442 protein-coding genes, 2 tRNA genes, 2 pseudogenes and 2 riboswitches (1 of these 448 only partly in view) are annotated in these 452,484 nt (G+C 64.5%); of the genes and pseudogenes, 223 read left to right on the top strand and 223 right to left on the bottom strand.

All coding sequences use genetic code 11. The features are described from left to right. Positions 1–263: the end of a sensor domain-containing protein gene (locus GLR48_RS09540; RefSeq protein ID WP_237061035.1), read on the top strand. 2,233 nt of this gene lie to the left of the window's left edge; the window shows 263 of its 2,496 coding nt (coding positions 2,234–2,496); its start codon lies off the left edge, out of view; it ends in the stop codon at positions 261–263. A gap of 23 nt (positions 264–286) precedes the next feature. On the opposite strand, the gene GLR48_RS09535 is transcribed toward GLR48_RS09540, so the two are convergent. Then, positions 287–2,059 (bottom strand): S9 family peptidase, encoded by a 1,773-nt coding sequence (locus GLR48_RS09535; protein ID WP_237061034.1) that lies wholly within the window; start codon positions 2,057–2,059, stop codon positions 287–289. 130 nt (positions 2,060–2,189) lie between these two features. On the opposite strand from GLR48_RS09535, the gene GLR48_RS09530 reads away from it, so the two are divergent. Both GLR48_RS09530 and GLR48_RS09525 read left to right on the top strand, forming a co-directional pair. Next, positions 2,190–3,839: an amidohydrolase gene (locus tag GLR48_RS09530; RefSeq protein ID WP_237061033.1), complete on the top strand. Its 1,650-nt coding sequence runs from the start codon at positions 2,190–2,192 to the stop codon at positions 3,837–3,839. 59 nt (positions 3,840–3,898) lie between these two features. Next, complete coding sequence (locus tag GLR48_RS09525; RefSeq protein ID WP_237061032.1) at positions 3,899–5,005, top strand: THUMP domain-containing class I SAM-dependent RNA methyltransferase; 1,107 nt, start codon at positions 3,899–3,901, stop codon at positions 5,003–5,005. Between the two features lie 18 nt (positions 5,006–5,023). On the opposite strand, the gene modC is transcribed toward GLR48_RS09525, so the two are convergent. The 3 genes from modC to GLR48_RS09510 all read right to left on the bottom strand — a co-directional run bounded on the left by modC (position 5,024) and on the right by GLR48_RS09510 (position 8,081). Beyond that, a complete protein-coding gene (gene modC / locus GLR48_RS09520; RefSeq protein ID WP_237061031.1) occupies positions 5,024–6,073 on the bottom strand; it encodes a molybdenum ABC transporter ATP-binding protein in 1,050 nt (349 codons plus the stop codon). Continuing rightward, positions 6,070–6,762 carry a molybdate ABC transporter permease subunit gene (modB, locus tag GLR48_RS09515; RefSeq protein ID WP_237061030.1) on the bottom strand — a complete coding sequence of 231 codons (693 nt, stop codon included), beginning with the start codon at positions 6,760–6,762 and terminating at the stop codon, positions 6,070–6,072. Before modB ends, modC begins: the two co-directional genes overlap by 4 nt. Before the next feature lie 170 nt (positions 6,763–6,932). Continuing rightward, a complete protein-coding gene (locus tag GLR48_RS09510; RefSeq protein WP_237061029.1) occupies positions 6,933–8,081 on the bottom strand; it encodes an acetoin utilization protein AcuC in 1,149 nt (382 codons plus the stop codon). Between the two features lie 28 nt (positions 8,082–8,109). Here GLR48_RS09510 and GLR48_RS09505 point away from each other — a divergent pair, with 28 nt between their 5' ends. The 8 genes from GLR48_RS09505 to GLR48_RS09470 all read left to right on the top strand — a co-directional run bounded on the left by GLR48_RS09505 (position 8,110) and on the right by GLR48_RS09470 (position 15,257). Continuing rightward, positions 8,110–8,592, top strand: a complete 483-nt coding sequence (locus GLR48_RS09505; protein ID WP_237061028.1) for an NUDIX hydrolase — start codon at positions 8,110–8,112, stop codon at positions 8,590–8,592. Between the two features lie 61 nt (positions 8,593–8,653). Next, the gene (locus GLR48_RS09500) at positions 8,654–9,040 is read left to right on the top strand and encodes a DUF1178 family protein (protein WP_237061027.1); all 387 of its coding nucleotides are present in this window, start codon (positions 8,654–8,656) and stop codon (positions 9,038–9,040) included. A 12-nt stretch (positions 9,041–9,052) separates the two neighbouring features. Then, the gene (locus GLR48_RS09495) at positions 9,053–9,697 is read left to right on the top strand and encodes an SDR family NAD(P)-dependent oxidoreductase (RefSeq protein WP_237061026.1); all 645 of its coding nucleotides are present in this window, start codon (positions 9,053–9,055) and stop codon (positions 9,695–9,697) included. A 154-nt stretch (positions 9,698–9,851) separates the two neighbouring features. Then, on the top strand, positions 9,852–11,090 hold the full coding sequence (locus tag GLR48_RS09490) for an aspartate kinase (RefSeq protein WP_237061025.1): 1,239 nt from the start codon (positions 9,852–9,854) through the stop codon (positions 11,088–11,090). 120 nt (positions 11,091–11,210) lie between these two features. Beyond that, a complete protein-coding gene (locus GLR48_RS09485; protein ID WP_237061024.1) occupies positions 11,211–11,972 on the top strand; it encodes a pseudouridine synthase in 762 nt (253 codons plus the stop codon). A gap of 317 nt (positions 11,973–12,289) precedes the next feature. Next, positions 12,290–13,132 (top strand): UTP--glucose-1-phosphate uridylyltransferase, encoded by an 843-nt coding sequence (locus GLR48_RS09480; RefSeq protein ID WP_237061023.1) that lies wholly within the window; start codon positions 12,290–12,292, stop codon positions 13,130–13,132. Next, the gene (otsB, locus tag GLR48_RS09475) at positions 13,129–13,878 is read left to right on the top strand and encodes a trehalose-phosphatase (protein WP_237061022.1); all 750 of its coding nucleotides are present in this window, start codon (positions 13,129–13,131) and stop codon (positions 13,876–13,878) included. The genes GLR48_RS09480 and otsB overlap by 4 nt, the downstream gene beginning before the upstream one ends. After that, positions 13,875–15,257: an alpha,alpha-trehalose-phosphate synthase (UDP-forming) gene (locus GLR48_RS09470; RefSeq protein WP_237061021.1), complete on the top strand. Its 1,383-nt coding sequence runs from the start codon at positions 13,875–13,877 to the stop codon at positions 15,255–15,257. The genes otsB and GLR48_RS09470 overlap by 4 nt, the downstream gene beginning before the upstream one ends. 54 nt (positions 15,258–15,311) lie before the next feature. Here the strand turns inward: GLR48_RS09470 and GLR48_RS09465 are convergent, their stop codons facing one another. Then, entirely contained in the window at positions 15,312–15,752 is a 441-nt protein-coding gene (locus GLR48_RS09465; RefSeq protein ID WP_237061020.1) for a PaaI family thioesterase, read from the bottom strand. 222 nt (positions 15,753–15,974) lie between these two features. Between GLR48_RS09465 and GLR48_RS09460 the strand changes: the two genes are divergently transcribed. From GLR48_RS09460 to GLR48_RS09435, 6 genes are read left to right on the top strand one after another with little or no spacing between them, the layout of a single operon-like run. Then, positions 15,975–17,558: an ABC transporter substrate-binding protein gene (locus tag GLR48_RS09460; RefSeq protein WP_237061019.1), complete on the top strand. Its 1,584-nt coding sequence runs from the start codon at positions 15,975–15,977 to the stop codon at positions 17,556–17,558. Positions 17,559–17,573: 15 nt separating this feature from the next. Beyond that, complete coding sequence (locus GLR48_RS09455; protein WP_237061018.1) at positions 17,574–18,638, top strand: ABC transporter permease; 1,065 nt, start codon at positions 17,574–17,576, stop codon at positions 18,636–18,638. Continuing rightward, positions 18,635–19,546 carry an ABC transporter permease gene (locus tag GLR48_RS09450; RefSeq protein ID WP_237061017.1) on the top strand — a complete coding sequence of 304 codons (912 nt, stop codon included), beginning with the start codon at positions 18,635–18,637 and terminating at the stop codon, positions 19,544–19,546. The genes GLR48_RS09455 and GLR48_RS09450 overlap by 4 nt, the downstream gene beginning before the upstream one ends. Further along, positions 19,543–20,376, top strand: coding sequence for an ABC transporter ATP-binding protein (locus GLR48_RS09445; RefSeq protein WP_237061016.1), 834 nt, complete (start codon positions 19,543–19,545; stop codon positions 20,374–20,376). Before GLR48_RS09450 ends, GLR48_RS09445 begins: the two co-directional genes overlap by 4 nt. Further along, positions 20,373–21,131: an ABC transporter ATP-binding protein gene (locus tag GLR48_RS09440; protein ID WP_237061015.1), complete on the top strand. Its 759-nt coding sequence runs from the start codon at positions 20,373–20,375 to the stop codon at positions 21,129–21,131. The genes GLR48_RS09445 and GLR48_RS09440 overlap by 4 nt, the downstream gene beginning before the upstream one ends. Continuing rightward, a complete protein-coding gene (locus GLR48_RS09435) occupies positions 21,128–22,201 on the top strand; it encodes a dipeptidase (RefSeq protein ID WP_237061014.1) in 1,074 nt (357 codons plus the stop codon). The genes GLR48_RS09440 and GLR48_RS09435 overlap by 4 nt, the downstream gene beginning before the upstream one ends. A 34-nt stretch (positions 22,202–22,235) precedes the next feature. Here the strand turns inward: GLR48_RS09435 and ileS are convergent, their stop codons facing one another. The 4 genes from ileS to hisC form a co-directional block, all read right to left on the bottom strand. Then, a complete protein-coding gene (gene ileS, locus GLR48_RS09430) occupies positions 22,236–25,163 on the bottom strand; it encodes an isoleucine--tRNA ligase (protein ID WP_237061013.1) in 2,928 nt (975 codons plus the stop codon). A gap of 268 nt (positions 25,164–25,431) precedes the next feature. After that, on the bottom strand, positions 25,432–26,274 hold the full coding sequence (locus tag GLR48_RS09425; RefSeq protein ID WP_237061012.1) for an extensin-like domain-containing protein: 843 nt from the start codon (positions 26,272–26,274) through the stop codon (positions 25,432–25,434). Further along, on the bottom strand, positions 26,271–27,188 hold the full coding sequence (locus tag GLR48_RS09420) for a prephenate/arogenate dehydrogenase family protein (protein WP_237061011.1): 918 nt from the start codon (positions 27,186–27,188) through the stop codon (positions 26,271–26,273). Before GLR48_RS09420 ends, GLR48_RS09425 begins: the two co-directional genes overlap by 4 nt. Continuing rightward, positions 27,185–28,264 carry a histidinol-phosphate transaminase gene (gene hisC / locus GLR48_RS09415; RefSeq protein WP_237061010.1) on the bottom strand — a complete coding sequence of 360 codons (1,080 nt, stop codon included), beginning with the start codon at positions 28,262–28,264 and terminating at the stop codon, positions 27,185–27,187. The genes GLR48_RS09420 and hisC overlap by 4 nt, the downstream gene beginning before the upstream one ends. A gap of 225 nt (positions 28,265–28,489) precedes the next feature. On the opposite strand from hisC, the gene GLR48_RS09410 reads away from it, so the two are divergent. Beyond that, complete coding sequence (locus GLR48_RS09410; protein WP_237061009.1) at positions 28,490–29,257, top strand: SDR family oxidoreductase; 768 nt, start codon at positions 28,490–28,492, stop codon at positions 29,255–29,257. Positions 29,258–29,322: 65 nt separating this feature from the next. Here GLR48_RS09410 and rpsD read toward each other — a convergent pair whose 3' ends face one another. From rpsD to GLR48_RS09365, 10 genes and pseudogenes are all read right to left on the bottom strand, one after another. Continuing rightward, a complete protein-coding gene (rpsD, locus tag GLR48_RS09405; RefSeq protein ID WP_237061008.1) occupies positions 29,323–29,943 on the bottom strand; it encodes a 30S ribosomal protein S4 in 621 nt (206 codons plus the stop codon). Positions 29,944–30,135: 192 nt separating this feature from the next. Beyond that, a complete protein-coding gene (glpK, locus tag GLR48_RS09400) occupies positions 30,136–31,629 on the bottom strand; it encodes a glycerol kinase GlpK (RefSeq protein WP_237061007.1) in 1,494 nt (497 codons plus the stop codon). Between the two features lie 51 nt (positions 31,630–31,680). After that, complete coding sequence (locus GLR48_RS09395) at positions 31,681–32,532, bottom strand: N-acyl homoserine lactonase family protein (protein ID WP_237061006.1); 852 nt, start codon at positions 32,530–32,532, stop codon at positions 31,681–31,683. An 81-nt stretch (positions 32,533–32,613) separates the two neighbouring features. Next, the gene (locus GLR48_RS26055) at positions 32,614–32,901 is read right to left on the bottom strand and encodes a glycerol-3-phosphate dehydrogenase C-terminal domain-containing protein (protein ID WP_442915834.1); all 288 of its coding nucleotides are present in this window, start codon (positions 32,899–32,901) and stop codon (positions 32,614–32,616) included. Then, positions 32,899–33,270, bottom strand: a pseudogene (locus GLR48_RS26050) (FAD-dependent oxidoreductase); the annotation flags it as partial. The gene GLR48_RS26055 and the pseudogene GLR48_RS26050, both read right to left, overlap by 3 nt. A 68-nt stretch (positions 33,271–33,338) precedes the next feature. Continuing rightward, complete coding sequence (aroQ, locus tag GLR48_RS09385) at positions 33,339–33,773, bottom strand: type II 3-dehydroquinate dehydratase (protein WP_237061004.1); 435 nt, start codon at positions 33,771–33,773, stop codon at positions 33,339–33,341. 69 nt (positions 33,774–33,842) lie between these two features. Then, complete coding sequence (locus GLR48_RS09380) at positions 33,843–34,937, bottom strand: ABC transporter ATP-binding protein (protein WP_237061003.1); 1,095 nt, start codon at positions 34,935–34,937, stop codon at positions 33,843–33,845. A gap of 13 nt (positions 34,938–34,950) precedes the next feature. Continuing rightward, positions 34,951–36,126, bottom strand: a complete 1,176-nt coding sequence (locus tag GLR48_RS09375) for a carbohydrate ABC transporter permease (RefSeq protein ID WP_237061002.1) — start codon at positions 36,124–36,126, stop codon at positions 34,951–34,953. Further along, positions 36,126–37,361, bottom strand: coding sequence for a carbohydrate ABC transporter permease (locus GLR48_RS09370; protein ID WP_237061001.1), 1,236 nt, complete (start codon positions 37,359–37,361; stop codon positions 36,126–36,128). Before GLR48_RS09370 ends, GLR48_RS09375 begins: the two co-directional genes overlap by 1 nt. An 81-nt stretch (positions 37,362–37,442) precedes the next feature. After that, the gene (locus tag GLR48_RS09365; RefSeq protein ID WP_237061000.1) at positions 37,443–38,813 is read right to left on the bottom strand and encodes an ABC transporter substrate-binding protein; all 1,371 of its coding nucleotides are present in this window, start codon (positions 38,811–38,813) and stop codon (positions 37,443–37,445) included. 241 nt (positions 38,814–39,054) lie between these two features. On the opposite strand from GLR48_RS09365, the gene GLR48_RS09360 reads away from it, so the two are divergent. Further along, positions 39,055–40,128, top strand: coding sequence for a flavin monoamine oxidase family protein (locus tag GLR48_RS09360; RefSeq protein ID WP_237060999.1), 1,074 nt, complete (start codon positions 39,055–39,057; stop codon positions 40,126–40,128). A 272-nt stretch (positions 40,129–40,400) separates the two neighbouring features. On the opposite strand, the gene GLR48_RS09355 is transcribed toward GLR48_RS09360, so the two are convergent. From GLR48_RS09355 to GLR48_RS09295, 13 genes are all read right to left on the bottom strand, one after another. Continuing rightward, positions 40,401–40,727, bottom strand: a complete 327-nt coding sequence (locus GLR48_RS09355; RefSeq protein ID WP_237060998.1) for a hypothetical protein — start codon at positions 40,725–40,727, stop codon at positions 40,401–40,403. Then, positions 40,724–41,110, bottom strand: coding sequence for a response regulator (locus GLR48_RS09350; RefSeq protein WP_237060997.1), 387 nt, complete (start codon positions 41,108–41,110; stop codon positions 40,724–40,726). Before GLR48_RS09350 ends, GLR48_RS09355 begins: the two co-directional genes overlap by 4 nt. A 32-nt stretch (positions 41,111–41,142) precedes the next feature. Then, positions 41,143–42,012, bottom strand: a complete 870-nt coding sequence (locus tag GLR48_RS09345) for a CheR family methyltransferase (RefSeq protein ID WP_237060996.1) — start codon at positions 42,010–42,012, stop codon at positions 41,143–41,145. Next, entirely contained in the window at positions 42,009–42,479 is a 471-nt protein-coding gene (locus tag GLR48_RS09340) for a chemotaxis protein CheW (protein ID WP_237060995.1), read from the bottom strand. The genes GLR48_RS09345 and GLR48_RS09340 overlap by 4 nt, the downstream gene beginning before the upstream one ends. Next, positions 42,476–44,656, bottom strand: a complete 2,181-nt coding sequence (locus GLR48_RS09335; protein ID WP_237060994.1) for a chemotaxis protein CheA — start codon at positions 44,654–44,656, stop codon at positions 42,476–42,478. Before GLR48_RS09335 ends, GLR48_RS09340 begins: the two co-directional genes overlap by 4 nt. An 8-nt stretch (positions 44,657–44,664) precedes the next feature. After that, positions 44,665–45,033, bottom strand: coding sequence for a response regulator (locus GLR48_RS09330; RefSeq protein WP_237060993.1), 369 nt, complete (start codon positions 45,031–45,033; stop codon positions 44,665–44,667). Further along, complete coding sequence (locus GLR48_RS09325) at positions 45,030–45,305, bottom strand: STAS domain-containing protein (protein ID WP_237060992.1); 276 nt, start codon at positions 45,303–45,305, stop codon at positions 45,030–45,032. Before GLR48_RS09325 ends, GLR48_RS09330 begins: the two co-directional genes overlap by 4 nt. A 12-nt stretch (positions 45,306–45,317) precedes the next feature. Next, positions 45,318–45,698, bottom strand: a complete 381-nt coding sequence (locus GLR48_RS09320) for a chemotaxis protein CheD (protein ID WP_237060991.1) — start codon at positions 45,696–45,698, stop codon at positions 45,318–45,320. 224 nt (positions 45,699–45,922) lie between these two features. Beyond that, entirely contained in the window at positions 45,923–48,538 is a 2,616-nt protein-coding gene (locus GLR48_RS09315) for a methyl-accepting chemotaxis protein (protein ID WP_237060990.1), read from the bottom strand. Continuing rightward, positions 48,535–49,098 carry a PDC sensor domain-containing protein gene (locus tag GLR48_RS09310; protein WP_237060989.1) on the bottom strand — a complete coding sequence of 188 codons (564 nt, stop codon included), beginning with the start codon at positions 49,096–49,098 and terminating at the stop codon, positions 48,535–48,537. The genes GLR48_RS09315 and GLR48_RS09310 overlap by 4 nt, the downstream gene beginning before the upstream one ends. Before the next feature lie 154 nt (positions 49,099–49,252). Further along, positions 49,253–50,749: a TRAP transporter large permease gene (locus GLR48_RS09305; protein ID WP_237060988.1), complete on the bottom strand. Its 1,497-nt coding sequence runs from the start codon at positions 50,747–50,749 to the stop codon at positions 49,253–49,255. Next, positions 50,746–51,330, bottom strand: coding sequence for a TRAP transporter small permease (locus GLR48_RS09300; RefSeq protein WP_237060987.1), 585 nt, complete (start codon positions 51,328–51,330; stop codon positions 50,746–50,748). The genes GLR48_RS09305 and GLR48_RS09300 overlap by 4 nt, the downstream gene beginning before the upstream one ends. Positions 51,331–51,426: 96 nt before the next feature. Continuing rightward, entirely contained in the window at positions 51,427–52,473 is a 1,047-nt protein-coding gene (locus tag GLR48_RS09295; RefSeq protein ID WP_237060986.1) for a TRAP transporter substrate-binding protein, read from the bottom strand. A gap of 268 nt (positions 52,474–52,741) precedes the next feature. Between GLR48_RS09295 and GLR48_RS09290 the strand changes: the two genes are divergently transcribed. From GLR48_RS09290 to GLR48_RS09280, 3 genes are read left to right on the top strand one after another with little or no spacing between them, the layout of a single operon-like run. Then, positions 52,742–54,148: a cytochrome ubiquinol oxidase subunit I gene (locus GLR48_RS09290; protein ID WP_237060985.1), complete on the top strand. Its 1,407-nt coding sequence runs from the start codon at positions 52,742–52,744 to the stop codon at positions 54,146–54,148. Between the two features lie 6 nt (positions 54,149–54,154). Next, positions 54,155–55,165 carry a cytochrome d ubiquinol oxidase subunit II gene (gene cydB / locus GLR48_RS09285; protein ID WP_272911386.1) on the top strand — a complete coding sequence of 337 codons (1,011 nt, stop codon included), beginning with the start codon at positions 54,155–54,157 and terminating at the stop codon, positions 55,163–55,165. Next, on the top strand, positions 55,165–55,275 hold the full coding sequence (locus tag GLR48_RS09280) for a DUF2474 family protein (RefSeq protein ID WP_237060984.1): 111 nt from the start codon (positions 55,165–55,167) through the stop codon (positions 55,273–55,275). The genes cydB and GLR48_RS09280 overlap by 1 nt, the downstream gene beginning before the upstream one ends. Before the next feature lie 10 nt (positions 55,276–55,285). Here GLR48_RS09280 and GLR48_RS09275 read toward each other — a convergent pair whose 3' ends face one another. Then, a complete protein-coding gene (locus tag GLR48_RS09275) occupies positions 55,286–56,473 on the bottom strand; it encodes an acetyl-CoA C-acyltransferase (RefSeq protein WP_237060983.1) in 1,188 nt (395 codons plus the stop codon). Between the two features lie 121 nt (positions 56,474–56,594). Between GLR48_RS09275 and gcvH the strand changes: the two genes are divergently transcribed. Further along, a complete protein-coding gene (gene gcvH, locus GLR48_RS09270; protein ID WP_237060982.1) occupies positions 56,595–56,954 on the top strand; it encodes a glycine cleavage system protein GcvH in 360 nt (119 codons plus the stop codon). 6 nt (positions 56,955–56,960) lie between these two features. Here the strand turns inward: gcvH and comE are convergent, their stop codons facing one another. From comE to glgB, 8 genes are read right to left on the bottom strand one after another with little or no spacing between them, the layout of a single operon-like run. Beyond that, entirely contained in the window at positions 56,961–57,515 is a 555-nt protein-coding gene (comE, locus tag GLR48_RS09265; protein WP_237060981.1) for a sulfopyruvate decarboxylase subunit beta, read from the bottom strand. Further along, positions 57,512–58,015 carry a sulfopyruvate decarboxylase subunit alpha gene (locus tag GLR48_RS09260; RefSeq protein ID WP_237060980.1) on the bottom strand — a complete coding sequence of 168 codons (504 nt, stop codon included), beginning with the start codon at positions 58,013–58,015 and terminating at the stop codon, positions 57,512–57,514. The genes comE and GLR48_RS09260 overlap by 4 nt, the downstream gene beginning before the upstream one ends. Further along, on the bottom strand, positions 58,012–59,331 hold the full coding sequence (gene hisD, locus GLR48_RS09255; RefSeq protein ID WP_237060979.1) for a histidinol dehydrogenase: 1,320 nt from the start codon (positions 59,329–59,331) through the stop codon (positions 58,012–58,014). The genes GLR48_RS09260 and hisD overlap by 4 nt, the downstream gene beginning before the upstream one ends. 54 nt (positions 59,332–59,385) lie before the next feature. Further along, on the bottom strand, positions 59,386–61,011 hold the full coding sequence (locus GLR48_RS09250) for an alpha-D-glucose phosphate-specific phosphoglucomutase (protein ID WP_237060978.1): 1,626 nt from the start codon (positions 61,009–61,011) through the stop codon (positions 59,386–59,388). Positions 61,012–61,038: 27 nt separating this feature from the next. Next, on the bottom strand, positions 61,039–63,165 hold the full coding sequence (glgX, locus tag GLR48_RS09245) for a glycogen debranching protein GlgX (RefSeq protein WP_237060977.1): 2,127 nt from the start codon (positions 63,163–63,165) through the stop codon (positions 61,039–61,041). After that, positions 63,162–64,598 carry a glycogen synthase GlgA gene (glgA, locus tag GLR48_RS09240; protein ID WP_237060976.1) on the bottom strand — a complete coding sequence of 479 codons (1,437 nt, stop codon included), beginning with the start codon at positions 64,596–64,598 and terminating at the stop codon, positions 63,162–63,164. Before glgA ends, glgX begins: the two co-directional genes overlap by 4 nt. A gap of 3 nt (positions 64,599–64,601) precedes the next feature. After that, positions 64,602–65,873, bottom strand: a complete 1,272-nt coding sequence (glgC, locus tag GLR48_RS09235; RefSeq protein ID WP_237060975.1) for a glucose-1-phosphate adenylyltransferase — start codon at positions 65,871–65,873, stop codon at positions 64,602–64,604. 19 nt (positions 65,874–65,892) lie between these two features. Further along, entirely contained in the window at positions 65,893–68,097 is a 2,205-nt protein-coding gene (gene glgB / locus GLR48_RS09230; RefSeq protein ID WP_237060974.1) for a 1,4-alpha-glucan branching protein GlgB, read from the bottom strand. A gap of 270 nt (positions 68,098–68,367) precedes the next feature. Here glgB and GLR48_RS09225 point away from each other — a divergent pair, with 270 nt between their 5' ends. Both GLR48_RS09225 and GLR48_RS09220 read left to right on the top strand, forming a co-directional pair. Beyond that, positions 68,368–69,258 (top strand): lipid A-modifier LpxR family protein, encoded by an 891-nt coding sequence (locus GLR48_RS09225; RefSeq protein ID WP_237060973.1) that lies wholly within the window; start codon positions 68,368–68,370, stop codon positions 69,256–69,258. A 122-nt stretch (positions 69,259–69,380) separates the two neighbouring features. Next, a complete protein-coding gene (locus tag GLR48_RS09220; protein WP_237060972.1) occupies positions 69,381–70,451 on the top strand; it encodes a Hint domain-containing protein in 1,071 nt (356 codons plus the stop codon). On the opposite strand, the gene GLR48_RS09215 is transcribed toward GLR48_RS09220, so the two are convergent. Further along, positions 70,448–71,644, bottom strand: a complete 1,197-nt coding sequence (locus GLR48_RS09215; protein ID WP_237060971.1) for an ROK family transcriptional regulator — start codon at positions 71,642–71,644, stop codon at positions 70,448–70,450. The genes GLR48_RS09220 and GLR48_RS09215 overlap by 4 nt on opposite strands. A gap of 162 nt (positions 71,645–71,806) precedes the next feature. On the opposite strand from GLR48_RS09215, the gene GLR48_RS09210 reads away from it, so the two are divergent. From GLR48_RS09210 to GLR48_RS09200, 3 genes are all read left to right on the top strand, one after another. Beyond that, a complete protein-coding gene (locus GLR48_RS09210; RefSeq protein ID WP_237060970.1) occupies positions 71,807–72,829 on the top strand; it encodes a sugar ABC transporter substrate-binding protein in 1,023 nt (340 codons plus the stop codon). A 135-nt stretch (positions 72,830–72,964) separates the two neighbouring features. Beyond that, positions 72,965–74,053 carry an ABC transporter permease gene (locus GLR48_RS09205; RefSeq protein WP_237060969.1) on the top strand — a complete coding sequence of 363 codons (1,089 nt, stop codon included), beginning with the start codon at positions 72,965–72,967 and terminating at the stop codon, positions 74,051–74,053. Then, entirely contained in the window at positions 74,053–74,829 is a 777-nt protein-coding gene (locus GLR48_RS09200) for an ATP-binding cassette domain-containing protein (RefSeq protein ID WP_237060968.1), read from the top strand. The genes GLR48_RS09205 and GLR48_RS09200 overlap by 1 nt, the downstream gene beginning before the upstream one ends. A 92-nt stretch (positions 74,830–74,921) precedes the next feature. Here the strand turns inward: GLR48_RS09200 and GLR48_RS09195 are convergent, their stop codons facing one another. Next, on the bottom strand, positions 74,922–75,758 hold the full coding sequence (locus tag GLR48_RS09195) for a helix-turn-helix domain-containing protein (RefSeq protein ID WP_237060967.1): 837 nt from the start codon (positions 75,756–75,758) through the stop codon (positions 74,922–74,924). A gap of 76 nt (positions 75,759–75,834) precedes the next feature. Here GLR48_RS09195 and pobA point away from each other — a divergent pair, with 76 nt between their 5' ends. After that, positions 75,835–77,004, top strand: a complete 1,170-nt coding sequence (gene pobA / locus GLR48_RS09190; protein ID WP_237060966.1) for a 4-hydroxybenzoate 3-monooxygenase — start codon at positions 75,835–75,837, stop codon at positions 77,002–77,004. On the opposite strand, the gene GLR48_RS09185 is transcribed toward pobA, so the two are convergent. From GLR48_RS09185 to GLR48_RS09145, 9 genes are all read right to left on the bottom strand, one after another. Continuing rightward, the gene (locus GLR48_RS09185; RefSeq protein ID WP_237060965.1) at positions 77,001–77,981 is read right to left on the bottom strand and encodes a type II secretion system F family protein; all 981 of its coding nucleotides are present in this window, start codon (positions 77,979–77,981) and stop codon (positions 77,001–77,003) included. The two genes, pobA and GLR48_RS09185, sit on opposite strands and share 4 nt — an antisense overlap. 18 nt (positions 77,982–77,999) lie before the next feature. After that, entirely contained in the window at positions 78,000–78,962 is a 963-nt protein-coding gene (locus GLR48_RS09180; RefSeq protein WP_237060964.1) for a type II secretion system F family protein, read from the bottom strand. After that, positions 78,959–80,350: a CpaF family protein gene (locus GLR48_RS09175; RefSeq protein ID WP_237060963.1), complete on the bottom strand. Its 1,392-nt coding sequence runs from the start codon at positions 80,348–80,350 to the stop codon at positions 78,959–78,961. The genes GLR48_RS09180 and GLR48_RS09175 overlap by 4 nt, the downstream gene beginning before the upstream one ends. Positions 80,351–80,365: 15 nt before the next feature. After that, positions 80,366–81,610, bottom strand: coding sequence for an AAA family ATPase (locus tag GLR48_RS09170; RefSeq protein ID WP_237060962.1), 1,245 nt, complete (start codon positions 81,608–81,610; stop codon positions 80,366–80,368). Then, positions 81,607–82,230, bottom strand: coding sequence for a TadE/TadG family type IV pilus assembly protein (locus GLR48_RS09165; RefSeq protein WP_237060961.1), 624 nt, complete (start codon positions 82,228–82,230; stop codon positions 81,607–81,609). Before GLR48_RS09165 ends, GLR48_RS09170 begins: the two co-directional genes overlap by 4 nt. Beyond that, entirely contained in the window at positions 82,227–82,730 is a 504-nt protein-coding gene (locus GLR48_RS09160) for a TadE/TadG family type IV pilus assembly protein (RefSeq protein ID WP_237060960.1), read from the bottom strand. Before GLR48_RS09160 ends, GLR48_RS09165 begins: the two co-directional genes overlap by 4 nt. Before the next feature lie 8 nt (positions 82,731–82,738). After that, positions 82,739–84,199 carry a TadE/TadG family type IV pilus assembly protein gene (locus GLR48_RS09155; protein WP_237060959.1) on the bottom strand — a complete coding sequence of 487 codons (1,461 nt, stop codon included), beginning with the start codon at positions 84,197–84,199 and terminating at the stop codon, positions 82,739–82,741. After that, entirely contained in the window at positions 84,196–85,026 is an 831-nt protein-coding gene (cpaB, locus tag GLR48_RS09150; protein ID WP_237060958.1) for a Flp pilus assembly protein CpaB, read from the bottom strand. The genes GLR48_RS09155 and cpaB overlap by 4 nt, the downstream gene beginning before the upstream one ends. Positions 85,027–85,128: 102 nt before the next feature. Beyond that, complete coding sequence (locus tag GLR48_RS09145) at positions 85,129–85,332, bottom strand: Flp family type IVb pilin (RefSeq protein WP_237060957.1); 204 nt, start codon at positions 85,330–85,332, stop codon at positions 85,129–85,131. Between the two features lie 342 nt (positions 85,333–85,674). On the opposite strand from GLR48_RS09145, the gene GLR48_RS09140 reads away from it, so the two are divergent. The 5 genes from GLR48_RS09140 (at position 85,675) to GLR48_RS09120 (ending at position 94,207) form a co-directional block, all read left to right on the top strand. Continuing rightward, positions 85,675–86,463 carry a helix-turn-helix transcriptional regulator gene (locus GLR48_RS09140; RefSeq protein WP_237060956.1) on the top strand — a complete coding sequence of 263 codons (789 nt, stop codon included), beginning with the start codon at positions 85,675–85,677 and terminating at the stop codon, positions 86,461–86,463. 28 nt (positions 86,464–86,491) lie between these two features. Beyond that, positions 86,492–87,493, top strand: a complete 1,002-nt coding sequence (locus GLR48_RS09135; protein ID WP_237060955.1) for a zinc-binding metallopeptidase family protein — start codon at positions 86,492–86,494, stop codon at positions 87,491–87,493. A gap of 104 nt (positions 87,494–87,597) precedes the next feature. Next, positions 87,598–90,927, top strand: coding sequence for a transglutaminase family protein (locus GLR48_RS09130; RefSeq protein WP_237060954.1), 3,330 nt, complete (start codon positions 87,598–87,600; stop codon positions 90,925–90,927). After that, positions 90,885–93,314: a circularly permuted type 2 ATP-grasp protein gene (locus tag GLR48_RS09125; RefSeq protein WP_442915780.1), complete on the top strand. Its 2,430-nt coding sequence runs from the start codon at positions 90,885–90,887 to the stop codon at positions 93,312–93,314. Before GLR48_RS09130 ends, GLR48_RS09125 begins: the two co-directional genes overlap by 43 nt. Positions 93,315–93,319: 5 nt before the next feature. Then, complete coding sequence (locus GLR48_RS09120; RefSeq protein WP_237060951.1) at positions 93,320–94,207, top strand: transglutaminase family protein; 888 nt, start codon at positions 93,320–93,322, stop codon at positions 94,205–94,207. A gap of 48 nt (positions 94,208–94,255) precedes the next feature. Here the strand turns inward: GLR48_RS09120 and GLR48_RS09115 are convergent, their stop codons facing one another. Beyond that, positions 94,256–95,545 carry a PQQ-dependent sugar dehydrogenase gene (locus tag GLR48_RS09115; RefSeq protein ID WP_237060950.1) on the bottom strand — a complete coding sequence of 430 codons (1,290 nt, stop codon included), beginning with the start codon at positions 95,543–95,545 and terminating at the stop codon, positions 94,256–94,258. Between the two features lie 165 nt (positions 95,546–95,710). Here GLR48_RS09115 and GLR48_RS09110 point away from each other — a divergent pair, with 165 nt between their 5' ends. From GLR48_RS09110 to GLR48_RS09100, 3 genes are read left to right on the top strand one after another with little or no spacing between them, the layout of a single operon-like run. Next, positions 95,711–96,127, top strand: a complete 417-nt coding sequence (locus GLR48_RS09110; protein WP_237060949.1) for a CopG family transcriptional regulator — start codon at positions 95,711–95,713, stop codon at positions 96,125–96,127. Positions 96,128–96,166: 39 nt separating this feature from the next. After that, positions 96,167–97,234, top strand: coding sequence for an extracellular catalytic domain type 1 short-chain-length polyhydroxyalkanoate depolymerase (locus GLR48_RS09105; protein WP_237060948.1), 1,068 nt, complete (start codon positions 96,167–96,169; stop codon positions 97,232–97,234). Then, positions 97,231–98,334: a C45 family autoproteolytic acyltransferase/hydolase gene (locus GLR48_RS09100; RefSeq protein ID WP_237060947.1), complete on the top strand. Its 1,104-nt coding sequence runs from the start codon at positions 97,231–97,233 to the stop codon at positions 98,332–98,334. Before GLR48_RS09105 ends, GLR48_RS09100 begins: the two co-directional genes overlap by 4 nt. 60 nt (positions 98,335–98,394) lie before the next feature. Here GLR48_RS09100 and GLR48_RS09095 read toward each other — a convergent pair whose 3' ends face one another. After that, complete coding sequence (locus GLR48_RS09095) at positions 98,395–98,952, bottom strand: L,D-transpeptidase (protein WP_237060946.1); 558 nt, start codon at positions 98,950–98,952, stop codon at positions 98,395–98,397. Between the two features lie 226 nt (positions 98,953–99,178). Between GLR48_RS09095 and GLR48_RS09090 the strand changes: the two genes are divergently transcribed. The 4 genes from GLR48_RS09090 (at position 99,179) to GLR48_RS09075 (ending at position 103,197) form a co-directional block, all read left to right on the top strand. After that, positions 99,179–100,093, top strand: a complete 915-nt coding sequence (locus tag GLR48_RS09090; protein ID WP_237060945.1) for a diacylglycerol/lipid kinase family protein — start codon at positions 99,179–99,181, stop codon at positions 100,091–100,093. Next, positions 100,093–100,893: a metallophosphoesterase family protein gene (locus tag GLR48_RS09085; RefSeq protein ID WP_237060944.1), complete on the top strand. Its 801-nt coding sequence runs from the start codon at positions 100,093–100,095 to the stop codon at positions 100,891–100,893. The genes GLR48_RS09090 and GLR48_RS09085 overlap by 1 nt, the downstream gene beginning before the upstream one ends. A gap of 70 nt (positions 100,894–100,963) precedes the next feature. After that, on the top strand, positions 100,964–102,100 hold the full coding sequence (locus GLR48_RS09080) for an AMP-binding protein (protein WP_237060943.1): 1,137 nt from the start codon (positions 100,964–100,966) through the stop codon (positions 102,098–102,100). Further along, entirely contained in the window at positions 102,097–103,197 is a 1,101-nt protein-coding gene (locus GLR48_RS09075; RefSeq protein ID WP_237060942.1) for a thiolase family protein, read from the top strand. The genes GLR48_RS09080 and GLR48_RS09075 overlap by 4 nt, the downstream gene beginning before the upstream one ends. Here the strand turns inward: GLR48_RS09075 and GLR48_RS09070 are convergent. The 10 genes from GLR48_RS09070 to GLR48_RS09025 form a co-directional block, all read right to left on the bottom strand. Continuing rightward, positions 103,194–103,871 carry a nitroreductase gene (locus GLR48_RS09070; protein WP_237060941.1) on the bottom strand — a complete coding sequence of 226 codons (678 nt, stop codon included), beginning with the start codon at positions 103,869–103,871 and terminating at the stop codon, positions 103,194–103,196. The genes GLR48_RS09075 and GLR48_RS09070 overlap by 4 nt on opposite strands. Further along, the gene (locus GLR48_RS09065) at positions 103,868–104,413 is read right to left on the bottom strand and encodes a biotin transporter BioY (RefSeq protein ID WP_237060940.1); all 546 of its coding nucleotides are present in this window, start codon (positions 104,411–104,413) and stop codon (positions 103,868–103,870) included. The genes GLR48_RS09070 and GLR48_RS09065 overlap by 4 nt, the downstream gene beginning before the upstream one ends. Positions 104,414–104,424: 11 nt before the next feature. Continuing rightward, positions 104,425–105,027, bottom strand: a complete 603-nt coding sequence (locus GLR48_RS09060; RefSeq protein ID WP_237060939.1) for an energy-coupling factor transporter transmembrane component T family protein — start codon at positions 105,025–105,027, stop codon at positions 104,425–104,427. Beyond that, positions 105,002–105,790 (bottom strand): energy-coupling factor ABC transporter ATP-binding protein, encoded by a 789-nt coding sequence (locus tag GLR48_RS09055; protein ID WP_237060938.1) that lies wholly within the window; start codon positions 105,788–105,790, stop codon positions 105,002–105,004. Before GLR48_RS09055 ends, GLR48_RS09060 begins: the two co-directional genes overlap by 26 nt. 97 nt (positions 105,791–105,887) lie before the next feature. After that, positions 105,888–106,583 carry an urea ABC transporter ATP-binding subunit UrtE gene (urtE, locus tag GLR48_RS09050; protein WP_237060937.1) on the bottom strand — a complete coding sequence of 232 codons (696 nt, stop codon included), beginning with the start codon at positions 106,581–106,583 and terminating at the stop codon, positions 105,888–105,890. Continuing rightward, positions 106,576–107,325: an urea ABC transporter ATP-binding protein UrtD gene (gene urtD / locus GLR48_RS09045; RefSeq protein ID WP_237060936.1), complete on the bottom strand. Its 750-nt coding sequence runs from the start codon at positions 107,323–107,325 to the stop codon at positions 106,576–106,578. The genes urtE and urtD overlap by 8 nt, the downstream gene beginning before the upstream one ends. After that, positions 107,322–108,488: an urea ABC transporter permease subunit UrtC gene (gene urtC, locus GLR48_RS09040; RefSeq protein WP_237060935.1), complete on the bottom strand. Its 1,167-nt coding sequence runs from the start codon at positions 108,486–108,488 to the stop codon at positions 107,322–107,324. Before urtC ends, urtD begins: the two co-directional genes overlap by 4 nt. A gap of 115 nt (positions 108,489–108,603) precedes the next feature. Then, the gene (gene urtB / locus GLR48_RS09035) at positions 108,604–110,538 is read right to left on the bottom strand and encodes an urea ABC transporter permease subunit UrtB (RefSeq protein WP_237060934.1); all 1,935 of its coding nucleotides are present in this window, start codon (positions 110,536–110,538) and stop codon (positions 108,604–108,606) included. 68 nt (positions 110,539–110,606) lie between these two features. After that, entirely contained in the window at positions 110,607–111,854 is a 1,248-nt protein-coding gene (gene urtA / locus GLR48_RS09030) for an urea ABC transporter substrate-binding protein (RefSeq protein WP_237064483.1), read from the bottom strand. 493 nt (positions 111,855–112,347) lie between these two features. After that, positions 112,348–113,148, bottom strand: coding sequence for a Hint domain-containing protein (locus GLR48_RS09025; RefSeq protein ID WP_237060933.1), 801 nt, complete (start codon positions 113,146–113,148; stop codon positions 112,348–112,350). Between the two features lie 242 nt (positions 113,149–113,390). Here GLR48_RS09025 and GLR48_RS09020 point away from each other — a divergent pair, with 242 nt between their 5' ends. After that, entirely contained in the window at positions 113,391–114,509 is a 1,119-nt protein-coding gene (locus GLR48_RS09020) for a carboxylate-amine ligase (RefSeq protein WP_237060932.1), read from the top strand. A gap of 116 nt (positions 114,510–114,625) precedes the next feature. Here the strand turns inward: GLR48_RS09020 and GLR48_RS09015 are convergent, their stop codons facing one another. From GLR48_RS09015 to lgt, 4 genes are all read right to left on the bottom strand, one after another. Then, positions 114,626–114,952: a hypothetical protein gene (locus tag GLR48_RS09015; protein WP_237060931.1), complete on the bottom strand. Its 327-nt coding sequence runs from the start codon at positions 114,950–114,952 to the stop codon at positions 114,626–114,628. Positions 114,953–115,085: 133 nt separating this feature from the next. Beyond that, entirely contained in the window at positions 115,086–115,841 is a 756-nt protein-coding gene (pgeF, locus tag GLR48_RS09010) for a peptidoglycan editing factor PgeF (RefSeq protein WP_237060930.1), read from the bottom strand. Next, the gene (locus GLR48_RS09005) at positions 115,838–116,845 is read right to left on the bottom strand and encodes a class I SAM-dependent methyltransferase (protein WP_237064481.1); all 1,008 of its coding nucleotides are present in this window, start codon (positions 116,843–116,845) and stop codon (positions 115,838–115,840) included. The genes pgeF and GLR48_RS09005 overlap by 4 nt, the downstream gene beginning before the upstream one ends. A gap of 44 nt (positions 116,846–116,889) precedes the next feature. After that, on the bottom strand, positions 116,890–117,768 hold the full coding sequence (lgt, locus tag GLR48_RS09000) for a prolipoprotein diacylglyceryl transferase (protein WP_237060929.1): 879 nt from the start codon (positions 117,766–117,768) through the stop codon (positions 116,890–116,892). A 119-nt stretch (positions 117,769–117,887) separates the two neighbouring features. On the opposite strand from lgt, the gene GLR48_RS08995 reads away from it, so the two are divergent. Beyond that, positions 117,888–118,133 (top strand): accessory factor UbiK family protein, encoded by a 246-nt coding sequence (locus GLR48_RS08995; RefSeq protein ID WP_237060928.1) that lies wholly within the window; start codon positions 117,888–117,890, stop codon positions 118,131–118,133. A 143-nt stretch (positions 118,134–118,276) separates the two neighbouring features. Here GLR48_RS08995 and GLR48_RS08990 read toward each other — a convergent pair whose 3' ends face one another. Continuing rightward, positions 118,277–119,023: an alpha/beta fold hydrolase gene (locus GLR48_RS08990; protein ID WP_237060927.1), complete on the bottom strand. Its 747-nt coding sequence runs from the start codon at positions 119,021–119,023 to the stop codon at positions 118,277–118,279. A gap of 88 nt (positions 119,024–119,111) precedes the next feature. On the opposite strand from GLR48_RS08990, the gene GLR48_RS08985 reads away from it, so the two are divergent. Continuing rightward, positions 119,112–119,558: an NUDIX domain-containing protein gene (locus tag GLR48_RS08985; protein WP_237060926.1), complete on the top strand. Its 447-nt coding sequence runs from the start codon at positions 119,112–119,114 to the stop codon at positions 119,556–119,558. Here GLR48_RS08985 and GLR48_RS08980 read toward each other — a convergent pair. Both GLR48_RS08980 and GLR48_RS08975 read right to left on the bottom strand, forming a co-directional pair. Next, positions 119,528–120,379, bottom strand: coding sequence for a DMT family transporter (locus GLR48_RS08980; RefSeq protein WP_237064474.1), 852 nt, complete (start codon positions 120,377–120,379; stop codon positions 119,528–119,530). The two genes, GLR48_RS08985 and GLR48_RS08980, sit on opposite strands and share 31 nt — an antisense overlap. After that, positions 120,379–120,858 carry a GNAT family N-acetyltransferase gene (locus tag GLR48_RS08975; RefSeq protein WP_237060925.1) on the bottom strand — a complete coding sequence of 160 codons (480 nt, stop codon included), beginning with the start codon at positions 120,856–120,858 and terminating at the stop codon, positions 120,379–120,381. Before GLR48_RS08975 ends, GLR48_RS08980 begins: the two co-directional genes overlap by 1 nt. Positions 120,859–120,988: 130 nt before the next feature. On the opposite strand from GLR48_RS08975, the gene GLR48_RS08970 reads away from it, so the two are divergent. Next, a complete protein-coding gene (locus GLR48_RS08970; RefSeq protein ID WP_237060924.1) occupies positions 120,989–121,528 on the top strand; it encodes a methanogen output domain 1-containing protein in 540 nt (179 codons plus the stop codon). A gap of 5 nt (positions 121,529–121,533) precedes the next feature. Further along, positions 121,534–122,529, top strand: coding sequence for a GGDEF domain-containing protein (locus GLR48_RS08965; protein WP_237060923.1), 996 nt, complete (start codon positions 121,534–121,536; stop codon positions 122,527–122,529). Between the two features lie 250 nt (positions 122,530–122,779). On the opposite strand, the gene groL is transcribed toward GLR48_RS08965, so the two are convergent. Both groL and groES read right to left on the bottom strand, forming a co-directional pair. After that, positions 122,780–124,429 carry a chaperonin GroEL gene (gene groL, locus GLR48_RS08960; protein WP_237060922.1) on the bottom strand — a complete coding sequence of 550 codons (1,650 nt, stop codon included), beginning with the start codon at positions 124,427–124,429 and terminating at the stop codon, positions 122,780–122,782. Between the two features lie 94 nt (positions 124,430–124,523). Then, positions 124,524–124,808: a co-chaperone GroES gene (groES, locus tag GLR48_RS08955; RefSeq protein WP_237060921.1), complete on the bottom strand. Its 285-nt coding sequence runs from the start codon at positions 124,806–124,808 to the stop codon at positions 124,524–124,526. Between the two features lie 194 nt (positions 124,809–125,002). On the opposite strand from groES, the gene GLR48_RS08950 reads away from it, so the two are divergent. Continuing rightward, positions 125,003–125,989: a TraB/GumN family protein gene (locus tag GLR48_RS08950; RefSeq protein ID WP_237060920.1), complete on the top strand. Its 987-nt coding sequence runs from the start codon at positions 125,003–125,005 to the stop codon at positions 125,987–125,989. On the opposite strand, the gene GLR48_RS08945 is transcribed toward GLR48_RS08950, so the two are convergent. Next, positions 125,986–126,642 carry a DUF2161 domain-containing phosphodiesterase gene (locus tag GLR48_RS08945; protein ID WP_237060919.1) on the bottom strand — a complete coding sequence of 219 codons (657 nt, stop codon included), beginning with the start codon at positions 126,640–126,642 and terminating at the stop codon, positions 125,986–125,988. The two genes, GLR48_RS08950 and GLR48_RS08945, sit on opposite strands and share 4 nt — an antisense overlap. Before the next feature lie 80 nt (positions 126,643–126,722). On the opposite strand from GLR48_RS08945, the gene GLR48_RS08940 reads away from it, so the two are divergent. The 6 genes from GLR48_RS08940 (at position 126,723) to GLR48_RS08915 (ending at position 131,740) form a co-directional block, all read left to right on the top strand. After that, positions 126,723–127,640 (top strand): manganese-dependent inorganic pyrophosphatase, encoded by a 918-nt coding sequence (locus GLR48_RS08940; protein WP_237064471.1) that lies wholly within the window; start codon positions 126,723–126,725, stop codon positions 127,638–127,640. Positions 127,641–127,787: 147 nt separating this feature from the next. Beyond that, positions 127,788–128,663, top strand: a complete 876-nt coding sequence (locus GLR48_RS08935) for a TIGR01459 family HAD-type hydrolase (RefSeq protein ID WP_237060918.1) — start codon at positions 127,788–127,790, stop codon at positions 128,661–128,663. Between the two features lie 93 nt (positions 128,664–128,756). Further along, positions 128,757–129,200 (top strand): MaoC family dehydratase, encoded by a 444-nt coding sequence (locus tag GLR48_RS08930; RefSeq protein WP_237060917.1) that lies wholly within the window; start codon positions 128,757–128,759, stop codon positions 129,198–129,200. 58 nt (positions 129,201–129,258) lie between these two features. Further along, entirely contained in the window at positions 129,259–130,197 is a 939-nt protein-coding gene (locus GLR48_RS08925; protein WP_237060916.1) for a bifunctional riboflavin kinase/FAD synthetase, read from the top strand. Beyond that, complete coding sequence (locus tag GLR48_RS08920; protein ID WP_237060915.1) at positions 130,190–130,690, top strand: YcgN family cysteine cluster protein; 501 nt, start codon at positions 130,190–130,192, stop codon at positions 130,688–130,690. Before GLR48_RS08925 ends, GLR48_RS08920 begins: the two co-directional genes overlap by 8 nt. Then, on the top strand, positions 130,691–131,740 hold the full coding sequence (locus GLR48_RS08915) for a threonine aldolase family protein (protein WP_237060914.1): 1,050 nt from the start codon (positions 130,691–130,693) through the stop codon (positions 131,738–131,740). It abuts the gene before it with no gap. Here GLR48_RS08915 and GLR48_RS08910 read toward each other — a convergent pair. Then, positions 131,718–132,494: an alpha/beta fold hydrolase gene (locus GLR48_RS08910; protein ID WP_237060913.1), complete on the bottom strand. Its 777-nt coding sequence runs from the start codon at positions 132,492–132,494 to the stop codon at positions 131,718–131,720. The genes GLR48_RS08915 and GLR48_RS08910 overlap by 23 nt on opposite strands. Then, on the bottom strand, positions 132,494–133,093 hold the full coding sequence (locus GLR48_RS08905) for a 2-hydroxychromene-2-carboxylate isomerase (protein WP_237060912.1): 600 nt from the start codon (positions 133,091–133,093) through the stop codon (positions 132,494–132,496). Before GLR48_RS08905 ends, GLR48_RS08910 begins: the two co-directional genes overlap by 1 nt. Positions 133,094–133,193: 100 nt before the next feature. Here GLR48_RS08905 and GLR48_RS08900 point away from each other — a divergent pair, with 100 nt between their 5' ends. Then, on the top strand, positions 133,194–134,210 hold the full coding sequence (locus GLR48_RS08900; protein WP_272911385.1) for a ribose-phosphate pyrophosphokinase: 1,017 nt from the start codon (positions 133,194–133,196) through the stop codon (positions 134,208–134,210). On the opposite strand, the gene GLR48_RS08895 is transcribed toward GLR48_RS08900, so the two are convergent. From GLR48_RS08895 to GLR48_RS08865, 7 genes are all read right to left on the bottom strand, one after another. Then, the gene (locus GLR48_RS08895; protein WP_237060911.1) at positions 134,207–134,554 is read right to left on the bottom strand and encodes an H-type lectin domain-containing protein; all 348 of its coding nucleotides are present in this window, start codon (positions 134,552–134,554) and stop codon (positions 134,207–134,209) included. The two genes, GLR48_RS08900 and GLR48_RS08895, sit on opposite strands and share 4 nt — an antisense overlap. Positions 134,555–134,678: 124 nt before the next feature. Beyond that, positions 134,679–135,119, bottom strand: coding sequence for a F0F1 ATP synthase subunit epsilon (locus tag GLR48_RS08890; protein WP_237060910.1), 441 nt, complete (start codon positions 135,117–135,119; stop codon positions 134,679–134,681). Between the two features lie 9 nt (positions 135,120–135,128). Beyond that, the gene (gene atpD / locus GLR48_RS08885; protein WP_237060909.1) at positions 135,129–136,553 is read right to left on the bottom strand and encodes a F0F1 ATP synthase subunit beta; all 1,425 of its coding nucleotides are present in this window, start codon (positions 136,551–136,553) and stop codon (positions 135,129–135,131) included. Between the two features lie 19 nt (positions 136,554–136,572). Further along, positions 136,573–137,451 carry a F0F1 ATP synthase subunit gamma gene (locus GLR48_RS08880; RefSeq protein WP_237060908.1) on the bottom strand — a complete coding sequence of 293 codons (879 nt, stop codon included), beginning with the start codon at positions 137,449–137,451 and terminating at the stop codon, positions 136,573–136,575. A gap of 27 nt (positions 137,452–137,478) precedes the next feature. Further along, positions 137,479–139,014 carry a F0F1 ATP synthase subunit alpha gene (gene atpA / locus GLR48_RS08875; RefSeq protein WP_237060907.1) on the bottom strand — a complete coding sequence of 512 codons (1,536 nt, stop codon included), beginning with the start codon at positions 139,012–139,014 and terminating at the stop codon, positions 137,479–137,481. Further along, positions 139,014–139,574 (bottom strand): F0F1 ATP synthase subunit delta, encoded by a 561-nt coding sequence (locus GLR48_RS08870; RefSeq protein WP_237060906.1) that lies wholly within the window; start codon positions 139,572–139,574, stop codon positions 139,014–139,016. Before GLR48_RS08870 ends, atpA begins: the two co-directional genes overlap by 1 nt. Positions 139,575–139,775: 201 nt before the next feature. Further along, positions 139,776–140,510, bottom strand: coding sequence for a class I SAM-dependent methyltransferase (locus tag GLR48_RS08865; RefSeq protein ID WP_237064462.1), 735 nt, complete (start codon positions 140,508–140,510; stop codon positions 139,776–139,778). A 61-nt stretch (positions 140,511–140,571) separates the two neighbouring features. Between GLR48_RS08865 and gloB the strand changes: the two genes are divergently transcribed. The 3 genes from gloB to GLR48_RS08850 all read left to right on the top strand — a co-directional run bounded on the left by gloB (position 140,572) and on the right by GLR48_RS08850 (position 144,807). Beyond that, complete coding sequence (gene gloB, locus GLR48_RS08860) at positions 140,572–141,333, top strand: hydroxyacylglutathione hydrolase (RefSeq protein WP_237060905.1); 762 nt, start codon at positions 140,572–140,574, stop codon at positions 141,331–141,333. Between the two features lie 193 nt (positions 141,334–141,526). Further along, entirely contained in the window at positions 141,527–143,845 is a 2,319-nt protein-coding gene (gene clpA / locus GLR48_RS08855; RefSeq protein ID WP_237060904.1) for an ATP-dependent Clp protease ATP-binding subunit ClpA, read from the top strand. A 62-nt stretch (positions 143,846–143,907) separates the two neighbouring features. Beyond that, entirely contained in the window at positions 143,908–144,807 is a 900-nt protein-coding gene (locus GLR48_RS08850) for a M23 family metallopeptidase (protein ID WP_272911383.1), read from the top strand. On the opposite strand, the gene GLR48_RS08845 is transcribed toward GLR48_RS08850, so the two are convergent. From GLR48_RS08845 to GLR48_RS08835, 3 genes are all read right to left on the bottom strand, one after another. Then, on the bottom strand, positions 144,804–146,894 hold the full coding sequence (locus GLR48_RS08845; protein ID WP_237060903.1) for a peptidoglycan -binding protein: 2,091 nt from the start codon (positions 146,892–146,894) through the stop codon (positions 144,804–144,806). The two genes, GLR48_RS08850 and GLR48_RS08845, sit on opposite strands and share 4 nt — an antisense overlap. A gap of 3 nt (positions 146,895–146,897) precedes the next feature. Beyond that, the gene (locus GLR48_RS08840) at positions 146,898–148,070 is read right to left on the bottom strand and encodes a biopolymer transporter ExbB (protein WP_442915779.1); all 1,173 of its coding nucleotides are present in this window, start codon (positions 148,068–148,070) and stop codon (positions 146,898–146,900) included. Between the two features lie 64 nt (positions 148,071–148,134). Next, complete coding sequence (locus tag GLR48_RS08835; protein ID WP_237060902.1) at positions 148,135–148,656, bottom strand: gamma-glutamylcyclotransferase; 522 nt, start codon at positions 148,654–148,656, stop codon at positions 148,135–148,137. A gap of 18 nt (positions 148,657–148,674) precedes the next feature. On the opposite strand from GLR48_RS08835, the gene GLR48_RS08830 reads away from it, so the two are divergent. Next, complete coding sequence (locus GLR48_RS08830; protein WP_237060901.1) at positions 148,675–149,691, top strand: DUF2125 domain-containing protein; 1,017 nt, start codon at positions 148,675–148,677, stop codon at positions 149,689–149,691. Here GLR48_RS08830 and gshB read toward each other — a convergent pair. The 3 genes from gshB to rsmI form a co-directional block, all read right to left on the bottom strand. Then, positions 149,688–150,632 carry a glutathione synthase gene (gene gshB / locus GLR48_RS08825; protein WP_237060900.1) on the bottom strand — a complete coding sequence of 315 codons (945 nt, stop codon included), beginning with the start codon at positions 150,630–150,632 and terminating at the stop codon, positions 149,688–149,690. The two genes, GLR48_RS08830 and gshB, sit on opposite strands and share 4 nt — an antisense overlap. A gap of 69 nt (positions 150,633–150,701) precedes the next feature. Further along, a complete protein-coding gene (locus GLR48_RS08820; protein WP_237064451.1) occupies positions 150,702–151,070 on the bottom strand; it encodes a YraN family protein in 369 nt (122 codons plus the stop codon). A 2-nt stretch (positions 151,071–151,072) separates the two neighbouring features. Next, positions 151,073–151,936, bottom strand: coding sequence for a 16S rRNA (cytidine(1402)-2'-O)-methyltransferase (gene rsmI / locus GLR48_RS08815; RefSeq protein ID WP_237060899.1), 864 nt, complete (start codon positions 151,934–151,936; stop codon positions 151,073–151,075). A 118-nt stretch (positions 151,937–152,054) separates the two neighbouring features. Here rsmI and GLR48_RS08810 point away from each other — a divergent pair, with 118 nt between their 5' ends. Genes GLR48_RS08810 through murJ form a run of 3 tightly spaced genes read left to right on the top strand, consistent with a single transcriptional unit; the run spans position 152,055 to position 157,638 of the window. Further along, entirely contained in the window at positions 152,055–153,254 is a 1,200-nt protein-coding gene (locus tag GLR48_RS08810; protein ID WP_237060898.1) for a penicillin-binding protein activator, read from the top strand. Further along, positions 153,241–156,027, top strand: a complete 2,787-nt coding sequence (locus tag GLR48_RS08805) for a [protein-PII] uridylyltransferase (protein WP_237064449.1) — start codon at positions 153,241–153,243, stop codon at positions 156,025–156,027. Before GLR48_RS08810 ends, GLR48_RS08805 begins: the two co-directional genes overlap by 14 nt. A gap of 24 nt (positions 156,028–156,051) precedes the next feature. Further along, positions 156,052–157,638 carry a murein biosynthesis integral membrane protein MurJ gene (gene murJ / locus GLR48_RS08800; RefSeq protein WP_237060897.1) on the top strand — a complete coding sequence of 529 codons (1,587 nt, stop codon included), beginning with the start codon at positions 156,052–156,054 and terminating at the stop codon, positions 157,636–157,638. Positions 157,639–157,731: 93 nt separating this feature from the next. On the opposite strand, the gene GLR48_RS08795 is transcribed toward murJ, so the two are convergent. Next, a complete protein-coding gene (locus tag GLR48_RS08795) occupies positions 157,732–158,424 on the bottom strand; it encodes a rhomboid family intramembrane serine protease (RefSeq protein ID WP_237060896.1) in 693 nt (230 codons plus the stop codon). Between the two features lie 91 nt (positions 158,425–158,515). On the opposite strand from GLR48_RS08795, the gene trpS reads away from it, so the two are divergent. From trpS to GLR48_RS08715, 16 genes are all read left to right on the top strand, one after another. Continuing rightward, positions 158,516–159,544 (top strand): tryptophan--tRNA ligase, encoded by a 1,029-nt coding sequence (gene trpS, locus GLR48_RS08790; RefSeq protein ID WP_237060895.1) that lies wholly within the window; start codon positions 158,516–158,518, stop codon positions 159,542–159,544. Between the two features lie 184 nt (positions 159,545–159,728). After that, complete coding sequence (locus GLR48_RS08785; protein WP_237060894.1) at positions 159,729–160,229, top strand: VOC family protein; 501 nt, start codon at positions 159,729–159,731, stop codon at positions 160,227–160,229. Positions 160,230–160,403: 174 nt separating this feature from the next. After that, positions 160,404–161,270 (top strand): branched-chain amino acid aminotransferase, encoded by an 867-nt coding sequence (locus tag GLR48_RS08780; protein ID WP_237060893.1) that lies wholly within the window; start codon positions 160,404–160,406, stop codon positions 161,268–161,270. Positions 161,271–161,324: 54 nt separating this feature from the next. After that, positions 161,325–161,780 (top strand): universal stress protein, encoded by a 456-nt coding sequence (locus GLR48_RS08775; protein WP_237060892.1) that lies wholly within the window; start codon positions 161,325–161,327, stop codon positions 161,778–161,780. Between the two features lie 81 nt (positions 161,781–161,861). Continuing rightward, on the top strand, positions 161,862–162,425 hold the full coding sequence (locus GLR48_RS08770; RefSeq protein ID WP_237060891.1) for a NifU family protein: 564 nt from the start codon (positions 161,862–161,864) through the stop codon (positions 162,423–162,425). A gap of 3 nt (positions 162,426–162,428) precedes the next feature. Next, positions 162,429–162,710 carry a DUF6958 family protein gene (locus GLR48_RS08765; protein WP_237060890.1) on the top strand — a complete coding sequence of 94 codons (282 nt, stop codon included), beginning with the start codon at positions 162,429–162,431 and terminating at the stop codon, positions 162,708–162,710. Continuing rightward, positions 162,707–163,369, top strand: a complete 663-nt coding sequence (tsaB, locus tag GLR48_RS08760; protein ID WP_237060889.1) for a tRNA (adenosine(37)-N6)-threonylcarbamoyltransferase complex dimerization subunit type 1 TsaB — start codon at positions 162,707–162,709, stop codon at positions 163,367–163,369. The genes GLR48_RS08765 and tsaB overlap by 4 nt, the downstream gene beginning before the upstream one ends. After that, on the top strand, positions 163,366–163,788 hold the full coding sequence (locus GLR48_RS08755) for a GNAT family N-acetyltransferase (RefSeq protein WP_237060888.1): 423 nt from the start codon (positions 163,366–163,368) through the stop codon (positions 163,786–163,788). Before tsaB ends, GLR48_RS08755 begins: the two co-directional genes overlap by 4 nt. A gap of 73 nt (positions 163,789–163,861) precedes the next feature. Then, positions 163,862–164,602: a COG4280 domain-containing protein gene (locus GLR48_RS08750; RefSeq protein ID WP_237060887.1), complete on the top strand. Its 741-nt coding sequence runs from the start codon at positions 163,862–163,864 to the stop codon at positions 164,600–164,602. Next, positions 164,602–164,808 (top strand): hypothetical protein, encoded by a 207-nt coding sequence (locus GLR48_RS08745; protein ID WP_237060886.1) that lies wholly within the window; start codon positions 164,602–164,604, stop codon positions 164,806–164,808. Before GLR48_RS08750 ends, GLR48_RS08745 begins: the two co-directional genes overlap by 1 nt. A gap of 198 nt (positions 164,809–165,006) precedes the next feature. Continuing rightward, complete coding sequence (locus GLR48_RS08740; RefSeq protein ID WP_237060885.1) at positions 165,007–166,002, top strand: BMP family lipoprotein; 996 nt, start codon at positions 165,007–165,009, stop codon at positions 166,000–166,002. A 75-nt stretch (positions 166,003–166,077) separates the two neighbouring features. Beyond that, entirely contained in the window at positions 166,078–167,685 is a 1,608-nt protein-coding gene (locus GLR48_RS08735; RefSeq protein ID WP_237060884.1) for an ABC transporter ATP-binding protein, read from the top strand. A gap of 3 nt (positions 167,686–167,688) precedes the next feature. Continuing rightward, positions 167,689–168,810, top strand: coding sequence for an ABC transporter permease (locus GLR48_RS08730; protein ID WP_237060883.1), 1,122 nt, complete (start codon positions 167,689–167,691; stop codon positions 168,808–168,810). Between the two features lie 4 nt (positions 168,811–168,814). Next, positions 168,815–169,783, top strand: coding sequence for an ABC transporter permease (locus tag GLR48_RS08725; protein ID WP_237060882.1), 969 nt, complete (start codon positions 168,815–168,817; stop codon positions 169,781–169,783). 71 nt (positions 169,784–169,854) lie between these two features. Continuing rightward, positions 169,855–170,775 (top strand): sulfite exporter TauE/SafE family protein, encoded by a 921-nt coding sequence (locus GLR48_RS08720; protein WP_237060881.1) that lies wholly within the window; start codon positions 169,855–169,857, stop codon positions 170,773–170,775. Beyond that, complete coding sequence (locus tag GLR48_RS08715; protein WP_237060880.1) at positions 170,772–171,524, top strand: TIGR02186 family protein; 753 nt, start codon at positions 170,772–170,774, stop codon at positions 171,522–171,524. Before GLR48_RS08720 ends, GLR48_RS08715 begins: the two co-directional genes overlap by 4 nt. Before the next feature lie 50 nt (positions 171,525–171,574). Here the strand turns inward: GLR48_RS08715 and GLR48_RS08710 are convergent, their stop codons facing one another. The 5 genes from GLR48_RS08710 to GLR48_RS08690 form a co-directional block, all read right to left on the bottom strand. Then, the gene (locus tag GLR48_RS08710; protein ID WP_237060879.1) at positions 171,575–173,113 is read right to left on the bottom strand and encodes an ATP-dependent DNA helicase; all 1,539 of its coding nucleotides are present in this window, start codon (positions 173,111–173,113) and stop codon (positions 171,575–171,577) included. Positions 173,114–173,153: 40 nt separating this feature from the next. Further along, entirely contained in the window at positions 173,154–173,792 is a 639-nt protein-coding gene (locus tag GLR48_RS08705) for an acyl-homoserine-lactone synthase (protein ID WP_237060878.1), read from the bottom strand. A gap of 81 nt (positions 173,793–173,873) precedes the next feature. Further along, entirely contained in the window at positions 173,874–174,656 is a 783-nt protein-coding gene (locus GLR48_RS08700) for a helix-turn-helix transcriptional regulator (RefSeq protein ID WP_237060877.1), read from the bottom strand. 410 nt (positions 174,657–175,066) lie between these two features. After that, positions 175,067–176,347: a crotonyl-CoA carboxylase/reductase gene (gene ccrA / locus GLR48_RS08695; protein ID WP_442915833.1), complete on the bottom strand. Its 1,281-nt coding sequence runs from the start codon at positions 176,345–176,347 to the stop codon at positions 175,067–175,069. Between the two features lie 114 nt (positions 176,348–176,461). Next, positions 176,462–177,841 carry a 1-acyl-sn-glycerol-3-phosphate acyltransferase gene (locus tag GLR48_RS08690; RefSeq protein ID WP_237060875.1) on the bottom strand — a complete coding sequence of 460 codons (1,380 nt, stop codon included), beginning with the start codon at positions 177,839–177,841 and terminating at the stop codon, positions 176,462–176,464. Between the two features lie 137 nt (positions 177,842–177,978). Between GLR48_RS08690 and GLR48_RS08685 the strand changes: the two genes are divergently transcribed. Next, the gene (locus GLR48_RS08685) at positions 177,979–179,961 is read left to right on the top strand and encodes a protein meaA (protein WP_237060874.1); all 1,983 of its coding nucleotides are present in this window, start codon (positions 177,979–177,981) and stop codon (positions 179,959–179,961) included. A 92-nt stretch (positions 179,962–180,053) separates the two neighbouring features. Continuing rightward, positions 180,054–180,386, top strand: coding sequence for an H-NS histone family protein (locus tag GLR48_RS08680; protein WP_237060873.1), 333 nt, complete (start codon positions 180,054–180,056; stop codon positions 180,384–180,386). Between the two features lie 4 nt (positions 180,387–180,390). On the opposite strand, the gene GLR48_RS08675 is transcribed toward GLR48_RS08680, so the two are convergent. Further along, positions 180,391–180,897: a DUF4329 domain-containing protein gene (locus tag GLR48_RS08675; RefSeq protein ID WP_237060872.1), complete on the bottom strand. Its 507-nt coding sequence runs from the start codon at positions 180,895–180,897 to the stop codon at positions 180,391–180,393. A gap of 60 nt (positions 180,898–180,957) precedes the next feature. Between GLR48_RS08675 and deoD the strand changes: the two genes are divergently transcribed. Beyond that, positions 180,958–181,662 carry a purine-nucleoside phosphorylase gene (gene deoD, locus GLR48_RS08670; RefSeq protein ID WP_237060871.1) on the top strand — a complete coding sequence of 235 codons (705 nt, stop codon included), beginning with the start codon at positions 180,958–180,960 and terminating at the stop codon, positions 181,660–181,662. Here the strand turns inward: deoD and GLR48_RS08665 are convergent. Further along, a complete protein-coding gene (locus tag GLR48_RS08665) occupies positions 181,659–182,501 on the bottom strand; it encodes an urea carboxylase-associated family protein (protein WP_237060870.1) in 843 nt (280 codons plus the stop codon). The two genes, deoD and GLR48_RS08665, sit on opposite strands and share 4 nt — an antisense overlap. Positions 182,502–182,597: 96 nt before the next feature. Between GLR48_RS08665 and GLR48_RS08660 the strand changes: the two genes are divergently transcribed. Next, on the top strand, positions 182,598–183,167 hold the full coding sequence (locus tag GLR48_RS08660; protein WP_237060869.1) for a hypothetical protein: 570 nt from the start codon (positions 182,598–182,600) through the stop codon (positions 183,165–183,167). Between the two features lie 60 nt (positions 183,168–183,227). Here GLR48_RS08660 and GLR48_RS08655 read toward each other — a convergent pair whose 3' ends face one another. From GLR48_RS08655 to GLR48_RS08615, 9 genes are all read right to left on the bottom strand, one after another. Then, positions 183,228–184,007 (bottom strand): succinate dehydrogenase iron-sulfur subunit, encoded by a 780-nt coding sequence (locus tag GLR48_RS08655; protein ID WP_237060868.1) that lies wholly within the window; start codon positions 184,005–184,007, stop codon positions 183,228–183,230. A 26-nt stretch (positions 184,008–184,033) separates the two neighbouring features. Then, positions 184,034–184,330 (bottom strand): hypothetical protein, encoded by a 297-nt coding sequence (locus GLR48_RS08650; protein WP_237060867.1) that lies wholly within the window; start codon positions 184,328–184,330, stop codon positions 184,034–184,036. Continuing rightward, positions 184,330–186,135, bottom strand: coding sequence for a succinate dehydrogenase flavoprotein subunit (gene sdhA / locus GLR48_RS08645; protein ID WP_237060866.1), 1,806 nt, complete (start codon positions 186,133–186,135; stop codon positions 184,330–184,332). Before sdhA ends, GLR48_RS08650 begins: the two co-directional genes overlap by 1 nt. 20 nt (positions 186,136–186,155) lie before the next feature. Then, complete coding sequence (sdhD, locus tag GLR48_RS08640) at positions 186,156–186,527, bottom strand: succinate dehydrogenase, hydrophobic membrane anchor protein (RefSeq protein ID WP_237060864.1); 372 nt, start codon at positions 186,525–186,527, stop codon at positions 186,156–186,158. A gap of 12 nt (positions 186,528–186,539) precedes the next feature. Continuing rightward, positions 186,540–186,923: a succinate dehydrogenase, cytochrome b556 subunit gene (sdhC, locus tag GLR48_RS08635; protein ID WP_237060862.1), complete on the bottom strand. Its 384-nt coding sequence runs from the start codon at positions 186,921–186,923 to the stop codon at positions 186,540–186,542. A 192-nt stretch (positions 186,924–187,115) separates the two neighbouring features. Then, a complete protein-coding gene (locus GLR48_RS08630) occupies positions 187,116–188,141 on the bottom strand; it encodes a MaoC family dehydratase (protein ID WP_237060855.1) in 1,026 nt (341 codons plus the stop codon). Continuing rightward, a complete protein-coding gene (locus tag GLR48_RS08625; protein ID WP_237060853.1) occupies positions 188,138–188,344 on the bottom strand; it encodes a DUF1737 domain-containing protein in 207 nt (68 codons plus the stop codon). Before GLR48_RS08625 ends, GLR48_RS08630 begins: the two co-directional genes overlap by 4 nt. 3 nt (positions 188,345–188,347) lie before the next feature. Further along, positions 188,348–188,893 (bottom strand): NnrU family protein, encoded by a 546-nt coding sequence (locus GLR48_RS08620; protein ID WP_237060845.1) that lies wholly within the window; start codon positions 188,891–188,893, stop codon positions 188,348–188,350. Continuing rightward, positions 188,890–189,732 carry an HpcH/HpaI aldolase/citrate lyase family protein gene (locus tag GLR48_RS08615; protein WP_237060843.1) on the bottom strand — a complete coding sequence of 281 codons (843 nt, stop codon included), beginning with the start codon at positions 189,730–189,732 and terminating at the stop codon, positions 188,890–188,892. Before GLR48_RS08615 ends, GLR48_RS08620 begins: the two co-directional genes overlap by 4 nt. A gap of 167 nt (positions 189,733–189,899) precedes the next feature. Between GLR48_RS08615 and GLR48_RS08610 the strand changes: the two genes are divergently transcribed. The 3 genes from GLR48_RS08610 (at position 189,900) to GLR48_RS08600 (ending at position 191,019) form a co-directional block, all read left to right on the top strand. Beyond that, a complete protein-coding gene (locus GLR48_RS08610; protein WP_237060841.1) occupies positions 189,900–190,055 on the top strand; it encodes a hypothetical protein in 156 nt (51 codons plus the stop codon). A 17-nt stretch (positions 190,056–190,072) separates the two neighbouring features. Continuing rightward, on the top strand, positions 190,073–190,210 hold the full coding sequence (locus GLR48_RS08605) for a hypothetical protein (RefSeq protein WP_237060833.1): 138 nt from the start codon (positions 190,073–190,075) through the stop codon (positions 190,208–190,210). A gap of 134 nt (positions 190,211–190,344) precedes the next feature. After that, positions 190,345–191,019 (top strand): PRC-barrel domain-containing protein, encoded by a 675-nt coding sequence (locus tag GLR48_RS08600; RefSeq protein ID WP_237060831.1) that lies wholly within the window; start codon positions 190,345–190,347, stop codon positions 191,017–191,019. Between the two features lie 48 nt (positions 191,020–191,067). Here the strand turns inward: GLR48_RS08600 and GLR48_RS08595 are convergent, their stop codons facing one another. Then, entirely contained in the window at positions 191,068–191,823 is a 756-nt protein-coding gene (locus GLR48_RS08595; protein ID WP_237060830.1) for a sulfite exporter TauE/SafE family protein, read from the bottom strand. A gap of 154 nt (positions 191,824–191,977) precedes the next feature. On the opposite strand from GLR48_RS08595, the gene mdh reads away from it, so the two are divergent. Beyond that, positions 191,978–192,940: a malate dehydrogenase gene (gene mdh, locus GLR48_RS08590; RefSeq protein WP_237060828.1), complete on the top strand. Its 963-nt coding sequence runs from the start codon at positions 191,978–191,980 to the stop codon at positions 192,938–192,940. Positions 192,941–192,959: 19 nt separating this feature from the next. Here the strand turns inward: mdh and GLR48_RS08585 are convergent, their stop codons facing one another. Further along, positions 192,960–193,274, bottom strand: coding sequence for a hypothetical protein (locus GLR48_RS08585; protein WP_237060826.1), 315 nt, complete (start codon positions 193,272–193,274; stop codon positions 192,960–192,962). A gap of 232 nt (positions 193,275–193,506) precedes the next feature. On the opposite strand from GLR48_RS08585, the gene sucC reads away from it, so the two are divergent. The 9 genes from sucC (at position 193,507) to lpdA (ending at position 203,173) form a co-directional block, all read left to right on the top strand. Continuing rightward, positions 193,507–194,700, top strand: coding sequence for an ADP-forming succinate--CoA ligase subunit beta (gene sucC, locus GLR48_RS08580; RefSeq protein WP_237060824.1), 1,194 nt, complete (start codon positions 193,507–193,509; stop codon positions 194,698–194,700). Between the two features lie 97 nt (positions 194,701–194,797). Next, positions 194,798–195,679: a succinate--CoA ligase subunit alpha gene (gene sucD / locus GLR48_RS08575; RefSeq protein WP_237060822.1), complete on the top strand. Its 882-nt coding sequence runs from the start codon at positions 194,798–194,800 to the stop codon at positions 195,677–195,679. A gap of 5 nt (positions 195,680–195,684) precedes the next feature. Further along, complete coding sequence (locus GLR48_RS08570; protein ID WP_237060820.1) at positions 195,685–196,347, top strand: hypothetical protein; 663 nt, start codon at positions 195,685–195,687, stop codon at positions 196,345–196,347. Between the two features lie 27 nt (positions 196,348–196,374). Then, positions 196,375–199,335 (top strand): 2-oxoglutarate dehydrogenase E1 component, encoded by a 2,961-nt coding sequence (locus GLR48_RS08565; protein ID WP_237060818.1) that lies wholly within the window; start codon positions 196,375–196,377, stop codon positions 199,333–199,335. Continuing rightward, positions 199,332–200,624: a 2-oxoglutarate dehydrogenase complex dihydrolipoyllysine-residue succinyltransferase gene (gene odhB / locus GLR48_RS08560; protein ID WP_237060816.1), complete on the top strand. Its 1,293-nt coding sequence runs from the start codon at positions 199,332–199,334 to the stop codon at positions 200,622–200,624. The genes GLR48_RS08565 and odhB overlap by 4 nt, the downstream gene beginning before the upstream one ends. A 60-nt stretch (positions 200,625–200,684) precedes the next feature. Next, positions 200,685–200,927: a hypothetical protein gene (locus GLR48_RS08555; RefSeq protein ID WP_237060815.1), complete on the top strand. Its 243-nt coding sequence runs from the start codon at positions 200,685–200,687 to the stop codon at positions 200,925–200,927. A 50-nt stretch (positions 200,928–200,977) separates the two neighbouring features. Next, positions 200,978–201,364 carry an MAPEG family protein gene (locus tag GLR48_RS08550; protein ID WP_237060813.1) on the top strand — a complete coding sequence of 129 codons (387 nt, stop codon included), beginning with the start codon at positions 200,978–200,980 and terminating at the stop codon, positions 201,362–201,364. Further along, complete coding sequence (locus GLR48_RS08545) at positions 201,361–201,771, top strand: MAPEG family protein (protein WP_237060811.1); 411 nt, start codon at positions 201,361–201,363, stop codon at positions 201,769–201,771. The genes GLR48_RS08550 and GLR48_RS08545 overlap by 4 nt, the downstream gene beginning before the upstream one ends. Positions 201,772–201,784: 13 nt before the next feature. Further along, complete coding sequence (gene lpdA, locus GLR48_RS08540; RefSeq protein ID WP_237060809.1) at positions 201,785–203,173, top strand: dihydrolipoyl dehydrogenase; 1,389 nt, start codon at positions 201,785–201,787, stop codon at positions 203,171–203,173. Positions 203,174–203,379: 206 nt separating this feature from the next. On the opposite strand, the gene GLR48_RS08535 is transcribed toward lpdA, so the two are convergent. Together GLR48_RS08535 and GLR48_RS08530 are read right to left on the bottom strand one after the other, a co-directional pair. After that, complete coding sequence (locus GLR48_RS08535; protein ID WP_237060807.1) at positions 203,380–204,027, bottom strand: GntR family transcriptional regulator; 648 nt, start codon at positions 204,025–204,027, stop codon at positions 203,380–203,382. Positions 204,028–204,039: 12 nt separating this feature from the next. After that, positions 204,040–204,726, bottom strand: a complete 687-nt coding sequence (locus GLR48_RS08530; protein WP_237060805.1) for a M48 family metallopeptidase — start codon at positions 204,724–204,726, stop codon at positions 204,040–204,042. A 112-nt stretch (positions 204,727–204,838) separates the two neighbouring features. On the opposite strand from GLR48_RS08530, the gene GLR48_RS08525 reads away from it, so the two are divergent. The 3 genes from GLR48_RS08525 to GLR48_RS08515 all read left to right on the top strand — a co-directional run bounded on the left by GLR48_RS08525 (position 204,839) and on the right by GLR48_RS08515 (position 205,821). Next, entirely contained in the window at positions 204,839–205,165 is a 327-nt protein-coding gene (locus GLR48_RS08525) for a TIGR02300 family protein (protein ID WP_237060803.1), read from the top strand. Between the two features lie 99 nt (positions 205,166–205,264). Continuing rightward, positions 205,265–205,340, top strand: a tRNA-Ala gene (locus GLR48_RS08520). Between the two features lie 226 nt (positions 205,341–205,566). After that, on the top strand, positions 205,567–205,821 hold the full coding sequence (locus GLR48_RS08515) for a hypothetical protein (protein WP_237060801.1): 255 nt from the start codon (positions 205,567–205,569) through the stop codon (positions 205,819–205,821). A gap of 285 nt (positions 205,822–206,106) precedes the next feature. Here the strand turns inward: GLR48_RS08515 and GLR48_RS08510 are convergent, their stop codons facing one another. Next, positions 206,107–206,490, bottom strand: a complete 384-nt coding sequence (locus GLR48_RS08510; protein WP_237060799.1) for a winged helix-turn-helix transcriptional regulator — start codon at positions 206,488–206,490, stop codon at positions 206,107–206,109. Between the two features lie 102 nt (positions 206,491–206,592). On the opposite strand from GLR48_RS08510, the gene GLR48_RS08505 reads away from it, so the two are divergent. The 7 genes from GLR48_RS08505 to recR all read left to right on the top strand — a co-directional run bounded on the left by GLR48_RS08505 (position 206,593) and on the right by recR (position 214,253). Continuing rightward, positions 206,593–207,699: an NADH:flavin oxidoreductase gene (locus tag GLR48_RS08505; protein WP_237060797.1), complete on the top strand. Its 1,107-nt coding sequence runs from the start codon at positions 206,593–206,595 to the stop codon at positions 207,697–207,699. Between the two features lie 236 nt (positions 207,700–207,935). Further along, positions 207,936–208,139, top strand: a complete 204-nt coding sequence (locus tag GLR48_RS08500) for a hypothetical protein (protein ID WP_237060795.1) — start codon at positions 207,936–207,938, stop codon at positions 208,137–208,139. A 247-nt stretch (positions 208,140–208,386) separates the two neighbouring features. After that, positions 208,387–209,643, top strand: a complete 1,257-nt coding sequence (locus GLR48_RS08495) for a putative DNA modification/repair radical SAM protein (protein WP_237060793.1) — start codon at positions 208,387–208,389, stop codon at positions 209,641–209,643. Further along, a complete protein-coding gene (locus GLR48_RS08490) occupies positions 209,644–211,092 on the top strand; it encodes a UdgX family uracil-DNA binding protein (protein WP_237060785.1) in 1,449 nt (482 codons plus the stop codon). 343 nt (positions 211,093–211,435) lie between these two features. Next, positions 211,436–213,184: a DNA polymerase III subunit gamma/tau gene (locus tag GLR48_RS08485; protein ID WP_237060777.1), complete on the top strand. Its 1,749-nt coding sequence runs from the start codon at positions 211,436–211,438 to the stop codon at positions 213,182–213,184. A gap of 64 nt (positions 213,185–213,248) precedes the next feature. Next, positions 213,249–213,593 (top strand): YbaB/EbfC family nucleoid-associated protein, encoded by a 345-nt coding sequence (locus GLR48_RS08480; protein WP_072856564.1) that lies wholly within the window; start codon positions 213,249–213,251, stop codon positions 213,591–213,593. 66 nt (positions 213,594–213,659) lie between these two features. After that, positions 213,660–214,253: a recombination mediator RecR gene (recR, locus tag GLR48_RS08475; protein WP_237060775.1), complete on the top strand. Its 594-nt coding sequence runs from the start codon at positions 213,660–213,662 to the stop codon at positions 214,251–214,253. 31 nt (positions 214,254–214,284) lie between these two features. Here recR and GLR48_RS08470 read toward each other — a convergent pair whose 3' ends face one another. Together GLR48_RS08470 and GLR48_RS08465 are read right to left on the bottom strand one after the other, a co-directional pair. After that, on the bottom strand, positions 214,285–214,626 hold the full coding sequence (locus tag GLR48_RS08470) for a hypothetical protein (RefSeq protein WP_237060773.1): 342 nt from the start codon (positions 214,624–214,626) through the stop codon (positions 214,285–214,287). Between the two features lie 261 nt (positions 214,627–214,887). Beyond that, complete coding sequence (locus tag GLR48_RS08465) at positions 214,888–215,691, bottom strand: DUF1013 domain-containing protein (protein ID WP_237060771.1); 804 nt, start codon at positions 215,689–215,691, stop codon at positions 214,888–214,890. Between the two features lie 138 nt (positions 215,692–215,829). Here GLR48_RS08465 and GLR48_RS08460 point away from each other — a divergent pair, with 138 nt between their 5' ends. The 3 genes from GLR48_RS08460 to GLR48_RS08450 all read left to right on the top strand — a co-directional run bounded on the left by GLR48_RS08460 (position 215,830) and on the right by GLR48_RS08450 (position 217,909). Further along, positions 215,830–216,462 (top strand): ribonuclease T2, encoded by a 633-nt coding sequence (locus GLR48_RS08460; protein WP_237060769.1) that lies wholly within the window; start codon positions 215,830–215,832, stop codon positions 216,460–216,462. Between the two features lie 126 nt (positions 216,463–216,588). Then, complete coding sequence (gene purU, locus GLR48_RS08455) at positions 216,589–217,473, top strand: formyltetrahydrofolate deformylase (RefSeq protein WP_237060767.1); 885 nt, start codon at positions 216,589–216,591, stop codon at positions 217,471–217,473. Between the two features lie 16 nt (positions 217,474–217,489). Next, positions 217,490–217,909 carry a VOC family protein gene (locus GLR48_RS08450; RefSeq protein WP_237060765.1) on the top strand — a complete coding sequence of 140 codons (420 nt, stop codon included), beginning with the start codon at positions 217,490–217,492 and terminating at the stop codon, positions 217,907–217,909. Positions 217,910–217,913: 4 nt separating this feature from the next. Here GLR48_RS08450 and GLR48_RS08445 read toward each other — a convergent pair whose 3' ends face one another. The 6 genes from GLR48_RS08445 to GLR48_RS08420 form a co-directional block, all read right to left on the bottom strand. Further along, positions 217,914–218,351: a VOC family protein gene (locus GLR48_RS08445; RefSeq protein ID WP_237060763.1), complete on the bottom strand. Its 438-nt coding sequence runs from the start codon at positions 218,349–218,351 to the stop codon at positions 217,914–217,916. Between the two features lie 10 nt (positions 218,352–218,361). Further along, complete coding sequence (gene fmt, locus GLR48_RS08440) at positions 218,362–219,261, bottom strand: methionyl-tRNA formyltransferase (RefSeq protein ID WP_237060761.1); 900 nt, start codon at positions 219,259–219,261, stop codon at positions 218,362–218,364. Positions 219,262–219,320: 59 nt separating this feature from the next. Next, positions 219,321–219,794: a CAP domain-containing protein gene (locus tag GLR48_RS08435; RefSeq protein WP_237060759.1), complete on the bottom strand. Its 474-nt coding sequence runs from the start codon at positions 219,792–219,794 to the stop codon at positions 219,321–219,323. A 72-nt stretch (positions 219,795–219,866) separates the two neighbouring features. Continuing rightward, positions 219,867–220,673 (bottom strand): metal ABC transporter permease, encoded by an 807-nt coding sequence (locus GLR48_RS08430; protein ID WP_237064447.1) that lies wholly within the window; start codon positions 220,671–220,673, stop codon positions 219,867–219,869. Then, entirely contained in the window at positions 220,666–221,421 is a 756-nt protein-coding gene (locus tag GLR48_RS08425) for an ATP-binding cassette domain-containing protein (RefSeq protein WP_237060757.1), read from the bottom strand. Before GLR48_RS08425 ends, GLR48_RS08430 begins: the two co-directional genes overlap by 8 nt. Continuing rightward, a complete protein-coding gene (locus GLR48_RS08420; RefSeq protein ID WP_237060755.1) occupies positions 221,418–221,882 on the bottom strand; it encodes a Fur family transcriptional regulator in 465 nt (154 codons plus the stop codon). Before GLR48_RS08420 ends, GLR48_RS08425 begins: the two co-directional genes overlap by 4 nt. A gap of 70 nt (positions 221,883–221,952) precedes the next feature. On the opposite strand from GLR48_RS08420, the gene GLR48_RS08415 reads away from it, so the two are divergent. After that, positions 221,953–222,843, top strand: coding sequence for a zinc ABC transporter substrate-binding protein (locus GLR48_RS08415; RefSeq protein ID WP_237060753.1), 891 nt, complete (start codon positions 221,953–221,955; stop codon positions 222,841–222,843). Here the strand turns inward: GLR48_RS08415 and GLR48_RS08410 are convergent. Both GLR48_RS08410 and GLR48_RS08405 read right to left on the bottom strand, forming a co-directional pair. After that, on the bottom strand, positions 222,840–223,778 hold the full coding sequence (locus GLR48_RS08410; RefSeq protein ID WP_237064445.1) for a YcjF family protein: 939 nt from the start codon (positions 223,776–223,778) through the stop codon (positions 222,840–222,842). The two genes, GLR48_RS08415 and GLR48_RS08410, sit on opposite strands and share 4 nt — an antisense overlap. A gap of 38 nt (positions 223,779–223,816) precedes the next feature. Next, positions 223,817–225,241, bottom strand: coding sequence for a YcjX family protein (locus GLR48_RS08405; protein ID WP_237060751.1), 1,425 nt, complete (start codon positions 225,239–225,241; stop codon positions 223,817–223,819). Between the two features lie 96 nt (positions 225,242–225,337). On the opposite strand from GLR48_RS08405, the gene truA reads away from it, so the two are divergent. The 4 genes from truA (at position 225,338) to GLR48_RS08385 (ending at position 233,507) form a co-directional block, all read left to right on the top strand. Next, complete coding sequence (gene truA / locus GLR48_RS08400; RefSeq protein ID WP_237060749.1) at positions 225,338–226,111, top strand: tRNA pseudouridine(38-40) synthase TruA; 774 nt, start codon at positions 225,338–225,340, stop codon at positions 226,109–226,111. Between the two features lie 136 nt (positions 226,112–226,247). After that, positions 226,248–228,047, top strand: a complete 1,800-nt coding sequence (locus GLR48_RS08395) for an autotransporter assembly complex protein TamA (RefSeq protein ID WP_237060747.1) — start codon at positions 226,248–226,250, stop codon at positions 228,045–228,047. Beyond that, positions 228,044–232,819: a translocation/assembly module TamB domain-containing protein gene (locus GLR48_RS08390; RefSeq protein WP_237060745.1), complete on the top strand. Its 4,776-nt coding sequence runs from the start codon at positions 228,044–228,046 to the stop codon at positions 232,817–232,819. The genes GLR48_RS08395 and GLR48_RS08390 overlap by 4 nt, the downstream gene beginning before the upstream one ends. A 115-nt stretch (positions 232,820–232,934) precedes the next feature. Then, positions 232,935–233,507, top strand: a complete 573-nt coding sequence (locus tag GLR48_RS08385) for a hemerythrin domain-containing protein (RefSeq protein WP_237060743.1) — start codon at positions 232,935–232,937, stop codon at positions 233,505–233,507. Positions 233,508–233,537: 30 nt separating this feature from the next. Here the strand turns inward: GLR48_RS08385 and GLR48_RS08380 are convergent, their stop codons facing one another. From GLR48_RS08380 to acs, 3 genes are all read right to left on the bottom strand, one after another. After that, the gene (locus GLR48_RS08380) at positions 233,538–234,851 is read right to left on the bottom strand and encodes a pilus assembly protein TadG-related protein (protein WP_237060741.1); all 1,314 of its coding nucleotides are present in this window, start codon (positions 234,849–234,851) and stop codon (positions 233,538–233,540) included. Between the two features lies 1 nt (position 234,852). Next, positions 234,853–235,266, bottom strand: coding sequence for a TadE/TadG family type IV pilus assembly protein (locus GLR48_RS08375; protein ID WP_237060739.1), 414 nt, complete (start codon positions 235,264–235,266; stop codon positions 234,853–234,855). 279 nt (positions 235,267–235,545) lie between these two features. After that, a complete protein-coding gene (gene acs, locus GLR48_RS08370; RefSeq protein ID WP_237060738.1) occupies positions 235,546–237,495 on the bottom strand; it encodes an acetate--CoA ligase in 1,950 nt (649 codons plus the stop codon). A gap of 226 nt (positions 237,496–237,721) precedes the next feature. Between acs and GLR48_RS08365 the strand changes: the two genes are divergently transcribed. Then, positions 237,722–238,207 (top strand): YdcF family protein, encoded by a 486-nt coding sequence (locus GLR48_RS08365; RefSeq protein ID WP_237060736.1) that lies wholly within the window; start codon positions 237,722–237,724, stop codon positions 238,205–238,207. A 79-nt stretch (positions 238,208–238,286) separates the two neighbouring features. Continuing rightward, entirely contained in the window at positions 238,287–238,952 is a 666-nt protein-coding gene (locus GLR48_RS08360) for a hypothetical protein (protein WP_237060734.1), read from the top strand. 44 nt (positions 238,953–238,996) lie between these two features. Here the strand turns inward: GLR48_RS08360 and GLR48_RS08355 are convergent, their stop codons facing one another. From GLR48_RS08355 to GLR48_RS08345, 3 genes are all read right to left on the bottom strand, one after another. After that, positions 238,997–241,285, bottom strand: a complete 2,289-nt coding sequence (locus GLR48_RS08355) for a glycosyl hydrolase family 28-related protein (protein WP_237060733.1) — start codon at positions 241,283–241,285, stop codon at positions 238,997–238,999. 174 nt (positions 241,286–241,459) lie between these two features. Further along, a complete protein-coding gene (locus tag GLR48_RS08350; RefSeq protein WP_237060731.1) occupies positions 241,460–242,005 on the bottom strand; it encodes a DUF4864 domain-containing protein in 546 nt (181 codons plus the stop codon). 65 nt (positions 242,006–242,070) lie between these two features. Continuing rightward, positions 242,071–243,651: a lysine--tRNA ligase gene (locus tag GLR48_RS08345; protein WP_237060729.1), complete on the bottom strand. Its 1,581-nt coding sequence runs from the start codon at positions 243,649–243,651 to the stop codon at positions 242,071–242,073. A gap of 113 nt (positions 243,652–243,764) precedes the next feature. Here GLR48_RS08345 and GLR48_RS08340 point away from each other — a divergent pair, with 113 nt between their 5' ends. Together GLR48_RS08340 and GLR48_RS08335 are read left to right on the top strand one after the other, a co-directional pair. Further along, complete coding sequence (locus tag GLR48_RS08340; RefSeq protein WP_237060727.1) at positions 243,765–244,181, top strand: tellurite resistance TerB family protein; 417 nt, start codon at positions 243,765–243,767, stop codon at positions 244,179–244,181. A gap of 69 nt (positions 244,182–244,250) precedes the next feature. Continuing rightward, entirely contained in the window at positions 244,251–244,436 is a 186-nt protein-coding gene (locus GLR48_RS08335; RefSeq protein ID WP_237060725.1) for a PLDc N-terminal domain-containing protein, read from the top strand. A gap of 53 nt (positions 244,437–244,489) precedes the next feature. On the opposite strand, the gene dacB is transcribed toward GLR48_RS08335, so the two are convergent. Both dacB and GLR48_RS08325 read right to left on the bottom strand, forming a co-directional pair. Beyond that, complete coding sequence (dacB, locus tag GLR48_RS08330; protein WP_237060723.1) at positions 244,490–246,019, bottom strand: D-alanyl-D-alanine carboxypeptidase/D-alanyl-D-alanine endopeptidase; 1,530 nt, start codon at positions 246,017–246,019, stop codon at positions 244,490–244,492. Further along, positions 246,012–246,668: a nicotinate-nucleotide adenylyltransferase gene (locus GLR48_RS08325; protein WP_237060712.1), complete on the bottom strand. Its 657-nt coding sequence runs from the start codon at positions 246,666–246,668 to the stop codon at positions 246,012–246,014. Before GLR48_RS08325 ends, dacB begins: the two co-directional genes overlap by 8 nt. A 151-nt stretch (positions 246,669–246,819) precedes the next feature. Here GLR48_RS08325 and GLR48_RS08320 point away from each other — a divergent pair, with 151 nt between their 5' ends. The 5 genes from GLR48_RS08320 (at position 246,820) to GLR48_RS08300 (ending at position 251,573) form a co-directional block, all read left to right on the top strand. Then, positions 246,820–248,685: a putative bifunctional diguanylate cyclase/phosphodiesterase gene (locus GLR48_RS08320; protein ID WP_237060710.1), complete on the top strand. Its 1,866-nt coding sequence runs from the start codon at positions 246,820–246,822 to the stop codon at positions 248,683–248,685. A 33-nt stretch (positions 248,686–248,718) separates the two neighbouring features. Then, on the top strand, positions 248,719–250,374 hold the full coding sequence (gene ettA / locus GLR48_RS08315) for an energy-dependent translational throttle protein EttA (RefSeq protein ID WP_237060708.1): 1,656 nt from the start codon (positions 248,719–248,721) through the stop codon (positions 250,372–250,374). A 166-nt stretch (positions 250,375–250,540) separates the two neighbouring features. Then, positions 250,541–250,717, top strand: coding sequence for a hypothetical protein (locus tag GLR48_RS08310; RefSeq protein ID WP_237060706.1), 177 nt, complete (start codon positions 250,541–250,543; stop codon positions 250,715–250,717). Between the two features lie 195 nt (positions 250,718–250,912). Beyond that, a complete protein-coding gene (locus tag GLR48_RS08305; RefSeq protein ID WP_072856590.1) occupies positions 250,913–251,119 on the top strand; it encodes a cold-shock protein in 207 nt (68 codons plus the stop codon). A 247-nt stretch (positions 251,120–251,366) separates the two neighbouring features. Beyond that, complete coding sequence (locus GLR48_RS08300; RefSeq protein ID WP_237060704.1) at positions 251,367–251,573, top strand: cold-shock protein; 207 nt, start codon at positions 251,367–251,369, stop codon at positions 251,571–251,573. Here GLR48_RS08300 and GLR48_RS08295 read toward each other — a convergent pair. Further along, complete coding sequence (locus GLR48_RS08295) at positions 251,570–252,238, bottom strand: arylesterase (RefSeq protein ID WP_237060695.1); 669 nt, start codon at positions 252,236–252,238, stop codon at positions 251,570–251,572. The genes GLR48_RS08300 and GLR48_RS08295 overlap by 4 nt on opposite strands. Between GLR48_RS08295 and GLR48_RS08290 the strand changes: the two genes are divergently transcribed. From GLR48_RS08290 to GLR48_RS08280, 3 genes are read left to right on the top strand one after another with little or no spacing between them, the layout of a single operon-like run. Further along, entirely contained in the window at positions 252,237–252,911 is a 675-nt protein-coding gene (locus tag GLR48_RS08290) for an ABC transporter ATP-binding protein (RefSeq protein ID WP_237060693.1), read from the top strand. The two genes, GLR48_RS08295 and GLR48_RS08290, sit on opposite strands and share 2 nt — an antisense overlap. Beyond that, positions 252,908–255,424, top strand: a complete 2,517-nt coding sequence (locus GLR48_RS08285) for an ABC transporter permease (RefSeq protein WP_237060691.1) — start codon at positions 252,908–252,910, stop codon at positions 255,422–255,424. Before GLR48_RS08290 ends, GLR48_RS08285 begins: the two co-directional genes overlap by 4 nt. Continuing rightward, complete coding sequence (locus GLR48_RS08280) at positions 255,411–255,962, top strand: gamma-glutamylcyclotransferase family protein (protein WP_237060688.1); 552 nt, start codon at positions 255,411–255,413, stop codon at positions 255,960–255,962. Before GLR48_RS08285 ends, GLR48_RS08280 begins: the two co-directional genes overlap by 14 nt. A gap of 3 nt (positions 255,963–255,965) precedes the next feature. Here the strand turns inward: GLR48_RS08280 and gltX are convergent, their stop codons facing one another. From gltX to GLR48_RS08260, 4 genes are all read right to left on the bottom strand, one after another. Continuing rightward, positions 255,966–257,291 carry a glutamate--tRNA ligase gene (gltX, locus tag GLR48_RS08275; RefSeq protein WP_237060687.1) on the bottom strand — a complete coding sequence of 442 codons (1,326 nt, stop codon included), beginning with the start codon at positions 257,289–257,291 and terminating at the stop codon, positions 255,966–255,968. A gap of 32 nt (positions 257,292–257,323) precedes the next feature. Then, positions 257,324–258,784, bottom strand: coding sequence for an MFS transporter (locus tag GLR48_RS08270; protein ID WP_237060685.1), 1,461 nt, complete (start codon positions 258,782–258,784; stop codon positions 257,324–257,326). 168 nt (positions 258,785–258,952) lie between these two features. Continuing rightward, complete coding sequence (locus tag GLR48_RS08265) at positions 258,953–259,636, bottom strand: DUF1236 domain-containing protein (RefSeq protein ID WP_237060683.1); 684 nt, start codon at positions 259,634–259,636, stop codon at positions 258,953–258,955. A gap of 283 nt (positions 259,637–259,919) precedes the next feature. Beyond that, positions 259,920–261,581 carry an NAD+ synthase gene (locus tag GLR48_RS08260; RefSeq protein ID WP_237060682.1) on the bottom strand — a complete coding sequence of 554 codons (1,662 nt, stop codon included), beginning with the start codon at positions 261,579–261,581 and terminating at the stop codon, positions 259,920–259,922. Between the two features lie 135 nt (positions 261,582–261,716). Between GLR48_RS08260 and GLR48_RS08255 the strand changes: the two genes are divergently transcribed. Beyond that, positions 261,717–263,240, top strand: a complete 1,524-nt coding sequence (locus tag GLR48_RS08255) for an MORN repeat-containing protein (RefSeq protein ID WP_237060681.1) — start codon at positions 261,717–261,719, stop codon at positions 263,238–263,240. Positions 263,241–263,301: 61 nt separating this feature from the next. Here the strand turns inward: GLR48_RS08255 and GLR48_RS08250 are convergent, their stop codons facing one another. After that, entirely contained in the window at positions 263,302–264,099 is a 798-nt protein-coding gene (locus GLR48_RS08250) for a uracil-DNA glycosylase (protein WP_237060679.1), read from the bottom strand. 141 nt (positions 264,100–264,240) lie between these two features. On the opposite strand from GLR48_RS08250, the gene GLR48_RS08245 reads away from it, so the two are divergent. The 7 genes from GLR48_RS08245 to GLR48_RS08215 all read left to right on the top strand — a co-directional run bounded on the left by GLR48_RS08245 (position 264,241) and on the right by GLR48_RS08215 (position 270,250). After that, complete coding sequence (locus GLR48_RS08245) at positions 264,241–265,191, top strand: aspartate carbamoyltransferase catalytic subunit (protein WP_237060677.1); 951 nt, start codon at positions 264,241–264,243, stop codon at positions 265,189–265,191. Between the two features lie 123 nt (positions 265,192–265,314). Next, positions 265,315–265,836, top strand: a complete 522-nt coding sequence (locus GLR48_RS08240) for a hypothetical protein (RefSeq protein ID WP_237060675.1) — start codon at positions 265,315–265,317, stop codon at positions 265,834–265,836. A 69-nt stretch (positions 265,837–265,905) separates the two neighbouring features. Continuing rightward, positions 265,906–267,189 carry a dihydroorotase gene (pyrC, locus tag GLR48_RS08235; RefSeq protein ID WP_237060673.1) on the top strand — a complete coding sequence of 428 codons (1,284 nt, stop codon included), beginning with the start codon at positions 265,906–265,908 and terminating at the stop codon, positions 267,187–267,189. After that, positions 267,182–267,790 (top strand): glycerol-3-phosphate 1-O-acyltransferase PlsY, encoded by a 609-nt coding sequence (gene plsY, locus GLR48_RS08230; protein ID WP_237060671.1) that lies wholly within the window; start codon positions 267,182–267,184, stop codon positions 267,788–267,790. The genes pyrC and plsY overlap by 8 nt, the downstream gene beginning before the upstream one ends. A 149-nt stretch (positions 267,791–267,939) precedes the next feature. After that, on the top strand, positions 267,940–268,584 hold the full coding sequence (locus GLR48_RS08225) for a histidine phosphatase family protein (protein WP_237060669.1): 645 nt from the start codon (positions 267,940–267,942) through the stop codon (positions 268,582–268,584). Between the two features lie 11 nt (positions 268,585–268,595). Continuing rightward, positions 268,596–269,213 (top strand): glutathione S-transferase family protein, encoded by a 618-nt coding sequence (locus GLR48_RS08220; RefSeq protein WP_237060667.1) that lies wholly within the window; start codon positions 268,596–268,598, stop codon positions 269,211–269,213. Further along, positions 269,210–270,250 (top strand): saccharopine dehydrogenase, encoded by a 1,041-nt coding sequence (locus GLR48_RS08215; protein ID WP_237060659.1) that lies wholly within the window; start codon positions 269,210–269,212, stop codon positions 270,248–270,250. Before GLR48_RS08220 ends, GLR48_RS08215 begins: the two co-directional genes overlap by 4 nt. Here the strand turns inward: GLR48_RS08215 and GLR48_RS08210 are convergent. The 14 genes from GLR48_RS08210 to GLR48_RS08145 form a co-directional block, all read right to left on the bottom strand. Beyond that, positions 270,247–270,987, bottom strand: coding sequence for an SDR family NAD(P)-dependent oxidoreductase (locus GLR48_RS08210; protein WP_237060656.1), 741 nt, complete (start codon positions 270,985–270,987; stop codon positions 270,247–270,249). The two genes, GLR48_RS08215 and GLR48_RS08210, sit on opposite strands and share 4 nt — an antisense overlap. 28 nt (positions 270,988–271,015) lie before the next feature. Next, the gene (locus tag GLR48_RS08205; RefSeq protein WP_237060654.1) at positions 271,016–272,245 is read right to left on the bottom strand and encodes an MFS transporter; all 1,230 of its coding nucleotides are present in this window, start codon (positions 272,243–272,245) and stop codon (positions 271,016–271,018) included. Continuing rightward, on the bottom strand, positions 272,242–272,994 hold the full coding sequence (locus GLR48_RS08200) for a DUF1365 domain-containing protein (protein ID WP_237060653.1): 753 nt from the start codon (positions 272,992–272,994) through the stop codon (positions 272,242–272,244). Before GLR48_RS08200 ends, GLR48_RS08205 begins: the two co-directional genes overlap by 4 nt. Continuing rightward, positions 272,991–274,289, bottom strand: coding sequence for an NAD(P)/FAD-dependent oxidoreductase (locus GLR48_RS08195; RefSeq protein ID WP_237060651.1), 1,299 nt, complete (start codon positions 274,287–274,289; stop codon positions 272,991–272,993). Before GLR48_RS08195 ends, GLR48_RS08200 begins: the two co-directional genes overlap by 4 nt. Positions 274,290–274,388: 99 nt before the next feature. Further along, the gene (locus GLR48_RS08190; RefSeq protein WP_237060641.1) at positions 274,389–274,766 is read right to left on the bottom strand and encodes a hypothetical protein; all 378 of its coding nucleotides are present in this window, start codon (positions 274,764–274,766) and stop codon (positions 274,389–274,391) included. A gap of 24 nt (positions 274,767–274,790) precedes the next feature. Continuing rightward, positions 274,791–275,966 (bottom strand): DNA recombination protein RmuC, encoded by a 1,176-nt coding sequence (locus GLR48_RS08185; protein WP_237060639.1) that lies wholly within the window; start codon positions 275,964–275,966, stop codon positions 274,791–274,793. Continuing rightward, the gene (gene mutL, locus GLR48_RS08180; RefSeq protein ID WP_237060630.1) at positions 275,963–277,795 is read right to left on the bottom strand and encodes a DNA mismatch repair endonuclease MutL; all 1,833 of its coding nucleotides are present in this window, start codon (positions 277,793–277,795) and stop codon (positions 275,963–275,965) included. Before mutL ends, GLR48_RS08185 begins: the two co-directional genes overlap by 4 nt. Positions 277,796–277,900: 105 nt before the next feature. Continuing rightward, entirely contained in the window at positions 277,901–279,211 is a 1,311-nt protein-coding gene (locus GLR48_RS08175) for a M16 family metallopeptidase (RefSeq protein ID WP_237060628.1), read from the bottom strand. Next, a complete protein-coding gene (locus GLR48_RS08170) occupies positions 279,208–280,659 on the bottom strand; it encodes a M16 family metallopeptidase (RefSeq protein ID WP_237060626.1) in 1,452 nt (483 codons plus the stop codon). Before GLR48_RS08170 ends, GLR48_RS08175 begins: the two co-directional genes overlap by 4 nt. A gap of 109 nt (positions 280,660–280,768) precedes the next feature. Further along, positions 280,769–281,224, bottom strand: coding sequence for a DUF3035 domain-containing protein (locus GLR48_RS08165; protein ID WP_237060623.1), 456 nt, complete (start codon positions 281,222–281,224; stop codon positions 280,769–280,771). An 89-nt stretch (positions 281,225–281,313) separates the two neighbouring features. After that, complete coding sequence (gene lspA, locus GLR48_RS08160; protein WP_237060621.1) at positions 281,314–281,796, bottom strand: signal peptidase II; 483 nt, start codon at positions 281,794–281,796, stop codon at positions 281,314–281,316. Between the two features lie 9 nt (positions 281,797–281,805). Beyond that, a complete protein-coding gene (gene purH / locus GLR48_RS08155) occupies positions 281,806–283,392 on the bottom strand; it encodes a bifunctional phosphoribosylaminoimidazolecarboxamide formyltransferase/IMP cyclohydrolase (RefSeq protein ID WP_237060612.1) in 1,587 nt (528 codons plus the stop codon). Beyond that, positions 283,389–285,119: a heparinase II/III family protein gene (locus GLR48_RS08150; protein WP_237064443.1), complete on the bottom strand. Its 1,731-nt coding sequence runs from the start codon at positions 285,117–285,119 to the stop codon at positions 283,389–283,391. Before GLR48_RS08150 ends, purH begins: the two co-directional genes overlap by 4 nt. 110 nt (positions 285,120–285,229) lie before the next feature. Further along, a complete protein-coding gene (locus GLR48_RS08145; RefSeq protein ID WP_237060610.1) occupies positions 285,230–286,501 on the bottom strand; it encodes an RsmB/NOP family class I SAM-dependent RNA methyltransferase in 1,272 nt (423 codons plus the stop codon). A 67-nt stretch (positions 286,502–286,568) separates the two neighbouring features. On the opposite strand from GLR48_RS08145, the gene GLR48_RS08140 reads away from it, so the two are divergent. Beyond that, positions 286,569–286,748 carry a DUF1674 domain-containing protein gene (locus tag GLR48_RS08140; protein WP_237060608.1) on the top strand — a complete coding sequence of 60 codons (180 nt, stop codon included), beginning with the start codon at positions 286,569–286,571 and terminating at the stop codon, positions 286,746–286,748. Here GLR48_RS08140 and GLR48_RS08135 read toward each other — a convergent pair. Beyond that, the gene (locus GLR48_RS08135; protein ID WP_237060606.1) at positions 286,745–287,104 is read right to left on the bottom strand and encodes a dihydrodipicolinate reductase; all 360 of its coding nucleotides are present in this window, start codon (positions 287,102–287,104) and stop codon (positions 286,745–286,747) included. The genes GLR48_RS08140 and GLR48_RS08135 overlap by 4 nt on opposite strands. Before the next feature lie 67 nt (positions 287,105–287,171). Then, the gene (dapB, locus tag GLR48_RS08130; protein ID WP_237060604.1) at positions 287,172–287,981 is read right to left on the bottom strand and encodes a 4-hydroxy-tetrahydrodipicolinate reductase; all 810 of its coding nucleotides are present in this window, start codon (positions 287,979–287,981) and stop codon (positions 287,172–287,174) included. A gap of 99 nt (positions 287,982–288,080) precedes the next feature. Here dapB and rbfA point away from each other — a divergent pair, with 99 nt between their 5' ends. The 8 genes from rbfA (at position 288,081) to GLR48_RS08090 (ending at position 294,548) form a co-directional block, all read left to right on the top strand. Next, positions 288,081–288,566, top strand: a complete 486-nt coding sequence (rbfA, locus tag GLR48_RS08125) for a 30S ribosome-binding factor RbfA (RefSeq protein WP_237060602.1) — start codon at positions 288,081–288,083, stop codon at positions 288,564–288,566. Beyond that, positions 288,563–289,285, top strand: a complete 723-nt coding sequence (locus GLR48_RS08120; protein WP_237060600.1) for a phosphodiester glycosidase family protein — start codon at positions 288,563–288,565, stop codon at positions 289,283–289,285. The genes rbfA and GLR48_RS08120 overlap by 4 nt, the downstream gene beginning before the upstream one ends. A gap of 57 nt (positions 289,286–289,342) precedes the next feature. Continuing rightward, positions 289,343–290,248, top strand: a complete 906-nt coding sequence (gene truB, locus GLR48_RS08115) for a tRNA pseudouridine(55) synthase TruB (RefSeq protein WP_237060598.1) — start codon at positions 289,343–289,345, stop codon at positions 290,246–290,248. Between the two features lie 88 nt (positions 290,249–290,336). Continuing rightward, complete coding sequence (locus GLR48_RS08110; protein ID WP_237060596.1) at positions 290,337–290,861, top strand: DUF1643 domain-containing protein; 525 nt, start codon at positions 290,337–290,339, stop codon at positions 290,859–290,861. Further along, entirely contained in the window at positions 290,854–291,741 is an 888-nt protein-coding gene (locus tag GLR48_RS08105; protein WP_237060594.1) for an alpha/beta hydrolase, read from the top strand. The genes GLR48_RS08110 and GLR48_RS08105 overlap by 8 nt, the downstream gene beginning before the upstream one ends. Positions 291,742–291,839: 98 nt before the next feature. Beyond that, positions 291,840–292,985, top strand: a complete 1,146-nt coding sequence (locus tag GLR48_RS08100; protein ID WP_237060593.1) for a calcium-binding protein — start codon at positions 291,840–291,842, stop codon at positions 292,983–292,985. A gap of 136 nt (positions 292,986–293,121) precedes the next feature. After that, entirely contained in the window at positions 293,122–293,391 is a 270-nt protein-coding gene (gene rpsO, locus GLR48_RS08095; protein ID WP_237060591.1) for a 30S ribosomal protein S15, read from the top strand. Positions 293,392–293,786: 395 nt separating this feature from the next. After that, a complete protein-coding gene (locus tag GLR48_RS08090) occupies positions 293,787–294,548 on the top strand; it encodes a hypothetical protein (RefSeq protein WP_237060589.1) in 762 nt (253 codons plus the stop codon). A gap of 293 nt (positions 294,549–294,841) precedes the next feature. On the opposite strand, the gene GLR48_RS08085 is transcribed toward GLR48_RS08090, so the two are convergent. Next, complete coding sequence (locus GLR48_RS08085; protein ID WP_237060586.1) at positions 294,842–295,342, bottom strand: GreA/GreB family elongation factor; 501 nt, start codon at positions 295,340–295,342, stop codon at positions 294,842–294,844. 204 nt (positions 295,343–295,546) lie between these two features. Here GLR48_RS08085 and pnp point away from each other — a divergent pair, with 204 nt between their 5' ends. Next, complete coding sequence (gene pnp / locus GLR48_RS08080; RefSeq protein ID WP_237060584.1) at positions 295,547–297,679, top strand: polyribonucleotide nucleotidyltransferase; 2,133 nt, start codon at positions 295,547–295,549, stop codon at positions 297,677–297,679. 76 nt (positions 297,680–297,755) lie between these two features. On the opposite strand, the gene GLR48_RS08075 is transcribed toward pnp, so the two are convergent. Together GLR48_RS08075 and GLR48_RS08070 are read right to left on the bottom strand one after the other, a co-directional pair. Next, on the bottom strand, positions 297,756–298,628 hold the full coding sequence (locus GLR48_RS08075; RefSeq protein ID WP_237060574.1) for a glycosyl transferase: 873 nt from the start codon (positions 298,626–298,628) through the stop codon (positions 297,756–297,758). A 130-nt stretch (positions 298,629–298,758) separates the two neighbouring features. Next, positions 298,759–298,956, bottom strand: coding sequence for a heavy-metal-associated domain-containing protein (locus GLR48_RS08070; protein WP_237060572.1), 198 nt, complete (start codon positions 298,954–298,956; stop codon positions 298,759–298,761). Positions 298,957–299,093: 137 nt separating this feature from the next. Between GLR48_RS08070 and GLR48_RS08065 the strand changes: the two genes are divergently transcribed. The 4 genes from GLR48_RS08065 to GLR48_RS08050 all read left to right on the top strand — a co-directional run bounded on the left by GLR48_RS08065 (position 299,094) and on the right by GLR48_RS08050 (position 303,562). Further along, complete coding sequence (locus tag GLR48_RS08065; RefSeq protein WP_237060570.1) at positions 299,094–300,995, top strand: heavy metal translocating P-type ATPase; 1,902 nt, start codon at positions 299,094–299,096, stop codon at positions 300,993–300,995. Then, positions 300,992–301,381 (top strand): Cu(I)-responsive transcriptional regulator, encoded by a 390-nt coding sequence (gene cueR, locus GLR48_RS08060; protein ID WP_237060568.1) that lies wholly within the window; start codon positions 300,992–300,994, stop codon positions 301,379–301,381. Before GLR48_RS08065 ends, cueR begins: the two co-directional genes overlap by 4 nt. A 156-nt stretch (positions 301,382–301,537) precedes the next feature. Next, positions 301,538–302,494 carry an L-malyl-CoA/beta-methylmalyl-CoA lyase gene (locus GLR48_RS08055; protein ID WP_237060566.1) on the top strand — a complete coding sequence of 319 codons (957 nt, stop codon included), beginning with the start codon at positions 301,538–301,540 and terminating at the stop codon, positions 302,492–302,494. Positions 302,495–302,599: 105 nt separating this feature from the next. Next, positions 302,600–303,562 carry an acetyl-CoA carboxylase carboxyltransferase subunit alpha gene (locus GLR48_RS08050; RefSeq protein ID WP_237060564.1) on the top strand — a complete coding sequence of 321 codons (963 nt, stop codon included), beginning with the start codon at positions 302,600–302,602 and terminating at the stop codon, positions 303,560–303,562. Between the two features lie 105 nt (positions 303,563–303,667). Here the strand turns inward: GLR48_RS08050 and GLR48_RS08045 are convergent, their stop codons facing one another. Genes GLR48_RS08045 through GLR48_RS08035 form a run of 3 tightly spaced genes read right to left on the bottom strand, consistent with a single transcriptional unit; the run spans position 303,668 to position 306,002 of the window. Then, positions 303,668–304,420 (bottom strand): lysophospholipid acyltransferase family protein, encoded by a 753-nt coding sequence (locus tag GLR48_RS08045; RefSeq protein ID WP_237060562.1) that lies wholly within the window; start codon positions 304,418–304,420, stop codon positions 303,668–303,670. Beyond that, a complete protein-coding gene (locus GLR48_RS08040; RefSeq protein WP_237060561.1) occupies positions 304,417–305,334 on the bottom strand; it encodes a cell division protein FtsX in 918 nt (305 codons plus the stop codon). The genes GLR48_RS08045 and GLR48_RS08040 overlap by 4 nt, the downstream gene beginning before the upstream one ends. After that, entirely contained in the window at positions 305,331–306,002 is a 672-nt protein-coding gene (locus GLR48_RS08035) for a cell division ATP-binding protein FtsE (protein WP_237060558.1), read from the bottom strand. The genes GLR48_RS08040 and GLR48_RS08035 overlap by 4 nt, the downstream gene beginning before the upstream one ends. 168 nt (positions 306,003–306,170) lie before the next feature. On the opposite strand from GLR48_RS08035, the gene GLR48_RS08030 reads away from it, so the two are divergent. Next, entirely contained in the window at positions 306,171–307,073 is a 903-nt protein-coding gene (locus GLR48_RS08030) for a zinc-ribbon domain-containing protein (protein WP_237060556.1), read from the top strand. A 49-nt stretch (positions 307,074–307,122) separates the two neighbouring features. Here the strand turns inward: GLR48_RS08030 and GLR48_RS08025 are convergent, their stop codons facing one another. The 5 genes from GLR48_RS08025 to argH all read right to left on the bottom strand — a co-directional run bounded on the left by GLR48_RS08025 (position 307,123) and on the right by argH (position 313,205). Beyond that, positions 307,123–309,762, bottom strand: coding sequence for a DUF4175 domain-containing protein (locus tag GLR48_RS08025; RefSeq protein WP_237064434.1), 2,640 nt, complete (start codon positions 309,760–309,762; stop codon positions 307,123–307,125). Positions 309,763–309,820: 58 nt separating this feature from the next. Beyond that, the gene (gene lysA, locus GLR48_RS08020; RefSeq protein ID WP_237060554.1) at positions 309,821–311,086 is read right to left on the bottom strand and encodes a diaminopimelate decarboxylase; all 1,266 of its coding nucleotides are present in this window, start codon (positions 311,084–311,086) and stop codon (positions 309,821–309,823) included. 129 nt (positions 311,087–311,215) lie between these two features. Then, a complete protein-coding gene (locus GLR48_RS08015) occupies positions 311,216–311,533 on the bottom strand; it encodes a DUF2834 domain-containing protein (RefSeq protein ID WP_237060552.1) in 318 nt (105 codons plus the stop codon). Positions 311,534–311,556: 23 nt separating this feature from the next. Then, positions 311,557–311,820: a hypothetical protein gene (locus GLR48_RS08010; protein ID WP_237060550.1), complete on the bottom strand. Its 264-nt coding sequence runs from the start codon at positions 311,818–311,820 to the stop codon at positions 311,557–311,559. Next, on the bottom strand, positions 311,817–313,205 hold the full coding sequence (argH, locus tag GLR48_RS08005) for an argininosuccinate lyase (protein WP_237060548.1): 1,389 nt from the start codon (positions 313,203–313,205) through the stop codon (positions 311,817–311,819). Before argH ends, GLR48_RS08010 begins: the two co-directional genes overlap by 4 nt. A 16-nt stretch (positions 313,206–313,221) precedes the next feature. On the opposite strand from argH, the gene GLR48_RS08000 reads away from it, so the two are divergent. Further along, on the top strand, positions 313,222–313,773 hold the full coding sequence (locus GLR48_RS08000) for a TlpA family protein disulfide reductase (protein ID WP_237060546.1): 552 nt from the start codon (positions 313,222–313,224) through the stop codon (positions 313,771–313,773). Here GLR48_RS08000 and GLR48_RS07995 read toward each other — a convergent pair. Together GLR48_RS07995 and GLR48_RS07990 are read right to left on the bottom strand one after the other, a co-directional pair. Then, on the bottom strand, positions 313,770–315,701 hold the full coding sequence (locus GLR48_RS07995; RefSeq protein ID WP_237060544.1) for a cation:proton antiporter domain-containing protein: 1,932 nt from the start codon (positions 315,699–315,701) through the stop codon (positions 313,770–313,772). The genes GLR48_RS08000 and GLR48_RS07995 overlap by 4 nt on opposite strands. Before the next feature lie 61 nt (positions 315,702–315,762). After that, positions 315,763–316,329 (bottom strand): YqgE/AlgH family protein, encoded by a 567-nt coding sequence (locus tag GLR48_RS07990; RefSeq protein WP_237060542.1) that lies wholly within the window; start codon positions 316,327–316,329, stop codon positions 315,763–315,765. 107 nt (positions 316,330–316,436) lie between these two features. On the opposite strand from GLR48_RS07990, the gene GLR48_RS07985 reads away from it, so the two are divergent. Beyond that, positions 316,437–317,210, top strand: coding sequence for a protein-disulfide reductase DsbD domain-containing protein (locus GLR48_RS07985; protein WP_237060540.1), 774 nt, complete (start codon positions 316,437–316,439; stop codon positions 317,208–317,210). Here GLR48_RS07985 and GLR48_RS07980 read toward each other — a convergent pair. The 3 genes from GLR48_RS07980 to moaB all read right to left on the bottom strand — a co-directional run bounded on the left by GLR48_RS07980 (position 317,207) and on the right by moaB (position 322,702). After that, on the bottom strand, positions 317,207–320,614 hold the full coding sequence (locus GLR48_RS07980; RefSeq protein WP_237060538.1) for an efflux RND transporter permease subunit: 3,408 nt from the start codon (positions 320,612–320,614) through the stop codon (positions 317,207–317,209). The genes GLR48_RS07985 and GLR48_RS07980 overlap by 4 nt on opposite strands. Beyond that, positions 320,614–322,077 (bottom strand): efflux RND transporter periplasmic adaptor subunit, encoded by a 1,464-nt coding sequence (locus tag GLR48_RS07975; protein ID WP_237060536.1) that lies wholly within the window; start codon positions 322,075–322,077, stop codon positions 320,614–320,616. Before GLR48_RS07975 ends, GLR48_RS07980 begins: the two co-directional genes overlap by 1 nt. An 82-nt stretch (positions 322,078–322,159) precedes the next feature. Then, a complete protein-coding gene (gene moaB / locus GLR48_RS07970; RefSeq protein ID WP_237060534.1) occupies positions 322,160–322,702 on the bottom strand; it encodes a molybdenum cofactor biosynthesis protein B in 543 nt (180 codons plus the stop codon). 136 nt (positions 322,703–322,838) lie between these two features. Here moaB and GLR48_RS07965 point away from each other — a divergent pair, with 136 nt between their 5' ends. Together GLR48_RS07965 and GLR48_RS07960 are read left to right on the top strand one after the other, a co-directional pair. Then, the gene (locus GLR48_RS07965; protein ID WP_237060533.1) at positions 322,839–323,828 is read left to right on the top strand and encodes an LLM class flavin-dependent oxidoreductase; all 990 of its coding nucleotides are present in this window, start codon (positions 322,839–322,841) and stop codon (positions 323,826–323,828) included. Between the two features lie 85 nt (positions 323,829–323,913). Continuing rightward, a complete protein-coding gene (locus GLR48_RS07960) occupies positions 323,914–325,128 on the top strand; it encodes a GGDEF domain-containing protein (protein ID WP_237060532.1) in 1,215 nt (404 codons plus the stop codon). Positions 325,129–325,131: 3 nt separating this feature from the next. Here GLR48_RS07960 and GLR48_RS07955 read toward each other — a convergent pair whose 3' ends face one another. Genes GLR48_RS07955 through GLR48_RS07945 form a run of 3 tightly spaced genes read right to left on the bottom strand, consistent with a single transcriptional unit; the run spans position 325,132 to position 327,981 of the window. Next, positions 325,132–326,652 (bottom strand): cryptochrome/photolyase family protein, encoded by a 1,521-nt coding sequence (locus GLR48_RS07955; RefSeq protein ID WP_237060530.1) that lies wholly within the window; start codon positions 326,650–326,652, stop codon positions 325,132–325,134. Then, positions 326,646–327,302 (bottom strand): SDR family NAD(P)-dependent oxidoreductase, encoded by a 657-nt coding sequence (locus GLR48_RS07950; protein WP_237060528.1) that lies wholly within the window; start codon positions 327,300–327,302, stop codon positions 326,646–326,648. Before GLR48_RS07950 ends, GLR48_RS07955 begins: the two co-directional genes overlap by 7 nt. Further along, entirely contained in the window at positions 327,292–327,981 is a 690-nt protein-coding gene (locus GLR48_RS07945) for an SDR family NAD(P)-dependent oxidoreductase (protein ID WP_237060526.1), read from the bottom strand. Before GLR48_RS07945 ends, GLR48_RS07950 begins: the two co-directional genes overlap by 11 nt. 285 nt (positions 327,982–328,266) lie before the next feature. Here GLR48_RS07945 and GLR48_RS07940 point away from each other — a divergent pair, with 285 nt between their 5' ends. From GLR48_RS07940 to GLR48_RS07910, 7 genes are all read left to right on the top strand, one after another. Then, positions 328,267–329,826, top strand: coding sequence for a 2-isopropylmalate synthase (locus GLR48_RS07940; RefSeq protein ID WP_237060524.1), 1,560 nt, complete (start codon positions 328,267–328,269; stop codon positions 329,824–329,826). Positions 329,827–330,037: 211 nt separating this feature from the next. Continuing rightward, positions 330,038–331,075, top strand: coding sequence for a rod shape-determining protein (locus GLR48_RS07935; RefSeq protein ID WP_072858148.1), 1,038 nt, complete (start codon positions 330,038–330,040; stop codon positions 331,073–331,075). A 27-nt stretch (positions 331,076–331,102) separates the two neighbouring features. Then, positions 331,103–332,017: a rod shape-determining protein MreC gene (mreC, locus tag GLR48_RS07930; protein WP_237060515.1), complete on the top strand. Its 915-nt coding sequence runs from the start codon at positions 331,103–331,105 to the stop codon at positions 332,015–332,017. Continuing rightward, a complete protein-coding gene (locus tag GLR48_RS07925; protein ID WP_237060513.1) occupies positions 332,010–332,549 on the top strand; it encodes a rod shape-determining protein MreD in 540 nt (179 codons plus the stop codon). The genes mreC and GLR48_RS07925 overlap by 8 nt, the downstream gene beginning before the upstream one ends. Next, positions 332,546–334,486, top strand: coding sequence for a penicillin-binding protein 2 (gene mrdA, locus GLR48_RS07920; RefSeq protein ID WP_237060511.1), 1,941 nt, complete (start codon positions 332,546–332,548; stop codon positions 334,484–334,486). Before GLR48_RS07925 ends, mrdA begins: the two co-directional genes overlap by 4 nt. Position 334,487: 1 nt before the next feature. Next, on the top strand, positions 334,488–335,627 hold the full coding sequence (gene rodA / locus GLR48_RS07915) for a rod shape-determining protein RodA (RefSeq protein ID WP_237060508.1): 1,140 nt from the start codon (positions 334,488–334,490) through the stop codon (positions 335,625–335,627). After that, positions 335,624–336,553 carry a 2-hydroxyacid dehydrogenase gene (locus GLR48_RS07910; protein ID WP_237060506.1) on the top strand — a complete coding sequence of 310 codons (930 nt, stop codon included), beginning with the start codon at positions 335,624–335,626 and terminating at the stop codon, positions 336,551–336,553. The genes rodA and GLR48_RS07910 overlap by 4 nt, the downstream gene beginning before the upstream one ends. 3 nt (positions 336,554–336,556) lie before the next feature. On the opposite strand, the gene GLR48_RS07905 is transcribed toward GLR48_RS07910, so the two are convergent. After that, complete coding sequence (locus tag GLR48_RS07905) at positions 336,557–337,348, bottom strand: SseB family protein (protein WP_237060504.1); 792 nt, start codon at positions 337,346–337,348, stop codon at positions 336,557–336,559. Beyond that, positions 337,345–337,926 (bottom strand): uracil-DNA glycosylase family protein, encoded by a 582-nt coding sequence (locus GLR48_RS07900; RefSeq protein WP_237060502.1) that lies wholly within the window; start codon positions 337,924–337,926, stop codon positions 337,345–337,347. Before GLR48_RS07900 ends, GLR48_RS07905 begins: the two co-directional genes overlap by 4 nt. Positions 337,927–338,132: 206 nt before the next feature. Between GLR48_RS07900 and GLR48_RS07895 the strand changes: the two genes are divergently transcribed. From GLR48_RS07895 to GLR48_RS07875, 5 genes are all read left to right on the top strand, one after another. Then, the gene (locus GLR48_RS07895; RefSeq protein WP_237060500.1) at positions 338,133–338,792 is read left to right on the top strand and encodes an ABC transporter ATP-binding protein; all 660 of its coding nucleotides are present in this window, start codon (positions 338,133–338,135) and stop codon (positions 338,790–338,792) included. Then, a complete protein-coding gene (locus tag GLR48_RS07890) occupies positions 338,770–340,410 on the top strand; it encodes a capsule biosynthesis protein (protein WP_237060498.1) in 1,641 nt (546 codons plus the stop codon). Before GLR48_RS07895 ends, GLR48_RS07890 begins: the two co-directional genes overlap by 23 nt. 103 nt (positions 340,411–340,513) lie before the next feature. Continuing rightward, positions 340,514–341,800 carry a mechanosensitive ion channel family protein gene (locus GLR48_RS07885; RefSeq protein ID WP_237060496.1) on the top strand — a complete coding sequence of 429 codons (1,287 nt, stop codon included), beginning with the start codon at positions 340,514–340,516 and terminating at the stop codon, positions 341,798–341,800. Between the two features lie 64 nt (positions 341,801–341,864). Next, a tRNA-Gln gene (locus GLR48_RS07880) sits at positions 341,865–341,939 on the top strand. A gap of 395 nt (positions 341,940–342,334) precedes the next feature. Further along, positions 342,335–343,867, top strand: a complete 1,533-nt coding sequence (locus GLR48_RS07875) for a hypothetical protein (protein WP_237060494.1) — start codon at positions 342,335–342,337, stop codon at positions 343,865–343,867. 8 nt (positions 343,868–343,875) lie between these two features. Here GLR48_RS07875 and GLR48_RS07870 read toward each other — a convergent pair whose 3' ends face one another. The 3 genes from GLR48_RS07870 to GLR48_RS07860 all read right to left on the bottom strand — a co-directional run bounded on the left by GLR48_RS07870 (position 343,876) and on the right by GLR48_RS07860 (position 348,038). Next, positions 343,876–346,020 (bottom strand): DEAD/DEAH box helicase, encoded by a 2,145-nt coding sequence (locus tag GLR48_RS07870; RefSeq protein ID WP_237060485.1) that lies wholly within the window; start codon positions 346,018–346,020, stop codon positions 343,876–343,878. Beyond that, positions 346,021–347,694: a HamA C-terminal domain-containing protein gene (locus GLR48_RS07865; protein WP_237060483.1), complete on the bottom strand. Its 1,674-nt coding sequence runs from the start codon at positions 347,692–347,694 to the stop codon at positions 346,021–346,023. 149 nt (positions 347,695–347,843) lie between these two features. Further along, the gene (locus tag GLR48_RS07860; RefSeq protein ID WP_237060482.1) at positions 347,844–348,038 is read right to left on the bottom strand and encodes a hypothetical protein; all 195 of its coding nucleotides are present in this window, start codon (positions 348,036–348,038) and stop codon (positions 347,844–347,846) included. A gap of 714 nt (positions 348,039–348,752) precedes the next feature. Here GLR48_RS07860 and GLR48_RS07855 point away from each other — a divergent pair. Continuing rightward, positions 348,753–348,992, top strand: coding sequence for a hypothetical protein (locus tag GLR48_RS07855; RefSeq protein ID WP_237060480.1), 240 nt, complete (start codon positions 348,753–348,755; stop codon positions 348,990–348,992). Continuing rightward, complete coding sequence (locus GLR48_RS07850) at positions 348,970–349,353, top strand: hypothetical protein (protein ID WP_237060478.1); 384 nt, start codon at positions 348,970–348,972, stop codon at positions 349,351–349,353. The genes GLR48_RS07855 and GLR48_RS07850 overlap by 23 nt, the downstream gene beginning before the upstream one ends. Before the next feature lie 54 nt (positions 349,354–349,407). On the opposite strand, the gene GLR48_RS07845 is transcribed toward GLR48_RS07850, so the two are convergent. After that, on the bottom strand, positions 349,408–349,692 hold the full coding sequence (locus GLR48_RS07845) for a hypothetical protein (protein ID WP_237060469.1): 285 nt from the start codon (positions 349,690–349,692) through the stop codon (positions 349,408–349,410). A 104-nt stretch (positions 349,693–349,796) separates the two neighbouring features. On the opposite strand from GLR48_RS07845, the gene GLR48_RS07840 reads away from it, so the two are divergent. The 7 genes and pseudogenes from GLR48_RS07840 to GLR48_RS07810 all read left to right on the top strand — a co-directional run. Beyond that, a complete protein-coding gene (locus tag GLR48_RS07840) occupies positions 349,797–350,027 on the top strand; it encodes a hypothetical protein (protein ID WP_237060468.1) in 231 nt (76 codons plus the stop codon). A 2-nt stretch (positions 350,028–350,029) separates the two neighbouring features. Then, positions 350,030–350,221, top strand: coding sequence for a hypothetical protein (locus tag GLR48_RS07835; RefSeq protein WP_237060466.1), 192 nt, complete (start codon positions 350,030–350,032; stop codon positions 350,219–350,221). A gap of 55 nt (positions 350,222–350,276) precedes the next feature. Then, positions 350,277–351,563 (top strand): DUF6538 domain-containing protein, encoded by a 1,287-nt coding sequence (locus GLR48_RS07830; RefSeq protein ID WP_237060464.1) that lies wholly within the window; start codon positions 350,277–350,279, stop codon positions 351,561–351,563. Further along, entirely contained in the window at positions 351,560–351,751 is a 192-nt protein-coding gene (locus GLR48_RS07825; protein WP_237060462.1) for a hypothetical protein, read from the top strand. Before GLR48_RS07830 ends, GLR48_RS07825 begins: the two co-directional genes overlap by 4 nt. Before the next feature lie 258 nt (positions 351,752–352,009). Then, entirely contained in the window at positions 352,010–353,386 is a 1,377-nt protein-coding gene (locus GLR48_RS07820) for an ATP-dependent DNA helicase (RefSeq protein WP_237060460.1), read from the top strand. 378 nt (positions 353,387–353,764) lie between these two features. Further along, a complete protein-coding gene (locus GLR48_RS07815; RefSeq protein ID WP_237060458.1) occupies positions 353,765–354,763 on the top strand; it encodes a nuclease-related domain-containing protein in 999 nt (332 codons plus the stop codon). 950 nt (positions 354,764–355,713) lie between these two features. Next, positions 355,714–355,932 (top strand): annotated as a pseudogene (locus GLR48_RS07810) (hypothetical protein); the annotation flags it as partial. Here the strand turns inward: GLR48_RS07810 and GLR48_RS07805 are convergent. The 5 genes from GLR48_RS07805 to GLR48_RS07785 form a co-directional block, all read right to left on the bottom strand. After that, complete coding sequence (locus GLR48_RS07805; RefSeq protein ID WP_237060456.1) at positions 355,907–356,785, bottom strand: copper resistance D family protein; 879 nt, start codon at positions 356,783–356,785, stop codon at positions 355,907–355,909. The pseudogene GLR48_RS07810 and the gene GLR48_RS07805 sit on opposite strands and share 26 nt — an antisense overlap. Before the next feature lie 6 nt (positions 356,786–356,791). Beyond that, on the bottom strand, positions 356,792–357,133 hold the full coding sequence (locus GLR48_RS07800) for a copper resistance CopC family protein (RefSeq protein ID WP_237060454.1): 342 nt from the start codon (positions 357,131–357,133) through the stop codon (positions 356,792–356,794). Beyond that, positions 357,130–357,591, bottom strand: coding sequence for a c-type cytochrome (locus tag GLR48_RS07795; RefSeq protein WP_237060452.1), 462 nt, complete (start codon positions 357,589–357,591; stop codon positions 357,130–357,132). Before GLR48_RS07795 ends, GLR48_RS07800 begins: the two co-directional genes overlap by 4 nt. Continuing rightward, a complete protein-coding gene (locus GLR48_RS07790; protein ID WP_237060450.1) occupies positions 357,588–358,058 on the bottom strand; it encodes a DUF411 domain-containing protein in 471 nt (156 codons plus the stop codon). Before GLR48_RS07790 ends, GLR48_RS07795 begins: the two co-directional genes overlap by 4 nt. An 82-nt stretch (positions 358,059–358,140) precedes the next feature. Next, positions 358,141–358,461, bottom strand: coding sequence for a hypothetical protein (locus GLR48_RS07785; RefSeq protein ID WP_237060449.1), 321 nt, complete (start codon positions 358,459–358,461; stop codon positions 358,141–358,143). A gap of 279 nt (positions 358,462–358,740) precedes the next feature. Between GLR48_RS07785 and GLR48_RS07780 the strand changes: the two genes are divergently transcribed. The 4 genes from GLR48_RS07780 to GLR48_RS07765 all read left to right on the top strand — a co-directional run bounded on the left by GLR48_RS07780 (position 358,741) and on the right by GLR48_RS07765 (position 364,917). Beyond that, positions 358,741–359,004: a hypothetical protein gene (locus GLR48_RS07780; protein WP_237060447.1), complete on the top strand. Its 264-nt coding sequence runs from the start codon at positions 358,741–358,743 to the stop codon at positions 359,002–359,004. Between the two features lie 98 nt (positions 359,005–359,102). Then, a complete protein-coding gene (locus tag GLR48_RS07775; protein ID WP_237060445.1) occupies positions 359,103–361,301 on the top strand; it encodes an efflux RND transporter periplasmic adaptor subunit in 2,199 nt (732 codons plus the stop codon). Beyond that, complete coding sequence (locus GLR48_RS07770; RefSeq protein WP_237060444.1) at positions 361,298–364,489, top strand: efflux RND transporter permease subunit; 3,192 nt, start codon at positions 361,298–361,300, stop codon at positions 364,487–364,489. The genes GLR48_RS07775 and GLR48_RS07770 overlap by 4 nt, the downstream gene beginning before the upstream one ends. A gap of 41 nt (positions 364,490–364,530) precedes the next feature. After that, positions 364,531–364,917 (top strand): copper-binding protein, encoded by a 387-nt coding sequence (locus GLR48_RS07765; RefSeq protein ID WP_237060442.1) that lies wholly within the window; start codon positions 364,531–364,533, stop codon positions 364,915–364,917. A gap of 182 nt (positions 364,918–365,099) precedes the next feature. Here the strand turns inward: GLR48_RS07765 and GLR48_RS07760 are convergent, their stop codons facing one another. Continuing rightward, a complete protein-coding gene (locus GLR48_RS07760) occupies positions 365,100–366,431 on the bottom strand; it encodes an MFS transporter (protein WP_237060440.1) in 1,332 nt (443 codons plus the stop codon). A gap of 484 nt (positions 366,432–366,915) precedes the next feature. Beyond that, a complete protein-coding gene (locus GLR48_RS07755; protein ID WP_237060438.1) occupies positions 366,916–367,731 on the bottom strand; it encodes a class I SAM-dependent methyltransferase in 816 nt (271 codons plus the stop codon). 818 nt (positions 367,732–368,549) lie between these two features. Further along, positions 368,550–368,756, top strand: a riboswitch (cobalamin riboswitch). A 125-nt stretch (positions 368,757–368,881) separates the two neighbouring features. Between GLR48_RS07755 and GLR48_RS07750 the strand changes: the two genes are divergently transcribed. From GLR48_RS07750 to GLR48_RS07730, 5 genes are all read left to right on the top strand, one after another. After that, on the top strand, positions 368,882–370,741 hold the full coding sequence (locus GLR48_RS07750; protein ID WP_237060436.1) for a TonB-dependent receptor plug domain-containing protein: 1,860 nt from the start codon (positions 368,882–368,884) through the stop codon (positions 370,739–370,741). Next, the gene (locus GLR48_RS07745) at positions 370,728–371,564 is read left to right on the top strand and encodes an ABC transporter substrate-binding protein (RefSeq protein ID WP_237060434.1); all 837 of its coding nucleotides are present in this window, start codon (positions 370,728–370,730) and stop codon (positions 371,562–371,564) included. Before GLR48_RS07750 ends, GLR48_RS07745 begins: the two co-directional genes overlap by 14 nt. Then, positions 371,561–372,544: a FecCD family ABC transporter permease gene (locus GLR48_RS07740; RefSeq protein ID WP_237060432.1), complete on the top strand. Its 984-nt coding sequence runs from the start codon at positions 371,561–371,563 to the stop codon at positions 372,542–372,544. Before GLR48_RS07745 ends, GLR48_RS07740 begins: the two co-directional genes overlap by 4 nt. Continuing rightward, positions 372,541–373,299 (top strand): ABC transporter ATP-binding protein, encoded by a 759-nt coding sequence (locus tag GLR48_RS07735; protein ID WP_237060431.1) that lies wholly within the window; start codon positions 372,541–372,543, stop codon positions 373,297–373,299. Before GLR48_RS07740 ends, GLR48_RS07735 begins: the two co-directional genes overlap by 4 nt. 93 nt (positions 373,300–373,392) lie before the next feature. Further along, a complete protein-coding gene (locus GLR48_RS07730; RefSeq protein WP_237060429.1) occupies positions 373,393–373,998 on the top strand; it encodes a glutathione S-transferase family protein in 606 nt (201 codons plus the stop codon). 19 nt (positions 373,999–374,017) lie between these two features. Here GLR48_RS07730 and GLR48_RS07725 read toward each other — a convergent pair whose 3' ends face one another. Then, positions 374,018–374,662, bottom strand: a complete 645-nt coding sequence (locus tag GLR48_RS07725) for an outer membrane protein (RefSeq protein WP_237060427.1) — start codon at positions 374,660–374,662, stop codon at positions 374,018–374,020. A gap of 299 nt (positions 374,663–374,961) precedes the next feature. On the opposite strand from GLR48_RS07725, the gene petA reads away from it, so the two are divergent. Genes petA through GLR48_RS07710 form a run of 3 tightly spaced genes read left to right on the top strand, consistent with a single transcriptional unit; the run spans position 374,962 to position 377,782 of the window. Then, positions 374,962–375,546 (top strand): ubiquinol-cytochrome c reductase iron-sulfur subunit, encoded by a 585-nt coding sequence (gene petA / locus GLR48_RS07720; protein WP_237060425.1) that lies wholly within the window; start codon positions 374,962–374,964, stop codon positions 375,544–375,546. A 14-nt stretch (positions 375,547–375,560) separates the two neighbouring features. After that, positions 375,561–376,901 carry a cytochrome b gene (locus GLR48_RS07715; RefSeq protein ID WP_237060423.1) on the top strand — a complete coding sequence of 447 codons (1,341 nt, stop codon included), beginning with the start codon at positions 375,561–375,563 and terminating at the stop codon, positions 376,899–376,901. A gap of 17 nt (positions 376,902–376,918) precedes the next feature. Next, positions 376,919–377,782, top strand: a complete 864-nt coding sequence (locus tag GLR48_RS07710) for a cytochrome c1 (protein ID WP_237060421.1) — start codon at positions 376,919–376,921, stop codon at positions 377,780–377,782. Between the two features lie 51 nt (positions 377,783–377,833). Here GLR48_RS07710 and GLR48_RS07705 read toward each other — a convergent pair whose 3' ends face one another. From GLR48_RS07705 to GLR48_RS07690, 4 genes are all read right to left on the bottom strand, one after another. After that, entirely contained in the window at positions 377,834–378,526 is a 693-nt protein-coding gene (locus tag GLR48_RS07705) for a thiamine ABC transporter ATP-binding protein (protein WP_237060419.1), read from the bottom strand. Then, positions 378,513–380,012, bottom strand: coding sequence for a thiamine/thiamine pyrophosphate ABC transporter permease ThiP (locus tag GLR48_RS07700; RefSeq protein ID WP_237064431.1), 1,500 nt, complete (start codon positions 380,010–380,012; stop codon positions 378,513–378,515). Before GLR48_RS07700 ends, GLR48_RS07705 begins: the two co-directional genes overlap by 14 nt. Beyond that, on the bottom strand, positions 380,012–381,001 hold the full coding sequence (gene thiB / locus GLR48_RS07695; protein WP_237060399.1) for a thiamine ABC transporter substrate binding subunit: 990 nt from the start codon (positions 380,999–381,001) through the stop codon (positions 380,012–380,014). Before thiB ends, GLR48_RS07700 begins: the two co-directional genes overlap by 1 nt. 35 nt (positions 381,002–381,036) lie before the next feature. After that, a riboswitch (TPP riboswitch) is annotated at positions 381,037–381,134 on the bottom strand. A gap of 73 nt (positions 381,135–381,207) precedes the next feature. Further along, positions 381,208–382,542 carry a dicarboxylate/amino acid:cation symporter gene (locus GLR48_RS07690; RefSeq protein ID WP_237060397.1) on the bottom strand — a complete coding sequence of 445 codons (1,335 nt, stop codon included), beginning with the start codon at positions 382,540–382,542 and terminating at the stop codon, positions 381,208–381,210. Between the two features lie 201 nt (positions 382,543–382,743). Between GLR48_RS07690 and aroC the strand changes: the two genes are divergently transcribed. Next, the gene (gene aroC, locus GLR48_RS07685) at positions 382,744–383,850 is read left to right on the top strand and encodes a chorismate synthase (RefSeq protein ID WP_237060395.1); all 1,107 of its coding nucleotides are present in this window, start codon (positions 382,744–382,746) and stop codon (positions 383,848–383,850) included. Positions 383,851–383,915: 65 nt separating this feature from the next. On the opposite strand, the gene GLR48_RS07680 is transcribed toward aroC, so the two are convergent. Both GLR48_RS07680 and GLR48_RS07675 read right to left on the bottom strand, forming a co-directional pair. After that, positions 383,916–384,263, bottom strand: coding sequence for a PRC-barrel domain-containing protein (locus tag GLR48_RS07680; protein ID WP_237060393.1), 348 nt, complete (start codon positions 384,261–384,263; stop codon positions 383,916–383,918). 122 nt (positions 384,264–384,385) lie between these two features. Further along, entirely contained in the window at positions 384,386–385,264 is an 879-nt protein-coding gene (locus tag GLR48_RS07675) for a LysR family transcriptional regulator (RefSeq protein ID WP_237060391.1), read from the bottom strand. Between the two features lie 129 nt (positions 385,265–385,393). Between GLR48_RS07675 and GLR48_RS07670 the strand changes: the two genes are divergently transcribed. From GLR48_RS07670 to trxC, 16 genes are all read left to right on the top strand, one after another. Further along, positions 385,394–386,311 carry an alpha/beta hydrolase gene (locus tag GLR48_RS07670; RefSeq protein WP_237060389.1) on the top strand — a complete coding sequence of 306 codons (918 nt, stop codon included), beginning with the start codon at positions 385,394–385,396 and terminating at the stop codon, positions 386,309–386,311. Beyond that, entirely contained in the window at positions 386,308–386,664 is a 357-nt protein-coding gene (locus GLR48_RS07665) for a DoxX family protein (RefSeq protein ID WP_237060388.1), read from the top strand. Before GLR48_RS07670 ends, GLR48_RS07665 begins: the two co-directional genes overlap by 4 nt. 175 nt (positions 386,665–386,839) lie before the next feature. Then, the gene (gene ffh, locus GLR48_RS07660; RefSeq protein WP_237060386.1) at positions 386,840–388,342 is read left to right on the top strand and encodes a signal recognition particle protein; all 1,503 of its coding nucleotides are present in this window, start codon (positions 386,840–386,842) and stop codon (positions 388,340–388,342) included. Positions 388,343–388,506: 164 nt separating this feature from the next. Beyond that, positions 388,507–389,037: a GNAT family N-acetyltransferase gene (locus GLR48_RS07655; protein ID WP_237060384.1), complete on the top strand. Its 531-nt coding sequence runs from the start codon at positions 388,507–388,509 to the stop codon at positions 389,035–389,037. A gap of 25 nt (positions 389,038–389,062) precedes the next feature. Beyond that, positions 389,063–389,635 (top strand): GNAT family N-acetyltransferase, encoded by a 573-nt coding sequence (locus tag GLR48_RS07650; protein ID WP_237060382.1) that lies wholly within the window; start codon positions 389,063–389,065, stop codon positions 389,633–389,635. Then, positions 389,632–389,928 (top strand): chorismate mutase, encoded by a 297-nt coding sequence (locus tag GLR48_RS07645; protein ID WP_237060381.1) that lies wholly within the window; start codon positions 389,632–389,634, stop codon positions 389,926–389,928. Before GLR48_RS07650 ends, GLR48_RS07645 begins: the two co-directional genes overlap by 4 nt. A gap of 41 nt (positions 389,929–389,969) precedes the next feature. After that, the gene (rpsP, locus tag GLR48_RS07640; RefSeq protein ID WP_237060379.1) at positions 389,970–390,383 is read left to right on the top strand and encodes a 30S ribosomal protein S16; all 414 of its coding nucleotides are present in this window, start codon (positions 389,970–389,972) and stop codon (positions 390,381–390,383) included. A 96-nt stretch (positions 390,384–390,479) separates the two neighbouring features. Next, positions 390,480–391,004, top strand: coding sequence for a ribosome maturation factor RimM (rimM, locus tag GLR48_RS07635; RefSeq protein ID WP_237060377.1), 525 nt, complete (start codon positions 390,480–390,482; stop codon positions 391,002–391,004). Continuing rightward, positions 391,001–391,804 (top strand): hypothetical protein, encoded by an 804-nt coding sequence (locus GLR48_RS07630; RefSeq protein ID WP_237060374.1) that lies wholly within the window; start codon positions 391,001–391,003, stop codon positions 391,802–391,804. The genes rimM and GLR48_RS07630 overlap by 4 nt, the downstream gene beginning before the upstream one ends. A gap of 4 nt (positions 391,805–391,808) precedes the next feature. After that, positions 391,809–392,621, top strand: a complete 813-nt coding sequence (locus GLR48_RS07625; protein ID WP_237060372.1) for a hypothetical protein — start codon at positions 391,809–391,811, stop codon at positions 392,619–392,621. Positions 392,622–392,678: 57 nt separating this feature from the next. Continuing rightward, positions 392,679–392,840: a DUF1328 domain-containing protein gene (locus GLR48_RS07620; protein WP_237060370.1), complete on the top strand. Its 162-nt coding sequence runs from the start codon at positions 392,679–392,681 to the stop codon at positions 392,838–392,840. 44 nt (positions 392,841–392,884) lie between these two features. Beyond that, positions 392,885–393,712, top strand: coding sequence for a tRNA (guanosine(37)-N1)-methyltransferase TrmD (gene trmD, locus GLR48_RS07615; protein WP_237060361.1), 828 nt, complete (start codon positions 392,885–392,887; stop codon positions 393,710–393,712). A 51-nt stretch (positions 393,713–393,763) separates the two neighbouring features. Next, the gene (rplS, locus tag GLR48_RS07610; protein WP_237060359.1) at positions 393,764–394,135 is read left to right on the top strand and encodes a 50S ribosomal protein L19; all 372 of its coding nucleotides are present in this window, start codon (positions 393,764–393,766) and stop codon (positions 394,133–394,135) included. Positions 394,136–394,146: 11 nt separating this feature from the next. Beyond that, the gene (gene rpmE / locus GLR48_RS07605) at positions 394,147–394,368 is read left to right on the top strand and encodes a 50S ribosomal protein L31 (protein WP_072858002.1); all 222 of its coding nucleotides are present in this window, start codon (positions 394,147–394,149) and stop codon (positions 394,366–394,368) included. 108 nt (positions 394,369–394,476) lie between these two features. After that, positions 394,477–395,025, top strand: coding sequence for a cysteine hydrolase family protein (locus GLR48_RS07600; RefSeq protein WP_237060357.1), 549 nt, complete (start codon positions 394,477–394,479; stop codon positions 395,023–395,025). An 89-nt stretch (positions 395,026–395,114) separates the two neighbouring features. Further along, entirely contained in the window at positions 395,115–395,537 is a 423-nt protein-coding gene (gene trxC, locus GLR48_RS07595) for a thioredoxin TrxC (RefSeq protein ID WP_237064429.1), read from the top strand. 74 nt (positions 395,538–395,611) lie between these two features. Here trxC and GLR48_RS07590 read toward each other — a convergent pair whose 3' ends face one another. Beyond that, positions 395,612–396,946, bottom strand: a complete 1,335-nt coding sequence (locus tag GLR48_RS07590; RefSeq protein ID WP_237060355.1) for a DEAD/DEAH box helicase — start codon at positions 396,944–396,946, stop codon at positions 395,612–395,614. Positions 396,947–397,298: 352 nt separating this feature from the next. On the opposite strand from GLR48_RS07590, the gene GLR48_RS07585 reads away from it, so the two are divergent. Beyond that, positions 397,299–398,108, top strand: coding sequence for a division plane positioning ATPase MipZ (locus GLR48_RS07585; RefSeq protein ID WP_237060353.1), 810 nt, complete (start codon positions 397,299–397,301; stop codon positions 398,106–398,108). Positions 398,109–398,147: 39 nt separating this feature from the next. Here the strand turns inward: GLR48_RS07585 and GLR48_RS07580 are convergent, their stop codons facing one another. Then, positions 398,148–398,741, bottom strand: a complete 594-nt coding sequence (locus tag GLR48_RS07580) for an alpha/beta hydrolase (protein ID WP_237060351.1) — start codon at positions 398,739–398,741, stop codon at positions 398,148–398,150. A gap of 3 nt (positions 398,742–398,744) precedes the next feature. Then, positions 398,745–399,674, bottom strand: coding sequence for a VOC family protein (locus GLR48_RS07575; protein ID WP_237060349.1), 930 nt, complete (start codon positions 399,672–399,674; stop codon positions 398,745–398,747). 94 nt (positions 399,675–399,768) lie between these two features. Here GLR48_RS07575 and GLR48_RS07570 point away from each other — a divergent pair, with 94 nt between their 5' ends. Continuing rightward, positions 399,769–400,674 (top strand): LysR family transcriptional regulator, encoded by a 906-nt coding sequence (locus tag GLR48_RS07570; protein ID WP_237060340.1) that lies wholly within the window; start codon positions 399,769–399,771, stop codon positions 400,672–400,674. Between the two features lie 3 nt (positions 400,675–400,677). Here GLR48_RS07570 and GLR48_RS07565 read toward each other — a convergent pair whose 3' ends face one another. Continuing rightward, positions 400,678–401,508 carry a 3-keto-5-aminohexanoate cleavage protein gene (locus GLR48_RS07565; RefSeq protein WP_237060339.1) on the bottom strand — a complete coding sequence of 277 codons (831 nt, stop codon included), beginning with the start codon at positions 401,506–401,508 and terminating at the stop codon, positions 400,678–400,680. A 226-nt stretch (positions 401,509–401,734) separates the two neighbouring features. On the opposite strand from GLR48_RS07565, the gene GLR48_RS07560 reads away from it, so the two are divergent. Continuing rightward, the gene (locus tag GLR48_RS07560; RefSeq protein ID WP_237060337.1) at positions 401,735–402,466 is read left to right on the top strand and encodes a Crp/Fnr family transcriptional regulator; all 732 of its coding nucleotides are present in this window, start codon (positions 401,735–401,737) and stop codon (positions 402,464–402,466) included. Positions 402,467–402,549: 83 nt separating this feature from the next. Here GLR48_RS07560 and GLR48_RS07555 read toward each other — a convergent pair whose 3' ends face one another. The 7 genes from GLR48_RS07555 to GLR48_RS07525 all read right to left on the bottom strand — a co-directional run bounded on the left by GLR48_RS07555 (position 402,550) and on the right by GLR48_RS07525 (position 406,738). Then, entirely contained in the window at positions 402,550–403,176 is a 627-nt protein-coding gene (locus tag GLR48_RS07555) for a hypothetical protein (RefSeq protein WP_237060328.1), read from the bottom strand. A 60-nt stretch (positions 403,177–403,236) separates the two neighbouring features. Continuing rightward, positions 403,237–403,806, bottom strand: coding sequence for a DUF3618 domain-containing protein (locus tag GLR48_RS07550; RefSeq protein ID WP_237060326.1), 570 nt, complete (start codon positions 403,804–403,806; stop codon positions 403,237–403,239). Further along, positions 403,796–404,194: a phage holin family protein gene (locus GLR48_RS07545; protein ID WP_237060325.1), complete on the bottom strand. Its 399-nt coding sequence runs from the start codon at positions 404,192–404,194 to the stop codon at positions 403,796–403,798. The genes GLR48_RS07550 and GLR48_RS07545 overlap by 11 nt, the downstream gene beginning before the upstream one ends. A gap of 2 nt (positions 404,195–404,196) precedes the next feature. Then, positions 404,197–404,712: a hypothetical protein gene (locus GLR48_RS07540; protein ID WP_237060323.1), complete on the bottom strand. Its 516-nt coding sequence runs from the start codon at positions 404,710–404,712 to the stop codon at positions 404,197–404,199. 129 nt (positions 404,713–404,841) lie between these two features. Further along, positions 404,842–405,861, bottom strand: coding sequence for a UDP-glucose 4-epimerase GalE (gene galE / locus GLR48_RS07535; protein ID WP_237060321.1), 1,020 nt, complete (start codon positions 405,859–405,861; stop codon positions 404,842–404,844). Positions 405,862–405,912: 51 nt separating this feature from the next. Beyond that, positions 405,913–406,305 carry a rhodanese-like domain-containing protein gene (locus GLR48_RS07530; protein ID WP_237060319.1) on the bottom strand — a complete coding sequence of 131 codons (393 nt, stop codon included), beginning with the start codon at positions 406,303–406,305 and terminating at the stop codon, positions 405,913–405,915. 10 nt (positions 406,306–406,315) lie between these two features. Continuing rightward, complete coding sequence (locus GLR48_RS07525; protein ID WP_237060316.1) at positions 406,316–406,738, bottom strand: hypothetical protein; 423 nt, start codon at positions 406,736–406,738, stop codon at positions 406,316–406,318. Between the two features lie 87 nt (positions 406,739–406,825). On the opposite strand from GLR48_RS07525, the gene GLR48_RS07520 reads away from it, so the two are divergent. The 4 genes from GLR48_RS07520 to GLR48_RS07505 all read left to right on the top strand — a co-directional run bounded on the left by GLR48_RS07520 (position 406,826) and on the right by GLR48_RS07505 (position 412,821). After that, positions 406,826–408,445 carry an alpha-glucosidase gene (locus GLR48_RS07520; protein WP_442915832.1) on the top strand — a complete coding sequence of 540 codons (1,620 nt, stop codon included), beginning with the start codon at positions 406,826–406,828 and terminating at the stop codon, positions 408,443–408,445. Between the two features lie 125 nt (positions 408,446–408,570). Continuing rightward, positions 408,571–409,410 carry an AraC family transcriptional regulator gene (locus GLR48_RS07515; protein WP_237060312.1) on the top strand — a complete coding sequence of 280 codons (840 nt, stop codon included), beginning with the start codon at positions 408,571–408,573 and terminating at the stop codon, positions 409,408–409,410. 139 nt (positions 409,411–409,549) lie between these two features. Further along, the gene (deoC, locus tag GLR48_RS07510; protein ID WP_442915831.1) at positions 409,550–410,473 is read left to right on the top strand and encodes a deoxyribose-phosphate aldolase; all 924 of its coding nucleotides are present in this window, start codon (positions 409,550–409,552) and stop codon (positions 410,471–410,473) included. A gap of 41 nt (positions 410,474–410,514) precedes the next feature. Beyond that, positions 410,515–412,821, top strand: coding sequence for an aldehyde dehydrogenase family protein (locus GLR48_RS07505; RefSeq protein WP_237060310.1), 2,307 nt, complete (start codon positions 410,515–410,517; stop codon positions 412,819–412,821). Positions 412,822–412,833: 12 nt separating this feature from the next. On the opposite strand, the gene GLR48_RS07500 is transcribed toward GLR48_RS07505, so the two are convergent. From GLR48_RS07500 to GLR48_RS07465, 8 genes are all read right to left on the bottom strand, one after another. Beyond that, positions 412,834–413,070: a hypothetical protein gene (locus GLR48_RS07500; protein WP_237060308.1), complete on the bottom strand. Its 237-nt coding sequence runs from the start codon at positions 413,068–413,070 to the stop codon at positions 412,834–412,836. Positions 413,071–413,077: 7 nt separating this feature from the next. Then, the gene (locus GLR48_RS07495) at positions 413,078–413,317 is read right to left on the bottom strand and encodes a hypothetical protein (RefSeq protein WP_237060306.1); all 240 of its coding nucleotides are present in this window, start codon (positions 413,315–413,317) and stop codon (positions 413,078–413,080) included. Between the two features lie 22 nt (positions 413,318–413,339). Next, positions 413,340–414,017, bottom strand: a complete 678-nt coding sequence (locus tag GLR48_RS07490) for a DUF1523 family protein (protein ID WP_237060304.1) — start codon at positions 414,015–414,017, stop codon at positions 413,340–413,342. Positions 414,018–414,034: 17 nt separating this feature from the next. Continuing rightward, positions 414,035–414,301, bottom strand: a complete 267-nt coding sequence (locus GLR48_RS07485; protein ID WP_237060302.1) for a hypothetical protein — start codon at positions 414,299–414,301, stop codon at positions 414,035–414,037. 126 nt (positions 414,302–414,427) lie between these two features. Then, positions 414,428–414,772: a hypothetical protein gene (locus GLR48_RS07480; RefSeq protein ID WP_237060300.1), complete on the bottom strand. Its 345-nt coding sequence runs from the start codon at positions 414,770–414,772 to the stop codon at positions 414,428–414,430. Continuing rightward, entirely contained in the window at positions 414,769–414,975 is a 207-nt protein-coding gene (locus tag GLR48_RS07475; protein WP_237060298.1) for a hypothetical protein, read from the bottom strand. Before GLR48_RS07475 ends, GLR48_RS07480 begins: the two co-directional genes overlap by 4 nt. 209 nt (positions 414,976–415,184) lie before the next feature. Beyond that, entirely contained in the window at positions 415,185–415,985 is an 801-nt protein-coding gene (locus GLR48_RS07470) for a L,D-transpeptidase (protein ID WP_237060296.1), read from the bottom strand. A gap of 82 nt (positions 415,986–416,067) precedes the next feature. After that, positions 416,068–417,273 (bottom strand): M24 family metallopeptidase, encoded by a 1,206-nt coding sequence (locus GLR48_RS07465; RefSeq protein ID WP_237060294.1) that lies wholly within the window; start codon positions 417,271–417,273, stop codon positions 416,068–416,070. A 245-nt stretch (positions 417,274–417,518) separates the two neighbouring features. On the opposite strand from GLR48_RS07465, the gene GLR48_RS07460 reads away from it, so the two are divergent. Both GLR48_RS07460 and GLR48_RS07455 read left to right on the top strand, forming a co-directional pair. Beyond that, on the top strand, positions 417,519–417,989 hold the full coding sequence (locus tag GLR48_RS07460; protein WP_237060292.1) for a hypothetical protein: 471 nt from the start codon (positions 417,519–417,521) through the stop codon (positions 417,987–417,989). 2 nt (positions 417,990–417,991) lie between these two features. Further along, a complete protein-coding gene (locus GLR48_RS07455) occupies positions 417,992–418,951 on the top strand; it encodes a P1 family peptidase (RefSeq protein ID WP_237060283.1) in 960 nt (319 codons plus the stop codon). Positions 418,952–419,017: 66 nt separating this feature from the next. On the opposite strand, the gene GLR48_RS07450 is transcribed toward GLR48_RS07455, so the two are convergent. Continuing rightward, complete coding sequence (locus GLR48_RS07450) at positions 419,018–419,803, bottom strand: alpha/beta hydrolase (protein ID WP_237060281.1); 786 nt, start codon at positions 419,801–419,803, stop codon at positions 419,018–419,020. A gap of 69 nt (positions 419,804–419,872) precedes the next feature. Here GLR48_RS07450 and GLR48_RS07445 point away from each other — a divergent pair, with 69 nt between their 5' ends. After that, the gene (locus GLR48_RS07445; RefSeq protein WP_237060278.1) at positions 419,873–421,351 is read left to right on the top strand and encodes an NAD-dependent succinate-semialdehyde dehydrogenase; all 1,479 of its coding nucleotides are present in this window, start codon (positions 419,873–419,875) and stop codon (positions 421,349–421,351) included. A gap of 152 nt (positions 421,352–421,503) precedes the next feature. Then, a complete protein-coding gene (locus GLR48_RS07440; protein ID WP_237060276.1) occupies positions 421,504–422,604 on the top strand; it encodes a sensor histidine kinase in 1,101 nt (366 codons plus the stop codon). Here the strand turns inward: GLR48_RS07440 and GLR48_RS07435 are convergent. Then, positions 422,595–423,194, bottom strand: coding sequence for a DUF1285 domain-containing protein (locus GLR48_RS07435; protein WP_237060261.1), 600 nt, complete (start codon positions 423,192–423,194; stop codon positions 422,595–422,597). The genes GLR48_RS07440 and GLR48_RS07435 overlap by 10 nt on opposite strands. Positions 423,195–423,252: 58 nt before the next feature. Between GLR48_RS07435 and GLR48_RS07430 the strand changes: the two genes are divergently transcribed. The 4 genes from GLR48_RS07430 (at position 423,253) to GLR48_RS07415 (ending at position 430,168) form a co-directional block, all read left to right on the top strand. Next, complete coding sequence (locus GLR48_RS07430; protein ID WP_237060259.1) at positions 423,253–424,257, top strand: AAA family ATPase; 1,005 nt, start codon at positions 423,253–423,255, stop codon at positions 424,255–424,257. Then, positions 424,254–425,126 (top strand): DUF58 domain-containing protein, encoded by an 873-nt coding sequence (locus GLR48_RS07425; RefSeq protein ID WP_237060251.1) that lies wholly within the window; start codon positions 424,254–424,256, stop codon positions 425,124–425,126. Before GLR48_RS07430 ends, GLR48_RS07425 begins: the two co-directional genes overlap by 4 nt. Before the next feature lie 94 nt (positions 425,127–425,220). Beyond that, entirely contained in the window at positions 425,221–428,007 is a 2,787-nt protein-coding gene (locus GLR48_RS07420; protein WP_237060249.1) for a DUF4159 domain-containing protein, read from the top strand. Positions 428,008–428,086: 79 nt separating this feature from the next. Continuing rightward, complete coding sequence (locus GLR48_RS07415; protein WP_237060247.1) at positions 428,087–430,168, top strand: hypothetical protein; 2,082 nt, start codon at positions 428,087–428,089, stop codon at positions 430,166–430,168. Here the strand turns inward: GLR48_RS07415 and GLR48_RS07410 are convergent. Further along, on the bottom strand, positions 430,165–430,863 hold the full coding sequence (locus GLR48_RS07410) for a DUF599 domain-containing protein (RefSeq protein WP_237060245.1): 699 nt from the start codon (positions 430,861–430,863) through the stop codon (positions 430,165–430,167). The two genes, GLR48_RS07415 and GLR48_RS07410, sit on opposite strands and share 4 nt — an antisense overlap. A gap of 80 nt (positions 430,864–430,943) precedes the next feature. Here GLR48_RS07410 and GLR48_RS07405 point away from each other — a divergent pair, with 80 nt between their 5' ends. The 5 genes from GLR48_RS07405 (at position 430,944) to GLR48_RS07385 (ending at position 436,428) form a co-directional block, all read left to right on the top strand. Further along, entirely contained in the window at positions 430,944–432,377 is a 1,434-nt protein-coding gene (locus GLR48_RS07405) for an FAD-linked oxidase C-terminal domain-containing protein (RefSeq protein ID WP_237060244.1), read from the top strand. A gap of 98 nt (positions 432,378–432,475) precedes the next feature. Next, complete coding sequence (gene glcE / locus GLR48_RS07400) at positions 432,476–433,558, top strand: glycolate oxidase subunit GlcE (RefSeq protein ID WP_237060242.1); 1,083 nt, start codon at positions 432,476–432,478, stop codon at positions 433,556–433,558. Next, positions 433,558–434,955, top strand: a complete 1,398-nt coding sequence (gene glcF / locus GLR48_RS07395) for a glycolate oxidase subunit GlcF (RefSeq protein ID WP_237060240.1) — start codon at positions 433,558–433,560, stop codon at positions 434,953–434,955. Before glcE ends, glcF begins: the two co-directional genes overlap by 1 nt. A 62-nt stretch (positions 434,956–435,017) precedes the next feature. Then, positions 435,018–435,821: a trypsin-like serine peptidase gene (locus tag GLR48_RS07390; protein ID WP_237060238.1), complete on the top strand. Its 804-nt coding sequence runs from the start codon at positions 435,018–435,020 to the stop codon at positions 435,819–435,821. 139 nt (positions 435,822–435,960) lie between these two features. After that, positions 435,961–436,428: an Hsp20 family protein gene (locus GLR48_RS07385; RefSeq protein WP_237060237.1), complete on the top strand. Its 468-nt coding sequence runs from the start codon at positions 435,961–435,963 to the stop codon at positions 436,426–436,428. Positions 436,429–436,499: 71 nt separating this feature from the next. Here the strand turns inward: GLR48_RS07385 and GLR48_RS07380 are convergent, their stop codons facing one another. From GLR48_RS07380 to GLR48_RS07360, 5 genes are all read right to left on the bottom strand, one after another. Beyond that, entirely contained in the window at positions 436,500–436,982 is a 483-nt protein-coding gene (locus GLR48_RS07380) for a pyridoxamine 5'-phosphate oxidase family protein (protein WP_237060235.1), read from the bottom strand. A gap of 129 nt (positions 436,983–437,111) precedes the next feature. Continuing rightward, on the bottom strand, positions 437,112–438,599 hold the full coding sequence (nhaC, locus tag GLR48_RS07375; protein WP_237060222.1) for a Na+/H+ antiporter NhaC: 1,488 nt from the start codon (positions 438,597–438,599) through the stop codon (positions 437,112–437,114). Between the two features lie 209 nt (positions 438,600–438,808). Beyond that, entirely contained in the window at positions 438,809–441,619 is a 2,811-nt protein-coding gene (gene polA / locus GLR48_RS07370; protein WP_237060220.1) for a DNA polymerase I, read from the bottom strand. A gap of 43 nt (positions 441,620–441,662) precedes the next feature. After that, a complete protein-coding gene (locus tag GLR48_RS07365; RefSeq protein WP_237060218.1) occupies positions 441,663–442,247 on the bottom strand; it encodes a TIGR02117 family protein in 585 nt (194 codons plus the stop codon). A 32-nt stretch (positions 442,248–442,279) separates the two neighbouring features. Then, entirely contained in the window at positions 442,280–442,462 is a 183-nt protein-coding gene (locus tag GLR48_RS07360; RefSeq protein ID WP_237060216.1) for a zinc-finger domain-containing protein, read from the bottom strand. Positions 442,463–442,564: 102 nt separating this feature from the next. Here GLR48_RS07360 and GLR48_RS07355 point away from each other — a divergent pair, with 102 nt between their 5' ends. Then, a complete protein-coding gene (locus tag GLR48_RS07355; RefSeq protein WP_237060214.1) occupies positions 442,565–443,497 on the top strand; it encodes an ABC transporter ATP-binding protein in 933 nt (310 codons plus the stop codon). A 55-nt stretch (positions 443,498–443,552) separates the two neighbouring features. Here GLR48_RS07355 and GLR48_RS07350 read toward each other — a convergent pair whose 3' ends face one another. Both GLR48_RS07350 and GLR48_RS07345 read right to left on the bottom strand, forming a co-directional pair. After that, complete coding sequence (locus GLR48_RS07350) at positions 443,553–443,915, bottom strand: HIT domain-containing protein (protein ID WP_237064420.1); 363 nt, start codon at positions 443,913–443,915, stop codon at positions 443,553–443,555. Positions 443,916–443,935: 20 nt separating this feature from the next. Then, positions 443,936–445,513, bottom strand: a complete 1,578-nt coding sequence (locus tag GLR48_RS07345; RefSeq protein ID WP_237060212.1) for a DUF5928 domain-containing protein — start codon at positions 445,511–445,513, stop codon at positions 443,936–443,938. A 151-nt stretch (positions 445,514–445,664) separates the two neighbouring features. Here GLR48_RS07345 and GLR48_RS07340 point away from each other — a divergent pair, with 151 nt between their 5' ends. Beyond that, positions 445,665–446,483 (top strand): sulfotransferase family protein, encoded by an 819-nt coding sequence (locus tag GLR48_RS07340; RefSeq protein WP_237060211.1) that lies wholly within the window; start codon positions 445,665–445,667, stop codon positions 446,481–446,483. Between the two features lie 61 nt (positions 446,484–446,544). Here GLR48_RS07340 and GLR48_RS07335 read toward each other — a convergent pair whose 3' ends face one another. From GLR48_RS07335 to GLR48_RS07320, 4 genes are all read right to left on the bottom strand, one after another. Continuing rightward, positions 446,545–449,613 (bottom strand): efflux RND transporter permease subunit, encoded by a 3,069-nt coding sequence (locus GLR48_RS07335; protein WP_237060203.1) that lies wholly within the window; start codon positions 449,611–449,613, stop codon positions 446,545–446,547. Further along, positions 449,610–450,677 carry an efflux RND transporter periplasmic adaptor subunit gene (locus tag GLR48_RS07330; protein WP_237060202.1) on the bottom strand — a complete coding sequence of 356 codons (1,068 nt, stop codon included), beginning with the start codon at positions 450,675–450,677 and terminating at the stop codon, positions 449,610–449,612. The genes GLR48_RS07335 and GLR48_RS07330 overlap by 4 nt, the downstream gene beginning before the upstream one ends. Next, entirely contained in the window at positions 450,674–451,765 is a 1,092-nt protein-coding gene (locus GLR48_RS07325) for an efflux RND transporter periplasmic adaptor subunit (RefSeq protein WP_237060201.1), read from the bottom strand. Before GLR48_RS07325 ends, GLR48_RS07330 begins: the two co-directional genes overlap by 4 nt. A 107-nt stretch (positions 451,766–451,872) precedes the next feature. After that, complete coding sequence (locus GLR48_RS07320; protein ID WP_237060199.1) at positions 451,873–452,472, bottom strand: TetR/AcrR family transcriptional regulator; 600 nt, start codon at positions 452,470–452,472, stop codon at positions 451,873–451,875. Positions 452,473–452,484 lie beyond the last annotated feature (12 nt).

The following is a 452,484-nucleotide window of genomic DNA, read 5'->3' as shown; positions in this document are numbered from 1 at the left end:
GCCTGTTGCGGATCGCGCCCCGGCGGCTCAAGATCGATCGCGCGCTGGTCCAGCCCATCGTCACATCCCAGCAGCGCCGCGCCCTGCTGGAGACCATCATCAGAATCGGTCGCATGCTGCATATCGACGTGGTGGCTGATGGCGTCGAAACCCAGGCCCACGTCGAAATCCTGCAGGACCTCCACTGCGACTATCTGCAAGGCTACGCCTTGGCCCGCCCGATGCCGGCCCGCATGATTCAAAACCTGCTGCCGGTGCGCTGAAGCGGTTCCGCCCGCAGCGGCCTTCAGTCGCTGTCAGTCACCATCCCATCGAGCCGGAGCGCATCCGCAAAATGGGCGACGATCGCTGTCCACAGGGCGGAGCGGGTGTCGGCGCCGACATAGCCATGCCCCTCGTCATCGACGGTCATCCGCGTGACGGGGGCCAGGCCCGCACGCAGCCGCGCCTCGATCAAGTCGGTGTTGTCGATCGGCACCGGCACGTCGCGCCGCCCGTGGTACAGGAAAACCGGCACCGTCACTTTGTCCAGATGCGGCAAGGGTGAAATCCTGTCCAGCAGCTGCCGCGTGACCGGATCGTCGGGATCACCGTATTCCGCGACACGGTGCGCCCGCCGCCACGCACCGAAGCCGCCGATCACATGCGTAAAATCGGCAAATCCATAAAGAATCGCCGCAGCCGCCCAGCGCTCGCGCGCCAGACCCAAAGCGAGGGCGGTCATGTAGCCGCCATAGCTTTGTCCCATGATCCCGATCCGAGCCGGGTCGATGCCGTGCTCTGCCACCAGCGCGTCGTGCAGGCAGAGCATGTCGCCCAGCACATCGCCGCGCTGGGTGCGGTCGTCCAGCGACAGCCACCGCCGTCCGAATCCGGACGATCCCCGCACGTTCGGCGCAATCACCGTACACCCCAGCGCGCAAAGCGCGGCGACCTGCGGAGCGCAAGTCGGCAGCCACTGGCTCTCCGGTCCGCCATGGACGATCATCACCGCTGCACCGTTGGGTCTGCGCGGCCGGTAAAGGAGCGCGGGGACGCGCTCTCCATCCGGGGCGGTGGCGCGGATTGCCATGACGCTGGCGATCCCCGTCTGTGGCTTGGACGCCGGCGAGACAAGGGCCGTGGCCGCATCCGTGCCAAGATCGATCCGCCGGACCTGCGCGGGACGCAGCGCAGATTGCGCCGTCACCAAGAGGGCACCGGTCCCGTCGGCGCGCAGATCAGAGAGCGGACCTTCTGCCGCACAGACCTCGCGCCACGCCGCGTCGCCACCACCGACATGCAGGCTGTGGCCGATCTCCTCGTTCACCAGCACGGCGATGCGGCCGTCGTGTCCCAACGGGACGTAGGCATCGATATCGCGTCCGGCCACCGCGTGGACCGGCGTCAGAACGCCGTCCGTCACGCGCATCAGGCGCATGTGGTCGGCACCCCAATCCGTCAGCAGCAACAGACCCTGCGGCGTCTGCCGCAGGTCCGAAAAACGTGCAGGCCCCAGGGGCAGCAGCGATGTGCAATCGCCTGACGCAAGGTCCAGCCGGAACAGCCCGATATCGACGGCAGAGCGCTGATGCGACACGATCAGCGTCTCGTTCGCCTCCCAGCACTCGACCTTCCACCAGCCTTGCCCCACACGCAGGTCACGGCGCTGTCCAGTCGCCAGCGCGACAATGGCAATGTCAAATGTGCCGCGATCCCGCCGGTTCGCGGCGAAGGCCAGCCGTGTGTCGTCCGGAGAGACCGCCCCAAGGTCATTGATCACGAAGGGATCGGACGTCAGGTGGCGGATTTGACCGCTTTCGACGTCCAGCAGGCGCAATTGGTGGTGTTCATCGCCGCCGCAATCCGTTGCCACGACGACGGACCGCCCCTTGGCAAAGGCACGAAAGCCCGTCACCGCGTCGGCGCCGCCGAACAGCTGGCGGGCGGCACCTCCGTCTGCGGTGGCGGTCCAAAGGCTGGGCCGCGGCCCGCCGCGGGTGTCGATCCAGAACAGCGCGTCACCGGACAGGGCAGCGCGGCTGGCAGTGTGGGGTGTCAGTGGCGTTTCATCGGTCATCGTCCAGCCTTCCTGTGCCTGTGCGTCATGGCTGCACGGGACCGGGTCCGCAGGCAACCCGTGACGGCACATCTGGACAGCCCGCCCTTTTCGGGCAGGATGCAAGGCGATCCCAGCCGGAGCCCCGTCGATGACCGCCGATGTCCTGATTTTCAACGCCCGCACCCGGCCCGTCTTTGCCGCCCCCGGCACCACCGCCATCGCGTGGCGCGACGGCGTCATCACTGCGTTGGGTGACGATGCCACGATCCGCACCCTTGCCGGCCCCGACACGCAGATCATCGATGCAAAAGGCCGAGAGTTGATGCCCGGCTTCGTGGAAAGTCACCTGCACCTGTTCATGGGGGGCGCCACGCTGACCATGCTCGATCTGGGGACGACCTTCGGTTTTGAAGCGGTGGCCGATGCCTTTGCCCAAGCGGCCAAAGCACGACCCGGCGACGACCTCTTCCAGGCCTTTTCCGTTCACTACACGGTCTTTGGACCGGACACGCGGCCCGACCGGCACATTCTCGACCGGATCAGCCCCGACCGTCCGATCAGTCTGATGTCGGCGGACCTGCACTGCACCTGGGCCAATACCGCAGCGCTGGCGCAGGCGGGCATCCTGCACGGAGCCGATGTCGGGCCAGAGGCAGAGGTCGTGATGGGCCCCGACGGGGTCGCGACCGGAGAGTTGCGCGAATTCGCCGCGATGAACCGGGTCAACATGCTGTCGCGGCTGCAAGGGCGCGACGGGCTGGACTATCGCCCGACAAGCCCTGTGGCCGAGGCCGACCGCGCCTACGACCGCAGCGTGATCCGGCAGGCCGCCACCTATTGTGCCGCCCACGGCATCACCAGCGCCGTCAACATGGACGGCAACGTTTATCAGGCGGGTCTGATACGCGATCTGGCGATGGCGGGCGACCTGCCCGTCAGGGTCAGCCTGCCGCTGCGACTGGTGGCGGCGGACGGGCCAGAGGGCCTCGCGATGCTGGACGATTTCGGGCCAGAGGTGCCGGGCTGGCTGCGCTTTGGACGGGTCAAGATGTTCCTCGACGGGGTCTGGGACACATGGACCGCGCTGACCACCAGCGATTATCCGGGGCGTCACGGCTTCCGCTCGCAGCCTCTGATCCCACAGGATACATTCGACGCAATCTGCATTGCGGCGGATGCGCGCGGGCTGCAGATCGCGACCCATGCGGTGGGCGACGGGGCGGTGCGGGCCGCCATCGACGGCTATGCCGCCGCCCGGCGCGCGAACGGCCCCCGCGACGCCCGCCACCGGATCGAGCATATCGAGGCGATCACGCCAGAGGATCTGGAGCGGCTGGCGCCGCTGGGGATCACCGCCTCCATGCAGCCCCTGCATCCGCCGGGCGCCGCCGGCCTGCCACTGGAACCAACGGTGTCGATCATGGGCCGCGACCGCTGGGCGACGGCTTTTCCCTGGCGGATGCTCCAAGATCGGGGGGTACCGCTGGCGTTCGGCAGCGACTGGCCGGTGTCGCCGATCGATCCGCTGCTGGGCATCCATGCCAGCCTGACGCGCGCGCCCTGGGACGACGGGCTGCCCGACCAGCGGATCAGCCTTGACGATTGCCTGCTGGCCTATACCAAAGGCGGCGCCTACGCCGATCAGTGCGAGGACCGCCGCGGCGCCTTGCGCGCGGGACTGGACGCCGACCTGATCCTGATCGACGGATCGCTGGATGATCTGGCCTCATCCCCCGATGCGGCCCGCGTAGCTTTGACGATCTGCGGCGGGCGGGTGACGCACCGGGCCGACACCTGACGACCGGGCCTTACTGTTTTGCGGATGCACCCGGGCGCAATTCCGGCTAGATCGCAACGATGACCGATACCGCATTCGAAATTTTCGCCACCGCCCCGCCGGGTCTGGAACCGCTTTTGCTGCAACAGGTGCAGGCCGCAGGCTTTGACGGCGCCGAGGTCGTGCCCGGCGGTGTCACCTTTCCAGGCGGCTGGCCCGACGTCTGGCGCGCCAATCTGGAACTGCGGGGCGCGGGGCGCGTCCTTGCACGCTTTGGCAGCTTTCTGGCGTTCCATCTGGCACAGCTCGACAAGCGGTCGCGCAAGTTTCCCTGGACCGAGACGCTGCGCGTGGATGTCCCCGTCCGGGTCGAGGTGACCTGTCACAAATCCAAGATCTATCACGCGGGCGCGGCGCAGCAGCGGATCGAAACCGCCCTGCGCGAAGAGGCGGGGATCACCATCGCCGCCGACGCGCCTGTGACACTGAAGGTGCGGATCGACGACAATACCGTGACCCTGTCGGTCGACACCAGCGGCGAGAGCCTGCACAAGCGCGGCCACAAGGAAGCCGTCGGCAAGGCCCCGATGCGAGAGACGCTGGCGTCGCTCTTCCTCGCCCACTGCGGTTATGACGGAACAGAGCCGGTGGTCGATCCGATGTGCGGGTCCGGCACTTTCGTCATCGAGGCGGCAGAGATCGCGCGCGGCCTGCAGCCCGGGCGCAGCCGCGATTTCGCCTTCATGCAACTGGCAAGTTTCGACCCTGCAGCCTTTGACAGGCTGCGCCGGACCACGCCGCAGGACACGGCGCTGCGGTTTTACGGGTCGGACCGCGATACCGGGGCGGTGCGCAATGCCACCGCGAATGCGGACCGGGCCGGTGTCGGTGACATCGTGACCTTTGCCCATCACGCGATCAGCGATCTGCCACGGCCCGCGGGCCCGCCCGGTCTGGTCATGGTCAACCCGCCCTACGGCGCGCGCATCGGCAATCGCAACCTCCTCTTCCCCCTCTACGGCGCGCTGGGGGCCACGCTGAAAGACCGCTTTCGTGGCTGGCGCGTGGGACTCGTCACCAGCGAACCAGGTCTCGCCAAGGCGACCGGCCTGCCCTTCACCCCGGACCGCCTGCAGGTGCAGCACGGCGGGTTGCGCGTGACACTCTTCAAGACGGACGCGCTCTAGCCAGTCCAACAGGCCGGTCTAGGCCGCGCCGCCGATATCCTGTGCGGCGACGGCGGTGGCCTTGATGATCGCATGGATTTCCTGCCCCACGCCCAGCCCCATGCGCGCGGCGGACCGCCGGGTGATTCGCGCCAGCAGCCGGTCGGTGCCGCTAACAAGGGACACAGCGACGCCCGGCCCATGGCCGACTTCGATCGCCGCGATGCGGCAGGCCAGCACGTTCAGAGCCGACAGCCCCTGCGGTGGATGCAGCGACAGGATCACGTCCTGCGCGGGGATCCGCAGGCGGATCCGGTCGCCATGACGGCCCAACCGCCCCGGCAGCACAAGGCGACCGGCGGACAAGGCCACTTCGGTCAGGCCGTCGGCGGCATTCAGGCCCCGCACGGTACCGGTCAGCACGGCGCCCGCATCGCGCACGCCCACCAATGGCACGGCTGCGGGGTCGGACAATATCTGGTCGAGTGGTCCGAAGCGCGTGACGCGCCCTTTTTCCATCAACACCAGCGTCGTGGCCAGCCGCGCGACCTCTGACATGGCGTGGCTGACGTAAAGGATGGGCACGCGGGTCGTGGCACACAGGCGTTCGAGGTAGTGCAGCACCTCTGCCTTGCGGTCGGCGTCAAGGGCAGCAAGCGGTTCGTCCATCAGCAGAAGCCGCGGATCCGACATCAGCGCGCGCCCGATGGCAACGCGGGATTTCTCTCCGCCCGACAGGGTCGGCGGGCGGCGATGCAGAAGATCGCCAAGGCCCAGCATCTCGATCACCGCGTCGCGGTCGTGACCGCCGCCGTATGTCAGGTTGCGCGCCACGTCGAGGTGCGGGAAAAGGCGCGCATCCTGAAACACATACCCAATGCGGCGGCGGTGGACAGGGACGCCCGTCAGGTCCGCCCCATCGACGCGGACGTGCCCCGCGTCGGGCCGCATCAGCCCCGCGATGCAGTTGATCAGCGATGACTTGCCCGACCCGGACCGGCCAAAGATCGCGGTGACTCCTGGCGGCGCCAAGAACGCCGCATCCAGCATGAAATCGCCCCGCCGGCGCGTGACAGCGACGTCGATCATGCGCCCAGCCGTGCGGTCAGGCGCTGTGAGAGCCATTCCGCCAGCGCCAGGGTCGTCATAGCCAGCACAATCGAAATCACGACGAGCGACACCACGGCACCGTCCTGCCCCGGCACCTGCAGCAGACCGTAGATGGCCGACGGGATCGTCTGGGTTTGGCCGGGGATCGCCGCGACGAAGGTGATCGTCGCGCCGAATTCCCCCAACGCCTTGGCAAAGCCCAGCACCGCCCCCGCCAGCACGGCAGGCGCGATTAACGGCAGAGTGACGGTGGCGAAGACGCGGGCACGCGATGCCCCAAGAGTCGATGCTGCATCCTCCAGCCCCGACGGCACCGCCTCGAACCCCAGACGGATCGCGCGGACGGTCAGGGGAAAGGCCATGATCGCCGCGGCCAGCACGGCACCCGTCCAGCGGAAGGCCAGCGTGATACCGAAGGTTTCGCGCAGCACGCTGCCGATGGGGCCCTGCGTGCCGAAGGCCAGCAGCAGCAGATATCCGGTGACCACCGGCGGCAGCACCAGCGGCAGATGGACCATGCCGTTCAGAAGGCCCCTGCCCCAGAACCGCTTGCGCGCCAGCAGCCATGCGGTCGCCACGGCAAAGGGAAGACTGATGACCGTTGCAACCACCGCAACGCGCAGCGACAGCAGGACGGCAGCCCAAGCCACGGCGTCCAGCGACCCCATCAGCGTGCCACCCGCGACCGTGTCACAGGACGCGCGGCGGACGACCGCCCTGAACCGTCCGGGCGACCCGGCAGGTCGGGGCGGCTTTTGTGAACCTGCCCGGTCATCTTCGTCCTCGCGCTTGCATTTGGCGGACTATCCCGTCTGTGCGGCCCGACCGCAAGGGCGCATCAGACCCAGGCGGTCAGGCGTGCCGACAGATGGTCACAGGCTGCGCGGCTTGCGTCATGGACAGCGCCGTGGCGCGGCGGATCGCGCAAGGTCGTGATCCAGTGTGGCGGCGGCACCATGACGCGGCGCTGCCCGTCCCACCGCAGGGCTGCCAGCACGGCCTGCGCGGCGGGCGGCAGGACCTCGGGAATCGGCAGATCGTTCAGGATCGCCCAGTTGCCGGACCAAAGACGCCCGACACTCCACGGGTTATAGCCGCCGCCGCCCAGTACCATCAGGCGCGGTGCCAACCTGCGGATGGCACGCAGGATGGCCCAGTGCGCCGTGTTGGACAGGGACAGCCGGGACTGCGGATCCTCCTGCACTGCATCGGCCCCGCATTGCAGCACGATGGCATCGGGACGAAAGGCGGCCAGCGCCGGCAGGATCACGCGGTCGCGGACCAGCGCCATGTCGTCATCGCAAGCCCCCGGCGGCAAGGGCACGTTGAAGACGTTTCCGGCCCCCGCATCCGTCAGCGGCCCGGTGCGCGGCCAGCGCCCGGCCTCGTGGGTCGAGATCAGCAGCGTGTCCGGATCGCCGCGAAAGGCATGGTCCACCCCGTCGCAATGGTGCGCATCGATGTCCAGATAGGCGATGCGGGCCGCCCCGTTGCGGCGCAGGGACTGTATCCCCAGAACCGGATCGTTCAGGTAACAGAACCCGCCGGCCCGGTCGGGAAAGCCGTGATGGGTGCCGCCAGCGGGGGTAAAGACGGTGCCCGGATGGCGCAAGAGCTCTCCCGCCAGCAGGGCAGCCCCAGCAGAGGTCGCGGGGCGGCGATACATCTCGGGGAATACCGGATTGTTCGACGTGCCAAGGCCGTGGCGCAAGCGGTCGGTCTCGGTCACGGACTGTGTCGCCTCTGCCCGTTGCAGGGCGGCGATATAGTCCGGTGTGTGAAACGACAGCAGGGCTGCGGGCTTGGCCCGGGGCGAGGTCATGTATTGTCCCGGTGCGATCCAGCCCATGGCGCGGCACAGGTCCATGACGGTCGACACGCGCGGCACCCGCAGCGGATGGAACGGTCCGTAGGATGAATGGCGATAGATCTCTGACCCGATGAAGACCGGTTCCGTCTTGCGGACGTCATTTGTGTGTGGGACCACGAGGTTCATATCACGGGATGTAAGACCTTTGGCCACAGACTCCACCCCTGCCCCCCGGCGCGGACAACTGCCGCTGAAACTGCGCGGCGGCAAAACCGATGTGCGCGGCCAGTTCGCCGCCCTGTGTTGGCGCCGTACGGCAGACGGTGAAGTCGAGGTTTGCCTGATCACCTCGCGCCGCACCAAACGCTGGATCGTGCCCAAAGGCTGGCCGATGCACAAGCAGACCCCCGCAGAGGCCGCTGCGACCGAAGCCTGGGAGGAAGCGGGGCTGACAGGCCGCCCGGTCGATCGCTGCCTTGGCGTCTACTCCTACGTCAAACCGCTGTCGAAACGGACCACGCCTGTCGTCGTCATGGTCTATCCGCTGGAGGTGATGGAGGTGTCGAGCGACTGGCCCGAACGCCGCGAACGCCGTCGCAAATGGTTCCCGCTGCAGGCGGCCGCGTCGAAACTGGCAGAGCCGGCACTGCGGCGCATTGTCGAACACTTTGATCCCACCGGGCTGTAAGGGCGTTGCATCCGGGCGGCCTTCGCCTATCTTCGGATGACATTGCAACGGACACGTCCCCTTGATCCGCTACACCTTCACCTGCGAGAAATCACACCGCTTCGACAGCTGGTTCCGGTCAGCCGATGCCTATCAGGCGTTGGCACATGCGGGCCAGCTGTCGTGCACCACCTGCGGTTCGGTACAGATCACGAAAACGGTGATGGCCCCGGCTGTTGCGACCGAAAAGGCCGCACCGACTGCACTGGAAAAACTGCGTGCCCATGTCGAGGCCACGTCCGAGGACGTCGGCGACCGCTTTGCTGCCGAGGCGCGCGCGATCCACGACGGAGACGCGCCGAACCGTCCGATCATCGGGCAGGCCAACGGCGCGCAGGTGCGCGCACTGATCGCAGACGATATTCCCGTGCTGCCGCTGCCCTTCTTGCCGCGGCGGCGCACCAACTAGGAGACTGAGCCCATGACGACTCTTATCACCGGTGCCAACCGCGGCATTGGCCACGCGATGTTTGACGCCTTTCGCGACAAGGGAGAAGCCGTGACCGGCACCCACCGCGACGCACCGACCACCGACATGCTGCGGCTGGACGTGGCTGATCCGGGATCGGTCAGCCAGATGGCAAAGGATTTCGGCGACACACCGCTGGATCTGCTAGTGTGCAATGCAGGTGTCTACGTCGAAAAGGGTCTGCCCCTCGAAGACCTGACCGCAGACCTTTGGGCGCAGGCGATGGCGGTGAACGTCACGGGCGTCTTCCTGACCATACAGGCGCTGTTGCCGAACCTGCGCGCGGCGGGCGGCAAGATCGCAATCATCTCAAGCCAGATGGCGTCCGATACGAATGCACCGGGTGGATCCTATATCTATCGCGCATCAAAGGCGGCTGTCCTGAACCTTGGCCGCAATCTGGCCGTCGACCTGAAGGGCGACGGTATCGCGGTTGGTATCTATCACCCCGGCTGGGTGCAGACCGACATGGGCGGCAGTTCTGCCGCGATCACACCCGTGCAGGCGGCAAACGGGTTGCTTGACCGGTTCGCTGACCTGTCACTGGACAGCACAGGCTGCTTCAAGACTTGGGACGGGCAGGATCACGCGTTCTGAAACATGATCAAGCGCTGAGGGGGCGCTGCCCCCGCCGTGTGCCACGGCCCCCCGAAGTATTTTTAACCAGAAGAAGCGGGGACCGGTTGGCGGGTGGATTGCCCTTGGGGACAACGTCGCGTAAAGGGCGGCGCAGACAGGCAAGGGACGCGTCATGCCCATACTCGTGATGAAATTCGGCGGCACATCGGTCGCCAACATCGACCGGATCGCCCGCGCATCAAAGCGCGTGGCGCTTGAGGTGGCAAATGGCTACGACGTGATCGTCGTGGTGTCGGCCATGTCGGGCAAGACCAACGAACTGGTGGGTTGGGTGAACGAGACCTCGCCCCTGTACGACGCGCGCGAATACGACGCGGTGACGGCAAGCGGCGAGAATGTGACCGCCGGTCTGATGGCACTGCGGTTGCAGGAAATGGACATTCCCGCGCGCAGTTGGCAGGGCTGGCAGGTGCCGGTCCAGACGACATCCGCCCACGCCAACGCCCGGATCGACGCGATCCCCCCCGACAACATCAATGCGAAATTCGCCCAAGGCATGAAGGTCGCCGTGGTCGCAGGCTTTCAGGGCGTCAGCCCAGAGGGGCGGATCACGACGCTGGGGCGTGGCGGGTCCGACACGACCGCGGTCGCCTTTGCCGCCGCCTTCGGTGCGGAACGCTGCGACATCTATACGGACGTCGACGGCGTCTACACGACCGATCCGCGCATCGTCCGGAAAGCCCGCAAACTGGACCGCATCGCCTTCGAGGAGATGCTGGAACTGGCGTCGCTGGGGGCGAAGGTGCTGCAGACGCGGTCGGTGGAACTCGCCATGCGCTTTGGCGTGAAGCTGCGGGTGCTGTCGTCGTTCGAGGAACCATCTGATAACGCGGGCACGCTGGTGTGCGCCGAGGAGGACATCATGGAAAGCAATGTCGTGGCCGGTGTGGCCTATTCGCGCGACGAGGCGAAGATGACGCTGATCTCGGTCGCCGACCGGCCCGGCATCGCCGCCGCGATCTTCGGCCCGCTGGCGACCGCCGGCGTCAACGTCGACATGATCGTGCAGAACATCAGCGAAGAGGGTCGCACGGACATGACCTTTTCCTGCCCCGTCGATCAGGTGATGCGCGCGCAGAAGGCGATGGAAGAGGCGAAAGCCGACGGGTCGATCAATTTCCACGATCTGGTTGCCGACGAAGGCGTCGCCAAGGTCAGCATTGTCGGCATAGGCATGCGCAGCCACGCGGGCGTCGCCGCCAAGATGTTCGCCACGCTGCGTGACGAAGGGATCAACATAAAGGTGATCACGACGTCGGAAATCAAGATCAGCGTGCTGATCGACCGCAAGTACGTCGAACTGGCCGTGCAGGCCTTGCACGATGCCTTCGGCCTGGAAAAGGCCGCCTGATCTGAATCCGCGACCGGCATGAACGGTGCTGCGTCGGTCACGTCCGCCGGGGTGCCGACCGAGTGCTGCTTTGCGGACGAATGACTGGTATAGGTTAGGCCGGTTTCAGCGGGGGTGCGAATGTCCAAGGTCCTGACCTCGCGTGTCGACAGGCTTTTGTCGTCTCTTGGCTATGGGTCGCGCAATGATGTGGCGCGTATGGGACGCGCGGGCGGTATCACGCTTGATGGCGCTGCGCTTCGGGATGTTACATCACGCATTCCCGTCACGTCTGATCTGCCGGCGCGCATGACCGTCCGGGGCGAACCGCTCGATCCCCTCGCGGGGCTGGTCATCCTCATGAACAAGCCTTTGGGCGTGACGTGTTCCCACAAGGAGGATGGTGCGCTGGTCTATGATCTTCTGCCACAGCGCTGGCGTGCGCGTACACCGACCATCTCGACCATCGGCCGTCTGGACAGACAGACCTCGGGACTGCTGTTGCTGACCGATGACGGCGACCTGCTGCACCGCATCATCAGTCCCAAGCATCACGTGACCAAAACCTATCGCGCGACGCTGGTCCGGCCGCTTGACGGCACCGAAGCGGCGCTCTTTGCCTCTGGCGCATTCATGCTGCAGAATGAGGACAAGCCGTTGGCGCCGGCTGATCTTCAGGTGATCTCGGACACTGAAGCCCTGCTTTCCGTGACCGAGGGGCGGTATCATCAGGTGCGCCGCATGTTCGCGGCCACGGGCAACCACGTCGCGGCCCTGCACCGTGAAGCCTTGGGCGGTCTGTCTCTGCCCGATGATATTGCGCCTGGTCAGTGGAAAGTGCTGAACGCACAGGACATCGCGCTGATTTTTCAAGGTGACGACGATCCGGCATCCGTCATGTGATACCGTTTCGCGTTGCCGACGTGGAACCTTTTGGGGAGTTTTAGTGCCGCAAATGGGGCGGATGACCCGTTCGGATAGGCGAATCTGGACTGATCGGCAGGGTTGCGATCATCTTGGACAGCACCCACAGGGGCCACGCGCCTCTTGCCCGCAGGCGGCAGCGGTCCTTTGCCATCCTCAGGTTGCTGGAATTTCCGACACATCGCCCAGTTGCGCGGCAAATCGCCTGCGCCTGCGCTGGATTCAAATACGCGGCTGGAACAGATGCCGCTCGCAGGTGTTATGCAAGTGCAGCATCACTTTCAGGAGATCATCACATGCCAGTCTTGGATACCGTCGTCTTTCCGGTTGCCGGTCGCGGAACCCGCCTCCTGCCGGTGACAAAGTCGGTGCCGAAAGAGCTGCTGCCGGTCTACGACAAGCCGATCCTGCAGTTCGCAGTCGATGAGGCCCTTGCCGCCGGTGCCAAGCGCCTTGTGTTCATCACCCATGCGTCCAAACGGGCCATCAATGAATATCTTCAGCCCGATGCAGAGCTGTTGGGCGTGCTGAAAAACGACGGCAAGGCGCAACTGGCGCACGCGCTCGAGGACATCACGCTCGGGCGGGATGTCGAAGTAATCTTTGTCGATCAGGAAGAACCGCTGGGGCTGGGTCATGCTGTGCTGATGGCCGCTGACCATGTGCGCGGCGACGCTTTCGGCGTGATCCTGCCCGATGACGTCATCCTCGGGCGGTCCTGCCTGCCAGAGATGGCAGAAGCCTACGAGGCCGGTCACATGATCGCGGCCATGGATGTGCCAGAGCAGGACGTATCGAAATACGGCATATTCCGGCCCTTGGCCGATGCATCGGTCGGCCGGATCGTACAGGCGTCCGAACTGGTGGAAAAGCCCTCACCAGACGTCGCACCTTCGCGATTGGCCGCAGTGGGCCGCTACATTCTTGATACGCGAATCTTTGATGCGCTTCGCGCACTGGAACCCGGTGCAGGCGGCGAATACCAGCTGACCGACGCGATTGCCGCCGATGCGCGGGACTTGGCGCTGTCCGGATTCCGGTTTTCCGGGTCGCGCCACGATTGCGGATCGCACGCGGGTTTGCTGGGGGCGGCAAACGCCCGCGCGGCGGAACTGGCCTGCGCTCTGGCGGCGGAATGACAGAGAGCGCCGACATATTAAGCAATCTGACGACCGACGACATCTACCTCTTCCTCGACTTCGACGGGACATTGGTCGAACTGGCACCGACGCCGGATGGCATCACGGTGCCGGCCGATCTGTCCGAGCTTTTGTCGCGTCTGCATCGCCGTCTTGACGGGCGGTTGGCCCTCGTGTCCGGTCGCGAAATTGCGACGCTGGAGCGGTTTTTGCCTGACTTTCCCGGCGATATCTTCGGTGCACATGGGGCAGAGGCGCGGCGCAACGGCACATTGGCGCGCCACGCGCTGGTCGGCAGCAAAGTCGTTGCAGATGTCCAGACGCGGGCGCGCAAGGACGTTGCCGCAGTCGCCGGTCTGACGCTGGAAACCAAGGATACCGGGGCCGTCATTCATTATCGCGGCGCGCCCGATGCGGCGAATGACGCCCTTGTCGCCGCCCAAGGCATTGCGGATGCGGCCGATGGGATGGAGCTCCACACCTCGAAGATGGCCTATGAGATCCGGCCCGCCGATGCCAGCAAGGCGGGGGCGGTGCGCAGGGTCATGGACGATCAGCCAAAGGGCATCCGTCCCACCGTCATCGGCGACGACGTCACCGATGAAGAGGCGATGGTCGTCGCAAATGAACGGGGCGGTTTCAGCATTCGCGTGGGCGACGGCGACACCTGTGCCGCTTACCGCCTGCCCGATCCCGCAGCGGTGCGGCGTCTGCTGCAGGACTTGACCGCGCAAGGTGCCGCATGACCGGGCGCCTGATCGTCGTCTCGAACCGAGTCCCCTCTGACGGCCCGCCGGCTGGCGGGCTGGTCGTGGCGTTGCACGAATGCCTGACAACACAAGGCGGCATCTGGTACGGCACGTCCGGTGAAATCACGGCGACCGCTGACGATACGCTGACAGACGTGCCCGGCGACAGCTATGACATGCGCACCTTCGATCTGACGCAGGCCGAGCATGAGGGTTATTACCTGGGCTACGCCAATTCGGTGCTGTGGCCCCTGTGTCACCGCCGCGCCGATCTGATGGCGCTGAATGGCGGCGATTTCGAAAGCTATTTGGGTGTGAACCGCCGTCTGGCAAAGATGATGGCGCGCGATCTGCAGCCCGACGATCAGGTCTGGATCCACGATTATCACTTCTTGCCGCTGGCCGCCTGTCTGCGCGCCGAAGGTGTGACCGCGACGCTGGGCTATTTTCACCATATCCCCTTCCCGGCCGTTCACGACCTGATGGCCCTGCCGGAACACGACATCTTTCCCCAGTGGATCGCCAGCTTCGACCTTGTCGGTTTGCAGACGCAGCGCGACGTCGCCGCCGCGCTGGAAATGTATCGCAGCCTGGCCGGGGCAGAGCAGTTGCGCGACGGATCGCTGCGTTACCGCAACCGCGGATTCGAGATTCGCAGCTTTCCGATTGGGATCGACGCCGCGGCCTTTGCCGCAGAGGCCACGCGAGGGAGCGGGCGCGATCTGCTTAGTCTCGCGCCGGATGAGCGGTTGGTGATCGGCGTGGACCGGCTGGATTATTCCAAGGGGCTGGACAACCGCCTGCGCGCCTTCGGCCGCTACCTTGAGGCGCGGCGTGACGACAATCCGCGCGCGTCCTTGCTGCAGATCGCGCCGCCGACCCGAGAGGAGGTCGCAGCCTACCAGAACATCCGCAGCGAGATGGAACGGATCACCGGCAAGGTGAACGGTCTGCACTCCGATCTGGACTGGACCCCGATCCGCTATATCCATCGCGGCATTCCGCGCGACACGCTGGCGTCGCTGTATCGTGCCGCGGATGTCGGGTTCGTCACGCCGTTCTGCGATGGCATGAACCTTGTCGCCAAGGAATATGTCGCGGCACAGGATCCCGACGATCCCGGCGTGCTGATCCTGTCGCAATTCGCCGGTGCCGCAGAGCAGATGGCGGCGGCCCTGATCGTGAACCCCTACGACATCGGAGAGATGGCCGAGGCGCTGCGTACCGCACTCGCCATGCCCCTTGAAGAACGCCGCGAGCGTCATGCGGTGCTGCTGAAAGGTGTGATGAAGGAAAGTGTCGGTCACTGGACGGACACGTATCTTGCCACCATGGCCCGGCTGTCAGCGACGCAGACCGAGCCGGAATCCGCCTAAGTCACGTCGCCGTCCAGTGCCGGCGCATTGCAATGCCACACGCAACCCGTGGCGTCAGCCCCGCAGACCGGGGTTGCGCACGGCCATCATCGTGGCCGAGAGGGTCGCGATGACGGTATCGGTGTCGTCGGCGTAGGCACGTGCTTCGGTAAAGGTCAGGGTGCGCCCGGACCGGAGGACGTCGCCGACAATGCGGAATGTCTGACCCCGCGCGGGGGCCAGAAAGCTGGCCTTGAACTCTGCGGTCAATACCTCTGCATCGGCGTCCATCAGGGTAAAGGCGGCAAAGCCCGCGGCGCTGTCCATCGCCGTCGTCAGAACGCCGGCGTGCAGAAAGCCGTGGTGCTGCGTCAGGTCAGGCCTGAACGGCAGGGTCAGGGTAACGCGGCCCGGCACAACCTCTGCCACGGTGACGCCCAGCGTCGCCATGATGCCCTGCCGGTCGAAATCGGCACGCATCCGGGTCAGGGCGTCGGGGTTGCGCAGGTCTGGCATGGGCGGGCCTTTCGGTGGTGTCGGGTGATCCTACATGACCGGCGAAAAAGCGAAAGCGCACCCTTTATGGGCCGTCTGAAATTGCGTCAGGGTATCTGACCAAAGGGCGCTGTGACCGTCTTGACAGTTCTGTGATGCCTGCGCCTACTGCGGTCACAGGTGCCAAAGCGTCCGGCCGGACAAGGATGCAGGCCCGTTCACCTTACCAACAGGGAAAACAACATGACCCATTTCACGAAACTTGTCGCTGCCGCGATGGTCAGCGCGACCTTCGGCCTGTCCAGCGCCCCGGTGATGGCGGAAACGCCGCCCGATACGCTGATTCAGGCGTGGCAACTCGATGACATCATCTCTCTCGATCCCGCAGAGGTGTTCGAATTCACCGCCTCCGAGATCCTCGGAAACAGCTACCAGCCGCTGGTCGGTTATGACGTGAACGACGTATCCAACATCTTCGGCGTGATCGCCGAAAAGTGGGAGGTGTCCGAGGACGGCAAGACCTTCACTTTCACCATCAAACCGGACATGACGTTCGCCTCTGGTAACCCGATCACCGCCGCCGATCCGGTCTATTCGATCCAGCGCGCGGTCAAGCTGGACAAGTCGCCAGCGTTCATCCTGACGCAGTTCGGATTGTCAGCCGACAATGTCGACCAGATGGTGCGCCAGACCGGCGACATGACCTTCGAGCTGGAGATGGACAAGGCCTATGCCCCGACCCTGCTGCTTTATTGCCTGACGGCGACCGTGGGCTTTGTCGTGGACAAGGACCTGGTCGCAAGCCACGAAGCCGACGGCGATTTCGGCTATGCGTGGCTGAAGACGAACTACGCAGGCTCCGGCCCCTTCACGATCCGCGAATGGCGCGCCAACGAGGTCGTCGTGATGGAGCGCAACGACAACTACTCCGGTGACGCGCCCGCCATGGCCCGCGCGATCTATCGCAACATCCCCGAAGGATCCACCCAGCGCCTGCTGCTAGAGCAGGGCGACATCGACATCGCCCGCAACCTGGGCGCCGAAGAGATCGTGGCACTGGCCGACAGCCCCGACATCAAGATCGAGGACGGCATCAAGGGCTCGATCTATTACATGGGTCTGAACCAGAAGAACGAATACCTGAAGAACCCCAAGGTCGCCGAGGCGATGAAATACCTTGTGGATTATCAGGCGATTGCCGACACGATCATGAATGGCAAGGTCAAGGTCCATCAGGCGTTCCTGCCCGAAGGCTTCCTTGGTGCGCTGGACGACAACCCCTATGCCCTTGACGTGGAAAAGGCGAAGTCGCTGCTGGCAGAGGCCGGTTATGCAGACGGTTTCACCGTGACCATGGACACCCGCAACACGCCGGAAATCACAGCGATCGCCGAAGCCATCCAGCAGACCATGGCGCAGGCCGGCATCACGTTGGAGATCATCCCCGGCGACGGCCAGCAGACGCTGACCAAGTATCGCGCCCGCAGCCACGATATCTATATCGGGCGCTGGGGGCCGGACTATCAGGACCCGCACACCAACGCCGACACCTTCGCGCGCAACCCCGACAACTCTGACGATGCGGCGTCCAAGCCGCTGGCCTGGCGCAACGCCTGGGATATCCCCGAGCTGACCGCCGAGGCCGATGCTGCCGTGCTGGAGCCCGATTCCGCCAAGCGTGCCGAGATGTATCAGGTCATGCAGAAAGAGGTGGAGGAGAATTCCCCCTTCGTCATTCATGTTCCAGGAGATCGAGGTTCTGGGCCTGCGCAAGAACGTCGACGGCTTCATCATCGGGCCATCGTTCAACGACAACTCCTTCCGTGAAGTGACCAAAACGGAATGAGCGTCTCGCCTGCCAACGAGGGAGGGCGCTGGGGCGCCCTTCCTCTGCTCGGTCTGAAGGCCGGAAAGCTGGTCGCCACCGTTGCGATCACCTTTCTGGGCCTGCTGGTCGTGACCTTTCTGATCGGGCGCGTCGTGCCCGTCGATCCGGTGCTGGCCGTCGTGGGCGACCGGGCGTCGAAATCCACCTATGATGCGGCTTATATCGCCCTTGGGCTGGACAAGCCGCTGTATCAGCAGTTCTGGATCTATCTGCAGCAGGCGCTGTCCGGCGATCTGGGCACATCCGTCCTGACCAAGAAACCCATTATCGAGGATATCAGGCGCGTCTTTCCAGCCACGTTGGAACTGGCGACCGCCGGCATCATCCTCGGCACCCTGTTCGGTGTGCCGCTCGGCGTCTGGGGTGCCGTGCGGCAGGGCAAGTTGCCGGATCAGGTGATCCGCGTCGTGGGCCTTGTCGGCTATTCGGCGCCGATCTTCTGGCTGGGGCTGCTGGGCCTGCTGGTGTTCTATGCCAAGCTGCAGTGGGTCGCGGGACCGGGGCGTATCGACATCGCCTATGAATACAACTTCACCCAGACGACGGGCATTCTGCTGTTCGACACCGCGATGCAGGGCCAGTGGGACGCCTTCCGTAACGTGGTGGCACATCTGGCGCTGCCCGCGACGCTGCTGGGTTATTTCTCGATGGCCTACATCAGCCGCATGACGCGGTCCTTCATGCTGGCAGAGCTGGGTCAGGAATACATCATCGCCGCCCGGGTCAAGGGCGTGCCCGAATGGCGGATCATCTGGGTCCACGCCCTGCGCAACGCCGCCGTGCCGCTGGTGACCGTAATCGCCCTGTCCTACGCGGGCCTGTTGGAGGGTTCCGTGCTGACCGAGACCGTCTTTGCCTGGCCCGGCCTTGGGCAATACCTGACCAACAGCTTGCAGAACGCCGATATGAACGCGGTGCTGGGCGGTACGCTGGTTATCGGCATCATCTTCGTGGGACTGAACCTTTTGAGCGATCTTCTTTACACCGTGCTCGACCCGCGCGTCAGGCGGCGGACATGAGTGACGTCTCCACCCGCGACTGGCTGCTGTCAGACCGCCCGGCGTCCCGCCGTCAGGCCCGTCTGGGACAGGCCTACCGGACGTGGTCGCAGCTGCGTCGTAACAAGCTGGCGATGGTCGGTCTGGGCATCGTCGTGGTGCTGATCCTGATGGCGATCTTCGCCAACGTCATCGCCCCCTACAATCCCATTGTCGGCGGCGATCTGCGGACCGAACGCCTGCTGCCGCCGTCGTGGGCGCATCTGATGGGAACCGACGATCAGGCGCGCGACATCTTCAGCCGGATCGTGCACGGCTCTCGGCTGACGTTGATGGTCGTGGCGCTGGTGGCCGTGATCGCGACGCCGATCGGCTTGGCCGTAGGAACGACTGCCGGGTATTTCGGCGGCTGGGTCGATGTGGTGCTGATGCGGATTACCGACATCTTCCTCGCCTTCCCGCGCCTGATTCTTGCACTCGCCTTCGTCGCGGCCTTGGGACCGGGGATCGAGAATGCGATCATCGCCATCGCGATCACTAGCTGGCCACCCTACGCGCGTCTAGCCCGCGCCGAGACCATGCAGATCCGTGACGCCGACTACATCGCGGCGATCCGCTTGCAGGGGGCCGGGTCGGCGCGGATCATCTGGGGGCACGTGGTGCCGCTATGCCTGAGCTCCGTGATCGTCCGCGTCACGCTCGACATGGCGGGGATCATCCTGACCGCTGCTGGCCTCGGGTTCCTCGGCCTTGGCGCGCAACCGCCGCAGCCGGAATGGGGCGCGATGATCGCCGCAGGACGTCGATTTATGATCGACTTCTGGTGGGTCGCAACCATGCCGGGCATCGCGATCTTCGTCGTCTCGCTGGGCTTCAACCTGCTGGGCGACGGTCTGCGCGACGTGCTGGACCCGAAAGGCGAGACATGACCGACATGCTTCAAGTGGAAGGGCTGAACGTCGCCTTTCCGTCCCGCGACGGGCCCGTGCGGGTCGTTCGCGACGTATCATTTACGCTGGGCCGCGAGCGGCTGGGGATCGTGGGCGAAAGCGGGTCCGGCAAGAGCCAGACCGGTCGCGCCATACTTGGACTAACCCCAGCAAGCGGGACAGTGACGGCGGACAAGTTGAGTTTCGACGGGATCGACCTGCGCAAAGCCTCCGCCACGACATGGCGTAGCCTGCGGGGCCCGCGCATGAGCATGATCATGCAGGACCCGAAGTATTCCCTGAACCCCGTCATGACCATCGGCCGCCAGATCGTGGAGGCCTATCGCCGCCGTGGCGACGCATCCCGCGCTGACGCCCGCGCCAAGGCCATCGCCATGCTGGAGGCGGTGCAGATCCGCGACCCGGACCGCGTCTTTCGCGCCTACCCGCACGAGCTGTCGGGCGGCATGGGCCAGCGTGCCATGATCGCGATGATGCTGATCGCGGAGCCTGACCTGCTGATCGCGGACGAGGTGACTTCGGCATTGGACGTGACTGTGCAGCTGGATGTGCTGAAGATCCTCGACGATCTGGTGCGCGACCGGGGGATGGGCCTGATCTTCATCAGCCACGACCTGCGGCTGGTGTCGTCCTTCTGTGACCGGGTGCTGGTGATGTACGCTGGCCGCGTGGTCGAGGAAATCGCCGCCCGCGACCTGAAACACGCGCAGCACCCCTATACGCAGGGCCTGCTGAACTGCCTGCCGCAGATCGATGGCGACAGCGCCCCCCTGCCGACCCTGACCCGCGACCCGGCGTGGCTGGCATGAGCGCGTTGATCGAAGTCCGCGATCTCGCCGTCACCTATCGGTCGGGCCGCAGCCAAGTGCAGGCTGTGCGCGGCGTCAGTTTCGATGTGCAAAAGGGCGAGAGTTTCGGTCTGGTCGGCGAAAGCGGATCGGGCAAGTCCACCGTCCTGCGGGCGATCTGCGGGCTGGCACCGATAACCGGCGGCACCGTGCACATCGGCGGCAAGCCGTTGAAGACCCCTCGCGATCCGGCGTTCTACCGTCAGGTGCAGATGGTCTTTCAGGACCCCTACGGGTCCATCCATCCGCGCCACACGATCGACCGGGTGCTGTCGGAACCGTTGGCGATTCACGGGTTCAAGGATGCCGAGACGCGGATTGAGCGGGCATTGGACGACGTGGGCCTCGGCAAAGGCTTCCGCTTCCGCTATCCGCACCAGCTGTCGGGCGGGCAGCGCCAGCGCGTTGCCATTGCGCGCGCGTTGATTCTGGAACCCCAAATCCTGCTGCTGGACGAGCCGACCTCGGCGCTGGATGCGTCCATTCAGGCCGAGGTGCTGAACCTGCTCGATGCCCTGCGCGTCGAAAAGGGGCTCACTTACGTGCTGGTCAGCCACGACCTCGCCGTCGTGTCGCACATGTGCGAGCGCCTGCTGGTGATGCAGCACGGCGCGAAGGTCGAGGAACTGACGCGCCAGGCACTGCAGTCCCGCGCGGCGACCAAGGATTACACACGCCAACTGCTGGTCGCCAGCGAAGGATTCAAGGGCCCATGACCGAGACGACGACCGACACACCGATGATCTTCGACGGTCACAACGATTTTCTGCTGCGCCTGTTGCGCGACCCCGCCAACCGCAGCGCAACATGGCTAACCGATACCGGTCACGGCCACCTCGACCTGCCACGGATGAAGCGGGGCGGCTTCGGCGGCGGATTCTTTGCGATCTATATCTCCTCGCCCGACATGCCCTACGACATCGACGACCTGATGGCGCACCCGCCCTACACGGTCCCCCTGCCCCCGCTGATCGACCAAGTCAGCGCGATGCCCGTGGCGCTGGCCATGGCCGGGCATCTGAAATGGATGGAACGCGCCTCTGACGGTCAGTTCCGCATCTGCCGCACGGTGGCCGAATTGCGCGACTGTCAAGCGCGCGGCATCATCTCGGCCATCATGCATATCGAGGGGGCAGAGCCGATCGCCGCCGACCTCGACGCGCTTTATCTGTTCCACGACATGGGCCTGCGGTCCATCGGCCCGGTCTGGAGCCGCCCGACCGTCTTTGGCCACGGTGTGCCCTTCGCCTTTCCGTCGTCGCCGGACACCGGCCCCGGCCTCACGGACGCGGGCAAGGATCTGGTCAGACTGTGCAACGAACTGGGCATCATGCTGGACCTGTCGCATCTGAACGAGGCGGGGTTCAACGATGTGGCCGCCCTGTCGGACGCGCCGCTGGTGGCGACCCATTCCAACGCCCATGCGGTCACGCCCTCGGCCCGCAACCTGACGGACCGGCAGCTGGACATCATCCGCGACACCGGCGGCATGGTCGGTCTGAACTATGCCACCGGGTTCCTGAATGCCGACGGCGTCAAGGCGGACGATCGCGGCTGGGATCCGATGCTGCGGCATCTGGACTACCTGATCGACCGTCTGGGCGAGGATCACGTGGGCTTCGGGTCGGACTTCGACGGGGCGCAGGTGCCGGCGGTCATGGGTGACGTGGCCGGGTTGAACGGCTTGCGCGACGCACTGACGGCGCACGGCTACGGTGCCGCGCTGATGACCAAGCTGTGTCATGCAAATTGGTTCGCGGTCCTGGACCGGACCTGGAAGGTATAACTGAAAAGGGCCGGGTCTTGCCCGGCCCTGTCAGTCAGCCCAGCGCCGCCTCGCAGCGGGCGCAGACGCCTTGATGGGAATGCTGGCCCACATCCGGCAGGATCTTCCAGCAGCGCTGGCATTTTTGCCCCTCTGCCCGCTCGAACACCACACCGACATCCTGAATGTCCTCGATGCGGAATGCCTCTGCCGGCGCGGGATCGGTGCTGATCTCGATGCCGCTGGTGATGCAAAGGTCGTCAAAGGACAGCGTTTTCAGGATCGCGGCCTCGGCGTCGGTCACGTGGACGACCGGTGCCGCCTCCAATGATGCGCCGATGACCTTTTCGGTGCGCTTGACCTCCAGCGCGCCGGTGACGACCCGGCGGACGCGGCGGACCGAGGTCCATTTCGCGGCAAGGCTGGCGTCCAGCCAGTCGGCGGGCGTGTCCGGGAAGTCCTGCAGGTGGACGGACGACACCGGGCCGGAATGACGCTCCAGCCAGACTTCTTCCATCGTAAAGCACAGGATGGGCGCAAGCCATGTGGTCAACCGGTCGAACAACAGCTCCAGCACCGTGCGCGCGGCCCGGCGGCGTGCGGTGTCGCCGTCGCAATAGAGCGCGTCCTTGCGGATGTCGAAGTAGAAGGCCGACAGGTCCAGCGTGGCGAAGTCGAAAATCGCCCGGAACACACCCTGGAAATCGTACGCGGCATAGCCCTTGCGCACGACATCATCGAGTTCCGCCAGACGGTGCAGCACCCACTGCTCCAGCTCCGGCATCTGGTCGCGGGACACGCGGTCGGCCTCGGTCACGTCGGCGAGCGATCCCAGCATGAAGCGCATGGTATTACGCAACCGGCGATAACTGTCGGCGGTGCCTTTCAGGATCTCCGGCCCGATGCGCTGGTCAGACGTATAGTCCGCCTGCGCCACCCAGAGGCGCAGGATGTCGGCGCCGTATTCCTTGATGATCGTCTCGGGGACGATGGTATTGCCCAGCGATTTGGACATCTTCATGCCCTTCTCGTCCAGCGTGAAGCCGTGGGTCACGACGGCCTTGTAAGGCGCGCGGCCCAGCGTGCCGCAGGCCTGCAGCAGCGACGAATGGAACCAGCCGCGGTGCTGGTCGGTGCCTTCCATGTAAACGTCTGCAATACCGTCGGGCGCACCATCGGGACGGTCGCGCAGCACGAAGGCATGGGTGGAGCCGCTATCGAACCACACGTCGAGGATGTCGAAGACCTGATCCCAATCGTCGGCCTTGTAATCGGACCCGAGGAACCGCGCCTTCGCCCCATCCTCATACCAGGCATCGGCGCCCTCCGCCTCGAAGGCATCGCGGATGCGGGCGTTGACGGCTTCGTCGCGCAGCAGGAAGTCGGGATCTGTCGGCAGTGCGCCCTTCTTGGTGAAGCAGGTCAACGGTACGCCCCAGGCCCGCTGGCGCGACAGCACCCAGTCGGGGCGCTGGGAGATCATCGCGTGCAGGCGGTTGCGGCCGCGTTGCGGCGTCCATGTGACCAGCTCGTCGATGCTGGTCAGGGCGCGTTCGCGGATCGTGGTGCCATAGGTGTCCTGCCCGTCCCCCACGGCACGGTCGATCGCGGCGAACCATTGCGGCGTGTTGCGGAAGATAACTGGCGCCTTGGACCGCCACGAGTGCGGGTAGGAATGCTTGATCTTGCCACGCGCGAAAAGGCCCCCCTCTTCGACCAGCTTGTCGATGACGGCCGTATTGGCGTCGCCTTCCCATGACTTGTTCTTGGGCTTGTCGCGGAAAATCGCTTTGCCGCCAAAGAACGGCAGGTCGGCGCGGAAGGTCCCGTCCTCCATCACGTTGTATGTGATGACCTGTTCCAGCATGCCAAGGTCACGGTAGAGTTCGAATTCCTCCATCCCGTGCGACGGCGCGCAATGCACGAACCCGGTGCCTTCGTCGTCGGTGACGAAGGGGGCCGCGCGGAAATCGCGGGGCTGGTCCCATTCGCCATCGCTGCCATCGGTGCCGGCCAGCGGGTGCGACAGCGTCGTGCCCGACAGATCGCCCGCATCGCTGATGCGGGTAAAGGCGGTGATGCGCGCCTTGGCAAACACGCCTTCGGCCAGCTTGTCGGACAGCACGTAACGTTCGCCTGCGTTGACCCAGTTGCCCTCGGGTGCGTCTGTGACCTCATAGACGCCGTAAGAGATGTCGTCGGCATAGACGATGCCCTTGTTCGACGGCATCGTCCAAGGCGTCGTCGTCCAGATCACGACCGATGCGCCTTTCAGCGTGTCATTGTTGGTGTCACGGACCGGGAATTTCACCCAGACCGTGTGGCTTTCCTTGTCGTGGTATTCGACTTCCGCCTCGGCCAGTGCCGTCTTTTCCACCGGCGACCACATCACGGGTTTGGACCCCTGATACAGGGTGCCGTTCATCAGGAATTTCTGGAATTCGGCGGCGATCACGGATTCCGCGTGGAAATCCATCGTCAGGTAAGGATCGGCCCAGTTGCCGGTGATCCCCATGCGCTTGAATTCGGCGCGCTGGATATCGACCCAACCGGCCGCGAACTTGCGGCATTCGGCGCGGAAGTCGTTGATCGGCACGTCGTCCTTGTTCAGGCCCTTCTCGCGGTATTGCTCCTCGATCTTCCATTCGATGGGCAGACCGTGGCAGTCCCAGCCGGGGACATAGCGCGCGTCAAATCCCATCATCTGCCGCGACCGCACGATCATGTCCTTGATCGTCTTGTTCAGCGCATGACCGATGTGCAGGTGGCCGTTGGCATAGGGCGGGCCGTCATGCAGGATGAAGGGTTCGCGGTTCTCCTTGCCGCGCAGCGTATCATAGACGCCAATCTCCTCCCATCGTGCCAGCCACTCCGGCTCGCGCTTGGGCAGACCTGCCCGCATCGGGAAATCCGTGCGCGGCAGGTTCAGGGTGTCCTTGTAATCGACGGCGGCTTGGGTCGTGTCGGGGGTGTCGGCGCACATGGGGCGGCGTCCTTCGATATGAAATGGGTGCGACAAAGGGGGCGGCGGCTATGCACCTTGACCCGGCGGCGCTGAGCGTCAGCGCGCCGGGGACATAATTCGTATCAGAACCCGCATCATCATGCCCGCGTTATAGGCAGCGGCACAGCCGGGGTAAAGATGGCGCGATACCGTCACCGTCACCCATGACCTTCCGCATTGACCTGGCCAGATACACCCCTCCCGGAGGGTCCGCCCCGTCCTCCGGCGTAAGGCCCATCGGTTCGGCCTAACGACAATAAGATCCGCTGCGGTAACGCGCGGTATCGACGTGAAAATGGTCATGGTGCGCGGCATTGGCCGCCGGCCCCAGGACGGTGCCAAAGGGACCGCAGGCCGCCTTCCACATCGCTTTCAGCTCTTGACCCGCAGTGCCCTTGCCCCAGTCGCTCGCCACAGTCAGCTCGCGCCCGTTCTTCAATTGGATGCCGCCGATATCCACGGCGCGGCCGCGTCCGTGTTCGGACAGCTTGTTGTTCGTGGCACTGCCACCGACCCGGTTGCGACAGGTGTAATGACCCACCACGCGCAGGGCCGCGACACCGCCGCCGGTATCGCCCACGGCCGGGATGATGCCATCGGTCACCCAGCGCCGCAGGGCCTTCGCCGTGTTGCAATCGATCGTGGGCTGATCGGTCAGACGAATACCTGCCACGGATTTCACCCGGACCGCACCGATCACACCGCACCCGCCGGATCCCGCAATATCGGCGATCTCCTCGCCCTGGATCGCGGGGTCACCGCAGATCTGGCCCCGCGCCAACTCCTGCTGCTGACGGACCGCCCGCTGCGTGATGACGGCGGGACGCAGGGCGGGGCGATCTGTGACCTGTGGCGCAAGGGGGCTGACCGTTCCGGCGGCAGCAACCTGATCGTCCGCCGGCGAAGTCACTGCGATGCTGCCGCCCGGGCGCAAGACCGGACGCAGCGTGACGATCTCGCTCTGGGGGGCTGCGCCCTCCTCGACGTCGGTCACGACCGGACGCAGGGTGGGCCGCAGCGTCGCACTCGGCGCCTGCGCCAGCGCCGGTGCCGACGCCAGGATCAGCAGACCAAGCAAAAGACCTTTCATCGCTTCACCGGCGTCCGGCCAAAGTCCGGCGCATCCGTATCCTGACCTGCGTCGATGATACCGCGCCGGATCGCGCGGGTGCGGGTGAAATACGCATGCAGGTGATCACCGTCGCCGGTGCGGATCGCGCGCTGCAGGGCAAAGAGTTCCTCGGTGAAACGTCCCAGGATTTCCAGCGTCGCGTCCTTGTTGGTCAGGAACACGTCGCGCCACATGGTGGGGTCAGAGGCTGCGATACGCGTAAAGTCCCTGAAACCCGCGGCAGAGTACTTGATGACCTCACTGTCGGTGACGCGCCGCAGATCATCGGCCACGCCGACCATGGTGTAGGCGATCAGGTGCGGCGTGTGACTGGTCACGGCAAGAACCAGATCGTGATGCTCTGCATCCATCTCGTCCGTATTGGCACCCATACCCTGCCAAAGCGTCTCAAGCCGGTCCACCGCGGCGCGGCTGGCGCCCTCGGCGGGCACGATGATGCACCAGCGATTGTCGAACAGCGTGGCAAAGCCCGCACGCGGGCCAGAATGCTCTGTGCCAGCCAGCGGATGCGCCGGCACAAAATGTACACCCTCAGGCACGAAGGGAGAGACAGCGTCGATCACCGCCTTCTTGACCGAGCCCACATCGGACAGGGTCGCACCGGGCTTCAACGCCGGTCCGATATCGGCCATGACCGCGCCCATGGCCCCGATCGGCACGCAAAGCACCACAAGGTCGGCGTCCCGCACTGCCTCGGCCGCCGTATCGCAGACCTCGCACAGGTCAAGCTCGCGGGCGATGTCGCGCGTGTCCTGACTACGGGCGTAGCCGGTGATCTGCCCCGCCAGCCCGCCACGCTTCATCGCCAGCGCCATTGAGGACGCGATCAGGCCAAGACCGATCAAGGCGACCTTGTCGTAGACGACACTCATCGGGCGCCCTTGAACTGCGCCACGGCGTGCACGACGCGGCGGCAGGCGGATTCGTCGCCCACGGTGATCCGCAGACACTGCGGCAACTTGTATCCCGCGACCCGGCGCACAAGGATGCCTTGCGTCCGGAGGTAGTCGTCGCAGGCATTTGCCTCCGCCTCGCTGGTGAACCGTGCCAGCACGAAATTCGCGGTCGAGGTATCGGACGGCACCCCGAGTTCGGCGAGTGCCGTCGCCATCCATTCGCGCCAGCGGGCGTTGTCCGCGCGACACCGGTCCAGCCAAGCGGTATCGCGCACGGCCGCCTCTGCGGCCGCCAAGGCAGCGGTCGACAGGTTGAATGGCCCCCTGACCCGGTTCAGCGTGTCGATGATCTCCTGCGGGCCATAGCCCCAGCCGACGCGCAGACCGCCCAGACCGTAAATCTTGGAGAACGTGCGCGTCATCACCACATTCTGTCGCTGTTCGACCAGCGACAGGCCGGCATCGAACCCTTCGACATATTCCGCATAGGCCCCGTCCAGCACGAGGATCGCACCGGATGGCAGACCGTCGGCCAGACGCGACACCTCGGCCTGACCAATCATCGTCCCGGTCGGATTGTTGGGATTGGCGATGAACACCAGCCGCGTTTTCTTCGTGCAGGCGGCGAGGATCGCGTCGACGTCCGTGACGCGCTCGTGCTCTTTCACTTCAACCGGAGTCGCCCCGTTCGCCAGGGCCGAGATGCGGTACATGCCGAAGCCATGTTCGGTGTGGATGACCTCGGTCCCCGGCCCGGTGTAGGCCTGACACAGGAAGTGGATGATTTCATCACTGCCCACGCCGCAGATCACACGCGCGGGATCGACGTGCCAGACATCGCCGATGGCGGTGCGCAGGCTGGCATGGTCGGTGACGGGATACCGGTGCAAATCATGCGCCGCCCGGGTGAACGCCTCTTTCGCGCGGTCGGACGGGCCATAGGGGTTTTCGTTCGACGACAGCTTCAGCACATTGACCACGCCATCGACGTGCGCTGCACCACCCTGATACAAGGCGATGTCCATGATGCCGGGACGCGGTTTGATAGTCATCGGGCTGGGATCCGTCTTAGGGGGCTTGCCGTGGTTCTAGCGATCAACCGGCAGCCTGACCAGTGGCAAGACGCCGCGAAAAACCCGGCGCCCTGCGGGACGGCGGGCGGGGCGCCTTGGCCGCGACAGCGGCCAACAGCGCCGCATGCCGTCCACTCGTCTTGTATGACTGACCCGTTTCGCGTTCGATGCATCACATCGTGACAGATTGAAGGAGATCACATCGTGGACCTGACGAACAGGATCGTTGTCGTGACAGGTGCCGCCGGCGGGATCGGTCGCGCTTTGGCGATACGTTTTGCCGCCGCCGGGGCTGCACATGTTGTCTGTGCGGATATCGACGGCGATGGCGCAAAGGCTGTCGCAGCGATCGTGAACGGCACAGCCATCCAGATCGACGTCACGCAAGAGCGGCAGATCGCAGACCTAGTCGCGCGCGTCGAACGCGAGATCGGTCCCATCGCGCTCTTCTGCTCGAACGCGGGCATCTTCACACCGGGCGGGATGGAGGTCCCCGACGCTGACTGGGACCGGATCTGGACGATCAATGTCATGGCGCATGTCTGGGCCGCGCGTCATGTCGTCCCCCGGATGATCGCCCGCGGCGAAGGCTACTTGTTGAATACCGCAAGCGCTGCGGGCCTGCTGAACCAGATCGGCGCCGCCCCTTACGGCGTCACCAAGCACGCGGCCGTGGGCCTCGCCGAATGGCTCGCGATGACGCATGGGGACGCCGGGATCAAGGTTTCGGTCCTGTGTCCACAGGCGGTGCGGTCGGCGATGACGGACGGCATGGGCGACAACGTGGCGGGTCTTGACGGCATGCTGGAACCGGAAGCCGTGGCAGACGCCTGCCTCCAGGCCATTCGCGACGAGACCTTCCTGATCCTGCCGCACGCCCAAGTCAGAGGCTACATGCAAAACAAGGCGCAGGATTACGACCGCTGGATCGGCGGCATGCGCAAGCTCAACAGGCGATTCGCGCCGGATTGAACGACACGACAAACGCGAAAGGCCGCCCCGAAGGACGGCCTTTGCAAGACGAAACCCCGAAAGGCTTAGTTCTTGGCGTAGAATTCGACGACCAGGTTCGGTTCCATCGTCACCGGGTACGGCACGTCGCCCAGCGTCGGTGTGCGGGTGAAGGTCGCGATCATCTTGGCGTGGTCGACTTCCATGTAGTCGGGCACGTCACGCTCGGGCAGTTGGGCTGCAACCAGCACCAGTTCCATCTGCTTGGACTTCTGACGGACCTCGATCACGTCACCCTCTTTCACGCGGTAGGAGGGGATGTTCACGCGGACGCCGTTCACGGTCACGTGGCCGTGGTTCACGAACTGGCGGGCGGCGAAGACGGTCGGCACGAACTTGGCGCGGTAGACGACAGCGTCCAGACGACGCTCCAGCAGGCCGATCAGGTTCTCGCCGGTGTCACCACGGACGCGCTCGGCCTCGGTGTAGATGCGACGGAACTGCTTTTCGGTCAGGTCGCCGTAGTAACCCTTCAACTTCTGCTTGGCGCGCAGCTGCAGGCCGAAGTCGGAAACCTTGCCCTTGCGGCGCTGGCCGTGCTGGCCGGGGCCGTATTCACGACGGTTGACCGGGGACTTCGGACGGCCCCAGATGTTTTCGCCCATGCGGCGGTCAATTTTGTACTTGGCAGACGTGCGTTTGGTCACGGCTGATCTCCTTCGGTTGTGCGCCATTGCGCGTGAAGGGCGTTGTCCTTTGGGTTTTCACCCCGACAGGAGTCCTCTTGCGAGGCCCACCAACACCAATGAAAGGGGCGCATAGGGGATCGGGCGTGAGGTGTCAACGACTGATGGACGGATGCCTCCGTCGGGCGCTTAACTTGCCAAGTGAATGAAGGACTAGTCTGCGCCAGCGTAGGTCAGTGTCGCTTGCACGGCGCGCTGCCACTGGTGGTACTTCGTGGCGCGGGTCTTGCCGGACATCCGCGACGTAAAGGTGCGGTCGAGCGCCCATGTCGCGGCAAACCCCTCTTGGTCCGGGTACAGGCCAGCCCGATAGCCGGCAAGCCATGCCGCCCCCAGCGCCGTGGTTTCAAGAACCTTGGGGCGATCCACGGGGGCGTCGATGATATCGGCAAGGAACTGCATCGCGTAGTCAGACGCGCTCATCCCGCCATCGACGCGCAGACTGGCTTCGCCCGCCTCGCTTTTCCAGTCGGCGCGCATGGCATCCAGAAGATCGCGCGTCTGGTAGCCCACGGATTCCAGCGCAGCGCGCGCCAGCTCTGCCGGACCGGAGTTGCGCGACAACCCGAAGATCGCCCCACGACAATCCGCATTCCAGTAGGGCGCGCCAAGGCCCGTGAAGGCGGGCACAAGGATGACGGGCTGGTCGGTGTCAGAGGATACGGCCAATGGCTGGGTTTCCTGCGCCTCGCGGATCATCTTCAACCCGTCGCGCAGCCATTGCACGACGGCGCCCGCGATGAAGATCGAGCCTTCAAGGGCATAAGTCGGCTTGCCATCGAGCTGATAGGCGATGGTCGTGAGCAAGCGCGAGGTGGAGGTGACGGGCGTGTCGCCCGTGTTGAGCAGGGCGAAACATCCGGTGCCATAGGTCGACTTCAGCATGCCAGGCTTGAAGCACGCCTGCCCCAGCGTCGCCGCCTGCTGATCGCCGGCGACCCCCAAAATCGGAATGTCCCGTCCGAACAGGTCAGGGCGGGTCCTGCCAAAATCAGCAGCGCAGTCTTTCACCTCTGGCAGCATCGCCATAGGGATGTCGAGCAGCTTGCAGATCGTCGAAGACCACCGCCCCTTGTGAATGTCGTAAAGCATCGTCCGGCTTGCATTGGTGGCATCGGTGACGTGGGCGGCACCGCCTGTCAGCTTCCAGATCAGCCAGCTGTCGACGGTGCCAAAGGCAAGCTCGCCGCGCGCGGCGCGGTCGCGCGATCCGTCGACATGATCGAGGATCCATTTCACCTTGGTCGCCGAGAAATAGGGGTCGAGCAGGAGGCCGGTCTTGGTCGCCACTGTCTCTGCATGCTCTGACAGATCGCGGCAGATCTGCGCCGTGCGGCGATCCTGCCAGACGATGGCGTTGTGGATGGGCTGGCCCGTCGTACGGTCCCAGACCAGCGTGGTTTCACGCTGATTGGTGATGCCGATGGCCGCGATATCATTGGCGCCGAGACCGGCTTTTTCGATGACCGAGCGGCAGGTGGCGGCCGTCGTGGACCATAGGTCGGACGGGTCGTGTTCGACCCAGCCGGACTGCGGAAAATATTGGGGAAACTCCTCTTGCGCGGTGGCGACCGGCATCATGTCGGCATCGAAGATGATGGCGCGGGTGGATGTGGTGCCTTGGTCGATGGCAAGAATATGGGTCATGACGTCTCCTCCGGTCTGCGGGGCCCCGAAAGGCCCCGCGCGCAGGATGACTTATTTCGCCGAGGCGGGAAAGGCCGGCAGTTTTTCGATGTCGCGGGGATCGTGCTGGATGACCAGCGTGGCGCCCAGGTTGCCCGCCAGCTTGTTCATCCGGTCGATCGAGGACAGCGTATCGCTGCGGTCGGTATTGAAGGTCGGCACGCCCTGATTGGCGATCTGTTCCTCGAAATGGACGATATCGCCGGACAACAGCACCGGACCCGTCTCGGCCAGTTGCACCAGCAGCGTCAGACTGCCCGGCGTGTGTCCCGGCATCGTCAGCATCGTGACGGACCCGTCGCCGAAGACGTCGGTGTCACCCGTAGTCGTGGTCAGTTTTCCACCGTCCAGCCAGGGCTTTACCAGGTCGGGGTTCGCAAAACCTTCGGCAAAGGTTGGCAGCGGGTCGGCGGACAGCACGTCCCAGTCGCGGGCGTCGATCATAAGCTCCGCATCGGGAAAGCTCGCGGCCTGACCCGTGTGATCGAAGTGATAGTGGCTGATGCCGACGCGCCCGATGTCTGCGGGTGTCAGGTCGAGTTCGGTCAACTGTTCTTCGATGGTCGTCTTGAGGGTTGGCGACAGCGCGTCGGTGTCGTTCTGCGGCGCACCCTTCAAGGCGGCCGGCAGACCGGTGTCCCAGATCATGTAGTCGGTGCCGTGGCGGATCAGATAGCAGGATGCGGTCAGATCGCGCGTCTCGCCGGTATAGGCGCGCGTGTCGGAAAACAAGTTTAGGTCGTTCACCTTCACATCTCCGCAATCGAGGCGCCAGAGTTCGACGTCCGCAGCGGGCGTTTCGGTCTGCGCAAAGGCAGGCAGGGCCGCGGTGGTCAGAAGGGCGGCAAGGGTCAGGGTCTTCATGGTGGTCCTCCGGTTATGATCTTGTTGCAACATCAACGGTGAGTCGCAGATGAGGTTTCATTGGTCGTGCAAGACGCTGCGTCAAGGTTGCGCCGCCATCCAGCGGCCCAATGCCGCGATCTGGTCTGCGCTCAGCCGCAGGCCCAGCTTGCTGCGGCGCCAGACGACATCTTCGGCGGTGCGGGCGTATTTGCGTGACATCAGCCATCCAACCTCTTGCCCGGTTAGCGTCGCACCGAAGTCGGGGCCAAGGTCAGCGGTCGTGCGGGCATCGCCCAACACCTGCGGCGCCTCCGTGCCGTAGGCGCGGATCAGGCGCTTTGCCCAAGATGGCGTCAGGAAGGCATACTGCACCTGAAGGTCAGCGATCAGCCACGCGGGACGGCGGCCGCGCATCCAGGGCATCGCCGTGGACAGCAGTTTCGATGTGGGCGTGTCACCTTCGAACCGCATGTCAGTCGAATAGGGCAGTACGAAGCGCATCGGCCAGCTGATATGCGGCATGGCCCGCAGCAGCACCTCGCGTTCTGCAAGGGCGTGACGCAGGAGGTTGAACTCGAAGTATTCGAGATACCGCAGACCGCCGTGAAAGAGCTTGGTCGAGGCGGACGACGTTGCGGAGGCAAGATCGTTCATCTCGGCCAGACCCACGCGCAGCCCCCGGCCCGCTGCATTGCGCGCGATGCCGCAACCGTTGATGCCACCACCGATGATGAAGATGTCGAAGGGTTGTGTCATGGCCGTGCCTTCCGGGGGTCTGTGGTGCCAGACCTAGGGCGAATGGGCGGCAGGCAACAGGCGCGGCGTCAGTCCGCTGCGATCAGGTCGCAGATGTGACGCACGGCGGCGGCATAGCCCCTGATCCCCAGCCCCACGATGACGCCGTCGGCGCGGGCCGAGATGTAGGAGTGATGGCGAAAGGACTCTCGCTTGTGCACGTTGGAGATATGCACCTCGATCACCGGACCGTCGAAGGCGTTCAGCGCATCGAAGATGGCCACAGAGGTATGGGTATAAGCCCCCGCGTTGATGACGATTCCCTGCGCACTGTGGCGGGCCTCGTGGATCCAGTCGATCAGCTGACCTTCGTGATTGGACTGTTCCATGCGGATCGCGATGTCGCCGGCGGCAGCGCGGCACAAATCAGCCACGTCGTCCAATGTGGCATGGCCGTAGATCTCTGGCTGGCGCTTGCCCAGCAGATTGAGGTTCGGACCGTTGAGGACGAGGATATTTGCCATGTTGGCATCCTTAGCATGCAGACCGGACGACGGGGAGGCCGGATTTTCGTCGAAAAACCGGCCGCGGCATCACCGGTAGTGCAGCGATTGACCATTATGAAAGATCTGAACCTTGTCGGGCTGGGCCGTCATGCGAACCGACGTGCCGCGCAACCCCTGATGGATGCCCGGCAACTTGCCGATGACGGCATCGTTGTCGCCGATCCGGTCGAAGTACAGCAGCGTGACCTCTCCCAGCGCCTCGGTGATGTTTACGGTGCCTTCAAAGATATAGGGCGCGCCGTCCTGCACCGCCGTCAGGTCCTCTGGCCGGACACCAACGTTGACACTCAACCCCTTGTCGGTGCCTTGGGTCGGCACGGCGGCGATGGCAGTGCCCCCGCCCGTCAGCTTGACGGTGGTCTGCGGCCCGGTCTCGACGATCTCTCCGGCCAGCAGGTTCATCGCCGGGGATCCGATGAACTGCGCCACGAATTCGTTCTGGGGACGCTCGTAAAGCTCCAGCGGCGTGCCGACCTGCGCGATGCCTTTATTGGCCAGCACCACGATGCGGGAGGCCAGCGTCATCGCCTCGACCTGATCGTGCGTGACGTAGATCATGGTACTGTCGGGCATCGATTCCTTGAGTTGCGCAATCTCGATCCGGGTCGCGACGCGCAGGGCTGCGTCGAGGTTCGAGAGCGGTTCATCGAACAGATAGACCTTGGGATCGCGCACGATGCTGCGCCCGATGGCGACCCGCTGGCGCTGACCGCCGGACAGCGCCTTGGGCAGCCGGTCGAGGTAGGGTTCAAGCTGCAGGATGCGCGCGGCCTTTGCGACGGCGGCGTCGATCTCGGCCTTGCTTTTCTTCGCCAGTTTCAGTGCAAAGGTCATGTTGTCGCGCACGGTCATGTGCGGGTAAAGCGCGTAGCTTTGGAACACCATCGCGATGCCGCGCTGCGCGGGGGGGATATCGTTCACGACGCGCCCGTCGATCTGCAACTCGCCGCCGCTGATCTTTTCCAGCCCCGCGATCATCCGCAACAGCGTGGACTTGCCGCAGCCGGAGGGGCCGACGAAGACGATCAACTCTCCGGTCTTGATGTCGAGGTTGATGTTCTTCAGCACGTCGATGGTGCCGCCATAGGTCTTGGCCACATCGGTCAGTTTGAGCGTTGCCATGGGATCGGTTCCTTTATTTCACGGACCCGGCCAGCAGGCCGCGGACGAGGAAGCGTTGCAGGGAGAAGAAGACGAGCAGCGGCACGGCGATCGACACGAAGGCGGATGTGGCGAGGATTTCCCAGTTGCCGCCACGAGTGCCCAGCAGTTCGACGATCTGCTTGGTCATCACGGTCGTGTCGCCGGAACTGTCGATCAGGAAGACCAGCGCCACCAGCAGGTCGTTCCAGGTCCACAGGAACTGGAAGATCGCGAAGGACGCGAGTGCGGGATAGGACAGCGGCAGGATGATTTTGACGAAAATCTGGAAATCCGTGGCGCCGTCCACCCGCGCATTCTCGATGATGTCGCGCGGCAGGCCGACCATGTAGTTGCGCAACAGATATATCGCGAGTGGCAGGCCAAAGCCCGTATGGGCGAGCCAGACACCCAGATAGCCCTTTCCGATGCCAATCTCGTTATGCAGGCGCAGCAGCGGGATCAGCGCCAGTTGCAGCGGCACGACCAGCAGGCCCACGACGGCGGCGATCAGCAGGGCGCGGCCGGGAAAATCCATCCACGCCAGCGCGTAGGCAGCGAAAGCCGCGATCAGGATGGGGATGATCGTCGCGGGGATCGTCACCGTCAGCGTGTTGAAGAACGCCTTGGCCATGCCTTCCCTGTTATTCGGGTTGAACAACACGTTGCGGTAGTTGTCGAGCGTGAACTCCGGCGGAGTTTTAGCTGTGGTGAATACCCTCTGCCCCCTGCCCGACTGTGGCTCCGGACTGGTCCAGACGTAGTCGCCGTTGGCCTGCACCGTGATCTGTTCGCCATCGCCAAGGTCGGCCGTATCGCCCGGCGCGAACTCGTCGATGTTCAGTGACCCGGTGCCCCAGGCACTGATCGTGGCCTGGACGGCCTCCACATCTGCAGCCTGCCCTTCGGCGACAAAGAGGTTGCCGTCGATCTGGTAGACACCGTTCACCTGCGGAATGTCGTCGCCCGGACGCGCGGTGCGCAGGGTCTGGTTCTGTTCCTGCGGGAACATCGACGCCCACCAGCCCGAGGACGAAATCTGGTCCGCCGTGCGGAAGGAACTGATGAACAGGCCCGCCGTCGGGAACAGCCACAGCGCCACCAGCAGCACGACCGAGATGTTCACGACCCATGTCAGCGACGACTTGCCGCCTGCCATACCGTCATCCATCAGCGCATCTCCTTGCGGGCGTTATAGACGTTCCAGACCAGGATCGGCGTGACCAGCAGCATGATGACCATCGCCGCCGCCGACCCCACGCCCCAGTCGTTCGCGCGAAACAGCTTGTCGTACATGTAGTTGGCCAGCACCTGCGTCTGCCACTGGCCGTTGGTCATGGCATAGACGATGTCGAAAACCTTAAGCACGACGATGGTGATGGTCGTCCAGACCACGACGATGGTCGAAGAGATCTGCGGCATCTTGATCGAAAAGAAGATCTGCAGCGGGTTGGCGCCGTCGATGATCGCGGCCTCGATCGTCTCCTCGGGAATGCCGCGCAGGGCGGCCGACAGGATCACCATCGCGAAACCGGTCTGGATCCAGATCAGCACGATCATCAGAAAGAAGCTGTTCCACACCGGGATCGTCAGCCATTGCTGCGGCGTGCCGTAGGGATAGGTGCCGGTCACGGCGTTCACTGCGCCCCAGAGACACGCCAGCACCAGAGCGGCGGTGAAAATCGCTGCCAGAATCCGCACCGCGCTGTTCAGCGGGCCGGGACGGGTGTGTTCGGGACGCAAGACCGGTTTGGCAAAGACCAGAACAAGAAAGGCGCAGAGCGCCGCGATTGCCAGCAGGATCACCACGGGCAGCACGCGCAGGATCACGATGGACCAGAAGCCGCCGTCGAACTGCAGCCAGATCGCGTTCAGGATGCCGATCTGGTTGGTGCCTTCCGGCCGGGCGTCGTAGACCAGCTTGAAGATCACGGCGGCGCCGACGAAGGAAATCGCCATCGGCATGAAAATGATCGATTTGGCAAAGCTGCCCCAGCGGATCCGGTCGGTCAGCTGTGCCGCCAACAGGCCAAAGGCTGTGGACGCCGCAGGCACCACGATCAGCCACAGCATGTTGTTGCGCAGCGCTTCCCAGAACTTGGGGTCCATCCCCATCTGACGGTAATTCGCGAGGCCGACAAAGGCGTTGCCCTGTGACCGGTCCGTCAGGGACAACCAGATCGTGGCAAAGACGGGATAGGCGAGGTAAAGTCCCAGCGCCAGAATGGCAGGGGCGAGGAACAGCCAGGGCCGCACCTTCTCGGCGAGGTTGATGTTGCGGCCCGCGTTGGCACCGGTGGCGGGAAAGATCACCTTGTCCAGCAGGATGTTCGAAAAATAGAAATAGGCGAGACAGCCGCCGACGCCGATCACGATGGTGAACAGGCCAAGTAGTGCCGGATTCATGGATGCCCCCTGTTGAATTGCTGTCGCGCCGGACCCTCCCGTCCGGGGTGGTCGCGCGGCGGACCGCGCGACCAGTGCGGCTTACTTCAGCGCGTCCCAGGACGCCTGAATCTTGTCCGCGACGGACTGGGCAGACTCGCCACCGACATAATCGACCATGCCGGTCCAAAACGTCCCGGCACCGACGCCGCCGGGCATCAGGTCGGATGCGTCGAAGCGGAAGGTCGTGGCAGAGGTCAGGATCTCGCCCAGCGCGCGACGGGTGTCGTTTTCATAGGTATCGAGATTGGCAGTGGTCAGCGGTGTTAGGAAGCCCTGAGCGGGATACGCCATCCAGATTTCGTGGGCGATCGGGGTCTGCAGGAAGGCAATCAACGCCTCAGCAGCTGGGGAGTCCTTGGTGATTGCAAAGACCGTCCCGGCACCCAACACTGGCTGACCCAAATCCTTGCTCGCGTAAGCTGGCATGTAGAAAAAGTTGGCGTCGCCGTCTTCACCGACGACGGTGCCTTCGGGGAAAAACGCAGGAATGAAGGACGCCTGATGGTGCAAGTAGCACTGCGGAGGACTATCAAACAGGCCTTTGGGACTATCGCGGAAGTCGGTGGAGGCAACTGCGCTCATGCCACCGGCGACGAAAGCATCGTTCTTGGCAAAATGACCAAATTCCTCGATCGCGCCCACAACCTCCGGCGAGTTGAACGGCAGTTCGTTGGTAACCCATTTATCGTAGTTTTCGGGCGACTGGGTGCGCAGCATCATATCCTCGACCCAGTCGGTCGCAGGCCAACCGGTCGCACCACCAGACCCCAGACCAATGCACCACGGCGTGCCGCCGTCAGCGACGATCTGGTCAGTCAGGGCTTTCAGGTCTTCCATTGTGGTCGGGACTTCATAGCCCGCGTCCTCAAAATTCTCCGGCACATACCAGACCAGCGACTTAACGTCAGCCTTGTAGGGGAAAGCATAGAAAGCTTCCGCGCCGTCTGCCCCGGCGTAGGTTCCAAGATCGACCCAAGACTGGCCAGCAGCGTAGTTTGCAGCCATCCAGTCGGCTGCCACCTGCCCCAATGGCGTCAAGAATCCGCGCTTGGCCATATCAGAGGCCAAACCCGGTTGCGGGAAAATGGCGATATTTGGCGCGGAACCGGCTTCTGCGTCAATCACGACTTGCTGTTCAAAACTGTCCGAACCCGTGTACCTCACGTCGACGCCTGTCGCGTCCGCGAAATATGCCAGAACCTGCTCAATCGGCGGCTGATCTGGACCAATCCACGGTCCGAAGACCGTCAATTGCGCTCCGGTAAAATCATTCGCATCAGCAAAGGACTGAAGACTGTCCCACGTGAAAGCGCCCTCGCCTTTCGGAAACATCAGGTCCTGTGCGGCGACAGAGGTTGCGGATGCGGCCAGCAGCGCAATGACGCTGACGCCTGATAGAGTGCGGATCATCGTATAATCTCCTCCCAGAGTATGACTTGTTCGGTTCGGTCCGAAACGTTGCGGATAAGGCTTTGACGGGGTCGCATCAGTCAACCGCAATCCCGCACGGCCATTTTTCTTTCCAGAAGGTTAGGACAACTGACCCGATGAGGGAAGGGTCGTCTTGCACATTCACGCCGCCCTGCGGTTGTCCGACGCACTTGCCACCGGCAGGGATGCTGCATAGCGTCCGCGCCAGACAGGACACCCGATGATCAATAAACAAAATAAAGCGTCCGACGCGCCGCACGTCGTGATTGTCGGGGCCGGGCTGGCTGGCCTGACAGCCGCGCTGTGCCTGACCGACGCAGGCCTGCGTGTCACGGTACTGGAAGCGGCCGACCGGATTGGCGGACGCATCGGCCTAAAGGACGGCTGCGATCTTGGGCCGACCTGGGTCTGGCCCGCATGGCAACCCGTCGTCGCCACATGGATGCACCGCCTGCGGCTGGATCTATTCGCACAATACGACGCCGGCGACGGTGTTCTGGACGGATTTGGCGGGCCTGTGCAGCGACAGCCCCTGCCCGGTCAGGACGGCATTGCGCGCATCGTGGGCGGACCACAGGCCCTGATCAACGCGCTGGCGGCACGACTGCCGCCGAAGACGGTGCAGACCGGATGCGCTGTTCGCGCGGTCACGGCGGATAAGCGCTTGGCCGTGGCGACGCCTGACGGGCCGATCACCGCGGACCGCGTCATCATCGCGACACCGCCGCGGATCGCCGCAAGCCGTATCGCGATGCCGGGTTTGCCCGACGCCGTGATGGGCGCGTTGCAGGACACGCCGACATGGATGGCGCGGCAGGCGAAGGTGGCCGTGACCTATCCCCTGCCCTTCTGGCGGGACTCCGGACTTTCGGGCCGCATCGCCAGCCGCACCGGGCCGCTGGTCGAAGTCCATGACCACAGCCCCGCCACCGGCGAGACCGGGGCACTGTTCGGCTTCGTGGGCTGGGACGCGGCATCGCGCGCCGCCGATCCCGAGGGATTGCGACAGGCCATCCTCGCGCAACTGACACGTTGCCTTGGTCCGCAGGCGGGCGATCCCCTGGCGTTGATCGTCAAGGACTGGGCGACAGCGCCACTGATCTGCGCGCCAGCAGATTTGCAGGGGCCGGCCTCTCACCCCGAGATTGCACCGGCGCTTTTGCGGCAAGGCCATTTGGCGGACCGCCTGTGGTTTGCGAGCGCTGAAACGGCCGTGGCACATCCGGGGCTGATTGCCGGCGCGCTCGCCGCCGGAGGGGCAACAGCGCAACAGGTCATCGAGACCTTGCGATGACAGACCGCACCCGTTGTGGCGCCACGTGGGGATCGGTCGGGTCCGGCACCCGTCGCCACCTGCAACCGGCCCGGCAAAGATGTCGTTAATGTGAGTCCGATGCGATCAGCTGCGCCATTAGGCGGGCACTGTGACATCGCGTGCGCCGCTGCCTGATGAAAAGCGCTGCGACGTCTTTGCGGGCAGAAGTGCCCCTGCATTTGCGGCACGCGGCCCGAGCCCGAAATCGACACGCGCACAGGATCCTGTTGCCGTCACCGACACGCCGATAATCAGAATACGGAGACGTCGCCGTGTGTCGGTTCGCCGCTCAATTCATGACCCGAAAGGCGCGACGCCACTGCGCCGAGGCGGATGGCGTCTAGAGCGGCCGCTGGATCGACCAGCGTATCGGGTACGACCTTTGCCATCGCTGTGCCGAAGCGCGACAGATCCGCTAGGGTCTGGGTCAGCAGATCCATGTTTTGCAGCGTACGGCTATCACGCCCCTTGGCATTCGCATCGTGGTCCATCGTCGTCTCGATCCGGTTGGCCAATTCAGTCACCCCGTCCAGTTCGGCCGCAAGCCGCGTCAGCAGCAGCGTTAAAGGCGTTTTCATAGGGGGCCCACCACTGCTTCGATACATTTGCGCATCTGTTGGGTGTTGAAGGGCTTCGCGATGAAGTTGTTCATGCCCAGTTTGCGTCCGGTTGCAACGATCGTTTCGTCCAATCGCCCGCTGACGAGCACGAAGCCGATGCGTTGGGTGTTACGGTTCGTGCGTAAACCGTGCAGCAACTGCAGCCCGTCAAGACCCGGCATGTTGTAGTCCGAAATCACCAGGTGGACCGGTTTTGCCGCAATCGACGCCAGCGCCGACCGGCCATCGCTTTTGAAATCGACATTCTTGATGCCGATTTCGTCGAGCGCCATCGTGATCAACCCGCGGCTGGTTGACATGTCATCGACGACCATGATTGAGATTGTGTCCTTGAGCGACATGTGTCCTCCAATTGGGTTGAGCAAGGCGCCGGTCAGTTATGCCTGAACGTCGTCCGGTCGATCAGTGTCAGGCGATGTGACAGCGTCGGCGGCAATCGTTCGGAATGGCCGATGAAAAGCAGTCCGCCGGGCGACAGCAGATCGGCCAGGCCTGTGAAGACTCGGCTTTGGGTTTCGTCATCCATGTAAATCGCCACATTGCGACACAGGACCGCCTGAAACGGCCCACGTGTCGGCCAGGGCGTGACGAAATTCAGATAACGGACAGTTACAAGATCGCGCAAAATCTTCGGCATGCGGACGGTAGATGCATCCGGCGATCCCTCGGACAACATCAGTGTACGGATCGGGTCAGGGACAGGCTCCAGGCGTTCGCGTGGATACTCGGCCCGCTCTGCCGTCTCCAGACACTCTGCGCTGATATCGGTGGCGAGGATTTTCACGTCATGCTGCACAGCGTCCGGCCAATGATGAATCAGCGTCGCGGCGAGGCTGTAGGCTTCCTCTCCGGAAGAACAGCCGGCAGACCACAGACGTATTCTTGCACCGTCCTGCGCCGCCGTGCGGAGCCGCGGCAACAGGACATTGACGAAAATATCGAAGTGATATCCCTCTCGGTAGAAATGCGTCGTGTTGGTCGTCAGCGCAGTCATCATCAGATTTCGGTCATCGACATGCGCGGGATCGCTGATCCAGCGGACATAGGCCGGGAAATCTGCAAGCTTCAGTCGACGAAGATGCTTGATCAGGCGTGACACGACCAGTGACGTGTTATCGCCGGGCAAGTGGATTCCCGTCTCGTCACGCAGCAGTTTTGCGATGGCCCGGAAACTCTGTTCATCGCAAGTCATTGGACCAGCAAGGCCTTGGCCCTTGTCAAAGGTCAACGGGATCATCGTCATGCACTGACATCCTTGACGAGCGGCGGCAGGACGGCAGAAATGTCGATCAGCCGCAGCATCCGCTGTTCCAGCGCGATGACCCCCTGGATGAACCTCTGCGTTGTCTGCGCCGTGATGTCCGGCGTCGGCTGAATCAGTTGGGGGGCGACACCGATGATGTCGGACACGGCATCCACCAGGAAACCAACCGTCTGGTCCGCAACAACGGCGATGACGATGACATGTCGATCGCCAAGATCGGTCTTTGCCAAACCCAACCGGCGGGCCAGATCGACAATCGGTACGATCGCACCGCGAAGGTTGATGACCCCGAGGACATATTCCGGTGCGTGCGGCAATACGGTCGCCGGCGTCCAGCCGCGAATCTCTCGGACATGAATGATATCAATGCAAAAATCCTGATCGCCAACACGAAACGTTACCAACTCGCGTTCGTCCTCGATCAGGGACTCTTCGACCGTCATCATTGTCTGCTCTCCTCGATCCGGGGGGCGGTTGGTGGGGGCATATCTGAAGCGGTGCGTTGCACGGCTTCTTCAGGGTCGATGATCAGGGCAACTTTGCCGTCACCCAGAATAGTGGCAGCGGCCACGCCGGTCACATGACCATAATTGCCTTCCAGCCCCTTGATCACGACTTGTCGCTGATCATGGATCCGATCGACCGCCAGCGCCCACATCTGTTCATGGTCGCTTTCGACCAACAGATAGACAAGATCGGTCGAGGCAGAGGCGCTTTTGCGAAACTGGAAGACATGCCCCAAATCGACGATCGGAATGAATTTGTCACGCACCGACACGACCGTCATACCACCGCCCAACTTGTGCAGATCGCCCGGTTCCGGTCTGATCGTCTCGACGATCGTGGCAATCGGCACCACCATGGTCTGTCCGGCGACATCGACGACCATGCCGTCAAGGACGGCGAGCGTCAGCGGCAGCGAAATGGACATCGTCGTCCCGATGCCCGGGGTCGATGTGATGTTGATCCGTCCACCAAGTTTCTGAATTGCACTGCGTACGACATCCATGCCGACACCCCGACCGGACAAGTCAGTCACAGTCGACGCGGTCGAAAAGCCAGGCAGAAACAGAAGTTTGTCAATCTCAGGGTCGCTCAGGACGACGTCCGCCGGAACAAGCCCCTTTTCAATGGCTATCTTCAGGACACGCGGGCGGTCGATGCCGGCACCGTCGTCCGCGACATCAATCAGGACGCGGCCAGAGCGATGGGCCGCACGCAAGGTGACCGTTCCGATATCGCTTTTGCCCGCAGCGCGCCGTTTATCTTCTGATTCCAGGCCGTGATCGACAGCATTGCGTATAATGTGGGTCAAGGGATCGACCAGGCGTTCGATCACCGTCTTGTCGACTTCCGTCGCCTCGCCTTCCGTTTCAAACCTGACATTTTTTCCAGCGAGGTCGGCGGCTTCACGCGCAATTCGCGCCATCCGCTGGAACAGAGGTTTGACCGACTGCGCCCGGATTGCCATGACACCTTCTTGAATTTCGCGGGCAAGCGCCATGAATTCATCAAGGCTGGCCGACAGTGCGGTTGTCATCGGAATCTCGGCTGCCTTGATGCATTGGGTCAAAACGGCTTGGTTGATCACAAGTTCACCCACGACGTTGATCAAGCGGTCGACTTGTTCGAGATCGACGCGCACGGTGGCCTTGGGCGCAGCAGCGGCGCGCACATTATTTTTCGTCGCCTTCTCTGCGGCAGACATGCGCGTTTCGCTGCCAAGATCGGTTTTCGGAGCGCCAGCACGGGTACCAGGTGGGCCGGCAGGGGCAGCACCGGCCAAAAGATTGGACGCCTGCGGTGAAAAGGCGACCTCGTTTTCCGCATTCGGTCCCGCAACGAAATCCGAACGCACGGCGGTGCCTTCGGCGGGGACGACATCAAGCGAACACAGGCCATCGACGAAATCAAAGACCTCCATCACCGACGACAGCGGCTCGGTTGTCTTGAGCACAATCGACCAGGCCAGCGCGCATGCGGCAGGATCGATGTCCGCAAGCAACGGCATACTGTCGGCATCGACCTTGACTGCAATCTGCCCTAACGCGCCCAATTCACGGAACAGGTGAACGGGGTCGTTGCCGATCGCGAAAAGCCGATCCTGGGCCTGAAAGCGCAACTGGATTTCTGCGTCGTCCCCGACATCAGAAAGTGGCAGCGGGTCGAAGCTCATCGGCAGAGAAACGTAAACATCGTCTTCTGCCGCATTGTGTTCGACACGTTCGCCGGAAAGGGCCGCCAGCTTCTCGATCACGGCTGTTCCTGCACCGGCCGTGACGGCCCGGTCATCCCGGGCGGCTGCCACGAGTTCAGCAAGTTGGTCCGCGGCGCGCAGGCAGACCTCCAAGACGTCCGACGTCAGGGGCAGCCGCAGGGCACGTAAATCATCCAGCGTGGTTTCGAACCGGTGGGCAAACCGAACGAGTGCTTCTAGGCCGAAGGCTGCAGCACCGCCCTTGATCGAATGCACCGAACGAAAGACCGCATTGATGGTCTCCAGGTCGACCTCCTGCTCGGCATCCAGCGCGTCGCGCAACAGTTCCAGACCATCATCAAGGGCCTCCAGCAGTTCCTCGCACTCTTGGAAAAAAGTTTGTCGGATATCGTTGAGCGTGCTCATGCCTGACCTCAGACTGCTGCAATACGGCGGATCGCGCTGATCAGCTTGGCATCATCGAAAGGTTTCACGATCCATCCCGTGGCACCCGCCTGGCGGGCCCGGTCCTTCAATTCCTGTGCACTCTCTGTCGTCAGCACGAGAATGGGCAGCGCGTTCAGAACGGCACCACCGCGGATTGCGTTGATCACGCCAAATCCATCGAGGCGTGGCATATTGATATCCGTAATGACGATATCAGGGGATACTCTCGGCAGCGCCTCGACCCCTTCCTGACCGTCATTGGCCAGATGGACGTCGAAACCAGCATTCCCCAGCGCCATGCGCAACATTTCCCTGATGGTCCGGGAATCGTCGATCGCCAGAATTTTCAGTGTCATTGTCGCGTCTCCAGTTCAGCGGCAAGGTCGGCCAGACCCAAAATTGTCAAATCATTGGAGATCCCGGAGTGACCTTGCAGTGTGAAATCGCAGCCGTCCCCTCGCCATGCGATCTGTGCTGCCAAAAGGATCTGGGCACAGATTGCCCCCACACCCCGGCAATTGGCGGCATCAAGCGTCAGGGCTTCGCCCCGTACAGCAAGCAGGTCCGACAAAAAACGAGGCGCGGCGGCGGTATCAAGTTTGTCCGGCAATGTAAGCGTTTGCGGCATAAGGAATTCCACTTAGAAAAACGTGATATCGTCAGTTGCGGGCGGTTTCGGCAGATGAATTGGCGGGATATCCGTTTCCGCCACAAGGCGCTGTTGCGCCTGCCCATCGACAGGTGAAAAGCGGATCCGGCGGGCCTGCGTCCCCAATAGACTTTGCGAAACAATCGGAATGTCTTCATCCGTCAGAAATTGGAGCGCAAATTCCGAATTGGCGCGGCCGATTTTGCCAAAACTGTTCTGCATCATCGCGCCGCCGAACAGCTTGGCCTTGAGCCGGCTGCGCAGTGCGCCCGTTTTCAGAAGATCATTGATCAGCAATTCCATCGCATGAGAGCCATAACGGTGATTTGCCGCGCCCGATTCCGGCTCCTTTGCCAACAGAAAATGGTTCATTCCGCCGACTCTTGCGACCGGATCCCAAAGGCAGGTCGCAACGCAAGATCCCAAGATCGTCGTCATCACCACCGCAGGATCGTCAGAAACAAGATGGGTCCCCTGGATCACGTGCATTAGACATTCAGATGCAGATTGTCCGGGCGCAGTCGCATAAGTCATCGGGTGCCGATCATGAAAGCTAAAGTCTGGGTAGTGTCAGGGCAAAAAAGGCGGATGCGACTTCAAAAATCCTCCCACTCGCCCACGGCCACAGCCTGTCGCTTATGTGTCGGCACGAGCGATGGTGCGACTTTTTCCGGTGCTCTGTCCGGTTGCCGGGACCGGGCGCGGAATGAAACGATGGATGGATCCTGACTGCCTTGCCGGCCCGTTTCATCGACCTTGAAGTAAGCGACCGTCTCGACCAGAGAGACGGCGTCCTTACGCAGACTTTCGCTCGCGGCGGTGGTTTCTTCCAGGCGAGCGGCATTCTGCTGCGTCGACTGATCCAGTTGGTTGAGCGAGCTGTTGATATCGCCAAGGTTGGTCGACTGCAGCGCTGATGAATCCGCAATCGACGAGACCAGATCGGAGATTTGCGAGACGGCATCGACGATCTGCTGAAGGGCGCTGCCGGTTCGTCCGACAAGATCAACGCCTCGCCGGACCTGACTGCCACTTTTGTCGATCAGATCGTTGATTTCGCGGGCCGCGTCGGATGAGCGTTGTGCGAGCGCCCTCACCTCGGAGGCCACGACCGCAAAACCGCGACCGGCATCACCGGCACGGGCGGCTTCGACGCCTGCGTTCAAAGCCAGCAAATTGGTCTGGAAAGCAATGTCGTCGATCACCTTGATGATCGAGGTGATCCGACCTGAACTTTCCGCGATCTGATCCATGGCAGACACGGTTTCAAGGACGACCTGACCGCTATGTTCCGCACTTTTTCGCGCCTCGCGGACCACACCGTCGGCTTCTTTGGCACCTTGAGCCGTGGCGCGGATCGACGATGTCAAATCGTTCAATGCGGCAGCCGTCTGCTCCAAGGTTGCTGCGGTCGCCTCGGTCCGGCGCGACAGCCCATCCGTGGTGCTGGAGATGTCGCGGGCTTCGTTCGAGATGTTGTCCGCGTTCTCGACGACGCCGCGCATCGCCTCTGCCAAAGTCCGAACGGCGCCGTTGTAAGCCGTCCGCAGATCTTCGTATGCCCCGGCAAACGGCGCGTCGATCATGGCGGTCAGATCGCCGTCGCTGAGGCTGCGCAAACCGATGCGCAGGGCCTCAACCACGACCGACTGCTCTTTTTCGAAGGTTTCGCGGGCAAGCGCCGCATTCCGGATCGCGAGTTCCGACTGCGTGATGTCGCGGGCCAACATGATAAAGCGAATGGGTGAACCACTGCTGTCCCGAACGGCGTTGACGCTGCCATCCAAGACAAGCTGCGTGCCATCCGATCCGGTCATGGTGATCTGTCCGGCAAAAAGGCGGTTTTCACGGGCAGACATCAGAATGTCGGCGGCCCGGGATGCATCCGGCGGCGTCGGCCCCATCAGGGCATTCAGATCAAGTCCGCGAAGGGCGCCGGCGTCGCGATGCAGCGCTCTGCACATGTTGGGATTGATGTAGACGACCCGTCCGTCGACATCCAGATCGACGCGCAATTGCTGTTCTTCGAGCCCGTGCAGAATGGCATCGTTCAGCCACTGCTGGGTCACGTCGGCCCATTCCATGATCAGACCGATATGTTCGCCCTGCGAGTCGGTCACAGACGAGATCTCAAGCGCGATACGATCGTCGCCGAACGCAATCGGAATGCTGAAGGTCTTGTCACCCAAGTGACGCAGGCGCGCGCGCGCATGGCCCAAATCGGCGTGAAAATCATCCATGGACATCGTGGCCAAGCGCGCGGCAGTGACGTCAGCGGCCAATGCCGGAATTTGATCGCGAAAACGCGTCAGCAGCGAAATCATGGCAGGATTCACATGACGGATATTGAAATCCTGATCGGTCAACATCAGGGCCGCAGAGGCGGAGTTGAATGCGGCGCCCTTGTAGGCGGCCTCTCGCTGGGCCACAGCATTGTCGGCGAGGGTTTTCCGCAGCTCGTCTATTGAGCGGGCGATTTCGCCGATCTCGTCGCCCCGCGTCATGGCCGGCACGACAAGATCCAGTTCGCCGTCGCTGATCCGTCCGATGGTGACCCGTGCAGCGTTCAAAGGTCGGATGATCAGGACCCGCGAGAGAAGAACCGTGGCGCCAAGCAGGGCTCCGGTGACCACCATTGAAATCAGAAGAATATTCCGGGCTGTGACAGAAAATGCAGAGAGCGCGTTTTCAGCGCTCCACTTCAGGATAAGCGTGCCGACGGCAGCATCGCCTTTGGTGATCGGTTGTACGATGATATCACCCACCGCCTGCGCGCCCGACAGGGCTTGGCCCAGCAGATCGGCGGCCGCACCGGTCAAGGCCTCGACATCGCCGCCGGGCCCGGCAGCGCTGGCAAAGACCTGTCCGTCCGTCTTGAGGATCAGAGCAGCAAGACCTTCACCGTTTGATGCGTCGAGCGTGGCTTGCAAAAGTGCTTCAGCGGAGGCGGCGTCGTCGAAACGCGTGGCGCCATAAAGCGCGCCCGACAGCATCTTGCCTTGTACCAATCCCTGCGCTTCCACCATTTGACGAATGTTGGACCGGCTACTGGCGCCGTGCAGCGCAGCAAGCGTACCGGCAACCACAACGATTGCAGTGGTTGCGATCAGGGCGACCTTCAAGGTCAACGACATTTTATTGAGAAGGCGGAGAATCATGGCCATGGGTCCTTCGTTTCGGGGCTGGGTCGCGGCCGAACGGGTGTCGATCAAAGGCGTTCGGCGTCGAGGCTGAAGGTCGCGGCACCGATGGCAGCGCCAGTCGGATCAAGGACTGGCATCGAAATCTGGATGACGTAGACGCCGGTGGATTCGTCCAGTTCCACGTCGCTGACGTTGATCGCCGCAGGCCCGGCGGCGTAGGTCTGTTGAAACTTGTCTTCGTCCCCCTGCCAGTAATCGGAGGTGACGCTGCTGATACCGGCATTGAGGCCGCGATCGTCCATCAGGATGATTTCTGCGATCAAACCATCGGACCCGTCGATAATCGACCGCAGATAATCAGACACATGCGCCGAAAGAACCTGCGTGATCAACGGCTTGTCCGACGCGTCGATTTGAGTCCGCCAAGTCGCGTCAAGATCGAGGATCGCAGGTTCCGTCAGGTCGGCGTGCGCGGCATTGGCGGCTGCAAGCGCGGATTGCACGACCGGGTCGGCCATCCAGACGTTTGCCTTGGTCTGAACGAAGGTCTTGTAGTCCTCCTCCGAGGCATGGGCCGGCAGCAGGCCGATCGACAGCGTCAGAGCGGTGGATAGAGCGATGAGTTTCATGAGCGTGCGATCCGTTTAAAGGCTGCAAATGTTTCCATATGCAGCCTTCATCGCGCACAAAACTTAAGGTGCTCTGAACCGCCTCGGATATTTGCATCCGCGACGCGTCGAATGGCATCGGCTCATGTGAGGAAGGAACGGCGCGGCGCGCGGCTTACCAAGGGATCAACACGAGTGTCACGATGGGAAATACCACGAGAATGGCGACGCGGATCAGGTCGGAAGCGACAAAGAACATCACTGCCCGGTAGGTATCCGCCATCGGTGTCTTGCGGTCCATCGCGTTGATGATGAACAGATTCATGCCCACGGGTGGCGTGATCAGACCGACCTCGACGACGATCAGGACAAGGATACCGAACCAGATCGCGACCTGTTCGGTATTGATTCGGGCCAGTGCGCCTTCGTTCGCGCCCCGCAGGCCGATGTCCGTCATCTGGTCGCGGGTCAAAGCTATCCCCTGCGCCAAAGCGCTTTGCGCCTGCGACAGCAGGTCCGGGGCGATCTGCGACCCGCTTTGAACCAGCTCGGTCAGGCGGGCGGACTGCAGATCGACAAGGCTGACGAAGCCGAAATCGAGGCCCTGCATGACCGGCCAGAAGATCGGGATCGTGAGCAGAATCATCGACAGGCTGTCCATCAGGCAGCCCAGCGCCAGATAGAAAATCAGGATCAGCGTCAGCACCAGCAGCGGCGACAGCCCCTGGTCCACAACCCAAAGCGCGATTTCCTGCGGCACCTGCGTCAGCGCCAGAAAGCCGTTATAGAACGCAGCCCCCAGCACGATGAAGAAGATCATCGCCGTGGACCGTGCGGTCACCATGAAGGAATCGCCCAAGGTGGCCCACGTCAGCCCACCGTTTGCCCAGGCAATCACCCCCGTCCCCAGCGCACCGACAGCCGCCCCTTCGGTCGGCGTGAACCAGCCCGCGTAGATCCCGCCGACAACGAGGGCGAAGACGATCAGCACCGGCCAGACGGCGACGACGCCGCGCATCCGGGCGGCCCAGCCGACGCGGGGACGCGTGCCGGCGCTTTCGGGATAAAGCCGAACGTAGACGCTGATCACGATGAGATAGCCAAGGGCGGCGAGCACGCCGGGAATGAAGGCTGCAAGGAAGAGCTTGGCGATGTTCTGCTCGGTCAGGATGGCGTAGATCACCAGCACGATCGAGGGCGGGATCAGGATGCCGAGCGTGCCGCCTGCCGCGAGAGTCGCGGTGGAAAACCCGCCGGCGTAGCCGTAACGGCGCAGTTCCGGCAGGGCCACCCGACTCATGGTGGCGGCCGTGGCCAGCGACGAGCCGCAGATCGCGCCGAAGCCTGCACAGGCGCCGATGGCGGCCATTGCCACACCACCGCGCCGGTGGCCGAGGAACCCTTCGGCGGCCTTGAACAGCGCCTGGCTCATGCCGCCGAGGGTCGCGAAGTGGCCCATCAGCAGGAACATGGGGATGATCGACAGCGAGTAGCTGGAGAACGTCGTGAAGGTCTCGGACTTCAGTCTGGCGAAGGGGATGGTGGTATCGCCCGTCACAAGGACCAGACCGACCAGACCGGCCAGGAACATCGCAAGCCCGATGGGGACACGCAGGAAGATCAGACCGAGGAGGGCTGGGAAAGAAACGATCCCGATGGCAAGGTCGCTCAATGTTCTGCTCCAAGATCGTCGGGCAGGATTGCTGTCCCGGTCAGTGTTTCACGGACACGCACTGAAGCGATGTAGCAGGCGACGCCCGCCGCCACGACGGCGCCGACCAGCGACAGCGCGTAGGCCCACCAGACCGGCATTTCGAGCAGGAACGTGGTCTGACCGGACGACTTCTTTGACAGAAGGCCCAGCCAAAGCTGCCACGCCAGCAGCACCATGACAGCGGCAAAGACAAGATCCGTGACCACGCGCAGGGCGCGGTTGATGCCGTCAGGCAAATAGTTGGTGAACACATCGACAGAGGCATGGCCGCCGGTGATCTGGCACAGCGGCAGAAAGGCGAAGATGGAAAAGGCGATACCGGCCTCGACCAGTTCGAAATCGCCGTTCACCGGTCCGACACCCAGATCCAGCAACCATGTGGCAAAACCCGGCGCCAGAGTGGTAGCCAGATCGCCATGCAGGATGGAATTGATCTCTCGTCCCACGACCGAGGCGCAGACCAGCAGGATCAGTAGCGCCAGCATTGCGCCGCCGAGCCAGGCCATCAGTTGAGACAATCTCAAAAAGGCAGAATACATCGTGGTCTCCGGTGGGGCGGCGGCACGCCAGGTCTATATGGCTAGGGGGCGTCCGCTGACGGACGCCCCCGGATCGTTCATCGTTCTGACCAACGGTCACTTGTTGGCCTGATACTCGTCCATCAGCGCCCGCGCCTCGTCGATCAGCGCCTGCCCGTCGTAGCCTTTGGCATCCATGTCTGCGACCCAACTGGCATAGATCGGCTCGACCAGCGGCATCCAGTCGGATTCGACCGTTGCCGCATCGATGGTGATGAACGTGTTGCCCATATCCTCGGCAATCTGCTTTGCCGGTGCGTCCGCGCCCAGATTGACCTCGGCCGCAAGGACGGAGAAGTCGAGGCCCGAGTCCGCGTCGATCACCGCCTTCAGGTCATCGGGCAGCGCGTCGTAGGATGCAGGGTTCATCGCCATGACAAAGGCGAGCGTATACAGACCGCTGCCTTCGAAATCGGTGTGGTTGTGGACCAGTTCGGCAATCTTCAGCGAACTCGTCACCTCCCACGGCAGGGTCGTGCCGTCGATGACGCCCTTTGACAATGCCTCCGACACGGCGGGGACCGGCATGCCGACCGGGGTGGCGCCCACGGCCTCCAGCATCTGGTTCACGAGGCGCGAGCCGCCGCGGATCTTCATGCCCTGCAGGTCGCCCGGCGTTTCCACCGGATCAGTGGTGTGGAACAGGCCGGGACCATGGACCCAGGTGCCCAGCATGTGGACATCCTTGAATTCGCCGTCCTTCATGTCCTTCTCGTACATCTTCCAGAAGGCATAGGCTGCGGCCTTGGGGTCGCTGACGAAGAACGGCAGCTCGAAGACCTCTGTGCTGGGGAAACGCCCGGGGGTATAGCCCACGACCGTCCAGACGATATCGGCCACCCCATCGACGACCTGGTCAATCAGTTCGGGTGGCGAGCCGCCCAGCTGCATCGACGGAAAGCGCTCGATCTTGATGCGACCGCCGGAATCCGCCTCGACCTTGTCGGCCCAGACGTCAAGGATCAGCTTCGGCACGGACGCCTGCGCCGGCAGCATCTGGTGCAGCTTCAGCGTGACCTCCTGCGCGAAGGCGCCAGTGGCCGTCAGCGCCAGCAAGGCTGCGGCCCCTGCGGCCCCCAGCAAGGTTCTACGGTTGGTCTTCATCCCAGTCCTCCCAGACGTTCAATGCAGCAACAGAGGGCTATCATCCCCTCAGGTTCTGCGCATGATGCAGATGGTCGCAGGTTTGTCATGGCAAATCCGACTGACCCTGACGTTTTTGCTGATTTATATCAGTACTGACAAAGCACTCTCGGAAAAATTTCCCTGTAGTTACAAGGTCTGTGCGGGTTTGCCTCATGGGAACTTCGTGCCTTGGATGACAGTTGCAACCCAAGCCCGTCATTATGGGTGACAGCCAAGGACAATAGATATGCTCAGCAGTTTTGCAGCAGAGACACTGGCGCGCTTCCAATTCGCCTTCACCGTGTCGTTCCACATCATCTTTCCGGCATTCTCGATCGGTCTGGCCAGCTTTCTGGCCGTTTTGAACGCCCTGTGGCTGTGGACGGGGGACGCGGTCTATCGCACGGTCTTCGACTATTGGAAAAAGATTTTTGCCGTGGCCTTCGGCATGGGCGTCGTGTCCGGCATCGTCATGTCCTACCAATTCGGCACCAACTGGTCCGAATATGCTGACAAGACCGGCCCGGTCCTTGGCCCGCTGATGGCCTACGAGGTGCTGAGCGCCTTCTTCCTCGAAGCAGGCTTCCTTGGCATCATGCTTTTCGGGCGCGAAAAGGTGGGCAACGGGCTGCACATGTTCGCCACGGCGATGGTCGCGGGCGGCACGCTGATGTCGGCCACGTGGATCCTGAGTGTGAACAGCTGGATGCAGACCCCCGCAGGGTTTTCCATTAACGACGTCGGCCAGTTCGTGCCAGAGGACTGGTGGGCGATCATCTTCAACCCCTCATTCCCCTACCGGCTGACACACATGGTGCTTGCGGCCTACCTGACGACTGCCTTCGTGGTGGCCGGTGTCGCGGGCTGGCATTTGCTGAAGGATCGCAACAACCCCGCCACGCGGACCATGTTTTCGATGGCGATGTGGATGGCGCTGATCGTGACACCGCTGCAGATCGGTGCGGGCGATGCGCACGGGATCAACACGCTGGAACACCAGCCGGTCAAGATCATGGCGATGGAAGGCCACTATGACAGCCATCCGGACGGCGCACCACTGATTCTGTTCGGCATCCCGAACCCGGCGGAAAAGCGCATCGACTACGCCATCGAGATACCGAAGCTGTCGTCGCTGATCCTTGAGCACGATCTGAACGCGCCGCTCAAAGGGCTTGATACGGTGCCCGATGATCAGGAACCCCCTGTCGCCATCGTCTTCTTCAGCTTTCGCGTGATGGTCGGCATCGGCTTTGCCATGCTGGGGATCGGCCTGTGGGGCGGCATCCAGCGCTGGCGCGGGCGGCTGTATGATACCACGTGGCTGCACCGGGCGACCGTCGTGATGGGCCCGATGGGGTTCGTCGCGGTGCTGGCCGGCTGGATCACGACAGAGGTTGGGCGACAGCCCTACACCGTCTACGGCCTGTTGCGGACCTCGGAAAGCCTTGGCCCTGTGGCTGCACCCGCTGTCGCCGCATCGCTGATTTCCTTCATCGTCGTCTACTTCTTCGTCTTCGGCGCCGGCACTTTTTACATCATGCGCATGATGGGCAAGCATCCCGGCACAGCCCGACTGGGCCTGCGTGACGGCCCGGTGCGCGCGGCTGGCATCACGCCACTGCAGCAGACCCACAACGCACATCCGGCGGAGTAAGACATCATGGACATCATTTTCGAACTCTCCTTCATCTGGGCCGGGCTGATCGCCTTTGCCGTGCTGACCTACGTCGTCCTTGACGGCTTCGATCTGGGGGTGGGCATCCTGTTTCCCTTTGCCCACTCCAAGAAAGACCGCGACACGATGATGAATTCCGTGGCCCCCATCTGGGACGGGAACGAGACATGGCTGGTGCTGGGCGGCGGCGGCCTCTTTGCCGTCTTTCCGCTGGCCTATGCGGTGGTGATGTCGGCGCTGTACATGCCGATCATCCTGATGCTGCTGGCGCTGGTCTTCCGCGGCGTGGCCTTCGAATACCGCTGGAAGACAGAGCGCTGGAAGCGCGTATGGGACGCCGCCTTTTTCGGTGGATCGACCATGGCGGCCCTGTGTCAGGGCATCGCACTGGGGGCGCTGGTTCAGGGCATCAAGATCACCGACCGCCACTATTCGGGCGGCTGGTGGGATTGGCTGACGCCGTTCACAGTGCTGACCGGTGTTGCGGTTGTCGTAGGCTACGCGCTGCTGGGCGCAACTTGGGTCATGATGAAGACGGATGGCGCGGTCCACCACCGGATGCGCGATCTGGCAAAGCCATTGGCGATCGCCACGCTGGTCTTCATCGCCGCCGTCAGCATCTGGACGCCGTTCCAGAACTACACCTACTTCGAACGTTGGTTCGCGATGCCGGGCTTCCTTTATACCCTGCCGATCCCTGTGCTGCTGGCGATTGCGATCTACATGTTGTTCACCGGCCTCGCACGGGGGCACGACGTCACGCCGTTCCTGTCGTCGATGGCATTGTTCGTCATCAGCTTTATCGGCATTGGGATCAGCTTCTATCCCAATATCGTCCCGCCGGCCCTGTCGATCGTCGACGCTGCGGCCCCGGATGCCAGCCTGAAGTTCGCACTGGTCGGGACCTCTGTCCTGATCCCGCTGATCCTCGCCTACACGGCCTATGCCTACTGGGTGTTCCGCGGCAAGCTTGACCCGGACAACGGTTACCACTGATGGCGACCGGCCCGCTTTGGCAGCGGATCGCGTGGTTCGTGGCGATCTGGGTGGCGAGTGTCGCCGCCCTGACCGTTGTCGCCTTCGCAATCCGTCTGGCGATCCTCTAGACGAGGGCCGCTAGGCCTCCAGCGCCACGGCAAGCGCCTCGCCGCCGCCGATGCAGATGCTGGCGATCCCGCGTTTCGCACCGCGCGCGCGCATCGCCCCCAGCAGGGTCACGATGATCCGCGCGCCGGATGCGCCGATCGGGTGGCCAAGTGCGACGGCCCCACCGTGCACGTTGACCCGGTCGTGGCTGATCCCGCAGTCCACCATCGCGGCCATCGGCACGACGGCAAAGGCCTCGTTGATCTCGAACAGGTCCACCTCGGCCAGATCCCAGCCGATCCGCTCTGCCAGCTTGCGCTTGGCAAAGATGGGCGCGGTCGTGAACCAGCCCGGCTCTCCGGCATAGGCAGCATGGCCCACGATCCGGGCGAGCGGCTCTGCCCCCGCCGCTTTCATCGCGTCGCCCGACATCAGCACCAGCGCCGCCGCGCCATCGTTGATGGACGAGGCCGAGGCCGCCGTGATCGTGCCACCATCCGCGAAGGCGGCGCGCAGCTTCGGGATCTTGGTGGTGTCGATGCGGTCCGGTCCTTCGTCGCGGCTGACCGCGACATCGCCCTTGCGGCCCGCCATGACCGGTGCGATTTCCCAGTCGAACAGACCCTCGTTCGCCGCCCGTTTCGCCCGCGTCACGCTTGCGATGGCAAAGGCATCCTGCGCGCCTCGGTCAAAGCCGTAATGCGCGGCGCAGTCCTCTCCAAACGTGCCCATCGACCGGCGCGCGCCGGAATTTGTGCAGGCGTAAGCGTCCTCCAACCCGTCAAACATCATGTGATCCAGCATCACGTCATGGCCGATCCGCGCACCGCCGCGCGCCTTCGGCAACAGGTAGGGGGCATTGGTCATGCTCTCCATCCCGCCTGCGACGACCGTGGCGACATGGCCCGCGAGGATGGCGTCCATGCCTTGCGTCACCGCTTTCATCCCGGACCCGCAGACCTTGCTGACCGTGGTGCAGGGCGTGGCGACCCCCATCCCCGCGCCCAGCGCCGCCTGCCGTGCGGGCGCCTGCCCCAGACCTGCGGGCAGCACGTTGCCCATCAACACCTCGTCCACGGTCGCGGGATCGACCCCTGCCCGGTCAAGCGCCGCCCAGATCGCCACGCTGCCCAGTTGCGGTGCCGTCACGTCAGAAAAAGCGCCCTGGAATGCGCCAAGGGGCGTACGCGCCGCCCCCGTGATGTAAATGTCGGTCATGCCACCCTCCCCGGTTTCGCCGCATCCTTGCGCGTTGGAAATCCGCACGCAAGGGCGCTTGAAGGCGCCGACATCGCGCCTATTCTAGGAGGGGACGGAGCAAGCGCCGAAGGACGAGCCCATGAAATTCACCGAAGAACACCTGTGGCTGCGCGAGGAGGACGGGATGATCGTCGTCGGCGTGACCGAATTCGGCGTCGCCGAATTGGGCGAGATCGCCTTTGTCGAATTGCCCGAGGAAGGCGATGCCGTGGTCAAGGACGATGAATGCGCCGTGGTCGAGAGCGACAAGACGACCTCCGACATCCTCGCCCCCATCGGCGGAGAGATCGTGGACGTGAACACCGCGCTGACCAAGAATCCCGGCCTGCTGGTCGACGATCCTGTTGGCGACGGCTGGCTTTTTGCCATCTCGCCAGAGGACATGGACGAGATGGACGACTTCATGGACGAAGGCGCCTACAAGAAATACGTCGGCTGATCCGGATCAGGCCCGCACCGCCGCCATGAACCGGTCGCGGATCGTGACCGGGTCCATGGTGATCACAGGCATCTTGGCATTCCCGCTGTCGCATTTGCAGACGATGACAGTCTGCTTTCCGTTGTCGATGGCGGCTTGCAGGGTCTTGCCGGTCTCTTCGGCTTGGCAGGCGATGACATTATCGCAGCCACAGGCGCGGGCGACATCCTCCAGCTTCGTCTTCATCCCGGCATAGGTCGGCTGATCGCCGGTGGAGCCGTAGCTGCCGTTATCCACGATCAGCAGGATGAAGTTGTCTGCCACGTTGTTCGCGATGGTCGGCAGCGTTCCGAGGTTCGTCAAGACAGACCCGTCGCCGTCGATCGCGATGACGGTCTTGGGCTGCGACAGGGCCAGACCCAGACCGATGGAGGACGCCAGCCCCATCGTGCCGAGCATGTAGAAATTGCTCGCCTGATCGTGGATCGCGTGCAGTTCCTGTGACGGAATGCCGATATTGCAGACCACAAGCCGGCCGTTCAGGATCGGTGCGATGTCTTTCAGAATCTCTGACCTGATCATTCGCCGTATCCTTTCCAGAAGGACGCATCCGTCAGGATCGCCACGGGCTTGTTGCACATGAAGGTGTATTTCAGGATCGCGTCGAATTCGTCGGCGTCACTCGTCTTGTGAAAATGATAGGTCGGGATGTTCAACTGGGCCAGCAGCGCCTTGGTATGCACCGCCATCTCGGCCTGACATGCGACGGGTTCGCGCAACTCTCCGCGGTAAGAGATCAGCATCGGAAGCGGCATCCGGTAATACTGGATCAGCGTGACCAGCGTGTTGATCGTGACCCCGATCGCCGTATTCTGCATGATGATCGCGCTGCGCGTGCCGCCCATGAAGGCACCGGCACACAGCCCCATCCCCTCGTCCTCCTTGTTGGCGGGGACATGGCGGATGGCGGGATGCGCCTCGACCGCGTCGATGACGCCGGCAAGCTGCTTGCACGGGACGGTGGTGATGAAACCCACGTCGTTCGCCGCGAAATCCGCGACGAGTTTCTCGGAAATGTTCACAGGGATTCTTTCGTGATCTGGGTGGTGGCCGGGTCGAAATCGGGGAAGTACTTGGCCAGCCGCACATCGGCGGTGCGGGCATGGCCCTCCATGCCTTCTAGACGCGAAATCCGGGCGGTCGCCTCGGCCACCGGGCGGGATCCTATGCGGGTCGCCTGCTGCCAGGTGACGATTTTCATGAACTTGTGGACTGACAACCCGCCGGTGTATTTCGCGGCCCCCGACGTCGGCAGGACGTGGTTCGTGCCGCTGGCCTTGTCGCCGAAGGCGACCGTCGTTTCCTCGCCCAGAAACAGGCTGCCGTAGTTGCGCAAGCGGTCCAGCCACCACGGCAGGTCGGCGGCCTGCACGGTCAGGTGTTCCGGCGCATAAACATCTGACGTGGCCGCCATATCTTCACGGCTGTCGCACAGGATCACCTCCGCACAGTCGCGCCATGCGGCTTCGGCGTTCAGGCGGTTCACCTCTGGCAGGGACGCGATCAGGGCGGGCACGCGGGCCATGACATCGCGCGCAAGCGCCTTGTCGTCTGTCACCAGCCAGACCGGCGAATTATAGCCGTGCTCTGCCTGCCCGACGAGGTCGGCCGCAACGATCGCGGCCTCTGCCGTGCCATCCGCGATGATCAGGCTGTCGGTGGGACCGGCGACCATGTCGATGCCAACACGTCCGAACAACAGGCGCTTGGCCTCGGCCACGAACTGGTTGCCGGGCCCGACGAGGATATCGACCGGCGGCAGGCCCAGCAGACCGAAGGCCATGGCCGCGATGCCCTGCACACCGCCCAGCGCGACGATGGTGTCGGCCCCGCACAGATGCGCGGCAAAAATCAGCGCGTCGTCGATGCCGTCCGCGCCGCGCGGCGGCGAACAGGCGGTAATGTGACCGACGCCCGCGACCTTGGCGGTGGTGACGGTCATCACGGCGCTTGCGATGTGGCTGTAGCGCCCACCGGGCACGTAACATCCGGCGGCGCTGACGGGCAGGTTGCGCTGCCCGGCGATCAGGCCGGGCACCACTTCCAGCGTGATGTCCTGCAGGGTGGCGCGCTGCGCCTCGGCAAAGCGGCGGATGTTGGCATGGGCAAAGCGGATGTCGGCCTTCACGGCGTCAGAGACGCGGGCACAGGCAGCGTCGATCTGCGCCGCGGTCAGGACGACGGGGCCGTCGTATCGGTCGAACTGACGGGCGTAATCAAGGACTGCAGCGTCGCCTCCCTCCTCGATCTGCGCCAGCATGTCCTGAACGATCTGCCGCACCTCTGACTTGTCAGTCTGAGGCCGGCGTCTCGCCTGTTTCAGGTAGGTTCGCGTCATCGCCCCTCTCCTTTTCGGCTTACCTTGCGTCCGGGAGGGGGCGTCTGGCAAGCGTCAGGTTGTGACGTCCGGGCCGTCGCGTCCGGTGCGGGCCTTGATTTCCGCAATCTGTTCAGCGACTGCAATGATATCGGCCAACGCGTCCTGCGGATCGTGATCGAAATTCGCGGGATCCAGTTCCAGCGCTTCAAGATAAAGCCGCAGCGTCGCGCCGGACGTTCCGGTCCCGGACAGGCGGATCACGAAGCGCGCGCCGTCGTCAAAGATCACGCGAATGCCCTGATGTTCGGACACCGACCCGTCGACCGGATCGTGATAGGTGTAGTCGTCGGCAGTTGCGACCGTCCGGCCCTGAACGACCTGTCCCGGCAGGTCCGGCAACTTCGCCCGCAGATCGGCGACCAGCGCGTTGGCGGTTTCCGTTTCGATCGCCTCATAATCATGTCGGGAGTAGTAGTTGCGGCCAAAGGTCTGCCAGTGGTCGTGCATGATCTCGGCCACCGACATTTTGCGCGCTGCAAGGATGTTTAGCCACATCAGCACGGCCCAGACGCCGTCCTTTTCGCGGACATGATTGGACCCGGTGCCGAAGGATTCCTCGCCGCACAGCGTGACACGGTTGTCGTCCATCAGATTGCCAAAGAACTTCCAGCCGGTGGGGGTTTCATAGCAGGGCATCCCCATCTTGGCTGCCACGCGGTCGGCGGCGGCAGAGGTGGGCATGGACCGTGCGACACCCGCAAGGCCCTCGGTATAGCCGGGGGCCAGATGGGCGTTGGCGGCCAGCACGGCCAGCGAGTCCGAGGGACTGACATAGACGTTCGGGCCGACGATCATGTTGCGGTCGCCGTCGCCGTCGCTGGCGGCACCGAAATCAGGCGCATCGGGGCCGTTCATCGTGCTCATCAGCTCGTGTGCCCAGGTCGGATTGGGGTCGGGGTGCATGCCGCCAAAGTCGGGCAGCGGCGTGCCGTGCACGACAGAGCCTTTTGCGGCGCCGAGGCGGTTCTCGATGATCTCGGTCGCGTAAGGCCCGGTGATCGCGTTCATCGCGTCGAAGCTGATGCGGAAGCCGCCGTCGATCATCGCCTTGATCGCGGCAAAGTCGAACAGCTTCTCCATCAGGGCGGCATAATCCGCCACCGGATCGACCACGTTGATCGCCATGTCCCCCAGCGATGTCTCGCCCACGGTCGAAAGATCGACATCCTGCGCGTCGGTCATCTTGTAGTCCGTGATTTCAGTCGTGCGGGCAAAGATCCGGTCCGTCAGACCCTCTGCCGCGGGCCCGCCGTTGGGACCGTTGAACTTGATGCCGAAATCCTCGTCCTCGCCGCCGGGGTTGTGGCTGGCGGACATGATCAGGCCGCCATCGGTCTTGTTCAGGCGGATCAGGTGGGACGCGGCAGGGGTCGACAGCAAGGCCCCCTGCCCCACGATCACACGCGCGGCCCCGTTTGCGGCGGCCATGCGCAAAATGACCTGTGCCGCGCGATCATTGAAGAACCGGCCGTCGCCGCCGACGACAAATGTCTTGCCAGAAGCCCCGCCGATGGCGTCGAACACGCTTTGCACGAAGTTTTCCAGATAATGCGGCTGCATGAAAACGCGGGTCTTCTTGCGCAGGCCGGATGTGCCCGGCTTCTGGCCGTCGATCGGTTGGGTGGTCACGATGTGCATGGGCGGTCCTCCTGAACCGGACTTAGGTCAAGCGGGGGTCTGGGCAAAGACGCAGACGGATTGCGCCGCGATACGGGCCGTTGTGCCGGCAACGCACTGCGGTCCATCATCGGGGGCGGCGGTATCCAGCACAAGTTCCCACAGACTATCGGCGGGCAGGTCCGGCAACGTGATCGTCACCTCGTCACCCGCGTTGAAGGTCAGGAACAACACGTCGGTCGAGGCCGCATATTCCGGCGTGTCGGACGAGGTCCGCACCTCCACCGACAGAGCGCGCCAGTCGGGGTTCTGCCAGTCGGCAGAGGTCGGCGCCCGCCCGTCAGGCATCCGCCAGAACAGGTCCGGCTTGCCGTCGACACGCCGCGCGCGGCTGTGCAGGAAACGCGACTGGCGCAGCACCGGGTGGGCGCGACGCAGGTTGGACAGACGCTCGACAAAGGCCAGCATCTTGTGATCGGGCTTGTGCCAGTTGATCCAGCCCTGATCGTTGTCCTGCGCATAGGTGTTGTTGTTGCCCCACTGGGAATTGCCGATCTCGTCCCCCGCCAGCAGCATCGGCGTGCCTTGGGACAAGAACACCGTGGCCAGCAGGTTGCGCTTGCGCTGCGCCCGGGCGGCGCGGATGGCCGGATCGTCGGTCGGGCCTTCATGGCCCATGTTGTCGGAATAGTTGTCGTCCTTGCCGTCGCGGTTGTCCTCGCCGTTGGCGGCGTTGTGCTTGACGTTATAGCTGACGACGTCCTCCAGCACGAAACCGTCGTGGACCGTGACGAAGTTGATCGACGACGTGGCGGCGCGGCCCGAGTGGTCGAACTGTTCCGCGCTGCCGACGATCCGCTTGGCCAGATCGGCGGTGATCCCCTTGTCGCCGCGCCAGTACTTGCGGACGTTGTCGCGGTACTTGTCGTTGAACTCCAGAAACGGATGCGGCCAGTTGCCCAACTGATAACCGCCGGGGCCAAGGTCCCACGGCTCTGCGATCAGCTTCACGGTGCCCAGCACCGGGTCCTGACGCAGCGCATCAAGGAACCCGCCCTGCCGGTCGAAACCGTGCTCTTCCCTGCCCAGAATGGTAGCGAGGTCAAAGCGGAAGCCGTCGACGTGCATCACCTCAACCCAGTAGCGCATGGAATCCATGATCATCCGCAGGACCATCGGATGTTCGACGCGGAGTGTATTTCCGGTGCCGGTATCGTTGACGTAGAACCGCTTGTCAGCTGCCAGCCGGTAATAAGACAGGTTGTCAAAGCCCTTGAACGACAGGGTCGGCCCCATCTCGTTGCCTTCGGCGGTGTGGTTATACACGACGTCAAGCACGACCTCGATCCCGGCAGAGTGGAAGCGGCGCACCATGGTCTGGAATTCCCAGATCCCCTGATCGGTCATGTAACGCGGTTCCGGCGCAAAGAACCCGATGGTGTTGTAACCCCAATAGTTGCGCAGCCCCTGTTGCGACAGGAAATGGTCGTCGACATAGGCCTGTGCGGGCATCAACTGCACCGTGGTTACGCCGATACGCGTCAGGTGTTCCAGCACCGGTTCCGACGACAGGCCCAGAAACCGGCCGCGGGTCATCGGCGAGACACCGGGCATCCGCGCGGTCAACCCCTTGACGTGCGCCTCGTAAAGCACCGTATCGGATGGCGTCACGGCAGGCGGCTTGTCATCGCCCCAATTGAAAGACGGATCCACGACCATGCTGCGCGGCACGGCAAAGGCGCTGTCACGGTTGTCGAAACTCAGATCCTCGCGCGGGCTGCCGACCTTGTAACCCATGACGGCGTCCGACCAGCGCAGCTTGCCCGCGATGCGCTTGGCGTAAGGGTCCAGCAGCAGCTTGTTGTAGTTGAAGCGGTGACCCTGTTCCGGCTCATACGGTCCCTGAACACGAAAGCCGTATTTCGCGCCGGGTGTCAGACCTGCGACGTAGACGTGCCATATATCGCCATCGCGTTCCAGCAGCGGGATCCGGGCGCGTTCCTTGCGCCCGTCATCAGTGAACAGACACAGGTCGATCGCCTCGGCGTGTTCTGAAAAGACGGCGAAATTCACACCCTGCCCGTCGAAGGTCGCACCCAGCGGATTGGGGCGACCGGCCGCAAGCGGATGGTCACGCAATTTTGTCGGGATACCGGTATTCAGGTTTGCATTCACGCCGTCAGCGACTCGTATAATTGGGCATAAGCTAAAGCAGATGTATCCCATCCCAGGGCCTGGGACATCCCGCGTTTTTGCATGGCTGCCCATCCCTTGGCATCCCGGTGCAATTCGACCACTGTGCGCAACGCCTGGCCGAAGGCCAGCGCGTCGACGGGGTGGAACTGTACGCCTGTCGCCACATTCGCCATGCGCGCCATCGGGTTGGCGTCGATCACCGTATCCGCAAGACCACCGGTCAGCGCCACCACAGGCACGCAGCCGTAGCGCAGACCGTAAAGCTGCGTCAGCCCGCAAGGCTCGAACCGGGACGGCACCAGCACCGCATCACCGCCAGCGAACATGCGGTGGGCCAGCGCCTCGTCATAGCCGATGCGCAGACCGATCCGGCTCGGATGCGCCTTGACCAGATCCATCAGCGCCTCCTCCAGATACGGCTCTCCCGAGCCCAGAATGGCGAGGCCACCGCCCTGCGCCACAAAGTCTGCGGCCGTGGCGACGATCAGGTCGATCCCCTTTTGATCCGTCAACCGGCTGACGACGATGCCGAGGGGGCCATCAATGCCGGTCAGTCCGAATTCAGCCATCAAGGCGTCCCGGTTGGGCCGCTTGCGACCCAGCGCTGCGCGGGTATAGGTCCGGGCGATCTCGGGATCGGTCTCGGGATTCCAGACCGTGTCGTCGATCCCGTTGAGGATGCCGTGCAGGTCCGCCGCGCGGTACGCCATCAGGCCTTCGAACCCCATGCCGAAATCGCCGCGCATCAGTTCCGCCGCATAGGTCGGGCTGACGGTCGTGATCGCGTCGGCGGTGGCAAGCCCTGCCTTGAGACTGGACAGGTGACCCCAGTATTCCAACGTGTCGGTGTTGAACGCCTCGAACGGCAGGCGCAATTCGCCCAGCATCGCGGCGGAGGCGTTGCCCTGAAAGGCGATGTTGTGAACGGTCATCACCGTTTTGACGCGGGTATCGCCGGCAAAGCGCAGATAGGCGGGCGCAAAGCCCGCTTGCCAGTCGTGGCAATGCATCACATCCGGCACCCAGCCGTCCGACAGACCGGTGATCGCGATACGCGACGCAGCCCAGGACAAGGCCGCAAACCGCTGGGCGTTGTCAGGAAAATCCTTGGGATTACCGTAAGGTCCGCCTGCCCGGTCATAAAGGTGCGGCGCGTCCAGCAGCAGGACCATGTCGGCCCCGACTTGTCCCATCACCACCCGCGCCGGGCCACCGAAAAGGTCTGGGTCGGACCAGACCTCTTGCCCTGCCCCCGCCTTTTCGATCAGACCGGGATAGGCGGGCAGCAGGCTGCGCATGTCCCATCCCTGCCCCAGCAACGCGCCGGGCAGCGCACCCGCCACGTCTGCCAGTCCGCCGGTCTTGACCAGCGGCACGTATTCAGAGGCGACGGAAAGGACACGACCCGGCATGGCTTACCTCTTGGCGTTGAAAGCTTCGATCATCGTCTTGGTGACCAATACGACCCCGCCTTCGGACACGCGGAAACCGTTGGCGCGGTCCGTATCGGAATCCTCACCGATCGACAGGCCCTCGGGGATTTCGACACCGCGGTCGATCACGCAGTTGCGCAACTGGGCACGGCGATTGACGGTGACGTCGGGCAGCGCCACCACACGCAGCAACGACGCATAAGAGTGCGTCCGCACCCCTGTGAACAGCAGCGATTCAGCCACTTCAGAGCCGGAGATGATGCAGTTGCCGCTGACCATCGACGACACGGCAGATCCCCGCCTGCCATCCTCGTTGTGGATGAACTTGGCCGGCGGCACGCTTTCGGCGTAGGTCCAGATCGGCCAGCTGGTGTCGTAAAGGTCCAGCGGCGGGGTGAATTGCGTCAGGTCGATATTGGCCTGCCAGAAGGCGTCGATGGTGCCGACGTCACGCCAGTAGGGTTCGGTTTCAAGACCGGAGGTGACACAGGAATCCTCGAACCGGTGGGCCATCGCCTTGCCGTTGGCGACCATGTAGGGGATAATGTCGTGCCCGAAATCATGGCTGGAGTTGGTGTCGACCATGTCCTCCAGCAGGCGTTCGCGCAGGACCTTCCAGTCGAAGATGTAGATGCCCATGGACGCCAGCGCATGGTCCGGATCGCCGGGGATGCTGGGCGGATCCTTGGGCTTTTCCAGGAAATCGGTGATCTGATTCTTGCCATCGACGTGCATGACGCCAAAGGCCACGGCCTCCATCCGGGGGACGGTGAGGCAGCCGATCGTCACGTCAGCCTGCGTGTCGACATGCTGCTGCAGCATGACCTCGTAATCCATCTTGTAGATGTGGTCGCCCGCCAGCACGACGATGTAGTCGATGTCATAGCTGTCGATGATGTCGATGTTCTGCGTCACGGCGTCGGCGGTGCCGACATACCATTTGGTTTCATCCATCCGCTGCGAGGCGGGCAGGATATCGAGGAATTCGTTCCGCTCTGCCCGCAAGAAGCCCCAGCCGCGCTGGCAGTGGCGGATCAGGCTGTGCGCCTTGTATTGCGTGGCAATCGCCATCTTCCGGATGCCGGAGTTCAGCGCGTTCGACAGCGCAAAGTCCACGATCCGGGTCTTGCCGCCGAAATAGACGGCCGGTTTGGCGCGATTGTCGGTCAACTCCTTCAAGCGGCTGCCCCGGCCGCCAGCCAGAACAAAGGCAAGAGCGCGGTTGGACAGGCGGGTGTTCGGCGTCGGCTTCATATTGTTCCTCCCAGAAAGATTATGCATCTTGATGTACGAAGATAACTGTCGAAAGCGGCGGAATGTTCATCAGTGCTGACTGATCCTGTCCCATCCACGGCGTATTTTCCGATGAAATGCCGCCCATGTTGCCACGACCGCCGCCGCCGTAGGCTTCTGCATCGGAATTGAGCGCCTCGCGCCAGCGCCCTGCCACGGGCAGCCCAACACAGTAGCCGGGCCGGTCCACCGGCGTCATGTTCATCACGACGACGACCTTGGGATCATCCGGGCCGCCGTGCCGGACGTAGGCAAAGACGGACCTGTCGGCGTCATTCGCCTCCAGCCACTGAAACCCGCTGGGCCGCGTGTCATTCAGATGAAGACTCGGCGTTGCGCGATAAAGCAGGTTCAGGTCGCGGACCCACATCTGCATGCCTTTATGGCGGCCATCGTCGCATTCGTGCCAGTCAAGGCTCTGGTTGTGGTTCCATTCCTTCGACTGCGCGAATTCCTGTCCCATGAACAACAGTTTCTTGCCCGGATGGGTCCACATGAAACCGTAATAGGCGCGCAGGTTGGCATACCTCTCCCAGGCGTTGCCGGGCATCTTGTGCAACATCGATCCCTTGCCGTGCACGACCTCGTCATGGCTGATCGGCAGCACGTAATTTTCGCCAAAGGCATAGTGCAGGCTGAACGTCATCTCGTGGTGGTGATGCTTGCGGTGGATCGGGTCGAGTTCCATGTAGCGCAGGCTGTCGTTCATCCACCCCATGTTCCACTTGAACCCGAAGCCCAGACCGCCGTAGTCCACCGGCCGCGACACGCCGGGAAAGGCGGTGCTTTCCTCGGCCACGGTCATGATGCCCGGCACCTCGCCGTAGGTCAGGGTGTTCATGTTCTGCAGCAGCGCGATCGCCTCGTAATTTTCGCGCCCGCCGTCCTTGTTCGGCACCCATTCGTCGTGCTTGCGGGAGTAGTCGCGATACAGCATCGAGGCCACCGCATCGACGCGGAGGCCGTCAAGGTGATATTCCTCCAGCCAGTATAGCGCGTTTGAGGTATAGTAGTTTGCCACTTCATTGCGGCCGAAGTTCGGAATCAGAGTGTTCCAGTCCTGATGAAACCCCTCGCGCGGATCGGCGTGTTCGTAAAGGTGCGTGCCGTCGAAGCTGCCCAGACCGTGCGCATCCGTCGGGAAATGCCCCGGCACCCAGTCCAGCAACACACCCAGTCCCTTGGCGTGCGCGGCATCCACCAGCGCCCGGAATTCATCGGGTGTGCCGTGGCGGATCGTCGGCGCATACATCCCGATCGGCTGATAGCCCCATGATCCATCAAAGGGATGTTCGGAAATCGGCATCATCTCGATATGGGTAAAGCCCATCCAGGCGGCGTAATCCACCAGATCCGTCGCGAGTTCGACATAGGACAACGGCCGGTTGCCCGGCGCGCGCTTCCAGCTGGCCAGATTCACTTCGTAGATGCTGATCGGCGCGTCGATCGTCTGTGCCTGTGCGCGTGTCTGCAAGAAGGTGGCATCGTGCCACTGCGCATGGGACAGGTCGCGCACGACCGATCCGGTCCGCGGCGGATGCTCCGACCCATAGCCGAAAGGGTCGGCCTTCAGCGGCAAAGGTGCGCCGTCAGGGCCCAGGATCTCGTATTTGTAGATCTCGCCGTCGCCCAGCCCGGGCATGAAGATTTCCCAGATACCGCCGTCGCGGCGCCGCATCGGCGCGCGGCGCCCGTCCCAGACATTAAAATTTCCAACGACCGAAACCCGCTGCGCATTCGGCGCCCAGACGGCAAAGTGCGTCCCGTCAACGCCCTCATGCGTCATGACATGGGCACCCAAAGCCTGCCACAGGCGGCGATAACTGCCTTCTCCGATGAAATACAGGTCGTCCTGCGACAGCACCGGGCCAAAGCTGTAGGGGTCGTCAAACGTCCAGTTGCTCCCCTGCGCCGTGGCGTGCAGGCGATAGGTCTGCGGCGCTTTCGAAAAGGCCGCGACGAAAAGGCCGGGATAATCCCGCAATGCCACCAGCGGCACCTCTGTCTGTCCCGCAAGGCAGGTCACGGCATCGGCGCCGGGCACGAAGACCGACAGCAGAACGGCGCCGTCCCTGTCCTGCAGACCCAGTTGCGCGAAGGGATCGGCGCAGTGGCCGTTCGCAATGGCGCGGGCTGCGTTGTGATCGACCAGCGCCGCGGCGTCCGGTGTCTTGGTCTGTCCCATCAGGATCCCTTTTCGTCGCAGCGGCGCACGGGGCGGCGCGATGGCGCGGTTGCCTGTATTCCAACCGCTCCTGCGCCGGAACGCAAGCCATTCACGTTTCGTAAAGATTTTCATGCGTTGCTGCAACGGACCAGCTCAGGCCCGGTGGCGGTCCGCATGGTGTTGCACCGACGCCATAAGGCGCGGGAACCCGATCGTCCGGCTAGCCCGATCCGGACCCTGCACGTATCAAGGGGCGATCCCGCGATGGAATCAAGACACAGGATGACGATGCGCTGTCTGCTATTTTTCTTGATGCTTCTGACCGCTGCGCCCGCGGCAGCGCAATCGCGTGACGGGATCGGCAACGGCAGGCTGTTCGATAACGATATGCTCGGCGACGGCCACGACCGCTGGCGCACCGGCAGCTTCGTGTTCAGCCATCTGCGTGCGCCCAGACCCTATGACGGGACGGCGCAACCCTTTGGCGCCTTGCTGGAATACAGGTTCCGGTCCGAGATCATTGCCCCCTATCGCCGCAACGGGGACCGCCCCTACGCCGGGGTCCTCAGCCTCGGGCTGCATACGCATTTCGGTCAGGGTGACACGCAGTTCAGTCTTGGCGGCGATGTAATGGCGATCGGACCGCAGACCGGTCTGGCGGATTTTCAACGGGGGTTCCACAGTACCTTCGGGCTGCGGCGCCCGAAGACTCAAAACGCGCTGCCAGACCAGTTCGCGATCCACACCACGGCAGAGGCGCGCCAGACCATCCACTTGGGCGACACCACGACCCTGCGTCCCTTCATCGAGGGTCAGACCGGCGCAGAGGATCTGATTCGCGCCGGTGCAGACCTGATCCTTGGCAGTGCGGTCGGTCAGCGCGACCTGCTGTTGCGCGACGTGGTGACAGGGCAACTGTATCGCGGCACGCAGGACGACGCGCAGGGGATCAGCTTTGTGCTGGGCGGCGATGTCGCGGCTGCGGGCGACAGCCTTTACCTCCCCGACTCGCAGGGGGCCGCGCCGCGCGAGACGCGGACACGCGCCCGCGCCGGGGTACATTGGCAACCGGTGCCGGGTCTGGCGCTGTTCTATGGCGCAACCTATCTCGGCCCCGAATTCAAAGGTCAGGACGAAAGTCAGGTCGTCGGCTCACTGAAGCTCAATTTCAACTTCTGACTTTAAAACGACGCATGACCTTGCAGACCGCTTGCCTGCGGCCCTGCCCTGTGACTACCCTTGGACCTAGATCCCGCGCGATGAATGACGCGGGACGCGCAGTCGAGGCAAAGAGAGCAGGCATGAACACGGGCTTTACCGGCACGTTTGTCATTCCCTGGTCGCAAACGGAACTGGACGGGCGCCGCTCTGCGCCGGTCGCAGGCATTCGCGCCGGTGGCGCCTGGTCATGGACCGGGCAGCCGGTCCGTGTGGACGGGCCAAGCGCCATCCTTCCGTTGGGACCATCGAAGGATATGGCAGACCTGCGCAAGCGGGCCGCACCGACGGTGCGCCGCATTCTGGCAGGATCGCGTGCGCCGGTGGTGCCGCCCCCTGCCCTGTTGCAGGATCCGCTGTTCACCGCGTCCTTCACGGTGACGGACGGTCGCGCCGCATGGACGGTGACGCTGATCCCGCGCGGGCCGGGTCGCAAACCCCTGCTGATGTTCCTCGATGCGCTGCCGCCGCGCGACACCGACCTCTGGATCGTGCGCCACGACATCGACGCCACCACGCTGGCAGAGGCCGAAGATGTACCGCAGGGCGTGATCTGCTTTACCCCCGGCACGATGATCCTGACGCCGGAAGGGCCGCGCGATGTCGCGTCCCTTGGCGAAGGATGCCGGGTGCAGACGCAGGACAATGGCCCGGCCGAGGTGCTGTGGATCGGCAAGCGGCACGTGACGGGCGCCCGCCTGCGCGCCTTGCCGGACCTGGCGCCGGTCCGGCTGCGCACCGGCGCTCTGGACAACGACGTGCCGGACGCGGGGCTGCTGGTCTCTCCGGACCATCGCATCGTCCTGCACGGCCCGCGCGCGCGCGCCTTGTTCAATGCAGAAGAGGTGCTGGTCACGGCCCGTGACCTGATCGACGACAGCCGCGTCTTGCGTGACCACAGCCTGCGCGCGGTCACCTATATCCATATGATGTTGCCAAGCCACCAGATCGTCTTTGCCAACAACGTCGCGACCGAAAGCTTTCACCCCGCCAGTGCCGCCCTGTCGACCATGGCTCCGGACGACCTCGACCGGATGTTCGGGCGTCTGCCGGACCTGCGCTGTGACATCGACGCCTACGGCGCCTATGCCCGCCGCGTGCTCACGCTCAGCGAAGCGACCGTCCTGCGCCACGATGCGGGGCGCAGGATCTAGCTTCCGGTCTCGCCGTGGGTGTTCAGGAAATACTGGGACAGGATCGGCGTGGATGCCGCCCCCAAGGCACGGGCGTTTGGACCGATGCTGCCGGCGACGATGGCCGGGGCGGCCAATCCGCGCAGGTCAAGACCCGCAAGGCACGCCGCCGTCTGCGCCACCAGTCGGCTGCGGACGTCCGCCGGAAATCCGCCGTCGATCACGATCGCTTCGAAGTCGATCACCGAACAGACCGTCAGCGACGCCAGCGCCAGATGCTCGGCTGTGACCGCGATCCAGTCGTCCAGAATCGGTCCGAACTGCGACCAGTCCTGTGGCAGGGTCCACAGCACCGACGGGTCGTGACCCGCTTTGACCAGCGCCGTTTCCAGCAGGTGCAGGGACGCCGCATCGATCAGCTGAATATCATGCCCGTCCGGTCCCCGCATCGGCAGCGATCCGAAGGCCCCGGCATTGCCTGACCGCCCCTCAAAGACGGAATGGTTCAGGATCACACCGCCCCCGACGAACGATCCCACGAAGAAATAGGCATAGTCGCGCCAGCTGCGACCAACGCCATAGATATGCTCGGCCCGACTGGCGGCAGTCGCGTCATTTTCCACAAAGACCGGCAAGGTCGAAAAATCCGCGATCGCCGCCGTGAAATCAAAGGACTTCCAGGTCTGCATCGTATCCGCAGGCGCACCAATGATATCGTGCCAGTTCCAGATCTCGTAGGGCATGGCGATGCCGATCCCTGCGATCCTGTCCGCCGCCGCCGGCGTCAGCGCAACGGAAAAGGCCGCCATCTCGTCGCGCAGAAAGCTCAGAATTGCTGCAGGCAGCGGATAGCGATAGGTCAGGTTCCGCTCGGCCACGAGCCGGCCAATCATGTCGGTCAGGACCAGATCGGCACTGCGCCGCCCGATCTTCAACCCTACCGCATAGGCGCCCTGCGGCGCCAGGTCCATCGGGATGGAGGGTTTGCCCACCCGTCCGCGCTGCGGGCTGCCCCGCGTCAACAACCCGTCCTGTTCCAGACCCCGCAGGATCACCGACACCGTCTGCGGCGACAGGCCCGTGCGCCGCGCGATATCGCTGCCCGCAGATGCACCGTTGCGCAAAAGCGTCGTCAGGATTAACCTTTCGTTGTGGTCACGCAGCGTGTGCTGGTTCCGCCCCGTCCCCGGATCGCGCACATCAATCTCAGTCATGATCCGACCTCCCACACTGACAATCACAATTCACCTTTAATAAATCAAGTTGATTTATTTATTGACGAATCGCTTCTCATGATGTTTATCGGGATCAGTCCCCAGCCGGGAGGGCGCGGGGCACGAGCGGTCGAGACCGCTAGACATCCTTGGGAGGCTACCATGAATAAACTGTTTGCAGGCACTGCTCTGGCAATGATCGCACTGGCCGGTGCCGCCAGCGCCGAGTCCCACACCGGCATGTCCGCATGCCTGATCACCAAGACGGACACCAACCCCTTCTTCGTCAAGATGAAGGAAGGCGCCGAAAAGGCCGCCGCCGATCTGGGCATGGAACTGAAATCCTTCGCCGGCAAGGTCGACGGCGACAACGAAACGCAGGTTGCCGCGATCGAGACCTGCATCGCCGACGGCGCCAAGGGAATCCTGATCACCGCGTCCGACACTTCTGCGATCGTCGATTCGGTCCAGAAGGCCCGCGACGCCGGCCTGCTGGTCATCGCGCTGGACACGCCGCTGTCCCCCGCCGACGCCGCTGACGCGACCTTTGCGACCGACAACTTCGCCGCCGGTCTGCTGATCGGTGAATGGGCCAAAGGCGCACTGGGCGACGCTGCCGCCGACGCCAAGATCGCAATGCTAGACCTCGCCGTCAGCCAGCCCACCGTCGACGTGCTGCGCGACCAGGGCTTCCTGCAGGGCTTCGGCATCGAACTGGGTGATCCGAACGTCATCGGCGACGAGGACGACGCCCGTATCGTCGGCAACGACATCACCGCCGGCAACGAAGAGGGCGGCCGCACGGCGATGGAAAACCTCCTTACCGTGAACCCCGACATCAACGTGGTCTACACGATCAACGAACCCGCCGCGGCCGGTGCCTACGAGGCGCTGAAGGCTGTCGGTCGTGAGAACGACGTGCTGATCGTGTCCGTCGACGGCGGCTGCCCCGGCGTGCAGAACGTGGCCGACGGCGTGATCGGTGCAACCAGCCAGCAGTATCCGCTGGAAATGGCCAAGCTGGGCGTCGAGGCGATCGCCGCCTACGCCAAGGACGGCACCAAGCCCGCGCCGACCGAAGGCAAGGACTTCACCGATACCGGCGTGAAGCTGATCACCGACAAGCCCGTTGACGGCGTCGACTCGATCACCTCCGAAGAAGGCAAGGCAATCTGCTGGGGTTGATCTGACCCCACAGGTTGAGACACACTGACAACGACAGGGGCGGCGGAGGATCCGCCCCTGTCGGACAAGTCCGGGGAGGCCAGTGTTGCCGTGACCGGCACCACAGCACAATTTGAAAAGAGGGGGAGGCAGGCGATGGCATCGCAATCCGACGACTATGAATCCGTTGTGAAGGTCAAACGCGAGGAAGCGGTTGCCGCGTTCCGCGACGATCACAAGGGTTTCGTCAAGAAGGTGCAGCACGCGCTTCACGTCACACCGTCGCTGGTGCCGCTGATCGTGCTGATCGTGTCGATCATCGTGTTCGGCAGCCTGCTGGGTAGCAAATTCTTCTCGGCCTCGTCCCTGACACTGATCCTGCAACAGGTGCAGCTGGTCGGCATCGTGGCCGCAGCCCAGTCGCTGGTGATCCTGACCGCCGGGATCGACCTGTCCGTGGGTGCCATCATGGTGATGTCTTCGGTCATCATGGGCCAGTTCACGTTCCGCTACGGCATTCCCGCCGAAATCTCGATCATCTGTGGTCTGGTCATCGGCACGGCGCTGGGTGCCGTGAACGGCATTCTGGTGTCCAAGATGAAACTGCCGCCCTTCATCGTGACGCTGGGCACCTGGCAGATCATCCTTGCCGCCAACTTCCTCTATTCTGCCAACGAGACGATCCGCAGTCAGGAAATCCGGACCGAGGCCCCGATCCTTCAGTTCTTCGGCACGACCTTCAAGATCGGTGCGGACGAGGCAGGTCGCGGCGGCGCCGTTCTGACGGTCGGCGTGATCTTCATGATTCTGCTGGTTGCGGTACTGGCCTACATCCTGCGGCAGACCGCCTTCGGCCGCCACATCTATGCGGTAGGCGACGATCAGGAGGCGGCAAAACTGTCGGGCGTCAACGTCGATGGCGTTCTGATCGCGGTCTATGCGCTGGCAGGACTGATCTGCGCCTTCGCCGGCTGGGCCCTGATCGGGCGCATCGGCTCGGTCTCTCCGACCTCGGGCCAAGAGGCCAACATCCAGTCGATCACCGCCGTCGTGATCGGTGGTATCTCGCTCTTCGGTGGGCGCGGGTCGATCATGGGATCGCTCTTCGGGGCGCTGATCGTCGGTGTCTTCACGCTGGGCCTGCGTCTGGCCGGGGCCGACGCGCAATGGACGTATCTCTTCATCGGCGCGCTGATCATCATCGCCGTCGCCGTCGACCAATGGATCAGAAAGGTGTCTGCATAATGGAACCCATTCTCAAAGGCCGCAATCTGGTCAAACGCTATGGCAAGGTCACTGCACTCGACCATTGCGACTTCGACCTTTACCCGGGCGAGATCCTGGCCGTGATTGGCGACAACGGTGCCGGCAAGTCCTCCCTCATCAAGGCCGTGTCCGGCGCCGTGATCCCCGACGAGGGCGAAATCTTCCTCGAAGGCAAGCGGATCCAGTTCGCCTCTCCGATCGAGGCGCGCGCCGCGGGGATCGAGACGGTCTATCAGACCCTCGCCATGTCCCCTGCCCTGTCGATTGCCGATAACATGTTCATGGGGCGCGAGCTGCGCAAACCCGGGTTTCGCGGCAAGTGGCTGCGGCAACTGGACCGCAGCGCGATGGAAAAGTTCGCCCGCGAGAAGCTCAGTGAACTGGGCCTGATGACGATCCAGAACATCAACCAGGCGGTCGAAACGCTTTCTGGTGGCCAGCGTCAGGGCGTCGCCGTGGCTCGCGCCGCGGCCTTCGGGTCCAAGGTCATCATCCTGGACGAGCCGACGGCGGCTCTGGGCGTCAAGGAAAGCCGCAAGGTGCTGGAACTGATTCAGGACGTGCGCGCGCGCGGCGTGCCGATCATCCTGATCAGCCACAACATGCCCCATGTCTTCGAAGTTGCTGACCGCATCCACGTCCACCGTCTGGGCAAGCGGCTTTGCGTCATCAATCCCAAAAACCACACCATGTCCGATGCCGTGGGCTACATGACCGGCGCCAAGGAGCCCGATCAGGAACTGGAAATGGCCTGAAACCGACAGTGGACCGCCCGTAACATAGGACGGTCCATCTTCTTCTGGTCAAAAATACTTCGGGTTCCGGGGCAGCGCCCCGGCACGACATTTCACCCGCGCGCCTCTGTCCCAAGCCGGTTGCGATAGGCCCGTGGCGACACGCCCATCCTCTTGCGGAACACCCGCGCGAAATACGCAGGGTCAGAAAATCCCAGATCATAGGCGATCGTCGTGACCGGCTGGCGCGTATAGGCCAGCCGCCGGGCGGCCTCGCCCAGCAGATGTGCCTGCACCGCGCCCATGACCGACTGATCCGCCTGTTGGCGAACGATACGGTTCAGCTGGGTGACCGACGTGCCAAGATGTGCCGCATAATCCGCCACCCGCCAGCCTTGGGTCGCGTGGGTTCTGACGGCATCTTCAAACCGCGCGCGAAGCGTGGCCCCGGCATCCGCGATCGGTGGTACACCCGCCACCAGATCGCACCCCAGCGCGACGACCAGCGCCCGCAGCGCAAGGTCGCGCTGGCCCGATGGATCAGCATGACGGCTGGCGATGGCGGCGAACAAATCGGCGATACGCGGCGTTTCGGGATGGGTCTGGATCCGTTGCAGCCCCGCCGGCACAAGGGCGGACAAAACCTCGACCGGGACCGTCACGACAAATCCCTGCGTGCCGTCCGCAAAGATGAAACCATGCTCCAGCTGGCTTGGGATCGACAGGGCGATGGGCAGCGGCAACGCCCGGTCGCCCTCGGCCAGCCGCAGGGTCACGCCGCCGGACCGGATCAGAAAGAACTGGTGCAGCTCCGGATGCCGGTGTCGCGCGATCTTCCAGCCATGGCGATGGGCGCGGGCGTTGATGTCCTCGCAATGCAGGACATCGGGAAAGATGCGGCCCTCGCCAAAAAGCGCGAAGGCCGGTGTCCGTTTGGCTGGATTGTCCAAGTTGTCGCTCCGATCCTGCCGGTATCATGGGGCCAGACGGTCCAGAATTGCAAGATAAGCATTCGAGGAGGATTTAATGCGCACACAGGTCTGCATCATCGGGGGAGGCCCGTCCGGCCTTTTGCTGTCGCAACTTCTGGACCGGGCGGGCATCGCCTCGGTCGTGCTGGAACGCCAGACGCGGTCTTATGTGTTGGGCCGGATTCGGGCCGGCGTGCTGGAATACGGCTCCGTCGGGATGCTGGAACAGGCGGGCGTGGCGACCCGCGCCCATGCCGAAGGCCTGCCCCACTCCGGCACGTACCTTGCCGTCCAGAACGAGGGCTTCCGCATCGACTTCGACGCGCTGATCGGCAAGAAGGTCATGGTTTACGGCCAGACTGAGGTGACCCGAGACCTGTATGAGGCGCGTGACCGGGCAAATGGAATCGTGATTCACGAGGTCGAAGGCACACAGCCTCACGATCTGGACAGTGACGCGCCCTATGTGACCTACACGTTGAACGGCACCGAACACCGCATCGACTGTGATTATGTGGCGGGTTGCGACGGCTTCCACGGCCCATCACGACAGGCGATCCCAAAGGATGTGCTGACGGAATACGAGCGCGTCTATCCCTTCGGCTGGCTGGGCATCCTGTCGGAAACCCCCCCGGTCAGCCACGAGCTGATCTACGCCAACCACCCGCGCGGCTTTGCACTGGCGTCGATGCGCAACCCGCACCTGAGCCGCTATTACATTCAGGCACCCGTGGACGACCCGCTGGACAAATGGACCGATCAGGCGTTCTGGGACGAGTTGCGCCGCCGCCTGCCGCACGACGCGGCCGAGACGCTGGTCACCGGCCCCTCGATCGAGAAATCCATCGCCCCTCTGCGGTCCTACGTCGCCGATCCGATGCGCTGGGGGCGCCTGTTCCTCGTGGGCGATGCGGCGCATATCGTGCCGCCGACCGGGGCAAAGGGGCTGAACCTTGCGATTTCGGACGTGCATTACCTGTTCGAGGCGCTGAAACTGCATTACGCGCAGGGCGATGACACGGGCCTTGACGGCTATTCGCAGACCGCACTGGCGCGGGTCTGGAACGCGATCCGGTTCAGCTGGTGGTTCACCACCACCATGCATCGCTTTCCCGACCAGACGATTTTCGATCAGGCCATTCAGGACGCCGAGTTGCGCTATCTGCTGGGGTCGCAGACAGCCCAGCGCGCGCTGGCCGAAAATTACGTGGGGCTGCCCTACTAGCGCCCCATCGCCATATAGCGCAGCACCGTCGGGCCGATGGTCAGGATGAACAGGGCGGGCAGCATCATCGACGCCATGACGGCTGACATCTGCACGGGCAGCTTGTTTGCCTTCTCGACGGCCTTCATCTCGCGGGTCTCGCGCATCTCGACCGCGTAGGCGGTCATCGCGTCCGAGATACTGGTGCCATAGGCCATCGACTGGCTGATGAGCTGCGCAAAGGCCGCGACCTCGTCGACGCCGGTGCGCAGGGCCATGTCCTGCAGTGCGCCCGCCCTGTCGCGACCGGCCAGCACCTCGGCATGGCACAACAGAAGTTCCGCGCTGATGACCGGGCTGACCGTTGCCAGCGCCTGACCGACGCGGACCATTGCCGCATCAAAGCCCATGCCGGCCCCCACCGCGATCTGCAGCAGGTCGAGCGCGTTGGGAAACGCCTCCTCGATCGCACGCCTGCGGGCGTCGATCCGCCGTTTCAACCAGATCGTCGGACCGTAGAATCCCACGGCGACACCGCCAGCGATGATCTGCGTGATGCGCAGCGAAGTCAGCAAAGCAAAGGTCTCGGCCACGGCATCGGGCAGGATCTGAAAGGACCGCAGCGCCAGCAGCATGCCCACTGCCGCAGGCAGGATCAGCGCCAGCACCAGCCGCATCACAAAGAAATTGCGCACTGCGTTGGGCCCGTCAAAGCCCGCCTGCTGCAACTGCGCCCGGATCAGGGTGCGTTCTGCGCCATCCTGCGGGATCAGGGCCTTCAGCATTCCTTCGGGGATTTGGTCAGGGGTCTTCAGCAGGGCCTGCCCGTTGCCATGACGCAGGTAAGCGGCGGCCGTCGCCTGCATCCGGACCGTCTGCCGGTCGCTATGCCCCAGCAACATCCACACCCCGACGGTCATCATCAGGACGCCCGCAAAGATCGCGAACAGGATCAGGCCCTGCGGGGTGATCGGCAGAAGTGTCATCAGTGCGGTCATGGGATCGGTCCTTTTGCCTCAGATGCGGAAGGTGACGAGCTTTTTCATCATCAGCCCGTTGCCGGTCACCAGCACGACCACGATGATCGCCAGCGGCAGGAACTTGGGATCGTCCGATACGCCGCTGAAGTATGTCGGCGCGGTGATCAGCGTGGCGCCGAACATCAGGAACGGCAGCGCCGTCAGGATGATCGCCGAAATGCGCCCTTCGGAAGAAATCGCCTTGACCCGGCGGCGCATGGAAAACCGCATCCGGATCACCCGCGCCAGCGTGGCCAGCACGGCGGCGAGGTTGCCACCGGCACTTTGCTGGATCGCGACAGCGGCAGACAGGTAGTGCAGGTCTTCGTGATCGATCCGCGTGGCCATGTCCTGCACCGCATCGACCAGTCCGTCGCCATAGGCGATCTGGTCGGCCAGCAGGCGAAATTCCTCACCCACGGGGTCTGCCATTTCACGCCCCACGGTGGCGATCGTCACGTTCAGCGGATGCCCGACCGTCAGGCCGCGTCGCATCATCTCCAGCGCATCGGGCAGCTGCTTGCTGAACGCCATCATGCGTTTGGCCCGCATGTGGTTGATCCAGGCCGTCGGCCCGCCCAGCGCAATCAACGCGGCCATGCAGGCCCCCGGCACGACGCCCAGCCGCCACCAGAAAAGGACAAAGACGGGCACTGCGATCCCGGCGCAGATCGCCAGCAGGCGCTGCGGCGCAACCGTCAGCCCCGCCTGCCGCATCTTGACCGGCAGGTTGCCGAAAAACGGCAGTTTCAGCCAGAACGGCGCGGCATCGGGGGCCCGCAGGGTGGCCGTCGCCTGCCCCAGCCGCTGCAACCGCGTCGCTGCCTGACCCAAGCTTGCATCGTTGTTGGAAAAGGCCTGCCGTATGCCTTCGCACAAGACAAGGATCCCGGCAAAAAGCATCGCCAGCACGACATACTGCGGCGCGATGGCGTCGAACAGGGCGGCGATCCGGGTCATGCGACCTCCTGCGGGGCGGTGAAGGTGCCAAGCGGCAGATCAAAGCCCGAGGCCTGCAACTGCTCCATGCATTTGGGGCGGATGCCGGTCGGGGCGAAGCGGCCCATGACGCGCCCCTCCGCATCCAGACCTGTCTTGCGGAATGCAAAAATGTCCTGCATCAGCACGACCCCGTTTTCGAGGCCCGTGACCTCGGAGATCGACATCACACGCCGGCTGCCGTCGGCCAGACGGTTCAGCTGCACGACGATGTTGATACCGGCGGCAATCTGGGTGCGCACGGCGGACAGCGGAAAATCCGCGCCGATCATGACGACCATCTGTTCCAGACGGGATATCGCATCGCGGGCGGTGTTGGCGTGGATCGTCGTCATCGACCCGTCATGGCCGGTGTTCATCGCCTGCAGCATGTCAAAGGCTTCGGACCCGCGCACTTCTCCAATGACAATCCGGTCGGGGCGCATCCGCAGCGCGTTCTTGACCAGCTCGCGTTGGGAAATCAGGCCGGTGCCTTCGGCGTTGGCGGGGCGGGTTTCAAGGCGCACGACGTGGTCTTGCTGCAACTGCAACTCTGCCGCATCCTCGATCGTCACGATCCGCTGGCGGTGGTCGATGAAGGCGGACATGGCGTTCAGCATCGTCGTCTTGCCCGACCCGGTGCCGCCGGAAATCAGCGCGTTCATCCGCGACTGCACGCAAGCGGCCAGAAACTGCGCCGCCGTGTCGTTCAGCGCGCCATACCCCACCAGCTTGTCCAGCGTCAGCTTGTCGGCGCTGAACTTGCGGATCGACAGCGACGCGCCGTCGATGGCGCAAGGCTTGATGATCGCGTTCACGCGGCTGCCGTCCGGCAGGCGGGCATCGACCCAGGGCTGGCTTTCGTCGATGCGACGCCCCACGCGGCTGACGATCTTGTCGATGATCCGCAGCAGGTGCTTTTCATCGCGGAACCGCAGCGGGCTGCGTTCCAGCAGGCCGCGCCGTTCGACAAAGATCTTGTCCGGCCCGTTCACGAGGATGTCCGACACGGTCGGATCTGCCAGCAAGGGCTCCAACGGGCCAAGGCCCAGCACCTCGTCCATCAATTCGTTGACCAGCTGCCGGAACCGGTCACCGGTCAGCGTCTGCCCGCGCTGTTGCAGGATGGGCGCGACCAGTGCGCCGATCTCGCGCTTCAGATCGGCGCGTTCCACCTGTTCGATCAGGCCAAGGTTCATCTGGTTCAGAATCGCCTCGTGCAAGACCTGCTTGAGGTCGTGCCAGCCGGTATCGGCAGTGGGGATCGCAACGGCGACGGGCTGCGGGGCGACCACGGGGATGTGGGGCGTCGGCGCGACCGGTGATGCAGGCGGGGTTGGGCGGACCGTCTGACGGAAATCCTTGAACATCACATTCTCCTTTTTTCAGGCGCGGCGGCGCTGGGTCTGGGACAGCGAGGTGCGCAGGCCCGCAATCAGCGGACCCATCGCCCGGATCGTTGCGGACCGGGGGGCCGCTGCCGCCAGTGGCACACCCTGCCCCGCCGCCCTTTGGGCCGCGCGCGCATCACCGGGCAACCAGTGGCGCAGGCTCTCGCCCAGAAAACGTTCCGCCTCTTTGACGTGGGCGGGTTGCGAAAACGGCTTGCGCTGGTGGGTGACGACAAGATCGATCGTCAGCGACGGATTATCGTCGCGGAACATGTCCATCATGCGCCGGGTCTGGCGAACCGTATGGACCGTAGGGTCGGTCAGCAGGAACAAGCGATCGGCCCGCGCCAACACGGGCGCCGTCCAGTCCGTCAGCGCCCGCGGCAGATCGAGGATCACCACGTCATAGGCCAGCCGCAACTCGTCCAGCAAAACGGCGACCATGTCGGGGGTCATCGCATCCAGCGGCGCCATCGCATCCGGGGCCGCCATCACATCGAATCCCAGCGGATGCGAAACCATCGCCCGCTGCAGCATCTCGTGATCCGGGTGCTGCCCCGTCTGCAGCATGGTCAGATATCCACCGCCATCCGTGATATCGAGGCTGGATCCCAGAACGCCATTCTGGAAATCAAGGTCAACGACCGCAATGCGCGGCGCAGCCGTGCCCGCGCGCGCCGATTTACGGTCGGTTTGTGCCATCAGGGTCGCGGCATTCAGCGCGAAGGCCGTCGCCCCCAGACCGCCGCGCGCCGCAGCGACAGCAACGATCAGGCCATTGTGTGCGGCGTCGCCCCGCTTGGCCTGCGTAACCTCGGCCACGGGCGCGATCTGCGCTGCGTCGGTCAGGCGCGGAGCGGCGGCGGCCAGCGGCATGACCTCGTCCAGACCCGCCGCCATCAGCCCGCGCGCCACCGCAAGGCTGAGCGGTTCGGCTGTCAGGCCCAGAAACTTGATGGCCGATGAATCATCGGCCTTCATCCGCCGCAGCGCCGCAACGTCCGCATCCTGACCCGGCCGGATGCCGAAGATCACCAGATCCGTGTCGGTCAGCGGGCCACGATCGCACAGGTCGGCCAGCGTCATGCGCTCCGACCGTACGACCAGCGCAGGATCGCCGCGCCCGACGTTGCGCGCCACCATCTCTGCCATACCCGGCAGATCGCTGATCACCAGCACGCGGGTCTGGACAAGTGCCGTGTCGTCAACCGACGGCGCGCAAGCAAGGGCCTGTGTCATATGTCATCTCCGATCAAGAGGGCCTCGGCGGGCAGCGATGCGCTCATCGAGGGAAAGGTCAGGGGATCGCCCAAGGCGCCCGGGTCGCCGACACCGGCCAGACGCGCCAGCGCGCCCAGCGGGGTCACGAAGGCAAAGCGCAGATCCGTGATTTCTGCCGTGACGTAGGGCGTATAGGGGCCGCCCAGAAAGCCCAGCGTCGGATCGAAGGCATATGTCAGCGTCAGGTTGGCGGGTGTGGCGTTGGCGGGCATCAAGGGCGCCACATGCGCCCAAAGGTCCGGCGCATGCTCCGCCGTGCAGGACACGGTCACGGCCGTACGGCAAAGCCCTTGGCCAAGGCTGCACGACGCGCCGAAGCCAAGGCCCGACAGGACGCCGGACAAGGCACCTCTGGCATTCGTCTTGGGCAGGCCCGCGCAGATCGGCGCGGTCACCACGGCGCGCCTGACGGCCATTTCCGTCGCCTTCTGCGCCATGACCTGCGAAAATCCCAGGCGGCCAAAATCGATCAGTCCGAAGGTGAGCAGCAGCAGCAGCGGCGCCACCAGCGCAAATTCCAGCAGCACTGCACCGTCCTCGGCGCGGGCAAAGCGTTTTATGATGTGTCGTCCGGTCATGTGCCAAAAATTCGTCCGGTATCGGCGACCTGCAGATGCGTGACGGGCGGTACGCCGCCGAACAGCCCGAAAATCCCCGAAAACGGCCATGTGATCGTCATGTCCGCGGTCACCGTGGCGACAGGCGTATAGGCAAGGTGATAGGCGCCCGCTTTGCAGACCACGACGGGTGTTACGTCGTCGACGGTGATCGACGCGGGAAACAAAGGCAGGCCATCTGCACTGTTGCGCACGATGTCCGTGACCGTTCCCTGCATGGCCATGATGCTGGCTTGCGCCGCCGTCGCGGGCGAGGTGCCACAGATGTCGCCCGGCACCACCCGCCCGACATAGCGCGTCGCATCGCGGACACCCGCGATGGCCGCCTGATAGGACCACATCAGGCGCGCGCCCTCGATCGTGACCGAGAACAGCAGCAGCATCACCGGCAACACCAGGCCGAATTCGACCAGCGCCGCACCGTCGGTGTCGCTGGCAAAGCGCCGCAACCGCATGACCATGCCCCCGATCATTGATAAAGCCGCACGACATCGCGCGTGGTCACGTCGGGCGACCTTGGTGCCTGACCCCGGCCCAACCGGCCCACGACCTCGACATTGATGGTATTGGACCCGTTGGCCTCGGCGGGGCTGTTCAGGAACAGCTCCACGAAATCAAGCACCGGGACATTGGACAGATCGGCGTTGGCGGACAGGCCGGAACAGTCGATGGCCGCTGCCACGACAAGGCGGCGGTTCGGATCACGGTCCAGCACCGGCGCGCACAGCGGCAAGACCTGTGGCGTCGCACCGCCCAGCAATCCGCCGACCACGCCACCCACGGTCCCGCCCAGCAGGCCACCAACAAGGCCGCCGCTGCTGCCGCTGGCCTGCGCCGAGACCATGGCGTTGTAGAATTCAAACCGAGTCTTCGCCTGCGGGAACGGATCGGTTCCGCCGTAATATTTCGTGACCAGCTCCGCTCGCCCCGTTGCCCAGGACGCGTTGCCGGTCACACCGCAACTGCCAGACCGTTGGCAATCGTCCCGGGGCAGGTTGGGAAAACCCTCCGGCGTGTTGGTGCATTGGTTTACCCCGGCGGCGCCCAGCAGGTTCGGCACTGCGGCATAAAGCGGATTGGTCTTCAAGTTGGTCGTCGCCGCATCAAAGATGCCAAGGCGCACGTTCAGCCCCGCCTTGACCGTCGGCAGGCGGTTTCCGGTGGTGACCTCGATCCCGTCCTGCGCCAGGCAAGAGGTCCGCTCGCCCCGCGCGGCCAGCAGGCACAGATCAAGGTTGATACCCGACAGCGTGTTGCAAATGCCGTCGACGTCGATCAGCGGCACCGTGTTCTTGACCAGCGAAATGGTCCCCGGCACCAACTGGTTGGGATCGACCGAAAGATCCAGACTGACGCCCTTCTTCAGGTCCGACAGGTCGGCGCGCGCGTTCAGAAGCGGCGCGCAGAACGTGAGCGGCGTCGTGTTGCAGGCATATTTGCTGAACCCTGCGACGGCACTGGCACCGACGGTCTCGGGGCCTCCGGCCCGGCCGGTCAGCCGGGTAAAGGCGCGCGAAAAGGTGCCGCGGACACGACGGTCGGCCACGGTCGCCCGCACGAAACGTGCAAGCTGTGGCCGGGATTCGGTGCGTCCCGCGCCCGCATCTGTGCGACTGGCGTAGAACGTCAGCACAAAGTCGCCGGCCCCGCCAAGGCTCTGACTGCCCTCGCCATAGGTCTGCGTATCGGTGATGAATGCGGCCGCCGCCCCATTGGCGCGCGTGATGGCGTCGCTGGCCCCGTCCAGCTCTCCTGCCGCGGCAAGTGCCACGTTGTCGGCAAAGGACTGCAGTTCCGACTGTGTCGCTGCCTGACGACCAAAGTCGAAACCAAGGGCGATCACGCCCAGAAAGACCGCCAGCATGACAGCAAAGAGCGCGATGATCGCGCCGTCCTCGTCACGGACAAAGCGGGCCAGATGCCGCGTCATTGCAGCGACACCGTCGACGTCTCGAGGCCGCGGCGCACGGTGATGGTCCGCGGTGCGGCAGCGGGGGCTGTCGGTGTCAGGGGAACAGGGACCGCGCGGCCCCATACGTCGTCCATCGTGATCTGCGCGGGCGCATCCTCTGTCGTAACGTCGCCTTGGTCCTGCCGCAGCGTCAGGCTCAGCAGACCGGCCTGTTGCGCAATTGTCAGGATTTGCGCGTCGCGGGCCGAAACCTCGACCGTGATGGTGCGCGCGGTGCGCGCGGCGCTGCCGGTCGTGTCGGCGTTCTGGTCCGTGGCTAGAACGCGGATGTTCTGCAGAATCGTGCCGGTGCGCAGTCCGTCGCCGCGGCCTTCGGTCAGCACGATATCGACGCGGTCCCCGGGTGTGACAAAGCCGCCGACTGCGGTTTCGGCATTCACCCTGATCGCCACGGCGCGCGCGCCTGCGTCCAGCGTGCTGCCGATCGTCACGGTCGCACCGAAATCGGACACGGCGTCGGCAAGCAGCACGTCACCGGTCCGGATCGTGCGCGTGGCGCGGCGGGGTGCGGCGCCGACCTGCCCCAGCAACACATCTGCACTGTCAAAGGCACCCGGCGGCACGGTCCCCGCCGGCCAGGATTGCAGCGTCAGATCCTCGGCCCGGATCTCGGCGCCGAAGGGAATGTCGCGGGCGGCCGCGATCAGGCTGACCTGCTCGGCCATCGCCGACGCCGCAGGTGGCGGCGCCGGCGGCACGGCATTCATCAGATCGCTGGCCTTCCACACGGCGCCGCCGGCGATCAGCAGTCCGCCAGCCATGAACAGGATGGGTTTGAGGTCCATTGTCGCCTCCTAAACTTGAGTTTGAAAGAAAGGAGGGCTTTCATCCCGCTACGTTTGGCCAAAGCAGCGATCGGGCACTGCTTTGGCAGAAGTCCTAACGTCTTAGGTCGGAGTACAGCCGGAATCTGCACCTTGAAGCGCACACCGTGCGTCAGTCATCTGGACATCCACATCGCCGCCCAGCGCCGCCAACGCGCCAACACCAACGGTGATCGCGAGGCCGAGGGCAATGCCGTACTCGACGAGGGTGGCCCCGTCTTCGTCGCGGCGGAAGGTCGTCAGGAAGATCTTGGCGGTTTTAAACATGTCTTGGTCCTTTTGAATGCGAGCACCAACATGGCGCCGATGGCCTCAAAATGGCGGATCGCGGCCGCCGTCACATCGACCAAATAGATGAGATATCAGGGCCTTGCGCGTCAGACAGCAAATGCGGCGTCCACCACCACACCAGCGCCCTGCCGGTGCCTTGCTTTCGCCGCAGCTTGGCGCGGTTGTCCGGGTCGGACCGGCAGGGCGCCACATTAAGGTCTTGATCCCACGCGTTCGGGGTTTTTCCGATCCGTTCAGAATTCTCAACAATTTCTTAATTTGGCCCCCGGACGGAGGCTAGAACGGCGGCTGTCAGACCCGTAACGAGGATTTTTTTTCATGAACCACTCTGCCGCCTACCACGCCTACGCCGCTTCGAGTCCGGCCACGGACCCCGCTGCGCGCCGCGCGATGGCACTGGGGGCGCTCTTCGGCGCGGCGTCTCATGCTGGCGTTCCGCTGACCCGTGCGCTGGCGGCATTGCGTCAGGAAACGCGGGCGGACGTGGTCTGCCTGCTGCGTGTCACCGGAACGGTCGCCGCCCGCCTGATCGCGACGACAGCGGCCCAGCCGTCGCTCATCGACCCACGGATCGCTGCCTTCGCCCGCAGGCTCTGTACGGACCCGGCGCAGCTGATTGCCGGCCACACCCTGATGGATGCGCGCACCAACGGGCAATGCGCCGTGGTGCTGGGGGTCGGCACACACCACGCCGACCTGCTGATCCTGCGCAAGGGCGATCCGATCGTGCTGTCGGATTTCGGCGCAATCGCCACACCGATCTGGGCGGGCCGCCGTCCCGGCCTTGCCCGCAAGGCCATCGCGGCGCTTGCGACAGGACCAGAAGACGATACACCTGTCGCCCCAGATGCCATCCTGAGCGAGGCGAACCCCGCCGGACTGACGCCTGCAGAGCGGCGAATTGCCAAGGCTCTTCGGGACGGGCTGTCGCCGGCCCAGATCGGAACAATGCTGCAGATTGCGATGCCGACGGTGCGGACGCATCTGCGCAACATCTATAACAAGACCGGGCTGCGCGGTATGCACGAGGTCTGCCATCGCCTGCATACCGAAGCGGCACGACACAGCGTGCCGCGCGTTGACGGATTGGCCTGCGACGCTAGGTAGCAAGTTCCTGCTCTGAACGGCTGCCCCCATGAAACGCTTCACCTGCCCCACCTGCGCCAAAGAGGTGCATTTCCGAAACCAGTCCTGCGTCAATTGCGGCACCCGTCTGGGGTATGACGCCAATACACAGGTCATGCGCGCGGCCGGCGGTGACGTCGTGCTCTGCGCCAATGCCAAAGGCGCCGCCTGCAACTGGCTGGCGGTCGACGCCCGGCCTGGCAGCTTTTGCCTCGCGTGCCAGCACAACCATGTCGTCCCCGATGCCTCAATGGACGGCAATCTGGCCCGCTGGCGCGAGGTCGAGCTGGCCAAGCGCAAGCTGATCTACGGCCTGATGCGGTGGCGCCTGCCACGTCCGACCCGCGCGCAGAACCCCAACCTCGGGCTGGCCTTCGACTTTCTGGCCGATGCGCAGGGGCCGAACGGCGTCACAGCCGTCATGACCGGCCACGAAAGCGGGTTGATCACCATCAACATCGCCGAAAGCGATGACGACGTGCGCGTGGCCCGCCGTACCGCGATGGATGAACCCTACCGGACCCTGATCGGCCACATGCGCCACGAGGCCGGCCATTTCTACTGGGCGCTGCTGGTCGACAATTCGCCCCACATCGGCCGCTACCGCGAGCTGTTCGGCGACGAACGTGCGGATTACAGCGCAGCCTTGCAGTACCATTACGACAATGGCGCGCCGCAGGGCTGGCAGCAAAGTCACATCAGCGCCTATGCGACGTCTCACCCGTGGGAAGACTTCGCCGAGACCTGGGCGCACTGGATGCACATCGCTGACGGGGTCGAAACCGCCGCCGCCTACGCCTTGTCACTGGACGGCAATCAGGTGACGCAGGATGCCTACGGCGCCACCGACATCAAACCGGTGGTCGAGGCCTGGGTGCCCGTCACGGTCGCGCTGAACAACATGAACCGCGCCATGGGTCAGCCCGATCTTTATCCCTTCGTGCTGAACAAGCCGGTCATGGCCAAACTGCAGTTCATCAACGATCTGATCCACAGCGCATCCATCGCCTGATTTTTAGGCACTTTGACACCCCTGCCCGCGTTTTCACATTATGCGGGTGGAGGTGCGGGGCACATCGTGGGACAGTTTGCGTTAACTGTTACGAAAGGTTGCCCATGTCGATCCTCGCCGCGATCCGCCACCTGACCCATTACAAATACGACCGCCCCGTGACGCTTGGCCCGCAGATCATCCGCCTGCGGCCCGCGCCCCACAGCCGCACTCCGGTCCTGAGCCACAGCCTGAAGGTCACGCCGGCAAACCACTTCGTGAATTACCAGCAAGACGCCTACGGCAACTGGCAGGCGCGCTATGTCTTCCCGGACCCGGTCACCGAATTTAAGATCGAGGTCGATGTCGTCGCGGACATGAGCGTCTACAATCCCTTCGACTTCTTCGTCGAAGACAGCGCGCAGGAATTTCCCTTCACCTACCCAGAGGCGATCAGCGACGACCTGTCGATCTACATGCGGACCCACGACGAGGGGCCATTGTTCACGGATTACCTGAACAGCATCTCGCGCGACCCGCAGCGCACCATCGACTTCGTCGTCGGACTGAACGCGCGGCTGGCGGCAGACATCGGATACATCGTCCGCATGGAACCCGGCGTGCAAACGCCGGAAGAGACTCTGCAACTGGCAAAGGGGTCCTGCCGCGACACATCGTGGCTGCTGGTGAACCTGCTGCGGCATCTGGGGCTGGCGGCGCGGTTCGTGTCCGGCTACCTGATCCAGTTGAAGCCCGACCTGAAGGCCGTATCGGGTCCGCAGGGAACCGAGAACGACTTTACCGACCTGCACGCCTGGTGCGAGGTCTATCTGCCGGGTGCCGGCTGGGTCGGCCTTGATCCGACATCTGGCCTTTTGACCGGCGAAAGCCACATCCCACTGGCCGCGACACCGCATTACAGCAACGCCGCACCCATCTCCGGCATGGCGAGCTTTGCCGAGGTCACCTTCAACTTCGACATGACCGTCACCCGCGTGGCAGAGCATCCGCGCATCACCAAGCCTTTCTCGGACGCCGCATGGGAGAAGCTGAACGCCCTTGGCCACACCGTCGACAAGGCGCTGGAGGATGGGGACGTCCGCCTGACGATGGGCGGAGAGCCGACTTTCGTGTCCATCGACGACTTCGAAGCGGAGGAATGGAACACCGGCGCCGTCGGCCCCACCAAACGCATCTTTGCCGACAAGCTGATCCGCCGGTTGCAGGATCGCTTCGCCCCCGGCGGGTTCCTGCACTACGGCCAAGGCAAATGGTACCCGGGCGAGACGCTGCCGCGCTGGACCTTCTCTCTCTACTGGCGTCGCGACGGATCGCCGATCTGGACCGACCCCGACCTGATCGCCGCCGAAGATGCCACAGGTGCGACCAAGGAACAGGCGCAAGCCGTCCTGCAAAGCATGGCCGAAACGCTGGGCGTGCCGTCCGCAAACGTGATCCCCGCCTTCGAAGACCCCGCCGACTGGTTGCTGAAGGAAGCGAACCTGCCGATCAACGTGACCCCGGAAAACAACGAGTTGAAGGACGCAGAGGCCCGCACCCGCATGGCCCGCGTCTTTGAACGTGGCCTGACGGAGCCGTCCGGCTATGTCCTGCCGGTGCAGAAATGGCAGGCACGCGCCAAGTCGCAATGGCTGTCCGAAGTCTGGGACATGCGGCGCGGTCATCTGTTCCTTGTCCCCGGCGACAGCCCCGTCGGCTACCGCCTGCCACTGGGCACGCTGGAGCATATCCCCGAGGCGTCCTATCCCCACGTCATTGTCGGCGATCCGATGCAGGATCGTGGCCCGCTGCCCACCTACCGCGTCGACAAGACCGAGGAGGCGGACGAGGAATCCCGTCAGGCCCGCGCGCATTTCACCGCGTCCGAGCCGGTGCAGGACCGCACCGAACAGGTCATCAGCGATCTGAAAGGCAAGGTCCGCACCGCCGTATCGGTCGAACCCCGCGACGGGCGGCTGTGCATCTTCATGCCCCCGGTCGAGGAGGTCGAGGATTACCTTGAACTCGTCGCCGCCGCCGAGGCAGCCGCGAAGAAGCTGGGCGTGCCGGTCCATATCGAAGGCTACGGCCCGCCGTCCGACCCGCGCTTGAACGTGATCCGCGTCGCCCCCGACCCCGGCGTGATCGAGGTTAACATCCACCCCGCCCACACCTGGGACGACGTCGTGAACACGACAGAGGTGGTCTATGAAGAGGCGCGTCAACTGCGCCTTGGCGCCGACAAGTTCATGATCGACGGCCGCCACACCGGCACCGGCGGCGGCAACCACGTCGTCGTCGGCGGCGTCACCCCCGCCGACAGCCCCTTCCTGCGCCGCCCCGACCTGATGCGGTCGATCATCCTGCACTGGCAGCGGCATCCGTCACTGTCCTATCTCTTCTCCGGCATGTTCATCGGCCCGACCTCGCAGGCCCCCCGCATCGACGAGGCGCGGATGGACAGCCTGTATGAGCTGGAAATCGCGCTTGACCAGATCAGGACGCCTGAAGAAGGCGACGTGCCCGCGCCGTGGCTGACCGACCGCCTGCTGCGCAACCTGCTGGTGGACGTGACCGGCAACACCCACCGGGCCGAGATCTGCATCGACAAGCTCTATTCCCCCGACGGTCCCACAGGCCGTCTGGGTCTGGTCGAGTTTCGGGGTTTCGAGATGCCGCCCAACCCGCGCATGAGCCTTGCCCAGCAACTGCTGATCCGCGCCCTGATCGCGCGGATGTGGAAGGCCCCGATCAAGGGCAACCTGACCCGCTGGGGCACCACGCTGCTGGATCGGTTCATGTTGCCCGAAATGGTGTGGCAGGACTTTCTCGACGTCCTTTCCGACCTCAAACAGCATGGTTTTGATCTGGACCCCGACTGGTTCAAGGCGCAGGCCGAGTTCCGTTTCCCCTTCTGCGGCGAAGTCAACGTGGATGGCGTCAATCTGGAAATCCGTCAGGCGCTGGAACCCTGGCACGTCATGGGCGAAACCGGCGCCATTGGCGGCACCGTGCGCTATACGGACAGTTCCGTCGAACGCCTGCAGGCCAAGCTGACCGCGACCGATCCGGGCCGCTATACGGTCACCTGCAACCAGCGGATGATGCCGATGCAACCGACCGGCAAGAACGGCGAGAGCGTGGCTGCGGTGCGTTTCAAGGCGTGGCAACCGCCGCTTGCACTGCATCCGAAGTTGCCAGTTAACGCGCCCTTGAGGTTCGACATCTATGACACCTGGACAGGCCGCGCGATTGGCGGCTGCACCTACCATGTCGCACATCCGGGGGGGCGCAATTATGATACATTCCCTGTCAACGGAAACGAGGCAGAGGCCCGCCGCCTTGCCCGTTTCGAACCGCATGGCCATACTGCCGGTGACTATGAACCCGTATCCGAGGCGCCTCATCCCTCATGCCCCATGACGCTGGACCTGCGCCGAAAACCGGGACTGTGACGCCCGCCGGGGCGGCGGACAGGGGCGAATTGTTCGACAGCTACCGCACCCTGCCCGGTGTGCCGGACGAATTATGCGATGCCACGGGCCGGATGCGGCCGGGTTGGGCGCCACTGATCGACCATCTGTCGGCCCTGCCCCCCGCCCAGATCGCGGCGGATTTCGCGCGCGGCGAACAGCATCTGGCCGATGCGGGCGTCTTCTTTCGCAAGTATGGCGATGCGACGGCCGCAACGCGGGACTGGCCGTATAGCCCGGTCCCGGTCGTGCTGTCCCAGTCCGACTGGACCACCATCAGCGCCGGTCTTGTCCAGCGTGCCAACCTGATGGAACAGGTGGTGGCCGACCTTTATGGCCCGAACCGCCTCGTTGCCGACGGTCACCTGCCGGCGCAACTCGTGGCCTCCAACCCCGAATGGTTGCGGCCCATGGTGGGTGTGGCCCCACGCGGCGGCCATTTCCTGCACTTCTGCGCGTTCGAACTTGGGCGCGGTCCCGACGGGCGCTGGTGGGTGCTGCAGGACCTGACGGACGCACCCTCCGGTGCCGGGTTCGCATTGGAAAACCGGATCGCCACGACCCACGTCTTTCCCGAGCTTTACGCCCAGGCCAATGTGCAACGGCTCGCCGGGTTCTTTAAGGATTTCCGGTCCGCCCTGACCGGGCTGAAGACGAACGACGCCAGCCGCGCCGCGATCCTGACGCCGGGGCCCTTGACCGACACCTACTACGAACAGGCCTATATCGCCCGCTACCTTGGCCTGTCCCTGCTGGAAGGCGGCGATCTGACCGTCGCCGACGGCGGCCTGAAGGTGCGCACCGTCAAGGGCCTGATCCCGATCGAGGTGTTATGGCGGCGCATGGACGGCATCTGGTCCGACCCGCTTGAACTGCGCCGCGACAGCCACCTTGGCACGCCGGGCCTCATGTCGGCGATCCGACAGGGCCAGGTCACGATGGTCAACGCCCTGGGGGCCGGGGTCCTTGAAACGCAGGCCCTCATGGCATTCCTGCCCGCGATCAGCCGCGTCCTGACCGGGGCTGATCTGATGTTGCCGAACGTCGCCACCTGGTGGTGCGGACAGACGAAAGAGCTGGCGCACGTCAACAGGCATGCATCGCGCATGATGATCGGTCCCGCTCTCGCGACCCGCATGCCCTACGAGACGCAGGCCCCCCACGCGATCGGCGGTATCCTGACGGGCACGGACGACACGCAGATCGGCCCCTGGCTGGCGGACAATGCTGCCGACTTGATGGCGAAAGAGCTTGTGACCCTGTCCACCACCCCGGTCTACGAGGATGGCGCGCTGGTCCCGCGGCCCATGACGCTGCGGGTGTTTCTGGCACGCGGCCCGCAGGGCTGGCACGTCATGCCGGGCGGCTTTGCTCGGATCGGCAGCGGCGCTGACACCTCTGCGGTGTCAATGCGGCGCGGCGGTGCCGTGGCCGATGTCTGGGTGGTGTCCGACGCGCCGGTTGCGACGCCGACACTGTTGCCGCGCACCGGCGATGGCCAATTCCGCCGCGCCACGGCAGAGGCGCTGCCAAGCCGCGCCGCCGACAACCTGTTCTGGCTGGGCCGCTATATCGAACGGACAGAGGGTCAGTTGCGCCTGCTGCGGTCCTACCACGGCCGCCGGTCAGAGGGGGCGTCCGGTCCTTTGCTGGATGCAATCCGCACCCACCTTGGCAGACACGGGATCAAGACGGATCGCGCAATCCCCAAGGGTCTGCGCCGAACGCTGGCCGCCGCAGTCCATTCCGCCAGCCAGATCCGTGACCGATTCAGCGTCGATGGCTGGGCCGCCCTGACGGACATGGACAAGACCTTGGCCAAGATGCAGGGCACAACGAAAGCCGGTGACGACGCTGCACTGGCCACCGGCATCCTGCTGCGCAAGGTGGCGGGATTTTCGGGTCTGACCCATGACAACATGTATCGCACCGCCGGCTGGCAGTTTCTGGCCATTGGCCGCGCGCTGGAACGGGCGGCCATGACGCTCGGCCTTCTGGCCCGCCTGGCCGACCCAGAGGCGCCGGACGGCGCCCTCGACCTTGCGGTCGAGATCGGCGACAGCGTCATCGTCCACCGCCAGCGCTATGCCATGGTGACAAGCCGTGACACGGTCATCGACCTGTTGGCGCTGGATCCGCTGAACCCGCGGGCTGTCCGGTTCCAACTCGACACCCTTCTGGCGCGCGTAACCGACCTGACCGCCGATGCGCCGTTGGGTCACATGACCGATTTCGAACGCAGCGTGCGGACCCTGCAAACCGCCTTTGCGGTGCATACGGTGGAAACGCTGGATACAGCCGCCCTCGACGCGGCCCTGTCAGATGTGCTGGGGCTGTCGATCACGCTCAACGCCGCCTTTCTGCACTGACCCCGATGATCTATGACATTCGCCTGATTATCGCCACGGACTACGCGGGCGAAGCTTCGACCGGGCGTCATGTCGTCTGCGTGATGCCGCGCGATCTGGGACCGGAACAACGGCTGGTCGCCGGGTTGATGACCCTCTCGCCCCCACCGGAAGACCGGCGCGACCGAGTCGATTTCTTCGGCAATCCCGTGGTGGAATTCGCGCTCGACGCGCCCCACGGCGGGGTCGAGGTGTCGGTGCAGGCCCGTGTCGAACGCAGGACGAGTGGCCTTGCGCCCGCAGGGGCCGTCGCGTTGGACGTGCTGCCACAGACGATCGCCGCCTGCCGCGACATGGGGCCGGACAGTCCGGTCCATTTCACGGCCGCATCCGACCGCGTGCCACTGACGTCAGCGATGACCGACTTCGCCCATGCGCAGGTCACGGTCGGCATGGATGTTGCGCAGGCCATTGTGGCGATCGGCCATGCGCTGCACCGGACCATGCGGTTCGACCCCAAGGCGACGACGGTGGACACCCCCGCGCCAGAGGCTTTTGCCAAGCGTCACGGCGTCTGCCAGGATTTCTCCCATATCATGATCGCCTGCCTGCGCGGCATCGGCATCCCGGCGGGTTACGTCAGCGGCTACCTGCGCACCCAGCCGCCCCCCGGCAAACCCCGGCTGGAGGGCGCCGATGCGATGCATGCCTGGGTCCGTGCCTGGTGCGGGCCGCAGGCCGGGTGGCTGGCGTTCGATCCCACCAACGACCGCATCGCCGATACCTCGCATATCATCGTGGCCTACGGTCGCGACTATGGCGACGTGGCCCCGATCCGCGGCATCCTGCGCGGGTCCGGCGGCCAGACCAGCCGCCAGTCCGTCGATGTCATTCCGCTAGCCGACACGGCCTAGCCAACCAGGCGCAGATGTTGGCTTGCCATCTGCAACCCCGTCGGGTCATCAGGCCCCGGTTACGCGCCAGACAATATCGCCGACGTCGTCGGCCATCAGCAACGACTTGCCATCTGCCCCGACCGTCACCCCCACAGGGCGACCATAGGACACGCGCTCGTCTTCGGACAGAAAACCCGAAAGGATGTCGCGGGGCGGCCCCGAAGGCTTGCCGTCCTTGAACGGCACGTGGATCAGGCGGTAGCCCGACAATGTCGAGCGGTTCCACGACCCGTGCTGTCCGATCGCCATGCCTGCGCCAAAGCCGGGCAAGGTCCCTTCCGGCACCCAGCACAGGCCAAGCGACGCCGTATGCCCGCCCAGCGCGTAATCCGGCGTGATCGCGGCGGCGACCAAGGCTGCGTCCTGCGGCACACGGTCATCGACGATCTTGCCCCAGTAGCAATAAGGCCAGCCATAGAATCCGCCGTCCTGCACCCGCGTCAGGTAATCCGGCGGTGTCTCGTCGCCCAAGCCGTCGCGCTCGTTCACGACGGTCCAGAGTTCGCCCGTAGACGGCTCCCACGCCGTGCCAACCGCATTGCGCAGGCCAGAGGCGAAGATGCGCGCCTTTTCCGTCTTAAGGTCCAGTTCCCAGATGCAGGCCCGACCCTGCTCGGCCTCCATCCCCTCGTCACCGATGTTGGTGAGCGATCCGACACCGGCATAGATCTTAGTCCGGTCAGGCGAGACGATCAGGCTGCGGGTCCAGTGGCCGCCGGGCTTGAAGGTCACCAGCGTGCGCCCCGGTCCAGTCAGTTTCGTGGCACCCTCGGTATAGTCGAAGGCCACGATGCCGTCCGTGTTGCCGACGTAAAAAGTGCCGTTCACCAAGGCCATGCCAAAAGGCTGCCGCTGGTTTTCCAGAAAGACATGCCGCTCTTCGGCCACGCCGTCGCCGTCCGCGTCGCGCCACAGGGTGATGCGGTTGGCGCTGATACCCAGCGCGCGGGCGCGCCGCATGGTGGCCTGTGCGGCGCGGTCGACAAGCCCCTTGGGTTTCGTCGCTTCCTGCAGGGCCTCGGCGATCAGCACATCGCCGTTCGGCAGCACCTCGATCCAGCGCGGATGCTGCAGATCGCTGGCGAAGGCATTGACCTTGAGGCCCGGTGCGGTTGTTGGCACGTGACCCTTGGCCCAGCCCTGCGCGGTCGGCATCTTCAGGGTCATCAGGCCCTGCTTCTTGGCCTGCGGAATCTGCGGCGACTGTCCCACCGCCTGCTGGCGCGGGGCGGACATGCGGCGCATCATCACCATTGTCCCGCCGACCAGTGCCGTCGCCCGTGCCATGAAGTCCATCTGTCTCGTCCCCTGCAATCCTGTGCCCGTCCCGGCACCGCACGATAAAATCGCCAAACTTGCGAAACCGCAAGGGATGGCAGGATCATTTGACAAAAGATCTCCGGAGGGTTGCGGCCAGCCTCATGACATCCATATACCATCTACACGGATGGAGAAACACCCATGAGCAACGTCAGACAGCTGCGCGACAAGACACCGGACAGCGAAAAGATCACGATCAACCTCGGATATGTCGATCTGGGCCGGATCGACCTGCTGGTGCAGGAGGGATTCTATTCGAACCGCACCGACTTCATCCGGACCGCGATCCGCAACCAGCTTGGCACCCATACGGAAGCGGTAAGCAAATCCATCGAACGCCACACGATGGAACTGGGCCTGCGCGACTATACCCGCGCCGATCTGGAAAGCCTGCAAAAGGCCGGAGAGGTGCTGCACGTCAAGGTCGTGGGCCTTGCCCGGATCGCGTCCGACGTGACGCCGGATCTCGCCCTCGCCACCATCGGGTCGATCACGGTGCTGGGCGCGCTTCAGGCCAGCGCAGAGGTGAAGGCCGCCCTGGCCTCTCGCATCCAGTAATTTCAGGCCCGCAACAGGGCCATCACAAGGACCGAACAGATGTTCAAATTCAACGCAGGTGCGCAGCACCCCGCGACCGGTGACGCACGTCTTGCCGCCGCCAATGACCTCGTCAGCCGCACGCTGGCGCAACACGGGCTGATGCCCGGCGGATCGTCCACGCCGCAGGCGAACTGGACCATGCCGCAAATGCCAAAGATGCCGTCCATGACCGGACTGGCGGGCTTGGCCGGCATGGCCGGTGCCGGAACGGTGGCGCATACGATGACTCCGGGCACCTATACCGGCGCCACCGGTCACCGCGATTATCTGGTGCATGTCCCTGCGAGTGCCGCCGATGGGGCCACCGGTCTGGTCGTGATGCTGCATGGCTGCACGCAGAACCCTGCGGATTTCGCCGCGGGCACGGGCATGAATGCGCTGGCCGACCGGGACGGCTTCATCGTCCTCTACCCCCAGCAATCGCGCGGCGACAATGCGCAGTCCTGCTGGAACTGGTTCAGCCGCGGCGACCAGCTGCGCGACAAGGGCGAACCCGCGATCATCGCCGGCATGACCCGGCAGATCGCCGAACAGCATGGCATCTCCGCTGACCGGACCTTCGTGGCCGGTCTGTCGGCAGGGGCCGCGATGGCGGTGATCCTCGGGCAGACCTATGGCGACGTCTTCTCTGCCGTGGGTGCGCATTCGGGCCTTCCCTATTCTGCCGCGCGAGATGTGCCGTCGGCCTTTGCCGCGATGGGCGGTCAGGGCGCCGACGTGGCCGCCCCCACCGGTCCCGGCATCCCGACGATCGTGTTTCACGGCACAGCCGACAGCACCGTCAACCCGGTGAACGGTCAGCGCATCGCCGCCCACGCCCTGACCGGTGCCGCCCAGACGATCGAGACCGAGGCCAATGGCACCACAAATGGCCGCGGCTGGCACCTGCGCAGCGCTGCCGACATGCAAGGGCGCGAGATGCTGGAATACTGGACCGTCGACGGCTTGGGTCACGCGTGGTCCGGCGGTCAGCCCGGTGGCAGCTATACGGACGCCAGGGGCCCCGATGCCAGCGCCGAAATGGTGCGCTTCTTTTTCGACAACGCCGGAAAGGCACAGCAATGACCGAGATGACCCTGACCTTCGACGCCGTATCAGAGGCGACCCCCGGCCCCAAATGGGCCGCCCGCTGGAACCGGTCCTGGCCCGCCTACGAGCCGTGGTTCATCGCCCGCGGCGGCGACAACGGCCCAGACCGCACCACCTGCCGCGACGCCATCGCGGACCACATGCCGGAGTTGCTGGGCACCTACGACCGGCTGGTCGATCTGGCCGGCGGCGGTGACCGCGCCGCGCGGTTCCTGTCGACATGGTGCCCGCCCCAGTATCTGGGCGGCTGCTCCCTCGCGGCCGTGTCGGACGGAACCGACGTGCGGCTGGTGCGCAATTACGACCTGTCGCCCAATCTGAACGAGGGGCTGATGCTGCATACCGCATGGACCGGACGGCGGGTCATGGGGATGGTCGAATTCCTCTGGGGGCTGTCGGACGGGATCAATGACGCTGGCCTCTCGATCGCGCTGGCCTACGGCGGCCGCACCCAGACCGGCCGCGGCTTCGGCATCACCACGATCCTGCGCTACGTGATGGAGACCTGTGACACAGTTAATCAAGCGCTGGCCGTGCTGGACCGCGTGCCATCCCACATGGCCTACAACGTGGTCGTGGCCGACGCGGGTGGCAACACCGCCAGTGTCGAGCTGTCGCCGGGCGGTGGCGCGCGGCGGATGCCGCAGGCGATCGCGACGAACCACCAGAGCGACGGCAGCGTGGCCGACCGTCCGTCGTTCACACGCACCCACGAGCGGCATGCCCACCTGCGCACCCTGCGCACGGCCCCGCGGTCCCTGTCGCACCAGTTTCGCAGACAGCCTCTGCTGCAGGACCGCTACACCGACGGCTTTGGGACACTTTTCACGGCAGCCTATGATCCAAAGGCCCTGACCCTCGACCTCACCCTGCCGGATGAAACCTGGGCGCAGAGCATGGACGATTTCCGCGAAGGCCAGCGGGTCGTGACCTATCGCAGCGGTGCGGTGCAGCAGCCAACGATCCCCCAAGGTCAGCCTGACTGGTCTGGCGCGGCCCGGATCGACTGGATGCAGGTCGGACAGGACTACGCCGCCGGGCGCGGGCGGGCGATCGAAAGTTACCTGCCGTTCTGAACAAAAAAGGGGCCGCCGGATCACCTCCGGCGGCCCCTGCCCTGCGCAACACAGGCTTGATCACATGATGCGGACTTTGGTCCCCAGCGGGCAAAGCTGGAAAAGCTCCGCGATCTTCTCGTTATACAGGCCGATGCAACCGTCAGAGGACGGGCGGCCGATCTTGCGCGTATCGTGGGTGCCGTGGATCGCGTAGGCGGGCCAGCCCAGATACATCGCATGGGTGCCCATCGGGCTTTTCGGGCCGGGCGGGATGTATTCCCAGCCGAACCGCTCTTTCTGCGATTGTGTCGGCGTCCAGTCGGGGCCGACCTTCTTGCGCACGATCTCGGTAAAGCCACGCTTGGTCAGCTCGTCCGTCTTGGGCACGGAGGTCGGATAGACGCGGTAGTCGATCCCCTGCGCATCCCAGTAATGCAGGGACCGGGCCTGCGTATCGGCCACCAGCATCGGCATGCCGGACAGGGCATCGAAATGATCGCTCCAGACATAGGTGCGGAAGGCGGCGACGTTGCGGGTCACGCCGCCGGGCAGCGTCTGCGCCCGCAGCAAGGTCGGCGCGGCCAGACCGCCCAACGCAATCCCCAACGCCACGCGGCGCGTGAAAGTCTGTGTCATGTCAATATCCTGTCAACTGCCAGAGGCGCACACGCTCTCGCGGCGCTTTGCCCATGCGGCTCAATACCACGAAAACGTGAGTGGTGGCAGGGGCATTCTTTCACGTTCCTGCGACCCGGCACCCTGTGGCTGTCCCGGAACTGCCGCCTACGTGTGCTCACGATTTCGGGAACAAGTCGCAGTCGCCGGGGCTTTACCCCTGCCGCATGCAGCCCCGGAATTACCGATGACACACCCCACCATCTGCGTCCTTTTCAATCCGGCCTCGGGCAAGAAGAAGGATGACCCCACAGCCGAGGCTCTGCTGGACCGCATGCGGAATGACCCCCGCATCGACCTGCGCGTGATCGACAATCCCGGCCATCTGGATGTCATGGTCAGGCAGGCCGTCGATGACGGATTCAGGACCATCGTGGCCGCCGGTGGTGACGGCACGATCGCCGGCGTCACCTCCGGTCTGCTGGACACGGACGTCGTGCTGGGCGTCCTGCCGATGGGGACATTCAATTTCGTCGCCCGCGGCCTTGGCATCCCCGAGGATCCCGATGCCGCCCTCGACGTGCTGTTCGACGGCACTGCGGCACCCCTGACATTGGGCGAGGTCAATGGCGAGATCTTCCTCAACAACGCCAGTCTTGGCGCCTATGCCACCGTGCTCGACGTGCGCGAAGGCGTCTACAAGCGCTGGGGCCGCAGCCGGATCGCAGCCTATTGGTCGGTCATCAAGGCGATGCTGACGCTTTATCGCAACCTGACCATGACGATCACCGTGGATGGCAAGACCCAGACCCTGCGCGCGCCGATGGCGTTCATCGCCAGCAGCGCCTACCAGCTGGAGCAATACGAGTTCGAAGGCGCCGACGACGTGCGCGACGGCAAGCTGGCGCTGATCCTTGCGCCGCATTCCAACCGGATGCAACTGTTGTGGAAGTCGGTCAAGATCCTGTTCGGCGGCATCCACCGGGGGGACGACTACATCCTGCACGTCGGCGAAGAGATCACGATCGACACGAAGCGCGGCCGCAACCTGATCGCCCGCGACGGAGAGAACGAGCGCATGAAAGGCCCCTATACCTTTCGCGTGCGGCGCGATGCGATCCGCGTGTTGGTGCCGAAGACCGGTGGCGAGGACGCGGCCTGATGCGTCTTGTCCTGCTGACCGACCTCCACTTCGGCCGCGCCCAGCCGGATCTGGTGCAACCGCTGCTGGACAGCGTGGCAGAGGCCGCCCCTGATCTGGTGGTGATCGCCGGCGACTTCGTCCAGCGCGCCCGCGCCAGCCAGTTTCGCGACGCGCGCGACTTCGTCGCACGCCTGCGTCACGACTGGATCGCCGTGCCCGGCAACCATGATATCCCGCTCTACAACCTCTTTGCGCGGGCCTTTGCACCCCGCGCCGCCTATCGCCGTTATATCACGAGCGAAACAGAGCCGCTTTTCGAGGATGACGCCCTCGTGGTCGTGGGCCTTGATACCACGCACCGGTGGAGCCATCAGCGCGGCCTGATCCGCCCCGCCCAGATCGACCGGGTCAGCCGCCTGATCCGGGATGCGGGCCGGGACAGGACCGTGGTCGTGATGGCGCACCACCCCTTTCACCAGGCCCCGGAGGTTGAAAAGAAGGTCATGAAGGGCGCCGCCCGCGCGCTCTCCACCTGGTCCGACTGCGGTCCCCACGTCATTCTGTCGGGTCATCTGCACACCTGGACGGTGGAACCGTTTCTGGCCCAGAAGAACAAGCAGATGACACTTCAGGTCCACTGCGGCACCGGCCTGTCCACCCGCCTGCGCGGAGAGCTGAACGAATTCGCGATCCTCGATATCGAAGGCGATACCTTCAGCGCCGTTCGCATGACCGCCGATACCGGAGACATGACCTATTCCGCCCGCAGTCAAAGCCGCTATTGCCGCACCCCGCAGGGCTGGCAGGATCTGGCCTGACGCGCCGCGCAATTGCGTTGCGCCACAAAATCGGGTCTGACGATGCCACGAGGATCGAAGGGGTATCGCGATGACGGCACCGGGCAGCGCATTCCAGTGGCATCCGGACACGCGCCTGCTGCGCGCGGATCCGGTGCTGGGCCGCCTGCGTGACACCGTTCGTGCCGGGCTGTCGCTGAACGTGGCCGACGGACAGGTCACGGGGCTGACGACGCCTGTCCCCGTCCTCCTTTGCGCCACATCCGGCAGCTCCGGCGACCCCAAGATCATCCGCCGCACGCCCGCCTCGTGGCAGGCGAGCTTTGCGGTGAATGGACCTGTCCTTGGGCTGGGGCCTTCGGCGACCGTCGCCGTCTTTGCAGGTCCCGAGTCGTCGCTGGCCCTTTACGCGGTGCTGGAAGCGGCGCACCATGGCGCAGCGATCCTGCCGCTGTCCGGCCTGCGGCCGGATCGACAAGATCAGGCCATCTCCGACCACGGCGCTGACGTGCTCTATCTGACACCAACCCAACTGATCCAGCTGTGTGACAAGGTCAGCCCGCGCCATCACGTCCGCCACATCATGGTCGGCGGTGGCCGGCTGTCCCCGGCGGCAGAGCGTGCCGCAGCCGACGCGTTTCCCGGCGCCCGGCTGATCCAGTTCTACGGCGCTGCCGAGACGAGTTTCATCACATGGACCGATGCGGCCACGCCGCCCGGCTCTGTCGGTCGTCCCTACCCCGGCGTCATCCTGAACCTTGACGATGACGGCACGATCTGGGTGTGCAGTCCCTACCTGTCGGACGGCTACGACTCGGGCGACAGTCCACACACCCGCTGGCGAAATGGCTTTCTGACGGTCGGAGAGGTCGGCCACCTCGACCCCGCCGGTCACCTGTTCCTGACAGCGCGCGCCGGGCGGATGGTGACGGTCGCGGATCGCAACGTGTCGCTCGACGGGGTCGAAGCCGCGCTGTCGGACCTGATCCCCGCGACACAGATCGTTGTCCTGGCCGTGCCAGACGCCCGGCGCGGATCGCGTCTGGTCGCGCTGATCGCCGGGGCCGACTTTGATGCGCACGAAGATTCCTTGCGCGCCCAGTGCCGCCAGCGCCTTAGCCCGGGCATGGTGCCCTACCGCATTCACCTGTGCGACGCGCTGCCGATGCTGGCGGGCGGCAAGCCAGACTATATCGCCGCCATGGCCTTGGCCCGCGGTCTGGCATGAGCGTCATCGTCGCCGCCCGCCGCACCGCCGTCGCACCCGCAGGGGGTGCCTTTCGGGCAGTGTCATTTCACGCATTGGCAGCACCGGTCCTGCACGCCTGCCTCGCCGATGCCGGCCTCGACCCGGCGCTGCTGGGTGAGGTGATCGTCGGCAACGCCCTTGGCGCCGGTGGCAACCCTGCGCGGCTGTGCGTGCTGGCGGCGGGTTTGCCTGAACGGATCGCGGGCCTCAGCATCGACCGCCAATGCGTCAGTGGGCTGGACGCCATCCTGCTGGCACACGCCCTGATCCGCGCAGGCGTCACCGAGGCGGTTCTGGCGGGCGGGGCCGAAAGCACCTCGCGCCGCCCTGTGCGCCTGCACACCCATGCCGACGGACGCCCGCCCGTGCCTTACGATCAGGCGCCCTTCACCCCGTGGCCAGACCGCGACCCCGCGATGGCCGATGCCGCCGACCGGCTGGGAACTGAACTCGGTATCGGGCGCGACGCACAGGACCGCTGGGCCGTCACGAGCCACGCAAAGGCCCGCGCCGCGCGCGCGCAACTGCGGAACGAGATCGTGCCGCTGTGCGATCTGCACGAGGACGCCTTCACCCGGAACCTGACCCTGCGTACCTGCGCACGCAGCCTTCCGATCATTGGCACCGTCACCGCCGCCAATACCGCCGTCGGTGCGGATGCGGCAGCCTTTGTGCTCGTCGTCTCTGACCGGTTGGCGCAACGCCTGTCGGGCCCTCAGGCGCGGATCGTTGGCGGCTGCACGCTGGGGGGCGCCCCCGATCTGCCGGGACTGGCCCCGGTCGCCGCAATCCGTAAGACGCTGCAACACGCCAATATCTCCGCCCGCGACATCGCGCTGGCAGAGGTCATGGAAGCCTATGCCGTGCAGGCCATTGCTTGCGTGGACGGCGCCGGGCTTGATCCTGCGCGGGTGAACACCGGCGGCGGCGCATTGGCGCGCGGGCATCCCATCGGCGCCTCTGGCGCGATCAATGCAGTGCGGTTATTCCATGACCTGCAAACGGACCGCGGTTACGGTCTAGCCGCCATCGCCGCCGCAGGAGGCCTCGGCACCGCGCTGCTGCTGCAGGTCTAGTCGCAGAAGCCGTCGAACCGGGCATACGCGGCCAGATCGGCGCGGTCCGTCCGAAAGCCGTTCACCGGCGCCTCTGGATCAGCCAGCCCCAGCGCAATCCCGCAGACGACCAACTGGTCTTCCGGCAGCTTCAGCGTCTCGTGCACCAGGTCACCGTAGTGCGCCAGCGCCCCGATCCCCGTGGTGGCATACCCGCGCGCGGTGGCCGCCAGAAACAGCGCCATCAGCGCCATGCCAAGGTCCATGTAACAGCCCTTGCCCATCGCCCTGTCGATCGTCACCACGATCCCCACCGGCGCGTCAAAGAACGCATAGTTGCGCGTGAACTGCGCCCGCCGCCCGACCACATCGCGCCGGTCCACGCCCAAGGTGGCATACAGTCCGTATCCCGCGGCCCGCTGCCGCGCCTTCAGCACAGCCGGCATCGGGTCCGGAAAGTAGCTGTATTCGCTGACCTGCGGGCGATCCGTGGCGATGCCTTCGGCCAGCGCGGCCTGCAGCGCCGCAAAAGGCGCACCCGTCAGCGCCACGAAATGCCCCGGTTGCAGGTTCGCCCCGCTGGGGGCCTGCCGCGCGGCGGTCAGGATCGCCGCGACCTCGGCCTGCGGGACGGGTGTGGGCAGATAGGCCCGCACCGACCGGCGCTGGTCCAGCAGCGCCGCAAGATCCATCATGCCCGCGACAGCACGCTGGCGGGCCGCGCGCGCGCCAGTGCGGCGGTAATCAATCCGGCCAGCACGGCCTTGATCAGATCGCCCGGGATGAAGGCCGTGACCAGCACCGCCGCCTGCGACAGCGGCTTGTCCAGCGCCCAGGCCAGGCCCGTGATCCCGAAGGCATAAAGCACGACGATCCCGCCGATGATCGACGCCACGCCGGCCACCAGCGCCAGCGGCCCCTGACGCCAGTTTTCCACGATCAATCCGGTGATGAAGGCGGCAAAGGGAAAGCCCACGACGAAGCCCGCAGTGGGTGAGGCAAAGACCCCGAGCCCGCCGCGCCCGCCCGCCAGCAGAGGCAGGCCCAGCGCCACCAGCAGCACGAAAAGCAGCACCGCCAGCGCACCGCGCTTCGCCCCGAGCACAGTGCCGCACAGCATGACGCCAAGGCTTTGCGCCGTGATCGGCACGCCGAAGGCCAGCGTCAGTTGCGGGATCAGGCCCAGCGCCGCGATCAGGGCGGCGAACAGCGCCACAAGTGTCAGATTTCGTTCCATCGTCGTCCCTTTCAGGGGTTCAAACCACCGCGGGCGCGCAGCGCCTCGGCCACATTCTCGGCGTCGTCCAGCGCCAGCACCGTGAACGGCATCACGATGCGCCAGCTGGCCCGCCGGGGCGACCGCGCCGCCCAGGCCTGCGTCAACTGGTGACCTTTGTCCGCCAAGGCGGGTGTAAAGCGTACCACGAGTGCTATGCCAAGAGCCAAAGCGCGTGTGTTGAGGCCCAGCCACCGCAGGGGTGCGGTCAGTGTCATCACGACCGCGATCATCTGGGACAGGGTGGTCGTCATCGTGACAAGGTTCGCCAGTGCCACCGCCGTCAGCAGGCGCAGCACGATGACCAGTCCGGCAAGTGGCGCGCCCGTCAGCAGATGCCACGCGCCCACCAGAACGACGAAGGGCCACAGCCGTCCCACCGCCGACAGACCCGGCCGGGCGAACCGCCAGCCGGCCAGCAGGTAAAGGCAGACGGCCGCCACGAAAGCCACGCCATGAAACGCCACGTCCTGCCGCGCGAACAGCACAATCGTCGCCGCACAAAGCAGCGCCAGCTTGACGCCAGCGGGCCAGCGGTGCGCCGAGGTCCTAACCGGCGAGGTCAGAGAGATCATCGCCCGCCCCCAATTCCATCATCCGCGCGACATAGGCGTCCTTCACCGCAGCCGCCGCACCAGACTGCACGATCCGCCCCTCGTCCAGCCAGATTGCCAGATCGTAGTCGCGCAGCGCCTCTGGATCGTGGGTGATGTGGACAACCGTCGCCTCGATCCGCGCAAGGTAGGCGCCCAGTTGAAGACGCGTCACCAGGTCGAGGCCAGAGAAAGGCTCGTCCAGAATGACCACGCGAGGCGCCATCGCGATGACCGCCATCAGGCAGACCAGTTGCTTTTGTCCATGGCTCAGGCTGTGGGTGGCGGCCTCGGCCCAGTGGGACTTGCCGAAATCCGACAGGATGCGCGCGACCGTGGCGGCGGCCTGCGCCTTGTCCTGCCCCAACTGGAGCAGGCCGAAGGTCAGCTCTTCGGTCACGGTCGGAAAGATGATCTGGTGGTCCGGGTTCTGAAACAGGATGCCGACCGTGCGCAGGGCCGCGCGCCTGTCGCGGGCGACATCGACGCCGCCGACCCGCAGGCTGCCGCGATCCGGCGCGATCAAACCGCAAAGCAGGCGCGCGAGCGTCGTCTTGCCGGATCCGTTGCGCCCCAGGATGCCGATCCGCCGGGCGTCGGTCGTCAGGCTGATGTCCTGCAGGATCAATCGGCCGTCGCGCGCCAGCGTCACGCCATCCAGCGCGATCTGCACCTTTTCCTGCCCGTCCCAGCCTTCGGCCATCTGCCACCCCTTTGACCCGCCGCAGTCCCAGAAGACCGCCATTCGCGCGCCCTTCTAGGCGATCAAAGGCGGCATTGCACGACACGATGCTGAACGGTTGCCCATGTACGACCGCGGCCGCGCAATCATCGCGATGATGTCAGAGCGCCAGTGCCGCCACTACATCCTCGCGCGTGCAGTCGGCCTTTGCCATGCTGCGCCAGACGGCCCCGCGTTTCATCATCACAAAGCTGTCGGCGGCGCGCCACGCGAAGTCCACGTTCTGTTCGACAAGGATGATCGCCATGTCGCCACGGTCGCGCAGCTGCGCGATGGCGCGGCCGATCTGCTGGATCACGTTCGGCTGGATGCCCTCGGTGGGCTCGTCCAGCAGCAGGACGCGGGGTTTCGTGATCAGCGCACGGGCGATGGCCAGTTGCTGCTGCTGCCCGCCCGACAGGTCGCCACCCCGGCGATGCTGCATCTCGGCCAGCACCGGGAACAGGTCGAATATCCACGCAGGGACCTTGCGCTCGGCCTTGGGCAGGCAGGCAAAACCGGTCTCCATGTTTTCGGCGACGCTCATCATCGGAAAGACTTCGCGTCCTTGCGGAACATAGGCAATGCCCGCCCGCGCGGCCTGCGCCGCCGTGGGGTGGTTCAGCACAGTGCCGTCGAGCGTGACGGTGCCGCTGCTGTAGCCATGCCGCCCGGACAGGGCGCGCAGCAGGCTGGTCTTGCCGACACCGTTTGTGCCCATGACGGTCGTGACCTGCCCGACGGGGGCCGTCAGCGATACGTCGTAAAGGATCTGGCTTTGCCCGTATTTCAGGGACAGATCAGTCACATCAAGCATCGGCGCGCCCCAAGTAGACGTCGATCACAGTCGGGTCAGAGGTGACGTGATCCAGTGTGCCTTCTGCCAGCACATGGCCTTCGTGCAGGACGGTGACCTTGCAGTCCAGACGTCGGACGAATTCCATGTCGTGTTCGACCACGACGACGGCGCGGGTCAGGGCCGCGCGGCGCAGGATGTCGGTTGTCTTCTCCCGCTCCTCCGCCGTCATGCCGGCGGCCGGTTCGTCCACCAGCAACAGGCGCGGGTCCTGTGCCAGCAGCATGCCGATTTCCAGCCATTGCTTCTGCCCGTGGCTCAGCTCGCCAGAGGTGCGGGCCAGCTGATCCGTCAGACCGATCTCGGCCGCGATCTCCTCGATCCGCTGCGCGCCTTTGGGTGTCTTGCGGTGGAACAGCACGGCAAAGGGGCCGCGCGGGTTTTTCAGCGCCATCGCGAGGTTCTGGCGCACGGTCTGATCCTCGAACACGGTCGGTTTCTGGAACTTGCGGCCGATACCCTTGTTGGCGATCTCGGCCTCGGACATCCCCAGCAGGGACTCGTTCTTTTCGCCCCACAGCACACGGCCTTCGTCGGGCTTCGTCTTGCCGGTGACGATGTCCATGAAGGTCGTCTTGCCTGCCCCGTTCGGGCCGATGATGGCACGCAACTCCGGCTCTGATATCTGGATCGACAGGTCGTTGATCGCGCGAAAGCCGTCGAAGGTTTTTGATACGCCGCTGACTTCAAGAAGGCTCGTCATGACGGTTTCCTCACGAGGTAGTCGAAAAGGCCGCCGATGCCTTTTGGAAAGAACAGCGTCACGCAGACAAAGGACAGGCCGAGCAGCACCAGCCACCAGTCCGTCCACTGGATGCGGTAGACGCCGAGGTTCACGTCCGGCGCACCGCCCCCCGTGAACCAGCTGGACAGCAATGACACCAGCGCTGCCCCGATGACCGCGCCATACAGCCGCCCGCGTCCGCCGATGGCGACCCAGACGGCCAGGTAGATCGACGCAATCGGCGCGATTTCCGCCGGATTCACGATGCCCGCCTGCGGGTAATAAAGCGCGCCCGCGATGCCCGACACGACGGCCGTCAGCGTGAAGACGAAAAGCTTGTAGCCCTCAACCCGGTAGCCAAGGAACCGGACCCGCGCCTCGTTGTCGCGGATGCCCTTGATGACGCTGCCCATCTTGCCTGCGACGACCCAAGCGAAGAGGATATAGCCCAGCGCCAATGCGACGGCAGAGGCGAGGAAGAACACGAGGCTGAGGGTCGCCTGCGACGTCTGTTCGAACCCCGGGATGTTCTGCAGGCCGGACAGACCGTTGTTACCGCGCAGCCCGGAGTCGTTCTGGAAGAGGTAAAGCGACAGGGCCAGTGTCATCGCCTGCGTCAGGATCGACAGATAGACCCCGGTGACCCGGCTGCGAAAGGCGAGCCAGCCGAAGACCAGCGCCAGCAGGCCGGGAACGAGGACGACCATCAGCAGTTGCAGCGGCAGGCTGTGGGCGAAGGACCAGATCAGCGGAAAATCGGAACTGCCCACGACGCCGAAAATCTGGCTGCCGATGGCGTCCGTAATCTCTTGCGGGGTCGGCGGGATGACCTGAGCCGTGAGGCTCGACATCACGATGCCTTCGGTGCGGGCATACATCAGCCACATGCCGATGGCATAACCGCCGATCCCGAAAAACGCGAAGTGCCCGAGGCTGAGGATGCCGCAGTAGCCCCAGACCACGTCCATCGCGACAGCAATCAGGCACAGGCACAGCGTCTTGCCCAATGTCTTGACGAGAGAGGTGGAGATCAGGCCAGCGCCCGACGCCTCTGACCCGAAGGCCACGACGGCGGTGAAGAGCGCGAGCGTGAGGAGGAACCAGCGGACAGAGCGGTTGGTGACGAGGAAGCCTTGGGTCATGTGCGGTCCCTTTGGGTCGGGGATTTGCGCCACGCTCCGCGTGTCGCGACGGCGGGGGGCCAACCCCCCGCGCCCCCCGAAGTATTTTCGACCAGAAGAAGGGGAGAGGCGCGCATCAGTCTGCCGCCGCTCTGCCCTTTTGGGCGACGATCCCCTTGGGCCGGAACTGGATGAAGAGGATGATGAAGAGGACCATATAGGTCTGTGCCGCGAGGGTGTTTGAGGGGTTGAGGAACTCGATCCCCTTTTGCAGGAAGCCGATCAGGGTCGCCCCCGCAAGGGTGCCCCAGACGTTGCCGACGCCACCGACCACGACCGTCATGAAGGATTGCACGATGTAGTCGGCCCCCATTTCCGACGTGACCTTGGCGTAAAGGCCGATGGCAACGCCCGCGATGCCCGCGATGCCTGACCCGAGACCGAAGGTCATCATGTTGATCCGGTCGGGATCGATACCCATGGAGGCCGCCATGCCGGGGTTCTGGGTCACGGCCCGCACCTCCAGCCCGAGGCGCGTGCGTTTCAGGATGAACAGGATGAGGCTTAGGAAGAGCAGGGCGAGGACGAATATCGCGATGCGGATATAGCTGATCTGAATGACGTCGGAAATGACCAGCGCGCCGTCCAGCCAGCCCGGCGAGGTCAGGGGCCGGGCCTGTGTGCCGAAGATGTTCTTGGCCAGCTGCTGCAGCGCGATCGAGATGCCGAAGGTCGCGAGCAGGGTTTCCAGCGGCCGGTGGTAGAGGTGGCGGATCACCAGACGTTCCATCGCCACACCGGCCCCGAAGGTGATGGCAAAGGCCAGCGGCAGCGCCACGATGATCGACAGCGTATAATCGGGCACGAACTGCTGGACGATATAGCCTGTGTAGGCGCCCATCATGATGAACTCGCCATGGGCCATGTTGATGACGCCCATGACACCGAAAGTGATCGCAAGGCCGATGGCGGCCAGGAAGTAGATCGAGGCCAACGATAGCGCGTCCAGCGCCAGATCGGCAAAGCGTTCGGCGGCGACACGCGTTTCCACCGAGGTCAGAGCATCGCGGGCGGCGTCGGTGATCGCCGGATCGTCCTCGGTATAGACTTCGGCAAAGATGTGCGCGGCGATGGCGTCGGCGCGCCCCTGATCGGTCAGGCGCGGCGGCACGGTCCCAGCGGCGGCCAGCGTCGCATAGGCCCGGTCACGGGCCGCCGTGGTGCCAAGTTGCGCCAGCGGCACGTCGCCCACGCGCCCGTCGACAATGTTGGCCGCCAGCGCGTCTCGGATCGCGGTGGAGGGAATCGCGGGCGGGGCGAGGTCGGCGGCGACGAGGCGGGCGTAGGCCTCCTCTGCCGTGAGGCCGTCACCGACGGTCAGGATGCGGGCGACGTTTCCGGTGGGGCCAGCCTCGCCCACCTCAGACCGGGTCGCGAGGATCTGGTTCAGCACGGCACGCGCCTCGATCGAGGTGTCGCCGGACAGGCTGTCGATGGCGGCGATCCGGTCCTCGGGCGCGGGAGCGAAGCTGGCGGACAGGAAATTGGCGAGCTGGATCTTGCGGGCCTTCAGCGCGGCGTCAGGTTCCGCGTCGATTGACGCGAGCAGCGGCGCCAGCTGGTCGGCGTCGGGCCGGCGGGCGAGCGAATCGATGGCGGACAGGCGCCGGGCGATGTCGGGATCGGACAGCTGGAATTGCACGAGGGCCGTACCGATCACCCGCCGCACGCCGCCATTGGGGCGCAGTTCGGTGTAACCGGCCTTCGGCACCTCGGTCGCGGCGCCGGTGTCGATGTCGGTCAAGGTCAGGTCGGCGCCTTTTGATTGGCCGTAATAGAACAGGCCGTCGGCGTCGCGTTGCCAGACGCCCTTGTCGGTCCAGGCCTCGAGGAAGGGTGTCACCTGTGGCAACCCCGATGCGATCAGCGCGTCGAGGGCCTGCCCTACGCTGCTGCGCGACGGGTTGGCGATCTCATCGGCATGGGCCTGAAGGACGGGCTGCAGGGATTGGGCCTGTGCGCCGGTGACGAGGCCGAACGCGAGACAGACTGCGGCCAGGATGCGCAACATGACGATCTTTCTATCGGAGGGCTTTGAAGGTGCGGGTGCGGAATGATCCCGCACCCGCCGTCAGCGCATCAGTAGTTGGAGGTCAACTGCACGCAGGTCTTGGTTTCGGTGTTGTACATCCCGCACTTCAGATCCTTCCAGTCGCTGGTCAGGACAGCGCTTTCGGGCAGGAAGTCGGTCCAGGCGTCGCCGGGGACCGGCTCTGTCTGGCTGATGATGTCGAACTGGCCGTCGGCGCGGATCTCGCCGATCAGAACGGGCTTGGTCAGGTGGTGGTTCGGCAGCATCTCGGCCGTGGTGCCGGTCAGGTTCGGAAAGGTCTGGCCGATCATCGCGTCGGACACCGCATCGACGTCCGTCGTGCCTGCTGCTTCGACCGCCTGCACCCACATGTTGAAACCGATGTAGTGTGCCTCCATCGGGTCGTTGGTCACGCGCTTGTCGTCGCCGATGTAGGCGTGCCATTTTTCGATGAAGTCGGCGTTTTCCGGCGTATCTGCGGACATGAAGTAGTTCCAGGCCGCCAAGTGGCCGACGAGGTTCGAGGTGTCGAGACCGGAAAGTTCCTCCTCACCGACCGAGAAGGCCACGACAGGGATGTCGTCGGCGCTGACGTTGGCGGCGGCAAGTTCCTTGTAGAAGCCGATGTTCGCATCGCCGTTGATTGTCGAAATCACGCCGACCTGTTTGCCGTCCTCACCCAGCTTGACCACGTCACCGACGATCGTCGCCCAGTCGGATTGGCCGAAGGGCGTGTAGTTGACGAAAATATCCTCTTCGGCAATCCCGTGGTCCATCAGGTAGGCCTTGAGGATGTTGTTCGTCGTGCGCGGATAGACGTAGTCGGTGCCGAGCAGGGCGAACTTCTCGACGCCAAGCTCCTCAAGGAAATAATCGACGGCCGGGATCGCCTGCTGGTTCGGGGCGGCACCGGTGTAGAATACGTTCTTGGAGGATTCCTCGCCTTCGTACTGGACGGGATAGAACAGCAGGCCGTTCAGCTCTTCCAGCACGGGCAGGACGGATTTGCGGCTGACGCTGGTCCAGTTGCCGAAGATCACGTCGACATTGTCGACGGTCAGCAGTTCGCGCGCCTTTTCAGCGAACAGCGGCCAGTCGGACGCAGGATCGACGACGACCGGTTCGATCTGGCAGCCCAGCAGGCCGCCCTTTGCGTTCTGTTCCTCGACCAGCATCAGCATGACGTCCTTCAACGTCGTCTCGGAGATGGCCATGGAACCGGACAGCGAGTGCAGGATGCCGACCTTGATCGGATCGGCGCAATCCTGAGCGCTGGCCATGGATGTGATCGCCATGACGGCAGCGGAGGCAAGCAGGCCCCGTGTGATGAATGTATTCAAGATATTTTTCCCCTGTTGTCTGCTGGCCTACGCGGCGTCGAACGCAAGACTGCGTCTGCCGAAACCCGTTACCCCTGAAAACACGCGCGTCAGCAGCTGATGTTTGACCCCCCATGCGGTGGCGCAATCCCCCTTTGGACCGGCGCACGCACGACGATGTGACCGTTGCGGCACGTCTGAACCGTTACGTGAGGTCAGGTGTCACGCCAGACAGAATCAGGGTGATATCAAGGGTTACGGCGTGTGGTGATTAATTCGCAGGCATCAACAGAAAGATTCGGCTATTTTTCAGGCGCATCCTGAAGGGTGCCTGCGCTGCCATGCAGCAATGGCGGCAAGAGGCTCTGAGTCCGACCGCAGCGCGCGCCTTGACCAGCCTCCCTCATCCCTCCACCGCCGCGAGAGGTGGGATGCCGTCGCGCCGCCTTTTGCACCCTGCACCGCCGGTTCAGGCGGCGCTGAACAGGTCCAGGTCGCGCAGCGTCACGCGGGGGTGCAGCAACGGACCAAACGCCGCCAGCGAGGTCATGTGCGGAAACAGGGCCAGCAGTTGCGCCACCACCTCGGCCGGCAGGCGGATTAGATGCGGCAGGCCGGGGTGCAGCGTCTCGACCTCGATCCCGTTCACGCAGACCTTCGCATGATCGGCAAAGCCCAGTTGATAGGCATGGACCGGGGCCACGGGTTGCAGAGCGATCACGCTGGTGTGGTCCACGAAATCCCGCGCGGGGACAAAGGCGGTGTCGTCGCCGGTCAGACGCCGCGTGCCGGGCGCGGTGTGGGCGATGCGGGCCGTCGGTCCCAGCACAAGATCGCTGGCGGGCCGCGCCCAGCCAAAGGCTTCGGACATGATGCGGACCATCGTGCCAATTTCGGTGCGGGTCTGCGTGCTGCGGGGAACGATCTGCATCATGCCGCGCCACAGCAGGGTCTGCATGCCGTGGCTGACCGTCAAAACCCGGTCACCGGGCCACAGATCTTCGACCGCCCGCTGGCCGGTGTCGGTCTGCACCATCGCACCACGGCCCAACGCACCGAAACATTCCTCGAACAGCGGAATTGCAGGGGCGAGGCGGGAAAAGACGGCGGTTTCACCGGAGGGTGTCAGGTGGGCAACCTCGTAACTGCGCATGAGAGGCATCACACGCCGGGGTTGCCCATCTGGACAAGCGATCCGGTCTGAGGACACCGGGTTCGTATCACAATCCGTCGCGAGGCCCGCGACGTAAGTAGGGGTCTGATAGGTCATGTGCGTCACCTTGCGGTTTGTCACATCATCTGCCGGCCCCACCGACAACATCTGAGGAGAACGTTGCTGTTAAGGTGAATGTGTCAAAATAGGGGTGCCGCTGTCAAAGCCTTTCGCTTTGCGCGGCCTGTCTCGCATCAATCCCGCCCCGCGCTGCCGGATTGTGCATGGACGGCTGACGATTCCGCCACATTTCATGCATTTCAGGACGAATCGATACCACCACCCTGCCGGAGACTGCCATGACAACCGCCCCCGCCTTTACCATCGGGATCGAAGAGGAATACCTGCTGGTCGACCCGGTGACCTGTGCACTGCGGACCGCGCCGCCTGCGTTGTTGACCGACCTGAAAGACGCCCTTGGCGATCAGGTCAGCACCGAGTTTCTGGGCTGTCAGGTCGAGGTCGGCACCGGTGTCTGTGCGACGGTCGCGGATGCGCGGACCGACCTGACCCACCTGCGCCGCACAGTGGCCCGCATTGCCCGGGCGCACGGTCTGGCACCGATCGCGGCGTCCTGCCATCCGTGGGGCGACTGGTCCGAACAGGACCGCACCGAAAAGCCGCGCTATGACAAGCTGGACACCGATCTGGGCGCCGTAGCGCGGCGCATGCTGATCGGTGGCATGCATGTCCACGTCGGCATCGAAGACGCCGACACCCGCATTGCGGTGATGAACCGCCTGACGCCCTGGCTTCCGGTGCTGCTGGCGCTCTCTGCCTCCAGTCCATTCTGGCAGGGCGAAGACACCGGGCTGGCCTCGTGGCGGGTCAGCGTGTTCGACAGCATGCCGCGCACCGGCCTGCCGCCGCACATGGCAGACTGGGCGGCCTATGCCGCCATGACAGACACCCTCGTCGATCTGGGCCTCATCGAGGATGCCTCGAAGATCTGGTGGGACCTGCGCCCCTCTGCCGCCTTCCCGACGCTGGAGGCGCGGATCTGCGACGTCTCGCCCCGGATCGACGCGGCGCTGATGCTCGCGGCCCTCGTGCAGGGGTTGGCGCGCATGATCTGGCGCGGGCTGTCGCAGGACCAGGCCATCCCCGCCCCGCTGATTCTTGCGGAAAACCGCTGGCGGGCGCAGCGTTACGGCACAACGGAAGGACTGATCGCGGGCAACCCGGCGCGGATCGTCCCGATGGCGGACATCGTCGATGACATGCTGAGCCGGATCGCCCCCGACCTTGCGGCCCTCGGCAGTGCCGATGACGCGCAACGGGCGCGCGCCGTCGTCACGGGCGGAACCAGCGCCGCCCGCCAGCGGCAGCTTTTCGCTACGGCACGCGCCCGTGGGGCCAGTGAACGCGACGCATTCCGCGCTGTCGTGACGTCCCTGATCGAGGCTTTCGCCCCCTGACAGTCTCTCGCGTCACAAAACGAAAAACCCGCGCGGCCAGAGGGATGAACCGCGCGGGACAGGTGGACCGGAGCACAAAAACCCGGTCGCGGGGAAAGGAAAAAATTGGCGCGGTGTTATCCGGCGAGGCTGATGCCCGCTGGCATTGCAGGAAGGGTCACCTTGACCTGCCGCTCTTCCGCATCAAGGCGGCGGGAAATCATCGCCTGACGGCGCAGACCACGCTCCCACGGCATAGCGGGTGCGGCCTTTTCAGTCTCTTCGATCATCTTGCTCATCCAGCGTGTCTGGGTCTTCATGGTGTCTACCTCTGTTACTGTTTCCTTGGCCAACCCGAGGCGGCCGATGGACTCAGTTTCCCTAGTCTTGTTGGCTGGAATAGGGCCGTCTTTCACGATTTTCAGTAAAATCAGGATCAAGATATCCGTCGATTGCGGCACCATTGGTGCCAGTCCGGAAACAGCGGCTTTTCGGGTTATTCCGGCGCATTCCGGCATCAATGCACGCAAAAAGACGCAGATTGTCGCGGGAATTGCGGCCGAAACGCGGCAAGGTCACGCCGCAATCCGGCCCGGATTACAAGGTGATAGCCGCGATCAGCCGCCCGTAGTCGGGATCCTTGGCATGCACCGACCGCCTGTAGGAAAAGAATCGCACCGGGTCACTGTAGGTGCAGTGACGCGTCCAGTCCGCCTGCCCCACGCCCGCACGGCGCAGGCGGTGCAACCCATAGGCCGGCAGGTCGAACTGCAGCCGGTCGCCCTTGCCCTGCACAAAAAATCGCGCCGAGGCGTCATCCACGCTCAGGAACCTGTCGCGAAACTCCGGCCCGACCTCGTAGGCCCGTTGACTGATCGTGGGTCCGATCACCGCTGCGATCCGCGAGGCCTGCGCGCCCAGACGCACCATCGCCGCCACCGTATTCTCGATCACACCGCCCAGCGCGCCCTGCCAGCCGGCGTGGCAGGCGCCGATGACGCCTGCATCATGGTCGGCAAACAGGATCGGCTGGCAATCGGCGGTCAGCACCGACAGCGCCACGCCGGGCGTGGCCGTGACCAGACCGTCAGCCTGTGGCGTGGGACCAAGCGGTGCATCCATGGGAATGACATCCGCCGAATGCACCTGGTGCACACCCGCCAGATGCCCGGGCGCGACACCCATCTGGGCCGCCACGCGGGCACGGTTGATGGCCACGATCTCTGACTGGTCGCTGCTGCCGAACCCGCAATTCAGTCCTGCAAATACCCCCGACGACGCACCGCCGATCCGGCTGAAGAACCCGTGCCGCAAGGGCTGCAGACTGGGGGCGGTGATGATGTCCAGTGTCATGCGTTCAGTCCCGGTGGGGGTGTGGCGCCGTCAGGATAGATCCCGATCACCTTGAAGTGGTCGCCCATCTGGGTGGGGTGGGTCAAGCGCCGATGTGCCGCAATATGCGCGTCAAGCGCCTCTTCGTGCAAGCCATCGGCCAGTGTCTGCGCCCGTTGCGCGATGCCCAGACGTTCCAGAAACACGCCCTGCGGCGTCAGTCGCGTATGCCGCGCCGGGGCCACCGCGGCCGCGAGGGCCGCGAAATCCACATGCGCGGTCAGGTCAGCCTGCCCGGGGGCGGCCAGTGGATCCGTCTCCTTATGATCCTGCACCGCCTGAAAGGTATCGCCCAGCGACGTCCAGTCCCCGTAATCGATGACAAGCCCCGCCCCGCCATGGGCGGCGATGCGCGCGCCGATGGTCCCGGCGATAGCGGGCATGGCCGGACAGGTCTCGACGATGTCGCCATCGCGGGTGTCGCCAAGACGCGCCTTTAGCGCCGCAAGGGGTGTCGCCGCCGTCAGCCCCAGCGCCAAGGCACCGTCTTTCACACCGACCACCCGCTCGCGCCAGCCGGCGCCGTCGCGCTGGAACTGGCGGATCGGCAGCGCGTCAAAGAATTCGTTCGCGACCATGAACAACGGCAGCTCCGGCAGCTGATCGACCCGGTCAAGCCAGACCGCGCCCGGTACGCGCGTCGCCTGCACGGCACGCAATGTGGCCGAGGCTTCGACCAGGTGCACCCGCGCCGCGGCGTGGAACCCCGGCACCGCCCGTGTCGCGCGCAGGATATCCGCCATTAGCGTCCCGCGGCCCGGCCCGCATTCGGCCAGCGCAAAGCCCGCAGGCGCGCCTTGGTCCAGCCAGGCCTGTGCCAGACACAATCCGATCAACTCTCCGAACATCTGGCTGATTTCGGGCGCCGTGATGAAATCGCCAGCCGCGCCAAACGGATCGCGCGTGGCATAATAGCCGTGGTCAGGGTCCAGCAGGCAGGCCGCCATGTAATCGGCCAGCGTCATCGGCCCATCGTGGGCAATGCGCGCCCGCAGGGCGTCGCCCAGCGTCACCGGCGGCGCGACAGCACGATCAGGCTGATCCCGAACAGGAACATCGGCAGCGACAGGCATTGCCCCATCGTCAGGCCCCACTGGCCAAAATCCAGCGCCCAGCCCAGCGGGTTGCCGGTCCCGCGGAACTGCGCATCGGGCTGGCGGACGAATTCCAGCATGAACCGCGCCAACGCATAGCCCGCGCAGAACACGCCGGTCGTCAGCCACGGAAACTTCAGCGCCCCGCGCCGGTAGACGATGAACAACAGCACCGCGCCCAGTATCAGTCCCTCCAGCGCGGATTCGTAAAGCTGGCTGGGATGACGCGCACAGATCCCTATGACATCCGGGCAATCCTGCGCCGCCTCTGACGGAAAAACCACGCCCCACGGCAGGTCCGTGGGCCGCCCCCACAGCTCGTCATTGATGAAATTCGCGATCCGCACCAGCAGGATCGCGGGCGTCGCCGCAAGGGAGGTGACATCGGCCATCGAGCCGAAGGGCACCCCGTTGCGCCGCGCAAAGACGAAAACCGCCAGCACGACGCCCAGAAAGCCGCCGTGAAACGACATCCCCCCCGTCCAGATCGCGGGAATTTCCAGCGGATGTGCCAGATAGTAGCCGGGCTGATAGAACAGACAGTACCCCAGCCGTCCGCCCGCAATGACGCCGATGACGATATAGGTCAGATAATCCTCAAGCCGCGCGGGCGCGATGGGCGGATCGCCGCGCCACAACTCGGGGCGCCGCAACGCGCGTGCGATCATCGCATAGCCGATCGCGATCCCCACGATATAGGCCACCGCATACCAGCGCAGCGCGAAGGTCGCACCGAACAGGGTGACCGAGAAGATTTCGGGAGAGATGTTTGGAAAGGTAAGGGCTGCCAGCATGGCGCCATTCCTGTGGCGCGCCACGGGTGAAGTCAACCACCCGCTTGCGGGACAAACCCGCCCCACCCATATAGGGATCACAACGGGGTCCAACCCCGCAACCGGATGGAGTGAACCCCATGCAACCCAAGACCAAGATCTTCGACGACCTCAGCGCGCTGATGACCAATGCCATGGGCGTGGCCCAAGGGGCCCGCGACGAGGCCGGCAACGCGATGAAATCCATGATGGACCGCTGGCTGGCCGACCGCGACTTCGTCACCCGCGAGGAATTCGACGCCGTCCGCACGATGGCCCAGAAAGCCCGAGAGGAAAATGCCGCCCTCTCCGCCCGCATCGCGGCACTGGAAGCCAAGCAAGGCTGACCGCCCCTAAGGCTACGATACACAAAAGGCCCCGCGCACCACTGCCCGGGGCCTTTTACTTGCCCAAAGGGGCGCAGTCCTCTTTTCACCTGACCGAATAAACTCCCGCCGGAGGCATTTCGTCATTCGCAGAAAGACGGATATCATTCCTGTCCAAAGATCACGCCCGTCAGGCTGAGCCCGCGATCGAACCTGCCATTTTGCAGGAACGCCAGCACCTGCGCCATGACCAGCGGATTGTTCATCATGAAGGTATGCGTGACCGGCAGCACGATATGGTCCTGCATGCCCGCCAGCTTTGTGCTGGCCACGCTGACCTTGCCGTCATCGCCACCGTCGATCACCGCGGAATAAAGCGGGTTCAGGCTGCGCGAGCCTGCGATGATCCCCAACTCGTAATCCTCGGCACCCGGCAGTGCATTGGGAAAACTGTCCGGATCGGTTCCCAGTTGCAGGCCGGCCGGTCCGTTGATCCACCGGAACGGCTCCCAGTCACCGAACATATCCACGAGGTCGGACCCTTCGTTCGGCGGCGCCAGCATCACCACGCGTCCCATCCGCGCGGGCCTGTTCTGCGCCAACCAGGCCCGCGCCAGAATGCCGCCCATCGAATGCGTGACGAAGCTTACCCGCCGGTCGCCGCAGGCCGCCACGTCCTGCCCGACGTTCTCCGCCACCAGCTTCTGGATCGGTTCCTTGGTCGAGGGGTAGCCGCGGTTGACGACGGTGTAACCCGCATTCTCCAGATAAAGCTGCAGTGGCGTCAGGCTGATCTCGCTGCGCGCGAGGCCGTGCAACAGCACGACGCAGTCGTCGGACTGGGCCACGGCAGGCTCTCCTCTGGTGCAGGCGGCCATCAGCGACAGCAGGATCGGGACAAGGCGTTTCATCCGACGACACCTAGCACCGTTCCCCGCGCCGCCCAGCCGCCGCTGGCGCAGCCTTGCACAATTCCGCGGCACCGGTCAGGGTCACACCATGTCTCGCCCGCCCCGTCTCGCCGTCCGCGCCGTGATCCTGCACGATGACCGCCTGCTGCTGGTCAACGCCTACGCCGGGCGCACGGATCTGTGGTGCGCACCCGGTGGCGGCGTGCAGCCGCACGCCAGCCTGACGGATAATCTGAGGCGCGAAATACAGGAGGAAACAGGCTTGCAGATCGACGTCGGCGCCGTCTGCCTCGTGAACGAATTCCACGATCCCGACCGCGATTTCCATCAGGTTGACATCTATTTCCGCTGCACCGTCGCCGATCCCGTCATTCCGGGCGACTGGACCGATCCCGAAGGCATCGTGACCCACCATCGCTGGGCCAGCCGCAGCGACCTTGCCGACCTTCGGGTCAAGCCCGATACCTTGGCGGCCGTCGCCTGGGGCGACCCTGATGCGATCACCTACGACCCATTGGAGCCGATCCTGCGCTGACGCAGGCTGGACAGGCCGATACCGCCAAGCACCATGACGGCGGCCAGCAGGATGCGCGGCGTCAACGGCTCTGACAGCAGCACGATGCCGCCCGCCACGGCGATCACCGGCACGCTCAGTTGGGCGACGGCGGCGGCTGTGACCGTCAGCGATGGCAGGACGCGATACCACAGCGCATATCCCAGCCCAGACGTCACCGCACCCGCCAGCGCCGCCACAGCGACACCCGTCCATGACAGCGACCCCGGATCGCCGTGCAGGACGACGCTCAGCGCCATCAGCGGCAGGCACAGAAGGAAATTCGCGGTCGTGGCGGCGGTGGCATCCCGTTCGCCCTGTCCCAGCAGGGTATAGGCGCCCCAGCCGACCCCGGCACAGATCATCGCCAGCGCACCGGCGGGATCGACGCGGACCTGCCCTGCAGGCCAGAGCAGCACCACGAGCCCGCCCAGCGCCAGCGCCATGCCGGCCCAGCGCAATGGCGGCACCGCCTGACCCCGCCACAATGCGGTGGCGAACATCACGCCTTGCACCGTGGCAAACAGGATCAATGCGCCCAGTCCCGCCGCAAGGTTCAGATAGGCCCAGGAAAAGCCGATCATGTAGACCGCGAGCGTCCCGGCCCCCACCCAGCGCCGCATGCCGCGCAATGGCACCGCCCTGCCGCGCCGCAGGACCAGCAGCGCCGCGGCCCCCGCAGCCACGCGGATCGCGCCGAATGTCAAAGGGTCGATGCCATAACGCGCCACCCCCAAACGGGTCAGAATCGAATTCCCCGCAAAAGCGCACATCACGACGCTGACCAGCACAAAAAGCCGCATCACTTGAACGCCGCCGGATAGCGCAGTGCGACCTGTGGCGCCTGCGCACCGCAGCCTGCCAGCAGCGTGTGATCCAGCGGATGGGGGCTGGTCAGCCGTGCGGCGGCCTCACTTGAAAAACCGGCCGAGGCATAGAACGCGGGCGGTCCCAGCACCACGACAGTCGTGGCCGTCCGGTCGGCCCAGGCCACCAGTTGGGCCACCATCCGCCGCCCGTGGCCGCGCCGTTGCCAGTCGGGCGCGATGGCGACGGGTGCAAGGCACAGCCAGCCCTGCGGCGCGACCATGGCGGACAGGGCGTAATAGCCGATCAGATCGTCGCCCAGCGGGATCACCTGTTCGCCGCGCATCAGCCCGGCGCCGCGCAGGGCATGAACCAGCGCGACCTCTGCCGTGCCGCCGAAGGCCTGCGTCAGCAGGGCGTCGATGGCGGGCAGGTCGACTGCAGTGGCCGCGCGGATGAAACCTGGGAATCGCATGACACTTGATGCCGCGCTGGGCGCCCTTTGCCCAGAGGGTTGGAGCCATCCAAAATCATTTCGAGAGCTTAAGAAATTTTTAGCCCGCGCGGCCCTAGGGTCCTGCGAGGACGACAGGAAAGATCCATAGATGTTGCATGACCGCATTACACCGCCACACACAGCACGCGACACGCCGCCGACCGACGACTCCGGCGAACAGACCGCCTTTTTCAATGCGATCATCGGCCATCTGTCGGGCCTGCTGGAAGAGGTCATCGGCCTGAAAGAAGCCGAGGGTTTCATCAGTACGGTCGGCGGGGCCTTGGTCGAGGACATATCCGAACGCTACCCGAACGGCCCGGATGCCACAGGGCCCGGTCAGATCGCCAGCATCCTCGTCGACCTCAAGGCCCGGATCAAAGGGGATTTCAGCGTTGTCTCCGCCGATGAAGAGGCGATCGTCCTGATCGCCCGGCAATGTCCGTTCGGCGATCGGGTCATTGGCCGGCCTTCCCTGTGCATGATGACGACAAACGTCTTCGGTCGCGTCGTCGCAGACCGCAACGGCTATGCCCATGTCCAGATCGACAAGTCCATAGCGCGTGGCGATCCGGGCTGTCGCGTCGTCGTCTCTTTGAAACTGCAGGACGTGGCGCCCAGCGACGGGCTTGAATTCTTTACAGAGTAGCGGCGATGGACCCGGACCTTCTGCACCCCCTGCTTGCGTTCAGTTCAGAGGCCTGCGTCGTGCTGGACCGCGATCTGAACGTCATCGCCGGCAACGCCTTGGCCCGGACGGAATTCAACATGGCCGCCGGCAGCGCCTTCGGTCGCGGCTTTGAACTGACGCCGCACACGCTGCGTCTGATCGCCCGCTGTTTTGTCAGCACGGCACCGATCCGGCTGTCCGTGTCGGAAATGCAGGGGCGCAACCTGACAGCCCTCGGCTGGCGTCTGGGCGGTGCCTACAAGCAGGAAAACCTGATCGCGCTGAAGCTTGAAGCCTCGCTGCGGATCCGGTCAGAATTCATCAAGATGACCGCAGCGCACCGCCTGGGCGTACAACGCGCCAAGCGTCTGCACATGCAAAAGCAACTGCTGGAGGATCGCAACAAGCACCTGGCCACAGTGGCAGAGATCGACGCAATGACCGGCCTGTTGAACGCGCAAAGCATCCGGTCTCAGATGCTTGCGAATGTGGCCGCGGGCACGCCTTTCGCCCTGCTCTACATCGACATGAACGGTCTGAAGGCAATCAACGACACGCACGGCCACGCGGCCGGCGACGCGGCCATCCTCGCCCTCGCAGAGGCGATCCGGTCCAACGTGCGCCAGAACGACTCGGCGGCCCGTATGGGCGGGGACGAGTTTGCGGTCTTGGTCCAGAACGTCAGCGCGCGGGCGGTCCTGCATGACATGGCCCTCGGCATTGCGTCGACGCTGGCATGTCACCGGATTGCACTGCCCGGCGCAAACAGCACAGCATTGCATGCCGCCATCGGCGGCGCCCGTTGGCCCAAGGATGGCGCAACATCAGAGTTGATCGAAAAGGCGGCAGATGCCGCGATGTATGCGGCCAAGGTGTCGAAACAGGGGCCTGTGATGGCCGGTGATCCGGTCTGTCAGACTCTGACGACACCCCACAGCTGCCGCCTGACAAACCTGTCGCCGGCGAGCCCGCAGGTCTGATGTCAACGCGCCTTGCGAGGCTGATCGATCACTGACGCCGCAGGATCTGAAACACCGCGCCCGCGCTTGTCAGCGAAAGGTGAACGCACAACAAAAAAGGCCCGCAGCATCCGCTGCGGGCCTTCTTTAAAACGGTCGCTCCAGTGCGAAGAACTGGTGAACGACATCTGGGTGTGATGTCACGGATGCGATCTTTGCAGACCGCATCCGTGGGGCAATCCGGTCGGGGCAGACGCCCCGGCGCCGGATCTTACATCATGCCGCCCATGCCGCCCATGCCGCCCATGTCTCCCATGCCGCCGCCGTTGCCGCTGTCCTTGGACGGACGATCGGCAACCATGGCTTCGGTGGTGATCAGCAGGCCTGCAACCGATGCTGCGTCCTGCAGCGCGGTGCGGACGACCTTGGCCGGGTCGATGACGCCGAACTTGAACATGTCGCCATATTCTTCGGTCTGCGCGTTGAAGCCGAAGGTCGGATCATTGCTTTCGCGGATCTTGCCCGCCACAACCGAACCGTCCACGCCGGAGTTTTCGGCGATCTGACGCAGCGGTGCTTCCAGCGCCTTGCGGATGATCGAGATGCCGACGTCCTGATCGGAGTTCGCACCCTTCAGACCGTCAAGCGCCTTGCCAGCCTGCACCAGAGCGACACCGCCACCAACGACGACACCTTCTTGCACAGCAGCGCGGGTTGCGTTCAGCGCGTCGTCGACGCGGTCCTTACGCTCTTTCACTTCGACTTCGGACATGCCGCCGACGCGGATCACGGCAACACCGCCGGCCAGCTTGGCCACGCGCTCTTGCAGTTTCTCTTTGTCGTAATCGGACGTGGTCTCTTCGATCTGGCCGCGGATCTGGTTGACCCGTGCTTCGATCTCGGCCTTTTCGCCAGCACCGTCGATGATGGTGGTGGTGTCCTTCGTGATCGTGACGCGCTTGGCAGAACCCAGCATGTCGATCGTCACGTTTTCCAGCTTCATGCCGAGGTCTTCGGAGATCACCTGACCGCCTGTCAGGATCGCGATGTCCTGCAGCATGGCCTTGCGACGGTCACCGAAGCCCGGTGCCTTGACGGCGGCGATCTTCAGGCCGCCACGCAGCTTGTTGACGACCAGCGTGGCCAGAGCCTCGCCTTCGACGTCTTCCGAGATGATCAGCAGCGGCTTCTGCGACTGGATGACCGACTCGAGCAGCGGGACCATCGGCTGCAGCGACGACAGCTTCTTTTCGTGCAGCAGGATGATCACGTCATCCAGCTCTGCCGTCATCTTTTCGGTGTTGGTGGTGAAGTAGGGCGACAGGTAGCCGCGGTCGAACTGCATGCCTTCGACGACATCGGTCTCGGTCTCGAGGCCCTTGTTCTCTTCGACGGTGATGACACCCTCGTTGCCGACCTTCTGCATCGCGTCAGCGATCTGACGGCCGATTTCGGCTTCGCCGTTGGCCGAGATGGTGCCGACCTGCGCGACTTCGTCGCTGTCGGTCACGTCACGGGCGGCGGCCTTGATGGCTTCGACGACCTTGGCGGTGGCCAGGTCGATGCCGCGCTTCAGGTCCATCGGGTTCATGCCGGCGGCGACGGACTTCATGCCTTCGCGGACGATGGCTTGGGCCAGAACAGTCGCTGTGGTCGTGCCGTCACCGGCTTCGTCGTTGGTGCGCGACGCGACTTCCTTGACCATCTGTGCGCCCATGTTCTCGAACTTGTCGTCCAGTTCGATTTCCTTGGCGACAGACACACCGTCCTTCGTGATGCGCGGTGCGCCGAAGGACTTGTCGAGGACGACGTTACGACCCTTGGGGCCCAGCGTCACCTTGACGGCGTCTGCGAGGATGTTCACGCCCTTGAGCATGCGATTGCGGGCGTCGGTGCCGAATTTGACGTCTTTAGCTGCCATTTTCATGTGCTCCTTGAAATTTCAGTAGTGTGGAAAAGCGGTGGGCGTTGCCAACCCGCCCCGGCATCACGCGATGCCAAGGCATCCGGCGGCATTACATGATGCCGAGGATGTCGCTTTCCTTCATGATCAGCAGGTCTTCGCCATCGAGCTTGACCTCGGTGCCGGACCATTTGCCGAACAGGATCTTGTCGCCAGCCTTCACGGCCATTTCGATCAGCTCGCCGTTGTCCTTGCGGGCACCGGTGCCGACGGAAACGATCTCGCCTTCGGCGGGCTTTTCCTTGGCGGAATCAGGAATGATCAGACCGCCCTTGGTCTTGTCTTCGCCTTCGATGCGACGGACCAGCACGCGGTCGTGCAGAGGTTTGAATGCCATCTTGTGAACCTTCCTACGTTTCGTTGTCATGTCGTTAGCACTCACCTTGGTCGAGTGCCAGCGACGGTTAGTTAGGCGCGCTGCGACCATCTGTCAACCGGATTGACGGGGGTCGTTTCTGCTACGAACAGCGCATTGGCGGATCGTGGCCGTCTGGCGTAACATTCCCGCGACACCCCGCCAGAGAGGGCCTCATGCGCATTATCCTGACCGCCCTGCTGACGCTCCTCGCGCTGCCCGTCCAGGCCCTGTGCGACGGACCCGATATTCGCGAAAGATTCTCCGCTGCCGATCGCGCTGCGGTCGCGGCAGCGGTGGCACAGGCGCCCTTTGCGCAGGGGACCCAATTCAATGCGGAAAAAGCCGGATCGCAGATCACGGTGATCGGCACGATGCACCTTTACGACCCGCGGCTTCTGCCGCTGGCGAACCGTGTCGCCACCCGCGTGGCCGCCAGCGACCTGCTGCTGGTCGAGGCCGGCCCCGAAGAAGAGGCCGCCCTGACGCAGGCGATGGCGACCGACCCCATGCTGATGTTCATGCCCGATGGCCCCACCCTGCCCGAACGGCTGGACGAGCCGACATGGCAGGCCGTGGCGCAAGCGGTCAGCGACCGTGGTTTGCCCGCCGTCCTCGCCTCGCGCCTGCAACCCTGGTACGTGTCGCTGGTGCTGGCGGTGCCACCCTGCGCCTCGTCCGAGCTGGCGGCAGGGCGCAAAGGGCTGGACGGCATGATCATCTCTCAGGCGCAGACCGCCGGCGTCCCGGTCGTCGCACTGGAACCCTGGGACACGCTGTTCAACCTCATGCGCGCCGACCCCATCGACGTGCAACTGGACCAGTTGCGCCTGTCTCTGTCTCCGCCCGAACTGCAGCAAGAGATGTTCGCCTCGATGCTGGACAGCTACTTTGCCGGTGACATCGCCGCCCTGTGGGAGGTCAGCCGCGTCGCCACGCACCTCATTCCCGGTATCGATCCCGCGGCCGCCGACGCGCTTTTCGATGCGTCAGAGCGTGCTCTTCTGGTCGATCGCAACCGGGCATGGCTCCCCCATATCACCAAGGCTGCCGCGACCCACGACCGGATTACGGTCGCCGTCGGCGCGGCGCACCTGCAGGGGCAGGATGGCATCCTCAATCTGCTGACACAGGCGGGCTGGACCGTCTCACGGCTCGACTAGCTCTCGCTCCAGTCCGCCAGCCCCTGTCGTCCGGCCGGTGTCAGATCGTAGATCCCGCGACTGACCCGCCGAAACCAGCCGTAATGATCCGCCGCCATGATCCGTGTGGCCTCCGGTACCTCGGCCCAGTCCTTGATCCGCGCGCCCGTCGACGGTCCATGCACCGCAAGAAACCGCGCGCAGGCGATCGCATCCTGCCGGTACCCGGTCACCAGCCCGTGCCGCGTCGCACCGCCCGCATTCGGATCGCCCTTCAGCCGCGTAAACGCCTTGCGCAGGGCCTTTGCCTTCTTCGGCGATTTGCGCGGCGTGAACGGCGCGGGATCGGCCAGCACCTCCACGAACCCGTCGCGCAGCCGGACCGTCATCACACCCAGCCGCAGCCGCCGCGCCAGCCCGACGTTGGCCAGCAGCGCCTTGCGCTGCCCCCCCGCAGGCACCGCCAGATAGACCTGATCCGTGATCGCCTGCCGGGCGATGCCCTGATGGAACAGCGTCAGCGAAAACCCCAGCTTCAGCTCGACCACCAGCGTCTCGGCATCCTTCACGGCCACGATATCCGCCGCACCAACCTCGCCCTTGACGTCATAGCCCATCGCAACCAGATGCGCCTTGAGGTGCGGATAAAGGTCCGCTTCGCGTGGATTGGTCATGTTCCCCCCGACCTGCGTGACAGCACGGTACATCGCCCGTATAAGGCGGCAAAATATCCCTGAGCATAGGCGAAATGACAATGACCACCCTGATCTTCGGCCACAAATCCCCTGACACCGATTCAACCGGATCCCCCCTGATCTGGGAATGGTTCCTCAAGGATGCGGGCGTCGATGCCAAGGCCGTGCTGCTGGGCCAGCCCAATACAGAGGCCGCCTTCGTCGCCAAACGCTGGGGTTTCGAGCAGCCAGAGATCGTGCGTGACGTCACCGACGGTCAGGCCTGCGTCATCGTCGATACCAACAACCCTGCGGAACTGCCCGAAAACATCAACGGCGCCGACGTGCAGGCGATCATCGACCACCATCTGCTGGTCGGCGGGATCAAGACAAAGGGCCCGATCGATGTCACGATCCGCCCGCTGGCCTGCACCGCCACGATCATGCACCAACTGATGGGCGACAAGGCCGCGAAGATGCCCGAAGGCATCAAGGGCCTGATGCTGTCCTGCATCCTGTCCGACACCCTCGCCTTCCGCTCGCCCACCACGACACCGGTGGACAAGGCACTGGCCGAGGACCTCGCCGCCGATCTGGGCATCGACATCACCGCCTACGCGGATGAGATGTTCGCCGCCAAATCCGACGTCAGCGCATTCTCCGATGCGGAGCTGCTGCGCATGGATTCCAAGGAATACGAGATCGACGGCACCAAATTCCGGGTCTCTGTCCTCGAAACCACCTCCCCCGCCGCGATCCTCGACCGCAAGGATGCCCTCGTCGCCGCAATGCCCGCCGTCGCGGCAGAGGACGGCGTCGATCAGGTCCTGCTTTTCGTCGTGGACATCATCCGCGAAGAAGCCACGATGCTGCTGCCCAACGACCTGACCAAGCAGGTCGCCAAGGCCTCCTTCGACGCAGACACCTCCACCGACACGGTCGTCCTGCCCGGCGTGATGAGCCGCAAGAAGCAGATCATCCCGCACCTCAAGAAATAAGCCTCCTCGCTTTTTTCAAAATACTCCCGCCGGAGGCTCCAGCGTCAGCCTCCGGCACCCACCTTTCCGCAGTCATCCGACCAGATAAACTCCCGCCGGAGGCTCCGACACCGCATCTGGCGCCCCCTTCCCCAAAAAGGCACCGCCATGACCCAGATCGTCCACAGCTTCCTCGACATCGCCGGCGAATATGACGCGGCCTTCGTCGACCTCTGGGGCTGCATGCACAATGGCCTCACGGCCTTTCCGGACGCGGTCAAGGCGATGCAGGATTACCGCGGGGCCGGGGGGCGTGTGGTGCTGGTCACGAACTCACCGCGCCCCTGGACCTCCGTGCAGCCGCAGATCCAGCGCATGGGCGTGCCGGACGATTGCTGGGACGCCATCGCGACCTCCGGCGATTCGGCGCGGGCGGCCATGTTCGAAGGTGCTGTCGGCTCCGACGTCTGGTTCATCGGCGAAGATCACGATCAGAGTTTTTTCAAACCGATGAACCTGCTGAAAGATCCTGTCACCATCCGTCAGGTGCCGCTGGATCAGGCACAGGGCATCGTCTGCTGCGGCCCGACCGATCCCCATGCAGACCCTGCGGTCTATCGCCCACAATTTCTCGCCGCCAAGCAGCGCGGCCTCAAACTGCTCTGCGCCAATCCCGACATCGTCGTGGACCGCGGCGAAAGCCGCGAATGGTGCGCCGGCGCGCTGGCGAAACTCTATACAGAAATGGGCGGCGAAAGCCTCTATTTCGGCAAGCCCCATCCCCCGATCTATGACTTGGCCCGCCGCAGGCTGGCGGCGCTGGACGGCGGCGCGGACGCGTCCCGGATCATCTGCATCGGCGATGGCATCCACACCGATATTCTCGGCGCCCAGCAAGAGGACCTCGATTCCCTCTTCATCACCGGCGGGCTGGCCGCGGCCGAGACGGAAACTGCGGACAAGCACCCAGCAGGCCCGGCCCTCGAAGCCTTCCTCGCCACGGAACGGGTCAGCCCCACCTACGCCATCGGTTTCCTGCGTTAAACTTTCGGACGGGTTGACTTCGCGCGACATCAGCGCAATTAAGTTACAAAATGCCCGCCTTACGCGATGGTTTGTAACGTGAAGGAACCCGAGATGCTGGACAACGCCCCCCGCGGCACGATCGTGATCGAGGATCTGGCCGTTGGCATGATGCGCAGCCTGCGCAAGGTCGTGACCGACGAAGATATCGAGATGTTCGCCCAGGTCAGCACCGACCGGAACCCCGTGCATCTGGATGACGCCTACGCCCGTGACACGATCTTCGAAGGCCGCATCGCCCACGGCATGCTGACCGCTGGTCTGATCTCTGCCGTCATCGGCGAGCAGCTGCCCGGACATGGCACCGTCTACCTTGGCCAGACCCTGCGATTCCTCGCCCCCGTGCGCCCCGGCGACATGGTCACGGCAGAGGTCGAAGTCACAGCCATCGACTACGCCAAGCGCAAGGTCACGATGGAAACCCGCTGCCTTGTCGACGGCAAGAAGGTCCTGACTGGCGAAGCCATCGTGCTGGCCCCCTCGGCCAAGTTCGACTGACACCGCAAAGGCACGCCCCGCCGCTTGCACCTGCAGCATCACCGCGCTACGCAATCGCATGCGTATCATCCGTGACACCCTCTACCTCGACCCTGCCGATCGCGGCGCTGCCGCAGCCATCGGAAATTTCGACGGCGTGCATCTGGGCCACCGCGCCGTGATCGACGCCGCCCGCGCGGCTGCAACGACGCTGAACGCCCCCTTGGGCCTGATGACGTTCGAACCGCATCCGCGCCAACTCTTCGCCCCCGATGCCCCCCCGTTCCGGCTGATGAACGCCGAGGCGCGCGCCAACGAACTGGCCAAGCAGGGCGTCGAAAAGCTTTACGAGGTGCCGTTCAACACGGCGCTGATCGCGCTGACACCGCAGGACTTCGCACAGACGATCATCCACGACCGTCTGGGCCTTGCCCATGTCGTCGTGGGTGCCGATTTCTGCTTTGGCAAGGACCGTGCCGGCAACGCTGCCGACCTGCAACGCTTTGGCGCGGACATGGGGTTCGGTGTCACCGTCGCTCCCATGGTCCAACTGGCCGCAGGCCGCGTCAGCTCTACCGCGATCCGTCAGGCACTGACCGATGGCCGCCCCCGGGACGCGGCCGCCATGCTGGGCCACTGGCACCGCATCGTGGGCGAGGTCATCCGCGGCGATCAACGCGGACGAGAGCTGGGTTATCCGACCGCCAACATGTCCATCGTCGGTCTGCATCCGCCGAAATTCGGCGTCTACGCCGTGCGCGTGGACATCGCCAGCGGCCCGCACAAGGGCCGCTACAACGGCGCCGCCAGCATCGGCGTGCGTCCCATGTTCAACGGCGACGAGCCCAACTGCGAAACCTTCATCTTCGACTTCAAGGGCGACCTTTACGGTCAGCACATCAGCGTGGCCCTCGTGGACTACCTGCGACCGGAAATGACATTCGACGGCCTGCCCGCGCTGATCGACCAGATGGACGCCGACTGCGCCCGCGCGCGCGAAATCCTGTCCCATGTCTGACGCCCCCAAACCTGACGCCCCCAAACCTGATGCCATCGACCGTAGCGGGTTGCGCCCCCGGTTCTGGAAGACCGTCCCGATGGCCAAGCTGTCCCGCCCCGAGTGGGAAGCGCTGTGCGACGGCTGCGGCAAATGCTGCCTGAACAAGCTCGAAGACGAAGACACCGGCGAAGTGGCCCTCACCCGCGTCGCCTGCCGGTTGCTGGACAACGAAACCTGCCTGTGCGCCCAGTATCCGATCCGACACAAGTTCGTCCCCGAATGCATCGTCCTGACGCCCAGAACGATCAAGGACAACATGTACTGGCTGCCGCAGACCTGCGCCTATCGCCTCGTGGCCGAAGGCCGCGACCTTTATCCGTGGCACCCCCTGCTGACCGGCGATCCGAACAGCCCCCACGACGCAGGCGTCACCATGCGCGGCCAGACCCTCTCAGAGGTCGAGGTCGACGACGAAGACTGGGAAGACAACATCATCGAGGAGCCGACCTGAATGTTCTTTGCCTCTGACAATGCCGGCCCCGCGCATCCAAAAGTGATGGACGCGCTGGTCGCCGCCAACCAGGGATACGCCAGCGGCTACGGTGCCGACGCGCCCATGGTCGAAGTGCGCCAGATGATCCGCGACATCTTCGAGGCACCCGATGCCGCCGTGCATCTGGTCGCCACCGGCACCGCCGCCAACGCCCTGACGCTCGCCACCCTGTCCAACCCGTGGGAGGCGATTTTCTGCACCCCCATGGCGCATATCCACGAAGATGAATGCAACGCGCCGGAATTCTATACCGGCGGCGCCAAGCTGGCACTGGTCGAGGCCGTCGACGCCAAGATGACCGCCCCCACCCTTCTGGCCGCGATCGAGAGCGAGGAAACCCGCGGCGTCCACGGCCCCCAGCGCGGTCCGGTCTCGATCACGCAGGCGACGGAAAAGGGCACGGTCTACACCACGGCAGAGCTGATGGCCCTGACGGACGTGGCGCACTCTTTCGGCCTCAAGACACATCTCGACGGTGCGCGGTTCACAAATGCTCTCGTCTCCCTCGGCTGCACCCCGGCCGAAATGACGTGGAAAGCGGGCATCGACGCCGTCAGCTTCGGTGGCACCAAGAACGGCCTGATCGGGGTCGAGGCCTGCATTTTCTTCGACCCCGCCGTGTCGAAACAGTTCGAGCTGCGGCGCAAGCGCGGCGCACACCTGTTTTCAAAGCACCGGTATCTGTCCGCGCAGATGCATGCCTATCTGACCGACAATCTGTGGCTGGACATGGCCCGTCAGGCCAACGCCGCCTGCGCCCGTCTGATCCGCGGGCTTGAGGATGTGCCGCAGGTCGAAATCCAGTTCTCGCCGCAGTCCAACCTCGTGTTCTTCACAGCACCCCGGTCAGTGCACCAGCGCGCGCTGCAGGCGGGTGCGGTCTATTACGTCATGGGCGGCGATCCCGACAGCGGCCCCGCCGACGAGCGTCTGACCGGGCGACTGGTCTGCGACTGGTCCTGCGATCACGGCGCGATTGACCGCTTTATCGCGCATCTGAAGCCATAAGCGCCGCAACCGCCGCGGTGTCGGTCATCGGCACCATGTGACCGGCCCCGGCCACCACATGATCGCGCGCCTGCGGCACCGCGGCGCAGATCGCGGCATGAATGGCCGGGATGATCGGTGGAGACATCTCTCCCCTGATCAGGCTGACGGGCACCGCAAGGTCCGTCAGCCGCGCGCCGACCCCGTGCACGTCGTCCTGAATGGCGGGGACCCCTGCCATGATCAGGGGCATCCGCCGGGCGAAGGCGGCCCGCGTATGGTCCGGCATTGCCGCCCAAGCGCCACAGCCCCAGTCGCCGTGGAACAGGCGGGCTGCCCTTTCCAGATCGCCTGCGTCATAGGCCGCATAGATCGGCGCAAACCGCGCCAGATGATCGGCGCGGGCGGCGGCATCCGTGGCCAGCGCAAAATACACAGGCTCGATCAGCGTCAGCCGCGCGACCCGGTCCGGATGGTCAAGCGCCATCCGCAGCGCCACTGTGGCACCGAAGGAATGGCCGATGACATGCAGTGGGCGGTCACACAGATCGACCGCCGCCGCCAGATTGGCGCTTTGGTAATCCTCTCGACCGTCCCAATCCTGCGATTTGCCATGCCCCAGCAGATCCATCAGGACCGAATCGCCGGGCAAGGTCTGCGCCAGCGGCAGCAGCGCCTCTGACCGGGCCAGCGTGCAATGCAGCAACAAATTCCGCACGTCTTCCCCGGTGCGGATCACGTTCACATCCGAACCGCCATGCGCCGCGACAGGCATCACACGCGGCCGGCCAGATGCGCCTCAAGGTCGTCCAGCCGGTCCTCTCCCCAGAACCGCTGGTCGGTATCGGTGATGAAGAACGGCGCACCGAAGACGCCAAGGCGCACCGCCTCCTCGGTATTGCGGTGATAGGCCTCGGCCCCGGCCAGCAAACCGCTGTCGGCCAGCTTGGGATCGAAATCCGCGGCGGTCAGGCAATCGCGGATCACGTCGTCGTCGGCAATGTCGCGATCCTGCGCCCAGCAGGCCGCCGTCAGATTGGCGACCAGCGCCGCCATGCGTCCACCTCCGGCCTCTTGTGCCGCGATGATCGCATAGGAACTGGGGGCCGGATTGGTCGGGAAATGCGCGGGCTTCACCTTCAACGGCAGCCCCAGCAGCACCGACCGGCGATGCAGGTCCTGCAGGCGATAGTCCTGCCTGCTCGGGTGGCGCTCCGGGACCGGCTGACCGCCGGTGCGGGAAAACACGCTCATCAGATCGACCGGGCGATAGGTGATCGTGGCGCCGTGGGCATTGGCAATCTCGGCCGGCCGCACGCCGCAGAGGTAGGTGTACGGACTGATCGTGGCGAAGAAGTAATCGATGTGAGCCATTTCGGTCAGCCTTTCGGGTGTTGATGTTTTCGGGACCGTAGCGGTGTGCTAGGCGGTGTCAACGCGGGCGATTCCGCGGCAGCTCCACAAGGACCGATCCATGGCGAACATGCATGAACCCAAGCTGATTTCCGGCAACGCAAACAGGCCGCTGGCCGAAGCCGTCGCCGCGCGCATGTCGATGCACCGCGGCATGGACGTCAGCCTTGTCGACGCCCGCGTCGAACGGTTCAACGACGGCGAAATCTTCGTCGAAGTCTTCGAAAACGTGCGCGGCGAGGATATGTACATCATCCAGCCCACGTCGAACCCGACGAACGACAACCTGATGGAACTGCTGATCATCGCCGACGCGTTGCGCCGGTCTTCGGCCGACCGGATCACCGCCGTCATGCCCTACTTCGGCTATGCCCGGCAGGATCGCCGCAGCAAGGCCCGCACCCCGATCACCGCCAAGCTGGTCGCGAACATTCTGGTCGAGGCCGGGGTCGAACGCGTCCTCACCCTTGACCTGCATGCCACGCAGATTCAGGGGTTCTTCGACATCCCCGTCGATAACCTTTACGCCAGCCCGCTTTGGGCGCTGGACGTGATGCACAATTTCAAGGGCAACATGGAAGAGGTGATGGTCGTGTCGCCCGATGTCGGCGGCGTAGCCCGCGCCCGCGATCTGGCGCAGCGGATCGGCGCCCCCCTGTCGATCGTCGACAAGCGCCGCGGCAAACCCGGCGAAGTGGCCGAAATGACCGTGATCGGTGACGTGAAGGACCGCGTCTGCCTGATCGTCGACGACCTTGTCGATACCGCTGGCACCCTCTGCAAGGCCGCCGAAGTGCTGATGGAAAACGGCGCCAAGGAGGTGCATTCCTACATCACCCACGGCGTGTTGTCGGGCCCCGCCGTCGACCGCGTCAGCAAGTCCGTGATGAAAAACCTCGTGATCACCGACACGATCCAGCCCAAGGCCGAAACCCTCGCCTGCCCCAATATCCGCATCGTGAAGACGGCGCCGATCTTTGCGCAGGCGATTCTGAACACCTGGAACGGCACCTCGGTGTCGTCGCTGTTCAACCACAAGACCCTGCAGCCGATCTACGAAGGCGTCTACAGCCGCTAAAGATCCCAGGTATCGTCGCTGGAAACAGCGCCGATACTGATCCAGGCCACCCGCACCCGCGCCACGCGGGTGTCGCCCCACGTCCGAAACACGATATCGAATCCGTCGCGGTCGATCTGTTCGGCGGTCACGTCCGCCCGGGCGTTGGCACCGCTCGCGATATCCCACATCGACAACGAGACCTGAACGACAGGGGCTACCTTGTAGCGCTCTGCGAAGGGGACGCGGTGACGGGTCAGGCGCGGCCCCTCGCCCGTCCACATCTCGCCCCCATCCTCGAAATCCGAAAACAGCACGAGGTCGCCCTGATCTATACCGACGATATGATGGCCGAATTTGCGCATCCTGATGGTCCTGAAATGACGTCTTGAAAAATGGTTTGACCAAGGTGATCAAAAACTTGAACCAGTAAATAAAAAAGGCCCCGCAGAACGGGGCCTTTCTGAAACTGTCACGTAAAAACAGCGATCAACCGAAGTTGGACTGCTTGGGGTCAAGTCCGATGTGGGTGCCCACTGCAACCATGTCGGCAATCAGCTTGGCCGCGTCATCGACGGGGCCCGGCTCATTCTCGAAATTGTCGCGCGCCTTCTTCAACTCGTCGTGGGCGTCCTTCATCATCGTGTCATAGACATCCTGAGACATCTCGCCACGCGGCAGCGCACTTTCGGCCAGCACGGAGACCGAGGTCGCCGTGATTTCCGCAAAGCCGCCGAGCACGACGTATTCGTCGGTGCCTTTGGCATGGACCACGCGCAGCACGCCGGGACGCAGGGTGGTGATGGTGGGCGCGTGGCCCGCCATCGCCGTCAGGTCGCCGTCGGCACCGGGGATTTGCACCTCGGAGGCCTCGACCGAGGCCAACCGGCGCTCGGGCGAGACGAGATCGAATTGCAGATGATCTGCCATGATCGCTCCTTACGCCGCGTCTGCGGCCATTTTCTCGGCTTTGGCCACGACCTGATCGATCCCGCCGACCATGTAGAAGGCACCTTCCGGCAGGTGATCATATTCACCGGCGACAACGGCCTTGAACGAAGAGATCGTGTCTTCCAGTGCCACCTGAACGCCCGGCGAACCGGTGAACACCTGTGCCACGTCGAAGGGCTGCGACAGGAAGCGCTCGATCTTGCGGGCGCGCGCCACGGTGATCTTGTCGTCCTCGGACAGTTCGTCCATCCCGAGGATGGCGATGATGTCCTGCAGCGACTTGTAGCGTTGCAGGATCTGCTGCACGTCGTTGGCGACCTTGTAGTGCTCTTCGCCCACGATGCCCGGATCGAGCAGACGCGAGGTGGAGTCCAGCGGGTCCACGGCCGGGTAGATGCCCTTTTCCGAGATCGCACGGTTCAGAACCGTGGTCGCATCGAGGTGGGCAAAGGACGTGGCGGGCGCCGGGTCGGTCAGGTCGTCGGCGGGCACATAGATGGCCTGCACGGACGTGATCGAACCGTTCTTGGTGGACGTGATGCGTTCCTGCATCTGGCCCATGTCCGTCGCCAGCGTCGGCTGGTAGCCCACGGCAGACGGGATACGACCCAGAAGTGCGGACACTTCGGACCCGGCCTGCGTGAACCGGAAGATGTTGTCCACAAAGAACAGTACGTCGGTGCCGGACTGGTCGCGGAACTGCTCTGCCATGGTCAGGCCGGACAGGGCGACGCGCATGCGGGCACCCGGCGGCTCGTTCATCTGACCGTAGACGAGCGCCACTTTGGACTTCGTCAGGTCTTCGGCGTTGATGACGCCGGATTCGATGAATTCATAGTAAAGGTCGTTGCCCTCACGGGTCCGCTCGCCCACGCCGGCGAACACGGAATAACCAGAGTGCACCTTGGCGATGTTGTTGATCAGTTCCTGGATCAGAACCGTCTTGCCCACGCCGGCACCGCCGAACAGGCCGATCTTGCCGCCTTTTGCATAGGGGGCCAGCAGGTCGATGACCTTGATGCCGGTCACCAGCACTTCGGACGCGGTCGACTGCGCCTCGAAGCTGGGGGCGACGTTGTGGATCGAACGACGCTCGGTCTCGCCGATCGGGCCCTTTTCGTCGACGGGATCGCCGACCACGTTCATGATCCGGCCAAGGGTCGCGTCGCCCACGGGCACGGTGATCGTGTTGTCCATGTCGGTCACTTCCTGACCGCGGACCAGACCTTCGGTCGCGTCCATCGCGATGCAGCGGACGGTGTTCTCGCCCAGATGCTGGGCGACTTCGAGGGTCAGCAGCTTGCCGTTATTGTCGGTGGTCAGGGCGTTCAGGATTTCGGGCAGGTGATCCCCGAACTGGACGTCCACGACGGCGCCAATCACCTGCGTGATCTTGCCTTTTGCGTTTGCCATAAGTGTTTCTCCAGTCTTCTTAGAGCGCTTCCGCGCCCGAAATGATTTCGATCAGCTCGTTCGTGATCTTGGCCTGACGCGAGCGGTTATACTCGATGGTCAGGTCGTCGATCATGTCGCCGGCATTGCGTGTCGCGTTGTCCATGGCGGACATCCGTGCGCCCTGTTCGGACGCCGCGTTTTCCAGCAAGGCCGCAAAGATTTGCGTCGCCACGCCACGCGGCAGCAGATCGGCAAGGATCTCTTCTTCGCCGGGTTCGTAATCGTACAGGTTGCTGTCGGTATTCGCGTCAGCCACGGCCTCGAACTTGGCGGGAATGATCTGCTGTGCGGTCGGGTGCTGGGACACGACGTTCTCGAACCGCGCAAAGAAGATCGTCGCGATGTCGAATTCGCCGGCGTCGAACCGGTTCAGCACGTCGCGGGCGACCTTCTGCGCATCGGCATAGGACATCCGCTTGACGTCCGACATGTCGATGTGACCGACGAAATGATCGCCCAGATCGCGCCGCATGCTGTCGCGGCCTTTCTTGCCGACCGTCAGGATCTTGACGGTCTTGCCTTCGGCCAGAAGCTTTTTCGCACGGACACGCGCCAGCTTGGCAATGTTGGCATTGAAGCCACCGCACAACCCGCGTTCCGCCGTCATGACGACCAGCAGATGCGACAGGTCCGATCCGGTGCCGGCCAGCAGCTTCGGCGCAGAGGGCGAACCCTCTGCGGCCTGAGACAGACCTGCCATGACCGCGTTGAACCGCTCCGTATAGGGGCGCGCGGCCTCGGCGGCATCCTGTGCCCGCCGCAGTTTCGCGGCGGCCACCATCTGCATGGCCTTGGTGATCTTGCGGGTCGATTTGACCGACGCGATCCGGTTTTTAAGGTCCTTGAGACTAGGCAAAACCTAAACTCCTCTCTCGGGCAAAGGTTATGCGAAATCCTTGGCGAAGGCGTCGATGGCGGCCTTCAACTTGGCTTCTGCATCGCCCTTGATCTTGGGATCCTCGTTCGTGATCATGTCCAGCACGTCACGGCCCTGCGTACGCATGTGCTTCAGCAGACCGGCCTCGAAGCGACCGACCTGCTTGGTGTCGATCTTGTCGAGGTAACCTTTCGTGCCTGCATAGATGACGGTCACGATTTCGGCGTTGGTCAGCGGCGAATACTGCGGCTGCTTCATCAGTTCCGTCAGACGGGCACCACGGTTCAGCAGACGCTGGGTCGCGGCGTCGAGGTCGGACCCGAACTGCGCAAAGGCAGCCATTTCGCGGTACTGCGCCAGTTCCAGCTTCACCGGACCGGCGACAGACTTCATCGCGTTGGTCTGGGCGGCGGACCCGACGCGGGACACGGACAGACCGGTGTTCACGGCAGGGCGGATGCCCTGGAAGAACAGTTCCGTTTCCAGAAAGATCTGGCCGTCGGTGATCGAGATCACGTTCGTCGGAATGAACGCGGACACGTCGCCACCCTGCGTTTCGATGATCGGCAGTGCTGTCAACGAACCGGAGCCATTGTCTTCGTTCAGCTTTGCCGAACGCTCCAGCAGGCGAGAGTGGAGGTAGAACACGTCGCCCGGGTAGGCTTCACGGCCCGGCGGGCGGCGCAGCAGCAGCGACATCTGGCGATAGGACACGGCCTGCTTGGACAGGTCATCATAGATGATCAGGGCGTGCTTGCCGTTGTCACGGAAGAATTCGGCCATTGCGGTGGCAGAATACGGTGCCAGATACTGCATCGGCGCGGGGTCGGATGCGGTGGCTGCGACGATCGTGGTGTATTCGATCGCACCCGTCTCTTCCAGCTTCTTCACCAGCTGGGCAACGGTCGACCGCTTCTGGCCGATGGCGACATAGATGCAATACAGCTTTTCCGAGTCGTCCTTGGCCGCGTCGTTATACGACTTCTGGTTCAGGATCGTGTCGAGCGCCACGGCGGTCTTGCCGGTCTGACGGTCACCGATGATCAGCTCGCGCTGGCCACGGCCGATCGGGATCATGGCGTCGATGGACTTCAGGCCCGTCGGCATCGGCTCGTGCACGGATTTGCGCGGGATGATGCCCGGTGCCTTCACGTCGGCCACGCGACGCTCGGATGCGTCGATGGGGCCTTTGCCGTCCAGTGGGTTGCCAAGGCCGTCAACGACGCGTCCCAGCAGGCCCAGACCGGCGGGCACGTCCACGATGGACTTGGTGCGCTTGACGGTATCGCCTTCCTTGATGTCGCGGTCGGACCCGAAGATCACGACGCCGACGTTGTCGGATTCAAGGTTCAGGGCCATGCCGCGGATACCACCGGGGAATTCCACCATCTCGCCAGCCTGCACGGCATCGAGGCCATAGACGCGGGCGATACCGTCACCGACGGACAGCACGCGGCCAACCTCGGCGACTTCGGCATCCTGACCGAAGTTCTTGATCTGGTCCTTCAGGATCGCAGAGATTTCAGACGCTTGGATCGCCATTATCCGACCTCTTTCATGTTGTTCTGGAGTGCATTGAGTTTAGACGCGATCGACGTGTCGATCATGCGGGAGCCGATCTTGACGATCAGGCCACCCAGAATGGAGGCGTCCACGGTTTCCTTGATGCCGACGGTCTTGCCGAATGTCTCTGACAAGGTGCTGGCCAGTTTCTTTTTCTGGTCATCCGACAGGGCCGTTGCGGTCGTGACTTCTGCGGTCATCTCGCCACGGTCGGTGGCCAGCATGTCACGCAGGGTGCCGACGATGCCCGGCAGCACGAACAGCCGCCGCTTGTCGGCGAGCAGACCCATCAGATTCGTCATCGTTTCCGAGAGACCCATCTTGGCCGCAATCGCCTTCATGGCACCGGCCTGTTCGTCACGGCCATACAGCGGCGACGTGATCAGGTCGCGAAAATCCGAGCTCTCGGACAATGCGGCGTCAAGTGCATTGACGTCCTGCTCCATCGCCTTGAGATTGTTGCCTTCTTTGGCGATGTCGAACACTGCCGACGCATAGCGCCCGGCGATACCCTGTGTGATCGAAGCTGGTTCGGACACGTCCACCCTTCCGATATAAGGCCCCCGTGACCCCAAGAGGGTCCGGAGGCGTTCACGTCTCCTCGACTGTTACCGAGGCATTAAAATCCGTGTCGATCTAGCAGAGGAGTTCCCGCCCCGCAACAAGCTATGGTAATTTTAGTTCACGAGGCCGCCCGGCCAGACGACACGATTTTACCCTGCGGCGACGCGTCGCAGCACTCAGGCCGGGACCGCGTCAGGCATTGGTGCCAGCACCGATGCACGCGACCGTGCGCGGTGGCCGGGACCCGAGGCTGCGGGGGATTGCTTGCAGGCCTCGACGATCAGCACACCGCCACCCGCCAGCATCGGGATATTGTGGCCCGCCCGTTCCAGCACGCCCGCCATGCGCCGCCAGACCGGATTGTGCGAAGGCGGCTGATACAGCGTCGCGCGGACAGTGCCGATGTCGAAATCATGCGCCCGCAACTGGCTTTCCAGCTGGCTGGGCGAATAGGGCCGGCCAAAGCCGAAAGGCGTGCGATCCGATCGCGACCACAACCCGGCGCGGTTCGGCACGATGAAGATCGCCCGCCCTCCCGGCCCCAGCACGCGGTGACATTCGCTCAGCACGCCCGTGGGATGATCCGTCGTCTCCAGTCCGTGCAGGACGACCAGCTTGTCCACGAACCCCGTCGGCAGTGGCCAGAGCGTGTCTTCGCACAGCACCGACACATTGGCCTGCCCCGCGGGCCAGGGCATAACGCCCTGCGGTCCCGGCATCAGACCGATGACCCGGCGCGCGTCGCCTAGATAGGGCCGCAGCAGCGGCACCGCAAAACCGAAGCCTGCGACCGTCTGGCCCTTTGCCTCGGGCCACATTCGCACCAGTTCATCGCGTATGACCTTCTGCGCCGCCCGGCCCAAAGCGCTGCGGTAGTAGAAATTACGCAGATGAAGAACGTCCAGATGCATTGCGGTGAACAAGGTCCCATAGTCGGTCCGGTTTACCCTAGCAAAGAAAAGCGAAGTTGCCATGCCCGTTGAACTGATCACCATTCCCTGCCTGACCGACAATTATGCCTTTGTGATCCATGACGCCGCGACAGGACAAACCGCCCTTGTCGACGTGCCCGAAGCAGCGCCCATTCAGGCCGCACTCGATCAGCGGGGCTGGACCCTGTCGGACATCCTGCTGACGCACCATCACGACGACCACGTGCAAGGGCTGGAAGCGCTGCGCGGCAATGCCCGCGTCATCGGTGCGCGTGCAGATGCCCACCGCCTGCCCCGCCTCGACACAGAGGTCGCTGACGGCGACACGCTGACCGTCTGCGGGCGGGACGTCCATGTCATGGATGTCTCGGGTCACACCATCGGTCACGTCGCCTTTCACATGGTGGACGAAAAACTGCTGTTCACCGCCGACAGTCTGATGGCGATGGGATGCGGGCGCCTTTTCGAAGGCACCCCCGCGCAGATGTGGGACAGCATGCAAAAGCTGCGCGCCCTGCCCCGCGACACCACCGTCTGTTCCGGCCACGAATACACCACGACGAACGCGCGCTTCGCCCTGTCTCTTGAACCCGACAACAAAGCGATTATCTCTCGTACCGAGGCCACGAAGACGGCGCGTGAAAACGGCCGCGCCACCGTCCCGTCGCTTTTGTCGCTGGAATGCGAAACCAATCCGTTCCTGCGTGCCGACGATCCGGTTCTGGCGAAGGCCATCGATATGGCCGATGCACAACCTGCCGAAATTTTCACCGAAATCCGGGCCCGCAGGGACCGGTTCTGACACCCTCTAGGCCGGTCAATGTCGAAATGACCCGCCCAACCGCCGCGTTCACGACACGTCAGTCTTTTTGTGAACACGCTGGACAAGAAAAAACTTGAAGGTTGGGCCGAAAAGCCAAACCTTGGAAGATAAGGCCACGGTCCGATCAGGGTGACCCGCCCACCGGACCCCCGAACAGCAAGGAGCACCCGAAGTGCCATCTTTTTCCACGACGCTCGAGCAGTCCATTCACGGCGCGCTGGCCCTGGCCAACGCCCGCCGCCACGAACTTGCCACGCTGGAACATCTGCTTCTGGCCCTGATCGACGAACCCGATGCGGCACGCGTGATGCGGGCCTGCTCGGTCGATCTGGATGAATTGCGCAAGGACCTTGAAGAATTCATTTCCGACGATCTGTCGACGCTTGAAACCGACGTCGACGGGTCAGAAGCCGTGCCGACCGCCGCCTTCCAGCGCGTGATCCAGCGCGCGGCGATCCACGTCCAGTCGTCGGGCCGGACCGAAGTGACCGGTGCCAACGTGCTGGTCGCCATCTTTGCGGAACGTGAAAGCAACGCGGCCTATTTCCTGCAGGAACAGGACATGACCCGCTACGACGCAGTCAATTTCATCGCGCATGGCGTGGCGAAGGATCCGGCATTCGGCGAAAGCCGTCCGGTCACGGGCTCGCCTCAACCAGACGAGGACGAAAGCGTGACCGACGGGGACAAGAAGGAATCCGCACTGGCGAAATACTGCGTGGACCTGAACGAAAAGGCGGGCAAGGGCGACCTTGATCCCCTGATCGGGCGCGCCCACGAGGTGGAGCGTTGCATTCAGGTGCTCTGCCGCCGCCGCAAGAACAACCCGCTGCTGGTGGGTGATCCGGGCGTCGGCAAGACTGCCATCGCCGAAGGTCTGGCCTACAAGATTGTCAGCAAGGAAGTTCCCGAGGTTCTGGCCCATGCCACGATCTACAGCCTCGACATGGGCGCGCTTCTGGCCGGCACCCGCTACCGCGGTGACTTCGAGGAGCGACTGAAGGCCGTCATGACCGAGATGGAGAATCACAAGGACGCCGTCCTCTTCATCGACGAGATCCACACGATCATCGGCGCCGGGGCAACCTCCGGCGGGGCAATGGACGCGTCCAACCTGCTGAAGCCTGCGTTGCAGGGCGGCAAGCTGCGCTGTATGGGATCGACCACCTACAAAGAGTTCCGCCAGCATTTTGAAAAGGACCGCGCGCTGTCGCGCCGGTTCCAGAAGATCGACGTGAACGAGCCGTCGGTCGAGGATGCGGTCAAGATCCTGAAAGGCCTCAAGCCCTATTTCGAAGAGCACCACGGCGTCAAATACACCGCCGAGGCGATCCGCACGGCTGTCGAATTATCGGCACGCTACATCAACGACCGCAAGCTGCCGGACAAGGCCATCGACGTCATTGACGAGGCCGGTGCGTCTCAGCAGCTGATCGCTGAATCCAAGCGTCGCAAGACCATCGGCGTGAAGGAGATCGAAAGCGTCGTCGCCAAGATCGCCCGCATCCCACCGAAGAACGTCAGCAAGGACGACGCAGAGGTGTTGAAGGATCTCGAAGGGTCGCTGAAGCGCGTGGTCTTCGGTCAAGACAAGGCGATCGAGGCGCTGTCGTCGGCGATCAAGCTGGCCCGTGCCGGCCTGCGCGAGCCGGAAAAGCCCATCGGCAACTACCTGTTCGCGGGTCCGACCGGCGTGGGCAAGACCGAGGTGGCCAAGCAACTGGCAGATACGCTGGGTGTGGAACTGATCCGGTTCGATATGTCCGAGTACATGGAGAAGCACGCGGTTTCGCGTCTGATCGGTGCGCCTCCGGGCTATGTCGGCTTCGATCAGGGCGGCATGCTGACCGACGGTGTCGACCAGAACCCGCACTGCGTGCTGCTGCTGGACGAGATGGAAAAAGCGCACCCGGATGTCTACAACATCCTGCTGCAGGTGATGGACCACGGGAAACTGACCGACCACAACGGCCGGACTACAGACTTCCGCAACGTGATCCTGATCATGACCTCCAACGCGGGCGCGTCCGAGATGGGCAAGAACGCGATGGGCTTCGGTCGTGAAACGCGCGAAGGCGAGGATACGGCAGCAATCGAGCGGATCTTCACGCCCGAATTCCGTAACCGTCTGGACGCGATCATCAGCTTTGGCGCGCTGCCGAAAGAGGTCATCATGAAGGTGGTCGAAAAGTTCGTGCTGCAACTTGAAGCACAGCTGATCGACCGCAACGTGCACATCGAACTGACGCCGGCTGCCGCCACGTGGCTGGCCGACAAGGGCTACGATGCCAAGATGGGCGCCCGCCCGCTGGGCCGCGTGATCCAGGAGCACATCAAGAAGCCGCTGGCCGAAGAACTGCTCTTCGGCAAGCTGGTCAAGGGTGGTCTCGTCAAGGTCGGCGTGAAGGACAAGCAACTTCACCTGACGTTCGAGGCGCCCGAACAGGCCAAGATCACCGGCAAGAAGCCCCCCTTGCTGACCGCCGAGTGATCCGCACTGCCGCGATAACCCTCCTGTCCCTCGCAGCCACATCGGCTGCGGGGGATATTCTTTTGGCCCCCCCGATTGCCTGCGACCTGACGCAGACCTGCTACATCCAGCAGGGTGTGGATCACGACCCCGGTCCCGGCGTGCAGGACTTCTCCTGCGGCACGCTCAGCTACGATGGCCACAAGGGCACGGATTTCGCCCTCCCCTCCCTCGCGATGCAGGCCGAAGGCGTCGATGTTCTGGCCTCTGCCCCCGGCACCGTGCGCGGCGTGCGCAACGACATGGCGGATATCCTGCAAGGCACCCCCGGCGCGCCGGATGTCTCGGACCGCGAATGTGGCAATGGGCTGGTCGTCAGCCACGGCGATGGCTGGGAAACGCAGTATTGTCACATGAAACAAGGCTCTGTCGTCGTCCAGCCCGGTCAGACGGTCGCCATGGGACAGGTGCTGGGACAGGTCGGCCTGTCAGGCCAGACCCAGTTTCCCCACGTCCACCTTTCGGTGCGCCACGACGGCGCCGTGATCGATCCCTTCGCCCCTGACACTCTGACGACCTGCGGCACGACACCTGCGCGGGCCCTCTGGAACGACTCCGTCCCCTTCCCCCCCGGCGGCCTCATCGGCGCGGGGTTCAGCGACGCGGTGCCCGCATTTGACGCCATCAAGGACGGCACCGCAGGACGCGACACCTTGCCAAAGGCGGCGCCCGGCCTCGTCCTCTGGGGCTTTGCCTACGGCGCGCGGTCCGGCGACACGCTGACCCTGACGATCCGCGGCCCAAAGGGAGAGGTCTTCGCCGATACACAGACGCTCGATCGCACCCAGGCGCAACTCTTCCGCGCCGGTGGCCGGCGCACACCGTCCGGCGGCTGGCCGGCCGGCGACTACACAGGAACAGTCGAACTGCGCCGGGACGGCACGACGCTGGACGTTCAGACCACGCAAGTCGTTCTGAACTAGCGCTCCGTCAGCTTCAGCTCGATCCGCCGGTTCTGGGCGCGCGCCTCTGCCGTGTCGGCCGGGTTCAGCGGCTGGAACTCGGCAAAGCCGTTGGCCGACATCCGGTTCGGCGCAATCCCAAGCGTTTCCATATACCTGACCACGGACAGCGCACGCGCCTGCGACAGCTCCCAGTTGTCAGCGAACCGTCCGTTGCCGGACAGCGGCGTCGTGTCCGTGTGACCGTCCACGCGAATGATCCAGTCGATGTCGGGCGGGATCCGGTCCGCGATCTGCCGCAGGATCGTCGCAACCTTCGCGATCTCTGCGCGGCCCCGCACCGAAAGAGTCGCATCACCCGGACCAAACAGGACCTCTGACGAAAAGACGAAGCGGTCCCCCGCAATCTGCACGCCGTCCAGCCCTTCGACCACGCCGCGCAACTCGCCAAAGAAATCCGACCGGAACCGTTCGAGGTTCTGCGTCTCGGCCTGCAACCGGGCCGTCTCGGCCTCCAGCCGCTGCCGCTCCGCCTCTTCCAGCGCACGGCGGCGGCGTTCCTCGGCGGCGACGCGGGCCAGGGCGGTGTTCAGTTGCGATCCCAACTGCTCGATCTGCACCTGCGCATCAGAGCCATCCTCCTTGGCCACGTTCAACAATGATTGCAGGGTCCCCACTTGCTGCCGCAAGGCCGCGACCTGTTCGTTCAGCAGCGCGGTCTGCCGCTGCGCCTCGGCGCTCTGCTTCTGCTCGGCGCTCAACGCGGTGTTTGCGGTCGCCAGCAATGCCGCCTGCCGGTCTGCCGCCGATTGTGCCTCGGTGCCGGCTGACAGCGCCGCCGCCAGACGCGCCTGCAGATCCGCCCGGTCCTGCGCCGTTTCCGATGTCGTCGTCGACAGGCTCGCGACCTGCGCCCGCAAGGCATCACGCGCCAGCAAGGCCTCGGCCAGACGATCCTCAAGCGCAGCGCTGCGGGCGGTCGCATCCGCGGCTTTGGCCTTGGCCGCCTCTTGCGCCAGCACCATCGCTGCCAGACGCGACTGCAGGTCCGAATCGGCCAAAGCGTCTTGCCTGCGCGCCGCAGCCAAGGCGGCCTGCGCATCGGACAAGGCCGTCTCGGTCTCGCGCCCCGCTGCGACCGCGGCGGCAAGACGGGTCGTCAGATCGTCGGTTCGTGCCGCAGCGTCGTCCAGCCGTGCCCGCGCATCGGCCAGTTCCGCCGCGGTCTTGTCCTGCAATGAAAGGGCCGCCGCCAGCCGCGCATCCAGATCGGACCCCTGGCTTAGTGCGCCCGACAGATCGGTCTCGGCCTGCTGCTGCGCCAATAAGGCCGCCGACAGGTTCATCTGCAGATCGTCCCGCGCCGCCTGCGCCGCCGCAAGCAGGGTCAGCGTCTCCTCGGCTTTGCGCCGCTGCTCTTCCAGCGACAGGGTCATCGCCGTCAGCTCCGCGCCCGAGTCCGCCAGCCGCTTGCGCAAGGCCTCGGCTGCTGCCGCATCCGTCAGCTGCGCCGCTTCCAGATCACTGATCCGCGTCGTCTGGTCGGTGGCTTTGGTCTCCATCTCGGCGACCATCGCCTGCAAGGCATCGCGACGGGCCGCAGCCAACCGGGCCGCCTCGGCCTGCGCATCGACCTCCGTCCGGGCCGACGCCAACGCGAGGTTCAATTGCTCCTGCGCTGTCATCAGGTCTGTGTTTTTCTGTTCCAGCCCCGCCACTTGCGCGGTCAGATCGGTGCGCTGCGCCAGCAGGCCCGCCACCTGCGCCTCGAACCCGGTGATCCGGTTCTGCGCGTCCTGCAGCGCCACCGCCGTCTCGTCCCGCTCGCCGATCAGCGCCGCAATCCGGTTCGCCTGCGCATCATTGTCGGCGGTCAGGGTCGCGTTGCTGTCCTGCGCCAGCCCCAGCGCATCTGTCAGTGACGCCACCTGCCCCGCCAGCGCATCCAGTTCGGACGCCTGCCCGGTGATCGTCTCGCGCAGCACGAACTGAATCACCATGAAGATCGTCAGCACGAACATCAGCACCAGCAGCAAGCCGGTCATCGCATCGACGAAACCCGGCCAGATATTGGCGTTCATCCGTTGGGTGCGACGCGACAGGGCCATGGGTCAGGCGTCCCGCCGGGACTGCTTGATCGCACGGGTCAGACCGGCCAGATCGGTCCGCAGATCGGCCAGAGTCTCCTGACGCCCCGCCGCAATCTCCTCCAGCAGGCGCAGCATCTGCGTGTCGATGGACCGCAGGCGCATCCGGCTTTCGGCGTCCAGACCGTCGACGCCGTCGTCCTGCATCTGTGCGATCAGCCGGTCCTGACCTTCGGCAATCCGGGTCAGCAGCGCCTCGTTCGTGGTGGTGCCGCGCTGGCTGTCTACCAGCCGGTCGATGGTGCGCGCCAGCTGCGACAAATGCGCGTCCGCCTCGCCGCGCGTCTGTTCCGCTTGCGTGAACATGCCGCGCATGGTGTTCAGTTGCTCGCCCATGTGATCGGCAAAGGCCGACAGCATCGCACTGTCCTCGTTCCCGCCTTCGTCGCTGCCCGCAAAGCCCAGACGCGTGATCGTGGACAGCCACTCCTCCAGCTCGCGGTAGAACCGGTTCTGGCCGTGACCAGCAAACAGCTCCAGCAGGCCCACGACCAGCGACCCGGCCAGCCCGAGCAGAGAGGAGGAGAACGCCGTCCCCATGCCGCCCAGCTGGCTTTCCAGGCCCTGTTGCAGGCGACCGAACACATCCGCACCGCTCTCGCCCTCTGCCGGGTTCAGCGACCGGATCGTTTCGACCAAGGCGGGAACCGTCGTGGCAAGGCCGTAGAACGTGCCCAGAAGGCCCAAGAAAATCAGCGTATTGCCCAGATACCGGGTAATCTCGCGGTCCTCGTCGATCCGCTGCGCCACGCTGTCCTGAATCGACGTCGCCGCGGTCGAGGAGATTTGCATCCGCGTGCCCCGCGACCGCAGCAACGTGGCCAGCGGTGCCAGCAGCGACGGCGCGATCGTGATCTGATGACCCGCGCGATTGGCAGCGAACCCTTCGATCCACTCGACGGATTTCATCAACTGCCAGACCTGCGCGAATGTCGATGCGACACCCATCACAAAGACCGCAAGGATCAGCCCATTCAGATAGGGGTTCGACATGAAGATCGCGCGGATCTGTGCGAACCCCAGATACAGCCCCGCCGCCACCAGCGCCAAGGCGATCAGCATGGACGTGATCTGTCGCACCGGCTGCGAAAACTGCGGTGACTGTGGTTTGCTGAGGTCCGTCACGGGCGGCCGCATCCTGTCTTCCTTGTTTTACCGCAGCCTAGTGGCCTAGGACGCCAAACGGAAATGATTAATCGGTCTAGGCCAGACGTTTAACACGGTCCACCAGCCAGCGCATATCCGGATCCACGATGCCCATCTGGTCCAGATGCTCTGCCGTCCGAAAGAGGTATTCCGGGTTCGGTCCCCGCCCGCCATTGCTGCGGGCGATCATCGTGGCCTGCGTCTCCAGATCAAGCTGCACATACTGCTCGTGCGCCGGGTCGATGACATAGGCCACCGCCTCCAGCGGCCCGTCCTCGGTCTGCAAGGTCACCGTCCGCTCCAGATAGGCCGAGGAGATCAGTTCACGCGCGCGCAGCATCTCCAGGACCGCTTCCGCCTCGGCATCGTCGGCGCGAAAGGCCATGCCGGTGCATTGTCCGCCCGGGACGGCATCCAGCGCCAGCACAAGGCCGGGCACTTCAGGCGTCCCGCGATGATGGATCGACAGCATGCAGAAGCTGCGGTGGTAGTCGCGCAGCACCGCCCGCCGCGCCTCTGCCGGCTTGAACCCGGGATTCCACAAGAGCGATCCGTAACCGAAAACCCACAAGCGCATGTGACTGGTCCTTTTTCCATGCCCCCTATAGACGCAGGGGCGACCGATTACGAGGGGGCCGCCATGAAGCTTTTGTTGATCATCGTGCTGAGCGTTGCAGCCATCTACGCTGGCGTCTGGGTGGTCGCGTCGCGCGGGCTGAACCATGGCCTGCAGGCCGGCATCGCTGCGGCCGAGGCGCAGGGCTGGCAGATCGACTCCGGCAGCCTGACCACGGGCGGCTTCCCGTCCCGCTTCGACGTGCATGCGACTGACCTCACCGTGACGGCGCCCGACGGCAATCTGATCTGGCAGGCGCCTTGGCTGGAAACCGCGGCCCTGTCCTACCGCCCGAACAAGGTGATCGCGGTCTTCCCACCGCAGCAGACGCTGCGGGTGGACGGGCAGACCCTTACCCTCGCTTCAGACGGCCTGCGCGCCAGCCTTGCCGTCGCGGCGACGCGTCTTCTGGATTTCAGCACCATGACGGCAGAGGCACAGTCCCTGTCGCTCGCATCAGACCTTGGTTGGTCCGTCACTGGCGGGGCGGCCGTGCTGGGCCTGCGCGCACACGGACCTGCCGCCAACACGTTTGAGGCCTATCTGAAAATGGCTGACGTGCAGCCAAGCCTCGCGTTGCCGTCCGCACCGACCGCGCCGGCACAGGTTACAGCGGACGCGACCTTCACCCTTGATCGTCCGCTCGACCGGCTGGCCCTGCTGCCGGCACGTCCCGGCATCACGGCCCTCACGCTCGACACATTGACGGTGGACTGGGGGGGGCTGGTGCTCTCAGCGAACGGCGACCTCTCCGTCGATCCTGCCGGTATACCAACCGGCACGATCACCGTCGTGGCGACGGGCTGGCGCGACCGGATCGGCCTGCTGGCCGAAGCCGGCCTCGTTCCTGCGGGGATGTTGCAGACGCTGACCAGCATGGCGGGGATGCTGACAGGCGCCGGCGGCGCCCTGACCCTGCCGCTGACCTTCGCAAACGGCAACATGGCGCTGGGGCCAGTCCCGCTGGGACCCGCCCCGCGCATCGCACTGCCCTAGGTGGCGCGGCGGCCTTCGATGGCCAGCCAGATCTTTTCAGCGATATTCGTGCCGTCGAACCGCTCCAACTCCTGAATCCCGGTGGGAGAGGTCAGGTTGATCTCGGTCAGCCAGTCCCCGATCACGTCAATGCCCACGAAGATTTGGCCCTTTTCCCGCAGCAGCGGCCCAATTCGGTCGCAGATTTCGCGGTCACGGTCCGTCAAGGCGACCTTCTCGGGGCGCCCGCCGACGTGCATATTGGACCGGGTTTCGCCTTCCGCAGGCACCCGGTTGATCGCACCCACCGCCTCGCCATCGACAAGGATGATGCGCTTGTCGCCTTTTGACACCGCCGGCAGGAACTTCTGCATGATCAGCGGCTCACGGTTGATACCGGAAAACAGCTCGTGCAGGGACGCGAGGTTGCTGTCCGATTGCCCCAGCTTGAACACGCCAGCACCGCCGTTGCCGTACAAGGGCTTCAGGATCACATCGCCATGGGTGGCCCGGAAATCGCGCAGCGTGTCCAGGTCGCGGGCAATCATCGTAGGCGGAGTCAGATCCTGAAACTGCAGGACCAGCAGCTTTTCGGGATAGTTGCGGACCCAGAACGGATTGTTCACCACAAGCGTCGTCTCGGCCAGCATGTCCAGCAGATGTGTCGTGGTGATGTATCCCATGTCGAACGGCGGATCCTGACGCAGCCAGACCACGTCGAAATCGGCCAGATCGACCTCTGTCGCCTCGCCCAGCGTGAAGTGATTTCCCTTCTCGCGCCGCACCGTCAAAGGCCAGCCCCGCGCCGTGACCCGCCCTTCGCGGAACGCCAGTTTGTCCGGCGTGTAATAGAACAGCCGGTGACCGCGCTTCTGCGCTTCTTCGGCGATGCGAAACGTGCTGTCGGCATCGATGTTGATCGGACCAATAGGGTCCATCTGGATCGCAACGTTAAGGGACATGGGACGCAGACCTTTCAGAGCGGGTGTCGTCCCGATATGGCGCAGCCGTGCAGGCTGTGCAATGCCGTGTCACCAGCCGCCGAAGGCGTTCGCGATCACCTGAACTTGTCCCGTCGCATCCACCGTCGCCACATCGAATCGCATCGGCGTCAGCGATCCGCGCGGTTCCGTCCCCACGAATTCCGACGCGGCAGTGCAGATCCGGTCCATCTGCCGCCGCGTCACCCGCTGAGCTGCCTGTGCATGGGTCCGGCTTTTCTTGACCTCAACGAAGACGACGTCGTTCCCGTCCCGCAAAATCAGATCGATTTCACCGCCACGTCCCCGCCACCGGCGTGCGGCTTCCGTAAAGCCGCGCGCGGCATAAGACCGGGCAACGATATCCTCTGCCGCCAAACCTGCGTAATGGTTTGTCCTTTGGCGCAACCCGTCCTGCATCATCAGTCGTCCTTTCGGTCCAAGCCAAGCGCCGTCTGATAGACCTGACGCCGCGGCAATCCCAGCGCCCCGGCCACCGCCGTCGCCGCATCCTTGATCCGCATCGTCACCATCGCATCGCGCAACGCGGTTTCGACATCGCCATCGGACACGGTCTGCGCCCCCACGCGGCCAATCAACACGACGATCTCGCCCTTGACGGCGCGTCCGTCGAAATCATCGGCCAGCGACTGAAGCGTGCCGCGTGTCACCTCTTCAAACTTCTTGGTCAGCTCCCGGCACACCACCGCTTCCCGATCGCCTCCCAGAACCTCGCACGCCGCATTTAATAAAGCATGAACGCGTTTCGGTGATTCGTAGATCACCAGCGTGAACGGCATATCCCGCAGGTCAGCCAGCTGCGTCGCGCGCTGCGCTGCCGCGGCCGACAGGAACCCCACGAAGGCAAAGCGGTCCGTCGGCAGCCCTCCGACAGCGAGCGCCGTCAGCACGGCGGACGCGCCGGGCGCCGCAGTCACCGGCAGACCCGCGTCCCGGACCGCCAGCGCCAGTTCGAACCCCGGGTCCGCGATCAGCGGGGTGCCGGCCTCTGACACGCAGGCAACCGCCTTACCTGCAGCAACATCGGCCACCAGCCGCGCGATCTGCCCTGCGCCGCTGTGATCGTGGAACGCCACGACCGGACGCTTGCCCAAGGGCACGCCGTGGATCTCCATCAGCTTGCGCGCGGTCCGCGTGTCCTCTGCCGCGATCACGTCGCAGCTGGCCAGAATGTCCAGCGCGCGCAACGTGATGTCGCGGGCCGACCCGATCGGCGTCGCCACCAGATACAATCCCGCCGACAATGGTCTGATCTCGTAATTCATGCCTAGACCCTCCGACGCCCTGCCTTATGATACACCAAGCCCCGAACCATGGGGGGGAACGGGCGAAAGGACAACGCCCCGCGCCACCATGACCCCGAAAAGCCAGAGGATGTCACTCATGACTGCCACGCTGCCCCGGCCCCCGTTTTCCCGCCTCCGGCGTCTTGCTGCACGCACCACTGCCGCCTGTGCCGCCCTGTGGATGGCGGCCTGCGCGCCGCTGCCCATGACCGAAGGTTCGAATACGGGTCTGCAGATTGACCCCAACGCACCGGTCCAGGTGGCCCTGCTGGTCCCCGCAGGATCAGGAGACAGCAACGACGCGCTGCTGGCGCGCAACCTTGAAAATGCCGCGCGCATGGCAATCGCCGATCTGAACGGCGTCCAGATCGACCTGCGCGTCTACAACTCGGGCGCGAGCCCTGCGCAGGCCGCACAGGTCGCGACCCAGGCCGCGGACGAAGGGGCCAAGATCATCCTTGGCCCGCTGTACGGCGCCACCGTGAACCCGGTCGGCAACGCCGTGGCCGCGCGCAACATCAACGTGCTCGCCCTGTCGAACAACCCCACCGTCGCGGGCGGCAACGTCTTCGTCCTCGGGCCGACCTTCAACAATACCGCCAACCGCCTCGTGTCCTACGCCCGCCGGTCGGGGATCGAGCGGTTCGGCATCGTCCATGCCAACGACATCGGCGGCCAGCTGGGCCGTGACGCCGTCGTCGCCGCCGTGCAGGCAAACGGCGCGCAGGTTGCGGGCATCGGCAGCTATGCCCTGTCCCAGCAAGGCATCACCAGCGCCACGCCGCAGATCGCGGCCACGCTGAAGCAGGCGGGTGCGCAGGCCGTGTTCCTGACCGCCAGCGCCAACGCCGACTTGCCGATCATCGCGACTTCGCTGCCCGGCGCCGGGATCAACCCGGCCGACACCCGCTACCTCGGCCTGACGAACTGGTCCGTGCTGCCGCAGGCGCTGTCGCTGCCCGGCGTGCAGGGAGGCCTTTTCGCCGTGCCCGACCGCGGCATGACCGCCAATTTCGAGGCGCGCTACAACGCAACCTACGGCACCATGCCGCTGCCGCCCGCGGGCCTTGCCTATGACGGCATTGCCGCGATCGGCGCACTGGTGGCCACCGGCAACCGGAACGCGCTGACCAAGGCCGCGCTGACGACCTCGCAAGGGTTCCAGGGCACCAACGGCATCTTCCGCCTGCTGCCCAACGGGCTGAACGAACGCGGCCTTGCCGTTGCGACGATCCGCAACAATCAGGTCGTCATCCTTGAAAACGCCCCACGCAGTTTCGACCGTGCAGGCAGCTAGACCCGCGTCACTGATCGTCGATTCGGCGCCGGAGGATCTGATCCTGCCGGCGCCGCTGATTTTCGACGCCGCCGTCGTGACGGCGGCGCTTGACGACGTGATGAAGGCCGCACCCGACGACCGGACCCTGCGCGCCGCGACCGTCGGCATCCTCAAGCAGGCCCAGACCCGCGGGCGCGACGCGATTCGCGCGGCCTTCCTCGCGCATCCCTTCCGGGCCAATCCGACGACCCGGTCCTACAGCTGGCTGACCGACCAGATCCTCATCACCGTGCTGGACGTGGCCCGCACCCGCCTGCACCGCCTGCCCAACCCGACCGAAGGCGAGCGTCTGTCCGTCATCGCAGTCGGCGGCTACGGGCGCGGCGAAATGGCACCCTTCTCGGACGTCGATCTGCTGTTCCTGACTCCCTACAAGATCACCCCCTGGGCCGAGAGCGTCATCGAATCGACGCTTTACATGCTCTGGGACCTCAAGATGAAGGTCGGCCACGCCAGCCGCACGGTCAAGGATTGCCTGCGGCTCGCCGCAGAGGATTACACGATCCGCACGTCACTGGTCGAATACCGCTATCTGACCGGCGACGCGGCCCTCGCCGACGAATTGGGCAAGCGGCTCTGGACCGAGCTTTTCAAATCCTCCGCCCCCGACTTCATCGAGGCCAAGCTGGAGGAACGCGCCCAGCGCCACCGCAAGCAGGGCGGCCAGCGCTACATGGTCGAACCCAACGTGAAAGAGGGAAAGGGCGGCTTGCGCGACCTGCAATCGCTGTACTGGATCGGCAAGTATATCCACGGCGTGCGCGACGCGTCCGAGCTGGTCAAATTCAAGGTCTTCACCCAGGACGAATACGAGACCTTCCGCGCCGCCCATGAATTCCTCTGGGCCGTGCGCTGCCATCTGCATCTGATCGCGAACCGCGCGCAGGACCAGCTGACCTTCGACATGCAGGTCGCGGTGTCGGACGCGATGGGCTATGCCGACGGTGGCGGCAGGCGCGGCGTCGAACACTTCATGCAGGCCTATTTCCGCCACGCCACCATGGTCGGCGACCTGACCCGCATCTTCCTCGTGGCGCAGGAAAAGACCCATACCAAGGCCGCCCCGATGCTGGAGCGTCTGCTCAAGCGCAAGCCCAAGACGAACCCGCCCTATGCGATCAAGCAGAATCGCCTGACGGTGTCGGGACCCAAGACCTTCCTGTCCGATCCGGTGAACCTGTTGCGCATCTTCGACGAATCGATGCGCACGGGCACGCTGATGCATCCGGACGCCATGCGCCTGATCGCCGCCAACCTGCACCTGATCGACGCCGCCGTGCAGACCGATCCAGAGGCGAACCGCCTGTTCCTGAACCTGATGCTGAAGCACGGCAACCCGGAACGCGCCCTGCGCCGGATGAACGAACTCGGCGTGCTGGGCGCCTTCATCCCTGACTTTGCCACGATCGTCGCGATGATGCAGTTCAACATGTATCATCACTACACGGTGGACGAACATACGATCCAGTGCATCAGCCACCTCGCCCAGATCGAGCGGGGCGAACTGCAGGACACCCTGCCGCTGACCACATCCATCCTCAGGGCCGGGGTGAACCGCAAGGTGCTTTACGTGGCCCTGCTGCTGCACGACATCGGCAAGGGCCGGCCCGACGATCACTCGATCCTCGGTGCCCAGATCGCCCGCCGCATCTGCCCGCGACTGGGGCTGAACAAGAAGGATTCGGAAACGGTCGAATGGCTGATCCGCTATCACCTGCTGATGTCCGACACCGCGCAAAAGCGTGACATCTCTGAACCGCGCACGATCCGTGGCTTTGCCAAGGCCGTGAAATCGGTGGAACGTCTGGACCTGCTTTCCGTGCTGACCGTCTGCGACATTCGCGGTGTGGGTCCGGGCACATGGAACAACTGGAAGGCCGTCCTGCTGCGCAACCTCTATGCCGCGACCCGCAGCGCGCTTGATAACGGGCTGGAGGACGTAAACCGCGAAACCCGCGAAACCGTGGCGAAACGGTCCCTCCGCGATGCCTTGGGGACATGGGACACCGCAGACCTCAAGCGCGAGATGTCGCGCCATTACGGCCCCTACTGGCAGGGCCTGCCGCCGCGGACGCACATCATCTTCGCCAATCTGCTGCGCGACATCCCCGATGACGAGGTGCGCATCGACCTGATGCCGGACCCCGACCGCGACGCCACCCGCGCCTGTTTCGCCATGGTCGACCACCCGGGCCTGTTCAGCCGCATGACCGGCGCGCTGGCCCTCGTGGGCGCCAATATCGTCGACGCGCGAACCTACACCTCCAAGGACGGCTACGCGACGGCGGTCTTCTGGATTCAGGACGCCGACGGCCACCCCTACGAGGAGTCCCGCCTGCCCCGCCTGCGCAGCATGATCCACCGCACCCTGATGGGAGAGGTCGTGCCACGCGACGCGCTGGCCGACCGCGACAAGCTGCCAAAGCGCGAACGCGCCTTCCGGGTGCCGACTACGATCACCTTCGACAACGAAGGCTCCGAAATCTACACCATCATCGAGGTCGATACCCGCGACCGTCCGGGCCTGCTCTTTGACCTGACCCGCACGCTGGCGGGGGCGCATGTCTACATCGCCAGCGCCGTGATCGCGACCTACGGCGAACAGGCCGTCGACACCTTCTATGTCAAGGATCTGACGGGGCTGAAATTCCACAGCGAATCCAAACGCCACAGCCTGGAACGCCGCCTGCGCGAGGCCATTGACCGTGGCACGGAACGGGCGCACACGTAGCGCCGCAATCGTAAGGGCCGTCCCATGAAACAGATCCGCCTGATGTCCGGCTTTTTCACCGTCGGCATCTGGACCCTGCTCAGCCGCGTCATGGGCTTTGCCCGCGACATCATGATCGCGGGCTACCTCGGCACCGGCCCGGTGGCCGAGGCGTTTCTCGTCGCCTTCTCTCTGCCCAACCTCTTCCGCCGCTTCTTCGCCGAAGGCGCGTTCAACATGGCCTTCATCCCCATGTTCTCGAAAAAGGTCGAAGGCGGCGAAGGCGCCGAGGAATTCGCCCAGGACGCCTTCGTCGGCATGGCCGTCATCCTGACCTTCTTCACGATCCTCGGCATCATCTTCATGCCGCTGCTGGTGACGGCGATGGCCTCGGGCTTTCGCGGCGACGAACGCTTCGACCTCGCCGTCGAATACGGCCGCTACGCCTTTCCCTACATCCTCTTCATCTCACTCGCGGCCCTGCTGTCCGGTGTGCTGAACGCGACGGGCCGCTTCATGGCCGCCGCCGCCGCCCCCGTGCTGCTGAACATCGTCTTCATCGCGGCCATCGTGGTGGCCGCAGCCTTGGGCCGCCCGATGAGCGACACGCTCGGCGTCAGCCTCGACCAAGCGCTTGGCCTGCGCGTTGGCGACTCGCTGGCGCTGTCGGTGCCCTTCGCGGGCTTCGTGCAGATGGCCGTCGTCTGGTGGGCCGCCGCCCGCGCGGGCTATCCCCTGCGGTTCAAGCGCCCCCGCATCACCCCGGAACTGAAACGCCTCGCCTATATCGCGGCCCCCGCCGCCCTCGCTGGCGGAGTCGTCCAGATCAACCTGCTGGTCGGTCGTCAGGTCGCCAGCTTCTTCGAAGGCGCCGTCGCCTGGCTGAACTACGCCGACCGCCTCTACCAGCTGCCGCTCGGCGTGGTCGGCATCGCCATCGGCGTCGTGCTGCTGCCGGATCTCTCGCGCCGGTTGCGCGGCGGCGATACGGCGGGCGGGCGCGACGCCTTCAACCGCGCCTCGGAACTCAGCCTCGCGCTCACGGTGCCCGCGGCCGTGGCCCTGATCGTGATCCCGATGCCGCTGACGTCCGTTCTCTTCCAGCGCGGCGCCTTCACGGCGGACGATACCGCCGCCACCGCCCTCACCGTCGCGGTCTACGGACTCGGCCTGCCGGCCTTCGTGCTGCAAAAGACCCTGCAGCCCCTGTTCTTCGCGCGCGAAGACACCCGTCGCCCCTTTAACTATGCCGTCGTCGCGATGATCCTGAACCTCGCCCTCGCCGTGGGCCTCGCCCCCTTCATCGGCTTCATCGCCGCGGCCCTTGGCACCACGATGACCGGCTGGGCGATGGTCGTTCTGCTCTGGCGCGGCAGCCGCGATATGGGCGAGGCCGCGACCCTCGATGACCGCTTCAAGACCCGCCTCTGGCGCATCCTGATCGCGTCGGGTGGCATGGGCGTCGTGCTCTGGATGGTCGAGGTCATCCTTGGCCCCTACTTCGGCACACCCGGCCTGCGCTACATCGCCCTCTCCGCCCTCGTAGGCTCCGGCATCGTCAGCTATTTCGCGATCGGCCAACTCGTCGGCGCCTTCAAGCTGCACGAATTCCGCCGCGCCCTGCGCCGCTGACCAGATGAACGTCCGCCCGGACGCTCCGCCCTAACGTCCCGCCTCCCGTCCTCGCTTTTTCTCAAATACTCGCCCGCGGCAGGCGTCCCGTCCTCACCGCTGGCGCAACCGCACCAGCAGCGCGCTCCACCCGCCCGGGGCCAGCACGGTCGAGGCCGCAAAGCCCACGGCAAACCCCGCCAGTTCCGCGATCCAGATCGGACTGGACCCGAACAGCAGGCCGAAAACCAGTTGCAACCCCAGCAGGAACCCGATCAGCCGGAACGCCGCGACCTGGTTCTGCCCCGCGGCCCCCAGTCGCAACCACAGGATATAGGTGAAGGCCCCGATCAGCCCGTAGACCGCGGGCCAGACGCCGAACAACGGCATCGTCCCCCCGACGAACAGCCCGAACGCCAGCGCTCCCGCCACCGTGCCCAGCACGAAGACCGCGACCGTGGCGACCGGGGCAAAGACGTCCCCCACGAACTTGCCCAGCGCCAGCAACAGCGCCGCCCCGAACAGCGCATCGGTAAAGCTGCCATGCACGAAGGCGTAGGTCACGAAGCGCATCAGCAGATCCGGGCTGCGGTCGGACCCCGACCAGACGTAGTCCAGCACGGCGGGTGAAAAGGCATAGTCCTGCAAGGCCGCCAGCCGCCAGCCGATGGCCCCAGGTCCGCCGACCAGTCCGGTTGCACCGGCACTCAGAGTCAGCTCGATCGCCATGACGGCCACGACCAGAATCAGGACAACCGGGGGGATCGCGTTGAAGGGGCTCTCGAAGGGCGTGTGGTCGTCGCTCATGGGGCGTCTTGCCTTTGGGGTTGTTGATGTTGCCGGGTCGCTCTGGCATGGGTAGGCCAGAGAGACCCCTGTGACCACCCCGGATGATCCCATGACCCAGACAACCCTCACCCCCCCCGCTTTCACGCCGCGGGTGTTTTCCGGAATCAAGCCCTCCGGCGGCCTGACGCTGGGCAACTATCTGGGCGCGATCAAGCGCTTCGTCGGCATGCAGGGCGAGATGGAGACGATCTATTGCGTCGTCGACATGCACGCGATCACCGTCTGGCAGGACCCGGCAGAGCTAAGCCACGCGACACGCGAGGTCGCCGCAGGTTACCTCGCCTCCGGCCTCGACCCCGCGCAGTCGATCCTGTTCAATCAAAGCCGCGTCAGCGCGCACGCTGAACTGGCCTGGATCTTCAACTGCGTGGCGCGCGTCGGCTGGATGAACCGGATGACGCAATTCAAGGACAAGGCCGGGTCCAACGCCGAAAAGGTCAGCCTCGGCCTTTACGCCTATCCATCGCTGATGGCTGCCGACATCCTGCTGTATCATGCCACCCACGTCCCCGTGGGCGAGGATCAGAAGCAGCATGTGGAGCTGACCCGCGACATCGCAAACAAGTTCAACCACGACTACAAGACCGACTTCTTTCCGCAGACCGAGGCCGTCATCGACGGTCCCGCGACCCGTGTGATGAACCTGCGCGACGGCACGAAAAAGATGTCGAAGTCGGGCGAATCGGACATGGAACGCATCAACATGCGCGACGACGCCGACACCATCTCGAAGAAGTTCAAGAAGGCCAAGACCGATCCCGAACCGCTGCCGGACACGCTCGACGGCCTCAAGGACCGGCCCGAGGCGCGCAACCTCGTCGATATCTACGCCGCCCTGTCCGACACGACATCGGACGCTGTCATCACGGAATATGCCGGCGCAGGCTGGGGCCGCTTCAAACCGGCCTTGGCCGACCTCGCGGTGGCGAAACTCGCGCCGATCTCGGACGAGATGACCCGCCTGATGGACGACCCCGCCGAGATCGACCGGATCCTCGCCGCCGGCGCCGACCGCGCCCGCGCCATCGCGGCGCCTATTCTGGCCCAGACCTATGACATCGTCGGCCTTCTGCGCTGACATCTGCCGCGAACGCCGGTTCTGATCAGAAATTGCGAAGGCCGCGTTGCGGCGGCCTGCCTCCGGCGGAAGTATTTCTGACCAGAAGAAGGTCGATCCTGCGCGTCCGGGCAGGGTTTTGGTTTGAAAATGCCGGATGTGGCGGGCCGCTGCGATCCTTATGTTGGGGCAAAGGAGACTTGCCATGCCCCAACTCGCCCCCGCCGCCACCCGGATCGGTCACGTTCACCTGAAGGTCGCCGACCTCGACCGCGCCATCGCGTTTTATGGCGATGTGCTGGGGTTTGCGGTCACGCAACGCTATGGCCCGCAGGCCGCGTTCCTGTCCGCCGGCGGTTACCACCACCATATCGGGCTGAACACCTGGGAAAGTGCCGGGGCCACGCCGCCCCCGCCCGGACACACGGGCCTTTACCACACGGCGTTCCTCTATCCCGACCGCGCGGCGCTGGCTGCCGTGTTGCGCCGCGTGCTGGCGGCAGGCATCCCGCTGGACGGGGCGGCCGATCACGGCGTGTCAGAGGCGATCTACCTGCGCGATCCGGACCGGAACGGCGTCGAACTCTATGTCGACCGGCCCGCGCGTGACTGGTCGCGCGACGCGCAGGGGGGCATCGCCATGATCAACACGCGGTTCGACCTCGACCAGTTGCTGGCGGAAAACCCGGCCCCTGCGCCGTCATGAAACTGTCGCAGCCGCGTGGCAGGCTGTCCGCGCAGTTCCCCGGCTGCAACACGACCGGTCCGCGCACCCTGTTCCCGGCGCGGCCCCGGGCGGTGCGTTCCTGACGGACGCACCGCCTTTACCCCACCCTCCGCCGCCCCTAATGTGCGACACATCCGCAAGAGAGGCATCAGCATGGCGACCGGCACCCAGATCCGCACCTATTTCGAAGGCCGCTGGCACGACGGCGACCTGCCCGTCATGCGCGCCGCCGACCACGGGTCATGGCTTGGCACGACCGTCTTTGACGGGGCGCGCTATGCCAACGGTGTCGTGCCGGACCTTGCCGCCCATTGCGCCCGCGTGAACCGGTCCGCACAGGCGCTGATGATCACCCCCACCGTCGCCGCCGACGCCATGGTCCAGATCGTGCGCGAGGGGCTTGCCGCCTACAGCCCCGACACCGCCGTCTATATCCGCCCCATGTACTGGGCGCTGGAAGGCGGCGATCTGGGCATCTTGCCGAAGGAAGGCGCCACCGGCTTTGCCATCAGCCTAGAGGCGATCCCGATGGCCCCCACCACCGCCAGCACGACCCTGACCACCACCCGGTTCCGCCGTCCGGTGATGGAAGACAACGTCGTCAACGCCAAGGCCGGCTGCCTTTACCCCAACAACGCCCGCATGCTGGCCGAAGCGCGGTCCAAGGGGTTCGGCAACGCTTTGGTCGCCGACGCCATGGGCAACGTGGCCGAAACCGCATCCGCCAACGTCTTCATGGTGCGCGACGGGACCGTCTTGACGCCGATCCCAAATGGCACCTTCCTTGCCGGCATCACGCGGGCGCGGCACATCACCAACCTGCGCGCCAATGGCTACGACGTCATCGAAACCGTGCTGACCTTCGACGACTTCCGCGCCGCTGACGAGGTCTTTCTCTCGGGCAACATGACGAAGGTCACGCCCGTTGCCGCCTTCGAGGATCGCCACTACAACAGCGGCCCCGTCACCACGGCGGTCCGCGAGATGTACTGGGACTGGGCGGCCTCCGAAACGCTCTGACCCGTTGCCACGGCGCGCGCGATCCGACAGTATGCCGCGCAGGAGAAACCCGATATGCGCAAGTTCCTCGTCGTCCTCGACGACAGCCGCGAATGCCTGAACGCCATGCGCTATGCCGCCATGCGCGCGTCCAAGACGGGCGGCGGCGTGACCGTCTTGTCCATCATCCCCCCCGACGAGTTCAACCACTGGATCGGCGTGGGCGAGATCTTTCGCGAAGAGGCTCGCGAGCGGATTGAGGTGCATTTCGAAGTCTTCGCCAAGTGGATGCGCGACCGCCAGAACGTGAACCCGAACCTCGTCATCCGCGAAGGCGAGCCGATGCCGGAAATCATGGCCCAGATTGCCGAGGATCCGGAAATCGGCGTTCTGGTGCTGGGGGCCAGTGTCGACAACAAGGGGCCGGGGCCGCTGATCTCGGCCCTCACCCGTCAGGCCGGCACCCTGCCCATCCCCGTCACCATCGTCCCCGGCGATCTGTCGAAGGAAAAGCTGGAAGCGATTACCTGATCGGGTTTAGAATGGTTCCAAACCTTGACGGAGGCGCCGGAAAGGCGCATATCTGATACCTGACAAAAAAGGACGGTTTTCATGTTCATCCAGACCGAATCGACTCCGAACCCCGCGACACTGAAATTCCTGCCGGGCCAGACCGTGCTGGACATGGGGACCGCGGACTTTCCGACACCCGATTCCGCAGGCTCCAGCCCGCTGGCGCAACGGCTCTTTGCCGTGGACGGGGTCGAGGGCGTGTTCTTCGGCATGGACTTCGTGACGATCACCAAGGCCGATGCCGTCGACTGGGACCACATCAAGCCCGCCCTGCTGGGCGCGATCATGGAACACTACCAGTCCGGTCAGGCCGTGATGGGCGACGACCACAAGCCCGTTTCCGGACACGCCACCCATGACGGCGAGGATGGCGCCATCGTCGAACAGATCAAGGAATTGCTCGACACGCGCGTCCGCCCCGCCGTGGCACAGGACGGTGGCGACATCACCTTCCACGGGTTCGAGCGTGGCGTCGTCTACCTGCACATGCAGGGCGCCTGCGCCGGCTGCCCCTCCTCGACCCTGACGCTGAAGATGGGAATCGAGAATCTGCTGCGGCACTACATCCCCGAAGTGACCGAAGTCCGCCCCGTCGCCGCCTGAGCCATGACCAAGGTCGCCGTCGAAAACCCGAATGCGCCGGGAACGTCGTCTTCGGTCGACGCGGCCAAATACAACGACATGCACGACGCGATGCTGCGGGTGGTGTCCAGCACCCCGATTACGGCGGCCCAGATCAAGGCCGCCGTGCTGCCACACTTGTCGGACGCGCTGTTCCCTGCGGGCAAAACCGCCGGCTGGTGGCTGAAATGCGTGCAGCTCGACCTCGAGGCCAAGCAGGTCCTGCAGCGCCACGCCTCCAAACCCCTGACGTGGACCACAGCGTGACCGACAGCCCCACCGTTCTGGCTTTTGACACCGCAGCCGCCCATTGCGCCGCGGCGCTGCTGATCGGCGACCGCATCATCACCCGCACCGACGACATGGCCCGCGGTCAGGCGGAACACCTGATGCCCATGCTCGAAGAGGTCTTGGCCAAGGAGGGTCTGACCTGGGCCGACCTCGACCTGATCGGCGTCGGTGTCGGTCCCGGCAACTTTACCGGCATCCGCATGTCCGTCGCCGCCGCGCGCGGTCTGGCACTGGGGCTGGGCAAGCCCGCCACCGGCGTCGGCACGCTCGAAGCACAGGCGTTCGGCACCCAAGGTCCCGTCCTGTCGACCCTGCGCGCGCCGCGCGACATGGTCTATGTGCAGCGCCTGACGGACGGATGGCCCGACGCACCGCCCGCGTTTACCGATCTGACCGGCGCGCTTGCACTGGCGGGCCGCGACGATGTCGCGGTGCTGGGCGACATGGCGCAGGTCTTGCACGATGCCCACGGGCTGACCATCGGGACCCCCGTCGTCAGCGTGATCGAGGGCATCGCCCTGCTGACCGCCGATCCGATCTACAGCATGGATCACGCCGACCGACCTGCACCCCTTTACCTGCGGCCCGCCGACGCGGCCCCTGCCCGCGACGCGCCGCCTCGAATCGTCCCGTGACGCCCTCGGATCTGGCCGCGACGCACCGTCTGGCCTTTGCCAACGATCGCCCCTGGTCCGCTGTCGAATTCTCCGACCTGCTGGCCCAGCGCGGCGTGATCCTCTGCGGCACGGCCGACAGCTTCATCCTCGGTCGCGTGACCTTTGACGAGGCCGAGGTTCTGACACTCGCCACCACCCCCGACCACCGCCGCCGGGGTCTGGCCCGCACCGCGCTGACGGAATTCCACGACCGCGCCAAACGGGCCGGGGCACAGACCATGTTCCTCGAGGTTGCCGCCGACAACGCCCCTGCCATCGCGCTCTACCTTGCCTGCGGCTTCGCCACCGTCGGTCGCCGCCGCGCCTATTACGCGCGCGGCGACGCGCCCGCAGCCGATGCGCTCATCATGCGGCGCGACTTGTCAGAGCCGACATGACGCCGCGCGCCTGTCCATTGCAATCGTGCCGCCTGAGTCCTGCCAAAACCTGCGTCTGAAAAGGCTTCCCTCCATGACGACCGTCACCGCCCTCACATCGACCGTATCGGCAGCATTCCTCGGCTCCTTGGTCGAGGTGGTAGAGGCCTTCACAATCGTGCTGGCCGTCGGCATCACCCGCAGCTGGCGACCCGCCCTGATCGGGTCAGGGCTGGCGTTCGGTCTGCTGGTCATTCTGGTGCTGGTGTTCGGACCCCTGATCGGGCTGATCCCCTTGCACCTCATGCAATACGTGGTCGGCTGCCTGTTGCTGCTGTTCGGCATGCGCTGGCTGCGCAAGGCCATCCTGCGGTCCGCCGGGGTCATCCCCCTGCACGATGAAGCCGCCGCGTTTGCCAAGGAAACCGATCTGCTGGCCCGGCAGGCAGCAGAGCGGCGCGCGGACTACATCGCCGGCCTCGCGGCCTTCAAGGCGGTGCTGCTCGAAGGGATCGAAGTCGTGTTCATCGTGATCGCTGTCGGCTCCGCGCGGGGCCTCACGCTCTATGCCGGGCTGGGGGCGCTGGCCGCAGTCGTGCTGGTCGTGGCCCTCGGCACCGCCTTTCACAAACCGCTGACGCGCATCCCGGAAAACGCGCTCAAATTCGCGGTTGGCCTGCTGCTCACGGCCTTCGGCGTGTTCTGGCTGGGCGAGGGGCTGGGGGCCGCATGGCCCGGGGCCGACCTCGCGATTCTTTACATTCTGGCAGTGCTGGGCGCCGTTTCGGCGGCCACCGTCTCCCTCGCACGCCGCGCCGCAGGAAAGGGCCACTGATGTCACTGATCCGGTCCATCCTGTCAGAGGCGCTCGGCCTCTTCATCGACGACGGCAGCCTTGCGCTGCAGATCGCGGCGCTGATCACGTTCCTGACCGCGCTGGTCCATCTCGCGTCCCTCGGCCCGCTCATCGCGGCACTTTTGCTGCTGGCCGGATGCGGCATCATCCTCGTGACCAGCGTGCTGCGCCGTGCGCGCCGGTAAACTGCTTTTGGCACAGCGTCCCGCCACGCGGCCGCTCTCTGCGGCCGCGCCCGTTTTTTGACCGTCCGGCCAAAGTTGCGGCAGTTTCCCCAAAGAAACGGTTGACCACACTCGCACGGCGTTGCCTTATCCGTGCATGTCACATCACGGGTGGGGATAACCGCCCGGTTTGAAACCAACGACACGCGGGAGACTTCCATGACCTTTTTCACCAATTGCCTTGGCGCGACGGCGGCCCTTGCCCTGACCGCAGGTGCGGCGCTGGCCGATCCGGCGATCATCTTCGACCTTGGCGGCAAGTTCGACAAATCCTTCAACGAATCCGCCTTCAACGGTGCCACCCGCTGGGCCGAGGAAACCGGTGGCAAATTCGCGGAAGTCGAGCTGCAGTCCGATGCGCAGCGCGAGCAGGCGCTGCGCCGCTTTGCCGAATCCGGCATGAACCCAATCGTCATGGCGGGCTTCTCGTTCGAGACGCCGCTGGGTGATCTGGCCGCTGACTATCCCGACACCAAGTTCGTGATCATCGATGCCGTGGTCGATGCGCCCAACGTGCAATCCGTCGTCTTCAACGAAGAGCAGGGGTCCTACCTTGTCGGCATGCTGGCCGCGATGGCGTCCAAGACCGGCACCGTGTCCTTCGTCGGCGGCATGGACATCCCGCTGATCCGCAAGTTCGCCTGCGGCTACGCCGAAGGCGCCAAGGCCGCGAACCCGGACATCAAGGTGATCGCCAACATGACCGGCACGACCCCCGCCGCATGGAACGACCCGGTCAAGGGGACCGAGCTGACGCTGGCGCAGAAATCCCAGGGCTCCGACGTGGTCTTTCAGGCCGCTGGCGGCACCGGTGTCGGCGTCCTGCAGGCGGCAGCCGACAACGACATGCTGGGGATCGGCGTGGACGCCAACCAGAACTACATGCACCCCGGTCAGGTCCTGACCTCCATGCTCAAGCGCGTGGACAACGCCGTCTATGACGCCTTCAAGGCCGGCGCCGACGTGAAGCCGGGCATCGAATCCCTTGGCGTCGCACAGGACGGCGTGGGCTACGCCATGGACGACTACAACAAGGATCTGGTGACCGCCGACATGCAGGCCAAGGTCGAAGAAGCCAAGGCCGGCATCGCCGACGGGTCGATCATGGTGCACGACTACATGTCCGACGAAACCTGCCCGGCGCTGACGTTCTAAGCACCGCAGACCGACCACACGAACCGGGGCCGCGCCGATGCTTTCGCGCGGCCCCGATCCATCGGGGGACACGCCATGACCGACAGCACCACGACCGCCGCCCCCGCCATCGAACTGCGGGGCATCTCGAAATCCTTTGGCCCCGTGCAGGCCAACAAAGATATCAGCATCCGCGTCATGCCCGGCACGATCCACGGCATCATCGGTGAAAACGGCGCCGGCAAATCCACGCTGATGAGCATCCTCTATGGCTTCTACAATGCCGATGCCGGCGAGATCCATGTCGCCGGCAAACGGATCGACATCCCCGACAGTCAGGCCGCCATCGCCGCGGGCATCGGCATGGTCTTCCAGCACTTCAAACTGGTTGAGACCTTCACCGTCCTCGAAAACATCGTCCTCGGCGCCGAGGACTCGGGCCTCCTGCGCCCTTCCCTCGCGCGCGCGCGGCGCGAGTTGAAGGCACTGGCCGACGAATACGAACTCTCCGTCGATGCGGACGCGCTGGTGCAGGACATCGGCGTCGGCATGCAGCAACGGGTCGAGATCCTCAAGGCGCTCTACCGCCGCGCCGATATCCTGATCCTTGACGAACCCACCGGCGTGCTGACGCCCGCCGAGGCCGACCACCTGTTCCGCATCCTCGAAAACCTGCGGCGCGAGGGCAAGACGATCATCCTGATCACCCACAAGCTGCGCGAGATCATGGAGATCACCGACACCGTCAGCGTCATGCGCCGCGGCCAGATGACCGCCACCGTCAAGACGTCAGAGACGAGCCCCGCGGAACTCGCCGAACTGATGGTCGGCCGCAAGGTGCTGCTGCGCGTGGACAAGACCCCCGCCAAGCCGGGCCGCGTGATCCTCGATGTGCAGAAGCTCAACGTCACCGACGACAAGGGCGTGCACCGCCTGAAGGACGTCAGTTTTCAGGTCCGCGCCGGTGAAATCCTCGGCATCGCCGGTGTCTCCGGCAACGGCCAGTCCGAACTGCTGGAGGTGCTGGGCGGCTACCAGACCGCTAGCGGCACCGTCTTGATGAACGACGCGCCCATCGACCTGACCGGCAAGACCTCTGACGGCCAAAGCCGCCGGGCCCGCGGCATTTCCCATGTGCCAGAGGACCGTCAGGCCGAAGGTCTGATCATGGACTATGCCGCGTGGGAAAACGTGGCCTTCGGCTATCACCACGAGGCCAAATACCAGTCCGGCATCCTGATGAACCACGCGGCGATGCTGCAGGATACCGAAGAGAAGATGGCCCGCTTCGACGTGCGCCCCCCCGATCCCAAGCTTGCCGCCAAGAATTTCTCTGGCGGCAACCAGCAGAAGATCGTGCTGGCCCGGGAAATCGAGCATAACCCCGACCTTCTGTTGATCGGCCAGCCCACCCGCGGCGTCGACATCGGCGCGATCGAATTCATCCACAAGCAGATCGTCGCCCTGCGCGATCAGGGCAAGGCGATCCTGCTGGTCAGCGTGGAACTGGACGAGATCCTCGGCCTGTCGGACCGGATCGTCGTCATGTTCGACGGTCACATCATGGGCGAGCGCGACCCCGCGCAGACCAACGAACGCGAACTCGGCATGCTGATGGCCGGCATGACCGGCGATCCCGCCACCGCCAGCGTGGCAGAGATCGAAGACAACCTCGCCCACACGGGCAGCGGAGAGAAGGTGTAGATCATGGACGTGATGCCGAAATGGGCCGACGTGGTCCTGATCCCAGTGATCTCGCTTCTGCTGGCGGCAATCCTGTCGGCGCTGGTGATCCTCGCCATCGGTGAAAACCCGTGGAACGCCCTCAAGATTATGGTCGAAGGATCGCTCGGGTCGACCTACGGCTGGGGCTACACGCTCTATTACGCCACCAACTTCATCTTCACCGGCCTTGCCGTCGCCATCGCCTTTCATGCCCGCATGTTCAACATCGGCGGTGAAGGGCAGGCCGTCCTCGGCGGCCTCGGCGTGGCGTTGGTCTGCCTCTACATCCCCTTTCCGCACTGGTCGCTGGCGCTGATCGCGGCGTCATTGGGTGCGGCGCTCTTTGGGGCAGGCTGGGCGATCATCCCGGCCTACCTGCAGGCCAAGCGCGGCAGCCACATCGTCATCACGACGATCATGTTCAACTTCATCGCCGCCGCCTTGCTGAATTACCTCCTTGTCGGCGCGCTAAAGCCCGCTGGCAGCATGGAGCCCGCGACGGGCAAGTTCCTGCCCGGCACCCACCTGCCTTCGTTCCAGGAGATGTTCTCGACCGCCGACACGGTGCTGTTTCGCGGGGCGCCCGCCAACGTCAGCTTCTTCGTGGCCATCGCCGCCTGCGTCGTGATCTGGGCACTGATCTGGCGCACCCGTCTGGGCTATGAAATCCGCGCCTTCGGCCATTCGGAATCGGCGGCGAAATACGCGGGCATCAGCCCGACCAAGATCATCGTGATCTCCATGTCGATCTCCGGTGCCCTCGCTGGCATGATGGCAATCAACAACGTGATGGGAGAGGCCGAGCGCCTCGTCCTGAACGCCGTCGAAGGGGCCGGCTTCATCGGCATCGCCGTGGCCCTCATGGGCCGCTCGCATCCCTTCGGCGTGTTCCTCGCGGCCATCCTCTTCGGCTTCCTCTATCAGGGCGGCGCGGAACTGGCATTGTGGACGAGCATCCCGCGCGAATTGATCGTCGTCATTCAGGCGCTGGTGATCCTCTTCACCGGCGCGCTCGACAACATGGTGCGGATGCCGCTGGAACGCTTTTTCCTGGCCCGTCGCCGCGCGGCCAAACCCCGCACCAAACTGACCCCGGCGGAGTGATGCCATGGACCTGCTGACCCTGCTGCAACTGCTCGACTCCACCGTCCGATTGGCGACACCGCTGCTGCTGGCCTGCATCGCGGGCCTTTATTCAGAACGCGCCGGCATCTTCGACATCGGGCTGGAAGGCAAAATGCTCGCCGCCGCCTTCATGTCCGCTTCCGTCGCCTATACCACCGGCAACGTCTGGATCGGTCTGCTGGCGGGCATCGGCGCCTCGCTGGTCCTGTCAGCGATCCACGGCGTGGCCTCGATCACCTTCCGCGGCAACCAGCTGATTTCCGGCGTGGCGATCAACTTCCTCGCCGCCGGCCTGACGGTCGTCATCGCGCAAAGCTGGTTCGCCCAAGGCGGCCGCACGCCGCAACTGGCCGGCGCCGCGCGGTTCAACCCGATCACCCTGCCCTTTGCCGACGCCCTGCGCGACGTGCCCGTCATCGGTCCGATCTATTACGAACTCATCTCGGGCCACACGGCGCTGGTCTACGTCGCCGTGCTGATCGTGCCGCTGACGTGGTGGATCCTCTACGCGACCCGTTTTGGCCTGCGCCTGCGCGCCGTGGGCGAAAACCCGGCCGCGGTGGACACCGCCGGCGTGTCCGTCGTCGGCCTGCGCTTTGCCGCCGTCGGCATCTGCGGCGTGCTCTGCGGCATCGCGGGCGCCTATCTCGCCACGGCCCTGCAGGCGGGGTTCACCAAGGACATGAGTGCGGGTCGCGGCTATATCGCGCTGGCCGCCCTGATCTTTGCCAAGTGGAAACCCTGGCCCTGCCTCTGGGCCACGCTGCTGTTCGGCCTGCTGCAGGCGCTTGCTTTGCGTCCCGACCTGATCCAGCGCACGCTGGGGTTCAGCGTCCAGACCCAGTTACTGGACGCCCTGCCCTATATCCTGACCGTCGTGATCCTTGCCGGTTTCGTGGGCAAGGCGATCCCGCCGCGCGCGGGCGGCGCGCCTTATGTCAAGGAACGCTGACCTGACCGTTTGACACTGCCGCCGATCCGCAGTCAGGTGGGTCTGCGGTGCAGCCCCCCGCGGGACGTCTGATGCAACTTTACCTGCCCATCGCCGAGGTTTCGGTCAACATTTTCCTGATCCTCGGGTTGGGCGGCCTTGTCGGCGTGCTGTCGGGCATGTTCGGCGTCGGCGGCGGGTTTCTGATCACCCCGCTGCTGTTCTTCGTCGGCATTCCACCCGCCGTCGCCGTGGCCACCTCGACCAACCAGATCGTCGCCTCGTCCTTCTCGGCCCTGCTGGCGCACCTCAAGCGCCGGACCGTCGATTTGCGCATGGGCAGCGTCCTGCTGATCGGCGGCCTGATAGGGTCGTCGCTGGGTCTGATCCTGTTCAACTATCTGAAATCGCTGGGACAGGTCGATCTGCTGGTCAGCCTGTTCTATGTGGTCTTCCTTGGCATCATCGGCGCGCTGATGCTGGTCGAAAGCCTGAACGCCATCCTCAAGGCCCGCAAGCCCGGCGGCGCGCGCAAGGCGCGGCGCAACCACAACTGGGTCCACAACCTGCCACTCAAGATCAAATTCCGGGTCTCCGGCCTTTACATCTCGGTCATCCCGCCGCTGCTGGTGGGGGTGCTGGTGGGCGTGCTGTCGGCGATCATGGGCGTCGGCGGCGGCTTCATCATGGTGCCTGCGATGATCTATCTGCTGGGCATGCCGACCAAGGTCGTGATCGGCACGTCGCTGTTCCAGATCATCTTCGTCACCGCCTACACCACCATGCTGCACGCCACGACGAACTATACCGTGGACATCATGCTGGCCCTGCTGCTGATCATCGGCGGCGTCATCGGCGCGCAGATCGGCACCCGCATCGGCCTGCGCATGAAGGCCGAGAATCTGCGCATCCTGCTGGCCCTGCTGGTGCTGCTGGTCTGCGGCAAGCTGGGGCTGGATCTGATCCTGCAACCCGGCGAGCTTTACACCCTCAAGGTGCCGGGGGCCGCATGATCAGGCTGGTGCTCCTCTTCCTCGCCCTCGCCTGCCCCCTGCGGGCCGAAAGCATCGTGCTGGGCCTCAGTCAGGATTCCGTGTCGATCACCGCCAGCTTTGACGGGTCGGACATCCTGATCTTCGGCGCCGTCAGCCGCACCGCGCCGGAACCTACCGACCTTGGCCCGCTGGGCGTCATCATCGCCGTGTCCGGCCCCGATCAGGCGGTATCGGTCTTTCGCAAGGCCCGCCAGTTCGGCATCTGGATCAACAAGGACGAGGTCGAGGTCGACCGCGCCCCGTCGTTCTATGCGGTCGCCTCCAGCGGCCCCCTGTCCGAGATCCTGCGCGATACCGAGGATCTGCGCCACGAGATCACCATCCCCCGCGCGATCCGGTCCGTCGGCGCCACCGTCAGCGACAGTGCCGCCTTTACCGAGGCGCTGATCCGCATCCGGTCCAAGGACAGCCTGTTCCAGATGAAGGAAGGCACCGTTGATCTACAGCAGGACACCCTGTTCCGGACGTCCTTCCACCTGCCCGCCAATCTGCTCGAAGGTGACTACCTCGCCCGCATCTTCCTGACCCGCGGCGGCCGCCTGATCGACGAACACAGCACGGTCATTCCGGTGCAGAAGGTCGGGCTGGAACGCTGGCTCTACAACCTCGCCCACGTGCAGCCGTTCCTGTACGGTCTGCTGTCGCTGGTCATCGCCGTGGCGGCAGGTTGGGCAGCCTCTGCCGGGGCCGCGGCCCTCAAAAGGTAAATAACTGATTAATAACGGAAAACCTTATCCGCGGATAAGGTTTCGGTGCATCAGTCCTCGGTGTCCTGCACTGTCAGGGTCAGCGGCGCAGGCCCCGAATCCAGATCGTCGACACGCAGGAACGGATCGGCGGGCTTGGCCAGCCGGTTGCGCACGACCCAGCGCAACTGCGTCTCGGCCCGCGTGATCGCCACATAGGCCAGACGTTTCCACAAAGGCTGCCCCGCCTCGACCCGGCCCATGCGGGACGCCATTTCGATATCGGGGGCAAAGACCTGCACCGTGTCCCACTGTGATCCTTGCGCCTTGTGGATCGTCACCGCGGCGCCATGCAGGAACGTGGCGCCCATCTTGGCGGCAAAGGGAATAAAGGGTTCCTCGTCGCCCTCCAGCTCGATCTTGACGATGCTGGCCGCGGACATGCGCGGATCCAGCGCACCCAAGACGTGCAATTTGCTGAACCCGGGCCGCTGCCCGGGGCCGAGGTAGATGACCTGCGCCCCCTTGATCAGCCCCCGCGCTTCGAGGTCCAGCCGCTTCTTGCGGTGCTTGATCGGCAGTTCGATCCCGTCGCAGATCAGCGGCTCCCCGGGCAGCAGGCTGTCGGACGGCGCGTCATAGGCGGCGCGAAAGGCGTGGATCAGCCGGATGCGGGTCTTGTTTGTCCAGACAAGGCAAGGCGAGCGGGCCATCAGGTCCGCCTCGACCCGCTGCGCCATGACGACGCGCTCGTCGCGCTCTGACGCTTCCTGCACCATCCGCTCGAAATGGTAGAAGTCCAGCATCGGGTCGGCCAGCGCATGGGCCAGATCAAGGATCGGGTTGTCGGCGTCCTGCCGGTGGATGCGGCTCAGCGTCAGGACACGCTTTTCCGGCAACGTCTCGAACACCATGCCACCCGACGACTGGACGGGGGGCAACTGGGCCGGGTCGCCGAACAGCAGCAGGGTCGGAAAGATCTCTTTCAGATCCTCGAACTGCTTGGCGTCCAGCATCGAGGATTCGTCGACGAAGCCGATGTCGAGGGGTTCTTCCCGCCGTTTCCAGCCGGTGATGAAATCGCTGCCGCGCAGACCGGCAGAGGCCAGCGCCGCGGGGATGGACTTGTGTCCCTGATAGGACGCAAAGGCACGGTCGAGCGCGATGTCCGTCAACTGCTCCACGTCCGGCCGCTCGCCCTGCCCGGCCAGCCATTCGGCGACCTTCTCGTATTCCGGGTCATAGACGGGGGTGTAAAGGATGCGGTGGATCGTGGTCGCCGGCACGCCCCGGTTGCGCAACACCGATGCGGCCTTGTTCGTCGGGGCAAGGATCGCCAGCGTCCGGCGCCCGGTGCGCTTCTTGCTTTCATAGTCGCCGGATACGATGTCCACGCCCGCCTTCTCCAGCGCGCGGTACAGTTCGGCCAGCAGCATCGTCTTGCCGCTGCCGGCCTTGCCGATCACCGCCAGCACCTCTGACACGTCGGTCTGCGGCGGTTGCAGCAGGTCGTCGTTCAGGTCGATGCCGGACTGGCGCAGGGCGATGGCGACGTTATCCCAGGCCGCGGCCTGATCGTCAGAGAAGGTGATGACTTTGGGGGCGTTCATGGCGCGACCCTACCCGCCCGCGCCCGCCCCTGCCAGACCCTCAGGCCGCGATTTCCGTCGCGGCGGCGGCAATGGACTGGCCAAAGGACCGGGCGAACCACGCCTCCGACACCTCTGACGAGACACCCGCGCGCCGCAGCACGCGCAGCCGGTCGTCGGGGCGATAGGGCCACAGGCCGACGCTGATCGCATCGCGGCCAGTGCCGCTGGTGCCCAGCACCTCTGGCGCGGCCCCGACCGCATTGTAGATCCGGATCATCCGGGCATCGAAGACACCCAGCAGATGGGTCAGGGAAAAGGCGCGCATCAACTCTCCTCCCGCAAGCATCAGCAGGCCAGCCACGCGGGGGCCAGCGTTGGGGGCCATGCAGAACCGGGTGCATTCCCAGATCAGCGGACTGGTGATCGGCCCGGTCATCAGGTCGGCAAAGTGGTCGTTGACCATCGTCCGCCCGGACATCGGCAGGAACCGCATCGACCCGCCATGCACCCCCGGTGCCTGTTCCCAGATCACATAGAGGGGGTTGAGATCGTCATACTCATCCCTCTCCCAGCCGCTGTCGTCGACGGTGACGTCCCACTTCAGGCGGTCGCGGAACTGGGCGGCGCGGTCGCGGTGCATGCTGGCGCGCAGGTCGGCGTGCTGGTTCAACTGGTCGGCGTAAAGGTAGCGGATCATGGCGAAGGTCCCTGTCGTCGTTGCGATGGGGTATCCTTCGTGCGGCGTGCTTAACGGGACCTGCAGGTACCGTCCGGTGGGTCAATGTGACGCAACACTCCTGTCCGGCACCTGACCCGGCCAGCCCCCCGCGGCATCCTTGGCCGCACCGCCCACGATGATCAGGCCTTCACCGATCGCGCGGGCGACGGCATGGACCGTGTTCAGCGCGCCCAGCTTGTGCCGCGCGCTTTCGATATAGGCGCGCAGGGTGTGTTCCGAGATGCCCAGCATGTCGGCCGCCTGACCGCGCGAATAGCCCATGGCGAGGAACGTCAGGGCGTCGATCTCTCGGGGGGACAGGGGCCGGACGCTGTCGGGTGCCCGCCCCTTTTGCAGCGTCAGCGCCTTGGCGTTCAGGTAGTGGGCGATGACGATCAGGTCGCGCTGATGGGCCATCATCAAGGCCTCCCAGACCGGGTCGGGACAGGTGTGCGACAGTGTCAGCAGCGCGAACTGCCCGTGCGGCCCGCGGATCGGAATCGAGAAGCCCTGATTGCCGACGCCGTGGGCGATGGAATCGGCACGAAATGCCCGCGCCGCCTTGGACGACCAGTCCAGACGTTTCCAATCGACGGGGTGGAACCGCTGAAAGCAGCCCAGCACGACCGGGTCGATGCGGATATAGTCCTGATCCTGATAGCGTTGCGCCCAGACCGGGTCGTAGGTGCCGAAGCCATACTGCTCTCCGTCGACGCTGATCCAGTGATAGACCACATGGTCGATGTCGAGCGCGTCGCGCAGTTGCGTGGTCAGCCCTTGTATATGTTCAAGCCTGTCTGCAGATTCGAGATCCTGCAAAAAGCGATTCAGTCTGGTCCGCATCGAGTCTCACCCGGCCAACAGGCCCTTCGGATTCCGACGTAATTTCTGCCGTCGCCACGACTGCGGCTTCGCGCATCCGGTCCGCCACAAGGGGCAAACCGTTTTTCGACGCGAAAGACTCAAGATCGGCCAGAACGTCGATGATCCACATTTGTCCCACGCCTACACTCCCTTGCAATAGGTTAACGAGAAATTAACAACTCAAAGTAGCATGGAGAAAATGAACGAAATACTCACTTCTTCCGCCTCCCCGGATATGGGGGGAGCGGGCGGGCCCAACCGTCTGGCGAAAAATAAGGCGATGCAGGCCCGCGGCGGGCGGGGCTTGGGCCGACAGTCGTAAAGGGTGCATTAAAAAAGGGCGCCTGCCAAGCGGCAGACGCCCTGTCGATTCCCGTCGTCGGAGGTGCCTAGCCGCGCGATTCAATCTGCGCGTCGGCGAAGGTCCGCAAACCCGTCCGCGGGCTCTGGACCAGCACGGCCATGTTGCCGGGCTTGTGCTGGTTCTTGCGCATCTTGGTGTGGGCGGCGGGAATATCGTCCCAGCCGAACACCTCTGACATGCAGGGATCGAGTCTGCGTTCCACCATCAGGTTATTCGCCGCCGAGGCCTGTTTCAGGTTGGCAAAGTGCGACCCCTGCAACCGCTTCTGGTGCATCCACATGTAGCGCACGTCGAAGGTCAGGTTGTAGCCGGTGGTGCCGGCGCAGATCACGACCATGCCGCCGCGCTTGCACACGAAGGTCGAGACGGGGAACGTCGCCTCGCCGGGGTGTTCGAACACCATGTCGACGTTGTTGCCCTTGCCGGTGATATCCCAGATCGCCTTGCCGAACTTGCGGGTCTCGTTGAACCAGTCCTTGTATTCGGGCGTGTTCACCGTGGGCATCTGGCCCCAGCAGTTAAAGTCGTTGCGGTTCAGCACGCCCTTGGCGCCCAGCGACATGACGAATTCCCGTTTGGATTCGTCGGAAATCACGCCGATTGCGTTGGCCCCCGCCGTGTTGATCAGCTGGATCGCGTAGGATCCAAGGCCGCCCGAGGCGCCCCAGACCAGCACGTTCTGGCCGGGCTTCAGGTCGTGGGGTTCGTGACCGAAGAGCATCCGGTAGGCGGTCGCCAGCGTCAGGGTATAGCAGGCCGATTCTTCCCACGTCAGGTGCTGCGGGCGCGGCATCAGCTGCTGTGACTGCACGCAGGTAAACTGGGCGAAAGAGCCGTCAGGCGTCTCGTAGCCCCAGATCCGCTGGCTGGGCGAGAACATCGGGTCGCCGCCGTTGCAGTGTTCGTCGTCGCCGTCGTCCTGATTGCAGTGAATCACGACCTCGTCGCCGACCTTCCAGCGCTTGACCTTGTCACCCACCGCCCAGACGATGCCGGAGGCGTCGGAGCCCGCGATGTGGTAATCCGCCTTGTGAACGTCGAACGGCGAGATCGGGATGCCGAGGCCAGCCCAGACGCCGTTGTAGTTCACGCCCGCCGCCATCACCATGACGAGGACTTCCTGGCTGTCGGGCTTGGGGCAATCGACGACCTCGACCTCGAAGGCCTGTTCCGGTTCGCCATGACGTTCCCGCCTGATCGTCCAGGCGTACATCTGGTCCGGCACGTGGCCGAGGGGTGGCATTTCGCCGATGTCGTAAAGTGTCTTGCCGTCTGTCCGGGTCCCGGGTTGCAGGTCAAGGGCCATGTCCGTCTCCATCTTCGCATCCATCACGTTGCCGCACCGCAGAATCGGCACTTCTGACACCAATATGCAACCGCAGCGTAATGATGCAACCCCAGACGGGTTATATTTTGTAATTTAGTTGCGTGATGGATTCTCGAAATGGTGCGCAATCGTGTTGGCGTAATAGCGCAACACGTCCTGCCCGCGGTCGGTGATCGTGATGGCCTGCGGCGTGACGTGGATCAGGTCGCGGGCCGCGAGCCGCGCCAGCGTGTCGTCGACCAGCGTGTCGGTGGATCGCTGCGGCAACGGCATCTGCCGCGAGTGCAGCGCCGCGAGGCAGTCGGTCGCGGCCGACAGCAAGGCGTCGCGGTCCAGACCCGGGTTGCGCAGCAGCAAACGCGCGATCAGGGGTGTGGCGAGGACGGGCACGACCTCTCTGACCCGGTCCATCAGTTCCAGCGCCACGGCCTCTGTCGGGTCGTCGGGCAGATCGGGAAGATCGCGCAGGAACAGCGACAATTCCAAGGGCCGGCCAAACCCGACCGAGGCCGTGCCAAAGCCGTCGAACCGGCCGGTCAGGCGCGCCCAAAGGTGGCCGGCGATAGCGCGGACGACGGTGCTGGCCGGGGGCCGGAACCGCCGCACGCCGCGCTTGTCGGCGTTGATGAGGAATTGATCCTCGAGCACGCGGTCGTAGTTCAGGCCGACGGGGATGAAGATCACGTCGCGCCCTTCGGGGCGGTAGTTGCTGACGATATAGTTCAGAAGGCCGAGCTTTGCCGGCTTGACCTCTCCGGTCAGGGACAGACCGCCTTCAGGGAACATGGCCTGCGTGACGCCGCCGTCGGTCGCCATCTGGACGTAGCGCGACAGGACCCGGCGGTAGAGGTTGCCGCGCGACCGGCGGCGGATAAAGTAGGCACCCAGCATCCGGATCAGGCCGGACAGCGGCCAGACCCGCGCCCATTCGCCCACCGCATAGGACAGAGCCCCCGCGCGGCTGACCAGATAGGTGACGAGCACGTAGTCCATGTTGCTGCGGTGGTTCATCACGAAGATGATCGTGGCCTTTGGGTCAAGCTCTGCCAGTTCCTGCCGGGGAAAGGTCGCGATCCGTACGCGGTAGAGTGTGTTCGACAGAAAGCGCGCGAGCCGCATGCCGAAGGAGAAATAGGCCGTGGCGGAAAAGCCGGGAACGATTTCGCGCGCATAGGACCGAGCTTTTTCAAAGGCCACGTTTTCGGGGACGTTATTGGCGCGGGCGTGGTCGACGATGGCCTGCGTCACCTCTGGATCGTAGATCAGGCGCTGGATCATGTCGTAACGGCGCGCCAGCTTGAACGGCTCGATTGGGCGGGCAAGGCGGGTGTTCAAGCGGGCGATTACCCGTTCGGCCCGCTTGCGAAAGAACCAGCGCACGGAGGGAAACAGGAAGTGGGACGCAAAGGTGACCGTGGCAAAAAGCACGATGAGGACGAAGGTCCAGAGCGGCAATGTCACGGGTTGGGTCATATGGTGGACCGTGACAGGTTTGCGCCGTGCCGTAAATCCCGCCATGCTGCGCCGCAGCGCCTTGACCGAGACGCAAAGTTACTTATAACCGATGAGGCGCGAAACAAAGTTGCGCATGATTTGGAAGGATTTGCCCCATGACCGACTCTGCCCAGTCACGCCCCGCAGCGGATCGGCCGTGGTTGTTTCGGACCTACGCTGGTCATTCGACGGCGAAGGCGTCCAACGCCCTGTATCGCGGCAACCTTGCCAAGGGGCAGACGGGACTGTCGGTCGCCTTCGATCTGCCGACGCAGACCGGTTATGACAGCGACCACGAACTGGCGCGCGGCGAGGTCGGCAAGGTCGGCGTTCCGGTCAATCATCTGGGCGACATGCGGGCGTTGTTCGACGCGATCCCGCTCGACCGGATGAACACCTCGATGACGATCAATGCGACGGCGCCGTGGCTTCTGTCGCTGTATATTGCCGTGGCCGAGGAGCAGGGTGCCGATGTGACGGCCCTGCAAGGGACCGTGCAGAACGACATCATCAAAGAATACCTGTCACGCGGCACCTATATCTGCCCGCCCGCACCGTCCTTGCGGATGATTACGGATGTCGCGGCCTATACGCGGGAATTTCTGCCGAAATGGAATCCGATGAATGTCTGTTCCTACCATTTGCAAGAGGCAGGGGCCACACCGGAGGAAGAATTGGCATTTGCCCTTGCAACCGCAACGGCCGTGCTGGACGATCTGAAAACGAAGGTGCCGGCAGAACACTTTCCCGAAATGGTGGGACGGATTTCGTTCTTCGTGAATGCGGGCATCCGTTTCGTGACAGAGCTGTGCAAGATGCGCGCCTTCGTCGCGCTTTGGGATGAAATCTGCCGCGACCGATACGGCGTGGAGGATGAAAAGTACCGGCGTTTTCGCTATGGCGTTCAGGTCAATTCGCTGGGGCTGACCGAACAACAGCCCGAGAATAACGTTTATCGCATCCTGATCGAGATGCTGGCCGTGACACTTTCCAAGAACGCCCGCGCGCGGGCCGTCCAATTGCCCGCCTGGAACGAGGCCTTGGGTCTGCCCCGCCCCTGGGATCAGCAATGGTCGCTGCGGATGCAGCAAATTCTGGCCTATGAAACCGACCTTCTGGAATTCGACGATCTGTTCGACGGCAATCCCGCGATCGACCGGAAAGTCGCCAGCCTGATGGAGGGCGCGCGCGCCGAATTGGCGACCATCGACGGCATGGGCGGCGCTGTCGAGGCTATCGCCTACATGAAGGGCCGTCTGGTCGAGAGCAACGCTGCCCGCATCGGCGGGATCGAGACCGGCGAGACCACCGTCGTCGGCGTCAACAAGTGGCAGGCCGGAGAGCCGTCGCCCCTGACCGCTGGCGATGATGCGATCATGGTCGCCGACGCCGCGGCCGAGGCCGACCAGCTGGCACGGCTGAGCACTTGGAAAAAGGACCGCGACGACGATGCGGTTGCAGCTGCATTGTCCGCGTTGCGGGCCGCGGCGCTGGACGGGTCGAACATCATGCCGCCCTCCATCGCCGCAGCGCGCGCAGGGGTGACGACGGGCGAATGGGCGGATGTGGTGCGGGCGGCCTTTGGCGAATACCGTGCGCCTACCGGAGTCAGTCAGGCGATGTCGAACCGGACCGAAAATCTGGACGAGATCAGGGCACGCGTGGATCAGGTGTCGGCCAAACTCGGGCGGCGGCTGAAATTCCTTGTCGGCAAACCGGGGTTGGACGGCCATTCGAATGGCGCAGAGCAGATTGCGACCCGTGCGCGCGATTGTGGCATGGATATCGCCTATGACGGTATTCGGCTGACGCCAGACGAATTGGTTGATGCGGCCCTGTCAGGCGACGTCCACGTGATCGGTCTTTCGATCCTGTCCGGGTCGCATATTCCCCTGATCGAAAGTTTCATGGCAAAACTGACTGCTGCGGGTCTGGGTCATATCCCCGTCGTGGCAGGCGGTATCATTCCCGAAGAAGACGCCCGCAGATTGCACGACATGGGCGTGGCGCGGGTTTATACGCCGAAGGATTTCCAGTTGAACACCATCATGGACGATATCGTGACGCTTGTGGACAGCCAGCGTATTGCAGCGCAATAGTCGATTGGTATTGATTTCTAAATTTCTTTGCGTCAAAGCATATCAATATGTCGCATGAATCAGTCGCGCGACGACGATTGATGGAGAGATCAGTGAAAGCCGAATTGAAAACCATGTCCCGCAAGGAACTGGAAAAGCTGCGCAAGGATGTCGAAGCCGCTTTGGAAAAGGTCGAAAGCCGGGAAATGAAGCTGGCCCATGATGCTGCGGCTAAGGCTGCTGCGGACTACGGTTTTTCTCTGGACGAGATCAACAATATGCCCGCCGCCGTGAAACGCGGCGGAAAATCCGCAAAAACCATCTCTGCACCCAAGTATCGCAACCCCGAGGATGCGACGCAGACATGGACCGGCAAGGGCCGCCAGCCGGAGTGGTACAAGACCGCCATGGCGAATGGCACCGATCCGCAGACGCTCGAAATCTGACGCCCTAACGCTGAAGCCTGCGCAAATCGTCGTAGGTATAGGTGTCGGCGACGACCCCCTCGGTCCCCTTGCGAAACAGGGGGGCCGCGGGCAGGCAGCCGACACCGCAAATCTGGCGGGCGGTCTTTTCCCGCCCGTCGATATACCAGAACCGGCCGCCCGGCGTGGCGACAAAGCCGTTCAGATAGAACGCACTGTCGCTTTCGATGTCGATGGTGCTGGGCATCTCGTTAAAATACCCCTCATTAAATGTGCCGTGGGTGTGGTAGGACGCCACGACCGCCAGATCCTGCGGAAAGGCGGCAGCACAGCTTGCCATATCGCCCGGCACAGGATCGGTCGCAAGCAGCCGGCCCGTACGGTCCAGCGCCAGATAGCCGCAATATTCCCGCATCTTGCGAAATGACAGCGGTTGCAGCGTGGTCAGCACCTCGCGGGCCAAGGCAAGCTCTGCCGCATCCTGCGCCGCTGCGGGCGTTACCATGACCAGCAGAACCAACACGCGGAGCATGGCTTTTCTTTCACGATGATTTCCAGCAATAGTCGTGCGAAACGAAAGGAAAACCAAGACATGACCGTTCATATTGGCGCAAAGCCCGGCGATATCGCTGAAACCGTATTGATGCCGGGCGACCCCTACCGCGCAAAGTGGGCCGCCGAGACGTTTCTGACTGACGCCGTCTGCATCAACGAGGTGCGTGGCATGCTGGGCTATACCGGCATGTGGAACGGCAACCGCGTGACGATTCAAGGGTCGGGCATGGGCATGCCGTCGATGTCGATCTATGCCAACGAGCTGATCAAGGATTACGGCGTGCAGACGCTGATCCGCATCGGGTCCTGCGGCGGCATGCAGGACCAGACCAAGGTGCGCGACGTGGTGCTGGCGATGACGGCCTGTTCCTCTGGCACGCCGTCGGACACGATCTTTCGCGAAGTGAATTATGCACCGGTCTGCGATTTCGGCCTGCTACAAGCGGCCCATGCGGCCGCGACGAAGCGCGGGACGCCAACGCATGTCGGCAGCATCTATTCGTCCGACACCTTCTATGCGGAACGCAACGACCTGACCGAACAGATGATCCGCCACGGCGTGCTGGCCGTCGAGATGGAAGCGGCAGAGCTTTACATCCTTGCCGCCCGTTACAAGCGGCGTGCACTGGCGGTGATGACGGTCAGCGACCACATCATCACCGGCGAGGCGCTGCCGTCCGATCAGCGCGAGCGCAGCTTTGGCGACATGGTCGAAATCGCGCTGGAAGCAGCCTTCGCTTAAAGACCGTGCGAGCGGTCGTAGGGATTGAGGGGCGGCTCCGACCAGGGGGCCGCCCCTTTTGCATCCAGCACCTCCATCGCGAGGGGGTGGCAGGTCGCGGTATCGGACGAGTGTTGCGCGCTGCAATCGCCGCCGGGACAGGCTGACATCACCGCCAGCAGGTCGATCTCGGCCAGCAGGTCGAGGTAATCGCCGGCCCGCACCGGGCTTGCCTTCATGAAGTATTGGCCGGTGTCGGCGGTAAACCCGGTGCACATGAAGACGTTGAGGACATCGTGCACCTGAGCCTCGGCGGCGTGCAGCGACAGGCCCGTCGCGGCGCAGAGCGCGCGCGTCAGGTTTGAATGGCAACAGTGGTGATAGTCGCCGCCGCCCAGCAGGCGGGCGGTATAGGGATCGCAGCGCGTCCCGATGACATCGTGCACGCCGCCGCCGAACGCATCGCGGCCATACCAGCCCAGTGTATCATGGGTGATGGTCGCCATGGGACGCAGATAGGGAAAGCAGGACCACAACCGGTCACCCGTGGTGACATGCGTGCCGTGCAGGGCGCGGGTCTTGCCGGAATAGAACCTTTCGGACAGGTCGTGGGCGTTGAAGAGGTTCAGATCGCCGACCTGGGGACCCGTGGGACAATGAATGCGCAGCACCTGCCCCGCCGCCACGCGGATCGCCGCGGCATCGCGTGGTGGCACGGTCACGACGTCGATACGTTCGACAGCGGCGCGGGCACGGTCGAAGACGGCAGGATCGGCGGCAGGCAGGGTGTCTGTCGGGTAACAGATCACAGGCGCCACCGCACGGCGGTCGTCGGCGTCACTAGGAGGAGGAGATGTCATCATATAGGGATGAAAGGCCGGACAGGATGTCGGCGCAACCCCTTTCACAGCATGGCTTGCAGAAACCAAACGCACGCCGCCATCCCGGGATCACCCATGTTCAAACGACTCAGTCTTTCTCTTGCTGTGGCGGGCCTGTCGGCCTGCGGATTCTCTTCGTCCGGCGGCCTGCCGTTCAGCCAGCCGGATATCGTGTCGCCGTCGTTCACGGTCGCAGCGGGGCAGCTTGCGATCTCGACCGGTGGCGGCATCCAGTTCACCAATCGGATCGATCCGGTGGCAGGCAATATCTACGCGGCCGACATTCGGCCGGGCGCGGTGCAGGAACCGACCCCGACCACGGGCCGCGCAAGCATGACGGGCCCCTTTGCGTTGCGTCAGGCGACGGGGCTGCAGCAAACGGGCGGCACCTACGCCGGTCGTCTGACGGACCACACCGGCGCGATCACGTTGAACGCGGATTTCGGGGCCGGGACCCTGCGCGGGGCCGGCGACGGCCTGACTGTGGACGGGCGCATGACGACCGGCACGCTTAGCGGGTCGGCCAGTTATGGCGGCGTGCGTGGCGATCTTGACGGATTTGTCGGAGCGACGAACGCGATCGGCGCGTTTGGCGGTCAGACGGCGACCTCTTCCATCGCGGGCGGATTCGTCGTCGCCCAATAAGGACAGGGCCCGCCACCTGAAGGTGACGGGCCCTGCCGGTTTTTCCGAAAATGCGGACGTCTAGACGATCCGTTCGACCATCATGTGCTTGATTTCCGCGATGGCCTTGGCGGGGTTCAGACCCTTGGGGCAGGTCTTGGCGCAGTTCATGATCGTGTGGCAGCGGTACAGCTTGAACGGGTCTTCGAGGTCGTCCAGACGCTCTCCCGTCGCCTCGTCGCGGCTATCGACGATCCAGCGGTGGGCGGCCAGCAGCGCTGCCGGGCCGAGGTAGCGGTCGGAGTTCCACCAGTAGGACGGGCAGGATGTCGAGCAGCAGGCGCACATGATGCACTCATAACGACCGTCCAGCTTGGCACGATCTTCGACGGACTGCTTCCATTCCTTGGCGGGCGGGTTCGTCTTGGTTTCCAGCCACGGCATGATGCTGGCGTGCTGGGCGTAGAAGTGCGTGAGGTCCGGGATCAGGTCCTTGACCACCGGCATGTGCGGCAGCGGATAGATCTTGATGTCGCCTTTCGCCTCGTCGAGGCCAGAGATGCAGGCGAGCGTATTCACGCCGTCGATGTTCATCGCACAGGATCCGCAGATCCCCTCGCGGCAGGACCGGCGGAAGGTCAGGGTCGGGTCGATGTCGGTCTTGATCTTGATCAGCGCGTCAAGGACCATCGGCCCGCAGGTGTCCAGATCGACATGGTAGGTGTCCAGACGCGGGTTCTTGCCGTCGTCGGGGTTCCAGCGATAGACCTGCACCTTCTTGGTGTTCTTGGCGCCTTCGGGCTTGGGCCATGTCTTGCCCGTCACCATGCGGCTGTTCTTGGGTAGCGTGAATTCAACCATGTCTCAGGCTCCTTCGGGATACGGCCTTACCGGCGGGCGGCAGGCGAATAGGGAAACTGCGGGGCGGCCCCCGACAGACGGGAATAGCATTGGGCATAGACGGTTGCGGGATCGTTGCCGCGCAGCATGTCGGTGCTGAGGTCGACCTGAACCCGCGACCGCATGCCGCCGGTGCCGATACCGACGGCGACTTCGCCGGTCGGTGCCGTGGCTGCCCGCGCTTCGCGCAGGCAGGCCGCCTCGACCTGCGCCGGTGTCGGCGGGATGCGGGGGCCGCAACCCGCCGCTCCTGCCAACGCAGCCATCAGGACGAGGTTACGCATCAGTAGACCCGCTTTTTCGGTGCGATCTTGGCCATGTCGATGCCGCCCTGCTCCTGCGTCGTCAGCGGGTCCATGTGGACCGGGCGGTAGGTCAGATCGACCTTTGACCCGGTCACGACGGCCAGGCTGTGCTTGCGCCAGTCGGTGTCGTTGCGGTCCGGGTAATCCTCGTGCGCGTGGGCACCGCGGGATTCCTTGCGCGCCTCTGCCGACACGATAGTCGCCAGCGCGTTCGGCATCAGGTTGGTCAGTTCCAGCGTCTCCATCAGGTCGGAGTTCCAGACGAGGCTGCGGTCGGTGACTTTCAGATCGTCGAGCTTGGCGGCGATCTTGGTCATCGCCTCCACACCCTCGGCCAGTGTCTTGTCCGTCCGGAAGACGGCGGCGTCGGCCTGCATGGCCTCCTGCATCTCCAGCCGCAGGGCAGCGGTCGGGGTGCTGCCGTTGGCGTTGCGCAGCTTGTCGAAGCGGTCGAAGGCTGCATCGACGGAGGCCTGATTGAGCGGTGCGTTTTCCGTGTTGGGATCGACGATTTCGCCCGCCTTGATCGCGGCAGCGCGGCCGAAGACCACGAGGTCGATCAGGGAGTTCGAGCCAAGGCGGTTGGCCCCGTGCACGGACGCACAGCCAGCCTCACCCACAGCCATCAGGCCAGGGACGATGGCATCGGGGTTCTCGTCCGTTGGGTTCAGCACCTCGCCCCAGTAGTTAGTGGGGATGCCGCCCATGTTGTAGTGGACGGTCGGCTGCACCGGGATCGGTTCCTTCGTCAGGTCCACACCGGCAAAGATGCGGGCCGATTCGGTGATGCCCGGCAGGCGCAGGTCCAGCGTTTCCGGCGGCAGGTGGTTCAGGTTCAGGTGGATGTGGTCCTTCTTTGGACCCACACCGCGGCCTTCGCGGATTTCCATCGTCATGCAGCGGCTGACCACGTCACGGGACGCGAGATCCTTGTAGGTCGGCGCATAGCGTTCCATGAACCGCTCGCCTTCGGAGTTCGTGAGGTATCCCCCTTCGCCCCGCGCGCCTTCGGTAATCAGGCAGCCGGCGCCGTAGATGCCGGTCGGGTGGAACTGCACGAATTCCATATCCTGCAGCTTCAGCCCCTGACGCGCGACCATGCCGCCGCCGTCACCGGTGCAGGTGTGGGCGGACGTGGCGCTGAAGTAGGCGCGGCCATAGCCGCCCGTCGCCAGCACGACCATCTTGGCGTTGAAGACGTGCATGGTGCCGTCGTCCAGCTTCCACGCGACGACGCCCTGACACTGACCGTCTTCGGACATGATCAGGTCGATGGCGAAGTATTCGATGTAGAACTCGGCCTTCTGCTTGAGGCTTTGGCCATAAAGCGTGTGCAGGATCGCGTGGCCGGTCCGGTCGGCAGCGGCACAGGTGCGCTGCACCGGGGGGCCTTCACCGAATTCGGTGGTGTGGCCGCCGAAGGGGCGCTGGTAGATCTTGCCTTCCTCGGTCCGCGAAAACGGCACGCCGTAGTGTTCCAGCTCGTAAACCGCCTTGGGGGCTTCGCGCGCGAGGTATTCCATCGCGTCGGTGTCGCCCAGCCAGTCGGAGCCTTTGACGGTGTCGTACATGTGCCATTGCCAGTGGTCGGGGCCCATGTTCGACAGGGACGCGGCGATGCCACCCTGTGCGGCGACGGTGTGGGACCGGGTCGGGAAGACCTTGGTGATGCAGGCGGTCTTCAGCCCCTGTTCGGCCAGACCCAGCGTGGCGCGCAGGCCGGATCCGCCGGCACCGACGACGATCGCGTCATAGGTATGTGTTTCGTATTCGTAAGCAGCCATCGGTCAGTTCCTCAAGCGATTCAAAGGGCAAGGCGCGCGACGGCAAGGATACCGGCGGCCATGGCGGTGTAGGACAGGCAGATCATGCCGATCAGCAGGGCGCGTCCGGCGACTCCGTGGACGTAATCCTCGATCAGGGTCTGCACGCCGCCGCGGAAGTGGATGAAACCCACGGCAAATGTCAGCAGCGCCACGATGGACGGGAACGGACGCTGGTAATAGGCGACGACATCTTCGTAGGGCGCGCCGTAGATGCTGCCGAAGGTGAAGATGAAGCAGGGGATCAGACCGACAAGGGCGACGGAGCTGATCATCATGTGCCAGTGGTGCAGGGTGCCGGACTTGGCAGAGCCCATGCCAGCGGCGCGTTTGCGGTCGGTCAGGTAAGCCATGGTCAGAACCCCTTACAGCACGATGACGGTGAAGATGGTCAGCAGCACGGCCGCAAGGACCATGGCCTGACCGAAGGTCTCGGACTTGTCGACCTCCAGCATGTGGCCGCTGTCCCAGATCAGGTGCCGTATGCCGGCCAGCGTGTGATACCAGATCGCGGCGACCGAGAAGAACATGACAAGATCGCCGAACCAGCTGGTGATGAACCCGTCAGCGGTGGCAAAGGCGTCGGGCCCGCTGGCCAATGCGACGAACCACCAGACGATCAGCAGCGCCGCGACGAGCAATGCGTTGCCGGTGATCCGGGTGAAGATCGAAGTCGCCGAAGTCCACTGCGGGCGGTAAATCGAAAGATGCGGCGAAAGCGGGCGATTGCCCTGATGTCCGTTGGCCATGTCGGTTCCCTTTGGCTTTGACGGCCCGCGTCCGGGCGTCCAATTGTCGTCGTTCTGCACCATCGCAGGGGTGAAGTCACGTATAGGACGGGCGAAAACCCGCGCGATATCGCCGCGGCTGCATCTTTTTCCAATTTTGTGATCACGGATTTTGAAGCTGTGATCACACGATATCGCTGGATGACCGCCACGTCAGATCGGCATCAGCGCCCAGTAATCCAGATCGAGGCAGACATCCGGTGAATATCGGCCGTCCTCGCCGCGCAACGCGCCCGCCGCTCCCTTTGTCGCAACCAGCCGCAGGCGGATTGCCCCGACGCCGGGGGCTGGGGTTTCGGCGGTCTCCAGCACCTCTGACCAGGCGCGGATAGTGTCACCGGCAAAGCAGGGATTGGCATGGGCACCGCCGTTCAGGGCGACGATCAGTTGCGCATTGGCCAGCCCGTTGAACGACAGGGCGCGCGCAAGGCTGATGATGTGACCGCCGTAGATCAGGCGCTTGCCGTCCGGGCGCTGGGTCGCGTCGAAATGCACCTTGGCGGTGTTCTGCCACAGGCGCGTGGCAAGCATGTGCTCTGCCTCTTCGATGGTGACGCCGTCGACGTGGTCGATGACCTCTCCAACTTTGTAGTCGCCCAGGCGGTGCGGTTCGCCCGCCAGTGCGAAATCGTAGTTTGTAAAGTCGAGGCCGCGCGGGATCACGAGGTCAGCGGCGGCGACGCTGTCCGCGAGGTCCGGCACGACGGTCTCCGGCGCCGGCCCGTCGCCGCGTCTGCGCACCATGACCCAGCGCACGTAGGTCAACAGCACCTCTCCGTGCTGGTTGCGCCCGGTGGTGCGGACCCAGACGACGCCGCTTTTGCCGTTGGAATTCTGTTTGACGCCGATCACCGTGGACGTGGCGGTGATCGTGTCGCCGGGCCAGAGGGGGGTGATCCAGCGGCCTTCGGCGTAACCGAGGTTGGCGATGGCATTGAGAGAGACGTCCGGCACCGTCTTGCCGAAGACCGTGTGAAAGGTGACCAGATCGTCGAGCGGGCTGAACGGCAGGCCGCAGGACTGCGCAAAGGTATCGGCAGAGTGCAGCGCGTGGCGGGCGGGGTAAAGCGCGTGATACAGCGCGCGTTCCCCCATCTTGATCGTGCGCGGGACGGCGTGGGTGATGACGTCACCCACGGCATAATTCTCGAAGAACCGCCCCGCGTTGGTCTTGGTCATTGCTGGCCCAGTTTCATGTCTGGGGTATAGGCCGTGCTGATCTCTTTGGTCACGGCCTGACCGCAGCGCATGACGCCATTGGCCTGATCGAAGGCGTAGGTGGGTGTGCCGTAAAGCTCCCACCCCTTGGACAGGGCGTCAGAGACCTTGTGGCAGAAGGCCGAGGTGTCGTCCTCGGTCAGCAGGCGATAGATTTTGGGCATGATTTATCCGAACGGTGAATAGCCAAGGGCGGTGTGGATGCCGGCCACGACGGCAAAGACGACGAGCGTGGCGACGACGGCGATGATCTCTGATTTGACGGGCGGCGCGTGGTAGGCGCCGCGCGGACCAGCGGCACGGTTCAGCACGGCGATTTCTGCCCGCGACCAGGCCAGCATGCCGCCGAACAGCAGGAAGGACGGAGTGTCGCCGTTCACCAGCAGGTGGGCGACGGCCCAGACCGCGACAGCGGTCAGCTGCGGGTTGCGGATCAGCTTCGTGACGCGCGTGCCCTTGCCGGAGGCGGCGAAGAGATAGAAGGCGAAAAGCACCAGAAGGTTGTTGATGCCGGTCATCGCCGGGGTCTTGCCCCAATAGACGGTGCCCGTGGCGCCGCGGTAGCCGATCACCATCAGCACGATGGCCAGCACGGACAGGACGGCCACGACCATCTTGCCCTTGTCGCCCATCGCGGCGCGGCTGTCGGGTGCCGCCCGTTTCCAGAAATGTGACCCCGACCACAGGATCAGGCCGAGAAGGATAAGTATCATGTGCGCTCCAGTGCGGCGATGGCGTCAAGTCTGGCCAGCGTGGCCCGCGCCGTGACGATATGCAAGTTCTCGACGATGCGGCCATCGACCACGGCGACCCCCTGCCCCGCGCGGGCCGCGGCGTCGAAGGCGGCGATCTGGCGGCGCGCGAGGTCAAGCTCCTCTGCCGTGGGTCCGAAAACGGCGTTGGTAATATCGACCTGTGCGGGATGGATCAGGGACTTGCCGTCGAAACCCATGTCGCGGCCATCGTTGCATTCGGCACGCAGCCCGTCATCGTCCTGATAGGCATTGTAGACGCCGTCGATCGCCACGATGCCCGTGGCACGGGCGGCCAGCAGGCAATGCTGCAAGGCCATGGTCAGGGCCGCGCGCGTGCGGGTGCCCAGATCCTTGGCCAGATCGTTGGTTCCGATGACGAACCCGTCCAACCGAGGATGGGCCGCAATGCTGTGGGCATTCAGCACGCCCAGCGGCGTTTCCATCATCGCCCAAAGCGGCAGATCCGGCACCAGTTCAGCCACGGCGTCCAGATCGCCGGGGCTGGAGACCTTGGGCACCAGCACACCGTCGCAGGCCATGTCCGCCACGGCGCGCGCATCGTCGGCGCCCCAGTCCGTATCCAACCCGTTGATCCGCACAAGGCGCAGGCGGGCGCCATAGCCGCCCTGCGCCAGCGCCTCGCGCAGGGTGTCGCGTGCCTCCACCTTCGCGTCGGGGGTCACCGCGTCTTCAAGATCGAAAAGGATCACGTCACAGGGCAGGCCCCGGGCCTTTTCCAGTGCCCGCGGCTTGGAGCCGGGAATATAAAGGGCCGACCGGGTCGGGCGATTATGCATGGCTTATCCTCGCAACAAAGTTGCGCGGACTTGGCCCTGAACGGTCAGATTCTTCAACCCCGAAAATGCTGCGTTGCGGAATGACGCAGCGCAGCGCGCGCTGCGGTCAGATCCCGCTTACCACAAGACCGCAGGCTGGGTGGATCATCATCAAAGGGAGTTCCGCCATGCGCCGCACCATCACGACCTATCTGATCCTGTGGAGTCTGTGCCTGTTGATCGCGAACCGTGGTCAGGCCGAGGGGCGCACATGCCTGCCGGCGCAGGACCTGTCCACAGCGCTGGAACGCAGCTACAGCGAAGCCCCCTCGCCACCGCTCTGATGCCCGATGGGTCGCTGATGACACTTTATACATCGCAGCGTGGGACCTGGACGATGACCCTGCAGGCCGCAGGTCAAAATGCCTGCATCGTTGCCGCGGGACAGGACTTCAACTTGCTGCACCGCAGCGGGTTGATCCCGGACCGCGCGACCTGAGGCCGCGTGCAGGTTCCCGCCGATCGCGTAAATATATAGCGGTTTGGAAAGGAAACCATTCGGTCTGCACGCTGTTGTCTTCACATGGAAGGGCCTGGACTACCGGACCCAATATCCGAATGAGGATGAAGACAATGAAAAAGATTCTTGCAACGACCGCAATCGCCCTCGTCATGGCCAACGGCGCCTTCGCCGAAAGCCATATGAATGCCGACGGTACGCCGAAGGACGCCGCAACGTCGACCGACACGATGGCGCCCGCCGCTGACAGCACAACATCGACCGACACGATGGCACCGGCTGCCGACAGCACCATGACCACCGACACGACCACCGCACCGGCCGATACGTCCACCGGTATGGCAATGGACAGCACCGCCACCGCGCCGACCATGACCATGGACGGCTATGACACGGTGATGAACGCCGACGTGACGACCGACGCGCTGACCGGCACCGAAGTCTACGGTCCGGACGACAAGGAAGTCGGCGAGATCGGTGACCTCGTGATGGGCGCCGACGGGACCGTGACCGACGTGATCGTCGACGTAGGCGGCTTTCTGGGTCTGGGCGAAAAGCCCGTCTCGATCGCTTTCGACAGCGTCCAGATCATGAAGCAGACGGATGGCGACGACATGCGCGCCTATGTCTCGATGACCGAAGATCAGCTGAAAGAGCTGCCGAAGTATGAGGCACCGGCCGATGCAGCAGCAACGGATACGATGCCCGCTGCGACGGACGGCACAGCACCCGCTGCTGATGGCACAGCACCCGCCGCTGATGGCACAGCACCCGCTGCCAACAACTGATCGGCTTCTGTCGTGAAAGTCGGGCCGCTCCTTCGGGAGCGGCCTTTTTCATGAAAGCGCCTGCCAGAGCAGCCGCCCACCGGTGGCCAGCAACAACACATAGGTCAGACCGAAGAAAACACGGTCGGACACCAGATGATGCGCCCGCACACCAAGCCAGGCGCCCAGAACGGCAAAGGGTGCCAGCATCAGATCGGCCAGCGCCGTCTGCGCCGAAAATATCCCCAGAAAGAGATAGGGCAGAAACTTCATCCAGTTGATCGCCCAGAACGACACGACCGTGGTGGCCTGATAGGTCGTCTTGGCGATCCCCTGCCCCAGCAGGAACACGGCGACCGGCGGGCCGCCCGCATGACTGACAAAGCTGGTGAACCCCGCGACTGTCCCCGTGATCCAGGCCCAGCCGCGCGAGAACGCAAAGCTGCCGACCCGGATCAGCCCGCGGGCGCGGCCCCATTGCCAGCCGACGAAGGCGATGCAGATCAGACCGATCAGGATGCGGACCACATCGGCATCCACCAGCGCATAGACCAGCGCGCCCAGTGCGGTCCCCGGGACGGCGCCGATGATGATGCCGCGAGCCGAGGGCACGTCCCACTTGCGCCAGTAGGGCCGCAGCGACACGGCGTCGATCACCATCAGAAGCGGCAGCATGATGCCCAGTGCAGCACCCGGCGGCACGACCAGCGCCAGAATCGCCGAGGCGGCAAAGGCGGCGCCGGATCCGAACCCCGCCTTTGAAATCCCCGCAAACATGACCGCCGGGATGGCGAGGGCGAAGAATGTCCAGTCGAAGTCGATCATGGCGGATGGCACTCCTTGCGCGTGTTCACACTGCGTAAATCCATGGCGTCGGAAACACCACGCCTGCGGTCGCTTGGCTGCACACTTGCGCCCCTAGTCCCAAAGGACTAACCAGCGGGCCAAGTTCAACCCGCACATTAGCAGGAGCCTTCCCATGGCCAGACCCAAGATTGCACTGATCGGCGCCGGACAGATCGGCGGCACGCTCGCCCACCTCGCAGCCGTCAAGGAACTGGGCGACGTCGTCCTGTTCGACATCTCCGAAGGCACGCCGCAGGGCAAGGCGCTGGATATCGCCGAATCGGGCCCCTCGGCCAAGTTCGACGGGTCGTTCAAGGGCACCAACGATTACGCCGACATCGCCGGTGCGGATGTCTGCATCGTCACCGCCGGTGTTCCGCGCAAGCCGGGCATGAGCCGGGACGACCTGCTTGGCATCAACCTGAAGGTCATGAAATCCGTGGGCGAGGGCATCGCCGCCCATGCGCCGAATGCCTTCGTCATCTGCATCACGAACCCGCTCGACGCGATGGTCTGGGCGCTGCGCGAATTTTCGGGCCTGCCGCACAAGATGGTCTGCGGCATGGCCGGTGTGCTGGACTCGGCTCGTTTCCGCCACTTCCTCGCCGATGAATTCAATGTCTCGATGCGCGACGTGACGGCCTTCGTGCTGGGCGGCCACGGCGACACGATGGTCCCGCTGGCCCGCTATTCCACCGTCGGCGGCATCCCCCTGCCCGATCTGGTCGAGATGGGCTGGACCACGCAGGACAAGCTGGACGCCATCGTGCAGCGCACCCGCGACGGCGGCGCCGAGATCGTCGGCCTGCTGAAGACCGGGTCCGCCTTTTATGCCCCCGCGACCAGCGCCATCGAAATGGCCGAGGCGTTCCTGAAGGACCAGAAGCGGCTGCTGCCCTGCGCGGCCCATGTCGATGGGGCCTACGGCCTTGACGGGTTCTATGTCGGTGTGCCGACGATCATCGGTGCCGGTGGCATCGAACGCGTGGTCGAGATCAAGATGGACAAGACCGAACAGGCGATGTTCGACAAGTCCGTCGATGCCGTGAAGGGCCTTGTCGCCGCTTGCAAGGATATCGACCCCACCCTCGCGTAACGCTTGCGACAGGCAGTTTTCAGGCACGCTGCGGGACACCGCAGCGTGCCTTTTTCATGCGGACCGTCGGGTGGGCGCCGCGGATGATGCAACCAGCAATCGGTCGCATGAATCCGGCGCGATCAGCGGTTGCGACGGACGGCACCCGTCCGCCGTTTGTGGCGCAGTAACGCTTGTCGCAGACCGTGATTCGCACCTGACGCTTCGCCGTCAGCAGGGCGATAGCAGGGTCGCGGGAATCGTCGAAGGACAGGTACAGCTTCCCGCGCCAGATGCTGCGCAACAGAGGCACGCGTCGCGGCAGCGGCTCACGCAGGGTTGTCACGGTATCCATGATCGGCGGTTGCACGACTCCTGAACAGTGCAGACTGTCATTTGGGCAGCCTCTCTGGCCGCAAATGCCTAACAAAACGCAAAGGGGCGTGGACCTGCTTTTATTTGTGATCACACGTTTCAGGCCTGTGATCACAAATGTCGGATTTATCCGTTGGAACAGTCGCAAGCAGTTTTTTGTTAAATGCCGATATGATTGATAGGGTCAAACCCAGTCAGACAAGGGACCAGACATGAACATTCACGAATACCAGGCCAAGGCGCTTTTGCGGACCTACGGCGCCCCCGTCAGCGACGGCCGTGCCGTCCTGAAGGCCGAGGACGCCAAGACCGCCGCGGGAGAGATGGATGGCCCGCTGTGGGTGGTCAAGGCGCAGATCCACGCCGGCGGCCGCGGCAAGGGCCACTTCAAGGAAGCCGATGCCGGTGAAAAGGGCGGTGTGCGCCTGACCAAATCGGTCGAGGAAGCCGCGCAGGAAGCCAAGAAGATGCTGGGCCGCACGCTGGTCACGCACCAGACCGGTCCCGCGGGGAAGGTCGTCAACCGCATCTACATCGAGGACGGATCGGGGATCGAGACCGAGATGTATCTGGCCCTGCTGGTCGATCGCCAGACCAGCCGGATCAGCTTCGTCTGCTCGACCGAGGGCGGCATGGACATCGAAGAGGTCGCGGCCAACACGCCCGACAAGATCCTGTCGTTCAGCGTCGATCCCGCCACCGGCTACCAGGCCTTCCACGGCCGCCGCGTCGCCTTTTCGCTGGGTCTGACCGGTGGTCAGGTCAAGCAGTGCGTCACGCTGATGGGTCAGCTCTACAAAGCCTTCACCGAGAAGGACATGGAGATGCTGGAGATCAACCCGCTGATCGTGACCGACAAGGGCGACCTGAAGGTGCTGGACGCCAAGATTTCCTTCGACGGCAACGCCATGTATCGCCATTCCGACATCGCGTCGCTCCGTGACGAGACGGAAGAGGACAGCAAGGAACTCGCCGCCTCCAAGTACGACCTGAACTACATCGCGCTGGACGGCGAAATCGGCTGCATGGTCAACGGTGCCGGCCTCGCCATGGCGACGATGGACATCATCAAGCTTTACGGCGCAGAGCCCGCCAACTTCCTCGACGTGGGCGGCGGCGCGACCAAGGAGAAGGTGACCGAGGCGTTCAAGATCATCACCTCTGACCCCAACGTCAAAGGCATCCTCGTGAACATCTTCGGCGGCATCATGCGCTGCGACGTCATCGCCGAAGGCGTGATTGCTGCGGTGAAGGAAGTCGGCCTGAAGGTGCCGCTGGTCGTCCGCCTCGAAGGCACCAACGTCGAGAAGGGCAAGGACATCATCCGCAACTCCGGCCTCGACGTGATCGCCGCCGACGACCTGAAGGACGGCGCGCAGAAGATCGTGAAGGCGGTGAAGGGCTGACCGGACGGCAGCGCAGCGTCGCCTGACCCTGCGCTGCCGTCCCGACCGGCGTGTGGTGGACTGATCCACCAAGGACATTCAATATACGGAGGCCCACATGGCCATTCTCGTCAACGAAAACACACGTGTCATCTGTCAGGGCTTCACCGGCTCTCAGGGCACGTTCCACTCTGAACAGGCGATCGCCTACGGCACCAAGATGGTCGGCGGCGTGACCCCCGGCAAGGGCGGCCAAACGCACCTTGATCTGCCGGTCTTCGATTCGGTCCACGAGGCGCGCGCCCGCACCGAGGCGAATGCATCGGTGATCTATGTCCCGCCCCCCTTTGCCGCCGATTCGATCCTCGAGGCGATCGACGCCGAGATGGAGCTGATCATCTGCATCACCGAAGGCATCCCGGTGCTGGACATGATGAAGGTCAAGCGCGCGCTGGAAGGATCGAAGTCCCGCCTGATCGGGCCGAACTGCCCCGGCGTCATCACACCCGACGCCTGCAAGATCGGCATCATGCCCGGCCATATCCACAAGCGCGGATCGGTCGGTGTCGTGTCGCGGTCCGGCACCCTGACCTATGAGGCCGTCAAGCAGACGACCGATTCCGGACTGGGCCAGTCCACCGCTGTCGGCATCGGCGGCGACCCGATCAAGGGCAGCGAACATATCGACATCCTGGAAATGTTCCTCGCCGACCCCGAGACCCATTCGATCATCATGATCGGTGAAATCGGCGGCTCCGCCGAGGAAGAGGCCGCGCAGTTTCTGGCCGACGAACGCAAGGCCGGTCGCTGGAAGCCGACCGCAGGCTTCATCGCGGGCCGCACCGCGCCTCCGGGACGTCGCATGGGCCATGCGGGTGCCATCGTCGCCGGCGGCAAGGGCGATGCGGAAAGCAAGATCGAGGCGATGAAGGCCGCAGGCATCATCGTCGCCGACAGCCCCGCCACGCTGGGCGAGGCCGTTCTGAAGGCGATCGGCTGAACGCCATGCGCCTGATGTCCTTCATCATGGCGACGGCGGCCTGTGTCGCTGGGTCGATGGCCGCAGCCGGGACAACGCTCTCGGCTGTGGACGGGATCTGCACGGATCCCGTAGCCAGCTATGACCAGCGCACGGCGGCACTGGCGGACGCAGGTTTCGTCCAGCCGGTGTCCGACGCGCTGCTGACGGACGCCCTGACGTCGGACGCCACGCTGCTGGGATCGCTGATCGGCATGATGCAGCCCGGGCCGGAACTGGACGCGATGATCGCGCAGGCGGGCGGCGCGGTCGCCAGCCTGAAGGCGAACCCGGACGTGTCGGTCTGGCGCCTGCCGGACGACAGCGCGATCCTTTATACCCTGCTGGAACGGTCGCCGACGACGGCGGCCCTTCGCCTGACGTGCAAATATGTGGGAACGACGGCCGCCGGCAGCCGTTCGGACATGATGGCAACGTCACGCTACGCGGACATCATGCACAACGAAGCCGTGACGCCTGCCGTCTACACCGCCGACCCTGCGGCCCTGCAGGCGGCACAACCCAAGACCGGATGGACCGACATGGCGATCATGTTGATCGACGACAGCGCACGCAGCGATGCGGCACAGCGGCAACTGCCCGTCCGGTTTCCCGTGACCTATACCAGCCAAAGCATCCTTCTTCCCTGACCGGCCATTCCCCCGAGAGGTCCTTTCATGACTGACCAACCCTCCAACGACGTGTTTCACGCCTCCAGCTTTCTGCAGGGGCATAACGCCGATTACGTCGAACAGCTTTATGCGCGCTACGCGGACAATCCGCAGGCCGTGGATGAAAGCTGGCGGGACTTCTTCAAATCACTGGGCGATTCGCCCGCCGATGCGCGGGCAGAGGCGGCGGGCCCGTCGTGGTCGCGCATGGACTGGCCGCCGGTGCCGAACGATGACCTGACGCAGGCGCTGGACGGCCAGTGGGCGCAGGAACCGGCGGCAGCGGCGAAGAAGATCGCCGCCAAGGCCGAGGAAAAGGGTGCCAGCCTGTCCGAGGCGCAGGTCCGTGCCGCCGTGCTGGACAGCATCCGCGCGCTGATGATCATCCGCGCCTACCGCATCCGGGGCCACCTGATCGCCGATCTGGACCCGCTGGGCATGCGCGAGGTCAACAGCCATCCAGAGCTGGACCCGGCCAACTACGGATTCTCCAAGGCGGACATGGATCGCCCGATCTTCATCGATAACGTGCTTGGCTTGGAAATCGCGACGATGTCCGAGATCATGGCCATCGTGAAGCGCACCTATTGCGGCACTTTCGCGCTGCAGTACATGCATATCTCGAACCCCGACGAAGCCGCCTGGCTGAAAGAGCGGATCGAGGGTTACGGGAAGGAAATCACCTTTACCCAGAATGGCCGCAAAGCGATCCTGAACAAGCTGGTCGAGGCCGAAGGCTTCGAGAAGTTCCTGCATGTGAAATACATGGGGACCAAGCGGTTCGGCCTCGACGGCGGTGAGTCGCTGATTCCCGCGATGGAACAGGTGATCAAGCGCGGCGGGCAGCTGGGCATGGAAGAGATCGTCATCGGCATGCCGCACCGGGGCCGTCTGTCGGTGCTGGCGAACGTCATGCAGAAACCCTACCGCGCGATCTTCAACGAATTTCAGGGCGGCAGCTTCAAGCCAGAGGACGTCGAAGGCTCGGGTGACGTGAAATATCACCTCGGCGCGTCCTCTGACCGGGATTTCGACGGTAACACCGTCCACCTGTCGCTGACGGCGAACCCCTCTCACCTCGAAGCGGTGAACCCCGTCGTGCTGGGCAAGGTCCGCGCCAAGCAGGACCAGAAGCACGACAAGGACCGCACGAAGGTCATGGCGATCCTGCTGCACGGCGACGCGGCCTTTGCGGGGCAAGGCGTCGTGGCCGAAGGGTTCCAGCTGTCGGGCATCCGCGGCCACCGCACCGGCGGGACCATGCATATCGTCGTGAACAACCAGATCGGTTTCACGACGGCGCCGCACTTCTCGCGCTCTTCGCCCTACCCTACCGACATCGCCCTGATGGTCGAGGCGCCGATCTTTCACGTCAACGGCGACGACCCCGAGGCCGTGGTCCACGCCGCCCGTGTGGCGACCGAGTTCCGCCAGAAGTTCCACAAGGACGTGGTGCTGGACATCATCTGCTATCGCCGCTTCGGTCACAACGAAGGTGACGAGCCGATGTTCACCAACCCGGTCATGTACACCAAGATCAAGAAGCAGAAGACGACGCTGACGCTTTACACGGACCGTCTGGTCAAGGACGGCCTGATCCCCGAGGGCGAGATCGAGGATATGAAGGCCGCGTTCCAGTCCAAGCTGAACGAGGAGTTCGAGGCCGGCAAGACCTACAAGCCGAACAAGGCCGACTGGCTGGACGGGCGCTGGTCGCACCTTGACCGCGACAAGGACAACTATCAGCGCGGCGAAACGGCCATCAGCCCCGAGGCGATGGCCGACATCGGCCACGCGCTGACCGTCCCGCCAGAGCATTTCACAACCCACCGGACGATCGACCGCCTGCTGGAAGCGAAAAAGCAGATGTTCGACAGCGGCACCGGGTTCGACTGGGCGACCGGAGAGGCGCTGGCGTTTGGCTCGCTGGCGCTCGAAGGATACCCGGTCCGTCTGGCGGGTCAGGACAGCACGCGCGGCACCTTCAGCCAGCGCCATTCGGCGCTGATCGACCAGAACAACGAACAGCGTTACTTCCCGCTGAACCACATCCGCGACGGTCAGGCCCAGTACGAAGTCATCGACTCCATGCTGTCTGAATACGCGGTGCTGGGGTTCGAGTATGGCTACTCTCTGGCCGAGCCCAACGCCCTGACCCTGTGGGAAGCGCAGTTCGGCGACTTTGCCAACGGTGCGCAGATCATGTTCGACCAGTTCATTTCGTCGGGCGAATCCAAGTGGTTGCGGATGTCGGGCCTCGTCTGCCTGCTGCCGCACGGCTACGAAGGACAGGGGCCGGAACACTCCAGCGCCCGTCTGGAACGGTTCCTGACGATGTGCGGCAACGACAACTGGATCGTCGCCAACTGCACGACGCCTGCGAACTACTTCCACATCCTGCGTCGCCAGCTGCACCGCAGCTATCGCAAGCCGCTGATCTTGATGACGCCGAAGTCGCTGCTGCGCCACAAGATGGCCGTGTCGGATACCGCCGATTTCACGACCGGATCGTCGTTCCACCGCGTCCTTTGGGACGATGCGGAAAAGGGTCATTCGGACACGCAGCTGGTTGCCGATGACAAGATCAAGCGCGTGGTCATGTGTTCCGGCAAGGTCTACTACGACCTGCTGGAAGAACGCGACGCGCGCGGCATCACCGACACCTACATCCTGCGGTTCGAGCAGTTCTATCCCTTCCCGGCCCAGTCGGCGGTGAACGAGCTGCAACGCTTCACGAACGCCGAAATGGTCTGGTGCCAGGAAGAGCCCAAGAACCAGGGGGCGTGGACCTTCATGGAACCGAACCTTGAATGGTGCCTGACCCGGATCAAGGCGAAACACACACGGCCCATCTACGCCGGTCGCGCGGGTGCCGCGTCGCCCGCGACAGGCTTGGCCAGCCAGCACAAAGCCCAGCAGGCCGCCTTGGTGGCCGAGGCCCTGAACATCGAAGGAAAAGACCAATGAGCACCGAAGTCCGCGTCCCCACTCTGGGTGAATCCGTCACCGAGGCCACTGTCGCCACATGGTTCAAGAAGCCTGGCGACAGCGTCGCCGTGGACGAGATGCTGTGCGAACTGGAAACCGACAAGGTAACGGTCGAAGTCCCCTCGCCCGTCGCCGGCACCCTGTCGGAAATCGTCGCGGCCGAAGGCGATACCGTCGGCGTGGACGCCCTGCTGGCGCAGATCAGCGAAGGCGAGGCCGACAGCGCCAAGGCAGAGGCGCCCAAGGCCGACGCCAAACCGGAAAAATCCAGCGCCGATCAGGCGGCCAAGGCCGAGGACGTGCCCACAGCCGCGGGCGCAGGCAGCCCCGCCACAGGCGGCACCGACACCGTGAACGCCGGCCCGGAAGAAACCAAGCCGCGCGATCCCGAAGACGCCCCCTCTGCCACCAAGATGATGGCTGAAAAGGGCATCGACCGCGACGCCGTCACAGCGACCGGCAAGGACGGCCGCGTGATGAAGGAAGACGTGCTGAAGGCGCTGTCGCAGCCCAAGCCCGCCGAGGCCCCCAAGTCCGCGCCGCGCCCCGCGACCGCCGCCGATCAGGCCGACCGCGAAGAGCGCGTCAAGATGACCCGCCTGCGCCAGACCATCGCCAAGCGCCTGAAAGACAGCCAGAACACCGCAGCCATGCTGACGACCTACAACGAGGTCGACATGACGGAGATCATGGCCTTGCGGGACGAGTACAAGGACCTGTTCCTCAAGAAGCACGGCGTCAAACTGGGCTTCATGTCGTTCTTTACCAAGGCCTGCATCCACGCCCTGCACGAAGTGCCGGAAGTGAACGCCGAAATCGACGGCACCGACGTGGTCTACAAGAACTACGTCAACATGGGCATCGCCGCCGGCACGCCGACGGGCCTCGTGGTCCCCGTGCTGAAGGACGCCGATCAGATGTCCTTTGCCGGCATCGAAAAGGCGATCGGAGAGATGGGCGCCAAGGCCCGCGACGGCAAGCTGAGCATGGCCGACATGCAGGGCGGCACCTTCACGATCTCGAACGGTGGTGTCTACGGCTCGCTGATGTCCTCGCCGATCCTGAACCCCCCGCAGTCCGGCATCCTGGGCATGCACAAGATCCAGGACCGTCCGATGGCGATCAACGGTCAGGTCGTCATCCGTCCGATGATGTATCTGGCCCTGTCCTACGACCACCGCATCGTCGACGGCAAAGGTGCTGTCACCTTCCTCGTGCGCGTCAAGGAAGCGCTGGAGGATCCGCGCCGCCTGTTGATGGATCTCTGACGGAACAAGACGCCGTGGCGGGTCATTGGCCCGCCACAGTCCTTTTGAAAGATCACGCGCATGCAACTGCTGACCCAGATGAAAACCGGCGATTTTGCCGCCTTCAAATCCGCTTTCGATGCGGAGGCGGAAAAGCGCATGAACGCCGGTTTGACACTGATGCAGATGTGGCACGATGCGGATGATGCCGGATCGGTGCTGTGCCTGTTCGATGTGAACGACAAGGCACGGGCCAAGGCCTGGCTTGACGCGGAACGCCAGACCGGATCGCAGGTCACCGGACGGTTCCTCAAGACCGCGTGATGCTTTAACGTGGCTTCACAGCCATCCTTCCGCCAGAAAGGCCGCCCTTGTTGTCCAACATCTTCTCGATCCTCGCGCTTTACGCCCTTTGGGTCATCGTGCTGTTGAATGCACAGGCCATGGTGGGCATCGCACAGCACGGCATCTCCGCCATGCTGGGGCCGCGCGATGATGTCGGCCCACCGACCGGGCGCGCTGCACGTCTGGCCCGGGCCAAGGACAATTCGGTTGTGTCGCTCGCCCTTTTCGCGCCTGCGGTCCTGTTGCAGGCGACGAAACCGATGGTGCTCGACAGTGCGATCCTCGCGGCACAGGTCTTTCTGGTGGCGCGTATCCTTTATCCCATCATCTACGTCGCGGGGATCCCCGGCCTGCGCACTCTCGTCTGGGTGGCGGGCCTGCTGGCGACGATCTGGCTTTATGTGGTGGCGCTATGACGACTGAACTGACGGTCCTGACCCTCGCCGGTCTGCTGCAAGGGGTGCAATTCGTCCTGATGGCGGTGCGCACAAACCTCGAACTGCCGGCGGGCAAGACGATGGGCCCGCGCGACCCCGACCGTCTTGGCAAGCCGATCACCGAACAGGTCAGTCCCCGCACCGGCCGCCTGATCCGTGCGCTGAACAACCATTTCGAAGGGTTGATCCTGTTCACCCTTGCCGTGGTCGTCCTGACGCTGGGCGACAAGGCAACGGGCCTGACCGCAGTGTGCGCCTGGGCCTATCTGGCGGCCCGCGTCCTCTACATCCCCGCCTATTACTTCGGGCTGACGCCCTGGCGCTCGATCATCTGGATGGTCGGGTTCACGGCGACCATGCTCATGCTTCTCTCTGCCCTCATCTGAACGGAGGCCCAATATGGCCAGCTACGACGTCATCATCATCGGTTCCGGCCCCGGCGGCTATGTCAGTGCGATCCGCTGCGCCCAGTTGGGCCTGAAAACCGCCTGCGTCGAAGGGCGCGAGACGCTGGGCGGCACCTGCCTGAACGTGGGCTGCATCCCCTCCAAGGCACTGCTGCACGCGACGGAAATGCTCCACGAGGCCGAACACAACTTTGCCGAGATGGGTCTGAAGGGCAAAAGCCCGTCCGTCGACTGGCCGCAGATGCTGGCCTACAAGGACAAGACCGTGGGCCAGAACACCGGCGGGATCGAATTCCTGTTCAAGAAGAACAAGGTCGATTGGCTGAAGGGGTGGGGCACCATCCCCGAGGCCGGGAAGGTCAAGGTCGGTGACGAGGTCCACGAGGCCAAGCACATCATCGTGGCCACCGGGTCAGAGCCGTCGCCGCTGAAGGGCGTGACTGTCGATGAAGAAACCGTCGTCACCTCCACCGGTGCGCTGAAGCTGAACAAGGTGCCCAAGACGATGGTCGTCATCGGCGCGGGTGTCATCGGCCTCGAACTCGGGTCGGTCTATGCGCGCCTCGGGACGGAGGTGACAGTCGTCGAATACCTCGATGCCATCACGCCGGGTCAGGATGCGGAAATCGCCCGCCAGTTCCAGAAGATGCTGACCAAGCAGGGGCTGAAATTCGTGCTCAGCGCCGCTGTGCAAGGTGTCAGCACCAAGAACGGCAAGGCCACGGTCAGCTACAAGATGCGCAAGGACGATACGGAGGCCGAGATCACGGCCGACACGGTCCTGCTGGCCACGGGCCGCCGCCCCTATACCGATGGTCTGGGCCTCGACGGTCTTGGTGTCGCCCTGTCCGACCGCGGCCAGATCGAGGTCGATAATCGCTACCAGACCAACGTCCCCGGCATCTACGCCATCGGCGACGCGATCAAGGGTCCGATGCTGGCCCACAAGGCCGAGGACGAGGGCATGGCCGTCGCCGAAATCCTGGCCGGTCAGAAACCGCACGTGAACTACGGCGTCATTCCGGGCGTGATCTATACCCACCCCGAAGTCGCCAGCGTCGGCGAGACCGAGGAGACTCTGAAAGCCGCGGGCCGCGCCTATAAGGTCGGCAAGTTCTCTTTCATGGGCAACGCGCGGGCCAAGGCGAACTTCATGGGCGACGGTTTCGTCAAGATCCTGGCCGACAAGGAAACCGACCGCATCCTTGGCGCCCATATCATCGGCCCGATGGCCGGCGACCTGATCCACGAGATCTGCGTCGCGATGGAATTCGGCGCCGCCGCCGAAGACCTCGCCCGCACCTGCCACGCCCACCCGACCTACTCGGAAGCGGTGCGCGAAGCGGCCCTCGCCTGCGGCGACGGCGCAATCCACGCCTGACCAAAAGATCAGCCCCCGGGATCATCTCCGGGGGCCTCTCTCTGTTTACGGCCATCGGCATCCCTGCCTGTCCCGCCACTCCATAAAGGCGCAGCAGCGTTAACGACCAGTAAACGCCAGCCCCTCTCTGTTTTGAAAATATCCTCGGGGGGAGGCGCGGCACGCGACGGGGGGCAGACAGCCCCCCTCTGCCGCTGGCCAAATGCTCAGGCCTTCAGCAGCCGCAGCCCCTTGGTCACGTCACCGCGCACCGCAAGCCGCAGCCCCGGCTCGTCCCCTGCCTTCAGCGCCGCCAGAATCAACCGATGGTGCATCGGCGGATCGGTGCGGTTCAGACGGCCATAGAGCGCCCGCATCGTTGGCCCCAGTTGCAGCCAGACCGTCTCTGTCATCGCAAGGATCGCGGGCGACTGCGCGCGCAGGTAAAGCGTGCGGTGAAATTCAAGGTTCATCCGGATATAGCCACTCGCGTCATGGCGCGCGACCATCTGGCTGACGCCGAGGTTGATCGTCTCCAGCCGCTCGATCAGGGCAAAATGCGCGCGGGGCAGCGCCCGGGATGCCAGTTCCGGTTCCAGCAGCGCGCGCAGGGTCGCCAGCTCCTCGATCCGTTCGTTCGACAACAGCGGCGTGCTGATCCGGCCCGTGGCCGACAGCGACAGCGCCCCTTCCGAGGCCAGCCGCCGCACCGCCTCGCGCGCGGGGGTCATCGAGACTTCGAAATCGCGGGCGATCCCGCGCAGCGTCAGCGTCGTTCCCGGTTCGACCTGCCCGTGCAGGATACGGGTCCGCAAGGCGCGAAAGACGCGGTCATGGGCGGCGCCCGGTGTTGCCGGCACACGCGGCGGGATCATGCGGCGCCCCCGTCAGCCATCGAACCGCAGCCGGTGCAGTTGATCGCCATGTTCGCGCAGCCACAGCCGGTGACGCGCGTAATCCGGCACAAGGGCCGCGACCACGTCCCAGAAGGCCTGCGAGTGGTTCATCTCGACCAGATGTGCCACCTCGTGGGCGGCGACGTAGTCCAGCACCTCCGGCGGCGCCATGATCAGCCGCCACGAAAACATCAGTGCACCGTCGGATGTGCAGGACCCCCAGCGCGACCGCGTATCCCGCAGGGTCAGCCGCTTATAGGGACGTCGCACCCGTGCGGCATAATGGTCGCAGGCTGTGGTCAACACGTCGCGCGCCTGCGCCCGCATGAAGGCCTTCAGCGCCGCGGCCCCCGCCCCCTTGGCCAGATAGACCGCATCCGCGTCCACCCGCACGCCGCGGCCCGCATGATGCCGGATCGGCAGCAGCCTGCCGCGATACAGGACCTCTTCCCCGGCCGCGACGGGGGCCTGCGGGGCCACATCCGCCAGATGCCCCCGCAACCAGGCCTCGCGCTCTTTCAGAAAGGCGATCGCTTCGCGTTCCGGCGCACGGGGCGGCATGGTCAGGGTCACCTTGCCGTCCAGCCGGGACACACGCAGGCTCAACCGTCGCGCCTGCGCAGAGCGGCGCAGGTCCACCGCAATCGGGGGGTTGCCAATGATCAGGTCGCGGCCCATATGCATCCTTTGTCCCGCCCGGCAGCAAAGGTCTTTGACACCGCTTCTGCCTTATGGCAGGGGACGTCAGGCCGCCGCAAGGGCCGCACCGATATTCATAAGGGGGTTACCCATGCCGAAAGAAGAATGGGGCACCAAGCGCCTGTGCCCGGAAACGGGCAAGCGCTTCTATGACCTGAACAAGACTCCCGTCGTCAGCCCCTACACGGGCAACGTCGTCAACATCGAGACATCGAAGACCCGCACCATGGTCGCCGATGCCGAAGACGCGCAGACCAAGAAGATGAAGGTCGCCGACGAAGAGGACGATCTGGTTCTGGACGACGATGATGACGAGGACGAGGACGTCGATCTGGGCGATGATGTCCTGGAAGACGACGATGATGACACCGTCAGCCTCGACGACATTGCCGACGTCAGCAAGGGCGACGACGACTGACGAAAAAGATGACGCCGGGACGCGATTTCATGCTTGATCTCGTCCCGGTCGCTGCATAGACAGCGCCAGACAGACGACGCGGTTCGCGTCACACGGTTCGGGGCCTTAGCTCAGCTGGGAGAGCGCTTGCATGGCATGCAAGAGGTCAGGGGTTCGATCCCCCTAGGCTCCACCAAACCGCCCTATTCAAACAATTAAGATTACTGGGAAATAGCCGCGACCCGCGGACTGTCCCACCATTTATCCCACCAGCGGGCTTTCACGAAAACATGAAGCTACTACCGGCAAAAGCGCAGGAATTGCGTGACCGTTGCGTCTCTTGATGCAGGGGACTTAAAGAGGAAGAGTGCGGCGGATCCTGCGACCATGCGACAGTTTTAAGAAGCAAAATAGGCAATCTGATGGATCATCAAGAACGGCTTTTGGTCCTTGAGGACGCGGTCGCAGAATTGCAGATCGAACGAAAAGCCTGGCTTTATGCTTTGGCCAGTTTTGCCAACTCACTGGAAAGTAACGCCTTAGACGCATTTGCAGTGCATCTACACGAACTGCTTGGCAAGGAAGCCGATAAAAACTTGAAGGACGGACACAGTGACAATCTCTTGCCGCTTGCCCGCCTTGCCGACCAGATCGAAGATATGTTGATCAAGCCCTAGCCAATGGGTCACGGCGCAGCACTTGGCCCTCTAGCCGCAGTAGGACTTGGCGTCCCGTGACGCTGATTGGCTGTGAGCCATTGGAAAGCTCCGCCACCCGCGGCCGTCGCTATCTTGGCGCTGCGAATGTGGAGCGCAGGGGCGTGGCCAGGCCGGGTGGCAGGGGGTGACACCCCCACCCCCTTCCCCTAGCCGATCATCAGGCCCCGGCCCCAAAAATCGCCGCGTCCGTGCGATCATCCAAGGGCCGGCGATTCGGTCATTGACCCAGGGCCCGCGCGCGGATCAATTCGCGCCGTGGTTTCCGTCGTAGGCCAGCCGGGCCGCCTCGACCGCGTGCATGTTGTCGTTCGCCCAGCGATAGATCGCCTGAAACGGCGGCAATAACGTCAGTCCCAGTGGAGTCAATTCATACAGCACCCCCGGCGGCGTGCTGGCCACGACGGTGCGCGCGATGATCCCGTTGCGCTCCAGCCGCTTGAGGGTCATCGACAGCGACTTCTGCGACACGCCCTCCAGCCTGCGCTTGAGGTCGTTGAAACGGGTGCCGCCTCCGTTCAGGACGGTCATGATCATCATCGACCACTTGTCGGCCACCTGATCGAACAACAGGCGCGACGGGCAATCGACCGAAAAATGCGATCCGGCGCAGGGGGTCTCGTGCAGCATGGTTTCCTCCGGGTGACCTGGTGTCATCAAAGTGCGCTCTGGACACCAAGTGCACAATGTATACCTAAGCGGTCGCAAAGACAAAACCAATCAGGATACGTCATGAAGACCGACACACTCTTTCGCCCCTTCTCGCTCAAGGGGCTGAACCTGCCCAACCGCATCGTCATGGCCCCCATGACGCGCAGCATGGCGCCAGAGGGCATCCCCGGGCAGCCGCAGGTCGCATACTACAAGCGCCGTGCCGCCGCCGATGTGGGTCTGATCCTGACCGAAGGCACCGTGATCGACCGCCCCGCCTCGCGCAACACGCCCGGCATCCCGTTCTTTCACGGTGACAAGGCAATGGCTGGCTGGAAGAATGTCGCCGACGCCGTCCACGCCGCAGGCGGAAAGATCGCACCGCAAATCTGGCACACCGGATCGACCCGCGGTGGCAAGTGGGAACCCGAGGCCGAGGTCGAAAGCCCATCCGGGCTGGTCGGCCCTGGCGAGCCGCGCGGCCATGCGATGACCCAAGAAGATATCGCCGACACCATCGCGGCCTTCGCATCCTCGGCGAAACTGGCCAAGGACGCGGGCTTTGACGCGGTCGAGGTCCACGGCGCCCACGGTTACCTGATCGACCAGTTCTTCTGGTCCGGCACGAACCTGCGCGACGACGCCTGGAACGGTCCGACGATCAAGGAACGGTCGCGCTTTGCAGCCGAGATCATCACCGCGATCCGTGCTGCCGTCGGTCCCGACTTTCCGCTGATCCTGCGCGTCAGCCAGTGGAAGCAGCAGGATTATACCGCGCGTCTGGCCGCCACCCCGGACGAGATGACCGATTGGCTGATGCCATTGGTCGAGGCCGGTGCCGACATGCTGCACTGTTCACAGCGCCGGTTCTGGGAACCCGAATTCCCCGAGCTGGACGGCGCAGAGGGTCTGAACTTTGCCGGCTGGGCCAAGAAACTGACCGGGGCTGCCACGATCAGCGTGGGCTCTGTCGGTCTGAACTCCGACTTCGGTGGCGCCTTTGCCGGGGAAGCATCGCAGACCACGCCGCTCGACCGTCTGGTCACCCGGATGGAAAAGGACGAGTTCGACCTGATCGCCGTCGGCCGCGCGATCCTGTCGGATGCCCATTGGGTGGAAAAAGTCCGCGACGATCGCATGGAAGAGCTGCAGGGCTTTGACGCAGAAGACCTCAAGACGCTCGCTTAAGCCACATCGCGGACCAGCCAAGGCTGGTCCGCAAGACAGCGACAAGGGACGGCCAGGCCGTCCACTCGCCGCAGCGCGGCTTTACGCTATGTCACTTGCCAGATCACCATGCTGAAGGATTGAGCAACGGCAGGCGATCCGCATCGCTGGCCGCAGCACTTCGGACGTTTTCGTTTGGGGTCACCTTCGCACCTGCAGCATCGTCGGCACATCAATTCCGTTTTCAGGAGTTTCAGATGATTGAACTTGTCTTTCTGGTCTGTCTGTCGACGGCGCCACAGGAATGTAAAACCGAACACCTTCTGTTTGCAGACATGCCCGTGATGGCCTGCATGAATGGTGCGCCCGGACAACTTGCAATGTGGTCCGAAGGTCATCCGAACTGGCGGATCAAGCGGTGGAGCTGCGGCAGATCGGATCCGAACAGCTCCAGAATCTGACGTCCACTTCGCGATCGCTGAAGCGCTTTCAAAGGCTCCGCCCGCATTTTCGGGCCGCCCCGGAGGGGCCGTCGCAAAGCGCAGCCAACATCACTGATCGGTCACGCGCAGACGAGAAAGCCGCGATCCGAATGAGACCGCCTGAGCCGCGAGGGAAGAGCAGGCAGGGACGCGCGCGGGAAACCGAACTGCTGCAGTATTCCGGCGACATTTGCCTGGCTGACCGAGATTGCACTTGTCATGATCCATGCGCGAACATACCATGAACATCATGGCACAAACCTTGCACCAGAAACTCGCGATCCTGTCGGACGCCGCCCGCTATGACGCATCCTGCGCGTCCAGCGGCACAACCCGGCGTGACAGCCGCGACGGCAAGGGGCTGGGCAGCACCGAAGGGTCCGGCATCTGCCATGCCTACGCCCCCGACGGGCGCTGCATCAGTCTGCTGAAGATCTTGATGACGAATTTCTGCATCTACGACTGCGCCTATTGCGTGAACCGGGTGTCGTCCAACGTGACGCGTGCCCGGTTCAGCGTGGACGAGGTCGTCAGCCTGACGCTGGAATTCTACCGCCGCAACTACATCGAAGGGCTGTTTCTGTCATCGGGCGTGATCCGCAACCCGGATGACACGATGTCCGACATGGTCCGCATCGCCAAGCGCCTGCGCACGGTCGAGAATTTTCGGGGCTACATCCACCTCAAGACGATCCCCGATGCCGCCCCCGAGATCATCGCAGAGGCGGGGCTTTACGCCGACCGCCTGTCGATCAACGTCGAACTGCCGACGGACCGCAGCGTGCAGGCCTTTGCCCCCGAAAAGAACCCGGTGACGATCCGGGCGGCGATGGGCAATGTCCGCACCGCGCGCGCCGCATCCAAGGACCGTAGTTACACGGGCAAGCGCCCCCCTGTCTTTGCCCCCGCCGGGCAGTCGACGCAGATGATCGTAGGCGCCGACGGCGCCACGGATGCGACGATCCTGACCCGATCGACCTCGCTTTACGGCGACTACAAGCTGCGGCGTGTCTATTATTCCGCCTTCTCGCCGATCCCCGACAGCACGGCCAAGCTGCCCCTGATCAAGCCGCCCCTGATGCGCGAACACCGGCTGTATCAGGCGGATTGGCTGATGCGGTTTTACGGGTTCGGCGTGGACGAGATCACATCGGTCGCCCAGGGCGGCAATCTGGATCTGGAGATTGACCCAAAGCTTGCCTGGGCGCTGCAGAACCGGCACCTGTTTCCGCTGGACGTGAACCGGGCCGGGCGTGATATGCTGCTGCGCGTGCCGGGGTTCGGCACCAAGACGGTGAACCGCATCCTGACGACACGCCGTCACCGGACGCTGCGCTATGACGACCTGCTGCGGCTTGGGGCAAGCCTGAAGAAGGCGCGCGCCTTCGTGACGGCACTGGACTGGACGCCGGGCGGGCTGACTGACAGCCTTGACCTGCGCGCGCGCTTTGCGCCGCCCCCGGAACAGCTGACGTTGTTCTGAATGATCAGCGTGCCCCTGCCCCGCATCGGCACATGGGCCGCGTGGCGCGATGCCGCGCGTGCCCTTCTCGCAGCGCGCGTGCCGCCAGAGGACATCGTCTGGGACTGGGACGGATCGGCGACAGAGTTGTTTGCAACCGACATGCCGCCACCCACGACCCGACAGGCGATCCGCGTGCCCGCCGATTTCGTCGAGATGGCGCAGTGGGTCGTCTGGCACAAGGACCCGCAGCGCTTTGCCCGTCTGTATGCGTTGCTTTGGCGGCTTAGGCTGGACAAGGGCATCATGGCCGACCGCGCCGACCCTGACCTTGCCCGCCTGCGCCAGATGGAAAAGGCAGTGCATCGGTGCAAGCACAAGATGCGTGCCTTCGTGCGCTTCCGCGATCTGCGCAGCGACGGTCCGCGCCGCAGCTTTGCCGCCTGGTTCGAACCGACGCATCACACGGTCGAACCCTGCGCGCCGTTCTTCGCCCGCCGCTTTGCCGATATGGACTGGATGATCGTCACACCGGACGTCACGGCAAAATTCACCGACGGCGCGCTGACGTTTCACGAGGGGCGCGAAAAGCCGGACCTGCCGGAAGACGCGGCAGAGGCGCTCTGGGGCACCTATTTCAAGAACATCTTCAACCCCGCACGACTGAAGATCTCTGCCATGACGTCAGAGATGCCCAAGAAATACTGGAAGAATCTGCCAGAGGCACAATATATTCCCGATCTGATCGCCACCGCCGAAGCCCGCGTGCGCGAGATGGCCGAAACCGCCCCCACGCTGGAACCCGCCCGCGTCGCCCGGATCCATGCGCAACTGCAAGAGGTGCCGCAGCCCGCCTCGTGGAACCTGCTGACCGCCGGTCTGGCGGGCTGCACCCGCTGCCCGTTGCATGGCCCGGCGACACAGGTGGTGCCGGGCGCCGGACCGCACGGCGCAGCCCTGATGATCGTCGGCGAACAGCCCGGCGATCAGGAGGATCTGGCAGGCACCCCCTTTGTCGGTCCCGCCGGGCAACTTTTCGACCAACTGGCCGCGCGCGCCGGCTTCGACCGCAGTGCCGCCTATGTCACCAATGCGGTCAAGCACTTCAAATTCAAGGAAGGCGCCAAGCGGCGCCTGCACGTGAACCCGAACGCGTCAGAGGTCAGCCACTGCAAGTTCTGGCTCGATACCGAACGCACCCTGCTGCGCCCCCGGTTGACGCTTGCGCTGGGGGCGACGGCGATGGGCGCATTGACCGGCGACGCGAAGGCCGTGATGAAGCGGCGTGGCACGATCGAGGACACCCCGCACGGCCCCGTCCTGATCACCCTGCACCCCAGCGCCCTGCTGCGGATGCCCCCCGCCGCAAGGCCAGAGGCCGAGGCCGCCATGATTGCGGACCTGCAACTGGCCGTGCAGACCCTCGCGGCTTTTGCGCCGCCCATGGACCAGCGCCGTGCGGGGATGTGACGGGCCGATCCTTGGCACGGGATGAAGCAAGAGGGGCTTCGTCCATGGCACAGGCGCAAACCTCGGGCGATCCGGCGCAAGGCCGCACCGACGGAGGCCAAGATCGCATGATTTGGCCAACGACAGACCTGCGCCGCATGGATCATCCGAAGTGAATCGCCTGCATCGTGATCCAACCACGGTTTGCAGGCCGTCATCGGGTCGATTGCCCCCGGCGCTTCCGCAAGGCCGTCGCCACCATCCTGTCGGAGGCCACAGTAATGATGGGCGCTGTCCTCTGGTTGCTCTGACCGCCGCGCGCGCCTAGATTGCCGCAACCCACCGGATCGGAACGCAGCACCCCATGTCAGACAAACCCGCCTATCAGGTCCTCGCGCGGAAATACCGTCCGGAAACCTTCGCCGACCTCGTCGGTCAGGATGCGATGGTGCGCACGCTGAAGAATGCCTTTGCCGCTGACCGCATCGCGCAGGCCTTCATCATGACGGGCATCCGGGGGACGGGTAAGACCACGACCGCCCGGATCATCGCCAAGGGCATGAACTGCATCGGCCCCGACGGCCAGGGTGGCCCCACGACCGACCCCTGCGGCGTCTGCGAGCATTGCGTGGCCATCATGGAAGGCCGCCACGTCGACGTGATGGAGATGGACGCGGCCTCGAACACCGGTGTGCAGAACATCCGCGACGCCATCATCGAGACGGTCAGCTACCGCGCGGTTTCGGCACGCTACAAGATCTTCATCATCGACGAAGTCCACATGCTGTCGAAAAGCGCGTTCAACGCGCTGCTGAAAACGCTGGAAGAACCACCAGCCCACGTGAAGTTCATTTTTGCCACCACGGAAATCCGGCAGGTCCCGGTCACCGTCCTGTCCCGCTGCCAGCGCTTCGACCTGCGCCGTATCGAACCCGAGGTAATGATCGGCCTGCTGAACCGCATCGCCAAGGCCGAGGACGCCCAGATCAGTGCCGATGCGCTGGCCCTCATCACCCGCGCCGCCGAAGGCTCCGCCCGCGACGCAACCTCGCTGCTGGATCAGGCGATCAGCCATGGCGCCGGGGAAACCACCGCCGATCAGGTGCGGTCGATGCTGGGCCTCGCGGATCGCGGCCGCGTGCTGGACCTTTTCGACATGATCCTGCGCGGCGAGGCGGCCGAGGCGCTGAACGAATTGTCGACCCAATACGCCGACGGCGCCGATCCGATGGCCGTGCTGCGCGATCTGGCCGAGGTCACGCATTGGGTCAGCGTTATCAAGATCACGCCTGATGCCGCCGATGACCCCACCATCGGCCCTGACGAACGGACCCGCGGCCTGTCGATGGCGCAGGCCCTGCCGATGCGCGTGCTGACCCGGATGTGGCAGATGCTGCTCAAGGCGCTGGAGGAGGTCGCGGCCTCTCCCAACGCCATGATGGCCGCCGAAATGGCCGTGATCCGCCTGACCCATGTGGCCGACCTGCCCACGCCAGAAGATCTGGTGCGCAAGCTCAAGGACGCAACACCGCCACCGCCCTCGAGCGGCGGTGGCGGCGCCCGCATGGCGCCCGCGACCGGTACGACGCAGGCGATGTCGCGCACGCCTGCCCCCACCCACAGCGGCCCCTCTGGCCCCTCCGCCTCTGCCGCCCCGCAACTGGCGACCGAGGCGCTGCATCACTACGCCCGGTTCGAGGACGTGGTGAACCTGATCCGCGCCCACCGGGACATCAAGCTGCTGACCGAGGTCGAAGGCTACCTGCGCCTCGTCAGCTACAGACCCGGCCAGATCGAGGTCCACCCCACCGACAACGCGGCCCCCGACCTGACGCAACGTCTGGGCGCGCGGCTGCAGGCCTGGACCGGCAACCGCTGGGCTGTGATCGTCAGCAACGACGCAGGCGGGCCCACCATCGCAGAGGTCCGCGATGCCGCCGCCTCTGCCCTGCAACAGCGCGCCACGGCGCACCCGCTGGTGCAGGCCGTGCTGGCGCAGTTTCCCAAGGCCCGCATCACCGACATCCGCACCGAGGCCGACCGGGCGCAAGAGGCCGCGAGCGACGCGCTGGCCGAGGTCGAGGATGAATGGGACCCGTTCGAGGACGGCTGACACCCTTGTTCCGCACCCGCCCCATACGTATCTGAAGACAAAGCACAGCAACGGAGACAGCACGATGTTCAAAGGTTTGGGCGGTCTTGGCGACATGGCCAAGATGATGAAATCCGCACAGGACATGCAGGCCAAGATGGCCGAGATGCAGGACAACCTCGACACAATCACCGTCACCGGTGAGGCCGGCGCCGGTCTGGTCAAGGCCACGGCCACCGCCAAGGGCGAGTTGACCGGTCTCGACATCGACCCCAGCATCTTCAACGGGTCCGACAAGGAAGTGGTCGAGGACCTGATTCTGGCCGCCATCAAGGACGCCCAATCGCGCGCCTCGGACCGCGCACAAGAGGAAATGGGCAAGATCGCCGAAAGCCTCGGCCTGCCGCCGGGCATGAAGATGCCGTTCTGATCGTGACACCCCGCCTCGCTTTTTCTGAAATACTCCCCCCGGAGGGTCCGGCGTCGGTCACATCCCATGACCGATGACACGGAGGCGCTGAACGACCTGATCGTCCTGATGGCGAAATTGCCGGGGCTTGGCCCCCGGTCGGCACGGCGCGCGGTCCTGCACCTGATCAAGAAACGTGGCCAGTTGCTGATCCCGCTGGCCGACGCCATGACCCGTGTCGGTGCCACCGTGCGGGAGTGTCTGAACTGCGGCAATATCGCCACCGGCGACATCTGCGCCATCTGCACCGACGACCGCCGCGCCAACGGTGAAATCTGCGTGGTCGAGGACGTCGCCGACCTTTGGGCGATGGAACGCAGTCAGCAGTTCAAGGGCCGCTACCACGTACTGGGTGGCACCCTGTCCGCCCTGGACGCCGTGGGGCCGGAGGAGTTGCGCATCCCCCGCCTGCTGGACCGGATCACGTCGGAAGAGGTGCGAGAGGTCATTCTGGCACTGGGGGCGACCATCGACGGCCATACGACCGCGCATTACATCGCCGATCAACTGACCGGCGTCACTGTCACGTCCCTCGCCCAGGGGGTGCCCGTGGGCGGAGAGCTCGACTACCTCGACGACGGTACGATCACCGCCGCTCTGCGCGCGCGGCGGGCGCTGTAACGCACCGCCGCGGCGTGTCGTGAAACTTGCTTCAGTTCATCGCCTCGACGATCGGCAGCGGGGTGCCCGTGACGGTGACGGCGTCGCCGCTGCGGGCAAAGGTATAGGACGCCTGACCATAACCCGGCAGGCCGAACGTCGTGCTTTCACCATCGGCGAGGTCCATCTGAAGCATGGACGGCGTCGCATCGGCTGTCCGGGGCGCATAGACGGCGACGACGCCAAGGGTCGTATCAGAGTCGGTAAAGTAGACGGACATGTCCACATCGTCGGTATGCAGCGTCTGCCCCGCCAGCGGCGCGGAGAGGATGATGCTGTCGGCGGTCGCAGCGAGCGGCGTGACGAGCAGAGCGGCGAGGATCATCGTTTTCATGGCATTCTCTTTCATGCAGTGGGCGCGGACAGGGCCGCTATCTATTCTGCATTGCAGCATCACACGACGGTGATGCGTAGAAAACAGACAATCCAACATGACTGGTATGCGTGTAAAACAAGGCATTTCTGCATACAATCGTAGACCGGACGACGCGCGCACCACACCGTGCAGCTGCAGCATTTCGTCAAATGGACATCCAGAAACGAAAATGCCCCCGCGTTTCCGCCGGGGCATTGGGGTAGGTCTGGTCAGATGCGGTCAGCGCTTGCGGCGCATGTCCGTGTCGTCGTCATCCTCGTCGTCATCATCGTTGGTCGCATCGACATCATCGGGCAGGTTAAAGAAGCTGTCGGCGTCGCGGATGTCGCGCTTGTCCTCGACTTCCTCTTCCTCGACCGGCGCAGAGTCGGACAGGCTGAACGTCTCTAGGCCCGCCATCGACGACGGCATCTTGGGCTCGGGTGCAGACCCAAGGCTTGACTCGGTCGACACCAGCTTGCGACGCTCGTCATCGGTCATCGCGGTGCCTTCACGGGCACGTTTCGCGTTGGCCTTCTGCACGGCAGCGTCCAGTTCGGACTGCTTGCACAGGCCCAGCGCCACCGGGTCGATGGGGTCGAGGTTGTTGATGTTCCAGTGCGTCCGCTCGCGGATCGCGGCGATCGTGGGCTTCGTCGTGCCGACCAGCTTGCTGATCTGGCTGTCCTCCAGCTCCGGATGGAACTTCACCAGCCAATAGATCGACGCCGGGCGATCCTGACGCTTGGACAAGGGCGTGTAGCGCGGGCCGCGGCGCTTTTCCTCGCCCTGGGCTGCGGCGTTGAACTTCAGCTTCAGCTTGTGCTGGGGGTTCGCTTCGGCGCGGTCGAGTTCGTCCTGCGTCAGCTGGTTGTTGCTGATGGGATCGAACCCCTTCACACCGGTCGCCACGTCGCCATCGGCGATGCCCTGCACCTCCAGCGGGTGCAGCCCGCAGAAGTCGGCAATCTGCTGGAACGTCAGCGTCGTGTTGTCGCACAACCAGACGGCGGTGGCCTTGGCCATGATCGGTTTATCGGACATCGTCTTCACTCCTAACCTTGTATTTCGACAAGCCTCCCTCGGGCCCTTGCAGGGGCTGACCGCATGGGCCGGGTTCACATTGTCGGGGAACTTGGGTCATATATAGGGAAAGCCGTCGAAATTGGGAAGATCAAAAACATGAAAGCCGTTCTCGCGGCCCTGACACTTCTCCTTGCCGCACCGGTGGGCGCGCAAGACCGGGCGGGCGTGTTCGATTATTATGTCATGTCGCTGTCATGGTCACCGAACTGGTGCGACGCGGTGGGCCGTGCGCGGCAGTCGCCGCAATGCGCACCGGGGGCCGATTATGGCTGGGTCCTGCACGGGCTTTGGCCGCAATATGACATCGGATATCCGCAAGACTGCCGCACCGCCTTTGCCCCGCCCTCGCGGTCAGAGACGACGGCGATGGCCGACATCATGGGGACCGGCGGGCTGGCGTGGTACCAGTGGAACAAGCACGGATCCTGCAGCGGCCTGTCGCCGCAGGCGTTCTTTCGCACTGCGCGCGCGGCCTATGACAGCATCCGCATCCCGCAGGCTTTTGCCAAGCTGACCCGCGACGTGACCCTGCCCGCATCCCTGATCGAGGATGCCTTCGTCGACGCCAACCCTGACCTGCCGCGCGATGGCGTCACCATCACCTGCAAAAGCGGCGCCATTCAAGAGGCGCGCATCTGCCTGACGAAAGACCTTGCACCCCGCGCTTGCGGTGTGGATGCGATCCGCGACTGCACCCTGCCCCGCGCGGCCTTCGGCGCCATCGACTAGGACAGAAGTCGGGTCCAAGTCGTTTTCGCGTGCGACTGCGCCGTTTCCAACTTGCCCCCGGACCGCGCGATGCCCGACAAGTGCGCCAGACCGGCCCTGTTTCACGCCCAGATAAAAGTAAGCCACATGACAAACTATGCCCTCACCGTAAATTGCCCCTCTACCAAGGGTATCGTGGCCGCGATTGCGAATTACATGGCGGACAATGACTGCAACATCACGGATTCGTCCCAGTTCGACGACCCCGAGACCGGACAGTTCTTCATGCGGATGAGCTTCGAGAATGACGGCACCCGCGATCTGGACGGGCTGACGCGGGGCTTTGTCGAGGCGGCCGAAAAATTCGGCATGACCTACGCGTTTCACGACGAAAGCGTGAAGATGAAAGTCGTCATCATGGTCAGCCGCTTCGGCCACTGTCTGAACGACCTGCTGTACCGCTGGCGGATCGGTGCGCTGCCGATCGACATCGTGGCGGTGATTTCGAACCACCTCGATTATCAGAAGGTCGTGGTGAACCACGACATCCCGTTCCATTGCATCAAGGTCACGCCCGCCAACAAGCCGCAGGCCGAGGCGCAGATCATGAGCGTGGTCGAAGAGGCCGGTGCCGACCTGATCGTACTGGCGCGCTACATGCAGATCCTGTCGGACCAGATGTGCCGCACCATGTCGGGCCGGATCATCAACATCCACCATTCGTTCCTGCCCAGCTTCAAGGGGGCCAACCCCTACAAGCAGGCGTTCGAGCGGGGGGTGAAGCTGATCGGGGCCACGTCGCACTACGTCACCGCCGACCTCGACGAAGGCCCGATCATCGAACAGGACACGGTGCGCGTCACCCACGCGCAATCCGCCGCCGACTACGTCAGTCTGGGCCGCGACGTGGAGGCGCAGGTCCTGTCCCGCGCCATTCACGCGCATATCCACCGACGGGTCTTCCTGAACGGCCACAAGACCGTGGTCTTCCCCGCCTCGCCCGGGTCCTATGCCTCGGAACGGATGGGGTAATCGAAAGGCTCTACCGATGACCTCGTCGCAGCAGCCAACCTCCCCCGGCACACGTCTGGTGGACCACCTCGTGACGCCGGGGATCATCCTGCTGACCGAACGGTTCGACGCCTGCGTCGCCTTTTACCGCGACACCCTCGGCCTGCCTGTCTGGTTCGAAAAGCCTGGCCTTGTCTGCCTGCGCTTCGGCGGCGGATACCTGATGATCGAACAAGAGGGCGTCGCGGCACCGGGACGCAAGTCCGTGCAGCAAAATCCGACGATCCTGCGGTTCAACGTGGCCGACGTCCGCGCCATGGCCGCGATGATGACCGCCGCCGGCATTGATGTCACCGTGAAGGACTATGACTGGGGCACGATCGGGACCTTCATCGATCCGGACGGCAACACCTGCGGCCTCAAGAACGCCGACGATCCGTTTTTCGATCTGGACTGACCGCTTATCCGCGTCCGTCCGGATAGTCTGCCGGTCCCTTGACCTCCAGCTTGTTGCCGAAGGGATCACGGATGTAGAACGAATGCCCCATGCCGCGCGCGCCGCCGTGGACCGCCTCGCGCTCGATCGCGACGCCGTGGCGGGCCAGATGGTCGCGCATGTCCTGCGGTGCGAAGGGCGATGTCGCAAGGCAGACGTGATCGACATTGCGCCCGCCCGCTACCGGCGGGATCGCGGCGCTGGCCCCGGCATGTGTCGTGTCCCAGAGCACGATCAGTGCGGCACCGGCCCAGACCTGTTCCATCCCCATCGCGGGATAGGAATAGCCCGGCGCGCAGCCCAGCACGTCATGATAGAACGCCAGCGCGCGATCCATATCGTCGACCAGAAACACGACATGGTCGATGCCGACGAGGGCGAAGGGGGTGTTGCGGTGCGGCATCTGCGCGGCCTTACATCACGAAGGGGCCGGGATCGAAACCACGCAGGGCCGCGTCGGTATCCTGCGCCCGCCCTCCGGCGCGCTGCAGGCGCGTGACCGCGACAGCGCCCGTGCCGCAGGCGATGGTCAGCCCGGACAGCACCTGCCCCGGCTCGCCTGCATCGGTCGTCACCCGAGAGCCGAGCAGCTTCACCCGCTCTCCACCGATCTCGCACCAGGCACCGGGAAAGGGGGACAGACCGCGGATTTGCGCGTCCACGGCGACGGCGGGCTGCGTCCAGTCGATACGCGCCTCGGCCTTGTCGATCTTGGTGGCGTAGGTCACGCCATCTGCAGGTTGCGGCTGGGGTGTCAGATCCGGCAGCGCGTCGAGTGCCGCGACGATCAAGGCGGCGCCCATGGCGGACAGGCGGTCGTGCAATGTGCCGGTCGTTTCCTCAGGGCCGATGTCGGTCGCCTGCCGCATCAGGACCGGTCCGGTATCAAGCCCGGCCTCCATCTGCATGATGCAGACGCCGGTCTGCATATCGCCCGCCATGATCGCACGATGGATCGGGGCAGCCCCGCGCCAGCGCGGCAGGAGGGAGGCGTGGATGTTCAGACAGCCGTGGCGCGGCGCATCCAGAACGGCCTGTGGCAGGATCAGCCCGTAAGCCACAACGACAGCGATGTCAGCATCGAGGGCGGCAAAGTCTGCCTGCGCCTCTGCCCCCTTCAGCGACACGGGGTGGCGGACGGGCAGACCCAGCGCCGTGGCGCGCTGGTGAACCGCACCGGGGCGGTCGCGCTTGCCGCGACCCGCAGGGCGCGGCGGCTGGGTATAGACGGCAAGAATCTCGTGGCCTGCGTCATGCAGGGCGTCGAGGACCGGCACCGAAAAATCCGGCGTTCCCATGAAAACGATACGCATGCGGCAGCCCCTCCCTTGTCACGTTCGGGGCAGCGGATACCGCGGGCGCGTGCGGGATGCTAGCAGCTGCGCGCCAGAACCAGCACCCAGTTCGGACCTTTGGCGCCTTCGGTGATGCCGATGCCCATTTCGGTCACGCGCGGGTGCAGCATGTTGGACCGGTGACCGGCAGAGTGCATCCAGCCACCGATGATCTGACCGGCCTTCGGATAGCCCCAGGCCAGGTTTTCGGCCACGGTGCAGTCCTTGTAGCCGACAGCGCGGACGCGACCCTGAGAGTGGCTGCCGTTGCTGCCCGTATGGCCAAAGAAATTGTGAACCGACATGTCGCAGGCATGCGCCATCGCCGCCTTGCTGAGCGTCTGGTTGTACCGCAAGGGTTTCAGACCATTGGCCTGACGGCTTGCATTGACACCTGCCGCGATCTGCGAGGCCATCTGGTTGGCATTGGCCGGCATCGCGCAGGCGTTGGAAGCGGCAGCCGTCTGAGCGGTCATCGCCAGCAGGAAGGCGGCAATCAGGGTCCTGAACATGGGCATCCTTTGGGTTGTTGGTCGGTGAAGACCTAGACCATCCCGAATCAATCAGGCAACCATGTGGCAACCTTAAGGCGAATTCCCGCCGGTTCCCTGCAAATATCCGCCAAGTGTCGAGAGTGCGTAAAGGACGACCGCCAGCACCACGATTGACGGGCCGGTCGGCGTATCCAGACGGATCGACAGCATGAGGCCCCCGAAGGCGGACAGCGATCCGATCAGGGCAGCGCGCAGGGCCATCCCCTCAGGCGAGGTGGACAGGCGGCGCGCGCCTGCGGCCGGGATCACCAGCAGGGCCGTGATCAGCAAGGCGCCGACGACCTTGATCGCGACTGCGACGATCCCCGCCAGCAGCAGCGTCAGGATCAGGTTTTCGCGGCGCGGGTCGATGCCCGACGCGGTGGCAAGGTCCGGGTTCAGCGTCGCGGTCAGCAGCGCAGACCAGTGAAACCACAGCACACCCAGCACGATCGCAGCGCCGCCCCAGATCACGGCCACATCCAGACGCGACACGGTCAGCACATCGCCGAACAAATAGGCCTCCAGGTTGATCCGCGCGCCGGGGATCAGCGTCACGGCGACAAGTCCGGTCGCCAGCGCACCATGCGCCAGCACGCCAAGGATCGTGTCCGTTCCCTGCGCCCGGTCCGACAGGCGATGGATCAGCAACGCCACGACAAGTGCGACCGCCACGACACCCGCAAAGATCGAGATGTTCAGCGCCAATGCCAGCGCCACGCCCAGAATGGCGGCATGCGCCGTGGCATCTCCGAAATAGGCCATGCGCCGCCAGACCACGAAACAGCCCAGCACCGAGGCGGCGAGTGCAGTGCCAAAGGCCGCAAGGGCCGCCCGCACCAGAAAATCGTCAAGCATGATCGTGAACCGCGTGGTCATGGTGATGGTGATGGTCTTCGTCATGCCCGTGGTCATGGTCGTGACGATAAAGCGCCAGCGCGCCGCCCGTCCCCGTACCGAACAACTCCCGGTAAGCGGGTGCCGCTGAGACGACCTCTGGCGTGCCTTCGCAGCAGATGTGGCCGTTCAGACAGATTACCCGGTCAGAGGCGGACATCACGACATGCAACTCATGACTGACCATCAGGATGGCGCAGTTCATGTCGCGGCGCACCGCCTCGATCTGGCGGTAGAATCGGGCCGCACCGGGCTGGTCCAGTCCTTGCGTCGCCTCGTCGAGGATCAGAAGCTGCGGGCGGGACAGGATCGCACGCGCCAGCAGCACGCGCTGGAACTGCCCCCCGGACAGGTCCGTCATCTGACGACCGGCCACGTCCGGCACGCCCGCCGTCTCCAGGGCCTGCAGGGCCTCTGCCTCTGGCACGCGGTGTGGCAGATTGAGGAACCGCCGCGCCGTCAGCGGCAGGGTCGCGTCGATGGCGAGCTTTTGCGGCACATAGCCCAGACGCAGGCCGGGGCTGCGTGTGACCTGCCCGCGATCGGGGCGCAGGGCACCGATCAACACGCGCAGCAGGGTCGATTTGCCGGACCCGTTCGGCCCGACGATGGTGACGATCTCTCCTGCCGCGATGTCCAGACTGACATTCTGCAAGATCGCGGTGCCATTGCGGCTGACACCGATGCCGCGCGCGGACAGCAGGCTCATGACGTAGTCTGGCAGGCGGGGCACAGGCCCTGCGCCTCGACCACAGTCTGTTCGATGGCAAAGCCCGATTGCGCCGCGGCCGATCCCAGCGGCGCGCCGGCGGCGGTTTCCGCAACCTTGTGGCAGCCGCGGCAGATCAGGAAGGCCGGCGCGTGGGCCGCCCCCGGATGGGCGCAGGCGATGAAGGCGTTCAGCCCCTCGATCCGGTGGGCAAAGCCGTTATCGACCAGAAAGCCCAGCGCACGGTAAGCCACTGGCGGCTTTGATCCCAAGCCTTCGGCATCCAGTCGCGCCAGCACGTCGTAGGCGCCAAGGGCCACATGGCTTTCCAGCAGGATTTCTAGCACGCGGCGACGGACGGGCGTCAGGCGCAGATCGCCTGTGGCACAGGTTTCCTCGGCACTCCGCAGGGCGTCATGCATGCAGGCGGCGTGGTCGTGACGGTCGAAGCCGGTCGTCATCGGAATTGCCCTTGTTATGTTATAACATATCTTTTATAGCCCGCCGCACAGTCAATCGCAAGAGGCCCCGATGCGTCACATTTTCACGACCATGTTGATCCTGACCGCAACGACAGGCCACGCCGACGCCCCCCGCGTCGTGGCGGATATCGCACCGATCCACTCTCTGGTTGCACAGGTGATGGAGGGTGTGGGCCAGCCCGACCTGATCGTGCCACCGGGGGCCGACGCCCATCACATGGCCCTGCGCCCGTCCGACGCCAGCACCCTTTCACAGGCCGATGTGGTGATCTGGGTCGGGGCAGAGCTGACGCCCTGGCTGACCGATCCGCTGGCCACCCTCGCCCCCGCTGCGGCCACGCTGACCCTGCTGGACGCCCCCGGCTGGACACCCCGCACCCTGCCCGAGGACGCGGGCCACGCGACCGAGGCCGGCCATCACCACGATTACGATCCGCACGCCTGGCTGGACCCCGAAGTCGCCATGGTCTGGGTCGGCGCGATCCGCGACACCCTGTCGACGACCGACCCGGACCACGCCACCGCCTATGCGGCCAACGCCGACCGCGCCCTGCGCGGGCTGACCGCGCTGCGCAAGACGATCGCAGCGGATCTGGCCGGTCTGCCCGGCGGCACCTGGATCGCGCCCCATGCCGCCTTCGGCTATTTCGAAAACCGCTTCGATCTGCCCTCTGGCGGCGCCATCAGCGACAGCGAAGCAGAGGATCCCGGTCCCGCGCACCTGTCCGACCTGCGCCACCGCGCGGAGGCCGGAGAGATCACCTGCGTCCTGTCGGAAACCAATGAGCCCACCCGCTATGCCGATCTGCTGACCGACGGGACGGAGGCACGTCAGGGCACCATCGACGACACCGGCGTGACGCTGACGCCGGGCGCAACACTTTACGCGGACCTTCTGACCGGGATCGCTGCAACGCTAAAGGGCTGCATCCAGCCCTAGGCGGTACCGAACAGGCCCGTCAGCGCCCGTTGAACCGTGCCCGTGACCGACGGCCGCTTCAACGCCTGAAACGGCAGCGGGCGGCAGACCTCGATCGCGGCGATGCCGACGCGGGCGGTCAGCGCGCCGTTGACGACGCCCTCGCCGAACCGGCGGGACACCTTGGACAAAAGACCGCCGCCCGCCACCGAATGGATCAGGTCGTCGCCGACGGCGACCGCACCGGTCGCCACCAGATGCCCCAGCACGGTCCGCACCAGCCGCAACGACCCCAGCGTGCCGGAGCGTCCGCCATAGATCTCGGCGATGCGCCGGATCATCCGCAGGTTCGACGTCAGCGCCGTGAACACGTCCGCCAGCGCCAGCGGCACCACCGCCGTCACCACCGCGACCTGCCGCGCCGCCGCCTGCACCTCTGCCACGGCACGCGCGTCAAGCGGTTCCAGCAGGCTGCGTTCCGCCAGATCGAGGAGGCCGTCGGCGTCCATGATCTCGGGTGCGCGCTCTGCCAGTTGAGTGCGGCCCCAGGCGGTATCGTCGCGCTTGGCGTAAAGGCTGGTCATGTGGCCCACGACCTTGCGCGCCATCGGCAGATCATCGCCCGCATGGGCAGTTGCCGCCTCGGTCTGGATCGTGTCGATCCGGCGCAACCGGCTGAAGGCCGACAGCTCGCGCAGGGCAATCGCCAGCAGGACGCAGCAGAAAATCACCAGCAATGCACTGAAGATCATGCCAAGGAACGGATGGCTGGCGATCAGGTTGGTGACAAAGTTCCACGCCGCCAGCGACACGACGAAGCCCATGAGGCTGACCAGCAGCGACCAGAACCATTTGGCCAAAGGGGACGCCCGCCGCGTCGCCAGCGCCGCCACCCGTTGCATCGCAGCGCCCTGCGGCGCGTCATCGATGACCATCGGCGCCGTAGCGGGCGTCATCTCGGATGCTTCATCGAGGTCGATCAGCACGGGACGTTTCACAGCCGGTCTCCGATCAGGAACTCTGCGGCCTTGTCCAGCCGGATGTGCGGCGGCCCTTCGCCGGGGCGCAGGGTCATCGGCGCAGGGGCAAAGCGCATCACCTTGTAGTCGCCGGTGCCCCAGTCGGCGGCACCGGCGCGCGCGGGCGCCAGCAGATGCTGCGGATCGTCGGGCAGCGCGCCGGGATAGAAGGCCGCCTGCTTGCCCGTGTCCAACAGCCGACCGCGCACGACATCCAGCGGGCCATCGCGGTGATCGACCGTCTCCTCGACTGTGGTGCGCAGGGCGGCGATGGACATGGCGGCGGTCTGCGCGCCCGCAAAATCGGCGCGGTCTTTCGCCTCGCGCAGCAGGGCCTGCGTAATGGCGGTCAGCTGCGGGTGCTGCGTGTGATGCAGGTGGTCGGCCTTGGTTGCGGCGAAGAGGATCTTTTCCACCCGGCGCCCCTGAAATATGCGGCTGAGAAAGCCGTTGCGCCCGGGATTGAACGCAGACAGGATCTCGGCCATCGCGGTGCGCAGATCGTCGACGGCGCGCGGCCCATTGTGGATCGCGCCCAGCACGTCGACCAGCACGACCTGCCGGTCGATTCTTGCAAAATGGTCGCGAAAGAACGGCTGCACGACGTTTTTCTTGTAGGATTCGAACCTGCGCCCCATTTCGCGGCCCAGGGATCCGCGCGGAAAGTCTGTGCCCGGCAGTGGCGCGAAAGTCAGCACCGGTGATCCCGCCAGATCGCCCGGCAGCAGAAACCGTCCTGGCGTGCAGTCGGAAAAGCCCGCTGCGCGGGAAGCATTCAGATGCGCGGTATAGGCCTGCGCCAGCACCTTGGCAGAGGCTTCGTCCAGCGGCTGCGTGGCGTCCGGCTGCCCCATCAAGGCCAGGTAATCGTCGCCCAACGGGCGTCCCGCGGCGCGGGCCAGCGCGCCCTTCGACCAGTCGGCATAGCTCTGATCCAGCAACGACAGATCCAGCAGCCATTCGCCGGGATAATCGACGATATCCAGATGCACCGTCCGCACACCCTGCAGCCCGGCCATGAAGCCGGTCGGCTGCACTTTCAGCGACAACCGCAGCTCTGAGATCTGCCGCGTCCCCTCTGGCCATTTGGGATCGGGCGCGGTCAGTTGCGCCAGATAGGTCTCGTAGTCGAACCGGGGCAGCGTGTCGTCGGGCTGCGGTTGCAGATAGGCGGTGCGGATGCCCCCATTCGCCGCGGCCCGCAACTGCGGCATCCGCCCCCGGTCCATCAGATTGGCGACGAGCGAGGTGATGAACACCGTCTTGCCCGCACGGCTGAGGCCAGTGACCCCCAGCCGGATCACCTGATCGCTGAAGGGGGCCGTGACGGGGCGGGTGACCGCGCTGGTCACGTTGCCCACGCCGCGCAGGATGCCTTCGGTGATGTCGAACAGGCCCAAGCGGCACCCTCCAATCCGGTTCACCGACAGATAGGGGCTGAACTGCGGCTTGGGTAGGGATTGATTTTGGCGCGGACGCAGCCTAAGCCCCGCGCCATGCCACGTTTTGCCCTGAAGATCGAGTATGATGGCAGCCCCTTTGCGGGCTGGCAACGGCAGGCCGACCAGCCGTCGGTGCAGGGTGCGGTCGAGGCGGCGCTGGCGCGGCTGGAACCCGGCCCCCACACCATCGCCGCCGCAGGACGCACGGATTCCGGCGTGCATGCGACGGGTCAGGTCGCCCATTGCGACCTCATGCGCGACTGGGATCCCTTCCGGTTGTCAGAGGCGCTGACGTATCACCTGAAACCCCTGCCCGTCGCGATCATCGACTGCGCGGGAGTGGCGGACGACTGGCACGCACGGTTCACCGCGACCGAGCGACGCTATCTCTTTCGCCTGATCGCCCGGCGCGCGCCCCTGACGGTCGAGGCCGGCGGGATCTGGCAGGTCAAGATGCCGCTGGATGTGGCGGCGATGCAGGTCGGTGCGGACCATCTGCTGGGCCGCCATGACTTCACGACCTTCCGCGCGGCGCTGTGTCAGGCCGACAGCCCGGTGCGCACATTGGATGAATTGCGCATTGAAAAGGTTCCGACCCACGCGGGACAGTTGCTGCACATCCACGTCCGCGCGCGGTCGTTCCTGCACAATCAGGTCCGCAGTATCGTCGGCACGCTGGAACGCGTCGGCAGTGGCGCATGGCAGCCCGACGACGTCAGAACGGCCCTTCTGGCGCGCGACCGCGCGGCCTGCGGGCCGGTCAGCCCGCCGCATGGCCTCTATCTGGCGGGTGTTACCTATCCGGACGATCCGTTCCGCAACGCCTGATCCGCAACCTCTGCGATGCGACAAACGCATCAGGTTTGCGTGAAACGTGTCACGTTTGCGACTGATCGGTTTGACGCCGTTTGCGTTTGTTTCCTCTTCCGCTACAAAGAAAACGAGGTCGACGAGGGGCAAACAGGTGAAGTTAAAGCAGATCAGTTGGACCGCGGTCCTGTTGTTATCGACAGCCACCGTCGCCGCAGCGCAAGAGGTGACGATCGACGCACCCGGCGCCGATGACACCCTGATGGGTCTGTTGCAGGACGCCTCCCTGTCGCGCAGCATCGGGGACGAAACGGATCCGCAGCCGCAAGATTACGTGGCCGCCGCCCGCGCCGACTATCGCCGCCTGCTGACGGCGCTGTATGCCGCCGGTTATTACAGCGGCACGATCAGCATCAAGGTCAATGGCAACGAGGCCGCAGCAATCGCGCCGCTGGCCGCACCCGACCGGATCGACACCATCGCCATTCTGGTCAACCCCGGCCCGCTGTTCGCCTTTGGCCGGGCCGAAGTCGCACCGCTGGCCCCCGGCACCAAACTGCCCGACGGTTTTGCCCCCGGCAAGGATGCCCGCGCCGACGTGATCCGGCAGGCCGCCGGCGCCGCCCGCACGACGTGGCGCGATCAGGGCTATGCCAAGGTGACCGTCGCCAACCAGCAGATCGTGGCCCGCCACACGGAAAACCTGCTGGATGCCACCGTGACCATCGCCCCCGGCCCGCAGCTGTCCTTCGGCCCGCTGACCGTGACCGGCAACGAAAAGGTCCGCACCAGCGCGATCAACCGGATCGCGGGCCTGCCTACGGGGCAGATCTACAGCCCCGACGACCTGACCAAGGCGGCGCAACGCCTGCGCGAAACCGGCGCCTTTGACAGCGTGTCGCTGACCGAGGCCGAGGAGGTCGGGCCGGGCAACACCCTGCCGATCACCGCGACCATCGCCGAAAGCAAACCGCGCCGGATCGGTGCGGGCGTGGAATATTCCACGGTCGAGGGCGTGCGCCTGTCGTCCTACTGGATGCACCGCAACATTTTTGGCGGGGCCGAGAACCTGCGCTTTGACGCCGCCGTGGCGGGTCTGGGGGGCGGCACGGGGGGCATCGACTATTCGCTGGGCACGGCGCTGCGCATTCCCGCGATCTATGGCGCGGATACCGACCTGACCGCGACGGCCGAGATCAGTCGCGAGGACGAACCGGATTACCTGATCGACAAGTTCAGCACCGAGGTGCTGGTCACACGTCAGCTGACCGACGCGCTGGAAGTGCAGGTCGGTGTCGGTCTGCTGACCGCGAAGGAAGTCACCGATCTTGGCACCCGCAACTATACCCTGCTGACCGCCCCGCTGGCCGCAACCTACGACAAGCGCGACAGCGACACGAACGCCAAGAAAGGCTATTACATCGACGTCGAGGCGACGCCCTTTCTTGCGCTCGCTGGCGGGTCGAGCGGTGCGCGCGGCTATCTGGATGGCCGGGTCTATTACAGCTTCGGGACCGACGACCGCTTTACCGTCGCAGCACGGGGCCAGTTGGGCACGGTCATCGGCGCCGATGAAACCGATGCCCCCGCCGACTACCTGTTCTATGCGGGTGGCAGCGGCACCGTGCGCGGTCAGGGCTATAAGTCGCTGGGTGTCGACCGTCTGGTGAATGGCGAGGTCGTGACCACGGGCGGCACGTCCTACGCCGGTGCGCAGATCGAGGCGCGGGTCGGCATCACCAAGGCAATCAGCGTCGTGGGTTTCTACGACTATGGCTATGTCGGCAGCAGCCCGACACCGCTGGTCGACGGCACCTATCAGGACGGCGTCGGTCTTGGCGTGCGCTACAACACCGCCATCGGGCCGATCCGCCTTGACGTGGGCACCCCGGCCAGTGGCGATAACCAGTTCAAGTCTGTCGAAGTTTACATCGGGATCGGACAAGCGTTTTGAGACATCTCCTTCTTCTGCTGACCCTGCTGACCCTGCCCTTCGCCGCCGTGGCGCAGGACGACGAAGGCGAAGGCTATCTGACCCGGCTGATCCAGGACAACCTGTCCGGCGATGACCGGATCGTGGATATCCAGGGCTTTCAGGGCGCGCTGTCGTCGCGGGCGACCGTGGACCGGATCACCGTGGCCGACAGCGAAGGCGTCTGGCTGGACCTTGAAAACGTCGTGCTGGACTGGAACCGCACCGCGCTGCTGCGCGGTCGCATCGACGTGCAGGAACTGACGGCAGAACTGGTCAAGATCGAACGCGCCCCCGTGTCGACCAGCACGGCCCCCTCGCCAGAGGCGCAGCCGTTTTCCCTACCGGACCTGCCGGTGGGCATCAACCTCGACACGCTGAACATTGCGCGGATCGAACTGGGCGAAAGCTTTCTGGGGGAACCTGTGGCCCTGAACCTGCAGGGGTCCGCCCGACTGGCAGGTGGCGAAGGCGAGGCCAATGTCACGGCCAACCGGCTGGACGGCAAGACAGGCGTCTTCGCCATCGATGGCAGCTATGACAACGGCACCAAGGTCCTGAGCCTGAACCTGAACGTCGAGGAAGGTCAGGACGGCATCGTCGCGCGTCTGATCAACCTGCCGGACCGCCCCTCGCTGAAACTGACGATCAACGGCGAGGCACCGGTCAGCGAATTTGCTGCCACGCTGGCACTGGCCACGGACGGTCAGGACCGGATCACCGGCGATTTCGCCGTGAACTCTACCACCGGGCAGACCGGTTTCGCGCTGAATATCGGCGGCGACCTGACGCCGCTGCTGGCGGATGATTACGACGGTTTCTTCGGGTCCGACGTGTCACTGGTGGCCGCAGGCAACGTGGGCGCCAACGGCGGCTTTGCCCTGACAACGCTGGATCTGACGGCGCAAAGCCTGCGCCTGAACGGGCGCGTGAATGTCGGTCAGAACGGCTGGCCCGAACTGATCGACCTGACCGGCACCGTGGCCGACAGCACCGGCGAACCGGTCCTGCTGCCGATCGGCGGGCCGAAGACCTATGTCGACAACATCGACCTTGCGATCAAGTATGACCAAGCCGTCAGCACCGACTGGACCGCCAATTTCGACATCCGCAATTTCGACCGTCCCGGTCTGGGGATCAACGAGATCACGCTGCAAGGCGGCGGCATCATCGAAAACGGCAATGGCGCGGAAACCGGCCGGATTACCGCCGATCTGGATTATGCCGCGACCGGCCTGCAACTGGACGACGCCGGTGCGGCACAGGCCTTCGGCGACACCCTGAACGGCAAGATCGTCGTGAACCGTGTCGAAGGACAGCCGACCGAGATTTCCACACTGACCCTGAACGGGCCGGGCATCGAAGTCGCCGCGAAGGCCACGGTGCAGGGCCCGTCTGACGGGTTCCGCACGCAGGCCGACGTGACTTTCGATGCAGAGGCGCTGGGGCGTTTCTCGACCCTCGCCGGGCGCAATCTGGGCGGATCGGCGCAAGCTGACGTCACCGCGACCGTCACACCGCTGGACGGTCTGTTCAACATCCTGCTGAACGCCACGACGCAGGACCTTGCCGTCAACGTGCCGCAGCTTGACCCGGTTCTGGCCGGCACCGGCACCGTGTCGGTCCGCGCCGTGCGCGACACCACCGGCACCCGGATCGAGGATCTGGCGGTCAACACGCCAGAGGCAGCGGTGACGGCGAACGCCGACATCACCAGCGGCGTCAGCACGGGCAATTTCGACATCTCGGTCCAGAACGTGGGCCTGATCGCGCCCGGCCTGACCGGCCCCGCGCGGGTCACCGGCAATGCCGACCGCAACGATCTGGGCAACGTGACGTTTCAGGTGAACGGCACCGGCCCCGCCACGACATTCGACGCCAACGGCACGGTCAGCCCATCGGCTGAAGGTCAGACGATCAATGCCACCGTGAATGCGGCGGCCAGCGACCTGTCGCGCTTCAGCCAGATCGCGAAACGCGACCTGTCCGGCGCTGTCGACCTGACGGTGAACGCTGTGATGCTGTCGGACATGACCCGCTATACCGCCGAGGTGCGTGGCACCACGCAGGATCTGCAGACCGGGACGCCCCAGATCGATCCCCTGCTGCTGGGCGCCGGCACCATCGCGGGCGAGGTCGGCTATATCGGCGAGGATCGCTATATCATCAAGGGTCTGGACGTGCAGACGCCGGAACTGTCCCTGACCGCGGATGCGGACGGCGGCCTGACCGGCCCGCTAAGCGCGGATGCCATCCTGCGGGTCGGCAACATCGGCCTGATCGCCGAAGGGCTGTCCGGCCCGCTGACGGTGGCGCTGAACGCCGACCGTGACGATGCGGGCGTGACGGATGCCACGCTGACGGCCAACGGCCCCGGCACCGACATCAAGGCAGATGTCCAAGTCGCAGCCCCCGTTGACAATTATCGCATCACCGGCACCATCGACGCCGCCGTGGCCGACCTTGCACCCTACGCCGTCCTCGCGGGACGGGATATCGCGGGCGGCATCGACATGTCCGTGGACGGGACGCTGCTGCCGGACCTGAGACTGTTCGACGTGAACCTTGTCGGCACGACAGACGATCTGGCCGTGGGCATCCCGCAGGTGGATGCGCTGCTGGCAGGCTCTGGCCGGATCAGCGGCGGCGTGGCGCGGACCGGCCCGGATGCCTTCGCGCTCAATAATCTGGACGTGGCCACACCGCAGCTGACCATTCAGGGCAGTGCCAACGGCGGCATGACGGGGCCGCTGGCCGCCGACATTCAGGCGCAGCTGAACGATGCGGGCGCGCTGGCGCAGGGCCTGAACGGCCCGCTGGCTATCGACCTGAACGCCAGCCGCAATGACGCCGGCACTGCACAGGTCAACCTGACGGCCAATGGGTCGGGCACCGACGTCACGCTCGACGCGCAGGTCGCCCCGCAAGAGGACGACTATCGCATCACCGGCACGCTGAACGCCGCCGTGTCCAACCTGTCGCAGTTCGCGGCATTGGCAGGGCAGCCGATCTCCGGCGGTGTGACCCTGCAGGCCGAAGGCACCCTTTTGCCCGACCTCAGCCAGCTGGATGCGCGGGTGAATGCCACGACAAGCAACCTCGCGATCGGCAATCCGCAGGTCGACCAGTTGCTGCGCGGTCAGGGCACAATTGCACTGGACGCGGCGAAATCCGGGCAGGACATCACCCTGCGCAGCTTTGACGTGCAATTCCCGCAGGTCAGCGCCTCCGGCAACCTCAGCGCTGCCGGTGGCGGCGCCGCCAATGGCACCATCAACGCGCGACTGGCCGACATAGGCCTCTTCACCGATGCCCTGTCCGGGCCGGTCACCGCACAGGGCCAGGTCGGCCGCACCGCGGCTGGCGGCTATACGCTGAACATCGACGCCACCGGCCCCGGTGGCATCGCCGCCAACGCAAGCGGAGAGATTGCCGGCAACGGCAATCTGAATTTCGACGTGACGGGCAACGCGCCGCTTGGCTTTGCCAACCCGTTCCTCGAACCGCGCCGTCTGGACGGGATCGCGAATTTCGACATCTCGGCCAACGGCCCCCCTGCCCTGTCGTCGATCAGCGGTCGCATCAGCACCACCGGGGCGCGCCTGTCCGACCCGACGCTGTCGCAGGCCCTGACGGACATCAACGCGACCCTCGCGCTGAACGGCGGGCAGGCGCAGGTCGATCTGACCGGGAACGTGCAGACCGGCGGCAGCATCGCGCTGTCCGGCCCGGTCACGCTGTCGGCCCCGTTCAACGGCAACCTGACGCTGAACGTGAACGCGGTCGAACTGCGCGATCCGAACCTCTACGAGACCATCGTCAACGGCACCGTGACGGTGAACGGTCCACTGGCCGGGGGTGCGCTGATCGCCGGTCGTCTGGCACTGGGAGAGACCAATATCCAGGTCCCCTCCTCCGGCACGGGCGCGCTGGGCGAATTGCCGGCCGTCACCCACCTAAACCCCAGCACCGCCGTGCGCCTGACGCTCGACCGGGCGGATGTGGCAGTCAACGCCTCTTCTGCCCCGGCCAAGGCGGCCGCCAGCGGTGGGCCGGTCTATCCCCTTGATGTGCGGATCGACGCACCGAACCGCATCTTCATCCGCGGGCGCGGCCTCGATGCGGAACTGGGCGGTTCGCTGCAACTGGGCGGGACGACGGCCAATATCGTGCCGGTCGGCCAGTTCGACCTGCAACGGGGCCGGATCAGCATCCTGCAACAGCGGTTCGACCTGACCGAAGGGTCAGCCTCGCTGCAGGGCGATTTCATCCCCTATATCCGGCTGGTCGCCACGACCCGCGCAGAGACCGGCACGACGATCAACATCATCGTTCAGGGTCCCGCCAACGACCCCGAGGTGACGTTCCAGTCCGTCCCCGACCTGCCGCAGGACGAGGTTCTGTCGCAACTGATCTTCGGGCGCGACATCTCTGAAATCAGCCCCTTGCAGGCGATCCAGCTGGCTGCGGCCGTGGGTGAACTCGCCGGGCGCGGGGGTGGCGGGTTGATCGACAACTTCCGCTCCGGCATCGGCCTTGACGATTTCGACGTGACGACGGACGAGAACGGCAATGCGGCCGTGCGGGCCGGTAAATACCTGACCGACAACATCTATACCGACGTCACCATCGGCAGCGACGGCACGACCGAGATCAACCTGAACCTCGACATCACGGACGAGATCACGGCCAAGGGCACCGCCGGCGCCGACGGCGACACCAGCGTCGGCGTGTTCTTCGAACGCGACTACTGACCCCCCTGCCCCGCCGTCCGCGGCGGGGCAGCACAGCCCCTGTGCGCCCGCGCCGCTGGACAACACCCTTGCGACGGCCCACCTGCATCCCAAAAGCAGCATCGAAGGACACGGCATGACTGATCTGGCATTGGAAACCCGCGACGGCCTGCCCGACGCCCTGCGCGTTCTGGTCGAGGCCTATCCCCGCCAGGGTTGGACGCAGGATCCGGGCTTTGACGGGCTGATCCGCTTCTGGCTGGATCGCCACCTGATGTTCCGCCGCCTGATGAACGAGATGCGGACCGGCACCGAGGCGCTGCTTGACCGCAAGGTTGAGGCGCGCGCCTTTGCCGGTCAGGTCTCGCGCTATGGCGGCATGTTCGTGAACGGCCTGCACGAGCATCACACGATCGAGGACACCTATTATTTCCCCAAACTACAGGCCAAGGACGACCGGGTGGCGCGCGGGTTCGACATCCTCGACGCGGATCACCATGCGCTGGACGGCCACCTTGCCGCCTTTGTGGACAGCGCGAACGGCGTTCTGTCCCGGCTGGACGACCGCAGCCTGTTGCAGGACAACGCGGCAACCTTCCAGGCGTCGCTGAATGACATGGAACGCCTGCTGAACCGGCATCTGACGGACGAGGAAGACCTGGTCGTGCCGGTCATCCTGAAATACGGCAGCAGCGACCTTGGGGGCTGACGCCAGCCTGTCCGGCAGGCAACGGCAGGGTTACTGCGCCATGCGGTAGTAGTCGGTCTCGAAGTTCTGCTCCATCCCCGACAGGCAGAACCCCATGCGCGAATTCGACGTGCCGTCGATCTTGCCGCGCGTCACGATCGACGCACCCTGCAGACCGTCCGCGTTGGCCGCGAAATCGACGTCCTTCTTGGCCAGGATCTGGCCACCGAACATCGACAGCTTTGACGCCACGCTGACCCCGCCGAGGGTGATGATCTGGGCGCCGCCGCCAGCAGCACAATTGTCGTTCTTGCCGATCTGCAGCCCCTGCGGCGCAGTGACCGATTTGACATCGGTGCTGGTCGTCAGGATGACAGCATCGAACAGCTTGCTGCCATTGGCGAATTTGACGGGGCATGTCGTCAGGATGACGACATTCTGGATCGGCGCCGTCGCACCGTCGATGTCTAGAGACTGGCCCTTGCAGTCGATCCGGTAGATGCGGCCGGGGGTCAACATGCTTTGCTGCACACTCGACGCCTGCAGCGGCACGGTGGTGGCAGAGGTGATGTAACCAGGAATCCGGGCGCCCTTGCCCGACGCAAGGCTCTCCTGAATCCCTTCAAGCCGGTTGAGGATGTTGAGGTTCATGCGCTGGTCGCGCAACGCCTCTTGCAGGCCGGTGTTCTTCTCGAACCCGGACCGGGGCATGTCGAGGTCGGTGATGTTCGGCATGGACACGACCGTGCCAGGTTCGAAATAGTTGTTCTGGTTGATCGACACGTGACTGTTGGAATGGATGCAGAAACCGTTCGAGAAGCTGTTGTTGGACTGCAGGTCCACCACGCCGTCCGCCATGATACCTTCCTTCAGGCAACCGGGCATGTAGGTCATAAAAACCGAACTGGCGGCGACATCGAAGTGGTCCTTGCCAAGCATCTTGAACAGATAGCTCGGTGCGGCGTTGTCCTTGACCTCCGTCATGGACGCTTTCACCCGCACCGCCTTGCCCGATCCCGCCTCTGCCGTGAAGACGGCGGATTCCCGGTCGAACGTGCCGAATTCGATGCTGTCCGTGGTCAGGATCCGGCCGTAACGGCCCGATGGCAGCAGCGGCTGGATCAGCTCGATTGCCACCTTCTTTGCATCCTCCTCCGACATGCTGCGCCGGTTGTAAAGTGCGGCATGTGCCGCCTGGTCGGCCGCCACCTGCAATTGCGTCTTGGTCGCTTCCAGATAGGTATAGTCGAGCGCGAAGGCGCCGATCATCGTGCCCGCGACGAATGTGTAAAGGCCCATGAGCGTCACGGATCCATCGCTGCCGTGCACAAGTCGCCGCAGGGCGCGCGCCATGAAGGATGTCATGCTACTGCTCCAGAAACTGTTGCGAGGTGATGGTGATATTCATTTGCGACAGTCCGGGCACGGCATGGACCGCCGAAAAGGCCGTGGCCGGCAGCGAGACGACCGTCCTGATGATCCCGCTATCGACCGTGGTCGTGACCGCGACATCCTGGGTTACATTCGCCATGCCCCGGCGGACAAGTTCCTCGACCTCGGACGTGCTGGCGACTTGACCGACGGACAGCGCGCGATTGCTGTCCTGCACCAGACGCAACGTGTTGGCCTTGCCATAGAAGACGAAGGAAAAGTCAGCGATCATCGACATGAGATAAACGATAATCGGCACCCAGATCAGCGCCTCGAGGGTCGATGAACCCTTTTCGCAGATGGCGAAGTGCTTGATCTGTTTCGAAACGCAGGAGGCGAACCACCGCATGATGTCATTCCGGAGTTAGGAGTGCATCAAGCTAACCAGAAATGTGTCCATAATTTGAAACCCATGGCCTTAAACTGTTTTAATTCAGCTATGAGGCGTATTTCGACCGGAATAAGCAGTTTTTAGAATGATACAGTGATGTTTTCACATGTCTTTTTGGGTCAGGATACGAAGAAAAGACGTCTCACGCTCTTCCACATTCGAATCACCGCGGACGCGACAGACCGGTCAAAGCCGCGTCTCTGGCTGCCCCGCCGGTTTCGGCAGGGCAGCGGAGAGTCAGACCCTGTTCATCCGGTTCGCGATCAGGTCATCCACGACCTCGGGTTCGGCCAGGGTCGATGTGTCGCCCAGCGCGCCGTAGTCGTTTTCCGCGATCTTGCGCAGGATGCGGCGCATGATCTTGCCGGAGCGTGTCTTGGGCAGACCCGGTGCGAACTGGATCAGGTCCGGCTTGGCGATCGGCCCGATCTCTTGGCGAACGAAATCCGACAGTTCCTTGCGCAGCGCATCCGTCGGTTCCTGACCCGCCATCAGCGACACATAGGCATAGATCCCCTGCCCCTTGATGTCGTGGGGATAGCCCACCACCGCAGCCTCGCTGACGGCCGCATGGGCGACCAGCGCGCTTTCAACCTCTGCCGTGCCCATCCGGTGGCCCGACACGTTGATCACGTCATCGACGCGGCCCGTGATCCAGTAGTATCCGTCCTTGTCGCGCCGGCATCCGTCACCGGAAAAGAACATGTTGGGATACTGGCTGAAATACGTCATCTCGAACCGCTCGTGATCGCCCCAGATCGTGCGCATCTGGCTGGGCCAGCTGTCGGCGATGCACAGCACACCCTCGGCCTCGGTCGTGGTGATTTCCTGACCTGACTCGGGTTCCAGCACCACCGGTTTGATGCCGAAGAACGGCAGCGTGGCCGATCCCGGTTTCGTCGGCGTGGCACCGGGCAGCGGCGTCAGCAGGTGGCCGCCGGTTTCCGTCTGCCACCATGTGTCGACGATCGGCACGGTGCCTTTGCCGACGACCTCGTGATACCAGTTCCACGCCTCGGGATTGATTGGCTCGCCCACGGTGCCCAGCACGCGCAGGCTGCTCAAGTCGTATTTCTCGACGAAGGCGTTGCCCTTGCCCATCAGCGCCCGGATCGCGGTGGGTGCGGTATAGAACTGGTTGACCTTGTGCGTCTCGCAGACCTGCCAGAAGCGGCCGGCGTCCGGGTAGGTCGGGACGCCCTCGAACATCACCGTCGTGGCCCCGTTCGCCAGCGGACCATAGACGATATAACTGTGACCCGTGACCCAGCCCACGTCCGCCGTGCACCAGAAGACGTCGCCGTGCTTGTAATCGAAAACGTATTGATGCGTCATCGCCGCATAGACAAGGTAGCCGCCGGTGGAATGCACGACCCCCTTCGGCTGCCCGGTGGACCCCGAGGTATAGAGGATGAACAGCGGATCCTCGGCGTTCATCTCTTCCGGCGGGCAATCGGCGCTAACCTTCTCTTCCATCTCGTGCAGCCAGTAGTCGCGGCCGTCGGTCATGGTGACGTTGCCACCCGTCCGCTTGACCACCAGCATGGAGGTGTCAGTGGTGATCTTGTCGAAGGCCTTGTCGGCGTTGACCTTCAGCGGCGTGTTCCTGCCGCCGCGCGGCGCCTCGTCGGCGGTGATGACGACCTTGGCCTCTGACCCGTTGACGCGGGCGGCCAGCGCATCGGGGCTGAAGCCCGCGAAGACGACCGAGTGGATCGCGCCGATCCGCGCACAGGCCAGCATCGCATAGGCCGCCTGCGGGATCATCGGCAGGTAGATCACGACGCGGTCACCCTTGCCGACGCCCAGCTCCTTTAAAACGTTCGCGAATTTCGAGACATGCGCATGCAACTGCGCATAGCTGATGTGCTGCGCGCCATCCTCCGGGCTGTCGGGCTCCCAGATGATGGCCGTGTGGTCGGCGCGGTCCGCCAGATGCCGGTCGATGCAGTTGGCGGCGACGTTCAGCGTGCCGTCCTCGTACCACTTGATGTCGATATTGCCGGGCGCAAAGCTGGTATTCTTGACGCGTGTGTACGGCGTCATCCAGTCCAGACGCTTGCCTTCCTCGCCCCAGAAGCCTTCGGGATCGTTTACCGATCGCGCATACATCTCGTCATAGGTTGCCTTGTCGGCATGGGCCGCTGCAGCCACGTCGGGATGTGGTGCATAAGTCTTGTCGGTCATCCGGGGTTCCTCCTGCTTGGCAACGCGGCAGTCCGATCCGCCGCAACGACAGCCAGCGCGGCCGTCGCCTCCTCCCGGCTTGCATGATGCTGGTCCGGCGCCGGAAAGCCAAGGCAGCGTTAGGTTGTGCCGGCCCGGTCTGTCAATTTATTGAAAATCGTGCGGCGAATTTGTCAATTCGTGAACAGCATTCCCCTCCTCTTTGCGCGTTGCTACAGGGGGTGGCATGGATGCCATCGTGATACTTGGTGCTGCGGTCTGGGCCGACGGCCCGTCGCCCACGCTACGCCGCCGCGCGTTGCACGGGGCGGCCCTGTGGCACGCCGGGGCTGCACGGTGGGTGGTGGCCTGCGGTGGACTGGGACGGCATCCGCCGACAGAGGCCGCCGCAATCACCGACCTGCTGCTGGCGCAAGGTGTGCCCCGGGACGCCATCCTGCAAGAAGATCGGTCGACGACGACACTGGAAAACATCCGCTTTGCCCTGCCGTTGCTGCGCGACCGCGGGGTGAGCCGAATCATCATCGTCACCGACGCCACCCACGGCCCCCGCGCCCTGCTTGTCGCACGCCATTTTCGGCTGCGGGCGCGATACAGCGCGCCGTCCCTGCGGGGCAGTCGCAAGCGCAGTGTACTCCGGCAGGCGCTGCGCGAACTGGGGGCCTATCCGCTTTACGCGATCAGACTGCTGGGTATCAGGCGTGACGACTGACCGTTTACCCCGCCGGCGCCCGTTAACCCCAAATTAATGTTGATGAACGATTTTTCAGCGTCTGTCCGCTGAGAGTGTCATGCGCCTGATCTGGATCATCCTGTTGCTGACCGTGCTGTCCAGCGCGTCGCACGCCGGCGCATGGCCCCGCGACAAGGGAGAGCTGTTCATTGCCGCTGGCGGAAATTTCCTGCTGTCGACGGGGGCCGAGTTGCCGGTGCACTACGATCCGACCGTCTATGGCGAATACGGGCTGACCGACCGCCTGACCCTCGGGCTGGATTTCTATACCGCTGACAAGGGCCGGATTGCCTCGGGTTTTACTTTCATCAGCGTGCCGGTCGGATCGCTGCAGATGCGGAACCGTGCGTCCGTCTCTCTCGGATATGGCTACCGCCTGAACCCCGATGCATCGACAGAAGCCCTGATGCGTATCGGACTGTCGGTGGGGCGCGGCCTGAACAAGGGCTGGCTGGCCGCCGACACTTCGGCCACCTTCGGGACACTGGATACGATCTGGCGCCCCAAGGCGGACTTCACCTGGGGCCGCAGCTGGTCAGACCGCTGGACCACCACCCTGCAACTGCAGACAGGTGAGGGTTATTACGACGATTATTACGCAAAGATCAGCCCGACCGCGATCTTTTCCCTCAGCGACCGGTTCAAGATCAACCTCGGCGCCGTCAAGGCCCTGACCGGCGATGGCGGCAGCGCCATGAAACTGGAAACCTGGCTGACATTCTAAAACCCGGACCGGCTAGTGCCGGTCCGGGTGATCGCCGCGCCAGTTCAGACCGGGTTGTCCATACGCACGGTGTAGCGGATCGTGCCTTTCAGCGCCTGACCAAAGACGAACCGGACGTTGCGCTGGTCGCTGCCATAGTTCTTGTCGGCCCAAGGGATTTCGTTGACGGTCTGACCCGATGCCGTCTGCAAGGGCCCGTCCGCCAGAACCGATTCCACGAAACGCGCCCGCCCCAGAAACGGCAGTTGCGGCGCCGTGCGCGCGACCCATTGATCGGACGCCGTCGCTTGCGTGTGGGTCAGATACGCGGGATTGAACACCTCGTCATTGATCCCGTTATAGCAGTTGCCAGCGAAGGTGACCTGCCGCATCCGTCCGTAATCCAGATCCGCGAACGTCGTGTCGACGGATTCGACGCGGCTGATATTCCCGTTGAACGTGCGAAACACATTACCGACGACGCCAAGCCCGTGCAGGAAATGCCCCGGCCCATAGGGCTTGATGACGATAAAGTTGAACCCCGTGTTGACGTTGATGCACACGAAATGGTTCCCCGTGATCGTCAGGCCGCCAAAGGAAAAGCCAGTGGTAAAGGCCGGGCTCGCCTCTGATTCGTTGGTCCATTCGATGAAACAATTGTCGATGTAATTGCCGGTGATCGCCGCACGACAGTTCGACTGGGTAAAGACGATGCCGCCGCGCCGCACGCCATTGTTTTCCGTGTCGCCATGGAACCAGTGATTGCCGACGATCGTGCTGCCGCCGCCGGCAATGACACCGAAGTGCTTGAACAGTACGACGCGGTTCTCGCGCACCTTGACGTCGTTGGCGTTGGCGTTGAACGCGATGGTCGTGCGGTCTTGGACGCGAAGGGACGCCTCGTTCGACACAAACTGGCACCGGTCGATCATCATGCCCTGGCAGCCGTTGCCGGGGCTGGAGAGGCCGCGGTCCTTGGGCTTGGTGAAGAAGCAATCGCGCACGTGGAACGTCAGGCCTGCGGGCGCCAGCATGATGCCGCTGGCATTGCCGTCGCCCTGGAATTCCACGTCGTCGATGACGAATTGCGACAGGCTGTCGTAGCCCGAGAAGTCGAGCAGATACTTGAACCGGCGAAAGGTAAAGGTCTGGGTGCCCGCCGCGTCATAGAGCCCGCCGCTGATCTGCACCGTGCGAGCGCCGACATTGCGTGATGTGACGTAGATTTCCCGCCCCACGCCGGATCCCACGACAAGGGCGCCGACCGGAATGTTGGCGACGTTGACGACATTGGTCAGCGTCCGGTCGCTGGACGGGCTGTAGGTCGCCTGAGAGGTCACGTCGGTCGTGTTCCAGGACGCGCTCGACGCCGCGCGGAACTGTCCGTTGCGGATGACGCGCCGTGTCGCAAAGGTGGTGCGGGTCGGATCGCAGGCCTGCATGTCGACGGGTGCCGTCAGATTGACAATCCGTCCGTTCAAATCCAGCGACTCGTGATCAGAATAATTCAGCAGGGCCTGATAGGCCTTGCGAAACGCCAGCTGCTCGTCCTCGAACGCATCCACATAGGTCTGATAGTTGAAATCCTTCTGCAGGATGAACCGCTTGTCGGCAGGTTGCGTCACCCGCCCCTCGAACCGGATCCGGTTCTGGATCGTGACGTCCTGCGCCAGACGATAGACACCTTCGGACACCAGAATCTCTCGCCCGTTTGCCGCCGCGTCGGCGGCCTCGAAAGCGGCTGAATCGTCGGCGACATTGTCACCCTTCGCACCATAGTCTCGCACGTCCACCATCGCGATCAGATCGCGCAGGAATGCGGCAGTATAATCCTCGATGACGATGTCATCGATCCGCACCAGCCCGCCGCTGGGCCCGGTCAGGTCGATCCCGAAGTGTCCAAAATCCGCGGCGGTCCAGACCAGATCGACGCCGGTCCGGTCGCCGGTGCCGACGATGGCGCTGACCTCGACCACGGTGCCATAGGTCGTCAACGCGGTCTGCGGGCCGACACTCGTCGGGACCGTCGCGGCCCCGCCACCGTTGCGACCGGCCCAGCCCGCGATCCGCACGCCGGGCAGCGGCCCCGCTACCGCCTTGACCCGCGCGGTGATGCGCAGGTAGCAACCCGGCAGGATCGGCGTCTCGCCCATATAGCGGACCTTCTGCACCGTGCTGGTCTTCTGCACCTCAAGGCAACCGCCGAAATCCTGATCCGCCGCGACGAACACGCCGGTCCCGCTGGTGGCATAGGTGTCGCTGCCCGGTGTGCCGTCACCGCTGGACCAGACGCCAAGCCCGGCCGCGAACGGCAGTGGCTGAAACACGATGCCGTCGGTAATTGCCTTGTTCATCCCAGATCCCTTTGTCGGTGGGATGTCGCATCTGTCTGACCCGCAGGTCAGGCCACGTCATCCCGTTTGAATGCTGTCCGGCGCAGGGCCAGTCATCGCGGATCGGAATAAGCAACGAGAGTGAACCGGGTCTGATGCCACCGTGACGCAGATACCCTGCGTCACGCAACGCCTTCAGGTGCCGACATCGGGTGGTGGCAACAGGAAGACACCATCGATCTTCCACCCCTTGGAGGTCTTGATCATGGCGTATTCCAGAAGGTGCAGCTTGCCGTTGGTGTCCTGCACCATCACCTGCTGAAAGGTCACGGCATTGGATTCGCGGGTCGCGACAAAGCGGACGGCAGAGTTATCCCAGACCATCGGATAAGCCTGATTGACCATCACGCCGAAATTCCGCGGCGTGCCGAACAGGTTCCGGATCATCGGGCTGGCGAATTGCCAGGCCAGATCGACATCGCGCGCATTGAACGCGCCCAACTGCTGCCCGATCACCTCTTCGATGGAAAGTTGCGATACGTCCGCCTCTGCCGACGCCGCATCAGACGTGCCATCCGTCGCAGGGGCTGCAGGTGTCGCCGACATGTCCGGCCCCGGCGGCGTGACCGGGACAGGAGTGACAGGACCCGACCCGCCGCCCGCATCCGGCGATCCCACGTCCTGTGCATAAACGGGCAATGCCATGCCCGTCACCACCGCCACCGTCATCCAGAACCGCATGTCTCGCCCCCAGCGTTCACCTTATGAGTACAAGATACGCGACCGGGGGCCAAAAGGTTTCGCGATCAACCCTGCTGCAAATCGCCGCGCAGCGCGGCCTCGATCAGGGCGACCGTCTCGTCGACACCGTATAATGCTATGAACCCGCCGAACCGCGGCCCTTGGGACGCGCCCAGCAGCACTTCGTAAAGGGCTGTGAACCAGTCGCGCAGCGGCTCGAACCCGTGGGCCTTGCCGACGGCAAAGACCTCGGATTGCAAGGCCTCGGCGTCCAGACCGCCCTCCCAGGCCCGCAACCGTGCCGCCAGATCCTCCAGCGCCGCGCGTTCCATATCCGTGGGCGCGCGGAACACCTTCTCGGGCTTCACGAAGTCATTGTAATAGCGCACGGCGAAACCGGCCGCCTGATCCATCTGCGGATTGGCCTGCGGCGAGGCATCGGGCGCATAGCGCTGGATGAACCCCCACAGCTTGTCCTTGCTCTCGGCACTCGACACCGAAGCAAGGTTCAGCAGCATCGCAAACGGCACGACCATGTCCGACGCAGGCACATTGTGCCCGTGGATATGGAACACCGGGTTGTTCAGCCGCGCCGCCGCGTCCTGCGTCTCGTAGGCGCGCAGCTGCTGGTGATACTCGTCGACCGCCTTGGGAATGACGTCGAAATGCATCCGCTTGGCCGTCTTCGGCTTCAGATACATGAAATAGCTCAGGCTCTCCGTCGCCGCATAGGTCAGCCATTCGTCGATCGTCAGACCATTGCCAGAGGTCTTGGAGATCTTGTGCCCCTCCGCATCCAGAAACAGCTCATAGGTGAAATGCTCCGGCGCGCGGCCGCCCAACACCCGGCAGATGCCGTCATAGATCGCGGTGTTCGTCGCATGATCCTTGCCGTACATCTCGAAATCGACACCCAGCGCCGCCCAGCGCGCGCCGAAATCCGGCTTCCACTGCAGCTTGCAGTTGCCGCCCGTGACGCTGATCGTATGCTCTGTCCCGTCCTCGTCGTCGAAGGTGATCATGCCGTCCTTGGTCACGGCCTTCATCGGCACATAAAGCACCCGCCCGGTCGTCGGGCTGATCGGCAGAAAGCATGAATAGGTCGCCCGCCGCTCCTCGCGCAGGGACTTGAGCATGATCTCCATGATCTCGTCATATTGCTCGCAAGCCTTCAGCAGGATCGCATCCATCTTGCCGCTGCGATAATACTCCGTCGCACTCGCAAATTCGTATTCGAAACCAAAGGTATCAAGGAAGTTGTTCAGCCGCGCATTCATGTGCGCACCAAAGCTGCCGTGCGTGCCGAACGGATCGGGCACCGACGTCAGCGGGCGCTGCATGTAAGGCTCCAGCGCCGCGGGATCAGGCACATTGCCGGGGATCTTGCGCATCCCGTCCATGTCGTCCGAGAAACACAAAAGCTTTGTCGGAATGTCGCTGATGATCTCGAAGGCGCGACGGATCATCGTCGTGCGACCGACCTCGCCGAAGGTACCGATATGCGGCAGGCCCGACGGCCCATACCCCGTCTCGAACAGGACGTAGCCCTTCTCGGGGTCCTTCTTTTCGTAACGTTTCAGCACACGGCGCGCCTCTTCGAACGGCCAGGCCTTCGATGTCATCGCAGCGTCACGCAATGTGCTCATGTTTTCACTCGCTTCATGGTATGAAGCCCCCGTGGCCTCATATCGCGCATCCCTATTGCGACAGCGCGGGGCCGTCAATAAATGGGTCGGGACTGACCCCGGAAGGACCTACGATGGTAACGGACTCCATGACCCCGCAGGACGCGCTGGCCGCCCTGATGATCGCCGTCTCCGCCTCGGACGAAAACATCCGGACGTCCGAGCTGATCAAGATCAATTCGGCCATCAACAACCTGCCCGTCTTCTCGGACTACGACTCCGACCGCTTGCCGCGCGTCACGCGCATGGTCTTCGACCTGCTGGACCAGGAGGATGGTCTGGAGGCGCTGTTCGGCCTGATCCGCGACACCCTGCCAGAGCGTCTGTTCGAAACGGCCTATGCGCTGTCCTGCGACGTGGCCGCCGCCGATGGCAAGATCGGCGAGACGGAAGGCCGCATGCTGGAAGAAATCCGCGACGAACTGGATCTGGACCGGCTGCACGCCGCCGCGATCGAACGCGGGGCGCGCGCCCGTCACATGACGATCTGACCGCCGGAACTTTCGGGGACATCACAGGGTTGTCATGACATTGAATGACCGTCCTGAAAGGAATGTCCCATGGAATATGGTCTCTTTGGCCTGATCGTCCTGATCGCCGACCTTTACGCCATCTACCAGGTGCTGACGTCCGGCAGCTCGACCGGATCCAAGGTCGTCTGGACTCTCGCCATTCTGATCCTGCCCGTCCTCGGCTTCATCGTCTGGCTGGTGGCCGGACCGCGCGGTGCGTCCGTGCGGGTGTGACCCCCAGAACATGTAAGTGAAGAAGGGCGCAACGGATCGTTGCGCCCTTTTCGTTATCCGCCGATGCGGCCCAGAATAGCCCAGCGTTGCAGCAGGTCCTGTTGCAGGCCTTTGGCCCGGCCGTTGAACCCGGCGGCCCCCCGCGGCTGCTCGTCCAGTGACGACAGCGACGCCAGCCGCGCCTCGGGATCGTGGGCAAAGATCGCAAAGGTCAGTGTGCGGCCGCGGTCCGTTTCCAGATAGCCCGCCAGCGCCGAGACGAAATTCAGCGTGCCCGTCTTGGCCCTGACCTGACCCGGAAAATCCCGGATCGCCTTGCGCTTATCGTCCAGCATCGTGATCGACTTCATCAGGGGCCGCAGTTGCGTGGCAACGCCAGGCGCGTTCAGAAAAGTGACCTCGTCGCGGGCAGAGACATGATTTTCGTCGGTCAGGCCGGAGTGATCCTCCAGCTGCACGTGGATTCCCGCCCGCGCGACGTACCACTCCGCCATTTTCATCGCAGAGGTCTGCATGTCCTGCGCCGTCCCGACCCGCTTGGCCGTCGCCGTCATCCCCGCCGCCTCTGCGGTGATGTTGGTCGAATACAGCAGCATGTCGCGCATCATGTCGACCAAAGGCTGGCTTTCGAACCGCGCCAGTTCCGTCGCGGCGGGCAGCGTGTCGATCAGCTTCATCGCCGGGACCGTCACACCGGCATCGCGTGCGAGCGTCTGGAAAACCTCGCCCGCGTAAAGGGCCGGAAACCGCACCGGCAACCACCGCGACCCGGCCTTGCCCAGCGCCCCCTTGGCGACCGTCCAGTTATCGACGCCCTGCCCTTCGGTATAGGTGTAAACAGGGCCAGCGCGATCCACGACAGCCATCCGCGCGCTTTTGACCGCAGGCCGCCGCGTCTCGCTGCGCGCATCCAGCGTCACGGAATACGCCGCACCGCTGCGCGCCCATTCGAAATAGACGCGGTTGAAATTCAGGTTCAGGCCGCCCAGCGACGGGTTATAGCCCAGCTGATCCAACTGCCCCGGCTCGATCTCCTTCACACCGGGCAAGGCGTTGCCCCAGACCAGAAAATCGCCGTCCACCCGGGTCACGCCCGCATCCGACAGCCGTTGTGCCAGCGTCGCCAACTCGTCGGTCACAAGGTTCGGATCGCCGCCACCGGCAAGGATCAGATCCCCCTTCAGCACGCCGTCCGTCACAGGACCGGTCGCCAGAAGACGCGTGGCGAAACGGTAGTCGGGACCCAGGATTTCCAGCGCGTAAAGCGCCGTAAGGGTCTTGGTCACGCTCGCCGGCGGGCGGCCCTGCGCGCCGTTGACCTGCTCCAGCACCTCTCCGGTCTCCTGATCGGCAATCACGAACCCGACCTGACCTTCCAGTCCCGCGGCGCGGATCAGATCGACGGCGCTCTTGCGCGCGACGGGCCTGACGCCGGCAGGCACCTCTGGCACGGCAGCCGTCACGGTAGGCCGTGTCACGGGCCGCAGGGTCGTCTGCGGTGCCGCGACCGCCATGCCTGCAGCAAGACAGACCCCGCCCGTCAAAAGCGCGCGGCGGGATAGTCGTTTTGTCGTTTCAATCATGCACCAGTCCTACCCCGTGGCCCGCCGCGCTGACAATCTTCGCGCGATCACGCTTGCGCCATGCCCCCTGCGCCCGAATGGCGCTCGACGACATGTCGCTCAGCGGCAGATCGACGAAACACCAGGCTGGCGCGGCAGTGCGTCCCAAGGCACGGCTGGCCGACGCCGGGACCCGCGCCATGCGATAGATGCGCGCCGCACGGCTGAAACGGGCGGCCAGCCGGTCGCCCGGCCGGGCCAGCACGCCAACCGGCACATGGTCCATGATCCAGCGCCAGTCCTGCCAGCGGTCAAACTGCACCAGATTGTCCGCCCCCATCAGCCAGACGAACCGCACGCCCGGATACCGTTGTTGCAACGCGCGCAGCGTCTGCGCCGTGTGCCGCGTGCCCAGACGCGCCTCGACATCCGTAATCGTGACCCGGGGATGCTGCATGACAGCCGCGGCCTGCGCCATCCGGTCAGCCAAAGGGGCCGGCCCGCTGGTCTTCAACGGGTTGCCCGGACTGACCAGCCACCACACGCGATCCAGTCCGAATCGCCGGAGGGCGGTCCGCGTGATATGGACATGTCCCGCGTGGGCGGGATCGAACGATCCGCCCAGCAGGCCGACCACCTGTCCCCGTGCCGCCGCGGGCCAACCCTGCATATCACTCCTCCGTGCGCTGGCAGCAAAAGCGCCCAGCGCGACCATCATGTAAAGCCGAAAGTGGCCGCCGCTCGCCAATTCGGCAGCAGCCTTTAAGCCCCTGATAACGCGCTGGCGCCTAGAGTGGGCCTCACCCGTGCCAGAGGTTCAGATGTCAGACGTCAGCGTACCTGTACCGTTTCGTTTCCTGCCCGTGGCCGGCCCCGCCCTGTGGCGCAGGCTGAACGCAAGACGCCTTGCCGCCGGTGCCCTGCCCGACTTCGACGCGATTGCCTGCGCCAGCACCAACGACGGAATCATCGTCCAGACGCTCGAAGGGATCATCATCTGGGCGAACCCCGCCTTCGCGCGAATCGTCGGTCTGCCGATGGACCGCATCCTCGGCCGCAATCCGCTGTCCTTCTGCATGCCGAAGGATCAGACACCGTCGCGTGCGCAGATCGCGGATTTCCGCTATGACCCTGCCAATCCGAACCTGCAAAAACTGATCGTGCTGCGCAACCGCCGCAGCGATGGCACCCTGTTCTGGAACCAGCTCAGCTTCAGCTTTCACAAGAACGCGCAGGATCAGACATTCGCCGTTCTGGTCTGCCGGGACGTCAGCGAACAAATCGACCAGACCCGCGCCCTGCGCGATACGACCCGGTCATTGACCCAGATGGCGTCCCACGACAGCCTGACCGGTCTGGCCAACAGGAACCGGTTCAATGACTTCATCTCCAAGGCACTTGCCGACGCGGACGTGACCCGTCACGGCCTCGCCGTGCTGCAGATCGACATGGACAGGTTCAAGGCGATCAACGACAGCCACGGCCACGCCGCCGGCGATGCCGCGTTGCAGCACGTGACCGCGGCCATGACGGGCAAGTTGCGGCAAACCGATCTTCTGGCGCGGATGGGGGGCGATGAATTCGTCGCCGTCTGCCTTGGCGTGACCAGCGACGACGACCTTTTGCGAATCGGACAAAGCCTGTGCGACGCCGCCCGTATCCCTTTCATGTTTGGCGGCGAAGAATTGACGGCCTCGGTCAGCATCGGCGCCGTGGTGGCGGATCAAGGCGATACGGATGCCGATCTGCTGCTGCAAAAGTCGGATTTCGCCCTTTACGAGGTCAAGCGGAACGGTCGCGGCCATGTCGCGATTTACGACAGCCGGCTGCATGCAGAGGCGCAGCGTCGGGACCGTCTGTCGGCACACCTGCGGCACTGCATCGCAGACGAAAAGCTGACGTTCTACTTTCAGCCGACAGTCGACCTGATCACCGGCCGGATCCGCGGATTCGAGGCGCTGGCGCGGTGGCAGCACCCCACCCGCGGATTGATTCACCCGGCGGAATTTCTGCCCCTCGCCCGCGACATGAATCTGCTCAAGGCTGTTGACCTTGCCGCCATCTCGGCTGCAGCACAGCTGCGTAAACGCCTGATTCACAGCGGATTTGATGACATCCGGGTCGGCATCAACGGGTCTGCACACCTGTTGCAGGATCCGGCGCACATCGACCTTCTGCCAGCACGCGTCACGCGCGCGGGCGCCCGGACGCAGGATTTCGTCATCGAACTGGCGGAACGCGATGTCTTTGGCAACGAAGACCGTATCGAAACGCATCTGACGGCAATCTCGCGGCTCGTGGGTCACGGATTCAGCGTCCTGATCGACGGGTTCGGCGCAGGCTATGCCGGCCTTCTGCACGTCGAACGCCTGGCCGTTGCGGGCTTCAAGATCGAAAAAGCACTGATCCGCCGCCTCGATACCGTCCCGGCCTGTGAACGGATCACCGCGATGCTGCTGACGTTCAGCCGAGAGAAAGACATCTATGCCGTCGCCTACGGTATCGAAACCGCAGATCAGGCGCGCATGGTCCGCGCACTGGGCGGAACGGTGGGCCAGGGCAATCATTTTGCCCGCGCCATGCCCGCCGAAGACGTGATCGACTGGTTGCGCCAACGCGCAGCCCGCCCGCCGCTGGCCGTGGCCGCCGACCTGTCCCTGATTGCCCCCGTGCACGTCGCCCGATAAGGAAGGACAAATTTCATTCAGCGGAGCATGACCATGGCAAGCTATCAGTTCGTCTATTTCATGGACGGCGTGTCCAAGACCTATCCCGGCGGCAAGAAGGTCTTTGAAAACATCCGGCTGAACTTTCTGCCCGGCGTCAAGATCGGCGTCGTCGGTGTGAACGGCACCGGTAAATCGACACTGATGCGCATCATGGCGGGTCAGGACAAGGATTTTCAGGGCGAAGCCTGGGCCGCAGAAGGCGCGCGCGTCGGCTATCTGCCGCAGGAACCGGAACTGGACCCGACGCTGAACGTGCGCGAAAACGTCATGCTGGGTGTGGCCGACAAGAAGGCCGTGCTGGACCGCTACAACGAAGTCGCGATGAACTACAGCGACGAGACGGCCGACGAGATGGCCCGCCTGCAGGACGAGATCGACGCCCAGAACCTCTGGGACCTCGACGCGCAGATCGATGTCAGCATGGAAGCCCTGCGCTGCCCCCCCGACGACGCCGACGTCACGTCCCTGTCAGGCGGTGAAAAGCGGCGCGTGGCCCTGTGCAAGCTGCTGCTGGAAGCGCCCGACATGCTGCTGCTGGACGAACCGACCAACCACCTCGACGCGGAAACCATCGCGTGGCTGCAGCAGCACCTTGTGGACTACAAAGGCACGATCCTGATCGTGACCCACGATCGTTACTTCCTTGATGCGATCACCGGCTGGATCCTCGAACTCGACCGCGGGTCGGGCATTCCGCACGAGGGCAATTACTCCAGCTGGCTGGAGGCCAAGGCCAAGCGTCTGGAAAAAGAGGCGAAAGAGGACAAGTCCAAGCAGCGCACGCTGGAGCGCGAGCTGGAATGGATGCGTCAAGGCGCCAAGGCGCGTCAGGCCAAGTCGAAGGCGCGGATCAGCGCCTATAACGACCTCGCCAACCAGTCCGAAAAGGAAAAGATGGGCCGCGCCCAGATCATCATCCCGAACGGTCCGCGTCTGGGGTCCAAGGTGATCGAGGTCACGGACCTGAAAAAGGCGATGGGCGACAAGTTGCTGGTCGAGGGGCTGTCCTTCGACCTGCCGCCCGGCGGCATCGTCGGCGTCATCGGCCCGAACGGCGCCGGCAAATCGACGCTCTTTTCGATGCTGACCGGTCAGGCACAGCCCGATGAAGGCAGCGTCGAATACGGCGATACGGTCAAGCTGTCCTACGTGGACCAGTCCCGAGACGCGCTGGCCCCCGATGCGACAGTCTGGGAGGAAATCACCGGCGGCGCCGAAATCATCGAACTCGGTGACGCCTCGATGAACAGCCGCGCCTACTGCTCGGCCTTCAACTTCAAGGGTGGTGATCAGCAAAAGAAGGTCGGCCTGCTGTCGGGGGGCGAACGCAACCGCGTCCACATGGCCAAACTGCTGAAATCCGGCGGCAACGTCCTGCTCCTCGACGAGCCGACGAACGACCTCGACGTGGAAACGCTGCGGGCGCTCGAAGACGCCCTGACATCCTTCGCGGGCTGCGCAGTGGTCATCAGCCACGACCGATTCTTCCTCGACCGGATCTGCACGCACATCCTGGCCTTCGAAGGCGACGCCCACGTCGAATGGTTCCAGGGCAATTTCGAAGACTACGAGGAAGACAAGAAACGCCGTCTCGGCGCCGACGCGCTGGAACCCAAGCGGTTGAAACATAAGAAATTCGTGCGCTAGACCGAAGATCCTGCAGTGCCGGAAGCTCTCGTCTTGCAACGCGAGTCTCCGCACTGCAGCGAAACAAAATATCACACAAGGCCAATAAGCAGTAACTAATGAAATAGGGGCTTTATTTCGCACCATTTTCAAGCAATGGTTAACGCAGTTTTAGAGGGGGCGTATCATGGCAATTGGAATATTGGGCGCCTTTGTCGGACTGTTGTCGGCGATCGCCTCTACATGTGTCACCGGGATTTCGATCTTTGAAAGCGGCGTCATCTATCTGGTCATGTCCTTTGCCACCGTCGCCCTGTCGGCGGTTTCCGCAAGCTGGCCGACCGCAGCACGGTCGCGCACCTGACACCGCACCATCCGCACAGGATGACCCCTCGTATCGATGGCCTTGCTTTTACCACTCGTATGCGCTACAAGGTCTGCGCAGACGTTATCTATCTCGACCCACTGTGTTCCTTTCTAGGCTACAGCGCTCGACATTGCACTGACTAAGCCGGGCCACCGCAATCTCGTGGGTGGCAAGACTAAAAGGAATAACACGATGGCTACTGGCACCGTGAAATGGTTCAACGCAACCAAAGGCTTCGGCTTCATCGCTCCCGATGGCGGCTCCAAGGACGTTTTCGTCCACATCTCCGCTGTTGAGCGTTCGGGCCTGACCGGTCTGGCCGACAACCAGAAAGTGACCTTCGACATCGAATCCGGCCGTGACGGTCGTGAATCGGCTGTGAACCTGTCGCTGGCGTAAGCTGCGTCCTGCAAGACTTGGGTGCGCGGTCCCGCGCATCCTCCCTTCGCCGATCGGCAAATTTTCACCGATTGCAGCGATCTGACCGACCCCCATTAAATTACAGTTGATTTGACGAACGCGTTGAGGATAATTTCTGACGCTACGTTACCTTTATCGACGACGGTCCCCACGGCCCGGTGCCTCGATCTTGCACTGACGAGCCGAACCGCTGCATTCCGCGAGCGGTGTAATTGGGAGACGAGACATGGCAACCGGAACAGTGAAGTGGTTTAACACCACGAAAGGCTTTGGCTTTATTGCGCCCGACGGCGGATCGAAGGACGTTTTCGTCCACATCTCTGCCGTCGAACGCTCTGGCCTGACGGGCCTTGCTGACAATCAGAAGGTCAAGTTCGACATCGAAGCGGGCCGCGATGGCCGCGAATCGGCTGTGAACCTCTCGCTGGCCTAATCGGCCGGCAAGCCCTTCACGAAATCCAGAACGGCTGGCCCCATGGCCGCGACAATCAGCTTCACCCCTTCCGCGTTGGGGTGAATGCCATCCGCCTGCAGATACTTCGGCAGGTCCAGATCGCGCAGCCCGGCGAACCAGTCGGGATAGACCGGCACGTCGTATTTTGCCCCCAGATCGCCGTACATCCCATTGAACGCCGTCGCGTAATCCGCGCCATAGTTCGTACCCGCCCGCAACCCGATCAACATCGACGGCACATCGGCCGCCTTCGCCTTGCCAAGGATCTTGTCGAGGTTGTCGCGACTGACCTTCGGGTCCAGACCGCGCAAATAGTCGTTACCGCCCAGTGCTATCAGCATGGCATCGACGTCTGGCGTCAGTGTCCAGTCCACGCGGCTCAGCCCGCCAGCGGTCGTGTCGCCCGACACTCCGGCGTTCAGCAACGTGACCTCTGCCCCCTCTGCGTCCAGCCAGGCCTGCATCTGCGGCACGAATCCCTGATCCTGCTCCAGCCCGTATCCCGCCGTCAGGCTGTCGCCCAGGGCCGCGACGGTCACGGGTGCGGCAACGGCCGCCGTGGCAAAAAGGCTCAGGATCAACCCGTTGCGCACCGACCGCACTGCACCATATGCAAGGGTGAACAAAGCAAAGGTTTTCCCCATGTCCGATACCGTCCTGTCGCTGCGCCACGTGGCGCTGTCCCTCGACGGCAATGCGGGCAAGGTGGACATCCTGCACGATATCTCGCTCGACGTGGCAAGCGGTGAAACCTTGGGGCTGGTCGGGCCGAGTGGATCTGGCAAGTCATCTCTCCTGATGCTGATGGGCGGTCTGGAACAGGCCACCACAGGTCAGATCACCGCGATGGGCAGCGACCTGACCGCGATGAACGAAGACCAGCTCGCCCGCTTTCGCCGTTCACATATGGGGGTGGTCTTCCAGTCTTTCCACCTGATCCCGACGATGACCGCTCTTGAAAACGTGGCCACGCCGCTGGAACTGGCCGGGGTCAAGGATGCCTTCGACCGGGCGCGGGCCGAGCTGGAGGCCGTGGGCCTTGGCAACCGCGTCGATCACTACCCCAACCAGATGTCCGGCGGTGAACAGCAGCGCGTCGCCCTCGCCCGCGCCTCTGCCCCGCGTCCCAAACTGCTTTTGGCGGATGAACCCACCGGCAACCTCGACGAGGCGAACGGCAGCGCCATCATCGAGCTTCTTTTCGGCCTGCGCGACCGGCACGGGTCCACGCTTATCATGGTCACCCACGCACGCGACCTTGCCGCCCGATGTTCGCGCGTGATCGGCCTGCGCGACGGCCGTCTGGACGCCGCATGAGCCTGCCCCTCGCGTTCACCTTCGCCCGCCGCGAACTGCGCGGCGGCCTGCGCGGCTTTCGCGTCTTCCTCGCCTGCCTCGCCCTCGGTGTCGCCGCCATCGCCGCCGTCGGCACCGTGCGCGCCGGGATCGAGGCTGGCCTTGCCGAACAGGGCAGCGCCCTTCTGGGCGGCGACGCGCAGGCCACCCTGACCTATCGCCACGCCAGTCCGGAAGAGCTGGCGTTCATGCAGGACGTCTCGACCACCCTGTCGGAAACCGTCGACTTCCGGTCGATGGTCGTGGTGGGCGAAGACCGCGCTTTGACGCAGGTGCGCGGCGTGGACGCCGCCTATCCGCTGGTCGGTGCCGTCACGCTTGACCCGCCGATGCCGCTGGCGGACGCCTTGGCCGGCAACGGCACCCTGCCAGGCGGCGTGATGGAACGTGTTCTCTCCGACAGGCTTGGCCTGAAACCCGGCGACACCTTCCGCATGGGGACGCAGGACTTCGTGTTCAGCGCCGTGCTCGCCAGCTATCCCGACAACGCGGCGGGCGGCTTCTCCCTCGGGCCGCGCAGCATCGTGCTGACCCGCGACCTCGCCAATGCGGGCCTGTTGTCCGAAGGCACGCTGTTCGACACCGACTACCGCATGCTGCTACCCCCCGGCACCGATCTGCAGGCGTTGAAGGACCGTGCCGACGCGAAATTCCGCGACACCGGCATGCGCTGGCGCGACAGCCGCGAAGGTGCCGGCGGCACCGCCCGCTTTGTCGAACGGATGGGCGCGTTTCTGATCCTCGTGGGTCTGTCGGGCCTCGCCGTCGGCGGCATCGGCGTCAGCGCAGCCGTCCGCGCATACCTTGGCGGCAAGACCGGCACGATCGCGATTCTCAAGACGCTGGGCGCCACGCGCGGCACGATCTTTGCCACCTATGCGCTGCAGATCGGCGCGCTGACGCTGCTGGGTGTCGCGATAGGCCTGATCCTCGGCGGCGGCATCCCCCTCGCCCTCGCCCCGGTGATCGAGGCGCAACTGCCGATTCCCGCCGATTTCGGCGTCTACCCCGCCCCCCTGATCGAGGCCGCGATCTACGGCATCCTCGCCGCCGCGATCTTCACCCTTTGGCCCCTCGCCCGGACCGAGAGCATCCGTGCCGCTACCCTGTTCCGCGATGCCTTCGGCGGTGGGTCGGCCCTGCCCCGCTGGCCCTATCTGCTGATCACGGCGGGTCTTGTCGGCCTGCTCCTCGGTCTCGCGATCTGGTTCTCCGGCACGGTCTGGCTGACCCTCTGGACCGCTGGCGGGATTGCGGGGGCCTTGCTGATCCTCGTGCTCGCCGCCGCCCTGATCCGCTGGATCGCCCGCCTGTTGCGCAGCACCGCCCGCGGCCATCCCGCCCTGCGGCTGGCGCTCGCCAGTATCGGTGCACGCGGCGGCGAATCGACCTCCGTCGTCCTGTCGCTGGGCCTCGGCCTCGCCGTGCTTGCCGCCATCGGCCAGATCGACGGCAACCTGCGCCGCGCCTTCACGGCAGAGCTGCCTGAACGCGCGCCCAGCTATTTCTTCGTCGACATCCAGCCCGACCAGATCGACGGCTACCGCAAGATCCTCGCCGACAACCCGGCCGTGACCAAGGTCGAAACCGCCCCCATGCTCCGCGGCGTCATCACCCGGATCAACGGCGAGGATGCGCAGAAGGTCGCTGGCGGCCATTGGGTCGTGCGCGGCGACCGTGGCATCACCTATGCCGACAGCCTGCCCGACGGCAGCACGCTCTCTGCCGGTGAATGGTGGCCCGAAGGTTATGCGGGCGCGCCTCAGATCAGCTTTGCCGCCGAAGAGGCGGCAGAGATCGGTCTGAACCTTGGCGACACCCTGACCGTCAACGTCCTTGGCCGCGACATCACCGGCACGATCACCAGCTTCCGGCAGGTGAACTGGGACAGCGCCGGTCTCGGTTTTGTGCTGACCTTCAATTCCGCCGCCCTCGCCGGTGCACCGCACAGCTGGATTTCCACCGTCTATGCCGCGCCAGAGGCCGAGGCGCAGATCCTGCGCGACGTGGCAACTGCCTATCCCAACGTCACCGCCATCCGCATCCGCGACGCCATCGACCGTGTCTCCGTGCTGATCGAGGGGATCACCGCCGCCACGCGCTACGGCGCGCTGGCGACCCTCGTGACCGGCTTCCTCGTGCTGATCGGTGCCGCCGCCGCAGGCGAGCGCGCCCGCACGTTCGAGGCGGCCGTGCTCAAGACCATCGGCGCCACCCGCGGCCTGATCGTCGCCAGCTTTGCCTTGCGCGCGGCCCTGCTGGGGCTGGCGGCGGGTGTCGTGGCGCTGACGGCGGGCATCATAGGCGGCTGGGCGGTGCAGACCTACATCATGGAAAACGACTACCAGATCATCTGGGGCAATGCCCTGTGGATCGTCGGTGGCGGCGTCATGGTCTCGCTCCTTGCAGGCCTCGCCTTCGCCATCCGCCCCCTGCAAGCCGCCCCGGCACAGGTGCTCCGTGCCAGAGAGTGATCCCGCCTTCTTCGGCTACGGCAGCCTCGTGAACCTCGCGACTCACGGCTATGCCGACCCTTGCCCGGCGCGCCTGACCGGCTGGCGCCGCGTCTGGCGCAGCACGACGCTGCGCGAGGCGGCGTTCCTGTCGGTCGATCCCGCGCCGGGGGTCACGCTGGACGGCATCGCCGCCCGCGTGCCCGGCGCCGACTGGCTGGCGCTGGACGCCCGAGAGGCCGCCTATACCCGCATCGACGTGTCAGAAACCCTCGGCCTGGGTTGTCCCGCCGCCGTCTACCGGGTCAGCGACGGCCTGACGCTGCCCACCACGACAGGCCACATGATCCTGCGCAGCTATCTCGACGTCGTCGTGCAAGGTTATTTTCGGGTCTTCGGCCCCACCGGCGTCAGCGATTTCTTCGACACCACGACGGGATGGGAGGTCGGCATCAAAGACGATCGCGCGGCCCCGCTCTATCCCCGCGCACAGACGCTATCAGACATAGAAACGGCGCAGGTGGATCACCACCTGCGCCGCCTGTCCGTCCCGCACTGAACCTTACAGCGTCGGTTTCTTCTGCAGCAGCGGCATGACCTGCGCCATCTCCGGTCCGCGCGCCTGACCGGTCACGGCAAGGCGCAGCGGCATGAACAGCCCCTTGCCCTTGCGGCCGGTCGCGTCCTTGACGGCCCCGGTCCACTCACCCCAGGTCGCGTCCGTATAAGGCGGCGCGCCCAGCAGATCGAAGGCCTGAACGATAAACTCCCGGTCCTCGTCCGCGACCACGGCGGTGCCACCGTCGCGGAACAGCGCCCACCACGGGGCCACGTCGTCCAGCTTGGTGATGTTTTCCTTCACCACCTCCCAGAACGCCGGCTGCAGTTCGGCAGGCACGCCGGCCGCGTCCAGCGTGTCCTTGACCGCCGCCGCATCCAGCCTGGCATAATGACGGGCCGTCAGCGGCCACAGATCCTCGAAATCGAACTTCGTCGGTGCGGACCCGAAGGTGGCGATATCGAAACCTGCGATCACCTGATCAATGCCATCGACCAGCACGACCGGCTGGGACGACCCCAGACGCGCCATCAGCGACAGCACGGCCTCTGCCGCGATCCCCTGATTGCGCAGGTCGCGCAGCGCCAGCGTGCCCAGACGCTTGGACAGCGCCTCGCCCTGCGGGCCGGTCAGCAGCGAGTGGTGCGCAAAACGCGGCACGGTCCCGCCCAGTGCCTGCATGATCTGGATCTGCGTCGCCGTGTTGGTGACGTGGTCCGACCCGCGCACGATGTCGGTGATCTTCATGTCGACGTCATCGACGGGCGACGCGAAGGTATACAGGATCTGCCCCGTTTCCTTGATCAGCACCGGATCGCTGACCGAGGCACAGTCGATGCTGATCGGCCCCATGATCCCGTCGTCCCACTCCACTCGCTCAAGGTCGAGCTTGAAGCGCCAGTGCCCCTTGCGACCCTCGTCGCGGTAGGCCTGCTTTTGTGCGTCGGTCAGGGACAGGGCGGCGCGGTCATAGACCGGCGGCTTGCCCATGTTCAGCTGCTTCTTGCGCTTCAGGTCCAGCTCCACCGGCGTCTCGAAACACTCGTACAGGCGGCCGGAGTCCAGCAGCTGCTGCCGCGCCTCGTCATAGCGGGCCAACCGGTCAGACTGCTTCTGGATATCGTCCCACGTGATGCCCAGCCACGTCAGCACATCCTTGATGCCCTGTTCGTACTCGGCCTTGGACCGCTCTTGGTCGGTGTCGTCGATGCGCAGGATGAAGGTGCCGCCATTCTGCCGCGCGATGGCATAGTTGAACATCGCGGCACGCAGGTTGCCGATATGCATCCAGCCGGTCGGCGACGGGGCGAAGCGGGTGATCGTGGTCATGGGCGGCGTCCTCTATCTTTGCCAGTGCTGTGTCACGCCGCCTGCCGTTTGTCCAGTTTCTGCGCCCCCGGCGCGGGCAGACGCCAGACCAGCAGCGCCAGCGCAACAAAGCTGGTCGTCGAAAATAGCAGCGCCATCCGCAGCGCGTCGGAATAGACCGGCACCGTGTCGCCCCCGGCCTGCAGCGCGGCGGCGATATGGGAAAAGAACAACTGCCCCATCACCGCCAGCCCCAGCGCGCCGCCCAGCTGCTGGAACGACTGCAACGCGCCAGAGGCGGACCCGGTATCGTTGTCCGCAACCGTCCCCAGCACCGTATTGAACAGCGGCGAAATCGCCGTGCCCAGCCCGAGGCCGCCCAAAAACAGTGGGATGATGAAGGCAGAGCGCGTGATCTCTCCCGCCGCCTGCGGCGTGACAAAGGGCAGGATCACCATGCAGGTCGCCAGCAACAGCCCACCGGCACTGATCCGCTGCCGCAGGAACCGGTTGCCCATCCGCCCCGCCGCGACAGAGGCAAAAAGCACGCCGACCGGGAACGGAATGGTCGTCAGGCCCGATTCAAGCGGCGAAAATCCATTGCCCACCTGCAACAGGATCGCCAGCACCAGAAAGAACCCCGGCACACCGGCAAAGAGCAGCATGACAAGCCCGGTGCCGACCATGAATCCCTTGTTGCGAAACAGGGTGACCGGCAGCAACTGGGCGCGTCCGGCAGCCGCGCGATGCCGCTGCCACAGGATAAAGATCCATAGCATCGGCAGCGCCGCGGCCATCATGACAAAGATCCAGACCGGCCAGCCGATCTGCCGCCCCTCGATCAGCGGGAACATGACCAGTAGCGTCGTGATCGCCGCCAGCGCGATGCCCACGCCGTCGATCTCCAGCCCCTTGTTGCCCGGCAGGGTCGGCACGAACTTGAACGCCGCCAGAACGGCAAGAATCCCGACCGGCACGTTCACCAGAAAGATCGGCCTCCAATCAAGGCCCGAGATATTGCTCTCGATCAGGAAACCGCCCAGCACCGGGCCGGTCACACTCGCAAGGCCCGCCGACAGACCGAAGAGGGCAAAGGCAAGCCCACGTTCCTTGGGCGCGAACAGGGCCGGCACGATGGCCAGCGTCTGCGGTGTCATCATGGCCCCGCCGATGCCCTGCACCACGCGGGCGGCGACAAGGCCGTAGATCGACGGGGCGATGCCACACAAAGCCGATCCGAAGGTGAACACACAGACGCCCGCAATGAACATGCGCCGCCGCCCGATGACGTCGCCAAGTCGCCCCATCGGCAGCAGCAACAGGGCAAAGGTCAGGATATAGATCGCCACGACCCATTCGATCTGGCTGTCGGTGGCGTCAAACGCGCGCTGCAGCGACGGGATCGCGACGTTCACGATGGTGACGTCGATCAGGTTCATGAAACCGGCGACAAGAAGGGTTGCCATGGCGATCCATCGCCCGGCCAGCGGTTCGTCATCGTTCGTGCGGTGCATCGGGGGGACTTTCTGATCTGCGACAAGGTCTAGATAGCGGAGGGACCAGCGAAGTCACGCATCGCGTGGTCGTTTCATATCCTTCGACACCGCAGGGTCGTCCGGCACAATAAAAAGGGCCCTGCGCTGACGCACAGGACCCCTTCGCGTTTGTCCAGTGACCGGGTGTTACCGGACGATCTGCACGATCGCGCCGGACTCGGCATCGACCAGAACCGGCAGGCCGTTGATGTTCAGGTAACGCAGTTCCGGCTGCGGCACTTCGTAGGTCGTGACTTCGGCCGGGATCACGGCACCGACGACGACTTCGCCATCCAGATAGACCGTCTCGACCGGGTTGGCCGTGACATAGGTGATCGTGTCGGCACTCGGCTCGACAGCGGCCGCACCCACGGCAGTACCAGCGATCGCACCGGCCACGATGGCACCGGCGGGTCCGCCCAGTGCGAATGCGGTCAGCGCGCCGACGGTACCGGCAGCCGTTGCCGCGACGTTCTGGTCGGTCTTCGTCGTGCCTTCCTCGGTCGCCTGAATGACGGTGACTGTCTCGGCAGCACCGCTCAGATCGACCAGCGGCACGGCATTGGCGTTCTCTTCAACGTACAGATACTGGCCCGACGCCCAGCCGTTCATGGTGCCGGACGAGATTTTGCACCAGCTGATGTCCTGCAGGCAGCCATCGATCGTGACTTCCTGATCCTTTTCAAGTGCACCCAGAACAGCGCCGAAGGGCGACGGCTGGTCACGCACGTTCAGCTCAACGCCGACCTTTGCGGTGGTCGTCTGCGCCACGGCGGGCAATGCGGCGCCAAGCGCCATGACGGATGCGATCGTCAGTGTGGTCAGTTTCATCGACAGTTCCTTCGCCGGTCCGCAGCACCGGTTATCGGCACCGCCCTCAAGATCGGCAATCTGCAAGGACAATGCGCAGACCGTGAACTGCGTTCCTGTGCCGCACGGGGTATGGGCAAAAGATTTCCGACGACACGGCCAAAATCGGCGCACTTTACAAGCCAACTCAAAAAGCACTTGACGCGCGTACGACTTCGCAAATCAGCCGCAGCCTAGCAGAGGCCGCATTTTCAGACTGCCGCCTTCTCGCCGCACCCGCAAAACCGTCCTCAGGCCGTCGATCTCAAACCCCGTCATCCCGCCAGCGATTCACGATGGGATAGCGGCGGTCCAGCCAGAAGGCGCGCGATGAAAGCCGTGTGCCGGGGGCGGACTGAAAGCGCTTGTATTCACTGATGTAGATCAGATGTTCGACCTTCTTCACCGTCTCCCGCGCGTATCCTGCGGCGACACAATCGGCGACGCTCGCCTCATCGTCGACCAGCATCGTCAGGATACCGTCAAGAACGTCGTAAGGCGGCAGGCTGTCATCGTCGCGCTGGTCGGGCCGCAGTTCCGCCGATGGCGGCTTGTCGATGATGCTGACCGGAATCATCTCTCCGGCGGGCGCCTTCATCCAGGGGCGGTGGTTGGCATTGCGCCACCGGCAGATGTCAAAGACGCGGGTCTTGTACAGATCCTTGATCGGATTGTAGCCACCCGCCATGTCGCCATAGATCGTGGCGTACCCCACCGCGACCTCTGACTTGTTGCCCGTCGTCAGCAGCATTTCCCCGAACTTGTTCGATTGCGCCATCAACAGCAGGCCCCGCATCCGGCTTTGGATGTTCTCCTCCGTCAGATCAGGTTCCAGCCCCGCGAACAAGCCGGACAGCGCCTCGCCCACCGCATCCACCGGCCCCGCGATCGGCACTGTGTCAAAGGCGCAGCCCAGCGCATCGACAACCTTCTGCGCATCGTCCAGCGACGCCCGAGAGGTGTATTTGCTGGGCAGCATGACACCGCGCACGTTCTGCGGGCCCAGCGCATCGGCGGCGATCACCGCGACGATGGCACTGTCGATGCCGCCGGACAGGCCCAGCAGCACTTTCTTGAAACCCGCCTTGCGGCAGTAATCGCCCAGCGTCTCGACCATCGCGCGATAGTCCTGCTCCAGACTGTCGGGATGCTTGGCAAACGCACCCTGCTTTGCAACCCAAGCCCCGGCATCACGTGTCAGATCGACATGCGCCACAGCCTCTTCGCCAAAGGGCATCTGCAGGGCCATCTTGCCGTGCCGGTTCAGCACGAAGGATCCACCGTCAAAGAACTGGTCATCCTGCCCGCCCACCATGTTGACATAGACCAGCGGCACGTCGTTCTCGATCACGCGGGCGACCATGTTGTTCAGCCGCACGGCGAACTTGTCACGGAAATACGGGCTGCCGTTCGGCACCAGCAACACCTCTGCCCCACTCTCGACCTGCGCCTCGGCCACGTCCGGATACCAGGCATCCTCGCAGATCGGCGTGCCGATGCGCGGGCCGGTCGTGGCAAAGGGACCCTGAATCTGGCCGCGCGAAAACAGACGCACCTCGTCGAAGACGTTGAAGTTGGGCAGGAAATACTTGTCCGCCCGGCCCGCGATCACGCCGTCCTTCAGCATGTAATAGCTGTTGTGCAGCTTCACGCCCTCCAGCGCCGGTCCGCCGATCATCAGGACCGGCCCGTCGGCACAGGCGTCCGCCAGCGCCACGATCTCGGCCACGGCGGCAAGGATGAACCCCCGGCGGCGGATCAGGTCCTGCGTCTGATAGCCGGTGATGAACATCTCCGGCAGGGCGACCATCTGCGCACCCGCGTCGCGTCCCTGCCGCCACGCGTCCAGTGCCTTTGCGGCATTGCCTTTCAGGTCGCCCACGGTCGGGTTCAGCTGCGCCAGCGTGATGCGGTAATGGTCGGTCATGGGCCACCTCTCCGGTTTGTGACGCAGATAGCAGATATCGGGCCAAGGGAAACCCGCCGGTTGGCAGCCCTTGCCCGTTGTCACGGGGCGCGGGTTTCTTTACCAATCTCGCCTGAGGCAAAGGTAGGAACACCCATGACGCGTTTTGCAACGGCGGCACTGCTGTCACTGACCCTTGCGGGCCCCCTCTTGATCGGTGTGGCGCAGGCCCAGACCACGGAAACCAAGCAATACGACGACGGCGGCGTCTATACCGGCGCGTTCCTGAACGGCAAGCAGCACGGTCAGGGCACCTACACCCTGCCCAATGGCTATGAATATTCCGGCAACTGGGTGCAGGGCGAAATCAGCGGCCAGGGCCGCGCCGTGTTCCCCAACGGTTCCATCTACGAAGGCACATTTGCCGCAGGCAAACCCGACGGCACCGGCAAGATCACCTTTGCCGACGGCGGCACCTACGAAGGCGACTGGCTCGCGGGGGATATCACCGGACGCGGCATCGCCCGCTACGCCAACGGCGTCGTCTACGAAGGCGAGTTCCGCAACGCCATGCACCACGGCACCGGGACGATGCGCAGCCCGGACGGCTATGAATACACCGGCCCCTGGATCAACGGCGTCAAGGAAGGCACCGGAAAGGTCACCTACCCCGACGGCGCCGTCTACGAAGGCGAGCTGAAGGCGGGCGAGCGTGACGGGACCGGCATCCTCACGATGAAGGACGGGCTGATCTACGACGGGACCTGGGTCAACGGCCAGATCCAGGGTCAGGGCAAGCTGACCCAGCCCAACGGCGACATCTACGAAGGCGCCCTCGTCGCCGGCAAGCGCGACGGGACCGGCAAGGTCACCTACGCCAACGGCGACGTCTACGAAGGGGGCTTTGCCGACGACGTGCGCAGCGGCGCTGGCACCTTCACCGGGACCGACGGCTATCGCTACACCGGCGACTGGGTCGACGGCCAGATCGAGGGCAAGGGCGAAGTCACCTATCCCGACGGCGCCGTCTACACCGGCGATTTCACCGCCGATCTGGCGAACGGCACCGGCCGCATCGTCTATCCCGACGGGTCGTCCTACGAAGGCACCTGGGTCAACGGCGTCATCGACGGCAAAGGCATCGCGACCTATGCCAACGGTCTGGTCTACGAGGGCGACTTCGTGAACGCCAAGAACGACGGTCAGGGCAAGATGACCTACCCCGACGGCTATACCTATACCGGCGGCTGGTCCGACGGTCAGCGCGACGGCACCGGCACCGCAACCTACGCGGACGGCACGGTCTATACGGGCGACTTCCGCGACGGCCAGCGCAACGGCACCGGCACGATCACCTTGGCCGACGGTTTTACCTACACGGGCTCATGGCTGGACGGAGAGATTTCCGGCACCGGCACGGCCACCTACGCCAACGGCGATGTCTATGAAGGGTCGTTCGTCCACGGCCGCCGCGAAGGGCCGGGCACCATGCGCTACGCCAGCGGCGCCGAGACATCGGGCAACTGGGCCGACGGCGCACTGCTGACACCAGCGACTCCGGCAGAAGGCGATCCAGCCGCAGATGCTGCGACCGCGCCGGCGGCCCAGGACGCGGCCGCCCCGGCTGCGGACAGCAATGCGACACCCGCCACGGATGTGCCCGCGACCGCCGGGAACTGACCCGCACCCTGTCAATCGGTCAAACGCGGGCGCCACCTTCGCAATTGACCCGCCTGTCAGGCTAGGCCGTCGTCCGCAGTCTCGCCTTCACGGCCAGCAGATCCGTCCAGGCGTCGCGCTTGGCTGCGGGCTGCGCCAGCAGGAACTCGGGGGCGAACATCGGCAGCGCCGGGCGGCCCAGCACCTCGGCCCATTGCCCGCGCATCCGGGTGATCCCGGCCCGTCCCAGCAAGGCCTGACAAGGCGCATTGCCCATGCAGACCACGATATCGGGCTGCACAAGTGCGATGTGCCGCTCCAGAAACGGCAGCATCATCGCCAGATCCTCGGGCTGCGGCATCCCCGCCCCCGCCGTCCGCCACGGCAGCACATGCAGCACATAGGCGGCCCGCGCAGGATCGCTGGCCGCCCGGTCCAGACCGATCGCGCCCAGCATCCGGTCCAACAGCGTGCCCGCCGGTCCGACAAAGGGACGCCCCGCCTGATCCTCCGCCCGACCGGGCGCTTCGCCGATCCACATCACGCGGGCTGCGGGATCGCCTTCGGCCCAGACGAACTGCCGCGCACCGCGTTGCAGGGTGCACAGCGTGAACCCTTCCTGTGCGGCCCGCAGCGCGTCCAGATCGCGCGCCGCCTCTGCTGCTTCTCGCGCCAATGCGGGCGCGTCGAAACTCTCGGGCGCCGGGATCGGCGGCGGCGGACGCTGCCCCCGTTCAGCCGCGACCGGCACCGGCTTCGGCGCGACCGCGTCCAGCGCATAGCGATCGACCGGCGCGTCGCCAATCGCCTCGTCCGCCCCCAGCGCGACCTGCCAGTCCAGCAGGGCGACCGCGGCCCAATAGTCTTCCTGCGATTCCATGACGACGACCTTACCCGCCCCCGCAGGGAAACGCAGTCCCCTTCTTCTGGTCGAAAATACTTCGGGGGGACGGCGCAGCCGGGGGGGCTGGCCCCCCTGCCACGGCCCGCCTATAACCCCGCCACCAGCGAAGGAGAGCCCATGTCATTCCGCGCCCGCCACCTGCTCGGCATCGAACACCTCGCCCCGGACGAGATCACGACCCTGCTGGACCTCGCGGACAGCTACGCCGAGGACAATCGCGCTGGGAAAACCCACCGCGACGTGCTGGCCGGCATCACCCAGATCAACATGTTTTTCGAAAATTCGACCCGCACCCAGGCCAGTTTCGAACTCGCCGGCAAGAAGCTGGGGGCCGACGTGATGAACATGGGCATGCAGTCCAGCAGCGTGAAGAAGGGCGAGACGCTGATCGACACTGCCCTCACCCTCAACGCCATGCACCCCGATCTGCTGGTCGTGCGCCACCCCTCCTCGGGTGCCGTCGACCTTCTGTCGCAAAAGGTGAACTGTGCGGTCCTCAACGCTGGCGACGGGCGCCACGAGCATCCGACTCAGGCCCTGCTGGACGCGCTCACGATCCGCCGCGCCAAGGGGCGCCTGCATCGCCTCTCCGTCGCGATCTGCGGCGATATCGCGCACAGCCGGGTCGCCCGGTCCAACATCATGTTGCTGGGCAAGATGGAAAACCGCGTCCGCCTGATCGGCCCGCCGACCCTGATGCCCGCGGGCATCGCCGAATTCGGGGTCGAGGTGTTCGACGACATGGAAGAAGGTCTGGCCGACGTCGACGTGGTCATGATGCTCCGCCTGCAAAAGGAACGCATGGACGGCGGCTTCATCCCGTCGGAACGCGAGTATTTCCACCGCTACGGCCTCGACGCGACCAAGCTTGCCTGCGCGAAACCCGATGCGATCGTCATGCATCCGGGTCCGATGAACCGGGGCGTCGAAATCGACGGTACCATCGCCGACGACATCAACCGCAGCGTGATCCAGACGCAGGTCGAAATGGGCGTCGCCGTCCGCATGGCCGCGATGGACCTGCTGGCACGCAACCTGCGCGCCGACCGGAAAGCGGCAGTCGCCTGACGGTCAAAGCCGCGCGGACCGGGACCTGCCTGCATCTGCGATTGGCCTCATCCTGCGCCGCACAGGAACCAGACCCGCCCAGACCGGTTGACATACGAGATGATAAGAAAGGCTGGCCCGAAGATGACCCTGACCCTGCCTGCCGATGACCACGGCCTGATCCGGATCTTCAAGATCAGGACACCCGCCCCCGCCGGGCTGGAGGAGCGGACCCCCGCCGCACTCGCGGCCCTGTTCGGCACGGATGATCTGGATCCCGACTTCATCGACGTGGTCGACACACGGCAGTTGGCCGGGCTGTCCCTGATGGACTATCTGCATCAGGGCTATGACATCCCCGATACCGCGACCGACGATCCCGCGCTGCGCGACCTGCGCGGCGTCGTCGTACTGATCATGTCCCGCGCCGCCCGCGGGCGCGAGGTCACGCTGACCCTCGCCGACACGGTCACCCACGTCACGACCACCGGCGATCCGGCCCGGCTGCGGATTCCCCCCGCCCCCATGACCTCTGCCGCGGCAGAGGGCTCGGTCGCGGGCGGAAAGGCAGCCCCGTCCAATGCCGCCATGTCCGGACGGGTCGCCACCATCGCGCTCCTCATCCTCTTTGCACTGGTCGCCCTGATGATCTGGGTCGCAAGCTAGCGGCAAAGATTGACCCTGTCGCCCGCGCTGCCTACACCTTGCCGCACCGCCGCAAGGATCAAGACCCGCATGACTACCGTTCATTTCACCAACGCCCGCATCATCGACCCCGTCGCGCTGACCGACCTTGCGGGATCGCTGACCGTCCGGGACGGGATCATCATCGCCCGCGATGGCAAGCCGCCCAAGGGTGCAGAGGTGATCGACTGCGCGGGCGCCTGCCTTGCACCGGGCATCATCGACGTCGGCGTCAAAGTCTCCGAACCCGGCGAGCGGCACAAGGAATCCTTCCGCTCTGCCGGGCGCGCCGCCGCCGCCGGTGGCGTCACAACCATGGTCACCCGCCCCGACACCCACCCCCCCATCGACACGCCAGAGGCGCTGGAATTCGTCCGCCGCCGGGCCGATGTCGAATCCATCGTGAACGTCCTGCCCATGGCGACCCTGACCAAGGGCCGCGCCGGCACCGAGATGACGGAAATCGGCTTCCTCCTCGATGCAGGCGCCGTCGCCTTCACCGACGGCGCACAGGTCGTCACGGATACCAAGGTGCTGTCCCGCGCCCTGACCTACGCCCGCAGCCTCGGCGCGCTGGTGATCGGCCACCCGCAGGATCCGGGCCTGTCGCGCGGCGCCTGTGTGACCACGGGCAAGTTCGCCTCCCTGCGCGGTCTGCCCGGCGTGTCGCCGATGGCGGAACGCATGGCCCTCGACCGCGACATCGCGCTGCTGGAAATGACCGGCGCGCGCTATCACGCCGACCAGATCACCACCGCCCGCGCCCTGCCCGCCCTCGAACGGGCCAAGCGCAACGGCCTGTCCATCACCGCTGGCATCAGCATCCACCACCTGACGCTGAACGACATGGACGTGGCCGACTATCGCACCTTCTTCAAGCTGACCCCGCCCCTGCGATCCGAGGACGACCGGCAGGCCGTCATTCACGCGGTGGCCGAGGGGTTGATCGACATCATCTGCTCCATGCACACCCCGCAGGACGAGGAATCCAAGCGTCTGCCGTTCGAACAGGCCGCCCCCGGCGCCGTCGGGTTGCAGACCCTTCTGCCCGCCGCCCTGCGTCTGGTCCACAACGACCAGATCGACCTGCCCCGCCTGTTCCGTGCGCTGTCGCTGAACCCGGCCCACCTGCTGAACCTGCCCGCCGGGCGCATGACCGAAGGCGCACCCGCCGACCTCGTCCTGTTCGATCCCGATGCGCCCTTCGTGCTGGACCGCAGCACCCTGCTTTCGAAATCAAAGAACACGCCCTTCGACGGCGCGCGCCTGCAGGGCCGCGTGCTTGGCACATGGGTTGCCGGCACCCGCGTATTCGGAGAGCCCGTCGATGCCTGAGATCACTTCCCCCGCCGCCATCCTGCTGCTCTGGGCCGTCATCGGTTACCTGCTGGGGTCGATCCCCACCGGCGTCATCCTCGCCCGCGTCATGGGCCTTGGCGATCTGCGCCAGATCGGGTCCGGCAACATCGGGGCAACGAACGTCCTGCGCACCGGCAACAAGAAAGCGGCCGCCCTGACCCTGCTGGGCGATGCGCTAAAGGGGGCCGCCGCCGTCCTGCTGGCCCGCAGCCTTGCCTCCCCGGACGCCGTGCAACTGGCGGCACTGGCGGCCTTCCTCGGGCACTGCTTTCCAGTCTGGCTGAAGTTTCGCGGCGGCAAGGGTGTCGCCACCTTCCTCGGCGTGCTGCTGGCGCTGACCCCGCTTGGCGGCCTGATCGCCTGCGCGATCTGGGCGCTGACCGCATGGATCAGCCGCATGTCGTCCCTTGCCGCCCTTCTGGCCGCCGGATGGACCCCCGTCGTGGTGCTGCTGATCGGCCAGCACAGGCTCGCGGTCCTGACCCTCGTGCTCGCGATCCTCGTCTACGCCCGCCACGCCGCCAACATCCGCCGCCTGCGGACCGGAACCGAGCCGAAGTTTGGCCGCAAGACCTGATCCCGCACCGCGCCGACACGCATAGCTAAGGGGATCGCGCCGTCGGTCCCCATGATCCATTCACCGCTACCGATCCAAGCGTCCGAACCCCCCGTTGCCAACCTGAGCTCAACGCCTTAACCCGGCACCCAACGAACAGGAGCCGCACCATGGGTGAAATCACGCTGGTCCGCCACGGGCAGGCCAACTCCGCCGCCACGACCGAGGCCGACTACGATCGCCTCTCGGACCTTGGCCACGAACAGGCGGCATGGCTGGGCGCATGGATGCGCGACCACGACCGGCCCTACGATGTCGTCCTGTCCGGCACCCTGCGCCGCCAGCGCGAAACGGTGGCCGGCATGGGCTATCCCGACGCCCCGACAGACGACCGCCTGAACGAGATCGCCTATTACGACCTGACGCACGAGATGAAACAGGTCCACGGCACCGACCGCACATCGCCCGAGGATTTCGTCACCCACTTCCCCGCCACCCTGACCGCCTGGCGCAAGGGCGAGATCGGCGGCGCGGAATATTACGACGACTTCCGCACCCGCGTCCGCGACGTGATGGCGATGGCGGCCCAGCCCGGCCGTCGCGTGCTTTGCGTCTCCTCCGGCGGGATCATCGCGCAGGCGATTTCCGACGTCCTCGGCCTCGACATCCCACAGATGGCGCGCATCGCCCTGCCGATCCTGAACACCTCCGTGCACCGCATACAGGTCACCGACCACGGGCCGCTGCTGACCTGCTACAACAGCGCGCCGCACCTTGATACCGCCGCGCGCGCGGACCAGCGCACCTTCTACTGAAAGCCACGACCATGCTGACCCTGCATTACAACCCGCTCACCGTCGCCCCCGTCATCGCCATCGTGCTGGAGGAGCTGGAGCTGGACTACACCCCCGTCCTCGTCGATTTTCGCCTGTTGGCGCAAGTGTCCCCCGCATACCTCGCCCTCAACCCCAAGGGCCGCGTCCCGACGCTGGAAACCCCCGACGGCGTGCTGACCGAAACCGGCGCGATCCTCGACTGGCTGGCCGCCGTGCACGGACCCCACCTGATCCCCGACGATCCCTTTCAGGCCGCCCGCATGCGCGAGACGATGTATTACCTCGCCTCCACCCTGCATGTGAACTACGCCCACGCCCTGCGCGGCGCGCGCTGGGCCGATCTTGAAACCTCCTGGGCCGACATGGCCGCCAAGGCGCCGCATACGATGGCAGCGTCATTGGCCTACCTCGAAGGGCATCTGGATTTCGCGCCCTTTGCCATCGGGTCCGCGATGACGCTCGCTGATCCGTGGCTCTTCGTGCTGACCGGGTTCGCCACGCGGCTGAACATCGACCTGGCGCAGTTCCCGAACCTCTCCGCCCATCAGGTGATGATGCACGACCGCTACGCCGTGCGCGCCGCCCGGAACAAGGGCATGCTGGCATGACGCACCTCTGGGTCCGCGCCGAAAGCCGCGATCACGAGGCCCGCGTCGGCATCATGCCCGAAGGGGTCACATCCCTGATCCGGCAGGGGTTCACCGTCACGGTCGAAGACAGCCACCAGCGCATCGTCCCCATCGCGGATTACGCCGCCACCGGCGCCGCGATCGCGCCAGAAGGGTCATGGCCCTACGCCCCGCTGGACGCCCTGATCTTCGGCCTCAAGGAACTGCCCGCCGACGGCACACCCCTGCGCCACACCCACATCATGTTCGGCCACGCCTACAAGGGTCAGCCCGATGGCCGTATCCTGCTCGACCGGTTCAAGGCCGGCGGCGGGCAGCTGCTGGATCTGGAATACCTGCTCGACGACGCGGGCCGCCGTGTCGCGGCCTTCGGCTATTGGGCGGGCTACGCCGGGGCCGCCGTCAGCCTGATGTGCTGGATGGCCCAACAGCGCGGAAAGGTCATGGGGCCGATCCGCGCGGTCCCGTCACAGGCGCATCTGCTGGCCAACCTGCAGGGCGATCTGGTGCAACTGGGCACCCAGCGCCCGACGGCGCTGATCATCGGCGCACTGGGCCGCGTCGGCACCGGGGCGGCGGACCTGTGTCGTGACATGGGCGTGGCGACGACGCTTTGGGACATGGCGGAAACCGCCTCTGGCGGTCCCTTCCCCGCAATCCTGCAGCACGAGCTGTTCTTCAACTGCATCCTCGCCCGCCCCGGCACGCCCGTCTTCGTGCCCGCCAGTGCCAAGGTGGCCGACCGCCGGCTCAGCGTCATCGGCGACATCGCCTGCGACCCCGACAGCGATTTTTCCCCGATCAAGGTCTACGACCGCGTCACGACATGGGACGCGCCGGCCCTGCGCGTAGCGGACAGCCCAGTTCTGGACGTGACCGCCATCGACAACCTGCCATCGCTCATGCCGCTGGAATCCTCTCAGGACTTCGCCGACCAGTTGCTGCCGCACCTGGCGACACCGGATTCGGACGTCTGGGGCCGCGCGGCAGACATGTTCCGCCGCGCCACCGCCTAGCCCTTCGGGCGGAAGATCCCGTAATAGGCCCAGTCCGGCAGGAACTGGGCCAGACGGAACACCCAGGAAAACACGACCGGAAAGCCCTTCTTGAACCGCGTCGGGTTGTTCATGTGGTCGAAGATCTCGGTCGCCGCCTCTTCAGGCTCCATGATGAACGGCATGTTGAAATCGTTCTTCTCGGTCAGCTGCGTCTTGACGAAGCCCGGATTGACGACCTGCACGTCCACCCCGGTCTTGCGCAGATCAGCATACATGCACTCGGCCAGCGACATGATCGCGGCCTTGGACGCGGTATAGCCGATGGTCCCCGGCAACCCCCGGAACGCCGTCAGGCTGGAGGTGACGACGATATGCCCCCGGTCGCGCGCCGTGAAATCCTTCATCACGCTGCCGATCACGCGGCTGGCGCCGACGTAATTCACGTTGGCCATCGCCTCGGCCTGCTTGTTGTCCCATTCGGACGACTGCATCGGCCAGTAGACACCGGCAAGATAGACCAGTCCGTCGATCTCTCCGACCTGCTTGCGCGCCGCCTCGACCGATTCCAGATCGGCCACGTCCACCGTCACCCACGACGCCTTGCCCGGCAGTTCGGCCACCAGCGACCGCAACCGGTCCTCTGACCGGGCCGAGACGATGACTTCGACCCCGACGCGGCTCAGCTTGTGGGCCAGCGCACGGCCAAGGCCCTCGCTTGCGCCGACGATCCAGTATTTTTTGCCTTGCCAGTCCACGTCGCTCTCTCCTGTCGGTTGGTCCCTTTCAGATAGCGTCTGGACCGCGATCCTCAAGCGTTGTGGCCGACAACAGGGCGATCGCCAACAGTTTCAGACCGCAGGGCACGCCCGCGTAAAGCCACGTCAGCAGCGTCAGCGCCCCCGCTGGGCTATCGCTGCCAGAGACGAAGCCCGCCTGTTCCAGCAGCGGCAGCAGCACGGCGGCCGCAAAGGCCAGCGTCAGCTTGTTCACAAGGCTCCACAATCCGAACCCCTGCCCGCCGTTGGGCGACACGACCGCCATGCGCCGCGCGAACATGGCGGGTAACAGGGTCAGGTCCGCGCCGATGCTGGCCCCCGACAGCACGCAGACGACGGCAAAGGCCCCCTGATCCCCCGCCCCCAGTCGCAGGGTATAGCCAAACGACAGCACAGCCAGCACCATCGCCGCCAGCAGCACCCGCTTTGCGCCGAAGCGCCGCGCCAGCGCCGACCAGCCCGGCGACGACAACGCCGCGGCGAGGAAGAACAGCACCAGCAACGGCCCCTCCCACCCCGGCGCGTTCAGGCGGCCGTCGACGTAGAACAGGAACAGGGTGGACGACACCGCCAGCGGCGTCGCGTTCACCAGCGCCAGCAGCAGAAGGCGCCGGGTGATGCCGTCTGACAGGATGGTGCGGATCGGTGTCGCCTCCGCCACCGTCCGGCCCCGCCATTCCGGCCACATGACGACGGCGGCGACCAGCGCCAGCACGGCAAAGCCCCACGCAAACACGGCAAAAGGCGCCCCGACCGCGCCCATCAGCAGCGTCGGTGCGATGGCGGCGGCACAGATGCCCAGCAGCGACCCGGTCTCTCGCCACGCCGCCAGCCTGACGTGACCGTCGTCGCCCGCCCCCGCCTTGGCGATGCCTTGGGCATAGAAGTTGATCGTCAGAAACGAAAACGCGCTGAACAGCGCGGTGATCGTGATCCCGAACCACCACAGCGGCGCAATCGGCGGCGTCACGGCGAAAAGGCCCAGCATGGACGCGGCCAGCAGCACGACGCCCAGTGTCACGGCCAGCGCCTTGCTGCGGTCCAGCCGTTCGCTGAACCAGCCCAGCACCGGGTCCTGCACCACGTCCACCAGCCGCAAGGCCGCCAGCAACGCCCCCAGCGCCGTCAGGCTGACGCCGTAAGTGTCGGCATAGTATTTCGGCGCGTAGATATAGATCGGCAGGCCCGCCGCGTTGATGATCGCCGCGAACAGGGCGAAGGCGGGCAGCCGGGTCAACTGACCTCGTCCGTCGGCGGCTTGGACCAGCGCCGGAACGTCGCCCCCTTCCACCACAGCTTGACCGCCTGCCAGTGGATCAGCGCCAGCACCCGGCGCGATCCGAACGGACGGCGCAGGATGGCCCGCAGGATGCCCGCATTGGTCAGCGGCCTGCGCGGACCGTAAAGCGTGGCGATCAAGCCGCCCGCGCCACGGGTATAATCAATGCGGATATCGACCGCCTCGGCGCTGATGTCGAAGTGAAAGACGTAACCCCCTTCGATCGGCTGAAACGGCGAGACGTGAAAGATCTTGTCTGCCGCAAGCGACACGTCCTTCGAGATCGGCGCAAGGTTCGGGCTGCGGCACAGATACGAATGCCGGTCGCCAAAGGTATTGCCGACCTCTGCAATGACGCAGCGCAGGACGCCCGCGTCGTCATGGATCAGCCAGAAGCTGACGGGGTTGAACACATGCCCCAGCACACGCGGCTGCGCCAGCAGGTCGATGCGCCCCCTCAGGTCGATCCCATTGGCCGCCAGCACGGCGCGGACCCACGCAGCGCCCCGCCCGTCCCTGATGGCACCACCATGATCCCTGTCGTGCAGCGACATCACGCCGCCCCGGTTCCGCCCAAAGAGCGCGGGGCCGCGCACCTCCGCCTCGGCGTCACAGATCACGTAGTCGATGGAGTAGCGAAAGGCGTTCTTCACCGCCCCCTTTCGCGAGTGAAAGGTCTGACCGGCGATATGTTCGATCCCGCTCACTCGGCCGCCAGTTCCAGCCGCTCGTTCGCGTTCAGCGCGGTCACGACGTCATAGGCCGACGACAACCCGTCTTCGTGGAATCCGTTCTTCATCCAAGCGCCGCAAAACCACGTCCGGTTCGCGCCGTTCATCTGCTGCGCCTTGACCTGTGCCGCCAGCGCCGCCGTGTCATAGACCGGATGGCGCAGGCTGGTCTGGTCCCAGATCAGCTCCTCGCGGATCGGGCGTGTGGTGTTCAGCGTGACCATGTAATCCGCGCCCGACAGCCACGGCTGCAACGAGTTCATCCAGTAGGTCAGATCGATCTGGTCGCTGCGCTTGTTGTGGCTCTCGGTATAGATCCAGGACGCCCAGACCTTGCGCCGCTGCGGCATGATCGCCGTATCGGAATGCAGCACGACGCTGTTGGCCTGATACTTCACGGCCCCCAGCACGGCGCGTTCGTCCGGCGTCGGATCGGCCAGCAGCGCCAGCGTGTCGTCGGAATGGCTGGCAAAGACGACCTCGTCGAAATCCTCCCACTCGGACCCCGCGCTGCGCACCTGCACACCCGCCGCGTTGCGGCGCACGCCTGCGACCGCCGTGCCAAGGCGGACATCGACGCCGCGCCTGTCCAGATCGGCACCCAGACGCTGCACATACTGCGTGCTGCCGCCTTCGACCGTGTACCATTGATGCTGGCCCGTGGCGCCCAGAAGAGCGTGATTGTCAAAGAACTTCAGCAGCGCGTAGGCCGGAAAATCGAGGATCTTTTCCTTCGGCGTCGACCAGATCGCCCCGGAAAACGGCAGCAGATAATGGTCGCGGAAATAGTCGGACAGCCCCAGCTTGGCCAGCAGCCCGCCGATGGTCAGGTCGGTGTCCTGACAGGCCGCCAGCCCGTGCTTGTTGAAATGCAGCACGTCGCGGACCATCCGCAGGAAATAGGGGTTCGCCACATTGCGCCGCTGCGCGAACAATGCGTCCAGCGAGGTCAGCGCATATTCCAGCCGCCCGCCATCGAAGGACGCACCAAAGCTCATGTTGCTTTTCACGACCGGCACGGACAGCTGGTCGAACAGCGCCGTCAGATGCGGGTAGTTCGCATAGTTGAACACGATGAACCCGGTATCGACCGGCGTATCGCCCTGCGGTCCTGCCATCCGCGTGCGGGCATGGCCACCCAGACGCGGGCAGGCCTCGAACAGGACGACCCGGTGATCGCGCGCCAGCGCATGCGCCGCCCCCATGCCGGAAATGCCGGCACCGATCACGGCCACCTTGCGTGGCAGATTGGTAAAGGTTTCAAAAGGCATGAAGGTCTCTCCGTCGCGGGCTTGCCGGTGTCTATGACACAGGCACGCAGGGGCGGGTGAAAAGGTTGCCGCGCTGCCGCGCGGTCAACTGTCGCAGGATCAGTTCCAGGCCAGCGGAGTCAGCACCTGACCCACCTGCATGAACCCGTCGCCGTTGCGATCAAAGTAGAAGGTCCGCCCCGGATAGGCACCGCGCACGACATACTGGTTCTTCTCCAGCGTCAGGGTCCCCGCACGACCCGTCGCGGTCTCCGCACAGACCGCACGGCCTTGCTGGCAAGGCACGAACGTGTAGGTCTGGATCGTGCGCAGCGGGTTCGCATCGCGGGTGATGGCGGAAATCGGCATGCCGTCGGTAAACGGCGTATCGCGGAACGCGTCGGTGAAGGCGGCACCAACGGCCTTGGGTCCATCGCCCGCAGAGGTCGAACAGGCGGCAAGGGCAACAAGGGCAAAAGCAATCGGCAGTCGTGTCATCGGCGTCAGTCCTTTTTGTCCGGTTCAGTCTTGGCCGCTGGCCCGCCGGGGCGCAAGTGGCAAAGGGTCGCTGTCCGCCACGGACGGCAACTCCTCGAAATCGAAATTGTCCAGCCGGTCGGCCCGCTTGCTCGCCCGCGTGGCGGCGGTCAGCACACCGGCCACGTCCTCGCCGGCCTGCCGCAGATGGGTTTCCAGCCGGCCGGCCTTCTCGGTGATGATCTCGACATCGCGGTGCAACTGCTTCAGCGCCGTGCGGATCGCCCCCGCCTGTTCACGCATCCGCGCGTCCTTCAGGATCGCGCGCATCGTGTTCAGCGTCGCCATGCAGGTCGTCGGCGACACGATCCAGACCCGCGCGTCGAAGCCCGCGCGCACGACCTCCGGCAGGCGCGCGTGCAACTCCGCATAGACCGCCTCTGACGGCAGGAACATGATCGCCCCGTCCGCCGTCTCGCCTTCGATGATATATTTCTCAGCGATATCGCGGATATGTTTTCGCACCGCATAGCCCAATGCGCGCAGCGCATTGGACTGCAACTCGCGCGTCTCGGCGGCAGCCAGCGCCTCGTAGGCCTCCAGCGGGAACTTGGCGTCGATCACGATGGGGCCCGGCGGATTCGGCAGATGCACGAGGCAATCGGCGCGTTTGCCGTTCGACAGGGTGTGCTGCAGCGTGAAACTGTCGGCGGGCAGCGCCTTGCCCACGATGTCGGTCAACTGGATCTCGCCGAACAATCCGCGCCGCTGCTTGTTCGACAAGATATCCTGCAAGGACAGCACATCGCCGGACAGCTTCTCGATATTGGTCTGGGCGCGGTCGATGGTGGCCAGACGTTCCTGCAACGCCGTCAACTGCTTGGCCGATTTCTCGGCCGAACCGGTCAGGGTCTCCTTCATGCGCTCCTGCACCTCGGCCAGACGGCGCTCCATCGTGCCAAGGACATGGGTCTGCGCCACGCTCTGCGCCTCGGCCACGGTGCGGATATTGGCGCCCAGCTGCGTCTGACCGGTGCCCAGCGCCTGCATGTAGTCGGACAACTGCCCCATCTGGCCGGTCAGGTCGCGCATCGCCCGGCTCTGCCGTCCGCCACGCAAAGCAAGGGTCAGGACCACAAGGACGATGACGGCGATCAGCCCAAGGCCGATCAGAACGGGCGGATCGGTCAGCGCGTAACTCTGGTCGCCCAGCTGGATCATGTGCGCCCGAACAGCCGTTCGATATCGGTCATCGACAGCGTGACAGAGGTCGGACGCCCGTGGTTGCACTGGCCTGACAACGGCGTCGCCTCCATCTCGCGCAGCAGGGCGTTCATCTCTGGCCCCGACATGCGCCGCCCGGTCCGGACCGAGCCATGACAGGCCATCCGCGACAGGATCGCGTCGATGCGGGCGCGCAGGGGCGCCGTATCGCCGCCATCCTGCAACGCATCCAGCACATCGAGGATCAGGCGTTTCGCATCCACCGTCCCAAGGATCGCCGGCGTCTCGCGCACCGCGATGGCCCCGCCGCCGAAGGGTTCGATCGCAAGGCCCAGCTGCGCCAGATCATCCGCCACCGCCAGCAGCAGATCCGCCTCTGACGGTGTCAGATCGACGATCTCGGGGATCAGCAAGGCCTGCGCCGGCACGCCCTTGTCCGCCATCTGCGCCTTCAGGCGTTCATAAACCAGCCGCTCGTGGGCGGCATGGGCATCGACGATGACCAGCCCCGCCTCGGTCTGCGACAGGATGTAGTTTTCGTGCAGTTGCGCCCGCGCGGCGCCCAGCGGCAAACGCTCGGCGCCGCCCTGATCCTCCACCGCCGGTTCGATCCGGGCAGAGGGTTGTTCGGCGAACCCCGACTGGAACGTCATCGACGCGGCAGTAAACCGTTGCCCCAGCGACGGCCGGTCCATCTGATAGACCCGCGCCGCACTCTGTGGTGTTGCCTGCGGCGTCATCGCCCCCAGCACCGCGTGACCGACCGTCGTGGCGCTGCGATGCCCCGCCTCGGCCAGCGCGTGGCGGATCCCCGACACGATCAACCCGCGCACGACAGCGGGGTCACGGAACCGCACCTCTGATTTCGCGGGATGCACGTTGACATCGACCAGCGTCGGATCGCAGTCGACGAACAGGCAGGCGACCGGATGCCGGTCGCGCGACATCACATCCATATAGGCCGCCCGCAGCGCGCCCAGCAGCATCCGGTCCCGCACCGGCCGTCCGTTCACGTTCAGATATTGGGCGACGGCAGCACCCTTGGAATAGGTCGGCAGCGCCGCCGATCCGGTCAGGTGAAACCCGTCCCGCGCGGCGTCCAGTGGCAAGGCATTGTCGGCAAAATCGCGCCCCAGCACCGACCGCAGCCGCCCGCGCAGGGCGTCGAACATGTCGCCGGTCTCGCCCTCGGCGCGGAACAGGGTGCGGACATCACCGCCCGTCGCATCGCGCAGGATGAAGGTCACGAAGGGTTCCGCCATCGCCAGCCTGCGGATCACGTCGACCACCGCCTGCGTCTCGGCCCGGTCGGTGCGCAGGAATTTCAGCCGCGCCGGCGTGGCATAGAACAGGTCCGCCAGATCGACCTGCGTCCCCCGCGTCAGCGCCGCAGGCGTCACCGCCCCCATGCGCCCGCCCGCCACATGCACCGTCGCCGCATCCGCACCGGCGCGGCTGGTGATCGTCAGACGCCCCACGGCGCCCAGCGACGGCAACGCCTCGCCCCGGAACCCGAAGGAATGGATGTTCAAAAGGTCGCTGCCGTCGATCTTGGACGTGGCATGCCGCGACAGGGCTAGCGGCAGGTCCTCGGCCGCGATGCCGCAGCCGTCGTCCAAGACGCGGATCAGCGTCTTGCCACCGTCCGCAATCGTCACCTCGATCCGGGTCGCGCCGGCGTCGATGCTGTTCTCGACCAGTTCCTTGACCGCAGAGGCGGGCCGTTCCACCACTTCGCCAGCGGCAATGCGGTTGATCGCGGCCTCGTCCAGTTGACGGATCACCGGGCGCAGGTCGGGGCTTATCTGGGGTGCAGGCATGGTCATGCCACAAGGGATAGCATGGCCACGCGCGATTCTGCGAGGGGGAATTCCACCCTGCAAACGCCCCCGGCGGTCAGGCGAACGTCACCCCCACCGCCGGGCAATCCTTTAGTTACCAGAGGCCAGACCGTCCGGCTGTCCGACCACGACGAAATGCAGATCCTCGGGCCGCAGCAGTTCCCGCGCCACGCGGTTCACATCGTCCAGCGTCACCGCGTTCAGCATGTCGTTGCGGTTCACCACGTATTCCGGCGGCAGGTCGATCACCTGCATGCCGACGAGGATGCTGGCGATCTCGGCATTGCCGTCGAACCGCAGGGGATAGGCGCCGGTCAGATAGGTCTTCACGCTGTCCAGCTCCTCCTGCGTCATGCCGTCCTGCGCCATCCGCGCCCATTCCGCCTTGATGACCTCGATCGCCTGCCCGATCGTCGCATTGGCCGACGCCACCTGCCCCAGAATCAGCGAGGCATGGAATTTCGGCACCAAGAACGTGCTGACGCCATAGGTCAGGCCACGCTTTTCGCGCACCTCCTGCATCAGGCGGGATTCGAAACCACCCGCCCCCAGCGCCTCGTTCAGGATATAGGCGGCCATGTAATCGGGATCGTCACGCTCGATCCCCTCGTGACCGAACAGCGCCACGGCCTGCGGCGTATCAAAGGGAATGACCTCGGTCCCGCCGGTCAGATCATAGGTGGCGTCGGCAGGTATCGGCGGTCCTTCGGCGGGCAGATCGCCCAGCAATTCGTCCAGCATCGGACCAAGATCCGCGGCAGAGATATCGCCCACCGCCCCCACATAGACCCGGTCGCGGGTCAGGGCGTTGGCATGCGCCGTCACGATATCGTCGCGGGTCAGCGCAGTGACGCTCTCGACCGTGCCACTCAAGGACGAGCCATAAGGATGATCGCCAAAGGCCGCGGCATCAAAGGCCTTGCCCGCGATGTCCTGCGGCGACTTCGCGGCGCTGGCGATATTGGCCAGCACCTGCTGGCGCACGCGGTCCACGGCGGTCTGGTCGAACCGCGGAGTCACGATGGCATCGCGCAGCAATGCCACCGCCGCGTCGCGATTATCGGTCAGAAACTGCGCGCTGATCGACACCATGTCGTCGCCCGCGTCAAAGCCATAGCTCGCCGCCAGATCCTCGCGCTTGGTCTGGAACGCCTGCGCGTCCAGATCGCCAGCGCCTTCCTCCAGCGTGGCCATCATCAGGTTCGTCGCGCCGCGCTTGCCCGGCAGATCAAGCGAGGCACCGCCGCGCACCCGGATTTCCAGCGCGGTGAAGGGGATGTTGTGATCCTCCACCAGCCAGGCCTTGATCCCGCCGGGCGAGGTCACCTGCTGGATGTCGATCGCCGCATGGGCGGTGCTGGCGGCGAGTGCGGCGCAGAGTGTGAGGGCGAAACGGATCATTGGGCTTGCTCCTTGTCGGCGACGACCCAGCCGGTCACGGATTGGTTCAGATCAAAGATCTGTGCGGCGGCGGCCTTGACGTCATCAGCCGTCACCTCCTGCAGCACCTGCGGCCAGGCCTCCACGTCCTGCACGGTCAGGCCTTGGGTCAGTGCAGCACCATAGCGCTGCGCGCGGCCCTGCACATCGTCCAGCGCATAGATTTCCTGCGCCTTCATCTGATTGCGGATGCGGTCCATCGCGGCGGGGTCGATATCCTTGGCCATGAAATCGGCCACGACCTTGTCCATCTCGGCCTCGGCCTCTGACAGCGTCACGCCGGTCGCAGGCACCACCGACAGCGCAAAGGTCGAGGTATCGAGGCTGGAGGGATCGTAACCCGCACTGGCATAGACGGCGGTCTGCGTGTCGAACTGCAGCGCCTTTCCCAGTTCAGAGGTGAAGGACGACCCGCCCAGCAACTCCGCCAGATAGACGAGCGCGGCTGCGGTCTTCTGGTCGCCGGTGTTCCGCTCCGTCGCAAGGTAGCTGCGCACAAGATAGGGCTGGCTGACGCGCGCATCCGTATAGGTGATGCGGCGCGGCGCGCTTTGCGGCGGCTCTTGCGGGCGCAGCCGTTCCGGTAGATCGGACTCGGGTGCGATCACGCCGTAGTATTTCGCGGCCAACGCCATCACGTCGTCGGGCTGCACGTCCCCCGCCACGATCAGGATCGCGTTGTTGGGCGAGTAATTCAGGCCATAGAACGCCAGCGCGTCCTCAAGGCTCAACTCCTCCATCTCGTGCTTCCAGCCGATGACGGGGACGCCGTACCGCAGGTTCTGGTACTGCGCCGCCATGAATTGCTCGCGCGCCAGCGCACCGGGATTGTTCTCGGTCCGCTGGTTGCGCTCTTCCAGAATGACGTTCCGCTCTGTCACGATATCGGATTCGGACAGCTTGAGGTTCTTCATCCGGTCGCTTTCCATCTCCATCATCAGGGGCAGACGGTCGGCGGCGACGCGCTGGTAATAGGCGGTGTAGTCATAGCTGGTAAAGGCGTTGTCGGACCCGCCGTTTGCCGCGACCGTGGCCGAAAACTCGCCGGGCGCCAGCTTGTCGGTGCCCTTGAACAGCAGGTGTTCCAGAAAATGCGCCACACCGGACTGACCGACCAGCTCATCCGCGGACCCGGCGCGATACCAGACCATCTGCACGACGACCGGCGCGCGGTGATCCTCGATCACCACGACATCCATGCCGTTATCAAGGCTGAAGGTCGTCACGTCGTCACCGATCCTGACCGGGGCCGTGACGCTGACCGTCTTGTCGCCTTCGGTAAAGCTGCGCGCCGCGTCAGCGGTCACACCGGCATCGGCAAGCTGCGTCTCGGCCGGCGGTGCGGCGGTCTGGGCGTGCAGGGGCGTCAGCCCGAGGATCAGAAAGGGAACGGCCAACATGCGTGTCATGGAAATCCTGCGCGTCTGGGAAGCGGTGCCGCGAACGTAACCGTTCGCCGCCCGACTGCAATCGGTCATACGGCCTTGTGATGGTGCGTCAAATCGCGGTGTCGCCGCCTCAGTTCTGCGGCGGCACCGTCGGCACGGCGACACCCGCGGCGCGATAGCGCTGCGTTTCGGCGTAAGGGTCGATCGCCTGCGCAGTCTGGGCGCGCGAATACCGCACCCGCCCGCGTCCGCGCAGCTGCGCCTCTTCGGTCGCGGCCACGACACGGACGTTCGCCGTCGTGCCATAGCGGCCCGCCTGCGTCACAAGCGCGCCGTCGCTGGCGGGGATCGCACCGGTCACGCCGCTTTGCGTGCCGCCCAGCGCCGCGATGGCCTGCCCGACCGGATTCGGATCGGTGGGGTTGCTGCCGCCGGGCGTCGGCACCGGCAGCGCATTCGTTTCGGGATAGGTCAGCGGACGCGTCGGCAGGACCAGAAACTCGTCCGGACCGGTCTGGCCATTGTTTGCCCCACTGCACGCCATCAACGTGGTCAGGGCCGTCAGTCCGATCAGTGTCCGCAGCATGTCCGCCCTCAATCTGTCACTTCGACCCGTTCTAGCGCAGTGTGCTGCCCGCGTCACGCCGTTCCGCAGATCATCCTGCATCGCGTCGGTCAACCCTTGGCCCGCGGCGCCTTGGGCGCCTTGCCGTCCGGCAGGAACGCCAGCCCCACGGCCCCCGCAAAGATCGCCACATCCGCCACGTTGAACGCATAGGGGTTGTCGAACCCGCAGCAGGACATGTTGATGAAATCCGCCACAGCCCCGTACAGCAGCCGGTCCACGACATTGCCCAGCGCACCGCCGATCAGCAGGCCAGCCGCGATATAGGTATAGGTCGTCCCCCCCGACCGCCACAGCCAGACCAGCACCGCCGCCGAGATCGCGACAGCCACCCCGATCAGCACCCAGCGCACGTCGGCCCCGGCCCCAAGGCCAAAGTTCACGCCCCGGTTCCACGCCATCTGGAACACCAGAAACGGCGGGATCACGTCGATTTCCTGCCGGGTCATCAGGTTCATGCCATGCACGACGGCGTATTTCGTCGCCTGATCCAGCAGAAACGTCCAGAACCCAGCCCAAAAAACCAAACGCATGCCCTGATCCTAATGCTTGAAGTGGCGCATGCCGGTGAAGACCATGGCGATCCCCGCCGCATCGGCCGCCGCGATCACCTCGTTGTCGCGCATCGACCCGCCGGGCTGGATGACGCAGGTGGCCCCGGCGCTCGCGGCCTCCATCAAACCGTCCGCGAAGGGGAAAAACGCGTCCGACGCCACAGCCGACCCGATGGTCAGCGGCTGGTCCAGCCCCATCGCCTCGGCCATGCGCTCTGATTTCTTGGCCGCGATCAGGGCCGAGTCCAGACGGCTCATCTGTCCCGCACCGACGCCGACGGTGGCACCGTCCTTGACGTAGACGATGGCGTTAGACTTGACGTGCTTGGCCACTTTCCACGCGAATTGCAGGTCGGCCATCTGGGCGTCCGTCGGCTGCACCTTGGTCACGACGCGCAGATCGGCGGCGGGGACGTGGCCGGTATCCTTGTCCTGCACCAGCATGCCCCCCGCCACCTGACGATAGGTCAGCTGTGCCGCCTTGGGGTCGGGCAGGCCGTCCGTAGTCAGCAGGCGCAGGTTCTTCTTGCCCGCGAACACGGCCTTTGCCGCGTCGGATGCACCGGGCGCGATCACGACCTCGGTAAAGATCTCGACGATGGCCTGCGCGGTCTCTTCGTCCAGCGGCATGTTCAGCGCCACGATCCCACCGAACGCACTGGTGCGGTCGCAGTCAAAGGCCTTCTGATACGCCTCCAGCAAGGTCGCGCCGCGCGCCACACCGCAGGGGTTGGCGTGCTTGATGATCGCCACGGCAGGACCGTCGGCGGGATCGAACTCCGCAACCAGCTCGAACGCCGCATCGGTGTCGTTGATGTTGTTATAGGACAATTCCTTGCCCTGATGCTGGGTCGCGGTCGCAACACCGGGCCGCCCGGTGCCGTCGGTGTAAAAGCTCGCGGTCTGATGCGGGTTCTCGCCATAGCGCAGTTCCTGCCGCAAGTCGCCCGCAAAGGCGCGGCGGCGCGGGGTGGCCAGATCAATCGCGCCGGCCATCCATGTGCTGACGGCGGCGTCATAGGCCCCGGTCCGGGCATAGGCGGTCTGCGCCAGACGCTGGCGGAAGGCCAAGGTCGTCTGCCCGTCATTCGCGTCCAGTTCGGCCAGCAGCGCGTCATAATCGGCCACGTCGACGACCGTGCTGACAAACGCATGGTTCTTGGCCGCCGCCCGGATCATCGCGGGGCCGCCGATGTCGATGTTCTCGATGCAATCGTCATAATCGCCGCCCTTGGCGACGGTTTCCTCGAACGGATAGAGGTTCACGACCAGCAGGTCGATCGGCGCGATCCCGTGATCCTCCATCGCCTTCACATGGCCCGCGTCATCCCGCAGCGCCAGCAACCCGCCGTGCACCATCGGGTGCAGCGTCTTGACGCGGCCGTCCATCATCTCAGGAAAGCCCGTGACCTCGGCCACATCCGTCACGTCCAGCCCCGCCTCGCGCAGCGCCTTGGCCGTGCCGCCGGTGGACAGCAGGGTCACGCCCCGTCCGGCCAGCTTTTGCCCAAGGTCGATCAGGCCGGTCTTGTCGGATACGCTCAGCAGCGCGCGGCGGATGGGTTGCAAGGTCATGTGTCGTCCCCGAATTCGTTGTCATCATCCCCCGCCGTACGCGCGGGCGCCAGGTCGCGGACAACGTCGGGCGTGTCCTGCGCCTTGGCCAGCGACCAGCGGATGCGCGTCGCATAGGCCATTGCGGCGCCGGATAAAACCACCTGTCGTGCGGCACGCGGCTTCAACCGGCCGGTTTCCAGATAAACCGACGCCTCTAGCGCCAATTCCGCATGTGCATCGTGGCGCAGCACCCAGATCTCGCCCGACTTCAACGCCATTGAAACGGCAGCCCCGCCCAGATCGACTGTCGCATCGACGTCCGGATGCAGGTGAAAGCGGATCGCAAAGGGAATGCCCTGCAACTGCGTCGCATCCAGCGCGCGGTCGAACCGCTGCTTGTCGGCGGCATCCAGCGTGGTCAGCAGGTCCTCGCCCGCCAGCCCGCGCCCGTCGGTCGTTATTTCCAGCGTGCGCGCGTGGGTCAGGCCGTGGGTGACGCGGAACCCGTCGTGCGACAGCTCGGCCCTGCGCCCGTCGTTCAGGTCGGTCACGATGCAGTTCACCACGTCCGGCAGATCGACCAGCATTTCCTGCGACACGCCCCCCGCCGTCAGGGCCGGCCCCAGCCGGGACGAGGAATAGCCGCCGATGCCCAGCGTCGAATGGCTCGGCGTCGCCCGCCCCGCCCTGCGCCAGTCCGCGCCGAAACTGACGCCGGACCCGCAGTTCACGATCAGCGGGCGACGGCCCGACGTCAGCTCGAACGCCAGCGTGGACGCATGGGCATTGACAGACGCAGCCCCCTCCGGCGGGCGTGCGGCATCGGCGATCAGCGTCGTGCGCCCGGCCGCCAGCCGTGCAAAGCCCATGCATTGCGCGTCGCCGGTCTGGCGTTTGCCGGTGGTCAGGGACAGGGCATGGTCCAGCCGCCCGTCCAGCCCGCGACCGCCACCGTGGAACCGCGCAAGGCCCCCGTCCGCATGGCGCAGCGCCCGCAGCGTCGGGCCGATCCGCGCGACAGCCTGCGTGATCGCCATGGGCACCGGCTGCTCGCTGGCCGTGATGGCCGACATCGCCCAGTGCAGCAGGGTCAGGATGTCCAGCAACTCCTCGGGATTGCGGGTGGCGATGCCGCCGTCCGGCCTGATCTGCGTCGCACAATCCTCGGCCAGTGCCTTGATCGCGGGGGCGGTCAGCCGCTCCATCCCCTCCAGCGACAGCCCGGCATAGACCATGCCGGCCAGCGCCTCGAACCGCGCCAGACCCGGTCGCGTGGACCGCCAGCGGCGCGACAGGAACAGCGTCTGCTGCCCCAGCGACCGGAACAGCCGGTCCTGGCCTGCCTTGTCCTGCCCGCGCAGCAGGAACACCCCATGAGAGATCCAGCGAATCAGCCGCCGCCCGGTCAGCTCCGGCGTCCAGCCGGGACCGCTGCCATCGCCCCAGGCGTCGATCCACTCGCCCACCCAGGCCTGCGCCGCATGCCGCGCACGCACATCGCCCACGGCCGCCAGATCATCCAGCCAGCCGAATCCGTGCAATTCCTGATCGACCATCGCCCGGTCGCCCTCGACTTGCCAGATCGACCCGCCGGGGGCGGTCGTCAGCACGCCCGCAAACAGGAAATTCCCCGCCAGCAACTGCCGCCCACGGGCAAACAGCCCGATGCTGCGCGGTTCGGGTTGAGAGACGAAGCCCGTCGCAGGCCGCGCACGTGCCGCCCACCGCGCGTGCGCACGGTGCATGAAGGCCCGGTTGCGGGCACGCCATGGTTGCCGATCGGCCAAGCTGCTGCCTCTGCGTTGCGGTGTCGCAATCTTCTTGCCCGCAACGTTAACGCGGGACGCGCCGCCTGTCACGCGGGCTTTGTCAGCACCGCCATGTAGAAGCCGTCCATCCCGCCGATCTCGGCCCAGTAGTCAGGCCGCAGCCGCAGACCGCCTTCCTCGGTGATCCACGCGGGGTCGATTCCCGGCAGGTTCAGCGCCTCGCGGTCGACACGCACGCCCGGATGCCGTTCCAGCGCCTCCTCGACCTGCACCTCGCCCTCGTCGGGCAGCAAAGAGCATGTACAGAACAGCAGCCGCCCACCCGGTTTCACAAGGTGCAGCGCGTGGTCGATCATCGCCCCCTGTTGCTCGATCAGCGCGCCGAAATCGGCGCCGTCCTTGGCATAGGGCAGGTCCGGATGGCGCCGCATCGTGCCCGTGGCACTGCAGGGCGCGTCCAGCAGCACCGCGTCCCATTCGCCCGCGATATCAAAGGCATCCGCAACCTCGCTGATCGCATTCAGCCCCACGCGCGTCAGGTTCTGCGCCACCCGCGCCATACGAGAGGCGGAGGCATCGACCGCCGTCACCTCTGCCCCCTTAGCTGCCAGTTGCAGCGTCTTGCCGCCCGGGGCCGCACACAGGTCCAGCACCCGCAGACCGGTGATGTCGCCCAGCAATTGCACCGGCACCGCCGCGGCGGCGTCCTGCACCCACCAGTCGCCCGCATCATACCCCGGCAGCCCGGTCACCTGCCCCGCTTCCATGATCCGCACCGATCCGGTCGGCAGCACCGTGCCGCCCACCGCGTCGGCCAGCGCCTGCGCGTCGCCCTTTGGCGTCAGGTCAAGCGGCGGCGTCGTCGCCTGCACAGCCTCCATCGCCTCGATATCCTTGCGGCCCCAGGCGGCAACCAGCGGCTGGCGCAGCCAACCTGGCAGCAACGGCGGCGCCATCTTCGCCCAGGCGTCCGGCCCCTTGTCCGCCACCTTGCGCAGCACGGCATTCACAAGACCCTTCAGCCGCGCGGTGTGGTGATTACGCCCGACGATCTCGACATAGGCGTTCACGACGCCGTAAGCCGCAGCGCCCTGCGCGATCTCCAGCGTGCCAAGGCGCAGGGCGTTCTGGACGTACAGCGGCGGCTCTTTCGCCATGAAGGGTTTCAGCATCCGGTCGGCGCGGTCCAGCATCCGCAGGGTGTCCGTGGCCAGCCGCTGCGCCCTTGCCCGATCCTCGGGTGCAAGGTGATCCAGCGCCCCGCCGCCCAGCAGTTCGGACAGCAGCCGCCCCTCCTCGATGACCTGTTGCAGCAGGTGGTGCGCGGCACGGCGCGGGGCAAGGCCGGTCTGATCCATGGGGAAACCCTTGTTTGGTGTCCCAAGCGGGGTATATCACGGGCACACCCCCGGCAAGGACAAGACCATGACGGACGACACACCCACCGACCTGCCCCCCGCAGCCCAGCGTGCACTCGACGAAGCGGCAGAGCGTCGCGCCAAGGCCGATGCACGCGCCCTGCCCGCCGAGATCGGCGGCCGTGACGGGCCGGAACCCGTCCGCTACGGCGACTGGGAAAACAAGGGCCTCGCGATCGACTTCTAGCGGATGCGCAGCGCCGCCGCCCGCCCGGCGCCCTGATCCACGGTAAAGCGGACCAGATCACCCTTCTGTTCGACCAACTGGCAGTTATAGGGGATCTCGTCCCCACCCCAGTCCATCACGCGACAGAAATAGCCATCCTCCCAGGACCATGCCCCTGTGACCGGCCAGCCCAGCGCATCGCCCGCAATTTGCCCGTCCGGCGTCACGGTGACGGTGATGTTATAGAATGTGTGGGTCAGATTGCCCTGCGCCATCAGCGCCAGGAACTGGTCCCGATCGCTGACACGCGTATAATCCTGCGCCGCCGCCATCAGTGGCAGGGCGGACAGCGCCATCGCAAGGGTCAAGGTTTTCATCGTCAATCCTCCGGTCCACCGGCACCCGCCTGTCCAACCGAATTAGCGCGGCTTGCGCCAGATCAAGTCACAACCCCAGCACATCCAGCATGTCGTAATGCCCGGGCACGCGATCCTGCCCCCAAAGGGCCGCCTTCAGCGCGCCACGGACAAAGACGCTGCGGTCGGTCGCCACATGGCGCAGGGTGATCCGCTCGCCGTCGGCGGCGAACAGCACGTCGTGTTCCCCCACGATGTCACCGCCCCGAATGGCGGAAAACCCGATGTCGCCGCGCTTGCGCGCCCCCGTCATCCCGTCACGCCCCGAATCGCGGACCTCGGCCAGATCCACGCCGCGCCCTTCCGCTGCCGCCGCGCCCAGCATCAGCGCGGTGCCAGAGGGGGCGTCGACCTTGTGCCGATGGTGCGCCTCGACGATCTCGATGTCGAAATCCGCGTCCAGCGCCGCCGCTACCTTGCGGGTCAGCTGCACCAGCAGGTTGACGCCCAGCGACATGTTCCCCGCCCGCACGATCACAGCGTGATGTGCCGCGCGGTCGATCGCCTCGATATCGACCTCCGATAGTCCCGTTGTGCCGATCACATGCACGGCGCGCGCCTGCGCGGCCAGCCCGGCAAAGGCGACCGTGGCGCTGGGCGCGGTAAAGTCGATCACCGCCTGCGCCTTGGCAAAGGCCGCGACCGCATCGTCCGTCACCATGACGCCCAAGGCCTGCCCGCCCATCGCGGTGCCCACATCCTGCCCGACCCAACCGTGGCCCTCACGCTCCAGCGCGGCAACAAGGTGGCAGGCATCCGATGCCGCCACGGCCTTCACCAGCATCTGCCCCATGCGGCCAGAGGCCCCCGTAATCACGATTCCCGGTGTGTCGGTCATGGCTGTCTCCTTGCAACTTTCCGCCAAGCCATAGCGCCCGCGCGGTGCCCGGAAAACCCCGCGCTTGGATTTGCCCCATAACAGGTTTAAGGGACGCCCATGGCAAAGACATCATCCTCCGGGGGCGGCGCCCCCAACCAGCGGCAGCTGCGGCTTGGCGAACTGATCCGCCGGCGGCTGTCAGAACTCCTCCAGCGTGGTGAAATCCACGATCCGACCCTGTCCGCCATGATGATCACCGTGGGCGAGGTGCGCTGTTCGTCAGACCTGTCGGTCGCCACCGCCTTCATCCTGCCGCTCGGCGGTGACAAGAAGGAAGAGGCGCTGCTGGCCCTGCGCAAGTCCCGCCACGAGATCCGGCGCGAAGTGGCCAAGGTGCTGAACATCAAGTTCGCCCCCGAAATCCGGTTCGAGATCGACGACACCTTCGACCGCATGGACGCCACCCGCGCCCTGTTCGAACGCGAGGACGTGAAGGCCGACCTCGAAGCACCCGACCAGACCGATCCCGAGACGAAGGAAGAGATCGCGCAGGACGCGCCCATCGGCGAATCGACCGAATGGGACAAGGACAACGACGCATGATCCGTGCGCTGGCCTGCGTGCTGGCGCTGATCGCGGGCAAGGCGGCGGCGGTGACCTGCAACGACGCCACGTTCGAAGGGCACAGCTTCACCGCCTGCACCGTGGACGCCGCGACCGAAGACCTGCGCCTGTTCCACCGCGACACCAAGGGCCAGGTGCTCGGCGGGTGGAGCGCGCTGTCCAGTCAGGTCGCCCCCCAGTCGCTGGCCTTCGCGATGAATGCGGGCATGTATCACGAAGACCGCCGCGCCGTGGGCCTCTATATCCAGGACGGCGTGCAAACCGCACCGCTGGTCACGCGAAAGGGGCCGGGCAACTTCGGCCTGCTGCCCAACGGCGTGTTCTGCGTGACCGACGACAGTGCGCGCGTGATCGAATCCCTCGCGTTTGAAAAACAGAAACCCGCCTGCCGCGACGCCTCGCAATCGGGTCCGATGCTGGTCATCGGCGGCCAGCTGCACCCGCGGTTCCTGAAAGACAGCCCCTCGCTCCATATCCGCAACGGCGTCGGCACCAGCGCGGACGGGCGCACGGCGATCTTCGCCATCTCGAACGACCCGGTGAATTTCCACACCTTCGCGCGCTTCTTCCGCGACGTGCTGAAAACGCCCAATGCGCTCTTCTTCGACGGCAGCATCTCGCGGCTCTATGCGCCCACGCTGAACCGCGCGGATTTCGGCTTTGCCGCCCTCGGCCCCATGGTCGGCGTTGTGCAATAGCTTGACCCCGCCCCGCCCTGCGCCTAGCAGGCGCGTTCAGAATGAACGGAGGCCTCCATGGGACGGCGCAAATCGGGACGCAACATTTCGGGCTGGCTGATCGTGGACAAGCCCGCGGGCCTGACCTCGACCACCGTCGTCAACAAGGTGCGCTGGGCGCTGAATGCCAACAAGGCGGGTCACGCGGGCACCCTCGACCCCGATGCGACGGGTGTGCTGGCCATCGCGCTGGGCGAGGCGACGAAGACCGTGCCCTACATCACCGACGCGCTGAAGGCCTATACCTTCACCATCCGTCTGGGCCAGTCCACCAATACCGACGACGCCGAAGGCGAGGTCGTGGCCACCAGCGACCTGCGCCCCACGGACGATCAGATCAAGGCCGCCTTGGGTCAGTTCGTCGGCGACATCATGCAGGTGCCGCCGCAGTTTTCAGCCGTCAAGATCGACGGCGAACGCGCCTACAAGCGCGCCCGCGACGGCGAGACGATGGACATCGCGGCCCGCCCCCTCTGGGTCGACAGCCTGCTGCTGGACGACCGCCCCGACGCCGACCACGTCACGCTGGAAATGGTCTGCGGCAAGGGCGGCTACGTCCGGTCCATCGCCCGCGATCTGGGCGAGGCGCTCGGCTGCCACGCCCACGTCCGCACCCTGCGCCGCATCTGGTCCGGCCCGTTCAAGGCCGAAGACGGCCTGACGCTGGACCAGATCGACGCCATCGCACGCACCGACGCCCTCGACACCCACGTCCAGCCGCTGGAAGTCGGCCTCGCCGACCTGCCCATGGTCATCTGCCCCACCGTCAGCCTGACCGCCCTGCGCAACGGCAACCCCGCCATGGTGATCGCCTCGGGCATCGACTACGGCACCGAAGTCTGGGCCGCCCACGAGGGCCGTGCCGTCGCCGTCGGTCGCCTGATGGGCAGCGAGCTGCATCCCGCCCGCGTCTTCGTCGACTGATACCCGCCACCGGGCCGGGGATTGTGCGCCGAACCTGGCGCGGCGCCGCTCTTTCCTCTGCCCCGCGAACCCTTGTCATATGACCGCCATGATCGCACGCACCCATACCGCCGCCGATGGCACGACCTCGCGGGCGATCTACTCGCCCTGCGAGGCCTACCGCTACCGCCTCGACCGATCTTGGTCGGATGCGCCGCCGCTGGTCTGGATCATGCTCAACCCCTCGACCGCGACAGAAGCTGCGAACGATCCCACCATCGCCCGCTGCGAGGTTCGCGCCCGGGCGCAGGGCTTCGGCGGTGTGCGGATCGTGAACATCTTCGCCTTCCGCGCCACGGCCCCCGCCGACCTGAAACGCAGCACCGATCCCATCGGCCCGCAGAACGACGCCCATCTGCTGGACGCCTGCGACACCGGCCTGACGGCAGGCGGCCTGATCGTCGCGGGCTGGGGCGTGCACGGCGCACACAGGGGCCGCGCCGCGCAGGTCCGCCAGATGCTGCGTGACAGGGACCTGCAAATCCATACACTCGGCCTGACCCGACACGGCCACCCGCGGCACCCGCTTTATGTCGCCTACGCCACAACCCCAAGGCTCTGGCCCCATGATTGACGGCTTCACCAACACCCGCGTCGACACCGGCGATGTCACCCTGTCCGTCCACCGCGCAGGCACCGGCACACCGCTGATCCTGCTGCACGGCTACCCGCAGAACCATCACTGCTGGGCCATGGTTGCGCCGCACTTCGCCCAACATTTCGACACGATCGTGCCCGATTTGCGCGGCTACGGCGACAGCGACGCCCCCGCCGACGACGCCGCCCACACCACCTATTCCAAGCGCCGGATGGCCGCCGACATCGTCGGCCTGATGGACGCACTGGGCCTCGATCGCGCCCATGTCATCGGCCACGACCGGGGCGCGCGGGTCGCCTACCGCATGGCCCTCGACCACCCCGACCGCCTCCACCGCCTTGGCATCATCGAGATCGTGCCGACGGGAGATTTCTGGGACAGCTGGACCGCCGATCTGGCGCTCAAGGCCTATCACTGGACCTTTCTGGCACAGCCCGCCCCCCTGCCGGAACGCATGATCGGCGCCGACCCCGCGGCCTATGCCGACTGGACGCTGGCCCAATGGACATTGGAAAAATCCTTAAAAGTCTTCGCACCCGCCGCACTCGCCAGCTACCGCGCACAGATGGCCGACCCCGCCCACCGGCACGCGATGTGCGCCGACTACCGCGCCGGCGCTTTCTTCGACCGCCAACTGGACGCGACCAGCCGCAAAGCGGGTGCGCAGATCGCCGCCCCGCTGCATTTTCTGTGGGCCGAGGGCGGCTTTCCGGCGCAGACCGGCGACCCCTTGGCGCTGTGGCGCAAGTGGGCGCCGCAGGTCACCGGCAACGCCTGCCGCTCGGGTCATTTCGCGATAGAGGAGAACCCCGAGGCCGTCGTATCGGCATTCATGAACCACTTGCGGGGAAATTAACCGTTTCTTTATTCGCGACATGTAAATGTGTCAGAACGGTGTTAAAAGAATTTCAACACTTCTGGATCGGGGGCGATCCTTTTCGTTGAGGCACCATAATGCTTGCTCTGATCGGCTTCGTCGGCCTTGCCATGTCGTCCTTCATCATGCTGGGCGGGCCAGAAGACCATTCCGATGCCCCCCCTGCCCCGGATGACCTGCTGCCCCCCTCCGGCGACACCGGCCTGACCGAGGTTGCGCCGGGCCTCTTCCAGCTTTTGTCCGACACGAACGGCGATGCCGGCGCCGGCGGCGTGCTGGCAGAAACCGATGCCGATGTGGCCACGGCCTCTGGCCTGTCGGACACCTTTGGCGATGCCGGCGCCGGTGGCGTGCTGGCAGAAACCGATGCCGATGCGGCCACGGCCTCTGGTCTGTCGGACACCTATGGCGATGCGGGGGCCGGCGGCGTGCTGGCCGATGCGACCACGCTGCCGGTTCCCGATACCGGGGCGGACAGCGCCTTTGGCGTCAGCACGGATACGGCCGACACGGTGGATTACGGCGACGACATGCTGCCCGATCCCATACCCGCCGGGGATCCGTCTGTCGCCGACGCCTCGCCCCCCGACGACGGACCCGTCGACCCATCGACGGCCGCGATGATTCGCCGCGTGGGCAGCGACAGCGATGACACGATCGACGGCGATACCGGCAATGACGAGGTGTATGGCGGCGGTGGCAAGGATCTGATCACCGGCAACATGGGCGACGACATCCTGTTCGGCGAAGACGGCGCCGACAGCATGAACGGCGGCTCAGGCAACGACCTGCTGTTCGGCGGCGCCGGCGACGATATCCTCGAAGGCGGCTGGGGCGACGACAGCCTGACCGGCGGCGAGGGGCGCGACCTGCTGAACGGCGGCGGCGGCAACGACGTCCTCGATGGCCGGGACGCAGACGGCGGGTTCGACTACCTCAACGGCGGCGCCGGCGACGACCTGCTGCTCGCCGGTGCCGGCGATCACCTGAACGGCGGAGAGGGTGCCGACATCTTCAGCCTGACCCGCGACGGCGCGAACACGATCGACGATTTCGATGCAGCGCGCGACGTGATCGAGGTCACATATTCCGGCACCCCGCCGGTGCTCAGCACAATGACCGCCGACGACGGCCTGACCCTGTTGGCCGACGATACCGTCGTGGCACATCTCGCGGGCCTCAAGGACTTTGATCTGTCCAGCGTCATCCTGACCGCCGCCTGATTTCCGGCTTTCCTTTTGCCCACAGCCCGCCTATAGGCACCCATCCGCGCGGGCCGTCAGGCGCGCCGGACCCTCCAAGGGCCTTTCTGGACGACATCCCGGATCGCGCCATTCACCCTTATCCAAGGAGACCCCGATGTCGATTACGCCCGATGAAAAAGCCCGCCTGATGAAGGAATACGCGATCAAGGAGGGCGACACCGGTTCGCCCGAAGTCCAGGTCGCCATCCTGTCCTCGCGAATCGCCACCCTGACCGAGCACTTCAAGTTCCACAAAAAAGATAACCACGGTCGCCGTGGTCTGCTCAAGATGGTGGCCCTGCGCCGCAAGCTGCTGGATTACACCCGCGCCAAGGACGAGGCCCGTTATCAGGACCTGATCAAGCGTCTGGGCCTGCGTCGCTGACGCCACCCGACCCAGATCCGGAAAACGCCCGCCCCTTCGGCGGGCGTTTTGCGTTTCAGCAGGTCCGCGCGGCATCACGCCACGATATCCACGGCAAACACCATTAAACTTCGGTTTAGAGCGGCTAAACCAGCGATAAAATAAGCGTGAACGCTCCTGCCCCGTCACGCGAAATGGCCGGGATTCGCGCAATTCGGCAGCTTTGCAGATCACCGCTACAGCCACATTCAGGAATATGCGACCTCAGGTAACAGTCCGGCGCGTGATGCTTTGCCGGGTGCAGGACAGATCCTCGGGATCGCTGCCGTCCCTATTTTACATAGTCGCGTCTTACCGAAAAATTAACCGTGATACGCCAGTGTCGGGCGGTCACATGAACTCTTGAATGAATGGACATGAACATCATGGACTTTACAGAGGTACTCTCACAGTTTCTGAGTGACCCGAACACCGGCTACCGCACCGGACTTCGGTTTTTTCACTTCATCGGGCTCGCAATGGGTCTTGGCGGCGCCACACTTCTGGATTTGATGCTGCTCCGCTTCTTCGTGCGGGGCCGGATCACCGAAGACACCTACAGTGTCTTTGCCTTCGCCTCTCGTGTCGTCGACATCGGCCTGCGGCTGCTGTGGATTACCGGGCTGGGCTTTCTCTTCCTCTATGCCCTGACGCAGCCGGAACTGCTGACCAACCCCAAGGTCCACGCAAAACTGGCCATCGTCGCGATCCTCACGATGAACGGTTTCTTCATCCACCAGATCATCCTGCCCAGCGTGCGCCGGCAGATCGGAAAGACGCTGTTCAACGGCGTGGGTCCGACGCGGCGCGCCATCTTCGTCACCTCCGGCGCGATCTCGGTCGTATCATGGTACATGCCGGTCGCCCTCGGCGCTTTCCCGCAGCTGAACTTCCACATCACCAGCACCGCGCTGCTGACGGGATACTTCGTGCTGATCGTCGCGGTCGCCATCGCGATGCAGGCCCTGATCTTCATCCTGCACCGCTACGTTCCGGAATTCGAACCGCCGCAGTCCGACACTAACACCGCGGTGCAGACCTTCCGCCGCACGATGCTCGTGCCGCCTGTCGACCAGAGTCCGCGCGAACTGGCCACCGCCTCGGCCCGTGCCCGCGCCCTTCAGCAGGCCTCCGGCTGACGGCGAACCTGCAGACGCCCGCCGGGACACCGGCGGACGTCCGCGCCGCAAAGATATCGACTGAACCTCTTGCAGATCCCGCCCCCGTAAAATCGAGGGCAGGATCGCAACGCGTAAGGCGCCTGTCGCCAGCCTGATCCACGCATCACAAGGATCAGTCCAGATGACAGGTCATCGATGCCTGAACCGGAACCACAGATGCAGCCCTGTCCAAAAATGACCGAAAGATGAACGCACAGCCCGTTCGCGATTTCGTTGCACAAATCGGGCCGATGTTTCGCATGCGATACATATTATGTAAAATAGCGGATCGCCACGATCTCCAGCTCGACCGTGCCACCGGGCTTGATCCAGTCTACCAGATCACCGACCCGCGCGCCCAGCATCGCCTTCGCCAAGGGTGAAAATGGCGCGATCAGATGATTGGCCGGATCCGCCTCATCCTCGCCCACGATGTGCCAGTCGGTCTGCCGGTCATCCGCATCCACAACGGTCACGCAAGCACCGAAGGCCACGACCGCGGGATCCTGCTGCGCCGGATCGACCAGCACGGCGCGATTGATCCGCTCTTCCAGAAACCGGATATCGCGCTCTGCCATCGCACGCGGCAATTTGTTATCCAGATTGTCGCCACCATCGCGCCACTTGACCAGATCCACATGGCGGTCGCGCAGACGCGCCTGCAACGCATCCAGACCGGCCGGCGTGACATAGTTCGGATGCGGACTTTGCGGCAGATCGTCCAGCCGGTCGGCCTGCGGGCCCTCGTCTTCTTTGGTGAATGCTTTGTTCATAAGCGAGCCAACCCGCCGCAGCCTGCACGGTTCCGTCCCATGCAATTCCCTTTCATTTCGACGCCTTTTGCTGTAAGGCCCCGCCATCTGTGACGTAACGCATCAGACCCCGGCGTTAGGCAAAGGACAGGGGTCGGCGGCAATGGGGCCGCCAATCAACGGGTCAGCCGGACCGCCGGTCAGGCCCAATATGAAAGACGATAGATGTTTCATGAAGTAAAGAAATCCATGCAGTGGGGCGAAGAGACGCTTACACTCGAAACGGGCAAGGTCGCCCGTCAGGCCGACGGTTCGGTCATCGCCACGCTGGGCGAAACCTCCGTCATGGCCAACGTGACCTTCGCGCGCAAGCAAAAGCCCGGTCAGGACTTTTTCCCGCTGACCGTTCATTACCAGGAAAAGTATTACGCTGCCGGCAAGGTGCCCGGTGGTTTCTTCAAGCGTGAAGCCCGCCCGACCGAAAAAGAAACGCTGACCGCGCGTCTGATCGACCGTCCGATCCGCCCGCTGTTCGTCCCCGGCTTCAAGAACGAAGTGCTGGTGATGTGCACCGTGCTGTCCCACGACATGGTCAACGATCCCGACATGGTCGCGATGATCGCAGCGTCCGCAGCACTCACGATCTCTGGCGCGCCGTTCCGTGGCCCGATCGCCGCCTGCCGCGTGGGCTTCGTGGATGGTGAATACATCCTGAACCCCGAAATCGACGACATGCACAACCTGCGCAACAACCCCGAGCAGCGGCTCGATCTGGTTGTCGCGGGCACCAAAGATGCCGTCATGATGGTGGAATCGGAAGCCTACGAGCTGACCGAGGACGAGATGCTGGGTGCCGTGACCTTCGCGCACGACGCGATCCAGCCGGTCATCGACCTGATCATCGATCTGGCCGAAGACTCTGCGAAAGAGCCGTTCGACTTTACCCCTGCCGACTATTCAGCGCTGTCCGCAGCCGTGAAGGCCGCTGGCGAGGACAAGATGCGGGCTGCCTACGCGATCACCGACAAGCAGGAACGCACCGCTGCCGTGTCCAAGGCCAAGGACGACATCATCGCGTCCCTGACGGAAGAGCAGCAGGAAGACGGCAACCTTGGCCCGGCGCTGAAGAAGCTGGAATCCAACGTGCTGCGCGGCGATGTCGTCAAGAACGGTCGTCGTATCGACGGTCGTGCTCTGGACGAAATCCGCCCGATCGTCAGCGAAGTCGGCATCCTGCCCCGGACCCATGGCTCTGCCCTGTTCACCCGTGGTGAGACGCAAGGCCTGGTCGTCACCACGCTGGGCACCGGCGATGACGAGCAGATGATCGACGCGCTGACCGGCATGTATAAGACGAACTTCATGCTGCACTACAACTTCCCGCCGTATTCGGTCGGTGAAGTGGGTCGTGTCGGCTCTCCGGGTCGTCGTGAAATCGGTCATGGCAAGCTGGCGTGGCGTGCGCTGCAGGCCGTTCTGCCCGCCGCGACCGACTTCCCCTACACCATCCGCATCGTGTCAGAGATCACGGAGTCCAACGGCTCCTCCTCGATGGCATCGGTCTGCGGTGGTTCGCTGTCGATGATGGACGCGGGCGTTCCGCTGAAGTCCGCCGTGGCCGGTGTGGCCATGGGTCTGGTGATGGAAGACGACGGCTCCTACGCCGTGCTGTCCGACATTCTGGGTGACGAAGACCACCTGGGCGACATGGACTTCAAAGTGGCTGGTACCGAGAACGGCATCACGTCGCTGCAGATGGACATCAAGATCGCAGGCATCACGCCCGAGATCATGAAAAAGGCGCTGGAGCAGGCCAAGGCCGGCCGTCTTCACATCCTCGGCGAGATGGGCAAGGCCCTGACGGGTGCTGGCAAGTTCAGCGTCCACGCGCCGAAGATCGAGACGATGCAGATTGCCACCGACAAGATCCGTGAAGTCATCGGGTCCGGCGGCAAGGTCATCCGCGAGATCGTGGAAGTGTCCGGCGCCAAGGTCGACATCAACGACGATGGCGTGATCAAGATCGCGTCCAACGACGCGGACAAGATCAAGAAGGCCTATGACATGATCTGGTCGATCGTGGCAGAGCCGGAAGAAGGCAAGATCTACAAGGGCACGGTCGTCAAGCTGGTCGACTTCGGCGCCTTCGTGAACTTCTTCGGCAAGAAGGACGGTCTGGTCCACGTGTCGCAGATCGAAAACCGCCGCTTGAACCACCCGTCCGACGTGCTGAAAGAAGGCCAGGACGTCTGGGTCAAGCTGCTGGGCTTTGACGATCGCGGCAAGGTCCGTCTGTCGATGAAGATGGTCGATCAGACCACCGGCACCGAAACGGTCGAAGAAACCTCCGAGGCGTAAGCCTTTCGGATTGAAGATAAAAAGGGCCCCGGCAGCGATGCCGGGGCCCTTTTTCGTTGGGCTGTCCGGTGCGTTGCTAGGCGTCCAGCAGGTCCGTGCGCGGCATGCCCAATCCCAGCAACGCCGAGACGGGCGAGGCGCAGGTCAACGCCACACCCGACGCCGCCGCGTGATCGCGGGCGAGCGCAAAGCCTGCAAGGCTGCGGTCCAGCCCCGCGACAAGGCCGCTGGGCGCCGTGTCGCCTGCCGTCTCATAAAACCGGGGGGCTGCCGCGTTGCCGAGGTCGATGCCCACCAGCACGATCTGCGCCGGGCGGGCGGCCAGGGCGATCTGCAGGGCGGAAAAGGCGACCGTGCCGACAATGACGACGCCCACGTCCGGGTCGCGCGACAGGGCCGCCCCGTCACCGCGCAGCAGCAGCGCATCGAGAGCGGGATCGTCGAGGCGACGGCGGGAAGCGTTCAGCGGTTTTGCGAGGTTGTCGATCAGCGCCACGGGGCGGGTCGTCAGCAGGGACGGATCGACCGATGCGATGGCGCGCAGGGCTGCGGGCGACAGCAGCCACGGCAGATCGCGCGGCAGGGTCGGCAGCATTTCATGATGGCGAAAGACGAACCGCTCGTCCTCTATTGCGAGGGCGAGTGGCGCAATCCGGTCGGCAAGAGTCGCGGCGCCGTTGAGCAGGATGGCGGTGCGGGGCGGCAGATTCTCGATCCGCTGGGCGGCCAGCGAGGGGCCGCTGCCGACGACGGCCAGCAGCGGCGCATCCTGCGGAATCAGGTCGCTGGGGCGGCGCAGGGTCAGCAGCGGTTTCCCCCGCCATGTGACCAGACCACCGGGGCGGTCGATCGCCAGATGCGGCCAGAGGTCCTGTCGGTGCGCCCGGGCCGGTCCAGCCAGAAGCGCACCGAGTTTGATGAGGCTACGGGACAGGGGGCGGTCGCTCATGCCGCGACCGCCAAGTGTGGTCGTTCGATCTGCCCTCGGTCATCCGCCATCCTTCGGTCCCCCTGCGATCCCGGTCTTTGGGTTAGCAGACCGGAGCGGGTGAAAGAAGGCTTCTATGGCCCCGCGGCGGTCAGACCGGCGTGGCCGGATACCCCTCTGCCGCGAGCGCCTGCTGCAGGCGGGCGTCGTCGGTGCCGGACTGCACCTGCACCGTGCGGGCCGGCATGTCGAAGGTCAGCGTGGCCGCGGGGTCGAGGCCGTGGACGGTCTTTTCGATGGTCGCCTTGCAGTGGCCGCAGCTCATGTCGGGGATGGAATAGGTGGTCATGGCGTTCTCCTGTGCTCTGATCCCGATATGGGGTGTTCCAGCGCGGGAAGGTCAAATGCACAACATCGTGAGGTGGCCCCTGACCTTCCCCTGACTGGAACCCCCATATCGGTCTGGGAATAACCCGAGAGGCCGCCATGCCCGATGCATCACCGATCACATTGTCCGTCACGGGGATGTCCTGCGCGTCCTGCGTGGGGCGGGTGGAACGTGCCTTGCGGGCGGTGCCGGGTGTGACGCAGGCGCAGGTCAACCTCGCGACCGAGACGGCGCAGGTGCATTACATCGAAGGTGCGGCCATGCCCGCCGACCTGACCGCGGCGGCTGCCGCTGCGGGCTATCCGGCGACCGTCGCGGGCGGCGATACGGGCGATGCCACGACGGACCGCGCCGCCCACAAGGATGCCGAGGCGCAGGCCTTGTCCCGCCGCCTGCTGATCGTCGCCGTGCTGACACTGCCGGTTTTCGTGACCGAGATGGGGGGCCATCTGTTTCCGCCCCTGCACCGGTTCGTGGCCGACAGCATCGGGATGCAGACATCCTGGGTGATCCAGTTCGTGCTGACGACCCTCGTGCTGGTCTGGCCGGGGCGGTCGTTCTATGCGCGCGGCGTGCCCGCCCTGCTGCGCGGGGCACCGGACATGAACAGCCTCGTGGCGCTGGGGACCGCGGCGGCCTGGGGCTATTCGACGGTCGTGACCTTTGCGCCCGGCCTGCTGCCCGCACAGGGCCGCGCCGTCTATTTCGAGGCGGCGGCGGTGATCGTCGTGCTGATCCTGCTGGGTCGCACGCTGGAGGCGCGGGCCAAGGGCCGCACCGGCGCCGCCATCGCGCGGCTGGTCGGGCTGCGCCCCAAGACGGCGCATGCGCTGATCGCCGGCGTATCGGTGCTGATCGTGGCCTGTCCCTGTGCGATGGGGCTGGCGACGCCGACCTCGATCATGGTGGGCACGGGGCGGGCGGCGGACCTTGGCGTGCTGTTCCGGCGCGGCGATGCACTGCAGGCCTTACAGGGGGTGCCGGTCGTCGCACTCGACAAGACCGGCACGCTGACCGCAGGGCGCCCGGAACTGACCGACCTTGTGACGACAGCGGGCTTCGATGCCGATGAAGTGCTGACGCTGGTCGCCGCTGCAGAGGGCGCGTCGGAGCATCCGGTCGCCAGCGCGATCCTGCGTGCGGCCAAGGCGAAAGGGCTGGAGGTCGCGACCGCTGCAGACTTTCAGTCGATCACCGGCCTTGGCCTTTCGGCGACCGTCGGGGACCGGAGCGTGCTGGTCGGGGCGGACCGGCTGATGACGCGCGAGGGTGTGGATATGGCTGCCGCGCCGCGAGCGGATGACCTGACGGCCCAAGGGCGTTCGCCGCTTTATGTCGCCATCGACGGGCAGTTGGCGGGTCTGCTGGCGGTCGCCGATCCGGTCAAGCCCGGCACGCCGGCTGCGGTCAAGGCGCTGCAGGACATGGGGCTGATCGTCGCCATGATCACGGGCGACAGTGCCGCCACGGCGCGGGCCATCGCCGCGACGCTCGGCATCGACGATGTCGTGGCAGAGGTCCTGCCGGACGGCAAGGTGGCTGCCCTCTCGCGGCTGCGCGAGACGCATGGCGCCGTGGCCTTTGTCGGCGACGGCATCAACGATGCAACGGCGCTGGCCAGCGCCGACGTGGGGCTGGCCATCGGGACCGGCACGGACGTCGCGATCGAAATGGCGGATGTCGTCCTGATGTCCGGCGACCTGCGGGCGGTCGTGGATGCGCTGGCGGTCAGCCGTGCGACGATGCGCAACATCCGCCAGAACCTGTTCTGGGCCTTCGGCTATAACGTGGCGCTGATCCCGGTGGCGGCGGGGGTGCTGTATCCCCTGAACGGCACGTTTTTGTCGCCGGCGCTGGCGGCGGGGGCAATGGCGCTGTCCAGCGTCTTCGTGCTGACCAACGCACTGCTGTTGCGGCGCGTGCCCTCGGCCGCACCCGACCTGCCCCGCGCGACAGTCGCCCCGGCCGCCCGCAACGTGACACGAGAGGTCCGTCCATGAATATCGGTGAAGCCGCCACGCGCGCCAGCCTGCCGCCCAAGACGATCCGCTACTACGAGGACATCGGCCTCGTGACGCCCCGGCGCGACGATAACGGCTATCGCGCGTTCAGCGACAGCGACGTGCACCGGCTGATCTTTCTGGGCCGCGCCCGGGCGCTTGTGTTCACGATCGAGGATTGCCGCGCCCTGACGGCGCTCTGGGCCGACAGCCACCGCGCCAGCGCCGACGTCCGCCGCATCGCCACCGATCATCTGGCGCGGATCGCGGTCAAGATTGCCGATCTGCGCGCCATGCAGCAGACCCTGTCGCATCTGGTGTCGTCTTGTGCGGGCGACGACAGGCCGGATTGCCCGATCCTGCATAACCTTGAACATACCGCCTGACAGCGGTACGGGCGCAAGCCGTGACGCCCGCAGTACGTCACCTTTCAACCTGCGGGGTGTCTGGCCAGATTGCTGCAGGTGCATTACGCACCTTGCGCTTGAATGCGCAACAATATACCCAAAGACGACATACAAATGAAATAAAGAACCTTTTCCATGTCATTTCGCCTGCAGCCGACGCCCCCCGCCCGCCCGAACCGGTGCCAGCTTTTCGGACCCGGATCCAATACGAAACTCTTTGCCAAGATGGCAGCGTCGGACGCGGATGTGATCAACCTCGATCTGGAGGATTCGGTCGCCCCCAGTGACAAGGCGGCGGCGCGAGCGAATATCATCACCGCCATCAACGACGTCGACTGGACCACGAAACATCTGTCGGTCCGGATCAACAGCCTTGATACGCCGTTCTGGTATCGCGACGTGGTGGACCTGCTGGAGCAGGCGGGCGACCGTCTGGACCAGATCATGATCCCCAAGGTGGGCTGCGCCGCGGACGTCTATGCCGTCGACGCGCTGGTCACGGCGATCGAGGCCGCCAAGGGACGCACCCGGCGCATCGGGTTCGAGGTCATCATCGAATCCGCCGCCGGTCTAGTCAACGTGAACGAAATCGCGGCCGCATCGCCCCGGATGCAGGCGATGAGCCTTGGTGCGGCGGACTTTGCCGCCTCGATGGGCATGCAGACCACCGGGATCGGGGGGACACAGGACAACTATTACATGCTGCAGGGTGACACGCGCCACTATGCCGATCCTTGGCACTGGGCGCAGACCGCGATCGTCGCCGCCTGCCGAACCCACGGCATCCTGCCAGTCGACGGCCCGTTCGGCGATTTTTCGGACGACGAAGGCTATCGTGCGCAGGCCCGCCGCAGCGCCACGCTGGGCATGGTCGGCAAATGGGCGATCCACCCTCGGCAGATCGCCTTGGCGAACGAGGTCTTTACCCCCTCCGACGCTGCCGTGGCCGAGGCGCGCGAGATCCTCGCCGCCATGGAGGACGCCAAGGCGCGGGGCGAAGGGGCGACCGTCTACAAGGGGCGCCTCGTCGATATCGCCAGCATCAAGCAGGCCGAGGTCATCGTGAAGCAATCCGAGATGATCGCAGGCTGACGCCGACCTATTCATCCGGCCGGGTAAACGCCCGGCCGAGGCTGCGACCATTGCAAATCGGGGTGCACGTCGCCTATATCGGCGTCAGGCAATGAAGGCGTTTCCATGACCCAGTACCTCGATTTCGAAAAACCGCTCGCCGAGATCGAAGGCAAGGCGGAAGAGCTGCGCGCCATGGCGCGCGAGAACGCCGAGATGGACGTGGAAAAAGAGGCCGCGGCGCTCGACAAGAAAAGCCGCGACCTGCTGAAATCGCTTTATGCCAACCTCACGCCCTGGCGCAAATGCCAGGTGGCGCGGCATCCGGAACGGCCGCATTGCAAGGATTACATCGCGGCCCTGTTCAGCGATTTCACGCCGCTGGCCGGTGACCGGAATTTTGCCGACGACCATGCCGTGATGGGCGGTCTTGCGCGGTTCGACGGGCGGTCCGTCGTGGTGATCGGCCACGAAAAGGGGCACGATACGAAATCGCGCATCGCCCACAACTTTGGCATGGCCCGCCCCGAAGGCTATCGCAAGGCGATCCGTCTGATGGAACTGGCGAACCGTTTCGGGCTGCCGGTCGTCACGCTGGTCGACACCCCCGGCGCCTATCCCGGCAAGGGGGCAGAGGAGCGGGGCCAGTCGGAGGCCATCGCCCGCGCCACCGAGGCCTGCCTCGATCTGTCCGTGCCGCTGATCAGCGTCGTGATCGGCGAGGGCGGATCTGGCGGCGCCGTGGCCTTTGCCACCGCGAACCGTGTCCTGATGCTGGAACATTCGATCTATTCGGTCATCAGCCCCGAAGGCTGTGCGTCGATCCTGTGGAAGGACGCGGCCAAGACGCAAGAGGCCGCCGCCGCCCTGCGTCTGACGGCACAGAACCTGCAAGAGTTGGGCGTCTGCGACCGGATCATTCCCGAACCGCTGGGCGGCGCGCACCGCGCGCCCGCAGCTGCAGTCCAGTCCGTGGGTGCGGCGCTGACAAAAACTCTGGCCGAACTGGAAAAGGTGGCCCCGGATCAGGTCCGCCTCGACCGGCGCCGCAAGTACCTCGAACTCGGCAAGAAGGGCCTTGCCGCCTGACCGGCTTCGCCCTTCTTCTGGTCAAAAATACTTCGGGGGAGGCGCATCGCGCCGGGGGCAGCGCCCCCAGCCACGCCGCCCCCTACTGAACGACTCCGATTTCGGTCAGACCTCTGACACGGGCGGCAGCGGCAGGGTCATACCCGCCTCGCGGGCCAGAGCATTGGACTGCGTCTCGATCGCCTCTTCCAGCTCGCGCAGGAAACCGCGCAGCGACCCGCCCGGCGGGATCGGGTCCAGAAAGGCAAAGACCGCCGTGCCGGGCTTGCGGTAGATGCCGCGCTTGGGCCAGAAGACCCCGATATTCGTGGCGACCGGCACCACCGGCTGTCCCAGCTCGGCATAGAGCGCCGCGGTACCCTTCTTGTAGGGCATGACCGCCCCCGGCGCGACGCGGGTGCCCTGCGGATAGATGCACAGCTGTCCCGGCGCGGCGTCGCCGGCCTTGACCCGCGCCAGCATGTCCTTGATCGCGCGGCCTTTCTTGCCACGATCGACGGGGATGCATCCCGCGCGATAGGCAAACCAGCCCAGCACCGGCGCATAAAGCAGCAGGCGCTTCATGATGAAGCGCGGGCGCGGCAGAAGCTGGTAGATGAACATGACATCCATGAAGGACTGGTGCTTGGCCGCGATCATGCAGCCGGTGACGGGGGGGCTGCCGCGCACCTCGAACCGCAGGCCGATCATCCAGCCGGCCAGCCAGATCACCGCGCGGGCGTACATCTTGCAGGTCTTCATCGCGCCGTCACGGTCGATCATCGCATAGGGCAGGAACAGGATCCCCATGACCGCCATCAGCAGATACATCACGATGGCAAAGGCCAGCGACCGGACCCATTGGAGAGCGTAACTCATGCCTGAGACCTCAGCGTGCGCAGGGCCGCGGCCCGGGTGGCGAAAAAGGCGGTGACGGCGGCCAGTGGCGGGATCAGCAGAGGCACCAGCCAGCCCCACCCCTGAAAGCCCAAGCCCGTCAGAAAGCCCGCCGCGTCGGCGTCACCGGGCAATGCGGCCACGGCGATCAGGCCGGCGGCGGTGCCGATGGCAGCGCCCAGCCCTGACCGCAGGGTGAACCGGCGCACGAAGGCCCGCGCGATATAGCTGTCACGCGCGCCAACAAGGCGCATCACACGGATCACCTGCGCGTTGGCCGACAGGGCAGACTGTGCCGCCAGCGTGATCATCGCGGCCGTGGCGGCCCCGATCAGCAGCAGTGCGACCCAGCCCATGGTCCGCAGGCGGTTGGCCGCGTCCACAAGGGGTGCCCGCCAGCGGGTATGGTCGTCCAGTACCGCCCCCGGCACCTCGGCCTGCAGGCGTGCCCGCAAGCCCGTCGCGTCATAGCCCTCGGCGGTTTCCGTGATCTCGATCAGCTGCGGGATCGGCAGGGTATCGAGCGGCAGGTCGGGGCCGAACCACGGTTCCAGCAGGGCACGCTCTTCGTCGTCGGTCAAGGCGCGGGCGGTGGCGACGCCGGGGGTCTGTTCCAGCACCGTCAGCGCGCGGCTGACCTGTGCTGCGGCCTGATCGACCGGGGCAGAGATGCGCAGCGTGGCCGTGCGGGCCAGTTCCGCGGACCAGCGGTCGGCCAGCCGCCCCGTGGCGAGCGAAAATGCGATGGCGAAGACCGCCAGAAAGGCCATGGACCCGGCGGTAAAGACCGTCAGGCGGGCGGTGAACCCGGTCGGCGGCACGGCACGGTCAGCGCTGGGGTTGCCCACCAGCAGCGCCAGCGCACGCGCAAGGCCCGATGGCACGCGCAGGTTCACAGTGCCACCCCGGTCTGCAAACGACCGCCCTTCAGGCGCAACACGTTCGCGCTGACCTGTGTCTTGGCGGCGCGGATCAGGTTCATGTCGTGGGTCGCGATCAGGACGGTCTTGCCCATGCGGTTCAGCTCGACCAGCAGGGTCAGCAGGCGCTGCGACATCTCCCAGTCGACATTGCCCGTCGGCTCGTCGGCGATGATGACGTCGGGCGAAGTGATGACGGCCCGTGCCAAGGCGGCACGCTGGCGTTCACCGCCCGACAGTTCCGGTGGCAGTTGTTGCGCCTGTGCCGACAGCCCGACCCAGGCCAGCAGTTCGTCCAGATTGCCGGACGCTTCGGCAGCGCGACCGGCGACCTGCAACGGGAGGGCTATGTTTTCGGCGACGGGCAGGTGATCGAGGAACTGGCAATCCTGATGCACGACACCGATCCGGCGCCGCGCCATCGCGACATCGTCGCGCGCCATCGTCGCGGCATCCTGCCCGAACAGGCTGACACGCCCGCCCGTCGCGCGCAGGTCGCCGTAGCACAGTTTCAGCAGCGTCGTCTTGCCGGCACCCGAGGGGCCCGTCAGGAACTGGAACGACCCCGGCGTGAGCGCCAGAGTCAGATTCGTGAACAGCTGCGCGCCGCCATAGCTGTAGGCTACGTCAGATAGCTCGATCACGCTGGTCTCCTCGCCCGGCCTTCGGGTCTTTTGCCCAAATCTGCAACAGGTTACAATGCAATCCAGTGAATAGCCCGTGCAAACCTTGGCGCGCGTGACCGCCCTTGCTAGAAATGGCACAGGGGATAGGCCGCGTTGGCCTGCATTGGCGTGCAAAGGATTGATTCGATGCGGCTGATCTGCCCGAACTGTGGCGCGCAATACGAGGTCGACGGCGACGTCATCCCCGTCGATGGCTGCGATGTGCAATGTTCGAACTGCGGCCATACCTGGTTCGAAAGCGCCGCCGCCCCCTCGGCCCGGATGGAAGACCCGGAGGCCGTTGCGCCAGAGCGGGACAAGGCGCCGGATCCTGAGGTCGATGCCGACGAGGATGTGCAGCCGGCGCCGGTCGCTGCAAAGGCACCATTTGCGGCCGCACCCGTCGCGCCCTTAGCGCCAGCCACAGCCGGACCTGCCGCAGGCGCCGATGGGCCGCGCCCCACCGCACCGGCGCCGCGCGCGCCGGGCCGCACGCAGCTTGACCCCTCGATCGCGGATATCCTGCGCGAGGAAGCCGCCCGCGAGGAAGCGGCGCGACGCTCTGAGGGCGGTGGTCTGGAGCAGCAGCAGGACCTTGGCCTGCGCGATCCCGAGCCGGTCCGACCTGCGCCGCCGCTGGCCGCCGTGCGCGCCAGCGCCCCCGGCCCGTCCGATGCGCCCCCGGCGCGGCAGCCCGAAACGGTGGCCGTGGCCGCAATCCCCGAGGCACCGACGGGGCGGCGGCGCGAGATCTTTCCGGACATCGAAGAAATCAACTCGACCCTGCGGTCCAGTGCAGAGCGTGACGCCCTGCCGAAGCGACACGCCGAGCAGGTCAAGGCCCGCAAGAGCGGTCGTCGCGGGTTCTTTGGCACGCTGGCCGTGATTGCGGCGCTGGCGCTGCTTTATGTCTTTGCCGACGACATCGCCGCGGGCGTGCCAGCACTGGCGGACCCGCTGACAGCCTACGTCGGCACGATCGACGCCGGACGGCTTTGGCTGGATGCACAGGTGCAAAGCCTGCTGAACGCCAGCGAGACCAACGCCTGACAGACGGCAACCGCGCGGCCTTGGTCAGGTGCGGGTGTCGGCGCTGCGGTCAGAAGCGATCCAGCAACCGGTCGAGGTAGTCGCGTTCGACCTGCGGGCGGCTTTGTTCTGCCGACCGGCGCCGGATTTCGCCCAGCAATTCCTCGGCCCGGCGATAGACGTCGTCGCCCTGCAACAGGTTTTCGTCCGTGCCGTATTGGCCGGTGCTGCCCAACTGCCGCCCCAGCGGGTCGCGGCGGCCCGGCTGGACCTGTCCGGTCTGGTTGCCGTCGGCGTTGCCCTGCCCCGGTTCCTGCCCGTCGTTCTGGGCCAGCGCCTCTCCGATGGCGCGCATGCCGTCGCGCAGGGCATCCATGGCGTCGGCCTGACGGTCGATGGCCTGCCCCATGTCGCCGTCGCGCAGGGCGCGTTCGGCCTGATCCATGGCCCCTTCGGCGCGGTCGAGGGACTGACGCGCGGCATCGCCCGCCTCTCCCGGCAGGCCGGGCAAGGCGCCGCGCTGGCGGCTGAGTTCATCGCGCAGGCCCTGCTGGCGCTCTGCCAGTGACTGTCCCGATCCGGCGCCCTGACCGTCCTGTCCCTGATCGTTCTGACCCTGGCCGTTCTGACCCTGGCCCGGCTGGCCTTGCTGCTGGCCTTGGCCATTCTGGCCCTGTTGCTGTCCCTGGCCCTGTTGTCCCTGGCCCTGCCCTTGCTGCTGACCTTGACCCTGCTGTCCTTGGCCTTGCTGCTGCCCTTGGCCCTGCTGACCCTCTTGGCCTTGTTGACCCTGCTGGCCCTGCTGCATGTCGCGGAAGGCCTCGTCGGACAAATCCTGCTGGTCCCGCAACGTGTCGGCCAGATCCTGCATCGACTGCTGACCGGGGGTCTGCGGGCCACTGCCGCTGCCGTCGCCCTGGGTGATCTGCATATTCTCCAGCAGGGAATTCAGCTGATCCATCAACTGCTGCGCCTCGGCCATGCGGCCTTCCTGCATCAGCTCTTCGATGCGGTCCATCAGGGCCTGCAGCTCGTCCTGCGACAGCTCCATCGTGTTTTCGGAGGTCTGCGGCTGGTCGGTCTGGTCCGCGTTCGGATCCATCTGGTCCGCCAGCATCTGCATGTAGTCCTGCGTCGCCTCGCGCAACTCCTGCATCAGATCGGCAATCTCCTCGTCGGAGGCGCCGTTCTTCATCGCCTCTTCCAGCCGTTCCTGCGCACGCTTCAGGCGTTCGCGGGCGTCGGCAAGGGTGCCGTCCTCCAGCTGGATCGCCAGATCCCACAGAGCCTGCTCGATCTCGGTCGCGGTTTCGTCGGTCAGGCCGGTGCGGTCGGACTGGTCCAGCTGCCGGATGATCTGGCGCAGGCGCAGATAGGGTGTCTGGCTGGTGAACAGCGTGTCGGGCTCGTAGGACACGGCGCGCAAAACCTGCACGATGCGGCGGGCGTTGCTGTGCGACCACATCAGGTCGCGGCGCTGTTCGACGATGGCTTTGGCCACCGGCTGAAAGAAGCGCCGTCCCGGCAGGACGATCGGCTCTGCCAGGCTGGTGCCGGTCTGGCCGGCGGCGTCCGTCACCTGAAGGGTGATCGTGACCGGCAGGTTCGCCAGAGGATGCTGCGACAGATCCTCGATCAGGGCGTCGTCGAAATCCGCGCGGTCCCCGCCGAAGGGCATCGGCAGGTCCAGCACGATCGGCGCGATCGGATCCGGGTCGACGGCCAGACCATAGCTGCGGTCGACGGCCCCCAGATCGAGGGCGATGGTCGCCGTGCCGCTTTCGACACCGTAGTCGTCACTGGCGGCAAAGGCCTGATTCATCTCGCCCATCGCATCGGCGTCGACGGGGGCGGTCAGGCTGACCTCGGGTGCTGTATCAGGCAGGATCGCAAGGTCCCAGGCGGCCCCGTTCGGGCCGTCGATGGCGACACGTCCCGCTTTCGTCACGGTGAACGTCTGCTGCGGTTCGGACGCGGGCGGGATGTCCGTGGTCCGGCCCGACACGGTTTCCGCCACCGTCAGCGCGCCGACCTCGCCGTAAAGCCGCAGGGTGATCTGCGACCCCAGCCGCACCTTCAGCGGGCCGGGCGGAATGTCGTTGAGGTAAAGCGTCGGCTTGCCGGTGTAGGCGGGCGGGGCGACCCAGCCTTCCCAGACCGGTCCGGTGGCCAAGGCACCGCCGCCACCGTTCTGCGCGATCTCGGCCACCGAGCCCACGCGCAGGACAGAGCCGAAGAGCAGCGCCACGACAAAGAACAATAGCGCCGTGTAACGCAGGCCGTAAGGGTCGCGGTCGGAAATCTTCAGGTCAGGCTGCACCGCCTTGGCCGTTTCGGTCGCGCGGCGCATGCGCGCCAGATGCGCGGCCCAGACCGCCTGTGATGCGGGATCGCCCGCGCCGATCGCCTGCGTGTCGCGCACTGCGGCAATCGGTCGTCCCGGCAGGCTGGCATCGACACGCGCCACCGCCTCGGCCCGGGTGGGCCAGCGAAAGGCGCGCAGGCCGCGGACCAGCGTCACGACGACGGCCAGGATGGCCACGACGCCGAGGCCCCAGAACACCTCCAGGCTCATGCGGTCCTGCCAGCCGAACATCAGCGGCGCGAGGATGACGAAAAGCACGCTCCACAAGGGCCAGAAGGCACGGGTCGCGCGTTCGGCCACCAGCCCCAGACGGGTCAGTGCGACGGGGCGGTTCAGGTGCGGCAGGTCGGTGCGGTGATCGGTCAGCGGGCCTCTCCCTTGCGCGGCGGTGTGACCTGCTGGATCACAGCCACGCCGGAATGATATCGCGCGCGATGATTTCGTCAAAGGTGGGACGCGCCCTGATGACTGCAAATTGATCGCGCTGGACCAGCACCTCTGGGATCAGGGGGCGCGAGTTGTATTCCGACGCCATGACGGCCCCGTAGGCCCCGGCAGAGCGGAAGGCCACGAGGTCGCCCGGCCCAACCCGCGCCATGGTCCGTCCCTTGGCGAAGGTGTCGCCGCTTTCGCAGACCGGGCCCACGATGTCATAGGTGGCACGCTCCGCCCCCGGCGTGGGCTCAAGCACCGGCACGATGTCGTGGTGGGCATCGTACATGGCCGGCCGGATCAGGTCGTTCATCGCACCGTCGAGGATCAGGAACTGCCGGTCGGCGCCCTCCTTGACGTAGATCACGCGGGACACCATCAGGCCGGCATTGCCGGAAATCAGCCGCCCCGGCTCGATCTCGATCTCGCAACCCAGATGGCCGACGGTGCGCTTGATCAGGTCGCCGTAATCCTGCGGGCTGGGCGGGGCTTCGTTCGTCTGGGCATAGGGAATGCCAAGGCCGCCGCCCAGATCCAGCCTGCGGATCGTGTGACCATCGGCGCGCAACTGTTCGGTCAGCTCCGCCACCTTCAGGTAGGCGGCCTCGAACGGGGCCAGATCGGTCAGCTGGCTGCCGATATGGACGTCGATTCCGATGACCTCCACCCCCGGCAAGCTGGCGGCCAAGGCATAGACCTCGCGGGCGCGGGCGATGGGGATGCCGAACTTGTTCTCGGACTTGCCGGTGGCGATCTTGGCGTGGGTCTTGGCATCCACGTCCGGATTGACCCGAATCGTGATCGGCGCCACCTGTCCCAATTCCACCGCAACGGCGCTCAGCGCCTGCATCTCGGGTTCGCTCTCGACGTTGAACTGGCGGATGCCGCCCTCCAGCGCCTGCCGCATCTCTGCCTTCGTCTTGCCGACACCGGAAAAGACGATGCGATCGCCCGGCACACCCGCCGCCACGGCGCGGGCGTATTCCCCCCCCGACACCACGTCCATCCCGGCCCCCGCCTCGGCCAGCAGATGCAGGACAGCCTGGTTGGACAGGGATTTCATCGCAAAGCAGACGAGGTGGTCCATGCCCGCCAGGGCTGCGTCGAACAGGTGGAAATGGCGCAGCAAGGTGGCGCTGGAATAGACGTAGAACGGCGTGCCGACCTGGGCCGCGATCTCGCTCAGCGGCACGTCCTCGGCGCAGAGTGCGCCGTCGCGATACAGAAAATGATCCATCAGCCGTCCCCTACAGTCCGGGGCCGGTCATAACAGAACGCCAACGCCAGAAAAGGGCGGATCGGCAGAGGGGACGGCGGGCGGGGCGCCTTTGCCGCATCTTGCGGCAAACAGCGTCGTCCGGCGTCTTCAGCGGACGGGCTTCGCCCGCAAAAACAGGTAGAGAGGCAGACCGCAGCTTACCCCGATGCAAAAGGTCGCAGGAATCGCCAGCAAGGCGATCCAGTTCCGCCGCACGGCCACTTCGGCCAGCACCCAGACGGTCAGCGTGATCGCCGCGATCGTCAGATCCCAGGTCAGTCCCGTGGTCGCGGCGTTGACATACCACGCGTCGATCATGCGGCCCAGCGACCAGCCCTCGGCCTGAAACCAGGCGATGAACCACGACATCGGATGGATGGCGCCCCAGACGGCCAGTGCCGCCCAGACCCAGCGCAGGGGTGACATATCCTTCATCATACCTGACCCACTCATAGCCCCACGTTCAGCGGAATGCCCGCAGCCCCCAGACGCACGCCGCCCGGCCCCAGCGACAGCCGCCCGATCCCGTCGGCCAGCGTCACGCCGGGCGACACACCGTTCGGCCCGATGCCGACGCCCGCGTTCATCGTGGGTCCCGGCCGCGCCGGCACGCTGGCCTGCGTGGATGTGCCGGGGCGCACCGGATCGCCCTGCGCGCCGCAGCCCGCAAGGGCCAAGGCCGCGATCGCCGCGGTCACTCCCGTTCTGATCATCCAAGCACCTTCTGCCACCGGGCCACCGCCTCGCGCACGCGCGCGGGTGCCGTGCCACCGAAACTTGTCCGCGACGCGACCGAGTTTTCGACCCCCAGCACGTCGAAGACATCCTGACAGATACCTTCATGCACCGCTTGCATCTGGGCAAGTGACAAATCCGGCAGATCGCAGCCCTGCGCTTCTGCCAATGCTACCAGCGATCCGGTGACATGGTGCGCCTCGCGGAACGGCAGGCCCAACTCGCGGACCAGCCAGTCGGCGAGGTCTGTCGCGGTGGAAAACCCGGTGCCCGCCGCGGCGCGGAGCGCGTCGCGGTTGGCGGTCATGTCGCCCACCATGCCGGCCATTGCGGCCAGCGCCAGCATCAGGTTGTCGGCGGCGTCAAAGACCTGTTCCTTGTCTTCCTGCATGTCCTTGGAATAGGCCAGCGGCAGCCCCTTCATCACCATCGTCAGCGCCACGTTCGCGCCAAAGATGCGGCCGATCTTGGCGCGGATCAGTTCGGCCGCGTCCGGATTGCGTTTTTGCGGCATGATGCTGCTGCCCGTCGACCAGCGGTCCGACATCTTGACGAAGCGGAACTGGGCGGAGGACCAGATCACCAGTTCCTCGGCCAGACGCGACAGGTGGACGGCGCAGATCGTGGCGGCGCCGAGGAATTCCAGCGCGAAGTCGCGGTCGCTGACGGCGTCCAGTGAATTGCCCATCGGTGCGTCAAAACCCAGCGCCTCGGCCGTCATGTGCCGGTCGATGGGGAATGACGTGCCCGCAAGCGCCGCAGCCCCCAAGGGCGATTGGTTCATCCGCTTGCGCGCGTCGGCAAAGCGCGACCGGTCGCGGGCGAACATTTCCACGTAGGCCATCATGTGATGCCCCCATGTGACGGGCTGGGCGACCTGCAGGTGGGTAAAGCCCGGCATGACCCAGTCGGCCCCCGCCTCGGCCTGCCCCAGCAGCGCCAGTTGCAGCGCCTTCAGCGCCTGATCCGCCGCGTCGCATTGGTCGCGCACCCAGAGGCGGAAGTCGACGGCGACCTGATCGTTGCGCGACCGGGCCGTGTGCAGACGGCCTGCGGCCTCGCCCACGACCTCTTTCAGGCGCGCCTCGACGTTCATGTGGATGTCCTCAAGGGCGGTCGAAAACTGGAACGTCCCGCCCTCGATCTCTGACAGAACCGTGAGCAGGCCTTTCCGTATGGCCTCTGCGTCGCTATCACTGATGATGCCTGTGGCGGCCAACATCGCCGCATGGGCACGAGAGCCCGCGATGTCCTGCGCCGCCAACCGCTGATCGAACCCGATCGAGGCATTGATCGCCTCCATGATCGCGTCCGGCCCTGCGGCGAAACGGCCGCCCCACATCGTGTTCGCAGTTTTGGTCATGAGAAGGACGCGCCCCTTGAAAGCCCTGAAATCCGCCCTGCTGTATACGGGCCTTGCGATCCTTGCAAACGCGGCCCACGCGGACGCCGACCTTGAAGCGCTGAAAGACGGCGATATGCGCAAGCTGGTCGTCGCGTCAGAACCCAGCCCCGCCCCCGATGTGACATTCATCGCCGAGGATGGGTCAGAGGTTACGCTAGCCGATTACGCGGGCAAGCCGGTCCTGTTGAATTTCTGGGCGACCTGGTGCGCGCCCTGCCGCAAGGAGATGCCGACGCTGGCCGCCCTGCAGGACGCGATGGGGGACAAGGTCACGGTGCTGACAGTGGCCACCGGGCGCAACCCGCCAGAGGCGATTACCCGCTTTTTCGACGAGATCGGCGTGACGAACCTGCCCAAGGCCACCGACCCGAAACAGGAAATGGCCCGCGCCTTTGGCGTTCTTGGTCTGCCGATCACGGTGATTCTGGACGCAGAGGGACAAGAGGTCGCCCGCCTGCAGGGCGATGCGGACTGGGCGTCCTTGTCGGCGCAGGCGATCCTGATGGCGGTGGCCGCGGGCGACTAGCGCCCCGGCACGGGATCGTCGGGCGACAGGGCCACGCCGTTGATGCGCACGATCTCGTCCACGTCGTCACCTTCCGCCGCCATGCGCGCGCGCAGGTTGCCGAAACTGGGACCGTTCTCGGCAAAGAGCCGGTCCTGCAGGGCGTTGATCTCTTTCGTCTTTTCCAGATAGCGTTCGTCCATCGGGTTGCCGCCGGTATCGCGGAACACCGGGGCCATGACGATCAGCTTGGCCGAATCGTCCGCGACGAAGCCCTCGGCCATCTGCATCGCCGTGGCATGTTCCATCCCCATCGCTTCCAGCGCGGACCGGCCCATGCGGACGGAACTGTCGAAGGTTTCACGGATGATGTCCCGGCAGCCTGCGAGGAACAGCTCGTAGACATGGTGCCGGTCGCGGGCGCGGGCGATGATGTGGACATGCGGATGGTGTTCCTTGACGTAGCGCACCAGTTCCGTGGCCTTGTCGCGGTCGTCGATGGCGACGATTAGCATGCGCGCGGTGCGGATGCCTGCGGCCTCCAGCATGTCGGGGCGGGTGGCATCGCCGAAATAGGCGCGCAGGCCGAACATGCGCAGCGTGTCGATCTGGGCCGCGGAATAGTCGATGACGGTGGGCGCGTAGCCGCCGCCTTCGAGGATGCGTTTCACGATGCCGCCGACCCGGCCGTGGCCCGCGATGATGACCTCTGCCGGGGCCTCGATCGTGTCCTGCGCGCGGGCCACGCCCTTGGCCGCGCGGGGCAGGATGACTCGGTCGTGAAAGATGAAAAGCGCTGGCGTCAGCAGCATCGAGAGGGCGACCACGAGCAACAACTGGTCCGCGGTGGCGGCGGGCATGATGTTGCCGGCCACGACGAAGGACAGCAGGACGAACCCGAACTCTCCGGCCTGGGCGAGGCCGAGGGCGAAGAGCCAGCGGTCGGTCAATTCCAGTTTGAAGACAGAGGCCAGTGCCAGCAGCACCAGCGCCTTTAGCGCCATAAGCCCCAGCGTGAGGCCGAGGATCAGTGCGAACTGATCAAAGAGCAGCGCAAAGTTGATGCCTGCCCCCACGGACATGAAGAAGAGGCCCAGCAGCAGGCCCCGGAAGGGGTCGATATCGGATTCGAGCTCGTGCCGGTAATCGCTGCCGGCCAGAACGACGCCGGCGATGAAGGTGCCCAGCGCCGGCGACAGGCCGACCAGCGACATCAGCAGGGCGATGCCCACGACCATCATTAGGGCGGCGGCGACGAAGAGTTCGCGCAGGTCGGCCTTGGCGATGAACCGGAAGACCGGGCCGGTCAGCGTGCGGCCCGCAATGACGACGGCGGCAATGGCGGCCAGCGTGACCAGCATCGTCTGCCAGCCGTTCAGGTTCGCCACGAGGCTGATGCCGGCGTCATGCGCGTCCTCTGCCCCGTGGGCCACGCCCGGCAGGGCCAGCAGCGGCAGCAGGGCCAGCATCGGGATCACGGCGATGTCCTGCGTCAGCAGCACGGCAAAGCTGGCCTGCCCGCCGTCGGATTTCAGCAGGCCCTTTTCGGTCAGCGTCTGCAGGACGATGGCGGTGGAGGACAGCGCCAGCACGGCACCTGCGGCCAGCGCCACGGTCCACGGCAGGCCGAACGCCACGCCAGCGCCCATGACGGCCAGCATGGTCAGCGCCACCTGCCCGCCGCCAAGCCCCAGCAGGCGGCCGCGCATGTCCCAGAGCTTTTCCGGCTCAAGTTCCAGCCCCACGAGGAACAGCATCATCACGACGCCGAATTCCGCAAAGTGCTGGATCTGCACGACATCAACGTGCAGCACGCCCAGCGCCGGGCTGATCGCGATGCCGGCGATCAGGTAGCCCAGCACGGACCCAAGGCCCGCGCGGGTCGCCAAAGGCACGGCAATGACGCCCGCCACGAGGAAGAGAAAGGTCAGAAGCAGGATACTGGTCATGGGGGGCCTTGCGCGAACTCGGCCGGACCTTAAGACAGATCAGCGGCTGCGGCCAGACGCCTCAGGCCCGTCCGCCGTGGCCCGAGAGCATCTGCGGGGCCACGCCCATCAGCCGCAGGGCGGCGGCCCATTTGCCCGGCGCATCGGGGCCGAACAGGATCGCGGCGTCGGCGGGGCCGGTCAGCCAGCCGTTGTCGGCCAACTCCGCCTCGAGCTGGCCCGGACCCCAGCCCGCGTAGCCGAGCGCCAGCAGTGAGGAGGTCGGCCCGGACCCCTGGGCCAGCGCCTCGAGCACGTCGCGGGTGGCGGTCATGCCGATGCCGTCGGCCACGTCCATCGTGTTGCCATCGGATTCGTAATCCAGCGAATGGAGGACGAAACCGCGCGCCCGTTCCACCGGGCCGCCGACATAGACACCGACATCGCGGCAGGCGGGGCTGCGGCGGATCTTCATCTGGTCCAGCAGGGCAGGAAAGCCTACGTCGGGTTTCGGGCGGTTCACGATCAGTCCCATCGCGCCGTCTTCGGAATGGGCGCACAGATAGATGACACAGCCCGCAAAGCGGGGATCGCCCATGTCGGGCATCGCGATCAGAAGTTTGCCGCAAAGGGTCTCGATCCGGTCCATGGCGCGATGATGCGCCCGCGTGTCCTGCGGTGCAAGAGGATCACGGTGTCGCGGTCATCGCCTGAACGTGACTTTTCATGTCAGCGGGTTTTGCGCAGGTAGGGCGGATGACATATTCCGTTTCCTTCCTCGCCGCCCTTGGCCTGATGGCCATGACCGGTCCCGCACTGGCGCAAGGCAATGATGTCGCCCGCGTCACGGTGCTGCCCGGTTGGGTCACGCCGCAGGGCACCCACATGGCCGCCTTGCGGATCGACCTTGCACCGGGGTGGAAGACCTATTGGCGCAGCCCCGGCGATGCGGGCATTCCGCCGCTGATCACCGTGACGGGCGGCGGCGTGGACCGGGTGCAATACCACTGGCCGACGCCGCAGGTCTTTGATCAGAACGGCATGCGGTCGATCGGGTATCACGACAGGCTGGTCCTGCCGGTCGAGGTGTCGGGTCATAGTCCGCTGCGCCTGACAGGCACGCTGGATATCGGCGTGTGTCAGGACATCTGCGTGCCGGCGCAGCTGACCTTTGATGCCGCCCTGACGGACGGCCCCCGCGATCCGGTCATTGTCGGCGCGCTGCTGGATCAGCCACAGGCGGATGGCCATGCCACCTGCCGCGTGACGCCCACCGCCGACGGGCTGACGCTGGAGGCGGTGCTGACCCTGCCCGCGACCGGGGCGAATGAGGCCGTGGTGATCGAGGCGGGCGATCCGCATATCTGGGTGTCGGAGCCGCAGATCAGGCGGCAGGGCGAGACCTTGACGGCACAGGCACAGATGGTGCGCGGCGCGGGCGAGGCCTTTGCGCTCGACCGCAGTGCGGTGCGGTTCACGGTGCTGGGCCACGACCGCGCGGTCGAGGTCCACGGCTGCACCGCAGGCTAGGTCTGCCTGCGGCGCAGCGCCATGGTCAGGGCCGTTGCGGCGTAGATCACGACCAATACCAGTGCCAGCATAGCGATGAATATCGCCATTGCGGCACCTGCGCCGCCCGACAGCAACGGCAGGATCGCCTGTGCCGCGGGCCATGCGGCCCCCGTGACCAGCACCGGCCCGACCAGCGCCCCGAACAAAGCCGTGGCGGCCAGACCGCCCAGCGCCACCGGTCCCCACATCGCCGCATGGCGTGACCGCAAGGCCCGGCGCGCCGCCGCGATCTGGCGCGCGACATCGGCCTGCATCGCCATCAGCGACGGCACCACCAGCAGCACCAGCACCATCCCGAAGCCAAGCCCGTAGACCAGCGTGACGACGGTGGGTTTCAGGAACTCGGCCTGCGTGGACCCTTCGTACAGCAGCGGGGCGAGGCCCAGCACGGTCGTCAGCGTCGTCAGCAGCACGGGGCGCAGGCGGTTGGCCACGCCGTCGATGATCGCGGGCACCACCCCCCGGTCGGCGGCGTATTCGTCGATGGTCGTGACCAGCACGATCGAATCGTTGATGATGATGCCCACCATGCCGATCAGGCCGACGACGGTGAACAGGCTCATCGGGATGCCCCAGGCGTGATGGCCATAGATCGCACCGACAAGGCCGAAGGGGATGATCGCCATGACCACGATGGGCCGCGTCCAGCTGGAAAAGATCCACGCAAGGCTGAGGTAGATGCCGCCCAGCACGAGGATCAGCGCGTTGGTCGCGTCGGACAGAAAGGCGTCCTCCTGTTCCGACAGGCCCGCGAGGTTGGTCTCGACCCCGAAACGTTCGGCGATGTCGGGCAGGATCGTCTCGTCGATGATCTGCTGCACCTGGGCCGCGCGGTCGGGATCGTCGTCGGACAGATCGCCGGTGACGGAGATCAGCGGGATGCCGTTTTCGCGCCGCACGGTGCCGAACCCGGTGCGGCTGGTCACGCTGACCACGTCGCCCAGGGGCACGAAGACGCCGTCGCCGGTGCTGATCTGGGTGCGCGTCAGGAAATCCGCCGTCTGTTCCGCCTCGGGCAGTTCCACCCGGATCGTGGCGGACCGGATACCGTCGGGATAGGTCGCGGCCTCGATCCCCGTCAGGCGGTTGCGCAGGATGCCCCCCAGCGCGTCGATGGACAGACCAAGGGCGGCGCCCTGCGGCGTCAGTTCCAGCAGCAGTTCCTCCTTGTCGTAGGCGAGGCTGTCTTCCAGACCGCTGATTTCGGGGAACTGGGTCAGGGCGGATTTCAGCGCCTCGGCGGCGGCCTTGAGCGAGACCGCGTCGGCGCCGGACATCTGCACGTCGAGGCTGTCGCCGCCGGGGCCGGAGCCGTAGCTGCGAAAGCTCACGGTCTCGGCCATTGGGGATTGCACGACCTCTTCCTGCAGGGCGCTGACGAATTCGGAACTGGTGAAGGGGCGGCTGTCGGCGTCGGTCAGGCTGATGCTGATCGCACCCAGCTGGTCAGGGTCCTTTTGATCCGCGCCCGCGATGCCGCGGCCCGCGTTGCCGCCGATCTCGGCCACGACGTAGGTGACGGGGTTGCTGCCGGACTCCGTCGCGTAACGGGCGGCGAGGGCCGTCGTCGCACGCTGCATTTCGTGCATCATCTGGATCGTATCGGCGCGGGTGGCGCCGGGGAGCATGGCGAAATTGCCCGTGACCTCGCCCTGTTCGGGGCTGGAAAAGAACTGCCAGCGCACGTCGCCGCGCACGAACATGGCGATCTGGCTGGCGAGGATCAGGATGACGCCCGCCAGCACCGGGTAGCGGGCGCGGATGACCAGCGCCATGACCGGGCGGAAGATGCGCAGGCTGAAGGCATCGAAGCCCCGGTTCACCCAGCGCGAGGGCGCGTCGTACCACGCCTGACCGGCGTTCGGGCCGATGGAATGGCTGAGGTGGTTGGGCAGGATCAGGAAACATTCGACGAGGGATGCGGCCAGCACGACGATCACCGTGAACGGGATATCGGCGATCAGGCTGCCGAAGCGGCCACCGACGATCACGAGGCCGAAGAAGGCGATGACGGTGGTGAGCGTGGCCGAGAAGACGGGGCTGAACATCTTGATCGCGGCGCGTTCGGCGGCGACCTTGGGCGGTTCCTTCAACGTCCGTGCGCGGTAATCGGCGTGTTCGCCCACGACGATGGCATCGTCCACCACGATGCCCAAGGTTAGGATCAGCGCGAAGAGCGAGATCATGTTGATGGTGATGCCGAAGGCATACATCAGTGCGATCGCGGCCAGCATGGAGGCGGGAATCCCCATCGCGACCCAGAGCGCCGTGCGGGCGTTCAGGAACAAAAACAGCAGGATCACGACGAGGGCGAGGCCCTGCAACCCGTTCTTGAACAGAAGATCGAGGCGGCCGGTGATTTCCTCGGCGCGGGCGTTGATGAGGTCGATGGTGGTGCCGGGCGGCAAGGTCGCCTGCAGCTGTGCCGCGACACGTTCCACGCTGTCCTGCAACCCGATGGCGTCGCCGTTGGCAGAGCGCACGACGCTGATTTCCACCGCCGGATTGTCGCCGACATAATAGGCGCGGCTGCGGTCGACGCCTTCGACGGTGACGCGGGCGACGTCGCCGATGGTCAGGGTGGACCCGTCGGGGTTGGACCGCAGGGCGATGGCGGAAATGGCCTCGGCGCTGCGGTTCGCGGCACCGGTGCGGACGCGGGCCGTGCCCGCGACGTCGCCCACGGCATTGCCCGTCGCCTCTTCCGCGATGCGGGCGGCGATGTCGGACAGGCCGATGTCGTAGCGGATCAGCGACAGGGACGGCACTTCGACGATGGTCGACGGGGCCGCGATGCCCTTGACCGTGGCCTGCGTGACGCCGGACTGGAACAGGCGCACGACCATCTCGTCGGCAAAGCGGCCCAGCTGATCGACGCCCACGGGGCCGGTGATGACCACGTCGGTCACCCGGTCAGACCAGCCGCCGCGGCGCAACTCCGGGTCCTCGGCATCCTCCGGCAGAGTGCCGGCGCTGTCGATGGCGGCCTGCACGTCCTCTGCCGCGCGGTCCATGTTGGTGCCGGGCGCGAATTCGAGGCTGATGCGCGCGCTGCCTTCGGTCGCGCGGGCAGAGGTGTCGGTCACGCCGTCCACGGCCTGCAAGGCGGGGCCAAGCACCTGTACGATGCCGGCGTCCACGGATTCCGCCCCTGCCCCGTCCCAGCGGACCGAGACGTCGATGCCGTCGATGATCACGTCGGGGAAATACTGTGCGCGCATGTTGGGCCAGGCCATCAGGCCCGCGCCCAGCATCACGAACAGCAGCAGGTTCGCGACGGTCTTGTGGCGCGTGAAATAGGACAGCAGGCCGCCCGCGCGGGCGTTCAGGGCGTCGCCGCCGGTCGGTCGCGGGTCGGCCATCAGCCGCCCATCCGGGATTCGAGGCGGGCGACGGTCGCAGCCGGCACCTGATCGGCGTCCAGCTGGGCCAGAATCCGCGCCTTGGCGTCGTCGGGCATGCCGCTGTCGGTGACGAAGGCCTTCAGCCGCGCCCGGCGGGCGTCGTCGAGGGCGACGTTTTCGGTTGTGTCTGCCTCTGTCGCCTGTGCTGCGCCCGCCGGACCGATGGGCCTGACGCCGATGCCTTCGCCCAGCAGGGGAGTCCGGGCGCTGACGACGCTTTGCCCCGCCAGATCGTCTGCGGCGATGAGGACGTCGTCGCCCTGCCGGCGCAGCACGGTGACGGGGCGGCTTTCCAACCGGTCCTCGGCTGACACGATCAGCACGGTATCGTCCGCGGCCACGGCGGTGGCAGGCAGGCGGGCGACGTTGTCGAGGCTGGCTTCGCGGACACGCACCGTCACGAAATCGCCGGGCCGCAGGCCGGGGGCGTCGTCCAGGGCCGCAAAAAGCTGCCGCCCGGTCTGGCCTTCGCCCACGGCGCCCGCGACGCGGGTGACACGGCCCTGTGCGGTCACATCCAGACCCGCGACATCGATGCTGACGGTGACAGGCAGGCCCGTCACAGCACCCGCACCCTGCAACAGGCGCGCGTATTGCGCAGTCGAGATGCGAAAGGCGACCTCCAGCCGCGCGGGGTCGATGAGGGTGGCGATGGCCTCGTTCGCGGTGACGCGCGCGCCCTGTGCGGTCAGCACATTCGTCAGAACGCCGTCGAAGACGGCGGTGACGGTGGTGTCGGTCAGCGTGCGGTCGGCCTCTGCCAGATCAATCTGGACCCGCGACAGCGCCGTGCGGGCCTGATCCAGACGGGCGGCGGCCTGCGCCTGATCCTGACGGCGGGTCAGCACGGTGGACTGGGCGTTCGACAGGGCGAGCTGCGCCTCTTCGACCACCGACTGCGTGCCGACGCCGCGCGACGCGAGGTCGGAGGCGCGGGTCAGCGCGCCCTGCCGCAGATCGACCTGGCTTTGGGCCTGCGCCAGCTCGTCCGCGGACAGATCGACGCCGCGTTCGGCGTCGCGCACCTCGCCTTCCGCATCCTGCACATCGGCGGCGATCCGGTCGCGGGCGGCCTGTGCCGTGGCGGTGTCGAGCCGCAGCAGCGGTTGACCGGCGCTGACGGTGCCGCCCTCAATCAGGGCGGGATCGGTCCAGAGGACGGTGCCGCCGACGGGGGCGCGCAGGTCCAGCGTCGTGCTGCTGCGCACCTCTCCGAAGACCAGAAGTTCGGGGGCGATGGTCTCAAGCGTGACCGTTGTGACGTTGACCGCAAAGACGCGTTCGCGCTGAGGAAAGCTACGGGGTTCCTCGTTCATGCGTGCGACGACGGCACCGCGCACGGTGTTGACCGCCCACAGCCCGAGGGCCAGCGTCACCGCCAGCAGGAAAAGCCCTGTCAGAGACCGTCGCAAGAACCGCATTCACTCATCCCGAACCATGTACCCGCAAGATAGGCCCCGCGTGCCGGATCACCACCTTGCCCCCATCAAACGACCGTAGGCGTCATTTCCGTCGCTTGTGTTCGTCCAGACGCGGCATGATCTCGACAAAGTTGCAGGGGCGGTGGCGGTAATCCAGTTGTTTGACCAGAATCTCGTCCCAGGCGTCCTTGCAGGCCCCCGGACTGCCGGGCAGCGCAAAGAGGTAGGTGCCGTTCGCCACGCCCCCCGTGGCACGGCTTTGCACGGCGCTGGTGCCGATCTTGGCCATGCTGACGTGGGTGAAGACCGTGCCGAAGGCGTCGATTTCCTTTTCATAGACGTCGCGGTGCGCCTCGACCGTCACGTCGCGCCCGGTCAGGCCAGTGCCCCCGGTCGAGATCACGACGTCGATGGCGGGATCGGCGCACCAGTCGCGCAGCTGGTCCGCAATCGCCGCGCGGTCGTCGCGCACGATGGTGCGGGCGGCGAGGCTGTGACCCGCCTCGGTCAGGCGCGCGACGAGGGTGTCGCCAGAGCGGTCGTCGCCCGCCTGCCGCGTGTCGCTGACCGTCAGGACGGCGATGCGGACGGGGATGAAGTCGCGGGTGTCGTCGATGCGGCTCATGCGGGCGGACCTTTCAGCAGGGGGTATGCGATGCGGACAGAGCAGGATGCAGCCCGCGTCGCAAGGGGCGAGACCCCTTGCAGATGGCGGCCCAGGCCTTAGGTTCAAGATCACCCCACACAGACGGACCGAAGTCATGCAGTATTCCATCCTCGACCTTGCCCCCGTGCCCGAAGGCAGCACCACCCGCGCGGCCATTGCGAACACGGTCAAACTGGCGCAGCGGGCCGAGGACCTGGGTTATCACCGCTACTGGCTGGCAGAGCATCACAACATGGCGGGCATCGCATCCGCCGCGACGTCGGTGCTGATCGGGCATGTCGCGGGTGCCACGAAAACCATGCGCGTCGGTGCGGGTGGCATCATGCTGCCGAACCACGCGCCGCTGGCGATTGCCGAACAATTCGGCACGCTGGCGACGCTGTATCCGGACCGAATCGACCTTGGGCTGGGGCGTGCGCCCGGGGGTGACGGGCATGTGATGCGGGCCATGCGGGTGGACCGGCGCGGCGATACCTTTCCGCAGGACGTGGTCGAGCTGATGAATTACCTTGGCGACGGCGATGACGGCCCGGTGCAGGCACATCCCGGTCGCGGCACCCATGTTCCGGTGTGGATGCTGGGATCGTCGCTGTTCGGCGCGCAACTGGCCGCCTATCTGGGCCTGCCCTATGCCTTTGCCAGCCACTTTGCCCCCGATGCGCTGGAGGATGCGATTGCCACCTATCGCGGCACCTTCCGTCCCTCGGCGCAACTGGACCGCCCTTATTTCATGCTGGCCGCGAATGTCATCGCCGCCGATACGGACGCCGAGGCCGCGTATCTGCGCACCTCGGTCCAGCAGGCGTTTGCCAACTTGCGCAGCGGCAAGCCGGGCAAGCTGCCGGCGCCCGTGGACGACATCGACGGGTTGATCGGCGCGGGCATGCGGACGGCGGTGGACCACGCGCTGCGCATCACGGCGACGGGCAGCCCGGCCACGGTGCGCCGTCAGATGAGCGACCTGATCGCGCGCTATCAGCCGGATGAAGTGTTGCTGACCGGCCAGATTCACGACCCGGACGCCCGGATTCGCAGCTTTGAGATTGCGGCAGAGGTCATGCTGGACAAGGCCCTCGCCGCCTGAGACACACGCGGCATCACAGTCATTAACCTTTCTTAAATCTCTGACTGCCACAGATGGGTGGCAAAACTCAGGACAGTCACAAAGGATGGGCACGCGGCGCCATAGAACGCTTTCAGGCGGGTCTGATGGGCCGCAGGTTGACGGCTGGCTGCGTTTCGATCCCGAAACAGAGGCGCAATTCGAGGCCGAGGCCGGCGAAGCGCGGGCCTATCACCTGCGTTACATCGTCTGGTTCGGCCTTTGCCTTTACAACATCTACAATATCACCGGCGCGCTGCTGACGCCGGACATCATCGTGACGGCCTTGATCCTGCGGATCGGTGTCGTCACGACGGTATCCCTGCTGCTGGCCTGGGCCGTCGTGCACCTGAGCGCGTTCTGGCGCGAACGGCTGGCCCTATTGGGCATGATCAACGCCCACCTTCTGCCATCCGTCCTGTTCGCCGTGACACGGGCGGAATTCGGCGCCTACACCTTCGGAGAACTCACGCTGACGCTGGTCTATGGCAACATGCTGATGGCCTTGCGATTTCGCCATGCCGCCGTCTTTACCGCAGTGGCATTGGCGATCACCCTGTCCGCACTGATGCTGAAGCCGGGGGTGCCGCTGCACTTGGAAATTGCCCTTGCGGTGCAGATCGTTACGGCGGGCATCTTCAGTCTGTCCGCCAATTACCTGATGGAGCGGCGGCGTTGCTTGGACTACGTGACGGCGCTGACCGCGACGCACCGGGCCGAGCGGGCGGAAGTCTCTCATCGCCACTTGACGGAAATGTCGCAGACCGATGCCCTGACCGGCCTGCCGAATCGCCGGTATCTGGACGACAGGCTGGCCGTCTGGTGCGCCGGCCCGAACCGGGTGGCGACCCTGATGATCGATGTGGATCACTTCAAGCTTTATAACGACAGCCTGGGACATCCGGCGGGGGACGATTGCCTGCGCCAGCTTGCGCAGGTGTTTCGTGATGCCTTGCCGGACAGCGGTGCCTTCTGCGCCCGCTTCGGCGGAGAGGAGTTCGTGATCGCGCTGCAGGACGCAGCGGCCGGTGTGGCGCAGCAACTGGCGCGCCGGATCGTCACGGATGTCAGGGCGCTGGCCATCGCCCATCCCGGCCGCGGCGATTCCACCGCCATCGTAACGGTCAGCGTCGGACTGGCGGCTGCGGCGGCGCATGAACCAGCGAACCCCGGAACCCTCATCGCCCAATCCGATGCATCGCTTTACGCGGCCAAGCGTGCCGGCCGCAACCGGATCGAGACCTATCGTCCGCCGGTCCCCCGGGCTGCAGGCTTTGCCTGACTCTTAGACCGGATCGCCTGCATCCAGACGCGCCAGAATCGCGTCCCCCTCTGCGATGATCGTGGCGCGCTTGTCGGCGTCCATCCGGTCCCAGTTCGCGTAGATGCGTCCGATCCGGGGGTTGGCCGCAAAGATCTCGCGGTGCCGGTCCATGAAATGCCAGTAGAGCAGGTTGAACGGACAGGCCCCCTCGCCCGTCTTCTTGCTGACACTGTAGGAACAGGTGCCGCAGTAATCCGACATCTTGTGAATGTAGTTGCCGGAACTGACGTAGGGCTTGCTGGCGATGATGCCACCGTCGGCGAACTGGCTCATGCCGATCACGTTGGGCGCCTCGACCCATTCGTAGGCATCGGCGTAGACGGCCAGATACCATTCATGCACCTGGGCCGGGTCCACCCCCGCCAGCAGGGCGAAGTTGCCGGTCACCATCAGGCGCTGAATATGGTGGGCATAGGCCTCTTCCTTGGTCTGCTCCACGCTCCGCTTCATGCAGCGCATGAAGGTCGGGCCGCCCCAATAGACCGCCGGCAGGTCGCGGGTGTGTTTCAGACCGTTGCGGGCGGTGTAATCCGGCCCTTCCTGAAAATAAATGCCGCGCACGTATTCGCGCCAGCCGATGATCTGCCGGATGAAGCCTTCGGCGGCATTGATCGGCACGTCGCCCGCTTGCCACGCCGCCTCGACCGCACGGCAAACCTCCATCGGGTCCAGCAGGCCTGCGTTGATGTAAAGGCCGACGATCCCGTGATACAGGAACCGGTTGTCGTCGAGCATTGCGTCCTGATAATCGCCGAACTGCGGCAGGCCGCGTTTCACCCAATGCGCCAGATGCTGCCGCGCCTGACCCTGATCGGTGGCGAACCAGAAGTCGTCCAGATCGCCGAAGTTGTCGGCAAAGCGGTCGGCCACCAGCGCCAGCACTTCCTCGACCGTGTCATCGGGCGTGAACCGCATTGGGCCTGCGTAATCCACCGTACCCGGCGCAGGCTTGCGGTTGTCGTGGTCATAGTTCCACTGCCCGCCCGCGGGATCGTCACCCTCCATCATCAGGCCGGTCTTGCGGCGCATGTCGCGGTAGAAATATTCCATCCGCAGCGCCTTGCGGCCCTTGGCCCAGCCGGCGAAATCCTGATGCGTAGCGATGAAGCGGTCGTCGGGGCGCTGGTCCACCGGCACAGGGCAATGGGTCAGGGCATCAATCAGGCGCCACTCGCCCGGTTCGGTCGCGATGACACGGTCCGCACCGTGGCGGTCCGCCGCCGCCAGCAACGCGCCGCAGATGCTGGTCTCGCCCTCCTCGAACCGGGTGTAGTCCACGGTCCAGCCGTCATCGGCAAGCCGTCTGGCAAACTTTCGCATCGCGGCGAAGAGGAAGGCGATCTTCTTGGGATGATGGCGGACGTAGGAGGCCTCGTCCGCGACCTCTGCCATGACGACGACATCCTGCGCCTTGTCGCCCGCGCGCAGGGCGGACAGGGTGTCGGTCAACTGGTCACCCAACACGAGGATCAGGTTCACCACGGGATGGCATCCTTGGCATAATCGAAGAAGCCGCCGGAGTCGTCCCGCGTCAGGCCGTCGATGACGCGGGTCAGGTTGTCCGCCGCCGCCTCTGCCGTCACCGTCCTGTGGTGGCCCGCGTAATCGGCGGTAAAGGGCGTCTCGACCGTGCCGGGATGCAGGGCCACGGTGATTGCGTCCGTGTGACTGCGGCCCAGTTCGATCGCCGCGCCATGCACGATCTGGTTCAGCGCCGCCTTCGACGCGCGATAGGAATACCAGCCGCCGATCCGGTTGTCCCCGATCGACCCCACACGCGCCGACAGCACCGCGCAAACGCTGCGGCCCTTGCGTGGCAAGAGGCGCGGCAGGTGGCGCAGGATCAGCGCGGGGCCGATGGCATTGACCGCCATGACCTGCGCCATGGCGCCCGCGTCAATCGCACCCAGCGATTTTTCAGGCGTCCCCAGCACGCCCACCGCGACGAAGATCAGATCGAACGGCCCCTCTACCCTGTCCAGCACCCTTGCGACGCTGGCCGCATCGGTCACGTCCAGCCCGTCTTCGCTGCGCGACAAGGTCTTGACCGCGTCACCGCGCGTCCGCAGCGCGGCGGTCACCGCGCCACCGATCCCGCCGGAGGCGCCAATGACCAGCGCCCTAATCGGCATAGATCATCTTTCGCGTCATCCCGCCGTCCACCGTCAGCACCTGTCCCGTCACGAACCCGGCCTCGGTCAGGTAGCGCACAGCATCAACGATATCCGCGACCCGCCCCGCCCGGCCGACCGGATGCTGCGCGTGATCGACCGCGCGCAGATCGTCCCAGCCGTCCGTCACGATCCAGCCAGGGGCGATGGCATTCACCCGCACGTCGGGCCCCAGTGAGATCGCCAGCGCATGGGTCAGCGCCACGATCCCGCCTTTCGATGCGGCATAGGCCTCGCTGTGCGGTTCCGACATGGCGTGACGGGTCGAGGCCATGTTCACGATTGCACCCTTCGCTGTGCGCAGCAGCGTCACCGCGGCCCGCGTCATCAGGAAAGCACCCGTCAGATGGCTGTCGGTGACCCGCCGCCAGTCCGCCAGCGACAGATCCTCGACCGGGCCGCGGTGCGGATCGGCGACACCTGCATTGTTCACCAGAAGGTCAAGCGCGTCGATCCCGGCAAAGGCCGCGGCAACGCTGTCCTCGTCCCCCACATCGCAGGTCACGCCGGTGACACCCGCCAGATCGACGGCGTCCACATCCAGACCGAACACGCGCCAGCCGGCACCGGCGTAGGCCACTGCAATCGCCCGCCCGATCCCCGAGGCGGCCCCGGTCACAACAATCGTTTTCTGTTCCATGACCGCCAACCTAGACCCCGACGCCCCCCGGTCCATCCTTCATCTGGCAAAATAAATGCCGGGTGAGGCCGCCCTGCGCGTCCGCGGGCAGCGCCCTCAACAACGCTCTTTCCCTTCGCGATTCCTTCGCTATAGTCGCCCCCATGACGCAGATCGGCATCATATCGGCCCTGGGCCTGCGCAACCTACGCCTGCACCACGCCTGAGCGTGCCCTTCGGCGCGACCGCTCGACAGGTGACAGCGCCGAACACCCCCCACACAGACCAAGTTCAGGACCAAAGACCATGACCGACCGCGTTCTCATTTTCGACACCACCCTTCGCGATGGCGAACAATCCCCCGGCGCCACGATGACCCACGCGGAAAAGCTGGAAATCGCCGCCATGCTGGACGACATGGGCGTCGATATCATCGAGGCCGGGTTTCCGATCGCCTCCGAAGGTGACTTTGCCGCCGTGGCGGGCATCGCCAAGGCGTCGCGCAACAGCGTGATCTGCGGGCTGAGCCGTGCGAACTTCAAGGACATCGACCGCTGCTGGGAGGCCGTGAAGCACGCGAAACGCCCCCGCATCCACACCTTCATCGGCACATCGCCGCTGCACCGGGCGATCCCGAACCTGACCATGGACCAGATGGCCGAACGCATCCACGATTGCGTCACCCACGCCCGCAACCTGTGCGAGGACGTGCAGTGGTCGTCCATGGATGCGACGCGGACCGAGTGGGATTTCCTCAAGCGCACGGTTGAAATCGCGATCCGTGCCGGGGCCACGACGATCAACATCCCAGACACCGTGGGCTATACCGCACCCGTCGAATCCGCCGACCTGATCCGCCGCCTGATCGCGGAATGCGAGGGGGCGTCGGAGGTGATCTTTGCCACGCATTGCCACAACGACCTTGGCATGGCGACGGCGAACAGCCTGGCGGCCGTCGAAGGCGGCGCGCGGCAGATCGAATGCACGATCAACGGCTTGGGCGAACGCGCCGGAAATACGGCGCTGGAAGAGGTCGTGATGGCGCTGAAGGTGCGCGCCGACATCATGCCCTACCATTCGAATGTCGATACCAAGAAGATCATGGCGATCTCGCGACGGGTCGCGACGGTGTCGGGCTTTCCGGTGCAGTTCAACAAGGCCATCGTCGGCAAGAACGCCTTTGCCCACGAATCCGGCATCCATCAGGACGGCATGCTGAAAAACGCCGAGACGTTCGAGATCATGCGCCCGACCGACGTGGGCCTGACGGAAACCAGCCTTGTCATGGGCAAGCATTCGGGGCGTGCGGCCTTGCGGTCGAAACTCTCGGACCTCGGGTATGAATTGGCCGACAACCAGCTGTCCGACGTCTTCGTGCGGTTCAAGGAACTGGCGGACCGCAAGAAAGAGGTCTTCGAGGAAGACCTTGTCGCGCTGATGCGCCAGAACGACGCGGTCGAGGACCGGATCCGTCTGAAATCCCTGCGGGTGGTCTGCGGCACCGATGGCCCCCAGACCGCCGACATCGTGCTGGAGATCGACGGCAAGGAACAATCCGCCAGCACCACGGGCGACGGCCCCGTCGACAGCGCCTTCAATGCCGTGAAGGCCCTGTTCGATCACAAGGCCCGGTTGCAACTGTATCAGGTCCATGCGGTCACGGAAGGCACCGACGCACAGGCCACCGTCAGCGTCCGGCTGGAAGAAGACGGCCGGATCGCGACGGGGCAATCCGCGGACACGGATACGGTCGTGGCGTCCACCAAGGCCTATATCAATGCCCTGAACCGCCTGATCGTGCGGCGTGAAAAGACGGCGCCGGACCATGACACCAAGGGCGTCCACTACAAGGACGCCAGCGCCTGAAGCGCGCAAATATTGGAAAAGTTCACGTCGGGGGCGGCTGTCAGCGACATCCGCCTCTTGAATATTGAAAACGTGCAAGTGGCAGAAATGCGCCATCCTGCGTTGCAGACGGGGCTTTCATTCCGCAGGGGCTTGTCCGTATAAGGCACCAGCCCAGGCGGCGGGGAATCGCCTCGGTTTTTGCATTCTACGACTTGGGGAAGGCCATCATATGGCGATCTGGCACAGCTTGTTTTCATCGGACATGGCCATCGACCTTGGGACAGCGAACACGCTGATCTATATCAAGGGGCGTGGCATCGTGTTGTCCGAACCCTCGGTCGTGGCCTATCATGTCAAGGACGGCGTGAAGAAAGTGCTGGCCGTGGGCGAGGATGCCAAGCTCATGCTGGGCCGCACGCCGGGGAGCATCGAGGCGATCCGCCCGATGCGCGACGGTGTGATCGCCGACTTCGACGTGGCCGAAGAGATGATCAAGTATTTCATCCGCAAGGTCGCCAAGCGGTCCACCTTTTCCAAGCCCAAGATCATCGTCTGCGTGCCGCATGGTGCGACTCCCGTCGAAAAGCGCGCGATCCGCCAGTCGGTGCTGTCCGCCGGTGCGCGCCGCGCGGGGCTGATTGCCGAACCCATTGCCGCCGCCATCGGGGCCGGCATGCCGATCACCGATCCGACCGGCAACATGGTCGTGGACATCGGTGGTGGCACGACGGAAGTGGCCGTCCTGAGCCTTGGCGATATCGTCTACGCCCGGTCCGTCCGCGTCGGCGGCGACCGCATGGACGAGGCGATCATCAACTACCTGCGGCGTCAGCATAACCTGCTGATCGGTGAATCCACCGCCGAGCGTATCAAGACCAGCATCGGGACCGCCCGGATGCCCGACGACGGGCGCGGTGCGTCCATGCATATCCGTGGCCGCGACCTGCTGAACGGCGTGCCGAAGGAAACCGAGATTTCGCAGGCCCAGGTGGCCGAGGCGCTGGCCGAACCCGTCCAGCAGATCTGCGAAGCGGTGATGACGGCGCTTGAAGCGACGCCGCCGGACCTTGCGGCCGATATCGTCGACCGTGGCGTGATGCTGACGGGGGGCGGTGCGCTGCTGGGGCAGCTTGATCTGGCGCTGCGCGAACAGACGGGCCTTGCGATTTCAGTGGCCGACGAGTCGCTGAATTGCGTGGCGCTTGGCACCGGCAAGGCGCTGGAATATGAAAAGCAGCTGCGGCACGTCATCGACTACGACAGCTGAGCCTTATTCTGAAGGGGCCTGACACCCTTGGCGCGCGACCGTAACACTCACGACGAATACATCGGCCCGATCCGGCGTCTGCTGGTCGCGATCGGTGTCGTCGTGCTGCTGGGCATCTTTCTGGTCTGGCGCATCGACAGCCCGCGCGTCGAACGGTTTCGCGCCGCCGTCATCGACCGGGTCGTGCCGTCCTTCGACTGGGCCATGGCGCCGGTTACGGGCATCGTCGAACTGGTCGCGGATTTCCGCAGCTATTCCGCGCTGAGCGAGCAGAACGGCAACCTGCGCCGCGAGTTGCAGCAGATGAAGGCGTGGAAAGAGGCGGCCTTGCAGCTGGAGCAGGAAAACGCCCGCCTGCTGGAACTGAACAATGTGCGTCTGGACCCGCAGCTGACCTACGTGACCGGGGTGGTGATGACGGATTCGGGCTCGCCCTTCCGGCAGTCGGTGCTGCTGAATGTCGGTCGGCGTGACGGGATCGTGGATGGCTGGCCCGCGATGGACGGGCTGGGCCTTGTCGGGCGGATCAGTGGCGTCGGGCGCGGCACGGCCCGCGTGATCCTGCTGACCGACACCTCCAGCCGGATCCCGGTGACGATCCAGCCGTCGGGGCAGAAGGCCATTCTGGCGGGCGACAATACGCTGAACCCGCCGATCGAGTTTCTGGAAAATCCTGACACCGTGCGCCCCGGCGACCGTGTCGTTTCCTCGGGCGACGGCGGAGTCTTTCCCGCCGATCTGCTGGTGGGTCAAGTGGCGCTTGGCAGCGACCGACGGCTGCGGGTGCGGCTGGCGGCGGATTACGGGCGGCTGGAATTCCTGCGGATCCTGCGCGCGCAACCGCACGAGGACATCACCGACCCCGGCGGCCTTCTGACGCCCGAGGGCGGTCTGATCGGTCCGGTCCTGCCCCGCACGGCAGAAGCCGGCAACGATGGTTGACAGTCCCGCCTCCACCCTGTGGACCGGGCGGGTCGTCTATCTGGCGCTGGCGACGATCGTGGTCTTCATCCAGTTGCTGCCGCTGGACACGTCGCCGCCGGGCTTTGCCGGACCGGACGTGCTGCTGGCGCTGACGCTGGCCTGGGTCGCGCGGCGGCCTGCCTATGTGCCGTTCGGCGTGGTGGTTGCGGTCTTTCTTTTGACCGACCTTTTGTTCCAGCGCCCGCCGGGCCTGTGGGCCGCATTGGTCGTCATCCTGACCGAGGCGGTGCGATCACGCTCTCGTGGTCTGCGGAACGTGCCTTTGGCGCTGGAATGGGGTACGGTCACGGTGGGGATCGTTGCGATCACATTGGCGAACCGGCTGGTGCTGATCGTGGTGATGACGCCGCAGGCCCCGCTGACGCTGACGCTGATCCAGATGGTGATGACCATCGCGATCTATCCGGTGGTGGTGGGTGTGGGGCACTTCTTTTTTGGTCTGACCCGGCCTGCGCCCGGTCAGGTGGACAGTCGGGGACACAGGTTATGAAGCGACCGGTCAGGGATCTGGAACAATCGTCGCGCGGGATCGGGCGGCGGGCGCTGTTGCTGGGATCGGCACAACTGGGTGTCGCCGGTGCGCTGGGGCTGCGGATGCGGTCGATGCAGGTCGAACAGGCCGACCAGTTCCGTCTGCTGGCCGAGGAAAACCGGATCAACATCCGCCTGCTGCCCCCCGCGCGCGGCCTTGTCTTTGACCGCAACGGCATCCCGCTGGCAGAAAACGAACAGAACTACCGCGTCGTCATGGTCCGCGAGGATGCCGGCGACGTGGACGAGGTGCTGGCTCGCCTGCAGGATATCGTCAGCCTCGACCCCGAGAACATCGAGCGCGCCCGCGAGGACATGCGCAAGCTGTCGTCCTTCGTTCCCGTCATCATCGCCGACCGCCTGCTGTGGGAGGATGTGGCCAAGATCAACATCAACGCCCCCGCCCTGCCCGGCGTCAGCGCCGAGGTCGGTCTGTCCCGCCGCTATCCCTATGGCGCCGACGTGGGGCATGTCGTGGGCTATGTCGGCCCGGTCAGCGACTATGATCTGAGCCGCATCGACGATCAGGACCCGCTGCTGCAGATCCCCAAGTTCCAGATCGGCAAGACCGGCGTGGAAAACAAGCTGGAACACACCCTGCGCGGGTCCGCCGGCACCAAGCGGATCGAGGTGAACGCCCTGGGCCGCGTGATGCGCGAACTGGACCGTCAGGAAGGCGTCGCCGGCAAGGACATCCAGCTGGGTCTGGACGAGCGTCTGCAATCCTACGCGCAGGCCCGCATGGACGGCGAGAGCAGCGGCGCCGTCGTGATCGACCTGGAGACCGGCGATCTGCGCGCCATCGCGTCCGCGCCCTCATTCGATCCGAACCTCTTCGTGCGCGGCATTTCGGTCAAGGACTGGACCGACCTGAACGAAAACAAGTACCGCCCGCTGGCCGCCAAGGCCGTGCAGGGCGCCTATCCGCCGGGGTCCACCTTCAAGATGGTGACGGGTCTAGCCGCACTCGAGGCGGGTGCGATCAGCCCCGAGGAAACGGTCTATTGCAAAGGGTATACGGTCGTCGCGGGCACCCGGTTCCACTGCTGGAAGCGTGCGGGCCACGGCAACATCAACTTTCACGACAGCCTGAAGCATTCCTGCGACTGCTACTATTACGAGGTCGCGCAGCGGGTCGGCATCGACAAGATCGCCGAAATGGCCCGTCTGCTGGGCATCGGGGTCAAGCACGATCTGCCGCTCTCCGCGATCTCGACCGGGTTGGCGCCGGACAAGCAGTGGAAGTCCGAGGTGCGCGGCGAGGACTGGCGCATCGGTGACACGGTCAACGCGTCCATCGGGCAAGGCTATGTGCTGGCCTCGCCGCTGCAGCTGGCGATCATGACGGCGCGGATCGCGACCGGCAAGATGGTGACGCCGCGGCTGGTGAAATCCGTCGACGGGGTCGAGGAACCCAGCGGCATCGGCGAGGCCCTTGGCATCAACGAAAACATGCTGCGCCGCTGCCGCGCGTCGATGAATGCCGTCATCAATGAAAAGCGCGGCACGGGCGCGCGGGCCAAGATCATCACCGCAGGCTTTGAGATGGCGGGCAAGACCGGCACGAGCCAGGTGCGCCGCATCACGGCCGAAGAACGGGCCCGCGGTGTCATCAGCAACGAAGACCTGCCTTGGGAGCGCCGCGACCACGCGCTCTTCGTCTGTTTTGCGCCGGTCGACAATCCGAAATTCGCCGTGGCCGTCGTGGTGGAACACGGCGGCGGCGGATCGACCGCAGCCTCGCCCATCGCGCGCGACATCATGTTGCAGGCCCTTTACGACGGCCCGCCCCCGCTGGAGGCCTATCCGTCCGCCGACCGCGCCCGGATCGAGGAACAGCAGGCCCGGATCGCCCAGCGCATCATGCAGATCAAGCCCGCACAGGACCGGGTGTGACATGAGTTACCTCGCGCATAACACCAAGTTCGTCCCCACCGGGCTTCGCAAGATACTTTATCTGAACTGGCCGGTGATCATCCTGTTGACGGCGGTCGCCTGCGCGGGGTTCATCATGCTGTATTCCGTGGCCGGCGGGTCGCCAGAGCCGTGGATGGAACCGCAGGTCAAGCGTTTCATCCTTGGCGTCGTGCTGATGATCGGGGTCGGCATGGTGCCGATCTGGTTCTGGCGCAACATGGCGGGGGTGGCCTTTGGCGTGTCGGTCATGCTGCTGATCGCGGTGGAGCTGTTCGGCGCCATCGGCATGGGGGCGCAGCGCTGGATCGACCTGGGCTTCATGCGGCTGCAACCGTCAGAGCTGACGAAGATCACCCTCGTGATGTTTCTGGCCGCCTATTACGACTGGCTGCCGACGCACAAGACGTCCCATCCCCTGTGGGTCGCGCTGCCGGTGATCTTCATCCTCGTGCCGACGGCGCTGGTGCTGAAACAGCCTGACCTTGGGACAGCACTGCTGCTGCTGTTCGGCGGTGGGGCGGTGATGTTTCTGGCTGGCGTCCACTGGGCCTATTTCGCGACCGTGATCGGCGCGGGCGTCGGCACCGTCTATGCGGTCTTCGTCAGCCGCGGCACGCCGTGGCAACTGCTGAAGGACTACCAGTTCCGCCGGATCGACACCTTCCTTGATCCGGGCAACGATCCGCTGGGTGCTGGCTATCACATCACGCAGGCCAAGATCGCGCTGGGGTCGGGCGGCTGGACCGGGCGCGGATTCATGCAGGGCACGCAAAGCCGTCTGAATTTCCTGCCGGAAAAGCATACCGACTTTATCTTCACCACGCTGGCAGAGGAGTTCGGCTTTGTCGGCGCCTTTTCCTTGCTGGTGCTTTACGTGTTGATCATCGTGTTCTGCGTCGCCTCGGCGATCAACAACAAGGACCGGTTTTCGTCGCTGCTGACCATGGGGATCGCGATGACGTTCTTTCTGTTCTTTGCCGTGAATATGGCGATGGTCATGGGGCTGGCCCCCGTCGTCGGCGTACCGTTGCCGCTGGTCAGCTACGGCGGATCGGCGATGCTGGTGCTTCTGGTGGCCTTCGGGCTGGTGCAATCCGCGCATGTGCATAAACCGCGATGAATATCCTGTTTTCCGCCAAGCCCGATGTCTGGGACGAGTACGAGTCGCCGCTGCGCCGCGCGCTGGACGCCGCAGGCCTGACCTATGACCTGTCCCGCGATCATGCGCCCGAGGTCGTGGATTACATCGTCTTTGCCCCCAACGGGCCGGTGAAGGATTTCACGCCATACGTGAACACGCGGCTGGTCATGGGCCTGTGGGCCGGGGTCGAGACGGTGGTCGGCAACGCAACCCTGACGCAGCCGCTGGCGCGGATGGTCGATGACGGGCTGACACGCGGCATGGTCGAATGGGTCGTGGGGCATGTGATGCGCCACCATCTGGGGCTGGATGCCCATATCCACGGGCAGGACGGCGTCTGGCGGAACGACGTTTACCCGCCTTTGGCGCAGGATCGCCCGGTGACGGTGCTGGGCCTTGGCGCGCTGGGATCGGCCTGCGGTCAGGCGCTGGCGGGTCTTGGCTTTCCCGTCACCGGCTGGTCGCGCAGCCCCAAGCAGATCGACGGGTTGACCTGCCTGTCAGGCGATGCCGGGCTGCAAGATGCGCTGGCTGGCGCACAGATCGTCGTGCTGCTGTTACCGCAGACACCCGCCACGGAAAACATCCTGAACGCCGACAGGCTGGCGCTGCTGGCCCCTGGCGCGTTCATCGTGAATCCCGGGCGTGGTCCGCTGATCGACGACGATGCGCTCTTGGCAGCGCTGGACAGCGGTGCTGTCGCGGCCGCGACGCTTGATGTGTTCCGCACGGAACCGCTGCCACAGGCGCATCCCTTCTGGGCGCATCCCCGCGTCACGGTCACGCCGCATATCGCATCGACCACGCGGCCCGACACGGCGGCACAGGTGATCGCCGCGAATATCGCGCGGGGCGAGCGCGGAGAGCCGTTCCTGCACCTTGTGGACCGCAGCGCGGGGTACTGAGGCCTAGCGCAGCTTGGGCGGGGCGCTGGGGTCGGACCCCGGTGCCATCGGCACGGCAGGCGTGGGCCGCGACAGCACCGGCAGGTCGAACCGCAGCCCGACGCGCGCCAGCCGCTGCGCCACCGCATCGGAGCTCGCGACGAACATCACGTCCATCGTGCCCGCGTCGATGCCGGAAAAGGTCAGCGCCTCGCCCGCCGCATGGGCCAGCGCCGCGTGGGCCGTGTCGGGCGCATCGACGAAGGCCAGCACGTGGCCGCGACCGCCGTCCTCGTATTCCGCCGCCACCAGCAGCGCGTGATCGGCCAGCCCGGCGGCGCGGGTCAGCTTGCGGTCCAGCGCCTCCAGCACCGATTCAGGCAAGCCGGTGGGGCGCGAGACGCCGGTCAGCCGCGCCTCGGCCTGCTGGGGCGTGTGGTCGAGGGTCGTGGCCAGCCAGTCGACGGCATCCGCGGGGATCAGCATCTCGCTGGGGGCGACCTGCGGGTTCAGGGCGATGCCGATCCCCTGCCCCGCCATCATCTGCACCAGCGCCCGGCCCGGCAGACCGGCGTAGGGGGCGGCGCGACCGACGAAGGCGGACAGACGTTCCTCTGCGTCGAAGACCAGTGCGTATTGCCCGCCCTCGACCGTAAACAGCGACGGGCGCACGCTGTCGCCTTCGGGCTCGCTGTCGAGCAGGACGAAGAGGTCGCTGTCCGCCAGCGTTTCGTAGAACCGCAGACGCAGGTCGTCCGAGGTCTCCATCGCGGCATGGGCGCGGTCCAGATCGGTGGTCATCTCGGGCGTCGTCATGTCAGAACCTCTTGCACGCGGGCCCGCAGGACGGGCAGCAGATCAGTCTCGAACCACGGGTTGCGGTTCAGCCATGCGGTATTGCGCCACGACGGATGAGGCAAGCAGAAGACGCGCGGTGCAAGGTCGCGCCAGCCCGCGACGCGTTCGGTCACGCCCATGCGCCCGCCCAGATGCCACGCCTGCGCGTAGCCGCCGATCAGCAGGGTCAGGGGCACGTCGCCCAGACGGTCCATCACCGGCTGTCGCCATGTCGCGGCGCAGACGCGCGGCGGCGGCAGGTCGGACCCGGCGGCATTGTAGCCCGGAAAGCAGAAGGCCATTGGCACGATGGCCACCCGGTCGCGGTCGTAGAACGCCGGCTTGTCGATGCCCAGCCAGTCCCGCAAGCGGTCGCCGGACCGGTCCCAGAAGGGTGTCTGCGCCGCGTGGACCCGCGCACCGGGGGCCTGACTGGCGATCAGGATGCGCGGCGGGCCGGTGAACCAGACCACCGGACGCGGATCGTGCCGGGTCGCCGTCGCGGCGAACCGGTCCGCGCAGATGCGGCAGGCAGCAATGTCGTCCCGTAATCCCATGCCCCGGGACCTAGCCCGCAGTCCGCGCGTTCAAGCGCCACACGCCCATCACGGCACGGTGTAAGCTGCGGCAATACTGCACTTACGCCTGTCTTTGGACATAATTCTGCGGCATACCGGTAAAAACAAGGGCCGACGTGACGAATGGTTAACCCATTCTTGTCACCAAGGCCCGGCAATGAGGCGACCGGATCAGGCACACCGCGATGTTGGAATTCAATCAGGTCAGCAAGTCCTTCTGGACGGGCAAGACGCGCAAGGTGATCCTTGACCGCGTGTCGTTCCGCGTGGAACTGGGCAACTCGCTGGGCATCCTTGCGCCCAACGGCACCGGCAAGACGACCTTGATCAACATGATGGCGGGTCTGGAAAAACCCGACGAAGGCACGATCACCCGCGGCTGCCGCATCTCGTTCCCGCTGGGGTTCATGGGCGGCGTCACCAACCGTCACACCGCCCGCGAAAACGTGCGCTACATCGCCCGCCTCTACAGCCTCGACCCCGATTACATCGAGGCGTTCTGCCGCTGGCTGTGCGGGATCAAGGAATACTTCGACATGCCCGTGGGGACCTACAGTTCCGGCATGCGCTCGCGGCTGACGTTTTCGCTGATGCTTGCGCTGGACTTTGACATGTATCTGATCGACGAAGGCATGCCTGCCACGACCGATGCCGAGTTCAACCGCAAGGCCGGTGAAATCCTGCGGGAACGACTTGAAAAGACGACCGTAATCATCGTGTCCCACCAGGCCGCAACGCTGGAGCGGTTCGCCCGCTCTGCCGCCGTGTTGCGGCACGGGAAGTTACATATGTTCGACACTCTGGAAGAGGCCAAGCAGCTTTATGACTACGAAGCCCACAGCTAAGAAATTCCGCATCCGCAGGCCGGAATCGCTGGCCGAATCCCCCAAGGACGCAGAAACGCCACGCGACGCGGCCGGACCGGATACCACCCCGGACCCGCAGACGCCTGCGACCGACACGCCATCGACCGGCAACGCCGATATCGACGCCATCCGGCGCGAGGGGCTGACCGGCCGCCAGTTGCGCATGGCCCGTCGCGTCGCGCAAAAGCACGGCATGGCGCCTACGTCCGATTTCGATGCCGTCCGGCAATTGCGGCGCGCGGGGATCGACCCCTTCCAGCGCTCGACCGTGCTGGAACTTGTGACACCTGACGGCAAGTCCGCTGGCGGCACGACCGCGCCGGGCGCGTCCCTTGGCGCGATCCAGGGCATGCCGGACATGCCGGCCGCCCGTGTGCAGCTGCCGCAGACCGTCGCCGACCCGAACCAAAATTTGCCGTCCACGGAATTCGCCAGCCCGGCCGACCGGCACCTGTCGGAAATCGGCAAGATCCAGCGCGATCTGGTCCGCCGCCGCCGCCGGCGGACGGTCATGATGATGTCCCGGCTGGCGGTTTTCGTGCTGCTGCCGACGCTTGTCGTCGGATACTATTTCTACAACATCGCGACGCCGATGTTCGCCACCAGTTCCGAATTCGTCATCCAGAAGGCCGAGGCGACCAGTGTCGCGGGCGGCCTTGGCGGCATGTTCCAGGGGACATCCATGGCGACGCAGCAGGACAGCATCACGGTGCAATCCTATCTGTCGTCGCGCGCCGCGATGGTGCGTCTGGATCAGGACCACGGTTTCAAGGCGACGTTCAGCGATCCGTCGATCGACCCGATCCAGCGTCTGCCGGAAGGGGCCAGCAACGAGGCCGCCTTCGGGATCTATCAGGACCGCGTGAGGATCAGCTATGACCCGACCGAAGGCATCCTGAAGATGAACGTCGTTGCGCCGACGCCTGCCTCCAGCCAGCAGTTTTCCGAGGCCCTGATCGGCTACGCCGAGGAACAGGTCGACCAGTTGACGCAGCGCCTGCGCGAAGACCAGATGGCCGGCGCCCGCGCCAGCTACGAATCCGCCGAAGCCAAGCGCAGCGAAGCGCTCGCCAGTTGGCTGCAACTGCAGGAGGATGTGCAGCAGATCGACCCGGTGGGCGAGACGGCCGCCAAGACGCAGCAGATCGCCGCGCTTGAAACCGAACGCCAGCGCCTGACACTGTCACTGCAGGAACGGATGAACGTGCGCCGCCCGAACGAGGCGCAGGTCAATGCGTTGCAGGCCCAGATCGACAATATCGAAAATCTGATTGCGGACCTGCGGGACAAGATGACGGTTGCGACGGACGGCGGGTCGTCGCAGGCGTCCCGCAACACGGAACTGCGGCTGGCCGAAGAGAACTATACCTTCAAGACCATGCTGGCGCAGCAGGCGCTGACCCAGATGGAAACCGCCCGGATCGAGGCGAACCGCCAGGTCCGCTATCTGTCGATGGGTGTCGAACCCGTCGCCCCGGACGAGGCGACCTACCCGAAGGCATTCCAGAACACGATCCTCGCGTTTCTAATCTTTTCGGGGATCTACCTGATGCTTTCGATCACCGCATCCGTGTTGCGAGAGCAGGTCACGAACTGACCGCGGCGGGCGGTGCGGGGCGTTGCGCCCTGCACCGCCCGCCGGCTGGCAAGGTGGCCGCGCGGCCCTAGATAGAATGGGACCCCGTAGCGAGAGGTCTGCCATGCGCGTGTTATCCTTGATCGCCCTGCTCCTTTGTCTGGGTCAGGCCGCGCGGGCGCAGGACCCCACAACCGCCATCGACACGACGGCCACCACCGCGCAGGACAGCGCCATCGGCGCCCGGCTGCGCGACATCCTGACTGTGCTGGGCGGCTATGATGCGGTGACGCTTACCGTCACGGACGGCGTCGTGACCTTTGACGGGACCGTCGCCGATCCCGCCGACACCGCACGCCTCGACGATCTTGCAAACCGCGTGACCGGAGTCGTGGCCACCCGCAATCGCGTCACGGAAACGGCGGATGTGGGCGCCCGGCTCAACCCCGCCATCGCGCGCTTTGAGGCACGGGGCGCGCAAGTTCTGGCGTACCTGCCGCTGCTGGCCGTGGCCTTTGTCATCTTCGCGATCATCGTCTGGGTTGGCCTGTGGATCGCGCGCCGGCCGCAGCCGTGGAACCGGCTCGCCCCCAACCCCTTCATCGCCGAGATCTATCGCCAGATCCTGCGGCTGGCCTTCGTCGTGCTGGCGCTGGTCGTCGCGCTCGACATCCTGAACGCCACGGCGCTGCTGGGCACGATCCTTGGCGCCGCCGGCATCGTCGGCCTCGCCCTTGGTTTTGCGGTCAAGGATACGGTCGAGAATTTCATCGCGTCGATCATGCTGTCGATCCGCCAGCCGTTCCAGCCCAACGACATGATCGAGATCAACGGCGACCAGGGCAAGGTCATCCGCCTGACCAGCCGCGCCACGATCCTGCTGTCCAACGACGGCAACCACATCCACATTCCGAACGCGACGGTCTTTTCCAACCGGCTGATCAATTACACCCGCAACGCCGAACGGCGCTTCGTCTTTCCGATCAGCGTCACCCGCGACTGCGACCTCGACGCGGCCCGCCGCCTGATCGAGGCCACCGTACAGTCCCTGCCCTTTGTGCTGACAGTTCCCGCAGCACAGGTCTGGATCGACCGGCTGGAGGCGGGCGGCATCGTCATGCAGGTCACCGGCTGGATCGACCAGCGCACGACCTCTCCGGCGCTGGCGCAAAGCGAGGCGATCCGGCTGGTCAAACGTGCATTGGAAGCTGCGGGGTTTGCGATTCCCGACAACATGCAGGCGGTCCAGCTGATCCGCAAAGACGCGACCGAACCAGTCCCCGCCGCCGAAACGGACCGGGCAACAACGGTGTCAGCCAGCCACGAGGACGCCCTAGAGTCGATGATCGAGACCGAACGCCGCAAGGATGACGCACCGGATCTGTTATCCGGCGGCGGCGTTCCCGAATAGCTGAAAAAAGCGCCTGCGGGGGCTTGAAGGCCCCGACCCTTTGTCGTATCCACCGCCTCGCTGATGGGGTGTAGCCAAGCGGTAAGGCATCGGTTTTTGGTACCGTGTACCGTAGGTTCGAATCCTACCACCCCAGCCAGCGATCTCAGACACTTAGTCCCTTGGGTCGGACGGCCTCACTAGGGCCAGAAATGCCCCGGATAGTGCCCCCGTGTGGGCTTACCCACCGTCTTCCTATAAGCTCGCTTGTTCAGGGGCTACAGGACGTGGCCAGGCCTACCCTGAGGGCTTCTCCTACCATCCCTGTTACTACGCCCTCATAGGGAGGTCATCTCTCTAGGGAGGGGAGATCTAGGTAATAGGTATAAGTAATGGATAAGGAGAAAGAAGAAGAGAGAACAGGGTAAGCCTAGAGAGGGTCTCCTAGGGGGAAGCCCTTACAAGGTCCCTTATCCTAGGTTGCCTTCCGTGGCCTTCTGCCGTCTCCTGCTGGTCTATGATGCTGTCTCCTACCGCTCACTGCGAAAGCCTACGATGACCCACCCGATCGACAACCCGAGGCACTCAAGGCCCATAGATGTGCACAGGTGGTCTGATCACCCTGAGGTTAAGGCCTTGGTGGCGGAGCTCTGGGAGGGCTACCTGCCGTGGCAGATCACAGGGAAGAAGGAGGGGAAGGCTAAGACGGGGCCTAAGCCTAAGGCTGATCCGAAGAAGCAGCTGAGGGTGTTGATCCTGGACCTGTATGTTGCTTGGCTCGATGATCCCGAACTCAGTATCGGCGTGTCGATGTCGCCGAACACGTGGAAGACGAACTCACGGTACAATGCGCTGCACCTATCAAAGAGCTTGATAACCATAATCAGGGCGCTGGAAATCGCTGGCATGCTCGATGTGGCCAAGGGGAGTTACGCAGGGCCGAAAGCTAAATCCAACAGGACCACACGTATCCGGGCTTCCGCTGAACTGCAGGGCATGTTTCGGGAAGCCAAGTTCACGCGTGATGATGTCACCCGCTTCGAGGGCGAAGAGATCATTATCCTCAGGGATGCCAAGGAAACCGACAAGGCGGGCAAAGAGATAGAGTATGTTGATACCCCCGACACGGTAGCCATGCGTGAGGATCTAGAGGCCTACAACAATCTGCTTGCCTCCTCCTTCATCGACATTGCCACGCTGCAGGACCCAGTCATCCAGACCGATCCCGAAACGAAGGCGTCACGGGTGCAGATACATTCCGATAACGCACGACTTCGAAGGGTCTTCAGTCGGAGTGACTGGAACATGAATGGAAGGTTCTACGGAGGCTGGTGGCAGCGCGTGAATGGTGACTGGCGATCCAAAATCTTTATAGACGACCAGCCTACGATCGAGGTCGACTTCAAGGGTCTCCACGTTGCCATGCTCTACGCTCGTGCCGGGGAGGAAATGCACCATGACCCTTACGCTTTATCCAATATAAAATTTCAATCATTCCCATCTGAATTATTACGGAAACTCGTCAAGCAACTGGTCCTTACTGCGATCAACGCAAAGGAAAAATCGTCAGCCTACAAAGCTTTTCGTGAGGGTTTTCCGGCGGGTCACATGGCCAAAAAGCTTAAAAATGATCTTTTAGATCGCATCCTAGCGGCTTTTTTGGAGCGCAATCCCGTGCTCGAAAATTATCTATTCTCCGATCAGGGCATCCGGCTCATGTACTTAGACAGCCAAGTTACTGCACACGTGCATCGGCATTTTACGGAGAAGAAAATACCCGTTCTATCCGTACACGACAGCTACATCATCGATCACATGAAGGTAGCAGAGCTGAGGGACGTTATGGCGGAAGCCTCTGAGGCTGTCGTGGGGAGAGCGTTACCGACAGCCATCAAGCTGCCTGACATGGAAGAATATGCCGATGTGACGGATGAGCAGCTTCAGGAGCACATTGAGAACCGGAAGGGAATCAGGTGTGTGGGGTACATGGATCGGGTATTTGATTATCAGGAGCGAACTGGGCGGAGTATCTCACCTGTTGTCAGGGGTGATGCGGAAAATATTCACGGCTTTCTGGAAAGGCACTGACAAAGAACTCAGTCACTCCTAACGAGACTGATTACATCATATATTAATGAAATCTCAAATCGAGAGAGATTCAGTTTTTCCAGATCAAGCCCAGCTAAAGATTCCAACACCTCATCAAGACCGTCAATTGACTTCAAGTAGGGCTGGATTTTCTGCGCTGTTTGGATCGGTATTCCATACTCATCTAATGCGAAAACTGACGCTGGAAGAAACATATTCTCTACCCTCTCGGCAAAAAGTGAATAGTCCCCGCTCCTAGTATCTAGCTTTGTAAATACATCACGCTGAAGCGCATCAATGGCCATGAGATCTCTAGGGAACCGAAAGCACACAATATTTCGAATAAACCGAAGGCAGTTTTCTACAGAATCACTCGGTGATTGCCCATCGAAACGTGTTTCGACGCACTCACGAATATACTTCGAAATGTCGTTAGATGTCCTGATTGCATTTATATGCCATGCGAGTGAGCTTCCAGAAAATACACCGTATTCCCTCAAAGCATCTCCTTCTAAATGGTCATAAATTAACCGACAAACCGCCTGCAGCTGAGGCCCGTCAGGTATTCCGACCCAGACCAACGCATCTTCAAGTTGCAGTAGATCTTTAAGTATCTCGTCATAAATTGCTTCCTGTAGATAGACCGGAATATGACGGTTTATACGAAGTGTTTCAGGGGAAATACGGCTTTTATCAAAAATTGCTTCCAGCTTCCTCTTGGAAACTGGAGATAGCACCGAATCTTCCAAATCCAGTAGCAAACTATCTGGTGAGTCTTCATCCTGAAGCCCAATCGGGAATTCCACCTGATAAGCGGTCTCTTCGATAGGCTTCTCGAGAACGAAGACTTGACCAACAAAATGTTCCCGCATCCTTCCAGCGCGCCCAACTATATTTCTATATGTAAAATTCTCCAAAAGATTACTGCCTTTGCGCCGATCAAAAATGACGACGTTCTTCGCAACAGTGTTTACCCCTTCTATTATAGTTGATGTGCAAATCAATACTCTCAACTTTTTTTGATTAAACAGTCTCACGAAATACTGCTGGAGAGCACGAGGAACCCCTGCATGATGAACCCCGATACCGCTTCTTAGCGCTTTTGTTACTGACCAATCAGAATCATAATTATCTGACATCCATTCTAAAGCGTCATCCAAGTCCGCTGAAACTTCAAAGGAAGTATTGGCGGCGACGTATTCAGCTACGTTACTTGCACTTCTAGGAGACTGGCAGTACACAATCGTCGGTTCAAATTGTTTCTGAAGGATTTCAAGAAGCTTTTCTTTTCTTTCCTCGCCTCGGTATGGAAGGGCAAAGTTCACAATATCGACGGCAACCGTCGAGAAGTCAGATGGAACGAACATAAATTCATAGTCCTGCAACCCAGAAATTGAGCTAACATTTGGCCCGAGTAAATAGAACTGAACTTTTAACCTAGCTAGTTTATGGAAGGCTAAATTTAAATCTACCGAACGAGAGGGATCTTTTTCAGAATTCAAGTTCACCTTGTAGAATTCATCTACGATACATATATCGACATTCTGAAGGTCTTTCCTCTGCAGAACTCTTTCTTGTGTGAGAACGTATACATTTATCTGATGTGCTTGAGGCATTTGGCTTGGGTGAGTAATGACCCGACAGATGGATCCAAATCTCTTTAACAGCCTTCTGCGAGTCTCGTCGATGAGCGCAATAGTCGGAACAATTAGCACAATATTTCTATACTTCTTGGTCGCGATAAGAGCGTCAATAATCAAACTTTTTCCAACGCTAGTGGATGCGCTGAGGACTACGTTATGATTAAGAATTAGGAGATTAAATATCTTTGCCTGTAGACTGTGGAATATTATATCTTCTCCAAGGCTTTCAGAACGGTGAAGCTCGTATGCAAGCTTCTCTTCGAAATTACTTTCGATCAACGATTCTGTCATATAAGGGAAGAGGCCAACGTTGCGAGTTAGAATTGTAAGTATCTCTCGCTCGCCGCCGTCAAATCTATCCAACTGCGCAAGCGCTCGAATGACAAGATCTCGCCCTTGCGAGTGGGTTTCATTATGATTGACTAAGTTGGCGATTTCAGTCAATATTCTAAAGTTCGAAAACTCGCTGGCATTGAGGGTAAGTTCGTATCTTATTTCACAGTAATCCAACTAAGTGCCCCTTATTTCACCAGCAAACAGCGTGATTAAATTGTCAACATTCTCAATAGGTAAAAAGAATACGCTTATTCTTATTTCTGTTGTATTAGTTGGAATTCTTGATGTTAATGCACCATATCGCGTCATCACTTCTTGTGATAGCTTGGACTGGTAGTCTTCTGAAAATCCGCACCCAATAACTGTGCTCTCATAGGCGATGAGTATTGGAACGCACAGGACGGCAAGAAGGTCGTCTATGGGTGCATTTTTCTGCAGAGCTGACTCTAGTGAGGTTGGTAAAAGATGTTGTGGCTCTCTTAATGTCAGCACCGCTTCTCTTTCGGCCTTCAGAAAGTCCGTATCTAGCGCCGCAGACAATCCTTCCATGGTAGCATCCACTACATCATCGAAATTCGCGGCCCTTGCTAGCTCAGATCGGCCAAGCCATAGCTCATCTGTCTTTCCATGGATGATATGTGAGTTAGCGAAAGATTTTACGCCTGACGATGATTTATAGAATATCTTACAGGCGATTGGTTCGCTGTTGTGATAATGTCGAAGCAGGGAATGAAGAAGAGACTCTGCCAACAATGTCTCCAAATCTATATGAGCATGGTTTTCGATTCTTTTCACCGCGTCAGTTAGCTTTTGCTTCAACTGAAGATGACCGATGCCAACTAATTCACTAGGTTTGAGCGCTATCTCAGGTAGCCATGTCGCCAGATAGGATGCCAGTTGCGTAGCACGCCACACTTTTCTCTCAAACCGAACATCATATCCTACAAGTGTTGGATTTAGCTCTTTTCCCGAATCAATTTCGAGTTCAACGAAAAATGCATCTGTCGATATCCTATATGGTTTTGAAGTTTTTAATGCCGCTGCTGAAGTTTGTTTTAAGTGTCCACTCCACCAGTCCAGAATTTGATCACGGCTGATGACTTTCTTTTCAGCATGAGTAATGCTTGATGCCTCAGCTGCCTCAACCACCTTTTTTAGAAGATCGTCATAGATCGACAAGCAGTGAGGGTGAGTCGGATTTGCTCCGCCTTGGTCTGCAAGATTTGCTAGAACCTGAAGATTTCGATCTCTCACTACAGGAATTCCATCGAGAACCTCCCACAGAAGTTTTTTCGCCCAGTAGTCGAGACCCTTTGATTTCTTGGACTTAGTGTTGTATTTTTTAGCCAAGTCAGCAGCAATCAAGTCTACAGCGCTCCTTGCTGATAGAGTTCGGGCTAGCTTTAACGGTTTGAGATAATCATTTACATCTCTCTTCGAAACAAATCGAAAGAGTGGCGCATCGCAATGTTTATCACAAATTAGGGATTTTTCCGCGAGAGAGGTTGGGTTTTTACCCGAGGGCACTCTTTTGAGTAGTTCAGTCTTGGAGTATTTTGAACTACTTTCAGTAGTTTTCACTTGGATGTACTCATAAACCTCTGATCCATCTAATAGCCAGATCAAACAGATATCGTCTGCTGTTTCGCACTCGACTCTCAGGAGTTCAGCATCGCGTATCATTTGCAGTGCAAATCCAGCAGCAACATGATCCTGGAACTTAAAGCCCTGTCTTGCAGAAACACCGCCAGCATCAGAGCTTTTTTCAGTATTGTTATCGTTCAAATTACCACCATAGCTCGCCGCAACGTTGAAAACATCATGAGCAAGTCCACCCTTATCCTTCATGCATTGTAATGAAAGAAAAAAATCGATTTGAAGTCTAGTATCCGATACGTGCACCTTCGATGCACTCAAGGCGAGTTTTGGGTTAATGTTTTGACTTGTAGAAGTTGAAGGTTTCGTTCATTTACCTTCGAGTTTTGGTGTACTGGCTCTCATAGGGTGGAATCTTTGGGATCAGCCTTAGGCTTAGGCCCCGTCTTAGCCTTCCCCTCCTTCTTCCCTGTGATCTGCCACGGCAGGTAGCCCTCCCAGAGCTCCGCCACCAAGGCCTTAACCTCAGGGTGATCAGACCACCTGTGCACATCTATGGGCCTTGAGTGCCTCGGGTTGTCGATCGGGTGGGTCATCGTAGGCTTTCGCAGTGAGCGGTAGGAGACAGCATCATAGACCAGCAGGAGACGGCAGAAGGCCACGGAAGGCAACCTAGGATAAGGGACCTTGTAAGGGCTTCCCCCTAGGAGACCCTCTCTAGGCTTACCCTGTTCTCTCTTCTTCTTTCTCCTTATCCATTACTTATACCTATTACCTAGATCTCCCCTCCCTAGAGAGATGACCTCCCTATGAGGGCGTAGTAACAGGGATGGTAGGAGAAGCCCTCAGGGTAGGCCTGGCCACGTCCTGTAGCCCCTGAACAAGCGAGCTTATAGGAAGACGGTGGGTAAGCCCACACGGGGGCACTATCCGGGGCATTTCTGGCCCTAGTGAGGCCGTCCGACCCAAGGGACTAAGTGTCTGAGATCGCTGGCTGGGGTGGTAGGAACCCCTGCCTTTCGATCACCTTCATCGCCTTACTCTACCAAGGCCCAGAAGTGGGGCATTTACGGGGGCCTTTTCGTATCCTGGGCTCAGGTCACCCATGACCAAGCTGCCACCTTTCGGGGGGCTTCTGGTGCTCTCTGCGGGATACTCAGGTGAGGACTAGTCTGATGCCGGAAGAAGTAGTGGAGCTAGGCCCCCGCCCGAACACCCCTGAGGCCCTGATGGTGGGGAGTGTGGGTGGGTGGTCAGCTGATGAGTGCTGTGTGGGTGGGGATAGAGGGGGGAGGTAATAGGTATAAGTAATGGATGAGAAGGAAGAAGAAGGAAGAGGAGGACTGAGGGAGAGGGAGAGGGAGATGGGGGGGGAACTAGGGGGGGTGATCTTAATTGACATACTGAGCCAAAAAAAAAAAATACGCAATAGCTCCATATTTTTTAGAGTCAAGGTGCCAAATAAGGCTTACTTTCAGCAGATAGGTAACCTACACTTTTCCACAATAGACATTAAGGGATTTGATCTTGTCAAGAAAACTATATCTTAGCGGCATGGCATTGCTAACCTTCGCTGTTACTGGCTGCTCCACGCCCAGTGATGTTGCGAATAGCCAAACTATAGCCTCATTTTCGTCATCAGGAAAAATTCCATTGGCGACCTACTGTGTGCGAAAAGAAAAGGAAGCAGCCGGAACGATTGTCAATTCTGTAATGAATTTTGATACACTCCCAACCCCTACAGGAATGGAAATGCAGCTTTATGCTCAGGGGGACCATCGAATAACGTACGCAATCGCATATTATAACGAAAATGCAACTGGTTACACGGTTGATGTTAAGGCAACAGGACAGCAATGGGGGGCTAAGCTTGCTGAATGGGTTGGCTCATGCGCCGCTTCAGGATCATAAAAAGAAATGCATATATTTGGTATCGCTAGATCCATAAGATCATAATTGTCTTTGTCAGGTCAGAGTATAGGAAATGCTGCCGCTACTAGTCTCCATAGCCTTGCCATCAGGGTAGTAATGAGTAATCCTGAAATTCAATTGAAGATCAGAGTGATCTTCCACTGACGCTTTAATTCTGCCTCCAAGTTCTCGAGCGTAAACCTGCATTTCTGTTTTTGTTCGCCCGTTACTCTCAAGCTTCTCTGACAATCCCTTAAAGCTAAAGGGATTTCCATCTCTGCCCTTGGCCTTGGCGATCCCTAATATCAACTCAAGTTCGGCCTGCGTAAATTGAGCCACCTAAAACTCCATTAAAATATCACTGATTTTACATTGCCGCATCTAACGAAAAAAACTGAAGAAATACAAGCATCTATATAAGAAACCTTCATGGAGACTTATAGATGCTTACCACCTTCACGCTGCTTGCCGCAGCTGGGGTCAGCTCCCGGCTGGCCCTTTCCCACACGCTTAGAAAGAGGTTCAACCTCAACCTCGTCCTGCCTCGGACACTGGCGATCGTCCTGATCGTCTTGGCCCTCATGCCTGACTTCGTTCTGGCGGTAGCCTTCCCTGTGCCCCTGAGCTTCGTCCTCGGAGCGGTCCTGACTGATCTCATTTTCAGGAGGGGCTGAGGATGGATATGTTCGACCTCAAAGAAGACGACGTTGTTGTCATTCGGGCTGGTGAAGACTGGCCTGAACACTTGTTCCGTATTTCCGAAGTCTACGACGACTGCGCCACGGGGTATTCAATCTCCGGGCCACTGGAAGGCGCTTATGGCGAACCTCCCTTCGAGCTGATCCTGCGCGTCCACAGCCGTTCTTAAGGCTGACCAACAACCAAACCCCAAAATCTCAAAAACAAATGAAAGGAGAGGACCCATGTCTTCTGCTACAATTCGCTATGCCTACCTGAAAGGTCAGACTTGGCTTTATCGGCGTAACTACCCCAAAGACGTTGCCGTCCTTCTCGGTCAGCAGGCCCTCAAGCAATCCCTGAAGACCAGTGACGCCAAAGTTGCCCATCAGAGGGCTGCGGAGGTAAATACGCGCTACGAGGAAACCCTCAGACAGGTCCTGGAGGGTGCCGCAGTCCTTCCGCAGACGGCCAGCGGTGATGGCGCTGATTGGTCAACCCGGTCCGAGGTGGCTCTTGCCCGGCTTCGCACCACCCTGCAGCACTCAGAGCCGGTCCGGTATCAGGTGAAGCGGCAGTCATCGCTGACGGTGGAACAGGCGAGCCGTCAGTATCTGATGCTCCGACAGAACGAACTACGACCCGGTGGGTTCAAGAGCGTTCGTTACTCCGTGGAACTCTTCCAGTCGATCTATGGGGGGAAGAAGCTCGTAGAGTTAGGTCGTGACGAAGGGCGGGGTTTCTTGTCCCTGATTGCCCAACTGAGCCCCAATATCGGCAAGTCGGAGCGGACGAGGGGCATGTCGCTGGCCGAGGCGGTGGACTGGTCTAAAATGGGGGCTGCCCGGATCACGGGGCGTACTCAGCGGCGCATCTGGTCACAAGTGAACCACTGGCTTCACTGGTGCGTCTACGAGGGGGAACTGGAGGCAAATCCTTTTACCTCAGTCCGCTTCGACGCAAAGGTGCGATACCAGCCCTACGCTGTGCCGTCCGACAAGGAAGCATCGCAACTGGTTTGCCTGAACGATCCGGAAATCGGCAAGGTGATTCTGGTGTGCCTGCTGTCGGGCATGAGAGCTGGCGAAGCCGCTGGCTTGCTCAGGGAGGACCTCGTGGCCAAGGGCAACCTCGGTCAATTCTTCCATGTCCGTCCGAACCGACTGCGGATGCTGAAGACAGATGCAGCAGAACGAATGGTTCCGGTCCACGCGGGGCTTGAAGGGGTTCTCTCGCATCTGCCCCCGTCAGGACCGCTATTCCCTGATCTCACGGTGAACGACATCACCAAGCGCTTTGCCAAGATCAGGGTCGCGTCCGGCATGGAGAGGCCGGGGCTGGTTTTCCACTCGACACGCAAGTGGTTCATCACTCAATGCGAGCGAACCGGTGTTCCTGAGCACTTCACGGCCAGCATCGTGGGCCACAAGTCAGCCCGCTCCGAGAATGGCATCACGTACAGCATCTACTCTGCTGGCATCAGTGATGAGCAGAAGCGGGGCATCGTAGACCAGATCCGGCTTCCGGCATGATGGTGCCGCCCAACATCGAGGAGTTCGAAGAGAGAGCCGCAATCGCCCAATACGATGGCGGCCTTTCTCGGGCTGAAGCAGAAGATCTTGCCGCTCAGGATCAAGGCTTCATCAGCGCTGCCTACTACTGGAAGTGGCTGGCCGACTATCTCGTCACCATGGGCCCACCGAGCTCGGAAAAACCATAACACTGTCCTGTCCGGAGCTCCTTTCGGAGGGCCGGGCGGGATCCCAGAGTCACGTCTAAATGCCCCACACACGCCCAGATTGTTATCTTATTATAACAGTGGGTTAGAGATAGGGCGCGTTAAAGCTATCACAACGCGAAATTCGCTGTCGTGATCCTGACCCCACACCGGGGTCCGACCCCACCCAATCTCACCCCCAATTTATGGTTCAGCGTGACCGCCCACCGTGGCCGTCAGCGCTGGCGAAAGGTATTAGACATGCACACACTCAACGAAGAACAGCAGAACGTTAAGCGCGAAATCCAGGCGATGCGAGGAGGCGACCGGCTGGTCGTTTCTGGCCGAGCCGGGTCGGGTAAGACCTTTGCGATCGCGAACTCGGTCGCCGAGCGCAAGGCGCTATTCTTGGCCCCGACACACCAAGCCTGCGCCGTGCTGCAGCAGGAGCTGACGGCTAAGCGTCACCACGTCGCCACAATCCACCGCGCTATCGGATGGCGGCAGTTCAGGGACGAAGACGCTAACGATGTCGACACCTACAAACCTGCGAAGGAAGCCAGCCGGCAATTCGCGGATGCGGAAGGGGCAACTCGTGCATGGTTTCCCGACATCGACATCATTGTCGTGGATGAGTTCTCCATGGTCGGCTCGTTCTTATTCCACGCGGTCGAGGACTATGCCACGGTGTTCGACTTGCCAGTCGTGTACAGCGGTGATCCATACCAGCTTCCACCCATCGGCGATAAAGAAGTCATCATGGATCAAGGCTTTAAGACCATCACGCTGCAAGAAAGCCTTCGGTTCTCCCGTAACAGCGAAATATTCAAGCTTGGTGAGCGCCTGCGTCAGACAATCGACACGCGACCGAACGATGAGCTTCCCTGCCTGTACGGGTTGGCGGATGTGTCGGTCGTCAAAGTTACGCAGTGGATGGATGACCTCACTGCTGCCTACAAAAACGGCGACAGTTTGCTAGCCGTGGCGTCCGACAATGCCACGCTCCTCCATCTCCGGGGGAAGGTGCGACAGACTGACGATGATCGCCTGCGCGCGGGGGATATCGTGATGAGCAAGAAAACCGACGACCTATTCCGGAACGGCGACGAGCTTACGATCCAGCATATCGCCGAGTGTACGCACACCCTAAATGACGTTCCGGCGTGCCTAAGTAAGTGCGGGACGCTCGAATTGACCGGGTTCTCGTTGGCCTTCGTCGAGAGGGGAGAAGTTGCCTTCATCCTAGAAGATCCTAAGGAAAGCAAACGGTTGGCAAGGAAAGTTCGGTCCTGTCTCCGCGATAGAAAGCTTAACCGAAATCAATGCCTTCGCATTCTTGACTGGCTCGAGTTGCCGCAGGAATTCGAACTCTCTGCGCTGGCGACAGTCCACAGGTCCCAAGGGCGATCCGTGGACACAATTTACATTGACACCGACACTGTCGCCAAACGACCGGAATGGCTGTCGCCAGTGCAGCATAAAAGAATGCTGTACACGGCAATCACACGCGCCCGGAAGGAAGTCGTCCTCTATGCAAAACAGGGCTACTGCGAACGACCGAAGTCTAATGTGGTCAAGCTGCCGCAGCCTCGTGTCATTCTCGGGACCGAACCATCACTGTCAGGGTTAGCGGCTTAACCACGAACTCATCCCCGTCCGGGCATCCTTCGGGGTGTTCGGGCGGGGGGCTCGCTCATTTATTTTTTTTTTGCCGGCACACAGCTTTGGGTGTCAGCTTACATACTTGGTATTTAAGTTTTATCGTAGCTGTTGAGCTGTGTTCGTTCGATCATCCGCACTTTCGAAAAACTGAGACCTGTTGTCAGTTAAAGCCGTTAGGCTAAGGTTTTTAAGATTATGCTCAGTCCCAGCGGCCGTGAAAATGCAATGCGCTCTGCAGTCGGTCGCACTTAAGTTACCGCGTAGATTGTGGCGAATTGGCTCGATCACCTCCAAGAAGCTTGAACTATAGATACTCTGCTGCTAAATAATCTGAGATAAAGCAAAGAGTTACAAATGGCGCAAAGGGTTAAGGATATTTCGAGATTAGAGGTTTGGCGTGACATTGTCTCGATTAAGGCAGAACCCGAACTAGGTGATGTCATCGCAGGCAGAGACGCGGAAATCGCGCTCCGGTCGATGGTCTCGAACCACCTAAGTTGGAAATCGGCGAGTATCTTCCATTCGAAGCGTGTCCCGTCCAATGTTTCTTCGCCATGGCGAGACCGCTACGAAATTGACCTGATAGTTGTCTCTCACAAACAGATTAGTGCAATCGAAATCAAAGCTTGGTCTGGCTCAGTGCGTCTGTCCGGATCTTCTTGGGTTCAAGAGCGGCGCAATGGTCAACAGATCTCTCACGAAGATCCGCTGCAAAAAAATCAGAAGAAGCTTGACAGTCTTTGTGCATTCTTGGAATCGAAGGGTATTCGTGTTCCAAAAGCTCGAATAAGCCGAGTGATACTATGGAATAGAAATGTCAGAATACCACTTGAGATAGCAAACCGCGATGAAATAATTATGCATCACGAGCTGGAAAAGTTCTTAAGCCATCAGAAGGCGTCGGGGTTCGGTGAGCGTTTCATGATGTCTGTACTGGAGCTATGCCTCGAACGGGAAGCCGGCCAGATCGCCGCAGATGGCTTCTTCAGTGCTATTCCTACTCATGATTTTGATGCAGCAACCCATGCCGTTTCGCACCTTGAGACCTTCGACAAGCTGGAGCTCTACGGTGGCCGCGTTCTTTCAGGCGACCTGAGATACCTTCGTGCAAACGGGCAGTCATTTTCGCTCAAAGAATTGGCGAGTGGCAGAACCATCGCCGTAAAGTGCAAGCGAAATAAGCTATTCCTGTTCTTTGCTGCCTTGCTTGGCTCATCACCCTTAATTTCCTTATCAGAGCCGTACGAATCGATTCCCATTTCGTCTCGCGATAGTGTTTTGTTTCATGCGGCTGGCCAAAAACAGCCGGAAAGTATTGAGCTTTCACGAATTGTTAGAATGGTACGGGGCTGATTAGCACTCATTCACACAACTCGCTTCAATAGCAATAACTGACGTTCGTCGAAATTTCTTATCGCACAGTACTGCCAACGTTCGACCTGCTCTATCTAATTACTCGCTATCAAGATAACACATTTTGACTAAGGATGAAGATGTTGAATGCGCAGCTCTGCGACATGAAATGCTTAAGTTTGTCGCACATTGATGATGCTGGCAAATGAAGGGTCAATTAATGCTCGGCTTCAGGTCTCTTTAAGCCATCGCGCTCCGACACAGCACTGAAGACTCAGTCAATAGGTTCTCGCTAACCTTGTGATCATTCTTGGTCATCCCCCCGGATCCCATCACCACCCCCTTCACCTAATCACACACCCCCCCCCACCCTAATCTCCCTCTCCCTCAGTCCTCCTCTTCCTTCTTCTTCCTTCTCATCCATTACTTATACCTATTACCTCCCCCCTCTATCCCCACCCACACAGCACTCATCAGCTGACCACCCACCCACACTCCCCACCATCAGGGCCTCAGGGGTGTTCGGGCGGGGGCCTAGCTCCACTACTTCTTCCGGCATCAGACTAGTCCTCACCTGAGTATCCCGCAGAGAGCACCAGAAGCCCCCCGAAAGGTGGCAGCTTGGTCATGGGTGACCTGAGCCCAGGATACGAAAAGGCCCCCGTAAATGCCCCACTTCTGGGCCTTGGTAGAGTAAGGCGATGAAGGTGATCGAAAGGCAGGGGTTCCTACCACCCCAGCCAGCGATCTCAGACACTTAGTCGATTGGGCCGGACGGCCTAACTAGGGCCAGAAATGCCCCGGATAGTTCCCCTGCATGTAGGTTGGCCTTTTGTGCACCGTGAGCCTCGCTTCTTCAGGGGCCACACCCTTGCAAGTTCATGGTTCATCAACCGGGACAACAAGTTCTACGCAGTTGACCGACCGACGGTAAAACCGCCGGCGTCAGGTGCGCACTGGAGGGCGTCGCGCGTCTGTTCCTGGAGGACCACATACATCATTGCGTGCAAGCCGCTATCGACAGCGGTGATCCGGCCGATCAGCACGCGAAATTTCAGGAACTCATCGGCCGGCTGGAAAAGACGCCGATTGAGGTCAGCTTGGCCTTAGCCGCCGAGCTGCCGCTTTTCCCCATTATGATGTCTACAAATGGAGGGGTGGCGTCGTGACGGACGTGAGTGTCGCCGTCGCCAGCAGGATCAGGCCGACAACCGCCATTTCCAGCGTGATTGCGCGCCGCAGCGCGGCGATAGCATGGGGCAAGTCTTGTGCCAAGGCAGGCACCAGACGCCATTTGTTCAGCGCCGCCAGCGACAGCAGGACGGAGACAAGCGCGACCTTGATCAGCAGCGTGAGCCCGTATGCGGTCCCGACCAAGGCCGAGACCGACCCGACCATGACCCACGCAAACACAAGACCGACAACGATCAAAAGCGGCACGGTCACGCTGGCCACGCGGCCAAAGTCATGCAGCAAAGCCGCCGCCCCGGGCAGGCCAGCTGAACGGCGCAACGGGATCAGTGCGGCAATCCACAGCGCCAGCGCCAGAAGATGCGCCACCAGACAGGCCGACAGCACGACCTGCGGATCGCTTAATGCATGTCCGACGCGGGTATAGGACACGGCGATCAGCAGGGTGCCGATCAGTGACAGACCTTTGCCCGCCGGATGCCGCAGAAGCAGGGCAAGGATGCAGGCATAACCCGCCCCACGCCAGATGGCCGCCGTGCCCAGCGGCGAGTCCCAGACGAACCCCAGCATCAGGGGATCGACGGCGCCCGAAAGCCCCATGCCTGAAATCCGCGCCGCCCGGATACCAAAGCGCAGCGCCAGCACCGCAAGACCGACGAGGGCCGCAGCCACGGCAATCTGGCGCGCAAGCCGCGACACGTCCTTGGGTGGTTGCCGAAAGCCGGTTACGAACAACGGACCGCCCATGGCCAGCAAGGCCGCGGCATAGCCCGCGGCCTTTGCCAGAATGGCCGCAATGGCCAGACCGTCGATGTCGGCAGCCCCCTCCACCCCAGATCAGTCCGCGACCGTGAAGCCGAAGCTGCCCTGCATCGGATGCCCATCCGTCGACATGCCACGCCAGTCCACGGTGTAAGCGGCGGATGACAAGGCATCATCGGGGGTGACGCTGAAATCGGTGACAGGCTCCATGCCCACGGCGCGGGTGACGGCAATGTCGCCATCCGGCCCGGTCAGGGTAAAGGCCGTGACACGCATGGGGTCGTCAAAGTGAATTTCGATGATGGCCGGTGCGGTCCCGGTCGATCCGTCCGCCGGCGTCATCGTCGCCGGTTTGGCATGGGCGAATGCAAAGCTTGCGGTCAGCGCGAAGGCTATGGTCAGAATGGCTGTTTTCACGATGGTTGGTCCCTCATGTCATGGCTGTCGCGGATGGTCTGCGGCCATGTGGATTTGATGTAGCTGAGCACGGCGATGATCTGATCGTCGGTCAAGGTGCCTGCGTAGGCGGGCATGTCGGACTGGTAAGCCGGGTCGCCGATCATTTCGGCCACCCCCAGCTTGGTCAGGGTGAACAGGGTGGCGCTGTCGTGATGCCATGTGTGCCCGCTGGCGTCGTGCGGCGGCGCCGGCAGCCGGCCGTCTGCGTTGCGGGATTTCCAATTCGGCTGCCCCTCCAGCGCCGCACCGTGGCAGCTGGCGCAGGTGGTGGCATAGATCTCGGCACCCGTCGCCACGATCCCGGCGTCATCGGGCCGCAAGGTGATGGTCTCGGCCTGCGCCGTGCGATCGGCGGTGACGAACCAGATCGCCCCCGCCGCCGCCACACCGATGCCCGCGATCAGGCTGCGCTTCATTCGCCTGCCTGAAAATAGATTTCGCCGGGGATCGCTTCACCGCCGAAGGCGATCACATCGAAACGCGCGGTCGGGTCGTCGCCCATGCCGGGCGAGCCCATCGGCATGCCGGGCGCCGAGATGCCGGTGATCGCGGGGCGGTCGCGCAGCAGCTTGGCGATGGCGTCGAACGGCACGTGACCTTCGATGACGTAGCCGTCGACGACAGCGGTATGGCAGGACCACAGGTTTTGCGGGACGCCGGCCTGCGTCTTGGCGGGGGTCACATCGTCCATGTCGGTCGCGGTGACGTCGAACCCTTCGATCCGGGCCAGATCAACCCAAGCCTCGCAGCAGCCGCAGGTCGGGCTTTTGGCGACGTGCATGGCGTGGTCTGACATCGGGGCCGCCGATTGCGCTGTGGCGGGCAACGCCCATGCAGACAGGCCGATCGCGATGGCGGACAGGGTGTGTTTGATGGCTTTCATGATCTTGATCCTCGAAAACGTGAGCATATTGCGCAATCCGATGAACTCTCACCGGATGCGTCGGTATAGAAGGGCTAATGACTCAGCCTGCTCGCGGAGGATCGAGGGGGAATGGCGGCGCCAGACCGGACAGCCTGACGGGCGGCCCGATGGTGCCGGCACGCCGTAAGATGGCCGCGCAGGGTGCCGCGTCGGTGTGCGGCAAAAGAGCGACCCAGACATGGCAGACCGGCGCGCGCTCGGTGCTGTGATCGCAGCAATCGGACGTGGCGATTGTCGAAACGGCATCCGTCACCCCATGGCTGACGGCACCCGCGTCGTGCGTATGCGCGCCAGCGGACACGCTGGCGGCAAAGGTGGTGCACAGGACCACAAGGACCATCAGGGCGCGGATCATCGACATGGGCGATACCTAAGGCGGCTATGATCGCAAAAGCAAGAGATCGTCACTGGACGTGGCGTCGCACCGCTGCTTTTTGCAGTCGGCGCTGGATCGTGGTGCGGCATCATGACCGCATTTGACACATGACCTGTTGGTTTTGTGACTTGCAGTTTTACGCCGCGCCAGTATCCCGATGTCATGTCGTTCCCATCGCCATCACGCCTGTTCGCGGTCCTGCGGCACCTTTTGGTGCTTTGCGCTGTCGTGAGCCTGCTTGCGCCGCAAACGGCGCATGCCGCGATGAGCATGGATCGTGATGTAAGCGTTGCTGACATGACGATGGATGCCCACGCGCACCACGAAAACGGAACAGAGACGACACAGATGGACCACGGCACCGGCGACGCCTGCGCCGGCATGATCTGTTTCTACGCCCTGCCCTTTGCGCTGCCCCAAGGCGCAATGCGATCCATCGTGATCCGTGTCGGCAATGTCCTGCCCCCTGACGTCGCCCCCGGCAGCATCAGCCCCGCGATGCTGCGCAAACCCCCAAAATACGCCTGATCAGAACCTCGGGGTCGGGCTGTCCACTGCGGCAGCGCAACCCTTGCGATTGATCTTTATTCCCGGCCCACACTGACGGGCCGCGTGGGGGCACAACGATGAGCGGACGCTACGCAGCACTTTCGATTCTGGCACTTGGGGTTGGTCTGGCGGGGGGTATTTCGGCGGAACGGTTCTACTTCAACCGCGATGACGCCATGGCCGACACAGGGCCGGACATCCTGTATTGGGTTGCACCGATGGATGCGAACTTCCGCAAGGACGGTCCCGGCAAATCCCCCATGGGCATGGACCTGATCCCGGTCTACGCCGGCGACGCGCCCGCCGCGGACCCGTCCACCGTCACCTTGTCCCCGGCCGAGATCAACGCCATCGGCGTGCGCACCGCTGTCGCCACCGCACAGGATATCTCCCAGACGATCCAGACTGTCGGCTACGTCGGTTACGACGAACACCTGACCAGCCATGTTCACACCCGCGTCGAAGGCTGGATCGAGGATCTGAAGGTCCGCGCCATCGGTGACCGCGTTGCAAAGGACGAGCTGCTGTTCTCGATGTTCTCGCCGGAAATCGGATCGGCCAGCGCGGACCACATCCGTGCCCTTGAGGACGGCAACCGCCGCATCATCGAGATTTCGCGCAATCGCTTGCGCAGCGTCGGCATGTCAGACCGCCAGATCGAAGAGGTCGAGGCCACCCGCGAGATCGCCCGCAACCTGTCGGTCTATGCCCCGCAGGACGGCGTCGTCATCGGGATCGAGGCAGCGGACGGCATGTATCTGCAACCCAATACCCGCGCCGTGTCGCTGACCGACCTTGCGACCGTCTGGCTGGTCGTCGACGTGTTCGAGCGTGACATCGACCGCCTGACCGACGACATGACCGCCGCGATCCGGTTCGACCACATGAACGGTCGCGTCTTCGAAGGACGGGTCGATTACATCTATCCCGAACTCGACGCCAAGACGCGCACGCTGCCCGTGCGGCTGGTCGTGGACAACGCCGAAGGCCTGTTGAAGCCCAACATGTTCGCCTCGGTCGCGTTGTCGCCCGGCGCGTCGCGCCTTGCCCTGACCGTGCCCACAGAGGCGATCATCCGCACCGGCAGCGCCGAGCGTGTGATCCTGAAAACCGGCGAAGGCACCTTTGCCCCGCGCCTGATCACCACCGGCCTGCGCGACGACTTCGACGAAGGCGGCCGCACCGAGGTTGTGCAGGGGTTGGCGGCGGGGGACGAGGTCGTGGCCTCTGCCCAGTTCCTGATCGACAGCGAAAGCGCGCTGAGCGCCGGTCTGATGCGCATGGCCCCGACGGACGCGGCACCCGCCAAGGGCGTCGGCACGCTGGTGGCGTTTGATACTGACACGCGGACGGCAACGATCAGGCACGGGGCGCTTGACGGGATCGGCTGGCCAGCGATGACGACGGATTTCCCTGTCCGCGCCGATGTTGCGGTGGATGACGCCACGACCGGGCAGGACGTGGCGTTCCAGATCGCGCGGGGCGCTGGCGGTTTGCTCTATCTGTCCGATCTGGGCCGCGATGACGGCATCGCCGCGACAGGCACCGGCGTGGTTGAAGCCGTCACCGCCGACGGCAAATTGACGATGAACCACGACCCGATCCCCGATCTGGGCTGGCCCGCGATGGTGATGGACATGCCCGTGATGGGCGTGGATACCGCCGCCGTCACGGTCGGCACGCCGGTGAATTTCGATCTGGTGAAAGACGGTGATACCTATGTGATCGTCGGCGTGCGTCCGGTGGATGACGCCATGCAGATGGAGATGCCGGAAACCACGGCAGCCACTCCGGACCCCACCGCCGCACCGATCACCGTCGCGGGCACCATCGACGCCGTCGATATCGCGTCCCGCCGCGCCACGATTACCCATGGCAATATCGCGGAAACCGGCATGCCCGGCATGACGATGGATTTCGATCTGACCAGCGCCGTCGATCCCGCGACCTTGCCCGTCGGCGTGGAAACCACGCTGACGTTTGACCGCCCCGACGGCATGACGATGGTGCTGGCGCAGGTCGCAGCACCGGAACCCCCGATGGAGGTGTCAGGCACGATCAACGCCGTCGACCCTGCAACCGGCATGGCCAACATCACCCACGGCCCGATGGTCGACATCGGGATGCCCGGCATGACGATGGACTTTGCCGTGGCCCCGACGCTGGCCGCAGGCGATCTGCCGACAGGGCAGGACATGACGCTGCTGATGACGCGCAACGCGGATTTCAGCCTGACCCTTGTCGGTGTGGCCAATGACCCGCAGGTCCGCCAATGATCCCCGCCGTCATTCGCGCGTCCATTGCCAACCGGTTTCTGGTCATCGCGATCTCGGTCATGATCGCCATCGCAGGCGTCTGGGCCGTGCGCGCAACGCCCGTCGACGCGATCCCCGACCTGTCCGACGTGCAGGTCATCATCAAGACTCCTTATGCCGGTCAGGCCCCGCAGGTGGTCGAGGATCAGGTCACCTATCCGATAACCACCGCGATGCTGGCGGTGCCGGGGGCGACGGACGTGCGCGGCTTTTCGTTCTTTGGCGACAGCTACGTCTATGTCGTGTTCGAGGACGGCACGGACCTGTATTGGGCGCGGACCCGCGTGCTGGAATACCTTGGCCAGATCACATCGAACCTGCCCGAAGGCGTGTCGCCCGAACTGGGGCCTGACGCGACGGGCGTCGGCTGGATCTATCAATACGCGCTGATCGATCGCACGGGAAACCATGACCTTGCCGAACTGCGCACCCTTCAGGACTGGTTCCTGAAATACGAACTTCAGACCGTCGATGGCGTGTCGGAAGTCGCCACCATCGGCGGCATGGTCAAGCAGTATCAGGTCGTCATCGACCCCAACAAACTGCGCGCCTATGACCTGACACTGGCCCAAGTGCGGGGTGCCATTCAGGGCGCGAACCGCGAAACCGGCGGCAGCGTGATCGAGATGGGCGAGGCGGAATACATGGTCCGGTCCACCGGCTATGTGGACGAACTGTCCGATCTGGCCAGCGCCCCGCTGATCGTCAACGCGCGCGGGGCTGCCGTGTCGCTGGGCGACGTGGCCGACATCCGGCTGGGGCCGGAACTGCGGCGCGGCGTGGGTGAATTCGACGGTCAGGGCGACGCCGTCGGCGGTGTCGTGATCCTGCGCTGGGGCGGCAACGCCCTGTCCACGATCAAGGCGGTCGAGGCGCGGATCGCGGACTTGCGCCCGAACCTGCCCGAAGGCGTCGAGATTGTCACGACCTACAACCGTGCGGGCGTGATCGAACGCGCGATCGAAAACCTGTCAGACAAACTGACCGAGGAGTTCATCGTTGTCGTGCTGGTCTGTGCGGCCTTCCTTTTGCATATCCGGTCGTCGCTGGTCATCGTGCTGTCGCTGCCTTTGGGTATTTTCGTCGCAGTTATCGTGATGAAGCTGCAAGGCGTGAACGCCAACATCATGTCCCTTGGCGGCATCGCCATCGCCATCGGCGCGATGGTGGACGCCGCGATTGTCATGATCGAGGCGATGCACAGGCGGATCGAAAAGGAACCTTTGACGCCGCAGAACCGCTGGCGGATCGTGACCGAGTGTTGCGAGGAAGTGGGCCCTGCGCTTTTCTTCTCGCTCGCCATCATCGCGGTCAGTTTCCTGCCGGTGTTCGTCCTGGAAAGTCAGGAAGGCCGCCTGTTCAAGCCGCTGGCCTTCACCAAGACCTACGCCATGGCCGCCGCGTCCATCCTGTCGATCACGCTGGTGCCGGTGCTGATGGGCTACTTTGTCCGCGGCCGTATCCTGCCCGAACACAAGAACCCGCTGAACCGCCTTGTCATCTGGATTTACCGCCCGTTCCTGGATGCCGCCGTCGCCTGGCCCTATGCCACGACGCTGCTGGCCGTGGCGCTGGTGGGGTCGATGGCGTGGCCCCTGCAACGCATCGGCACCGAATTCATGCCCGAACTGAACGAGGGCGATTTCCTTTACATGCCGTCCCTCTACCCCGGCGTGTCCATCGGCAAGGCGCGCGAAGTCCTGCAACAGACAGACCGCCTGATCGCCACCGTGCCAGAGGTGCTGACCGTCCACGGCAAGCTGGGCCGCGCCGACAGCGCCACCGATCCAGCGCCCCTGACCATGATCGAAACCACCGTGCAGCTGCGGCCAGAGGCCGATTGGCGCGAGGGCATGACCATGGACGCCATCCGCGCAGAACTGGACCGCGCCGTGCAGATCCCCGGCGTCACCAACGTCTGGATTCAGCCGATCAAGAACCGCATCGACATGCTGGCCACCGGCATCAAGACACCCGTTGGCGTCAAGATCTCTGGCGCTGATCTGAAGGTGATCGAAACCATCGGCATCGCGGTCGAACAGGCCGTCGCCGGGATCGACGGCACAGCCTCGGCCTATGCCGAGCGCCCCGTGGGTGGACGCTTCATCGAGATCAACGTCGATCGTGACGCCGCCGCCCGCTACATGATGAGCGTGCGAGATGTGCAGGATGTCGTGCAGACCGCCATCGGCGGGATGCAGGTCTCCGAGAGCGTCGAAGGGTTGGAGCGCTTTCCGATCAACCTGCGGTATCCGCAGGAATGGCGCAACAGCCCCGAACGCCTGCGCGATCTGCCGGTCGTCACCCCGTCGGGCGCACATATCCCGCTGGGCGCGATTGCAGAGGTCGCCATCGTTGACGGCCCCGGCATGATCCGGTCCGAGAACGCGCGGCGCACCGGCTTTGTCTTCATCGACATCGCGGGGCGCGATCTGGGCGGCTATGTGAACGAGGCGCGCGACCTTGTCGCCCGCACCGTCGATCTGCCGACGGGATATTCCATCGCCTGGTCCGGGCAATACGAATATATCGAACGGATGCAGGACCGGCTGACGCTGGTGGCCCCCGCGACCCTGCTGATCATCACGCTGATGCTGTTCATGGCCTTCAGCCGTGTCACAGAGGTGGCGATCATCCTCGCCGCCTTGCCCGTCGCACTGGCGGGAGGCGTCTGGCTGATCTGGTATCTCAGCTTCGATATCTCGGTCGCTGTTCTGGTCGGATTTATTGCCTTGGCCGGGGTCGCTGTGGAAACGGCCATCGTCATGCTGCTTTACCTCAACCTCGCGTGGGAAAAGCGCAAATCTGTCGCCGTGGCCGAACAGCGCGACCTGACGCCGCTGGACGTCGAACAGGTCGTGTTCGAAGGCGCGCTGCTGCGGGTCCGGCCCAAGGTCATGACCGTCGCCACGATCTTCGCCGGGCTGATCCCGATCATGTATGGCCACGGCACCGGGTCGGAAATCATGCAGCGTATTGCCGCGCCGATGGTCGGCGGCATGGCGACCGCCACCCTGCTGACCCTGCTGGTCATTCCCGCAATCTTCGTGATCTGGAAACGCTTTGCGCTGAACCGGGTCAACGCCGAACGCCGGACAGGGACGCATGACGCGTCCACCGTCCCACCCCATGCGGTGCCGGGCGAATGACCGCCCGCATCCATAACCCAAACCCCAAGAAGGAGACGACAATGCAAAAGACACTGACACTGCTGACAGGCCTGATGCTGAGCGCCGGCACGGCCTTTGCCCAGACCACCGACATGAGCGGCATGGACCACGGCACGATGTCGATGGACCACGGCACGATGGACCACGGCGACATGCCGATGGATCAGGCGATGCTGGACGGCGCCGTTCACGTGAAGGCCGTCGTCAATTCATTCGGCGACGGCACCGTCAACGTCAGCCACGAGCCGATCCCCGAAATCGGCTGGCCCGCGATGACGATGGACATGACCCTGATCGAAAACGCCGCGGGCATGGACGAGATCGCCGATGGCCAGGCCGTGACGATGATGTTGATCAAGGGCGAAGACGGCATGTATGACGTCGCAGCACTCGTGCCGGAGATGTGACCGACCGGTCGGGGCCCGGTGCACTGGGCCTCGACTCCTCTCTCCAAGGAAATGGACCCGCAAGAACAGGTCCGATGCAGATCGTGCTTGCGACGCGACGTGACACCTTATCATCATCCCGGATTTCACGACCCCGCGCAGACCGTGAACGGGGTCAGAAAGGTCCACGATGTGGCCTCAAGTCAATTGGGCGCGCTCTCTGCCCGCGGCCAGTGGGGATGATAATCGTCGATCACAACGGGATGGCTGTGGGTCCGCCCCCCGGCAAGATGCGGATGATCCTGTGGCAGGTCATCGTGACTGTGAGGCTGCGCCTCGTCCAGTTGCTGCGGCCAGAACACCATGCCCGCCATAAGCCCGGCCGCGGCCACCAGTGCCAGACCCACGAACGCGACGACGGGACCGAAGGCGGTGATCAGCCAGCCGGACAGAGGGTAAGTCAGCAGCCAACAGGCATGCGACAATGCGAACTGTGCCGCATAAACCGCTGGCCGATCCTCCGGGTGGGCGGATCGTTTCAGAAGGCGACCCGATGGCGTCAGCACGACCGAATAGCCGACACCGATGGCGAGCCACCCCAAGAGCAGGACGCTCCATACAGGGCCAGCGACGGCGACCCAAAGGCCCAAGGCCAGCAGGACGACGACCAGACTTGACGCGCCAGCAATCATCACCGGGCGATCCGGCCGGGTGTCGAGAAGTCGCGGCAGGGCCAGTGCCGCCAGCATGGAGCCGCCACCGAAGGCCCCCAGCGCCATGGCAACCTGCCGGTCGCCGAGCCCCAGATCGGATTTGACCAGGATGACGGTATTCACCAGAACCATCGCCCCGGCCGCAGCGGCCGCGAGGTTCAGTGACAAAAGCCCCCGCAGCCGTGGCGTCGCGAGATAGATGCGCAGCCCGCGCGTGGTCCGGTCGTAAATACCGCGGGGCGCGGTAGGTTGCGGACTTGGCAACAGCACCGAGGCGACCAACAGTGCCGATCCGATGAACCCGATGACGGTGCCATAGAACAGCACCTGATAGCTGACGAAGGCCAGCAGGATCGCGGCCAGCGTCGGGCTGATCAGGTTCTCCAGATCATAGGCCAGCCGCGACAGGGACAAGGCCCGGGTGTAGCGGTCCTCTTCCGGCAAGATGTCGGGGATCGTGGCCTGAAACGTCGGCGTGAATGCGGCCGAGGCGGATTGCAGCAGGAAGATCAGGATATAGACCTGCCAGATCTCGGTCACGAACGGCAGGCACAGCGCCACCACCGCGCGGACCAGATCAAGGCTGACCAGCATGGCGCGTCTGGGCCAGCGGTTTGCGAAGGCCCCCGCAATGGGCGCAATACCGACGTAGGCGATCATCTTGATCGTGAACACCGTGCCCAGAACGAGCGCCGCGCGGTCACCTGCCAGATCATAGGCCAGCAGCCCCAGCGCGACGGTTGCCATGCCTGTGCCCAGCAGGGCCACGATTTGTGCCACGAACAGATGTCGATAGGTGCGGTCTGCAAGGACGGAAAGCATGACGTCTGCCTCGACGGTGAGAATGGCCCGCCAGACATACGTCGCAGGCGGCTTTATCGAAAGCTGCGATTCGCTGCACGGCAGGATATTGGTCACATGGGGATGTTTGCAGAACGGCGCGACGCGACATCGGCGCTCTTGCCGCCCCTGCAAAGCGCGGCCCGCATCATGTCCGTACACCAGAACTGAAGCGCCATCGGTCCGGGGGGCCGCTACAAAAGCTGCTCTCCCTGATCGCACCTGTGATGATGTCCGGGCTGTGGGGCAGAAGCGGCGCACAGGTCAAAGCCCCGGTTTGCGATGCAGCCGAGGTCGTGGAGCTGTTTTTTCAAGGCCACCAGTCGCCTTGCACTTGAACGGCCAAGGCTCGAACTGGCGCGGCGCAGGTCATGACATCGCACTGGGGCGCGCGGGATCAATTCGCAGTTTGGCGGCAGGTCCACACGGCAAAACTCATGCGCCCGCTTTGCCAAGCCCGATGATTTCAGGCCACGGCCCGGACGACATGAACCACTGCAGGCACCCGGACATCACCCCCCTCAACCATTTCGGAAAATCCTGCGATCAGTCCGGTGCGCACCGCGTCACGATGGCTTTCATCCAGAGTTCCTGCCTCTTTGGCGATCCGCATGCGCATCGCAGCAGCGCCAATCGTCATTTGCAGAGCACCCACGTCGTCCGGACTGCCATTTGGGGTAAGGTGCAGCGCCTTGGTGTCGATGTCCACAACCCAGCCTGCGGCAGAAAGAATGCGGTTGATCTTATCTTTGTTGCCCAAGGCCATCGGTCCGGGCGCATCAGGATCAAAGGCCGGGCCAGGGCCGAAGACCTCAGCGGCAACGCGACTTGGCATGCCAAACCATGGATTGTCCTCCGGTGGCCCCCAGCAGGCAAAGGTGAGCGCCGCTCCGGGTTTGCATACGCTGCGGATATGCTCGAAGGCCGCAACTGGATCGGCAAAGAACATCACGCCAAAAAGCGATATTGCGGCATCGAAACCGCTTGAATCGAAAGGGTAATCCGCGGCATTGCCAATGCAAACTTCAACATTGGCCGGAACGCGCGACTTGGCGCGCGCTGCAAACGGCGGCGCAATTTCAATACCGGTGACATGACCTGTCGGGCCCACTGCATCGGCGGCATCAAGAAGCGAGACCCCGGCTCCGGGTCCGATATCGAGAACCGATTGACCCACGCGCAACGCGGCCTTCGCCATGAGGGCTTTGCGAACCGGGGCATGAGCGGCATCGGTCTCGGCCTCAACGCGCAACCATGGTGCCGCCATCGCGTTCCAATCCATACGCAGCCCTTTCTGATGTATCAGCGCTCTGTGCAACCTTGGCAGCCTCGACCGAAAATATCAATCATCACGCAGCAGTCGAGCCCCCTGTCAAACAACCCAATCTCTTGATTTCGACATTCTCGTGTCCAGCCGAGGAGACGACTTTCTGGCGTCCAGTTCGGTTGATTTGCAGACCAAGACACATGGGACTTTCCCTCTCCGCACGCTTGGCGCCATCTACTTCTGCTTGATAAATATCTAAATAATCAGTCACCTAGCATGAAATTCCACCTTCCCGGCCAGCGACCTCAGATCCTTAGTCGATTGGATCTCAGGGCCTCCCTAGGGCCATGAATGCCCCGGGAAGTGCACCCGTGCGGGGGTGCCCCACCGTGCACCGTCAGGCTCGCGTCTTCAGAAGCGACAGGACGTGGCTCGGCCTGGGCTGAGGGCTTTTCAGACCACCCCTGTTACCCGACCCCTCTCGTGGGACGTTCATCTCGCGAGGGCGGAGGATATCCAGGCAATAGATATGAGTATCAGAGACGACGAAAGTAGAAGAGATCAGGGTGAGCCTGATGAGTGATCATCAAGGGGACGTCCGGCCGCGCCGCATCCCTGCTGTCGTTGTCATGCCGCGCGATCGGTGGGGCACCGGTGTCATTCATGGCCCGTCCCGTACCAGCGTGTGACCGCGTTTCGTGGCTTCAGCCACGCACGCGGTGCGGGCCAGATCCCGGACCGGGCAGTCTTGCCCCAACCGACGGACCATGGTCGCCTGCGATGCCGGATGCGAAGGCGGGCAGGCCGCCCCTTTCCAAAAACAATGCCACGCGTTAGACCATGGCTACTTCGGTCCGGGCGGTCTGCCGTCCGGTGAAAAGGGAACGTGGTGCGGCCCATTGGCCTAATCCACGACTGCCCCCGCAACTGTAGGCGGAGAGCGAAGCCGGACAATGCCACTGTCACGCGCCGCGTGATGGGAAGGACCGGCCCAGCATTGACCCGCGAGTCAGGAGACCTGCCGAGGTGTTCACCCTGTCCGGGCGCGTGGGGCGTCAGGGCTGCGGAGCGTCCGCTTGTGGTGTCTTCACCGTCTGCGGGGGATACCCCCTCTCTGACATATCGAAAATGCGTCCCCACCGGGGACGACCCGAGGGATATGCCCATGCTCCGTTCCGTACTTCTGGCTTCCGTGGCCCTGACACCTTTTACATCCGCGACGGCACAGGATGCCTTTGCACTTGACGAGATCATCGTCACCGGCGGTCTGTCCCCCATCGCGGCGGGCGCGCTGGGGCGTGCCGCCAGCGTCGTGACGGCCGACGACATCGCGGCGCGGGGCATCGCCACGGTGCAGGACGCGCTGCGCGCCTTGCCCGGCGTTTCGGTCACCGGGTCCGGCCCGACCTACACGCAGGTCCGCATCCGTGGTGGCGAGGCGAGCCATACCCTGATCCTGATCGACGGGATCGCCGCGGCGGGCGGCGACGGGGAATACATCCTCAGCGGGCTGGAGACCGCGAACATCGAGAAGATCGAGGTGCTGCGCGGCCCGCAGTCGGTCTATTACGGGTCCGATGCCTCGGCCGGGGTGATCAACATCATCACCCGTAAGGGGCAGGTCGGCACCACGCTCAGCGGATCGCTGGAGGTGGGTGCGGCCAACACAGCGACCGCCTTTCTGTCACACCGGACGGACCGCGGCGGTCTGTCGCTGGCGCTGTCTCACGTGCAGGACGACGGTTTCGACCAGTCCGGCGACGGCGGAGAGCGTGACGGCATGGACCGCACCACCGCCATTCTATCCGGCGACTATCTGGCCACGGACGCGCTGAAGCTGGGGTTCACCCTGCGCCGGTCAGAGCAGGATTATGACACCGATGCGGCGGACTACACGGCCCTGGACGCCGCCGGGTCCATCGTCGACGATCCCACGCTGTTCAGTACCCGCGATGAAACCACCGGCGGGATCTTTGCGGAACTCGACACCCTCGGTCGGCGGCTGACGCACCGGCTGTCCTATGAACGCACGGACAACACGGCCGCTTACGAAAGCGGCACGCCGATCCGGACAGAGCGTGATGCGCTGAAATACCGCCTGAGCTATGGCCTCGACGGGCTTGCGGTGGCCGAGACGCGGCACCTGCTGAACGTGCTGGTAGAGCACAAGAACGACAGCAGCCGGTCGAACCCTTTGTATGCGCGCGCCGCGACATCCCTGGCGTTGGAATACCGTGGCAGTTTCGACAATGGGCTGGATGTGCAGGCCGGTGCACGCTTTGACGCCAACGATACCTTCGAGGATGCGGCGACCTGGAACGTCGGCCTGTCCTATCCCGTCGGGCAAAGCGGCGCGCGGCTGCATGCCTCTGCCGGGGTCGGTATCGTGAACCCGTCCTATTTCGAACTTTACGCCACCGACTTCGGCTATGTCGGCAACCCCGCCCTGACGCCCGAGCGGAACACCAGTTTCGACGTGGGTGTGACGCTGCCGGTGCTGGACGGGCGCGGCACGCTTGACGTGACCTATTTCAACGAAGTGCTGACCGACGAGATCACCGATGTCGCCACCGGTGCGGGCACCTTCAGCTTCGTCAACCAGTCCGGCGACAGCAACCGGCAGGGGATCGAGTTGACGGGGACCCTGCAGGCGACGGATACACTCGCGCTGCGGATGGCCTATACCTACCTTGATGCCACGAACCCGGACGGCAGCGTGGAACAGCGCCGCCCCCGCAACACGCTGACGGTGGGCGGGACGCTGGACACCTTCGGCGGGCGCGGGCTGGTGTCGGCGGATGTCAGGCACGTCTCTGGCAACTATGACGCGCAGTTCTTTGGCGCCTATGAGACGGCAAAGCTGCCGGCCTATACCACCGTCGACGTGGCCGCGCAGTATGACCTGACCGCGCGTGTCACGCTGACAGGGCGGGTCACCAACCTGTTCGACGATCCGGCCGTCGATGTCTGGGGTTACGCGACGCGCGGCCGCGCGGGTTATGTCGGCGTCAATGCGCGGTTCTAGGGCCCTTGTCCTGTGGCTGGCGGCGCTGGCCGCCGCCCCGGCCCACGCCGACGCGCCCCGGCGTGTCGTGTCGATGAACCTGTGCACGGATCAGCTTGCGATGCTTGTGGCGGGCGAGGGTCAGCTTCTGTCGGTCTCGACCCTCTCTGCCGATCCGCGCGGGTCCGCCATGGCCGAGGTCGCGGCGGGCTACACCCTGAACTACGGTCTGGCAGAGGAAATCTACCTGATGCAGCCCGACCTCGTGATCGCAGGGACCTTTACCCGGCGCGCCACGGTGCAGATGCTGGACCGTCTTGGCATTCCGGTCGTCATGTTCGAACCGGCCTATACGCTGGACGATATTGCCGTGCTTCTGACGCAGATGGGCGATGCTTTGGGTCAGCAGGGCAAGGCGGCAACGCTGGTCGCGGATTACCGGGCGCGGCTTGCGGCTTACGTGACCGACACCACCGCAAACCCGCGAGCCGCGCTCTACTCCGCCAATGGCTACACCTCGGGCGATCAGACGCTTGCCGGGCAGATCCTCTCGACCGCGGGTCTGGACAATGTCGCGGCAGAGGCGGCCTTTGCCGACGGTGGCTTTCTGCCGCTGGAGGTGCTGGCGATGTCCGCCCCCGACACGGTCATCACCAGCGTCCCCTACGCGGGCTTTTCGCGGTCAGAGGAGATCATGGATCACCCGGTGATCGCCGCCCTGCGGGCCGGGCAGCCCGGTGCGCTGATGATGGACCGCGACTGGGTCTGCGGCACGCCCTTCGTGCTGCGGGCCATCGACACGATGGCGGGTCTGCGGCGTGACCTGCAGGACACCGGGCGATGACGCGGCTGACGCTGATCCTGTCCACGCTGGTCGCCGTGCTTTTCGTCGCGGCCCTGCTGATCGGTCCCGCCCACATCGGACCTGTCCCCAGCCTGCGGGCGCTGATCCTTGGCGGCGACGGCCCGATGACCCTCGTGATGCGCGAAATCCGCCTGCCACGCGCCCTGCTGGGCCTGATGATCGGCGGCGCGCTGGGCCTGGCGGGGGCGGCGATGCAAGGCTATCTACGCAATCCGCTGGCGGACCCCGGCCTGATCGGCGTGTCGGGGTCGGCGGCCTTGGGGGCCGTGCTGGCGATCCAGACGGGGTTTGCCGCGACATGGGCGCTGGGGTTGCCGCTGGCGGCGCTGGCGGGCGCGGTGGTGGGGGTCTGTGCGGTGCTGCTGCTGGCGGGGCCGCGGGGATCGTCGCTGAGCCTGATCCTTGCCGGGATCGCCATTTCGGCATTGGCGGGTGCCCTGACGGCACTGGTGCTCAACCTGTCGCCCAATCCCTTTGCCGCGAACGAGATCGTGTTCTGGATGATGGGGTCGCTGGCCGACCGGTCAATGACCCATGTCTGGGTCGCCCTGCCGCTGATCGTGGTGGGCGCCATCGCACTGGCGACCCTGTCGCGCGGCTTGGACGCCCTGACGCTGGGCGAGGACGCGGCAGAGGCGATGGGCATCGGACTGCGCAGGATGCGCCTGACGCTGATCTTCGGCACGGCAGCGGTCGTCGGTGCCTCGACGGCTGTCGCTGGCGCCATCGGCTTCGTCGGGCTGGTCGTGCCGCATCTGCTGCGCCCGTTTGTCGGCGCGCGGCCCGGGCGGTTGCTGTTCGCCTCGGCGCTGGGAGGGTCCGCCATGGTGCTGGCGGCCGATATCGCGGTGCGGGCGATCCTGCCGGACCGCGACCTGAAGCTGGGGGTCGTAACCGCCCTAATCGGCGCGCCGCTGTTCCTGCACCTGATCTATCGCACACGGCGGGACGTGCCATGACCCTGCTGACCCTGCGCAGCCTTGGCGTGACGCGCCGCAGCCGGACCGTTCTGCGCGACATCGACCTGAGCGTGGGTGCAGGAGAGGTCGTCGGCCTGATCGGCCCCAATGGCGCCGGCAAGACCACGCTGATGCGCGCGGCGCTCGGGCTGATCCCCGCCACGGGCCACAGTTCGCTGGCCGCGCTGTCGCCCCGCGCGCGGGGCCGTGCCGTGGCGTGGTTGCCGCAGGCGCGGGAGATTGCATGGCCGGTCGATGTGGCGACGCTGGTCCTGCTGGGACGCACGCCGCATCTGGCAGCGGGCCAGACCCCGACTGCCGCGGACCGCGCCGCCGTCGACAGCGCGATCGACCGCATGGACCTGACCGCCTTTCGCCACCGCGTGGCCACCCGGCTGTCGGGCGGCGAACAGGCGCGCGTCCTGATCGCGCGCGCCCTGGCGCAAGAGGCGCCCTTGCTGATGGCGGACGAGCCGATTGCGGGCCTCGACCTCGCGCATCAGATCGGCACGATGAAGCGCTTCACAGCCCTCGCGGCAGAGGGGCGGTCGGTGATCGTGTCCCTGCACGATCTGGGCCTCGCCGCGCGGCATTGCACCCGCCTGATCGTGCTCGACACAGGCGGGATGGTGGCCGACGGTCCACCGCAGGCGGTGCTGACGCCATCCGTTGTGCGCGACGTTTTCGGCGTCGCGGCACTGGTGCAGGTCACTCCGGACGGCATGGTGTTTCAGCCGCTGGATACGCTGGACTAGGCCTCCGGTCATCGTTGCGGCCCGCCACAGCAGCTTGCCAGACGGTGGGCGGTGTGATTGGCTTTCGGCAATCTTCACAAGGACCGGATCCCGATGAAACTGCTGATGTCGCCCGCCTCACCCTTTGCCCGCAAATGCCGCGTCCTGCTGCGCGAGGCGGACCTGATGGACACCGTGGAGGAGGTCAACGTCTCGACCTCGCCGACGGCGACCGACACGGCCGTGGCCGCTGCCAATCCGCTGGGCAAGATCCCCGCCCTGCTGCGCGACCACGGTCCCGCGATCTATGACAGCCGGGTCATCACGCGATTCCTGAACGACCATGCCGGCACGGCGTTCTATCCGCAGGCCCGCCTGTGGGAGGTTCTGACGCTGGAGGCCACCGCCGACGGCATCATGGAAGCAGCCCTCTCCATGACCTACGAGGCGCGGATGCGGCCCGAGGCACAGCAGTCGCCCGAATGGGTAGAGGCGCAATGGGCCAAGGCCCACCGGGCCATTGCCGCCATCGACTCGCGCTGGATGTCGCATCTGACGGGGCCGCTGGACATGGGGCAGATCGGCGTGGCCTGCGCGCTGGCCTATATCGACCTGCGCCACGACGCGCGCGGCTGGCGCGACGGCCATGCGGATCTGGCCGCGTGGCACAAGACGTTCATGGCGCGGGACGCGATGCAGGCCACCGTCGTCCCGGCCTGATCGCAGCCCCGCGGGGGCGTCAGAAGCTGAAGCTGACGCCCACGTTCAAAGCATTGGTGATGATGTTCGTTTCCAGCGTGCCGCCACCGTCAAGGTCGGCGGTGTTCTGGGAATAGGTGAACTTGTATTCACCGAAGAGCGAGAACCGCTCGCTGATCGGATAGCTGGCACCGGCCAGCAGCGTCGCTGCGGGACCGGTCACCTGATACCCCAGAGTGCTTGTGCTGCCGTTCGACACCTCGACATGCGGAATCGCCAGACCGATACCGGCACCGACGTAGGGCCGGATACCATACATCGGCTGGAACCGGCGGTAGGCGTTTGCCGTCAGCGTGTTCAGACCGTCGGTGAATTCCAGCGTGGTGAAATCCGTGCCGCGCGAATCGGCGGTGGAATAGACCTTGGTATGCGTGAAATCGAGGCCGTAGCCAAAGCTGTCGGACGCCCAGTAGGTCGCCCGCAGACCGTAGTACGGCGGCGGGCTGAAGGACCGGCCTTCCCATTGCACACGGGTCTTGGCCGGATAGGCCGGGTCGCCGCTGATGAAAAGGTCGGAATGCGGCGCGCTTTGGGCGCCGCCGTAAAAGCTCAGTTCGACCTCGGCGCTGGCGGCGGCAGGCACGACGGACGCGAGGGACAAGGCAACGAGTGAGGCACGCAACACGGCATGTCCTTTCAGGGTGTGATCATCACGTGCATTTAGACCGCGTGACACGGGGTCTCAAGGGCCGGTTCCCGCCGATCCAACAGATTCGCGTGATCGCGGCGCGCTGGAATGACCCCCCGGACGTTCGAAAACTGCGTCATTCGGGCCTCATATCCCCCCCCTGCGCCGGAATGTCCGCTGGACTGACCGGGACGTGCGGGCTACACAACGCCGGATCGGACGGCATCGCGTGCCATCCCTCTTTCTATTCGCAGGGCCACCGCACAGGCGGCCCCCCTCAACCGGGAGACATCCTTTTGTCACATGCAGACGAACATCAGGGCACACGCCGCGATTTCCTATATTATGCGACCGCCGGTGCCGCCGTCGTCGTGGGCGGTGCCGCTGTCTGGCCGCTGGTCAACCAGATGAACCCTTCCGCCGACGTGCAGGCGCTGGCGTCGATCCGCGTCGACATCAGCGGTGTCGCCGAAGGCACCCAGCTGACCGTGCTGTGGCAGGGCAAGCCGGTGTTCATCCGTTACCGTACCGCTGACGAAGTCGCGGCCGCGCAGGCCGTGGCCCTGACCGATCTGGTCGACACCAATGCCGAAAACGCCAACCTGCCCGACGGGTCAGAGGCCACCGACGCGAACCGCGCGCTGGCCACCTCGACCGGGTCGGACGAGGAAGGCGGCGAAGCCTGGCTGGTCATGATGGGCGTCTGCACGCACCTTGGCTGCGTGCCGCTGGGCGAGCAGGGCGATTTCGGCGGCTGGTTCTGCCCGTGCCACGGATCGCATTACGACACCGCCGGCCGCATCCGCAAAGGGCCTGCACCGCGCAACCTGCCCGTGCCGGTCGCGTCCTTCGTCGACGCCACCACCATTCAACTCGGTTAAGAGGAAAGACACCCATGGCTGGTATTCCCCACGACCACTATGAACCGAAGTCCGGCGGTGAAAAGTGGCTTTACAAGCGGCTGCCGATCGTCGGCCTGCTGCATGACGCGCTGTTCATCCCGACACCGAAGAACCTGAACTGGATGTGGATCTGGGGCATTGTCCTGACCTTCACGCTGGTCCTGCAGATCGCCACCGGCATCGTGCTGGTGATGCACTACACCCCCCACGTCGACATGGCCTTTGCGAGCGTCGAGCACATCATGCGCGACGTGAACGGCGGCCACATGATCCGCTACTTCCATTCCAACGGCGCGTCGCTGTTCTTTGTCGCCGTTTATCTGCACATCTTCCGCAGCCTGTATTACGGATCGTACAAGGCCCCCCGCGAGGTGACGTGGATCATCGGCATGCTGATGTATCTGCTGATGATGGGCACCGCCTTCATGGGCTACGTGCTGCCCTGGGGCCAGATGTCGTTCCACGGCACGGCCGTCATCACCGGCCTGTTCGGCGCGATCCCCTTCATCGGGACCTCGATCCAGACTTGGCTGCTGGGCGCCGGCGCCGTCGGCCAGCCCGCACTGAACCGCTTCTTCTCGCTGCACTACCTGATGCCCTTCATCCTGCTGGGCCTGACGATGGTGCACATCTGGGCATTCCACACGACCGGCAACAACAACCCCACCGGTGTCGAAGTGCGCCGCACGTCCAAGGAAGACGCCGAGAAGGACACCCTGCCCTTCTGGCCCTACTTCGTGATCAAGGACCTGTTCGCCCTCGCGGTGATCCTGGCCGTGTTCATGGCGGTCGTCGGTTTCATGCCGAACTATCTGGGACACCCGGACAACTATGTCCCCGCGAACCCGCTGGCAACACCGTCGCACATCGTGCCGGAATGGTACTTCCTGCCGTTCTACGCGATCCTGCGCGCCTTTACCGGTGACGTCTGGGTGGTGCAGCTGGTGAACTGGGTCAGCTTCGGCATCATCGACGCCAAGTTCTTTGGCGTGCTGGCGATGTTCGGTGCGATCGCGGTCATGGCGCTGGCGCCCTGGCTCGACACCTCGTCTGTCCGTTCGGGCCGCTTCCGCCCGACGTTCAAGTGGTGGTTCGCGCTGCTGGCCGTCGACTTCGTCGTGCTGATGTGGGCCGGCGCGCAGCCTGCGGAATTCCCCTACGACTGGATTTCGCTGATCGCCGCCACCTACTGGTTCGCTTACTTCCTGATCATCCTGCCGCTGCTGGGTGTCATGGAAAAGCCGCTGGCGCAGCCTGCCACCATCGAAGACGACTTCAAATCGCACTACGCTCCGACCGGTGGCACCACGACCATCGTGACCCCGGCAGAGTGAGAAAGGACCACGTGACCATGTTTCGCACACTCACCATGACGGCCCTGACGGTATTGGCGCTCAGCGCCGGGGCCGCCACCGCCGAGACGGAAGTCGAGATCCACGATTTCGACTTCCCGTTCGAGGGTCCTTTCGGCAGCTACGACACCATGCAGCTGCAGCGCGGACTGAAGATCTATACCGAGGTCTGCTCCTCATGCCACGGCATGACCCGCGTGTCGTTCCGCACCCTGTCGGACGAAACCGGCCCCGCGATCCCCGAAGACCAGATGCGCGCCTACGCGGCAAACTTCGAAGTCTTCGACAAGACGCTGGCCGACGGCGCGGGCGACTACCGCGCCGCCACACCGGCGGACTACTACCCGGCATCGTCGTTGGCCAACGCGCCCGACCTGTCGCTGATGGCCAAGGCGCGCGCGGGTTTCCACGGCCCCTACGGCACCGGCATCAGCCAGTTCGTGAACGGCATGGGCGGCCCGGAATATATCGCCTCGCTGCTGGAAGGCTACCGGGACGAGCCGGAATGTGCCGCCACGATGGAAACCCCGATGGAGGGTTACTACAACGTGGCCTTCGCCAACGGCGGTTTCCCTGATGCCTGCAAGGACGAGCATGGCCACCACACCGTGCCCGGCAGCTGGATCGCGATGCCGCAGCCTCTGTATGGCGAGGATGTGACCTTCGACGACGAGAGCGCCAACAGCCTCGAAGACGAAGTGCAGGACGTCGCCGCCTTCCTGATGTGGACAGCAGAGCCGAAGCTGGTCGCGCGCAAGCAGGCTGGCCTGACTGGCGTGATCTTCCTTAGCGTGCTGTCCGTGTTGCTGTACCTGACGAACAAGCGCATCTGGGCACCACACAAGAACAAGCTGAAGCACTAAGCTGCTGACAGCGCAAGGAAGGCCCGCCATCACTGGCGGGCCTTTCGCGTTTCAGGTGCCAAGATAAGCGCGCAAGGCGGCGGGCGGGTCGGCAAACAGGGCGGCGGTGTCCCGCGCGGGGTTCGCCATCCCGTCAGCCACCAGCACGACCTGATTTGCAAAGTCACGCGCGTCCTGCGGATCATGGGTCACGACAATGACCGTCCGCCCCCGCCCCACCAGCCTGTCGCGCACCAGCGTCAGCATCTCGTGCCGCAACGACGGGCCGAGGGCGGCAAAGGCCTCGTCCAGCAACACGACGGGCCGGTCCGCCAGCAGGGCGCGCGCCAGCGCCGCCCGGCCCTGCTGTCCGCCAGACAGGGCGCGCGGTTTGCGGTCACCCATCCCCGCCAGACCCACGGACGCCAATGCAGCATTGACCTGTCCCTGTTGCGGCGCGATCAGCCGCAGGCGCGGGGCCAGCGCCAGGCCGACGTTCTGCGCAATGGTCAGGTGGGGGAACAGGTTGTTGTCCTGAAACAGCATCGTGACGGGCCGGTCGCCCGGGATGCGTGCGGTGATGTCCGTGCCATCCCACAGGATGCGCCCGGCGCGCGGTGCAAGGAATCCTGCAACCGCGGCCAGCAGCGTCGACTTGCCACCGCCGGACGGGCCGATCACGGCAGTCAGGCCCGGCGCAATCTGCAGATCGGCGGTCAGGCGAAAGTCCCCTTGCGCAAGCGTCACGCCGTCAAGCGTCAACATCCATGCGCCCTCCACGATCGCAGATCCAGAAGACGCCCAGCGCCAATGCCAACAGCAGCAAGGCCGCCCCCGCCGCCGCATCCATGCGGTAGGCGCCCATCAAGCGATACATCGCTAGCGGCAGCGTCTCTTGCGCGTCGGTGGCAAAAAGCGCGATGACGCCAAGGTCCCCGAGCGACAGGGCCGCCGTCAAACCCGCCGCGAACCCCAGCGGGCGGCGCAGGCGCGGCAGGATTACGATCCGCAGCAGGGACAGGCCGCGCAGGCCCAGTGTTTCAGCCAAGCGCCCGTAGCTTGCGCGGATGTCCGTCACGGCAGGCCCCAGCACGCGCAGCACGAAGGGCAGCGCCATGACCGCGTTGACGCAGAGTGTCACCGGCAGGGCCAAGGTCGCGGGGTTCGCAAGCGGGAAAAGCATCAGGAACAGCCCCGTCCCCATGACCAGCGCGCTGGCCGCCAGCGGCAGCACACCCACGATCGACATCACGATCCCCCCGCGCAGCGCAAGCGACAGGCCCAGCAGCAGGCAGAGCACCGTCGATCCCGCCGCCACGGCAACGGACCGGCCCGCTGCTGCCCAGACGCCCGGTCCCAGATCAGCCAGCCCCGGCACGCCGCGCCAGACAACCATCGCCAGCGGTGTCGCCAGAAACAGCGTCACTGCGAGTAACCAGGCCCAGTCCCAAGCGCTCTGGTCCCAGCGGGCGACGACGCGGTCCAGACCGCTGCCGAAGCCGTCCACCGGCGTCACGCGCCACGCGATCACCGCCGCTACGGCGCACAATCCGAACTGGATGCAGGACAGCAAGGCCGCACGGCCAAGGTCGAAATCAAAGCGCACCGCCTGCCAGATCGCAAGCTCGACAGTCGTGGCCTTTGGCCCGCCGCCCAGCGTCAGGGCCACGGCAAAGCTGGTCAGGCAGATCAGGAAGATCACCAGCACCGCCCCCGGCACGACGCGGGCCAGCATGGGCCGTTCCAGCAGTCGCCAGATCGGGGCGTTCAACTGGGCGGCCAGCTGGAACCGCTCTGCCGGGATCGACAGCCAGCCTTGCAGGATCAGGCGCACGGCGAGTGGCAGATTGAAGAAGACATGCGCCAGCACCACGCCGCCCGCGCCGTAGATCGACACGGGTGCGACGCCAAGGCCCGCCAGACCGGCGTTTAACAGCCCGCCACGCCCGAAGACGGCCAGCAGGCCCAGCACAGCCACGATCACCGGCAGGATGAAAGGTGCGCCCAGCAGCATGACCAGCGCGCCGCGCCAGCGGAACCGCCGCCGCGCCAGCGCGCGCGCCACCGGCACCGCCAGTGCCACGCTGACCAAGGCCGACACGATGGCCTGTCCGACGGTAAACCGGATCGCGGCCCAGTCGCCGGACGACAGCCCGCGGCCCACCTCGGCCCGCAGGGCGACGGCCAGAAGCGTGCCCAGCGTCAGCGCCAGCACAAGTGCTGCAGACAGCCACGCCGGCAGGCTGCGCATCACTGCGACAGGGCTGTGCGCCACGTCTCGACCAGTGCGTCGCGCACGTTTGCCGCGTCCTGCGACGACAGCAGCAGGCCCTTTGACGGGACCGTCAACGTGTCGAAACCGGTGGGCAAGCTGACCTTGGTTGCGGGATACATCCAGTTCGTTTCCGGAATCACGTCTTGAAAACCGGGCTGCGCGATGAAGGCCATGAACTGATCCGCCAGCGCCGGCTGGTCGGTATTCGCCACCTTGGCCGCGACCTCGACCTGCAAATAGTTGCCCTCGTCAAACGCCCACGACGTCTTGGTGTCGTCGTCCTCTGCGATCAGGTGATAGGCGGGCGAGGTGGTGTAGGACAGCACCGCGTCCGCCTCTCCGGCCAGAAAGAGGTTGTAAGCTTCGGTCCAGCCGGGCGTCACGGTGACGATGTTGTCCGCAAGGTCGGCCCAGATTTGCGGCGCCTCGTCGCCATAGACCGCATGCACCCACATCAGCAGCCCCAGACCGGGGGTGGACGACCGGGGATCCTCGATCACGATCTTCAGGTCGCTGTCGGCCAGCGCGCGGAACGACGTGACGGGTGCTGTGTCCTTGTTCGCGACAAAGGCGAGGTAGCCCCAGTCGAACGGCAGGAAGGTGTCGTCGTCCCACGTCACCGGCATGGTCAGATCGGCGGTGACACCATGCGGCGCGAAAAGCCCCGTGTCGCGGGCGGCGGCGGTCAGGTTCGTATCCAGACCCAGCACCACGTCAGCGTCCGTGCGCGGCCCTTCCAGTTGCAGCCGCGCCAGCAGGGCGGCACCGTCGCCGGCACTTGTGAACACCAGATCGCAGGCGCATTCCGCCTCGAAGGCCTTCTCGATTGCGGGGCCCGGGCCCCATTCGCTGGTAAAGCTGTCGTAGGTCAGCACGTTCAGCACGGGCGTCTGGGCGAGCGCTGTGCTGGCACACAGGATCGCACCGACGCTTGCAAGGCCGAGACTCAAGGTTTGGGTCTTCATGTCATCCTCCAAAACGACGGGCGGAATGGGGGACAGCGTGATTGCCGGACCTTCCCTCCGCCGGTCCTAACCGGTTCAGGTTCAACGGGTCCGCTTGCGCATCTCAGCCAGATTGGCCCCCCGAGGTGCGGCGACGTTAACGATGCCATTTACAAATGAAAAGGGCCGCAGTCTCCTGCGGCCCCCGTTCCTAAATGTCGGCCCGTTCAGGCGATGGCGTGGTCCGGCAGATGCGCCTCGCCCTCGCCGGTGGTGCCGGCATCGGGGTTGTCGAAGATCGCAAGGTCGATCTTGCCTTCGCCCTTGGCGACGATGGTCGTCACGATCGCGTCGCCGGTGATGTTCACCGCCGTGCGGATCATGTCCATCAGGCGGTCGACGCCCAGGATGATCGCGATCCCCTCGATCGGCAGGCCGACCTGCGTCAGCACCATCGTCAGCATGACAAGGCCCACCCCCGGCACACCGGCGGTGCCGATGGAGGCGAGGACCGCCATGCCGATGACCGTGAGGTAGCCCATCAGGCCAAGGTCGATGCCATAGACATTGGCGAGGAACACCGTCGCCACGCCCTGCATGATCGCGGTGCCGTCCATGTTGATCGTCGCACCGAAGGGGATACAGAAGGACGCAACGCTTTCATCCACCCCCACACGTTCCGTCGTGCACTGATACGTGACGGGGATCGTGGCGTTCGACGACGCCGTCGAGAAAGCAAAGATCTGCGCCGGGCGCATCTTCTTCATGAAGGTGATCGGGCTAAGGCCCGTCAGCAGCTTCAGCATGCCGGGCAGCGTCAGGAACAGGTGAATGAACAAGGCACCCACCAGCGTCAGCACATAGGCAATCACGGGCAAGAACAGGCCCAGACCCTGTTCGGCAAACGTCTTGGCGATCAGGGCGAAGACGCCGTAGGGGGCCGCCCGCATGACCAGATCGACGATCTTCATCATGACTTCGTTCATGTAATCGCAGGCCTCGACGAACGGCTTGGACCGGTCGCCCAGCATCAGGACCGCTATGCCAAGGATCACCGTATAGAAAATGACCTGCAGCATTTCGCCACTCGCGAAGGCTGCAATCGGGTTCGTGGGGACGATCGCGGCGAAGACGTTCCAGACGCTCGGCGCCTCTGCGGCCGAAATCCCGCTGGCGTCGATGCCGGTCATGTCGAACCCCTTGCCGGGTCCGATCAGCGTGGCTAGCACCAGTGCCACGGTGATCGCGAGCGCGGTGGTAAAGATGTAAAGGCCGAAGGACTTCGTCCCCACCCGGCCCAGCACGCGGACATCGCCGATCCCGGCGACACCGCCGATCAAAGAGAAGAACACCAGCGGCACGACCAGCATCTTGAGCGCGTTGACGAACATCTTGCCGATCATGCCAAAGAATCCGGCAACGACGTAGTCGTTGATGAAAGGCATGTTGACCGTGTTGAAGACGACGCCGACAAGGATTCCGAGGCCCATCGCCAGCATGATCTTCATGGTCAGCGACATCTTTCCGTCGCCGCCCGAAGGTGTGGTTGTTGCGTCCGCCATTGGACGTCTCCCCATGTTTTGAACTTTGTTCACTCCTTTCAGGCTGGCACAGAACGCCGCGTTTGGCGACGAAAACATGTTACAAAATTGTAATGTGCCTTGTTTCAAAGGCTTGCCCGCGCAATTTAAGGGCGAATCGCCCGAATTGAACCCGGCGCGGCTATGGTTTAAGCCCGCTGCAACAACAGCGAGGCGCCCCCCATGTCGGTCAATTCCTTCGGTCACTTGTTCCGCTTCACCACATGGGGCGAAAGCCACGGCCCGGCCTTGGGTGCCACCATCGACGGCTGCCCGCCGGGCGTGCCGTTGGAGCCTGCGATGATCCAGCAGTGGCTGGACAAGCGCCGCCCCGGCCAGAACCGGAACATGACCCAGCGCAACGAACCCGATGCGGTGGAAATCCTGTCCGGCGTCTACGAAGGCCGCACGACCGGCACGCCGATCCAGCTGATGATCCGCAACACCGATCAGCGGTCCAAGGATTACGGCGATATCCTGAACACCTTCCGCCCCGGTCACGCCGACATCACCTATCACCAGAAATACGGGCTGCGCGATCCACGCGGCGGCGGCCGGTCGTCGGCCCGCGAAACGGCGGCGCGGGTCGCGGCGGGTGGCGTGGCGCGCGAGGTCATTGCCAGCCTCGTGCCCGACCTGCAGATCACGGGCTACATGGTGCAGATGGGCGAAAAGACGATCGACCGCAGCCGGTTCGACTGGGACCAGATCGGACAAAACGACTTCTGGTGCCCCGATCCTGTCGCGGCCAAGGAATTCGAGGCCTACCTCGACTGGTTGCGCAAGGATGATCACAACAGCGTCGGCGCGGTGATCGAGGTCGTGGCGCGGCGCGTGCCTGCGGGCATCGGCGCGCCGGTCTATGCCAAGCTCGACACGGACCTTGCCGCCGCGATGATGAGCATCAATGCCGTCAAGGGCGTCGAGGTCGGAGACGGCATGGCCGTCGCGGCCCTGACCGGGCGCGAGAACGCGGACGAGATCTTCTTGGGGAACGACGGGCTGCCGATGTATTCGTCCAACCACGCGGGCGGTATCCTGGGCGGGATCAGCACCGGGCAGGACGTGGTCGTGAGGTTCGCGGTCAAGCCGACATCGTCGATCCTGTCACCGCGCAAGTCGATCACGATGGACGGCAAACCGACGGAAGTGGTTACCAAGGGCCGCCACGACCCTTGCGTCGGCATCCGCGCCGTGCCCGTGGGCGAGGCGATGATGGCCTGCGTGATCCTCGATCACATCCTGCTCGACCGCGGCCAGACCGGCGGGGTGCGTGGCCGGATCGGCTGATCCGGCCACGTCATTAACCCTTTGATAAGGTGACCGTTCGCCTTCCCCGCGGATAAGGTCGACCGTCAGATCCAGTAGGGCGCCAGACCGTAATAGTCGTGCAGCCGTGCCTCGTAGTCGCGGTCGCGGTCCCAGGTGTCGGACCGTTCCGGCGCGCCGGTCAGCTGGTCCTTGGTCAGGTCGGTGACGTATCCACCCAGCCCGGTATCATAGCGCAGGGATTTCCACGGCAGCGGCTGATGCTCTTCGCCCATGCCCAGAAACCCGCCAAAGTTCATCACCGCATAGGCGACGTTGCCGGACTGCTTGTCGATCATCAGATGGTCGATATGACCGATCTGCTGGCGGTCCGCGCCATAGACTTCGGTGCCGTTCACACGGCTGGAATCGATCAGATTGTGTTCGCTCTGCATGTCGTATCCTTTCGTGATACTGTGCAGACCGAACCCGCAGAACGCCCTTGCGGTTGCACGCCCGTCCGGCACATCGGCAAAAGACTGCGCCAGTTTCAGCAAGACCCCGCCCCGTGGCGCGTTCAGTCGGACCAGTCGGTCGTATGCGCCTTGAGATAGCTGAGGAAGGTCTGGACCTTCACGCTGCGGTGCAGATCGACGTGCGTCACCAGCCACAGCTGCGCCGCCCATTCGTCGCGCGATGGCATCACGCGCTTCACCTCCGGGTGCAGCGGCAGCTCCAGTTCCGACATGAAGCCGATGCCGGCGCCTTTCAGAATGGCATCGGTCATCACCCGCATGTCGGTCGCGCGCAGCACCATCCGCTCTGGCCCGACCTTTTCGTGCAGCCAGCGGAAGAAGGGCGCGCGGTGCGGTTCTTCGACATGGCTGACGAAGACGTGGTTCTTCAGGTCATCCTCATCCGCGGGCATGCCGTAATGCGCGATGTAGTCGTCGGACGCGACCAGTGCCATGCGCTGGGTAACTAGCGACTGCACGACATTGTCAGGCTCCGACGGTTGCTTGCCCGCCCGGATCGCCACATGCGCCTCGCCGTATTCCAGCCGCAGGACCCGGTCGCCGGTCAGGAACTGCAGGCGGATTTCGGGATACTCCCGCTGGAACCCGACCAGCACGGGCATCAGGATCGGCCCCAAAGACGCCAGGGAGGTCACGACCAGACTGCCGCGCACGCCCTCGCCCAAGCCCTTGATCCGGCCTGCCAATTGCGTGAACTGCTCGTCCGTGGCCTGTGCGACGCGCAGCAGGTCGGTGCCAGCCTCGGTCGCGGTGTAGCCGCGCGCATGACGCTGGAACAGCTTCACGCCCAACCGCCCTTCAAGCGCGTCGATATGGCGGATCACCGTGGCGTGGTGAACGCCCAAGGTCTCTGCCGCCCCACTGACCGTGCCGGCGCGCGCCACCTGAAAGGCCGTACGGATTTCGTCCCAGCTGTCCATCTCGGCGTCCTGTGCGTTCGGGAACATTTCCACACAGATTTCGACAATTCGGTTCGGATTTGCAATGTCGAATCGGCGCGACACCGCAACACGCTTGACCGGCGTGACACACGGACCGACATAGGTGACATGCCGTCATTGCCCCAACGCCTTGCCACGCTGAACGCCCGCCTGGTGCAAAAGCCGCTTCTGGCGCTGGTCGGCAGCCCCTACATCCTGCGTCGCCTGTTCACGCTCAACGCGGTCATCGGCGTCCGCACGCCCAAGGGACTGACGCTGGAACCTGTGCAACTGGGGCGGCGGACCTGTACCCTGTGCGACATGGGCCAGCCCCACAACCACGGCACGCTGCTTTACATCCACGGCGGCGCCTTCATGCTGGGCAACCTGCGCGGCTATCGCCATCTGGTGGCCCGCCTGGGGCAGGCGGCGGGCATGCGCGCGGTATTTCTCAACTACCGCCTCGCGCCGGAACACCCCTTCCCCGCGGGCCTCGACGATGCAGAGGCCGCGTGGCGCGCCCTTGCGGCCGATCCCGCGTCGGGACCGCTGGCACTGGCGGGCGACAGCGCGGGCGGCAATATCGCACTGGCCCTGCTGGGGCGGATCCTCGCCAAGGGATTGCCGATGCCCGCCGCCGTCGCGGCGCTGTGCCCGGTGACGGACCTGCGGTTGCAGAACCCGTCGCTGACCACGAACCGGCGTCACGACCCGCTGGTGTCGACCCGCTGGGGTGCCCGCGGCGTCGCCGCCTATCTGAACGGCGCGGATCCCGCGCAACCGGACGCCTCGCCGATCCTGGGCGATTTCCATGGTGCACCGCCCGTGCTGATCCATACGGACACGACAGAGGTGCTTTATGACGACGCCCGCCTGATGGCCCGCCATCTGCGCGCGCAGGACGTCGATGTGACCCTGACCGAAAGCACCGGCCTGCCCCACGTCTGGCACATGAACGTCGGCCGCACGCCAGAGGCGGACGCCAGCGTCGCCGCCGTCGGTGCGTTTCTGGCAAAGCACGCGGCGCGCGCTACCTCCGCTTCATGAAAATCATCATCACGCTCCTCCGCGCCGCCCTTACCGTGGCCTTCCTCTATTTCGGTCTGCGCAAGCTGACCTCCGGCGCCGCTGACGTCGCGATCTACGATGCCATCGGTTTCGGCCAATGGCCGCGCTATGTGACGGGCACGGTCGAGGTGCTGGGCGCCATCGGCCTGTGGGTGCCCGGCGTGCAAGGGTTCGCCGCCCTGCTGTTGATGGCCACGGTCATGACGGGGACGCTCGCGCTGCTGCTCTTCACGACGCTGCCATTCTGGCACCTGATCCTGCTGACCGTCGCCTGTGCCGCCGTCGCCTATGCCTACGCCGCCCAGATCGGCGCCCGCCTGCCCCGCGCTTGACTCGGGCCCCCGCACCTTCTAAACGCCACCCAACACCCGGAAGCACAGCCTTCCGGTCCCTCGCTGGTCGGGGGATCGCCCCTCGTCAGCGCGTTGCGCCCACGGGGGCGTTACTGCATTGATCGTCTGGTGCTATAAGATGCCCCGGATGTAACGAGATACGGGGCACGCGCCGATGTTCGAGAACCTATCAGACCGCCTGTCAGGCGTCTTCGACAAGCTGACCAAGCAGGGTGCGCTGTCCGACGACGACGTGAAAACCGCCCTGCGCGAGGTGCGCACCGCCCTGCTGGAGGCTGACGTCTCGCTGCCCGTCGCGCGCGACTTCGTCGCCGCCGTGCAGGCCAAGGCGACCGGTCAGGCCGTCACCAAGTCGATCACCCCCGGCCAGCAGGTCGTCAAGATCGTCCATGACGAGCTGGAGCGCGTGCTGACCGGCGACACCGATCCCGGCGCGCTGAAGATCGACAACCCGCCTGCGCCGATCCTGATGGTCGGGCTGCAAGGCTCCGGCAAGACCACGACCACCGCCAAGCTGGCAAAGCGCCTGAAAGAGCGTGAGGGCAAGCGCGTGCTGATGGCCTCCCTCGACACCAACCGCCCCGCCGCGATGGAACAATTGGCGATCCTCGGCGTGCAGATCGGCGTCGACACCCTGCCCATCGTCAAGGGCGAAACCCCCGTCCAGATCGCCAAACGCGCCAAGATCGCGGCCAGCTTGGGCGGCTACGACGTCTACATGCTCGACACTGCGGGCCGTCTGCACATCGACGCCGAACTGATCGCGCAGGCCGCCGCCGTCCGCGACATCGCCAACCCGCGCGAGACGCTGCTGGTGGTGGACGGCCTGACCGGTCAGGACGCGGTCAACGTCGCGCAGGAATTCGACGACAAGATCGGCGTCACCGGCGTCGTGCTGACCCGGATGGACGGCGACGGTCGCGGCGGTGCCGCCCTGTCCATGCGCGCCATCACCGGCAAGCCGATCCGCTTCGTCGGCCTTGGCGAAAAGATGGACGCGATCGAGACCTTCGAGCCGTCGCGCATCGCCGGCCGCATCCTTGGCATGGGCGACATCGTCGCCCTCGTCGAAAAGGCGCAGGCCACGATCGAGGCGCAGCAGGCCGAAAAGATGATGAAGCGGTTCCAGCAGGGCCGGTTCAACATGAACGACCTCAAGATGCAGCTGGAACAGATGCTCAAGATGGGCGGGATGGAAGGCATGATGGGCATGCTGCCCGGCATGGGCAAGATGTCCAAGCAGATGGACGCCGCCGGCATCGACGATTCGATCCTGCGCCGCCAGATCGCCCTCATCAACTCGATGACCAAGAAGGAACGCGCCAACCCCGACCTGATGGCCGCCAGCCGCAAGAAGCGGATCGCCAAGGGCGCAGGCCTTGAGGTCAGCGAGTTGAACAAGCTGGTCAAGCAGCACCGCCAGATGGCCGACATGATGAAGAAGATGGGCAAGGGCGGGATGCTCAAGAACGCGATGAAGCAGATGATGGGCAAGGGTGGCGGCATGCCCGACATGAACGACCCCGCCGCCATGCAAGAGGCCGCAAAAGCCCTGCAAGGCAAGATGCCCGCCGGGGGCATGGGCGGCCTCCCCGGCCTCGGCGGCGGCGGCATGAAATTGCCCGCCGGCCTCTCCGGCTTCGGCAAGAAGAAATAAGCGATGCCCGTCTTCATCCTCGCTTTTTCCCCAATACTCCCGCCGGAGGCATCCCGCCCTCACCGCCGGGCAGCGCGGTGCCGCCTGACGCAGCCGCGCGGTCAGGCCTTGTGCCGCATCCGCACGCTCTCCCTCGCCCAAGCCCCCACCACCGAGGTCTCCGCATGAAGACGCCCGCCGCTCCCACCCTTCAGACCGGCCGCCTGATCCTGCGTCGCCCTGCCCCGGGCGACTGGCCGGCGTTCCGCGACTTCATGATGTCGGACCGTGCCACATTCTTTCACCAGCAGGGCAACCTCGGCAGCATCTGGCGCAGCTTTGCCGCCGAACTGGGCCATTGGGACATCTTCGGTTGCGGCATGTGGGCCGTGACCCTGCGCGGCGACGATACCGCGCTGGGCCTGATCGGCCCCTGGACGCCGCCCGACTGGCCGGAAACCGAAATCGGCTGGATGATCTTCGATGCCGCCACCGAAGGCACCGGCATCGCGTCCGAGGCTGCCCGCGCGAGCTTGACCCATGCCTTCAACGTGCTGGGCTGGACCACCGCGGTCAGCTACATCCACCCGGACAATACCCGGTCCGTGGCCCTGGCCGAGAAATTGGGCGCCGTCCGCGATCCCAAGGCCCCGCGCCCCGCCAACTACGACGACAGTGCCGTCTGGCGGCACCACGCGCCCAACACCGACCACTGACACCCGCATCATCCGGAGACTCTCCATGACCATCCACCCCTGGGAACAGCCCCCCGCCGGACAGGCCGCCATTGCCGCCGACCGCATCGTGCAGGCGCTGCCGCGCATCGCATCCGACCGCACCTTCCTGCGCGGGCCCCACATGGAAGACTTCGACGTCTTCGCCGATCTGGTGACCTCCGACCGTGGCCGCTACGTGTCCGGCCCGCTGACCCGCGAAGGCGCCTGGGACGATTTCATCCAGCTGACCGCCAGCTGGATCCTGCGCGGCTGCGGGCTGTGGACGGTCGAGCATCAGGACGACAAGCGCGTGCTGGGCTTCGTGTTGCTGGGCCACGAGACCGGCGATCCAGAACCCGAACTGGGGTTCCTGTTCACCGAAGAGGCCGAGGGCGAAGGCTATGCCTTTGAAGCCTCCGAGAAGGCGCGCAACAATGCCTGGAACGCGCTGAGCTTCGAGACGCTGGTCAGCTATATCGACCCGGACAATGACCGCGCGATTGCGCTGGCAAAGCGTCTGGGTGCCGAAAAGGGGCCCGGCGCAATTCACGACGGCTGCGAAGTCTGGCGCTATGCCCGGCCGGAGTATGACCTGTGACCGACGACACGACCCGCGCCGCCGAGATCCTGAAGGATCACCGCGCCAGCATCGACCGGCTGGATGCGATCCTTGTCTATACGCTGGGCGAGCGGTTCAAGCACACACAGGCCGTGGGCCGGCTGAAGGCGGAACACGCCCTGCCGCCCTCGGACCCCACGCGCGAGGCGACGCAGATCGCCCGCCTCACCCATCTTGCGGATCAGGCCGATCTGGACCCTGAATTCGCCAAGAAATTCCTGAATTTCATCATTCAGGAAGTCATCCACCACCACGAACAACACAAATCCTGACGGCACCCGCTGTCATCCAATCCAAAGAAGGACTTACACCAATGGCCATGAAAATTCGTCTCGCCCGCGGCGGCTCCAAGAAGCGCCCCTATTATTCCATCGTCGCCGCCGACAGCCGCATGCCGCGCGACGGCCGCTTCAAGGAGAAGCTGGGCACCTACGCACCGATGCTGGCAAAAGACGACGAGAACCGCGTCAAGATGGACATGGAGCGCGTGCAGTACTGGCTGGATCAGGGTGCGACCCCGACCGACCGCGTCGCCCGCATGCTGGAAGCTGCCGGCACCCTGCCCAAGAAGGACCGCGCCAACCTGAAAAAGGGTGAGCCGGGCAAGCAGGCCGTGAAGCGCGCCGAGGAAAAGGCCGCCAAGCAGAAGGCCATCGACGACGCCGCTAACGCGCCGAAAGAGGCGCCTTCCGAAGAGACCACCGAAGAGGCCGCAGCACAAGAGTAATCCTGTCTGCGCCGGGCCGGATCGCCACGTCGATCCGGCCCACCGCTTCTTTGCCGGGTGCTGCATACCAGCGCCCCGCCAAGCAGAGGGTTTGCCATGACCACCACAACCGATCCGAAAGTCATCGTGGGCCGCCTGTCGGGGTCCTTCGGCGTGCGCGGCGAGGTGCGGCTGAAATCCTTCTGCGCCGACCCCGAGGCCATCGCGGATTATACGCCGCTGACCACCGACACCGGCCTGACCTTTGCGCAGGTCGTGCTGACCGGGCAGATCAAGGGCGGCTTTACCGCGCGCCTTGACGGCGTGGTGACCAAGGAAGACGCCGACGCGCTGACCAATGTCGACCTTTACGCCCTGCGCAGTGCCCTGCCAGCGCCCGCGGACGACGAATACTACTACGCCGATCTGGAAGGTCTGACCGTGCTGGACACCGGCGGCGCGACGCTGGGCCGGGTGGTGCGGGTCGTGGATCACGGCGCGGGCGATCTGCTGGACATCGCCGTGCCGGGACAGTCGGAAACAGTGCTGCTGCCCTTTACGCAGGCACTGGTGCCCACGGTCGATCTGACCACGCGCCGGATCATCGCGGACCCGCCCGAAGGCCTCTTTCCCGCGCCATGACCGAGATCCTGCTGCATCCGGGGTTCCACAAGACGGGCACAAGCTCGATCCAGCATTTCCTGTGGCTGAACCGCGCGACGCTGGATGCATATTTCACCTCTGTCATGCTGCGGCACCTGAAGCCCGTCGTGCAGATGGCCTGCCGCTTTTCCCGCAGCCAGAACCCCGCCGACCTGCTGGACATGGTCCCTGCCCTTGACGCGGCGCTGGCAGAGGCCGCCGTGCACCCCGGCCAGAACCTGCTGATATCCTGCGAGGGACTGCTGGGCCACCTGCCCGGCTGGCCGGATGTGGACACCTATGCAGCGGCACCGACGTTGATCGCCTATCTGACCGGCTATTTTCAGGACCGTTACCCCGGCGCCCATCTGCGCGTCATCCTGACAACCCGCGACGCCGAAAGCTGGCTGTTCAGCGCCTACCGCCATCACCTGCGCGGCCATCGTCTGACCCAGTCAGCCGCGGCCTTTGCGAGCACTTACGCCAAGGCTGCCGACCTGACAGGTATGGCAGCCGTGATGGCCGAGGCCGTGGGCGACGTGCCGGTCTTTACCCTGCCCCTGTCGGACCTGCAAAGCTATCCGCTGGGTCCGGGCGGCGCATTCTGCGACCTGATGCAGGTCCCTGCCGATGTGCGCAGCGATTTGGTCGCCGTGGGTCAGGGCAATACCGGACCGGATCAGACCCTGTGGGAACAGTTTCTGGCCCTGAACCGTGGTCCGCTGGGCGACGCCGCCGTCCGCGACGAAAAGGCCCGTCTGGCGCAGGCCGTCGATCTGGGCGGCTGGCGCAGGGCCTGAGCGCATGGTGCATGTGATCGTCCACGCCGGGTTTCACAAGACCGGCACCTCTTCCTTGCAAAGCTGGCTGGGTCAGAACCGCCGCGCGCTGAAGCCCTACCTTTCCTTTTACGGCAAGGCGGACTTCCTCTCCGCCGGCAGCGCCGCCCGCATCTATGGGCAAAAGCCTTATCCATGGCGGTTGCGGGCGTTCCGGCGCAGCTTTGACCGGTTTCTGGCCAAGATACCCGACGCACCCGTGATCGTGTTGTCGCGGGAAACCTTCAGCGGGTCGATGCCGGGGCACCGCCGCTTTCCGGGGCGGCTGATCCGCAATTATCGCGATGTGGCCGTGCCGCTGGGTCGGCAGATCATAGCAGCCCTGCAGGCACGATTCGGCGCGGATGTGCAGATCACGTTCCTTTACACCCTGCGCGAGCGCGAAGGCTGGATCCGCAGCGTCTATGGTCATCTGCTGCGGTCGATCCACCTGCGCGACGATTACGACCGCTTCCGCGCCCGGTTCCCCGACCTGATCGACCCGCGGGCCGAGGCCGAGGCGATCGCACAGGCATTGGGTGTCAGCGCGCATATCGTGACGCTGGAGGATACAGGCCACCGGCGCGAGGGGCCGGCGAGTGCCGTGCTTGATCTGCTGAACGTGCCGCAGCCCCTGCGCGACCGCCTGCCGCCCGCCCGCCGTGCCAACGCCGGTCAGGCCCGCGCGATGGAGGATCAGTTCCTGATCATGAACCGCGCCAGCAGTGACAAGGCTGCGCTGAAGGCGGCAAAGGACGGCATGTTGCGGAACGCGCGGGATGCGGACAGCGACGATTAGGGAACATCTGGGCCCGACCGCCGGTTGGGGTGCATACATCCTTGAAAGGACATCACCATGCTGGGCTGGATCGTTACCCTCCTCGTGATCGCCGCGATCGCGGCACTCCTCGGGTTCGGCCGGATTTCGGGGGCCGCGCTGACCGGCGCCAAGATCCTGATCTTCGTCGTGCTGATCGTCTTCCTTCTGTTCCTGTTCGGCCTGATCGCACTGGTCTGACAAAAGCCATTTGCGCCCGCGCCGTGATGTCCTAAGACGCTGGCATGACCGATACACCGCCCCCCCGCGCCCTTGGCCGCAAGACGATCCGCCCGACCCTGCGCCCGCAGGAGCTGATGACCGACGCGCCGGACCTTGCCGGCGTCTGGACAGCACAGATCCTGACGCTGCTGCCCGATGCCTTTCCCGGCATTCTGGGCGACAGCCTGCTGGGCCGCGCCCTGAAGGACGACCTGTGGCAATTGCAGGTCACGGATCTGCGCCGGTATGGCGAGGGCAAGCATCGCAACGTCGACGACACCCCCGCAGGTGGCGGTGCGGGCATGGTCCTGCGCGCCGACGTGCTGGAAAAGGCGCTGCACGACGTGCGCCGCGGTGCGCGGGGCAACATGCCGCTGATCTACCTCTCGCCCCGGGGCCGCCCCATGACGCAGGCGCTGATGCAAAAGCTGTCGCAAGCCGACGGCGTCACCCTGCTCTGCGGCCGGTTCGAGGGCATCGACGAGCGTGTGATCGACCATTTTGATATGATCGAGGTGTCCTTGGGCGACTTCGTGATGACTGGTGGAGAGATCGCGGCAATGGCCTTGATTGACGCGACGGTCCGTCTTATACCCCGCGTGCTTGGGAATCAGCTGTCCACGGTCGAAGAGTCGTTCTCTGACGGGTTGCTGGAACACCCCCACTACACGAAACCCGCCGACTGGCACGGCCGCACCATACCTGACGTTCTTCTGTCGGGCCACCATGGACGGATCACCGACTGGCGACGGGCACAGGCCGAAAGGCTGACAAAGGAACGCAGACCTGACCTCTGGCGGGCTTATTGTGCGACGCACGGTAGGGACCCGGATGAAGACACAGAGCTCTAGGGTTGGCATAAACGTCGCGGGAAAACCCGTGCTATCATAGGAGCGCATGATATGAACATCATCGCACAGATCGAAGCGGAGCAGGTTGCTGCGCTGGGGAAGACCATCCCCGATTTCAAGGCGGGTGACACCATCCGCGTCGGTTACAAAGTGACCGAAGGCACCCGGACCCGGGTTCAGAATTACGAAGGCGTCTGCATCGCCCGCAAGAACGGATCGGGCATTGCCGGATCGTTCACCGTGCGCAAGATCTCCTTCGGCGAGGGCGTGGAGCGCGTGTTCCCGCTGCATTCCACCAACATCGACACCATCGAAGTGGTCCGTCGTGGTAAAGTGCGTCGCGCAAAGCTGTATTACTTGCGCGCCCGTCGCGGCAAGTCGGCGCGTATCGTCGAAGTCACCAACTACAAGCCCAAGACATAAGGACGGAACCGATGAAAAAAGGTATTCACCCCGACTACCACGACATCGACGTCAAGATGACCGATGGCACCGTGGTCAAGATGCGCTCCACCTGGGGCAAGGAAGGCGACCAGATGTCGCTGGACATCGACCCCTCTGTGCACCCTGCATGGACCGGCGGTTCGTCCCGCCTGATGGACTCCGGCGGCCGCGTGTCGAAGTTCAAGAACAAGTACGCCGGTCTGGGTTTCTGATCCAAACCGCAGCGCGACACGAAACGCCGCTCCTTCCGGGGCGGCGTTTTGCGTTTGTGGAACGTGCCGGATGCGCTACCTGTCGGGTCTGACCCCAAGGAGGACACGATGCCCGAGACTGCCCTGATCCTGATCGATATCCAGAACGACTATTTCCCCGGCGGCGCGTGGGAGGTGGACAAGATGGAGACCGTTGCGGCCAATGCGGCGCGGCTGCTGGACCACGCCCGCACCGCAGGGACACTTGTCATCCACGTCCGGCATGAGGCTGGATCGGATAGCGCCCCCTTCTTTCGCCCCGGCACGCCCGGCGCGCAGATCAACGCCACGGTCAAGCCGCGCGACACAGAGGCCGTCGTGCTGAAACACCGGCCCAACAGTTTTCATGAGACCGACCTGCTGGACATGCTGCGCGATGCGGGCGTCGTCAACGTCACGATCTGTGGTGCGATGACCCAGATGTGCGTCGATGCCACGACCCGGGCGGCGGTGGATTTTGGGTTCAAGGCGACCGTCGTGGCCGATGCCTGCGGGGCAAAGGCCGGGTCATTCGACGGCATCGACGTCCCGGCAGAGGTCATGCAGGCGGCGTTCCTGGCCCCTCTGGCGATGAGTTACGCCAAGGTCGTCACCACGAAAGAGGCTTTGGACGGCTGACATCGGCCAGTGTCGCATCACCCGATGGTCGCCCTTGGAACCTGCCGGACCATACATATATACAATTCAGAATATGTAGGAGGACGATGATGTCTGCACTCAAGCTGACGTGCCTGCACTGCGGTCAGGTGAACCGCGCCCCCGCTGACCGACTGGAGGCCGCGAAATGCGCGACCTGCGGCGCGAAGCTGGTCAGCGACAAGGTGACAGAGGTCGATCTTGCGACCTTGCAAAAGGCGGCGCGGAACGACGACCTGCCGCTGGTCGCGGATTTCTGGGCGCCGTGGTGCGGACCGTGCAAGATGATGGCGCCACAGTTTGCACAGGCCGCAGGTCAGGCCAAGGGCAAGGCCCGTCTGGTCAAGCTGAATACGGAAAACGACCCCGCCGCGGGACAGGCCTATGGCATCCGGGGGATTCCGACGCTGGTTGCGTTCAAATCCGGCAAGGAAGTGAAACGGCAATCGGGGGCCATGCAGACGGCGCAGATCATGGCGTGGTTGCCGCACTAAGCGACACTATGACGACACACGAAAAAAGGCGCGCAGGACAACTGCGCGCCTTTTTGTTGTTCAGACGTCAGCGATCAAGCGGCAGAGCGACCCCGGCCACCGGCACCACCACCGCCACCACCTGACCGGCGACGCTGGCCTTGCGGCTTGCCACCGGCAGGCTTGGCTGCCGCATGTGCGGGCTTGCCGCGACCGGCACCACCACCACCACCGGGGGCACCGCGACCACGGCCACCGCCGCCGCCACCACCGTTGGGGCGCTTTTTCTGGCCCGGCATGATCTCCCACGGACGGCCCGATGCAATCGGGATCTCGGCCTTCATGGCCTTCTCGATGTCCTTCAGCTCGATCATCTCGTCGGGGGCGACGAGGGCGATCGCGGCACCGTCGGCACCGGCGCGGGCCGTGCGGCCGATCCGGTGGACGTAGTTTTCGGCCACGTTCGGCAGGTCATAGTTATAGACGTGACGCACGCCCGGAATGTCGATGCCGCGGGCGGCAACGTCGGTGGCGACCAGCACGCGGATCTTGCCGGACTTGAACGCCTCGATCGCGCGTTCGCGCTGGCCTTGGGATTTATTGCCGTGGATCGACGCTGCGGCGAAACCCTTGGCTTCCAGCTGCTTGTAGAGCTTCTCGCAGCCATGCTTGGTGCGGCCAAAGACCAGCGCCAGCTCGTCCCGGTGCTTGTCCAGCAGATCGACCAGCAGGTCGGTCTTGGCGGCCTGTGCGACGAAGTGCACCGACTGTTCGATCTTGGCGACGGCCTGCCCCGGGGGGTTGACCTGAACGCGGACCGGATCGTGCAGGAAGGCGTCGGCGAGTTCCGCCATCAGCTTCGGCATGGTGGCCGAGAACATCATCGTCTGGCGCGGGGTGGCCAGCAGCGGTGCAATCCGGCGCAGGGCGTGGATGAAGCCCATGTCGAGCATCTGGTCAGCCTCGTCGAGGACCAGATAGACCGTCTCGTCCAGGCGGATCGCGCGGCGGTCCAGCAGGTCGATCAGGCGACCGGGGGTCGCGACCAGCAGGTCGACGCCACCGGCCAGACGCTTGGTCTGCGCCACGATGCCGGCACCGCCGACGACGAGGGCGACTTTCAGGTGCGAGCCCTTGGTGTAATCGGTCAGGTTGTCGGCGATCTGTTTCGCCAACTCGCGTGTGGGGGCCAGCACCAGACCGCGCGCGGTCTTGGCATTGGGCTTCACGCCCGCCTTCATCAGCGCGTCGATCATCGGCAGGCCGAACGCGGCGGTCTTGCCCGTGCCGGTCTGCGCCAGACCCATCACGTCACGGCCATTCATGGCGTGCGGGATGGCCTGCGTCTGGATCGGGGTCGGGTCGGTGATGCCTTGCTCGGCAAGCTTTGCCACAAGGCGGGGCGCGAGGCCCAGCATGTCAAAATCCATCAGTATTCTTTCCGGGCAGCTACGGCCCAAGCGGTTCGGGCGCACGGGGGTGTGCGCGGGCGACAAAAGGTTGCGCCGAAATCCTGACAGTCAAAGCCGCATTGCCCTGACGCCGATCTGGCGCTGGACCCCCTGCGTGATCATGGGAACCGAAGTGTGGCGACGGTGATTTGCGGAGCAGTATTGCCCGGCCCTGCTCACGCGGCAGGATCAATCGTCTGAGGGGCAGATGGACGGTTGTGACGCATCTGTCAAGAGGGCATGAAAAGGCAGGCCAAGGCGCGCTTGCGCTTTCATCGGGCGGACACACAAGATAAAGTGTCCGCAACGACAAAAGGCGTGGGGACTGCTTGTGGCGCATATCATCGTGGTGGGTAACGAAAAGGGCGGCGCCGGCAAATCGACTGTCGCGATGCACGTGGCCACTGCCCTGTCCCGCATGGGCCACCGGGTCGGTACGCTGGATCTGGACCTGCGGCAAAAATCGCTGGGCCGCTACATGAACAATCGCCAGCAGTTCATGAAGGCAGAGGGTCTTGATCTGCCCTCGCCCGCCTATGCGGATCTGCCGGATATCGAACAATCCCAGATCGGGCCGAACGAGAACATCTATGACCACCGCCTGTCGATGGCCGTGGCAGAGCTGGAACCCAGCAGCGATTTCATCCTGATCGACTGCCCCGGCAGTCATACGCGGCTGTCACAGGTGGCACATTCGTTGGCCGATACGCTGGTGACGCCGCTGAACGACAGCTTTGTCGACTTCGATCTGCTGGCCCATGTGGATACGGCAGGCGAGAACATCACCGGGCCGAGCGTCTATTCCGAAATGGTCTGGAACGCGCGCCAGTTGCGCGCGCAGGCCGGGCTGTCGCCCATCGACTGGGTCGTCGTGCGCAACCGGGTCGGTGCGCAGCAGATGGTCAACAAGGACAAGATGGAACGCGTGATCGAGAAGCTGGCGAAGCGGATCGGATTCCGTAACGCGCCGGGCTTCAACGAGCGGGTGATCTTTCGCGAGTTGTTCCCCCGGGGCCTGACCCTGCTGGACCTGCGCGATATCGGGGTGAAGAACCTGAACATCTCGAACATCGCAGCACGGCAGGAATTGCGCGACCTGATCAAGGCGCTGAACCTGCCGGGCGTGAACGCGGACTTCTGATGTAGCCTGCAAGGCCGCCCGCTGCCGGGCGGCCTTTTCTTATGCGGACAGGGCGCTTTGGATCGCCGCAATCTCGCTACGGTCGATCTCGTGACCGCCGGGGTGCCAGTGCAGATCGACGGCCGCCCCCATGCCTGTCAGCGCATCGGCCAGCGCTTGCGTCTGCGGCGCAGGGCAGATCGTGTCGCGGCGGCCTGCGGTGATCAACACCTGAACACCGTCCAGCGCCGGGTTGGCATCCGGTGCCCAAGGGATCAGCGGGTGCAGCAGCACGGCCCGGTCGAACAGGCGCGGGCCGTCGAGCATGACAGCGGCGAGGATGTTCGCACCGTTGGAATATCCCAGCGCAATCACGCGGGACGGTTTGACCCTGGCGATCGCCGCACTGACGAAGTCCCGCATCGCCGCGGTCCGCACCGCAAGGTCGTCCATATCGTAGACGCCCTCGCCAGTCCGGCGAAAGAACCGCGCCGCACCGCCTTCGCTGACGTCGCCCTGCGGCGAGATCACATGCGCGCCGGGGATCAGCTCGCTGGCAAAGCCGTGGAACTGCGCGGCGCTGCCGCCGGTCCCGTGGAAGGTAAAGACCAGCGGGGCGCCGGTCTCTGCTTTTGTTTCCGCAAAGTGGTACATGGGTCAGTCCCCCAGCGGTTGCAGGTTCTGTTCCAGAAACGGACGCAGGCGTTCGTGCTGGGTCGGCAGTTTCAGCGCCTCGCCCAGATGGGCGCGGTCCTCGTCCCGGTCGAAACCCGGCTCGTTCGTCGCGACCTCGAACAGCACACCGCCCGGCGTGCGGAAGTAGATCGCCCAGAAGTAGTCGCGGTCGATGACTGGCGTCACTTGATAGCCGGTGTCGAGCAGGGCCTTGCGCACCTCCAGCTGCGCCGCGCGGTCTTCGACGGCAAAGGCGATGTGATGGACAGACCCTGCCCCCTGCGCGGCGTGCGGCGTGGATTTCAGCGCCTCGAGGTCGATGGTGTCGGCGCCGGTGCCGCCTTCGATCACGAAGCGGGTCACGTTGTCCTTCGTTTCGGCCTTCTGATAGCCCATGAATTGCAGCAGTTCCGCCATGGCGCCGGTGTCCTGCAGGCGCATCGTGGCCCCTTGGAAGCCCCGGATCGCGTGGTCGGCGTCGATGCCGTTGCCGGTCCAGGCCGCGCGGGTGTCGTCGGCGACCTCGGCCACGGCAAATGATTCGCCGTCGAAGGTGCGGAATTTCACGCGGTCCTCACCGAAGTGGCTGACCTTTTCCACGTCGGCCGCAGCCGCGCCCAGACGGTCGCCCCAGTAACCGAGGCTACCCTTGGGCACCGAAAACACGGTCTCTCCGACCTCTCCCGTCCCGTGACGGCCGCGGGCGGCGTCGTGGAAGGGGAAGTAGGTCATGACGCTGCCGGGGCTGCCGACCTCGTCGCCGTAATAAAGGTGATAGACGTCGGGGGCGTCGAAATTCACGGTCTTCTTGACCCGGCGCAGGCCCAGCGCCTTGGTAAAGAAGGCATTGTTCTCGGCTGCATCGGACGCGATGGAGGTGACGTGGTGCAGGCCCTTGATCTGGTTCAGCATGATGTTCTCCTTTACTGTTGGACGCAATGTAGCGCTGGACAGAGATTGCGATAACCGCAACACTTCGGCGTAATACATTGCAGGAATCGCAATAATGGCGGGACAGTTGGAACAGATTGCGGCGTTTCTGGCGGTGGCAGAGGCGCATAGTTTCGTGCAGGCGGCGGCGCAACTGGGCGTGGCGCCGTCGTCGGTCACGCGCACGGTCGGAGAGCTGGAGGCGCGGCTGGGCGTGCAACTGCTGGTCCGCACGACGCGGCGGGTATCGCTGACGCAGGCGGGCACGGCGTTCCGCGATCAGGTGCTACCGCTGGTCGGCGGGCTGGCGCGGGCGCAAGACGATGTGCGCGCGTTCCAGACGAGCCTGAAGGGCACGCTGCGCGTGTCGGCCCCGCTGTCGTTCGGGTTGCATGCGCTGGCGGCCCCGCTGGTGCGGTTCCGGCAAGAGACGCCGGATATCGACCTGCAGATCAGCCTGACCGACCGGTTCGTGGATATCCTGACGGACGATCTGGATATGGCGCTGCGGATATCGGGCACACCGACGGACCTATCGACGATCTGGCGCAAGATCGCGCCGGTGCCACGGTCGATCGTGGCCGCCCCCGAATATCTGGCGCGGCGCGGCACACCCTTGGCGCCCGGCGATCTGCGCAGCCACAGTGCTCTTGCCTATGCCCATTTGGCCGACGGCGATCAGTGGCAGTTGACCGACCCGATCAGCGGGTTGACAGAGCCGGTGCGCGTGCCTGCGACGTTCACCTGCGACAACGGTGATCTGCTGGCGCAACTGGCGATCGCCGGGCAAGGCATCGCGCTGCTGCCGGATTTCCTGCTGCGCGATGGATTGTCAGACGGGCGGCTGGTGCGGCTGTTGCCCGCGTGGCGGACGCCCGATATCTGGCTGACCGCCTATTTTCCGCCCTACCGGCGGCTGCCGGCGGCCCTCGACCGGTTCACGTCCTGCGTCGAGGACGCGATGGGTCAGGGGCCGCTTTAGAGCTCAGTTAGGGCGCAGACCGAGGATCTGGCGCGCCTGCTGCCACGTGGCCACGGGGCGTTCGTACTTTTCGCAGACCGCGACGGTCCGCTGCACGAGCGCTGCGTTCGAGGGGGCGAGCGTGTCGCGGTCCAGACGGATGTTGTCCTCCAGCCCCGTCCGGGCATGGCCGCCGCTGGAGATCGCCCAGTCGTTCAACACCGCCTGATTGCTGCCGATGCCGGCGGCGCACCAGGGCGCGCCGGGGAACAGGCGGTTAACGGTCTTGATATAGAAATCGAACACATCGCGGTCGGCCGGCATCGCGTTCTTCACGCCCATGACGAACTGGACGTAGGGAGTGTCCTTGATCTTGCCGGCCTTATGCAGACGCGCGGCGCCGAGGATATGGCTAAGGTCAAAGGCCTCGACCTCTGGCTTCACGTCGTATTTCACCATTTCGTCCGCCAGCCAGTCCACCAGATCGGGCGGGTTTTCGTAAACGCGGCTGGGGAAGTTGTTCGATCCGACGGACAGCGACGCCATGTCGGGCCGCAGGGACAGCATCGCGCCGCGCGCCTGACCGGCACCGGACCGGCCACCGGTGGAAAACTGGATGATCATGCCGGGGCAATGCTTTTGCAGCCCCTCCTGCAGGGCCGCAAACTTGTCGGGGTCGCTGGTCGTCGTCTCGTCGGCGTTGCGCACGTGAGCGTGGCAGATCGTGGCCCCCGCCTCGAACGCCGCATGGGTGCTTTCGACCTGTTCGGCAATGCTGATCGGCACGGCGGGGTTGTCTGCCTTTTTCGGGACGGACCCGGTGATGGCGACGCAGATGATGCAGGGGGTGGTCATGGAACTCTCCGGCTGGGTCTGGGAAGGGTTATCGCCCGGCGCCATGAAAATGAAAAGGCATGGCGCATGCCGTAACGTCACCCGCGAAAGAAGGGCTTTCGATTAATCCAGTTTATAGAGCGATCGCTCCGCTCCTTTTAAAAGTTGATCCATATTGATGGATGACGGCACGTGCCCTTTGCAAAAAGTGCCGTCCCCGATGCCATTTTGAACAAGGAATGGATGGATGAAACACTCGAACAGCGCCTTTCTGACCCGCCTGAATCGCCACGTGACGCTGGACGCATCAGAGCGTGACGCGATGCAAAGGCTGGAAGGGCAGGCAGAGCCGCGCGCAAAGCGCGACCCGGTGTTCGCGGCCGACCGGCCTTGCGACCGAATCGCGATCCTGCGGTCGGGATGGGCCGCGTCGCGGGTGCGCAGCGCGGGCAATCAGACGACGATCACGCAGATCTACATGGCCGGTGATTTGATGGGCTTGTCGGATCTGGGCTTTCGCCTGCCGCAGCACGAAACGACGATGCAGACCGACGGCACCGTCAACCTGCTAAGCCGTGCCGATCTGTGCGAACTGGGACAATCCCACCCCCGCCTGTTTGCGATGCTGCTGTCCCAAGGCAGCCTTGACGCCACGGCGATGAACGACCGGTTGCACGCGATCACCCGGTTCAGCGCCGAAGACCGCCTGATGCATTTCCTGCTGGCGATGAAGGCCAAGACCGAACAGACGACAGAGCAGACGTCCGACCGGTTCCCGCTGCCGTTTTCGCAAAAGGAGATCGGCGATGCGCTGGGCCTGACGGATATCTACGTCAACCGTTTGCTGCGCGGCTTGCAGAAGGCGGGGCAGCTTGTGCTGAGCCGCCCGTATATCCGCATCACGGATCGCGCGGCCTGGGAAACGCGGCTGAACTTCAAGGATCGCTATGCCTGTCTGGATGTGAACTGGGCCTGCTGACGCGGACTGTCGCATCTGACATGCAAAAGGGGGGCCGCAAATCCTGCGGCCCCCCCTTTTTTTGTTCGCGACTGGCTTATGCGTTACTTGTTCGCGGCCTTTTTGGCCTTATCGGCGGCCGTGTCGGCAGCCTCGCGCGCCTTGTGTTCGGCTGTCGCTGCGACGTCTTTCAAGGCAGCACCTGCGGCTTCGGTCGCGTCGTGGGCTGCGGTTTCGAATTCTGACCGGGCCGCTTCGAAAGCGCGGGTGGCGCGGGATTTTTCCTCGTGGAAGATCCGGTCGGCTTCGTCCATCAGCGCATCGCGCCGGGCGCCCAGATAGGAATCCTCGGTCCGCGTCTTGGGCAGCAGGGCGGCCACGGCGGCGCCGACGGCAAAGGCCAAGGCACCCACGACCAGCGGCTGACGGTCATAAAGATCGGTTGCCGCATCGCGGCCATCGGCGATGGCGCGGCTGGCCTGACGGCGCGCGTCAAGGGCGCGGTGGCGGGCGGCGATGACACGCTCGCGGGCCGCTTCGGACAGATCGTCAGTGCCTTCGGCCAGACGGTCGCGCAGGCGGCGGGCCTCGGCGCTGACGTCATGGCTAAGCTGGTGCATCTTTTCGTTGGCGCGGTGGGCAAGGCCGTGGGCGGTCTGATTGGTGTCATGCGCCATTTCGCGGGCGTTGTCCTTGGCGTCGTTCATCATGTCATTGGCAGAGGTATTCATGGCGGTTTCCTTCGTTGTTCGGGTGCCGGGCGGACCGGTCTGGTCCCCGGCAGATGAGGGTCAGCGGCGTGACGTCGTCAAATTCGTGTCATCGCGGGCCCATGTGGGTTCGGGATCATAGGGCGGGATCGGATTGGACCCGCTGTCGAGGACCGACGCGGCCCAATCGTCCGCTTCGTCTTCCAGGCGGGCGGCAGCCATGTCGGCAGGGCTGTTGTCATATGCGGCAGGCTTGACCGGCACAGTCCGCTTGATCGGGGCCATGCCGATACGGGGCCGCTTGCGCGCGCCACGGTCGGGCAAGGCGGAACTGATCGCCAGCCACGCCAGACCCGCACCGATCACGGCAAAGGGCCAGGGATTCTGCGACGCTGCACGACTGACCGTGCGGCTGGTCGTGGCAATCTGGTCGCGCAAAGAGACGGCGACCTCGTTCGAGACGGTCCCGATCTGGCCGCGCAACTGCGCCGTCACCGCGTCGATCTGGCCGCGGACCTGAAGACGGACTTCGTCCATCAGGCCATCCACGGTCAGGCGATCCTGCAGCGTTTCCAGATCGGTGCTGAGCTTTGCGCGCTCTGCGGCGATCTCGGCCTCGATCTCTGACGGTGTGCGACGGTCATCGGTCATTGTAGGCTTCCTTCATCATGTGCGCGTCGGCTTTCAGGCTGCGCGCCGCACGGCTGGGTGCGATGCTGGACAGCTTCAGCCGCTTGAGGCCGATGATCACCATGATCACGGCGATCAACAGCACGACGAGGCCTACCAGCAGTGTCGCCCAAAGCTGGCTGATGCCAGCCAGCACGAGCGCCGAGATCGCGGCGGTCGACAGGACCGACAGCCCGATGAAGGCCAGAATGACGGCCGCGACCAGAAGGCCCAGTGCTGCGCCGGCCCGCTTGAGGTTTTCGTCAACCTCGGCGCGGGCCAGGTCAACCTCCTGGCGCAGGAGGTTGCCGATGCTGCCCAAGACGTCGGTCAGCAACGAACCGGTGCTGCGGGGGTCTTGGCGATCCATGTTCAGGCCCGTCCGTCGAAGTCTGCATTGCCGTGGCGCGGCGGCATGAACTCTTCGTTGGTCGCGATGGTGTGACGGTCCGATGCCTTGACGAAACGGCTGATGGCGAAGCCAGCAAATGCCGCACCGGCGAGGAAGGTCAGCGGGTTGCGGCGGGCGAATTCACCCACATCGCTGATCGCGGTCCCCAGATCCTTGTTGGCGATCGCGTCAGAGGCGTCGGCCAGCGAATCGGCGATCTGGCCGAAGGTGCGTTCCTGCGCGCTGCCGCTGCGGCTTTCCTGGGCGGCCTTGCGCAGGGCGCTGGCGACGTTGTTGACCTCTTGCGCTGCGGCACCCTTGGCGGCGTCGGCACGCGACGTCACTTCGGATTTCAGGGTTTCGGACGCATCATGCGCGACCGAGCGGGCTTGCGCCGTCACATCGTCGACGACTGACTTTGCGCGGTCCTTGGCATCGTGGGCGACGTCCTGTGCTTCATGCTTTGCATCGTGGAGGGTATCATTGGTATTGGTCATGGTCATGTCCTTCGGCTGGGCGGCCAGGTGCGGACAGATGATCCGGACCGGGCGCGCAGATGTCATTGGTGACAAAACAGCGCAGCCGGTCATTTAGTTCCAGTGGTGCGGCGGCGGACGCCCCGTCGGTCAATCGCCGCCGGTGCCGTATCCGTCAGGGTTCGCCGATTGCCAGGCCCAGGTGCTGGCGGCCATATCGTCGAGCGTATGGGTGGCCTGCCACCCGAGTTCCTGCAGCGCCCGGCTGGCGTCGGCCTGCATCGCCGCGATGTCACCGGCGCGGCGCGGTGCGATGACGACAGGGATCGGCTGGCCCGTTGCCGCCTCGAACGCCGCGACCATGCGCTTGACGCTATAGGCCTGACCGGTGCCGATGTTGAAGTGGCGCGCGCCGGTATTGACCGCCGCGTAATCGAGCGCCGCGACATGCGCCCGTGCGAGGTCGACCACATGGATGTAGTCGCGCTGCCCGGTGCCGTCGGGCGTATCGTAGTCATCGCCGAAGACGTTCAGATGCGCCCGCTTTCCGATCGCGACCTGCGCGATATAGGGCATCAGATTGTTGGGCACGTCCGACGGATCCTCGCCCATGATGGCCGACGCGTGGGCCCCCACCGGGTTGAAATAGCGCAGGATCACGGCGCTGCCGCCACCCGCCTGCGCCCAGTCGGTCAGGATCTGTTCCGCGACCAGCTTAGTGCGGCCATAGACTGACGTGGGGTTGAGGGGGTGCGCCTCGTCATAGGGCAGATAGACCGGCTCGCCGTAAACCGTGGCGGAGGACGAGAAGATGATCCGCGTGCAGCCTGCCGCATCCATCGCGCGCAGCAGGCGCAGGGTGCCGTTCACGTTGACGTCGTAATAGCCCAGCGGATTGGTCATGCTGTCGCCGACGGCCTTGAGGCCCGCGAAATGGATCACCGCGTCGGGCCGGAATTCCGCCATGACTCGGCCCAGCGTGGCATCGTCGCGCACGTCACCCTCGACCGCCGAGACGGTGCCGTTGGTCAGCTTGCGGACACGGTCCAGCACGCGGGGGCTGGAGTTGTCGTAGTTGTCCAGAACGCAGACCTCATGCGCCTGCCCCAGCAATTCCACCAGCGTGTGGCTGCCGATATAGCCGGCCCCGCCCGTCACAAGAACCCGCATGACGTGTCTCCTTCGCTTGCGATCCGCATCTAGACCGCGACGTGGGCAAGATCAATCGCGCGGCGGCGGCACGACAACGGCACCGCCCTGTGCCACCCAGTCGGTGAACCCGTCGCGCAGGTGGGACGCGGTGAACCCCATGTCCTGCAGGGCCGCAACGCTGAGCGCAGACCGCCAGCCGCTGGCGCAATGCAGGACGTATCGCTTGTCCTGCGCAAAAACCGGTTTGTGATACGGGCTGGCCGGGTCGACCCAGAATTCCAGCATGCCGCGCGGCGCGTGGATGCTGCCGGGGATATGCCCGTTGGCCCGTTCACGCACGTCGCGGATATCGACGATCACGACGTCCGGGTCGTCGGCCATCGCCATCAGCGTGGGTGTATCGATTTCCGCGATCCGCGCACGGGCGGCGGCGACAAGGTCGGCTACGGGTGTGATCGGCATCAGGATTTCCTTACGTCAGAATGTGGCGCCGGGTGCCATGGATCGCGGCCGCCACCAGCCCCGCGGCAATCGCCAGCAGCACGACACTGACTGTTATATGACCCGCACCCGTCAAGGCATAGACGCCCTGCACAAGGTTTCCGAGGCAAAGCAGCGCATAACCTGCCAGCGACAGGACCAGCACCGGCACCGCCGCCCGGCTGCGCCGCGCAATCAGAATGCAGCCCGCGATGCCCGCCAGTGCGCCCAGCGCAAAGCCCGCCTCTGCCCAGACCGGCACACTGACCAGCGCTGCAGCCTGCGCTGCCGTGCTGCCCTGACTGACGAAGTCGGCTTCGGTCCGGCCCACGGATCCGATGAACTGGAACAGCACGAGCGCGTTCCACATGAGGCCCGTTATTCCGGCAATGCCGACCCATGTCGGTCTTTTCATCCTGTCGCTCCTCATTTGTGCTGCACTGCGGCTTTCACTTGCCACCGCGGCTGCTACGGTAGCGCTCACATGACATGGAGCAACATGATGCGCGAGTGGTGGCGGGACGCGGTGGTCTATCAGATCTATCCGCGGTCATATCAGGATACGACCGGCGACGGGATCGGCGACCTCAACGGCATCACGCGGCGGTTGCCGCATGTCGCCAGCCTGGGCGTCGACTGCATCTGGCTCTCGCCCATCTTCACCAGCCCGCAGGCGGACATGGGCTATGACGTGTCGGACTATACCGACATCGACCCGATCTTCGGCACGCTGGCGGATTTCGACGCGATGCTGGCCACGGCCCACGATCTGGGATTGCGTGTCATCACCGATCAGGTCCTGTCCCACACCTCGGAAAAGCACCCCTGGTTCGTCGAGAGCCGCAAGGATCGCACCAATCCGAAGGCCGACTGGTACGTCTGGGCCGACCCCAAGCCCGACGGCAGTCCGCCGACGAACTGGCACAGCCACTTCGGCGGCCCGGCGTGGGAATTCGACGCCACGCGCGGGCAGTATTACATGCACAACTTCCTGTCCCAGCAGCCCGACCTGAATTTCCACAACCCCGACGTGGTCGAGGCGATCCTCGACACGGCGAAATTCTGGCTGGACCGGGGCCTTGACGGCTTCCGGCTCGACACGGTGAATTACTACTTTCATGACAAGAAACTGCGGTCGAACCCGGCGGCCAAGGCGACGCATCAGGTCATGGCGACGGACCTCTACGGGATGCAGGACAACATCCACAACAAGAACCAGAAAGAGAACCTGGGCTTTCTGGAACAGCTGCGCGCCTTGTGCGACCGCTACGACGGCATCATGATGGTGGGCGAGGTCGGCGACATGGGCCAGCGGTCCATCGACCTGATGGCGGCCTATACCAAGGGCAGCAAACGCCTGCACATGGCCTACAGCTTTGCCATGCTGGGACCGGATTTCAGCCCGAAGCATTTTCGCGGCTGCATCGAAGGCTTTCAGAAGGGTGCCCCCGACGGCCAGCCGGAGTGGTCCTTTTCCAACCACGACGTGATCCGCCACGTCAGCCGCTGGGCGGATCACGCAGTGTCAGAGGAGGCCATGGCGCGCCTGTCCGCCGCGATGCTGATGAGCTTCGAGGGCACGATCGGCATCTATCAGGGCGAGGAGCTGGGCCAGACGGAAACCGTGATGCAGTTCGAGGAACTGACCGACCTGCAGGCGATCCGCTACTGGCCCGGCATCAAGGGGCGCGACGGCTGCCGTACGCCGATGGTCTGGACCCATGACGCCCCCAACGCGGGCTTCACCACCGGCACACCCTGGCTGCCGGTCAAGGCGCCGCAGGCGGCCCATGCCGTCGATCTGCAGGAGGCCGCGAACGACAGCATCCTGCACTTCTACCGCGAGATCATCGCCTTCCGCAAAACCCACCCCTGCATGACGCGCGGCAAGACCGCCTGGATCGACGCGGCTGACCCGATCCTCGCCTTCACGCGCAGCACCAACGACCAGCACCTGACCTGCGTGTTCAACCTGTCGAAGACCGCGAAGACCTTGCGCATCAAGGGCCACGCCAGCCTGACCGGCCCGCACCACGGGTCACTGGGGGGTGGCGTTCTCGATCTGCCGGGCAACGGCTTTGTCTTCATCGACCATGCTGCGGCCATCACGCTGACGCCCTGACGCACCGCGCGATCACGGGACGGCGGGCGGGGCGCCTTCGCGGGCCTCGCCCGCGAACAGCGTCGTCCCGCCGTACTCGGCAGATTACGCTCACACACCTCAAAAAGCTGTGCTAGATTGATGCAATGACGCCCCGCACCCTGCATCATGCCGATATCCTGCCGCCCGGCGCCGCGATCCATCTGATCCGGGCCAGCGTGACATCGGCGCGGCCGCGCGCGTTGCATACCCACGATTTCATCGAGCTGTTCTGGGTGCAGAACGGCAGCCTGCGCCATCATCTGCCCGACCGCAAAGTCACATTGACCGAAGGCGCCCTCGTCCTGCTGCGCCCGGGCCAGCCCCATGCGCTGCAGGGCCGTGGAGAGGACACGCTCGTCGTTTCGGTCGCCCTGCATCCGCAGCTGACGGCGACGCTGGACGCACGACTGCCAGCGCTGCCGTTCTGGCAGGCCCACACCGGCCCGATGCAGGCGCACCGCGACAGCCGCCAGCTCGCGGACCTCAACCACGCGGCGCGCCTGCTGGAACACGGACCCCGCGATGCCCTCGGGGCAGAGGCGTTCCTGCTGCCGCTTCTGGCCGACCTCAGCCGGCACCGCACCGACCTCGCACCGCAGGCGCCGGACTGGCTTGTCGCGGCCTGTGCCGCAGCGCAGGATCCTGCGGTCTATCGCGCGGGGGCCGCGGGGCTGGTCGCGCAGACCGGGCAAAGCCATCCCCATGTCTCGCGCAGCCTGCGGCGCTGGCTGGGGCAGACACCGACGGATTACATCAACACCATCCGCATGACCCAGGCCGCCCATGCCCTGACCAGCGACAGCGATCCCCTGCCCATGGTGGCAGAGGCGGTGGGCATCGCCAACCTGTCGCACTTTCACAAGCTGTTCCGGGCGCATCACGGCATGACACCTTTGCAATACCGACAGCAGTTCCAACGTGACGTCGTCCAGCCCAGCACATAATTGACCAACCGGTCAAATCCATGCGACAACCGCGCCACCGGCCCGCGCCAAGGAGTGCCATCCCGTGACCCTGACAGAGACCCAGACCGGGACCGACGCCCGGCACCTGCCGCAACTGCATGCACCGCGCAATCCGGGGATGCCGCTGGACATGGACTGGGTCCTGCGCGCGCAGGCCAACACATCCGCCATCGAACGCCGCGCTGCGACCCTGCCGGGCCGGCGCAGCGTCAAGAAGGATTATCAGGCCGCATGGCTGTGCAAGGCGATCAGCCTGATCGACCTCACGACCCTGTCCGGTGACGACAGCGCGGGCCGCGTCCGCAGGCTTTGCGCCAAGGCGCGCCAGCCGGTCGCCCCCGATCTGCTGGAGGCGCTGGGCATGAACGGCCTGACCACCGGCGCCGTCTGCGTCTATCACGACATGGTCGCCACCGCCGTCGACGCCTTGCAAGGCTCCGGCATCCCCGTCGCCGCCGTTTCCACCGGCTTTCCCGCAGGCCTGTCGCCGTTCCATCTGCGCATCGCCGAAATCGGCGAAAGCGTCGCGGCAGGTGCGGCTGAAATCGACATCGTCATCAGCCGCCGCCACGTGCTGACCGGCAACTGGCAGGCGCTTTATGACGAGATGGCAGAGATGCGCGCCGCCTGCGGGGATGCCCATGTCAAGGCGATCCTCGCCACCGGCGAGCTTGGCACCCTGCGCAACGTAGCTAAGGCGAGCCTTGTCTGCATGATGGCGGGGGCGGATTTCATCAAGACATCCACCGGCAAGGAATCGGTCAACGCCACCCTGCCCGTGACCCTGACCATGATCCGCGCGATCCGCGACTATCATGACCGCACCGGCATCCGCATCGGCTACAAACCCGCCGGCGGGATTTCCAAGGCCAAGGACGCGCTGGTCTATCTGTCGATGATCAAGGACGAGCTGGGTGACCGCTGGTTGCAGCCAGACCTGTTCCGCTTTGGTGCGTCGTCGCTGCTGGGCGACATCGAACGGCAGCTGGAACATCATGTCACCGGCAGCTACTCCGCCGGCTGGCGTCACGCGATCGGCTGAGGCTGGTCTTTGAGTATTTGGAAAAAAGCGAGGACTGCCGCATGACCGTCAAGGAGATCTTCGAGACCATGGAATATGGCCCTGCCCCCGAAAGCAGCAAGGAGGCGCTGGCGTGGCTGGCGTCCAAGGGTGACTTCGGCCATTTCATCGACGGTGCATGGACCGCACCCGGTACCCTGTTTGCCGTGATGAACCCGGCGACGGACACGCTGCTGGCGCAGGTCACCCAAGGCACGCAAACCGACGTCGACGCCGCCGTGAAAGCAGCCCGCGCAGCACAACCCGCCTGGGCGAAGGACGGTCATGCGCGGGCAAAGGTTCTTTATGCGATCGCCCGTATCCTGCAAAAGCAGTCACGGCTGTTTGCGGTGCTGGAAACCCTCGACAACGGCAAACCGATCCGGGAATCCCGCGACATCGACGTGCCGCAGGCGATCCGCCACTTTTATTACCACGCGGGCATGGCACAGATCATGGAGACTGAGCTGCCCGACCGGCAGGCGCTGGGCGTTTGCGGTCAGGTGATCCCGTGGAACTTCCCCTTGCTGATGCTGGCGTGGAAGATCGCGCCCGCCTTGGCGATGGGCAATACCGTCGTGCTGAAGCCCGCCGAATGGACCCCGCTGACCGCCCTGCTGTTCGCAGACATCTGCGGTCAGGCGGGCGTGCCGCCGGGTGTCGTGAACATCGTCACCGGCGACGGTGCGGTTGGCGAGATGATCGTGACGTCGGACGTGGACAAGGTCGCCTTCACCGGGTCCACCGCCGTCGGGCGCCGCATCCGCGAACTGACCGCCGGGACCGGCAAGGCGCTGTCGCTCGAACTCGGCGGCAAGGGGCCGTATATCGTGTTCGAGGATGCGGACATCGATTCCGCCGTCGAAGGCGTGGTCGATGCGATCTGGTTCAACCAAGGGCAGGTCTGCTGTGCCGGCTCGCGCCTGCTGGTGCAGGAAGGCATCGCCGACACCTTTTATGCCAAGCTGAAGTCCCGCATGGACGGGCTGCGGATCGGCGATCCGCTGGACAAATGCATCGACATCGGGGCCATCGTCCATCCCCGCCAGCGCGCGCGGATCGCGGATATGCTGGCGGCCCACCCCGAGGGCGAGACTTATCAGACCAATGCGCCCGAGGGCTGCTTTTATCCACCCACGCTGATCACCGGCCTCGCCCCGGCGTCACCGCTGATGAGCCAGGAAATCTTTGGCCCCGTGCTGGTCGCCACGACGTTTCGGACGCCCGCCGAGGCCGTCGAGATCGCAAATTCCACCCGCTACGGCCTCGCCGCCTCTGTCTGGTCGGAGAACATCAATCTGGCGCTGGACGTGGCGCCAAAGCTTGTCGCCGGGATCGTCTGGGTCAATGGCACCAACATGATGGACGCAAGCGCCGGCTTTGGCGGCGTGCGCGAAAGCGGTTTCGGGCGCGAGGGCGGCTGGGAGGGGCTGGCGGGCTATACCAGGCCCCGTGCGGCCGCACCCAAGCCCGTGCATATCGCCGCCTTCACGGGTGACGGCGCCGCCGATGGGCTGGACCGGACGGCAAAGCTTTATATCGGTGGCAAGCAGGCCCGGCCCGATGGCGGCTATTCGCGCGCGGTCTATGGACCCAAGGGCAAGCTGCTGGGCCACACCAGCCTTGCCAGCCGCAAGGACTTGCGCAACGCGGTCGAGGCCAGCAACGCGGCGAAAGGCTGGGGTGCGTCCACCGGCCATCTGCGTGCGCAGATCCTGTATTACATGGCGGAAAACCTGTCGGCCCGCGCCGATGAGTTTGCCCGCCGGCTGCAGGCCCTGACGGGTCAGGATGGCGCGCAGGAGGTTGCCGCCAGCATCAGCCGCCTGTTCAGCGCCGCCGCCTGGGCGGATAAATACGACGGGCAGGTGCACGACGTGCCGATCCGCGGCGTGGCGCTGGCGATGAAGGAACCGGTCGGCACCATTGGCATCCTGTGCCCGGATGACGCGCCGCTGCTGGGCCTTGTCAGCCTTATGGCGCCGGCGATCGCGATGGGCAATCGCGTGGTGCTGGCGGCGTCGCAGCCTTTCCCGTTGGTGGCGACGGACTTTTACCAGATTCTCGATACCTCTGACGTGCCGGGGGGGGTCGTCAACATCCTGACCGGCGATCATGCCGACCTGGCGGACCCGATGGCGCGTCACATGGATATCGATGCGGTCTGGGCCATGTCGGATCTTGGTCTGGTGCAGGGAATCGAGGCGGCCTCTGCCGGGAACCTGAAACGGACGTGGTGCGGCGCGCTGGACTGGAGCCGGGACAACACCAAGGCTATTCTGGCGCAGGCGACCGAGGTCAAGAATATCTGGATCCCCTACGGCGCGTGACGCGTGGCGTGGTCAGTCCGGTTGACCGGCGGCAGCCCTACGCAGGCCAAGCGCGCCCGACTGTGCGATCCGTTCACCTGCGGCGGCGAACAGATCAAGCGGATCGGACAGGGGCAGATCGGGGTCCAGCGCCCCGGTCGCGATCCGGATGTGCCATGCGCCGCCGTGATCGACGCGCCAGGCGTCCTGCGGCAACGGCCCGGCTGGACTGACCCACGCCAACGCGGCCCAGCGGCGTTCGCAGATCAAGGTGACTTCACCCGCAAAGACGGCGTGCTTGAACCGGATCCCCCCCGCGGGCACTCCTTGCAGGCCGCCCGGTCTGGGCGATATGGGCCACAGCGTCAATCTGCGCGCCGGGCAGCCCCAGAAGGTCGGGGAACTGCGTCCGAAACACGTGCGAGACGTGACGCTGTTCGAACAACAGCAGGTCGACGTCGCGTTCGTTGACCGAAAAGCGCAGCGGGTCGTCGACGTCAGGCGGAAAGGGTTTCATCAAATGGCCCCTGGCCGCGCCGTCAACGCCGGTCCTTCGGTTTCCAGCTGTCGAACCAGCGTTTCATCCGGGACCGGCGCGCGTCCATCCGGGCCTCGACCACATCCATGCGGTCGCCTGCGGCGTCCATCGCCGGGTCGACGATCCGTTCGCGGAACTGGAACCACATCGCGCGGATCGTGCCGATGGCAATGATCAGGAAGATGAAGAACCCGATATTGAACCACGGGATGATCGTGGCATCCGGGCCGGAGACAGGCCGCAGCGCCACGGCATTGGGATAGATCGACGCCCAGCGGTTGCGCCAGCCGTAATGCGTCAGGCTGTACCAGCCGTCGGTGCGGGCATCCGCCGCTGCCTCGGCCTGCAGGTCAGAGCTGTCGAACTTGAAATAGGGCGGCCAGATCCAGCCGGTATCCTCGTTGCGGTAGACCATCACCTCGGTCGCGTCGCGTTTGATGAACCCCAGCAGGAAGGTCTTCTTTTTCTGCGTGCTGATCAACCGCAGATCCCTGTTCCCCTGCACGGCAGAGCCTGCATCGGGCTGGGCGTAAAACAACCGGTTGTAGCGACTGAAATCCGCACGGATCACCTCGGTCGAGGTGACGCGGACGATGTCATGTTGTGGCAGGACGTAGTGCAGCAGCAGACCCAGCAGCAGGATCGGCAGGGCCCGAAACAGAATTCCCAACGTGCGCATGGCGTCCCCCGCTCCGTTCAGTTCGTATTGATGACATAGACGATGACCGCGCCCACCGCCACCGGCACGACGTAGACCAGCAGCAGCAGTCGGGGCCGCAGGCTGGCGCGGTAGGCCGCCATGCCGGTGGCGACGAAGGCGTCGCGAGTCTGCCCCGGCACGGGGTCCGCGTCATAGTCCTTTTCAAGCCGCTCGCGCCGCAGGGACGCCGAATAGACAGAGAGCGACAGGTAAATGATTGTGAGGCCAATGCCGCCGAAGACGATCAGTTTCAGGAATGCCATGCCCCTACCCCCCTGTTCCACGCCGGACGGGCCTGCGCGCTACGTCGGGGTGGGTGCTCGACATGTTGGTCATGCCGCACAGACGCGCGGCGGCAGCGCCGGTCCTGTCGCTCTTATCCGTGGCGATCACCGTCCGCCCTCCCATGGCGAGCGCACCCAGCTGCGCCACAGGCCGACCAGCGACAGGCCCATCATCGGCGCCCAGATGATCGCGGCACTCACCCCCAGTCTGCCGAAATAGACCATCAGCCCCGCTGCGCCCTCTTCCAGCAACCGATCAAGGGTCATACCGGCCTGCCAGTAGGCCACCATGAAATAAAGCGCGGTCAATGCCGTCACCGTCAGCGCCGAAAGCACCGCATTCAGGGCAAGCGCCCCGAATCCGTCCGGCAGCAGCATCGACCAGAGCTTTGGCACAAGCCAGCCCAGCAGACCGAGCGCTAGGGCGGGCAGCAGCAGTCCCGTGGTCATATACCCTCCCCCGTGGCGTGGCGCTTGCGGGCGGCATCACGATTGATCTTCTGCAGCAGCATGTCGCTCGTGATCGGCTGACGCAAGTCACGGATCACGGCAAGTTTGGTGTTTTCGGCGCGGCGCAGAAGGAAGGCAGTGCTATCCATGCCGTCGGTGGACACGTCCAAAAACAGTGTCGGCACCCTGACCGCGTGGGTCATGGTACAGACCGCGTGCTCATTGTCCTTCAGGTCAGGACCAAGGTCGGCCTAAGCGGTGGCAGCGCATTGTCTGAAGCAATGTGTCAGCCAAACATCCATATCGGCCATCCCAAGATGATTGTCTGCAACCGCAATCGGCGGCTGCAGACAGTTCATCTGAATAATCGGCAAATCGGTCGTGATGTGACGCTGCCGCCAAAGGCGGTCGGTCAGTTCCCCGCCAGCTGCGACAGATCCGGCGCGCGATCGTTCGACACGGCCTCTTCGCCCAGCAGTTCGTCGGCGCTGACGCGCTTTGCCGGCAGTTCGCGACCGCGGTTGAAGTATTCCGGATCGACCCGCTGCGATTCCGATTCCGAGCGGATGTTGATCGTCATCGGCAAGGTCACGTTGTTGTACAGGTGGATGATGTCCTGATTGAACATGCGGATGCAGCCGGCAGAGCCGGAATTGCCGATGCTTTCCAGATCGTTGGTGCCATGGACCCGGTAATAGGTGTCCTTGCCGTTGCGATAGATGTAAAGCGCGCGCGCGCCCAAGGGGCTGCGCAGGCCGCCCGGTATGCCGTTGCGGAATTCACCGTAGACGTCCGGCTCTGTCCGCAACATGTTGGCGGTGGGCGTCCAGCCGGGCCAGGCCTTCTTGTCCTGGATTGTGGCAAGACCAGACAGGGTCCGCCCCTGACGCCCGACGCCGACGGGATAGCGCGTCGCGGTGCCGTCATAGTGCACATGATACAGGAATTTCGCATAGGGATCGACATCGATCGACCCGGCAGGCGCCTCACCGGTGTAAAGACCCTCCATCCGGCGGTTGATGCCGGCGGTGTACTCCAGCGGGATCGCGGGCAGATCGTAACCTGCGTCCCGCAGGGGCGCGTATTCGGGCAAGTAGTTCGGTGCCATGTCGGCCGGTGCCGAATCCGGCACGCGGGGCGCACAGGCGGCAGCGGAAGACGCAAGCATCATGGCCCCGAAGGACCGACGGGACATCTGAAAGTTCAATGACATGGGGCAGCACCATCAATAACGTTTTCCGTTACCTAGCAGCCTGTTTCGGAATGGCAATGCAGAGGCGCATTCAGGCGCTGCTTCACTGGGAAATGATGTTAAATTCGACACCAAATGGGTATTTAGTGACGTCTTCGGCACCATTTTCGTCAATAAAGAGGATGTCATGCTCGCGGTAGCCGCCGGCACCCGGCTGGCCCTCGGGAATCGTCAGCATCGGTTCCATGCTGACGACCATGCCGGGTTCCAGCACCGTGTCGATATCTTCGCGCAACTCCAGACCGGCCTCGCGGCCGTAATGATGCGACAGGATGCCGAAGGAATGGCCGTAGCCAAAGGTGCGGTATTGCAGCAGATCGCGGTCCGCCAGAAAGGTGTTGATCTGGTGTGTCACCTCGGCGCAGGTGACGCCGGGTTTCAGCAAGCTCATGCCATAGCGATGGGCGGCAACGTTCGCCTCCCAGACGCTGCGAGAGGCGTCGTCGACCGTGTCCACGAAAAGCGTGCGTTCCAGCGCGGTGTAATAGCCACTGATCATCGGAAAGGCGTTAAGGGACAGGATGTCGCCCGGTTTCAGCACCCGTGCGGTGACCGGATTATGGGCGCCGTCGGTGTTGATGCCGGACTGGAACCAGACCCAGGTATCGCGGTATTCGGCATCGGGAAAGCGCCGCGCGATCTCGTGTTCCATCGCGTCGCGACCGGCCATGGCGACATCGATTTCGCGTGTGCCGCTGCGGATCGCATCGCGCATCGCATAGCCACCGATATCGGCGACGGCAGCGCCCTGCCGGATCAGGTCACGCTCGGCGGATGATTTGTGCATCCTCTGCTGCATCGAGTGGATGGCGATATCGGTCACGGCGGCGGGCGCGAGGAACGCCTGCAGCTTGTCGCGCTGGGACAGGGTCAGGTGATCCCCCTCGACCCCCAGATGGGCGCCCGGGCCTGTCACCGACAGGATCGCGCGCCAGTAATTGTCACGCTGCCAGTCAGTGTAGGTGATGTTGTCGCCGTGACAGCGCCGCCACGGCTGGCCCGCGTCGATGCCCGCACTGATCGTGACACTGTCGGTCGCGGTGACGACCAGCCCGTAAGGGCGCCCGAAGCTGCAATACAGAAAGCCGCTGTAATAAGCGATGTTGTGCATCGAGGTCAGCACACAGGCCGTGACGCCCGTGTCCGCCATGATGCGGCGCAGGCCCGCCAGCCGTGTGTCGTATTCGGCGGCGGCAAAGGGCAACACGCGGTCCCCTTGGTGAAAACGATAAAATTCCGGACGGTGCATGGCAGACCCCTTGTTCACGGGGTCGCAACAGACCCCGAAAGGTCCCGGCGTTCAGGACGGCAGCGTGGATTGCGTGGCGACGCCATCGCCACACGCTGATCGCAGCTTACGCCAAAGCCCTTGCAAGGCAAGCCCCTGCGCGCCAGTCTGGCCCCGCGGCGGAGAAGGCCATATCCTGCCATGGCACGACCCTTTTGCTGCCGCACGTCCGGTGTCTGACGGACACCAGAGGAGAGCTTTGAGCGATGAACGTCAACGCATTGATGAACCAGCTTCTGCGCTACATCGCGCGGCGCGGCCTGCGGGATGCGATCAAGCTGATCCCGTCGGAAAGCACCCGGCTGGAGGAGCCCCATCGCCCGGTGCAACTGGACGAGGAGCATCTGCAGCTTCACCTGTTCGGCGCGAATTTCGACAGTCAGGCAGCCGCCGATACCTTCTGCTCTGGCCCGCCCGGCACCGACCTGCCCAGCCCCCTGACACAGGAGTTGAGCGGTGCCTTCATCGACGAGGCCGAAGTCGAAGTGATCCACGGCGACATCCAGACCCGCCTGCTGGAATTCCTGAGCACTGAGGAGGCGGACGACGTCATGCTGCGGCTGGCGGGCGACGACACGTTGATCGTGATCACGGAAAACGCTTTCGGCGGCTTTCCCTACACCCTCGATGATACCAGGCATCTGACCTATCTGGGCCACATCATCGTCCGGGTGTGACGATGCGCAATCTGATCACCGATGTGCCGGGCCTCCGGGTCGGGCATGCCCATGACGCGGACATCAAATCCGGTGTGACTGTCCTCACGGCCGACCGACCCTTCACTTGCGGCGTTCATGTCATGGGCGGCGCCCCCGGCACGCGGGAAACCGACCTGCTGGCCCCGGACAAGCTGGTGGAACAGGTCGATGCACTCGTGCTGTCGGGCGGATCGGCGCTGGGCCTCGACGCGGCCTCTGGCGTGGCGAATGCGTTGCGCGCCCGCGGGCGCGGTTTCGCCGTGGGCGACCAGAGGGTCCCCATCGTGCCCGCCGCGATCCTGTTCGACCTGCTGAACGGCGGCAACAAGGCGTGGCACACCAATCCCTATGCCGCACTCGGTGCGCAGGCGCTGGATGCGGCGACCGACACCCCCGCGTCGGGCACCGTCGGTGCAGGCTTTGGTGCCACGACGGCGACGCTGAAGGGCGGGCTGGGTCAGGCCTCTGCCCTGCTGCCCGGCGGCGTGATCGTGGCCGCAATGGTCGCCGTGAACGCCTTGGGATCCGCCACCGTGGGCGACGGCGCCCATTTCTGGGCCGCCCCGTGGGAACAGGACGGCGAGTACGGCGGCCTTGGCCCGGCGCCGACCTATCCCATGGGGCGCCCCGCGATGAAGGGCGACGCGCGCAATACCACGATCGGGATCGTGGCCACGAACGCGCGGCTGACGCAGGCACACTGCACCCGCCTTGCCACCGCCGCCCACGATGGCTTTGCCCGCGCGCTGGTGCCAAGCCACACACCCTTCGACGGCGACCTGATTTTCGCGCTCAGCCACGGCGATGCGCCTTGCGACGACCTCGCCTGGCTGGGCCATGCCGCGGCCACCTGCATGGCGCGGGCCATTGCGCGGGGCATCTTTGCCGCACAGTCCGATCCAACGGACCCGCTGCCCTGCTATCGCCGCACCTTCGGCTAGCGCGCCGCCCGTTCCCTTCTTCTGGTCGCAAATACTTCGGGGAGCCTGAGGGGCAGCGCCCCTCAGTCAGCGGTCCCGCTGACCGACCACGGCTGCCGTCAGGTCCGACCCCGCCTCTTCCAATCCTGCGATGATGTCGAAATGGTGCCGCCCCGGACGCACGACCACCTCGCAGCCCCAGGCCTTACCCAGCCATGCCGCCTGATCGAGGAACGCCGGCCGCTCTGCACCGCCGACCCAGACGGTGACCGGTCTGTCCGGCACTGGCTGATGCACCGGGCTTTCGGCGCGGGCCGTCACCGCATCCAGCGCGAAGTCCGCGTTCATGCTGGTCTTCAGGAACGGCGCCAGGTCCGACAGCGGAGAGATCGGCACGACACCTTCCACCCGGGACAGCCAGTCGCCTGCGACTGCGGGATCAAGCATCCGCGCCACCAGATGCCCGCCCGCCGAATGTCCGGCCAACCGCAGCGGGCCGGGACAACGCGCAGCGATCGCGCCGACAGCCTGCGCCACCTGGCGGGTGATCTGCGGGATGGTCACATCGGGGCACAGGTCGTAGTCGACCATCGCAACCCGCCAGCCGCGCGCCAGCGGTCCCGCCGCCAGATGCGTCCACAGGTCCTTGTCCGTGCTGCGCCAATAGCCGCCGTGGACAAAGACGACGGTGCTCAGCGCCGCGCCCCCTGGCACGAAAAGGTCGTAGACCTCGCGCGGGCGATCCCCGTAGGACTGGTTCAGCACCCCCGGCGTGGCGGCGCGAAAGGCTGCCGCCTTCTCGCGCCACATCGGCGCGAAACTGTCGCCATCCGGAATGTGCGGTCCGTTCGCGTAGGCGTCGTCCAGATCCATCGTCATTTCCCTTTTGCACCGCAACCCTATATGCCTGCGGCAACACTACCCGGAAAAACGGAGAGCACCATGCTTGACCAGACCACAGACCTCGCCAGCCAGCTGAAGCGTCCCGATCTTCTTTGCCAACAGGCCTTTCTGGCCGGTGAATGGGTCGACGCGAAATCCGGCAAGACCATCGACGTCGTGAACCCCGCCCGCGGCGACGTGATCGCCACCGTCCCGGACCTGAGCCGCGAAGAGATCCGCGAGGCCATCGCGATTGCCGACAAGACCCGCAAGGCCTGGGCCGCACAGACCGGCAAGGTCCGCGCCGCCGTGATGCGCAAGTGGTATGACCTGATGATGGAAAACCAGGAAGACCTGGCCATCATCATGACCGCCGAACAGGGCAAGCCCCTCACTGAGTCCCGTGGCGAGATCGCCTATGGTGCCGGGTTCATCGAGTGGTTCGGCGAAGAGGCCAAGCGCATCTACGGCGAGACGATCCCCGGCCATGGCCCGGACAAGCGCATCACCGTCATCAAGCAGCCCATCGGCGTTGCCGCCGCGATCACGCCTTGGAACTTTCCCAATGCCATGATCGCGCGCAAGGTCGCGCCTGCGCTGGCCGTCGGCTGTGGCTTCGTCGTGCGCCCCGCATCGCTGACGCCGCTGTCGGCCCTCGCCATGGGCAAGCTGGCCGAAGAGGCAGGTGTGCCGAAGGGCGTGTTTTCGGTCGTGACCTCGTCGTCGTCGTCGGAAGTCGGCAAGGAATTCTGCGAGAACCCGATCGTGCGCAAGCTGACCTTCACCGGCAGCACCGAGGTCGGTCGCATCCTGCTGAAGCAGGCTGCCGATCAGGTGATGAAATGCAGCATGGAACTGGGCGGCAACGCACCCTTCATCGTGTTCGATGACGCCGATATCGACGCCGCCGTCGAAGGTGCCATCGCCTGCAAGTTCCGCAACAACGGCCAGACCTGCGTTTGCGCGAACCGGATCTACGTTCAGAAGGGCGTCTATGAGGAATTTTCGCAGAAGCTGAAGGTCGCGGTCGAGAAGCTGACCGTCGGCGACGGCCTGACCAAGGGCACCGACCTTGGCCCGCTGATCGAGCCTTCTGCCAAGGAAAAGGTAAAAGAGCATCTGGCCGACGCCCTGTCCAAGGGCGGCAAGCTGCTGACGGGCGGCGAGGAGCATGCCCTTGGCGGCCAGTTCTTCCAGCCGACCATCGTCACCGGTGCGACGCAGGACATGAAGGTCGCGACCGAGGAAACCTTCGGCCCCTTCGCACCGCTCTTCATGTTCGAGGACGAGGATGAAGTCATCGCCATGGCCAACGACACGATCTTCGGTCTGGCGTCCTATTTCTATGCCAAGGACCTGAGCCGCGTGTACAAGGTGCAGGAAGCGCTGGAATATGGCATCGTCGGCGTGAACACCGGCATCATCAGCACTGAAGTTGCCCCCTTCGGCGGCGTCAAGCAGTCCGGTCTGGGCCGCGAAGGCAGCCATCACGGCACCGATGATTACCTGGAAATGAAGTACATCTGCACCAGCGTCTGACGCGGTTGCAAAACGACAACAGGCCGGCCACCCGCGCGGTGTCCGGCCTGTTTTCATGCTGACCCAGATGCCGCCTTGTTCGCAGCAGCGGTGCGCCGTATGTCAGGCGACATACTCTGGTCACTTTGCTCTTTCGTCTGGATTAAGGCTTCATGCGCGCGCCTCTTCACCCGTCCGAACCCGAACGTCTGCGCACCCTCGCGGATTACAACATCATCGACACCCCTGCAGAGGCTGATTTCGACGAGATCGTGGCGCTGGCCTCGCGTATCTGCGACACGAAGGTTTCGCTCGTCTCGCTGGTCGATGAATCGCGCCAATGGTTCAAGGCGTCGGAAGGATTCAATGCGGTCGACACACCGCGCGACACCGCGATCTGTGGCCATGCGCTGCTGCAGGACGATATCCTCGAAATTCCCGATACGATGCTGGATCCCCGCACTGCCGACAACGACCTTGTCGTGACCAAGCAGGGGATGCGGTTTTATGCGGGCGTGCAGTTGCGCGCGCCCAACGGGATGCCGATCGGAACCCTTTGCGTGCTGGACACGGTGCCGCGCAAGCTGACCGATCTGCAGCGCCAGACCCTGCGGACGCTGGCCAATCAGGTGATGACCCAACTGGAACTGCGCCGCACGCTGCGCAATCAGGAAATCCTGCGCGGCGAGATGGATCACCGCGTCAAGAACTCGCTGCAGACCGTGCAGTCGCTGATCCGCCTCTACGGTAGCAAGATCAAGGACCCCGATGCCCTGACGGCGTTCGCCGCGATCGAGCGGCGCGTCGCGGCCATCGTGGCCCTGCACCGCGAACTGCACCAGTCCAGCAGCATTGCGCAGGTCAAGATGAAGCCGTTCCTGAGTGGCGTTCTGGGTCATCTGGCCGCCACCTGCCCGGATCACGTCTCGATCAAGACCGACATCGCTGATTTCGAACTCGCCTCGACCGAGGCGACGGCGCTGGCCGTGGTGGCGTCCGAATGTGTGGCGAATGCCATCAAACATGCGTTTCCCGCCGACCAGACCGGCGAAATCACCGTGACGCTGGCCTATACGCCAGAGGGCGAGGTCCGCATGACCTGCCGCGACAACGGTGTGGGTGCCGTCGAGGATGTGGCAAGGCACGACCCGATGACGTCGCTTGGCCTGCGGATCATGGACGCCTCGGCGCAGCAAATCGCAGCCCGGATGGACCGGCACAGCACCTCTGACGGCTATGTCGTGGACATGACCTTTCGGCCCGTTCAGTCCTGATCGGGCAGGTCGGCGGCGGGGATGATGGCAAAAAATGCGCCCGCCGACCGCAGGCCGAACCAGTCGGTGCCATCGACCGCCGCGACCTCGCCAAGCTCCACCAGACGGTAAAAGCTCTTGCGGTCGATCAGCGCCTCCAGCCGGTCGCGGATCAGGATGTAAGGTGACGGCTCGCCGGTCTGGGCGTCGCGGGTGACGCGGATCGGATGCGCGGCATCCGCGGTGACGCGGTCACCCACGTTCGTCTCGAACACCAGATCGTCGCCCTTGCGCTGGAAATCAACGGCGACGAAGGGCGCGTCATCGACGGTGATGCCGACCTTTTCGACCGGCGTGACAAGAACATAGCCGTCGTCATCGTGCCGCAGGATGGTCGAGAACAGCTTGACCAGCGCAGGCCGCCCGATGGGCGTGCCCTGATAGAACCACGTCCCGTCGCGCGCGATCCGCATGTCGATATCGCCGCAATGGGGCGGATTCCACAGGTGCACCGGCGGCAGACCCTTGCCGGTCTGCGCCTGTTGGGCGGCGGCGGCGAGGCCCTCCGCATCGGGGGTCACGTTCTTTTGTGCGTCTGTTGCTTTTGCCATTGGGGCCAACCGGAATAAATGCTGCTATGCCAGACATAGAGTTGCAGGGAGCATTGTCATGTCCGACACCGACGATCTGATCGCGAAGATCGAAACGCTTGGGGTAAAACTGGGTCAGGCCCGCACCTCTATCGCCAGCCGCTTCCTCGGTCAGGACCGCGTCGTGGACCTGACGCTGACCGCCCTGGTCTGCGGCGGCCACGCCGTGCTGATCGGCCTGCCGGGTCTGGGCAAGACGCGGCTGGTGGACACCCTGTCCACCGTCATGGGCCTGAACGGCAACCGCATCCAGTTCACGCCCGACCTGATGCCCGCCGATATCCTGGGCTCCGAAGTGCTGGACAGCATGCCCGATGGCACGCGCCAGTTCCGCTTTGTCGAAGGCCCGATCTTCTGCCAGCTTTTGATGGCGGACGAGATCAACCGCGCGTCCCCCCGCACGCAATCGGCCCTGCTGCAGGCCATGCAGGAAAAAGAAGTCACCATCGCGGGCCAGCACCGGCCGCTGGGCAAGCCGTTCCACGTCCTCGCCACCCAGAACCCGATCGAGCAGGAAGGCACCTATCCCCTGCCAGAGGCGCAGCTTGACCGGTTCCTCGTGCAGATCGACGTCCCCTACCCCGACCGCGCGACAGAGCGTGACATCCTGATCGCCACGACAGGTGCCACCGACGCGCAATCCACCGCCGTCTTTACCGCAGACGAACTGCTGGACGCGCAAATGTTGCTGCGGCGCATGCCCGTGGGGGATACCATTGTCGAGATGATCCTCGACCTCGTCCGCGCCTGCCGCCCCGACGCCGACGCCCCCGCGGCCATCCGCAACGCTGTCAGCTGGGGGCCCGGCCCCCGCGCCGCACAGGCTCTGATGCTCTGCGTCCGTGCGCAGGCCCTGCTGGAAGGCCGCCTTGCCCCCACGCCCGACGACGTGCGCACGATGGCGGGTCCGGTCCTGAAACATCGCATGGCGCTGTCGTTTGCCGCGCGCGCGCGGGGTGAAAACATCGACGCGATCATCGACAGCATCGCCGCCGACGTGACCCGGACCGCCCGCGCCGCATGACCGATCCGCTGACCCTGCGCGCGCGCGCCGAGGCGCAGGCCAGTGCCCTGCCCCCGCTTCTGGCGGCGGCGACGCATCTGGCCAGCACGGTGATCCTCGGCGATCACGGGCGCAGGCGCGCGGGCACCGGCGACACGTTCTGGCAATACCGCCCGGCGCAAAGCACCGATCACGCGCGCAGTATCGACTGGCGCCGCTCCGCCCGGTCCGACGCCAGCTTCGTGCAGGACAAGGAATGGCAGATCGCGCAGTCCGTCGTGATGTGGTGCGACCGGGGCGCCTCGATGCGCTTTGCCTCGACCGACAAGCTGCCGGAAAAGGCGACCGTCGCCCGCACGCTGGCACTGGCCTGCGCGATCCTGCTGATCCGCGGCGGTGAACGCGTCGGCATGACCGGCAGCGACCTGGCCCCGCGCCGGGGCACAGCCCAGATCGGCCAGATGGCCAATCTGCTGTCGCAGGACGATTCCGCCGACTACGCCCTGCCAGAGGCGCGCAACCTGCAACCCCACTCCCGCGCGGTCTTCGTCTCCGACTTCCTCGGTGACATCGCGCCGGTCGAGGACGCCCTGACCCGCGCCGCCGACCGGGGCGTGCGCGGCGCATTGGTCCAGATCCTCGACCCGCAGGAGGAGGCGTTCCCTTTTGACGGCCGCACGATCTTTGAATCGATGACCGGTGCGCTGCGCCACGAGACGCTGAAGGCGGGCGACCTGCGCACGCGCTACCTCGACCGCCTTGCCCAGCGCAAGGACCGCCTGACGCAACTCGCCCGCACCACCGGCTGGCAGTTCAGCACGCACCACACCGACGCCCCCGCCACGCAGGCCCTGCTCTGGCTCTACCACGCCCTCGCCCAGCCCGCATGACGTCCGATATCGGTTCCCCCCTTCTTCTGGTCGAAAATACTTCGGGGTTTGGGGCAGCGCCCCAAGACCTTGCACTCAACACAAGGCCCGCCTGATGTTTACCCTCGGCCCCCTCGCGTTCACCGCTCCCTGGCTGCTGCTGGGCCTGATCGCCTTGCCGGTCCTGTGGATCCTGCTGCGCGCCGTCCCGCCCGCGCCGATCCGCCGCCGCTTTCCCGGCGTCGCCTTGCTGCTGGGCCTGACCGACGCCGAGAGTCAGTCCGACCGCACGCCATGGTGGCTACTGTTGTTGCGGCTGGCTGCCGTCGCCGCCGTCATCGTCGGTTTTGCCGGACCGATCCTGAACCCGCAGGCCGCCCGCACCGGCAGCGGCCCACTGCTGATCGTGGCCGACGGCACCTGGGCCGACGCCCGCGACTGGGAGGTCCGCATGGACCGGATCGACGCGCTGCTGAACGATGCGGCCCGCACCGGACACACCGCAGCCGTCGTGACGTTGACGGACCTGCCGGTCGATGGCCCCGACTTTCAGTCGGCAGAGGTCGCGGCCCAGCGCCTGCCCAACCTGACGCCCGCCGCCTGGACCCCGAACGCTGATGCCCTCGCGGCCTTCGCCGGGACACTGACCGGCGATTTCGATACGTTCTGGCTGTCGGACGGTCTGGCCCGCGACGGTCGTGCGCCTTTGCTGGACGCGCTGGAATCGCACGGCAGCGTCACGGTCTTTCAGACGCCGCGCAGCACCGTTGCCCTGCGTCCCGCACGGTTCGAGGATGGCAATATCCTGCTGTCCGCCGCCCGCACGCCGACCGGCCCTGCGCTGACCGTGCCGGTGCAGGCCATCGGCCTTGATCCTGCAGGGGCAGAGAGGGTGCTGGCCGCCGTCGACATGACCTTTGCCGCAGGCGAAAACGTCGGAGAGGTAACGCTGTCCCTGCCGCCGGAACTGCGCAACCGCGTTAGCCGTTTCGCCGTAGCCGCCACGCGATCTGCCGGGGCTGTCACGCTGACCGACGATGCCTTGCGCCGGCGCGAGGTCGCGCTGATCGCCGGTGGCGGCGATGCGGAAGGGCTGGACCTGCTATCGCCGCTTTACTACCTGCGCGAGGCGCTGAGCCCGACCGCAGACCTGATCGACGGCACACTGGACGACGTGCTGCTGGCGAACCCCGACGTGATCGTGCTGGCCGATGTCGCCAACCTGTCACCGACAGAGGAAGAGGGGCTGGTGCAATGGGTCGAGGCAGGCGGCCTGCTGCTGCGTTTTGCCGGGCCGCGCCTTGCCGCCTCTGACGTGGGCCGCACGACCGAGGACCCGCTTCTGCCCGTCCGCCTGCGCGCTGGCGGCCGCAGCGTCGGCGGCGCGATGAGCTGGGGCGAGCCAAAGTTGCTAGCGGCCTTCCCGGAAGGCTCGCCCTTCTACGGCCTTGCGATCCCGTCGGATGTCACCGTGGCGTCGCAGGTCGTGGCGCAGCCCGACCCGACGCTGGCCGACCGGTCCATCGCGCAGCTGGCCGACGGCACGCCGCTGGTGACGCGCAAGACCATGGGCGAAGGTCAGGTCGTGCTGGTCCACGTCACCGCCAACGCCGAATGGTCGACACTGCCCCTGTCGGGTCTGTTCGTGCAGATGCTCGAACGGCTCGCGATCTCGACCCGGCCCACCGCGCCCGATGCCGAGGCGCTGGAGGGCACGGTCTGGCTGCCGCAGGCGCGCCTCGATGCCTTCGGACGGCTGGACGATGCCACGTCAGAGGCCGGGATCGCCGGTGAAGTGCTGGCGCAGGGCCTTGCTGGGCCCGATCTGCCGCCGGGGCTTTATGCCAGCGACGACGCCCGCATCGCGGTGAACGTGGCGGGCCCGGACACGGTGCTGGCGACGGCCCAGTGGCCCCCCCGCATTCCGGTCGAAGGGCTCGCCGTCGCACGCGAGACTCCTTTGAAAGGCGGGTTGCTGGCCGCGGCACTGGCCTTGCTGATGATCGACGTGATCGCCTCGCTCGCCGTTGGTGGCCGCTTGCGCGGACCGCGCGCCGATGTGGCGGCGGCCCTGCTGCTGGGTCTGCTAGTGGGGCTGACGCCGCATCCCGCATCGGCGCAAACGCCGCCCGCTGACCAGGCGGCGGATGAATTTGCCATCGCCGCGACCAGCAATGTGGTGCTGGGCTATATCGTGACCGGCGATCCGCAGACGGACGAAATCTCGGAAGCCGGGCTGCGCGGTCTGTCGGATACGCTGACCCGCCGCACGTCGATCGAACCGGCCGCCCCGATGGCCGTCGATCTGGAAACCGATGAGCTTGCGTTTTTCCCGTTCCTCTACTGGCCCGTGGTGCCGAATGCGCCGCTGCCCAGCCGCGAGGCTTATGCAAAACTGAACCGCTACCTGCGGACCGGCGGCATGATCCTGTTCGACACCCGCGACGCGGATACGGCGCGCTTCGGCTCTGCCAGTCCGGAGGGGCGACAGTTGCAGGCCATCGCCCGCACGCTGGACATTCCGCCGCTGGAGCCGATTCCCGAAGATCATGTCCTGACGCGCACCTTCTATCTGTTGCAGGACTTTCCGGGGCGCACCGACAGCCGCGACGTCTGGGTCGAGGCGTCGCCGCCCGACGCCGAACTGGCCGACGGGATGCCGTTTCGCAACCTCAACGACGGGGTGACGCCGGTGGTCATCGGCGGCAACGACTGGGCGCGGGCCTGGGCCATCGACACGCGCGGCAATCCGATGTTTCCGGTGGGGCGCGGTCAGGCGGGCGAAGTGCAGCGCGAATACGCCTATCGCTTTGGCGTGAACCTGATCATGCACGTGCTGACCGGCAACTATAAATCCGATCAGGTGCATGTGCCGAACCTGCTGGAAAGGTTGGGGCAATGATCTGCTGGTGCGCGTGCTGTGGCGTCGGTCTGCCTTCGGCGAAAGTATTTGAGACCAGAAGAAGCAGGGGACCTGCGCTATGACCGGAACCGTCGTTCTTGATCCGCTGCTGCCGCTGGTCGCAATTTACGTCGTGTCAGGTTTGGTCGCGGTGGGGATCGCGCTGGCGATCTGGCGGCGGTTGCCGGGGTGGTGGCTGCGCGGGCTGGCGGGGCTGGCCCTGCTGGCCGCATTGCTGAACCCCGCAGTCCAGTCCGAGGAGCGCGAGGCGCTGTCGGACATCGTCGTGCTGGTCGTCGACCAGTCCGCGAGCCAGCGTCTGAGCGACAGGTCCGCACAGACCGAGGCCGCGCTTGCCAATGTACGGTCGGAAGTTGCGCGTCTGGACAACACCGAATTGCGGGTCGTGACCGTGGGCGACGGTGAAGGTGACAGCGGCACCCAGCTGATGACGGGCCTGTCGGACGCACTGGCCGAGGAACCGCAGGGCCGGATTGCGGGTGTCATCCTGCTGACCGACGGGCGCCTGCACGATCTGGAACGCACCCCTGCGCTGCCCGCGCCGCTGCATGCGCTGCTGACCGGCCAGCCAGAGGATTGGGACCGGCGGCTGGTCGTGTCCAACGCCCCGGCCTTTGCCATTCTGGGCGAGCCGGTGACCCTGACGCTGCGGATCGAAGATCAGGGCGCCGCACCTGCGGGCGATGCCTTTGTCCCGCTGACGATCAGCATCGACGGGGCCGCGCCGCTGCCCTTCGACGTGCCGGTTGGGCAGGACATCGAATTGCCCGTCGATCTGCCCCACGGCGGCATGAATGTGCTGCAATTTCAGACACCCGCCGTGAGCGGCGAATTGACTGCCCGCAACAACGCTGCCGTGGTCCAGATCAACGGCGTGCGCGACCGCTTGCGCGTGTTGTTGGTCAGTGGCGAGCCGCATGCGGGCGAGCGGACGTGGCGCAACCTGCTCAAGGCCGATGCCTCGGTCGATCTGGTGCATTTCACCATCCTGCGGCCGCCGGAAAAGCAGGATGGTGTGCCGGTCGACGAGTTGTCGCTGATCGCCTTTCCGACGCGCGAATTGTTCATGGAGAAGATCGAGGATTTCGACCTGATCATCTTTGATCGCTACCGCAGACGCGGCATCCTGCCGTCGCTTTATCTGGAAAACATAGCCAATTATGTCCGCAACGGTGGCGCGGTGCTGGTGTCGTCGGGGCCGGAATACGGCGGGGCCGAAAGCATCTATCGCTCGCCTCTGGAGTCGATCCTCCCCGGCGCACCCACGGCGCGGGTGTTCGAGGAAGGCTACGTGCCGCAGGTCAGCGACCTGGGTGAGCGCCATCCGGTCACTGAAGGCCTTGAGGCGATGTCGCCTGCCCCTGCAGAAGGCGAAGGCCCCGGCTGGGGCCGCTGGTTCCGACTGGTCGACACCATCGTGCCGGACGGGGCAGAGGTGGTGATGACCGGCCTTGACGGCCGCCCCCTGCTGACACTGAACCGCGTTGGCGAAGGTCGGGTGGCGCTGATCGCATCCGACCAAAGCTGGCTGTGGGATCGCGGATACGAGGGCGGCGGGCCGCAGGCAGAGCTGCTGCGCCGGCTGGCGCATTGGATGATGAAGGAGCCGGAGCTGGAGGAAGAGGCGCTGTGGGTCGAACCCACCGGGCAGACCATGCGCATCATCCGCCGCACGCTGGAGGAAACGACGCCGGATGTGACAGTGAGGGGACCCGACGGGACTGAAACCGTGCTGACGCTGGACGAGGTTAGTCCCGGGCGGTTCGAGACGCTGTGGGATGCGCCCGATGTGGGCCTTTACCGGCTGAGTGACGGCACGCTGGACAGCGTCATCGCACTGGGACCAGCCGCGCCGAAGGAATTCGAGCAGACCATCGCGACGGGTGACCTGCTGCAACCGGCCATCGACGGGACGCGGGGCGGCATCGCCAGCGTCTCTGACGGCAACATCGACCTGCGCAGCGTGCGCGAAGGGCGGCCCGCTGCCGGACGCGGCTGGCTCGGGATCACCCCACGCGGGGCGTACCGGACGGCGGCGATCAGTGTCAGACCGGTGCTGCCTGCATGGGCATTCCTGCTAATTGCAGCGCTGCTGACCGTCGGCGCCTGGCTGCGCGAAGGGCGCGGGTCGCGGCGCTAGACGACCTCTCCCAGCAGGATGCGGCGGGGGAGGGAGGCGAACTCGCGGCTCCAGATCGTCCAGCCGACGATCAGGGTTGCGAGGATCATGGCCCAAGCGCCGATGAGCCACGCCAATGCGCCCAGCGCGAAATACATCGCGCGCAGGCCGCGGTTGAAATTCATGGCAGCACGGACGTTCAACTCTCCGGCCTGTGCGGCAAGGGGATAGGCGTCGGGGTGGTCCGGGTCCTGCGGGACGGCGGCCATGACGACCGAGCAATAGCCGAACACGCGGTTGGACCAGACGAATTTCAGAAAGGCCGTGACGAGGAACAGGGTCACGAGGCCCAGCTTGATCTGCCAGATCAGGGCGGGGGTTTCGACGACCATGACCTCTGCCGCGACGCCGCGCAGCGGGTCGGTGTTGCCGATCAGCGCCAGCACGCCGCCGATGGCAAAGATACTGGTCGAGGCGAAAAAGGACGTCCCCTGCCGCAGGCTGGACAGGATCTGGCTGTCGAAGATTCGCGGATCGCGGGTGACGAAGACCTTCATCCAGTCGCGGCGACGCTGGGCCACCAGAACAGTGACCGAGGGGCGATGCGGGCGGGGATGTTCGATCAGCCAGCCCAGAATCAGCCATGCGCCGATGATCAGCGTCAGTGCAATGATGTCGAGGGCGCCGAGGGCTGAGAGATGGGTCATGGCGGTCATACCTTTGACCTACCACGCCCACTGCGCCTTGCCATCCGTCCGAATTGGTTATAATTACTTACCAATCCGGAGGATTTCCCATGCAGATGCCAGACCCCAGTGCCCGCGTCATCGCTTTGAAGGACCGTCTGGCCGCGCGATTGCGAGAGGTTTTGCCTGCGGACGCGGTGATGTCGGATCTGGCCGAAACGCGCGCCTATGAATGCGACGGGTTGTCGGCCTATCGCTGCCCGCCCCTGCTGGCCGTGCTGCCTGCCTCGACGCAAGAGGTCGCGGACGTGCTGCGCATCTGTCACGAAATGGGCGTGCCCGTCGTGCCGCGCGGGTCCGGCACGTCGCTGGCGGGGGGAGCGATGCCGACGGCGGATTGCGTCATTCTGGGTGTGGCGCGACTGAATGCGGTGCTGGAAACCGACTATGCCGACCGGATCATCCGGGTGCAGACCGGGCGCACGAACCTGAGCGTGACGGGCGCCGTCGAGGCGGAGGGTTTCTTTTATGCACCCGACCCGTCGTCGCAGCTGGCCTGCGCGATCGCAGGTAACATCGCGATGAATTCGGGCGGCGCACATTGCCTGAAATACGGGGTCACGACGAACAACCTGCTGGGCGTCACGATCGTGATGATGGACGGCACTGTGGTCGAGATCGGCGGCGGGCATCTGGATGCGCCGGGGCTTGATCTGCTGGGTGTGATCTGCGGGTCAGAGGGTCAACTGGGCGTCGTCACGGAGGCCACGCTGCGCATCCTGCCCAAGCCGGAAGGGGCACGGCCCGTGCTGATCGGTTTCAACGGTAATGCCGTCGCCGGGGCCTGTGTCAGCGACATCATCAAGGCAGGTGTGCTGCCCGTCGCCATCGAATTCATGGACCGCCCCTGCATCGAGGCCTGCGAGGCCTTCGCCCACGCGGGTTACCCCGATTGCGAGGCCTTGCTGATCATCGAGGTCGAAGGGTCCGATGCCGAAATCGACCATCAGCTTGCGCTGATCGAGGAGATCGCGGCACGTCACAACCCGGTAGAGGTGCGGCAGGCCCGTGACGCCGATCAGGCCGCCCGCATCTGGCTGGGCCGCAAGTCGGCGTTCGGCGCGATGGGGCAGATCAACGATTACATGTGTCTGGACGGGACAATCCCGGTCACGGAATTGCCCAACGTGTTGGACCGGATCCGCCAGATGTCGGCGGAATACGGGCTGGACGTGGCGAACGTCTTTCACGCGGGGGACGGGAACATGCACCCGCTGATCCTTTATAACGCCAACACCCCCGGCGATCTGGAACGCTGCGAGGCTTTCGGGGCTGCGATCCTGAAGCTGTGTGTGGAGGTCGGCGGTTGCCTGACCGGCGAACACGGCGTGGGGATCGAGAAGCGCGATCTGATGCATGTGCAGTTCAATGCGGCCGATCTGGATGCGCAGATGGCGGTGAAGGACGTGTTCGATCCCGGTTGGCTGCTGAATCCGGCGAAAGTGTTCCCACTGGATGCAAGTGCATCGCACCGGGCGGCGTAATCGTAGGGGCCAGCCCGCCGCCGGCTGGTTTTCGAACCAGTGGCGCACCAACCGGCGCCCCCGAGATATTTAAGACCAGAAGAAGGGTGGACCCGCGCATGGTGCCGACGAGCGAAGACGAACTTGCGGGTGTTATCCGTGATGCGACGGGGCCGCTTGCGGTGCGGGGCGGTGGTACGCGGGGCGTGTCCGTCGCGGGCGAAGAGGTTTCGACGGCGGGTCTGACCGGCATTACGCTGTATGAACCTGGCGCGCTGACGCTGGTCGTCAGGGCGGGCACGCCTTTGGCAGAGGTCGAAGCGGCGCTGGCCACTGAAGGGCAGCGACTGGCCTTTGAGCCGTCGGATCTGCGCAGCCTGTTGGGGACGGACGGCACACCGACCATCGGCGGGGTCGTGGCGACGAATGCCAGCGGACCGCGTCGGATTCAGGTCGGCGCCTGCCGCGATCACCTGCTGGGCGTGCGCTTCGTGGACGGGGCCGGGACAATCGTCAAGAACGGTGGCCGGGTCATGAAGAACGTCACCGGCTACGATCTGGTCAAGCTGCTGGCGGGATCGCACGGCACGCTTGGTGTGCTGACGGAAGTCTCGCTGAAAGTGCTGCCTCTGCCACAGGCCACGACGACGCTAACCGTCTCTGATCTGGAGGTCGATCAGGCCGTGGCCGCCATGTCGGCGGCGCTGGGATCGCCCTATGATGTCACCGCCGCGGCATGGGCCGATGGCGATGTCTTGGTTCGGCTGGAGGGGTTTGCGGACTCGGTCGCTTACCGCGCCAAGAAGCTGGGCGCAGCCCTTGGGCAGCATGGCACGGTCAGCGCGGGTGAGGTCGACTGGCAGGCGCTGCGGGATGCACGGACCTTTGCGGACAAGGCCGGCGATGTCTGGCGTATCTCGATCCGCCCCTCTGCCATGCCGGCGACTGTCGCGGCACTGCGCGCGGGCGGTCCGGTAGAGGTCTTGGCCGACTGGGGCGGCGGGCTGTTGTGGGTGCTGTGCGCGGCGGGGCGCAACCTGCGCACGGACGTCAGTTCGGGCCATGCGACGCGGGTGCGCGGCGCGGCCGATTCGGTCATTCCGCACTTTCATCCTGAACCGGCGGCAGTGGCGGCATTGAGCGTGGCACTGCGTGCCCGCTTCGATCCGCGTGGTATTCTGAACCCCGGAGTGATGGGCTGATGCAGACGACATTCACCGAACAGCAACTACGCGATCCCGGCACGGCGCGGGCCAACCAGATTCTGCGGGCCTGCGTGCATTGCGGGTTCTGCACGGCGACCTGCCCCACCTATCAGGTGCTGGGCGACGAGCTCGACAGTCCGCGCGGGCGGATCTATCTGATCAAGGATATGCTGGAAAACGAGCGTGTGCCGGATGCGAAGACGGTTCTGCACATCGACCGCTGCCTGTCGTGTCTGGCCTGCATGACGACCTGCCCGTCGGGCGTGCATTACATGCACCTGGTCGATCACGCCCGGGCCTATATCAATGAACACTACCAACGCCCCATGGGCGACCGCGCGCTGCGCTGGGTGCTGGCGCGGGTCCTGCCCTATCCGAAAAGGTTTCGTCTGGCCTTGCTGGGGGCGAAGATCGCGAAGCCCTTTGCCGGGCTGATCCCCGATTCCCGTCTGCGGGCGATGATCCGCATGGCGCCGAAGGTGATCCCGCCGGTCAGCCGCAATGATGATCCGCAGACCTTTGCGGTCGCGGAACCGAAGATGCGGGTCGCACTGATGACCGGCTGTGCCCAGCGCGCGCTGAACACGGACATCAACGATGCGACGATCCGCCTGCTGACGCGACTTGGGGCAGAGGTCGTGATCCCCGATGGTCAGGGCTGCTGTGGTGCCCTGACCCACCACATGGGGAAAGAGGACGAGGCCCATGCGAGTGCCGCCCGCAACATCCGCGCCTGGGTGTCGCAGATCGACGCGGGCGGTCTGGATGCCATCGTCATCAACACCTCTGGCTGCGGGACGACGGTCAAGGACTACGGCCACATGTTCCGCAACACCGATCTGGCGGCGGACGCGGCCCGCGTTTCGGCCATCGCGCGGGATGTCAGCGAGGTCCTGCTGGACCTGATGCCGGACGGATGCGCCCATATCGATCTGAACGTGGCGAAGGGCGGGATCGCGGGGACGGATGCGGCACGCCTGCCGTCCGAGTCGCGTCAGTCCGAAGGGGCTGGCATGCGTGTCGCCTATCACGCCGCCTGTTCCCTGCAGCACGGGCAGAAGGTGAAATCCGCGCCGAAGGACCTTTTGAAACGCGCGGGCTTTACCGTGCTGGAACCAGCGGACAGCCATCTGTGCTGTGGGTCGGCCGGCACCTACAACCTGATGCAGCCCGAGATTTCGGGACAGTTGAAGGCGCGCAAGGTTGCCACGCTGGCGGCCCTGCGGCCGCAGGTGATTGCCGCTGGCAACATCGGCTGCATGATGCAGATCGGAACCGACGCCGGTGTGCCAATCGTCCATACCGTCGAACTGCTGGACTGGGCGACCGGCGGGCCACGTCCGGCCGCCTTTGACCATGACCTTGACGCAACACCGGTTCCCATCCTGCGGTGACGCCGCCATAATGACGCCGCAACTGATCGTCACAAGACCGGTGTACCGACGGGACGCGACGCATGCGACATCTTCTTCTGGCATTATGTCTGGCCATTCTGGCGCAACCCGCGCTGGCGCAGGATACGGACCTGCGCCCGATGGAAACCAAGGAGACCAGTCGCGGCTGGGAGGCGGTGGGCCGCCTGGATATTGACCGCAGCGGGTTCTGCACGGCGGCCCTGATATCGGAAACGACGATCCTGACGGCGGCGCATTGCCTGTTCGACGATCAAGGCGCGCGGATACCGCCGGACAGGTTCACCTTTCTGGCCGGTCTGCGCGACGGGCGGGCGGCCGCGATCCGGGCCGTCATCCGCGCCACGCCGCATCCCGATTATGTTCATCACGGGACTCGCGCGCGCAACGATGCGGTATCGGTCGATCTTGCGGTTCTGGAACTGGACCGCCCGATCAGACTGCCCAGCCTCGCGCCCTATACCGTCGGGGGCGCTCCGACACGGGACGTGCCGCTGACCGTCGTGTCCTACGCCCGCGACCGGGCCAACGTCGCGAGCTTGCAAAAGACCTGCCATGTGCTGGATGCGATCAGCCATGTCGTGATGATGACCTGCGCCGCGGACTTCGGGGCCAGCGGTGCACCGGTCTTTGCCACGGCCGACGGGATCGCGCACATCGTGGCGGTCTTGTCGGCCAAGGGCGAAGCGGATGGCGCAGCGGTGTCGCTGGCCGCCACCGTAGCCGGGACATTGGACACCGTGCTGACAGCCCACCGCGACGGTCAGGCCCCGCTGGTATCCCCCGGCCCGCGCTTTACCAGCAGCGGCGCGCGGAATGACACCGGGGCGAAATTCGTCAGACCCTGAACTTTTCGCCCTCTTGAACCGGGCGAAATGCTTTCCCACATGATGATGGTGACGGTGCCACTGCGGGCCGTCGCGCACAACCGGCCTGTCCCTGCGGGGAGGGCCTGACACATGTTATCGCTTTGAAAAGGATGACCCAATGCGTAGCTTTGACCTGACACCCCTGTACCGTGCCACCGTCGGTTTCGACCAGATCGCCGACCTGATGGACCGTGCCCTGGCCGCCGATGTCGGCCAATCGACGTATCCCCCCTACAATATCGAAAAGACCGAGGATGACGCCTGGCGCATATCTCTGGCCGTGGCCGGATTTTCCGACACCGACCTGTCGATCGAGGTGAATGACCGCGCCCTGCTGGTGACCGGACGCAAGGCCGACGATACAGCCGATCGCAAGTATCTGCACCGTGGCATCGCCACCCGCGCGTTCGAGCGTCGCTTTCATCTGGCCGACCACGTCCGCGTAACCGGTGCAAGCCACGTCGACGGTATGCTGCATATCGACCTGACCCGTGAAGTCCCCGAGGCGCTGAAGCCCCGCCGCATCGCGATCGAAAAGGCCGCTGCAAGCCAAGCAGACGTGGTCGATGCAAAGGCTGTGAACTAGGAAAGTTCGGACATCGGATAAAGGAAAGGCGGGCCGATTGGCCCGCCTTTTTTTGTGCAACCCGCTAGGGATCAGAACGTCAGGTCGGCCTGATAGCCCTGATCCGGCTCGCTACCTGTGATATTGGCCTTGGCGATTTCATAGATGAATTTCACGCCGCTGGTCGTGCTGAACCAGCAACCGGCAATCCGGGGCGTCAGGCACAGCAGTTGCACGTCGGGATCTTCCTTGCCCTGATCGAACCAGGCAGCCGCAACGACGTTCCAGAGCTCGTCCAGAATCGCCTTGTCGTTCACCTGCGCCAACTGGCCTTCGACGTTGGCGTAAAGGCCGGACTTGGCATCCGCGATGACGAAACGCGATTCTTTCGGTGCGGTGGCGGTGTTGTTGACGATCTCCTCGCCTTTGGCGGCGATGAACCAGATCTTGCCGTCGCGGTCCTTGCGCAGGGTCGGTGACATCGGCACCAGCTTGCCGTTATCGGTCAGTCCCAGCATGCCGGCCTGCACGTCGTCGACGCGATCCCAGAAATCTGCTTTGGCGTCCTTGGTCATGATCGTTTTCCTTTGATGATCCGTTGGATATCAAACCCGCCGATCGCAGGCTTTGTTCCCATCCGCGCAAACGGACAGGGGCCGCGATCCTGCGATCGCGGCCCCTGCCCTGTCCTGTGTCGGGTGGGATCAGGCGGGCTGCGCCTGCCCCAGATCGTGGTCGGACATGTCCATGATGTCCTCATTGTCCTTGTCCCACTTGCGGCGTTCCTCGTCCGTCGCCTTGGGCGAGAAAAGGCCGGTCAGCGCGTAGAAGATGCCGATCAGGGGGGCCGTCCAGCAGGCAAAGGCCAGCGGGATATACAGCAGGTTCTGCAGATTGCCGTCCATGATACCAAGCCCCAGCGCGCTGATGACAAAGGCGCCACCGGCGTTCCACGGAATCAGCGGCGACATCAGGGTGCCACCCTCCTCGACCGCGCGGGACAGGTTCAGTGTGGAATAGCCCATGCCACGGTAAAGGGGCGAATACATCCGGCCCGGCAGCGCGATGCTGATGTACGGGTCGCCCGCCACCATGTTGGTCGCAAAGGACGTCGCAATGGCAGAGGTCTGGACGGCGCCAAAGCTGCTGACCTTCGAGATGATCGACTGAATGATCGATTCGAGGCAGCCCGTGCGTTCCAGTGCACCACCGAACCCCAGTGCGATCAGGATCAACGAGATCGTCCACATCATCGACTGGATGCCACCGGAATTCAGCAGACTGTCGATGTCGCCAATACCCGTATCGATGCTGTAACCCGACTGGGCGTAGGTAAAGACGTCGTGCAGGCCGACCCCCTGCCAGAACACGGCCACGAGGCCACCCGCCAGCACACCGGCGAACAGCGACGGCAGCGGCGGATTCTTGGTCAGCGCAAGCGCCACGACAACAAGGGCAGGCAGCAAGGGCACGAGGCCAAGGTTGAACCGCGATTCGAGCTCTGTCGTGATCGCAGTGATGGCGTCAAAGGACGAACCGCCTGTGTCGATCAGCGCGTAACCGGCCACAAGATAGATGACCAAGGCGATCAGCATGGCGGGGATCGTCGTCGGCAGCATGTTCTGGATGTGATCAAAGACGTTCGTCCCGGTCACCGCCGGGGCAAGGTTCGTGGTGTCCGACAACGGCGAGATCTTGTCACCGAAGAACGAGCCGGACACGACAGCACCCGCCGTCCAGTAGACCGGCACGCCGAAACCCGCGCCGATACCCATCAACGCAAGACCCACGGTGCCGACGGTGCCCCAGCTGGTGCCCAGCGAGATTGAGACGACCGAACACAGGATCATTGCGGCAGCGAGGAAAATCGACGGGTTCAGGATATTCAGGCCATAATAGATCAACGTCGGAACCGTGCCGGACGCGATCCATGTGCCGATGATCATGCCCACAACGATCAACACGGCGACCGATGGCATCGAGACGTGGATGACGTGAAAGATGCCTTCGCGGATATCCTCCCACGTCTGGCCACGCAGGACGCCTAGCAGAGACGTGATCGCCAGACCGATGGCCAGCGGAATATGGGGGGTGAAGTCGCCGTAATAAAACAGCTGCAGGGCCAACAGACCCAGCGTGAGTACGACCGGCAGCAGCGCCAGTCCAAGTGATGGCAGGTTCTTCTCTGACATGCGTTTCCCTCGTTTTGTTCCATTTTATTGATGGGCTAACGGGGTGTTCGGCGGAAAAGTTCCGATTTTAAGCGGAAATGATGCCTGATGTGCTGCAAGATTGGTCTGCTGGGCAAGTCGAAAGCCTTGCAATCCATGCAATTTTCGCCGCCGCACGCAACGACGAAATAAGAGAGCGGCAGGCGACGTCCGCAAGGTCAGGCACTGCCTTAATGCGCCGCCGCCCAGTTCGGTCCCTGCCCCGCCTCGACCGCCAGCCGCACGTCCAGTTTGACGGCCGGGTCAGAGGCGTTTTCCATGATATTGCGCGCGGTTTCGATCAGCTTGTCCTGCGCGCCATCCTCAACTTCGAACAGAAGTTCGTCGTGAACCTGCAACAGCATCTTTGCGGATTGCCCCGCGATGGCATCCGGCATCCGGATCATCGCACGACGGATAACATCGGCGGCGGTGCCCTGAATCGGCGCGTTGATCGCGGCGCGCTTGGCAAAGCCCGCCTGCGGACCCTTGGCGTTGATCTCTGGCGTGTTGATCTTGCGCCCGAACAGGGTCTGGACATAGCCGTGATCCTTCGCAAAGCGGATCGTGTCGTCCATGTAGGCCCGGATGCCCGGGAAGCGTTCGAAGTAGCGGTCGATGAAGCCCTGCGCCTGATCGCGCGGAATACGCAGGTTGCGGGCAAGGCCAAAACCCGAAATGCCGTAGATGACGCCGAAGTTGATCGCCTTGGCCTGACGGCGGATATCCGGCGTCATCTCCTCCAGCGGCACGTTGAACATCTCTGACGCGGTCAGCGCGTGGATGTCGACACCGTCGCGGAAAGCCTGCTTCAATTCCTCGATCCCCGCGACATGGGCAAGGATGCGCAGTTCGATCTGGGAATAGTCAAGCGACACCAGAACCTTGCCATCCTCCGCGATGAAGGCTTCGCGGATGCGGCGGCCTTCCTCGCTGCGGACTGGAATGTTCTGCAGGTTCGGATCGGTCGAGGCCAGCCGCCCGGTGTTCGCGCCCGCGATGGAATAGGAGGTATGAACACGCCCGGTGTCCGGGTGAATGTGTTCCTGCAGGGCATCCGTGTAGGTCGATTTCAGCTTCGCCAACTGCCGCCAGTCCAGAATCAGCCGTGGCAGGTCGTGGATCGTCGCCAGATCCTCCAGCACATCTGCACCGGTGGAATAGGCGCCGGTCTTGCCGGTTGCCGGCTTCTTGCCGTCGGGCATCGTCAGGTTCAGTTCGTCAAAAAGGATCTCGCCCAACTGCTTGGGCGATCCCACGTTGAATTTCCGCCCCGCGACGCTCTGAATCTCGTCCTCCAGCCCGGCCATCTTTTGCGCAAAGGCGTTGGACATGCGCGACAGCGTATCGCGATCAACCTTGATGCCCGTCATCTCCATCTGCGCCAGCACGGGCACGAGGGGGCGTTCCAGCGTCTCATAGACCGTCGTGACCTGTTTGACGTGCAACTGCGGCTTCAAAGTTTCCCACAGGCGCAGGGTGATATCCGCATCCTCTGCCGCATAGCGGACCGCATCGTCGATCGGCACCCGGTCAAAAGTGACGGCCGACTTGCCGGACCCCAGCAGCGGCTTGATCGGGATCGGCGTGTGGCCCAGATACCGTTCCGACAGGGTGTCCATGCCGTGATTGTGCAGGCCTGCGTGCATTGCGTAGGACAACAGCATCGTGTCGTCGATCGGGGCGACATGGATGCCCAGCAGCGCAAAGATCTTGGCGTCATACTTCATGTTCTGACCGATCTTGAGGATGCTTGCATCCTCCAGCACCGGCTTCAGCGCCGCCAGACAGGCGGCCATGTCCATCTGCCCCTCGGCGCGTGCATCACTGCCAAACAGATCGTCCTGCGCCGCCGCCTTGTGCCCCAGCGGAATATAGCACGCCGTGCCCGCATCAACGCAGAGCGATATGCCGACAAGATCGGCGCGCATCTCGTCCAGGGACGTCGTCTCGGTATCGACTGCCACGTGACCGCGTTCCATGATGCGGTCGATCCAGACCTGCAGTGCCTCCATCGTGCGGACGCATTCGTAGGCGTCGGCATCGAACGGCTTGTCCTCCGGGGTCGCAACATCAGCCACGGCGGCAACCTCGATCACCGGCGCCGCGGTGCCCAGCCTGTCCGCGATGCGCTTGGTGACGGTTCGGAATTCCATCTCGGCCAGAAAGCCCAGCAGTGTGTCCGGGTCCGGATCGCGGATTTCCAGATCATCAAGGCCGAACGGCAGCGTCATGTCGCAATCCAGCTGGACCAGCCGCTTTGACAGTTCGATCTGTGCGCGGTGGTCGATCAGGGTCTGGCGACGCTTGGGCTGCTTGATCTCCTCGGCGCGGTCCAGCAGGCTTTCGAGATCACCGAATTCATTGATCAGAAGCGCGGCGGTCTTGATCCCGATGCCGGGCGCGCCGGGCACGTTATCGACGGAATCGCCGGCCAGCGCCTGCACGTCCACCACCCGTTCCGGCCCGACGCCGAACTTCTCGATCACAGCCTCGCGGTCAATGCGCTTGTTCTTCATCGGGTCGAGCATTTCGACACCGTCACCGACCAGCTGCATCATGTCCTTGTCGGAACTCAGGATCGTGACGCGCCCGCCGGCGTCGCGGGCCATGTGGGACAGGGTCGCGATGATGTCGTCGGCCTCGAACCCCTCCAACTCCTCGCAGGCGATGTTGAAGGCACGGGTGGCATCGCGGGTCAGCGGGATCTGCGGGCGCAGATCCTCGGGCATCGCCTCGCGGTTGGCCTTGTACTGATCGTACATCTCGTTGCGGAACGTGTGCGACCCCTTGTCGAAGATCACCGCCACATGGGTTGCCGCATCGGGACCGCTGTTGGTTTCGACATAGCGCTGCAGCATGTTGACGAAGCCGGATACCGCGCCCACGGGCAACCCGTCAGAGGCCCGCGTCAGCGGCGGCAGCGCGTGGTAGGCGCGAAAGATGAAGGCCGATCCGTCGATCAGGTGCAGGTGGCAGCCCTTGCCGAATTGCGTCGTCATGTCGTCGTCTCCCGGTGCGGCGTCACGCCGTTCTGCCATGAAGTCAGGGAAGCGTCCATGTGAATGGCGTCCAGATCCCGACCCGCGCGCCCGCCTGTCGCAGCATGTCACCGACCCAGACATTGCAGGTCCGCCAAAGCGTAAAGCGCCCCTTGGCTGGGTAGAAGGCATCCCAGGGATTGAACCCCGGCCCCGGCAGCGGAATCGTATCGGCAATGCTGCCCCTGATCCCCGCCACCAGCCGCGAGAACTGGGAAGCATTCAGCGTCACCCGGGACAAGGCAGAGGTATCCCATCCGGACCCGCCCGTTTCGATCCGCATCACCGCGGTGTCGCCCATGATTGCCTTAAGAGCAGGCCGCAGGCGCAGATCGCTGGCCGTCTGAGTCTGCATGTAGAAATCATGTGCGCCCCAGCCGACGACGATCCATGCCGTCGCGGGATCGCCAATCGGCTGGCCCGCATCCGCCAGAAACGCGAAGGCCCGCCGCACCTCTGGCGTGGCCGGAAGGACGATGTCCGTATGAATGGGGCTGGGCAGCAACAAAACGACGGCATCAGCCAGGGCCGCCGTATCACCGGTCCGGATCACGCCACCCAGGGTGCCGACCCCAAGAAACAGGAGCACGGCTAGCAGCGGCAGCCAAAGCAGGCGGCGGATCAGTCGAGCTTGCCTTCGAAATCGCGGTGGATGTATTTGGCATCGCAATAACCGCATTCGACCCAGCCCAGATCGTGGGGGATCGCCAGCCAGACGCGGGGATGGCCCAGACCCGGACCGCTGCCGTCGCAGGCGACCTTCCAGGTATCGACGATCTTGGTTTCCGGTGCGGGACGTGTCATGCGCTGGCCTGTCTGTTGTCGCGGGTCTCGCCCGCCTTAGATCGACGCCGACACTAGCCCAGCCCTGTCAGGGGGGCCAGACCTCTTAGGGGAAAGACACCAATGACCGACAATGCCATCGAAATCACCGGCCTCAAGAAGACCTACGCCGCCACCGGGCGCTCTCCGGCGAAAGAGGCGCTGAAGGGCATCGACCTGAACATCCCGCGCGGATCGATCTTCGGGCTGCTGGGGCCAAATGGCGCGGGCAAGTCGACGCTGATCAACGTGCTGGCCGGGCTGGTCGTGAAATCGGCGGGCAAGGTCAAGATCTGGGGCTTCGATCAGGACGTGAACCCCCGCCAAAGCCGCGCCGCCATCGGCATCATGCCGCAAGAGCCCAACCTCGATCCCTTCTTTACCCCGCGTGGGTCGCTCGATGTGCAGGCGGGCCTTTACGGCGTCCCGAAAGCCCAGCGCCGGACCGACGAGATCCTCGACCTCATCGGTCTCGCCGACAAGGCAGAGGCCTACGCGCGCTCCCTCTCCGGCGGCATGCGCCGGCGCCTGCTGCTGGGCAAGGCGCTGGTCCACTCACCGCAGATCCTCGTCCTCGACGAACCGACCGCCGGTGTCGACATCGAGTTGCGCAACCTGCTGTGGCAGAACGTGCGCAAGCTGAACGACGATGGCATGACGATCATCCTGACCACGCACTACCTGGAAGAAGCCGAACAGATGTGCGACGAGATCGCCATCATCAACCACGGCGAGATGATCGTCCGCGACACCACCGCCAACCTGCTGGGCACACTGGATCAGAAGACGCTCGTCATCACGCCAGACGCGCACCACACCGACCTGCCGCCCCTGCCGGGCGGAATCACCGGACAGCGCCGCGACAATGGCACCTTCGCCTTCACCTACCAGTCCAGCAAGACCCCTGCGGGAGAGATCATTCAGGCGGTTCGCGACGCGGGCATAACGATCCGGGATGTCACCAGCGAACAGCCGGACCTGGAGGATGTCTTCCTGTCGCTGACCTCGGGTCGGTAGGGGACGGTGGGCGGGGCGCCTTTGCGGCCTTGGCCGCAAACAGCGCCGCTCACCGTCACGCAGGCAGCATCCGGCCCAGCCGCTTGCCGCCAAGGATATGCAGATGGAAATGCGGCACATCCTGCACACCATGGGCGCGGGCGTTGGCAATGGCCCGAAATCCGTCTTCGACTCCGGACAGGCGGCAGACCTCGGCCACGGCCTGAAAGAACCCGACCTGCTCCGCAGCACTCGCCTTGGCGGCAAAGTGATCCAGGCTGACGTAAGGCCCCTTCGGGATCACCAGCACATGCACCGGCGCCTGCGGCGCGATATCCGCAAAGGCCAGCGCGTGCTCATTTTCAAAAACCGTCTGGTTCGGAATCTCGCCGCGCAAAATCTTGGCAAAGATGTTCTGGTCGTCATAGGCAAAGGTCATGGCAGTCATCTGGGCAATCCTCAGTCAACGAAAAGATAGGGCGTTTCGGCCAGCGCACGGGCCGTTTCGTCCGGCACCTGCAGAAACGCGGCAAGTGCCGGCGCATTTTCAGCCGGCGTCGCAGTTTCGCGCAGGCGCTGGTGATGGGGAAACTCCGCGTCCCTGATCCGGTCCGATTCAAACAGGATATCGGCACGCAGGGCGGGCAGAAGCTGCGCCAACCCCTCTGGCGGCGTCTCGTCACCCGCAAGCCCCACCCGGCGCGCATGGCCGGTCAGATAGTCATCGGTCATGTTGCACTCGATTTCCAGCAGGCGCGTCGTCGAGCGGTCGGAGAAGAAATCCTGCAGCAGGTCGATGCTGGCCGTGTCGAGGCAGATGATCAGCCGGTCGCTGCCGTAATAGTCGAAGAGCATCCGCATCAGGGCGCGCCGATGCCGCGTCCGCTTGCCCAGACTGGCCTGGATGCCGCCCAGATCCGGCATCTCGGTGCCTTCCTCGTTGAACAGGTAGTCGATGGCAGGGATGTTCGTGTGATGCTTGATCGACCCCAGCAGACGCTTGGCGACGTGCCACTTCTTGCAGGCCACGATCAACAGTTCGCGTTCACGGCCAAGGGTGCTCTCTGCCTCCCAGAACCGGGTGGCGAACCGGCGCCCGACCCGCCCGCGCCCGGTCAGGAAGGTGAACAGGTTGCGCCCTTCGTTCGAAATCTTGAAATCGCGCCGGTCAGAGGCGTAAAGCCGGCCCAGACGCTCCTTCAGGTCCTTCGCCTCGGCGCTGATCTTGCGCGCAAAAAGCGCGTCCTGGCTCAGCAGCAGATCGTAGTGGTCGTTGTAGAAGGTCACCGGCATGCCGTAGTCGGTGAACATCAGAAAGGTCAGCGTCCGTGTCTCGATCTCGCGTCCGGGGATCAGATGCCGCACGAGGGTCTGAAAGAACGTCTCGTCCGGGATCCAGGTCGTGCGAAAGAACCGCATGACGTCGCGCCGCGCGCGGGTGAAATCCAGAATGGCCTCGATGGTGCGCCGCCGCAGGCACCACCACTGGCTGCCGATCATCACCTGCAGATCTGCGGGCACCTCGCGCGTGAGCCCGAACCGGCGCTGCGCCCAAAAGCTCCAGTAGAACCGCCGCTTCTGGGTGCGTTCATTGAACCAGTGGCGATAGATCAGCCGCTCTTCCTTGAACCCGGTCTTGATCCAGTCGCTGTCGTAGTAATCGAAGCTTTCGATGTAATCGCGGTCGTTGCGGTCCAGAAAATCATGGGCATAGCTGGCGGACTTGATCGCCAGACAATCGCCGGACACCATGTAAAAATGGGTGGCCCGCGGAAAGGCTGCGACCGCGGCCTCGACCGCGTAAAGCGTCGCCTGCACGAGGCTCCATTCGCCCCAGCCGCACTTGATGCGGCGGGTCGCAAAGGTCACGTTCGGGTTGTCGGCCAGTGACGAGCGGATCAGATTGAACGCCTCTTGCGGGGCACGCGCGTCGAAGTGGATCGCGATGCAATCGCCCACGGCGGTCAGTTGCCGCGCCTGCTGGATGATGGCCTCGGGGTCCTTGTGACACAGAAGAATAAAAGCGATTTTTGCCATGAAAAGGCCGCGGTGATCCCTTTTACCCATTGGTAATGACGTCATAGCGTGAAGGACACCTGAACTTACAGGGTTTCTTTGCATTTATCGGTCAACTATGACGTCACGCAGCGGACGGCGGTGACCGTCCGTTTGAAAAGGGGACACGAGGATGGGTTTTCCAGGCACCTGGATGACGGAGAGCGAAAGCATGGTGTACCGCGTGGTCCCCAAATGCGCCTGCTCGACCATCGGTCAGATCATGTTCTATTCCGACCACGGCACATTCTTCGACGGCGATATCCACGACGCCGACGCCGGCATGCACAAATGGGCGATGGACGACAGCCAACCGCTGATTACCGCCAATGTGACCGCCCACAAAAGCTATGCCTTCACCTGTGTCCGCAATCCCTACACCCGTATCCTGTCGTCGTTCTTCGACAAGATCTGCGGCATCCAGCGCAACGGTCGCCGCTACCGGGGCAACCTCGTGCCGCTGCTGATCCAGAAATACGGGATCGAGGTGGGCGACCCCGAGACCGGATTCGAATTCGACCAGATCAAGTCCTTCCGCCGCTTCCTGCTGTTCGCCCGCGACACCATCCGCTGGCGCCGTCCGATGGAGCCGGACATCCACTGGTCTGCCATGTCGGGTCACATCTCGACCTTCATCGTGAACGGCGGGCGCTACGACAAGATCTTCTGGACCGAGGATTTCAACGACGGGATGCAGGACGTCCTGTCGGCGGTCGAGACGCCGCACAAGATCGATCTGGAAACGATCCCGCGTTTCAATGAAAGCGAAGGGCACGGACCGAAGCGTCTGCACAAGGTGTCAGACTACTTCGACGACCTGTCGATGCATCTGATCTATGAAATCTACAAAAAGGATTTCCAGCTGTTCCGCTACGATTTCGACAATCCCGACAACAAGATGCCGATCGGTGAAATCGATCTGGCAGAGGTCCACGCCAAGCTGGGCGAGTGATCACGCGTTCCGATCAACGAAAAAGCCGTCGCGTGACCCGCGACGGCTTTTCATTTTTGCCTCAATCAGCGGCCTTGTCCGGCCCGTCGGTCTTGCCCGGCGGTGACAAACGGAACACCGCGACATAAAGCGCCGGGATGAAGACCAGCGTCACCAGCGTCCCTACGATGATCCCGCCCATCATCGCATAGGCCATCGGCCCCCAGAACAGCTGTCGCGAGATCGGGATCAGCGCGAGGCTCGCCGCCGCCGCCGTCAACAGGATCGGCCGCGCCCGGCTGTCCGACGCCTCGAACACGGCGTCCCAGGCGTGGCGCCCGGCGGCCCGCACGACCTCGATTTCATGCACGAGGATGATGGAGTTCCGGGTCAGGATGCCGACCAGTGCCAGCACACCCAGAATCGCCACAAACCCCAGCGGCGCACCTGACAGCAACAGCGCTGCCACGACCCCGATCAGGCCGAAAGGCGCCGCGCAAAGCACGATGAAGGACAGCCGGAAGCTTTGCATCTGAATCATCACGAGCGTGACCATGATCAGCAGCATCAAAGGCACCACATCGGCGATCGGCCCCTGGCTTTCGGCACTCGTCTCGACGGTTCCGCCGACCACCACGCGATAGCCCGCAGGCAAGCTGTCGTTCAGCGCTTCAATGCCGCCCGCCAGCGAGGCGACCACGGTCGCCGGCTGATCGTCATTCGCAATCGCGGCCTTGACGGTCAGGGTCGGGACCCGGTCGCGCTGGATGATCTGCGGCTGTTCCGTGTCATACCGGAACACCGCGACAGAGGAGAGCGGGATCGTCGTGCCGCTGGCGGTGTTCAGTTGCAGCCCCTCCAGCGCCTCGGGAGAGCTGCGGTCAGCGTCGCTGCCGCGGGCGATGATGTCGATCAGATAGGTGTCGTCGCGCAGTTGCGTGACCGTCGAGCCGGCAAAGACGGTGTTCAGACCAGAGGCGATATCGGACGCGGTCAGGCCCATCTGGCGCGCCTTGTCCTGCACGATATCCACCCGCACCACCCGCGCCGGTTCGTTCCAGTCCATGACGACATGCGTCGTGCGCGGGTCGGAATCGACGATTCCCGCAAGCGTCCGGCCGTAATCGCGCACGGTGTTCACGTCCGGGCCGGAAATGCGGTATTGCAGCGGCCGCCCGACCGGCGGGCCGATGTCCAGCAGTTTGACATAGACATCGGTGCCCGGAAAATCCGCCTCGGCCACCGCGTTCAGATGCGCCCGCAGCCGGTTGCGCGCCGCAACGTCGGGTGTCTGGATCACGATCTGGCCATTGTTCGGGGCGGCGTCGATCTCCTCGTAGGTCAGCACGAAGCGTGGCGCGCCGCTGCCGATGTAGGACGACCAGAACAGGACATCCTCGTCGTCCTTCAGATAGGTTTCGAACCGCGTCATCTCGGCCTGTGTCGCGGCGATGGAGGCGTTCTGCGGCAGACTGAAATCGACGAGGATCTCGTGCCGGTCGGTTTCGGGAAAGAATTGCTGTTCCACGAACCGCATCGCGTAAAGCGACAGACCGAAAAGGCCCAGCGTGATACCGATCGTCAGCCACCTGAACCGCATGGCACCGCGCAGCAGGGCCCGGAACCCGCGCCGCATCCGGCCGGGTTCGGTGCTGTGGTGCGGCAGGGTCTTGGGCAGCAGCGTCACGCCGATCAGTGGGGCAAACAGCACCGCGACGATCCAGCTGATCAGCAAGGATACGGCGATCACCACGAACAGCGAAAAGGTATACTCCCCCGCCGACGACGAATTGAGGCCAATAGGGATGAACCCCGCCACGGTCACCAGCGTCCCCGACAGCATCGGAAACGCGATCGAGGTCCAGGCGTAGGAGGCGGATTTCGTCAGGTTCTCGCCGATTTCCAGCCGGGTGATCATCGTCTCGATCGCGATCATCGCGTCGTCGACCAGCAAGCCCAGCGCGATGATCAGCGCCCCCAGCGAAATCCGCTGCAAGGTAAACCCGGCATAATGCATGATGACGAAGGTGATCGCCAGCACCAGGGGAATCGTCAGCGTCACCACCAGACCGGCCCGCAGGCCGAGGCTGATGAAGCTGACGGCCAGCACGATCACCACCGCCTCGACCAGTGCGCGGATGAAGTGGCTGACGCTTTCCTGTACGACCTCTGGCTGGTTCGACACCTGATGCACCTGAATGCCGATGGGCAGATCGCCCTGCACACGGTCCATCACCTGTTCGAGTGCTGCGCCGAAGGTCACGATGTTCGCCCCCTCGCGCATGCCGACGGACAGACCGATGGCGGGCTGACCGTTGTGCTGAAAAAGCTCTGTGGGCGGGTCCTGATAGCCGCGCCGGATGTCCGCCACGTCGGTCAGACGAAAGAACCGGTCACCGATATGCAGGTTCACATCTTCAAGGCTTTGCGTGCCCTGAAACTGTCCGCCAACCCGCACCAGCATGCGTTCCGGCCCGGCGTCGATCACGCCTGACGGCAGGATCGCGTTCTGCGCCTGCAAGGTTGCCTGGACCGCCTGCTGATTGACCCCCAGCGCCGCCAGCCGCGCGGTCGAGAATTCGAGGAACACGACCTCGTCCTGGGTGCCGAAAATCTCGACCTTGCCCGCATCCGGCAGGGTCTGGACCGCGCGCTTGACCGTTTCGACCGCGTCGCGCAATTCGCGGGGGCTGAACCCATCAGAAGTGAAGGCATACATGTTGCCGAAGACGTCGCCGAAATTGTCGTTGAACTGGAACCCCGCGAATTCCTGCGGCATCTCGGACCGGATGTCGCCCATCATGTTCCGCACCAGCGGCCATGTCGCCCCGACGGCTTTGCCCTTCACCGAATTCTTGAGGTTCACATAGACGATGGACACGCCGGGCCGCGTGATCGAGCGGGTGTAATCCAGTGTATCCAGCTCTTCGAGCTTCTTTTCGATCCGGTCGGTGACCTGTTCGCGCATATCCTCGATCGAGGCGCCGGGCATGGCGGCGGAAATCACCATGGTCTTGATCGCGAAACTGGGATCTTCCTCTCGCCCGATGGCAAGGTAGGACATCGTCCCGGCGATCAGGCTGACAATCATCAGATACCAGATGAAGGACCGGTGCCCCAGTGCCCAGTCGGACAGGTTGAAGGACTTCATTGCTGCACCCGCGGGCCGACGATCTGGCCGTCTTCAAGGGAATTGACACCGCGCACGACGATCTCGTCGCCTTCGGACAGGCCGCCCGTCACCGGCACCCGGTCGCCCATCCGCGGCCCGACCTCGACCGGAACCCGGCGCACGCTGCGGTCGCCGGGGCTTACGCGCCAGACCTGCGGCGGTGCGCTGTCGCCAATCAGGGCGACAGCCGGCAGGCTGGTGCGCGACGCGGCCTGGGTCTGCGGCGTGGCGGACACCAGCGCGCCAAGGCGGAAACCGACAGGCGCCGCAGCTGGCAATGCCAGACGCAGGCGTCGCGTGCGGGTCGCCTGACTGGCGACCGGGTCGATGGAGGTCAGCGTGACGGCGACAGTCTGCGAGCGGTCCGCCTCCAGCGTAACGTCGAAGACGGCGCCGGTGTCGTAACCGATCAAATCGTCGTCGGTCATGTCGATCACGACTTCACGGTCCGTGGTCCCCGCCAGCCGCAGCACCGGCGCACCGGCGGTCAGGGTGGCCCCCGGTTCGGCAAACACTTGCGTGATCACACCGTCCTGCGGTGCGATCAGGACCGCGTTGTCGCGGGCATCCTGCGCCCGCGCCAAGGCCGCGCGGGCCTGTTCCAGCTGTGCCTCTGCGGCGGCCAGCTGCGCGGTCTGGCCCTGCGCCGTCGTGGCAGAGGCTACGCCACGCGCCACCAGTTCAGATGCCCGGTCCGCGGCATCGCGCGCCGATTGCGCCTGCGCCTCGGCCACGGTCACACCGGCCTGTGCGGCCCGCAGATCCGCGTCCAGATCACGGGGGTCCTGCATCGCAAGCACCTGCCCTTTTGTCACGATAGCGCCGGTATCCACCGCCCGCGACGCGAGCGTGCCGAGTTGCAGGAAACCAAGGTCCGTCTCCTCTCTTGCAGCAACAGAGCCGACCCAACTTTGCCGGATTCCCGCCTGCGGCATGATCACCTCGGTCACGACGGGGCGGGGGGCGGTCTGGTCCACCTCTTGCGCAATAGCGGTGTGGGCCATTATCAGCGACAGCATCAAGGACAGCGACATGCGGATCATTCGGCGTCCTTCGGATTCTGGAGAGGCTCCACGATGCGCCCCGGATACAGGAACTGGGTGCCCGCCGTGACGACGGTCGTGCCGGGCGCGATGCCACCCGACAGAATGATGCGTTCTGATTCGTAGCGCAGCACTGTCACAGGCTGCAATGTCACGCTGTTGTCCGCCGGATCGACCACCCAGACCGCAGGCGCGCCATCCGCAACCCCCATCGCCGTCCAAGGCAACACGATCAGCTGCGCAACGGGCTGGGTGATGGCCCCACGCACGGGGTCGCCATAGCTGAGCCCCGGTGGCGGCGCATCGACCGCGACGCTGACACGCACTGTGCCGGTCCGGGGGTCAACGAGTGGCGAAATCTCTCTGACGCCGCCGGTGACGGTCTGGGTGGGGCGTGCCAGCGGCGACAGCGTGACCTTGGGGTCGACGGGCGGCCGTGTCATGAGCGATTCCGGCACGTCGAAAATCGCGTCAAAGCGCGTCCCGATCGCCATCTCCAGCACCGGCTGTCCCGCGCCGATGACCTGCCCCGGCTCGATCAGACGATCGGTGACCGTGGCGGCGGCGGGCGCGCGCAACTCGGTGTCGGACAGCGCTTTTGTCGCGCGATCCAGCTCGGCCTGGGCCTGCGCCACCTGTGCATCGGCGGCGCGCAACCCGTCGGCGGCGGCATCGCGCGCGCTGCGTGTGGCAGCACCACGATCCAGCAGCACATCCAGCCGTTCGCTGTCGTCGCGTGCCTTGCGTTGACTGGCCTGCGCAGACACCAGACCCGCCTGCGCGGCACGGAGCGCCTGTTGTTGCTGCACCTGATCCACCCGGGCCAGCACGGTGTCCGCTGCCACACTGTCACCGATCTCGACCAGCACTTCGGCCACGCGCCCACCGGTCGGGAAGGCGGCGGTGACCGTGTCGCGGGCCACCAAAGCGCCGGTCATCGACAGGGTGCGGGCATTCGATTCCAAGGCTGCGGTCACTGTTGCGACGCGCAGCGGATCCGCAGCGGCGGCCTGCGCCGTCAGATATATCGCGAAGACCAGCGCACAGGCACGCCACAGGCGGTCACGGCAGGAAAGGCTCACGCGCATCAGGTCGACTCCAGCCGGGCGGTGATGAATTTACGCTTGTCATATGACAAGTGATTTTTACTAGATCACCAGATGGAACTTGTCAAACGATCCGTTAAAATCCGGTATCAGGTCCCCAGCAAAGCCCGGTCTTCCATCAGATCGGCCACGAGGTCGGCGTGCCGTCGCACGGCCTCTGGCGTCAGGGGGTCCATGCCGGACAGTTGCACGCATTTACTCGCATTCGAGAATATCAGAACACTGGCGCCTGTCAGGATATAAAACAGGTGAGGAAGGTCAGCGCGGTCCGTTTCCGCGTGAGACTCGCAGAACCGCTGATAAACGCGGCGCAGGTGCGCCTCGACCAGCCAGTCGCAACTGCTGTCGGACACGCCCGCGTCCATGATGAACCGCAGCATCTCGGGATGCTGCGACGCAAAGACGACCATCTGCAGGATCGTTTCGCGGCGCACCGCCGCTGGCGACGGATCAGGCAGCCCCGCGATGCCCGCATCCATGGCCGCATTCAGCCGTGTGAACAGGTGATCCGCAGCGGCGCGCCACAGGGCGTCCTTGGATTTGAAATGATAGGTCAGCAGGCCTTGGGTCACGCCTGCGCGTGCGGCAATGGTCCGGGTGCTGACACCGTCGTATCCCGATTCCGAGATCGACGTCAGCGCCGCCTGTACGATCTGATCGCGGGTCGCGTCGCGTTGCTCTGCTCTCATGGCGCAAGGTTA

The sequence above is a fragment of the Loktanella sp. M215 genome (assembly GCF_021735925.1).
GTDB lineage: Bacteria > Pseudomonadota > Alphaproteobacteria > Rhodobacterales > Rhodobacteraceae > Loktanella.
Note: the sequence above shows the minus strand (reverse complement) of the source record. Positions and strands in the feature narration are given on the sequence as shown.

What these genes read in the sequence shown, in the direction of transcription:
- GLR48_RS09535 (WP_237061034.1), bottom strand. Translation starts at nt 2,059, where the DNA reads ATGACCGATGAAACGCCACTGACACCCCACACTGCCAGCCGCGCTGCC.
- GLR48_RS09530 (WP_237061033.1), top strand. Translation starts at nt 2,190, where the DNA reads ATGACCGCCGATGTCCTGATTTTCAACGCCCGCACCCGGCCCGTCTTT.
- GLR48_RS09525 (WP_237061032.1), top strand. Translation starts at nt 3,899, where the DNA reads ATGACCGATACCGCATTCGAAATTTTCGCCACCGCCCCGCCGGGTCTG.
- modC (WP_237061031.1), bottom strand. Translation starts at nt 6,073, where the DNA reads ATGATCGACGTCGCTGTCACGCGCCGGCGGGGCGATTTCATGCTGGAT.
- modB (WP_237061030.1), bottom strand. Translation starts at nt 6,762, where the DNA reads ATGGGGTCGCTGGACGCCGTGGCTTGGGCTGCCGTCCTGCTGTCGCTG.
- GLR48_RS09495 (WP_237061026.1), top strand. Translation starts at nt 9,053, where the DNA reads ATGACGACTCTTATCACCGGTGCCAACCGCGGCATTGGCCACGCGATG.
- GLR48_RS09490 (WP_237061025.1), top strand. Translation starts at nt 9,852, where the DNA reads ATGCCCATACTCGTGATGAAATTCGGCGGCACATCGGTCGCCAACATC.
- GLR48_RS09485 (WP_237061024.1), top strand. Translation starts at nt 11,211, where the DNA reads ATGTCCAAGGTCCTGACCTCGCGTGTCGACAGGCTTTTGTCGTCTCTT.
- GLR48_RS09480 (WP_237061023.1), top strand. Translation starts at nt 12,290, where the DNA reads ATGCCAGTCTTGGATACCGTCGTCTTTCCGGTTGCCGGTCGCGGAACC.
- otsB (WP_237061022.1), top strand. Translation starts at nt 13,129, where the DNA reads ATGACAGAGAGCGCCGACATATTAAGCAATCTGACGACCGACGACATC.
- GLR48_RS09470 (WP_237061021.1), top strand. Translation starts at nt 13,875, where the DNA reads ATGACCGGGCGCCTGATCGTCGTCTCGAACCGAGTCCCCTCTGACGGC.
- GLR48_RS09465 (WP_237061020.1), bottom strand. Translation starts at nt 15,752, where the DNA reads ATGCCAGACCTGCGCAACCCCGACGCCCTGACCCGGATGCGTGCCGAT.
- GLR48_RS09460 (WP_237061019.1), top strand. Translation starts at nt 15,975, where the DNA reads ATGACCCATTTCACGAAACTTGTCGCTGCCGCGATGGTCAGCGCGACC.
- GLR48_RS09455 (WP_237061018.1), top strand. Translation starts at nt 17,574, where the DNA reads ATGAGCGTCTCGCCTGCCAACGAGGGAGGGCGCTGGGGCGCCCTTCCT.
- GLR48_RS09450 (WP_237061017.1), top strand. Translation starts at nt 18,635, where the DNA reads ATGAGTGACGTCTCCACCCGCGACTGGCTGCTGTCAGACCGCCCGGCG.
- GLR48_RS09445 (WP_237061016.1), top strand. Translation starts at nt 19,543, where the DNA reads ATGACCGACATGCTTCAAGTGGAAGGGCTGAACGTCGCCTTTCCGTCC.
- GLR48_RS09440 (WP_237061015.1), top strand. Translation starts at nt 20,373, where the DNA reads ATGAGCGCGTTGATCGAAGTCCGCGATCTCGCCGTCACCTATCGGTCG.
- GLR48_RS09435 (WP_237061014.1), top strand. Translation starts at nt 21,128, where the DNA reads ATGACCGAGACGACGACCGACACACCGATGATCTTCGACGGTCACAAC.
- ileS (WP_237061013.1), bottom strand. Translation starts at nt 25,163, where the DNA reads ATGTGCGCCGACACCCCCGACACGACCCAAGCCGCCGTCGATTACAAG.
- GLR48_RS09425 (WP_237061012.1), bottom strand. Translation starts at nt 26,274, where the DNA reads ATGAAAGGTCTTTTGCTTGGTCTGCTGATCCTGGCGTCGGCACCGGCG.
- GLR48_RS09420 (WP_237061011.1), bottom strand. Translation starts at nt 27,188, where the DNA reads ATGAGTGTCGTCTACGACAAGGTCGCCTTGATCGGTCTTGGCCTGATC.
- hisC (WP_237061010.1), bottom strand. Translation starts at nt 28,264, where the DNA reads ATGACTATCAAACCGCGTCCCGGCATCATGGACATCGCCTTGTATCAG.
- glpK (WP_237061007.1), bottom strand. Translation starts at nt 31,629, where the DNA reads ATGACCCATATTCTTGCCATCGACCAAGGCACCACATCCACCCGCGCC.
- GLR48_RS09395 (WP_237061006.1), bottom strand. Translation starts at nt 32,532, where the DNA reads ATGAAGACCCTGACCCTTGCCGCCCTTCTGACCACCGCGGCCCTGCCT.
- aroQ (WP_237061004.1), bottom strand. Translation starts at nt 33,773, where the DNA reads ATGGCAAATATCCTCGTCCTCAACGGTCCGAACCTCAATCTGCTGGGC.
- GLR48_RS09380 (WP_237061003.1), bottom strand. Translation starts at nt 34,937, where the DNA reads ATGGCAACGCTCAAACTGACCGATGTGGCCAAGACCTATGGCGGCACC.
- GLR48_RS09375 (WP_237061002.1), bottom strand. Translation starts at nt 36,126, where the DNA reads ATGGATGACGGTATGGCAGGCGGCAAGTCGTCGCTGACATGGGTCGTG.
- GLR48_RS09370 (WP_237061001.1), bottom strand. Translation starts at nt 37,361, where the DNA reads ATGAATCCGGCACTACTTGGCCTGTTCACCATCGTGATCGGCGTCGGC.
- GLR48_RS09365 (WP_237061000.1), bottom strand. Translation starts at nt 38,813, where the DNA reads ATGATCCGCACTCTATCAGGCGTCAGCGTCATTGCGCTGCTGGCCGCA.
- GLR48_RS09360 (WP_237060999.1), top strand. Translation starts at nt 39,055, where the DNA reads ATGATCAATAAACAAAATAAAGCGTCCGACGCGCCGCACGTCGTGATT.
- GLR48_RS09355 (WP_237060998.1), bottom strand. Translation starts at nt 40,727, where the DNA reads ATGAAAACGCCTTTAACGCTGCTGCTGACGCGGCTTGCGGCCGAACTG.
- GLR48_RS09350 (WP_237060997.1), bottom strand. Translation starts at nt 41,110, where the DNA reads ATGTCGCTCAAGGACACAATCTCAATCATGGTCGTCGATGACATGTCA.
- GLR48_RS09345 (WP_237060996.1), bottom strand. Translation starts at nt 42,012, where the DNA reads ATGACGATGATCCCGTTGACCTTTGACAAGGGCCAAGGCCTTGCTGGT.
- GLR48_RS09340 (WP_237060995.1), bottom strand. Translation starts at nt 42,479, where the DNA reads ATGATGACGGTCGAAGAGTCCCTGATCGAGGACGAACGCGAGTTGGTA.
- GLR48_RS09335 (WP_237060994.1), bottom strand. Translation starts at nt 44,656, where the DNA reads ATGAGCACGCTCAACGATATCCGACAAACTTTTTTCCAAGAGTGCGAG.
- GLR48_RS09330 (WP_237060993.1), bottom strand. Translation starts at nt 45,033, where the DNA reads ATGACACTGAAAATTCTGGCGATCGACGATTCCCGGACCATCAGGGAA.
- GLR48_RS09325 (WP_237060992.1), bottom strand. Translation starts at nt 45,305, where the DNA reads ATGCCGCAAACGCTTACATTGCCGGACAAACTTGATACCGCCGCCGCG.
- GLR48_RS09320 (WP_237060991.1), bottom strand. Translation starts at nt 45,698, where the DNA reads ATGAACCATTTTCTGTTGGCAAAGGAGCCGGAATCGGGCGCGGCAAAT.
- GLR48_RS09310 (WP_237060989.1), bottom strand. Translation starts at nt 49,098, where the DNA reads ATGAAACTCATCGCTCTATCCACCGCTCTGACGCTGTCGATCGGCCTG.
- GLR48_RS09300 (WP_237060987.1), bottom strand. Translation starts at nt 51,330, where the DNA reads ATGTATTCTGCCTTTTTGAGATTGTCTCAACTGATGGCCTGGCTCGGC.
- GLR48_RS09295 (WP_237060986.1), bottom strand. Translation starts at nt 52,473, where the DNA reads ATGAAGACCAACCGTAGAACCTTGCTGGGGGCCGCAGGGGCCGCAGCC.
- GLR48_RS09290 (WP_237060985.1), top strand. Translation starts at nt 52,742, where the DNA reads ATGCTCAGCAGTTTTGCAGCAGAGACACTGGCGCGCTTCCAATTCGCC.
- cydB (WP_272911386.1), top strand. Translation starts at nt 54,155, where the DNA reads ATGGACATCATTTTCGAACTCTCCTTCATCTGGGCCGGGCTGATCGCC.
- GLR48_RS09280 (WP_237060984.1), top strand. Translation starts at nt 55,165, where the DNA reads ATGGCGACCGGCCCGCTTTGGCAGCGGATCGCGTGGTTCGTGGCGATC.
- GLR48_RS09275 (WP_237060983.1), bottom strand. Translation starts at nt 56,473, where the DNA reads ATGACCGACATTTACATCACGGGGGCGGCGCGTACGCCCCTTGGCGCA.
- gcvH (WP_237060982.1), top strand. Translation starts at nt 56,595, where the DNA reads ATGAAATTCACCGAAGAACACCTGTGGCTGCGCGAGGAGGACGGGATG.
- comE (WP_237060981.1), bottom strand. Translation starts at nt 57,515, where the DNA reads ATGATCAGGTCAGAGATTCTGAAAGACATCGCACCGATCCTGAACGGC.
- hisD (WP_237060979.1), bottom strand. Translation starts at nt 59,331, where the DNA reads ATGACGCGAACCTACCTGAAACAGGCGAGACGCCGGCCTCAGACTGAC.
- GLR48_RS09250 (WP_237060978.1), bottom strand. Translation starts at nt 61,011, where the DNA reads ATGCACATCGTGACCACCCAACCGATCGACGGCCAGAAGCCGGGCACA.
- glgA (WP_237060976.1), bottom strand. Translation starts at nt 64,598, where the DNA reads ATGCCGGGTCGTGTCCTTTCCGTCGCCTCTGAATACGTGCCGCTGGTC.
- glgC (WP_237060975.1), bottom strand. Translation starts at nt 65,873, where the DNA reads ATGAAGCCGACGCCGAACACCCGCCTGTCCAACCGCGCTCTTGCCTTT.
- glgB (WP_237060974.1), bottom strand. Translation starts at nt 68,097, where the DNA reads ATGGGACAGACCAAGACACCGGACGCCGCGGCGCTGGTCGATCACAAC.
- GLR48_RS09225 (WP_237060973.1), top strand. Translation starts at nt 68,368, where the DNA reads ATGCGCTGTCTGCTATTTTTCTTGATGCTTCTGACCGCTGCGCCCGCG.
- GLR48_RS09220 (WP_237060972.1), top strand. Translation starts at nt 69,381, where the DNA reads ATGAACACGGGCTTTACCGGCACGTTTGTCATTCCCTGGTCGCAAACG.
- GLR48_RS09215 (WP_237060971.1), bottom strand. Translation starts at nt 71,644, where the DNA reads ATGACTGAGATTGATGTGCGCGATCCGGGGACGGGGCGGAACCAGCAC.
- GLR48_RS09210 (WP_237060970.1), top strand. Translation starts at nt 71,807, where the DNA reads ATGAATAAACTGTTTGCAGGCACTGCTCTGGCAATGATCGCACTGGCC.
- GLR48_RS09205 (WP_237060969.1), top strand. Translation starts at nt 72,965, where the DNA reads ATGGCATCGCAATCCGACGACTATGAATCCGTTGTGAAGGTCAAACGC.
- GLR48_RS09200 (WP_237060968.1), top strand. Translation starts at nt 74,053, where the DNA reads ATGGAACCCATTCTCAAAGGCCGCAATCTGGTCAAACGCTATGGCAAG.
- pobA (WP_237060966.1), top strand. Translation starts at nt 75,835, where the DNA reads ATGCGCACACAGGTCTGCATCATCGGGGGAGGCCCGTCCGGCCTTTTG.
- GLR48_RS09185 (WP_237060965.1), bottom strand. Translation starts at nt 77,981, where the DNA reads ATGACCGCACTGATGACACTTCTGCCGATCACCCCGCAGGGCCTGATC.
- GLR48_RS09180 (WP_237060964.1), bottom strand. Translation starts at nt 78,962, where the DNA reads ATGACCCGGATCGCCGCCCTGTTCGACGCCATCGCGCCGCAGTATGTC.
- GLR48_RS09175 (WP_237060963.1), bottom strand. Translation starts at nt 80,350, where the DNA reads ATGTTCAAGGATTTCCGTCAGACGGTCCGCCCAACCCCGCCTGCATCA.
- GLR48_RS09170 (WP_237060962.1), bottom strand. Translation starts at nt 81,610, where the DNA reads ATGACACAGGCCCTTGCTTGCGCGCCGTCGGTTGACGACACGGCACTT.
- GLR48_RS09165 (WP_237060961.1), bottom strand. Translation starts at nt 82,230, where the DNA reads ATGACCGGACGACACATCATAAAACGCTTTGCCCGCGCCGAGGACGGT.
- GLR48_RS09160 (WP_237060960.1), bottom strand. Translation starts at nt 82,730, where the DNA reads ATGGTCATGCGGTTGCGGCGCTTTGCCAGCGACACCGACGGTGCGGCG.
- GLR48_RS09155 (WP_237060959.1), bottom strand. Translation starts at nt 84,199, where the DNA reads ATGACGCGGCATCTGGCCCGCTTTGTCCGTGACGAGGACGGCGCGATC.
- cpaB (WP_237060958.1), bottom strand. Translation starts at nt 85,026, where the DNA reads ATGGACCTCAAACCCATCCTGTTCATGGCTGGCGGACTGCTGATCGCC.
- GLR48_RS09145 (WP_237060957.1), bottom strand. Translation starts at nt 85,332, where the DNA reads ATGTTTAAAACCGCCAAGATCTTCCTGACGACCTTCCGCCGCGACGAA.
- GLR48_RS09140 (WP_237060956.1), top strand. Translation starts at nt 85,675, where the DNA reads ATGAACCACTCTGCCGCCTACCACGCCTACGCCGCTTCGAGTCCGGCC.
- GLR48_RS09135 (WP_237060955.1), top strand. Translation starts at nt 86,492, where the DNA reads ATGAAACGCTTCACCTGCCCCACCTGCGCCAAAGAGGTGCATTTCCGA.
- GLR48_RS09130 (WP_237060954.1), top strand. Translation starts at nt 87,598, where the DNA reads ATGTCGATCCTCGCCGCGATCCGCCACCTGACCCATTACAAATACGAC.
- GLR48_RS09125 (WP_442915780.1), top strand. Translation starts at nt 90,885, where the DNA reads ATGCCCCATGACGCTGGACCTGCGCCGAAAACCGGGACTGTGACGCCC.
- GLR48_RS09120 (WP_237060951.1), top strand. Translation starts at nt 93,320, where the DNA reads ATGATCTATGACATTCGCCTGATTATCGCCACGGACTACGCGGGCGAA.
- GLR48_RS09115 (WP_237060950.1), bottom strand. Translation starts at nt 95,545, where the DNA reads ATGGACTTCATGGCACGGGCGACGGCACTGGTCGGCGGGACAATGGTG.
- GLR48_RS09110 (WP_237060949.1), top strand. Translation starts at nt 95,711, where the DNA reads ATGAGCAACGTCAGACAGCTGCGCGACAAGACACCGGACAGCGAAAAG.
- GLR48_RS09105 (WP_237060948.1), top strand. Translation starts at nt 96,167, where the DNA reads ATGTTCAAATTCAACGCAGGTGCGCAGCACCCCGCGACCGGTGACGCA.
- GLR48_RS09100 (WP_237060947.1), top strand. Translation starts at nt 97,231, where the DNA reads ATGACCGAGATGACCCTGACCTTCGACGCCGTATCAGAGGCGACCCCC.
- GLR48_RS09095 (WP_237060946.1), bottom strand. Translation starts at nt 98,952, where the DNA reads ATGACACAGACTTTCACGCGCCGCGTGGCGTTGGGGATTGCGTTGGGC.
- GLR48_RS09090 (WP_237060945.1), top strand. Translation starts at nt 99,179, where the DNA reads ATGACACACCCCACCATCTGCGTCCTTTTCAATCCGGCCTCGGGCAAG.
- GLR48_RS09085 (WP_237060944.1), top strand. Translation starts at nt 100,093, where the DNA reads ATGCGTCTTGTCCTGCTGACCGACCTCCACTTCGGCCGCGCCCAGCCG.
- GLR48_RS09080 (WP_237060943.1), top strand. Translation starts at nt 100,964, where the DNA reads ATGACGGCACCGGGCAGCGCATTCCAGTGGCATCCGGACACGCGCCTG.
- GLR48_RS09075 (WP_237060942.1), top strand. Translation starts at nt 102,097, where the DNA reads ATGAGCGTCATCGTCGCCGCCCGCCGCACCGCCGTCGCACCCGCAGGG.
- GLR48_RS09070 (WP_237060941.1), bottom strand. Translation starts at nt 103,871, where the DNA reads ATGATGGATCTTGCGGCGCTGCTGGACCAGCGCCGGTCGGTGCGGGCC.
- GLR48_RS09065 (WP_237060940.1), bottom strand. Translation starts at nt 104,413, where the DNA reads ATGGAACGAAATCTGACACTTGTGGCGCTGTTCGCCGCCCTGATCGCG.
- GLR48_RS09060 (WP_237060939.1), bottom strand. Translation starts at nt 105,027, where the DNA reads ATGATCTCTCTGACCTCGCCGGTTAGGACCTCGGCGCACCGCTGGCCC.
- GLR48_RS09055 (WP_237060938.1), bottom strand. Translation starts at nt 105,790, where the DNA reads ATGGCGGTCTTCTGGGACTGCGGCGGGTCAAAGGGGTGGCAGATGGCC.
- urtE (WP_237060937.1), bottom strand. Translation starts at nt 106,583, where the DNA reads ATGCTTGATGTGACTGATCTGTCCCTGAAATACGGGCAAAGCCAGATC.
- urtD (WP_237060936.1), bottom strand. Translation starts at nt 107,325, where the DNA reads ATGACGAGCCTTCTTGAAGTCAGCGGCGTATCAAAAACCTTCGACGGC.
- urtC (WP_237060935.1), bottom strand. Translation starts at nt 108,488, where the DNA reads ATGACCCAAGGCTTCCTCGTCACCAACCGCTCTGTCCGCTGGTTCCTC.
- urtB (WP_237060934.1), bottom strand. Translation starts at nt 110,538, where the DNA reads ATGTTGCGCATCCTGGCCGCAGTCTGTCTCGCGTTCGGCCTCGTCACC.
- urtA (WP_237064483.1), bottom strand. Translation starts at nt 111,854, where the DNA reads ATGGCGATCACATCCATGGCCAGCGCTCAGGATTGCGCCGATCCGATC.
- GLR48_RS09025 (WP_237060933.1), bottom strand. Translation starts at nt 113,148, where the DNA reads ATGACCTATCAGACCCCTACTTACGTCGCGGGCCTCGCGACGGATTGT.
- GLR48_RS09020 (WP_237060932.1), top strand. Translation starts at nt 113,391, where the DNA reads ATGACAACCGCCCCCGCCTTTACCATCGGGATCGAAGAGGAATACCTG.
- GLR48_RS09015 (WP_237060931.1), bottom strand. Translation starts at nt 114,952, where the DNA reads ATGGTGCCGCAATCGACGGATATCTTGATCCTGATTTTACTGAAAATC.
- pgeF (WP_237060930.1), bottom strand. Translation starts at nt 115,841, where the DNA reads ATGACACTGGACATCATCACCGCCCCCAGTCTGCAGCCCTTGCGGCAC.
- GLR48_RS09005 (WP_237064481.1), bottom strand. Translation starts at nt 116,845, where the DNA reads ATGACGCTGGCCGATTACATGGCGGCCTGCCTGCTGGACCCTGACCAC.
- lgt (WP_237060929.1), bottom strand. Translation starts at nt 117,768, where the DNA reads ATGCTGGCAGCCCTTACCTTTCCAAACATCTCTCCCGAAATCTTCTCG.
- GLR48_RS08995 (WP_237060928.1), top strand. Translation starts at nt 117,888, where the DNA reads ATGCAACCCAAGACCAAGATCTTCGACGACCTCAGCGCGCTGATGACC.
- GLR48_RS08990 (WP_237060927.1), bottom strand. Translation starts at nt 119,023, where the DNA reads ATGAAACGCCTTGTCCCGATCCTGCTGTCGCTGATGGCCGCCTGCACC.
- GLR48_RS08985 (WP_237060926.1), top strand. Translation starts at nt 119,112, where the DNA reads ATGTCTCGCCCGCCCCGTCTCGCCGTCCGCGCCGTGATCCTGCACGAT.
- GLR48_RS08980 (WP_237064474.1), bottom strand. Translation starts at nt 120,379, where the DNA reads ATGCGGCTTTTTGTGCTGGTCAGCGTCGTGATGTGCGCTTTTGCGGGG.
- GLR48_RS08975 (WP_237060925.1), bottom strand. Translation starts at nt 120,858, where the DNA reads ATGCGATTCCCAGGTTTCATCCGCGCGGCCACTGCAGTCGACCTGCCC.
- GLR48_RS08970 (WP_237060924.1), top strand. Translation starts at nt 120,989, where the DNA reads ATGTTGCATGACCGCATTACACCGCCACACACAGCACGCGACACGCCG.
- GLR48_RS08965 (WP_237060923.1), top strand. Translation starts at nt 121,534, where the DNA reads ATGGACCCGGACCTTCTGCACCCCCTGCTTGCGTTCAGTTCAGAGGCC.
- groL (WP_237060922.1), bottom strand. Translation starts at nt 124,429, where the DNA reads ATGGCAGCTAAAGACGTCAAATTCGGCACCGACGCCCGCAATCGCATG.
- groES (WP_237060921.1), bottom strand. Translation starts at nt 124,808, where the DNA reads ATGGCATTCAAACCTCTGCACGACCGCGTGCTGGTCCGTCGCATCGAA.
- GLR48_RS08950 (WP_237060920.1), top strand. Translation starts at nt 125,003, where the DNA reads ATGCGCATTATCCTGACCGCCCTGCTGACGCTCCTCGCGCTGCCCGTC.
- GLR48_RS08945 (WP_237060919.1), bottom strand. Translation starts at nt 126,642, where the DNA reads ATGACCAATCCACGCGAAGCGGACCTTTATCCGCACCTCAAGGCGCAT.
- GLR48_RS08940 (WP_237064471.1), top strand. Translation starts at nt 126,723, where the DNA reads ATGACCACCCTGATCTTCGGCCACAAATCCCCTGACACCGATTCAACC.
- GLR48_RS08935 (WP_237060918.1), top strand. Translation starts at nt 127,788, where the DNA reads ATGACCCAGATCGTCCACAGCTTCCTCGACATCGCCGGCGAATATGAC.
- GLR48_RS08930 (WP_237060917.1), top strand. Translation starts at nt 128,757, where the DNA reads ATGCTGGACAACGCCCCCCGCGGCACGATCGTGATCGAGGATCTGGCC.
- GLR48_RS08925 (WP_237060916.1), top strand. Translation starts at nt 129,259, where the DNA reads ATGCGTATCATCCGTGACACCCTCTACCTCGACCCTGCCGATCGCGGC.
- GLR48_RS08920 (WP_237060915.1), top strand. Translation starts at nt 130,190, where the DNA reads ATGTCTGACGCCCCCAAACCTGACGCCCCCAAACCTGATGCCATCGAC.
- GLR48_RS08915 (WP_237060914.1), top strand. Translation starts at nt 130,691, where the DNA reads ATGTTCTTTGCCTCTGACAATGCCGGCCCCGCGCATCCAAAAGTGATG.
- GLR48_RS08910 (WP_237060913.1), bottom strand. Translation starts at nt 132,494, where the DNA reads ATGCCTGTCGCGGCGCATGGCGGTTCGGATGTGAACGTGATCCGCACC.
- GLR48_RS08905 (WP_237060912.1), bottom strand. Translation starts at nt 133,093, where the DNA reads ATGGCTCACATCGATTACTTCTTCGCCACGATCAGTCCGTACACCTAC.
- GLR48_RS08900 (WP_272911385.1), top strand. Translation starts at nt 133,194, where the DNA reads ATGGCGAACATGCATGAACCCAAGCTGATTTCCGGCAACGCAAACAGG.
- GLR48_RS08895 (WP_237060911.1), bottom strand. Translation starts at nt 134,554, where the DNA reads ATGCGCAAATTCGGCCATCATATCGTCGGTATAGATCAGGGCGACCTC.
- GLR48_RS08890 (WP_237060910.1), bottom strand. Translation starts at nt 135,119, where the DNA reads ATGGCAGATCATCTGCAATTCGATCTCGTCTCGCCCGAGCGCCGGTTG.
- atpD (WP_237060909.1), bottom strand. Translation starts at nt 136,553, where the DNA reads ATGGCAAACGCAAAAGGCAAGATCACGCAGGTGATTGGCGCCGTCGTG.
- atpA (WP_237060907.1), bottom strand. Translation starts at nt 139,014, where the DNA reads ATGGCGATCCAAGCGTCTGAAATCTCTGCGATCCTGAAGGACCAGATC.
- GLR48_RS08865 (WP_237064462.1), bottom strand. Translation starts at nt 140,510, where the DNA reads ATGCATCTGGACGTTCTTCATCTGCGTAATTTCTACTACCGCAGCGCT.
- gloB (WP_237060905.1), top strand. Translation starts at nt 140,572, where the DNA reads ATGCCCGTTGAACTGATCACCATTCCCTGCCTGACCGACAATTATGCC.
- GLR48_RS08845 (WP_237060903.1), bottom strand. Translation starts at nt 146,894, where the DNA reads ATGGCCCTGTCGCGTCGCACCCAACGGATGAACGCCAATATCTGGCCG.
- GLR48_RS08840 (WP_442915779.1), bottom strand. Translation starts at nt 148,070, where the DNA reads ATGCGGCCGCCCGTGACGGACCTCAGCAAACCACAGTCACCGCAGTTT.
- GLR48_RS08835 (WP_237060902.1), bottom strand. Translation starts at nt 148,656, where the DNA reads ATGCGCTTGTGGGTTTTCGGTTACGGATCGCTCTTGTGGAATCCCGGG.
- GLR48_RS08830 (WP_237060901.1), top strand. Translation starts at nt 148,675, where the DNA reads ATGCCCCCTATAGACGCAGGGGCGACCGATTACGAGGGGGCCGCCATG.
- gshB (WP_237060900.1), bottom strand. Translation starts at nt 150,632, where the DNA reads ATGTCCCTTAACGTTGCGATCCAGATGGACCCTATTGGTCCGATCAAC.
- GLR48_RS08820 (WP_237064451.1), bottom strand. Translation starts at nt 151,070, where the DNA reads ATGCAGGACGGGTTGCGCCAAAGGACAAACCATTACGCAGGTTTGGCG.
- rsmI (WP_237060899.1), bottom strand. Translation starts at nt 151,936, where the DNA reads ATGAATTACGAGATCAGACCATTGTCGGCGGGATTGTATCTGGTGGCG.
- GLR48_RS08810 (WP_237060898.1), top strand. Translation starts at nt 152,055, where the DNA reads ATGACTGCCACGCTGCCCCGGCCCCCGTTTTCCCGCCTCCGGCGTCTT.
- murJ (WP_237060897.1), top strand. Translation starts at nt 156,052, where the DNA reads ATGAAACAGATCCGCCTGATGTCCGGCTTTTTCACCGTCGGCATCTGG.
- GLR48_RS08795 (WP_237060896.1), bottom strand. Translation starts at nt 158,424, where the DNA reads ATGAGCGACGACCACACGCCCTTCGAGAGCCCCTTCAACGCGATCCCC.
- trpS (WP_237060895.1), top strand. Translation starts at nt 158,516, where the DNA reads ATGACCCAGACAACCCTCACCCCCCCCGCTTTCACGCCGCGGGTGTTT.
- GLR48_RS08785 (WP_237060894.1), top strand. Translation starts at nt 159,729, where the DNA reads ATGCCCCAACTCGCCCCCGCCGCCACCCGGATCGGTCACGTTCACCTG.
- GLR48_RS08780 (WP_237060893.1), top strand. Translation starts at nt 160,404, where the DNA reads ATGGCGACCGGCACCCAGATCCGCACCTATTTCGAAGGCCGCTGGCAC.
- GLR48_RS08775 (WP_237060892.1), top strand. Translation starts at nt 161,325, where the DNA reads ATGCGCAAGTTCCTCGTCGTCCTCGACGACAGCCGCGAATGCCTGAAC.
- GLR48_RS08770 (WP_237060891.1), top strand. Translation starts at nt 161,862, where the DNA reads ATGTTCATCCAGACCGAATCGACTCCGAACCCCGCGACACTGAAATTC.
- GLR48_RS08765 (WP_237060890.1), top strand. Translation starts at nt 162,429, where the DNA reads ATGACCAAGGTCGCCGTCGAAAACCCGAATGCGCCGGGAACGTCGTCT.
- GLR48_RS08750 (WP_237060887.1), top strand. Translation starts at nt 163,862, where the DNA reads ATGACGACCGTCACCGCCCTCACATCGACCGTATCGGCAGCATTCCTC.
- GLR48_RS08745 (WP_237060886.1), top strand. Translation starts at nt 164,602, where the DNA reads ATGTCACTGATCCGGTCCATCCTGTCAGAGGCGCTCGGCCTCTTCATC.
- GLR48_RS08740 (WP_237060885.1), top strand. Translation starts at nt 165,007, where the DNA reads ATGACCTTTTTCACCAATTGCCTTGGCGCGACGGCGGCCCTTGCCCTG.
- GLR48_RS08735 (WP_237060884.1), top strand. Translation starts at nt 166,078, where the DNA reads ATGACCGACAGCACCACGACCGCCGCCCCCGCCATCGAACTGCGGGGC.
- GLR48_RS08730 (WP_237060883.1), top strand. Translation starts at nt 167,689, where the DNA reads ATGGACGTGATGCCGAAATGGGCCGACGTGGTCCTGATCCCAGTGATC.
- GLR48_RS08725 (WP_237060882.1), top strand. Translation starts at nt 168,815, where the DNA reads ATGGACCTGCTGACCCTGCTGCAACTGCTCGACTCCACCGTCCGATTG.
- GLR48_RS08720 (WP_237060881.1), top strand. Translation starts at nt 169,855, where the DNA reads ATGCAACTTTACCTGCCCATCGCCGAGGTTTCGGTCAACATTTTCCTG.
- GLR48_RS08715 (WP_237060880.1), top strand. Translation starts at nt 170,772, where the DNA reads ATGATCAGGCTGGTGCTCCTCTTCCTCGCCCTCGCCTGCCCCCTGCGG.
- GLR48_RS08710 (WP_237060879.1), bottom strand. Translation starts at nt 173,113, where the DNA reads ATGAACGCCCCCAAAGTCATCACCTTCTCTGACGATCAGGCCGCGGCC.
- GLR48_RS08705 (WP_237060878.1), bottom strand. Translation starts at nt 173,792, where the DNA reads ATGATCCGCTACCTTTACGCCGACCAGTTGAACCAGCACGCCGACCTG.
- GLR48_RS08700 (WP_237060877.1), bottom strand. Translation starts at nt 174,656, where the DNA reads ATGCGGACCAGACTGAATCGCTTTTTGCAGGATCTCGAATCTGCAGAC.
- ccrA (WP_442915833.1), bottom strand. Translation starts at nt 176,347, where the DNA reads ATGGCCCTTGACCTGCAACCCGGGACCCGGACAGACGGCAAGACACTT.
- GLR48_RS08690 (WP_237060875.1), bottom strand. Translation starts at nt 177,841, where the DNA reads ATGACCCAACCCGTGACATTGCCGCTCTGGACCTTCGTCCTCATCGTG.
- GLR48_RS08685 (WP_237060874.1), top strand. Translation starts at nt 177,979, where the DNA reads ATGACCGACTCTGCCCAGTCACGCCCCGCAGCGGATCGGCCGTGGTTG.
- GLR48_RS08675 (WP_237060872.1), bottom strand. Translation starts at nt 180,897, where the DNA reads ATGCTCCGCGTGTTGGTTCTGCTGGTCATGGTAACGCCCGCAGCGGCG.
- deoD (WP_237060871.1), top strand. Translation starts at nt 180,958, where the DNA reads ATGACCGTTCATATTGGCGCAAAGCCCGGCGATATCGCTGAAACCGTA.
- GLR48_RS08665 (WP_237060870.1), bottom strand. Translation starts at nt 182,501, where the DNA reads ATGACATCTCCTCCTCCTAGTGACGCCGACGACCGCCGTGCGGTGGCG.
- GLR48_RS08660 (WP_237060869.1), top strand. Translation starts at nt 182,598, where the DNA reads ATGTTCAAACGACTCAGTCTTTCTCTTGCTGTGGCGGGCCTGTCGGCC.
- GLR48_RS08655 (WP_237060868.1), bottom strand. Translation starts at nt 184,007, where the DNA reads ATGGTTGAATTCACGCTACCCAAGAACAGCCGCATGGTGACGGGCAAG.
- GLR48_RS08650 (WP_237060867.1), bottom strand. Translation starts at nt 184,330, where the DNA reads ATGCGTAACCTCGTCCTGATGGCTGCGTTGGCAGGAGCGGCGGGTTGC.
- sdhA (WP_237060866.1), bottom strand. Translation starts at nt 186,135, where the DNA reads ATGGCTGCTTACGAATACGAAACACATACCTATGACGCGATCGTCGTC.
- sdhD (WP_237060864.1), bottom strand. Translation starts at nt 186,527, where the DNA reads ATGGCTTACCTGACCGACCGCAAACGCGCCGCTGGCATGGGCTCTGCC.
- sdhC (WP_237060862.1), bottom strand. Translation starts at nt 186,923, where the DNA reads ATGGCCAACGGACATCAGGGCAATCGCCCGCTTTCGCCGCATCTTTCG.
- GLR48_RS08630 (WP_237060855.1), bottom strand. Translation starts at nt 188,141, where the DNA reads ATGACCAAGACCAACGCGGGGCGGTTCTTCGAGAATTATGCCGTGGGT.
- GLR48_RS08625 (WP_237060853.1), bottom strand. Translation starts at nt 188,344, where the DNA reads ATGCCCAAAATCTATCGCCTGCTGACCGAGGACGACACCTCGGCCTTC.
- GLR48_RS08620 (WP_237060845.1), bottom strand. Translation starts at nt 188,893, where the DNA reads ATGATACTTATCCTTCTCGGCCTGATCCTGTGGTCGGGGTCACATTTC.
- GLR48_RS08615 (WP_237060843.1), bottom strand. Translation starts at nt 189,732, where the DNA reads ATGCATAATCGCCCGACCCGGTCGGCCCTTTATATTCCCGGCTCCAAG.
- GLR48_RS08610 (WP_237060841.1), top strand. Translation starts at nt 189,900, where the DNA reads ATGCGCCGCACCATCACGACCTATCTGATCCTGTGGAGTCTGTGCCTG.
- GLR48_RS08605 (WP_237060833.1), top strand. Translation starts at nt 190,073, where the DNA reads ATGACACTTTATACATCGCAGCGTGGGACCTGGACGATGACCCTGCAG.
- GLR48_RS08600 (WP_237060831.1), top strand. Translation starts at nt 190,345, where the DNA reads ATGAAAAAGATTCTTGCAACGACCGCAATCGCCCTCGTCATGGCCAAC.
- GLR48_RS08595 (WP_237060830.1), bottom strand. Translation starts at nt 191,823, where the DNA reads ATGATCGACTTCGACTGGACATTCTTCGCCCTCGCCATCCCGGCGGTC.
- mdh (WP_237060828.1), top strand. Translation starts at nt 191,978, where the DNA reads ATGGCCAGACCCAAGATTGCACTGATCGGCGCCGGACAGATCGGCGGC.
- GLR48_RS08585 (WP_237060826.1), bottom strand. Translation starts at nt 193,274, where the DNA reads ATGGATACCGTGACAACCCTGCGTGAGCCGCTGCCGCGACGCGTGCCT.
- sucC (WP_237060824.1), top strand. Translation starts at nt 193,507, where the DNA reads ATGAACATTCACGAATACCAGGCCAAGGCGCTTTTGCGGACCTACGGC.
- sucD (WP_237060822.1), top strand. Translation starts at nt 194,798, where the DNA reads ATGGCCATTCTCGTCAACGAAAACACACGTGTCATCTGTCAGGGCTTC.
- GLR48_RS08570 (WP_237060820.1), top strand. Translation starts at nt 195,685, where the DNA reads ATGCGCCTGATGTCCTTCATCATGGCGACGGCGGCCTGTGTCGCTGGG.
- GLR48_RS08565 (WP_237060818.1), top strand. Translation starts at nt 196,375, where the DNA reads ATGACTGACCAACCCTCCAACGACGTGTTTCACGCCTCCAGCTTTCTG.
- odhB (WP_237060816.1), top strand. Translation starts at nt 199,332, where the DNA reads ATGAGCACCGAAGTCCGCGTCCCCACTCTGGGTGAATCCGTCACCGAG.
- GLR48_RS08555 (WP_237060815.1), top strand. Translation starts at nt 200,685, where the DNA reads ATGCAACTGCTGACCCAGATGAAAACCGGCGATTTTGCCGCCTTCAAA.
- GLR48_RS08545 (WP_237060811.1), top strand. Translation starts at nt 201,361, where the DNA reads ATGACGACTGAACTGACGGTCCTGACCCTCGCCGGTCTGCTGCAAGGG.
- lpdA (WP_237060809.1), top strand. Translation starts at nt 201,785, where the DNA reads ATGGCCAGCTACGACGTCATCATCATCGGTTCCGGCCCCGGCGGCTAT.
- GLR48_RS08535 (WP_237060807.1), bottom strand. Translation starts at nt 204,027, where the DNA reads ATGATCCCGCCGCGTGTGCCGGCAACACCGGGCGCCGCCCATGACCGC.
- GLR48_RS08530 (WP_237060805.1), bottom strand. Translation starts at nt 204,726, where the DNA reads ATGGGCCGCGACCTGATCATTGGCAACCCCCCGATTGCGGTGGACCTG.
- GLR48_RS08525 (WP_237060803.1), top strand. Translation starts at nt 204,839, where the DNA reads ATGCCGAAAGAAGAATGGGGCACCAAGCGCCTGTGCCCGGAAACGGGC.
- GLR48_RS08515 (WP_237060801.1), top strand. Translation starts at nt 205,567, where the DNA reads ATGGATCATCAAGAACGGCTTTTGGTCCTTGAGGACGCGGTCGCAGAA.
- GLR48_RS08510 (WP_237060799.1), bottom strand. Translation starts at nt 206,490, where the DNA reads ATGCTGCACGAGACCCCCTGCGCCGGATCGCATTTTTCGGTCGATTGC.
- GLR48_RS08505 (WP_237060797.1), top strand. Translation starts at nt 206,593, where the DNA reads ATGAAGACCGACACACTCTTTCGCCCCTTCTCGCTCAAGGGGCTGAAC.
- GLR48_RS08500 (WP_237060795.1), top strand. Translation starts at nt 207,936, where the DNA reads ATGATTGAACTTGTCTTTCTGGTCTGTCTGTCGACGGCGCCACAGGAA.
- GLR48_RS08495 (WP_237060793.1), top strand. Translation starts at nt 208,387, where the DNA reads ATGCGCGAACATACCATGAACATCATGGCACAAACCTTGCACCAGAAA.
- GLR48_RS08490 (WP_237060785.1), top strand. Translation starts at nt 209,644, where the DNA reads ATGATCAGCGTGCCCCTGCCCCGCATCGGCACATGGGCCGCGTGGCGC.
- GLR48_RS08485 (WP_237060777.1), top strand. Translation starts at nt 211,436, where the DNA reads ATGTCAGACAAACCCGCCTATCAGGTCCTCGCGCGGAAATACCGTCCG.
- GLR48_RS08480 (WP_072856564.1), top strand. Translation starts at nt 213,249, where the DNA reads ATGTTCAAAGGTTTGGGCGGTCTTGGCGACATGGCCAAGATGATGAAA.
- recR (WP_237060775.1), top strand. Translation starts at nt 213,660, where the DNA reads ATGACCGATGACACGGAGGCGCTGAACGACCTGATCGTCCTGATGGCG.
- GLR48_RS08470 (WP_237060773.1), bottom strand. Translation starts at nt 214,626, where the DNA reads ATGAAAACGATGATCCTCGCCGCTCTGCTCGTCACGCCGCTCGCTGCG.
- GLR48_RS08465 (WP_237060771.1), bottom strand. Translation starts at nt 215,691, where the DNA reads ATGTCCGATAAACCGATCATGGCCAAGGCCACCGCCGTCTGGTTGTGC.
- GLR48_RS08460 (WP_237060769.1), top strand. Translation starts at nt 215,830, where the DNA reads ATGAAAGCCGTTCTCGCGGCCCTGACACTTCTCCTTGCCGCACCGGTG.
- purU (WP_237060767.1), top strand. Translation starts at nt 216,589, where the DNA reads ATGACAAACTATGCCCTCACCGTAAATTGCCCCTCTACCAAGGGTATC.
- GLR48_RS08450 (WP_237060765.1), top strand. Translation starts at nt 217,490, where the DNA reads ATGACCTCGTCGCAGCAGCCAACCTCCCCCGGCACACGTCTGGTGGAC.
- GLR48_RS08445 (WP_237060763.1), bottom strand. Translation starts at nt 218,351, where the DNA reads ATGCCGCACCGCAACACCCCCTTCGCCCTCGTCGGCATCGACCATGTC.
- fmt (WP_237060761.1), bottom strand. Translation starts at nt 219,261, where the DNA reads ATGCGTATCGTTTTCATGGGAACGCCGGATTTTTCGGTGCCGGTCCTC.
- GLR48_RS08435 (WP_237060759.1), bottom strand. Translation starts at nt 219,794, where the DNA reads ATGTTCAGGACCCTGATTGCCGCCTTCCTGCTGGCGATGACCGCTCAG.
- GLR48_RS08430 (WP_237064447.1), bottom strand. Translation starts at nt 220,673, where the DNA reads ATGCTTGACGATTTTCTGGTGCGGGCGGCCCTTGCGGCCTTTGGCACT.
- GLR48_RS08425 (WP_237060757.1), bottom strand. Translation starts at nt 221,421, where the DNA reads ATGAGCCTGCTGTCCGCGCGCGGCATCGGTGTCAGCCGCAATGGCACC.
- GLR48_RS08420 (WP_237060755.1), bottom strand. Translation starts at nt 221,882, where the DNA reads ATGACGACCGGCTTCGACCGTCACGACCACGCCGCCTGCATGCATGAC.
- GLR48_RS08415 (WP_237060753.1), top strand. Translation starts at nt 221,953, where the DNA reads ATGCGTCACATTTTCACGACCATGTTGATCCTGACCGCAACGACAGGC.
- GLR48_RS08410 (WP_237064445.1), bottom strand. Translation starts at nt 223,778, where the DNA reads ATGACGCCCGCTACGGCGCCGATGGTCATCGATGACGCGCCGCAGGGC.
- truA (WP_237060749.1), top strand. Translation starts at nt 225,338, where the DNA reads ATGCCACGTTTTGCCCTGAAGATCGAGTATGATGGCAGCCCCTTTGCG.
- GLR48_RS08385 (WP_237060743.1), top strand. Translation starts at nt 232,935, where the DNA reads ATGACTGATCTGGCATTGGAAACCCGCGACGGCCTGCCCGACGCCCTG.
- GLR48_RS08380 (WP_237060741.1), bottom strand. Translation starts at nt 234,851, where the DNA reads ATGACATCCTTCATGGCGCGCGCCCTGCGGCGACTTGTGCACGGCAGC.
- GLR48_RS08375 (WP_237060739.1), bottom strand. Translation starts at nt 235,266, where the DNA reads ATGCGGTGGTTCGCCTCCTGCGTTTCGAAACAGATCAAGCACTTCGCC.
- acs (WP_237060738.1), bottom strand. Translation starts at nt 237,495, where the DNA reads ATGACCGACAAGACTTATGCACCACATCCCGACGTGGCTGCAGCGGCC.
- GLR48_RS08365 (WP_237060736.1), top strand. Translation starts at nt 237,722, where the DNA reads ATGGATGCCATCGTGATACTTGGTGCTGCGGTCTGGGCCGACGGCCCG.
- GLR48_RS08360 (WP_237060734.1), top strand. Translation starts at nt 238,287, where the DNA reads ATGCGCCTGATCTGGATCATCCTGTTGCTGACCGTGCTGTCCAGCGCG.
- GLR48_RS08355 (WP_237060733.1), bottom strand. Translation starts at nt 241,285, where the DNA reads ATGAACAAGGCAATTACCGACGGCATCGTGTTTCAGCCACTGCCGTTC.
- GLR48_RS08350 (WP_237060731.1), bottom strand. Translation starts at nt 242,005, where the DNA reads ATGCGGTTCTGGATGACGGTGGCGGTGGTGACGGGCATGGCATTGCCC.
- GLR48_RS08345 (WP_237060729.1), bottom strand. Translation starts at nt 243,651, where the DNA reads ATGAGCACATTGCGTGACGCTGCGATGACATCGAAGGCCTGGCCGTTC.
- GLR48_RS08340 (WP_237060727.1), top strand. Translation starts at nt 243,765, where the DNA reads ATGGTAACGGACTCCATGACCCCGCAGGACGCGCTGGCCGCCCTGATG.
- GLR48_RS08335 (WP_237060725.1), top strand. Translation starts at nt 244,251, where the DNA reads ATGGAATATGGTCTCTTTGGCCTGATCGTCCTGATCGCCGACCTTTAC.
- dacB (WP_237060723.1), bottom strand. Translation starts at nt 246,019, where the DNA reads ATGATTGAAACGACAAAACGACTATCCCGCCGCGCGCTTTTGACGGGC.
- GLR48_RS08325 (WP_237060712.1), bottom strand. Translation starts at nt 246,668, where the DNA reads ATGCAGGGTTGGCCCGCGGCGGCACGGGGACAGGTGGTCGGCCTGCTG.
- GLR48_RS08320 (WP_237060710.1), top strand. Translation starts at nt 246,820, where the DNA reads ATGTCAGACGTCAGCGTACCTGTACCGTTTCGTTTCCTGCCCGTGGCC.
- ettA (WP_237060708.1), top strand. Translation starts at nt 248,719, where the DNA reads ATGGCAAGCTATCAGTTCGTCTATTTCATGGACGGCGTGTCCAAGACC.
- GLR48_RS08310 (WP_237060706.1), top strand. Translation starts at nt 250,541, where the DNA reads ATGGCAATTGGAATATTGGGCGCCTTTGTCGGACTGTTGTCGGCGATC.
- GLR48_RS08305 (WP_072856590.1), top strand. Translation starts at nt 250,913, where the DNA reads ATGGCTACTGGCACCGTGAAATGGTTCAACGCAACCAAAGGCTTCGGC.
- GLR48_RS08300 (WP_237060704.1), top strand. Translation starts at nt 251,367, where the DNA reads ATGGCAACCGGAACAGTGAAGTGGTTTAACACCACGAAAGGCTTTGGC.
- GLR48_RS08290 (WP_237060693.1), top strand. Translation starts at nt 252,237, where the DNA reads ATGTCCGATACCGTCCTGTCGCTGCGCCACGTGGCGCTGTCCCTCGAC.
- GLR48_RS08295 (WP_237060695.1), bottom strand. Translation starts at nt 252,238, where the DNA reads ATGGGGAAAACCTTTGCTTTGTTCACCCTTGCATATGGTGCAGTGCGG.
- GLR48_RS08285 (WP_237060691.1), top strand. Translation starts at nt 252,908, where the DNA reads ATGAGCCTGCCCCTCGCGTTCACCTTCGCCCGCCGCGAACTGCGCGGC.
- gltX (WP_237060687.1), bottom strand. Translation starts at nt 257,291, where the DNA reads ATGACCACGATCACCCGCTTCGCCCCGTCGCCGACCGGCTGGATGCAT.
- GLR48_RS08270 (WP_237060685.1), bottom strand. Translation starts at nt 258,784, where the DNA reads ATGCACCGCACGAACGATGACGAACCGCTGGCCGGGCGATGGATCGCC.
- GLR48_RS08265 (WP_237060683.1), bottom strand. Translation starts at nt 259,636, where the DNA reads ATGAAACTGACCACACTGACGATCGCATCCGTCATGGCGCTTGGCGCC.
- GLR48_RS08260 (WP_237060682.1), bottom strand. Translation starts at nt 261,581, where the DNA reads ATGACCGACCATTACCGCATCACGCTGGCGCAGCTGAACCCGACCGTG.
- GLR48_RS08255 (WP_237060681.1), top strand. Translation starts at nt 261,717, where the DNA reads ATGACGCGTTTTGCAACGGCGGCACTGCTGTCACTGACCCTTGCGGGC.
- GLR48_RS08250 (WP_237060679.1), bottom strand. Translation starts at nt 264,099, where the DNA reads ATGGAATCGCAGGAAGACTATTGGGCCGCGGTCGCCCTGCTGGACTGG.
- GLR48_RS08245 (WP_237060677.1), top strand. Translation starts at nt 264,241, where the DNA reads ATGTCATTCCGCGCCCGCCACCTGCTCGGCATCGAACACCTCGCCCCG.
- GLR48_RS08240 (WP_237060675.1), top strand. Translation starts at nt 265,315, where the DNA reads ATGACCCTGACCCTGCCTGCCGATGACCACGGCCTGATCCGGATCTTC.
- pyrC (WP_237060673.1), top strand. Translation starts at nt 265,906, where the DNA reads ATGACTACCGTTCATTTCACCAACGCCCGCATCATCGACCCCGTCGCG.
- plsY (WP_237060671.1), top strand. Translation starts at nt 267,182, where the DNA reads ATGCCTGAGATCACTTCCCCCGCCGCCATCCTGCTGCTCTGGGCCGTC.
- GLR48_RS08225 (WP_237060669.1), top strand. Translation starts at nt 267,940, where the DNA reads ATGGGTGAAATCACGCTGGTCCGCCACGGGCAGGCCAACTCCGCCGCC.
- GLR48_RS08220 (WP_237060667.1), top strand. Translation starts at nt 268,596, where the DNA reads ATGCTGACCCTGCATTACAACCCGCTCACCGTCGCCCCCGTCATCGCC.
- GLR48_RS08215 (WP_237060659.1), top strand. Translation starts at nt 269,210, where the DNA reads ATGACGCACCTCTGGGTCCGCGCCGAAAGCCGCGATCACGAGGCCCGC.
- GLR48_RS08195 (WP_237060651.1), bottom strand. Translation starts at nt 274,289, where the DNA reads ATGCCTTTTGAAACCTTTACCAATCTGCCACGCAAGGTGGCCGTGATC.
- GLR48_RS08190 (WP_237060641.1), bottom strand. Translation starts at nt 274,766, where the DNA reads ATGACACGACTGCCGATTGCTTTTGCCCTTGTTGCCCTTGCCGCCTGT.
- GLR48_RS08185 (WP_237060639.1), bottom strand. Translation starts at nt 275,966, where the DNA reads ATGATCCAGCTGGGCGACCAGAGTTACGCGCTGACCGATCCGCCCGTT.
- mutL (WP_237060630.1), bottom strand. Translation starts at nt 277,795, where the DNA reads ATGACCATGCCTGCACCCCAGATAAGCCCCGACCTGCGCCCGGTGATC.
- GLR48_RS08175 (WP_237060628.1), bottom strand. Translation starts at nt 279,211, where the DNA reads ATGATCCGTTTCGCCCTCACACTCTGCGCCGCACTCGCCGCCAGCACC.
- GLR48_RS08170 (WP_237060626.1), bottom strand. Translation starts at nt 280,659, where the DNA reads ATGACACGCATGTTGGCCGTTCCCTTTCTGATCCTCGGGCTGACGCCC.
- GLR48_RS08165 (WP_237060623.1), bottom strand. Translation starts at nt 281,224, where the DNA reads ATGCTGCGGACACTGATCGGACTGACGGCCCTGACCACGTTGATGGCG.
- lspA (WP_237060621.1), bottom strand. Translation starts at nt 281,796, where the DNA reads ATGCGTTTGGTTTTTTGGGCTGGGTTCTGGACGTTTCTGCTGGATCAG.
- purH (WP_237060612.1), bottom strand. Translation starts at nt 283,392, where the DNA reads ATGACCTTGCAACCCATCCGCCGCGCGCTGCTGAGCGTATCCGACAAG.
- GLR48_RS08150 (WP_237064443.1), bottom strand. Translation starts at nt 285,119, where the DNA reads ATGCACCGTGCGCACGCGCGGTGGGCGGCACGTGCGCGGCCTGCGACG.
- GLR48_RS08145 (WP_237060610.1), bottom strand. Translation starts at nt 286,501, where the DNA reads ATGGATCAGACCGGCCTTGCCCCGCGCCGTGCCGCGCACCACCTGCTG.
- GLR48_RS08140 (WP_237060608.1), top strand. Translation starts at nt 286,569, where the DNA reads ATGACGGACGACACACCCACCGACCTGCCCCCCGCAGCCCAGCGTGCA.
- GLR48_RS08135 (WP_237060606.1), bottom strand. Translation starts at nt 287,104, where the DNA reads ATGAAAACCTTGACCCTTGCGATGGCGCTGTCCGCCCTGCCACTGATG.
- dapB (WP_237060604.1), bottom strand. Translation starts at nt 287,981, where the DNA reads ATGACCGACACACCGGGAATCGTGATTACGGGGGCCTCTGGCCGCATG.
- rbfA (WP_237060602.1), top strand. Translation starts at nt 288,081, where the DNA reads ATGGCAAAGACATCATCCTCCGGGGGCGGCGCCCCCAACCAGCGGCAG.
- GLR48_RS08120 (WP_237060600.1), top strand. Translation starts at nt 288,563, where the DNA reads ATGATCCGTGCGCTGGCCTGCGTGCTGGCGCTGATCGCGGGCAAGGCG.
- truB (WP_237060598.1), top strand. Translation starts at nt 289,343, where the DNA reads ATGGGACGGCGCAAATCGGGACGCAACATTTCGGGCTGGCTGATCGTG.
- GLR48_RS08110 (WP_237060596.1), top strand. Translation starts at nt 290,337, where the DNA reads ATGATCGCACGCACCCATACCGCCGCCGATGGCACGACCTCGCGGGCG.
- GLR48_RS08105 (WP_237060594.1), top strand. Translation starts at nt 290,854, where the DNA reads ATGATTGACGGCTTCACCAACACCCGCGTCGACACCGGCGATGTCACC.
- GLR48_RS08100 (WP_237060593.1), top strand. Translation starts at nt 291,840, where the DNA reads ATGCTTGCTCTGATCGGCTTCGTCGGCCTTGCCATGTCGTCCTTCATC.
- rpsO (WP_237060591.1), top strand. Translation starts at nt 293,122, where the DNA reads ATGTCGATTACGCCCGATGAAAAAGCCCGCCTGATGAAGGAATACGCG.
- GLR48_RS08090 (WP_237060589.1), top strand. Translation starts at nt 293,787, where the DNA reads ATGAACATCATGGACTTTACAGAGGTACTCTCACAGTTTCTGAGTGAC.
- GLR48_RS08085 (WP_237060586.1), bottom strand. Translation starts at nt 295,342, where the DNA reads ATGAACAAAGCATTCACCAAAGAAGACGAGGGCCCGCAGGCCGACCGG.
- pnp (WP_237060584.1), top strand. Translation starts at nt 295,547, where the DNA reads ATGTTTCATGAAGTAAAGAAATCCATGCAGTGGGGCGAAGAGACGCTT.
- GLR48_RS08075 (WP_237060574.1), bottom strand. Translation starts at nt 298,628, where the DNA reads ATGAGCGACCGCCCCCTGTCCCGTAGCCTCATCAAACTCGGTGCGCTT.
- GLR48_RS08070 (WP_237060572.1), bottom strand. Translation starts at nt 298,956, where the DNA reads ATGACCACCTATTCCATCCCCGACATGAGCTGCGGCCACTGCAAGGCG.
- GLR48_RS08065 (WP_237060570.1), top strand. Translation starts at nt 299,094, where the DNA reads ATGCCCGATGCATCACCGATCACATTGTCCGTCACGGGGATGTCCTGC.
- cueR (WP_237060568.1), top strand. Translation starts at nt 300,992, where the DNA reads ATGAATATCGGTGAAGCCGCCACGCGCGCCAGCCTGCCGCCCAAGACG.
- GLR48_RS08055 (WP_237060566.1), top strand. Translation starts at nt 301,538, where the DNA reads ATGTCATTTCGCCTGCAGCCGACGCCCCCCGCCCGCCCGAACCGGTGC.
- GLR48_RS08050 (WP_237060564.1), top strand. Translation starts at nt 302,600, where the DNA reads ATGACCCAGTACCTCGATTTCGAAAAACCGCTCGCCGAGATCGAAGGC.
- GLR48_RS08045 (WP_237060562.1), bottom strand. Translation starts at nt 304,420, where the DNA reads ATGAGTTACGCTCTCCAATGGGTCCGGTCGCTGGCCTTTGCCATCGTG.
- GLR48_RS08030 (WP_237060556.1), top strand. Translation starts at nt 306,171, where the DNA reads ATGCGGCTGATCTGCCCGAACTGTGGCGCGCAATACGAGGTCGACGGC.
- lysA (WP_237060554.1), bottom strand. Translation starts at nt 311,086, where the DNA reads ATGGATCATTTTCTGTATCGCGACGGCGCACTCTGCGCCGAGGACGTG.
- GLR48_RS08015 (WP_237060552.1), bottom strand. Translation starts at nt 311,533, where the DNA reads ATGTCACCCCTGCGCTGGGTCTGGGCGGCACTGGCCGTCTGGGGCGCC.
- GLR48_RS08010 (WP_237060550.1), bottom strand. Translation starts at nt 311,820, where the DNA reads ATGATCAGAACGGGAGTGACCGCGGCGATCGCGGCCTTGGCCCTTGCG.
- argH (WP_237060548.1), bottom strand. Translation starts at nt 313,205, where the DNA reads ATGACCAAAACTGCGAACACGATGTGGGGCGGCCGTTTCGCCGCAGGG.
- GLR48_RS07995 (WP_237060544.1), bottom strand. Translation starts at nt 315,701, where the DNA reads ATGACCAGTATCCTGCTTCTGACCTTTCTCTTCCTCGTGGCGGGCGTC.
- GLR48_RS07990 (WP_237060542.1), bottom strand. Translation starts at nt 316,329, where the DNA reads ATGGACCGGATCGAGACCCTTTGCGGCAAACTTCTGATCGCGATGCCC.
- GLR48_RS07985 (WP_237060540.1), top strand. Translation starts at nt 316,437, where the DNA reads ATGACATATTCCGTTTCCTTCCTCGCCGCCCTTGGCCTGATGGCCATG.
- GLR48_RS07980 (WP_237060538.1), bottom strand. Translation starts at nt 320,614, where the DNA reads ATGGCCGACCCGCGACCGACCGGCGGCGACGCCCTGAACGCCCGCGCG.
- GLR48_RS07975 (WP_237060536.1), bottom strand. Translation starts at nt 322,077, where the DNA reads ATGCGGTTCTTGCGACGGTCTCTGACAGGGCTTTTCCTGCTGGCGGTG.
- moaB (WP_237060534.1), bottom strand. Translation starts at nt 322,702, where the DNA reads ATGAGCCGCATCGACGACACCCGCGACTTCATCCCCGTCCGCATCGCC.
- GLR48_RS07965 (WP_237060533.1), top strand. Translation starts at nt 322,839, where the DNA reads ATGCAGTATTCCATCCTCGACCTTGCCCCCGTGCCCGAAGGCAGCACC.
- GLR48_RS07960 (WP_237060532.1), top strand. Translation starts at nt 323,914, where the DNA reads ATGGGCACGCGGCGCCATAGAACGCTTTCAGGCGGGTCTGATGGGCCG.
- GLR48_RS07950 (WP_237060528.1), bottom strand. Translation starts at nt 327,302, where the DNA reads ATGCCGATTAGGGCGCTGGTCATTGGCGCCTCCGGCGGGATCGGTGGC.
- GLR48_RS07945 (WP_237060526.1), bottom strand. Translation starts at nt 327,981, where the DNA reads ATGGAACAGAAAACGATTGTTGTGACCGGGGCCGCCTCGGGGATCGGG.
- GLR48_RS07940 (WP_237060524.1), top strand. Translation starts at nt 328,267, where the DNA reads ATGACCGACCGCGTTCTCATTTTCGACACCACCCTTCGCGATGGCGAA.
- GLR48_RS07935 (WP_072858148.1), top strand. Translation starts at nt 330,038, where the DNA reads ATGGCGATCTGGCACAGCTTGTTTTCATCGGACATGGCCATCGACCTT.
- GLR48_RS07925 (WP_237060513.1), top strand. Translation starts at nt 332,010, where the DNA reads ATGGTTGACAGTCCCGCCTCCACCCTGTGGACCGGGCGGGTCGTCTAT.
- mrdA (WP_237060511.1), top strand. Translation starts at nt 332,546, where the DNA reads ATGAAGCGACCGGTCAGGGATCTGGAACAATCGTCGCGCGGGATCGGG.
- rodA (WP_237060508.1), top strand. Translation starts at nt 334,488, where the DNA reads ATGAGTTACCTCGCGCATAACACCAAGTTCGTCCCCACCGGGCTTCGC.
- GLR48_RS07910 (WP_237060506.1), top strand. Translation starts at nt 335,624, where the DNA reads ATGAATATCCTGTTTTCCGCCAAGCCCGATGTCTGGGACGAGTACGAG.
- GLR48_RS07905 (WP_237060504.1), bottom strand. Translation starts at nt 337,348, where the DNA reads ATGACGACGCCCGAGATGACCACCGATCTGGACCGCGCCCATGCCGCG.
- GLR48_RS07900 (WP_237060502.1), bottom strand. Translation starts at nt 337,926, where the DNA reads ATGGGATTACGGGACGACATTGCTGCCTGCCGCATCTGCGCGGACCGG.
- GLR48_RS07895 (WP_237060500.1), top strand. Translation starts at nt 338,133, where the DNA reads ATGTTGGAATTCAATCAGGTCAGCAAGTCCTTCTGGACGGGCAAGACG.
- GLR48_RS07890 (WP_237060498.1), top strand. Translation starts at nt 338,770, where the DNA reads ATGACTACGAAGCCCACAGCTAAGAAATTCCGCATCCGCAGGCCGGAA.
- GLR48_RS07885 (WP_237060496.1), top strand. Translation starts at nt 340,514, where the DNA reads ATGCGCGTGTTATCCTTGATCGCCCTGCTCCTTTGTCTGGGTCAGGCC.
- GLR48_RS07875 (WP_237060494.1), top strand. Translation starts at nt 342,335, where the DNA reads ATGACCCACCCGATCGACAACCCGAGGCACTCAAGGCCCATAGATGTG.
- GLR48_RS07865 (WP_237060483.1), bottom strand. Translation starts at nt 347,694, where the DNA reads ATGAAGGATAAGGGTGGACTTGCTCATGATGTTTTCAACGTTGCGGCG.
- GLR48_RS07860 (WP_237060482.1), bottom strand. Translation starts at nt 348,038, where the DNA reads ATGACCCACCCGATCGACAACCCGAGGCACTCAAGGCCCATAGATGTG.
- GLR48_RS07855 (WP_237060480.1), top strand. Translation starts at nt 348,753, where the DNA reads ATGGATGAGAAGGAAGAAGAAGGAAGAGGAGGACTGAGGGAGAGGGAG.
- GLR48_RS07840 (WP_237060468.1), top strand. Translation starts at nt 349,797, where the DNA reads ATGCTTACCACCTTCACGCTGCTTGCCGCAGCTGGGGTCAGCTCCCGG.
- GLR48_RS07835 (WP_237060466.1), top strand. Translation starts at nt 350,030, where the DNA reads ATGGATATGTTCGACCTCAAAGAAGACGACGTTGTTGTCATTCGGGCT.
- GLR48_RS07830 (WP_237060464.1), top strand. Translation starts at nt 350,277, where the DNA reads ATGTCTTCTGCTACAATTCGCTATGCCTACCTGAAAGGTCAGACTTGG.
- GLR48_RS07825 (WP_237060462.1), top strand. Translation starts at nt 351,560, where the DNA reads ATGATGGTGCCGCCCAACATCGAGGAGTTCGAAGAGAGAGCCGCAATC.
- GLR48_RS07820 (WP_237060460.1), top strand. Translation starts at nt 352,010, where the DNA reads ATGCACACACTCAACGAAGAACAGCAGAACGTTAAGCGCGAAATCCAG.
- GLR48_RS07815 (WP_237060458.1), top strand. Translation starts at nt 353,765, where the DNA reads ATGGCGCAAAGGGTTAAGGATATTTCGAGATTAGAGGTTTGGCGTGAC.
- GLR48_RS07795 (WP_237060452.1), bottom strand. Translation starts at nt 357,591, where the DNA reads ATGAAGCGCAGCCTGATCGCGGGCATCGGTGTGGCGGCGGCGGGGGCG.
- GLR48_RS07790 (WP_237060450.1), bottom strand. Translation starts at nt 358,058, where the DNA reads ATGAAAGCCATCAAACACACCCTGTCCGCCATCGCGATCGGCCTGTCT.
- GLR48_RS07785 (WP_237060449.1), bottom strand. Translation starts at nt 358,461, where the DNA reads ATGTCGATGATCCGCGCCCTGATGGTCCTTGTGGTCCTGTGCACCACC.
- GLR48_RS07780 (WP_237060447.1), top strand. Translation starts at nt 358,741, where the DNA reads ATGAGCATGGATCGTGATGTAAGCGTTGCTGACATGACGATGGATGCC.
- GLR48_RS07775 (WP_237060445.1), top strand. Translation starts at nt 359,103, where the DNA reads ATGAGCGGACGCTACGCAGCACTTTCGATTCTGGCACTTGGGGTTGGT.
- GLR48_RS07770 (WP_237060444.1), top strand. Translation starts at nt 361,298, where the DNA reads ATGATCCCCGCCGTCATTCGCGCGTCCATTGCCAACCGGTTTCTGGTC.
- GLR48_RS07765 (WP_237060442.1), top strand. Translation starts at nt 364,531, where the DNA reads ATGCAAAAGACACTGACACTGCTGACAGGCCTGATGCTGAGCGCCGGC.
- GLR48_RS07760 (WP_237060440.1), bottom strand. Translation starts at nt 366,431, where the DNA reads ATGCTTTCCGTCCTTGCAGACCGCACCTATCGACATCTGTTCGTGGCA.
- GLR48_RS07755 (WP_237060438.1), bottom strand. Translation starts at nt 367,731, where the DNA reads ATGGATTGGAACGCGATGGCGGCACCATGGTTGCGCGTTGAGGCCGAG.
- GLR48_RS07750 (WP_237060436.1), top strand. Translation starts at nt 368,882, where the DNA reads ATGCTCCGTTCCGTACTTCTGGCTTCCGTGGCCCTGACACCTTTTACA.
- GLR48_RS07745 (WP_237060434.1), top strand. Translation starts at nt 370,728, where the DNA reads ATGCGCGGTTCTAGGGCCCTTGTCCTGTGGCTGGCGGCGCTGGCCGCC.
- GLR48_RS07740 (WP_237060432.1), top strand. Translation starts at nt 371,561, where the DNA reads ATGACGCGGCTGACGCTGATCCTGTCCACGCTGGTCGCCGTGCTTTTC.
- GLR48_RS07735 (WP_237060431.1), top strand. Translation starts at nt 372,541, where the DNA reads ATGACCCTGCTGACCCTGCGCAGCCTTGGCGTGACGCGCCGCAGCCGG.
- GLR48_RS07730 (WP_237060429.1), top strand. Translation starts at nt 373,393, where the DNA reads ATGAAACTGCTGATGTCGCCCGCCTCACCCTTTGCCCGCAAATGCCGC.
- GLR48_RS07715 (WP_237060423.1), top strand. Translation starts at nt 375,561, where the DNA reads ATGGCTGGTATTCCCCACGACCACTATGAACCGAAGTCCGGCGGTGAA.
- GLR48_RS07710 (WP_237060421.1), top strand. Translation starts at nt 376,919, where the DNA reads ATGTTTCGCACACTCACCATGACGGCCCTGACGGTATTGGCGCTCAGC.
- GLR48_RS07705 (WP_237060419.1), bottom strand. Translation starts at nt 378,526, where the DNA reads ATGTTGACGCTTGACGGCGTGACGCTTGCGCAAGGGGACTTTCGCCTG.
- GLR48_RS07700 (WP_237064431.1), bottom strand. Translation starts at nt 380,012, where the DNA reads ATGCGCAGCCTGCCGGCGTGGCTGTCTGCAGCACTTGTGCTGGCGCTG.
- thiB (WP_237060399.1), bottom strand. Translation starts at nt 381,001, where the DNA reads ATGAAGACCCAAACCTTGAGTCTCGGCCTTGCAAGCGTCGGTGCGATC.
- GLR48_RS07690 (WP_237060397.1), bottom strand. Translation starts at nt 382,542, where the DNA reads ATGGCGGACGCAACAACCACACCTTCGGGCGGCGACGGAAAGATGTCG.
- aroC (WP_237060395.1), top strand. Translation starts at nt 382,744, where the DNA reads ATGTCGGTCAATTCCTTCGGTCACTTGTTCCGCTTCACCACATGGGGC.
- GLR48_RS07680 (WP_237060393.1), bottom strand. Translation starts at nt 384,263, where the DNA reads ATGCAGAGCGAACACAATCTGATCGATTCCAGCCGTGTGAACGGCACC.
- GLR48_RS07675 (WP_237060391.1), bottom strand. Translation starts at nt 385,264, where the DNA reads ATGGACAGCTGGGACGAAATCCGTACGGCCTTTCAGGTGGCGCGCGCC.
- GLR48_RS07670 (WP_237060389.1), top strand. Translation starts at nt 385,394, where the DNA reads ATGCCGTCATTGCCCCAACGCCTTGCCACGCTGAACGCCCGCCTGGTG.
- GLR48_RS07665 (WP_237060388.1), top strand. Translation starts at nt 386,308, where the DNA reads ATGAAAATCATCATCACGCTCCTCCGCGCCGCCCTTACCGTGGCCTTC.
- ffh (WP_237060386.1), top strand. Translation starts at nt 386,840, where the DNA reads ATGTTCGAGAACCTATCAGACCGCCTGTCAGGCGTCTTCGACAAGCTG.
- GLR48_RS07655 (WP_237060384.1), top strand. Translation starts at nt 388,507, where the DNA reads ATGAAGACGCCCGCCGCTCCCACCCTTCAGACCGGCCGCCTGATCCTG.
- GLR48_RS07650 (WP_237060382.1), top strand. Translation starts at nt 389,063, where the DNA reads ATGACCATCCACCCCTGGGAACAGCCCCCCGCCGGACAGGCCGCCATT.
- rpsP (WP_237060379.1), top strand. Translation starts at nt 389,970, where the DNA reads ATGGCCATGAAAATTCGTCTCGCCCGCGGCGGCTCCAAGAAGCGCCCC.
- rimM (WP_237060377.1), top strand. Translation starts at nt 390,480, where the DNA reads ATGACCACCACAACCGATCCGAAAGTCATCGTGGGCCGCCTGTCGGGG.
- GLR48_RS07630 (WP_237060374.1), top strand. Translation starts at nt 391,001, where the DNA reads ATGACCGAGATCCTGCTGCATCCGGGGTTCCACAAGACGGGCACAAGC.
- GLR48_RS07625 (WP_237060372.1), top strand. Translation starts at nt 391,809, where the DNA reads ATGGTGCATGTGATCGTCCACGCCGGGTTTCACAAGACCGGCACCTCT.
- GLR48_RS07620 (WP_237060370.1), top strand. Translation starts at nt 392,679, where the DNA reads ATGCTGGGCTGGATCGTTACCCTCCTCGTGATCGCCGCGATCGCGGCA.
- trmD (WP_237060361.1), top strand. Translation starts at nt 392,885, where the DNA reads ATGACCGATACACCGCCCCCCCGCGCCCTTGGCCGCAAGACGATCCGC.
- rplS (WP_237060359.1), top strand. Translation starts at nt 393,764, where the DNA reads ATGAACATCATCGCACAGATCGAAGCGGAGCAGGTTGCTGCGCTGGGG.
- rpmE (WP_072858002.1), top strand. Translation starts at nt 394,147, where the DNA reads ATGAAAAAAGGTATTCACCCCGACTACCACGACATCGACGTCAAGATG.
- GLR48_RS07600 (WP_237060357.1), top strand. Translation starts at nt 394,477, where the DNA reads ATGCCCGAGACTGCCCTGATCCTGATCGATATCCAGAACGACTATTTC.
- trxC (WP_237064429.1), top strand. Translation starts at nt 395,115, where the DNA reads ATGTCTGCACTCAAGCTGACGTGCCTGCACTGCGGTCAGGTGAACCGC.
- GLR48_RS07590 (WP_237060355.1), bottom strand. Translation starts at nt 396,946, where the DNA reads ATGGATTTTGACATGCTGGGCCTCGCGCCCCGCCTTGTGGCAAAGCTT.
- GLR48_RS07580 (WP_237060351.1), bottom strand. Translation starts at nt 398,741, where the DNA reads ATGTACCACTTTGCGGAAACAAAAGCAGAGACCGGCGCCCCGCTGGTC.
- GLR48_RS07575 (WP_237060349.1), bottom strand. Translation starts at nt 399,674, where the DNA reads ATGCTGAACCAGATCAAGGGCCTGCACCACGTCACCTCCATCGCGTCC.
- GLR48_RS07570 (WP_237060340.1), top strand. Translation starts at nt 399,769, where the DNA reads ATGGCGGGACAGTTGGAACAGATTGCGGCGTTTCTGGCGGTGGCAGAG.
- GLR48_RS07565 (WP_237060339.1), bottom strand. Translation starts at nt 401,508, where the DNA reads ATGACCACCCCCTGCATCATCTGCGTCGCCATCACCGGGTCCGTCCCG.
- GLR48_RS07560 (WP_237060337.1), top strand. Translation starts at nt 401,735, where the DNA reads ATGAAACACTCGAACAGCGCCTTTCTGACCCGCCTGAATCGCCACGTG.
- GLR48_RS07555 (WP_237060328.1), bottom strand. Translation starts at nt 403,176, where the DNA reads ATGAATACCTCTGCCAATGACATGATGAACGACGCCAAGGACAACGCC.
- GLR48_RS07550 (WP_237060326.1), bottom strand. Translation starts at nt 403,806, where the DNA reads ATGACCGATGACCGTCGCACACCGTCAGAGATCGAGGCCGAGATCGCC.
- GLR48_RS07545 (WP_237060325.1), bottom strand. Translation starts at nt 404,194, where the DNA reads ATGGATCGCCAAGACCCCCGCAGCACCGGTTCGTTGCTGACCGACGTC.
- GLR48_RS07540 (WP_237060323.1), bottom strand. Translation starts at nt 404,712, where the DNA reads ATGACCAATACCAATGATACCCTCCACGATGCAAAGCATGAAGCACAG.
- galE (WP_237060321.1), bottom strand. Translation starts at nt 405,861, where the DNA reads ATGCGGGTTCTTGTGACGGGCGGGGCCGGCTATATCGGCAGCCACACG.
- GLR48_RS07530 (WP_237060319.1), bottom strand. Translation starts at nt 406,305, where the DNA reads ATGCCGATCACACCCGTAGCCGACCTTGTCGCCGCCGCCCGTGCGCGG.
- GLR48_RS07525 (WP_237060316.1), bottom strand. Translation starts at nt 406,738, where the DNA reads ATGAAAAGACCGACATGGGTCGGCATTGCCGGAATAACGGGCCTCATG.
- GLR48_RS07520 (WP_442915832.1), top strand. Translation starts at nt 406,826, where the DNA reads ATGCGCGAGTGGTGGCGGGACGCGGTGGTCTATCAGATCTATCCGCGG.
- GLR48_RS07515 (WP_237060312.1), top strand. Translation starts at nt 408,571, where the DNA reads ATGACGCCCCGCACCCTGCATCATGCCGATATCCTGCCGCCCGGCGCC.
- deoC (WP_442915831.1), top strand. Translation starts at nt 409,550, where the DNA reads ATGCCGCTGGACATGGACTGGGTCCTGCGCGCGCAGGCCAACACATCC.
- GLR48_RS07505 (WP_237060310.1), top strand. Translation starts at nt 410,515, where the DNA reads ATGACCGTCAAGGAGATCTTCGAGACCATGGAATATGGCCCTGCCCCC.
- GLR48_RS07495 (WP_237060306.1), bottom strand. Translation starts at nt 413,317, where the DNA reads ATGAAACCCTTTCCGCCTGACGTCGACGACCCGCTGCGCTTTTCGGTC.
- GLR48_RS07490 (WP_237060304.1), bottom strand. Translation starts at nt 414,017, where the DNA reads ATGCGCACGTTGGGAATTCTGTTTCGGGCCCTGCCGATCCTGCTGCTG.
- GLR48_RS07485 (WP_237060302.1), bottom strand. Translation starts at nt 414,301, where the DNA reads ATGGCATTCCTGAAACTGATCGTCTTCGGCGGCATTGGCCTCACAATC.
- GLR48_RS07480 (WP_237060300.1), bottom strand. Translation starts at nt 414,772, where the DNA reads ATGACCACGGGACTGCTGCTGCCCGCCCTAGCGCTCGGTCTGCTGGGC.
- GLR48_RS07475 (WP_237060298.1), bottom strand. Translation starts at nt 414,975, where the DNA reads ATGACCCACGCGGTCAGGGTGCCGACACTGTTTTTGGACGTGTCCACC.
- GLR48_RS07470 (WP_237060296.1), bottom strand. Translation starts at nt 415,985, where the DNA reads ATGTCATTGAACTTTCAGATGTCCCGTCGGTCCTTCGGGGCCATGATG.
- GLR48_RS07465 (WP_237060294.1), bottom strand. Translation starts at nt 417,273, where the DNA reads ATGCACCGTCCGGAATTTTATCGTTTTCACCAAGGGGACCGCGTGTTG.
- GLR48_RS07460 (WP_237060292.1), top strand. Translation starts at nt 417,519, where the DNA reads ATGAACGTCAACGCATTGATGAACCAGCTTCTGCGCTACATCGCGCGG.
- GLR48_RS07455 (WP_237060283.1), top strand. Translation starts at nt 417,992, where the DNA reads ATGCGCAATCTGATCACCGATGTGCCGGGCCTCCGGGTCGGGCATGCC.
- GLR48_RS07450 (WP_237060281.1), bottom strand. Translation starts at nt 419,803, where the DNA reads ATGGATCTGGACGACGCCTACGCGAACGGACCGCACATTCCGGATGGC.
- GLR48_RS07445 (WP_237060278.1), top strand. Translation starts at nt 419,873, where the DNA reads ATGCTTGACCAGACCACAGACCTCGCCAGCCAGCTGAAGCGTCCCGAT.
- GLR48_RS07440 (WP_237060276.1), top strand. Translation starts at nt 421,504, where the DNA reads ATGCGCGCGCCTCTTCACCCGTCCGAACCCGAACGTCTGCGCACCCTC.
- GLR48_RS07435 (WP_237060261.1), bottom strand. Translation starts at nt 423,194, where the DNA reads ATGGCAAAAGCAACAGACGCACAAAAGAACGTGACCCCCGATGCGGAG.
- GLR48_RS07430 (WP_237060259.1), top strand. Translation starts at nt 423,253, where the DNA reads ATGTCCGACACCGACGATCTGATCGCGAAGATCGAAACGCTTGGGGTA.
- GLR48_RS07425 (WP_237060251.1), top strand. Translation starts at nt 424,254, where the DNA reads ATGACCGATCCGCTGACCCTGCGCGCGCGCGCCGAGGCGCAGGCCAGT.
- GLR48_RS07420 (WP_237060249.1), top strand. Translation starts at nt 425,221, where the DNA reads ATGTTTACCCTCGGCCCCCTCGCGTTCACCGCTCCCTGGCTGCTGCTG.
- GLR48_RS07415 (WP_237060247.1), top strand. Translation starts at nt 428,087, where the DNA reads ATGACCGGAACCGTCGTTCTTGATCCGCTGCTGCCGCTGGTCGCAATT.
- GLR48_RS07410 (WP_237060245.1), bottom strand. Translation starts at nt 430,863, where the DNA reads ATGACCGCCATGACCCATCTCTCAGCCCTCGGCGCCCTCGACATCATT.
- GLR48_RS07405 (WP_237060244.1), top strand. Translation starts at nt 430,944, where the DNA reads ATGCAGATGCCAGACCCCAGTGCCCGCGTCATCGCTTTGAAGGACCGT.
- glcE (WP_237060242.1), top strand. Translation starts at nt 432,476, where the DNA reads ATGGTGCCGACGAGCGAAGACGAACTTGCGGGTGTTATCCGTGATGCG.
- glcF (WP_237060240.1), top strand. Translation starts at nt 433,558, where the DNA reads ATGCAGACGACATTCACCGAACAGCAACTACGCGATCCCGGCACGGCG.
- GLR48_RS07390 (WP_237060238.1), top strand. Translation starts at nt 435,018, where the DNA reads ATGCGACATCTTCTTCTGGCATTATGTCTGGCCATTCTGGCGCAACCC.
- GLR48_RS07385 (WP_237060237.1), top strand. Translation starts at nt 435,961, where the DNA reads ATGCGTAGCTTTGACCTGACACCCCTGTACCGTGCCACCGTCGGTTTC.
- GLR48_RS07380 (WP_237060235.1), bottom strand. Translation starts at nt 436,982, where the DNA reads ATGACCAAGGACGCCAAAGCAGATTTCTGGGATCGCGTCGACGACGTG.
- nhaC (WP_237060222.1), bottom strand. Translation starts at nt 438,599, where the DNA reads ATGTCAGAGAAGAACCTGCCATCACTTGGACTGGCGCTGCTGCCGGTC.
- polA (WP_237060220.1), bottom strand. Translation starts at nt 441,619, where the DNA reads ATGACGACGCAATTCGGCAAGGGCTGCCACCTGCACCTGATCGACGGA.
- GLR48_RS07360 (WP_237060216.1), bottom strand. Translation starts at nt 442,462, where the DNA reads ATGACACGTCCCGCACCGGAAACCAAGATCGTCGATACCTGGAAGGTC.
- GLR48_RS07355 (WP_237060214.1), top strand. Translation starts at nt 442,565, where the DNA reads ATGACCGACAATGCCATCGAAATCACCGGCCTCAAGAAGACCTACGCC.
- GLR48_RS07350 (WP_237064420.1), bottom strand. Translation starts at nt 443,915, where the DNA reads ATGACCTTTGCCTATGACGACCAGAACATCTTTGCCAAGATTTTGCGC.
- GLR48_RS07345 (WP_237060212.1), bottom strand. Translation starts at nt 445,513, where the DNA reads ATGGCAAAAATCGCTTTTATTCTTCTGTGTCACAAGGACCCCGAGGCC.
- GLR48_RS07340 (WP_237060211.1), top strand. Translation starts at nt 445,665, where the DNA reads ATGGGTTTTCCAGGCACCTGGATGACGGAGAGCGAAAGCATGGTGTAC.
- GLR48_RS07335 (WP_237060203.1), bottom strand. Translation starts at nt 449,613, where the DNA reads ATGAAGTCCTTCAACCTGTCCGACTGGGCACTGGGGCACCGGTCCTTC.
- GLR48_RS07330 (WP_237060202.1), bottom strand. Translation starts at nt 450,677, where the DNA reads ATGATCCGCATGTCGCTGTCCTTGATGCTGTCGCTGATAATGGCCCAC.
- GLR48_RS07325 (WP_237060201.1), bottom strand. Translation starts at nt 451,765, where the DNA reads ATGCGCGTGAGCCTTTCCTGCCGTGACCGCCTGTGGCGTGCCTGTGCG.
- GLR48_RS07320 (WP_237060199.1), bottom strand. Translation starts at nt 452,472, where the DNA reads ATGAGAGCAGAGCAACGCGACGCGACCCGCGATCAGATCGTACAGGCG.